We start from the raw sequence: 456125 nt of genomic DNA on the forward strand, positions 1-456125 counted from the left end.
TGGGCGCGGCGCAGGCGCTGCTCGATGGCGCCGGGCATGGTGCGTTCGAGATCGTCGTCGGACATTTTGCGCGTGTCGAGGGTCACGAGGCACCCGGCGCCCCGGAATGCGGTTGGGATGGCGACTGTATCCGCCGTGGCCTTGCCAGCGGCGGGGTGGTTGGCCCGAGCTGGTCGATCGTTTCGCGGGCGATCGTCGACCGCATCGGCGGTTTCGATCCCAGCTTCCACAATTGCAACGACTGGGATTTCTATACCCGCGCAGCCGCCGCCGGTGCGCGTTTCGTCAGGATCAACCATTGTGTCGCGCTGTACCGCACCGTCGCCGGCAGTCGTCTGGTCAACGATACCGCGATCAGTGCGCGCAATGCACTGCGCGTGCTCGCCCACCCGTACCTCACCGGCCTCGACATCTGAGGCGGGTCGACAGCGAAACGCGGCGGGGACGCGGGCGCGCGTCGCCTGTATCCGACTTGCCGGATGCGGCTCCGGTCACCGAGCCAATGGCGCACGACGCGGCGCGCCGCCATCCTCGACCGCGCGCTCATGCGAGCATCATCACGGCGTGCGCAACGCGCGGTCCGCTAGATCGCCTTCGCCCTGATGAACGCGATGAACGCACGCAGCGGTGGCGGCACCAGGCGACGGTCCGAATAGTAGAGGAACGGCCCGGAAAACGGCTGCCACCAGTCCTGCAACACCGGCTCCAACACGCCGCTTTCGAGATGCGGGCGCAGCCAATCCTCGAACACCGAGATGATCCCGACGCCTGCGATGGCGGCGTCGACGGCGAGATCGGTCGCCCCGCCGACCTGCACGATCAACGGTCCGCGCGGTTCGACGCGCACGATTTCCCCGGCACGCTCGAACTCCCAGGGGCTGGTCAGGGCACCGCTCGCAAAACGTCCGAGCACGCACGCGTGATCCAGCAGGCTGCGCGGGTGATCCGGGCGGCCATGTCGATCGAGATAGGACGGCGCCGCGGCCGTCGCCATGCGCTGGACGCGCGGCCCGATAGGCACCGCGATCATGTCCTGCTCGAGTCGTTCGTCGTAGCGGATGCCGGCATCGCACCCCGCGGCGAGCACGTCGACGAAGCTGTCTTCCGCAACGATTTCCAGCCGGATGCCGGGATGTGCGGCCAGGAAACCGGGCAGGATCGCGGGCAGCACGAGCCGCGCGGCACTGATCGGGACGTTCAGTCGGAGCGCCCCCGCCGCGCCGTCCCGGAAGTGGCCGACAGCGTCCAGGGCTGCGTCGACTTCGCCGAGTGCCGGGGTCAGCCGCGCGATGAGCGCCGCACCGGCCTCGGTTGGCGTGACGCTGCGCGTCGTGCGGTGGAGCAGGCGTGCGCCGAGCCGTGTCTCCAGGCGGCGCACGGCTTCGCTCAGCGTGGAGGCGCTGGCACCGCTCGTCCGCGCCGCGTCACGAAAGCCGCGCGCTTTCGCGACCGCGAGGAATGCCGTCAGGTCTCCGAGGTCCGCGTCCATCGTCCGGTTTTCCGTACAGCCCGTGCGAACCATGCAGGATTATCGCGCACTTCGGCAACGACTATCTGGAAGGGGAAGAGGAGAACGACATGAACAGGATCGAACAGGCCGGCAGCTTCCGGATCGGTGACCGCACCGTGAAGCGGCTCGGCTATGGTGCCATGCAACTGGCCGGCCCCGGCGTGTTCGGCCCCCCGCGCGACCGCGATACCGCGCTCGCCGTCCTGCGCGAAGCGATCGCGCACGGGGTCGACCATATCGATACGAGCGATTTCTATGGGCCGCACGTCACCAACCAGATCATCCGCGAAGCGCTGCACCCGTATCACGACGAACTGACCATCGTGACGAAAGTCGGCGCGGTTCGCGGCGACGATGGCTCCTGGAACCCGGCGCAGGACGCAGCGGCGCTGACCGCGGCGGTACACGACAACCTGCGCAACCTCGGACTGGACGTGCTGGACGTCGTCAACATGCGGCTGATGGGAGAAGGCGGCGACCATGGCCCGGCGGAAGGTTCGGTCGAGCCGCAGCTGACCGCGCTCGCCGCGCTGCAGGCACAGGGACTGATCCGCCATATCGGGCTGAGCAACGCAACGCCCACGCAGGTCAAGCAGGCGCGCGGCCTCGTCGACATCGTCTGCGTGCAGAACCAGTATAACCTCGCGCATCGCGGTGACGATGCCTTGATCGATACGCTTGCCGCGGACGGCATTGCCTATGTGCCGTTTTTCCCGCTTGGCGGGTTCAATCCGCTTCAGTCACAGATCTTGTCCGACGTGGCGGCCACACTGGACGCGACGCCGATGCAGGTCGCTCTTGCATGGCTGCTGCGGCGGTCTCCCAATGTCCTGCTGATCCCCGGCACCTCGTCGATCGCGCACCTCCGCGAAAACCTCGCCGCGGCGGCGCTGGCGCTTCCCGACCAGGCGGTGGCGGCGCTGAACGGTATCGGCTGACCAGCGCATGGCTCCGGTCGCGTTCGAGTAGGTCGCAGCGAGGGTGGGTACGGGTTCGCAAGCAGGTTGAGTACCGCGTTCACGTCACGTCGGCGTGCGGCCGATCCTATGCGCGGACGGCGGTGTAGGGCTGAACTTGGGCCGCGCCGAACGTCGCCTTGCTTTGCACGATGTGCTGGCGCGGATCGGCAGGCACGGCGCGGCCATCTCGGTAAGGCCCGTGCCTGCACTGACATGAAGCGCGGACCGAACAGCCGATTTCGGCAATCATGGGCGGCGGACCACATTTCGCGGCGGACGGCCTGCCGTTGAGAGCCCCCGCCGCACTGGGACCTGCGCGACCAATACGAGAGGATGTTCTCGCAGCTGATCGGTAAGGGCCGCCCCGAAGGTCGTGCAAAAGGGGACGAGGCGCTTCGGCCATGCGTTCATGCCGGCTCACCGTGCGGGTGTCTTGGCACCCACGTCGATCGCGCGAAGGGCATAGCGCCCCGGTGGCAGCAGCAGCGCGACGTCCTCGCCCGGACGGATCGCGACGCGGTCCATCGGTACCGACAGATCGGGCTCCCCCAACGGGCGCGCCTCGATCACGCGCCAGCCGTGCAGCGGGTGCAGTGCGCGCGGGATGGCGACAAGCTGGTCGCTTGCGGCCCGGCGCCATTCGGGTCGGCCCTGAACGAACCGTGCCCCCGGGTGATCGACTACCAAATCAAAGCTCCCGGCGGGCTGTCCGGCAGGCAACACCGCCAGCCGCGTCGTGGCACCGCCGCCACGACAGGTCGTTTGCGAGATGGTCAGTGGGTCGATCCCGGTCTTCTGCTTCAGCCGCGCCGCCATCCAGCGGGCGCCTCCCGCCTGTGGCACTTCAGCCGCGTGCGAATACCCGACATGGACAAGCAGGTGCGCGCGCGGGTGGCTTGCGACGAACGCCGCCAGCAGGGTCGCCTGCGCCTCCTCGCGTGTCGCGATCTGTTCGGCCGGGGTCGCGCTTGGGCTGGGCTCGCGTACGTCCTCATATGCCAACAATGTGTAACCAAGTGTCTTGGCCGTGCGCCCGAACCGCCCATAACCCGCCTCCGACAGATAATGCCCGTCGTCATCTGCGAAATAGTTGCGTTCCGGGTGGAGGCGGAACGACGGCAGGTACCGCGCCGGTACGTCCGCAGGCGGGTTCGATAGCGTCTCGAGCGCAAGCACGTCGTAGCCAAGCGGTCGCAGTGCGCGCGCGACCCGAGCGGTGAAGCCCCGATGTTCCGAGCGTTCGTGACTTTCGTTGATGATGACGATGCGCGTCTCGCGTGCGCGGCGCGCGATCTCCGCTAGCACGGGAGTTGCCGACGCGAGCGGCGCGCAATGGGTCGGCGTGTAACTTGGGCTCGACGGCGCGATCAGGTCCTCGCGCCCGAACAGGCTTAGCGTCTGGAGATCGCTGTCGGGACCGACCGGATGGTCAGGATCGATCTGCGCGAGATGCTCGACCTTGTTGGCGAGCATGCCCGGAAGCTGCGCCACGGGCGTGACGGCCATCGGCGCGATCAGGACGACGGTCCCATCGACGGATGGGCGCCCGGCGGCCGACCCGGCGGTGAGGGTCAGGAGGGACAGCGCGATCGAGCGCGCGGCGCGGCGATGAGGCAAACGAGGCATACGACCTACGGTATCGCACCCACCTAGCATATTCCACAGTATTACCCGGCAACAAGCATGTGCCCGAACGCCATCTATCAGCTAAGTTTTCGCAAATGGGGTAACGATTGGCTTATCGGTAGGATTGCTTCGGAAACGAACGCTGAGCCGCGATCGCCGCTTCCGCTACGGTGTGGCTCGTTACGTCGAGGGGTTGAACACATGCAAATTCGTCTGTCCAGTCGCGTCGCAAGACCTGATTGCGTAAGGGAACAGATGACGGTCACCGCTTGACCGATCGACGTGCTGGGCCGACGCAGTCCGAATGACGGATCCAAAGGCAGCCATACTGTCCATACTCGCGCATCGCGCACCGGGGGCGACGATTTGTCCGAGCGAGGTGGCCCGCTCGATCGCACAGGACTGGCGAAGCGCGATGCCTGCGGTCCACGCAGCAACGGATGAGCTGGTCAGCGACGGCTGATAGGACTGAGCTGGAAGGGGCAGCTGCTGGAGACGCGATCGGGACCTTACAGGATCCGCGGACTACCGCAGCGCTCCCCGCGCTGAGCGCTCGAGCATAGCGGCACAGAGCGCCGCCTATCACGGGCCGAACGACGGTAGCGATCACCCGATCCCGCACGCTGGCGAGACTGCGCCCGATGAACAAGTTACGATGCCTGCCGCTTGTCGCCGACGCCGCCTCGGGCGTAGTCAGCGCGGGGTATCGCGATCCTCCGCCCGGCGAGACGCTCAGGACGGTATCCGACGACGTTGCCCCATCGACTACCTCCCTCAGGCAAACATCCCCGGCAACAGGGCCGTAAGGCTCGCTGCCAATTCGGCGTGCCGGAACGGCTTGGTCAATCGCGGCAGGTTCGATGCGACCCCTTCGATCTCTGCGTAGCCGGACACCACGAGGACCGGCAGCGAAGGCAGCAACGCACGGGCTTGAAGCGCGAGCTCTACGCCACTCATCCCGGGCATGAGATGGTCGGTAACGAGGATGTCCGGTTGCGTGCCGCCCCGCATCAGACGGAGGGCATCTTTCGCCGACGCAGCCTCGATCACCTCAAAGCCGAAACCGGATAGCATGTGCGCCGTGCTGATCCGAACCAGTTCCTCGTCATCGACGAGAAGCGCGACGCCGCGGCCCAGGCCTGTCGGTGGCGCTGGGATCGCTCCATCCCCGTCGTCCGGCATCGTTGCACTGATGGGAAGCCACAGGTCGATCGACGTCCCGGCACCGGGCTCGCTGTCGATCGTCAGGCCTCCCCCGAGCTGAGCGGTCAAGCCGTGGACCATCGAAAGTCCGAGGCCCGTGCCCTTGCCGATACCCTTGGTCGAGAAGAACGGTTCGATCGCGCGCCGGCATGTCTCGGCGTCCATCCCCAGGCCGGTGTCGCGAACGCTCATGCGAACGTAATGACCGCGTGCAAGGCCACGCCGATCGCCGTCGCGCACGCTTTCTCGAGCGGCCGCGATGGTGAACGAGCCACCCTCTGGCATGGCGTCGCGCGCATTCACGGCAAGGTTGAGGAGCGCCATTTCGAGCTGGTTCGCGTCGGCCTTCACGGGCGGCAGCTCGGCGATGTCCAACGTCATCTCGATCGCAGGGCCTAGCGTCGAAACCATCAGCCCCGACATGCCCTCGATCAGGCAAGACAGGTCCACCGCCGTCGCCTGGAGCGGCTGCCGGCGCGCGAAGGCGAGCAATCGCTGCACGAGCGTCTTTGCGCGCTCGGCCGACTGGAGCGCGCCATCGATGAGACGCCGCTCACGCTCGCTCCCGATCCCCTTGCGCACCAGCATGTCGAGCGAGCCGATGATCGGCGTCAGCAGGTTGTTGAAGTCGTGCGCCACCCCGCCAGTGAGGCTGCCCATCGCTTCAAGCTTCTGACTCTGCCGAAGGGCATCCTGCGCCTCCTGAAGCTGCGCCTGATCGCGCAGCCGCTGGGTTACGTCGGTGACGAATTGGTAGGTGCCGATCGGCTCGCCGGCCTCATCCCGGATCGTGCGAAACTTGATTTCATAATAGGGACGCGCACGATCGGGATCGCCGAAATCTTCGACAAAGGTGACCTCCTCGCCCGACAGCCCGCGCGCCCATCCGGCACGGACCTGCGCCTGCTCCGCAGGGCGATTCGCCAGCAGATCGAGCATATTGTCGCCCACCTTGGGCCGTACGCCATAAATTCGCTCGAACTCGTCGGCGTTTGCCTTGTTGATGGCGGTGATGGCGTAGTCGAGATCAACGGCCATGATCATCATGTCGGTGATCTCGAACAGCGTGGCGAGCACGTTGCGCTCGGCGAGTTGCTTCGCAACCCGAGTTTCGAGAGTCTCATTCAACAGGCGAAGGCGGTTCTCGGCGAGCATCCGCTCGGTCGTGTCGAGCGCCGTCAGGAAAATGCCCTCGATCTCGTTCGTGCCCCCCCGGATCGGCGCGAAGCTGTAGTACCAGCACCGTTCGGTCAGTCCGTCGTCGCCCTCCATCATCAGGCGTTGGTTCTCGACCACGACGCCCGATCCCGTTTCGTAGACCTGGCGCGCCGCGGCGGTGAGGGACTGCCACATGGTCGGCCAGATTTCGCGCATCGGGCGGCCCAAGGCCCAGGGATGACGATCCCCGACGAAGGGACGATAAGCGTCGTTATAGAATAAGCGGAACTCCGGCCCCCAGTAGATGGCGCTGACCGCCTGTGCGTTGAGGCAGGTCGACAACGCCGAGCGCAGCGCTTGTGACCAGCTTTCCACGTCCCCATGCCCCGAAGCAGGCCAATCGTGTGCCCGCATCAAGGCGCCCATCTCGCCGCCGCCTGCGAGGAAGGAAGCAATCGGCGAAGCGATCATGTCCGTCATCAACGATTCCCGGCCATGTCTTCAAACACGAACCTGCAACGAAGCCGTTCCTAAGCCGTGACGGCGATCCGCCGTGCTTGAAAACTGCCGGCAAGGATCAACCCTACGACGGATCGCGCTCGCCTGTTCTTCACCTCCAGCCGCGCCGTTCGAGCGTATTCCGGGCTTCGTTGTCGTTTTCGGCGCCGTCTACCAGCGGAGCGATCGCCTTGAAGACGACGCCTTCCGGCAGATAGGAGACCTCGGCTGAGCCGGCGATTTCGTGCGCCAGTACACGCTGGATGAGCTGGGTTCCAAAACTCGTTCGTGACGGAGGTGCGACCAGCGGGCCTCCTGTTTCCCGCCATGTCAGATGCAGACTGTGCGGGTTTGGGTCGTCGTCCACTTCCCATATCAAATCGACCACCCCGTCTGCGGTGGACAACGCGCCGTATTTCGTGGCGTTGGTCGCAAGCTCATGCAGCGCCAGCGCAAAGGCGACGACCAAACGCGGCGGGAGATGCAGATCCAGTCCGACGATCCTGAAGCGGCGATCGTCCTCGATACCAAACGGTGCCAGCGTGCGGTCGAGCAGAGAGCGCAACGAGGCGCTTTCGAACCGTTCGCTGATGAGCAATTCGTGCGCAGCAGACATGGCCTGGATACGCGCTTCCAGCGTTTTTCCAGCGTCCTCGACGGAGGTCGCTCGCCGCATCGTCTGCGCGACGATCGCCTGCAAGGACGCCAGGGTGTTTTTGACCCGGTGGCTTAGCTCATTGGCCAGAAGGGTCCGATGTTCGTCGGCCCGGCGACGATTGGAGACGTCCTGCGTCGTTCCGACGAGCGCAAGCGGCGTGCCGTCAGCGCAATAGCTGGCCTGCCCCCTGACCTGGACCCAGCGCAGTTCCCCGGTCGGCGTGTACAGGCGATATTCCACGTCGAGCAACGAACGCTCCCTGATGGCGCGTTCGATCGCATCTGCCTGGATCTGCCGATCGTCCGGGTGAACCGAGTTTCGCAAATCCTCGAAGGTCAGCGGATCGGATGGCGCACGGCCGCATATCTTCTTGCACTCGTCGGATGCCGTAAGACGGTAAGTATCCAAATCGATGCTCCACGAGCCCAGCCGGCCGGCTTCCAACGCGAACCGCAACCGCGCCTCGCTTGCCTGAAGCTCTTCGACCCTTTGTGCCACCTCGGCTTCGAGCGCATCGCGATCGCGCTGGAGGTTGACCAGCCGTTCGCGTTCCAGCGTCACGTCATATTGCGACGCGAAATAGTAAAGCAGATGACCGTCATCTGCGAACACCGGCGAGACGAGCAGCCGGTTCCAAAAGTGGGTGCCGTCCTTCTTGTAGTTCAGCAGGTCGATCTCGATCGGAACCCGGGCGCTGATCGCGTCACTGACGCGCTTGACGTCCTCCATATCGGTTTCCGGGCCTTGCAGGAAACGACAGTTGCGCCCGATGATCTCGCTGCGCGCGTAGCCGGTCAATTTCGTAAAGGCATCATTGACGAACACGATGACGTTATCCGGCAGGCGTGGATCGGTGATGAGCATCGGCATCCGCGTCGCCCGGACTGCGGAAGCGAAGGGGTCGGGACTGTCCTTGCCGCGCGTCAGCTCGCGGACGATCCGCGCTTCTTCCCGAATATCTCGCACGCATCACTCCGATTACAATCCAACGGTCTTATGTCGTTGAACACGGCTACCTTTCCTACGTTTTAGCCGCAGCGGGCGCGGTTGGCCAGTGACGTTGGAACGAGGCAGGACCAGCCCCTCGCCGCCGGTTGATGACTGACGGATAACGGCCGCTCATTCATCGTCGGTGCGGATCGCCAGTAGCCTCGCACTGCGATCGATTACGACCTGTCACGCTGCTGGAGGCAGAGCCGACCCTTGCGATCAGCCAAAGCGGCGCCATATGCTGCACTGCAGCAATGGAGCATTTTCTCGCTGAGATGCTGCTGCAGGAGGCGAGATATGCGCAATCCATTCTTCGACGCGATTGCAATAGGTGCTGGCGGAACGGGGGCAGCGGACCGGCTCGTCGACCTGCCCGTATCCGGTACAAATCCCGGCGCTCTGCGTGCCCGCGCGTACGTGCCAGCGCGCCTGGCGGAACACCCTGCGCTCGTGGTGGTATTGCACGGTTGCACGCAGACGGCAGCAGGCTACGATCACGGCTCGGGTTGGTCACGGCTTGCCGACCGGCATGGCTTCGTGCTCCTCTACCCGGAGCAGGACCGCACCAACAACGCCAACCTGTGCTTCAACTGGTTCGAGCCGGGCGACATCGCACGCGGCGAAGGCGAGGCGCTGTCGATCCACCAGATGATCGAAGCGGTCGTGGTCGCTCACTCTATCGAGCGCGACCGCATCTTCGTCACCGGCTTGTCGGCAGGCGGCGCAATGGCATCGGTCATGCTCGCGACCTATCCAGAAACGTTCGCAGCCGGCGCGATCATCGCCGGCTTACCGTACGGTTGCGCGACGAATGTGCAGCACGCCTTCGGCGCGATGCGCTCTGGCGGGCGGACCCGCCCCGACGCGCTGGCCGAGCTCATCCGGCGCGCCTCCGATCACGACGGGCCCTGGCCCAGCGTTTCGGTTTGGCACGGGAGCGGTGACGCAACGGTCAACCCGGACAATGCCGACGCGATCGTCGCGCAATGGTTGCCGCTTCACGGCATCGCCGGGGCGCCGCACGTGACCGACGTCGTCAATGGGTATCCGCATCGCGCATGGCGCAACGCCGACGGCCGGATCGTGGTGGAAGCGTATAGCATCACCGGCATGGGCCACGGCATCCCGCTCGATACCAACGACGCGGGCTCGGTCGAGGTCGCAGGTCCGTACATGCTCGACACCGCAATTTCGTCGTCGCAACGGATCGCCGAGTTCTGGGGCCTATGCTCGAACACGATCGCACAGTCGGATGCGGTTGGACGCGCGCAGCACATGGATCCAGCCATTTCCGGAACGGATCTCACGCATCGCGTCGCGCAGGCACGGAGGCTCTACCCCGATCCCAAGCCCGCGCCCGTCGTCGAGATGCGCCGTATCATCGACGATGCGTTGCGACGCGCGGGGCTTCTCAAGTAGCGCGTACTTCTGGTCCTGTCCGCACGGCGCCTCGAGGGACGCCCGGGGAATGAACCCGGGGGGACGGCGCGGCTGTTCGCCTAGCTGGCTACCCAAGGCGGGCTACCGGACGGAACCGATCTCGCAAGTCGGACCTGCCAACCGAAGAACATTGTAGGAACCTGCATTCGGCGTTATCTTCCAGAGACATGACGATTTCTGCGAATTCCGCCCGTAGGCGCATCCGGGTCATCGATCTGGAGACGGCTGGCTCCGCCTCGCACAGTGTGTGCGAGATCGGCTGGCAGGACGTCATCCAGGAAACCACTGGCCGCTGGGAGCTCGACGAGGAGCGTGGTGCCCGGTTCGTCAATCCCGGCGGGCCGATCTCGACGCAGACGATGGCGATCCACCATATCGTGGACGAAGACGTTGCAGGAGCGCCATTCTGGAAAGACGTGGCGCCGCAAGTCCTGCGGCCGACCGGCGGAACGGTCGCATTGGCGGCGCATCGGGCGACGTTCGAGCAGCGTTTCTGCTCGCCCCGGCTGTCAGGCGGTGCCCGCTGGATTTGCACCTGGAAGTGCGCACTGCGGACATGGCCCGCCCTCCCCAGTTTCTCCAATCAGGGTCTACGCTACGAACGCATGCCGACTGGCCTGGATCGTGCGGTGGGCCTCCCCGCGCACCGGGCAATGCCGGATGCCTATGTTACCGCGCACCACCTGCGCGATATGCTCAACGCTTCCTCGCTGGAGCAGCTTCTCGCGTGGAGTGAGCAGCCTGGCCTTTTGCCGCGCGTACCCGCCGGCCCCGACCGGAAGCGGCCATGGGGCGAGCTGGGCGACGACGCGCTTGCGGGCTATGCGAGGGATCGTGACATGGACATCCGCTTCAGCGCAGAGACCGAACAGCGTCGTCGCGGCAACCAAGCCGCTGTCCCGGAAAGCACCATGATCCAACCCTCACTCCTCTGAGCGGCACGATCTTGTTCCGTGTCATGATTGTCCACCGGTCGTTGCGGACCGCTCTCTCCGGCCAGCGCTGATCGGTGACGCCATGCGGCCGCCGTTCCCGTCGATTGCTGCTTGGCATTCTCGGCGGCGTTAAATGCCTCGGGCCAGCAAGGGAATGCGTGGCGCTGCTTTGCGTGAAAACCAGACGCAGATCGACGGCATGGTCGCGCTTGGCAGCGAGCGTTCCGGCGCCTTTTGGATGGAAGGGCGCGTGAGTGCCGTAGCGTGGCGTTGCCATCTTTTGCAAAGGGGTCGTGATTCGGGACCGTGCGAGAGGGGGGTTGCGTGGCGCTGATTGTTAGATTTCCGCCTGCAACCGGTCGCCCTGTTTCAATGCGTCATAGACACATTGCGCGCTTTCCAGCGCGGCGCCGTTGGCGAGCGCCCAGGTGTAAAGGGCGGCAAAGGGTTCGCGTAGCGAGCAGCCGAGATCGGTAATCGTGTATTCGACGCCGATCGGCTGCGTCGGCAGGACCTTGCGACTGATCAGGCCGTTGCGCTCCAGACGTTTCAACGCCTCGGACAAGGCCTTGTGGGTGATGCCATCGAGACGGCGCTTAAGGTCGTTAAACCGCGCCGGGCGCGTGCAGAGGACGCTCAGGATCAGCACCGTCCACTTGTTGGCGATATGATCGAGGATGGGCCGCGTCGCGGTGACATCAAGCGGCAGTTCGAGCACGTCTGTAGCCATAGGTATACGCCTCAATATCTACGCACCATCAGGTGCCTTCTTGTGATTAGATATACACTTTATATCTTTCTGTCATCATTCGTGATGGAAGGACGTACGAGCATGCTTTCAGGAAAAATCGCGGTCGTTATCGGTGGCCATGGCGGCATCGGGGGCGCCGTCGCGGACCGGTTCGCGGCGGAAGGCGCCACGGTCTATGCCACCAGTCGCCACGCGCAAGAAGGAGAAGTCGATCGCGGGGCCGGCAAGCTGCGCGCCCGCCGCGTCGATGCCGCCGATCTGGCCGCGCTCGGCGCCTTCTTCGAGACGGTACGGCACGAGGTCGGCCGGGTGGACGTGCTGGTCGTCAACGCCGGCATGGCGGAGTTCGCCACGCTCGACGCGATCAGCGAGGATCATTTCGACCGGATCTTCGATCTGAACGTACGCGCGTTGCTGTTCGCCGCCAGGGGTGCGACGGCGATCATGCCGGACGGTGGATCGATCGTGTTGGTGGGCTCGATCGCCGCCGCGATCGGCACCAAAGGCTATGGCGTCTATGGGGCGACCAAGGCCGCCGTGCGTTCGTTCGCGCGGACCTGGGCCAACGAGCTTGCGTCGCGCAACATCCGAGTCAACGTCGTCGCGCCGGGACCGACGGACACTGCGATGATGGCAGCGGCGTCCGAGGAGGTCCGTGCGACGCTTTCGCAGCTGATCCCGCTCGGCCGTATGGCGCGTGCCGAGGAAGTGGCCTCGGCCGCGCTGTTCCTCGCCAGCGACCAGAGCAGCTTCATCACCGGTGCTGAGCTTCCGGTCGATGGCGGCATGGCGCAGGTCTGATCCCGGCCCGAAGAAAGACCGATCAAGGCTCGGCGGCTATCGCAGCCGCCGAGCCATTGGCGGTCCCGGCGTCGATGCCAGCATCCGGCGCACCGCCGCCAGCTCCGTCGTCGGGCGGGAACCGTTGCGTTCCAATCCTTACCCGCGATGTCGCGAAGAGCTTGCTCGAAGGCTTCGGGTGGCGGCGGAACCCTGTCGGACCGCCGTCAATTACCTCATCGATCACGCCCAAGGCGTCTGATGCTCGGGAATGGCCCATAGATCTATGGAATGCGCGTGGTTTCAGTAACGCCTCGCCAGTCGCGTAGGTATAGCCACGAAACATCGTGCATGACCGCGCCTGGCGATGACACCCATTTGCGGCTCGCAATAGCGACGCGGCAGCGCTCGAAACCACGTGCCCCTTCCCGCAAGCGGATGCGCGCTCCTGCTGTCTTGAGCGCGCTCGACGTCCGCGCGCGATGCACCAGCATTCCATTTCGTCTAGCATTCGAATAGCTCCACGACGCTGGCTGGCGCACCCGTTCCGAAGAAGCGCTCCAGATTCCTGGCGCTCTGCTCGGCAGCGCCTTTGCTCCGGCGAAACAACGCGCGCTCGTACGTCGCGAACGCGCGCTCGGTGTCGTCCGGATGCGCGACGATCGCCCGGGCAAGTTCCGCACCATCCAGCATCGCCAGATTGGCGCCTTCCCCCGCAAACGGGGACATCAGGTGCGCCGCGTCTCCCAGCAGGGTAACGTGCGGCCTGCGCGGCCAAGAATGATCTACCGGCAATGCGTAGATTGGCCGGAGCACCGGCGCGCTCTCGCTTCCGGTAGCGAGGGTCCGCAGAGACGGAGCCCAGTCGTCGAACAGCTGCGCCACCTCGGCAAGGCCCGATGCGGGATCGGCAAGGTCCAGTCCGGCAACCCAACGCTCACTTCGATTGATCGCGACATAGACAAGAATGCTGCCATCGGCGTTACGGTGCGCAAGAATGCCCTGCCCCGGTGCCACCGCCATGAGCGTGCCGCTTCCGATCATCGCCCCCGCAGGCACGGCGCGGGGATCGTCCGCGGACAGATGGGTCTCGATGAAGCAGGTGCCGGTGTAGCCTGGTCTCACGTCCGACAGCAGCGGACGCACCTTCGACCAGGCACCATCTGCGCCCACGAGCAATCCGGCCGTTACATGCGTGCCGTCCGCGAAGGCGATATCGTGCCGGCCCTTTCCCATCGCGTGAACGGTGCTCATCTTGCGGCCCCACCGTATCGTATTTTCGGGGAGCGCGCCGATCAACAGTTGGCGCAGCGCCCCGCGATCGATCTCCGGCCTGTCAGAGGCAGAGGTGCCTGGCCGATCCAGCAACACCGCGCCCGTCTTGTCGACGATGCGCTTTGCGTCCTCACCCGGCCTGACGAGACCGAGGAAAGCGTCGAGAAGCCCCGCATCGGCGAGCGCGCGTTGCCCGCTGTGCCCGTGGATGTCCAACAACCCACCCTGCCCGCGCGCTTTCGGTGATGCTTCCGCATCATAGATGGTCGCCGGGATCCCGTAGCGGTGCAAGATACAGGCTAAGGTCAGGCCGCCAAGACCGGCGCCGATGATGGTGATGGGTTCGCGCATGGCCTGAGCTCCGGCTCCAGCGGCCGGCGGTCATGCCGGCCACGGTGGTGGTGTGGAGCCGCTGGCAGGGCCGATGCCCCGCGTGTGCGCGACGACGCGCCACGAAGGCATGCCGTCGTTTTGCGCGACGCGATGCGCATACCGCACGCACTTGGGCTCCGCAACAAACTGCTGGCGAGCAGCTGGCAAAACCGACCTGCGGGCATGCGCGCCCCGTCACCGCTTCCCGGCTTCAGAACCTCGTTCCCCCTCCGGCCCGAACGCTTTTGGCGTCTCATGTCCTGTCATGGACAGCGTGGTTTGAGGGGAATACGGCCATCCGTCATTGGCCGGCGGATGTCGTCATCCGATAGGACACGACGCCGTTTCTTGTAAGGATGGCGCGGTTTAGCAGGAACCCGCGCCAAGCTCGCCGAGCGATCGCGAAGGTGCTGGACACCGGTTTGGGGAGCGCCCAAATTCCGGCAGTATCTGACAACCATCATGGAACCGTAGATGACCCTTCGTTCGATCGCCGCGCTCGGTTTTGCCGTATTCCTGGGGTCGCCGGTGCTGGCGAAGCCGGTGCCGATTGCACCTGCGGCGGTGCCGTTCGGCATCGGCGCGGTGCGTGTCGTCGCCTTGCGGGACATGATCAACCGCGTTCCGAACGACGGCAGCGTGTTCGGCAAGACGGAAGGCCCGGCCGCTGTCGCGGACATATTGCGCAAAGCAGGGGCGCCGACCGACGCGGTATCGCTCGGCGTCGATGCGCTGCTGGTCCGCATGCCGGGCCGTATGGTCCTCATTGACGCTGGCCTGGGCCCCAAGGTTGGTGGCGTCCTGATGCAGAGCCTAGCGCTCGCCAAGGTATCGCCGACCGATATCACCGATATCCTGATCACGCATTCGCATGGTGATCACGTCGGCGGGCTTTCCGATGCGGACGGCAAATTGGCGTTCCCTAACGCGACGATCCGTATGACCCGCGCCGAATGGGCGTTTCTGCAAAGCAAGCCGGATAATGCGGCGCTCGTTGCGACGATCGCGCCGAAGGTCATGCCGTTTGATCCGGGCGCGGTGGTGATGCCAGGGATCCGAGCGGTAGAGCTGGCAGGGCATACGCCCGGCCATAGCGGCTACGAAATCACGTCAAACGGCCAGAAGCTGCTCGACATGGGCGACACGGCCCATAGCGCTATCGTGTCTCTTGCCCGTCCCGAATGGATCATCGGCTACGACACCGATGGCGTGCAGGGCCGTCAGCGGCGGATGACCGAACTCGCCAAGTTGGCGGCGAGCGGCGAATACGTGTTCAGCCCGCATTTTCCGTTCCCCGGGCTCGGCCGGATCGTCAAGGCCGGCACCGCTTATCGCTGGCAACCGTTGAAGCGCTGATGCCGGCGAGATGCAGCCGTCGCAGCACGCCAATGTCGCGTCAGTATTGCCTGACCCGTACGGGCCATTCCCGCACGGTTGGATCGGCCGGGGCTCACATCCCGAAAGCACGTCGTTCCTCGGCGTCCAGATGCCTATCGATCGGCACGCGCGTGTCACCGAGCGCCATGGCATCGGCGGTAGGTTGACGGATTGGGTCCGTAGCGTCGTTGATGGCATCCAGGATCAGCGGCGGCGGCGCCTCAGGGCGGATGGCCGTCCATGGCTCGGGCGACGACGGCAGAGACTGGCGGAGGCGATGGGCGGTCGGACGCGTCGGTGTACGCGACGGCATTGGCACCCGGGCTCCTCGGTCCCCATATGCCTCGGGCAAGGAGAGTGCGATGGCCGGTGGTTGGACGCGCGATGGCGCGGTGCAGGATCAGATTGACGACTCAGTGGCGGACGCAGTGTTGGCCGCACGCGCGAGCATGCCAAGCGGAACGAGTGAACCATTCTGTGCAATCTGCGGCGACGATATCCCCGAAGGCCGGCGTCGAGCATTGCCTGGCGTGCGGACCTGCGTAACCTGTCAAAGCGGCCGCGACCAGCCTCTGGCCGCGACGTTCAACCGGCGGGGTAGCAAGGACAGTCAGCTGCGGTGACCGTCTCCACCAAGTCTCGCACCTCGACCCACAAGGACCACGCGCAGACGTTCTCGGCGCTCCTCCCGCTGCTCTCGCGCTGACGGCGGTTCAGGGTCGACCGCCATGCGCCATGGTCGCACGCGGTACGAAGACCGAAAGCGCCAGCGTCACGACCGCGATCAGCAGGACACCCCAGAACGTCAGGTGCAGCCCGTCCGCCAGCCCTGCCCGGCTCGCCACCGCGCCTGCCGCCGCGCCGTGGCCGACGAGCAGCTGCTGGATCTGTTGCAGCGACCCGGCGTGCCCGCGCGCGAGGCTGGCGTTGAGCACGGTGCCGAGCACCGCCGCCCCGAGCGTGCTGCCCAGATTGCGGGCGAACAGGTTGGAGGCCGTTGCTGCGCCACGCTCTGCCCAGCCCACGCTACCCTGGATCAGCACGATCGCGGCGGTGCTCAGGAATCCCATCCCGAACCCCATCACCAGCGACCCGAACCCTGCCACCAGCGGCGAGCTCAGCGGCGACAGCAGCACGAACGGTATCGCGCCCGCAGGCAGTAACGCCGCGCCGAAGATCAGGATCGGCCGCAGGCCGAAGCGCCCGAAGTTGCGCGCACCGAGCGTCGCCGCGATCGGCCAGCCAAGCACCATTGCGGTGAGCATGAAACCCGCCTCGAGCGGCGAACGGCCCATCACCGCCTGGACGTACATCGGCAGGAAGGTCGTGAGCCCGATGACCGCCATGCCACTGAACAACGTCACCGCGTTGGTCGCGGCGATCGTCCGGCGTGCCCAGAGCGTAAACGCGATCATCGGGTCGCGCGCGCGGCGCTCCTGCACGACGAACAATGCTCCGGCGACGATGCAGACCAGCGCGGCGATCGCGGCGGTGCGGCCGCCATCCGTCCCGGCTTCGGTGAGCGCCACCATCAGCGCGGCGATCGCGACGGTGAACAAGCCCGCCCCGACACCATCGACGCTGCGCTCGTGCGTCGAGACGGTCTCGCGCAGGAACAGGTAGAAACCGACCGCCGCCGCCAGCCCGATCGGCACGTTGATCCAGAAGATCCAAGCCCAGCTGAGATGCTGGATGATGAGACCACCGGCCAGCGGCCCGATCACCGACGAGACGCCCCACACGCTCGCAAGCCAGCCCTGGACCCTGCCGCGCTCATGCGTCGCATAGAGGTCGCCGATGACCGTGATCGACACCGGCTGGATCGCACCGGCACCCAGGCCCTGGACGAGACGAAAGACGATCAGCGACGGCATCGACCAGGCGAAACCGCACAGCACCGAGCCCAGCAGGAAGATGCCGATGCCGACCAGCAGCACCGACCGCCGGCCATAGAGGTCGGCAAGTTTTCCGAACACCACCGTCGTCGCGGTCTGGGCGAGCAGGAACGACGAGAACACCCAGGCATAATATTGCAGGTCGCCGAGCTGCCCGGCGATTTGCGGCATCGCGGTGGACACGATCGTCGCTTCGATTGCGATCATGAACGACGCCGCCATCACGGCGGCGAGAACGAAGCCGCGGCGCACCGCGGGTGGCGCGAGCTCCTCGTTCATGCCACCGCCTCGCTCGCGCCGCCGACGGGGCGCTGGCGGCGAGCCCCGACCGTCCAGAGACAGGCGACCGCCCAGACCGCGAGACCGCCCAGCGCCAGCGCACACCCGACCCATCCGGTCGCGGTCCAGCCATATCCAGCCGCCACCACCATGCCGGCGAGCCACGGACCGAGCGCGTTGGCGGTGTTGAACGCCGAGTGATTGAGCGCCGCAGCCAACCCCTGCGCGTCCTCCGCCACGTCCATCAGCCGGGTCTGCAGCACGGTGCCGAGCGCACCGCCGAGCCCGATCGCGAACACCGCGAGGATGATCGACCACAAATGGTGCGCCGCCACGGTGTAGACCGCGAGCGACGCGGCGCTCCACACCAGCAACGCGCCCGCGGTCGGCATCAGCGCGCGGTCGGCGAAGCGGGGGATGATGAGATTGCCCGCGGTCATCCCGATCCCGAACACCGCGAGCACCAGCGGCACCACCGTCGATCGCACGCCCGTCACCTCGACCAGCGTGGAGGCGAGATAGGTGTAGACCGCGAACAGCCCGCCAAAGCCGATCGCGCCGATCCCGAGCGTCAGCCACACTTGCGGACGTCGCAGCGCGCCCAGTTCGCGCAAGGGGCTGGCGTCGGCGTCGGGCCGGTCGCGCGGGACGATCGCCAGCACCAGCACCACGGTCGCAAGCGCGCACACGGTCACGACGCTGAACCCCCAGCGCCACCCGGCCGCCTGCCCGAGCCAGTTGGCGAAGGGCACGCCGATGATGGTGGCGGTCGTCAGCCCGAGCATCACGCGCCCCACGGCTTGCGTACGCTGCTCCGGTGGGACGAGCGACGCGGCGACCAGCGATGCGATGCCGAAATAGGCCCCATGCGGCAGTCCGCTGAGGAAGCGGAACACGAGCATCGCATGATAGGATGGCGCCAGCGCGCTCAGCCCGTTGGCGACGGCAAAGAGCGACATCAGCACGATCAGCAACGTTCGGCGGCTCAGGCGGGCGCCGAACACGGTCAGGAGCGGCGCACCGACCACGACGCCGAGCGCATAGACGCTGATGACGTTCCCGGCGGTCGGTTCGTCGATGTGCAATCCGCGCGACATGTACGGCAGCAGGCTCATGGTCGCGAACTCGGTCACGCCGATCGCAAAGCCGCCGAGCGCCAGCGCGAAGTGGATCAGCCCGACCGAGGCAGGGCGGTCGGGCGTAGGGTTAGGCATAGGGCAATTCCGAATTGTGCGGTGCAGCAACGCACGAACGCGTACTTGGCTGCCCATGATGGTCCCAAGACGGATCCGCTCAACCCGCAATCGAGCATTCCCGACGGACCACCGTGCCGCCCAGCCGCCCAGCCGCACCCCGTCAGCTTGCCATTGCGCGGGCCGCCTGCGCGATCACATCGACCACGACCTCCGGGAACGTCACGGGGATTGCGTGCGAGGATTGCAGTTCGATGACCTGCGCCCCGGCGCGGTCGGCCTCGAACGCAAACTCGGCCTGCGGAATGACGGGGTCCAGCAGCGGTCTGATCTGCCAGCTCGGTTTGCGCATCCAGGCGGCCGCTGTCAGTTTCTCGTCGAGCGCGGCCAGGGCAATCGGGCGCTGGGTCGCGATCATGAGGGCGAGTTTGTCCTCAGCTACGTCGGCGGCGAGGAGATAGCCGTACCGGTCGGCCTTGACGACGAGGTCGGTCCCGCTGGTACCGTCGGGCAAGGTGAAGGGAATAAGATCGACCGACGCGGCGAAATCACCCCCGGGAAACCGTTCGAGACAATCGTTCGTCGATTCCCCCGCCGCGGGCATCGGCGAGCCTGCGTAAATGAGTCCCTTGACCTTGGGATCGTCCCCAGCCTGGCTGATGACGGCGCCGCCGTAAGCGTGCGATACGAGGAGGATGGGGCCCTCGATCGTGTCCAGCAGGCTGCGGAGGTAGGCGGCGTCGTGCGCCACGCCCCGCAGCGGATTCGAGAAGACCTTGGTCGCATAACTGTCGCGCTGAAGCCGCTGGATTACGCCATGCGTCCAGAGCGACGAATCTTCGACCGCGCCGTGCACGAGCACGACCGTCGGTTTTGCTGGTTCGATGTCCACGGAAATTCCTTTCGAAGCGTCTTACGCATAAAGGACGGGCGGCTGGCGTCGCCTTCGCGCCAGGCCGCCCGAGATCGGCATCCCATGCCCACGCGTTACTTGTGGGCGATGACTTGCAGGCGGTACATTTTGGATTCCGCGAACAACCCGCCCGCCTTTTCGACGAATTCCTGTCCCGCCGGGCCATTCAGATGGGCTTCGCGCGCGGCCTCGTCGGCGAACGTGTCGAACACTCGGTAGACTCCCGCTTCCCCCTCGATCCCCGCCGCGTGCCATGTCAGGGTCCCGGGCTCGCCTTTCACCAGCGAGGCTTCCTTCGCGAGAAATGCCTCGACGTCTGCTTCCTTGCCGGGTTTGGCCTTCATCTCGATCAGTAAGGCGACCGTGGTCATTGCTCTATTCCTTTGGTTGACAGGAGCACGCGGTCGCGTGCAGCCAGCCGGTTGGCTTTCGTCGTCAACGCCGTTCCGTGGGGTGAAATCAGGCGGCGTGCTGGCGTGCCAGCTGTTCCAGGACCGGGAACATCGCCGAGGGCTCGGGTCGCCGCGTGTAATCGCCATTCACTTCGGCGTAAGCGATCGTTTCGTCCTGCCCGATGACGTAGCGGGCGGGCATCGGCAGGGTCCAGCTGTCCTCGCCGTTGAACTGCGGCAGATCGGCGCCGAGCGTCCGGTGCGCCACCCGAAGATACTCCGGCAGCGTCCACCGCAAATTGAACTGCGCGGCGACGTCGCCGCCATGATCGCCCAAAATCGGGAAGCCGAGCCCATTCTGTCGCTGCGATTTGCGGCTGTTGGGCGCCAATTGCTGGGAGATCGCCACCAGGCTGGCGCCTGGCGCTTCGATCTCGGAACGGACCGCTTCAAGCGCGGTCAGCTCGAAATTGCAGTACGGGCACCAGACGCCGCGATAGAAGCTGACCACCAGCGGCCCGTGGGCAAGCAGCGCGGCGGACGAGACCGGATTGCCGTCCGGGTCCGGCAGGGTGAACGCCGGCGCCATGTCCCCGACCTTCAGTGCGCGATCCGGTGCGCCCGAAGCGATCAGTTCGTCGACCGAGCGATGCAGCGCCTCGACCGCTGCCGAGGGCGCAAGTCGCGTATCGAATTCGACCTTGAAGGCATCGAGCTTGCCTTGCAGCGGCAAGTCGGACTGCAAGATATGAGCGAAGGTTTCCTGGAAGTTCATCTAGCGTCTCCTGGCGGATCAGCACCGTCGCTGCCGTGACGCCCAGATGCGCCATGCCATGGCATTGCAGTAGAACCGCCGAAGCAATAAGACTTATTCGACTGCGGAATAGGTAGTAGGTTGAATGGATCGATTGCATGCGATGGAAGTCTTCGTCCGTGTCGTCGAAACCGGTTCTTTTTCGGCCGCCGCGCGGGATTTGCGGATCGGCCAACCCAACGTATCGAAGTTGATTGCGGCGCTCGAAGAGCGTCTGCAGGTGCGGCTTTTGGTCCGCACAACGCGCCAACTGCATACGACCGAAGCGGGACAGGCCTTTTACGAACGGGCGCGCCGCACCCTCGAGGAAGCCCATGAGGCGGAGACTGCCGCGCGCGGGCTGGGCAAAGGGCTCGACGGGCGGCTGCGCGTCAGCGCCCCCGTCACGTTCGCACGATTGCATATCATCCCGAAAATTGGCGAATTCCTCGCCGCCCATCCCGATCTGCGCGTTGATTTCGTCCTGGACGATCGCTTCGTCGATCTGATGGGCGAGAACATCGACGTCGCGCTTCGCGGGGGCGAGCTGGCGGACTCGAGCCTGACCGCACGAAAGCTTGCGACCTGCCCACGGCTGGTCGTGGCAAGCCCCGCGTACCTGGCGCGAATGGGTACGCCGTCCACGCCGACGGCCCTGCTCGAACACACGGCGCTCGTCTACACCCAGGGTCTGATCGCCGAGGAGTGGCGCTTTCAGCACGCAAGCGGGGATGCGTCGGTGCGGATCCCCACCCGGCTGTCGTTCAGCGCGGCCGATGGCGTTCGGGAGGCAGTCATCGCCGGCCTTGGCCTTGCGATCAGCCCGCGGTGGCTCATGCAACCCGAGCTTGAAAGCGGAAGCGTCGTTGCCGTGCTGGCAGACTGGAAGCTGCCCAACGCGGACTTGTGGGCGCTCTTCCCGACGGGGCGGCTGCCGACGGCCAAGGCACGCGCGTTCGTTAGCTGGTTCGAGGCGACGTTCCCAAAGACCTAGCGCGCCCCTGGACGGCGCTGGCGTACAGCCTGGCAGCGGCCGCATTTTACCCACTACTACTCTGGCAGCCGGCTGCGTATGCGCCGCATTGCGTCAGGCCTGGATGCCGTTTCCGAGCGTATCGACCGTCCGCCCGCGCGGCGGGAGATCCGGCGCCGCCCGTCCTCGGCGGCTACAGACCCTGCGCCCCCGCCGGGGATTCGCGGCGTCGGGCGGCGTCCTGCGCGGGACTGCGGTCTGCCGGATCGAGCCCACCGCCGAGCGACCGATACAGCTCGACCAGATTGCTTCCCTGGTTCAGTCGCGTCGTGACGAGCTGCTGCTGCGCCGCATACGCCGTCCGTTGGGAATCCAGGGTCGTCAGGAACGATTCCACCCCCGCCCGATACCGCGCATCCGAGATCCGCAAGGCCGCGTTCGCGGCATTCACGCGCGCGGTCTGCGCCGCGACCTGCTCGTCGATCGTCCCGCGCTGCGCGAGCGCATCGGCGACTTCGCGAAACGCGGTCTGCACCGTTCGCTCGTAGGTCGACACCGCAATCTGCTGCTGCGCGCGCGCGACCTGCAAATTACCGCGCAACCGACCGCCGTCGAACAGCGGGAGCGAGATCGCGGGCGCAGCGGTATAGGTGAAGCTCCCCCCCGAAAAGAGGCCGCTCAGCGCCGGGCTGATCGTCCCCAGGGTGCCGGTGAGCGAGATGCTGGGGAACAGGGCAGCGCGGGCCGCCCCGATATTGGCATATTGCGCGATCAACTGGTGTTCGGCCTGCAGCACGTCGGGACGGCGCAGGAGGACGTCGGACGCCAGGCTGGCGGGCAAGGTCTTGAGCGCGGCCTCGCCATTCCCCAACCCTTGCGGCAGCATCTGCGGGGTTACCGGGGCGCCGACCAGCAGGTCGAGCGCATTCTTGTCCTGCGCCAAACGGGTTCGCAGCACCGCGATGTCGTTGCGCGCCGCTTGGTACGTCGTCTCCGACTGGCGCGCCTCGAGTTCGGACGCGACACCGATGCGGAACTGCGCGCGGGTCAGTTCCAGCGATTGCTCGAACGACTTAAGCGACTCCTGCGAGATGCGGAGCTGGTCCTGGTCCGACGCATAGGTCAGCCATGCCGTCGCGATTTCGGCGATCAGCGTGATGCGGGTCGACCGCTGCGCCTCTTCGGTCGAGAAATACTGTTCCAGCGCCGCGCGGCTGAGGTTGCGCAAACGACCGAACAGATCGATTTCGTACGCCGAGACGCCGAGGTTCACCGAATAGAATTGATAGTTGGACGACGACGAACCCACCCCGGCGCCAACGCCGGTACCACCGGTGCTTCCCGTGCCCGTGCCCGTGCCTGTTCCGGTGCCAGTGCCGGTCCCCGAGGACCCGGCGAGCGCGCCGCTCGCGCCCTGGACGTTGTTGGTATAGGTCGCCGACCCGGACAACGTCGCCGAGGGAAGCAGGTCAGCCCGCTGGATGCGATATTGCGCGCGCGCCTGCAGTACGTTGCCGGCCGCAATCCGCAAATCGCGATTGTTGGTCAATCCCAGCGCGATCGTATTGCGCAGTCGGTCGTCCGTGAAGAACTCCCGCCAGCCGATCTTCGTGATGTCCGGCGCATCCGTCGGCGCCACCGGATACACGCCACCTGACGGTAGCGCTGCAGGGACTTCCCCCAGCGGGCGGACGTACTTCGGTGCGAGGTTGCAGCCGGCCAGTACCGTCGCGCCCAGCAGGCCAAGGACGATCTTGCTGTTCAACATCACTCAGACTCCCTGCGACGGCGCGGGCTCATGCCCCGGCTCGCCATCATCGTGTCGATCGCCGTTCGGCCGGCGATCGTTCGCCTTTGGCTGGTCGGGCTGTTGGCGGCTGAACAGGCGCATGACCACGACGAAGAACATCGGCACGAAGAAGATGGCCAATACGGTCGCCGACAACATGCCGCCCACCACCGCGCGACCGATGGCATTCTGTCCACCCGCGCCTGCCCCGCTCGAGATCGCAAGCGGAAACACGCCGAAGATGAAGGCCAGACTGGTCATCAGGATCGGCCGGAGACGCAGCTTCGCCGCCTCGATCGCCGCATCGAACGCGCCCAGCCCGTGCCGCATCTTCTCCTCGGCGAACTCGACGATCAAAATCGCGTTCTTTGCCGACACACCGATGGTCGTGATCAGACCGACCTGCAGATAGATGTCGTTGTTGAGGCCGGTCAACGTGGCGGCGAGCAGGGCGCCGACGATCCCGAGCGGAACCACCAGCATGACCGAGATCGGTACCGACCAGCTTTCATACAGCGCGGCAAGGCACAGGAAGACGATCATCAACGACAAGGCGTAGAGCGCCGGTGCCTGCCCGCCGGACAGCTGCTCCTCATAACTCAGCCCGGTCCAGTCCAGCCGCGTCCCCGGCGGCAGCTTGGCCTGCATGTCCTCGACCGCCTTCAGCGCCGCACCGGACGACACGCCAGGCGCCGCCTGTCCCAGGATCTCCATCGACGGCTGCCCATTGTACCGGGTCAACTGGGTTGGCCCCTGGTTCCAGGACACGTCCGAAAAGGCGGAGAACGGAGCCATCGTGCCATTGGCGCCGCGCACATAGAGCTTGCCGATATCGTCGGGAGCCATCCGGTAGGGTGAGTCCGCCTGGATATAGACACGCTTGACCCGACCGCGATCGATGAAGTCGTTCACGTAAGAACCACCCCACGCCGTCGCGATCGTGCTGTTGACCGAGGCCAGATCGAGGCCGAGCGCACCCGCCTTGTCCTGATCCACATTCACCTTGAGCTGCGGCGCATCGTCGAGCGAGTTGGGGCGGACCCCGACCAGCGACTTGTTCTGGGATGCCATTCCGAGCAGCTGGTTGCGCGCAGCCAGCAGCTTGTCGTGACCGATCCCGCCCTCGTCGACCAACTGGAGATCGAACCCGGTCGCGTTACCGAGCTCCTGCACCGCCGGCGGGATGACCGCGAAGATCAGCCCGTCGCCATATTTCGCGAACGCGCCCATCGCACGACCGACCACCGCCTGCGCCTTGTTCTTGGCGCCCGGGCGATCCTTCCATTCCTTCATGGGAATGAAGGCGATGCCGCTGTTCTGGCCCTGGCCCGCGAAGCTGAAGCCGTTGATCGTATAGACACCCCGGATTGCATCGCCGGCATCGCCGAGGAAGTGATCGCGCACCAGATCGAGACCCTTCTGGGTCCGTGCGGACGTGGCGCCGGGCGGCCCCTGAACCAGCGCGATCATCACGCCCTGATCCTCGTCGGGCAGGAAGCCGGTCGGAAGCCGTGCGAACAGCAGGATCATCCCCGCGACGATCAGCGCGTAGACGATGAGCGACCGGCCCCAGCGGCTGGCGGTGGAACGCACGCCGCCTTCATAGCGGGCGCGGCCACGGTCGAACTTGTCGTTGAACCAGCGGAAGAACCGCGCCAACGGGCCATTGCCCTGCCCCTTGTCGGGATCGTGCGGCTGGAGGATCGAGGCGCACAGCGCCGGGGTCAGGATCAGGGCGACCGCAACGGACAGGACCATGGCCGACACGATCGTGATCGAGAACTGGCGATAGATGACACCGGTCGACCCGCCGAAGAACGCCATCGGCAGGAACACCGCCGACAGCACCACGGCGATGCCGATCAGCGCGCCGGTGATTTCCTCCATCGACTTGCGCGCCGCTTCCTTGGGCGAGAGGTGCTCCGTGGTAATCAGCCGCTCGACATTCTCGACCACGACGATCGCATCGTCGACCAGCAGGCCGATCGCGAGCACCATGCCGAACAGCGTCAGCGTGTTGATCGAGTAGCCGAAGGCGGCGAGCACCGCGAACGTCCCGGTCAGCACGACCGGAACGGCGATCGTCGGGATCAGCGTCGCGCGCCAGTTCTGCAGGAACAGGAACATCACGAGGAAGACGAGCACCACCGCCTCGACCAGTGTCTCGACCACCTGCTCGATCGACAACCGGACGAACGGCGAGGTGTCGTACGGGAAAATGACCTTCACGTCCGACGGGAACTGCTTGGCGAGCGCGTTGACCCGCGCCTTGACCGCGACTACGGTATTGAGTGCGTTTGCGCCCGGCGCGAGCTTGATGCCGATGCCCGAAGCGGGCTTGCCGTTCCACTGCGCGGAGAAGGCATAGTTTTCTGCGCCGATCGCGACGCGAGCAACGTCGCCCAGCCGCACGATCGACCCGTCAGGACTGCTCTTCAGGCGGATCTTGGCGAATTGCTCGGGCGTCGTCAGCCGCGATGACACGGAGACCGTGGCATTCAGCATCTGCTCCTTGGGCGCCGGCTGCGCGCCGATCTGCCCGGCGGAGACCTGTGCGTTCTGCGCCGTGACCGCGGCGGTCACGTCGCTCATCGTCAGCGCGTAATTGTTGAGCTTGATCGGATCGACCCAGATCCGCATCGCATATTGCGAGCCGAAAATCTGCGTATCGCCGACACCGGCAACGCGCGACAGCGGATCGGCGATTTTCGACGCGACGATGTCGGCGAGATCGGCGGCGTCATGCTTGCCGTTCTCGGAATAAAGCCCGACGAACAGCAGGAAGTTCTGCGTCGCCTTGGCCACGACGATGCCTTGGCGCTGGACTTCCTGCGGCAGCAGCGGCGTTGCGGCCTGCAGCTTGTTCTGGACCTGGACCTGGGCGATGTCCGGATTGGTGCCCTGCTCGAAGGTGAGCGTGATCGTCACCGTGCCGGCGGACGAGGAGGATGCCGAGAAGTAGCGAAGGTGATCGATCCCCTTCATCTGCTGCTCGATGATCTGGGTCGTCGTGTTCTCGAGCGTCTGGGCGTCAGCGCCCGGATAGTTGGCGGTGATGGAGACGGCGGGCGGCGCGATCGCCGGGAACTGCGCGATCGGCAAGGTCCGCAGCGACAGGATGCCGGCGATGACGACCATCACGCCCAGCACGTAGGCGAAGATCGGACGATCGATGAAATAGCGTGACATGGCTGTTTATTTCGCCTGTGCCTGCGCCTTACCCGGCTGCGGCTGAGCACCGGCGGGTTGGGCGTTGGGGTTCCATGGCTTGCCCTGAACGGGCATGCCGGGGCGCAGCATCATGCCACCCTCGACGATGACCTTGTCGCCAGGCTTGAGGCCGCTCGTCACCAGCCAGTTCGTGCCGATGGCCCGGGTTGCCTGCAATGAGCGCATCTCCACCTTGTTTCTGGCACCGATGACCATGACGGTCGGCAGCCCCTTTTCGTCTCGGCTGACCGCCCGCTGCGGAACGAGGATGCCGTTGGCCTGCGTACCCTCGACGAGCGATGCGCGAACGAACATGCCCGGAAGCAACAGGCCGTTGGAATTGGGGAACAGCGCGCGGATGACCTGCGACCCGGTCGACGGATCGACGGTGACGTCGGCAAAGCGCAGCGTTCCCTGCGGGCCATATTCGCTGCCGTCCTCGAGCTTCAGCTTGACGCGCGCATTGCCGTCGCGCGTCAGCTGGCCGCTGAGGATCTGCTGCCGGAGCTTGAGCAGGTCGGCGCTGGACTCCTGAATGTCGACATAGATCGGATCGAGGCGCTGGATCGTCGCGAGGGCGTTGGTCTGCGATGCCGAGACCAAGGCGCCCGTCGTATAGACCGATCGTCCGATCCGCCCGGTGATCGGCGCCCGGATGGTGGTGCGGGCCAGGTCGATCTGCGCGGTCCGCAGTGCCGCCTGCTGCGCCGCCACATCGGCCTGCGCCTGTGCGGCGGTGGTCTGCGCGTTCTCGAATTCCTGCCGCGCGATCGCGTTGATTTTGACCAGTTCGCCATAGCGGCGCGCCAAAGCGGCGCTCGAGGCGATGCTGGAGCGGGCGCGCGTCAAAGCAGCGCGGGCGCTTGCGACCTGTGCTTCATAAGGTGCCGGGTCGATGCGATAGAGCCCCTGCCCCTTGTGGACGACGTCGCCCTCGACGAACAGGCGCTGGAGCACCAGGCCGTTGACCTGCGGTCGCACTTCCGACGTCTCGAACGCGGACGTCCGTCCGGGCAGCTCCGTCGTCAGCGTGATCGGTTCCTGCCGCACCTCGACATAGCCAACCGGCGCGGGGCCTTGCGGCGCCTGCTGTGGCTGCTTCGCACCGCACGCCGCCAGTGCGAGCAACGCGCTTGATGCCAACACACAGCTCATCAGCCGATTGGAGGACATAAAATTTCCCGCTTGAAAAAAAGTATGAGAGCGATCACTCACGATTGGCGTCGTTAGACGTGCCAGTTGCATGCGTCAATAAGGCATGAGAGAGGACCCCGGATTGTCGACTGTCGAATGCCCGCCCGCCTCGCGCGCAGAATTGCGCCGACACAATATCAAGGCGGTGGCGCGTCGACTGTTCGTGGAACACGGTTTCCATGCGACTGGCATCGCCTTGATCGCGCGTGAGTCCGGGGTGGCCGTTCAGCAACTGTACCGGGATTTTCCCTCCAAGGAGGACATCATCGCTGCAATTGTCGAGGCGGACTGCGAGAAGTTCGCGGACCTGACGACGCTCGACCAGGCGCTGGCGACGAAGAACCGGGACGGGATCATGTCTTGGCTGACGTCTGCGACCTGCCGCCAAGAGGAGGAGAGCGACCGCCTGTTCCTGGAAATCGCGGCCGAAGCATCCCGCAACCAACGGATCAGCACGATATTTTCCGACATCCGCAAAACCATGTCGGAAAACATCAGCCGCGCCTTTGCGGGTCTGGCCGGAAGCGACATCGTGAGCATGCAGCACCGCCTGCTGGCGGAAGCCTTCATGATCGTGTCGATTGGATCGGTTTGCACCCAGGCGCTCCATGGCGGAAACGTCGCGACCGCAAGCCAGAAGCTGATACGCTGCCTGATCAGCAGCGACTAGATCGCGGCTGCCGTTCATCCGGCCCGGGTTTGACCGATCAGCGGATTGGCGCCTTTGACGAAACCACGATCTCGTGCAGCGAGGGGATGCCCGCAAAGGTTCGGGCGCTGTGCGAAGATCACTCGCCGTCCGACCGTCACCCGGGCGAAAGCCGGAGCCGTGTGGTTACCCGGGCGCGCCGGCGCGATCGAGCGCCGCACCGTCGGTTGCGTCGGGGCGACGGTAGCGCGGTACAGCGACTTTCGCCGCGATCTCGCCAGGCGACGGTCCCTCGCCTCGGTTACGACCCGTGCCGAGGCGAGATGCCGGCGAGGCTAGCAGTCGACCCGGTCCATCGGTTTCTCGAACGCGAGCGCGTCGGCCGAGCCCACCGCCTGATCGCCGGCGAACAGTCGGTCGAGCCGGGACCGCACGTCCTGCTTGTGCGCCGCATTGCAGACCGCGCGCGGTGCGCTTCCGATGATCTCGTCGCCGATGGCACTTTTGATCCGCTCGATCGCTTGGGACTCGAGCAGGCCCGCCTGCTTGAGCTCGATACACAATTGTACCAGCCCCACCGCCGTCGCCTGCGCACGCAGCCCTACGTTCGACAGATCGTAATGCATCCTCTTTTGCTTTTCATCGATACCGGGCATTGCCACGCTCCTTTCCGCAACAGACTACGCCTATTGCGCAAGGGAGCAAGCGGCTGCGATCGAGGCCGAATGCACCCCTGGCACCATCCAGCCAAACGGGTTGACGGCGTTGCTCCAACTGCCTCGCAGAAGCCGGGTTGACGCGGCGAGCGAACGCCAAGCTCGTCGGCACCAATGACGCAATCAGCGCGACGCTGTACGGAGAGCCGTTCAGCGCGCACGAGGCGTCAGGAACATTATCGTCACGGGCCATCCTCGCAGCGGCCTGTCAGCTTTGCAGGAGACGACGTTGGATATCGCGCAATTCGCCGGGGACGAAGCCATCAAAGCGTCGGATGCTCTCGTCATCGTCGATCCGCAGATCGATTTCTGTCCCGGCGGCCGGCTGGCAGTTGCGGGCGGGGACGAGATCATGGCCGGGATCGCGCGGCTCACCCCGCATTTCGAGCACGTCGTGGTCACGCAGGACTGGCATCCGGCCGGCCACCAGTCGTTTGCAAGCAGCCATCCCGATCGGCAGCCCTTCGATACCGTGGCGATGCCCTATGGCGACCAGGTCCTGTGGCCTGATCATTGCGTTCAGGAAACAGCCGGCGCTGCATTCCATCCCGGCGTACAGGATGCCATCAGCCGCGCCCACCTCATCATCCGCAAGGGGTACAACCCACAGGTGGATTCCTACTCGGCGTTTTTCGAGAACGACAAGGTGACGAGGACGGGTCTGGCCGGCTATCTGCGCGACAAACAGGTTCGCCGGTGCGTGTTCGTGGGGCTGGCCTATGATTTCTGCGTTGCCTGGTCGGCGCTCGATGCCCGGCGCGAGGGCTTCGAAGCATCGATCCTGACGGACTTGACCCGCGCGATCGCCATGCCGGTCCAGGGGGGAACCACCGTCGACGCGGCGGAAGCGCAGTTCCGTGCCGCAGGCGTTCGGTTCTGAGCGGTCGCGGATAAAGCGTGGTTCGGCCGGACTTTCCAATCAGCGCTCTTCGCTCGCCCCTCCGCGAGCCCGCCGGCTGCCGAAGATGAAGACCATCGCGACGATCGCCGCCGCGAACCCCGCGGCCGCACCCACGCCGAGCGCCCAGCGCGGTCCCCAATGGTCGGCGACCCATCCCACGATCGGGGCGCCGATCGGCGTTCCTCCGAGCGCGACGCCGATGCGCAGCGCCATCACCCGGCCGCGCATGGCCGGTTCGGTCGACAGCTGCATCACCGTGTTGGTGGTGTTCGTAAACGTCAACGACGCCACGCCGATCACCACCAGCGCTGCCGCGAAGAACCAATAGCCCGGCGCGACCGCTGCCAGCGTACAGCCGACCCCGAAAAGGCCGGCGCCCGCCAGCAGCGCGGCAAAGCCAGGCCGCTGACGTCCGGCGCTCAGCAATGCGCCGCTTACGGTCCCGATCGCCATGATCGACGATAACAGCCCGTATCCGCCCGCTTCGGCATGGAACACGCCAACCGCCATCGTGGAGATGAAGATCGGGAAATTCAGGCCGAAGGTTCCGATCAGGAACAACATGACCAGGATCGCCTTGAGATCGCGCCGCGACCAGACATAGCGCAACCCCTGGCTGAAGCTTCCGGCCGTGCGGCGCGCGCGCGGGTGGGGATGCAATTCGCGCACCCGCAACGCCGTGAGGGACAGGAGCACGGCAACGAACGAAACGCCGTTGAGCAGGAACGCCCAGCCCGTCCCGACGGCCGCGATCACCAGACCCGAGATCGCCGGGCCGATCAGGCGGGCGGCGTTGAATGACGTCGCGTTGAGCGCGACGGCGTTGGCGAGGTCGGCATCGCCGACCAGCTGCGCCACGAACACCTGTCGCACGGGTGCATCGAATGCGGCCGCGCTTCCGAAGAGAAAGGCAAAGACATAGACGTGCCAGAGCTCGACCAGACCGCTGACGGTGAGGACGCCGAGCATCAGTGCGAGCACAGCCATCGCCGTCTGCGTCGCGATCAGGAGCTTGCGTTGGTCGAGATGATCCGCTGCAAAGCCGGTCCAGGGCAGCAGCAGAAATTGCGGGCCGAATTGCAGCGCCATGACGATGCCGACCGCAGCGGCGCTGTGCTGTGTCAGCACCGTCAGCACGAGCCAGTCCTGCGCGGTACGCTGCACCCACGTACCGACGTTGGAGACGAACGCCCCGCCGACCCACAGCCGGTAATTGTAGCCGCGCAGCGACCGGAACAGGCCCGTCGCCGGAGCGCTCAAGAAGGCTCCGGCGAGGCACCGCCATGGAAACGCCCGAAGTGCCGCGCCGCGAACAGGCCGATTGCCAGCATGCCGAAGCCGAAGCATGCCGCGTGCGCTGCGTTCCGCCCGTCGAAGACTCCGACCTCCGCCACCAGCAGATAGCAGAGGACGAGATTGGCAAAGCCCCACAACACGTTGACGGTCGACGAGGAGAGCCCCTCGCCAGACGGCGTGGCGAAGGGGCTCTGGAACGCACGCCCCGTCATGCCGCTGACGACGTGCGGGATCGCGTTCGCCAGAAAGGCGCCCCCCAAGAAATAGGCCGGCAAATAGAGCCAGGGCATCACGCTGTCCTTTCCAACAGGGCGAGGATCGCGTCGGTCGAGCCGGTCTCGCCCAGCCGCGGAAAGACGGCGCGCATCGTGTAATCGTGCGCATCGGCGCGCGCGTCGGTCATTGCATCGGTGGCCAGCGTGACGTTGAAGCCCTGCTCATAGGCCTGCCGCGCGGTCGCCTCCACGCCGGTTGCCGTCGCGACACCGGTGATGACCACCTGCGTGACGCCAAGCCAACTCAGTCGCGCGGCGAGATCGGTCGTGGCGAACGCCCCCCAGCTCTGCTTGGTGACGAGGATGTCGTCCGGCTGCTGCCCGAGTTCGGGCACGAGCGCGGCGAAATCGGCGGGCCACGCGGCCATGTCGCGCCGCGGCTGCTCGGTCCGGCCCGGCGCAGCGCCGGTGACGGTGACGAGGACGACCGGCAGACCGCGGGCGCGAAACGCATCCGCCAGCGCTCTGCTGCGCGCGATCACCCCGGCGATGGGATGCGCGAGCGGGCCGCCGACGATCCCCTTCTGGAGGTCGACAATGATGAGCGCGGTCTTCGGATCGAGCGCGGTGAGCGCCATGCGATGGTCCTTTCGAAAGCGGGAAGCAGGTTCGCTCAATCCTCGACGAGTCGCCCCAGCAGCGTGAGCGCCGCGGCCAGCTGGTCTTGCTCTTGCGGTGAAAGCCGCGCGCGGATCGTGCGTGCGAGCCAGTCCTGCCGCGCCGCGCGCCCGGCGCTGATCCACTGCCGGCAGTGATCGGTCAGCGACAGCCGCATCTTGCGCCCGTCCTGCGGGTCCGGCGCGCCGTGCAGCAGGCCGGCGCTCTCGAGCGCGGCGATGACGGTTCCCATCGACTGCGGCCGCATCGCTTCCGCGCGCGCCAGCTCGGACGTGGTGGCGGGACCGTCTCGCTCAAGCCGCAGGAGCACCGCGGTCTGCGACGGGGTCAGGTCGCCGACGTTCGCCTGTTCGCGCAGGCGCCGCTTCAGCTTTCCCGACATGCCCCGAATGTCGCGGGCCAGGTCGGCAATGCGGACTGCCTCGTCATTCACGGTCGAGCTCATCCAGGCTCGATACCACAAGACAGCTAAACTACAAAGTTTATCTTCATGTATTTGGCTACCGTCATGTGGGCCGGAGCAGACTACGGACTTGGCCAGCGCCGCCGCCGACGGCGTTTTGCGGGCCAAACTCATGGATATGATCCTGGCGTCGGGGCCGTTTACCTCCGCGGCGCGCCCCACGCACGCCACCGCCGCCGGTTCTTGGGCGCCTCGGACGCCGCCACGTTACTTGTAGCGCACCTCCAACAGATCGAGCTCCCGCACCAGTTTGGCGGCAAGCTCGCTCCCCAGGCCGCGCTCCCTTGCGATCGACATGATTTCGGCCCGCTCGGCGCGGACCGCGGCAAGCCGGAGTTCGCGCTCGATCCGCTCGTTCGCACGCGCCGCGTGGCTGGCGTCGCTCCCCGCGCTGCGGCTCTCGATCCGCTCGCGATAGCCGTCCATGATGCGCGCGCCGGCAGCGGCATAGACGTCCGCATCGTTCCGCCCTTCGGCCAGGGCATGCTGCACGCGCTCGATCGCCTTGATCGCGGCCTCCGCAGCGGCGACCCGCGCCATGTCTTCCGCCGCCTGCTGCGACGGCTCGGGCGGCATGGTCAGCCCGCGCAGGAGCAGTGGCAGGCCGATGCTCGCCAGGACGAGGGAGCTCAGGATGACCCCGGTTGCCAGGAAAATCGCAAGCTCGCGGCCCGGGAAGGGCGTGCCGTCTCCCATCACCATCGGTAACGTCAGCACGCCCGCTAGCGTGATCGCGCCACGCACCCCGGCAAACGACATTGCCGCGACCAGCCGCCACGGCGGGCTCGATCCGGTCTGGCCTTCCGGCGCACGCCGCAACAGCGTGATGCGGAAAGACACCCAGACCCAGCCGAAACGCAACGCGGCGAGCCCTGCCATGATCGCGGCAACGTACAGGGCCAGCCACCACGGCCCGGAATGCCCCGTCAGGGCGACGGTCTGGTCGAGCCCCGAGAGAATTTCGGGTAATTGTTCACCGAGCAGCACGAAGATCATGCCGTTCGCCGCGAACTGGATCGTGTCCCACACCGAGTTACGCCGCATCCGGGTCACTGCCAGCGCCTGGCGCGAAATCTCGGCGTAACTCATCGTCACGCCTGCCGCGACCGCCGCGAGGATGCCGGATGCATGAACATGCTCGGCGATCAGATAGGCACCGAACGGGATCAGCACGCTGATCAGGATCTGCGAGCCGGTCTCCTCACCGAAGCGCCGCGACACCCAAGCCTTCGTCCGCGTCACAAGCAACGTCAGCGCGACGCCGAGGAGGATCCCTGCCCCCGCCATCCAGAAGAAGTTCATCGCCGCGCCGGTCGCCGAAAAGCTGCCCGTCAGGGCAGCCGCGATCGCGACGCGCAGGCAGACCAAGCCGGATGCGTCGTTGAGCAGCGATTCGCCTTCCAGGATATGCATCATGCGCTTCGGGATCGGGACGCGCGCGGCGATGGCCGACACCGCGATCGGATCCGTAGGCGAGATGACGGCCGCCAGCGCAAAGGCCACGGCGAGTGGCATCGCCGGGATCATCCAGTGAATCAGGAAGCCCATGCCGACCACGGTCAGCAGGACCAGCCCCAGCGCAAGTTCGACGACGGTCGACAGGTCCTTGAACAGAGCGTCCTTGGGAATGCGCCAGCCGTCCAGAAACAGCAGGGGCGGCAGGAACAACAGCATGAACAGCTCGGGATCGAGCACGACGCGCAAATGCGTAACAAGACCGACGACGAAACCCAGCGCGATCTGAACCAGCGGCGTCGGCATCGCCACTGGCAGCATCCGCGACACGGCGCCGCTGACGACCACGGCCAGCAGAAGGATCAACACTATCGATACGGTTTCCAAGCCTGCGCTCCTGCATGATTCATCGCTGCGACGGAGCGTGTAACACGCCTTTCCCCCGCAAGCCGAACCGGCTGGCGAGCGCACGCGACGCGCCTGACCGCCGGCTCACGCTTTAAACCCGGGGACGTACGCCGCCATTCAGGCCTTTCGCTGCATCCACCGTCGGGCTCTCGGTGACGGTCGCCGAGCGGATGTAGCGGGTGGGCGCCTCTTCGGGTCTTGCGCGGATCAATGAACCCTCGTCATCTACCGGCACAATGCCGATAAACGCGGAAGTTCGATCGGTTCAGGCGCAAGAGGCGAAGTCATGGTCTATCTACTCGTCGTCGGCCTCACCATGCTGGTGCTGCCGCTTGCATCGATTGCGGTCGAGTTCGACATGTCCAACGCACCGATGGCGTGGCTGATCGGAAAATGGTTCGTTTTCTGGTCGGTGGGTGCAAGGCTGTTCCTTGCCGGAGTCCGCCAGTATGTGCAGCCGGCCTTTACCAGCCGCGATATCATGGGGATCGAGAGCCCGGAGGTGTATGGGCTCGTCCGCGAACTGGGTGGCGCGAACATCGCATCCGGCGTTCTGGGCCTTGCCTCGATCGCCATGCCGAACTTCGTGCTCCCCACCGCGATCGGCGCAGGCATCTTCCTTGCGGTCGCGGGGGTCGAGCACGTCCGAACGGCCCATCGCGGTCGTCACGAGACCATAGCAATGATCAGCGACTTTTTCGTCGCCGCGGTTCTCATCGGGTTCGCTCTCGGGACGTTCTTCTTCTGATCCAAGCCTGGGTCGCTCAGGACGTCTCGACCCCTGGATGTCGAAGTCCGCGCAGGGGAGCGCCGGTATCGAGCACTCCATCTCCAATCGTTACAGCGACCGGTCCGGCGATACTCTCGCGACCGACGATCTGGTAGTTCAACGGCTGGACGCGTTCGAAGCGGATTTCATGCGCGAGCGCTTCGCGGACTTCGAGCGTTCCGTCCTGCAGGACAATATCATCCTGTGCGATACCAAATGCGGTGTGCTGCTTGCGTTTACCGGGACGATGGTCATCCTCAAAAGCGGCCCACATGGCGCGTGCAAAGACCCATGCGGCGAGATGAGGGCCGCGCCAGGCCGTGCCGATACCACCGACCGAGGCTGAAGTGCCGGTATGGCGTATCCCGCCGTTCCGGGAATGGCCCTGCCCGCAGTCTTGCTGGCAGGTAGCGCGTGGATAGCGCCGGCTGGGTCAATTTTTTCCGCCCAGCAATCCGCCTTGCCGGAGCGCGGCATCGATGCCGGCGACGCGGGCCTGGAAACGGGGATCGGCCAACCCACCGTACCGCTTGACGAACGCCTGGTTGGAAATGCCGTCTTCGCGGGCCGTGAGGTCGCTCGGCAACAGCTCTTCGGCTGACACGCTGCGGAGCCGATCGGCCATGGCCGCCGACGTTTCAGGGCGGATGGCAGCCTGCGCTACCAGATATCCGGACCGGTCTGCAGCAAGGTCGGCAAACGAAAACCCGCTGGGATCGCCGATGGCGAATGCGGATTGCCTGGCAAGGCTGTCCGCCAACTCCTTCCACTCGCCCATTGCTTCCGCCAGGTGCGTGCCAGCGCCCGCTGCCAGCGCCGCGGATAATGCCCAATGCATCGGCCAGTCCGATCGACCCCGGATTGTTGCGATCGGCACCTGCAACCCCGCATGCGCCTTTGCGCGACAGGACGCGGTATCGGCCCGCGCCGCGCCGGCAAGATCCCCCGCGCGTTCGTCGACCAGGATCATCGCCAGGGCAATGAACGTCGCGCGATTATACCCGGGCGTCCCTGCGTCCGGATCGGGTATCGCAAACGCGCGGTGCACGTGATCCGTCAACGCGCTCAGTGGCGCTGCCTGCTGCGCGGTCGCTAGGCGACAGTAGATCTTCGTTACCAGCGTTTCGTCGACGGCGTTGGTGGATAGCCCAGCCACCTGGTCCATCAACCCGCTCTTGCGCGGAAGGTGGACCACCGCCGCCACTGCATCATCACTGATCGCGACCGTTTGAACGAGTTGATCGAGCGGGGGTACATCGACGTGGCGATAGCGCAGCGCCAGACGACCGAGCTCGATCGTCCACCGCGCCAGGGCGCCGTGCATGGACAGCGATCCAACCGTCAGACGGACCGGCGGAAATCCGGTGCTACGCCCTTGCGCGGACACGCCGATGTTGAGCCAGCGTCCGCGGAACAGGCGATGGCTGCCCACAATCTGCAAAATTCCGTGGTCGATGTCCATTCGCAGTCGATCCGGCCGAAAGCCCTGCGTTGCCATCGCACTCATGCCGTCGAGTTGTCTGCGATCGAGGTGAATGCTGCTCCGACCGTCGGGTCGATCCCAAATGGCCTTCATCTGCAGAACGGCGTCACGGCCCGCGCCGACCTGTTCGGCGGTCGGCGGCAGCGCCGCATCGACTGTCGGGCCGGCGCTGGTCACCAGGATGATCAGGACGACGACAGCCAGCGCCATCGCTCCTGCGGCGGCAGCCAGGACCTTCGCGGCCCGGCGCGCTGCTGCGCGCCTGTTCCTCTCTCGTACCAACGACCGAGCGCTTTCTTCAAACGGGCCTCATTGGCCCACCCCGTATGAGGAGACAGGTACACCAAGGCGGAGACAATCCCAGGCGCGGTACCATGGATTGAAAGCGGTCCTTACGGTAAAACAACCGGCGATCGCATGCGCCATCGACGTCCCAATCTCGCGCGGTCATCCCGTGCCCTTCGATCTTCGATACCCGCGCGCATCCGTCGCTTGCCTTCGTAGCGGTCAAGCACCGCGTTTTGCGCATTTTGGATGGAAGCCATGCCGGATACGGATGACCATCCGGCAGAAACGCGACCGAAGGCGAAGGGGCGGCCGCGCTACCGCGCCAGGACGGAACTGGCGTAGCGCGCGAGAAGGTCCGCCGCGTCGTCGTAGAGCGCGATCGCACCCGCATGGAGCAGCCCGGCGTCGTCGAACCCGCCCGAGCGAAGGCCGATGGCTCGCATGCCGCACTTCGCAGCCGCCTCCATATCATAGGGCGTGTCGCCGACGACGATCACCTCGTCGGCCCCCATCGGATCGACCTTGGAGAGCGCCGCCCTGAAAATGTCCCCCGCTGGCTTGGACGTTTCCACGTCGTCGATACTGGTGGTCGCGTCGACCACCTGGCCGAGCTTCATCATCGACACGTAATGCGCGACCTCCTTGGCATCTGCCGACGAAGCGAGCACCACTTTCTGGCCTTGCCCATGAACATGGCGGAGCAGCCGGTCGGCATCGGCGAACGGCCGCACCTCGGCGAGGTACTTCGCCTTGAAAATTTGACCCTGACGGTCGCCGATCGCTGCGATCGTGTCGGACGACGCGTCCCGAAGCAGGTCGGGCACGAGCTGATCCGCACCCTTGCCGATCTGGCCCCGGATTGCGGCCTGTCCGACTGCATGGCCGTGCTCTCGGAACGCCGCCTCCCATGCCGCAACGTGCAGGTCGTTGCTGTCGACGAGCGTCCCGTCGAGATCGAAGAATACCGCGCGCGTCGCAAGCGTCGGCGTGGCCGGACGCTCACGCAGGAACCAGGTCACGGCCGCTGTTGCGCCCAGCAGGGCCGCGCCCTGCGCACCCCGCCCCCGCCGCAATAGCGACAGCCCCAGCGTCGCCGCGACGGACGACGCCCATCCGATTTTCGGAAGCCCCGCGATCCCGCTGGCACGCCCGGCGATGCGACTTTTGACGATCTCGCCGAGGGCGGCAGGCATTTCGGCCGACCGGCGCGCCGCACCCACGACGGGTCCGCCCGCATGCGTGCCCGATGCGTCGTCGTCCGCGACGTGGTCGGCCGCCCAGGCCCCGCGATCGCCCAGCGGGGCGGATTGCCGGGTCGTGTCCCGTGCGGTCTGGTGCTCGATCTCGGAATTCAGTTCCGCGCCGAACAACAAGATGTAGCTGGACAGGTACAGCCAGGTGAGCGTCACGACGACGGTGCCGAGCGACCCATAGGTCGCATTGTAGTTACCGAACTGGGCGACGTAGATGCCAAAGCCGATTGTCAGCACCAGCCACATGAGCGCCGCGAACAGGGATCCCGGCGTCAGCCATACCCACCGCGCCCGCTCGCGCGATGGACCGTAGCGGTACAAGGTGGCCGCCGCCCCGGCACCCGCGAGCGTCAGCAAGAGATAGGCGAGAACCTTTCCCGCGATGATCACGCCATCCGGGGCATTCGGGATCAGTCGCTGAAAGTGGCCGAGCGCGGCGATTGCCACCAGGGCGATCATCGCGACGATCACGGCGACCACCGTCATGCCGATGGCGAGCAGGTTGACCTTGATGAACCCGCGCTTCTCCTGCTCTTCATAGGCGACGTTAAGCGCGGTGATGATCGCGCCCGCCCCATTGCGCGCCCCGAACACCGCCAGTCCGAGGGCCAGCAGCAGCCCCAGCCCCTTCTTGTCGTCGGACGTCTTGACCACGTTCATCAATTGCTCGCCCACCAGCTTGGCGACGTCGCTCGGCATGACGGACGTGAGCTGCGTCATGTTGCGCATCACGGTCGCCGGGTTTGCCGCGAGGCCGTAGACCAGCACGATCGCACCGAGCAGCGGCACGAGCGCAAGGAAACCGTAGAAGGCGACGCCCGCTGCGATCAGCCCGATATTGTCCGTGCCGGTCTCTGCCCAGCTCCGCTTGACGATGGCGAGCCACCCCTTGAGCGGTATCTGCCATGGGCTTCCCGCTTCATGTCCCTGATCGTCCACGCTGATATCCGTTCGTTTTGATGACCCGAAGCGCGGGACTTCGGTTGAACAGATGTGACGAAGGACCGTTCCAGCCGGAAATGGGTCGCGGTCGACGACGCTTGCGATTGGGGCCGTCCCGTATCCGGGCGGCGGGGCGCGACGCATCGCGCCGGCTAGGCCGTTGGCACGGGATCCCCACGGGCGGGGTCGGCAATCACCCGCCGTTCGAGCCAGCGGGACAGCATCAGATGCGGCACCGCGACGGATGCGAGCAACTGGAACGCCTGCGCCACGACGGTCGGGTCGATCCGAGACGGCGCCATGGCGCGCATCCCCCACCAGCCGAGAACCGCCAGGCCCGACAACAGCGCGCCGGTCCCGAGCCAGCGGGCAAGCGTCATGTCGCGCAACTGCGCTCGCGTCTCCGCCAGATGCCGCGGCGAATGCAGGAAGACGAAGAACAGCGCGAAGCCGGCGACCGGCGGCAGGACGACCAGCAGAACGAAGCATAGCGCCATCGCGGCCGCCCAGCCTCTGCTCTTGTTTAGCCATGCAACGGCAATGCCGACAGCGGTGACCAGCAATGCGACCGGCGCTGCCGCAGTAATGATCTGCGCGATCACCTTGGCGCGCGGATCGCTCATCGCGACGAACAGGTCCGACACTATCGCGGGATGACCAAGCGTCGCTGCCCCGATCACCGCTGCGCCCGCTGCAAACCGCAACAGCGGCTCTTCGAGCATCGGCCAATCCTCGCCGAAATGCACCGAGGCAACCGCCAGGAAAAGCACCAGGGCTACCAACGGCAGCGTCATCCACAGCAACACCATCAGCATGGCGACCGTCGCATAACCCACGACCGCGAGCCCGACGCCGGACCGATCCAGCGCCACCGCGCGCCGCAGCAGCGCGATGTCATAGGCCCCGTGCGGCAGCCCGCCGCCGATGAACACGAGGGTCGCTGCGACCACCGCCGCCGGTTCCCCTAGCGGCGCGCGAAGCAGGGTCAGCGCGATGAGCGTCGCCGCGGCGATCCAATAGACCGGATAGACGACATCGCCGCGCCCCTGGGGGGCACGGCGATGCGGTTGCGCTCGGTGATCGGCAAGCACGGCCGTCCGATCAGGCGGCGTGGACCTTGTGTCCATCGCCTTCGGCTTCCGATTTGCGGAGCGCGATCAGGAAGATCAGGATGCCAAGCCCGGCCTTGGCGACGATATCCGCGATCGTATAGCCGATCTGGATCGTGGTGGTCGCGGTGCCGCCCGTCAGCCCGGCATAGGGTGCCATGTACACGATCGGGTAGAAGCCCCACGACGCGAAGGTCAGCAGGCGCGCCTTGCGGACGAGATCCTGTGCGCCCGCCGGCTGCTGCTTGATCGAGGCGCCGAGACCGCTGAAAAGTTCCCATACGATATACAGGAACGGGATCGCCGAGAGCGTACCCCAGATCGCACGGGTCGGGATGTCGTTGGCGATTTCGCCCGGATATCCCAGCACGATCATCAGCGCAGCCGCCGAGCCGAGGCGGACCGCCTTGGACGACGTTTCCGCGCGCGACAGCCGCATCACCAGCACCAGTTCGATCAGCAGCAGCGGCACCGTCAGCAGCCAGTCGACGTAGCGATACGCATCGTTGAACGCGAAGCCGGTCGCGGTGACCACGCCATTCCTGAAGATATAAGCGGCGTTCCAGCTCTCGAAGATGCGGAAATAGTGGTAGGCGGCGATGCCGGTGACCAGCCCCGAAATGGTGAGCGCGGTCCGATACGCCGGCGCGACCTGCGCGCGACTGAGCCAGAGGAAGGCGGTGGCGGCCCCCATCGCCGCGAAGGTAAAGGAAAACGCATTGTAGACGAGCGAGAATTGGAATGGCGTGACGACGTCCATAGTGGCCTCCGACGTATGGATCCGCGGCACGAATGCGCCGGGCAGGATGCTGCGGGGCGTCGCTTCGACCAAGGCGAAACGACCGTATCCCGATGTGTCGTCACAGCGGCACCAGAAGGGCGAGGGTTAGCCTGACCGCACGCCGAATGGCTGGAAGGCGTACGGCAACGCCGCTGTGGCGACCGGGAAACAGTAGAACGGCCCGGCTTTTCCGCCGATACGGACTTTGTGCCGTATCGCGGCTGCGTACCTCTAGAGGCCGGCCTCTACGGCGAGACGGATCAGGTCTGCGGTCGTATGCAGCTGCAGGCGGCTCATCAGGATGGCGCGGTGCATCTTGACGGTCTTTTCCGCAAGGTTGAGCTCCGCTGCGATCTGTTTGTTGAGCAGGCCGTTCGCGACGAGTTTCAGCACCTGCCCCTGCCGCGGCGAGAGCGCCTTGACCATTTCCGCGGCGCGAATGCGACGCATGCTCGATGGCGTGGCGGCTGCCGCGTCGATTTCGAGTTGCGACCCGAGGAAATACAGCAACGCATCGTTCTCGTCATAGATCGGCGCGACGAGAACGGCGTTGCGAAACGGCTCGCCACTGCGTTTGTAGTTCAGGATTTCAACCAGCACCGGGCGATGCTCGCGCACCCCGCGACGGATTTCCTCGGTCAGCCACGGCTCCGTTGCAGGGCCAGACAGGAAACGGCAGTTACGCCCGACGACATCTTCAACGGGATATCCAGTCAGGTCACAGAAGGCATCGTTGCAGGCAACAATCGGATTGTCGGGCAACCGCGGGTCGCTGATTACGGAGGGGATTGGACTGTCGGCGACCAGACGCCAATGGCGTTCCCGCGGGAGCAAGAGGTCGGCCTGTTGTGCCATATCAGCTGCTGGTCCGGTACATATCGTCTAGCATACCGTCAGCGGTGCGTTGTGGCACTCGATTTGTTGGAGAAATGGGCCGCCGTCGCACGCCTCACGCCTTCCGCGGAGCATCCCCTTCGTGCCGATCAGACCAAGTCCCTTCGGATTGACGGCGGACAAGGTCGTGGCCGAGCACGAGATGCGGCGCCGCGAACGCATTGCCAGCGCGCCGGGAGCGAATTTCGGCGCTGAGCAGTTCGACTCCCGCCCGTGCCATCTCGGCAATCGGCTGTCGGATCGTGGTAAGTTCGGGCCAGATGGCGGTCGCAAGGGTGGTGTCGTCAAACCCGCACACGGTCAGGTCGCCGGGAATGTTGAGCAGCTTGCGGTGCGCCACGCTGACGATCGCCGCGGCCATGTCGTCATTGCTGGCAAATATCGCCGAGGGCCGATCTGCAAGGTCGAGCAACACTTCGGCAGCGTCCAGACCCGAGCGATAGGTGAACTGGCCCTGCGCGACGAGCGCGTCTTCCACGCCGACCCCCGCCTCCCGCAGCGCAGCGCGGTAACCATCGAGCCGGCGGCGGCTTTCGCTGTGGTCTGGATTCCCGACGACGAAACCGATCCGGCGATGCCCGAGCGACAAAATATGCCGCATCATCGTCCGCGCTGCCGCAAATTCGTCGATGCTGACCGCGAGCAGATCGGGCGACGGCGTACCACTTCCGATCGCCAGCGCGGGTATGCCCTCGCCGATGATGGCGGCGATCAGCGCCGCAGAATCGCACAGCGGCGACGGCAGCATCAGGCCATCGATCCCGCTTGCGATCATCTGGCGTGCCACGGCGATCGCATGATTGTCGGGCTGGCATTTCTGGACGATCATCTGGACGTTCAACTGGCTCGCCATGTCGAGTCCGCCCACCAGCAGCGCACTGAGATAGTTCGTGCTGGGATTGGTGAACAACAGCCCGATGCGGATCTGCTGCGCGCCGGTCAGGATCCGCGCAGCAAGATTCGGCGAATAGTTGAGCCGTTCGATTGCCGCCAGGACCCGGTCGCGGGTCCCGGGTCGGACGGTCGCTTCCTTGTTTACCACTCGCGAGACGGTCATCGTGGACACGCCGGCCGCCGCGGCGACATCGCGGATGGTCGCGGCTTTCGCCGGGCGATGAGCAGATAGCGGTTTCATTCGTACCCCCGGAAGGTGCCGCTACGGTTTTGTGGCGCGAAGCGCAATAAAGGTCGGGTCCGGTTCGCAGGATATCCCGCGGGAGCAAGGCTAGTCGAAAGTCCGTTCTGTCGAACCATCCGATCGAGCCAGTCCTTGACCTGCGCCCTTCGCTTGGGGATGGTAACGGTATCAATATAAGAGAGGGTGCTGATATGACGGGATTTACGCGACGCGAAACCATGTTTGGCACGATCGCCGGCCTTGCAGCGGCGGCGCCGCTCGCGGCGGCGGGTCGGGAAGAACCTTCCCTGGACACCCTTGCGCGGCGCAAGGGGATACGGTTCGGGTCCGCGATCGCCTGGGGCGCTCCGGGTGCAGACCGCGGATCGTTCGCCAATCCGGCGTATGCACGCCTGGTTTCTGCCGAATGCGGGTCGATCGTTTCCGAAAACGAGCTGAAGTGGCAGGCGTTGCGACCGAGTCCGACGACCTTCGCGTTCGAACGGTTCGATGCGATCCTCAACTGGGCCGAGCGCGAACGCCTTGCGGTGCGCGGGCATAATTTGCTGTGGCACCAGCCCAAATGGTTTCCCGCATGGCTCAACACCTATGATTTCGGCGCCGCCCCCAAGCGCGAGGCCGAACGGGTGCTGACGACGCATATCGACACGGTGCTCGGTCGCTACGGCAAGCGGATCATTAGCTACGACGTCGTCAACGAGGCGGTCCGCCCGGCCGATGGGATGCTGTACGACACCAGTCTTTCGCGCGCGATGGGCGGTGCCGAACCGACGCTCGACCTCGCCTTCCACACCGCGCGCGCCGCCGCGCCGGGGGCGCAGCTGGTCTATAACGACTATATGAGCTGGGAGCCGGGCAATGCCGCGCACCGTGCCGGCGTGCTCAAGCTGCTCGAGGGGTTCCGCCGCCGCGGCACGCCGGTCGACGCGCTCGGCATACAGTCGCATCTCGTCACGCAGGGGCTGGATACGAAGGCAAGCGTGGCCGCGCTCGAACGCGACTGGCGGCACTTCCTCGATGCAGTCACGCAGATGGGGTATCGGCTGCTGCTCACCGAGCTCGACGTGCGCGACAATGCGCTGCCCGCTGACGTCACCGCACGCGACCGGGCGGTCGCGGACTTCACGCGGGGGTATCTCGACGTGACGCTCAGTTACCCGGCCGTGCGCGACGTGCTGAGCTGGGGCCTGTGCGACCGGTACAGCTGGATCGAGGGGTTCGAGCCGCGCAAGGACGGCACAAGGCGGCGCCCGACACTGTACGACACGCAGTTCCGCGCCAAGCCGATGCGCGAGGCGGTGGCCGCGGCATTTGCGGCTGCGCCGTCCCGCTGACGGGACGGCCGCCCGCGTGCCGGGGGGGTTGGCGCCCCCCGGCAGCGAGGATCAGAAGTTGCCGCGCAGGATGAACGAGAAGCGGCGGTCGTTGACGAAATAGGACCGCGGCGCCAGCGTGCTCGGATCACCGCTATACGCCTGCAGCGTCTTGGTGACCGAGTTGGTCAGGTTCACGCCCTGCACCCCGATCTTCACATATTTGTTCAGGTTGAGGAAGGCGGAGGCATCGAGCTGACCCGACGCGTCCTGGAAGATCGACGTGTACGGGTAGATCACGTCGGCGGCGGTCAGCAGATACCGGGAGCGCCAATTGTACGCCGCGCGGATCGAGACCGGGCCCTTCTCGTAGAACAACGTCGCGTTGACGTTGTGCTTCGACAGGCCTTCCAGCGGCAAGCTGCCGGTCTTGGTCTGCGCCGCCACGTTGGTCACCGGCGATCCGCCATTCAGGAACGAGTTGGGCAACCCGTTGCTCTGAATGAACGTGTAGTTGCCGGTAAAGCCGAAGCCGCTGAGCAAGCCGGGAAGGAAGTTGAAGGTCTGCTGATACGCGACTTCCGCCCCCTTAACCTTGCCGTGCCCGGAATAGTTGGCCGGCCCGCGCGTCAGCAGGTCGAACGTCTGGCCGTTGTTGGTCAGCGGCAGGCTGACCAGCGACTGGTAGAAGAAGCCGGTAATGTCCTTGTAGAAGACGTCCGCGGTCAGCGAGCCCACGCGCGAGAAGTACCATTCCGCCGTGACGTCGAACTGCCACGCCGTCGCCGGTTTCAGATACGGGTTGCCGACCTGGCTCTGGAAGTTGCCGTTCCCGTCGATCGAGATCTGCTGGAAATTGCGCACCAGATTGGTGTCCGGGCGCGTCAGAACCTTGGATCCGGCGAAGCGCAGCAGGAGCTGCGGTGTCAGACCGACCTTCAGGTTCACACTCGGGAGCCAGTAGGTGTATTTGTTCGACGCCTGGCCGAGAACGATCGTCGGGTTGACCGATGCGAACTGCTGCAACCGGGCGTATCCGTCCGCGCCGAGCAGGCACACGCCACCGGGTGCCGCGGGCGTGTAGCCAGCCGGCAACGGCGTCGTCGGCGCCGCGGGAACGCACCGGCTCTGGAACGTATCGGCGATCCCAAGCGACGCCCGGCTGGGAATGATGCTGCCACCGAAATTGTCCATCCCGGTATGGACGTAGCGCACCCCGACGTTGCCCGCGATGTCCAGTCCCGGGATCAGGGTCTTGGTTTTGAACGACGCCATGGCATACGCGGAACTGTCGCGCTGATGCACGCGCGTGACTTCATTGGGCAGATACGGCGAGTCGGCGCCGACGCCAGCGCGCAGAGCAGCGGGCGTCCAGCGGGTCGAGGGGTTGGTCTGGCTCGCCGCTCCCGCTGCCTCGACCTGATTGATGAAGCCGACGGTCTTGTTATATCCGTCGATCATGTTGCCGTTGTAATAATAGGCACCCGACGGTCCCGGGGTCGCGCCGCGGAAGAAGTTGTCGAAGGTGTAGAAGCTTGCGTTGCCGCCGTTGACCTGATTGATCGACACCGGGCTACCCGCCCAGACTTCGCTGAGCATGCCCCAGTTATAGGCCGAATATTTCACGGTCTGGTCGCGGTCGGCATAGCGCGCGCCGAAGCGGATCTTGTCGAGGAAGCTGCCGTCGACGTCATAGGTGACGTCGCCCTTGAACTGGAATTCCTTGCCGCGGCTGTCCTCGAAATGATCCATCGCCGCACGCCAGAATTCGACGTTGGGATCCGCAAAATATTGCGCGTCGGTCGCGTTGACCAATGCGGGGTTGGCCGGCCCCGCCCACGTTGCCGCCAGCGTGGCCGGCTTGTGCGAAACGACGGTCGGCACGTTCCCGGTCAGGTTGAGTTCCTGATCGGCGTACGTCTCACCGTAGATGTTTAGCTGGCTGACCTGATGATGCGATTCGGTGTAATCGGCGTCCAGCGCGATATGCAGCCGCTCGGTCGGGTGGAGCAGTGCGTTCAGGCCATAGTCGTTGACCGTATTCTGCTCATAGACCTGCCCGCGCGACAGCGAGATCGGCGCGCCGCCGGTCGGGATGAAGGTCTGCAACGGCGTACCGCTCAGATTGCTGCGATAGCCGGTGCCGGGCGTGGTGATGTACCCGCTCTGGAACAGCCCGTTGGCGTCGTATTTGTAGTTGGTGAACTTGCCCGTCGGGCATTCCGCACGAACGGTGCCTGAGTTGACATCGCCCGGGTTGGTCAGCGGGCCATCGTTGTTCTGCTGGCAGCCGATCGGATAGGTGCTGTATTCGGACAGGTCCGGCGCTGCCTCGAACGTATGTTCGTCGGACAGGTTCGTCGTGTGCGAGCGGATATACTGGCCGGTCAGCAGGAACCGGTGATCGTTCGTTTCATACTGTGCCGCCACCGCGATCCCGTCGCGCTTGCGGTCGAAATCCTGCGTGCGATACTGGCCACCGAGTGGTGCGTAGAACCCCGCGGTCGGATCGGCGAAGCCATCCGCGCCTGCCGTCGATGCCGCACCGCAGGCCGCATGAACCGCCGGCAAGGTCGTCGTGTCGCCGTTCCCGGGGAGCGGATTGCGGCAGATCGTCGTGCCGCCCTGGCTCTGATAGGTCACCAACGTGTTGTCGCGCGCCTGGAAATTGGTGATCTGCAATCCATCGGCGCGGCTGCGGACGCGGGAATAGGACACGTCGCCGAGCAGGCCGAACGTCCCGACACTCGTATTCCACGTGTTGCTGACCAGGATCGACCCGGTCGGGGTCCACTTCTTCTCGAGGTCGCCATAGCTGCCCTCCGTGTCGACGCCGACATGGAAGCCCTTGTTGTCGAACGGCTTGCGCGTGTTGAGGTTGACCGTGCCCGCAAGCCCGCCCTCGATCGAGGCGGCGGTGACGTTCTTGTACACCTCGACCGACCCGAGCAGTTCGGCGGGCACGTCCGAGAAGTTGAGCGACTGGCCGCCGATGCCTGCCGAGAAGGCGTCGCGACCGTTGAATTCGGAGCGGACAAAGTTGAGGCCGCGAATGACGACGCCCGAGCCTTCGACCGAGAAATGGTCGGGATCGTTCGAGGCGGCGAAGCGGCTGATCGACACGCCCGGCACGCGCTGCAGCGCCTCGGTCACGGAGCGATCGGGCAAGGCGCCGATGTCCTGCGCGGTGATCGCGTCGACCACCGTGTCGGAGTTGCGCTTGATGTTCTGGGCGTTGGCAAGGCTCTGGCGGATGCCGGTCACGACGATGTCGTCGGGGTCCTTGGCGGTGTTGCTCGGGGTGGCGGTCTGGCCGTCGACGCTCGACGTTTCGCTGGAGGAGGTCGGGGTTCCGGCGGTGCCGGCGGTCCCCTGCCCGGCGACGGCGCCGGTCGGCGACGTCTGGTTCGCGCCGCCGGCCTGCGCGTGCGCGGTCCCGGCAAGGGCGACGCATAACGCCGTGGCGGAAGCGCCTTGGAAAAGGTGAACAAGACGACGAACAGCCGCCGTCGATGGCGCTAAGCTACGCATAAACAACCCCTCACTAAACACGACGCTGTATTCGCGTCTGATTCTGACGACGCCGTCGGTTTGCCCGATGCGCGCCAAATATGTTTGCGGTAACATTTTGCGGAAATCAAACGCAAAGTTTGGTGGAATGTGACAATCCTGCAACGCTGCGGAAACAATCAGCTAGCGGTTGACGCGGTCGCAGGAATGAGGGAGCACCCGTGCGAGCGCAACCATAAGGCGCGAGTGGAGAGTAGCGATGCCGTTGTCGGCGGAGGCAAAACTACGGGTCGTGGTGGTCGGCGGTGGTACCGCCGGCTGGATGACCGCCGCTGCGCTCGCGCGCCTGTTGCCCGATCACTGTTCGGTCCATCTGGTCGAGTCCGAAGCGATCGGCGTGGTCGGCGTCGGCGAGGCGACGCTCCCGCACATCCGCGCGTTCAACGAACGGCTCGGGATCGACGAAGCCGAGTTCATGGCGCGGACGCGGGCGACCTTCAAACTCGGGATCGAGTTCCGCGACTGGGGGCGGATCGGCGACAGCTACATCCATCCGTTCGGCACCTTCGGGCGCGGGTCAGGTGCTGTCGACTTCCACCATTATTGGACGCGGCTGCTGCACGAGGGGAAACCGCTGCCGTCGCTCGACAGCCTGTCCTATGCCTGTGCGCTCGCGCGTGGTGGTAAGTTCGACCGGCCCGCAACCGACCGGACCCTCGCCGGGACCTATGGCTATGCCTATCAGTTCGATGCGCTGCTGTTCGCGCCGTATCTGCGCCAGATCGCCGAGGAGGCGGGCGCACGTCGGACCGAGGGCACCGTCGCCAGCGTCGAGCGCGATGGTGAGCGCGGGGACATCGCGGCGATCATCCTCGACAGCGGCGAGCGGATCGAAGGCAACCTGTTCGTCGATTGCTCGGGGTTCCGCTCATTGTTGCTCGGGTCGGCGCTGGAGGAACCGTTCGTCGACTGGTCGCACTGGCTGCCGACCGACCGCGCCGTCGCGATGCCGTGCCGGACGCGGACTGCGGTGACGCCCTATACCAGCGCGATCGCGATGCCCTCGGGCTGGCGCTGGCGGATCCCGCTGCAGCACCGCACGGGCAACGGCTATGTCTATGCGAGCGCATTCGTATCCGACGACGACGCCCGCTACGCGCTGGAGACGGCGGTCGAGGGCGAAGCGCTCGCCGCACCGCGCGTGCTGCGGTTCAAGGCCGGGCGGCGGCGGCGCAGCTGGGTCGGCAATTGCGTCGCGATCGGGCTGGCGAGCGGGTTCCTCGAACCGCTCGAATCGACCAGCATCTACCTCGTCCAGCAGGCAATCACCGCGCTGATCGAGCTGTTTCCCGAGCGCCACATCAGTGAGAACGACCGCGACGAGTTCAACCGTGTGATCGACCTCGAGTACGACCGGATCCGCGATTTCCTGATCCTCCATTATCACGCCACCACCCGCAGCGATTCGCCTTTCTGGGACTATGTCCGCACGATGCCGATCCCGGACACGCTGTCCGAAAAGCTCGACCTGTGGCGCACCCGCGCGCGGATCGTGAAATATCGCGAGGGGGTGTTTCTCGACCCCAGCTGGGTCGCGGTCTATCTTGGCCAGGGGATCGTGCCCGAAGGATGGGACCCGCGCGTCGATACGGTCGCGACCGACGCGCTGCTCGCGAGCGTCGAGGCGTTGCGGACCGAGATCGCGGGCGATGTCGCGCGCCGCCCCGATCACCGCAGCTTCATCCAACGCTATTGCGCGATGGCGCAAGCCGCCTGATGCACGGCGAGCGGCTCGAACGGATCGTGGTGGCAGGCGGCGGGATCACCGCCTGGTGCGCCGCCGCCGCGCTCAAACGGCGCGCGCCGTTCCTCGACGTGACGATCCTCGCGTGCGCGCCCTCGCCGGACGCGCTTGCGGACCGGGTCGCCTGTACCCTGCCCTCGCTGCTGGGGTTTCAGGAGGATCTCGGGATCGGCGTCGCCGACGGGATCGTGCGGACGGGTAGCGGCTATCGGCTGGGGACATTGTTCGCGGGGTGGGCAAACGGGCTGCCGGACTATGTCCACGCTTATGGCCGCTACGGCGCGTCGTTCGGGCCGACCGCCTTCCATCTCCACTGGGTGCGATCGGCACAGGACGGGACCGCGGCACCGTTCGACAGCCATTCGCCCGCCGCCGCGCTCGCGCGCGCTGGGCGGTTCGTCCCGCCGACCGCCAATTCGCCGTTCGCCGACCACGAGTTCGGCCTGACGCTCGATGTGCCCCGCCATGCAACGATGCTGCGCGCGTTCGCGCTCCACGTCGGCGTCCGCGAGATCGTGGGCGAGATCGCCGGGGTGACGCTGGATGGCGGCAAGGCCATAGCGGCAGTCGATCTGGCCGATGGTTCCGCGCTGACCGCCGACCTGTTCGTCGATGCGACCGGTCCCGAAGCGCGGTTGCGCGGTGCGATCGACTCAGTCCGCGACGACTGGAGCGCATGGCTGCCGTGCGACCGCCTCCTGCTCGCCGAACCGGGCGGGGAACCCGCGGTGCTCACCACCGTCACCGCGCATCAGGCAGGCTGGCACTGGTCGAGCGGCGGACAGGCGGGCTTTGCCTATGCGTCGCACGCGATCAGCGATGGCAAGGCGGCGCGCGTGCTGCGCAACGCCTCGGGTGCCACGCCCGGCGAACCGATCCGCATCCGCCCCGGCACGCGCCCGCAGCCGTGGCAGGGCAATTGCCTTGCGATCGGCGATGCGGCGACCGAGATCGAACCGCTCGAATGGTGCAACCTCCACCCCGCGCTGAGCGCGATCGACCGGCTGATCACGATGCTCCCCGGTCGTGTCGCGACCCCGGTCGAGGTGGCCGAGTTCAACCGCCAGACCCGCGCCGAGGCCGAACGCGTCCGCGACTTCCTCGCGATGCATTACCGCACGGCACGGCGCGACGATCCGCTGTGGCGCACGCTCGCCGCTACCGCGCCGCCCGCCAGCCTCGCGCATACGCTCGCGCAATTCGCCGAGCGCGGCCGCCTGCCCTACCACGAGGAAGAGACGTTCGCGCGCGACAGCTGGGCCGCCGTGCTGATCGGCCAGGGGTTCCTGCCGCGCCGCGTCGACCCGCTCGTATCCGCCGTCCCCGCCGCCGCCGTGCGCGCGGCGATGGCGCGCCAGACCGCCGCGATCGCCGCCGCCCTCCCGCATGTTCCCACCCACGCCGCCTATCGCGCGGCCCAGACGAGACACCTCACCCGATGAACGAGCATTCGATCCGCCGCGTCGTCATCGTCGGCGGGGGCACCGCCGGCTGGATGGCCGCCGCCGCCTTTGCCCGCTTCCTCAACAACGGCTATACGCAAGTCACTTTAGTCGAATCCGACGAGATCGGCACGGTCGGTGTCGGCGAGGCGACGATCCCGCCGATCATCAACTTCAACCAGATGCTCGGGCTGGACGAGAATGCGTTCCTCGCCGCGACCGCGGGGACGTTCAAGCTCGGGATCGAATTCGTGAACTGGGGCGCGATCGGCGAGCGCTATTTCCACCCGTTCGGCACCTATGGGCACGATTTGCAGGGCATTCATTTCCACCAGCTCTGGCTGCGCGAGAAGGCGCGCCGCCCGATCGCGGACATTTCCGCCTGGTCGATGAGCGCAATGGCGGCGCAGCACGGCACTTTCGGACGCGCGAACGAGGACGCGCGCTCGCCGGTCCGCGAGCTGTTCTATGCGTTCCATTTCGATGCCTCGCTCTACGCGCGCTATTTGCGAGACTATGCCGAAAAGGGGGGGATCGTCCGGGTCGAGGGCAAGATCGCGACGGTCAACCAGCGTCCCGACGACGGCTATGTCGAGGCGGTCACGCTCGAGGACGGGCGGCGAGTCGAGGGGGATTTGTTCATCGATTGCTCGGGCTTTCGCGGTCTGCTGATCGAGGAAACGCTCCACACCGGCTATGAAAGCTATGCGCACTGGCTGCCGTGCGACCGCGCGGTCGCGGTGCCGTGCGCGCTGCCGCGGCCGGGCGAGCCCGATCCATTCACCCGCTCGACCGCGCATCAGGCGGGGTGGCAGTGGCGGATCCCGTTGCAGCACCGGATGGGGAACGGCCTCGTCTATTGCAGCGATTATCTCGATGACGATGCCGCCGAAGCGCAATTGCTCGCCAGCCTCGAAGCCGAGCCGCTCGCCGACCCACGCCGGATCCGCTTTACCGCCGGGCGTCGTCGGGACTGCTGGAACCGCAACGTGGTCGCGCTCGGCCTGTCGAGCGGGTTCATCGAGCCGCTCGAATCGACCAGCATCCATCTCGTCCAGGCGGGGATTCAGCGGCTGCTCGCGCTATTCCCCGACAAGCGCTTCGACCCGACCGAACGCGACGAATTCAACCGCCAGATGCACGACCTGTACGAGGACGTCCGCGACTTCATCATCCTCCATTACAAGGCCACGCGCCGCGACGATTCGCCCTTCTGGGACAAGGTGCGGACGATGGAGATCCCCGACAGCCTGCAACGCAAGATCGACCTGTTCGCGGGCAAGGGACGGCTGTTCCGCGAGGGATACGACCTGTTCACCAGCCCGAGCTGGGTCGCGGTGTGCCTTGGCCAGGGGATCGTCCCCAAGAGCTGGGAGCCCGCTGCCGATGCGCTCGACGAGCAGAAGGTCGCGGTCGCGCTCGAACAGATGCGGCACGGCTATCTCGACACCGCGCAACGCCTGCCGACGCACGGCGATTTCCTGCGCCGGACCGCGCCGTCGCCGCTCGCGGCCCCCGCCCCTGCCCCAGCGCCCACGCCAAAGGATGACGTGCCGTTCTTCTCCTTTACCGCGGAATCGCCGTTCGATGTCGGTGGCGGCGGATCGCCGCTGTGACGCGGGCATGACGCGCCTCGCGACCCCTGCCCCGATTGCGGAAGTGCACGGCATCGACCGCGCACGCTTCGATGCCGAAATCCGCGCCGCTGCCAAGCCGGTGGTGCTGCGCGGGCTGGCTGCGGACTGGCCAGCCGTCCGCGCCGCGCGGGAGTCGGACGAGGCGCTGGTCGGCTATCTCAAAACCTTCAGCCATGCCGAGCCGGTCGGCGCGATCGTCGGTGCGCCCGAGATCGAGGGGCGGTTCTTCTACGAACCCGGTCTCACCGCCCTCAACTTCACGCGCGGCCGCGCCCCGCTCGATCCGTTTCTCGACCGGTTACTGCGCGATCGCGCCGTTGAGCGTCCCTATGCGATGGCGGTCCAGTCGATCCCGGCACCCGACCTGCTCCCCGGTTTCGCCGAAACGCACGGCCTCGATCTGGTCGATCCGGCGGTGGTGCCGCGGCTGTGGCTCGGCAATGCGATCCGCGTCGCGACGCATTACGACCTGATGGAGAATATCGCGGTCGTCGTCGCAGGGCGTCGCCGCTTCACGCTGTTTCCGCCCGATCAGGTCGGCAACCTCTACATGGGCCCGTACGAGCTGACCCCGGCGGGCACGCCGGTCAGCATGGTCGACCCGGACGCGCCCGATCTGGAACGGTATCCGCGCTTCGCCGAGGCGATGGCCCATGCCTGCGAAGCGACGCTCGAGCCGGGCGATGCGCTCTACATCCCGTTTCACTGGTGGCATGCGGTCGCCTCGCTCGCGCCGGTCAACGTGCTGTGCAATTACTGGTGGGACCCGGCACCCCCGGGGATGCCCAACCCGTATGACGCGCTGCTGCTGTCGCTCTTCGCGCTGCGCACGTTGCCGGAGGACCAGCGGCAAGTGTGGCGGACGATGTTCGACCATCTGGTGTTCCAGACCGGGGGTGACCCGGCGGCACATCTGCCCGCGCACGTCAGGGGTGTCTTCGGCGTGGCAGACCTGGACGGACTGGAACGGATGCGGGTGACGTTGCTGCAAAGCCTCGGGCGCACCGGATAGCGCCTCGAAATTGACCGGACTTGGACGCCCCCCCCCAAACCGTTCGTTTCGAGCGAAGTCGAAAAACCTGCGCCGTGCCCGGCTTCTCGATTTCGCTCGAAGCGAACGGGGAGAAAGTGGGCCGATAGGCGAGAAAGATGTTCGCACTGACCGCTGCGGCTCAGGGCCGCTGCAGCATCCGGATCAGGAACTGGCGGATCTTCCCGGTCCGCTCTGCACTCGTCGGCCCAAGGATGCCGCGTGCCGCCCCGGGCAGATGATCCGCCGCCTGCGCCGCATTGGGCGCAAAGACGAGGTGATCGTACCAGCTCCGCCACGCCGCCTTCTCCGCGACCGGCAAGTCGCGCACCGCCTCGATCGCATGGACCAGCGCAAGGAAGGCGGCGCTCGAGCGATGCTCCCACCAGTAATTGACCAGCACGTTGAGCCGGCCGAACGCGCGGACATGGTGCCACCAGATCGGGGGGATGACGATCGCATCCCCCGGTCCGAGCTCGGCCACCTCGGCATGCGTCAGCGCTTCCGCGAAGCGCGGGTAACGGTCGAGGTCGGGAGCGTCGGGATCGACCATGCTCGACGGTGGTCCGGCCATCGTATGATCGAGTGGCCCGACATACAGATTGGCGAGCTGCTCTGGCGGGAACAGCGTGAACCGCCGCCGCCCCGCGACGACGCACGCGATGTTGATCGACGTGTCGTAATGCGTCGCGATCCGGGTGGCATTGCCGATCCACAACCGCGCCGGCGCATCGACCCCGAGCGCGAGCGGGTTCGCCGCCTCCCAGCCCGGCAGATGCTCAGGCGCGGTCGCGGCGTTGGCGTAGAGCGCGTGCGGACGTTCCGTTCCGCTCTCCGAGAAGCGCAACAGCTCGGCAACCAGCGCGCCGATCGGCACCGGCTGGCGGTGGAAGGTGAACCCGGTCAGCGTGTCATCGGCGTAGAAGAAGCGCCCCTCCGCCTCTGGCGGCGCGATCATGACGTCGAGCGGCTTGCCCCCCGGCGTCGCAAAACCCGCGAGATATTCCGCCATCGCGCGGTCGCCCCCGGCCGCGGCGGCGACGGCATCCCAGTGCGCGACTTGGCCGCGCAGCACGACGGGGCGATACGCCGTCACGACCTCCCGTGCGAAGGTCGCCGCGTCGACGGCGGCGCGTTCGGCGACACGGCGTTGGCTCGCGGGCGGGGGAAGATCCGACATTGATGACGACAGTAGCGGAGCAGATGGCGACGCGACAGCATGTCCTCGGCAAAAACGTACGCGCCTTAAAGGCCTTCTTATCAACGACACAGCGGGTTGACACGATCCGCGGGGTACGGTGTGATACCGGTAACACGGCCAGCTCTAGGCGATCGCAACCGCGACCGGACCAGAGTCGTGGGGAGCAGGATGCGGTATGCGCGGGTGGAAAGTCTTGGCCGCCGGAGTTGCGGCGGCGCTCGTCGCAGCAGGATCCGCCCTCGCAGCGCCGCCGTCCGAACGCTCCTCCACCCCCTCCCCCGCGGCAAAGACACGGTCGGCGCGCCCGCAGATCGCTTTGACCTTCGACGACTTGCCCGCGCACGGGCCGTTGCCGGTCGGAAGCGACCGGCTGGTCATCGCCCGGACGATCATCGCCGCGCTCGCCCAGCATCATGCGCCCGCGTTCGGCTTCATGAACGCGACCTTCGGCGCGGGCGACCCGAACGCCCCCAAGGTGCTGGCTGCATGGCGCTCGGCCGGGCTGCCGATCGGCAACCATACCGCAGGGCACGTCAATCTCGACACCGTCGGATCGAGCGCCTTCCTCGCCGATGCGCTCCGCAACGAACCCGCGATCGCCGCGGTCGCGGGTGACAGCGACTGGCACTGGTTCCGCTACCCCTTCCTTGCCGAGGGGCAGGACGCGAGCGTGCGCGACGCCGTTCGCGCCGGGTTGCGCGCGCGCGGCTATCGGATCGCCGCGGTCACGATGAGCTTTGGCGACTATGCCTGGAACGACGCCTTCGCGCGCTGCACCGCACGGAAGGACATGACCGCAATCGCAGCGCTGGAGACGAGCTACCTCGCCGCCGCGCGCGCGCAGGCGCAGCGCTCGCGTGATCTTGCGCGCGCTGCGCTCGGGCGGGACATTCCTTATGTCCTGCTGCTCCATCTCGGCGCGTTCGATGCGCGAATGCTGCCGCGACTGCTCGATCTGTACGAGCGGATGGGGTTCGGCTTCACCACCCTGCCCGAGGCGGAGGCCGATCCCTTTTACGCAGGATCGCGCGATCTGTCGCAGCGCGGCCCGACCGCGACGCTCGAAGCAGCGGCGAATGCCAAGGGGCTGCTCGTTCCCGCCAATGCGCCCCTTCCAACTGCCGGCGTATGTGCGTGACACCGTTTCGAAGCCTTGCCGGTCGGGGAGCGACGCGATGATGACGATTTGCCAGAAGCTGAAGCTCGCGCTGGCGTGTTGCGCCGCACTGCTGCCGGTCGCGGCGAGCGCCGCCCGGGCCGGCGAGGCCTTCGCCACCGCCGCGCACCTGCACCGCGGCGTCAACGTGCTCGGCTACGATCCGCTGTGGAAGGACCCGGCGCGCGCACGGTTCCAGCCGCGCCATTTCGCAATCATCCGCAAGGGCGGGTTCGACTTCATCCGCCTCGTGCTCCAGGCGTTCGACCATATGGACGCCACCAACCGGCTTAACCCAGACTGGCTCGCCACGCTCGATCGCGTGGTCAAGCAGGCAAGCGACGCCGGCCTGTCGGTGATCATCGACGAACATGATTTCAACGCCTGCTCGGACGATCCCGACGCCTGTGCCCCGAAGCTGAAGGCATTCTGGCAACAGATCGGCGAGCGTTATCGCACCTCCCCGAAGTCCGTGCTGTTCGAACTGTTGAACGAGCCGCACGGCAAGCTCGACGCGGATCGCTGGAACGCGTTGCTCGCGCAGATCCTCCCCGTGGTCCGCGCGAGCAACCCGCAGCGTACGCTCGTGATCGGGCCGACCAACTGGAACAGCTTGAGCAAGCTGGACACGCTGAAGTTGCCGTCGAGCGACCACAACATTCTGGTCACCTTCCATTATTACGAGCCGTTCCGCTTCACCCATCAGGGTGCGCCGTGGACCGACAATCGCGATCTCCACGACATCCCGCTGACGACGGCCGACGAAAAGCGCATCGGCGCGGACCTCGCCACGGTCGCCGCCTGGAGCAAGGCCAACAAACGCCCGGTGCTGCTCGGGGAGTTCGGCGCGTTCGACAAGAGCGGTACGCCGATCGCGGACCGCGCACGCTACACCGCCACCGTCCGCCGCAATGCCGAGGCGCACGGCTTCCCCTGGGCCTATTGGCAGTTCGACGGCGATTTCATCGTCTACGACATAACTCACGACACATGGGTCGAGCCGATCCGCCAGGCGCTGGTGGGAAAACCATGAGCGTGCGGCGACTCGTTCCGGTCGCGCTGCTGCTCGCGGCGGCGGGGGTGCCGACCCCGCCCGCCGCGATCCGTATCGATCAGGCAGGCTATGAAACGCGCGGTCCCAAGACCGCGGTCTTGCTGTCCGGCGCGGCGACCCCGCTCGACTGGACCTTGAGCGATTCGCGAGGACGGACGGTCGCGTCCGGGTCCACCGTCCCGTTCGGTCCCGACGCGGCGTCCGGGCAAGCCGTTCACCGGATCGTATTCGGCGATTTCCATACCCCCGGCGCTGGCTATGTCCTGCATGTCGGAACGGCCGCGAGCCACCCCTTTGCAATCGCGAACCGCCCGTTCGCGCCCGTCGCAACTGCGGCGATGGCGTTCTTCTACCAACAGCGCAGCGGCGTGCCGATCCTGCCCGCGCTGGTCGAGCGGCGCGACCTCGCGCGCGCGGCGGGCCATGCGCCCGATCGCGCCACCTGTTTTGCGGGGCGTGACCAGAAGGGCGTTCAATGGCCCGGTTGCGGGTATAGCCTCGATGCGACGGGCGGCTGGTATGACGCGGGCGACCAAGGCAAATATGTCGTCAACGGCGGAGTCTCGACCTGGACCCTGCTCGATCTGCACGAGCGCCTCGGCGCGTTCGGCGATGCGGCGGCCTTCGCCGACGGGCGGCTCGCGCTTCCGGAACGCGCCAATGGACGCGACGACCTGCTCGACGAAGCGCAGGTCGAGGTCAAATTCCTGCTCGCGATGCAAATCCCCGATGGCATGTCGCTGGCGGTCGCGCGGCGGGATGGCAAGGCCGGATTCGAAACGATCGACGCCGGAGGGCTCGTCCATACGAAGATCGCGGACGAACATTGGACGTCCTTGCCGACCGCGCCGGCCGATGATCGCGAGCGGCGGTTCCTTTACCCGCCGTCGACCGCCGCGACCCTCAACATGGTCGGCGTGGCGGCACAGGCGGCGCGGATCTGGCGGACGAGCGACCCGGTATTTGCCGCGCGGTGCCTTGTCGCCGCACGACGTGGCTGGGCGGCCGCCGAGCGCTACCCCGACCTGCGTGCCAGTGCGGATTTCACCGGCAGCGGCGGCTATGGCGACAAGGACGTCCGCGACGAATTCACCTTTGCGGCGTCGCAATTGTACGCGTCGACCGGCGAAGCCCCGTTCCTCGCGCGGTTACGCAGCGACGGCGTGTTTGCGGACCCGGGCGACCGGATCGACTGGGGCTATCTGCGGCTTGCGGGCGCGCTGACCCTGGCGACGGTGCCCAGCGCGCTTCCGACCGACCTGCGCGCATCGCTTCGCGCGGGCATCACACGGCTGGCGGACGGCTTTGTCGCGGATACACGTCGCAGTGGCTATGGCCTTCCCTACGCCGGAACGCGCTATCCGTGGGGGTCGAACGCAATGATCCTCAACCGCGCGATCGTGCTCGGCGTGGCTTGGCAGATTCATCCGATGCCCGCCTATCGCGAAGCGGCGGTCGCCAGCGTGGACTATGTGCTGGGGCGCAACGCGCTCGACCAATCCTATGTCACCGGCTTCGGGGCGCGCAGCATGCATCACCCGCACCATCGCTTCTGGGCGGCGATGGCGAACCCGCGCTATCCCGCGCCACCGTCGGGCGTGCTATCGGGCGGGCCCAATTCGGACGAAGCGCGACGTCCGGGGCCGATGCACGGGTGCGCGCCCCAGGCGTGCTGGATCGATGACTACCGGGTCTTCACTGTGAACGAGGTCGCGATCAACTGGAACGCCCCGCTGGTATGGACGGCCGCCTTTCTCGACGCGAGCCGTGCGCGGTAGGCAGTGCTCGTACCGCGCCCCCCGGGGCGGCGTTGCCGCCTGCTTCTACTTCGAGGCGAAAGGTCGCCCTGTCCATAAGGCGACGGGCGGATCCAGGAGGACGGTTAAACTTTTGCGTGCGGCCAAGACCGTCAAGAACAACTGGTCCTGCTCCAGAAAGGTGCTCGCGGTTTTCCAGCGGACCTTCGTGCATCGTGCTGCCAGAATGAACGGCATGGAAGCTGGTAAGCTCATCCGAGCCATGGATCCTGCGACCGCGAAAGTACGCGCCGCCGGATACGTCTAGGCGCCCTCCGAAGGCGAAACCCACGCTTTCAATTTGCTTCACGCCACTTGTTCTGGCGATCAACCCTGGCGCGTCCCCAAGATGGCAGCGGGCGGGTCAACGCTACCGGCGGTTTGTCCAAAGCGCTGAACTTTCCATGGCTTAACGCCGGTATTAACCATTTGGAGAGGACCAGCTGCGAAAACGGGCGCGTCGAGTAGGGGGTAGCGTGCACAAGTCCTGGTTTTCAACGGGCGCCGTCGTAGCGCTTGGTTTCGCAGCGCCGCTGAGCGCCGAACTCAACGTGCCGATCGCGGCGCGCGTCGTCTCCTTCCTCCAGCCGCCGCCAAGCGGGACGATCGCCGCCGCGATCCTCTTCGATCCCGGCAATGCGGCGTCGGAAGCGGAAGCGAGCGCGATCGAACGCTCGATCGGGTCGGGCCTCGCGGCGGGGCGCAGCGCGATCCACGCGCGTCGGCTGCCGATCGGCGCGATGGGTTCGCTCAACGGCTATAATATCGCGTTCGTCACCACCGGTCTGCGCGCCGAACAAGGCGGCATCGCCGCGGCGGCCGCCAAATCTTCGGTTCTGACGATCTCCTCCGATCCGTCCTGCGTCCAGGCGAGCCGGTGCGTGGTCGGGATCACCTCGACGCCCAAGACCCAGATCACCGTCAACCGCGCCGCCGCGCGCGCCGCCAATATCCGCTTCGGATCAGCGTTCCTGATGCTGGTCAAGGAAATCTGACAATGGTTGCTCCCTTGCGTATCCAAAGCCTGCGCACGATCCTCACGATCGGCGCCGCGCTGAGCCCGGCTGCGGCTTTCGCCCAGGCGGTCGATTATCAGGCGCTGCAGGCGACCGTCGGCGAGCCGGTCACGACCAGCGTCACCGGCACGCCGCAGCGCGCGTCGGAACTGCCCGCCTCCGCTACGATCCTCACGCGCGACGACATCGCGCGCTCGCCGGCACGCGATGTTCCCGGCCTGCTCAAGTCGTTGGCAGGCGTCGACGTCAATCGCTGGACCGCCGGGCAGACCGATGTCGCGGTGCGCGGCGGCGTGCAAACCTACAATGCGCGGCTGCTCGTGCTCGTCGATGGCCGGCAGGCCTATCTCGACCATTACGGCATGACCGACTGGAACCTGCTGAGCGTGCAGCTCGAGGAGATCCAGCAGATCGAGCTGGTCCGCGGTCCGGCGAACGCCTTGTTCGGCTTCAACGCCGCGAGCGGGGTCGTCAACATCATCACCCGGCGGGGCGCATCGGCACCCTCGGCAACCGCGACGGCGGAGGTCGGGACCCATGGCGCCAGCAAGCTCGCGGCGTCGGTGCTGCTTCCGGTCACGCCGACGATCGGGATCAAACTCGCCGCCGGTCGCACGCGCGAGGACGAGCGGGCGATCCCGGCGACATTGCTGCGACCCGACATGGTCTACGATGTCGCGAGCGATCAGGTGTCGGGCGATGTCGACGGGACGTTCGGCGCGCTGCAGGTTGCGCTCGGCGCGGGGCATTCGACCAATCGCCAGGTGGAATATCTGCCAAGCCAGCTGCTGTCGAACCAGAACTATTCGAGCGATACGCTGCACGGGTCCGTTACCCGCGACACGCCCTGGGGCGGGTTGACGGTCAATGGCTACGTGAACTGGCTCGACGCACAATACGGCGTCGGTGCAGGCGCGAACGCCACCGACCCGATCGACTATCGGAACCGCATCGTCGTCGCGCAGGCGTCGACGCTCGTTCGGCTCGATACCGTCGATACGCTGCGGCTCGGCACCGAGTACCGCAACAATCAGCTCGAGTCCGATTATCAGTTCGCGCGGCGGATCGCCTATGATGTCGCGTCGGCCAACGCGATGCTCGACCTGCGGCCGCAGGAGCGCGTCTCGTTCACCGTCGCCGGTCGCCTGGACCGGCTCTGGCTTCACCAATCCGGCATGATCGTGCAGCCCGCCTATGACGACCCCGCGGCGTTCGACCGCGCCTTCACGCGGTTCAGCTTCAATGCCGCCCTGCTGATTCGTACCGGCGGCGACGGCATGCTCCGGATCAACGGTGGCCGGGGCTATCAGCTGCCGTCGCTCGTCAATTTCGGGATCCGCCTCCCGATCGTCACGCCGGCGCCAGTTCCGATCTTCGTCGCCGGCTCGCCGCAGATCGACCCCGTCACGGTGTGGAGCGGCGAAGTCGGCTACACGCACCCGCTGCGCGCGATCAAACTGGAAGCGACCGCGTTCGCCACCTGGACGAAAGGCGCGATCGCGTCGCCTGGCGACGGCTTGCAGACCGAGACCTTCCTGTCGCCGCTCCCGTCGCTGGTGGCCCGCTTCCGCGCCGTCGGCGACTTTACCACCTACGGGGTCGAACTCGCCGCCTCGGGTTCGCTCGCAAAGCTGACGTGGCGCGCCAATTATACCTGGACGCACACGGACGATCGTTTGCCGCCGCCAGTCGCGCCGATCCCGTACGCGCTTGCCCCGCAGTCAACCACGCCGGTGCACAAGGCCAATGTGGTGCTGGGGTACGATATCGGCCCGGTGACGCTCAGCGGCGCCGCGCGCTACACGTCCGCCACCCGGCAGCTCGCTTTTTCACCGACGCCGCAACTGCTGCTGTATCGGGTCGATCACGCGGTCGCGCTCGATGCGCGCGCGGGATACCGCGTGACGCGCGCGATCGAGCTCTTCGCAGCGGGTGAGAATCTGGCGCTCGCGCGCGGGGCCGCGGTATCGCCAATTCCTGCGGACCGCCGCGTCCGTGCGGGGGCACGCCTTGCCCTTTGAGGCGATCCTGACGCGCCTTCGAACGCTGGAGGAACGGCTGAAGCTGCCCAGCCGGTCGATCCGCGCCAAGGTTGCGGTGACCCCGATCATCATGCTGGTGCTGTTCATGGCGATGGCGGTCGCCAGCACGACCGCCCTGCTCCTCGCGGGACGCAGCGTCGAGCATGTGGTCAACCGCGACATGCCCGACATCAACCAGCTCAATGCGATCACGCAGCGGTTCGATGCGGCGAACCTGGACGTCTATCATCTGATGGTGGTCAAGGCGGCGAACCCGACCGCCGCGATCGACGCGCGGGTCGGCGTGATCCAGCGCGAGTTGCGCGACGTCCGGTCACGGCTGGTCCAGTTCCGGCAGGCGCATCCCACCCAGGCGGGCGCGTTGAAACCCGTGCTCGTGGAACTCGACCAGTATCGGGCGACGGTTGATGTGGTGACGTCGATGCTTGCGATCGACTTTGCCAGCACGGCCGCAATGGTCGAGCCGTTCCGCACCAATGCGCAACGGATCAACGAGCAAATCCGACAGGTCACGGCAGCGGGCATCCGGCGGGCGGAACAGGAGGCGGCGGGCGCGGTGCTCGGCACCAGGGTCACGATCGTCCTGCTGTTGCTCGCGCTCGTCATCAGTACCGCAGTCAGCCTGGTAATGGCCTATCTCGTCGGCCGGTCGATCGTCCTGTCGATCACCGGGATCGCGGCGGCGACCGAGGCGGTGATGAACGAACGGACGGTCGATTTGGCGGCGCTCGAACGGCGCGACGAGCTTGGCCTGGTGGTCACCGCGCTCGCCTCTTTCCAGCTCCAGCGCACGCAAACGAGGGCGTTGGCAGCGCGTGCCGAGGCGGAGGAAAAGCGCCAGTCCGCCGCGATCGCCACGCTCGAGGCGCAGGGCCGGCTGGACCGCGAGCGGACGCTGGCGGGCCTTGCCGAAGCGTTCGACCGGCAGGTCACCGGGATCATCCGCAAGGCGCAGGGCGCGATGGTCCAGCTCGAAACCAATGCCGCCAGCCTGCAGGACGCGATCAGCGGCAATCGTACGCTGGCGCATGAACTGGACCAGATTGCCGAGCTGTTCGCGACGGAGATGGTCGAAGCGGGAAAGCAGACACAGTCGCTCGCGCGGGCGTTTGATGACATCGACCGCGAAGTCGCCGGGACGAGCCTCGCCGCCAAGTCGATGACCGAGCATGCGCGCAGCGCGAACGAAACGGTCGCGCTCTCGCAGCAGCAGGCCGCCAGCATCGAGCAGATCGTCGACGTGATCACGGCGATATCCAAACAGACCAACCTGCTCGCCCTCAACGCGTCGATCGAAGCGGCGCGCGCCGGACCGGCGGGCGCCGGCTTCGCGGTCGTAGCGGGCGAAGTCAAAATGCTGGCGTCACGGACCGGCGCGAGTGCTGGTGACGTGCGTTCGAAGATCGAGGCGGTGCAGGGGCAGATCCGATCGGTCGTGACGACGACCGAGCATCTCGGCGTGCTGATCCACAGCCTGGACAATGGCGCTGGCCGCGTCGCCACCATGTCCCGCGGACAAACCCAGGCCATCGAGCAGTTGAACGGGCGGATCACCGCGGTCAAGGACCGTAGCCGGACCCTTACCGAAGCAAGCCACCAGATCTCGTCGTCGGTCGCGTGCAGCCTTGCCGCGATCGAGGAGGTTCAGCAGACCGGAGCATTGCTCAAGCTCACGCTCCAGTCGCTTGCCAACGATGCACAGCGGTTCACGGCCCATTTCGTGGTCGCGCGCGCAGTACCACCGGACGCGGAACCGCGCACAGGATAGCGCTATTGCGCCTTCCCAGTGACACGTGCCCATCGCACCCGCTCACCCTTGATGGCCTATAGCATCATCCTTTTTGCCGGCATTGACGGCATGGCCTTCCACTATAGTCTGAGCGTTCTCGAGAAACTGCTCGGAGAGGGAAGATGCAACTGCCTGCAAGGGTACGTGCTCGCGCTGTGTGTGCTGAGGCGTTTGTTGTCGTTGCCGTCACGGCGCCTTTGATAACTCTGTGCATCGCCTTACATCTGAAGGGTATCTTGGTGAATTAAAGAGGGCGGATCGTCGCGACACCGGCGGTTCCGTTCGGCGTCTCGCCAGCAGTCCGCCGCGGAAGCAGCACGGACCTGGTAAGATCGAGCAAATCGACGCGCGTCGCCAAGCCTTTGCATCAAACGTCCTCTATCGTCCTGTGGTTACGTCACATTTACCCCCTGCGACTACGACCGGCCGATGCACCACAGCCCGATTTTGCCGCATCCGAACTCCACAAGGCGTACGCAAATGCACGCAGACCTGCTTGAGGGTGGCGGGTTCTGGCAATGCCTGCCGGGACCGGAACTGACCGCGGTCGCAGAACTCGCGCAGCGCCTGCTCGGCAGCGACATGAGCGCCTTTTCGGTCCTTGATCGCGATTGGCAGTGGCTGACCGCGAAATGCGGCATCGATGGCGACAGGATGCCGCGAGAACACGGCTTCTGTGGTCGGGTCGTCGATACGAACGCGGTGCTGCTCCTGCCCGACGCGGCGGCAGACCCGGATTATCGCGATCATCCGATGGTCGCGGGCGAGCCGCACGTCGGCGCTTATGCCGGTATGCCGGTGGTGATGCACAATGAGGATGGTCACGACGTCGTCGTCGGCTCCCTCTGCGTCGTCTATCGCCGGGCCCGCGCGTTTGAGCCCGACGCGGTGGAGCAATTGCGCAAGCTCGCGGCAATCGCGGCGGCGCTGGTCAGCAGCCGCCTGACCGCACTGGAGCTCGCCGACCTCGCAGCGCAGCGGCAGGACGATCTCCAGCGCCTCGCACGGATCCATCGCCAGCTCGGCCAGGCCGAGCGGATCGCGGGGATGGGATCATGGCGCCTCGACCTTGCCGACAACAGCATCCACTGGTCCGATCAGGTCTACGCAATCCACGACCTGCCGATGACGCAGGTCCCGCCCCTCGAGTCCGCGATGTCCTTCTATCCGGGGCGTTCCCGCACCACCCTGACCGACGCGCTCGACCTTGCGATCCGGCAGGGGCGGCCGTTCGACGAAGAGGTCGACTTCGTCTCGGCAACCGGCACCGCCAAGCGGGTGCGCAGCATGGGCGAGGTCGAGGTTCAGAACGGCACGCCCGTAGCACTCATCGGCGTGTTCCAGGATGTCACTTGTCGCTACGAGATGGAACAGGCGTTGCGGCGATCGGCCAGCACCGACGAGTTGACCGGACTCATCAACCGTGCCGGCTTCAATCGCCTGTTCGCGGAGGCAATGGCGGCAGCCGCCGATGATGCGGGTCCGCTCGCCCTGATGCTGATCGATCTCGACGGCTTCAAGGCGGTAAACGACCAGTGTGGACACCTTACCGGCGATCAGGTGCTGCAAACGATCGCGTCGGCACTCCATGCGCCGTATCTGGCGGATTGCACCTGCGCGCGACTGGGCGGCGACGAGTTCGCGATCCTCGTGCGCGGTCGAGCCCCGGACGCCGTAACGACCCTCGCGCAGACGCTGCTGGCGGATCTGCGCCATGAGGTTGCCGTGGGCGACGGTGAAACGCTTGCGGTGTCCGGCACGCTGGGCATCAGCTGGTTCGCGCCGGGCCTGTGCGAACGGGACCTGCTGCGACGCGCCGATGTCGCGCTGTATCATGGAAAGCGGACCCAGCGGTGCACGGCGACCTGCTATGCGCCGGCGCTCGACGAGAAGCCGGACCGACCATAGACGCGTAGCGGCACGCCATGCCCCTGCTCAGCGGGCGGCCTTACGCCTCTGCCGCGCCGACCACCGCATCGAGAATGACCCCGTTCTTGAAGCTGCCGATCACGGCGGGGCGACCGATGTGATAGCCCTGGACGACGTCGCAGCCTTCCGCGCGCAGCCGCTCGAGCTGATCGCGCGTTTCGACCCCTTCCGCGACAACCGGCATGCCCAGCCCCCGGCCCAGGCCGATCACGGCCTGGACGATCGCAAGCGACTGCGGATTTTCGTCCATGTCGCGGATGAAGGATTGGTCGATCTTCACCTTGTCGAACGGAAAGGTGCGAAAATAGGTAAGGGATGAATAGCCCGTGCCGAAATCGTCCATCGACACCGACACGCCAAGCGCGCGAAATTCCGTCAGCAGGCGGATCCCCCGGGCGGTGTCCTTGATGAGCATCCCCTCGGTGATCTCGATCTCCAGCCGCCGCGGGGCAAGCGCCGCCTTCGCGAGGATGCGCCCGACCTGGGCGACGAGGTCGTCCTCGTCCATCTGCGCGGGGGAAAGGTTCACCGCGACCTTCAGTTCGGGGCTCCAGCTCGCGGCTTCGGCGGCGGCCGCCTCCAGCACGAAGCGGCCAAGATCAGGCATGATCCCGCTCTCCTCCGCGATCGGGATGAACAGCGATGGTGGAATGCGCCCCAGCCGGGGGTGATCCCAGCGCGCCAACGCCTCGAAGCTGATGACCGTGCCGGTCACGGCATCGGCGAGCGGCTGATATTCGACATGGATTTCGCCGCGATCGAGCGCGGTGCGTAGATCGGACTCGACTTGCCGGCGCTCCCGCGCGGCGTGGTCCATCGCGGGCTCGAAGAAGCACCATTGATTGCGCCCCTCGGCTTTCGCCCGGTAGAGCGCCAGATCGGCGTTGCGCAGCACCAGATCACTGTCGCCGCCGTGGCTCGCCTGGTGGATCGCGACCCCGGCCGAGGCACCGATACCCACCCCGTGACCGCGGATCCCGAACGGGCGGGCCAGCGTGTCCACGGTGCGGCGGGCGATCCGCCCGGCACTGCCGCTGTCCGCCACCAGAACGGCGAATTCATCCCCCCCGAGGCGGGCAACCGGAGACTGCGATGCGGTCACGATGCGCTGCGCCGCCTCGACCAGCACCTCGTCCCCCGCGGCATGGCCGTAGAGATCGTTGACGATCTTGAAGCGGTCGAGATCGAGGCAGATGATCGCCGGGGTGCCGCCCGCCGCGATGCATTCGTCGACGATCTCGCCGAATCGGGTCCGGTTGAGCAGACCGGTCAGCGGGTCATGATGCGCCAGATACGAGAGCCGCTGGTTGGCCTCGCGCTCTTCGGTGACATCTTGCGCGAAGCCGAGCAGGATCATCCGGCCATCGGGCCCGACTGACCTGATCTTCGTCGCCTCGATCTGCCGGACGGTTCCATCGGGTCGGGTCATCGTCCGCTCGAGCAGGATCGGGCCGGACGTCGCCATCGCGGCGTTCGTCGAGCGGCGATAGGCCTCCATGTCGGCCTGCGGAAACACGTCCCCCCAGCTACGCCCGATGATGTCCTGGCGACCGCGACCGCTCAGCTGTTCGAAGGCGCGGTTGACGAACACGTAGCGGTCGGTGGTGAGATCCTTGGCATAGATCGCCGCAGGCATGTTCTCGACGATCGCGTCGGTCAGCATGCGGCTCGCTTCGCGCTCGGCCTCGAGCAGTCGGCGCGCGGTCGCGTCGCGGAGGATCGATACGATCGTGACGTCGTCGCCTTCGCGGTGGACGCCTAGGGTGAGTTCGACGTGCACCTCGGTCCCGTCACGACGCAAGGCGGGAATTTCTACCACGCGCATCGGCTGCGCGCTGTCCGACGCGACCAGGCGGTCGAACCCGGCACTATGCGCGCTGCGCATCGCCGGCGGGATGATGAAGGTGATCGGCCGACCCAGCGCCTCGTCGCGCGGCCAGCCGAGCAGCGCCTCCGCCGCAGCGTTCCAATGCGTGACCCGGCCATGCCGGTCGCAGGTGACGAACGCATCCGTCGTGGTCTGGTCGATCACCGTCGTGGCGCGTTCGCGATGCCGCAGTTCGCTGAGCTCGACGCGTTCGACCACCTGTTCCGCGAGCAGCATCAGCCCACGCAGGTCGCGATCGCCGAAGGTTCGCGGGCGACGATCGACGATGCAGAGCGTCCCGAACACGACCCCGTGCCGGTTCCGCAAGGGAACGCCGGCGTAGAATCGCGCGTGAAGGTCCCCGAGGACCAGCGGATGATCGTGGTAGCGGAGATCGGCGGCCAGGTCCTCGACGATCAGCGGCTGCGCCGTCTCGAGCACGTGCCCGCAGAACGCGATGTCCTTCGGAGCGCTGCAAAGGTCGAGGCCGATCTTTGCCTTGACCCAAACGTCCTCGCCATCGTCGATGTTGACCAGCGCAATCGGGACGTCGAACCGGTCGGCGGCGATCGCCGCGATCAGGTCATATTCGGGCGAAGGCGTTCGCGGGAGCTGGGTGGTACCGATCGTTGTGTTCATACCCTTGGGGCCGCTCGTTCGTGCAAGCACAAAGGGATACAGCGTGTCTCTTACCGAAATGTGCACGCCGCCCCGGAAGCGGCCCGTTGGCGCGCTGATCGTATCTGTGGGGTAGCAGGACGGGCCGACGTCGCCGCTGCGGCAAGTTTATCTCGAAATCCGGACCAGTACGCGGGATATAACGGCCGTACGTGCGTTGAGCGCTTCTGGATTCACCGGAGATTGCGCCATGCCTACGATCAACGCCACGTTCGAGACCCGACGCGAAGCCGAATTGGCCATCGAGCACCTCGTGCAAGAGCATGGGATAGACCGCGACGACGTGGAGGTCGGTACGGAGGGCGACCAGAATAGCGCCGGCACCGAGGCCAGCGGCGCTGACAATGAGACCGAGCTCGAGGCGGGTACGGAAGACGAGGCTGCGTTGAACGGTCGCATCGCGCTTACCGTCACAATCGACAGCGAGGAAGCTGCCGAATCCGTCCAGGAAGTCCTCGAGGAATACGGCGGGGACGACGTTACGATCGAGGGCTGACCGCTTCAATGAGGACAGGCCGCGGTTTATAGTCTGCCGACGCCGCCCCGGGTGTCCCGGTATTGCACCGAGGAAGACCCGGGCGGCATTGGAGACACGCTCCGCGATGCCGCCGGTGAAGGCGGCACGATAACGGTCGGTCGCAGTCCCCTCCCCATCCTGGAGCCGAACGCCGGTGTCCTTGGGTGGAGGCAGGCTGCGGCGGGCAAAGAGGTAGCTCAAACCGTTTGCCCTTGAGTAAAGATTCGTACCCCTAGCCAGCTACGACCGGCACGATATTGTCGTCGGAATTCCGATCCACATATGTGTTGTAGGGATCGATACCCGCAAAGGCCGGCTTGCGGCGGGTTACGATGCGGATCGTCTGGACACCCGATTGCACCGGCCGCCGTTCGATTGCGATGACGTCCTTGGCCGCAAACGCGCCGAGCTCGGGTTTCTGGTCGAACAGTCCGATGGCGATGTGGTCTTGCAACGCAGCGGGCGTTTCCTTGCCCGTACCCGTCGCATAGAACTTGCCCGCATCCACGCTCAGGCTGGTCTTGAAGGTGCCGTCGGCCAACGTCCGCACGGTCGCCGTCTTGGCTTTCAGATCGTAGATCGTAATCCGATCGAGCAGGTCGAGTACCAGCTGCCGTTCCTCCGGCGTTCGGGCCAGCCCAAGGAAGCCGTTCACGAGCTCGAGCGAGCGCGGATACGGCTGGCTCTTGAACCGATATTTGGCGAGCAGCGCGCGGAGCATGGTGTTGACGCGGGCTTCGCCCAGCCGGTCTTGCAGCAGATACATCACCACCGCGCCCTTGCGGTAATGGATGTAGCCCTGGTCCTCGACCCGATCGAGCGGCAGCTCCTCGATCCGCTCCGATCCACGCGCGCGCAGGTAGCTGTCGAGTTCATATTTGAGAAAGCGGCGGATCTTGTCCTCGCCGTACAGGTGTTTCATCACCATCAGCGCGGAATATTGCGCCATCGTTTCGACCAGGATCGTGCCGCCCTGCTGGTCCGCGCTGATGATCTGGTGCGCCCAATATTGGTGACCGAGTTCGTGCGCGGTGACATAGGTGACATAGTCGATCTTGTCCGGGCTGTTATTGTCGGCGAGGAAGCCGATCCGCTCCGAATAGGGGATCGTGCCCGCAAAGGCCTGGGCGAAACTGTCATAGCCAGGAAACTCGATGATCCGCGCATAGTCGAACTGATAGGGTCCGAAATTGGCGCGATAATAGCCGAGGGAAGTCTTCATCGCGGCCAGCATGCGATCCACGTTATAGCCGTGCTTGGCGTCGTAGAAGACCGACAGCCTGACTCCGTCGGCATTCTCGGACTTCTCGGCATAGGCGGCGGACTGTACCGAGAAGAAGGCGAGGATCGGCGCGGGTGACACAAAACGCGCGGTGCGGCGCGCGCCGGCGATCGTATCGGATATCTTGCGGCCCGGCGCAATCGGCGTCTGCCCGGCATCGGTCGATACGGTGATGTCCGAATTCACCCAGTCGGCATCGCCGATATAGTTGCGCCGCTGCGCGGATACGTCTTCCAGCTTCGCCTTGCGCAGCTCGGACGGCAGTCCGTATTTGCGGCGCTTGACGCGATCCGCCAGCAGGCCGTCGCGGTTCATGCCGATCTTCGGAGTGAACTGAGCGTTGTTGAGGAAGGTGCCGTTCGCGATCAGCCGCGTGTCGTCGCCATTGGCGCGGAGCGCGACGGTCTGGCGGCGGGTCTGGAAATCGAGCGTTCCCGTGGCCCCCGGCGCAAGCGGGGTGTCGAAACGATAGATGCGGTATTTGAAATCGGCATCATTCATCACGAGTTTCGTGCCTGGAACGGCAATCGACACGATGGCCGTATTCTCGTCCTGCAAGCGCACGTGAAGGTCGCGCACCGGCGCACCGGTGTCGTTGACGAAACGATAGCGGCCGCGCGCCGTCATCTGCCGCATCTTCGGATGGAGCTGTACATCGAGCGTGATGTCGGTGGTCGAGGGCTGAAGCAGCTTTTCGTAGGGAAGGTATTTCTTCTCATAGGTCGCGAGGCGCTGCTCGCTGTCGTCGCGCGTGCGGTAGATGTTGAGCACGTCCATCTGCCGATAGAGCCACACGCCGGTCATGGTCGAAACGAGCAGCGCGGCCGCCAACACCGCGCCGGCCGGCCCCTTCAACCGGTTCGGCACCTGGCGCAGCCGCGGCCAGAGCCGTGTTTCGGTCCCGCGCCGCCACAGCACGTGCGCGAAGACCGCCAATGCCAGGGCGATGCCCGCCCAATACAGGCGCAGCCACCAACTGAGCGGGCCGCCGATCTGATCGCCGTTCATGTCGGACAGCTGGACGTTGCCGGTGCTGCCATAGTTATAGAGCGGGTGATCGAACCCGATGGTCGACAGCGTCAGCGTGGCGACCAGATAGATCACCATGATTCCCCAGCCGATATATTTGTTGGGGCTGAGCGCCTGGACGAACACGGACAGGACCGCGAGCAGCACCATGTCGACCGTCAACGGCAGCAGATACCAGTCGAGATATTGCAACGGCTCGAGCGCGGTAACCCCGCGCGCGAGCTGGACGAGGACGGCAGCGACCGCGGAGATCAGCACCGTCGCGAACAGCACGCCCGCTACAGCGAGCACTTTGGGCGCGATATACGCCCAATTGGGTAGCGAGGTCGCATCGATGATCTCGTGCATGCGCCGTTCGCGGTCCCGCCATACCACCTCGCCGCCATAATAGATCGCGATGATCAGCGGGAAGACGCCGAACGCCCCCATCAACGTGCCGATCACCGCAAAGGTCAGCGGTCGCGCGGCCGTGCCGTACATTTCGCCGGCGAAGATCAAGCCGCCGAGCGCATTGAACAAACCAATCAGCAGCAGGACGAAAAACGCCGGGCTGCGGAAGACCAGCCCCATCTCGAAGCGACACCGCAGCCACAGCCGCGCCCGTCCCGCTGCCGCCGGGCGGACCGGCGGCAGCGCCTGTACGAGCAGTGGCGCCGTGGCCCCGAGCTTCGCCTCCTTGCGTTGCTGACGGCGCATCGTGCCCGTCGACACGCCGCGCTCGGCGAAGCTGAAGCGGGCGTATGCGAACATCAGCGCCGCGGCCGAGACGACCAGCCAGATCACCCGGTTCCACAGCAGAACGCCCGAAAAGGCGGGCAAGTGCGCGTTCGATTCGCTTGCGGTGAAATAGCGCGTCGTCTTGCTGAGTGCGCCGATCCCGAACGGCTCGATATACGCTCCCAGCTCGCGATATTCGTGCTTGGACCGGATCACCGCGTTGAGGACGACATAGAGGACGAGGAACAGCACGACGCCGAGGTAGGAATACATCATCGAACGCGTCGTCGTCGCGACCGCGAAGAAGATCGCCGCGGTCAGCAGCAGGTTGGGCAGCGCGAGCAGGACATAGACGTACAGATAATCCTGCAGGCGGTTCGGCCCCAACGTCTCGGAGTCGACCCATGGCATCAGCGAACCGATCCAGATCGCCAGCGGCACGACCAGGAAAGTGATGGCCGCCGCGACGAACGCGCCGACGAAGCGCGCCAGCAGATAATCGAACTTGCTGACCCGCGTCGAGCGCACCATCGGGCCGAACCCGCTCTCGTCGTCGCGTACGATCACGTTGGCGACGAACGCCGTCGTCACGAACATATAGAACAACGTTAGGATCAGTGAGACCTGGGCAAGCGCAACGGGCGCGTTCTTGTGGATGTTGCCACCGCTACCGATCTGGATCTGTTCGGTGGTCATCGCCCCGAAGGGCAACAGGAAGAACAGCACCGATACGACCCAGAAGACCGGGTTGCGAAATTGGTAGCCGAGTTCGAAGCGGGCGATTTTGCCGAACATGTCGCCCCCTTACGCCGCGACGGCAGGCTGTGCGGGGTCCGTCGCGATATGGCGCGACCGCGAGAGCGTGGAGAAGTACACGTCCTCCAAACCGCCCTGCACCAACGCGAAACCATCGCCAGGGTCGGTGTCCGACAGGACGTGGATGATCGTCCGCCCCGCGAACAGGCGGGTCGAGATGACCTTCATCGTTGACGCATATCGCGCGAGGTCGTCGCGCGCGATCGTCTTGGCCCAGACGGTGCCGCGCGAGGCCTGGATCAAGTCCTGCGGCGCGCCCTCCAGCTGGATCTTGCCGGCGGCGAGCACCGCCATGCGGGGGCAAAGGTCGGCAACGTCCTCGACGATATGCGTCGACAGGATGATGACGACATTCTCGCCGATTTCGGCGAGCAGGTTCAGGAAGCGATTGCGTTCCTCCGGGTCCAGCCCGGCGGTGGGCTCGTCGACGATGATCAGTTGCGGATTGCCGATCAGTGCCTGCGCGATGCCGAAGCGCTGGCGCATGCCGCCCGAGAAACCCGCGATCGCCTTCTTGCGCACGTTCCATAGGTTCGTCTGGTTGAGCAGCGTCTCGACCGTCTCCTTGCGCTCGCGCGCCGACGCGACGCCCTTAAGCACTGCCATATGATCGAGCATGGCATAGGCCGACACGCGCGGGTACACGCCGAAATCCTGTGGCAGATAGCCGAGCCGCTCCCGCAAGCGATCGGGCGTCGCGAGAATGTCGATGTCGTCGAAGCGTATGCTGCCCGAGGTCGGGGCCTGCAGCGTCGCGACCGTGCGCATCAGGGTCGACTTGCCGGCGCCATTGGGGCCAAGCAGCCCGTACATCCCCTTGGGAATGGCCAGCGATACATCGTCCAGCGCGCGCGTGCCGTTGGCATAGATATGCGTGACGTTCTTCAGCTCGAGCATGTTCCACCCCCATGTCGCTGTACGATAGCGCCGTGTATTACGATCCTAAAGCACTATTTTACCATCCTGGCGAAGTCGATGTCTGGTTTTATCGAACGACGCGGAGCGGTGCGCAAGTCCGTTGACCCATCGTCACCGTGCGCTGGAACGGTGTTTGGCCATCTGGGCGAGTAATCCACACTACGTCGAACGATCGGCATGCTGGCAGCGACAGTGGCGGAAGCGTCCGAATTGTCGGTATTTCGTCAACGATGAAGACAATGCTTCGCCGCTACGCCAGAACAAGCGTGCCGCTCCGGTACGATCGCCGAAACGTGCCGGTCTTCATGCGGCGTTGCTACATCGATAACGGCCGGTCATACCCCGTCAGCTCGAGATACCCGCGACCGCCAGGCGTTCGCACGGCACCCTCCCAATAGACCGGAAGCCCACTTCGACGGGCGTCGAGTTCCTGCGCGGCGAACATTGGCGTGAGCCGACGCGTCGTGACCTTTCCGTCCACGCGAATGCTGAGGTCTTGCGTGACCGGATACGCTGCCCCGGTCGCCCGGCTCCGCCAGAGGGTGACCGGCCGGAACGCCACGTCCGAACGCCCCAGCACCACCGTCCTCCCGCCGGGCTGGCGCAAGGCGCCACCCGCCCAGAGCGTACCGCCGCCCTTCCGGCGTATCCTAAACGCCATCAGCGACGATCCGTCCGCGAGATTGAGGCCGGTCCAGTCCCACCCCTGCGCTGCGGGCGCGAGATAGTTCGAGGACCATTCGCGATCGAGCCATGCCTCGCCGGTCACCGCCGTGCTGCGATCACCGCGGACGACGCGCCCGGATACCTGCAGATGCGGCATCGAATAATAATAGCTCGCTTCCTGGCTTTGCGGCCCCTTGCGGCTGTACCCCCCTTGTCCTTGCGGCAACGGCGGCTGCGTAGGGGTGAACGCAAGCGCGAGCTTAAACCCGTCGGCCACCACGTCGGTCTGCCAGCGTCCGTCCGGAAGACGGCGGAGCCGCCAATCACGGATCGCCACGTCCGCATCGCCCGTTTTGGCCGACGCAAGCCCAAAACCTTGCCGCGCTGCCCGCTCACCGTGCAGCAGACGCCCGTTCGCCGGGTCCGAAAGCGCGGCATGCGCAAACAGCACCTGGCTGGCGACGAAACGGCTCGGGTTGCCGGCATCGACGGGCGGACGAGTACGGAAAAACGTCACCTGAAAGCCTAGATCCTTGCCATCCGCTGTCTTGAGCCAGCCGGTCACATACCACCATTCCGTCCGGAACGCCGGATGCGCGCCATGATCCCCCGGAAACCGCAGGACGATGCCAGGGCGCACTTGCGGATACGGCGTGGCCGCGGGTACCGCGACCGCGATGGCGGCAAGCGCCCCGGTCACCATGGCGGGTCGCCGCATCACCAATCCTCCCGGACCGACTGGATCGCGCTGCGGGCGGTTGCGCGACGTCCAGCCAGAACCGCAGTGCCCGCAGCCGCCCCGGTAAGGGCCCCCGCGACGCTGACCAGCGTGCCGATCGGTACGCGCGTCGTCATCGTCCAGTTGAAGGACTGCGGGTTGATGACGTGGATCAGCACCTGCGCCAGTACCAGCCCAAGACCGATCCCCGCAAGCGCACCCGTCAGGCCGACGATCGCCCCCTCGGTCGCGAGCATCGCGGTCAGCTGGCGGCGGGTCAGGCCGAGGTGGCGCAGCATGCCGAACTCGCGTTCGCGCGCGATCGTCTGCGCGGACATCGTCGCCGCCACGCCCGCGAGCCCGACCACGATCGCCACCGCCTCCAACAGATACGTCACTGCGAAGCTGCGGTCGAACAACGTCAGTGCAAGCCGGCGCAGCGTCGCGGGCCGGGTCATTGCAACCTGCGCCCGCAGCGATGCGGGAAGTCGCGCGGTCATGCCGGCGGCAATCTTGCCAACGTCCTGCCCCGGTTTCACGGTCACGGAAATCTCGTTGCGGCCATCGTCGCCGGTCAGACGCTGATAATCGACCTCGTCGATCAGGACCGCCCCCGCCTGACGACCATAATCGCGCCATACGCCGGCCACGAAGAAGCGCGTGCCCCCGGCGATCGGCAGCGTCAGCGTGGCGCCCGGCTCCCACCCGTACAGGCGCTCTGCCGGTTCGGACACCCAGACCGGCACCACGCCGACGGGCAGCGATGACGCACGCTTGATCAGGACCAGCAACGGATCGCGACCGTTTCGTTCGGGACGGGCGATCAGGCTGACCGGGGGGCGATCGGCGGCGATGGTCAGCGGCAACTCTCGGCTGAACGCGACCGTCGCGATGCCGGGTGTCGCCGACAGGCGAGCCCGCGTGGCCGGGTCGAACGATGCACCCGCCGTGGTCCGCGCGTACAGGTCCGCCCCCAGGACGTCACCGAGCCAGTCATCGACTGCGCCACGGAAGCTCGTCACCATCGTCGCCATGGCGATCATCAGCGCGGTCGAGGCCACGATGCCGCACAACGCGGTCGCCGCCGCACCGGGAGCACCGTGCAAATGCAGCACCGCCAGCCGGCGCGGAACCGGTCCCGGCACCCACGCCCGTCCCCGATCCCGCTGCGCCAACGGGCCGAGCAATGCCCTGGCGAGCCAGGGCACGCCTGCCACGCCCCCCGCCAGCATCAGCGCCATGCCCGCAAAACCGAACAGCGGGAGACCGGCGACCGCCGGCAACAGCGCCGCGCCGATTCCAGCGATCAGCAGCGCTGCGGCGGGCCACCACGCGACCGGTCGACGCGGATCGAGCACGTCGCCGGCATTCTTGAGCGCCGCCGCCGGCGCGGCGCGGGCCGCGACCCGGGCCGGCAGGGCGCTGCCAAGGCACGCTGCCAGCAAGCCGAGGAGAAAAAAGACCAGTGCCGCCCATGGCTGGAACACGACGCCGGTGCTGCTCCCCCCGAAGTACCCCGCGCCGAGATCCCCACCCAACCACTGTAGCGCCGCCCATGCCAGGCCATAGCCTGCCAGCAGTCCCACCGCGGAACCGACCACGCCGATCGCCAGGCCTTCCACGACGATCGCTGCGATCACCCCGCCGCGAGGCATGCCGAGTGTCCTGAGCAAGGCGAATGCACGCTGTCGACGGACCACGGAAAGCGACTGCGCCGAATAGACGAGGAAGCCTCCGGTCAACAGCGCAACGAGTGCCAGCATGTCGAGGTTGACGCGATAAGCCCGGGACAGCGCATCGCCTTGGGCGTTCTGCGCCGCAGCGGTGGACAGAACGGCGTCGGCGGGTAACAGCGCCCGCAGCGCCGGCTCCGCTGCGGTACGATCGGCCAATGCCAGGTCCAGCCGATCAATGCGCCCGAGCCTGCCGAAACGCCACTGCGCACCCGCGATGTCCATAACTCCGACCGATGCGTCCCCTGCGCCGGGCAGCGTGCCCGCAATCCGCAGCGGCACCGTCCTGCCGTTCGCGACGATGCGCACCGTCGCACCGACGCGTGCGCCGATCTGGGCGAGCGTTTGTCGGGACAGGAACAGTGCGGTTTCGTCGAAGGGGGTATCGTTTCCCGCGTCCGGGCCGGCCGGACGCAGACCGATCAGCGACGGCGTCACGACGGCGGCACGGATGACATCGATCCCCAGCAAGGTCAGTCGAACGCGGCCGATCCGCGCATCGAGACTGACGACCGGGCTGACGTCGGCTACCCCCCGAGCAGCTGCGATCTTCGGATAGAGGCGCTCATCGATCCCGAGCGGACTGGTGGCGCGGACCGACAATTCCGCGGCGCCGCTGACCCCGCGCATCGCGCCGTCAAACGACGCCAGGGCAGACCCGTTGACCAGGTGGACGGCGAACCCCAGCGCCACGCCCACGGCGATCGCTACAGCCGTCATCAGGAAGCGAGCGGGATGGAACCGCCACTCACCCGCGACGAGCCAAGCGAGCGCGAGCCGTCCCGAGATCAGCCCGGCGGTCTCAGCCACGCCGCTCGACCAGGCCGTCGGCGCCGAGCGTCAGCACTCGGTCGGCGATAGCCGCACTTGCCGTGGAATGCGTCACCATGATTCCCGCCGCGCCATTGCCACGCACGGCCTCGGCAAACAGGGCCAGCACGCGCGCCGCGGTCTGGGGGTCGAGGTTCCCCGTCGGTTCGTCGGCTAAAATCAGTGCGGGACGGTGCACCAGCGCGCGCGCGATCGCGACGCGTTGCAATTCCCCGCCCGACAGGTCGCGCGCATACCCCCCGCCCCGCCCGGCCAGGCCGACCGCATCGAGCATCACGTCCGCCCGCAAATCCGCCGCTGCGGCATCGGGTGATACGAGCGCCAGGGGCAAAGCGATATTCTGGCGCAACGTCAGATACGGCAGGATATGAAAAGCCTGGAACACGAACCCGATCCGCTCCCGCCGCAGGCGCGTCCGCGCCGTTTCGTCGAGCCCGCCGAGATCGATGCCGTCGATCGTCACACGGCCTTCGTCCGCTTCATCCAGCCCGGCGAGGATGTTGAGCAGGGTCGATTTTCCCACGCCGGATTCGCCGATGATCGCCACGAGCTCCCCCGCCGAAACCGCAAGGTCGAGGTCGCGGAAGAGCCGGCGCGGTCCAGGCACGGATTTACCGAGCGCACGAACGTCGAGCAGCGCCCGCCGTCCGGTACCGGGCGGGGGAGCCGGCGCCGCTCGGAGCCCTTCGCTGTCGTACCCAGTCCCGCGCATGCGCAGTCGTCCATTCAAAGTTCGAGGGTCAGGCCAGTTCTCTTAGCGTACATTTTATCAAGGGTATCGCTTCCCTTGAACTGCGCCGATCGAGTCGCGGCTCTTTCCACGATCGGCAACATGCCGCTCGACGACCCTTACGGGCACAACGATGCGTTCTGGCGACGCCGGCACGATCGAGCGATCTTCCTTGCGGCCTACGCCGCCGCAACAGCGGCGTTCCAGACCTAGACAACCATCCACGGCACCCGCGTAACCCGGGTCACGCCCTCCCCACGGTCCGGGCATGCCGCGGCGCGCCTGACGTCCGCCCGAAGCGGCTTCGCAAAGGGCGGGGAGAAAGTACCCGGGCGAAGCGTTGCAGCCTCACCTCTCGGGGTTCCCCCATTCCCACGGAAGACCAAATCATGTCCGACCTCCCTACCAGCCCCGTCCTGCAACCGGTCACGATCGGGGATCTGCAGCTGCGGAACCGTATCGTCATGGCGCCGCTCACGCGCAGCCGCTCGAACGATGCGGGGATCCCGCCTGCCTTCGCCGCCGACTATTACGCACAGCGCGCGGATGCCGGCCTCATCATCACCGAGGCAACCAACATCTCGTCCCAGGCGCGGGGCTATGCGCTGACGCCCGGCATCTGGTCGGACGAACAGGTCGCGGCGTGGAGGCCGATCGTCGAGGCGGTGCACCGGCGTGGGGGCGTGATCTTCCTCCAGCTCTGGCACACGGGACGCATTTCGCACCCTGATCTGCACGGCGGTGCGCTGCCGGTCGCGCCGTCGGCGATCGCCCCCGGGGGACAGGCCTTCACCAACGACGGGATGAAGGATTTTGTCACGCCGCGAGCGCTGGAGACCGACGAGATCCCCGCGATCGTCGCGGACTATCGCCATGCCGCCGAACAGGCGAAGGCCGCCGGTTTCGATGGCGTCGAGGTCCACGCCGCGAACAACTACCTCCTCGAGCAGTTCATCCGCGACAGCACGAACCAGCGCACGGACGATTATGGCGGCGCGATCGAGAACCGCCTGCGCTTCCCGCTCGACGTGGTCCGTGCCGTCGTCGACGTGTGGAGCGCCAAGCGAGTCGGCATCCGCATCTCGCCAGCAACGACAGAGCCCGGAAAGACGCCGCTCGATAGCGAGGTGGGGCGGACTTTCGACACGTTCGTCGATGCTCTGTCCGAGATTGGTCTGCTGTACATCCACGATATCGAAGGCGTGACCCAGCAGACCCGCGATGTGCCGGACGGGGTCGACTTTCAGGAACTGCGCCGCCGCTTTTCCGGGGCCTATATCGCCAACAACCAGTACACGCTCGACCTGGCGGAGAAGATGCTGGCCGAGGGCAACGCTGACCTGTTCAGCTTCGGACGACCCTTCCTCGCAAATCCCGACCTGGTCGATCGCTTGCGGACGGGCGCCCCGCTTGCCGAAGCGCCGAAGCAATATTGGTACGGCGGTGGCACCGTGGGGTATTCGGATTGGCCGGGGATGAACGGGAAGATCGAACTCCCGTAACCAGCGGCTACGGACCGTCGAAAGGACCAAGGGGGATGGCAGGCAGGTGCCAAGGTACGCTCACCTCATCCCCCCAAGACGCGCGACTTGCGTTGTATGTGGCTTCGCGCGTCGGTTCGAAGCGAGGCCACACGATCCGCTATTGTTCGCATCGGGCGCATGGAAATTCGGCCGCCGGTAACAACTAGGCGCCAGCTTGCGCCCATGCTGGCGCAATGCTTGCGGAACCGCCATGCTGGCCCGACCAACCGGAGCCGCGACATGTCCTTCTCTCTCTACGACGCCGTCATTCCTTCCAACCTCCAGATCCTGGGCGCGCTAGACCGCATCGTGGATAAGGCCGAGGCGTTCTGCGAGGAACACGCAATGACTCAAGGGGCGCTGATCGACACACGACTGGCCGCGGACATGCTTCCATTCGGCTATCAGGTGAAGTCGTGTGCGGTGCACTCGATCGGCGGCATCGACGGCGCGCGCACCGGCAGCTTTTCGCCCGACATGAGCGCTTGGCCGACCGATTTTGCCGGGCTGCACGGCATTGTCCGGCGCGCTATGGATGCGCTGTCCGCGCTCGATCGCGACACGATCGACGCGCTGGCGGACGCCGACACCCAATTCGCGGTCGGTGAGACCAAGCTGCCGTTCACGGGCGCAAACTTTCTCCTCTCCTTCTCGCAGCCCAACTTCTATTTCCATGCGACGATGGCGTATGCGATCCTGCGCGCGCAGGGCGTGAAGCTCGGCAAGCGCGATTTCATCGGCATGCCGCGCATGAGGGTCTCACCCTGAAGACCTCGGGCGGGCAATCCCGTTCGCTGCGCCGATCGTCGAGGATCGTTCGCGTCATTCGGGGGTTCCCGCCGTATCGCCGCCTCGATCGCGCGCATCCCCGGCTGGCGGTCGACCGTTTCGAGGGCGGAAAAGTCTGTTCGCGCTCGGTATCGACCGTGTGCTGGTATAGAGATCCAAGCTGCGCGGCTTGGGGTGCCGGTCCAAATATGGAAATCAGAACACCTATGGCTCGCAAGCATTCGAAGCACGGATCGTATGACCCACCTCAATCCGATGAAGTTCCCGCGGCGGTTCCAGCCTGTTGGCTGTGCGGTCGACCGACCGGCAAGACGATCGTCTGGCACCATCCGGTGCCGAAGAGTCGCGGCGGACGCGATGTCGTTCCGATGCACCCGATCTGCCAGCAGACGGTGACCGCCACCTTCACGAATTCCGAACTCGAACGGTATGGAACGGACGTGGACCAGTTGCTGGCAAATCCGGCCGTACGCAAATTCGTCGATTGGGTTGCAAAAAAGGATCCCGACTTCTCCGCCGCCACGACCAAGAAACAGCGCTGAACACCGCGCGGGGCAGCAAGGAGCAGGGACGCATGACCGGCGTGAAGGACACCGTTCGATAGGGTCCCCGTGCACGCCTTCGCTTCCGCTCTGCGAAGGGCGATCCGGTCAGGCAGCCTGGGTTTTCACGTGGCGCGGTGCATCGATCGCGCTTCCCTGCATGGCGAGGTGCCAAAACGCCGGTTCTGGGACCGATCGAACCGACCGTCGGCCAGATCATGCCACAGGCCGATTGGACATCGACCGTGTAGCGCTTAGCTAAGTCGTTGGAAAATGGTCGGGGAGACAGGATTCGAACCTGCGACATCCTGCTCCCAAAGCAGGCGCGCTACCGGACTGCGCCACTCCCCGATCCCGTTGCGGCGCTGCGGAACATCCGCGGTCGCGCCTTGCATCGGATAGCGGCGCGCTAACGCCGCTGGTCGAGCGGCTTTGCCGTGAGCGAGCCTGGTTGGCAAGCCCATTTACGTACACCGGTGCATTCGCATTCCGCGGCAACCGACTGCCGCAGACGCTTACCCCCGCGCGGCGAAACCATATCACGCCACCACGGCGTTCCGCTTGAGCAACCCAAATGTCATCCGCGCCAACCGGCGACCTGCACCGAGCTCGAAGAACACACCATGTTCGATTTTTTACCGATAGTCACAAAATTTCCACAAGCCTGACTTAGACGGCAGGTCAGGACGCAGGGACAATCGGCGTCGTCATATTCCAGGGGGAAACAATCTGTGAACCGTTCAACGCGATTTTCGCGCGCCGTCGTCGTGCGCGCGCTGCTCATGCTCGGAACGTCCGTGGTCGGCGGGGTCACCTGTGCCCAACCGGCGCTGGCGCAAGACTATACGAACATCGCTGCATCCGGCCGAGTGAACGGCGGGGATGGCGTTCCGATCGCCAATGCGGAGGTCAAGATCACCTCATCGGATCGCGGCATCAGCCGCTCGGTCACGACGAACGACTCCGGGGCATATACGATCCCGCAACTTGCCCCCGGGAACTATGACTTTGCCGTAACGGCACCGGGCTTTGCGCCCTATTCCGAAAAGAACGTCGCTCTTACCCGGGGCACGGGCGGCGCGAACAGCTTCACCCTCACCCCGACGGCCGAAGCGGGCGACATCGTCGTCACCGGGCGCCGCCAGCGCGTTTCCGACTTCCAGGACACGACGACCGGTGCCGTCATCGACCTCGCGTCGCTGCAGAACCGCGTCCCGGTCGGCCGGACACTGCGCGACGTGATGCTGCTGACCCCGGGCGCGGTACAGGGCTCCTCCGGCGCAAACGGCGGTTTTGCCAACCAGGTTTCGGTATCGGGTGCGGCATTCACCGAGAACGCCTTCTATATCAACGGTCTGAACGTCACCGATTTCGTATCGGGCCTGCAGCCGACCGAAGTGCCGTTCGACTTCTACCAGACGGTCGAAGTCAAGACCGGCGGCGCGCCTGCGGAATTCGGCCGGGCGACCGGCGGCTATGTCGTCGCCACCACGAAATCCGGGTCCAACGACTATCACGCCAGCGTCACCGGCACGTGGGAGCCGCAAGGCCTGCGCGGAGCATCGCCGACGACCTACAACACGAACTATCGCGATGCGACCGCAAGCCGCCAGGAAATGGTGTTCCAGGCGAGCGGTCCGATCATCAAGGACCATCTGTTCGTCTACGGGCTCTACAATTTGCGCGACATCCGTTCGATGACGCCCGCGTCCAACCAGCCCAATGCAACCGGCGTCACCAACACCAGCCCGTTCTGGGGTGGCAAGGTCGACGGCTATATCACCGGCGCGCATCATTTCGAGTTCACGTATTTCGACACGACCAACGACACGCATACGCGCAGCTACGCCTATACGATGGCGACCAACACGATCGGGGCGAAGACCGGCGGCACCGACAGCCGCGCCGGCGGCGTCAACTATGTCGGTCGCTATACCGGCACGTTTACTCCATGGCTCACCCTGTCGGCGGCTTACGGGGTCAACAAGCTGCGCTCGGGCAACGTCCCGCTCGACATATCGAACCCGCGGGTGCTCGATTATCGCGATCCGTCCAAGGGCGGGGTCGATATCGGGCTGAACAAGGTCACCGACGCCTATAGCAATACCGACGACGAGCGGCAGTTCTATCGCGTCGATGCCGATCTGCAGTTCCAGTTGCTGGGGTCGCACCATGTTCGCATCGGTTATGACCACGAGCACGACACGCAGACGCAGACCTATGAAACGATCGGCGGCGGGTTCTACAAGATCTACCGGGCGGCGGCGAACGCCACGAATTACGGCGTTCCGATCGGCACCGATTATTATACCACCCGCGTTTATTCGCAGGACGGGATCGGGCAGGTCCGCAACCAGGCGCTCTATTTGCAGGATGAGTGGTCGATGCTCCACGACCGGCTGCGGCTGCAGCTCGGCGTGCGCGACGATCGGTTCAGCAACCAGGGCGTCAACGGCCAGTCCTTCTACACGTCCGGCGATCAATGGGCACCCCGCCTCGGTGCCTCCTACGACGTGTTTGGCGACGGGCGGACCAAGGCGTTCGGCTATTTCGGCAAATATTATCTCCCGCTCGCCGGGGACATCAACCTGAACGTGGCGGGGCAGTTGCTGACCTACACCCGCTACAACCTGTTCAACGGGGTCAGCGGAAACGGCAGCGTTCCCGTGGCCGGCGCACCGATCCTGAACGCGGACTTCACCGCCTGCCCCGACACCAAGGTCGCCAACTGCATCGTCACCGCGACCGGTCAGGCGTCGAGCCCGGCCGGGCAGGTTGCCAACAACCTGTCCGCCCAGTCCGCGAACGAACTGATCTTCGGCGCGACCCGCCAGATCAGCGATCATATCCGCATCGGGGCGACGTTCACGCACCGCGAACTGACCAACGTGATCGACGATATTTCGGTGGATGCGGGCGAACGGGCCTATTGCGTTGGCAAGGGCTTTTCGGCGGCCGCGTGTCTGGCGGCCTATCCCGGCGGGCGGCACTTCGTGATTTCGAATCCGGGCAAGGACATCGTTACCCAGATCAACGCACTGCCGGATGGCACGACGCCGGTAGCCACGCTCCGGGCCGGCGACCTGTCCTATCCCAAGCCAAGCCGTCACTATAACGCCATGACGCTCACCTTCGACCGCAGCTTCGACAAGGTCTGGAGCCTCTCCGCTTCCTACACCTGGGCGATGACCAAGGGGAATTACGAGGGCGGGATCCGGTCCGAAAACGGCCAGCTGTCGGTCAGCCGCGGCGCGGATTTCGATACGCCCGCGTTCGTCAACGGCGCCTATGGCTATCTGCCGAACGACCGTCGCCATACGATTAAGGCTTACGGCAGCTACCGCCCGTTCGACTTCCTGGACATCGGCGGCAACATGGTGCTGCAGTCACCACAGCATAACAGCTGCATCGGGACCGTTCCCAAGGAGATCGACCCGGTCGCCTTCGGATATCACGGCTACAGCTTCTACTGCAACGGCACGCTCGTTCCGCGTGGCACCGCGTTCGACGGGCAATGGCTGACGCAGTTCGATGCCAGCGTGGTGGTCCATCTGCCGGTACCCAAGAAGTTCGACGCATCGCTCCGGCTCGACGTGTTCAACCTGTTCAACACCACGTCGGTGACGGCGTACAACACGTTCGGTCAGCTCGGCACCGATGCCCCCAATCCCGACTATCAGAAGCCGGCTGCCTATCAGTCGCCGCGCTATGCACGGCTGCAGTTCCGGCTCGGCTTCTGATCCGCCCGTAAGGGATGCCGCGCGCGTTGACAGGGCGCGCGCGGCATTCAACACCGCGATTGACCACAGACCGCCCATGGGAGGGTGCAATTCAGAAACGTTCAGCGCGTCAAAAGGAAATCGTCTCGCGCCTGCGCAGCGGTCGGACGCTGTCGGTCCTCAGTCTGGCCGCGGAGCTCGCAGTGTCGGACGAGACGATCCGCCGCGAATTGCGCACGCTCGAAGACCAGGGGGTCGTCATCCGCGAGCATGGCGGTGCGCGCCTCGCCACCCTGGTGTTCGAAGGGCCGCTCAACCAGCGGATGGAGGAGAATGCCGACGCCAAGCTGCGCATTGCCCGCGCGGCGGCGGCGCTGATCCCCGATGGGTCGATCCTTTTCATCGACTCCGGCACGACCAGCATCTTCATCGCAAAGCAACTGGTCGAACGACGCGGCCTGACCGTGATCACCAACTCCTTGCAGGTGGCGAACGACCTCGGGGCGATCAACGGAAACCGGCTGTTCCTGGCCGGTGGCGAAATGGACTATGATTATCGCGCATTCTCCGACCATCAGGCGCAGGCGTATGTCCGCGGGTTCACACCGCATCTCGCGATCCTGTCGGTCGGCGCGATCAGCCTGGATCGCGGGCTGATGGATTTTCATCCGGGCGAAGCGGAGATGAGCCGGATCGCCTATGCGACGTCGAAACGCATATTGCTCGGCGCGGACGCCACCAAATTCGGCCGTTACGCGCTGCTGCAGACGGCGGGGCTGGCGGATGTCGACATCCTGGTCACCGATCAGCCGCTGGACGAGCCGTACGCGCGCGCCTTCGCTCACGCGGAGGTGGTGGTCGCCTGAACCGCGGACGCTCGCCGCCGCAGTGCGGTGGCGAGCAGGGCGAGCATGACGGCGACACCGGCCATGGCCGCCTGCAGCAACCAGAACCGCCCATCGCTGGTGCGCCCGTAGAGACTGCCGCTGATGCCAACCCAAAGGCTCGCGAAGAAACCATGCAGATAGAACAGGCCGATCCAGAACCCCACGAAGCGCGGGGGCGCCACCGCCGCGATCAGCGTGAGGCCACTGGGCCAGACGAGCACGACCGCCGCATCGATCAGGATCAGATAGGCAAGGGCCCAGCCGATCGACAACGGGCCATCGCCCATACTCGCCAGCGCCAGCAGGAGGTAGCCGCTCGCGCAGCACAGGCCGCCCAGCAGGATATGGTCCTCCGGGCCCAGCCCGATGCCGCTCCTTGCAAGCCACGGGAAGAATCCCTGCGCGCCGGCAATCAGCAGCAAGGTGAAGACACCGTCCAGCGAGACGAACCACGCCACCGGCATGGCCCAACCGTGCACATGCAGCTCGATCCGGGCGCGTGCCCAGATCAGGAAGATGTCGCCGAGCTGTTCATAGGCAGACCAGCAGAAATAGATGCTGAGGATGGCCGCCACGAGAATGGCGCTCGACCGCATGCCGGCCCCCTGCGCTGCAGTGGCGGGCCCGGTTTCCCGAACCGGAAGAGCAGCGTCCGCCGGCAGTCGCGTAGCCGTCGCGAGATAGCCCCCCACCCCTAGCAGGACGGCGATCGCCGCCGCACCGATGGCGTAGGGCCAGCCGGCCAAGGCGGCGAGCGTCCCGCAAACGAGCGGCCCGCAGATCACCCCGGCGTTGAGGAAGCCCAGATACAGCGCGTAGCCGCGCTGCCGCTCCACCTCGCCGCAAAGCAACTGGCCGAGCTGCGCCGACAGATTGCCCTTCAGCGTTCCGGTCGAAACCATGAACAGCGCAAGCCCCGGGAGGAAGGTGGGAACTTGCAGCATCAGGCCAAGGCCCGCGATCATCGCGGCGGCGCCGCAACAGATGACGGTATGACGCCGCGCGATGAGATCGCCGATCAGTCCACCGAGCGGAACCGAAAGATACAGGAGCGCGCCCGCATATCCATAGACCTGCGACGCCAGGCCGGTCGTCGAGAGCGGGCCGAACCAGCTTTCGAACACCGCGCGCAATGCCAGAGCCCCGGTCGCAGGCCGACCGGTCCCCGCAAAAATCTCATCGGCGAGGATCAGCACGAGGAGCGACTTGACGCCGGCCATCGCGAACCGCTCCCAGAACTCCATCATCGCCAGACCGAGGAAGCGCCGGTCGAGGATCCGCGTCATCGAACCGCGCGTGTCCCTCTCGTCCAGATGCGCGCCTGCGGTAGCCATGCTCGGCGCGCATAGCCGCGCTCGGCAACATGTTTATGACAATCCCGTCCGGATCGGAACCGCAACCCGGCGATCGGCGGCTTCACACGGGATGCGGGAAAAGCGGAGCCGGTTCACTGACGTCCGAGTCACCCGTCTCGACGTGCCCGGCGAGCCGCTGCCGCGTCCCGCCATCAGATGTGACGAGCACGTCATACCAGCGATGTTCCGGGACGACGGGAAGCGCGATTGTGCCAACGGCATCGGCCGCAAGCGTCACGTGCCGGGCGACGCCGGAATGCGCACAATGCGACATGACGATTTGCGCGCGGTCCGCGCGGTTGTGTACCCGAAGCCGTATCGGGCCGCGGCCGGACGGCTGGAGTGTCGTTTCCAGCCGGGCATGCCCCGCAGTCCCGCGAAACTCCCGGAAGAAGCCGTTGGCACCGCGCACCACCAGCGCCACCCCCTCACCCGGCGCCACCGGCCAAGTCTCCTCGAGCTGTGACTGCGCCGCCACGGTGAAATACCGCCAGCCGGGGAACCGCAGCTCGTCCTGAACACCGAACACCATCCCCTCCGGCCCGCTGTTGACGAAGCGCAGGGTCAGCCCGTGCTCCGACCAGAGTGGCTCGACGTTGAACCGGTAAGGAAGCGCACGCGCGGGGCGGGTGCCCGGTTCCTGCATCGGCACGCCGCGTCCGTTCGCGATCGGCGGCGGCGGTGCGGTGTGGCAGAGCGCCTGTGTCGCGGCGACATAATCCGCTACCGAAGGCAGCGCCTTGAGCCAGCCAACATCCTTGCGGGCCTGCGCTGGCACGTCGAAATCGAAGATCGACGTCAGATCCCCGCAGACGGACCGTCGCCATGGCGAGATATTGGGCTCCGCCACGCCGAATCGCTTTTCCAGAAAACGCAGCACGGACGTATGGTCGAACATCTGCGAGTTGACCCAGCCGCCCCGCGTCCACGGCGAGATCACCAGCATCGGGACCCGCGGCCCCAGCCCGACGGGCTCGCCCTGGTACGTTTCGCTGCGCACGTCGACGTTGCTCTTCCCGTAGCGCGCATCGATCGCGGGGATCGGGGCAGGAACGTGATCGAAAAATCCGTCATTCTCGTCATAGTTCACGATCAGCGCGGTCTTGGCCCAGACCGCGGGATTGGCAGCGAGCGCCGCAACGATACTGCTGACCAGCACCTCGCCATATGGCACGGGGGCATCGGGGTGCTCGCTCATTTCCATCATCGGCACGATCCACGACACTGACGGCAACCGGTCTGCCGCCACGTCGGCCGAGAACGCCGCGATGAGATGCTGCGCGCGCGTCTTCTCGGGGTCGACCGGCGGTTTGCCATCGATCCAGTCGACGAAGGCGCGACCCCGGCGATAGCGCGCGGACGTGCGGTCCAACCGCCGGAATTCGCTGAAATAGGCCAGCGAATTATCGGAATAGTTCGCTTGCTCCTGATAGACCCGCCAGGAGATGCCGGCGTCTTCCAGACGGCCGGCATAGGTGCGCCACGGCAGGCCTGCGAAGTTCGGATCATCCTTGGCCATGTCGGCACCGGGATTATCGTCGCAGCCGCCGTTGGTGACGCAATACACGCCTTGCTGCCCCACGCTCAGCCCGTTGGTGCCGGTAAAATGGTAGAGACGATTGGGGCCGGTCGGCCCCTGCAGCGAACAATGATACCCGTCGCACAGCGTGAAGGCGTCGGCGAGGGCATAATAATAGGGAATGTCGGCGCGCGTCAGGTGCGCCATCGTCAACGCGCCCTTCTGCTCGGCCCAGGCGTCCCAGTTACGCCACCGATTCTGGCTGTCCTTCCAGCTATGGTCGAGCCCCCTAAAACAGCGCGCGTTGGTGCTGTTGTAATCCAGTCGGAACGGCCACGCGATCTGCCCGCCATCACGGTCGGCGCGGCGTTGCGCCCAGACGGGCTTGCCGCTGGGCAGCATTACGGGACGCGGATCGCCGAAACCGCGGACACCGCGCATCGTCCCGAAATAATGGTCGAACGACCGGTTTTCCTGCATCAGGATCACGACATGCTGGACATCCTCGATCGATCCGTGCGGACGAAGCGGGTCACGCGCCCCGCCGGGAAGGCTCGCAACCCCGGCCAGGGTCGAGGCGCCGTTGAGGAAGGTACGTCGATCGATCAGCATGGGCACGGACTTTGCAAAACGTTTGGGCAGGATGGGATCGGTGCGGAAAGTCTGGCCTAGCATCGCGATATGGACGACTTGTGACACAGCGCCGCCGCATGACCGCTTTTCGTTGCTATCGGTCGTTTTTCTCACAAATTAGGGGGAACGTCGATCGACCATGGACGTGCGAGGTCGCTGACCACCGCTCGGGTGCGATGGTTTGATCCAAATCCTTGGTCGACCTAATATCTCTTGGTCCTTTCAGATGGTACGCAACCCGTCATGACCGCCCCCCATCCCGACCCCAACCTTGCGATCACGAGCCTCGCCGACCTGGCCCGCGCTGCCGGAACGTCGGTCTCCACCGCCTCCCGCGCGCTGTCCGGGCATTCCTCGGTCAATGAGCAGACTCGCGCGCGCATCCGCGACCTTGCCGACACACACGGCTTCCAACCCAACCAGCTCGCGCGCAATCTCCGCATGCAGCGCACCCAGGCGATCGGTCTGGTCCTGCCGCTGGGACATGAGACCGGGCAGCATCTGTCGGATCCGTTCTTTCTCTCGTTGCTCGGCCACCTCGCCGACGGGCTGACCGAACGCGGTTACGATCTGATGCTGTCGCGGGTCATCCCGCGCGATGGCGACTGGCTCGACCGACTGGTCGATAGCGGGCGAATCGATGGGTTGATCCTGATCGGTCAGTCGGATCAGGACGCGGTCATCGATCGCGTCGCGGCACGCTATCCGCCGATCGCCGTATGGGGCGCGCAGTTGCCGGGGCAGCGCTACGTTACGGTAGGGTCGGACAACCGGCTGGGCGGTCTTCGCGCGACCGAACACCTGATCGCGATTGGACGCCAGCGTCTGCTGTACCTTGGCAACACCAGCGCGCCCGAATTCGCCGAACGGCTGGCTGGCTTCCGGGAAGCGGTCGATTCCGCCGGTCCGGGCGTCACCGGGGAGATGCTGGATCTGCACCTTACGCCCGACGCCGCCTATGCCGCCATTTCGACCTATCTGTCGAATCACCCCGCCCCCGACGGGATCTTCGCAGCCTCCGACGTCGTCGCCATGAGCGCGTTGCGCGCGTTACGCGAGCATGGACTGGACGTGCCCGGGGACGTGGCCGTCGTCGGATATGACGACGTGACCCTCGCCGCGCATACGACCCCGGCGCTGACCACGGTGCGGCAGGATCTGGTGTCCGGCGCCGCGGCGTTGATCGACATCGTTTTCAAGCGGATCGCGGGTCAGCCGGCGACGTCCCGCCTGCTGGATCCCACCCTGATCATCCGCGGATCGACGGTGGTGTAGCCGTCAGGCGCTGGCCGCAACCGGTCGGCCCGACGGTACCCGCATCGTCGCAACCGCCGCCGCGACCATCAGCACGCCCCCCAGATACAGGACGTTGCGCGGGTCACCATTGATAATGTTGTTATACAACAATGGCATAGTAAGGCTTTCTATCATCATGGGGATGACGATGAACATGTTAAAGATGCCCATGTAAATGCCAGTCCGCTGGGGTGGGATCGAATCCGCCAGCATGACGTAGGGGTTCCCCATCAGGCTCGCCCAGCCGATCCCGATCCCGATCATGGGTACGAACAACCAGCTTTGGGTGGTTATCCCAGGAATGGCCAGCATCGCAGCACCCGCGGCGAGCATCGACAGGGCATGCACGTTGCGCGCGCCCCAGCGTCGGGTCACCGGGACCAGGGCAAACGCGGCGACGAAGGCGACGAAATTGTAAAAACCACCCAATTGCCCGGTCGCCAGCGCCGCGTCCCGGAACCCGGCCGAACTCGCATCGCTCGTCCCGTGCAGCGAGCGCGCCAAGGCAAAGGTGATGAACTGCCAATAACAGAACATCGCATACCATTGAAACAGCATGGCAAATGCGAGCTTGCGCATGGTTGGCGGCATGTCGCGAACCGCATTGCGGATATCGGCCAGCGTAGTGCGCGCGGACAAGGGTTCGCGGCGCATCTCGGCAATCTGTTCCGGCGTCAACGGCAATTCGCGCACCGACAGCACCGACCACAGGATCGTCGACAACGACAGCACCGCGCCGATCAGAAACGCGGCCTTGGTGATATGCGGGATGCCGTTGAGATCCACCGCATCGCGGTCCATTCCCCAGAACACCAGAATGGACGGCGCCAGATATGCCAAAGTCTGTGCCAGTCCCGTGAAGGCGCTTTGCGTCAGGAAACCGATTGGCCGCTGATCGGGGTCCAACCGATCGCCGACATAGGCGCGATATGGTTCCATCGTCACGTTGTTGGCCGCGTCCAGAACCCATAACAGCGACGCTGCGACCCAGAGCGTCGGACTATAGGGCATGGCGAGCAGGCCGAGGCTGCACAGCAAGGCGCCGATGAGAAAATACGGGGTCCGTCTTCCAAACCGACTGACCGTACGGTCGCTCAACGCTCCGATCAGCGGCTGTACCAGCAACCCGGTCATCGGACCCGCAAGCCATAGCAAGGGCATCGCCGCCTCGCTCGCGCCGAGATAGCTGTAGATGGGCCCCATGTTGCTCTGCTGCAGCCCGAAGCTGAATTGCAGGCCGAAGAAACCAATGTTCATCTGGAGAATACGGAGCAGCGAGAGGCGGCGCCCGGACGGCGATCGGCCCGTTGGTTGCGCGACGGACGCGCCGCCAAAATCCCGATCCTGTCGCATCCCGTTCTCCCCGATCGCGTCCGCGTTACCGTCTTTTGCCTTCGGCTATCATCAAAACGGCGACATCGCAATCGATTGCGGAAAAGCTATTGCAATCGATTGTGAGACTGATATTCGGACGGTCGAACCGCACCAAAGCGGACCTTCAGGGAGAGGACATCATGAAGCTCACCACATTCCTGCTCGCCGGCACCGCCTTGGTCTGCCTGCCACAGATCGCGACCGCGCAGATCGCAGCAGATCCGGCCGCGGCGCCCGCGAATGCCGATCAGGCGGCGCCCGAGCCGGCAGCGGCACCTGCCGAAGGCGGCGATATCGTCGTGACCGGCACCGCGCGGGCGGAACGCCGGTTGACCACCAGCATCTCGGTCAGCGCGGTCGATGCACAGGACATCGCCAAGCTCGCCCCGATGGGCAGCGCGGACCTGTTGCGCAGCATCCCGGGGCTGCGCGCCGAATCGTCCGGCGGCGAAAGCAATGCCAACATCGCGGTGCGCGGCCTTCCCGCAGCGAGCGGCGGCGGCAAGTTCGTACAGTTCCAGGAAGATGGCCTGCCCGTGCTCGATTTCGGCGACATCGCCTTCGCGACTGCCGACACGTTCGTCCGCCCCGACTACAGCGTATCGCGGGTCGAGGTCGTGCGCGGCGGATCGGCATCGACCTTTACGAGCAACGCGCCCGGCGCGATCATCAATTTCATCAGCAAGACCGGGGAAGTGGCCGGCGGGTCGATCGGCGTCAGCAAGGGGCTGGATTTCAACCGTACCAGGATCGACGCAGATTATGGTGCGCCGATCGGGGACGACTGGCGGTTCCATGTCGGCGGCTTCTACCGCGTCGGCAACGGCGTGCGGGACGCAGGGTACACGTCCGAACGCGGCGGGCAGATCAAGGGCAACCTCACCCGCAAGTTCGCCAACGGTTTCATTCGACTGAACTTCAAGTTCCTCGATGACCGTTCGCCCATCTATGTCCCCTCGCCGATCCGCGTGACCGGGTCGGCGTCCGATCCGACATATTCGTCCTACCCCGGTTTCGACGTTCGCTCGGGAACGTTGCTGTCGCGCTATTTCCGGTCCGACGTTTCGATCGGTCGCGATGGGCAGCGGATCGTTTCCGACCTGGGCGACGGCTACCGCGTCAAGACGCGCGGTGGTGGCGCGGAGGGCTCGTTCGATCTGGGCGGCGGCTGGCGTGTCGATGACAAGTTCAACGTCGCCAGCAATTCGGGCAGCTTTGCCACGTCCTACCCGGGCCGCGTCGCGACCCTGACGACGTTCATGAGCGAGATCGGCGGAACGGGCGCCTCCCTGCGCTACGCCAACGGCCCGAATGCCGGCCAAGTCATCACCAACCCGGCGACCCTCAACGGCAATGGCCTGGGCGTCAACGCGCTCACCTTCGCCACCACGCTCAACGACTTCACCAACGCGACCAACGTCCTGACGGTCAACAAGGATTTCAACACCGGCTTCGGCAAGGGCAGCGTCACGTTCGGCTACTTCAAGTCGTACCAGGCGATCCGGATGGACTGGCACTGGAACAGCTACCTGCAGGAAGTGAAGGGCAAGGATGCCGCGCTGCTCGACGTGTATAATGCGGCCGGCCAGGCGGTGACGCAGAACGGCCTGATCGCATACGGCGAACCGGTGTTCGGGAATTGCTGTCAGCGTTACTATGACGTCGATTACAACATCGATGCGCCCTACCTTGCCGCCTCGTTCAAGACCGGCGCGCTCAACCTCGATGGCAGCGTTCGGTTCAACAGTTCCAAGGCCAGCGGCAGCTACGCCGCGATCGGTGGGTTGCGGACGATCGACGTCAACGGTGACGGCATCATCCAGACGCCGGAACGCAGCGTCCCGGTGGTCAACACGCAGGCTTCCTCGCCGGTCAATTACCGCAAGAACTACTTCACCTATTCGATCGGCGCCAATTACGAGCTCATGTCCAACCTGGCAGTGTTCGCGCGGGTCAGCCGGGGTGCGCGCTTCAACGCCGATCGAATCCTGTTCGGCGGTGGCGTTCGTGCGGACGGCAGCGTGGCCGACGAGGTCGCGGTCAATTTCGTCAACCAGCAGGAGGCCGGTCTCAAATTCCGGCGCAACGGCTTCTTCACCAACCTGACCGCCTTCCGTGCGACCACCGCCGAAGCCAATGAGATCGTCATCCCGCAGCAAGCGGTCATCAATAACAAGTATCGGTCGTATGGCGTTGAATTTGAAGGCGGCGTCGACCGGGGGTTCTTCCATCTGGTGGCCGGAGCAACCTATACCCACGCCCGCATTACCGAGAGCCAGATCACGCCGGCCTTGAACGGGAATGTGCCCTATCGCCAGGCCGACCTGATCTTCCAGGTGACGCCATCGATCAGCGTGCGAAAGCTGGACATCGGCGCCAACATCATCGGCACCACCTCTTCTTATGCGGCCGACGTCAACACGCTGAAGATGCCCGGCTATGTGATGACAAACGGGTTCGTCTCCTATGCGTTGACGCCGGCGATCCGGCTCGCCGTCAACGCCCAGAACCTGTTCGACGTCGTCGCGATCACCGAGGTCGGCCAGGTCCCCGACAGCGTTCCCGCGAACGGCATCAATACCGCCCGCGCCTTCCCGGGTCGCAACATCACCGCTTCTGCGACGTTCCGTTTCTGATGCGGGCCACGGTATCCAAGGTCGCGGGACTCGTCGGCGTCATGATCGCCCTTGCCCAGCCGGGTGCTTCGTCGGCGACGGAGCAGCCGTATCTCGCCCCCCCCCGGCCGCTACCCGTACCTGAGACGGTCAGCGGGCCGATGCAGGCGTTGATCGGCTCGCCGCAGAATCCGAGCTGGAACCAGCATCCGGCGTCGGCGGCGGCCTGGCGCGCGCTGGTCAAGACTTATGCCAAGGATATCGAAACCGTCCTGCCGGCGCTGATGGCGCGCGAAAAGGTGACGGTTCGCGCCGATCGCATGAACGGCGTGCCGGTATTCTGGATCGAGCCTACGGTGGTTCCGGTCGAGAACAAAGATCGCATCCTGGTCAATTTCCACGGTGGGGCATATGTCTTTGCCCCGGGCAAGGCGGGCTTGCGCGACGCGATCCTGCTGGCCGGACGCGGGTTCCGGGTGATCAGCGTCGATTACCGCATGGCCCCGGATGCCCCCTATCCAGCAGCGATCGACGATGCCGAAGCGGTCTGGAAAGCGATCGTCGCGCACTATCCGGCGAAGCGGATCGGCGTGTTCGGATCGTCGACCGGCGGCGCGATGACGCTGGCGCTGGTGGTGCGAGCAAAGGCGCATCATCTGCCCCTGCCCGGCGCGCTGTGGGCAGGTACGCCGTGGGCACAGCTCGACAAGGTCGGGGACAGTTATTTCACCAACGATCACGTCGATAACGCCCTGGTATCCTACGACGGGTTGTTGGGTGCCGCGGCCGCGCTCTATGCCAATGGCCACGTGATGAGTGATCCGGAACTGTCTCCTGTCAACGCCGACTTCAAGGGCTTTCCGCCGACCTTGCTGACGACCGGCACGCGCGACCTGTTCCTGTCCAACACGATCCGCGTTCACCGCAAGCTGAAGCAGGCCGGGGTTGCGGCCGATCTCAACGTCTACGAGGGGCTGTCGCACGGCGACTATGAGCGCGACCCGGACCTGCCCGAATCGCGCGAAGTGTATGGCGAGGCCGCGGCGTTCTTCGGGCGTGCGCTCGCGCGATGACGGACCGACTGCACATGCTCTTCGACCTGCTGGAGCCGCTGTACCGGGACCATCCCGGCTGGAGTGTCGAACGCGACCGCATCGCGGCCATCCTCGCCCGGGCGGACGCGGAGCGTTCGGCCGACTTGCGCGCGCTCGATGCGGAAAGAGCGGCCCGCCCCGCCTGGTTCGGGGCGCCCGACGTGATCGGCTATAGCTTCTATGTCGACCGCTTCGCCGGAACCGTTGCCGGGCTGCGCGACCGCCTGCCCTGGCTGGACGCGCTGGGGGTCCGGCTGTTGCACCCACTACCGATCACCTTGGGCCAGTCGGGCGATAGCGATGGCGGGTTCGCGGTCGCGGACTATCGCGCGATCGAACCCGCGCTCGGCACGCTCGAGGACGTCCGTGCCCTTGCCGCCGACCTGCACGCGCGGGGCATGGCGTTGGCGATGGATTGTGTGCTCAACCATTCGGCGCGGGACCACGCCTGGGCGCAGGCGGCGTTGCGGGGCGACCCGGAAAAACGGGCGTATTATCGCATCCTCGACGACGTCGCCGAGGTGCGCGCCTGGGAGGACGATCTCGACGAGGTGTTTCCGGATACGGCCCCGGGCAATTTCACGTGGGAGCCGGCATTGGGCGGCTGGGTGTGGACCAGCTTCTACCCTTTTCAGTGGGATCTCGACTGGTCGAACCCGGCGGTCTTTCGCGAGATGCTGGACGTCCTGCTCTTCTGGGCGAATGTCGGGGTCGATGCCTTCCGACTGGATAGCGCACCGTATCTTTGGAAGCGGCGCGGCACGCCCTCCCGGAACCTGCCCGAGACGCACCGTCTGGTCGCCGCCTTGCGCGCCGGCCTGGATGCGGTTGCGCCCGGCGTCGCGCTGCTCGCCGAGGCGATCGAGCAAACCGCCGAAGTCCTGCCTTACATCGAGCCGGCCGACGGGACGCGCGCGGCACAGCTCGCGTACCACAATGGCGTCATGGCGGCGCTTTGGGTGGCGCTGGCCACGGGAGACTCGGCGATCGTCGGTGATCTGGTTCGGGACACGGCCCTTACCCGCGCCGACACTGCCTGGCTCAGTTACCTGCGGTGCCATGACGACGTCATCTGGTCGGCACTGAACGGTCGCGCCGCCGCCGCGGATCTTGACCGCATCTCGGATTTCTATGCGGGCGCAGGCGGATTCCCGGAGGGACGTCGGTTCCAGGCAAGACCCGGCGCTGCGCCGAGCACGGTCGGCATGCTTGCCTCGCTAGTCGGCACGCACGGCGCGGCGGCGATCGGCCGATACCGCTTGCTGCTCGCCACCATGCTTGCGCTGCCGGGCATGCCGATGCTGTACATGGGTGACGAAATCGGGCTGCCTAATTCGGAAGGCGCCGCGGTCTCGGACGATGCCCGCTGGCTGCATCGACCACGGATGGACTGGCACCGCGCCGAGGCGGCCGCGCTGGGTGAAGGCGCAGGCGCGGCGTGGCTCGCCGTGACACGCCGCCTGATCGGCGTTCGCGGGCGCCTGCCCGCGCTGGACGCCAAGGCTTCGACGGTCGTCCACGACGATCCGTCCGGCCTTCTGGTGGTAGAGCGTGGCGCGGGCGAGCATATGGTGCTCCTGGTCGCCAATTTCGGTCGGGACACTTGTCCCTTCCCACGAAGCGGGTCGTGGGTCGACGTCATCGACGACGCTCCGGTTGCCGACGGCGTCGGCGCGGGTTCGGTCGTTTGGGCAATACGCGCCGTGTGACGCGATAATCGTCCCGGCCGTCGTTCGCGCCGGGGGGGCGCGAACGTAAGCGCCTTCAATCGCGCGAAACTTGGCAGTGACAGGGTGGTGGGCCCGGCAGGACTCATTATCGTTGAATCTACACGGTTTTATCTGGCCGTACCGCCAACCGTACCGTCATTCTTGGGACGGCTGGGGACTGTTGATGTGTTCCGCGTACGATCTTTCCAACGCTGCAATGATATCTTGGCCTGTATCAAAATCGTAAACCGAGGCGAAAGCTCTCCAGCCACATTGGCAAGCGCCCTTCCACTGGTCGGCGATAGGCTGTGGTTCCAGTGTCAGTTTGTGTTCGCTTTTGCCTCGTTGGAAGAACTCTCGCGAGGGGTGGGAAATTCTAACCTTTCCCCCGCTCATCGCACCACACCCCCATACAGCGCGTTCAGAAACTGCTTGTCGACGTAATCCATCGTCTGCTTGTCCAGCACCTTCTGCAATGCGTCCAAGGTTGCCGGATGCATCACCATCGTGTCACCCTGCTGAATGACCTTGCTCGACGGAACGACGCGGTGGTGAACGTTCTGCCGGTGACCCTGCTTCATGCGGCGCCGCGCGCGGCTGGGCGATCGCACCTCCGACCAGTCTTCCACTTGGTCAACGAGTAGATCGGACGTGACGAACTTCGTCGGGCTGATGGCTGCGGGCTTGAGCGTGTAATTTACCTTTGTGTACAGATCGTCAATCATCGAATCCAACCCTTCCATTCAAACCGCCAATACCCGCCGGGTTCTTGTATATTGACGCACTGGTATTCGCCGGTGCGAGGAACGACATCTCGTGCTGACTTGGGGCAATCATACTCCGGTAAAATTTTAACGGACGGTGGTTCAAATACCCGCATGATTGTACCGGTATAAAACTGCGTTTGGCCGTCTATAGGCCCTCCGCGTAAAACAACAGCCCGCTCATCGTCGTTGTCGGTCATCACTTAACTCCCAAGCTGGCGTAAAGCCGCGATATCCATGAACTTCGTGCTGGGCTTAGGGGATACTAAGGCTTGGGAAATGCGGCAAAGCGAGAAAACGCGTGCTTCGTTCCTTCATGTGTTCGCGCCAAGCCGCATCCCAACCTGAAAACCAAGCCTCGGCTTTAGCAAGGTCGGGATCGCGCCGCACAGAGCCGCGCTCAAGCACGGTATACGGGCATTCGTTCCGGCTTTCGTGATTTAGGAAAGCGCGACCACCTTCGTAATATTCGGTCGGCTCAGATAGGTATATCGCGCCGTCGGCAGTAACGATCCGGACTTTCAAATGCGTTTGACTGTCCATGAGCCCATTGCGCAAAACGACGGCTTGCTTTTCATCGTCGATCATATCGGCATCTCCAAATAACCATCGTCCGTCATCCGGCTGCCGAGTGGCGCGATGAACTTTGTCAGGTCTGTGGCAACGGCTTTGCGCACCTTGCCAGTGGATCGATCCAGCGCCAACCAGTCGCCGGGCTCCACTGTCACGCCGGGCGTCATCACGTACTTCAGCGGGCTGGTGGCGGACTCGCGAAATGCGAATGTCCGATCTGGAAGCGACGGTTCCAGCAGCGATGTGACCACCTCAACCGCACATTGGTAAACTGCGCTCGTTATGGCATCAGTGCGAATCCCATAATGTGCGGCGTCGCGGCCTAAGCCGAAACGTTCGTCGAGCAGGGCTTTCGCCTGGTCGCGCGGTGTCTTACGTGTCATGGTAGGGGGCACCACTTCGTCTTTAACATTTCTACCAGGTGTTCGCGGTAGTCACCTGCCGGTCGTGGACCTAATGAGATGCGACCCCGCATGGCGTAAGTGTCGCCATCTGTCTTTTTCTCAAACACACAGCACCCTTCCGGTAGACCGTATAAGTAGACCAGCTTCTGCGCTGCGATATAGTGACGCTGGCCGTCGTATTGGCTCCTTATGGTAGCACCCCACAAAAAGAACTTCGGACCATTTGGACGCCGCAGGATCTCCCGCACTTGATCGTCTATCATCACTTAACTCCCAGGCTAGCGTACAGCCGCATCAGCAGGTCACTCGTATCATCGTCGGGAATTCCCCCATCAACGTACTCCCGCAGATCCGCCACCGTCTCCAGCGCCAAATTCAGCACGTCGCGCAGCCGCTCAGCTTCCTCCTGCCGGACGACATGAAACCCTTGGCCGAACTCGCGGTTGGCGATCGGACGGACGCACCACATGTCGTAGTAGCTGGTGTCGCGGAAGCATTCGAAGGTTGGTTCGGGTGTCATGGTTGCACCTGCGGGAAATCATCGCTTCCGTCTGCGCAGTACACGCCGGGCTTCCACTGGTCGCGCGAGTCGTGAGCGCGCGACCAAGCTACGATGTCCGCCGGCGATGGTTCGAGACATTGACCGTGGTAGCGACTCGTACATGTGCCAGAAGAATGAAAGGCTATACCATGGTAGCGGACTGAACATGCGATGCCGCGTTCATCCTGGTGGCCGACTTGAACAGATGTGACACGCATCAACGCAGTCGGCCCATCGTCATACCGAACAAGGTCACCCTCATTCCATTGATCCGTTCGACCGCTTCTATTTTCACCGTACCAAGCCATCACGAAATCTTCCCTTCATCAATATCCTGCCCGTTGAACCGGGCAAATTCATCGGCGTCACACCCCTTCGCGAAAACGACAGTGTCGACGGCCGGATCGATGTCGCGCAGTGCCCGGCGATCCCAGACGCGGTGTATTATGCCGGGTTTTCCCCAGATCCGCACCGCACTGTGATATTCCTCGCCGCGGAACGCGATGAAGTGGACCGTGGGACGTACCGGGAGGGCATCAGTCATCGGACCAAGCAGCAATTCGATACTCGCGCCACTTTTCCAACAAGCATTCGAGTTCTGGCCTTATGTCACGACCATCGACATAGTCTGGAAAACATCCGCGTGGGGACGTTCCATAGGTACAGAGCCCCGCCGTGCAAAGCATCTTACGAAACATTTCATGGGCCAAGGATTCGCCATTGGCGGCACCCCATTTATTGGCAAGAATATTTTCCAGTACGAGGATTGCCATATCATCGAAATCCGACGAGTAGCTACCATACACTTCAGGAAAAACGTTCCAGGGGTCAAACACCGCACCAGACGCCTTGGCCCACTGGTATTCTTCTCCGTCGATACGAACTGGCTTTGTGAGTTCGGCGCGCATAATGGCGATCTGTTCAGCGCTCATCGCATCTTCTCCACTTCAAAACCCATGGCGCGCAGCAGGTTCGCTTTGGCCTGCAGAAAACTGCGCTCAATCGCGTCCCAGTCGTCCGAATGCGCGGCGCCCTTGAATGCATGGTCGGCAGCAGCCCGTTCGAACCGCGTCACGGCCAACAGTTTGCGGCGACGTTCGGCGGGTGTCACGAACCCGCATCCAGTGCCAGTTTCGCACCTTCATAGGCAGCCGACCACCGCTTCGCAGTGTGACTGGTGCAGCCGGTGTGACGCGCGTCTGCGGCCCGATACTGCGGCACAACCTGGTCGGCGATCTCGATGCAACGCAAATGATGCGGGCCGAAGTCGATGGGAAACCAGCGGCGCCCACCGGCGTCAGCGGGTATCGGATCGACAGCCCCGCTTGCGAAGATATACTCAGCCACAGCAATTCTCCTTCACCCGAATGGCTACAGAGAATCACCACGCCTGTCAACTTATAGTTGATTATCCGTAGCGGCGCTTGACCGCGTCACGCATAGCGTCTTCGGCAGCTTGACCGCAAACGGTCTTCGCCGCCTCGGCTGCCTTCACCCGGCCGCCGGTAGACGCCTGAACCTCAAATGCCGCACCGCATGGGGGCGCCGCGGCGACAGTTGTCGGGGGCGCAGCGTTCCAGGTGAACGCGATCGCTAACACGATCAGCACCGCGATCCCGACAACCCACTTCATGGCAACCTCTTCGTGAAATCGTTGAGCAATGCATTCTGAATTGTTTCCTCATCCAGCACAACTTCGATCGACCCGCCGCGCTTGGTCCCCTTGGCAATCATAGCCTCGCTGATCTCAAACACGTCGATGGCGAACCCATCGCGCATCACGCCAAGAACGATGACGTTCTCGTGCTTCGTCGGCACTGCGAAACGGTAATCATCGCTGCCCAGGCTGACGTGGAATGCATAGTTTGCACCCTTGATGATCGCGTACAGATCCACGTTGTCGACGACTGCGCGCTTGTCGCCTTCTGCCGGAAATGCGGGGTTGCCGCCATCGATCTGGATAAAGCCTGCGATCACATTCACGATGCCGTCGGCCATGGCGTTGCGGACCCGCTTTTCGCGCGGCTCAAGGTCAGCATCAATACCCATGAACAGCCAGGTCGGATCGACCTGCAGCAGTTGCGCCAGCAGAAGGTTCTTATCCTGCTTGGGGCGCGACTCGCCGTGCATCCACTTCCGAACCGTCTCGGTCGAGACCGACAGCTTGAAGCGCTTTTTCAGTTCGTCGGCGATCCACTGCAGCCTACCCTTATGGAGCGGCGGGCAGTGTGGACTTTGGTCGCAAGCCTGCTCAAGGCGCTTACCAAAATCGGGCGAACGGAAAACTTTTGCAACGGCCATGTGGAAACACCCCTTAAGGTGACCCATCGCCACCAACGAGGTGAGCCAATACGACTCGCTAGTTATCTAGTCAACGGTTAGTTGAAATGTTTATATGGTTAAGTTTTGGAAAGCAATTGGTTAACAGCATCTCGCGGATCGCGCGCCAAAATGTAGATACCACCTCTTTGTTCCCAAGCAGCTTGGAACTTTTTCTGTGCTTCGCGTTGGCGCCCGCATAAAGCCTTAGTTTCTATTTGAAACGCTTTACCCTTTCGGTGCCCGATAGCATCGCCGCCGCCTTCAATGCCAAAATCGATTGGTCGCGCTGCTGCCAGAATTTTCATTCCAGGCGTAACCCGCACATACTCTCCTACTGGCACGTCGACCGGCCTTCCCTGCCACGCCTGCCCCGTGTTTTGCCGGTATATGAAAGTCCGTGGCAGAGCAGAACACTGCATGAGGACATCATTTAGGATGGCATGCTCGCTGCGGGTGTCCGGCAGCAGGCCGATCAGATCGTCGAATTCATCGGTCATGTGCGCGGTTTCCTAGCCGTCGAGATGCCGCGCATTTTGCACTGGCGGTATGCCCACTTTATCGCATGGTCGTATTGTCGGGCTCGACCGAGCGACTCGAATTCCTCGATCGACGTGCAGGCCCACTCTTCCTTCTTCCGTTTTAGGAACGCGGCCTGGCGAACTGCTTCCTTCTCCAGCTTCGTCAGTTTTCCGGTTTCCTCGCGCACGATGCGCGGCTGCGCTGGTGCAACCGTATGGCAACCGGGGCACTGTGCCTGCGAACTGGGGTAGACGCGGAAGCATTCTGGGCACTGGGTGATCGTAGTCCAGTCTTTCTCGGCAACATCCTTCTTCGGTCGACCTTCCAGTGTCGGATGATACTCGTCGTCCGGTAGCCCGTGGCGCTGCTGCACGGCGTTCCCGGCATGGTCACAGATGATCGCGCGAACCTTCCCCGGCGACAGGCGCAGCGGGCGACCCCACTTCTGTTTTACCTTCGACCTGGATTTCGTCGGCGCGCAGTCACCGATGTACGAGACATTCGGGACATCGTAACCTTCCCCAAATAGGTCCACAGCGGACCCAAGTCGAATGTCGCCTGCGCGGAAAGCGTCATCGAAATAGTCGCGCTCAGCCTGCGACATGCTGCCGTCGACATGCATCGCCGGGATGCCTTCGGCCTTGAACATTTCGACCATGGCACGGCTGTGATCGCGGCTGTTGGCAAACAGAAGCCCCTGCTCACCCGGCGCAAGCGACAGGTAATGCTCGACCACGTTGCCGATCACCTTCGGCTGGTTCATCACGCGATCGACGCCGCCGCGATTGAAGTCGCCGGCTACGTCGCCAACCTCACTGAGATCCGGTATCGCAGGCGCGTAGAATTCGAACGGCGACAGGAAGCCGCGGCGAATGAGTTCGGCGACCGATGGCCCGACCACGATCGCGTCGAAGTGTTCTTTCAGGCCGCGCCCGTCGAGCCGTTCCGGGGTTGCCGTAAGTCCGAGGATAAAGGTATCAGGATACCCGTTCAGCACGCGTGACCATGTTTCCGACACGGCATGGTGCGCTTCATCGACGATTGCCAGGTTTGGCGGAAAGATCAGCGCGAGACGGTTCACCAGCGTCTGTACACCGGTCAGCGTGATGCCGGTGTCAGGGCTGAACGGCCACCCGCTCGCCACGAAGCCGTGCTGCAGGTCGCGTTCTGCGAAAGAGCGCGACGTCTGCTTGATCAGTTCCTTGCGGTGAACGATGAACTCGCTCGTGAGGCCGAGTCGCGCGGCACTATGCATCAGCGCGGACGCGATCACCGTCTTCCCGGCGCCGGTCGGGGCGACCAGAAGAATACGCCGGAAGCCCTGCCGCATTAGGCGCGCGGCCTCCAGCAGCATCGCATGCTGGTAATCGCGCAGCCCGCGGCCCAGCAGGAACGCCGGGTTTATCGGGATATGTGGCGGATCGATCAGGTCGGGTGGTATCAGGAGACCGGCTGCGTTCAGCAGGTAGTCGTCGTCATCCAGTGGTGGACCGCCGTTGTGGCTTAGGATCATACCGCGATCGCGAACCAGGCAAACGCGTTGTCGTTCGACAAACGAATCGGCCTACGGTCTCCTTGGCGCTGGATCTTCAGATGCATGACGAACTTGTGCTTTTTGAATGAGCCCACCATCCGGTGACCGAGCGCGATCATTTCGGAATTCGTTCTGGTCCGAGTCGCTTGCTTCGCAACCTGTCTACCTTCGCCGTCTTCCCAGCGCGGCTGTGCGGCCATCTCGCCGATATAGGTCCAATTGGCAGCGCGGTAGATTGCCCCTGTGTGACGCATGAACTCGTCAGCGTATGTGACCAGCGAAACGAACCTACCATCCTGACGAATCAGACGGATGGCGCGTGCCATCAGGAACGTGGCCGCATTGCTCGGAACGTCTGCACGGATCGCAAGACGGGTGAGCGACAGCACCTTCCGCCAGTCATCTTTGTTCACACTCTGCGCTGCCACCTTTGTAGGAGGCAGCCACATCGCGACGCCGAGCAATTCGCCGCTGCCACATCGATAGAGGCCGTGCGCGTAAACGCAGGTGTTCGAACAGCCACCACTATAATGGTGTTCTGCAACGAACAACCGCGCTGCAGCCCACTGCGCGCCAGGTTTCGGGATTTCGCGAACTTCGAATTCGCTGGCGCGCAGTTGCATAGGTTACGCGACGAAAGTCGGCTGCCCTTCTTTGGGCATCCACTCGATCGCGCAGAAACCGGGAACGATGTAGTGCCCGAGACCGTCGGCCGTGCGGATGCGATGCCCACCGCTTTCCGAAACATGCAGATGAGTCGGATTGTCGATCGTCAGTTCGACATCGTGGAAAATGTATGTGCGCGATGCCTCCATCGAAATGTCGATGAACGTCATATCCGTTGCATTCCAGTCGGTCATGGCAGTTCTCCTTCTGGCGGTTATATCACCAATTGGTTGATTCTCATACCGCGATCGCGAACCAGGCAAACGCCGACCACTTCGCCAGACGAAGCGGCCGAACCTTTTCCGGACGCCTATCGAAGCCGATGTCCATCAGCCGTTCGCGCGCCTCCTGCAGATAGCGATCGTAGTCGATGTCGTCAGGAAACTCAGGCGGCAGGTTCATCAGCGGCCGGGCGCCGTCGGACTTCGACACACGCTTGTGGTTGCCGGTCACCTCGTGCGCGGTCTTGTAGAAAATCTCGTCGTCGTCGGTCGACCAGTAATACCGGACGACCTTGCCCAGATACTCGCCGCGCCACGTCCCGCCGCCTGCCACATTCACCACGGTCACGAAGTCGCGGATATCGCGGTTCGCGCGAATCGTGTCTTCCAGCGGCACGCCGTCGCGGATGAACGCGATCACCGCCAGCGCGACGACTTCTGCCGCGGGGTTCTTCATCATCTGCGAACGGAGATCGTTGTCATGGCGACCGGTCCAACCGGCACCCTTCACCTTCACCTTGCCGTCGGGCATGAACGCGTAATAGCTGTTGACCGACTGGTTGTAGAGCGACGTGTATTCGGTCGCCTCCAACTCGAAACCGGTCTCACGCTCCCACTGGTCGACGATCTCCGACAGCAGGCCGTCCTGCATCCGGTTCTTCACGATCGGCCCCGCGGCGTCGCGCGGGCAGCGGAACACGATGCCGTCGGTGTTGCCGGATACGACCTGGATGCCGGCTGCTTCCGCGCGCTCGATCAGCATCAGCAGCGCCAACTGCCCGCCGAGCGTGATCGCGATCATCAGATGGGGTGCGTACAGAACCGAGAACGGGGAACCCAGCTTCCCGAATGACCCGTTGAGGGCAATCTTGAGCCCCTTGTCGCGCGTCTTGTCGCCTGCGCGCTTCGCCACCACGCGTTCGTCACGGATTTCGCGGTACACGTCGATGAACGCCGGGCCCAACGCGCGCGGGTATAGCCCGGCGTTCAGAATGATGGCTGGATAGTACGAGGCCACGTCGAAATCGACCAATTGGAAGTTTTCGTCGCTGTGGACGGCGCGGTTCTTCTCGGTCGAATGCAGCCCGCCGATGCCCATCGCGTATTCGGTTTCGCCGATCGTCAGGCTGGATTCGTCCTCCAGCCACTGCGGCGCCTGAACCTTGCCGTTCGCCTTCACGATGAAGTCCGACGCGCGAATCTTTTCCAGCAGCGTTTGGAGCTGCGGCGTTTCGAACTTCATCCAGTCCGGCACGTTATATTTGAATGTGGTGCCCGCTGGTGTTTCGACCTTGTAAACTTTAGCGCCGGTCACCTGCTCAACGCGCTTTTTGATCATCGCCTCGCCCATCTGAGCGTCCGACTTCGACATGAAATTCAGGCCGAACTGCTCACCGATGACGCGCCGCATTTCGAGCGCGTCCATCAGCGCGTCGAGGACCAGATGCGTGTTCTGCAGATCGTTGCCCATGTAGGACATCGTCACGTCCATCTCGCCTTCGGACAGTTCGCTGTCGGGCGAGTAAGGTAAATCCTGCATGAGCGGTGCATGCAGCCGCCCTGCCAGGGTCTTCAGCGACGCTCGGGCGTTCGGCTGAACCTCCATCAGGTCAACGATGTTTTCCTGCCACCCGCGGGGGATCGTCAGGTTCTCGTGCTGCCAGTGCTTTGCATTGCCGACGATGATCGAATCGTTCAGCCGCTTGAGCCCGCCCGTGTCGAGTCCTTCGAACGACGCGCCGGCGACCATCGGCATATCGTAATTTAGAAAGTTGTACCCGACGATCGTGTTGTTCGACATCAGGGCTGCGATGCGGTTGCGCTTCGCCTCGTCGAACGGCTTCCGGCCGCTGTTCTCCATGGCGAGCGTCTTCTCGTCCGACATTCGCCGGAAGCCGATGCTCCAGAAATTCCGGTAACATTCCGTATCCGAAATGAGTGTTTTTTCTGGGTCGAATGTCATCCGAGCAAATCCGAAAAGTCGTCCAGCGCCGGGCCACCGTTATGCCCGAGACCGTCGAGATGGTTTTTTATGCGACCGCCTATCCAAGACATCACGGCGACTGCCATTGAGTTGCCGCACTGCTTATATCGGGGCCCGTCGGCTGCCGGTTTGCCTTTGGCGTTCGGCACCAGCGTCCAGTTGTCGGGGAAGCCTTGGAGTCTTTCCGTTTCGACCGGCATCAGGCGGCGGACTGCCATTTCGACGCGAACGATGTGGTGGTTGGGATCGGTTGCCGTGTTCAATGCGCCGGTCACGTCGCCGGTGTCGTAACAGCCTGCGTTCCCAGTGGTTCGGTAGCATGACGTTGGGACAATCGGTTGCCCCCTGCCCGTGCCGTCTTCCGACGCATCAAAGCCTTCAGCTTTCAGCGTGTGCGTGATGTCGCCGGTGACGCAAACAGCTTGAAGCACATGACCCTTGTCGCCGCCTCCGGAAGAAGCGCGAAGACATCCTGCAACCTCACCGCCCAGTTCGGCAGTTCCGCCGCCATCGCGCCCGCGCAGCGATACTGAATATGCGACACTGATCTGACCGCCGCCGTTCGCGTGGCTGCCGTCGTGCCCCATGCTCCGCAACGTTGGGCACAGATCGTTGGTCGCGTCGCCGCCGTAATCCTTGCCGGTGAACGCGATGATTGGCGCTTCATGGTTGCACGTCAGCGTCGGCCGTGCGCCGACGCTGATCTCTGCGCCACCTTGACCGTGCGCCATGCAGACGATGTCGGCGTCTACCCCAGCAGGTCGCCGAACGCCTCCCGCTGATCCTCCCCGCACCAATCGCAGTGCGGCCAATCGTGCTTCATGCTGTTCGTCTCGTGGCACTTCCAGCACTGATAATCCATGTCCGGCACGAATGACTGCGACAACGGGGTCTTGTCCTCGGGTGTCTCCGGTTCGCTCGACGCCGCGGCCACTGCTGACAAGGCGCGGTGCAGTGGGATGGGTAAGACCTTCCCCCGTTTCTCGGCGCGGCGGAGAATCCCGGCGCACGCCTTCGAACTCAAGAAGTACTGCTGCGGGATCGAATCCCTCACGAGAACTTGCGACAACGAACACACGACGGCGTCGTTGGGCCAATCCGAGAAATTGGGCGTCGATGGTCCGCCATGCGATTGCCCTTTCGGGTCCAAACACAGCACCAGCGTTTGTCCATTTCTTCCCTGCTGGGATGAGGACATCATCTTCGCCGGCAATACCAGCAAGGAAGCAGCCGAACGCGTTATCCTTGATGGTGAGGACACCGGGAACGTTTTCCCAGACGACGATGCATGGGGGCCTCCCAGCAGCGAGTCGAACTCGGTCGATTGCATCGGCAAGATCCACATATGAAAGGGTCAACTGGCCGCGCGCATCCGCGAGACCCTGCCGCCGACCGGCGACGGAATATGCCTGGCAGGGTGTCCCGCCGACCAGAATGTCAGGTGCATCAATTTCACCGGACAGCACCTTCGCCGCCAGCAGCGTCATGTCGCCGTGGTTCACGACGTCAGGGTAGCGATACGCCAGCACATTGCTTGCGGCGCGGTCGACTTCAGCGAACCATGCAGCCTTCCACCCGTAGCGCTCCCACGCGACGCTGGCGGCTTCGATTCCCGAACACACGCTACCGAATGTCAGCACACCGCGATCTTCCGGATACCGGCAGTATCGCAGGCGGCGCGACAGTCAGCGCACGCGTAGGTGTGGCCATGCAGATACAGAACCGCCCCGCGCGCCGCGTCACCGGCAGCTTTGATCGCGTTCACTTCAGCATGAGCAGTCTGTTTGCAGACCGACACGCACAGTTCGTAGCCTACGCCGCTAGGCAGGTCGCCACGGGGACATGTCTGCTGAGCATTCAGGCAATAGTTCGTACCGACGAACTGCATCCCGTCATCGGCGACGATGGTGGCTGTTACGACCTGTTTCACGCAAGGGCCAATCATGTCTTATCACCAAACGGTTGATACGCGGGACAGCCGAAGCCATCCCGCGCAAGGTAGAATTAAACGCCGAAGTCGTCTGCCGCAGGCATGTCATCGTCGAGGTCATCGATCTCTGCCAGTACAGCGTCGTTGATCACGACACCGCCGCCCATTGCCTCACCTTCCTGGTGCGACCGGATCAGTTCGATCGACGCAAACACGCCGGACGATCCCTTATCGGTGCCATAGAACGATACCAGCACGTCGGCGTAACTGCCACCATACATCACATCGAGAATGTCATTCTCGGTCACATCACGCTTATGGCGGTCAAGCAGCTTCGGACGCTTCTGGCCGGCGCTTGGACCCGACGCCGTCAGACCGAAGTTGCCTTCATATCCAGCGTAGACTTTGCCTTCCTTGTTCTTGAAGCGCTCCCCGCGGCGGAAACAGATGCGCTTGGGCGCGTCCTCCTGAATCGACTTCCAGCGATCCTTATCCTTCCACATCTTCTCCGATGCAGCTTCGATCGCGCCGATGGCAGTCTTGATATTGATCGGCGCCATTGCCTTAGCCTTGGCATCATCGCCGACCTGTTCGATGATGACGTTGCAGCTATGCTTCTCTTTCGCATCATCGCTGTCGGAAGATTTCTGCTTGTCCTTCAGTGCCTCTGTGAAGCTGAGCCGGACACGCTTCAGCCATACGGTACGGGGATCGCGCTTGGTTTCGTCGGTTGCCATGTTGCCTGTTACCTTTTGCAGTTTAGAGGTCGTCGAGTTCGGCGATCGCCTGGCTGATCGTTACGATTGAGGGGCGAGCGTCGTCCGCTGGGACCACCGTTGGCTTCTTCTCACCGTTGTTGATGAGCGGAAGCAGTGGCTCCTGACGAGTAGGTTCATCCTTCAAAAGTTTCAACACCTGAGTTGGTGTCTTCACTTTTTTGTTGAAACCTTGGTCGCCAAGAACATCGCGAACCTTGGCTTCCGCCAAGGCTTCATCCTCCCATTTCGCGCGCTCCTTATTCCCCAGTACCAGCTTTCGGTCGGGGATAGGTTCGCCGCGTTCTGCATCTTCCAGTTCAAGCCGCTGCATCTCTTCCAGCCACGAGTTTATCAGCGAGGCATGGTTCAGGATGAAGCTACGGCGTTCTGGGTTCAGAATTTTCGGGAGCATCAATTCAGATCCGATCATAATGTCGAAATCAAGTACATCAGGCGTCAGGCCCAGCACGTTGAGCATGTATTCGTCGAACGTGTCGCAGCCATACCGAACGCGGCGGCGCTTGCACCAGACGCAGCCCTTCAAAGATGCCGTCCGCGGCGCGTCAGGGTCAGTTGTCGCTATGGCACGCTGCTCGATCCACTCGGCGAACTGCTCCAGATCGTCCAGCGTGCATTCCCAGGTGCCGCCGCCGCCTGCGTGACGTGGCTGGTCGATCTGCAGAATGAAACGCTTGATCGCTGGGCGCCCGAGCTTAATCCAGAGCCCCAGCGCATAAAGCATGAGTTGCTTGTTTTCGAACGGGCTGACGGGAACACCCCTGCCCCACTTCAGGTCATTCAGGATGATCGTATCACCGTCCCATATGGCACGATCAAGCGTGCCGAACTGACCTGGTAGCGTGATATCGGAAATATCAACACGCTGCTCACCGAAAAACTCACCCGGTAGATCACGGATATAATCAATCCCGCGCTGCAACAGGTCGGCGTCGTCATCTGTCCAGACGAATGTCCAATCTGCCACCTTGGTACGTGCGCCAATGAAGTCGGCTGCATCTAGGCCAAACGCCAAGCAATATTCCGAAATCATATGTGCTGCCGTGCCTTCAGCAGCCGGCTTGCTGTCAAAATCCGGAAGGCCACGGTTTGCATTAATATAGCCAGCGCAGGTCGCCCAGCCTTCTGCAGCAGATGGGCCTAGAGGTGCGTGTTCGCTCATTCTAACCCTTCAAAATCTCAGGATGCCACTGGACGCGCGGGGAGGGGGAACGCCCCCAGTGGCAACCTGAGACCCGGCGGCACGCGGCCGCCGGATACAGGGTCAGACGCCGAAGTCGTCTTCGGCCGGCTCGCTGCCGGGCTGCGTCGGGTCGCCGTTAAAGTCGTATTCAGCGCTGAAGTCGACCGGCAGACCTTCAGCCTTGCGCTCCAAGTAGAATGCCGCGCGCAGGCGAGCATCGGCGTCGAGCTTCGACTCAGGGCCGCACAGCTTCGACGTGCCGAGTTCCGCCATCATCGACTGCATGAACTCGCGCTTCTTCGTTGCGTCGTCAACTGTGCCGTTGAGATACTTCGGTGCGATCGCGCGCAGTTCTTCGTCGCTGACGGTACGTGCCTTTGCGCCGGTATCAGCTTCGGTCGTCGAAGCGGTGCCGGTAGCTGCTGCGGCAGCATCATCTGCTGCGATCTCTTCCTTCGTGCGGCGCGTACGCTTTGGCGCTTCGACCTTGGCGATTGCTGCCCCCTGCCCTGCAATGAGACGTTCCTGATTTTCACCGGTCACCTTCAGCGCGGCGACCAGTGCCAGAATGTTGGTGTTCAGTTCGGCGATTGCCGTGTCGATGCTCATAAAATCGAATGTCCTCGGTTTGTTGGTCCCCGACGCGGTTGGCGGCGAGTCGAAGCCTTATAGGCATAACCGAACGGCACTATCAACCTTATGGTGATAAAAAACCACGCGTTGGTTGATTTTGCGATCATCGGGCTGTAGGGGTGATGCTGACACATCCTCCGGAGCAAATTCTACATGGCACATTGGAAGTCCGCGCCGCTCTACCAGGCGCTCGTCACATTTCTCCCGGCGTACGTTACAAAGACCGAGCGCACTGGAGTCGAACCCGATCTCACCATCGACGTTCATGCGCTGCGGGCAGCGCTCGACCCCGTTCGCAGCCATGAAAACGTCTATCAATGGCTCCGCAAGGGCACGCTGCTGCCGCGCAACGCGAAGGCTCTGTGCAAGGTCGCCAATGCTGAGAACAACGTCGCGGCGCTGAAGAAGAACGGCCGCAAGCCGCCGGTTCTCGACGATTTCACCGAATTCTACGCCTTCGATTGATCGCCCGCCCGCCCACGCCGGGGAGTGGCGACGCATGAAGACCCAAATTACTGCCCTGCGCGAGGCCGGTTTCGCCACGCACTGGTTGCATCCAAAAACCAAGCGTCCGATCGGCAAGGAATGGTCGACGGCACCCGTGCAGACCGTGGCCGACCTGCTCGCGTCATACCGGGATGGCAACAACGCTGGCGTGCGTCTCGGCGAGCCGTCGCTTCTGACAAATGGCCTGTATCTCCATGCGTTCGACATGGATATCCGTGTGGCAGACCTTGCGGATGAAGCCTGGGACGCACTGCGCGCCCTGCTGCCGGCTGTCGATCTTGAGGCGCTGCCGTGTGTCGCATCAGGTTCAGGTGGTGAGTCGCGCCATCTCTACTTCGGAACGTCGCGCGCATTCCGTAGCAAGATTTTGGCTACATCCGACGGCAAACACCGCGGCACCGATGGATCTTGGCACTTCGATTGGGAAATCGAGCTGTTCGGCACCGGCAAACAGGTCGTGCTGCCGCCTTCGATCCATCCGGATACCGGAAAACCCTATGTCTGGCTGCGCGAGTTCGATCTCGAAATGCTCGACTTCGGCGTTTGTCCTGAAATCCCGGCTGCCGTCGTGGAGTCGCTTGGCGCGATCGATCCGGAAAAATTCGCATTCGAAGACCGCCCGCCGCTCGACTTCAAGCCCGGCCAGATGGAGCGCGAGCTAGATCTCATTCCGGTCAGCGACCTGCACTACGACGACTGGATCAGGCTCGGCCAGGCGCTGCATCACCAGTTCGGCGGGTCGCAGGAAGGTTTCGACCTGTGGCTGTTGCATACCAAGCGGTCTGCCAAGTTTACCGGCGATGCACAGATCCGCGAAATGCGCAGGATCAAATGGCGTTCATTCGGCAAATACCGCGGCGCTGCTGTTACCATGGCTTCGATCCGCCAGTGGGCGCGCGACGCGGCAACATCCGAATGGGTGGATGAACTCGATGACCTGGATGATGACGACGTCCCTCGGAATCCCGAGGCACCCGCAGCCGATGCCATGGAAGACGCAATCGCGTCCCTGATGAAGGAAACGCCCGCTGATGAACTCCCGTGGCAGTCGTTGCTGGATATCAACGAGGAAGGTGGCATCAAGCCGACGCTGCACAACGTCGAATTAGTCCTGAAGAATGACACTCGTCTGATCGGCCTCGCCCAGATCAACGAATTTACGCAAGAGACGGTTCAGCGTACGGCGCCGGGTAAGCGCGGCCGTCGTCGGGCCAACCAGGCCAAGCCTACGCGCGAACTGACCGGTCGCGTGTGGCATGTTCCGGCAGATGATGAGCGAAACGGCGTGCTGTGGTCAGACGACCGCGACTTCGCGATCCGCACCATCCTGGAAGCACCAAAAACCCAAGGCGGTTACGGCATCAAGGTCAGCGATCGCGATCTAAAGGCCGGTATCGTGTTGGCCGCAAACGATCATGCTTTTCATCCGGTCCAGGAATACCTGCTCGCGCTCAAATGGGATGGCGTGTCACGCGTCGATGGCTTGTGGGTCGACTATGTCGGTGCGACCGATGACCGCTACCACCGCGATGTCGCCAGATTGATGATGACGGCAGCCGTGACGCGCATCTTCGAACCCGGCCACAAGTTCGATTTCGCCACGATCCTTGAGGGTCTGCAGGGTAAGCGCAAGTCGACGCTGATTGAGGTGCTTGGCTGCAACTGGTCGGCTGAACTCGACGGCGATTTCCACGATTCGAAGTCGCTGGTCGAACTGATGCAGGGCTCATGGATCATGGAGATCCCCGAACTGACCGGGTTCGGCCGTGCCGACGTCCGCGCGATCAAGGCATTCATCAGCCGGCGCAACGATCGCGTGCGACTGGCCTATGCGCGTCGGGCTGGTCAGTTCCCGCGCCAGTGCATCTTCGTGGGTTCGACCAATGACCGGGAGTACCTGAAGGATGACACCGGTGGCCGCCGCTTCTGGCCGGTCCAGTGCAACCTTCCGTTCGGCAGAGAGATCGATACCGAACTGCTTAAGCGGAACATCGACCAGTTGTGGGCCGAGGCGGTGCAGCTTTACCGCGCCATGCGTGTCGAGCGACCGTTCGGTACCCTGCCCCTGTATCTGTCCGACCCTGAATCGCGCCTCACTGCCGCACGGCTCCAGGAATCGCGCAGGATCGAAGGTCCGGATGACGTTCTCGCCGGCCGCATCGCCGAATGGCTCGACCAGCCCGTCATCAACGGTGATGTGCGCGACGATCTGGATGCCAACGGTGACCCTGTGTACCGGATGGAGGTCTGCACGGCCATGATCTGGGTCGACTGCATGGGCAAGGACTTGTCGGGCTTCAAAACGCAGGAGCAGGGCTCCGTCAACCGCGCCATGTCGAAGGTACCTGGGTGGGAATCCGACGGGTCGATGCGCTTCCCGCGGTTCGGCAAACAGCGCGTATTTCGCCGCGGCGGGGAAGCCGGTAAATTCGAACGAATGGGGCTCGGTGACCTACTGAGTTAATCCGTTAGTTCGGTCGGTGTGTCTCGGGCTGCAGGTTTTTCGGAACTTGTGGCCCGTGCCTTTTTAGGGCGAATCGAACCCAAAACAAACCTCCCAGAAACTTGCTGATTCTGCACGGATTCGGCGATTTTCGGCAAAACACCCCGCTCGTTCCGGGTTTCGTTCCACTTCTCGTTCCGGGCAAACCCTAGGTTTTCTGCGGGTTTCAGAGGGGGGTGGAACGAGTGGCACGGTGGAACGAGGTTTTCCCTATAGACTGTCGCGCGGCACCCCCGTTTCGGGCCTACCAGGGGTATGGCTTTAGCCCTAATTCTAAGGTTTAATCGGCACTTCTAGTATGACAAGTTTCTATAGAGAAGTCGTTCCACTGTTCCAGTAGCCAGAAACCCTAGGATTTCTGCGGGCTAAGGCCGGAACGAGAAGTGGAACGAGTGCTGAATATCTCGTTCCACCGTTCCACTCTGACCGTATGTATCCGGTGACAGGTATCAGAGTACCTGTATGGCTCTTAGGGTAGTTTGAAATGGCGCGATTAACGGGCTCAGCGCCACTCGGTACCGTCAGGGGTGTTTAAATGGGACCCGTAGCCACGTCCCAGAGCGTCCCAGATCGTCCCTAGCGCTGCAGAAATGCGACCGCTCAACAGCTCGAAAGGCAACGCTATATCCTGCAGAACATAGTCCTACGCGGTCCCTATCAGTCCCATGACACATGACACGGCGAAGCGCGGTAACAGTCCTAAGCGGTCCCAGAGCGTCCCAGAGATGTAAAGCAGGACTCACACTAGCGGGGCGATCTGGCGCCGGTGACAGTCCCACGCGGTCCCACGCGGAACGCGAGATAGTTTCAACAAAAGGTTGACGGCAACCCAAGTCTAACGCTAAGGTTTATTCAGCAACTAAGGAGTGATTCGAAATGACGTTCAACCCTGAAGCCTTCGCTCCCGAGTCCGATTGGCATGAGTCGGTTTACGACATGGCGCGCGAAGCGGCCGCAATCATCGGGATCGACATCAACGATATCCACTATTCGGGCTTCTGGTCGCAGGGTGACGGCGCGTCGTTCACCGGTTCCTACATCTACAGCAAGGGCGCCGCTAAACGCATCCGCGCAGAGTTTCCCACTGCCACCGCATTGCACGCCATCGCCGATACATTGCAGAAAGTGCAGCGTGCCGCGTTCTATCGCTTGGCTGCAACGGTAACGACAAGCGGCCGTTACTCGCATTCGGGGACCATGTCGGTTGATGTCGAAACGTCGGACGGCGAACCATTGGCAGGCGATTGGGCTAAGAGCGGCTGCTACGTTCCGCACCCTACTGAAGAGATTATCCGCGACCAGCTCCGCGCGTTCGCCGATTGGATCTATGAATCGCTTGAAAAGGAATACGAATACGCGTCGGCGTGGCAACTCGCGTCCGGATACGTCGACATGGCCGATACGGTCGACCAGGAACGCGCCAGCGCACGCGCATTGATCCACGACATCCGCACGGCCATGAAAAGCGGTATCGTGGCGGCGCCGGCAATCTGCAGCGCGCTGCGCTCGAAAGTCCGCGATCACTTGGAAGCGATGAATGAAGCAATTAGCGATCGCCGAGAGATGGCGGATGCGTTCCACTATTGGGAAGATGGCAAGAGCGTAGATATTGAGACGTTTGCGGCCGCGAATATCTGAGATGGCAATCAACAAACGGTTGACGTTGCGCGCAGTATCCCGCTAAGGTTTATTCAGCAACGAAGGAGTGATTCGAAATGGAAAAACTGCCAGTGATCTTCCGCCGCCCCCGCGGTAAGGCAATGTTCGAGAATGACGACGTAACGGCAGTGTTTCCCACGGTCGAATGGGGACCGGGAACGCCCCTCACTGTTTACGCGCACGTTGGTCAACATGGTGGCGCCTGCTATGCATGGTATCGTGACACTATCCCCGCAAAGCGCGAGGAACACGCGGAATTGCTGCGCGAGCTGACCGGCATCTATTCCGACGCGAGCGACCCGGATGCGGTGGAATTGGTAGTTTATAAAAAGATCACGCCGCAGCACCGCGCGGCTGCACGGGAGTCAGCACGATGAGCGCTCTATGGTCCCTTACTCCGGAACGTCGCGCCACGGCTGCACATATCCGCCACTTCATTGCAGACGCAATCGAGCGGAAAGAATGCGCGCAGAACTTGCCCGCCAAATGGTGGAAGGGTGCTTCCAAGATGTCACAGGATATGATGACGGAACGTCTGCAGAAGTCGGTTAAGCAATTGGCGCGGGAGTCGTTGGATTATTCGCGTTATCGCGCTTTCATGCGCGGAGCCTATGCCGGATGGCCGGGCGATAAGCCTGCACATGACTTGTGGCAGGGATTGAGCGACGGGACGCCGGTTAGGTTCTACAGCTCAAAGGCTGGCGAATACTTGGAACGCGTCGGCGGTGCAGCATGAAGCCCCGCGGCCGCCCCCATAACGCCGATCGCACTGCAGCTCTAAAAACGGGCGCGCGTCACTACCAGGGTGCCGCATGCGCCGCCGGGCACAATGGCAAGCGATACGTATCAACCGGCGCGTGCGTCGAATGCATAAGGATTCGCCGATGATTGTAATCGGATTGGCTGGCGTAGTGGCGATCGTAAGCCTGGCGCGTGATATTTTTGCACTGTTTAATCAACAAACGGTTGACTAGACACGCGAGTCGCGACTAAGGTTTATTCACACCAAGCGGCACGGGGCCGCTACTCAGAAGGAACGGTAAAATGGTTCAGATCGTAATCGGTTCGGTTTCGCATGGTACGCTTCGCACGGCTGACTTGCTTTCGGCGTTCGCATCGGAACTAGGTTCCATTGATATTGAATGCGCGGCAGAACATGGCGCCTTGGTAATTGCCGCGACCGAACGCGCCGAATTGATCAACGATGGCGCGGACGAAACCGAAGGCGACTCCGACATGGTCGCAGAGCTGCAGGATGCCTTGGACGCGGCTGCACCCGAAGGCATGTATTTCGGTAACACTGAAGGCGATGGTTCGGACTTCGGTTTCTGGCTGAATGAAGAGGGGCGCCGCGAAGCGCTGGCGCGCGAATTCAGTGCAGCATTCGAGGCTAAGACGCGCGATAACGGCGACACGTTCTATTGCCTCCGCGATGGATCGCCTGAATGGATGTCGGATGCCGTACACATGGCGCACGGCGACATGATGCCTAACGACTGGAGCTATCGGCTTACGCGCGAAGTGGTCGACGCCATCGCATGGCTGCCAGTCGGCGCGGACTTTGATGACGAACGTGGCGAGATTGTCGACGGCATCGTGCCCGTTTATAATAACGATCGCCTGCAGTGGCTCGCATCGTCTTTGGATCGCGCCGCTTACTGCGATGATGCGCAGCGCGACGGTTTAGTCGCTGAAGACGCTACCATGTTCGATCGCATTGCGGCCGGCATCTATAGCGAAGCGGATGCGATCTATAGCGCCGTAAGCGCTGCAATCGTCGATGCGGCTGAGTAATTCATCAACCATTAGTTTAGGAATCACGCTATGACGAACGCACGCGCTGAAGCATTCCGCCACAATCCCATGATCATGGGTTTCCTTTCCACCGCGCTGCAGGATTTGCAGCTCACTGAGTTTGATGAGGCATGCATGGAAGATCGCGAGGAACGCGACTCCGGCACGATTTACGATTGCCCGGATGAGACGTTCGAACGCGCTAAGGCGGAATGCGAAGCGTTTTGGGCGATACTGCGCGAAGATGTCGACACGGCGCTTGATGCCACCAATTCGCTTACGTCTGAACACATCGGTTCCGACCTATACCTGGAACGTGCCGGTCATGGTGCCGGCTTCAGGGATCGCAGTTACAGCGAAACGGAAACTGGCGAACGCCTTTCCGCCATGGTCGACCAGATGGGGCGCGGCTCGGTTGACGTTTATTTCGGCGACGATGGCAAGGCGTATTTCGCATGACAACGCCACAAGCCGCCCCATACAATCCGCGCCGTCGCATCTCGTCCGATTCCGCTTGGCCATTGCGCGGGGCCGACGGTCTAACGTTCGCCGAACGCAAGGAGCGCCAGAAATGACACAGTTTTTCATGCTATTCCTAGGCGCGCTGCTAATCGGACTCATGGGGTCGACCAAGGATGGCCGCGCCGCCGCACGCAAAAGGATGCAACCCTATACGTTTGGGGTCGGCGCGATCACTGCCGCGGCCGTCATCCTGATAATCGCGATGGGGTGACGGGATGAAATTGCGAGATGCCAGCGGGCGCCCCTAAACCGGGCGCCCTTTTCGTATGTGTAAAGGATCGTTTGCACGTCGCGCCGATGTGTAAAGCGGTTTGGCGCGTTCGAACGCTGCGCTTAGGCGCATGGTAGGGGCTGGCGGATTGTCGATCGCATCTAGCAGCTCGGCAATGTCGTCATGTGTAAGCCGTTCCATGACGCGATAATAACCGATTAGCGCCTGCGCGTCGACCTGGAGCGCCGCTGCACCCTGCCCGGCTGCGCGTCGACCTGGAGCCCCGCTGCACCCTGCCCCGCCTGCGCGTCGACCTGGAGCCCCGCTGCACCCTGCCCGGCTGCGCGTCGACCTGGAGCGCCGCTGCACCCTGCCCGCCTGCGCGTCGACCTGGAGCCCCGCTGCACCCTGCCCCGCCTGCGCGTCGACCTGGAGCCCCGCTGCACCCTGCCCGGCTGCGCGTCGACCTGGAGCCCCGCTGCACCCTGCCCCGCCTGCGCGTCGACCTGGAGCCCCGCTGCACCCTGCCCGGCTGCGCGTCGACCTGGAGCCCCGCTGCACCCTGCCGTGCGATCTGGTCGCGCCGTTGATCCGCACCCAGAGAAATACGGCCCAGAGAAATACGGCCCGGAGAAATACAAATCACTAAACAGTTGACGGCGTAGCGCCGACGCGCCTATCAACGAATCACTCAATAGGTGACTCGGAGAAATCGAAATGCCTCCCAACCGCTACTTCATCGACGGCAAAGTGTGGCGTGAAACCGACAGCGCACCCATCTCGGGGAAATTCGGCGCGTATCGCGAAGTCGAGCACAAGGGCCGCCGGCAGTGGTGCAGCGAAGAGACGCTTGCGCATGGCCTGATCGTTCTCGACGAGGTGCTGTGATGGTCGACTGGACACAGCCGATCGAAGCAGTTCGTAAGGCGGACGGTTTCGTGTTTCCGGTGACATTGCGATCTGGACCAGTGCGTGAGCCATATTCCGACCGGGAGACGTGTACCACCGTTGAAGTGCCAGATCCGCAGACGACAAACCACGACTGGTATTCTGACGGGGCAGATCGATGCGTTCAGGATGCGTGGTTCATCCGCAACCGTGTAAACGTAACCGTTCCCCGGTTGAGCGCGGCTGATGTCGCGGAAGCTCGGAACGCGTATTTTGCCAGCACCTGCAAATCAGACGATTCTGCCACATTCTACGCAAAGCGCTGGGGCCTGCTGCGAGAAGAAACGCCCGCGGAGAAATTCAGCCGTGAAACCGGAATCACGGTCACCGCTGACATCGAAGCCGCGCTGGCTTGGGCGGTGTCACAGTGAGCGCGCCAGGCACGACGCCGGGACCGTGGTTTGTAGATTCAGTCAATGGCGACATCGTCAGTGGGCCAGTGAATGTTTCCATTCTTTATGCGACCAAAGCTGAAGACCGCATTCTCATGGCAGCAAGTCAGAAGCTGTATGACGCGTGCGCCGCTGCTGAAGACTTTCTGGCTGCGATGCCTGCCGATGACGGGTCGCTTGAGATCTACAAGCAGCTCCATGCAGCGCTTTGTGCAGCCCGCGGCGACGCATCATGACGCTCGCAGACGACGACACGTTTGGCGAAGACAGCGACATGGCAAGTCTTCGCTTCGGGGCCCTCACTTGGGGTCGGCAGGCAAACAGCCAAGCCTATCAGGATGGCCAAAAACATGCAGACGGCGGCGAGGATCTGCGCGCCCTGTATATGCATAGCGCACCGTCACTGGACGCTTACGACCGCGGCTACCGCGACATGGAGCAGGCAACGTGCAGCGGGTGAATCGCGCCAAGGCCGAACGCGGCCTGCGACAGTTTCGCCCTGTCACCCATCACCGGCGACGTGAGGGCGACGAAATCGCCTGTAGCTGCGGCGCCCGATTTCCAAATGGAGAAGAACACCCATGACACAGTTCACCGAGATGGCGCGCGAAATCCACGCGTCGAATGTAGCCGCTGACTGGTGGCCGGCAACCGGTCGCAACCGTGGCGAAGTGATGATGCTGATCGTTTCGGAAGTCGCCGAAGCCTACCACGGTTTCTCGAACGACCTGGATGACGACAAGCTGCCGCACCTGCCGATGTTCGACGTCGAACTGGCCGATACTGCGATCCGGCTGTTCGATCTCATCGGCGCCGACTGCAACTATGAGACGGCAGAAGAACTGGTTGTGTCCGAACTTTCTGCAGCGCGCAGCCTGCTGCTGGTCATCTGTCAGGTTTCCAGCGCGATGGAGGGGCACCGTAAGGGGAACTTGCAGAGATACGCAGAAGGTCTCTGGACGGCGCTGAAGACGATTTACGCGATTGCTCATTCGTACGGCATCGATATTGATGCCGTCATTGCTGAAAAGCGAGCCTTCAACGCCGTGCGCGTTGACCACCAGCCGGCTGCCCGCGCTGCCGTCGGCGGCAAGAAATACTGAATCTTTTATCAACTGTTTAGTGAAAGACCACGTTATGACCCAGGTATATGGCGCTCGTATGTTGGCCCGGAGTGCAAAGTTCGGCCGAAACCGTGAGGTTGGTTTCACGCGCATGTCTAACAAACTGATCGAAGGTGCGATGGCTGGCGAACTGCTTCGCATCCTCATTGCAAAGCCAGGAATGAATCAGGCTGATGCACAGGCCGAAGCGGTTCGTGTAGTTGCTCGCACCCTACCCCATGGTCGCATGGTTCGGTCGGTCGTGCCGAAGCGTTCGCGCAACGATAGCGCGGCTTACCGGAAGCAGGTCGCATGAGCTCCGAAGGGCAGTTGGCCTACATCGGATGGCAATACTGATGCGACGCGAGATCTTATCGCTCTATGCCGGTGCAGCGATCGGCATGGCAGCATTCGAACTTTCGAGTGTCTTCAACATCAACCTTTTAGTGATGATCCCCACAACGATAGCGGCTGCGCTGTTTGCTGGATGGTTCATCGGGAGTGCTCAAGCATGGAAATGGTAGCCAAAATCGGGATGGCCATCTGGCTGGCAGCACTGGCGCAGTTTGCGTTGTACGCTGCCTGGAACCCACGCAAGCCGTTCATCCTGCCATTCGATCGCGCGATGCAGGTCAAGCTGTACCTGTTCATCGCGGCCGGCGCCGTCGCTGAGGCCGTGACGCTTTGGACCGGAGGGCTGTGGTCATGAAAAGTGATAGCCGACCCCTGATACTACAAGCCGGTCAACGCCTGACCCCCGAACAGTATGAAGCAATCTTACAGCAATACCGCGACGCGTCGAAAGGCATCAACATCTCAGGCGACTACCCTCGCCTGTCGATTGTCAAACCCGCTACTCAATCGCGCGCAGACTCGATGATGGAAGCCGTGACGAATACCGCCATCGGGTACCTGATCACGCTGCTAGCATCAGCGTGGATCTACCCGCTGTTCGGGATCGTGTTGTCGTTCGCCGCGATGAACGGCGTCGTGATGCTATTCACGATCGTCAGCGTCGCCCGGCAGTACGTCCTGCGGCGAATTTTCAACGGTCGCACCGTCTGGTCGGCCATTCGTGAAAGGTTTCTGTGACATGAGTGCAGCAGATCAGGAAGGCTACAAGGTCGAATTGGCCTTGAGCATTGGCATCACGCCACATCCTACCGACGATGACCGCTACGTCGCAAGCGGAGCACAGATCCGTGAACTGGTTGAACGGGCGCGACGCCAAGGTCTCGACACATCCAAGGAAATTTTGACGTTCGACATTACCCGATTTCCGTCGATGGAAGCGAAAGCAATCGAGGTGTCGAATTATATCAGCGGCACTAAGGGTGAGCCACCTCGATGCCCCGATCCTGTCTGCCTTCTGGAGTATTGTGAGCGGATCGCTGCCGCTGGCATGAAGGACGCTAAGTCGGCGTGGTTCGCAGCATGAGCCCCCATCCGGAACACCAATACCTCGACCTGCTGCGCGACTGCCTGGAAAACGGCACCTACCGCGAAGGGCGGAACGGCGGCACGTATGGCTTGTTCGGCCGACAGATCCGGTTCGACCTGTCGAAAGGCTTCCCGCTGCTGACCACGAAGCGCGTCCACTGGAAGGCGATCGTGGTCGAACTGCTGTGGTTTCTCCGCGGCGATACGAACGTGAAATATCTCCACGATCATGGTGTCACGATTTGGAATGAATGGGCAGACGCAAATGGCGACCTTGGGCCAGTTTACGGCGCACAGTGGCGCTCGTGGGCAGGCTGCGATGGTGAAATCGACCAGATCGCCAAGATCATCGACAGCCTGAAGAACGATCCGACCGGTCGACGGCACATCGTTACAGCCTGGAATCCTACCGAGATCGACGACATGGCGCTCCCGCCCTGCCATTGTCTGTTTCAGTTCTTCGTCGCCGACGGCAAGCTGTCCTGCCAGCTTTACCAACGATCGGCCGACGTATTTTTGGGCGTCCCTTTCAATATCGCCAGCTATGCCCTGCTGACGCACCTCATTGCGCGGGAAGTCGGGCTGGAGGTAGGCGAGTTCGTGCATACCTTCGGCGACGTTCACCTCTACGCGAACCACGTCGATCAGGCGCGTGAGCAGTTAAGCCGGCAGCCGCTCGAAATGCCGTGGTTGTCGGAAATTGGTTACCGCGAACTCGGGCAAACGCATTACCCGACGATCTTCGAACTGGTGCCTTCGGACATCACCATCGAAGACTATCACCCGCACCCCGCCATCAAGGCGCCGGTGTCGGCATGACCTACCACCCCAAGTCCGAATTCCTGTGGAGGATCGACCCCGCTGTCGAAGCAGCCCGCAAGCTGCCGGACTGGGGGCCGTTCCACCGGGAATGTGGCAAGCTGAACGTGTTCTTCGATCATATTGAAAAGCAGTCAAAAGCGTTCGCTGCATCGGCATTCACGCTGAAGCGCCACCCCACCGGCTTCGAACACATCCACCTCGCCGACGGTCGCGGTTTGACGGTCATCGCGGCGTTGGAAGATGCCTACCAGAAATCAGGACGCGTGGTTCCGGCCGCGCTGCCGCACCTCGACCGGATGGCCGGCCGAGAGACACCGTTCGCCGATCTGCTCGGCGACCCTTTTGAGGATTTGTTGGGATGACGCGTCTCATCGGACTATGCAGCCCCGTCATGGGATCGGGGAAATCAACGGTATCTGAATACCTGCGAACCTATCGCGCAGAGGACAATTTCGAAGATGTCGCATTCGCCACTGCGCTGAAGGAGATGGCAGCAGGACTCCTCACTGGCATGGGCATGGAGGAAATGGACGTCCACCGCCGTATCTATGGCTCGCGAAAGGAAGAAGTCATCCCGACGCTCGGCATCACGTCGCGACGCCTCCAGCAGATGCTTGGGACAGAGTTCGGTCGCAAGATGATCCGCGAGGATCTATGGATGGAAATCAGCATGGCAAACGCTGCGGATCTGATGGCGCGCGGCCACAGCGTTGTCATCGACGACGTGCGTTTCCGCAACGAATATGACGCGATTCTGGCAGCCGGCGGCACGGTCTACCGCGTCGTGCGACCGTCGGCCAAGCTGACGTCAGAAGCCCACAGCAGTGAGGGGCAGCTTGACGGCATCGCGATGCCAGAGATTTGGAATACCGGCAGCCTGGCGGACCTCTTCGCTGCTGTCGATCGAGCCGTTTTCGCTTGACCCATTAATCACTATCTGGTTGATCAATCACCATGGAAAATGAAACCGAAAGTGTGGTCGCCTTTATCCGGCAGCGGGCCGCGATGAACCGTGCGAAGGCTGCTGAGCCTGGCAATCCACACGGTGACGACTGCCGACTTTGCGCTGTAGAATTCGACGCATTGGCCGGCGACATTGCGGCTGGGCTGCATAAGGCATGACGTTCGACGACGCAGTACGCGAGTACAGTGGCATGCTGCGTCGTCGAGCATTTGTGCTTGAGGATCGACCCTTCGCCCCAGAGGCAGACGACCTATTGCAGGAAACGCTGCTTCAGGTGTGGCTACAATGGGAATGGGTGACGCTGGTCGGGCCTGCCATGATCCGCCACCGCATGTTCCGTATCCTCGGGCAGCAGTGCGTCGCCGGAATGAAGCGGATGGCAGCGTCCAAGCGCGGCGGCAACGTGCAGCATGTCGAGTTCATCGGCGTCGATCTGCCGGTTGCAGCGAATCAGGAGGATGCATTCGACCTGAAGCGTGCGGCAGATGCTGTAGCGCAGATGCGGCCGCAGCGTGGAACAGCAATCGCGATGTGGGCTCTTGGTTACGAGCAGCACGAAATTGGTGACCAGATCGGCGGCATCAGTCCGCAGGCTGTCCAGCAACATATCAATTCCGCAAGGAAAGAACTCGAAAGGAAAAAGTCATGAGTGGTGTTGGGCATAATAGCGGCGAGGTTATTGCTGCTGACCAGTTGCGGCTACTGGTAGAACGCATCGAACGACTCGAGGAAGAGAAGAAAGGCATCACCGATGACATCAAGGATGTTTACGGAGAGGCCAAGTCGACTGGGTTTGATACGAAGACTATGCGCAACATCGTTCGTCTGCGAAAGATGGAAAAGCATCATCGCGACGAAGCGGAAATGCTGCTTGAAACCTATAAAGCCGCGCTCGGTCTCTGATGTCGATCGACGACATGATCCGAGAGGCAGTGGCTGCCGGCAGTCAGGTGCATGTGTGGCGTGAAGCTGACGGCTGTTACGCCAGTGTGCGGCATCGCAATGGTGTCCACCATTCGTCGACGATTCACAGTGACCCAGTGGTAGCACTGCGGTCGGTGTTGACCGAGGATGAACGGAAACGCCGCGACCTGCCGCGTGCTGAAGCCGCAGCACGCGACCCTGCACAGATTGATCTTGAGGATGCGATCGCCGCGGTCGACTTCGGAGATATGCTCGGATGATCACCCTTCACGAAGGCGATAACCGCGACACGTTGCGCCGGCTGATCGCCGATGGTGTGCGCGTCCATAGCGTCGTGTGCGATCCGCCGTACGGCATGACGTCGATTACCAAGCGGTTTGGCAAGGACAATGCTGCCGCAGCGAAGTTTGGTAGCGATGGTGCATTCAAGCGTGCATCTGCTGGCTTCATGGGGTCAAAGTGGGACGGCACAGGGATCGAGCGCGATCCTGAGTTCTGGGCGCTGATCTATGACATCCTGCTGCCAGGTGGATACTGCGTCGCGTTCTCCGCAGCCCGCACCGGCCACTGGCAGGCGTGCGCCATGGAGATGGGCGGGTTCGTCATGCATCCGTTTCTCGGGTGGATCTATGGAAGTGGATTCCCGAAGGCGCATAATGCTGCCATGGCGATCGACCGCGAGTTGGGCGCGGAAGCCGGTTTCATTCCGACAGGTAACGCCGTCAAGCGCATGATCCCCGGCGCCGACCAGAATGCTACCGGCGACTGGACGAAGACAGACGAACGTGAATACCAGCCCGGTAAGCGGGTCGCTGGCTCTCCCGAAGCCGCTCAATGGCAAGGCTGGGCCTACGGTGGTCAAGCGCTGAAGCCCGCGCTTGAACCGATTTTCGTCGGCCAGAAGCCGTTCAGCGAGAAGAACGGCGCCCTGAACCTCCTGAAGCATGGCGTCGGCGCGATTAACATCGACGGGTGTCGGGTGGCGACTGATGAAACGATCACTGCCACCAGAAATACTGCCCTTGGGCGTATGAATGATGACGGCTGGAAGCCGACACCAGGTGTATATGAACAACAGCCCGGCGGCCGTCACCCCGCCAACCTGCTACATGACGGCAGTGACGAAGTAGTCGCGATGTTTCCTGCCAAAGCAGGCGCAGCAGCACCCGTAAAGGGCACGGAGAAATCACGCACCGGCGACGAGAATACTGTCTGCTATGGGGAGTTCAACCGTGTCGCTAGCGTCCACCACGGCGACACCGGCAGCGCAGCAAGGTTCTTCAACAGCTTCCCGCTCGACGCAGATCCAGTCTTCTACCAAGCAAAAGCCACGAAGGCAGACCGCGCAGGATCGAAGCATCCAACGGTGAAGCCTGTCGCCCTCATGCAATGGCTAGTCCGTCTAGTGACGCCCCCAAACGGGACAGTCCTCGACCCGTTCGCCGGCAGCGGGACGACGGCAGAAGCGGCACGGCGCGAAGGTTTTGACTGCATCCTGATGGAGGCAGAAGCGCAGTTTGCTGCGGATATCCGGGCACGGTTCGGAATCGACCAATTCGAAGATCTGCTGGGTGGAAACTTCGCCGACCTACTCGGCTGAAATTACACGGTTGCAATGTTGGAACAGAGCGGGAACAAACGGAACATGATGACGGTCACCATCAATCGCGGACACAGTGCGGCATTTCAACTTGCAATGGCAGGCTGGAATGTCTCGCTGCTCGGCCATTGCGAGGAACGCGAAACAGCACCCGGCCAGTATGATCTGGTACCGGTTCGCGCCCTGTTGCCATTCCGCCGGCAGGCTGGAGCAAGATTCCGCCTAGCCAATACTGCAATACTTGTATCAACAATTGGTTGACATCGTCATTAATTTTGCTGATATCAGCGCTATACCGGGAGAGTAAATGTGTTTGAGCAAATGAGTTTCATTACGGATCGCAACTGGCTGCCTGAGAGGCCTCCGGGTTACATGGATGCCTGTGACTTGGGAAAGCGCTATGCTGACGAACTGATCGCAGCGACTGTCGAAGGTCGCAACCCTCTGCTGTTCGGCGCAGTGATGCGAGCAATCATCGAAAGTGGGATTTATGAAGGCGTCGAGGTAGGGTTCTGCCAGCGCATCGGCGCACGTTGTATCCAAGGAGGTTGAGCAGTTAGGACGACGTGCACCTGAAATGCGTTAGCCGATAAAACATGCGGCCGGTGACATCGCACCAGCGATCCTGATAGTCACCGGCCGCGAAATACCATGCTTCGACGATACGACCATGCGTCGTGATGCCTTCGATCCGCATAGGGTCCGCTGCGATATCGCAGCCTGAATAGACATTCGTTGCAAGCGGCGCCCGATCAATCGGCAGCCAGCCGCGGGTATCCGGATCGACTGCGTCTAACCCATCGCGGATCATGCGCGCCACTTCCCATCCCAGAGGGTCACCAGCGTCCGTTTGCTGGACGGGTATGTGATGATGTGAGTGTGACTCCACCCGCTTGGCCCGCTGTTATAACCCTGGTCGAGTAGCGCCGATAATCCGGCCGTGCAGACGCCATCTAGCCAGCCTGGCGTGTGCGCATGACCAATGTTCATGCGGACGGCGACGCGGGTCAACGCGAGGGCGCTACCGCGAGCCCCATTAGGGCCTTCATCACCATGCGCGGCGAGTTCAATGCCTCCGTGCGATTGGCATATCAGGTACGAGCTGTTGCGAGGGACGAATTCGACGTCGACCAAGCCGTTCGGATCATGGCGGCAGATCGCGTACTGGAAGATGTCGAAATCATTGTTTCCGGCTTCGATCTGCCGGTAGAGTTCTGCGTTCAGTTCGCACCAGTAGCGCGCGTTTGCCGGGTCCATGCGCGGGTCTGCCTCGCGCAGCCAGCGACGTAGTGCGTCGTTGTGATTCGACGCAACGATCACGCTTTTGAAACTGTCATCTGCCACACCGAGCAGGAACTTGGCAGCCGCTCGCGTGCCGTCTTCCACGCGATCGCAGCCACCGGCGATCATAGCGGCACCGAAGTGCGGGTCGCCGCGCCGGTGATGGTTGCGTGCCATATGGTCGAACAGATCATGCCAGGCGACGTGACGCGGACGCAGAATGTGCAGCAGACTGCTGCGGTTCGTCACTTTCTGTTCGACGATGTCGTAGCCGAACGACGCGAGAAATACCTCATGGTCGGCTTTCTCAATGTGAATGTCGCCGGGCGTCAGCGCTTCAATGCGATGACCATGGGTCACCTCCCCGCCACGGACCATCGTGTCGAGATCCTGAAAGCTGCCGTCGGCCGTAGCATGAAGCTGGCGGCAGAATATCCGGTCACATTCGTCCACTTCGACGATGACAGCGCCGATCGTGTGATGGAAATCCGCCTTCAGGCCGGCCTTTTTTTCGATGTAATTCGGCAGGGTGCAGGCACCAGTCGTCATGACTTGCGCCGGCCTGCCGCCGGGTAGCGCGGGAACCGACACCATCTGCGTCTTGGCATGGGGGAACACTGCCCATGCGCCGCGGCTGTACGTCTCGAGTCCGGACAACGGTCGGACGGCGGTCGGCAGGATATTCATTTTCGCAGCGAACAGCAGCGGGCCGCACATGACATTGTCATGCTGGATGTAGGGATGCACGGCCTGCGAAAAGACCGCCGTCCGACTGGCGTGATCCTCGAACAGTCCCTTCTGGTATGTGAAGCCACCGACCATGATCGTGGCGCCCACCGCATCAGCATACGCGCGCAGGTTCTCCATGAAACCTACATGCACCGGCGTATCGTCTTGCGCCGACGTCAGCAGCCATCGGCGCACCTGTGGTGCAGCTTCGCTGATCGAGCGACCGAGCATCCGTTCGCCAGCCTTGATTGCGCGACGAATAATAGCTTCAGTACAGCCGATAGAACGTGCAGCCGCAGAATTATTACCATGCGCAATCCGGGCCGCGATCTTCGCAGCCTGCGATTCGTTGACCAGTGGTAGCAGCGATGTGAGATATTCATTCGTCACCGCGGTGTCTCCGGAACCGGCATTGTGCCGTTTGCCCGACGTTCCCGTGCCAAGGTGTCCTGCAGCAGTTCGATTCGCTGCTGTGCGATCAACTGGCTGTCGCGGTTCACCGTCAGCGCTTGGTTGGCTGTCATCGTCTGGTTGATGAGAAATCCGAACGCGGCCAAGATCAGCGTGAACAGCGCACCGCCGGCCCATTTGAAGATACCTTTCAGCTCACTGACCTGATCGCTGATGTTCTTCATTTCGGCGCCGATGCCACGATATCGTTCAGCGCAGACATCTTCATGCGCCTGTATTTCTTGTTCGTTTTTGCGGGCAAGCGCCAACGCATCGACCGCGGTTCCACGGTCAAAATCATTCTGACTCACCGCGCTCACTTCTCTTTCGGGCAGGATGCGACGACGGGCTCAAGCTCGTTAAGCCGGGCCATTCGCAACGGTCGCGCAGCGGCCATCAGCCGGTAGCGTTCAGCGGCATCCTTGGCTGCCCGAAGTGCTGTATCGCTGTCCTGGTACACCGGTGGGCCGCCGATATTTTTTGGTACGCAAGGGGACGGTGGGCCAGGCACAACCACCTCTTTGATGACGACCTGTGGCTGCGGCGCTACCGTCGGCACGGTCGAACAAGCAGCAAGAGGTATGGCGGCCATGAGCAGCAGGATCTTCATTTCAGGGTCTCCAGCAGCGCGCGGTCGACGTCGCCAACACGCTGTTCAAGGGTGTCGCCTTTGATGTCGTGGTTCATCAGCGAAGCCGAATTTGCCTTCAGTCGAAGGTTGTCATGCTGGATCACGGAGATCTGAGCATTCAGCCGGGCAAGCTCAGCGCCAGACTGCGCTGCCTGCGTCTTCAGCTTCTCGTTCTGCGTATCCAGCGCGACAGAGAGCTGCTTGACGTTGGTGGTGGCTTGCGCGAGCTGCGCGACGTAGCCGGTCGTGCGATCGTTGATACGCCCTTCCAGTTGCGTGACCTGCTTCGTCAGATGTCGGTTTTCAAGCTGCGCCTGCAGCAGGAAGAATGCAGCGGCAGCCAGCACCAGTCCCCCTGCTCCGACTGCGATCTTCCACTTCCATCCGGTCAGGATGTCGAGGATACCGCTCATGCCCAGCCTCCTGCGCTCAGCGCATGTTGGAACTTGCCGGCGTACACCGCGACGGTTGCAGCCTTGTCGGTGCCGTTGATGATGCAGCGCGCATCTGAGAAGTGTTCCAAGCTGCCCAGCGATCCATTTGGAAGGCAGCGTTCGAACGACTTGCCCGTGTAACGGCCGACGATCATCCCGGTGACCATGGCACCGGCTGCAATGTCGACGTCCAGAATGAGATCTGGATTGATCACGAGCGCACCGCCCAAACCCAGCGCACGGTCTACCGCCGTGTAATTCTTGCGACCAGTGCAGTGATCCATACCACCGCCGCGGAAATGCCACCCGTCGTTCGGTTGCGTGTTGCCGAGTTGCTCCAGGCCGAACTTGCCGCCGTACAGGACATTCGCGATCTTTTGCTGATTGGCAGAGTGACTTGGCCCGCGACCGTACAGCGTCGCATCCGCTGCGCTGATCCGACTGCGGCTATATTTGCTCATCAGCCCTTCTACCGAATAATTCATGTTCTCCCGGTTCGGGAAGATCGACTGACCGGTCTCATGATATGCGGTCGCCAGCGCGTATGCTGTCCACGAAAGTGGGCATTGATGAGCGCCAGCAGATTTCAGAATCGCGTTGAGCCCCGCCACCTGCGACGTTTCGAGTTTTCCGGCGAACAAATCGGCACGGACAGCCGCGAAGAACGCCGCAGCGCTGGCGAGTTTCGTCATGCAGGACTCCCGATGTTGACGGTTTCAGCGTTGGTGATCGGCGTGTTTGGAGTGGACGCCTTCAGCGCCTTGTCCTTCTGGGCGATGCCGAAACCGCCCGCCGCAAGCAGCGATGCGAAACCAAGGCCAAATGTGACCGGGTCAAATGCCTGCCCCTTCACGCCAATAGCCACGCCTTCGAACACGACCATCGACAGACAGCCAATGACCCAAAGAACGCGACCAGCTTCGATGCTGTGGTTGTCGGCACCAGACAGGATATCGCGAAGGATGCGGTTCATGGTTTAGTTGACTCCACAACCATTTGGTGATTTATCACCTATCACGAAACCGGGACTCAAAGCAAATTACTGATCGGCGTACTGCGGGCTTTTCAGGTTATGCGACAATACGTAGGTGCCATCTGCTTCGACGGTGATGTAGCTGGCAGCGCCTTCCACGGTGACGCGGGCAACAGTCGCAACGCCGTCTGAAGCGCCAATTGCTTCCATCCGTACCCATTTGCCATCAATCCAGAATGGATGAAGCGGTGTAGCCCGCGGCAAGCCTTCCGCTCGCATCACGTCGGCTTCCACCAGCTCGACAACCATGACGAGATGGGAGCCCCAGACTTTCGTCACCGCGTCCTGCGTCCATAGCCAAGTTCCGCCGGGCACCAGTTCATAGGCGCTGCATGTTCCGCCCGGTCCGTCGTGCATGCTGTTGGCCATAAGATAGCGGCTTTCCGCAACCAGGCACGGTGGTCGCCACGGCTGCGGAAATGACGGACCCGGATCGTACGGTTCTTCGGGCGTTGGATTTCCCGGATTACCGGGCGACCCGCCGCCTGCCACAATGCGAACACGACGAACGATCGTCTGCAGCGACTCGAAGCTGTCGCGCATCGACGAGATCATGATGTCGGCATCGATCTCACTACCCCAGTCAGTGACAGGAACATCGAACGATGTACCGGTGATACCAGCATGGGTCGCCAGCACAGTGCCAGCGGTCGATACGACCTTGATAGTCGTTGTCTGACCAGCTTCCGGGACTACGTTTGCGTCGGTCCAGCCGACGATGGTACCATCCTCCATGGTCCGATTGCGGTTCGCCCAGGTGATCGGCACCACAGACGGTTTTGGATTCAGCCCTGACAGGTCGACCGCGCCGAACGGTACGCCGGCAACTGTTACGTTCGCGGGACGGTTCGGAAGATGCGGGCGAGCAGTCAGCATGGCGCCAACGACCGGCGCGCTGGCGATCGGCAGGCGACCCTTTGATGTGATCGTCAGGAGTTTGAAATTTACAGCCTCGCCTTCTGAGCGGATATCCGGGTCGAAGAAATTGTTGCGGATGTCATAAAACCACACCGGAGTGCCGGCTGGCCAAGCGCGGGGGATCGTATCAAGCGTGCCGCGGCGCATCGTCCATCCGTTCTCGTTAAACGAGTCGAGCAGTGCGATTTCCATGAAGCGTTCGGAAGCATCGCCGATAAATGCGAAACCCGATACCGTAGGGACAGTGCCGCCAACTATAGGACCGAACGTGGTGACAACTGACTGGGCTTCTTCGACCAACGCAGCCTGCAGCGAAGCATACCCGAGTGTCGTGCGCGTACCGAGTTCTTCGGCCACGGTCTGTCCATTCGGCAATACCGACTGGCCGACCATCTCATAGAGGGATGCATCCGGGTTGCTCGATGCAGCGAGTAGCGCAACCAGAACGTCGGGATACTCCAGCATAGCAGCATCGGCAGCGCTCAGGCGCCGCGATGAGAAGTATGCTGGCGAGGTGATCACGCGCACATGATCCATCGGGGTCGGGTTGTTCGCCGGATTGATCCAGCCTGACAGCGGTGGCGCGTTGTATGCCGCATTTTCCAAACTGAAGATATCCTCCAGCAGGGACACGGTAATCTGGGGCACGCCGATTTTGCCGTAGTCGACCGTCGTCACCCGCATGATGAGGTTCACGATGTCGTATTCTGGCCACGTCAGCCGTACGATATCGCCAGGCCGCAGATTCCATTGCGTGCGGTCGAGCTGGGCTTCAACCGATGCCAGCGGTGCGGCCGATTGACGGCTGTCGCGCTGTGCCAGGCGCGATGCGAGGGCAGCATTACGCACGCCATAATAATTACGGGAGTCGGACACGACAGCGCGCTGCACGGTGATGTTACCCAGATCCTGCTGGGTGATCGTTTCCTCCTGCTCATTCGCAGGGTTCGTCCAGGTCACGACAATTTCGTTGACTGTTTCACCCCAGAGTTTCCGCTGGAAACTATCGAGATCTGCATTGTCCGGCGTGATCAGCGGCAGCGTGCTTTCGTCGTAATCGTCGCGAAACAGCTTCAGCGTGATCTTGCCGGTTTGCGGGTCAACGTAGATCGCGCCCTGAATGTGGTCGATGATCTCAGTGATGAAGGATTCGATGCTGGACTGACGCGTCCATGCCAGCGACATACCGAAACCCTCATTGTAGAGCGTACGGCCCACGGCTTCGAAGTTATCGCGGTCGACGATACCATCCGTGGCACCCATACCCCAGGTGGTGTTCGTCAGGCATTCGTAAATGATGTGTGCCGGGTTGGCATCTTGGCCGGACTCCCCGAGACTGATCGTCACATCGCCTTCGAAAGCGGTGATGGCAATGCCGTTTAAAGTGGCACTGTTGCCGGCAAAGAACGTGCCATTCAGATCAATAACTGTGCCACCGGTGCCATCGTTGACGATCGCGCCATTCGTGACATGGGCGCTATAGTAGACGGTCAACACTTCGCCACCGAAGCCGATCACGCGGGTGTTCTGGCTGGCATTGACAGTGACCGAAACACCGTAGCCGCCGACGTTCTTCGTCTGACCGTCGATGACCGTCTGCTTGTCATCGCCAATGGTGATATCGTATCCGCTTGCTACGAACTCGACGCGGTTGCCGATCATCGCATATGCGGCCGTAAGACCTTTCGGGGCTCGACGACCACGGACCCACACGCCGTTCATGTAAGGCGTGTTGCCCCAGTAGAAGCCCTCCCCCGGTGCGATCGTCCCGACCATATAGATGCTGGCAAGCCCGCGGTATGCCGGATGCGTTGCAGACGTCAGCCCCCGGCGTTGCGCAAACCCCTGCGGCAGCACCTGGTCGGGACCACCTGGCAGAAAATAGGCGATACCGCCCACGCCGCCTTCTTTCTTTTGCCCGCCGAACAGTTCGGGCGCAGACACAGGAATAGCGAGTTCGGCATTCACCTCACCGGTCCAAGCGTCCTTCTCGCCGACGATAATGCCGGTGATGGCGTCGAGTTCGGCCGCGATACCGTAATGGATCGACATGCGGTATTCGTCGATTTTTTGCTTTGCCGAGCCTCCCTTACCCACTGGATGCCTCCGTCTTGTCTACCACGATCTGGGCAAGCCCGTCACCGGTCGCGAGGAAGTCACCAACGGCGATTCCGTTCTTCATGAAATCGCGAAAATCCAAATTGTGTGCCGCGAACCAACGCTTGGCTCCGGTCGCGCAATACCCAGCGTCGCGGATGTTCTGTATCGTGATGCGTTCGATCCTCACGACTTCACCTCATACGAGCGGATATTCTTCTCGCTGAAATCTAGCACATTCAGCCCTTTCATGGTCATGGAGCCGAAGATCACCGGCATCTCGCGACCGGCCTCGGATGTCGGATTGTCCATGTCTTTTGCAGCTTCCGGCTTCGGCGCTTTCGGCTTCGGCGTGATCAGGTATGAAATGACCGACAGGGCGATCGAGATCAGGATCGGGATCAGGAATGCTACCATAGTCGTGCTTTATCACGAAAACGTTGACAGCGGTAGACTGGTTTACTATTCAGCTATTTGTTGATTTATTATCCGCCATAATACTGATTGACGCCAAACGCGATCGGCGACTTGAACGGGATGAACATCTGTCCACCGAAGTTCAGGACGTTCGCATGCAGTGGTTGGCAGTCGCCGTCTGGCTGGGCCGCCACACCGGCTTTATGATTGCAGCCCAGCACCATTGATACAGTTTGTCCCTGAGACATGCCGCGAGTCGTCCCTGATAGGAGTGCCGTGTTTCCGCCACCTTCCATCTTAAGAATTGTTCGCACTTCGCGACCGCCGACATCATTGATCCATTCACATAGACCGCCGACGTACTTCTCCGCAGCGATCGTGTTCCACCCTTGAGGAAGTGTGATGCGCGCACCCTGAACCAGCGTAACGGTCGCATTGATCGTCGCGCGGATCTTCGAAGCCCGGCAGTCTGGTCCGTATAATTCATGAGGGCAGCCGAACTGGTAGCGGCGACGCAGCCCATTCCTGCGGAGACTGGTCGACACTGGTTCGCAGGTAAATTCAGCCTTTGAACCTTTGCGCGCACACGCCATGACACGGCCCGACCATATTACCCGGAAGTCGTCATCCGGGTCGTCGACATGGCCTTGGTACATGACTAAGGTTGTGACGGCCGATGGCGGGTAGATCAGATAGAGGTCAGCCAGTTCCGAATCCTGCGGCGTTGTGATCGTCACATTCGCCTTATCCAGGGTGCCAGACGTCGTTATCTTCGTCCGGTCAATCGGGATCGGTTTGAATGTGACGCCTTGCATAACGATCGGCTGCTCAGCATCGCAGTAGCTATATACCTGCGTCCCCTGGTCGCCGTAGCGAAACAGGTACAGATTTACAGGCTCCCCGCTGAACCGGCTAGATTCAAGGTTTGGAAAGGTCACGCATCACCCTCAATCACCGGCGGAACGAACGGTTCGAATTCCGCCACCGCCCATGTTTCGAACTCTGCAAGTGGCATCTGGTGATTTTCCATGCTGCTCAGACGCTTGTGATAGATCAGCGTATCGCCGTTGATTGCGACCACCGTGCGGCGCGTATTGAAGTCGTCGACGTAGACTTTTCCGACTTCTACTTTCATGGCGCTATCTCCTAAATGTTTGGCTGAATGCGGGCAGCGATTGTACCGGCAGGAAGATCGACAGCAGTGGGGGTTGGATTAAAGAAGGATACGGTGATCGTATCCGCTGCTGAAATATAACAGGTCATAATCAAACCAAGCAGGCTTTGGTCGAATGTGGCACTAACCTTCCATCCGACTGCAGCAGGCTTAGCAAATGCGCTAATGTACGCATATGCTACTGACCCCGGTGCAATTGATGTGGGATTAAAAGCCTGACTGTACAGCATCTGATCCACACCATTGATCAGTATTCGACCGGTATACGTAATTCCAGGCGCACTGACCCCGCCATCGAAGCTATTATATTCGCCGTCCAGGTTCACACTGAGAATCGAGATTGGTAGGCTAGGATCTTGAACGGCCTTACTGTTTCGCCAAATCGCTCCGTTTCCGCCGCCACCACTCAAGTACACAGCAGGGTTTTTAGTCGCTTTGAATCGGCACTGGTCAAACAATACGTTTTGATTGCCACCACCTCCGTTTACCAGATAGCCATCAACAACCGCGCCTGTCGGAGACTCTTTGGCATCGTCGGTGAAATAGCAATCGCTGAATTGCGTAGCGAGATCAGGATCAACGCTTGGGTACACGACGATGATCGATCCAACGAATGTGCAGTTGAAGAACTTCATCTTCGGCTTACGAGGCCAGCAGCTAGGTCCGCTGACACCTACAAACCGGCAGTTTCGGAACTGGACATCCTTCGTATCTCCGCTGTCAGCCACCATGCCGCAGCTTGAATTATTGACGAATTCGCAGTTATCGAAAATGAAGTTTCGGATATTCGACTGTTCTGCTTCCAGATCGATTCCAGAGCCCGGTGCCGATCCGATAGGGGTATTTACCGCAGCTTCTCGGAACGAACAGTTCAGGAAAAACCAGCCGCGTCCACCGAGTGCTGAGAAATTGTTCCGCACATTGTTGTGAAACGAGCAATTGATAAACAGTACATTGCCGAATGGAGCCGCGTCGTTGAGGCACGGCGTCGATCCCTGCATACCATCCCGCGGGAAGTGGTGTGCCCGGAGGTTGTCGATCTTAATTTGTCCGGTGTTGCCGCTGAAGTAAATTCCGTCGCCACCGAGCTGCCAGCCGGTATCACCTGCGCCGCCGCCGATATGCATGTTGGCAACGTTGCCGTCCATTTCCAAGCCGCCTTCGACGGTGATGGAACCTGTGCAACTGGTGATCGCAAATATCGCTGTGATGCACGGAGTCGACGCTTTACCGGCAGCATTGAAACCAGCGGGTGTGCCGTCGGCATTGAACGTCCCGAAATATAGTCCATCGTTGAAGCGAATACGAGCGCCGTTTGCCCGGATTACGACAGGCTTGGTACAGCCTACGATCTCAAACAGACGCGCGGGTTTGAACATGTACTGGTTGTCATTTGCAAGCGACTGCCGACCGACGTTGTACGTCTTGCCCGGCGCCAGCTCAATGAACCCTCCACCCAAGCGGGTGATGTAGTCGCCAATTGCGGCTGCAGCATCAGTGTCGTCACCACCCGCGCCGCCGCCCCACCATTCGAGACGAGGGGTCGAAACGTCGAGCCGGACCCAAGCACCGCTTGCGCCGCTCCTGTCTGAAGCCGGCGGAACGTAGATGCCCTGCTGAGGGTCGGCCGTGACGTTGGTCGACAGATTGGCTGTCGACCAGAAGAACATTCCATACCGCGGGAACTCACTCAGGTACGCTTGGCGCCCGGCAACGGTCCCAGTGAACCCGGCAAGGACTGTACGCGACGTCGCCTGAAGCGTGAGTTGCGCCGTCGTCGGAGACCCGCTGGTCAGGCTTTGAATTGCAGCCAGATAAGCTCCAGCATCGCTGGCGGCCACCTGGGCGATCGCCGCCTTGAGAGTGGCGAGATCCTTAGCTGCTGACGCCGACAGACTGGCAGCAGCGGCAATGCCCGCGTTCACCTTCGATACGTCGAGAATGTCGCCAGCCTGAACGTTGAAGTCCCGCTGAAGGCCGGCCAATGATTTAACCGATCCACCTTCAGTCTGCACCACGGTGTCCGCACCACCCTGCACAACATTATGAAGCAGACCGCCATCAACGACGATCTGCTCTACGCTTTTCTGAATTTCATAGGCGGTCGTCATATTCTCAGGACTCCGGAAGAACGCGGTGAATCAGGGTATGAAGAGGCGTCGCGAGTTCGTTGGTGGCGTACGGCTGCCCGTAAAAACGGTTCAGCCACCATTCCCCGGTCAAGAAGACAGCTAAACCGGCAGTTTTTGGATATGAAACATGCAGCCAGCGATGCAGCGGGTTTGCCAACGCATCTCGAATGAAGCGCCACCCGTAGAAGTCGATGAGCCACCAGGCGCCATCATCAAGTCCGTTCCACGGGTTGTCTGATGGCAACACCGGTAGGTCTTCCAGGGTGCGCGTGGAGAACTGGGTGCGCGACACTTCCGACGTTACACATTCGACATCCAGCTGGTCGGCGGCGAAGCGTGCTGCCTGCAACCACGTCAATTGAACATTGGCATCAATCGCTACCGGCCATGGCGCATCAGTCTGAAGCACCGAGTTGGTGCCGTCCGAGGTTATCGATACAATCCTGCGATAGAATTGCGCACCGTCGGCTAATCGCAGCACTACGGCTTGGAGAGTCGTGTCGGTCGCATGGTCACCGGCCACAGTGACCATGGTTGAGCCAGCCGTTGCAGAATGAACGACGTCGAGCGCATCGTCCCAGCTCGGGAGGTAAAATTCTCCGCGCTGCCCCTTCATCCGATGAAAGAATGATACAGCACCAACGCGATCGCGCTGTGTCGGAAATAGAACGCTAAACTGCCGAATGCGCGTGCTGAAATTTATCGGATGATAAACTTGAATGCGACCGCGCAGGAAGTCTACTGCGTCGCTGTTCCGGGCAAATTGCCCTTCGATTGGCGACGCCCAGTTTGGCTCAAATACGAAGACTTCGCGACCGTTGAACACCTCCTGCGGGGAGCCGGAGTCATCCGGGGTATTGCCGCCTGGATCAAGCGCAACGGTAACACTCGCTTCAGCAACGCGATCGCTGACGTTCTTCAGCGAAAAACTATCGCTCAGTCGGCCGTTCACCGCAGGGTAGAACGGTGTGTTCGGATGCAGATCCGCACCTGCTGGTTCGACCAGTGTTGCCGTATTACCGGATATCGATGCAACTGTGTGTAGCGCACCGCCGAGAACGATCGATACGGTCGGAACCATCCAGGTTGGCATTTCGCACACGACGATCACGCTGCTGCCAGCGGTAACTGCTTCAGTTATCCGGCCTATACGTGACCGATCCGCTACGGTGATGCTGCTGCCTTGCTCGCGATACAAAAATCGGTTCAGCGGGCTACTAGTCTCTTGCGTTATGGAAAACTGAAGCTGCTTACGCGGCGTTGACCGCTGGGCGCGGCGCTGCTCCCGGCCGCTGCGCGACGTGAATACGTCAGTTTTGAATTCGTAAATGACATGGTAGCTATCGCGCCAATTGACCGCGAACGGAAATAGCGTCGGCGCTCCAGTGTCGGTCGATGGCATTCGGGTGACTTATCACGAATCGGTTGACAGTGGTAGAGCGGTTGATTATTCAGCTATCAGTTGATTACGCCGTCGGGTTGCGGCTGAATTGGGAGATGGGATGTGAAGACGCTCGTGAGATTTGAAGAGACTATCGACAACGCATTGTTCGATAAGACCGGTTGGTCGGATCACGACAAGCTGACGGTTGGTGTGCACGGTAGGTACACTTTCAACAGCACACCGGTGGAAGGTCTAATCCAGATCATCCAGCAAGAGGATGACGACGCGGAAGCAGATGATTTTCGCGATATGATGGGGCCTACTGTCATCACGACCGCGGCGGGTGCCCGTCTCCTTGCTGCGGTATTGCTCAAGGCCGCAGATGTTGCGGATCTCGCATCATGACCGCGCCCCCCGAGTTTGGCGCTGCGATCGAGGTCAATGGCGAACGTCCTTCGTGGTTGCCGGATGATATTTGGATTCAGCGACAAGAGCATAACGATCCGCATTGGTACGGATTATTCCGCGGCGGATTTGAAGCTTCCAATATGTACTGGAAGCCGATCACCGCGATCCGCCTCGAAGTCCCGCGCTACGATTTCGTCTATCTCGCGCTGGAGCGGGGGATGGTGCCAGAAATGGGAGCGGAGCAATGAGCGAACAGCTTACGCCGCTGCATGTCCGGATACCGGCATCGGACTTCCCGCCGTCAGCCTTGGCGCGGTTTTGGAGCTGGGTCGTCAAGGGCGATGGCTGCTGGGAATGGCAGCACAATGTCGATGACCACAGCTATGGCATCTTCGTGCATCGCAAGGTGTTTTACGGTGCGCACCGTCTGTCCTTCGAATTGGCCAACGGTCCGCTCGGTCAAGACCTGCAAGCCTGCCACTCGTGCGACAATCCGCTTTGCGTGAACCCTGCGCATCTATGGGCTGGTACCGCTGCCGATAACTCTGCCGACAAGGTGAGCAAGGGGCGGCACAAGATGGCCGGTTCGCTGCCCACTGCGGAAGAGATCAAAGCACGGCGCAACCCCGACCATCCGGGCATGAAGTATTTCCGGAAACTGACCGAAGCCGAGGTGCGCGAGATCCTCGCGTCTACGGAAACGAACCGCGCTCTTGGCCTGAAATACGGCGTCAATCAGGGCACGATTTTCAAGATCAAACACAAGATCCGTTGGAAGGAAGTCGCATGACTATCGCCACCTCGACCGCCCTCCCGCTCGCCCACCCCGCCGCGCAGCAGGGGGAGTGCCAAATACCGCCGACAGGATGGTATTGCACCCGCAAGGCAGGACACGAAGGACCGTGCGCCGCAATCCCCGATGGCGGTCTTGAAGACGAGATTGCCGACGCGCTGGATGACAGCTTGGACATGGACTGGACTGGTAAGGTCGGCGCGCGTGCCGTCATGGCCCTGTTGCGTTCGAAGAGGATGGTCAATTGAGCACTCTGGCAGAGCATTTCCCGACCGGGAATTATCACCAGCCTGACGAGACGTTCGCGGGGGAGTGTAGCTGCGGCCACACCTTCTACGGCGCGTCCTATGCTGCTTCGAAGCAGGCTTGGGCAGCGCACGCTCTTGCAGCCCTCGCCCCCGCGGCGATTGCTTCCGGACAAACGCAAGACCCGCTCGACTGGCTGAACAAACAGCACAACGTGTCGCTGTCGTACCACTACCCGTGGCGCTGCGACGATGAAGACCAGGACGAGGAATGGCGCGTCACGCGGGAGAACGGCGGTGTCAACGATCGCGAGTGGACCGTGATCGGGACCGGCAAGACGGCGCGTGAGGCGTTGGTCGCGGCGATTGCTTCCGGACGGGAGGGGGCGGAGTGAGCGATATGATCGACATGTTTCGCGACATGAAAGACATGCGCAAGCTGGAGCGCGAACGGTTCGGCGTGAAGTGTCCGGTGTGCATCGAACGCCTGCCCAAGGCTCAGCCCAAGGTGCTGCTGCACGGCCAAGTCTGCCGCGCGCACAAGCCGCATTACCGAGATCCACGCCCACCAATCACAGCCGACGAGTTCAACGCCGCAATGGCAGGAACCGGCTGGACACAGGAGCAAAAACGATGACCGCCCCCGCCAAAGCCGCGCCGATGCGCGAGGATGTTACGCAGGCTGATCGTGACTTCGCAGCGCAGTGGATCGTGATTGCGCCCGAAAATGCAAAGCTCATCCGCGCAGGCGAGTGGGACCATCACGAAGGCGTTCAGGCTGCGCGAATGCACCGCCTCTCTCACACCGCCCGCCCCGACGCCGATATGAATTGGAGTGAGGCGCGCGATTTTGCAGAGTTTTACGGTCTCCCGACTTCTTTTGTTCCAAATCTTGTCACCGCCCGCCCCGACGCCGGGGATGAGATCAATACTTCGCAGTATGACAAGATGCGCGCGGAGATGGGTACACCTCATTGTCCGATCTGTGGATCAACATATCAACATACCCATACTGTTGATGAGCGCCGAAAGGCCGGTCTCTTATGAGCGGCTTGCCTAAGCGCGCCGGATACGTTGGCGAACCCGCAGGCAACGAGAAAATCTGCCCTTCATGCCAAGGACAAGGGCAAGACCCTTCTTTAACCGGATGCCTCGATTGCGATGCGACAGGCGTTATTTGCCCCGACGCCGGGAATGAGGATGTCGAGCGGGTGGCGCGGGCGCTCAAAGGTATGGTCGAGCTATACGATACCGATGAGGGCTGCAGGTCTATCCCGCAGGTCGTGGAAGCCCGCGCCGCACTCGCCGCCATGCGCGATGGGGCGGACCGGGGGATGGTGGAGCTGGTGGCGCTTCCTGATATCGGACCTGACCCGATGAAAGGCGACCGATCGAACCGCATTGAGCAAGCCACGGCTCGCGTCCGGGAGGCCTACGTCAAGCAACAGGCAGGCGTGCCGGATCAGACGGCGCTCGTCTGGCGCTGGGATATCGGCGCGCTCCTTTCGGAGATCACCCACCTTACCGCACTCGCCGCCATGCGCGAGGGGGTGGACCGGGGGATGGTGGAGCGGGAGTCTGGTTTTCGGGCCGGCTACACTCACGCCCTCGGACTCGCCCGCGCTGGCGTACCGATAAAAGACTTCGAACGCGATGTCGGGGCGTACATGGCAGATTTCGTAGGTCATCGCCCATGACATGGTTCATGCAGCAGAGGCAGGATTTCATTCGTGCCCAACTTCAGACGTATGGTCAGATCCGCCGCGCAGATATTGCCAATCGATTTGAGGTGACGATTCAAATCGCAAGTGCCGATATCGCCCAGTTCATGGCCAATCATCCTGATGCGATCGACTATGATCGCAGCGCGAAATGTTACGTCTATGAATCCACCGCGGCCCTATCCCCGGAGCAGCCCCGATGAGCGAGAGCACGAGCGGGCTGGTGGAGCTTGATCCTGGGTCTCCAGCTTATGAGAAAGCCCGGCAGATCGTTGTGTCTGTACTGCGCCGGATTGGAAAGACCGAACCGAAGAGCAGGTACGGCGAAATGGCAGATGATTTGGAGAATGGCGACCTTATGCAAATCCCTACGTGGATCGCTTTGCAGGAATTGGCCCGCGCCCAGCCCCTCCCATTCCCAACCGAGGGAACCGGATCATGAGCGAGGAACAGTACGGCATCCGTCAAGGTGGCTCGTTTGTCGCCAAAGTGAGCATTGGCCCAAGCGAAGATCGCGCGCTGTCGGAAGCGATGCACTATCTCGCGGTTTACGCGCAGGACGGCCCTGTAGAGCTTTGGAAGCGGTCGAAACACCGCCGATGGAAGCCGACCAACATCAGCGCACGTGGGCGAATGATTATCACGAAGGACCCGACCCCATGACCGCCGCAGCAAGTCACCCCTGCGCAGATTTCCAAGCCTGCTGATTATCCCTGACGTGGTTCAGTATAGCCTTACCGCCGGCTGGGGTAGAAAGTGCAGCCTCCAGCGCAGCGGCCGGGTCAAACACGTTGATGACACGGGTTTCGCCACCGCTGCCGCCGGACGCCCCACCATTGGCACGATGTCGCGGGTCGCTGCGGGTCAAGACTTCTTCCCCCTTCTGCAGAATCGCTGGTACCTCATCAGCCTTCAACCCGGCGATTCCACCAGTGTGGTAGTGCGCGGCCCCAGCAAACCATGCCGGTGACACGCTTCGAGTTTCCGTTCGATCGCGGCCGGCGATACCGCCGGTGTGGTTAGTCCCGACGGGTACGCCGAAACTCTTCAAAATCCCCTTGGCAATGTTGAAGGCGATCTGTTGCAGGATCATCTGGGCAATCTGCCGCAGGAATGATGCGGCAAAATCCAGAAAGGCATCCTTGGCAGCCTTGAAGACATTCTTCCCTTCAGCCACAGACTGGGTGAACCGATCAATCGCACTGGTCAGCGTAGACGCAAACGACTGTGCGATCGACTTGGCCGATACGTTCATCACCCTGCCCCACTCGACAGAGGAATCGCGACTGCTCTGAAGCGACAGCGTTATTGCGTCAATTTGCTCCTGAGTGCGGTGCAGCGGGTCAGTTTTCGGGTCCAGTGCCTCATAAAACTTGATGGCCAGATCGATCGATTCGCGAAGCTGCGCATTTACTGCGTCGAGCTGCGGCGCCAGCGCATTTGCTCCCTGGTCGTTACCATTCGACCGCAGGAAGTCCTGCCGCTGCCGCAAGGCGTCACGTTGGTTGGTCAGGTCGTTGACCGGGCGTGTTACCTCTTCCGTCTGCGCTGACGCACGCGCGCGAATGCTCTGGGCCCGCGCTTCCTCTTCGGCCGCCTGGCGGGTAGCCTCGATCTGCTGCTTCGTGAGTTCAAGCTGTTTTTCGCCAGGCTTCAACGCCGCATTCTGCTCAGTCACGCGCTTTTGCAGATCTTCGGCAGCACGGTCACCCGCCGCCTTGATCTGCTCATCAATCAGCGCCGTATCCTGCAGCTTGGCTTGACGCTCCAGTTCCGCGGTGGTGCGCTTTCGCGCGTCATTGCCTTCATCAATTGCGACATTTAGCTTCTGCTGACGCAACGCAGCGTCGTTGGCCGCCTTTTCGTTATCGGCTTCGATTGCGGCATTCGGCGATGCGGCAAACAGATCCGCTTCCCGGTTGCGGCGCTTCTTGTTGATGCCACCATTGTCATTGCCGAGCGCGCGGATAGCGGCGGTAATTTGTTCGATCGATCCAGTGCGAACGGTGTCAGCGATGCCGGCACCATGTCCATCCTTGGTCCGCCCGAGTGTCCCATAGTTATAGGCAACCGATGTCAGCGCAGCCTGCTGCTGAGGCCCAAACGCATTGAACCGGTCAGCGCCAACCAGAGACTTGATGCCGGTCTGAAACTCGCCGATGCGACGGTCAAGATCGCGAATAGCTCCCTCGACACCCGTTGTCGTGGCAGACGTGACCTTTCGCACGTTTCCACCATCATCGGTCGTAGTGTCGGAACCGAAACCGACGCGGAAGCGACCATCGCTGTCGCGGTACGCCTTCGCGCTGAAGCCTTCGCGCTCCTGAATGAGGCGGCGCGTCTGCATTGCTGGGGTAGAGTTCGCCGTGTCGAAGCTCTGTTGCTCCTTGGTGATCTTCTCCCGTTCCTGACGTTCGGCTTCGGCACGAGCAGCCTGCTTCACCCGTTCGTCACCGACAGCTTTGGTGGCAGCCAATTCACCAGCCAATGATACGCGACGACGCTGTTCTGCCGCGGTGAGGAAACTTTCACCACGCTCGCGCAGCCGCGTTACCGCAGTGCTGCCTTCTTCCTGTAGCCGTCGGTACTGCTGTTCCAGCGACATATTGTGCAGAATATCGTTCGAACGCTTCCGCTCGATCGTGTTCTGATCAGAAGTCACCGTGTCGCCGGTTCCCGGCGTGGGGGTAGCCACCTCCTTCTTGAGCGCGGCAACTTTCTTGCGCAGTTCCTCAATTCCGGCGATACGAGCAGCCGCAACCTGCGGGTCTTTGTCGGCTGCCAACGCCTGTTCCGCCGCGGCAAGCTGCGTCGTGAGGGCGGTAAGTTCCTGCAGTTTTGCCGTCGACTGAGTTGCGCCAGACAAGCGGTTCAGAACCTTCGTTACGCCGTTTGCCAGCGCTTCCAGCAGTTCGACAGTGCCAGTGATGAAACCGTTCTTCGCAAGCACGTCCATGAAGGACTGCCATGCCGTGCCAAGCGATCGAATTGACGTCGACCACGGTCCGCGTGCTTCTTCTGCACCCTGGCGCTGCTTCTGCGCGAAAATGTCATAGGCATAGGTACGGGCTTCCTGTGCCCTACCCTCATCAAACAGCGCACGGATATGCTCGCGCTGGGCCGCCGTAAACGTGTTGGTGGCTTCATCCAGCTTGACGATCGCGTCATAGCCGCCGGTGAATGCGTCCGCGAGAATCTTCGCGGCATCGGGCACCTTCACACCAAGCGTGTCGGCGAGATCCTTGGCAGTGCGGGAAAACTCCCCGATGCGCTCCGGGTTCACGCCGTCTTTGACAAACGTCTTGAGCGCGGTCGATGCGTCTTCGGCTGTGACCCCGAAGCGCTTCATGACCTCGACTTCCTTCTCCAGCGCAGCGGCCGAATACGTCGCTCCGTCTGCCATGGTCGACAGGGTGGCACCGAAATCACGCAGGCGTTCCGCGCGATCGGCAACCTCTTTCACTGCCAAGGCAATCGTGCCGAACACCACCGCTGCGCCGATGAACGCCGGGTTAGTGAATGCTGCGACGATTCCCGATGTAATCTTCGGGAACAACTGGAGAATCTGGCCACCCTGTTGCGCGAAGATTTGGCCGACGCGCTGCCCGCTCGCCAAACCGGTGACGACGTCGTTCACCTGATAGCTCAGGTTCTGCAATTCATACGGCTTCAGGCCAAATAGGCCAATTTTCTGATTTCCACCAGCGCCCGCCGACTGAGTGCGCGCCAGTACGGCCGCTGTATTGGCAAACGACTCGCCCAGTAGCCGCTGTTTGCCGGTGTATTCTTCCGCACTGATTTTGCCTTCGTCGAGCAGCTTCTTGAAGCGCTGCAACTCGACGAAGGCTGCTCGCTGCGCCGTCTCAAGCGGGTTCAGTTCATCGCGCAGACGCTTGATCGCTGCGGCTTCAGCCTGTGCGGCCGCTGCGGACTCGCGTTCGACATTCGTCAGCCCAGCGGACTGAAACACAGATGCCGACGCTTCAGCCGACTTGCCAGAGTCCTGATACTGACTGCCACGGATCGATGAAAGCGCCGTGGCATTGCGCCGTACGGTTTCCTGCTGACGCAGTTCGTCAGTGACACGACGCTCCTGCTCAGCGAGCTGGTTTGCTGCCGCAATCTGTTTCTCAGTCTGCGTGAAACCTGCGGCCTGAAACACGGATGCCGAGTTTTCCGCCGACTTGCCAGAGTCCTGATACTGACTGCCGCGGATCGATGATCCTACGCCGGCAGCGGCGTTGGCGCGCTGCTGTGCTGCCTGACGCGCTGCGATCGCTGCTGCCAGCTTACCTTCCGCATCTGCAGCGGCAATGACCGTGCTACCGAGCGCCTGAAGTGACGAACGGCTGGCATCCAGCTTCGACTGGTCTGCTGCGATGGTGTCGGCAACCCGCGCGATCTTTGACTGGAGCGAACCATAGGTGGCTTCCAGTTCTTTGACCTGCGCTATGCGACCAGACTGGTCGCGCCCTGCCCCGACGATCGCATCCGGCGAATTGAGGCGAGCGATCGCGCGGGCGGCATCTTCCGCCTCGCGTGCCAGGACGCCGATCGCCTGCTGCTTGGCTGCAATGCTGCCGGTGATCTTCGACACGGAGGATTCAGCGCGGTCGGCCGCCCTATTGACTGTGGCAAATGCTTTGTCGAGCGACGCGGCGCCAGCAACAAGATCCGCCAGGCCCTTATTCGTGTTCTGCGCCGAACCTGCGACCGCATTCTGCGCGGTGAGCAATCCGTTGAGGGTGGCAGTTACCTGTTCCAGCGCGCGGGTGGCATCGTCGCGTGCCTTGAGGACCAGGTTCACTTCTGCGTTACGTGCTGCCACCTGATTATTCTCCGCGTAGGCTTTCCAGGTATTCCGACATCAATTTGCTGCCGTCTGAAACTCGGGCTGAAACGTAAGCCATCTGGAACCCAACTGCGTTTGAGCCGATCAGCCCGTTGAGTCTTTCGACCACCAGGGCAGCCTCATCTGCTACGACGCCGAGCGGATAGTCCCATGCATCCGGGTGCCCGTGGTCGAGTAGGAGGTTCACCTTTCGGCGAACCGTCCAGATCCATTGCTTCAGCCCAAGGGTGTCTTGTTCGCCATCTTGCTCAGGGCCCCGATGATCAGGGCCCCGAACTTTTTTGGCGGCATCTCCGACGTGAAGGTCAGTTCGCCAATCTTCATCAGCGCGTCGATCTGCACGGCGAAGGACAACTGCGACACCAGTTCGGTTTCGATTGCCCAAACCGTTGCGGTAAGGTCGCTACCGTCAAACAGCGGCACCAAGGTTTGGTCGCGGGCATCAATCCCCATCGCAGCCGTGATGATTTCAACCATGATCTCTGGCGCTTCGTGCAACAGATCTGCCATCATCGGCATCACGAAGTCGGTATCAATTCCGCCTTCAAACTGGTGCTTGTTGACGATGCTTTCGAACAGGTCGGAAGCCTGACCTGCATGGCGATAGTAGATGCCGACAACATCAGCCGGCGTAAGGCCGCGGACAGCGAACGACTCGCTGTCCGATACGCTTACATTCAGCTTCCGAATTGGATTGCTAAGTTTACGAAGCGACATGGTCCCCGCCTCCCTCTTATACCGTGACGGTGTAAGGCTGACCGTTGGCGTAGATCGCCTCGCGGTTCGGTGCCTTCAGCACTTCGACATTGAACGGCAGCGACTGCCACGCATTGTCGGCCTTCAGCGCGAAATCGCCGTTCGGCGTCAGCTTGACGTAGGGCAGCAGGAAGTCGACCTTGGCACCTTCCGGATTGGTCGACTCATAGAAGATCGCCCCGCTGATCGGCGTCGAACCGGAGATGATCTGGTCGTAGGACTTCGCCTGCTTGTCGTAGGTAACCACCATGTCCGTACCGGCGACGATCGTACCGCCTTCGATCGGCATCACCAGCGCGCGGTCCAGGTCGACCAGGTAGTCGATACCTGCAACCTTCGTTGCGGCGCCGACCTTCACGACCACATTCGTCACGGCCTTTGCGCCACCGGGCTGCGCATCACTCATGCCGAGCAGATACTTCAAACCGGGAATGACGCTTGGGAACGTTTCGTTGATCGCCGTCGCGGCAACCTGCGAAACGACTGCCTTCGATCCGAAGAAAAAGTATGCCAGATTGTCGGTCTGAATATCGTCCATGTCGATTTTGCCCGACCGGTTCGTCTCGACGACGATCGACTTATCCTTCTCGCGAATACCCGCGTCAGAGGAATAATGATCGAGGTTCGTCGATGCGATCGACAGGTTGAACGACGGCGTGTTGCCCGTGTAGCGGAAGCCAGCCGGAACGTACGTGCCCGGCTTGAAAAGAGAGAAGTTCACCCGGCCACGGCCGAGGGTCTGATTACCGTAAGTGGTCATGGTCGGTATCACCTTTCGTTTGCGGTTTCATCAATAGCGTGAAACGGAGAAAAAAGACAGCCCTCTACTCATTGGGCTTTGCGGCGTTGTCGGTGATGCGCAGAATCAAGTTGCACCAGAAGTACGCCTTGGCTGAGACATCATCGGCCGGTCGCACGACACCCGGTCGAATTCGAAGATCGAGGATGTTGTTTGCACCCCCGCTGAACCCGAGAATGGCTTTGTCACCCATGCCTACGGTGCGACGACGCTCCAATACCAAACGTCGCCGCACATCGGCCATCAGGCGATACGCTGGATCTGTCGGGTGCTGCGGATCATCGTCGACGAAGCCCTGGATCAGCAAATTCCAGTCATACTCGGCAGTCGGCGTGTCTTCCGGTGGTTCCTCCACCAATTCCCCTGGCGCCACGCCTTCCACTACGCTGATCATTGGAATCGGGTCATCATCACCGAACCAAAGCCGTCCGCGGTAGACCCGAGGAACGCTCACGCCATCGCCACGGTCAACGTCGCTCATATCGAACGTGTACCCTGCAGCAGGAGTGATAGTCTTTAAAACATCCGTAAGGGCGTATAAGACACGCAGCTTGAATGGTTCAGTCATTAAATATCCAATCCCATTAGACGAATGACTTCTTCACCAATAAAGTCTGCGATATCAGGTGAAATATCTTCTCGAACTGTCTGGAAAACTTGCGAAACCGATGGCCCGTATAGAACGTACAGGTTCCCCTTGATCTGCTTCATTACGCGCTTATTCATAACACGCTCGCCAGGCTTCAATCGAATGGCCAGACCGAGATTGTTTTTCGTTTCGAGATCGGCATTACCTGCCTTCAGCCGGATCAAGAATGCGCGCTTCATCAGCTTCGCCAATCCAGGCTCAACGGCAACCTCTACCCCGGTCCTACCGCCAACCGTCCCCCCTACCGCGAAGCGCGCCAGACTGGTCGGCCGCACTCGTGCGGAAATCGTTGCTTCCAGATCGTCGCGTGTTGCCTTTCCGCGGACAACCAGGCGACCTTGCGAGGGGTTCAAATAACCAGCAGGGAAGCCAACCTGCGCTTCAATGCGCCGCGCTCCTGCCGTCCGCGCCCGATCTGCGCCTTTGTTCAGCGCACGCGCCATATTCAGACGAAGATCGCGCGATAGGGTTTCGTACGGCCGGGCTTCCAGCCCATCGACGGCTATGACGTAGGCTTCGCTCACGGCAACGGCAGCCCGGCAGCCTCTGTAGCTGGCAGCCGCAGTACGCGCGCCGTTTGGAAATTCAGGTCAGCTTCATAGAGGTGGTCGATACGATACGCCTCACCGGGCTCAACCGAAACCACCGCATTGCGGAATAGCTTCGGGATCTCGGCAAGATTGAATCGCAGTCGATCTTCGGATTCACTGGTCTCAGCGGCACCCTGCAGGCCGGGCAGCTTTCCGACCATGTGATTGTCTGTCTTCAACCAGACCCGCACACTACAAGCAAGCGGGGTCGCGTTTGGCGCAGGTATGTAGAGCGCGGGGACCGACATCTCGCGATGCAGATCCTCGCGCCCTTGCCGCATCAAATCACGGATACGGCGGCCGACCATCAATCGGTCTTTTTGGTCGATGTAGACGTCGGCTTTTCGAGCGTCAGCGTTTCACCGTTGGCGAAGCTGTACGCAGCCAGTTCTTCTGCGGTTGCCTCGCGCACCGAGTATGCCGGCACTTCCTTCGGAGCGTCGAAAACAGTATCAGGTTCAGCCGCGACATCCTTATCGTTCAGGCGATAGATGACGCGGTCGAGTGCTACTTTGAGGTTTGCCATCGTTAACTCCTTCAGCCGACCAGGTCAGCGCCGGCGGATGCCTTTGCTGCTTCATCTTCGGCCTTCTTCGCGGCGCGCTTCTCAGCAGCCGTCTGCGGGGTAGCTGCGGCTTCGTCGGCGACACGCTGTGCTTCGGCGGCCGCGGCTTCGTCGGCGACACGCTGTGCTTCGGCAGCTGCGGCTTCGTCGGCGACACGCTGTGCTTCGGCGGCCGCGGCCGCTTCTGCCTGCACCTGTGCAGCATCCTTCTCAGCCACCTTTTGGGCTTCAGCCGCAGCCTTGCTGCTGCCGTGGATCATATCGTGGAATGCAAGTTCCTGATCGGTCGGCGCACGCACGGCGCCGGTCGCCAGAAAACCCTGCACGTCAGCGGCGGCGGGCTCGAAAACTTCACCCAGATGAATCCCGTTTTCATCATGGATCTCGTGGACGGCAAAATACTTGGACATGAGTTTGTCACCTTTTGGTTGATACGCCAGACACGGATTGCCTGGCGTATCGGGTCGATTTAGGCGATGACGGTCGCCACCAGGGTTGCGTCCGGATTGATCGTCACAGCCAGCGGCGCCGACTTGATGTTCATATACTCGGTCGTAACGTCACCTTCGGTATGCAGATAGTTCTTGGGGAACTTCGGCAGTGCCTGGTACTGCGCATCGCGGTCGATGATCTTGCCATAGGCCATGTAGCCCATGATCGACGACGGGTCGGCCGTGAACAGCATCTGGTTCTGAGCCAAATAGCGCGTCACGATGCCGTTGTCGGCCAGATAGACTTCGTCATTGACCCAGAGTTCGATGGTCACGCCGGAAGCGCCGCCGACGAGCATTTCGCCGAACTTGTAGACCTTACCGCCATTCGCGCCGCCGGTAACGACACCGCGTTCGAACGTGATCGTGCCGCCCTTCACCGTAAGGTCCATGTGCGACATGAACTCGGTGTCCTTGCGCAGGATCGACGCGACCGTGGACGACATCGTGATGCGACGAACGAACCCGCCGAACTCCGCATTGTTCATACGGTCGACGTTTGCCTGGATGAAATCGACGATCGAAACGCCGCTGTCGCCGAAACGCGAACCCGTGCCCAGAGTGATCGTATGCGCGGGGTTGCGCTGCAGATCGACCAGGAACGATTCACCCGAGTCGTAGGTCATCGTGTACTTGCCGTAGATGGTCGCCTGCGCGCGCATCCACTCATGACGACGATCGATCGATTCATCCATCGACGACAGCATCTGAGCGCGAATGAGATCGAGCCGCTGCATGTCGGTCAGGTTATTGGCGTCGAACACCGAACCCATGCCAGGCTGGAACGTCAGCGGCATTTCGTCGTCGATCGTTTCCTCGACCTTGATATACCCCGGCTTGAACCGGTAGGCGCGCTGGCTGTCTTCCCAGACACCGCGACCGCGGGCCTTCGGAAGGACGAACGGTGCGAGCTTGCGCTTGCGGATCGGCATCTTTTCGAAGTCGATCCACGCGTCGGTGCTGCGGATTTCGTTCTGGAAGAACTGGCCGAAATACCAATTCTCAGCCTGGATGGCACGCATGACGCCCAGCGAGCGACGCGTGTCCCAGAGGTTCGTATAGGGAGTCGGGATTGCCATTGTCCGGTGTGTCCTTGATTACGAGGTGGGGGCGAGACGGCGCCGGGCGACGATCTGGCAGGGGGTCGGCGCACCGATGAAAGCCTGAGCCTTCTTGGTTTCGGTGTCGTACGATGCGTCCCAGACCAGCACCGACTTTTCGTCGATGTTGAAGCAGCCGCTGTAATAGACGTTGCCCTTGACCGTCGTATTGCCGGCGCCGGAAACTGCGCTGCGCGACATCACGCCGATCGCCTGAACCGAACCGAACACCGCCTTGACCAGCTTCTTGTTCGCATCGAGCCCGACCACCTGGTAGATCGGAAGGTTCTGGTTGTCCGCCAGCAGAACGTGCATCGGATCGGCGAGCGGCGGGGTTACGCCAGCAAGCAGAACGGCCATGGTGTAGTCGTCGAGAACTTCGAATGCCGGATGACCCCAGCCATCGACGTTATCATAGGAAGAGTTGCGCGTGGTCATGATGCCTTGCTCCCTTAGTTCTTGGTCTTGAAGCCGCGGAGACCGGTGTTGCCGATCAGCGCCAACACATCGTCGCCGTTCGCACGCGCCTCATCGACGGTGGTATCGCCGTCCTTGTTGGCTCCGACTTCGGGGTTCGGCGTATTGTCCATCGCAGCGGTGAAGCCGGTATTCGTGGTGTTTGGTGTAGCGGCCGATTCCTTTGGAGCAGCCTTCAGCGATGCGACTGCATCTTCGACCGACATCGAGGTGTTCAGCGCGAAGTGGCTGGCGAGAGCGCCGCGGCCTTCGGCTTCAGCATGACCGGTGATGGCCTTCTGGCGCTCACGGTCGGCCGCCACGGCAGTTGCTGCGGCGTCGGCTGCTGCCGCACGTTCCGCGGCGATGGCAGTCGCAACGGCAGTATCGATAGCGGCCTGATCGACCGCCGTGACCGGAGTGGTCATCGCTTCTTCTCCTTGAGTATCGGACAGGTCGTCCAGGAAGCCCGCGAAAGCGGACGTTGCGTCTTCAAGGCTGCCGATCTTGTCAGCGAGGCCATTGGACACTGCTTGGGTGGCCGTGTAGCAATACGCCTTCAGGTCTTCCCTGATGACGGACTCTCCAAGGCCACGACTCCGCGCCACTGCGGCGACGAAGATTCCGTAAAGTTCGTCAATGCGAACCTGAATGCGAGCCTTCGCCGCAGGTGAAAGATCCTGGTAAGGATTGCCTTCAACCTTCGACGGGTCGCTGGAAATATAGGTGAAGACGAGCCCGGCCTTCTCCATTGCGCCAGCCACGCTCATATGGCTGGTGACGACACCGATCGATCCGACGCCACCAGTGCGGCTGACGTAGATCTGACCGGGGTCGGCTACCAGTGCCATGGCGTAGCCTGCTGAGTACGCTGACTCGTGTGCGAATGCCGCCACTGGCACTCCGACTTGATCGCGCAGTGCAATCATCTTGTCGACGGTGTCGAAGCAACCTGCGACCATGCCACCAGGCGTATCTTCGACCAGAGCAATGCCACGAACAGCGCCGGTGACGTAATCCCCGCAGCCACGCTTGAATGCTTCCCAGATGTACTCGTAACCTGTCGCCCAGTCGCCAAGTGCATATGGGAAGTTGTTGAGCAGCACGCCCTTTACAGGAATCTGAAGGATTCCATTCTGCACGATATAAGGGCGGCACCAGCTACCTTCTTCGGTCCAAAAGTCCGCAGAACCATCGATCGACGCCATCTCGCCGTAACGCGGATGGGCGATCGCTTCGGCCAGGCATGACTCAAACCGTGCAGTCTGCGACGGCTCGACCAGTGCTTCCTGGCCGGCAAACCGCGCCATGAGGGGGTTCGTCTTCATCACTTCGCGACCTTTCCGCCGTCTGGGTTGGGGCTATTCGTCGGCTGCGCGCCGCCGCCCACCGCATTCATCATCGACGGATCTGCCGCGGCGAACTGAAGCCCGATACTATCCGCGAGTTTCTTCTCACGACCGAGCTGACGGAACACCTTGCGCCAATCCTTGCCGCTCTTGCCGATCACTTCCTCACGCGTGATGAGTCCGTTATTCAGCTTCAGAACGTCAGCCTGCGTTTCCTTTAGTTCATCGATCTGGCCGCGAGCCGCACCAATCCAATCGCAGCGAGCCAGACCGTCAAACGCAAGGTTCTGACGACCATTGGTGTAAAGCAGCGATGCCTTGGCAGCCGGAAACGTTTTCAGCATGTCGGCATTGATCATTTCTTCAAGCCACAGGCGGAACACCTCGGTCGCAAAACGATCAGCGACTTCGATCTTGAGAGCCTGCATCGCCTTCCAGGTCTCGACCATGGCGGCGCGTGCCGACGAATAGTTTGTCTTGCTGTAGTCCCCCGAAAGCTGCTCGTACGAAACATCCAGCGTTTTCGCGATGTAGCGCAGCAGTGATGCCTCGAATTCCATGCCCAGCGGTCCGCCGCTGCTGGGGCTGATCATCTCCAGCTTGGTACCGGGCATCAGATGGGGAATCCGAACGCCATCGACGTGCAGATTCTTCGCCGATCCGGCGAACTCATCGATCGTTCCAAAATAGCCAACAGCATAATCACCGATGGCTTTCTGGATCGCTTCGGGCGTCATCTGCCCCCCACCAAGCGACTGGAACACGGTCTCAGATGGCAGGTCAGATGTGATTGCCGCGGCGTATAGCGCTTGAGTTACAGCGTTCTGCAGCGTCACGTCGCGGAAGCGATGCGTGATATGCATTTCCTTCAGCGCTGCCGTCATCGCAGCGATACCGCGCGTCTGATCTGGACGAAGCTGATTGAAGATATGGATGACCTGGGTGCGACCCCACGGCTTTTCGACCGGCACTTCGACCCACTGGGCCATCATGTTGAAGAACGGCGTGTAATAGTCGTTCGGGTGACCCGCGCGAATGAAATAGGAGATCGGGCGACCAGACCCATCGCGCTTGATACCTGCGCGGATATTCTGGTCGCCGATGTTTGGAAACGTCGTTGGCGTCGACAGTCGATCGGTATCGACCATCTGGATCGCGGTGCTGAACGGCCGCCCATCCTTTTTCCACTCGACGGTTGCAAGAACCTCGCCGGTCATTACGTGCAGACCAGTCGCAAGTCGCACGAGATCGGTGAACGTGTTGCGACCGGCAGAATCAAAATAGTTCTTTGGCGAGTCGGCTGCGATATGAAAAAGTTCTTCAACCTCTTCCTGGAAAGCAGCCTCGAAATCCTCATCGACCTTGCCAAAAACGGCGACCGATGAAGGTTTCGAGTTCAGCAAATACTGCGAACCGACGATATTGTTTTTCTGAAGCTGCGCGCCGCCTTGCACGTACGCATCGTTGCGCACCATGTCGCGCACCCGAGCATCGCTGAGTTGCTTGCTTGGAATGACGTCGAGATCCGCAGACCCCATCGTAGGTGCCCACGCAGCAAGGCTCGTGTTGTAGCGGTCTGCCCCGTCAAAAGCACCCATCGCGCGTTCGCCGCCCGCCCCGGCGGGGACCATCTGCGAGGCGGGCGGCTCTGCTGGCAGGGGTGCGCCAAGCAGATCTTCAAACTGATCCAACATCAGAAGTACACGCGCATCGGGCCGCGGCAGATGCTGCCGGCCACGGGTGCGATGTCGTTCTTCAACTGTGCGATATACGACAGCAGCGCGGTCGGATCAGCTTTGCTGTAGCGAATTTCCTCACCGTTTGCATCGCGGATAACCGAAGGTGCCCGGCCGATCATTACGGCGTGATAGGCTTCTTCAGCTTCGACCAGTCGTTCGGTGAGTGTCGCCATATCTCCGAGTATCACTAATCGCTTTATTTAGCAACTTACTGTTGACAATCAAGAGGTTGTTGACTAGTGATCTGCTATCAGCGCATGAACGTTTGTTCATGTTGAACTGACTGCTTGAATATCGGGTCGCAACGGTGGTGACACACCGCGCGACCCTGACCACTATCGCATGGAGGGCGACAATGGCTACGGTTATGTTTAATACTGAGAACACTTTGCGCAAGCATGATACTCTCATACCTATGAGTGGTACTGCTCTGCGATATAATAATTTTGATGCGTTGCGGCTCTTTTTGGCAATACTGGTAGTATGGTCGCACTCATTCGCGCTTAGTCTCGGAAGCGAAAACACTGAGTGGCTGTCGATGCTACTAAACGGTGAATACAATAGCGGTCATATTGCCGTACTCGGATTTTTCGCGATAAGCGGATTTCTTATAACGGCTAGTTGGCTTAACCGGAAAAGCACCTTAAGTTTTCTGAAAAGCCGCATTGCTCGCATACATCCAGGATATTTGGCGGCGATAACGATATGCTCGCTTGTAGTCGTGCCGCTATATTCGGATAGAAACTTCGGCGCCATCAGTTTCCACGAACTGGGCGGTATGCTGTCAAACGTGCTGCTGCAAAATTATATCATAGCGTCTGATGCTTTCCATAGTGGACCTGTAAACGGGTCACTGTGGAGCATCCGATATGAGTTCTGGTGCTACCTTGGCGTAATGGCGATCGGCTTGGTCGGCGCGATGCGTTGGCGGGTGGTTTATCCATTGGTTGCCATCGCCGTAATGAGTGTGCGCATATTTCTTGATATGACCGGCCGGCACCCAGACTCCGGCATCCTAGCGCCGGTCATCGGTTACGCATATTTCTGGTTCGATGTTCTTCCCCCATTCATGCTTGGGGGATTCGCCTATCTTTACCGAGAAACAATTCCGCGTAGCGGATCGCTGTTGCTAATCGCACTTATGACCATAATCATGGTGGCGAACCTGCAGATCGAGCGTGTCTATGTCGACGTGTTGACTCGCACACTGTTCCCGCCAGTGCTTTGCTACGGGATCTTCTACCTGGCCTTTGACAAGCGATTGCCAAAGTTCAACACGAGTAAATATGGCGATCCATCGTATGGGGTCTATCTTTATGCATTCCCGATCCAGCAGATGCTGACCGTGTCGCTGAAGGGGATTATCAGCTTCCCGGAATATGTAGCTGCGTCGATCACGCTGTCACTCGCGGCCGGCTACGTAAGCTGGCATCTGGTTGAGAAACATTTTCACACAGCCAAGAAGCATGGACCATTTGCCGGGCACAGTCTGGTGCCCGGCAATGCTTAGCGACGCTTACCCGTTGGCAATCATATCGGGCGCGACCGACTTGTACGGCTCGTCGACGGTCTCGTAGCCGATCGCGCCCACCATGCCCCAGGCCGAACCCGAGTTGAGATGATAGAGCGACGACGGGATTCCGCCAACATGGTCGAAGTGGACAAACACACCGCCCGTGGTGCGCAACCAGGTGTCCTCGTAGACCTGCATCGCACCAGCGCGAGGATCGCGCAGGGCTTGCGCCAAAAGACGTCCGACAGCCTGTGCATACACGTTCGTGCTGCTCGTGATCCCCGTCGAGGCGACCGTTTGCGAGGTGTCCACTGTGTACGTGCCAAGGCCGCCCGTAGTGCCAGTAAGCTGGTTGACGATCTTCGTGCCCGCGGTGATGCCAGTTCCGACAAGCACATCGTTGGCCCGAATTGGCGCCTGATTGTTCAACGCGGTTACGGTCAGCGTCGTGCCACTGATCGAACCAGTGACGTTGACCTCGTTGTTCGAGAGCATGTCGTTGTGCTGCCACGCATGCTCATAGGTCGCCGGGATGATGGCGTTGCGCGCCATTCCCTTGCTCACGCAAACGTTCGCGAGTTCGTTGCAGTGGACGTTCCACCGCGTGACGCGAGTTTCTTCGCTCTTAGCTTGGGCCGCGACGAAGAAGTCGTTAAGGAACCCTGCATCGTCGACCCCGGCCTTGTCACGCGAGGCCTTGGTGAAGATCGCCTGGTCGTTGTAATCGCCGACCCGCGACGCATAACCGCCGATCGCCAGCACCTTGAGATGCTGCCACAGGTTGCCTTCGTTGAGGAACTCGGCGGCGTTGCCCGGCCCCTGCAACGCACCAACCGGCATGAAGCGAGGGTCATTGGTTCCGAGCACGCTCTCAAACGGTACGATCATGCGGGACATGACCTCGCGCGAATACTGCACGATAAGCGACACACCCGCCGCCAGTGCGCGGTTGTACACGTCGCCCGTTTGCGAGAACATGAAGTTCCAGACTTCGTTGCTGTACTCGACGTAGACCTTCATCCCCATCGGCACGGTGTCCCGAATGACCTGAGCGATGCGCGTGTTCTCCGCGATCGTGTTCAGGTCACAGAGATTGAGCCACAGGTTCTTGCGGTACTTCTTACAAATCCCGATCATGTCTTCGATCGTATAATTCGTGCCGTAGCTGAGCTGCCCGAGCGGGTTCGTGGGTGCGGCTCCGCGCGGAAGCTGGTTGATGCCAAGGTAGGAACGGCGGTTCGTCCCGGTCGGGCTCATGAAGCGGATGGCGCCCTTGAAGCCGTTTGCGGGCGCAGGCGACGTCAAGCCGATGAGGCTGTTGGCTGCTTCGGTGCGGAGGAAGCCGGTGGCATCGACGCCCTGCTTGATCATCGTGAAGAACTGGGTACCGCTTGCCGGGAACGTGTCGGCAACACCGTTGTAAGAATTGAACACCAGAGTGGGTGCACCAGGCGGCACGTCCTTGGTGATCACGATCGTAGCCGTGCCTGCCGCCAAATTGTACGCTGTACGCTGCATACAGCCATTGCCATTCAGCGTCCAATCCAGTCCGGGATTGAAGCGAACGTCGTACGTGCCCGCCTCTGAATCATTGAATGCGTAACCGGCATGATCCCAGCACAGCATGATATGCTTGCCCGCAGGTGCCTTCGTCGGCCACCCGTAGCTATCCAGTCCAACATCAGTCGAATCATAGGCCCCGGCGGAGGCCTGGTCGACCACCTGTGCCCAGGAACATGTGACTGGCTTATAATCGCTTGCCCGGAGGCCGGCACTGCGGATGAAGTTCACCGGGCCAGGATTGCCGAACGCGGCGTTGATACCGAATTCCGAATCAATCTTCCGCCACTGAACGGGCACATTCGCAAATGTCGACGTGACAATTGACTTGTTAGCGGAGTCGCGCACCCAAGCCTGCACGCCCGTACCCTCGGCTGCGGTCGACAGCTCCGCGAACGTGAGCGAATAATTTGCGCCGCTCTTGGTCGCGTTCGTCCAGTCCTGCAGAACTGAACCGTTCGCCGAAAGAAGCAAAGCCTGTGGCTGAGTTACAGTTCCCTGGATCAGTCCACTGATTGTCAAAAGCTGCCTGCCTGGCGTGTTCGCCACGTTTGCAACTGACGGCTTCGCAGTCAGAGAATTCGCTGGAACATCATAAATGCTCAAAGCGCTAGCGATCGGACTAGGCGACTGACCGTTAGCACCTGGTCCAAGACCCACGAAGTTTGCTGCTGCAGTATCGCCTACTGGGTATCCGGCACCACCATTTGCTGCAGCAGATGCGGTCGCTTCGACACCGTTGAAATAGACCCGCGCAACTGCACCGATCACTTCGAGTTTTACGACGGTTCCGCTGGGAACAGACTGTGACGTTGTGAAGGACTGTAGCGAAACGGTAGTATTGCCCACACGCTTTTGCAGCGACCAGCCATTGCTTTGCGTTGACAACTGGATATTGTCAGTATCTCCAGAGAACCGAGCATAGACCACGCGGTAAGAATTGCTGGTATTTGCATTTGCCGGGTAAAGCACGGATATTTCGATCGAATGATTATTACCATTCGTCGCATGAATCCATTTGTAGCCCGTGTCAGCAACCTGCCACAGATCATTGCCCTTCAACTGCAATGCTGTCTGAGTTGGACCGTAATAGCACTGCCATCCCTCAAAGCCGTGTAGCGGTGTGGCATCGGGGCCGTCAAAACCGGTTTTGTAAGAAGTCTGAGATGGCGCAGCAATAATGACGTTGCTGGCTGCAGAAATTGCACTATTCGCCAGCTCCAAACAGTCGATGTAAGTGCCAGTATCCGTCGCTGCTACATAACTGTAGGTTGAACCTGTCGCGCCCGCGATAGGATTCCCGTCTCGACGCCACTGACTAGTTACTTTGGGCGATCCGGTCCACACAGCAGGAGTCTTGGTAAGCGTGCTACCATCGGTCAGACTCCCGGAAATAATCGGGTTGACCAGTGCAAAAACAGGACCGACGATCACCGAAGGATCGACCAGTTGCATCACATTGACGAAGGCGTTCCGCATGCCCCCGAGGCCAGTGGCCACCGTCGGCGCCGACAATCCCTTTGCAGCCGCGATCTTCTGCAAGTTAGATCGCATGTTAGCGCGCCAAGCGACCACGCCGTTCGTGACCACCGGCAGATTCAACCCGAGCGATGCCGAAACAATCGCCATAGCTTGGCGGTAGGACTGCCGGAATCCGCTGAATCCGACCGTGTTGAGCGGAATACCAAGAGTAGGCGTTTGCTTATTTGCCACGGTGATCTCCGGAAACGAGAAAATTCACCGTGCTATATCACGCGTAGGGTGTTGCAACAACCTTGTGGTGATGCGCTTCACGCAAGACGATTGGCAAGGTCAGCCAGCGATCTGCGTTTTACAGGCTCGACCGTCACCGTTTGTCCGCCTGGACCGAATACGAAATCGTTGCTGTCCCACTCAGCAGCCCATCCCGGAGGCTTCGACCAGTCGAGGTAGCGGAGGTTGATATCGCGATGCTCAAGAAACGCCAGCGCATAACAGAGCAAATCCCATGCTTCGTTCTTCCGACCTCCAACCTTGTCCCACTGCCCGTTCGGCAATCGAATTTCGTTCGTAAGCTGCGAGTACAGCCACATCTCAGCCCAGTGCGGAAAATGGATCTGTCCGCCTGGAATGGTGCGCTCCAACAGGTTATTTGCATTGTCCTTGACGATGTTAGAATTGATGAACCACACCGGCACCGCGGCGTAGCGCTCGAATTTATTACCCTTCGACTGGGCGTTTGGATACGCGATCCGGATTGGCGCTGTCTCGGTCTTCGACGGCATACCCTTCAGCAAATGGAAGCGCTGCGTGAGGCCGCGATCGCGCAACTTCAGCCAGAACTCATAGGCGGTCGCGGTGGTGCCATCGGAACCGCCACTATCGCAGGCCGTCAGCTTTATGCCCATTCGCCGGCCGCTGTTATCTGACAGCGGATAGCTGCGTTCGATGACCTGACTGACCAGTTGTTCCCAGTCTTCGACATAGGCGCCGGGATCAAGCCGCTCACGTTCCCCATCCTCATCGGTTCGAAGAGATTTGCGGATCTTGAACATGTCCACATGCCAGATGTCGCGGTTGGCATCGACTCCGAAGATATGCACGACGAAGCAAGAACCGACACCACCTTGCACGTCGACCATGCCGAGCAGAAAACGCACGCCTGGCGGCACTGTCGGTTCGTTCGGCGCACTCCCCCAGTCTTCGGCGCGCTCCTTGAGCGATTCCGGCAACCGTCCGCCCTCAAGGCGCTTGGGAATGTATGCATCACCCTGATCTACCGTGACCGTCGTCATCAGGGGGCCTTCGTCGCCGGTCTTGTCGTACGTCTCCATGGCCGTCAGATGCTGGCGTACGAGCTGCGGCCAGTCTGTGAACCCAGCGGCCGGGCCAAACATCCAAAATGATGCAATGTCACTGCGCCGGGGAGTGCCCTCTACGGTGCCGTCTGGCATCCATATTTCACCCTCCTTAATCCACTTACCGCCAGCATTTAGCGGCTTCTGCCAGTGAGGCTGCATCGGGTAGCCGTCATGTGGGCAGATCATGACAGTTTGTTCGGCCATCTCCATGATGTCGCCGGTGTCGAGCGTTGGCCAATGCAGCAGTTTGAAATGTGGCTCAAATGCCGTCTCGCACTGTGGGCATTTCCACTGCCACCGGCGACGATCGCCGCGATTATAGATCGACAGGATACCGTCGCAAGGTGGCGCTTCATGTGGATGTTTCGGATTAGGAGTCCACTTTGGATCGGTGACAGGGAAGCCGGGGCTGGCTTCGGCACCGATCATGCCATAGCGTTTGAACGTTCCGGCGCGCTTCTTCGTCAAGTCGAAGACGTGGCCTTCCTTGTCGATGATCTGTGGCTTGATGCGATCCATATCGAAAATCCACAGCCGCGGAATCGTCTTACCGGATAGATTGGAGATCGTCGGCCAGGTTACGGTCAACCGCATGCCGGACAAGAATGCCTTGTCAAACACGTTGTCGTTCGTCTTGCCAGGAACAAGCCGCTTTTTCAGTTCTGGGCTATTGCGCAGCGCTTTTGCCAAGTCTGCTAGTGACCAGTCGCGGGCATTGGTTTGCCCCATGTGGACGAACATCATATCAGCAGGATCAGTGATCGCGGTATGCGACAACCAGTTGATCGCCATCGCCGACTTACCCGTTCGTGCTGGTCCAGCGAACGCCATTCCGGTGTAGTCGAGGGACGTCAGAACATCAGACGGCTCCCGCAGGTATGGTGTCTTGTCGTACGAAAACGGTCCTTCGTGCTGACCGGGATTCTTGACGATATGATACCGCTCACCTGCTTCTGATACAGATATGCGAACAGGGGGTTTTACGGCTTCAGCGGTTGCGACCACCATCTCTTCAAGGGTAGCATAGCTCACGCGTCATCGTCCTTGAAACCTGGGCCGTCAAACGGATCGATTTCGACCTGCCGGCTGAACGTCTTTTGCTGCTGCGGGAGCGCAACCAGAGCTTCATGCAGGTCTTTCTGAAACTGGTCGGTGAAGCCGGCCAGTGTGCGACTCTGTTCATCGCTCAAACCGGCGTCGCGCATGCCTTCCGTGATCAGCGGCACTCGGTCTTTGACCATCATGAACACGGTGCCGAACACCTCCAGCACCTTCGCCGTCGGCCAGGCTTCCCCGGTCTCGATCAACGTCTTGTTCTTGATGCGCTCAGCCTCCCAGAACACTTTGTTGATGCTGTTCGGCATATCAGCGGGATTAAGCGTACGGAGATAGGTCGCCAGATCCATCTTCGGCTTGATCAGGTACGGCACGGCTTCATGGAAATAGTACACGGGTCGCCCGCCGCCGACCTGCCCGCACGCCTTGCAATTCACCAACCGTTTGCGAACGGTTGCAGGGTCCATCCGAAATACCCGCCCTAGGAAGTTCATGCTCACAGGCATGAGAAAGTCTTCTTCTGGAATCTTCGTCTGGCCGACCCCGGCACGACGGATCTCGGCCTGATGCGCGGCATCCTCCATCGCCTTTGCAGCACGCAGGGCGCGTTCCTCGTTCGACGGGCGACCAACCTTCTTGCGCGGAGGTTCAGTTCCACCCAACAGGTCGTCAAATTCTGACGATATCATTTAGAACGCCGTCCTTTGGGCTTGCTACCCAGATGCCAGTTTGGGCAATACGAACAGCGATAGAGGGCCATCTGGCCGTCTTTTTTGCTGAACTTGCGAATGCGTTTCACGGCGCGCTCAGCTTCGATGAATGATCCGAAACCCTGCTTCCCGTCGCAGCCATAGATCATCCCAATAGGTCGGCCCATTTGTCCTCCCCCACCTGCTGCGCCTGCCAGCGCTGGACCTCGATCGACGTCCAGAAACGGCGCTTTGGGTTGTCGCGATACGGTCGCGAAGTTGGGAAACTACCGTCCGACATCTGCCGGTATATTTCCGACTTCGACAGGCCAGTGACCTCAACCACGCGTGGGAGGCGCCATAGTTCTGGGACGGCTAGGGACGGTGTAGCACTCATCGGGATGGGGTATCACCTGTTTGTTGATATTGCAACCGTGCGATATCGGTTGACAATCGGCTAACCGAACACTTATCATGACACAGTCGTGGGTCGAACCACTAGGCTGGATCAAGTGGGACGTGGCAATCACTCCAGCGACTCGGCGTGCAAATCGGCCGTAAGAAGCGCAGACTGTTTCCGGAAACAGGCGTTCGGTGGAAGCCCGATACTTGAGTGCTCATAGCTTAGCTGGATAGGTCTTGCGTCTTCTGTACATTACCGTGCAGATTCGAAATCTATCAAACACCCGCCCATCCCCCTATCGTCGCATCCACAAAAAAATCATGTCACCTTACGCTTGATTATGCACCAGTTTAGTGCGATCAACAGTTTGCTGACTTAATAGCAAAATTTGAGGATATATGTTGTGAAGCACACTGAAACCCCATGGTCGAATATTCCACCCCTTGGTCCGCTACTGCGACCGGCCGAAGCAGCAAAGTATCTCGGATACTCAATTGCATCTTATTATCGATTGGCTGTGCAGGGAGATCTGCCCGCACCCGTTCGGATGGGCCCAGGTCATCAAGGGGCAAGTGTGGTTCCAAAGGGCTGGCTAGATGCCGTGATAGCGTCGCGGTTTGCAGGAGGTGAACAGTGGACCAAAACATCGCATAATGAACGTATATCAAGACAAACTGCGGTATATGATCAAGCGGTTGAAAGTAAAAAAATTGGAATAGGACAAGATATGCATCTGGCAGGCTGGCTAGCGGCTTGTGAGTTTTATGGAATAATAGATGTTAACCAAAATGCTATTTCGAAACTTGAAGAGGTTTTGCTAACCGATTCTGGCGCGAATGCTTTTCTGGATAATATGAAATAATCAACGAATACGCTAAGTTACTAACTGCAGTTTGGCCGCGATAGAAGTGTCGCGGCCATTGATCGTTATCCCAACATATCCCCCCAGTCCGGAAACAGGGTGTCATTCCACCACTGCACCAGCCGGCGACGCTCATCCATATACTCGGCCGCATTGTACGCACGGCGCACATCATTCTGCTCAACGTGAGCGAGCTGGCGCTCAACAGCATCTGGCTGCCACAGGCCAGACTCGTTCGCCGCAGTACTGAACGTTCTGCGGATGCCGTGGACGGTCATCTTCGACATATAACCGAGTCGGTAACATATCGAGATCATCGCGTTTTGGCTGATGACGCCAGACTTGGTATCCTTCGAAAACAGCAATGCACCCCGGCGCGGGATTTCCTGCAACAGCGCCAGCGTCTGCCAGGATAGCGGAACGATGTGTTCCAATCCCTCCTTCATGCGTCCAGCCGGGATGCGCCAGACATCGCCTTCGAATTCGTCCCACGCCGCGAAACGGATTTCATTCGTTCGGACGACGGTCTGCAGCGTCAGCTTCAACGCCAAAACAGCCAGCGTGTCTTCCCTGAACGACTCCACGCCACGGACGAACTCTGCCATGTCGGACAGCCGCAGTGCAGCCCGGTGGACGGTGCGCGGTTTCGGCTTCAGCGCCTTCTGGATATCGCGACTCGGATCGCGGGCGCACTTCCCTTCAGCGATGCCGAACTGAAACACCTCTCCGCAGTAATTCTTCACCCGTTTGGCGAGTTCGATGGCCCCGCGGTCTTCAATCTTCCGGATCGCAGCCAGCAGTTCTGGGGGCTCAATGTCGGTGATCGGACGGCTGCCGAGTGTCGGAAAAATGTCACCCTCCAGCCGCGACATGATCCTGGTGGAATATGACGACACCCAACCGCTCGTTTTCGTGGCGAACCAGTCTCGCGCTACCATTTCGAATGTGTCTGCGATCGACACTGCCGGGATCACCTCAACGGCTTTCTTGATGGCGGGATCATGACCATGGTCGACCGTGTCGCGCGCCACGTCGCGCAGTTCGCGAGCACGGGCGAGCGTGACACCTGGCCATGTCCCCAGCGACATCGTCTTGCGGAGCCCGAGGAAGCGATAGTCGAACCGCCACAGTTTGGACCCAGATGTGGCGACGATCGCGTACAGCCCGCCGCTATCGTACATTTTGTACGGCTTCTCGCCAGGCTTCGCGTCCCGCAGTTGAATGTGTGTGAGTCCCACGATTGACGGTATCCTCGGTTGATCTGACGGTACGGCTTAAATCCTGTACCGCCAAAAACAAGGGTCCACCTAGGAAGGCTGAGGACTGCAAATTATCTCACCACCGCCAAAAGCGCAGAATTTAGGGCTTTCTGACTTTCCCAGAGCGTCCCAGGCGGTTCTCAAATTCAGGGGTGGTGGGCCCGGCAGGACTTGAACCCGCAACCTAGCCGTTATGAGCGGCCAGCTCTAACCAGTTGAGCTACAGGCCCCCCCGGGCCATCCGTTAGCGTCGCAGGGGCGCCGCTGGCAAGCCCGCTGCCGCAATCACCTCGTCGAGCGATGTTGCCATCACCCCGCGCCGCTGCAGATCGGCCAGGATCGTATCCCACCAGTGATGAAACCGCCGGAGATCCGCCGCGTCTCGCACGTAAGGCGTATGACCGGGCACAAGGGACGGGGAATGGAAGGAAAAGCTCAGCAGCTGCAGTCCTTCTCCCAGCACCACCGCTATCGCTTCCAGCGCATCCGCGACCGGCATGTCCTCCGGGGTCAGCGCCACCCTGGAAAGCAGACCCAGACGCGAGAACACGCCGCGTCCGCGCGGGACATGGCGTAGCGCCCGATACAGGCTCTCGCCGCCACGACGCAGCAAACCGGTATGCACGGTCGTCAGCGGCAGTTCGACCATCGCGCCATCGGTCCCCGCCCGAAAGGCGCCGTTTCCGATCTTGCCGAAATCGGGGCCGCCGTCTGCCGCATAGGAATAGCGCGACCGCATCGACGTATCGATCCGATACCCCCGCTCGGCCAGCAACCGCAGCGTCTGCGGGCCAATCCCGTAACGCCCGGCCCGATAGGCGCGCGGCCGCACGCCGAACGCGGTTTCGATCGCGGTGGTGAGGCGATCGATCTTGGCTGCCTCCAAGCGCTCGACGAGATTGCCGGCGTAGCTGTTGCGCGCGGTCACCACTTCGTCGAATGGCGGATTGACCCAGGGGTGGAGATGCGTGCCGATCGCACAGCGCCGATCTTCGAGCACGGCGCTGACGCACGCGATCGCAAGCGGATCGGTTGCGATCGGATAATCCACGAGCATCGTCAGCGGTACGCCACGATCGGCGAAGCGGCGATGCGCCACGGGAAGCGCGCGAATGGCGGAAACACCGTAACCGTCCCGCCGCAGCGGGGCGTTCCAGTCGAACTCTTCCTCGGTATCTACAAAAACGATGAACCGCGTTCCAAACCCGTCGGTCCAGCGGATCCTGTCCGGCGCCGCAGGTGGCGACGGACGATACGGGCGCGAATGGCCTTGCTGCGCCACGATCAGTTGAGGGAACCCTGCTCCATCCCGTCGGAAATCGCGAACGGCAGATGCAAAGTCAAGGTTTCGCCGCCGATGACCAGCCCCCCGCCCAGTTCGATCGCCAGGTTGCGCGTCAGCCTGAGCGCGAAACCCGTACCAAGCAGCGGCCCCCCGCCCTCGGCATCCGCAACATCGGGTGCGATAGTCAACAGGGCCTCCCCGACATAATCCGCCAGTGCACGCGGGCGGTCGAACACCATGGCAAGCCGGTCGGGAGATGGCTGCGCGACCGTGATCCCGATCCGCTCGCCCGTTTTCGCGACCGCGACGAGCGTTGCGAGCAACCGACCGATCAAGCGCTCTACCGCGCGTTCGTCGCCGCGGATGCACATCTTTCGATCCGGCCCCGAAACTTCGAGCGTCGTACCGCGCAGCGCCGCCAGCGGTGCCAGGTCGGTCGCGACCCTGTCCAGCAACGGCGCAACGGGGACGATGTCGGCGCGGAGCTGCAATGCGTCGGTTTCGATCCGGGCAGCGGTATCGATATCCTCGATCGCGCCGAGCAACCCGGCCGTCTGCGTCCGGATCGTGGCCGCCTGCGCACGATAGATGTCGGGGACTGGGCCCAGCATCTCGGTCTCGATCATCTCCGCGAAGCCGGCGATCGCGTTCGTCGGCGTCCGAAGTTCGTGCACCAGCTGGCGCAGCGCGTCCGCTGCCGCGCTGCGGGTCGTCGCCTGCGGTTCGATGGTCTGTTCGGTCCGAGGACGACGCGCGCTCCCGCGATAGCCGATAAAATGGCCCGTGTTATAGTCGAAGGCGGGAACCGCGCTGATCCGCCACGCGCCCGCGGCATCGGAGTGCCCTGCAATCACCAGGCGCAGATCGGTGAAGCCCCGCCGCTCCCGGAAGGCGTGGGCCACCGCAGCGTCCACCCCCGATCCGTCGAGCACGGCATCGGCATTCGACCGAACGTCCGGAACAAGAGGGCTTGCGAGCGACAGGCCGATCACCGCGTTGCGCGAGACTCCCTCCACCCATCGGATCAACCCCGCCGAATCGGTTTCGAAGTGGAAACGGCCGATCGCGGAGTCTGGCGCGTCGGCGGCCCCTGGGATATCGGTGGCGGGACCGGAACCGACGGGCGGTGCCTTCGCGCGGTTGCGGTTGTACGCATTGATCCGCTTGACCATCTCTGCAATTTCGAACGGGCCGTCCGCGGCGGACGGTGCATCTTGCACCGTAGACTCGGTGGAGCGCGACGCTGCGTCCCCGGTCGGCGTGACGGAAGGTCCGGCAGCCATGGCCACGGTGAGCGGGCCGAGATCGGTTTCAACCGGTCCTTGGCCGGCGGCATCCGCGTCCCCGGGCGCGGTCCAGGCCCAGACATCCTCCGCGGTCGCTACCGCTTCCACCCCACCCGGCGAAGCGAGGACGAAGTCGACACTGCCAAAGCCTGCCAGCATCGCCATCACATCCGGCGACAGGTCACGACGATGGCGCAGGATCGAACGCGCGGTTGGAGACAGGAGCGGGAGAAGTTCGGCCCAGTCCCCCGCTGCGAGCTGCGCGCTCCGCAGGACCGGCGCGGCGACGGCAATCTCGTCCTCGGCGAACAGCACGACCAGCGCGAGCGGCGGTGCAGCGGCGGCGATCGCGCGGGCGGAGGCCGATCGCACCGGCGGCGCTACCTTGGACCGAATCGTCCGCAAGCGCCCGATGACGTCGTCGGTCGCGGCGACCCGGCCGCGTCCGATAAGATCGACCAGTTGCCGCCAGGCCAGCTGCGCGCCGAACGGAGAGGACATGTCCGCGGACAGGACGGTTTCAAGGCTGTCGTCGAAACGCAAATCGTTACCCTCGGGAATCCGGCACTGTCCGATGCCGTGGATTTCCTACTCGCCGCGATGGATCTGTGAAACCGAAGAATTTACAGCGTAGCAATGTGGGACAATTGCGTTCGACGGCAATTATATTATACAGCGCCCCAATGGCGCGACGCCAAACGCGCTTTTCCCAGGAGCTACACGTAATGTCCTTTGATTCCATCGACCGGCGCATTCTGGAATTGCTCCAGGACGACGGCCGAATGACCAACGTCGATCTGGCCGAGCGCGTGGGGCTGACCGCGCCACCTTGCCTGCGGCGCGTCCGGGCGCTCGAGGAAGCGGGCGCCATTCTCGGCTATCATGCCGAAATCGACCCGGCAACACTTGGCTATCCGATCACCGTCTTCGCGATGGTCAGCCTGCGCAGTCAGGCGGAGCAGGATCTCGCCGCCTTCGAGCAGCATGTCGCGACCATTCCCGAGGTCCGGGAATGCCACATGCTGAACGGCGAGATCGACTTCATCCTGAAGATCGTAGCGAGCGATCTCAAGGGTTTCCAAGAGATTCTCATGACGCAGCTGACGCCCGCCCCGAATGTCGCCAGCGTCAAGACGTCGCTTACGATCCGCACGGCCAAGTCTCTTCCAGGGATCCCGATCCGCAGCCTCTGACCTGCAACGAAAAAGGGCGACCCGAACGGGCCGCCCTTTTTTTCCTTGGACAGAGACCCCTCAGGCCGCCGGCGGTGCCGCAACATAGGTCATCCAGAGGCGAGCGATCGACTTGTTCGGCTCGCTTGCAACCTTGGTGAGCGCTGCCTTTGCGCCTTCGCGGTCACCGGCCAGTGCCAGCGCCATGCCGAGATGCAGGCTGTTGCGGTCCGCATCCGTCGCGCCCTTGGTCTCCGCCAGGCGGTACATTTCAACCGCCTTGGTGTAGTTGCGCGATCCGAAATACGCATCGCCGGCCTGACCCGCGATGTCACCCTTGGCCGCTGCCTGGGCGTTCTTTTCCTTGGTTGCAGGCGGGGTGCTGCCGGCGATGCCGGTCTTGGCGGACGCCATCAGCTCCTTGCCGAGCACGTTCGTGGCCGGGACGACGTTCGATGCGGCGCCCTCGTCGAGAACGACCTTGGCTTCGTTGGGAAGGCCGACCTTGATCGCCGCGTCCGCATATTGCAGATATTCGGTCTGACCGGCCTGGCTCTTGGTCGCCCACATCAGGCGGAACAGGTCGACGCGGTTCTTGCTGTACTTCGCGGCGTTCGGGCCCTGGAAGCCGAACGTGTAGATCGCCGCGCGCCAGTTCTGCTTGGTGCCGTAATGCGACAGCCAGCCCGCCGTCCATGCGTCGCCAGCCTCATTCTTGCCGGCCTTGTACAGACGCGTGAACGCATATTTGTACCATGCCTCGGGCGGGACCCGACCAGCGGCTTCCTCTGCCTTGACGGCCATGTCGAGCGCGGCAACGCCGCCATCGACGTCGCCGGCTTCGACCTTGGAGCGCGCCATGTTCAGCAGCAGGTCGGAGTCGGTGTAGCCGAGATCCTTCGCCTTCTGATACCCGGCGGCGGCCTGTGCATACTGCTTCTGTGTGAAGTACAGCCCGGCCCGCTCGTTGGTGCGGATCGCGACTTCGTTCTTGGGGGTCGCGGGGTTGGCGATCAGTGCGTCGAGCATCGGCGCGAGCGCGGCCGCGCGCTGCGCATCGGTCTGGCCGGTGCTCTGCGCATTGACGAGCGAGAGGCGCAGGCTGCTCGCGATATACTTCTCATAGTCCGTCTTTGCGGCGGCATCCATCGCAGTGATGCTGGCTTCTGCCTTCGCGAGATCCTTCGGCGAGGCGTCGAGCGCTGCCTTGGCGCTGACGAAATTGTCGCGCACTTCCTTGGAGATCGTTGGCGCGGCGGGGGCCTCGTCCTTCTTCTTGGCGAACGCGGGTGCCACCAGGGCTGCACTGTTGATCGAGACGACAAGCGCCCCGGCCAGTGCGATCTTCGAAACCATCTTCATTGCCGAACTCTCCTCATGCCTCGAACGGGCGACCTTGCGGGGGAAATGCCTGAGCCGCTCTAGCGCCACCGGTAACACCGTCAAGCGACGCCGGTTGCCACTCACGGGCTGAACAACGTTTGAACTCCGCAAGGTTCCCGTCCGCCCGCATGGCGACAGGCTTTGACGATCGATCGGTCCCCGGCTACCCGCGCAGGGATGATCGCCCTGCTCTCCCCCGCGAAGACCCTGGATTACGACAGCGCGCTGCCGCCGATCGATCCAACCCGACCGTTGTTCGAGACCGAGGCGACGACATTGGCCAAGGCCGCGGCGCATCTGTCGCAGAAACGCCTGTCCGAGCTGATGAGCATCTCGCCCAAGCTCGCCAAGCTCAACGCGGACCGGTTTGCCCATTTCGCCGAATCGCCGGAGCGGCCGGCTCTGTTCGCCTTTGCCGGCGACGTCTACACCGGCCTGGAAGCCGCCACCCTCGATGCCCCGGCGCTCGACTTCGCGCAGGATCATGTTCGGATGCTGTCCGGGCTTTATGGGTTGCTGCGCCCCTTCGACGCGATGCGGCCGTATCGCCTGGAGATGGGCACGCGCTGGGCACCGCGCAGGGCTTCGCTCTATGACTGGTGGGGAGACCGGATCGCAGCGTCTGTGCGCGATGCGGTGCGCGATGAGGGATCGGGCGTCGTGCTCAATCTGGCGAGCCAGGAATATTTTCACGCCGTCGCCGGCAAGCTCGACGGCGTCCGCGTGATCGACGTGGACTTTCGCGAACCCGGTCCCGACGGCCCGCGCTTCGTCAGTTTCCACGCCAAAAAGGCGCGCGGAATGGTGGCGCGCTGGATGTGTGAGCACCGCATCGGCGACATCGAATCCATGAAAGGATTCGATAGCGACGGGTATCGGTTCGATCCCCACGAAAGCACCGACGATCGTTGGCGCTTCACCCGCAGCTAAGGAGCACGCCATGACCACTGCCGTCATCATCGGAGCCTCTGGCGGAATCGGCGCCGCGCTAGAAGCCGCGTTGCTCGAGGAAGGCGCGTTCGAAAAGGTCCATGGCTTCGCCCGCTCCTACGATGACGACCGCCATATCGACCTTCTCGACGAATCGACCATCGCTGCGGCAGCGGTGCAGGTGGCGAAGGGCCCGGCTCCCACGCTAGTGATCGTCGCGACCGGTCTGCTTCACGACGGCGAACGCGGCCCCGAAAAGGCGCTGCGCGAGCTCGACCCCGACTGGCTCGCCCGCCAGTTCGCGATAAACGCGATCGGCCCTGCGATCGTCGCGAAGCATTTCCTCCCGCTGATGCCCAAGACCGGGCGCTGCGTGTTCGCGGCGCTGTCGGCGCGGGTCGGGAGCATCTCGGACAACAAGCTCGGCGGCTGGTACGGCTACCGCGCCGCCAAGGCCGCGCTCAACCAGCTGATCCGCACGCTCGCGATCGAAGAAAAGCGCCGCAACGATCGCGCCATCGTCGTCGGGCTGCACCCGGGCACAGTCGACACCGCATTGTCGAAGCCGTTCCAGGGCAACGTCCAGCCCGGCCGGTTGTTCGATACGGAGCGTGCGGCGTTACAGTTGCTCGACGTGATCGAGGAATTGAAGGCCCCCGACACCGGCAAGCTGTTCGATTTCGAGGGTAAGGAAGTTCCCTTCTGATCGTTTCGGATGGCGTGCGGGGGTGGCGTTCGCACGCGCGACCGGCTAGGGTTGTCACGACCCCGTAACACAGCCGAAGGCGCCACAAATTGACCGACGAGACCGTACTCGCCGACCCTTCCGATATTGCCCCGATCTCGATCGTCGACGAGATGAAGTCGAGCTACCTCGACTATGCGATGAGCGTGATCGTCGCGCGCGCATTGCCCGACGTTCGTGATGGCCTGAAGCCCGTCCACCGCCGCATTCTCTGGTCCGCGTCGGAAAGCGGGTTCGTCTACAATCGGCCGTATCGCAAGTGCGCACGCATCGTCGGTGACGCGATGGGTAAATACCACCCGCACGGTGACAGCTCGATTTATGACGCCCTTGCGCGCATGACGCAGGACTGGTCGATGCGCGTGCCGTTGATGGACGGTCAGGGCAACTTCGGCTCGATGGATCCCGATCCGCCCGCGGCAATGCGCTACACCGAGGCGCGTCTCGCCAAGGTCGCGAATTCGCTGCTCGAGGATATCGACAAGGACACGGTCGATTTCGTCCCCAACTATGACGGGTCGGAGCGCGAGCCCGCAGTGCTCCCGGCGCGCTTCCCCAACCTGCTCGTCAACGGCGCGGGCGGCATCGCGGTCGGCATGGCGACCAACATCCCGCCGCACAATCTCGGCGAAGTCGTCGACGCGACGCTCGCGCTGATCGACGCCGCCACTGGCGCGCGCGACGAAGTGACCACCGACGAACTGATCGAGATCGTCCCCGGCCCAGATTTCCCGACCGGCGCGATTATTCTCGGCCGCGCGGGCGCGCGCTCTGCCTATGAAACCGGGCGCGGCTCGGTGATCGTTCGCTCGCGCTACGTGGTCGAGGAAGGCCGCGGCGACCGTCGCTCGATCGTCCTGACCGCAATCCCGTTCCAGACCGGCAAGAACGGCCTGGTCGAGAAGATTGCCGACGCCGCCAAGGAAAAGCGGATCGAAGGCGTCAGCGACATTCGCGACGAATCGAACCGCGAAGGCGTTCGCATCGTTATCGATCTTAAGCGCGATGCGACCCCGGACGTCGTGCTCAACCAGTTGTGGCGGCACACCCCCGCGCAATCGAGCTTCCCCGCCAACATGCTCGCGATCCGCGGCGGTCGGCCCGAATTGCTCAACCTGCGCGATATCCTGACGTCGTTCATCACCTTCCGCGAGGAAGTGATCACGCGGCGCTCGAAGTTCGAACTGGCCAAGGCACGCGAGCGCGCGCATCTGTTGCTCGGCCTCGTCATCGCGGTCACCAACCTCGACGAAGTCGTCAAGATCATCCGCGGATCGTCCAGCCCCGCCGCCGCGCGCGAAGCGTTGCTCAACCGTGATTGGCCGGTCGCCGAGATCGCGCCCTACATCAAGCTGGTCGAGGCGGTCGAAGCCGAGGTCACCGGCGACACCTATCGCCTGTCCGAAGCGCAGGTCCGCGCGATCCTCGACCTCCGCCTCCACCGCCTCACCGCGCTGGGCCGCGACGAGATCGGCAACGAGTTGCAGGGCCTCGCCGATTCGATCTCCGAGTTGCTCGAAATCCTCGGCAACCGCGCGAAGCTGTACGCGGTCATGCGCGAGGAACTCGTCGCGGTCCGCGCCGAATTCGCGACGCCGCGCCGCACCGAAATCGCCGCTGCCGCCGACGGCATCGACGACGAGGATCTGATCGAGCGCGAGGACATGGTCGTCACCGTGACGATGCAGGGCTATATCAAGCGCACCACGCTCGACACCTTCCGGGCGCAGGCACGCGGCGGCAAGGGCCGCGCCGGCATGGCGACCAAGGATGAGGACGCGATCACGAACCTGTTCGTGACGAGCACCCACACCCCGGTCCTGTTCTTCTCGACGCTCGGCAAGGTCTACCGGATGAAGGTCTGGAAGCTGCCGGAAGGTGGCGCCGCCACGCGCGGCCGTCCGATGATCAACCTGCTCCCGCTCGCCGAGGGCGAGACGATCTCGACCGTGTTGGCGCTGCCGGAGGACGAGGCCGAATGGGCCAAGCTCCACGTGATGTTCGCGACCGCGGGCGGCAGCGTGCGGCGCAACTCGATGGATGCGTTCACCAACGTGCCCACCGCAGGCAAGATCGCGATGAAGTTCGAAGGCATCGACGCCGACGACCGGCTGATCGGCGTTGCGCTCCTCAGCGAGCATGACGACGTGCTGCTCGCGACGCGCGCCGGCAAGGCGATCCGCTTCGCCGCTGACGAAGTCCGCGAGTTCCAGAGCCGCAACTCGACCGGCGTGCGCGGCATGCTGCTCAAGGGCGACGACAAGGTCATCTCGTTGTCGATCCTCCACCGCGTCGGCGCTTCCCCCGAGGAGCGCGAGGATTACCTCCGCTTCGCGCCGTGGAAGGGCGAACGCGATGGCGAGCCGACGATGGACACCGGCCGCTATCAGGAACTGATGGAGCGCGAGCAGTTCATCCTGACGGTCTGCGCCAACGGGTACGGCAAGCTGTCCTCGGCCTATGACTATCGCCGCACCGGTCGCGGTGGCCAAGGCATCACCAACATCGACAATATCCCGCGCAACGGTCCGGTCGTCGCAAGCTTTGCCGCAACCAAGGGCCACCAGCTGATGCTCGTCACCGATCAGGCGAAGGTGATTCGCACCACGCTCGGCTCGATGCGCGTGATCGGGCGGAACTCGGCGGGCGTGCGGTTGTTCGATGTCGGCAAGAACGAGCATGTCGTCTCGGCGGCACGGATCGAGGAAGCCGAAGGCGATGCCGAGGCGGACGTCCGCGACCTGACCAAGGTCGAGCTCGCGCCCGACGACGGCGCGAACACGAACGACGACAGCGCGGCTGGCCCGGAGGATGGCGAATGAGCGAATTGCCTCTCACTGCGTACAAAGTGCTGACCGCCGAGCAGATGGCGACGCTCGAGACGGAGGGGTCGTTCGCGGGGGCGACGGTCGACTTGGCTGACGGGTACATCCACCTGTCGACCGCTGCGCAACTGACCGAGACCGTCGACAAGCATTTCGCGGGGCAGACCGACCTACATGTCGCGGCGGTCGATCTGGGGTCGTTCGGCGCGGGACTGAAATGGGAGGAATCGCGCGGCGGACAGCTGTTTCCGCACCTCTACGGTGGTCCGCTGCTACTCGAGACGGTGATTGCGTACGGCGCGCTCGAACGCGATGCGGATGGCACGGTAAGGCTGCCCGTCGCGGGCTGATGCCATGTCCCGGCTATCGTCTCGGCCCCGCGGGGGCCTCGCGGACCGATGATTCCGGTGATGTAAGATGTGTTCCATGGCCCGGCGCGACCACCGGCGCATAGATTCCCGCCTGGATGCGGTTACGCTCCCGATCAGGACTGCAGATGGCCCGGCACGTAGCGATAGACCGTTCGAGATGCCTGGTTGAGTTCGATCGGCGCATCGTCGCCATCCGCGCTTAAAGTCGACACTGCATATTTATCGATCGACCGGCGCACATGGACGCCCGCGAATTTCCATGTCTGTGGATAGCCTGACACCGACTGCAAACCATGGGTGGCCGCGGTAAAGTCTTCCCAGTCATCCCAGCTCAATTCGAACTGACGCGGCAGCAACTTTCGGTCTCGGGCAATTTTTAACGCAGCGGACATGCGCGAGTACGGCATCGATTTCCTCGAAGGGATACTGGGTCTGGGAGGATATGGTCTAGCCAGCACCGCAACGCGATATCTGGTCTATTTGCGGTAAGACTACCCCGGACATCGCGCCCGCTCAAGACCCCACCGACGATGCGATACGAAATGACGATGACTGGATCAGCAGTACAAATCCACCACCTTGGCCCCGACCGCCTCCGCTTCCAGCAGCAGGGTGCGATGGCAATGCCGCGGGTCGCGCTCGTAACACAACAAGGCGCTCGGGCGTTCTGCGGCCAGCTCAAGCATCCGCGCGGCTTGTGCCTGCGCCTCGGGCAACTCGAGCTGGCCTGCATAGACTGCCTCGAGAGTCGCGACGTCCCCCTTCTTGGCAGCGTCGCGCCCAGCCTTCGGCGTGCCGAGCGCCTTCAGGTGGACATACGCAATTCCCGCTGCGGCGAGCGATGCCGCCAGTGATGTCTTCGAAAAACCAGGACGCCGCGACAGGGGCAGCGCCCGGACATCGATGACCTGTTCCACGCCTGCAGCGGTCAACGTGGACAGGAACGCGGCCATCGTCGTGGCTTCATAGCCGATCGTGAAAATCTTCATGCGATCACATATAGGGGCGGCGGCGGAAAAGTCCGCCACCGCACCCTCCTCGGGGCAGTCGCGCTTACATGGACGCGAGCATGTCCACGTGATGCTGCACGACCGGAACGATCTTGCCAGCGACCGCCTTCAGCGGTGCAGCCGTTCCCATCGTCGACTCGTCACGGTGCAAGGCCAACGCCTCCTGATGCGCCGCCTTCTGCTGCTGGATGTACAGCGAGTCGCGTGCCGTGCCCGATGCAGTGCGCAGCGCGGCGAGGTCCTGGCTCTGCTTCGCCGTGAGCTTTGGCGCGGCTGGATGCAGCCCCGCCTTCATTGCAGCGGCCTTCACCTCTGCGGTGCTCTTGGTATGATCGGTCACCATCATCCGGGCAAAGCCTTTCAGCTTTGGGTTGGTGGTCGACGTCTCGACGAGCGTGCTCGACTGGCGCTCGAACAGGTCGCCCGCCCCGGCTTTCATGAGATAAGTCGTCGACGTCATCGCGGGGGCCGCGAGTGCCAGCGACGGCGCCGTGCCCAGCGCAAGGGCTGCAACAAGAAAAGCGGTTCGCATCTTCATCTCCCTGTGGATCGGGCGACCACGCGCCCTGCTGCAGGAACGCTTCCGTCTGTTAATCGCCTCGCCGTCGCGGAGTCTTATCTGCTTGATCGATATCAGCGTCGGCGCGTACCTTTTGACGCAATCCGACCGTCGCGCAGTTGACCGGGTCGCGACGATGCCCAAAGGACGGCGCATGACACATGACATGCACATCATCGGCGGCGGCCTCGCCGGATCGGAAGCCGCATGGCAATTGGCCGAGGCCGGGTTCAAGGTCCGTCTTTCCGAAATGCGCGGGGCTCCGGCGGACAAGGGGGGCGAGATGACCCCGGCCCACCAGACCGATGGTCTGGCCGAACTCGTCTGCTCGAACAGCTTCCGTTCGGATGACGCCGACAGTAACGCGGTCGGGCTGATCCATCAGGAAATGCGAACCCTCGGATCTTTGATCCTGCGCGAGGCGGACATTCACAAGGTCCCCGCCGGTTCGGCGCTCGCGGTCGATCGCGATCGTTTTTCCGCAGGCGTCACGGCTGCGCTGGAGGCGCACCCCAACATCACGGTCGTCCGCGAGCGCATCGACACGCTGCCCGACACGCCGGTGATCGTCGCGACCGGTCCGTTGACTGCCGCAAGCCTCGCCTCCAGCATCGGTGGCGCCACCGGGGCGGACGCGCTCGCCTTCTTCGATGCGATCGCGCCGATTGTCCATTTCGACAGCATCGACATGGAGACCGCCTGGTTCCAGTCGCGCTGGAACAAGGGGGAAGGCAAGGACTACATCAACTGCGCGCTCGACAAGGAGCAATATCTCGCTTTCCATACCGGCCTGATCGAAGGCGAAAAGACCGAGTTCAAGGAATGGGAGCAGAACACGCCCTATTTCGAAGGCTGCATGCCGATCGAGGTCGCGGCGTCGCGGGGCGTGGACACGCTGCGCTACGGACCGATGAAGCCGGTCGGGCTCGATGACCCCCGCACCGGGCGCTGGCCCTATGCCGTCGTCCAGTTGCGCCAGGACAATGCCAGCGGAACGCTGTGGAACATCGTCGGCTTCCAGACCAAACTCAAACATTCCGAGCAGATCCGTCTGTTCCGCACGATTCCCGGCCTGGAGAATGCCGAATTCGCACGGCTCGGCGGGTTGCATCGCAACACGTTTATCCGTTCGCCCGAACTGCTCGATCCGACCCTGCGGCTCAAGGCACGTCCCAACGTGCGCTTTGCGGGACAAATCACCGGTTGCGAAGGCTATGTCGAAAGCGCCGCCGTCGGATTGATGGCAGGGCGCTTCGCGGTCGCGGAGCTGGGCGGCCGGGCAATGACCCCGCCCCCGGTAACGACCGCGCTCGGCGCACTGTTGCACCACATCACCGGTGCAGCGGTTGCCGACACGTATCAGCCGATGAACGTCAACTTCGGGCTGTTCCCGCCGATCCCCGGCCGGACCAAGAAGGCCGACCGCAAGAAGATGTACACCGATCGCGCCCGGGACGCGCTTGGCGCATGGCTGGCCGTGGCGTGATCCGCGTGCGCCAGGTCCGCCTTCCGGCCGGATCGGGCGTCAGCTTTCGTCGCCTGTCGAGGCCGTCGCGGGCGGCGGGCAATCCCGGCGAATGCGCGGGGGTTTGCGCTTTGGCGCGGTGGTAGCGAATTCGGCGGCGGTCATGCCGCCGGATTTGTCCTTGTCCGCTTCGGTGAATTTGGCTTCGGTCTTCGCCGCCCACTCCTCGAACGACAAGGTCCCGTCGTGATTGGCGTCCAGCTTGGCGAAGGCCTTGCGCCGAGGGGCGAGATATTCCTCCCGGCCGATCGTGCCGTTGCGATCCTTATCATACCGTTCGAACCGTTTCGCCTCGCGGGACTGCTCGCTCGCCGCCGGTGCCTGATCCGGCAGCCCGTCGGCAACCGTACCCTGCTGCGTGGTCGCCATCGGTGCTGCTGGTAACGCCGCAACGGATCGCGCGTTACGGTTGAAGAGCAGGACACCCGCCGCCACCAGGGCGAGTGTCGCCAGACACCCCACGATATACCGCCACATATCCCATATCCCCCCAAGACCCCGGGTGACGGAATATCCGGTTTGGCCGCCCTGGGGAAGCCTATCGCCCGGTCAGGCGATGCCAGGCAAGCCGTGCGATCCGCGACGGCGACGTGCTGGAAGCGGCATTCCCGGACGGCGTCGCGACGTCCATTCTGGCGCTGAGCGCGAGCGCGCCCAGCGGTCTCGCAGGTCGGCTCCAACGCACGCGCATCGCATCGTCCAGCGCGGCGCGCGCCAGCGCTGCCGGCAACGCTGCGGTCGCCGCGTCGCGCGAATGGCGTGCGAGATCCGCCAGCGCCCAGCCCGCGCCGGCCTGGTCTAGCGGATCGCTTGCCCGTGCCCCCAAGAGCTTCCCCGCAAGATCGAACAGGCGCGTGCCGCGCTGACGGGCATAGGCGTCCAGCGAGGCATGATCCAGTCGATCGGGTTCCAGCAGGACCTCCCAGCCATCCACCATCTCCGCCAGCGCCGCGCCCGCGACGCCGCGCGGCACGACCTCGGCGGCCAGCGCCTGCAGGATCGGCTGGGCCGGCGGCGGTGTAACGTCGAGCGCGGACAGCGCGTCATACCACCAGGTCAGCCGCATCTGCCCCACCATCGGCTCGCGCGTCGTCCGCAGGATCTGGCCGAGCGTATCGTCCAGCCCGAGCAGCGCCACCAGGGCGGGCCTTACGTCCGGCGTTACATAGGAGAGGGCAAGCGTGCGCTCCGGCCGGTCCGGATCGCTCACGCCGCGCCAGCCCGGCACGGATGGTTAGCGCCGCTTAACCATGCTCCCTCACCCGCGATTAGCCGATCTTGCGCCATAGCATGGCGGGAGATCGATGTGACGTTAGTAAGGAACGGAAGAGGCATGACCGGGCAAGCACCCAGAAATGCGGCGGCGCAGCGCGGCTTGCTGGCGTCGCTCGCCCGGGACGTGCGCGGCAATACGCTGGCCATGATGGCGATTTTCCTCATCCCGCTGACGGGGCTGGTCGGATCTGCGGTCGACATGAGCCGCCTCTATGTCGTCAAGGCCCGGTTGCAGCAAGCCTGCGATGCCGGCGCCCTGGCGGGTCGCAAGTTCATGATCGACAGCAACAGCACGACGCTCGACGCCAATGCCAACACCCAGGCGCAGGCGTTTTTCGGCAACAATTTCAAGAAGGATACCACTTCGCCGGTCGCGCCGGGATATATGGGCACGACGGCGGTAACCTTCACGCCGGCAAAGACCGCGGATAATCAGGTTTCGGGGTCAGCCAGCGCCACGGTGCCGATGACCGTCTCCCAGATTCTCGGAACCAAGTCGGTGGTCATCAGCGTAACGTGCGAAGCCCGCTACGACGTGGCCGACACGGATGTGATGTTCGTGCTGGACACGACCGGATCGATGGCATGCCTGCCCAGCGACACCGACTCCGCCTGCACGTCCTACGTCAGCGCCAACGCCACGACGGCCTATACGCGCCCTGCCGACTCCGCTCTGGGCGCAAGCAACGGCACGACCGGGAGCGCCAACGACAGCGTTGCCGGATATCCTGGATCGACGGGCTATGCGGTTCCCGAACGATCCGGATCCCGGATCGCGGCGGTCCGGTCCGCCGTCGTCAGCTTCTACACCACGATTGCGTCCAACGCCGATCCCTCGACGCACGTCCGCTATGGCTTCGTCACCTACACGTCCACGGTCAACGCCGGAGCGGCGATCATGGACGTGAACCCGTCCTTCATGATCGGGGGCGCGGGGACGTCCGGCGCGAAAACCTGGACGTACAATTCGCGCTACATCGATCCGAACAAGACCAGCCAATATCAGGTCTCTCAATCCTCGGTATACGACTCGACGTCCCAGTCGAACTGTTCGGGTTCGGTTCGTACGCCCGCCGCCGTCACCGGGCAGCCCTACACGTTCGACACCTCCAGCCGCGCTACCGTGGTCGGCAAAGCCTGGAACAGTGCACAGTCCGGTTCGAACAAGTGCCTGGTCACGACCACCACGTACGGCCCCTTGTGGACCTATGGTCCGACACCTCTGGACGTCAGTTCCTACCTGACGAACACGTCGATCATCGATCCCTCGAAGCTGGATGGAACCACCAACAGCTGGGCCGGCTGCATCGAGGAACGCGACACGACGTCGGGTGTCAGCTCGTTCAACGTCAACGCCCTGCCCGGCGATCTCGACCCGGATCGGGTCCCGACGTCGGACGCGACCCGCTGGCGACCGATGTGGTCCGAAGTCGTGTACGCAAGGAATTACAATGGCGGAAGCCCGTCCCCGTTCTTCAGCACCAGCAGCGTGATGGACAGTTCCAACAACGGCGGGGACACGGACAAGACCGCATTCTACAACAATGTGAACGGCTTCTCGTATTTCTATTATGGTAGCGGTTCCCTGCTGAAGGGCGGCCTCATCAGCTGCGGCAAGCCGGTCCGCCGGGTGTCGACGATGACCCAGCAGGACGTCACCAATTATGTGAATGCGACGGACTTCCGCCCCGTGGGCGGCACCTATCATGATACGGGCATGATCTGGGGCGTGCGCCTGCTGTCCCCTACCGGCGTCTTCAGCGGCGATACGGCCGCCTGGCCGGGTCGACAGTCCCCCAATCGCGTCATCGTCTTCCTGACCGACGGCGACATGGCACCCTCGACGTCGATCTACGGCATGTATGGCATCGAAGGATTGGACAAGCGCGTCACGAATGGGGACTTCGCCAACCAGAAAAACTATCACAACCAGCGTTTCCTCGCTGAATGTGCGAAGGCGAAGGCGTTGAATATCGACGTCTGGACCGTCAGCATCACGACCGACGCCACGCCCACCGCAGAGATGACGTCCTGCGCAAAGGTCCCTGGCCAGGCGCTGGTGACCGCCAGCGGTTCCGGATTGCAGACCGCCTTCCAGAACATCGCAAAGCAGGTCGCCATGCTTCGGATTTCGAAATGATGCGCCGCCCGATCGCATCGGACGTGCGCGGCGCTGCGCTGGTCGAATTCGCCTTCGTGGCGCCCGTGATGTTGCTGCTGATGATGGGTCTGTGCGACCTGATCTACCAGGTCTATGCCAAATCCGTCCTCAACGGCGCGGTCCAGAAAGCGGGGCGCGACGCGACCATTCAGGGCGGCGCGCAGCAGACGGATACGCTCGATGCGCGCGTCCTTACTGGTATGAGCGGGCTGTTCAGCCTGCCGACGAATTCCTGTGCGACCACTCCGGTCGCGGGAAGCTGGTGCTCCTCGCGCAAGAGCTATGCGACCTTTTCCACCATCGGGGCCGAACCGTTCACCGACAGCAACAACGACGGGATCCGTCAGGTCGGCGAATGCTACTCGGACATCAACGGTAACAAACAATGGGACGCAGATGCCGGGATCGCGGGCCAGGGCGGCGCGAACGACGTGACGCTGTACACGATGAGCGTCACCTACCCGCGCATCTTCCCCATCGCGGGTCTGATCGGCTGGCCGACCACCGTGACGATCACCACCACCACGCTGCTCAAGAATCAGCCTTACGCGACCCAGGCAGCCTCGTCGCCAGCGACGATCTGCACATGACCCGCCATGCCAACACCCTTGCACGGTTGCGCGCAGACCGCGGCGGCGTGGCGATGCTGGAGTTTGCCCTGTCCCTGCCAATTGTCCTGGCTCTCGGGCTGTACGGGATCGAGACGGCGAATCTGGCGCTGCTGAATCTCAAGATCAGCCAGATCACCCTGGCGCTGGCCGACAACGCCTCGCGCGTCGGAACGACCAATACGCTATCGCAGCAGCAGTTGCGCGAAGTCGACATGAACGACGTCTTGCAAGCCGCACGGCTGCAGGGCGCCGGCATCAATCTCATGACCAATGGCAGGATCACCATATCCAGCCTTGAGAACGTGCAGCAAAGTTATGACACTGCGCCGGTTCAGCGCATCCATTGGCAGCGGTGCGCCGGATTGAAGAGCGGCACGGCCTACGATTCAAGCTACGGGGCCACCAGTTCCAACGATGGCAGCGATGGAACGCAGGCAAATGACGGCATATTGGCGCCCAATGGCATGGGCGACGCCAACGCGATGGTCAGCGCCCCCAGCGGATCGGGCGTGATGTTCGTCGAGGTCAATTATCTGTACACGCCGCTGGTCGGCTACGGCATTTTCACGCCGTCGCGCATCCATTACGTCGCGTCGTTCATCGTGCGCGATCGCCGCGTCTTCACACAGATCTACAATCCGTCGCCGACCGCGACGGCGTCGACCTGCAACCGCTACACCGGGTGACGCCCCGAGGGGCGTACCGGGACCTCAACCCCGGTACGTTACCTTCTTGACCGCAGCGACGATCTTCTCGCTCGTCACCAGCATCAGCTTCTCGAGGTTCGCCGCATAGGGCATCGGCACGTCCTCGTTGGTGACGCGCAGCACCGGCGCATCGAGGTCGTCGAAGCCCTGCTCCATGCATACCGCCTGGATTTCCGAAGCGATCGAGCAGGTCGCCCAATTCTCTTCGGCGATGACGAGGCGGTTGGTCTTCTTGAGGCTCGCGAGCACCGTCTCGGTATCGAGCGGACGGAGCGTGCGCAGATCGATCACCTCGGCGTCGATCCCCTCTTCCGCCAGCTTCTCGGCCGCTTCGAGCGAAAGGCCCACGCCGATCGAATAGCTGACGATCGTCACGTCCTTGCCCTCGCGCATGATCCGCGCCTTGCCGATCGGCAGGACGTAATCGTCGAGCTTGGGCACTTCGAACGTGCGGCCGTAGAGCAGCTCGTTCTCGAGGAACACGACCGGATCCTCGGTGCGGATCGCGGCCTTGAGCAGGCCCTTGGCGTCCGCCGCATCATAGGGCGCGATCACGATCAGGCCCGGGACGCTCGCGTACCATGCTGCGAAGTTGTGCGAATGCTGCGCACCGACGCGCGATGCCGCGCCGTTCGGACCGCGGAACACGATCGGGCAGCGCATCTGGCCACCCGACATGTAGTTGGTCTTCGCCGCCGAGTTGATGATGTGGTCGATCGCCTGCAACGCGAAGTTGAAGGTCATGAACTCGACGATCGGGCGAAGCCCGCCCATCGCCGCGCCCGCACCGACACCGGCAAAGCCATATTCGGTGATCGGCGTATCGATCACGCGCTTGTCGCCGAACTCGGCGAGCAAGCCCTGCGTGACCTTGTATGCGCCCTGGTACTGCGCAACTTCCTCGCCGATGACGAAGACGCGCTCGTCGGCGCGCATTTCCTCGGCCATCGCGTCGCGAAGTGCCTCGCGCAGCGTGATCTTGACCATCTCGGTCCCCTCGGGGATCGCGGGGTCGCTGACCTTGGCCTTCTGCTCGGCAGCGGCGTGGAGCTGCTGCGTACCGCTCTCGGCGGCCATCGGCACGTTGCTTTCGGGCGCTGGCGGTGCCTTGTCGGCGGGCTGCGCTTCCTTGGGCTGCGCGTTGGCGGAGTCGCCCGCACGCTCGCCCGACGACGGCTCTTCGCCCTCGGCGTCGAGCGTCGCGATGACGGTACCGACCTTCACATTGTCGGTGCCTTCGGCGACGAGAATCTTGCCGATCGTGCCTTCGTCGACCGCTTCGAATTCCATCGTCGCCTTGTCGGTCTCGATCTCGGCCATGATGTCGCCCGACTTGACGACGTCGCCTTCCTTGACCAGCCATTTGGCGAGCGTGCCTTCCTCCATCGTGGGGGAAAGCGCGGGCATCTTGATCTCAATCGGCATCAGTATTTTTCCACCAGAACGTCGGTATAGAGCTCGGCCGCATCGGGCTCGGGCGTCTGTTCAGCGAAATCGGCAGCTTCGTTGACGATCTTGCGGATCTCCTGCTCGACCCCCTTGAGATCGCCCTCGGGGACGCCTTGTTCCTCGAGCAGCTTCTTGACGAACTCGATCGGGTCGGACTTGTCGCGGACCGCCTGGACTTCCTCGCGGCTGCGATATTTCGCAGGGTCGGACATCGAGTGGCCGCGGTAACGATAGGTCTTCATCTCGAGGATGATCGGCCCCTTGCCCGCACGAACCCAGGCGAGTGCCTCTTCGGCGGCACCTCGGCACGCGAGCACGTCCATGCCATCGACCTGGATGCCCGGGATGCGGAAGCTCTCTCCGCGGCGATAGAGCTGGTCCTCGGCCGATGCGCGGTTGACGCTCGTGCCCATCGCGTACTGGTTGTTTTCGATGACGTAGATGACCGGTAGCTTCCAGAGCTCGGCCATGTTGAAGCTCTCGTAGACCTGGCCCTGGTTGGCCGCACCATCGCCGAAGTAGGCGAGGCAAACGCCGCCGTCGCCCTTATACTTGTGGCTGAAGCCGAGCCCGGTGCCGAGCGAGACCTGCGCGCCGACGATGCCGTGCCCGCCGTAAAACTTATGTTCGACCGAGAACATGTGCATCGAGCCGCCCTTGCCCTTGGAGATGCCAGCGGCACGCCCCGTAAGCTCGGCCATCACGTCCTTCGGCGGGATGCCGCACAGCAGCATGTGGCCGTGGTCGCGATAGCCGGTGATGACGCTGTCGACCGGAGTCAGCGCGGACTGCAGGCCGACCGCGACCGCTTCCTGGCCGATGTAGAGATGGCAGAAGCCGCCGATCAGGCCCAGCCCGTACAACTGGCCCGCCTTTTCCTCGAAGCGGCGGATCAGCAACATCTGCTTGTAGAATTCGATCAGCTCGTCCTTCGAAGCCGCATAAGGCGTCGGTTCATCGGGACGTTCGCGGTTGGGAACCGGCGGTTCAGCTTTACGAAGGGCGGGGGCTTTGGCCACGGACGATCAACCTCGTATCCTGGGGAATGTCGCGAGCCTATAGGCGCGTTGTTGCGCGCATATCAATCTCCCGCGTCAAATCCCTAGCGTCACCGGGACGAACAGAAGTTTCGACGGGCCAAGCAAGACGATGATTGCGGCGTGCGCGCGGCTGGGCCTAAGGCTTGGCGCGATGGCAGACGCACCCCACCCGTTCCGCATTCCCAACTTCCGTGCCTATTGGGCGTCGCGCCTGTCGGGCACGGTCGCGATCACCGCGATGGCGCTGATCGTCGGCTGGCAGGTTTACGGCCTGGCGCGCGCGACCATGGGGATTCGCGAGGCGGCGTTCCTGCTCGGGATGATTGGCGCGGCACAGTTCGTGCCTTTGTTCCTGCTGACCCCGGTGGTCGGGCTGGTCGCCGACTCGGTCGACCGGCGCTGGATCGTGCGGGTGACGACGCTGGTGATGCTGCTCACCGCAGGCACGCTCGGCGTGCTGACCGCGACGCACACGCTCACCCTCCCCGCTTTGTTCACCGCGGCGGTCGTGTTCGGGATCGTCCGCGCCTTCTCCGGCCCCGCTTATTCCGCGCTCGCGCCCAACCTCGTCCCGCGCGAAAGCCTGCCGACCGCGATCGCGGTCAGTTCGATCGCGTGGCAGGTCGGGTCGATCGCGGGGCCGAGCCTCGGCGGGCTGCTGTTCGCGGTCCATCCCGATTTCGCGTACGGCGTCGTCGTCGGCCTGTTGACCGTCGCGCTGGTCGCGATGTTCCTGATCGGCCCGGTTCCCCAGCCGCCATCGCAACCCGACCAGCATCCCTTCACCCGGATCGCGCAGGGCTTCGCCTATGTCCGCCACAACCGACTGGTGCTCGCGACAATCACGCTCGACCTGTTCGCGGTGCTGCTCGCCGGGTCGACCGCTCTGCTCCCGGTGTTCGCGCGCGACATCCTCCATGTCGGCCCGCAGGGGCTTGGCATCCTCGCCGCGAGCATGGGCGCCGGCGCGACCGTCACCGCTCTGTGGTTCTCGGTCCGGCCGATGAAGACCAACGTCGGGGTCAAGATGCTGATCGCGGTGATGGTGTTCGGCGCGGCGATCCTCGTCTTCGGGCTGTCGCACAACTTGTGGCTCAGTGCCGCCGCGCTCGCGATCGCTGGCTGCGGCGACATGGTGTCGGTCTATGTCCGCCAGTCGCTGATCCAGCTTCACACCCCGGACGCAATGCGCGGCCGCGTCAGTGCGGTCTCGCAGCTCACGATTTCCGCCTCGAACGAGCTCGGTGAAGCCGAGAGCGGGCTGCTAGCGTCGCTGCTCGGCCCGGTCGGCGCGGTGATGTTCGGCGGGATCGGCGCGATCGTCGTCACGATCCTGTGGGTCCGCCTGTTCCCCGAGCTCAGGCTTGCCAAGACCTTCGACCAGCCCGACATAGCCCTTTCAAAGACCCCAGCAGGAGTTGCGCAATCATGAAGGCGAACACCATCCTGGATACGATCGGCAACACGCCGCATGTCCGTATCCAGAAGCTCTTCCCCGGCGCCGAAGTCTGGATCAAGTCGGAACGCTCCAACCCCGGCGGGTCGATCAAGGACCGCATCGCGCTCGCGATGATCGAGGCGGCGGAACGTGACGGGCACCTCCAGCCCGGCGGGACGATCATCGAACCGACCAGCGGCAACACCGGCGTCGGCCTGGCGATGGTCGCGGCGGTCAAGGGCTACAAGCTCGTGCTCGTCATGCCCGAAAGTATGTCGCTCGAACGCCGCCGCCTGATGCTCGCCTACGGTGCGACCTTCGATCTCACCCCGCGCGAAAAGGGCATGAAGGGCGCGATCGAACGTGCGCTCGAGCTGGTCGAGCAGACCCCCAATTCGTGGATGCCGCAGCAGTTCGAAAACGCCGCCAACATCGACGTTCACGTCCGCACGACCGCGATGGAGATCCTCAACGATTTCCGCGATTCGCCGATCGACGTGATCATCACCGGGGTCGGCACCGGCGGGCACATCACGGGCGTTGCCGAGGCGCTCAAGAAGGAATGGCCCAACCTCAAGGTCTATGCGGTCGAGCCCGAAGCCTCGCCGGTGATCTCGGGCGGCGCGCCCGGCCCGCATCCGATCCAAGGGATCGGCGCGGGGTTCGTGCCTGCCAACCTCCACACCCAGTCGATCGACGGCGCGATCAAGGTCGATGCCGCGGTCGCCAAGGACATGGCTCGCCGCTCGGCTGCCGAGGAAGGGATGCTCGTCGGGATCAGCTCGGGCGCGACGCTCGCCGCGATCCTGCAGAAGCTTCCCGACCTGCCCGACGATGTCCGCGTGCTCGGGTTCAACTATGATACCGGTGAGCGCTATCTGTCGGTGCCGGACTTCCTGCCCGAGAGCTGAGCCAGATCGAGACGCACGCCGTTCGCAAACGGCGGCGTGCATTTCGCATGTGCGTAAAAATGCGCTAAGGGCGCCGGCCAATCCCGGTCAGGAGCCCTTCGTGCTGCCCTTCTCGCGCCACTTCGTCGTCCGCTGAATCTCGTGGTCGCTCAACCGCCGCTCAGCCGCCGCTTGCGCGCGGTGCTCGTCGCTATCGCCATGCTGGCGATCGTCGTCCCCAGCCTGCTCGTGCATTACGCGCCACCCGTGCCGCACTATCGGCATCACCGTGTCCATGCGGTCCCGCAGCGGGTCGTGCCGCAGGCCGAGCTTCCGCCCGTCGAGCCGGTCGCATTTCAGGACCTCGATCCACAGGACGCTCGCGAGTATAATGCGGACGTGCCGTTCGTCGATGGCCCCATTCCCCCGGCGCGACCGTTCCGGCTCGAGGGAGACCCGGCAGCCCAGGCGCGCGCGACCGACTGTCTAGCGGCAGCCGTGCTGTACGAGGCCGGCGACGATGCCATCGGGCAACGCGCGGTTGCGCAGGTGGTGATCAATCGGGTTCGCCATCCCGCCTTTCCCAAGACCATCTGCGGGGTCGTCTTCCAGGGTGCGGACCGTACGACCGGCTGCCAGTTCACCTTCACGTGCGACGGCGCCCTGGTCCGCCACCGCTGGAGCGACGCGCAATGGGCCCGTGCGCGCACGGTGGCAGCAGCAGCCTTGCGCGGTTCGGTGTATCGGAAGGTCGGCTATGCCACCCATTACCACACCAATTGGGTCGTGCCCTATTGGCAGTCGAGCCTGGACAAGATCGCCGCGGTAGACACGCATCTCTTTTTCCGGTGGACCGGCTGGTGGGGGACGGCCGCTGCGTTCACGCGTCACGTCTCCAGCGACGAGCCGGTCATTGCCGCGCTTGCCGTATATTCGGAAGCCCATCGCAGTGCAGTCGATGGACCCGGGCCGATGCTTCAGCCGGAAGGGGCGTTCTACGATCCCGTTGCCGCGCAAGCAGCGCTTCCCGCCCCCGTCACGGGCGATGCCGGCAGCTTCCTGGTCACGCTGGATGCCGATAGCATGTCACCCGACGGCTTCGCGCTCTACGCCAAGCGCGCCTGTGGCGACCGGTCGTATTGCAAGGTGATGGGGTGGATCGACCCATCCAAGACGCCGACAGCCCTGCCGCTGCAGCCAGCGCAGATCGCGACCATGTCGTTCAGCTACATGCGCGATCAATCTCGGAATTACGACAAGGCGCTTTGGAACTGCCTCGAATTCCGCCGCCCGAGCGCAAATCAATGCATGAAGGCGCAGACGTTCCTCACCAACGCCAAACTTCGGATGGAAATGCTCAAGCTCGACGACGAGCCAAGTCCTTTGCTGGCAGTGCCGACCCATGTCCCGCTGCTCGCGGATGGATTGGCCGGGGTGCGTCACAAGGGGGACGCGGCGACCGACCGCGCCACGCCGCCCGGTCAGCCTGCGCCGGCTGCCCCTCCCCTCAAACAGGGGCCAGCCGCGGACAGAAACTAGCGCCGCCTCAACCTTCGGGAAGCCCGGGCCGGACCGGTCCGAGCGATCGTGGCACTCCCCGGACGTCCGGTCCGGGGAGGATGGCACCAGCCCTACCAGGCGACCGACGCGCCGATACGGATGCTGCGCGGCCGCAACGGCGTGGTCTGCGCGCGCGTCGCCAGGATCAGCGGATTGCCCAGCGCGAAACGATTGGCGCGGACATTGGTCAGGTTCTCGCCTGACAGGGTCAGGTCGAGATTGCGCCACCGCCAACCGACATGCGAATCCACCGCGGCATATTGCCCTTGGCTGAGCTCGAGAAAGTCCCCCGTGCCGAGCACCGACCGTCCGACATAGCGCCCCTGCACGCCGACGTCGAACCGCTGCGCCCCCCGCCGCAACCATTGGTAGGACAAGCCCGCATTACCGGCGAACGGCGGCGTTTCGGGTAGCCGTCGATTGGCGCTTTTCGAGAGCTGCGCCAGCGCGCCGTCGACGAGGTTATACGTGTAGAGAAAGGCGAAGTTGGCGTGCAGCCCGCGCACCGGCACCCAGTCCCCCAGCGCCTCGATCGCCGTAATCCCGGCATTGCCGATGTTGGCGGTGTAGGGCTGCCCACGACGGCTGTAGAGATCGGCCTGGATATCGCGCCACCGCGCGTGGGAGACAGCGCCGGACACTTCGAGTCCGGTTTCCCCCCGCCGCTGCCGGCGGATACCCGCCTCCCCAACGATGATCGAATCGGAGCGATAGTCCGCAACCCGGCCAACCCCGCTCGCCACGGCAAGGCCCCCGGTGCGATAGCCAGACTGGACCTTTGCAAAAACCGCGGTACGCGGCGCGACGAGCCAGGACAGCGCCAGCGTGGGATCGATCCGCCTGGTTGCCCTTCCGCGGATGAAACTGTTGTTGCGGGGACGGACCGAGGGCTCGCCATCGGTCCGCGCCGTGGTCAATCGGGCGCCGGCCGTGAGCGCAAAGCTCGGCGTAACCGGCCACGTCGCCTCGCCAAAGCCCGACAAGCTTTCCGTCCGGTTGGTCACGCCGATGATGGTCGCGGTCTGACCGGGGGGCCCGAGCGCGCGGGATTGGACGTCACTGTCGTTGAGATAGGACACGCCCAGCAACCATCCCACCCTCGTCGTCGCAGGCCGCGACAGCCGGGTCTCCTGGACGAACAACGTGTCGGTCTGCACATTGCGGTACAGGACTGGCCCGACACTGCCGAGCGCGCGGGTGGCGTCAAACGTATCGTCGGTCTTCAAGTCGACATAGCCGGTCGCCGAGACCAGGTTCAGACCGCTGTCCCAACGCTTGCGCACCACGCCGCGCACAAGCTTCACCGTACTGGTGTATGGCTGCGCATATTGCGACCTGCGTTGCAGCGATCCCGCTCCCGCTTCGGCATATTGCGCGTCGGCGGCATCGATCTGTTGCCCCAGCGCACCGAGTTCGAACGTCCAGCCATTGCCGGCGTCGGCTGCGAGCGTCACACGGCCGCCGAGCGTATCGGTGCGATTGATCGACGTCAGCCGGCGCGAGGGATCGTCGATATAGCCCCCCGCCCGCTGTCGATATCCCACGACGCGCAGCCCTGCGGTGTCGCGCGCGATCGGCACGTTGGCCATCCCCGCCAGATCGAATCCCGGTGCGCCGTCGTCGGTCAGCGTGACGCCGCCCGTCATCGCCGCACCGGTACGGGCGAGATCGACCGGGTTTGGCGTCAGGCGGATGATTCCCCCGATCGCACCCGCGCCGTAGAGCGTCCCTTGCGGACCCTCCAGCACTTCGACGCTGCGCATGTCGTACAGGTTCAGACTCGGCTCGGGGCCCGCGAACCCCAAGGGAACTTCGTCGAAATACTGGTTGGCGGTCGATTGCGTCGCGCCGTTGAAGCTGCTGTCCGCAACCCCCCGAATGAAGATCTTGTTGCGCCCCACCCCGAGCTCGGTGTTCTGCAGGACCGGTGTGGCCCGGGTCAGGTCGTCCATATCGATCGGCCGCAGCGCACGCGAGCCCGGCGCGAACCCGCCGAGCATGATCGCGCTGCCGGGAAAGCGCAGCAGCGGCGACTGCTGCTTGCTAGCCGTCACGATGATGTCCGCGCCCTCCGCCGGTGCGGCACGGGAGAGGGTCCGCGCCGGACCCGCTCGCACGACGGGCAACGGCACCGGAGCGCGGACGATTCGGAAGCCGCGCGCGTCGATGGGCACCGCGCGGTAGCCAGTGCCTTTCAGCAGGCGTCGCAACGCCTCGGCGGGTGCCAGCCGGCCCGACAGGCGTCGCGCCGGCACGTGCCGCAGGCCCGGCTCTGTGCTGACGATATCGGTTCCGGTCTGTCGTGCGAGCTGAGTCAGCGCCTGATCCAGCGTTGCCACCGCAATATGGATCTGCGCCGTCTGCCCTATCGCATGGCCAGGCAAGCCGACGCAGGCGGCGATAGCGACAAACGTGCGAATCAACCCCAGCCTACTGAGGCGAGATGACCCACCGCTTGCCATCGTGCTGCCAGTCCGCCCCGATCAATGCGGCAAGATGCGGCACATCCTGCGCCGCCTTCCCCGTCAGGTGGACCATGCCGGTAAAGGGACGCTGCGACAAGACCGGCTCGATCGTAACATCGACCCCGTCGAGCCGACGCAGGGCGTTGGCGAGACGACCGAACGGCTCGCCCGCGAAGGTGATGTCGCCATTGCGCCACCCGCCGACCCGGGCAGGATCGATCCGCGACATGGCGACATGCCCGGTATCATCCCGGGCCGTGACCGCCGCACCCGCGCGGAGCATGAGCTTGTCGCGCCGCGGCTGGAACAGCACCGCGCCTTCCGCCACCTGGACATCGAGACGATACCCATCGCGCTCGGCGTTGAACACCGTGCCCACGTCCTGCACGCTCAGCGTGCCCGACCGCAGCACGAACGGAGCCTGGGAATCGTGGTGGACATGAAACGTCGCTTCCCCCGCAACCAGCGTCGCCAGGCGCGGACTGGATCGGTCCAGCTCGATCCGACTCGCACCGTTCAGATCGATCCGTGTTCCGTCGGCCAGAGCGATGACGCGCTGCTCGCCCGGCCTGGTGCTGACCGCATAAGGCTGCGCCGCCGTGTTGGGGAGCGACGGAAGAACGACCAGCGACAGGCTGGCCGCCAGCGCCAGCGCGCCGGCCCCTACGCCCCACCGCAGCATCGTCCGTGCCCGCTTGCGCTCGACCGGCGGAACGGCTTCGGCCGCTTCGGCGGGAAACAGCTCGGAATGGTCAGCGATGAGGCTCATGTCGAGCGCGACCGCATCGAAGGCTGCCGCATTCGCTGGGTCGGCTTCCAGCCAGGCGACGAACGTACGCCATTCGGCATCGCTCATATCGCGCTGGCGCAAATGCCAGTCGATCGCCTGATCCATCCTGTTCAAGCCCTCAACGGCCACGGTGCGCTTCCCCTTCGCCTGATAGACGATGCGGTTCTCCCATTTCCGCCTCGCTCTCGGCTCTATGCGCCGAAATTTGCTGGGCCGCCCGCCGCAGCAACTTCTCGACGCCACTGACCGTCATCCCGAGATGGGCAGCGATCTCCTTTTGCGGCTGATTCTCGACGCGGTAAAGCCTCAAGGCGACGCGCATCCGTTCGGGCATCGCCGCCAGCCTGGTTTCGATCTGCCGCAAGCGTTCCCGACCGAGCAAGGCCCGCTCGGCATCGGGCTGTTCGTCGGCCGCGGGCTGCACATCATGCCAAGCCGTCTCGCGTGCGCCGGCCCGCGCCGCGGCAAGCCGACGGTCCGCGGCAAGATTGGACGCCATCCGATACAAATAGGCGGCGGGCTGCGCGATCGGTTCGCGCACCTCCTGTTGGTCGAGCTTGACCCAGATGTCCTGCAACGCGTCTTCGGCATCATCGCGATTGCCAAGTCGCGCGGTCAGCAACCGCAGCAACATCGGCTGTTCCGCCAGGAATACCGCCTTGATCCCGGCCTGGGTCATCGGAGAAGAGACTCGAATACCATCGCGTCTTGCTAAAGCCGCGATTGCGTCGTGTCGCAAGGGTGTCGAACGCGAGCGCCGGCGTTCAGGCGGCGAGACGCTCGTTTTCGATCGGCTGCACCATGTCCTGGAACGACCGTTCGCGGATGCGATCGCTGGTCAGGCGCCGCCCGGCCAGCCGGTTGGCGAGGAACGAATAGAAGAACCAATCGCGCGCCGGACGGGGTGTCAGGTGATAGGCCAAGCGTTCGGTCAGGGTCCAGCGGATCGACCCACGGTCGCGTTCGCGTGGCGATGGGGCACACCAAAAACGCTCGCCATAAGCGATCGTGCCGTGCTGCGCGACGCGGTGCATGATCTCGTGATCCTCGAGCACATACCCCCAGCGCCGCGCATCAAATTGACCGACCCGCCGCAACACGGTGGTGCGGAAAACCTGACCCGCGCCCCCGGTATGGCACTGATCAGGCAACACGGCCGCGGCGCGCGTGATCCGGCGCGCCGCCTTTGCGTGGTCGCGCGGCGCCGCGTCGGGCGTCACGAAATATGCGCCCGCCGCCGCGGCGCCCTGATCGAGCAGGCGCGCGGCCTGGCGCAGGTAATCCGACGGATAGGCCGTATCGGCGTCGCAGGTAGCGACGTAGCATGTCCGAACCCGCTCGACGCCTTTAGCCAACGCATTGACCTTGCCCGGGCGCGGTTCGACTAGCAGCGTGAAGTCGAGCCCGAGCCGGCGGCAGCTCGCGGCCGCCACGGCACCGCTGCCGTCGGTCGATCCATTGTCGATCAGGATCAACTCGAACCGCATGTCTTGCGCGGCAAGGCTGGACAGCGTGGTGTCGAGCATGTCGCGTTCGTTGAAGAAGGGAATGAGAACCGTCCAGCTGCACTGGACGACCGTGCTCGACAGCGGCTCCCACGGGCGATCCCAGGAACGAAAGTCATTAGTTTCCAAATACATGCAACGGTTCCGTACGATCAGCGTGCAGCGTACGGAGACAGTACCGCGCGACCACTGTGGCACGATGCGCGCAGGCGATCAGCGCACGCGCGGATCGATCGGCACAGGCAACAGGCGTCGGCACAGCAAGTCTCCTCGCTGCCATGACGACGTGGCAGTCGGGAAACCGGACGCTCGATTTACGATTTCGGAACTTTTCGTCGAGTTACGCGTGCGACTCACCGGACGAAGCGGCGATCCGACCGGAGATAGACGATCGCGCGATAGCGGCCGCGCGGAACGCTGAACACCGGACGATAGTCGGCGGCAAGAGCGCGCTCGATCGCCGCATGGCTGGCCGGGTTCCATTCGGCAAGCGGTTCGCTCGCGGTGACGACGACCGGCGGCCGCTTTGCCATGATCCGCCGCACCTCGGCGGCTTCGTCAATGCCGGTGGCCCCCTTCTCGGGCGCATAGGCCAGGGTCGAGGGAAAGGCGTAGGGCGTCGGCAGGCAGGCCTCCGCCAAGTGATAGACGACGGCATCGCCGATGAAGACGTAGGGGCACCCTCCCCCGCTATTCGCTTTGACCACGCCCGCCAGCGTCCGCACGCCGGCTTCATCGTCGGGCCGGATGGCAGCTTCCACCGAAAACACGGTGAGGCCCGCCGCCACGATTCCCAGCGCAACACGACGATGGCGGCCAAGTACCGGCGCGGCCAGCGTCAGCAGCGGCGGCAGGAGCGGCAATGCGTAGTGATCGAAAAACACCCCCAGAACGACGAACGGGACCAAGGCCGCCACCATCCACCCGACCGCCAGCCGGAGTTCGACACGGCGTGGATCGGCGCGAAGCGCGAGCGCGGCACAGGCGGCGAGGGGCAGGAGCTGCGCGGTGATCCCGGCCAGCCGACGCAGGATCAAATCGGTCGGATAGCTATAGGCAGAGCGATGGAAAATGGAGGTGAAGTTGGCGTACCAAAAGGCATCGAGCGCCGCCGTCCCGCGTGCCGCGTAGACAGCGACCGCCGCAAGCGTCGGCAACAGGCCGAGGAACAGCCACAAGGCCCCCGCCGCGACCATCATCGGGTTGCGCGCACCGGCGCGGCGCAGGAACCAGAGATGCACGATGCCAAACCAGGCACCCTCGACCGCGGGCGTATATTTCGTCTGGATCGCGACCCCCGCGAACAGGCATGCGACCGCTCCGCTCGCAACGATCGCGCCGACCTGCCCCTGCCGGGCGCGCGCCGGAAGCGACAGCATGAGCAACGCCCCCAGAGCCACGAACAGGTTGAAGAACACCCCCGCCTGCCCGGCCCGCCCGCTCAGCATCGGCAACCAGATCAGATAGGCCGCCCCTGCAAGCACGCCGCCGGCCGGCGCGGCCCCGAGGCGCTGCGCGCATCGCGCGATCAACCACGCCGTGCCGATGGCGAACACCATGGCCACGACCTGATAGGCGACGACCCCGTCCCCCGGGAAAATCTGGGTCGCTGCGTAGAGCAGGAACAGCCCGATCGGCTTGCGGTCCCAAAGATCGATATAAGGCCAGGACCCGTGCCACATGCGGGCGCCGACCAGCAGGTAATATTGCTCATCGGTATGGATCGCCGGGTTGCCCAAATCGGGGCCCCGCAATGCCAGCGCGAGAAGCGCGAACAGCAGCGCCGCCCGCCATCCGATGCCGGTTCCGGCGCCGAAGCGACCGGCGAACGGTTGCGTTGGCCGAACCGACGTCATCGCCGCGCCAGGCGAACCAGCATCTCATCCAGGGCCGACAGAAAGCGCGATCGGTCGGTTTTGGAAAAGGGCGCGGGGCCGCCCACGACATCGCCGCCCGCCCGCAAGTCCGCCATGATCGCGCGCACGGCGATCGCATTCCCGATCGAGGCCACGGTAAAGGGCTTGCCGGTTGGTGCCAGGACGGTCGCGCCGGCCTTCAGGCAACGATCCGCGAGCAGGATGTCCCCGGTGACGACGACACTGGCATCATCCGCCCGTTCGGCGATCCAGTCGTCCGCCGCGTCGAACCCGGCCCCCACGACGATCCGACTGAGCAACGGGTGAACCGGGATCCGGATCGGGCTGTTGCTGACGATCGTCACCGCGACCGCGCGGCGCAGCGCGACCTTGTAAACCTCGTCCTTGACCGGACAGGCATCTGCATCGACATAAATGTGCAAAAGCATACTCACCAGCCGGGGCGAAACGTTGCCCGGCACGGCTTGCCTATCGAAAGCCAAGCCGACTTTCCATCCCGGGAAAGCAACACGCGCACCGACACGCGAAAGGACCTGCCATGCCGCTGTACGAAATCGACGGACGCGCGCCGCAATTGGGCGACAACAGCTGGATTGCCCCGAGCGCGGAGCTGATCGGCGATGTCGTGCTGGGCGACGACGTCGGAATCTGGTTCGGAAGCGTGATCCGCGCCGACAACACGCGGATCGCGATCGGCGCGCGGAGCAACGTCCAGGAAGGCGCGATGGCGCATTCCGACCCGGGCGCGCCGCTGACCGTGGGCGAGGATTGCACGATCGGACATCATGCCATCCTGCACGGCTGTACGATCGGCGACCGGGTTCTCGTCGGCATGGGCGCAACGATCCTCAACCACGCGGTCATCGGGGCGGACTCCCTGGTGGGCGCTGGAGCGCTGGTCACCGAGGGCAAGCTATTCCCGCCCGGCAGCCTGATCGTGGGCAGCCCCGCCCGCGCGGTGCGCGAACTGGATGCGGCTGCCAAAGCGATGCTGCTGGTCTCGGCCCAACACTATGTCGCCAATGCGCGCCGCTATGCGACCGGACTGAAACGCATGGACTAGCCGGCCCGCCTCGCCCGTACCCGCGGCCCCGTGGCGGCTACAGCAGTCAGGCCGCGCGCGGGCCGGACGGGCGCGGGCTCGCTTCAGGCGGTCTGGCGCACCAGCCACCGTGCCCAGGCGATTCCGGGGAAACTTCGACTTGCGTCGTTTGTTGCTGCGTTGCAGCAGAACCGCTCATGGACGGAGCTGATCCCTTGCCCTTTCTGCACAGTCCGACCCGTTTTCTGATTCACTACGTGGCCGCGCGGCCTTGGATCTTCCTGTTGCTCGGCATGCTCGTCGCCGGGGCCTCGATCAGTTCGATCGGGGTGCAATATGCAATGAAGCTGCTGATCGATGCCATGACCGGCGGCATCCGCGCGCGCGGCACCGTCTATGCGGCGCTCGTCCTGTTCCTGGCGCTCGTCATGCTCGAAAGCCTCATGCAACGCGCTGCGGCGCTGACCCTGGGCCAGGCGACGGTCAGTTCCGGCGTCGGCATCCGGCTCGATATGGTCAATTATCTGACAGGCCATCAGATGCCCTTCTTCCAGAACCAGCGGGCCGGGTCGCTCGGGCACCGCATCTCGGGCCTCGCGGGCATCTTCGGCGCGATCGCGCACCGTTTGTTGCAGGAGGTGACGCCGCCGCTGATCACGTTCGTCGGCGCCATGCTGATCTTTGTCTCGATCGATGCCGCCATGGCCGCGATCCTCGGGGGCATCTTCGTCCTGGTGACGTTTGCGTTGATCCTGCTCGGCATGCGCGGCCACGTTCATCACACCGCCTTTGCCAAGCATGCCGGGACCGCGGGTGGCGAACTGATCGACCTGATCGGCAATATCTGGGTCGTGAAAGCCTTCGCGGCACGGGATCGCGAACTGGAACGGCTCGAGGGCTTTCTCGACCAGGAGGCCAATGCCCAGCGCCGTGGCTGGTTCTTCGTCGAACAGATGCGCGGTCTCCATGATCTGGCGCTCGCGGTCCTGGTGGGGGGAACGTTGGTCTGGGCGATCGGTCGCTGGTCCACCGGGGCGATCTCGACCGGCGATGTCGTCATCATCAGCACCATGACCTTCCGGATCCTGCACGGCTCGCGCGACCTGGCGATGGCGGTGATCGACACGAACCAGCAGTTCAGTTACTTGCGCGAGACGCTCGACATCATCGGCGTGCCCCAGACTCTCAACGATGCGCCCGACGCGGCGCGATTGCGCGTCGGCGAGGGTACCGTCGACCTGGCCAACGTGACGTTCGGCTACGATGCCCGGCATCCGGTGATCCACGATTTGTCGCTCAGCGTCCCGGCCGGACAGAAGGTCGGCATCGTCGGCCCGTCCGGCGCCGGCAAGTCGTCGCTGCTTCAGCTGGTGCAACGGTTTCACGACCCGCAGATCGGGCACATCGCGATCGACGGCCAGCGCATCGACGAGGTTACGCAGGAGTCCTTGCGCGACGCGATCGCGGTGGTGCCGCAGGAAGTCCTGCTGTTTCACCGGTCGGTCATGGACAACATCCGGATCGCACGCCCGGATGCGAGCGATGCCGACGTCCACAGCGCTGCGGAAGCCGCCGGCTGCGACGACTTCATCCGTCGGCTGGCACATGGATATGACAGCATCGTCGGCGAGCGCGGCGCCAATCTTTCGGGCGGCCAGCGACAGCGGATCGGCATCGCCCGCGCCTTTCTGAAGAACGCGCGGATCGTGCTGCTCGACGAGGCGACGAGCGCGCTCGACTCGGAGAGCGAGCTCGAAGTGCAAAACGGTTTGGACGCGCTGGTGCGCAACCGGACGGTCATCGCCGTCGCGCATCGCCTTTCGACGATCGTCGGGTTCGACCGCGTGATCGTGGTGGAGGACGGTCGCGTCGTCGAGGATGGGCCGCCGCAACAGCTGCTGCGGCAGAAGGGCGGCGCGTTTCGACAACTCTGGGTCATGCAGGTGGAAGGGCTCGACCGCGCGCCCAATCGCGCGCGCGACTTTGCCGCGGCAGGCGAACGCTTCCGCGACGTGTCGATGGCACGCGGGCGCAAGCTGCGCGGCGCCGTGCGCACCGCATGGTCGAACATGGCCGACAGGGACCGGGGATGATGGCGCAAGCTGCGCGAGGCCGGAACGGTTTCGGTGCGTGGACTGCGGCCGTCGGCCGCGATTGCCTCAATGCTCGCGGAACGCCCCCCAGAACGCCCCGACCAGCGGCTCGAACGCGTAACCGAGCGCCGTCCGCTTGCGCAGCGGGACCAACACCTGCACCGGCATGCCCGCCCGCACCGCGAAGTCCGTGCCGCGCCCCGCGCTCAATCGCGCCAGCTGCGTTCGCGGCACCGTGACCTCGGCGGTGAAATAAGTTGCTCCGGTCTTTTCGTCGGTCAGCGCGTCCGCCGACAGCCGGGTCAGTTGCCCCTCCAGGTCCGGCAAGGTCCGGTCGTGCAGTCCGGGAAACTTGACGAACGTCCGCTGTCCGACCGCCAGATCATCCGCATCATCGGGGGTGATCCGGGCCTGGATCCGCAGCGGGGTCCGTTCCGGTACGATGTCCATCAGTTTTTGTCCCGGTGTCACCACCCCCCCGGGCGTGAAGACGCTCAGCGCGATCACCGCGCCCGTAGCCGGCGCACGAATGTCGGTCCGGCGGAGCTGGTCGCGCGCGGCGGCAAGCTTGGGCAAGACATCTCCCAGCCGCGTTTCGACATCGCGCAGATCGGCAGCAGTACGCTCGTGAAAGGTGCGTTCGGCTTCGATCGCGGTAATCTGACTTTCCCGCGCCGCGCCCTGCGTCTGGGCGACGCTTGCCGCATATTGCCCGCGCTGTCCGACCAGTTCGGCGCGCATCCGCTCGAGTTCGCGCAGCCGGGTCTGGGATACGAAACCCTTTTCGGCGAGCGGTGCCAGGGCTTTCAGTTGTTCGTCGATGATCCGCAATTGCTCCTGCGCCCACACCACTTGCGTGTCATAGCCACGCCCCTGGGCGGTGGATTGTGCCGCCCGCTGCCCGAGCGCGCCACGCTGTGCCGCGAGCGTCGCCCGCCGCGCGATCAGTTCGCGTTGCTGTAGCCGGAGCGCCAAGGCGGCATCGTTGCGATCCTCGGGCGGAAGCGTCGCAAATTCCGGGGGCGTGCCGAGTGTCCCCGTCCCGATCTCCTCGGCCTCGAGCCGTGCGCGTTGCGCCAGCAGCCGGATCGCCTGCGCGCTCAGCGCGCGTTCCTGCGCGAGCACCTCGGCGGCGGCGAGACGGACCAGCAACTGGCCGCGCTCCACGCGCTGCCCTTCACGGACATAGATCGCGCCGACCACCCCGCCATCGCGATGCTGGACCGTCTGCCGCTGGCCGGACACTTCCAGGATCCCGGGCGCATAGGCCGCGGCGTCGAGCCGCGCGAATGCCGCCCATCCCAGGAACACCCCGAAGAAGGCGACGGCGATCCCGATCCCGATCCGGATGTCGCCGGACGGGTCGGCAAGCCGCCGTTCGTACCGCTCCGGAAGCTCGGGGCCGGAGAGCACGGTGATCGCGGTCTTCATGCCATGCCTCCGCTGGTTGCCGGTACGTCCGCTACTGGTGGCACCATCCGGCGTACGTTGGGCGGCGCGATCTTAGCGAGGACCTCGTCCCGCGGACCGAACAGATCGGCGCGGCCGTCGCGAAGGACGAGCATGTTGTCGACCACCGGCAACACGCCGAGCTTGTGCGATACCACGATGATCGTCCTGCCCTCCGCTTTCAGCCGCGCGATCGCCATGTTGAGCGCGGCGTCTCCTTCCGAATCGAGATGCGCGTTGGGCTCGTCGAGGACGTACAGCGCGGGGTTGCCGTAGACCGCACGCGCCAGCGCGATGCGCTGCGCCTGCCCCATCGAAACGCCGCGCCCGCCGAGCTGCAGCCGATGGTCGAAGCCGCCGGCAAGGCGCAGGATGAGCGACAGCGCGCCGACTTTTTCGGCCGCGGCGACCGCCTCTGCATCGACGGCGGCCGGGTCGGCTGCGGTTTCGGTGGCGAAGCGGCTGATATTGTCCTTCACCGTCCCCTCGAACAGCGCAGCGTCCTGCGGCAGATAGCCGATATGCCGAGCAAGGACCTCGGGATCCCAATCTCCGAGGTTCGCGTCATCGAACCGGACGCATCCGCGATCCAGCGGGAGCGCCCCCACAATCGCGCGGACCAGCGTCGACTTGCCCGATCCGGAAGGGCCAACGATCGCCAGCACTTCGCCCGGTTCCAGCGAGAACGACACGCCACTCAGGATCGCCGCATCACGCGCAGCGGTGAGGACCGTGACTCCTTCCAGCCGGAGCGTGCCGGTGGGCGTGGGCAGCCGCGTGGGGGGCGCTTGCGACGGATCGCCGGCCAGCAACGCGTCGATGTTGCGATAGCCGTCCCGCGCCTGCATCAAGGCCTTCCAGCTACCGATCAGCAACTCGATCGGCGCCAGCGCACGCGCGATCAGAAACGACGCAGCGAAGATCGCACCGCCCGAGATGAGATTGTCGACCGCCAGCATGGCGCCCAGCCCGAGTGCCAGCGATTGCAGCGCTAGCCGCACGAATTTGGTCGCGGTCAGATAGCCGCCGGCGCGAAACCCCGCCTCGGTCTGGAACGCGAGCATCGACAGCCGCTGCCGCAATTGCCGCGCCACGAAGGCCTGCCGCATTCCCAGTGCCTTGATCCCGTCCGCGCCGGTAAGCGCCGCATCCTGCGCCGCGTAGGTCCGCGCGGCGACGTCGTGCGCGCGCGCCATTCCGTCGCGGGTCGCCATTTCGTTCCGCCAGGCAATGACCGGAAGGATCAGCCCGCCGGCCAGCGCGACGACGCCGATCCATGGATGGACGAGAAAGCACACCAGAATGTAGATCGGCGTCCAGGGTGCATCGAACAGCGCGAGAATCGCCGGGCCGGTCAACGTCCCGCGGATCAGGTCGAGGTCGCGCAATGCCTGCCGCGCGACGGGCGACTCCGGACGCCCGAGCGTAGCGTCCAGCAACGCCGGCGCAACGAGCGCGTCGAGCAGCACGCCCGCCCGAACCAGCAACCGACCCCGAACCCGATCCAGCAGCGCAAGGCAGGCAAGCGCGAACAGCAATACGATCGTCAGGAAGAAGAGCGTCTGCAACCCTTTGGTCGGAACGACCCGATCATAGACCTGCAGCATGTACAGCGTCGGGGCGATGTACAGCAGATTGACCAGCGCGCTGAACGCCGCCGCTGCGATCAGGTGACGCCGGCACTGGCGCAGCGCATCCCGCATCCGCCCGTGGAACGGCGAACCGGAACCGGGTTCAGACACGGCCGGCCATCCCCCGCTGGCAACGGGGCGATCGGGCGCTGGCGTAGGGATGTCGGTCATCGAAAGTCCGGACTTCCCCCGGTGCCTCGCGGCACCGGGGGATGGAGGATTACGCCAGGTGCAGCGTGTCGAACATGCTGATGCTGTGCAGATGCTCGAAGACGAAGCCCTCGGCCGTCGCGGGGTCGCTAGCCAGAGCTTCGGGTGCGCTGGTCGCCACCTTCGCCGCAGCCGCGTCAGCGGTCGCCCAGCCGAACGTCTGGGCCGGATCGGTCGTCACCGGCGCTGCGCTGAAGTCGAAGCTGTCGGCATGCATGCCACTGTCGACCTGCGCCGAGGACACCGTGGCCCGGGCAAGGACCGTGCTGAAATCGAACACCGCAAGCTGTGGATCATGGTCGGTCGGGCGATCGTCGCCAAACTGCGAGTTGATATGGACGGCATCGTATTGCGCGTTGGCGAGCAGCGATTTGCTGACCAGGATATGGTCGATCTGCTGGGCATTGCCTTCGAATAGATAGCTGTACCGCTCCTCTGGCGACAGCAGCGTGTTGAGGTCGGTAAACTGCCCGCCCTTGGCCGGGTCAGTCAGCTGCGTCTGCGCATTTTCCCACGAGAACCCGTTCCAGTCGCCCAGGATCGCGATATTTAGGTTGGGGTTGTCGGCCAGATGCGCGTTGACATAGTCTTTCACCCCGGCTGCTTGCGCGGTGCGGGCGGCATCCCCCGCGTCGGCGGGTGGCTGAGTCGCGCCCCACAAGGGATCGCTGCCGCCGCGCGACGTCAGGTGGACGTCGATCGCGGTGACCGTCTGGCCGTGGAACAGGAAGTCGGCGACCAGCGGCTTGCGCGTATTGTTGTAGGCGGCTCCGTCGATCAGCGCCGCACTGCCCTCGACATAGGTGACCCGGTCGAGATTGTAGAGATAGCCGCTGCGAATGTTGCCATTCGGCTCGCCACCGGTGGAATTGGCAGTCGTCGGTGCGATCTCGACATAGGCGTAATGGCCGCCGTTGATCGCTCCGATCGCGTCGATCAGGCCTTGCGCGGTCTTGACGCCCGACAGATCCTTGCCGGTGCCCGCGCCATCGGCGTCCTGGATCTCCTGCAGCGCGATGATGTCGGGCGCGCGCAGGTTATAGACGACGTTGGCCGCCAGCACGTCGAACTTGCCATCCGATGAATCGAGGTTCTCGACGTTGTACGTCGCCATCGAAAGATGCGTGGCGTCGCCGGTCAGGGTCGTCACTTCCTTGGCAAGCGTGACGTCCTTGGTGACGGTCACGGCCTCGGTCACCAGCACTTCATACTTGGCCGCGGCATAGTTCACGATGCCGGTCACGCTGCTCAGTTGATCCCCGATCGAATAGCCAGCCTTGAAACCGGCAAAGATCCCGCTGTCGCCCTGGATCTGGATCTTCTCCGGGTTGAAGTCGCCATTCGCGATGGTGATCCCGCCACGATCGTTGACCCCGGTCGCGCCGACGCCGTGGGAAGCGACGATGTCGGTCTCGGCATATTGGTCGTTGGTCGTATTCGATACGACCAGCGGCTTGTCGATCGTGACCCGCATCCCTTCGAGCGATTCCCAGAAATCGATTCCGTCGGTGGTGGGGTCATAGCTTTTCAAGTTGTCGTCATCGATCACCGTGCTCGGCGGGGTCAGCCCGCCCTGCCCGATCAGGACGGCGTCCGGCAGCTGGTTGTCCCAGCTTTCCAGCGTGACGACCGGCGCGGTGATTTCGGTAACGGTCAAGCCGCCGGTCCCCGCGCGATATTCGGTCACGACGCCCTGGACCGACACCGCATCGCCGACGAAGAATTCAGGAGCGGTTCCCGTGAAAATGAACACGGCGTCCGATGTCCGGCTATTCCCGTCGCCCAGGTCCTGGATGTAGAACCCGTTGCTATCGACGGCCGTGACGACGCCCTCGGTCAGCACGGTCTGGCCGACGAACCCCGACGTATGCCCCTCGCCCTGGATCTGCCCGATCTTGAGCGGCAGGATATCGTCGTTGAGGATCGTGCCGGTTGCGGTTGCGCGATCGATCGTGGCCCCATTGGTCGGATTGGACAGCGTGATGCTGAACGTCTCATTGGGTTCGGGGGCGCGGTCGCCGAGCACGGGCAAGGAGATCTTCGCGGTTGCCTGCCCGTCGGCGAAGTGCACCGTGCCGGTCAGCGCGACTGCGCCGAAATCGCTGGCGCTCGCGCCGCCGTTCCCGCCGGGCAGCAGGACCGAATAGGTCGCATCGACCGCGCCATTCGCACCGCCGATCCGCGACACTGTAAAGTCGATCATATGGCTGCCGGCATCGCCTTCGATCGTGCTGGCGTCGCCGATGCTGAGAACGCCCGGCACGTTGCCCGTGCCGGCGCTGCTCGTGACCTTGATGTCGTCGATCCCGACCCATTCGTCGTTGCCGATCGCATTGGTCGTCATCACCCGGACCTGCAGCGTCGCTGCATTGTTCGCATCGCTCGGCAAGGTGACCGAAACCGGGATATCGGCGCCAAAGGCGTTTGGACCCGACGTGGCATCGGCGACATAGCCGCCGGGGACGTTGACCCACGCGCCGGTATCGCCGAGCCGATATTGCACCGCAACCTGCTGCACCGCGTTGTCCGGCCCATTTTCGAGATCGCGCAGCGTGAACGACAGCGTCACGCCCTGGCGACCGGTCGCGTCGAGGTACATCGCGAGATAGGGCGCCGCCGCCGTCCCCGATCCCGAAAGCGCGATCGTCGGGTTGGCGATCTGGAATTCGGTTACGCCACCGGTGGTAAAGGTGTTGGGATTTGTCTGGTTGGCGTTGACGTCAATGACGGGGCTGGTCCCGGTCAGCGTGCGCGGATCGATGCCCGTACCAGACGTGAGCCCGTCGCCGCGATACCCCATGATCGACGGCACCCCCGACCAATCGTCATTGGTCGTGATCAGGCCGATGTTCGACCAATCCTGGTACAGATCGCCGCCGCCCAGGTTCCAATAGGTTGTCGTCAACGCCTTACTCCCCTAGCCACCATCCCCGCCCGATCCGGCCAAACCATTCGGCGTTTCGAGCGGCGATCACTCGCTGCGCAGCGGCCGCTACCCGTGCCATGTGACAGCACTGTGAAAATTGCTTCATAAAGGAAATTTTAACCGCTAGCTGTCGCGCCGCGTCGGCTGCGGCCGCCTCGCACCGGCAAATTCCCCTTATTGCCTGGGTTTATGGTGCGTCTCTCGACAAGGTTCAGGGCGCTAAAGCGATCCGGCATCGACACTGCTGCTTGGTCAATGTCGCAGGATTGCAACAATGCGCCGATAATGGCGCCGCAATCGCGTCGTTATGTGTAGTGTTACAGGGGTGTATGTCATGAAGTGTGTGTCTGTTGTTCTGTCGGCCTGCGTCCTTGCGTTCGGCGCCACTGCCGCCTCTGCTACCACGACGGTGAGCATCGTTTCGGGCAATCGTGGCGTCACTGTCCTAGGCGGCGGCCCCGTTGCCCAGACGTTCGTCGCGACCGATTCGCTGCTGACCAATTTCGGCTTCCAGTTCGCTACAACAAGCGCTTCGCAAACCACCGCGAACGTGACCTTTTCCCTCCTTGCGGGGAACGGCCTCGGCGGCACCGCGCTGACCAGCAGCACGGCAAACCTCGCTGGCCTCCAGTTCCGCACGGGGACGATGTTCTACGACGTCTTCAACGGCAGCGTCGCGCTGACGGCGGGACAGACCTATACCGCGCTGCTGACCACGACCTCGGCGAACCTCGCCCTGATGTTCGGTCCTGCGCTGGCGCAAACGAGCAACCTCGATGCCTATGCAGGCGGCAGCCTGATCCAGAAGAATACCAACGATACGTCGTGCAACACGGGCGTGTGCGACGCCAATTTCCGCTTCACGACGACCGCCGCGCCGGTTGCGGCGGTGCCGGAGACGGCGACCTGGATGATGCTGCTGGCCGGTTTCGGCATGGTCGGCGCGGGTCTGCGCTACCGCCGTCGTACCATGGCCGTCCGCTTCGCCTGACCGCACCAGCGAAGACGGATGGCGGTCAATTGCCCGCTATCCGTCGGACTGGCCGGCCCGGTGGGGACAGAGCTCCAAGAGCGAGACATCCCGATAACGCTCGCCACAACCAGTGCGCTGGCTGCGTTGCAGGGTGCGCGGTACGCATCCGTTTACGCCCAGACGATCGAGGGCACGGCTCCGCCGTGGCGCACCGCTGGACATGATCGACATTGCGTTGGGCCAGCCGCCCGCCCCGCTGGCGAAGCGGCTGGCCGGACGCCGACCGGAAGCGCGGCTAGTTACAGGACCCAGTCCGCCTCCAGCCACATCTTGTCCGTATCGGTCGCAAACGCCTCGGCGCGGTAGCGCGCATAGCGCGCCGACAGTGCGGTGTGGCCGCGCTTGATGCTCGCGAGCACGTCCCATTCATCGCCGTAATGCTGATCGAGCCGATCGCTGCGGAAGCGGTGGTAGGTCGTCGACAGCCCGATCGCATCGAGCGGCCCCACCTTCTTCCAGCCCAGCGCGCCGGTGGCGTAAAGATCGCGGATGCCGTTGGCGGGCGTCGTCGTGAACTTGTCGGCCCATCCCTGGAATTTGAACAGGCTCGCCAGCGGCGTCTGCACGCTGGTCAGTGCCCGGCCGTCGTCCGCGCCGAGGACTTCCTGGCCAACCGTAGCCGTCACAGGACCGGCCGTCCCGCTGCCCTCGAGCAACCAATAGCTGGCAGCGTAATGGTTGGGATTACGGTGCCAGTCGCTCTGGCGCGCATAGCTGGCGGCATAGGCGATGCCGATGCCATGGCCGAGCTGCCGCGTATCGACGAGCCTGACACCGTACGTCTGGCTTTCCAGCTGGAAACCCTGCACCGCCGCATCGTCCTGGTCGACCAGATAGGCGAACCCGGTCAGGGTGCCGATCGGGCTGTGCAAGCCGGCCAGCGCAAACACGTTGTTCCCGCCGATCGACTGCGGCCGCGCGCCGGACCCGTTGATTCCGTTGATCGACCGGTCCGACCACGCATAGGTGACATCCGCAAAGATCCGCTTGGGATCGCCCCATTGGAACCGCGCGGCATCGTACGTCTGCTGATTCTGCCGGAAGCTGGACGAACCGACGAACCGCTGGTCCGCGAGTTCCACGACCTGTCGACCGGCCGTGACCGTGACCCCGTGCGCTGCATAGCGCAGCTGCGCGCGGTTGAGTTCGATATTCTGCGGATCGGCGACCAGCGGGAAGCCGGTTCGGCCGTTTGTGCCATTATTGTAGCGCTCGACGATCGCCAGGGTCGCCTCGCTCTCGACCAGTGCCTGGAACGGGCCCGACTCGGCTGCAAGGCCGGCGCGGACCCGGGCCGTCAGGGCCTCGGCATCGCGCGGAATGTCGGCTTGATCGACGTCCTCGAAGCGCAGCCGGGCATCGATCAGCGGCTTCAACTGGATGTCCTGTGCGGAAGCGGCGCTGCTCAACAGCGCCACCGCGGCAAGCGGCCACTTCTTCATCGTCACGTCTTTCTGAAAACGGGTGTAGAAACGGGCGCCGCTGCTGTCGGTCGCCCGTCCGGGAGGATGGTTCAGGCCACCCTTGCGAGCGTCCCGTCGAGCGCGACGAGTTCGCCGCTCTGCCGCCCCTTACGGCCATAAAACAGTTCAAACAACGGGGTAGCCATCACTGTTGTGACGATTGCCATCAGCACCAGCATCGCGAACAACGTCGGACCGATGATGCCTTTCTGCAAACCGATGTTGATGATGATCAGCTCCATCAGGCCGCGCGAGTTCATCAGCGCGCCGATCCCCAGGGCCGTGCGGTTGTCCTCACCCGACAGCCGCGCCGCGAGATAGCAGGCGCCGCCCTTGGCGAGGATCGAAACCACCAGGATACCGAGCGCGATCAGCAGCAACGGGATCGAGTTCACCATGTCCATCCGCGTGTTGAGGCCCGAATAGGTGAAGAACATCGGCAGCAGCAGCACGACCGCTAGGGGTTCGACCTTGCGCTTGATCTCGATCGTCAAAAGGCCACGCGGCATCACGGCGCCAATGATGAATCCGCCGAAGATCGCATGGATGCCGACCAGGTCCATCAGGAACGCCGAGAGGCAGAACGCGGCGAGGATCACGGCAAGGACGGCATAATTCATCTCGCCCTCGCGTTCGACGATTCGGGCGAGCGGTGCGAACAGGCGCGGACCTGCGACCACCACTATCAACGCCCACAACAGCCCCCCGCCGATTGCCAGGATCGCCACGCCGGGCCCGCCGCCGAACGTCGCGAGGACGATCGCCAGGACACACCACGAACACGCGTCGTCGAACGCCCCGGCCGTCAGCGACAGCGTGCCGAGCGCGCTGTCCGCCAATCCACGCTCGTTGATGATGCGGGCGAGCATCGGAAAGGCGGTCAGCGCGATACACGCACCAAGGAACAGCGTGGCATTCGCCTGGCTGACGTGCGGCGCGAACAGGCCGGGCACCGTCAGAAGCGCGGGCGTTATCAAAACCGCCGCGCCGAAGGGCGCTGCAATCCCCGCGAACGATACCATCGATGCGCTTCGCGCCTTGGCCCGAAAATGGTCAAGGCGCAGCGTGGTGCCCACCAGGAACATGTAGAGCCCGACGCCGAGCTGCGCGCCGGCATACAGGACGTTCTTGGTTTCCTTCGGGAAGATCATGGTCTGCAGGTCCGGAAACGCCAGACCGAGCAACGACGGACCAAGCACCACGCCGGCGATCATCTCGCCGACGACCTGGGGTTGGCCCAGCAGCTTCTTGCCGAGCCATCCGACGCAGCGGCACGCCAGCAGGATGATCGCGAGTTGCAGGAAGAAATGGATGCTGAAGTCACCCGCCGTGTAGCTCGCCGGCGTAGCGACGGCCGCGGGTCCGTGCGGCGACAGCACGCCGCTGACCGTCTTGCCCAAACTTTCGATCCAGCCTTGCATACAACCCCCGCCCCGACATGCCGACCGCATGCTCTCGAGCGTCGCATGAAGATCATCGCCTGCGGGACCTGCAAGCCGTTTGTTGACCAGCCCGGCATTATTCCGGAGCGCTCGCCGAAAGCGTTGCACGGTCGCCACATTGTAGTAACGTACCTACATCGGAACACTCGTTTGACGGCGCACCAGTCGATGAAAATCCTTAGTAGCCGCCTGTTCAACCAGGATGTCAGCCAGGCAAAACGGATGGCGCGACTCGAGCCGGTCTTCGTCACCGACCGCGGAAAACCGACGCACGTCCTCATGGGCATCGAGGCGTTTCGTCAGCTGGCGGGCCAGACCGAAACGGTCATCGAGCTGCTCGCGATGGAGGATCCGGTGCTCGTGGAACCGGACTGGCGCGCCCTTGGCGGTCGAAGCGGGAAGCGATCCGACTGATGCATCTGCTCGATACCGCGGTGGTGTGGGAATTGCGGGGCGCAAAGGCGGGCCGTGGCGATCCCGCCCTGACACAATGGGCATTGGCACAGGCCCGGACGACTCTGTTGCTGTCGGCGATGACGCTGGCCGAACTCGGCGCGGGTGCCGCCCAGATCGAGCGCGCTGACAAAGTCGGCGCGGCGGCGATCCGGCGCTGGATCGTGGACCGCGTCCTCCCGGCGTTCGACGGGCGCATCCTGCCCGTCGACGCGCAGGTAGCGCGCCGCGCAACCGAGCTTGGCTATGCCGACATGCGCGACGGCCTGATCGCGGCGACCGCGCTCGAACACGGGCTCACCTTGGCAACGCGGCATGAGGCGGCCTTTCGTGCGGGTCGCGTCAAGACCGTCAATCCCTGGGGCTATACCGCCGACCCCGCAGGCGACGACAGCGACTGGCGACAGGCGACGCGCGCCGGACCGCTGTGGCTCAAGAACCTGTTCGTGCGCGGATAGGCTATCGGTCGGAAGAGGCCGATCGGGCAAATTGCTCGACCAGCGCGCGGTGCGACGGCAGTTCGAGGATGGCGCGTTCGCCATAGGATTTGACCCGCTCGAACAGGCGCTGCGCGGCGGCGACGTCCGGGAAATCGTTTTCACCGCCCGACAGATCGGTACGGAAACCCATCCCGTACAGGATGTACTGATAATTGAAGAAGGCGAACGACTCGACGTCGAGTTGGAAATCGAAACGGCTGGGCGGCCGAAATTGCCATTGCTCCAGCAACTCCTGCAAGGCGGGCGGTATCGACGAGGGGTCGGCATTGTCTCGCCAGAACGGCTCCGGACGTCGACTGAGACAGTAATGCAGCTTCAGGAAATTGACGATTGCGGCGTAGCGCGCGGCCATCAGCGCGTTGAACCGCCGCGCGGGAAGATCGATCGGCCCCTGATGCGGAAACAGTTCCGCGATCATCCCCACCGCCGCCTCGATCATCACGACCCCAGTCGATTCCAGCGGCTCGAGAAACCCGCCCGCAAGGCCCACCGCAACGCAATTGCCGATCCAGGGCTGCTCGCGGTACCCCGCCGAAAAGCTCAAGTTCCGCAGCGCCAGGTCGCCGACGCCTGCGCCGACATGCGCCGCCAGGATAGCGCTCGCGCGGTCGTCATCCATGTACCGGCTGGAATAGACGCAACCGACCCCGCGCGCGCTCGCCAGACCGATGTCCCAAATCCAGCCGGCTTCATGCGCTGTCGCGATCGTGTAGCTTTCGATCGGCGCGTCCGGGCGTTCGTACGGCACCTTGCAGCTGATGGCCCGGTCGGCAAACAGGTACGGCGCGACGGAACGAAAGGGCGAGCCGAGCGCCCGGCCGATCAATTCCGCGCGGAACCCCGTGCAGTCGATGAACAGGTCAGCGGTCAGCGCGCCATGCTCGGTCTCGACATGATCGATCCGTCCCGCGGCGGTCAAAACGACATCCGTCACCCGCCCCGTGCCATGGTCGACGCCAAGCTGGCGGGCGCGATCTGCCAGAACCTGCGACAGGCGCACCGCATCGAAATGATAGGCGTAATTGAGCGGCCCCGCGAAGTCCCCCTCGCCGGGCTGCTTGGGCCCGCGCCGCGCTTCCGCGACGCGGTTCTGGATCGTCACGGCCTCCGCAAAGGCGGGCCGGGCGGCATCATCGCGCAGCAGCCAATACGGGACGAGGCTGGTATCCTCGGTACAGAATGGCGGCTCGAAGGGATGGAAGTAGGACGCATGCCGCCCTGCCCCGGCAGGCTCCAGCCAGTCGGTAAAGCGCACCCCCTGTTTGAACGTTGCGGCAGCCCCGCGCACGAACACGCCCTCGTCGATGCCAAGGAACCGCAGCGTTTCGCGGATCGTGGGAAAGGTGCCTTCCCCGACACCGATGATGCCGATCTCCGGGGATTCGAGCAGGGTGATCCGGATCGACGGGCCCAGCGCCTTGGCCAGATACGCGGCGGTCAACCACCCTGCGGTGCCGCCGCCGATGATCAGAATGGTGTTCCGCCGCCCCATCCCTGACGCATAGCGCGGGGCGTTACCCGGCAACAGCCCCGGGCGTCGGTCGACCGCCGATTATGCGAACGGATACGCCGCCGTGAACGGCTGCAGGAAGGACCGATAGGGCTCCGCAACGCCAAGCCCGTCCCGATTGATCGGCCGGCGGACCTGAAGCGCGCTGGCAGTCGCGACCCGTCGCTGGGTCAGGTGCGGCGCGTAGACGCCCTGTTCCTCGTCCAGTCCGCAATGCTCCAGCAGCCGCGCCGTCCATTCGGCCGGCGCCTCGACCAATGCGCCGTACGGTACGACCAGCAACCGGTCGCCCAGCAGCGACTTCCAGAAGTGCATGAGCTGGTCCTCCAGCGCGAAATGATGCGCGATATCGGCAAGGTCGAAGCTCCAGCCGACGCCGTGGATGAAAAAGGTGCGAAAGCACGACCAGGCATTGTCGAGCGGATCCCGCCGCATCCAGACCAGCGGCGCGTCGGGCAGCACCGTCGCGATCAGTCCGACGAAGCGACTGGCATCGATCGTCTTGTCGACGATGCGACCGCTCGGTCCGAAACGCTCGGACAACAGGTGAAGGTAGAGCGACCCCAGACTGTCCAGCGTGCCGCCGTTCGCCAGATATCGCCCGATCGCGCTGCCCGAATTGCCACCCGCTGCAACCGCGACGTGCTGCAGGATATTGAGCTCCCCGCCGTCCTGCACCGCGCTGTGGCTGGCCAGGATCTGTTCCACCAAGGTCGTCCCGGAACGGGGCAGGCCCGTCACGAAGATCGGGCGGCTGGTGTCGATCGCCACGGGTGTGCCGGACCGATCGAGCCGTCCGTCCGCGAAGCCTTCCATCGCCGCGGCGGCGTTTGCCGCATCGGCCTGGCGACTGTACGGCGATGCCGCCTTGAGCAGTGCAGCACCGCGCGCGAAGGCGGCAAAGGCGCCGGCGTGATCGCCGCGGTCGGCATGCAGTTTGCCCAGCGCGTAGCAATAGCGCGCGAGATCGCCCGCCCCTTGCCGCTCCGCCACGCCGGCCTCGGCCAGAAGCTGATCCCCGATCGGGCTGTCCGCCAGATTGACCGCCGAAGCGAGCGACAGCCAGGCCGGCCCCCAACCCGGCCGATGACGCAGCGCCTCGAGCAAATGGGCCCGGGCCTCGTCGACGCGCCCCAGGGTCATCGCCGTGTTGCCGAGCACATAGGCATGACCGCCCGGATCGGGCACGTCCCGCGGCAGCTGCGCCAACAGATCGTGCGCTTCCTGCAAGCGATGCGCCTGCGTCAGCAAAACGACCTTGGAATAGCGCGCCATCGGCGTGTTGCCGGCGGCCGCGATGAACGCGTCGATCGCCCGCAGCGCGAGCGTCAGTTCCCCGCTCACCTGCATCAGTTGCGAAATTGCTTTCCAGTGGCTGCCAAGGCGCATGTTCTGGTCGAGCATTCGGGTCACGACATGGGTCGTTTCGGCACGATCGCGTCGGTCCAGCGCCGCCTTCAGGTGCTCAAGGATCGCCGGCAGCGCAGTCGGTGTCGTCACAGTCATCGCCCTTATCGATCTTTCTCTTCGGTACATCTGCCGGCGCGCCATGCCATCGCCGCGACCGATCCCTCACATTACAACGGGTTGACAAACTGTCACGGTCGCAACATTCCTTTCGTTAACGGAGCGTTAACCGACCGATTTGAGTCGTGTGGCAGCTCCGTTGGGTAATCAAGGGGGCAACCTATGCGTTTCAAGAATATTCTGGCTTCCGGAGCCGCGGCGTTCCTTATCGCGTCCGTGCCGGCTTCGGCGACGACCATCAACCTGATCGACCTCGGCGGTGTAAAGGGCTCTCAGGCAGAACAGGGGTTCAAGATTGCGGCGTCCTATTGGGGGTCGATGTTTACCAATAACGCGGTGATCAATCTGGGTGTCGGCTTCGCGCCCTTGGCCACCGGCATCATCGGCTCGACCGGCAGCACGCGCGTCGATTACGGCGTTGCGCAGTGGGAATCGCAGGTCAACGCGACCAAGAGCGGTTCGACCATCGACAAGAACATCGTCCTGCCGTCGCTCAACAACGGCGGCGCGAGCTTCATCACCAACGGCACGACGACCACCAACGGCAAAACCAACGACGATGCCAGCAAGCTGGCATACAATCCCGGTGCAACGGCGAGCAGCCAGACGCTGTACATGAACACGTCGGTGGTCAAGGCGATCGGCGGCGACACCGGCCTGGCAGCCGGCACGCGCGACGGCAACGTCACGTTCAGCAGCAACTTCAACTTCGACTTCAACCCGACCGATGGCATCTCGGACAACACCTTCGATTTCATCGGGGTAGCAATCCACGAGATTGGTCACGCGCTGGGCTTCGTCTCGGGTGTCGATTTCCTCGACGTCTATGCACTCGGCAAGGGTCCGTCGGCGGGCACCCTCGGCTACAGCCTGAACGACACGTCGATCTACAGCGCGCTCGACATGTTCCGGTACAGCACCGACCCGACGAACGTCGTCCTCGGCACCAAGCCGGTGCTCGATCTGTCGGTCGGGGGAACGAAGTACTTCTCGGTCGATGGCGGCAAGACCGCGCTGTTCAACAACACCTTCTCCACCGGCCGGTATAATGGCGACGGGCAGCAGGCGTCGCACTGGAAGGACACGCCGGGTTGCGCCGTGGGTAACGGCATCATGGACCCGACCTTCTGCTACAGCCAGACGGGCGCGGTGACGGGTCTCGACCTGGCGGCGTTCGATGCGATGGGGTGGAACCTCAGCGTCGACGCGCTGTCGTACAAGACGACATCGACGGCGCAGATCTACAGCATGTTCGCGGCGTCGGTTCCCGAGCCGGCAACGTGGGGGATGATGCTGGTCGGCTTCGGACTGGTCGGCGGGACGATGCGCCGCCGGGCGCCCAAGGTCCGCTACGCGGTCTGAACGATTACGGTCGACAAGGAAAAGGCGCTGCCGGTCCGACGACCGGCAGCGCCTTTTTTATATGCGAGACGCCGATGCGGTGAGCTTTTTCGCGCTACGTGCCACGCTCCCCGCTCGCGCGGGGCGAACGGAACTACCCGTCCGCCCGCGCGATCAGCTCATTTCGCGAGGGCGCGCAATCGCGCTTCGGCGCGGCTGGCGCGTGCGGCGCAGGCGTTCATCTGAGATGCCGCTTGCGCCGCGACGATCTTGCGGTTTTGCCCGGCAATCGCCGCCTTCACCTGTGCCGGGTCGCGCGAATCCAGTCGTCCCATGAAATAGGATCCCACCGACGCACCGACCTGCCGACCGTGCGCGTCGGTCGATTTCGAGGCGAGGGCATTGCTCAGCAACACGCACCGCACTTCATCGACGACCGTCTGTGCGTGGGCCGACCCCGACAGGCCGACCGCCGCCAGGATCGAATAGGCGATCGCGGCGCGCCGTGGAACGTAGTTTGGCTTCATGGTTATTCCTCCCCTTTTCCGGCAGCTTACCCGTTATTTCGAACCGATCAAGATGACCAGCGCGGTATCGGATCACCCCTTTGCGCATGCCGGGAAGCGCGCCCGAGGAACGACTGCGCCCGTGCACCGTTGAGCATCCGCAACAATCGGGATCGATCTACGATGAAAGCTCTCCTACCCTTCGCCGCGCTCCTGTCGCTCGGTACGTCTGCCGCGTTCGCGCAGAGCACTACGCAATCGGCCAATGCGGAAGCCGCCGCGCGAGCTGCCGCGCCCAGCGCCGCCGATGCGGTCAATGCCCGCAACCAGGCGCAATATGAGAGCGACATGGCGAGTTACGCGCGCTCACTGCGGGCTAACCATCGCGAGGCAGTCCGCGACGAGGTCCATTACGATCATCAGCGGCGCGCTTATGCCGACGCGATGGCGGACTGGCGGAACCAGGTGTATGCGTGCCGTCACGGTCACACCCGGGCGTGCAAGGCACCTACGCCGAACCCGGCCAACTATTACTGAGCCCGTACGGTTCGGACCGATGCACATCAACCAATCACAACTTGCTCCGGACCGTAAGTGCTCGCAATGGATCGGGAATGAGATACGTGTCGTTTCCGTCTAAGTCCGCCGTGCGCCTCGGCGCCTTGTTGTTCGTGGCGCTGGCCGCTCCCTTGCACGCACAGGAGGCGGCCAAGGGCGACCCGGCCCAGGGCACCGGGCCGTTGCCGCCCAACGTCGCGCCGGATCCGACGCCGATCTGTACCGATCGGCCGACGAAGGCGACCACGACCTGCACCGTTCCCGCAGGGGCGGTGCAGATCGAAACGGACCTGATCAACTGGACCCGCGAAACGCAGGACGGGGTGCGCACCGATACCCTGCTGTACACCAACCCGACGGTCAAATACGGCATCGGCAAGCATACCGACATCCAGATCAACATCGCGCCGTATGAGACGGTGCGTTCGCGCATGCCCGACGGGTCGGTGACGACCGATCGCGGGATCGGTGATCTCTACGTCCGCGCCAAGCAGAAGCTGACCGTCGACAAGTCCAAGACGCAAGTCTCGCTGGTGGGGTTCGTAAAGGCACCGACGGCCGGGTCGGTTCTGGGTAACGGCGCGTGGGAAGGCGGGGCCATCGTGCCGGTCAACGTTCCGCTGCCCTTCAAGTTCACGCTCACCACGAGCCCGGAGCTGGACATTGCCGGCGATCAGGCCGTGTCCGGCGGGCACCATGCCGAACTCGCGAATCTCATCAACCTGTCGCACCCCGTCGGCAAGAACGCGACCGTCTATGCCGAGCTTTGGACCAAGGAAAGTTTCGAGCCGCGCAACAACAGCCAGCAATATTCGGCGGACGTCGCTGCGTCCTACCAGTTGACGAAAACGCTGCAGCTGGATGCCGCCGCCTATATCGGGCTTAACCGGGAAACGCCCGGGCTCCAGCTCTATACCGGGATTTCGACCCGGTTCTGATCCGCCGAAACGTCGGCTGGATCCGCCGCCTGGTCGACCGGCGGCATTGAATGGACCTGTCCCTTGCGTGTCACATCTTCGGCGCATCCTCTCGGGCGAGACGCTGAAGCGACTCGCAAGGGGGAGCGACCATGCTGGACACGCGGCGTCACGACTTCAGCTCGTTGTCCATTCGGGATTTGCTCGAAGCGCGAGAGGCCTATCATGTGCACCTCGCGCACCTGAGCCAGGTCTACGCCACCGCGATCGGCAAATATCTGATCCGCAAGGGCGATGAGAACAGCAGCGATCCGCGGCATCGCACCGATCCCGCCGAGCTCGGTCCCAGAACACTCGACAATTGCGACGTCAGGGACTGGTCGTGGCCGTGCGTGTTGGTGTTCGTGCGCCATTGGTTCACACCGAAGGAAATCCAGGCAAATCCCGCACTCGCAACCGAACTGGTGCCGTCGTTCCTGTATCTGCCCGACGGCCGGGTCGTCCCGACCTGCGTGGTCCAGGTCGATCCCGATGTTCGACCGGAGACCAGCCCGGCCACGCCCGACTTCAAGAGCGATCTGGTCGGGGGCGGGTTTCCGATCCGGTCGAGCGCTCAGGGGCGTACGCACGTCGGCTCGATCGGCTGCCTGGTCACCGACGGGGAGAGCGTGTTCGCCTTGACGAACCGGCATGTCGCGGGATCGCCCGGGCAGGTGATTTACGCCGGCTTCAAGAACCAGGCGCGCCGCCTCGGCGTGAGCGATCCCCGACAACTCGGCAAGGTCCCCTTCGAGGAAGCCTATCCCGGCTGGACGGCGCACCGGTCGGTGTCGAACCTCGACGCCGGGCTGATTCGGCTCGATGACGTGGCGGGCTGGACGGCGCAGGTCTATGGGATCGGCGAAATCGGGGACGTGGTGGATCTCAACGTCGACACGTTCCGGCTCGACCTGATCGACTGCCCGCTGGTCGCGTTCGGTGCGGTGAGCGGGATGATGAAGGGACGCATCCTCGGCCTCTTCTATCGGTATAAAAGCGTCGGTGGGACCGACTATGTCACCGATCTGGTGATCGCCCCGCGCGACGGCGAAACCGCGCTCAACAACTATCCCGGCGACTCCGGCACGATCTGGTTCGAGGACGAGGCGTCGGCGTTGACCAACGCGAACGGCGCGCGCAAACTGCGGCCCGTTGCGCTCGAATGGGGCGGGCAGGTCCTGCTGGCCCCCGGGTCGCGTGCCGCGACGCAACTGGCCCTCGGCATCTGCCTGTCGACGATCTGCCGCACGCTCGACGTGGAAGTGATCCCTGACTGGAACGTCGGCCACACCGAATATTGGGGCGAATGGGGCCACGTAAAGATCGGCAGCTACGCCACCAGCCTGATCGAGCCGGAACTTTCGCTGGCGGCATCGATACAGGCCAATGCAGACGTGATCGGGGTCGACGATGCGGTGCTGAAGACGCTGCCCCCGCATCAAAACGGCACCTTCTCCCCGCTTGCCGACGTTGCCGATCTGGTTTGGCGGTTCGGTCGGCCCAGCGACGAGAGCAATCATTTCGCCGACATGGACAAGCCGGGCAAGGACGGCAGGACACTGCTCGAGCTGTGCGCAGATCCCGCCAATGTCGATCCGGGTGTGTGGAATGCCTATTACGACGGGATCGGCGAAGACAAGAAACGCGGCGCACTGCCGTTCCGGGTGTGGCAGATCGCCGAAGCGATGATCGGCTATGCCGAAAACAACCGGGCGCTTGAGTTCGTCTGTGCCGCCGGCATCGTCGCGCATTATGTCGGGGACGCATGCCAGCCGCTGCACATCTCGCAATATCACCATGGCCGCGATCCGACCGACAAGACGCATTCCAAGGTTCACAGCATCTATGAAACGACGATGGTCGCCAAGCACGGTGCAGCGCTGCTGGAAATGATCCCGAACGCCGGAGCCGCGGATGTCCCGCCGATTGAGCCCGGGGGCAAGCCGAGCGGCCACGCTATCGCGGTAGCGGTCGTCGCGCTGATGCAACGAACCGTCGATCGCCTCCCGCCCCTCACGATCGTGGAGGCGTTCGACGATCATATGGGTGCCGGTCAAACCGAGGAATTGTGGAACGAACTCAAAGACAAAACCGCCGCTTGCATGCAAGATGGCGCCAAGACGCTTGCCAGGATCTGGGAAGCCGCCTGGCGTGCGGGCGGGTCACCGGACTTCGGACGCGTAGCCTTTGCCGAAGATGACCTTGCCGCACTCTACTCCCGAAAGAGCTTCCTTCCGTCCTACACGCTCGACCAGCTCACCACGGACGCTGATCACCACATCGTTCCGATCGACGGCGCAATCGCCAACGGACAGGTGGCGTTTCGACCAAGACACGGGACGGCTTGACCCCCGCCTTCGACCAATGGCGGCGCCCCCATGATCACCATCGCCGTCGCTACAGCAGGGCGCGGCGGTAAAAGTCGAGCGTGAGCGTCATGGCCTGCAGAAACAGCGCCGGATCATAACGCGGTCCTTCATCCCGCAGAAACGCATGCTGTGCGTTCAGTTCGTGCCACGCATAGGATATCCCGAGCGCTTCGAGCCGCGCGCGGATCGTTTCCCGCCCGGCGAATGGAACATGCGGATCCTGCCGTCCCCATACGAACAGCATCTCCGCCTGCAGGTCCGCCATCCGCGTCAGACTGTCGTCCGACCGCCCTTCCCCGAGCGTCCCGGAATGAATGTCGGTCGGATAAAAGCACGCCGCCGCCGACACGCGGGGATCGAGCGCCGCACGATACGCCAGATGACCGCCCAGACAGACGCCGAACGTCGCCAGCTTGCCATTGCACGCCGGATGCTGCGCCAGCGCCGTCAGGCCCGCGTGCGCGTCGGCATCATAACCGGCCACCGGCTTTTGTACCTTCAAGGCATTGCCGCGGTCGGTTCCGGCCTGATCATATGCCAGCACGGTGCCGGCCGGCTCATATTCGTGATACACCTCCGGTACGGCCACGACATAGCCGTTGCCCGCGATCATCGCGGCCAGTCGCCGGATCGGGGCGGTGACCTGATAGATCTCCGAAAAGAGCAGGACGCCCGGTAAACGCCCGTCGATTGCGGGCCGAAAGAGATGCATGCGCATCGGTCCGCCGCCGGCCACGTCGACGTCCTGAAATTCGTCACTGCGCAAGATCATCCGCCGGTCCTCCTTCGCCCATTGAGCGCTGCGACCCGGTCCTAGCGCCCATAAACCCGTGCTGCATACCCGCTCCTGCATGCGACGGCGCGATCATGCACGGTACGAAGGGCATCCCATCCGGACGGTACGGATCGATGCCGCTCAATCGTGTCGCAATCCACGCTTGTGTCGGCCGCCGCGTGGTCGCACTAGAGACGGGCGGTTAGCGCCCAGGCAAGGAAAGACACGATGCGTCCGACAGGTACGACCCTTGGTATCGTTGCGATCACGGTCGCGGTAGCAACCGTTGCGAACGCCCAGGGGCCCGCGATTGCCCCCGAGCTTGCAAAGGCCGTCGCCTCGTCTTCGCGCACCCCGGCGAACGTCGCGCGCGACCGGTACCGCCATCCTGCGCAGACGCTCGCGTTTTTCGGGGTGAAACCGACCGACACGGTCGTGGAGCTGATCCCCGGTGGCGGCTGGTACACCGAAATTCTCGCGCCCTATCTCGGTGCCCGCGGGACCTATTATGCGGCCGGCGGATGGACGAAGGGGCTGGACGCGATCAAGCAGCTGCAGGCGGGCAATCCTGCGGCGTATGGCAAGGTCAAGCTCGCCGCTTTCCCGGCAGCGAACGGGGAACCGATCGTGCCGGCGGGCAGCGCGGATGTCGTGCTGACGTTCCGCAACATCCACAACCTTCGCTTCGCCGGCGTCGACCGGACGCAGGCCGCCTTCGCGGAAATGTTCCGCATGCTGAAGCCGGGCGGGACGCTCGGGATCGTCGAGCACCGGCTTCCCGAAGGCCGGCCCGCCACCGCCGAGGAGAAGAGCGGCTACATGAAGGTGTCCAGCGTGGTCCGCTTTGCCAAGCAGGCGGGGTTCCAGGTTGCCGCCATGTCGGAGATCAACGCAAATCCGAAGGATACGGCGGACTATCCGGAGGGGGTCTGGACCCTGCCTCCCACCTATCAATTGAAAGACAAGGATCGCGCGAAATATGCCGCCATCGGCGAGAGCGACCGGATGACGATCCGCTTCCTCAAACCCAAACGGTGATCGCCCGCGGGGCAGCCAGCCGCGCCTTGGCCTAAGCCACGATCCACTGCGCCGCGCGATGCAGGCGCCGAGACAGGGCGCAATACCCGCGAAACCGCGTGGTTGCCGGCGCAACCGGCCATCCGACCGACGGACAGCGCATCGTAGCGGCCCATGGACGATCGTCTTCGCGATCGTCCCGTGCTACCCGGCACCCGCAAGGCGTCTTCGGGTCCGTCAGGGAGTTACGGTGAGCAACGTCGGTACCCCATCGTGCGATTCGTCGCTCGCGGTCGCGTCCCGTGCCGGTTCCACGGCGTATCCGGGCTGGACGATCGCAGCGACGATGCTGGCATCGAGCCTGGCCTTTATCGACGGCTCGGTGACCAATGTCGCGCTGCCCGCCATCGCCGGCGATTTGAGCGGGGGCGCGGCTGGGTTGTCCTGGGTCATCAACGCCTATCTCCTGCCCCTCTCGGCGTTGTTGCTGCTGGGCGGTGCGGCTGGAGACCAGTTCGGCCGCAAGCGCGCACTGATCGTGGGCATCGTGGTGTTCGCGCTGGCCTCGGTCGGTTGTGCGATGGCGCGCGACCTGAGCCTGTTGTTGGCCGCGCGCGTCCTGCAAGGCATTGGCGCAGCCATTCTCATGCCGAACAGCCTCGGCATCCTGGGAAGCTCGTTCGAAGGAGAAGCCCGCGGTCGCGCCGTCGGGACCTGGGCGGCGGCCGGCGCGATATCGAGCGCGATCGGCCCACCGCTGGGCGGATGGCTGATCGGCAGCATTGGCTGGCGTGCGATTTTCTATCTGAACGTCCCGGTCGCGATCGCCGCAGTCGTGATCGCCGCGCGCTTCGTCGAGGAGAGCGAGCGCGGGGACAGCAGGCTCGACTGGATCGGCGCAGCATTGGCGACGGCGGCCCTGGGCGTGCTGACCTGGTCGCTCACCGCATGGTCGGCCCGACACGCGCTTACGGCGGAAATCTGGATCGGACTGGGCGTCGGGGTGGCGCTCCTGCTGACTTTCCTGCTGCTCGAACATCGGCTGGGCGAACGCGCGATGATGCCGCTCGCGCTGTTCGGTTCGCGCGCGTTCGTCGGGCTGACCGTGCTGACGTTCCTGCTCTACGGGGCGCTGGGCGGACTGCTCGTGCTGCTGCCATATGTGCTGATCACGGGCGGTGGCTATACGCCGCTTCAGGCTGGCCTGGCGCTGCTGCCGTTCTCGATCGTGATCGGCGTCACCTCGCGGCTTGCCGGACGCCTGACGGAACGGATCGGTCCGCGCTGGCCGCTGACGATCGGACCGATCGTGACCGGCCTGGGATTTGCCTTGCTGATGCGGGCGGACCCGCGCGCCAGCTACCTGGCGACGATCTTGCCCGGTGTTGCGGTGATCGCCTTCGGCATGGCGGGCGCCGTCGCGCCGCTGACGACCGCCGTGCTCGCCTCGGTCGATGCTCGCCACACGGGCACGGCATCCGGCTTCAACAGCGCCATCGCGCGAACCGGCGGCCTGATCGCAACCGCGCTCGCGGGCGCCGTGATCGCGGAAACCGGCGCCAGCCTGATCCACGGCTTTCAATTCGGCAGCCTGATCGGGGCGATCATGGCGATCGGAGCCGGCGGGATCGCCTTCATGATGATTCCGGCGCGCACCGGACCGAACTGATACGGTCGGCGTTCACGCAGGATATCGGGGAGTAGAGCCTATGGAAACGATCGGTGCCGATCTCCGCCAGATGCAGCGGACGCCTTTGGCGCCATCTCACGTCGCCGCGCTACGAGAAGCTGGCCGCGAGGTGTCCTATCCGAAAGGCGCGGTCTTGGCACGTGCGGGCGATCCGATGGACCGCTTCACCTATGTCGAGGACGGCGAGATCGAGGTGGTCAATCCCTTCACCGGAGAGCGACATCTGTCGTCGACGCTCGGCCCCACGCAGTTCATGGGAGAAATCGCGTTCCTCGACGGCGGCGCATGGTCGCTGCAGATGCGTGCCGCGCAGGAAACGCGCGTCATCGAGGTCCCGCGCGAAACGATGCTGACGCTGATGGCGCGCATTCCCGAAATGTCCGATATCGTCATAACCGTCTTTTCGGCCCGGCGACGCCGGCAGCTCGACGACCGCGACAGCAGCTTGCAGCTGATCGGCGAGGAGCAAAGCCGCGACGTCCGCCGCATCGCCGAATTCGCGAGCCGCAACCGGATTCCCTACACCTCGCTGCCGCTCGGTAGCGCCGCCGCGCAGGCGACCGCATCCAGTTGCTCGATCCCGGCGGCGGAACCGGCGGTGATCTTCGGGCGGGACATCGTCGTTACCGACCCGACACCGGACAAGGTCGCACGCCTGCTCGGCCTCAACCGGGATCTGGTGGAAAACGAAGCCTTCGACGTGATCATCGTTGGCGGCGGCCCCGCCGGTGTTTCCGCCGGGGTCTATGCCGGGGCCGAGGGATTGTGCGCGCTGGTCGTGGAGGACGTTGCGATCGGCGGACAGGCGGGCACATCGAGCCGGATCGAGAATTACATGGGGTTCCCGACCGGCATATCGGGAGCGGATCTGGTGTGGCGCGGCGAAGTCCAGGCGATGAAATTCGGAACGCGCTTCGCCATGCCGCGCCGCGTGGCATCGCTCGAGCAGCTCGAGGACGGAACGTTCTGCGCCGTGTTCGACACGCAGCAGCGGGTGCGCGCGAAAGCCGTCGTCGTCGCGACCGGCGTGCAATATCGTCGCCTGCCGATCGACCGGCTGACCGAATTCGAGGGCGCGGGCGTCTATTATGCCGCGACCGAGATCGAGGCGCGCTATTGCAAGGGGACCGAGGCGATCGTCATCGGCGGCGGCAATTCGGCGGGCCAGGCGGCCATGTTCCTCAGCCGGAGCGCCAGTTGCGTGCGGCTGCTGGTGCGGGGATCATCACTTGCGACATCCATGTCGAGCTATCTGTCCAGCCGCCTCGAGGCCGATCCCGCAATCACCATCGAATATGGCACGGAAGTGTGTGCGTTGGCGGGGACGGAACAGCTCGAGTCCGTGACGCTGCGCGACACTACGACGGGCGCGACCCGGACCGTGCCGACCCGCGCACTGTTCGTGATGGTCGGCGCTGCCCCCAATACCGATTGGCTGGCGGGCCTCGTCCAGCTGGATCCGAAGGGCTTCGTCGTGACGGGCGCTGCGGCCGGCGCCAACTCGCCCTTTGCGACCTCCTGTCCCGGCGTCTTCGCGGTCGGCGATGTCCGTGCCAACTCGGTGAAACGGGTCGCCGCGTCGGTTGGAGAAGGCTCTGTCGCGATCTCCACCGTCTGGTCGTTCATCAACGACGGTCCCGGTGGCTAGCGCGGGATGGATCCTAGGATCAGCGCGCGACGATCAGATGCTCGGTCACCGGCGGCCCGACCGCTGGCCTGATCAATCCGCGGGACCGTCATCTTCCGCCGAAAGCAGGTTTTCGATGATCGTTTCGAGCAGCGCGCCCAGCCGCGCCATGTCCTCGCTCGAGATACCGACCATCGCCGACTGATCCTCGCGATCGCCCAGCAAGCCCAGTCGCTCGAGCACCGGCATCGCCTGCGGTTTCAGATAGAGCCGCTTCACCCGGCGATCGGACTGATCCGGCCTGCGCTCGACCCATTGCGACCCTTCGAGCCGGTCGATCGTCTGCCCCGTCGCGACCGTTCCGATATCGAGCAGTTCAGCAATTTCCCGCTGCGTCGCGCCTTCGCGCAAATGCACCGCCGCGAGTACGCGCCATTGCGCGCGGGTCAGCGGCTTTCCGTCCGACAGCGTCATGCTGCGCGCGCGCTGGTCGAACCGCTTTCGCAGCAGCTTGGTGATCAACGCCATCTGGGTCGCGAAGCTGCGGTTCGCTGGCGGCGTGGTGCCGCGATCATCCATGATTGTCATAACGCGCGTCTTACCCCTGTTACATCCCTGCCCGGCCCCCGCCCCGACACGCGTATCCCGCAAAGGTAGTTTCTGCGCAAGCGAATCATGAGGTTGCGTATTATTCGCTTGCAAGCGATATCCTTCGGTCGCAAGAGCTGGCGGGGACGGTCGACCATGATCCGCTCGACTCGAACGGTCTGCCGACCTGCTGCCTTCCCGCGTTGCCTTCCCCCGTTGCCGTCGATGAGCAAGGAATTATGAGCTTGGAAGATACCCCCGGTCGCGCGACCGATTATCCGAGCGTCGAAAACTCGGCCCCGATCGAACAGCCCGCGCCCCTGGTGCAGGCGGTCGACCCACAGCCGGTTCGTCGCCGCAACCTGCGCACGCCGCTGTTGCTGCTGGCGCCGATCGTCGCGGTCGTCCTGGGGCTGTTCTTCTACCTGAGCGGCGGGCGGTACCAGGCCACCGACAACGGGTATCTGCAGTCGGGCCTCGTCTCGGTCAGCGCCAATGTCAGTGGCCCGGTGATCGCTGTCGGGGTGCGCAACAACCAGCGCGTCCGGGCCGGCGACATCCTCTTCAAGATCGATCCCGCACCCTATCAGGCGGCGGTCGACGAGGCTGCCGCGGAACTGGCGACGGCGCAGGCACAGGTCGCGTCGCTGCGCGCCAATTACCGCGAGGGCGAAGCCTCGCTCCAGTCGGGGCGCGACAAGCTGGCCTATGCCGTGCGCGAGGCCGCGCGCCAGAAGACGTTGCTGGGCGAAGGCATTTCGTCGCAGAACCAGTATGATCAGGCCGTGCTCGCGGCGCAGACCGCGCGCCAGCAGATCCAGACATCGGTCCAGCAAAACGCCGGCGTCGCGGCAACGCTGACCGGCAGCGTCGCCGCGCCGACCGACCGTCAACCCGCCGTCCGCCGCGCACAGGCTGCACTGGAGCGCGCCAAGCTCAACCTTGGCTATACCACCGTGCGCGCCGCACAGGACGGTATCGTCACCAAGGTCGATCAGTTGCAGGTCGGCAGCTACGTCAGCGCCGCTAAACCTGTGTTCACACTTGCCAGCACACGGCTGTGGGTCGAGGGCAACTTCAAGGAAGACCAGCTCAACCACATGCGTATCGGCCAGCGCGCGACGTTCAAGGTCGATGCGTTCCCGGACCTCAACCTTACCGGGCACGTCGCAAGCTTCAGTCCCGGCACGGGCAACAGCTTCGCGCTGCTACCGCCCGAAAACGCCACCGGCAATTGGGTTAAGGTCGTGCAGCGCCTGCCGATCGAATTCAGCATCGACTGTCTGCCTCGCGACCTACCGCTGCATGCGGGCCTGAGCGTCGAGGTGACGGTCGACACCGGCTATCAGCGCCATCTGTTCGGTGGCGCGACGCAGGCGCGATGACCACGTCCTACCCCGACCCCGCGACGCGCAACATCATCACTGCGGCGGTGATGGCGGCGACCGTGATGAACTCGCTCGACAGCACGATCGCGAACGTCGCGCTCCCGCACATCCAGGGAAGCGTTTCGGCATCGAGCGAGGAAATCACCTGGGTCCTAACCTCGTACATCGTCGCCGCTGCGATCATGACGCCGCTGACCGGCTGGCTTGCCGGACGGTTCGGGCGCAAGCGGCTGATGCTGTGGTCGATCGTCGGGTTCACGGTCGTCTCGGGGCTGTGCGGGCTTGCCAACAGCCTCGGCGAACTGGTCGGGTTTCGCCTGCTGCAAGGCGTGTTCGGCGCCGCGCTGGTGCCGATGAGCCAGGCGATCCTGCTCGACATCAATCCCCCCGAACGGCACGGGCCGGCGATGGCGGTCTGGGGAATGGGTGCGATTCTCGGGCCGATCATCGGCCCCGCGCTCGGCGGTTGGCTGACCGACAATCTGTCGTGGCGCTGGGTGTTCTACATCAACCTGCCGATCGGCATCCTCGCGTTCGTCGGCCTGTCCGGATTTCTCACCGAGACCAAGGATTCGGCCAAGCCCAGGCTCGACATCTTCGGCTTCGCGATGCTGGCGCTGGCGCTGGGTTCGTTTCAGTTGATGCTCGATCGCGGCCAGACCAAGGACTGGTTCAACTCACTCGAAATCTGCATCGAAGGTGCGATGGCGCTGTTCTTCGGCTATCTGTTCGTCGTGCAGACATTGACCGCTCGCAAGCCGTTCATCGACATCGGCATGTTCAAGGATCGCAATTTCCTGACCGGGTCGATCTTCGGCTTCTTCCTCGGCACGGTGCTGTTCGGCGTGCTCGCCTTGTTGCCGACGATGCTGGAGACGCTGATGGGCTATCCGGTGGTGCTGACCGGCCTCGTCACCGCGCCGCGCGGGATCGGCACGCTCATTTCGATGATCATCGTCGGCCGCGTGATCAAGCGCGTCGATGCCCGGCTGCTGATCTTCATCGGGTTCGGTCTTGCCGCTTATTCGCTCTATATCATGTCGGGTTTTTCGCTCGGGATGAGCGAACGGCTCGTGATCGTATCGGGCTTCATCCAGGGCCTGGGAACCGGACTGGTGTTCGTGCCGCTGACGACGATCGCCTTTGCCACGCTCGATTCGAAATATCGCAACGAGGGCGCGGCGATGTTCACGCTTACGCGCAACATCGGCTCTGCGGTCGGCATTTCGGTGTTGCAGGCGATGACGATCCGCAATTCGGCCACAGTCCATGCCCGGCTGACCGAAGGCATAAGGCCCGACAATCCCGCGCTGCCCGGAGGCTTCGACTTCGACCTGCCGAGCGCGGTCGCGGCGATGAACGCGCAGATCACCCGCCAGGCATCGATGGTCTCCTATATCGATGCGTTCTGGATGCTCTTCGTCCTTACCCTTGCCGTGATCCCGTTGCTGCTCCTCATGCGCGGACCGCGCAAAGGGGCGGCGGCCGGACCGACTATCCACATGGACTGATCCCGATGCGCTTGCCCCTCATTCTCCTGGCCGCGACCGCGCTGGCCGGCTGCACCGTCGGCCCGGATTTCGTGCGCCCGCAAGCACCGGGCGCGACACACTATCTGCCGGACCGGGAAACGTCGGCCGTCAAGGGCGCGCCGGACATCGCGCTGGGGGCTGGTCCTGTGCGTCGCTGGTGGACCGCCTTCGGTTCACCCGAGCTGGACGCGCTGGTCGAGCGCGCGATGGCGAACAACCGCTCCCTTGCCGCCAGCAATGCGACCCTCGCCGCGGGCCGCGACGAACTGCGCGCGGTCGCCGGGAAACGCCTGCCGCAGATCGATGCGAACGCCCGCGTCGACCAGCAACAGGTCAACCTCGCCGGCTTCGGTTTTTCGGGCAACAACCCGCTCGCGCCCGGGGGCAATCCCGAATTCCATCTGTATTCCGTCGGCGGGGGGATCAGCTACGATCTCGACCTGTTCGGTGGCCTGCGCCGCCAGGTCGAGCAGAGCGCGGCCCAGGTGGAGGCGCAGCAGCGCCAGACGGAGGCGGCGCATCTCGCGATCGCCGGGCAGGTCGTCAATCAAGTGCTGACGGTCGCCGCGATCCGCGCCCAGATCGCCACCGCCAACGCGTTGCTCGCCGATGACCTCCGCAATGTCGATCTGACGCAGAAGCGCCGCGCTGGCGGGGAAGGCACGCTGGTCGAAGTGCTCAACGCGCAAAGCCAATATGCTGCCGACCGCGGGGACATTCCGCAATTGGAACAACAGCTGGCCGAGGCGCGACATCTGCTTGCCACGCTCGTCGGCGTCGCTCCGTCAGAGCTTGGCGCGACCGAGTTCGATCTGGCACGCCTGACGTTGCCGACGGCGATACCGGTCGCCCTGCCCTCCGCGCTGGTCCATCAGCGTCCCGACATCCTGCAGGCGGAAGCGGATCTCCACGCCGCGGCGGCGGGAGTCGGTATCGCGACCGCGCGGCTCTATCCCGACATCACGCTCGGCGCGACCCTGACGCAAGGTGCGCCGGGGTTCGCCGATCTCGTGAAGAATGCGTTTCGCGGCTATGACATCTTCGCCGGGCTGACCGCGCCGATCTTCCATGGCGGCACGCTGAAGGCGCAGCGCGCCGCCGCGATCAATCGTGCGCGGGCGAGCGATGCCACCTATCAGCAGACGGTGCTCGACGCCTTCCAGCAGGTCGCCGACCTGTTGTCGGCGATCCAGAGCGATGCACGCTCGGTCGCCAACCAGAATGAATCGGTCGCGGTGGCCGATCGCTCCCGCAAGCTGTCGCGGCGCAGTTTCCAGGTTGGCAATTCGGGCATTCTTCAGGTGCTCGAGACCGAGCGACTGTACCAACGCTCGAGCAACAACCTGGTGGTTGCGCGTACCCGGCAGTTTCTCAACGTTGCGCGGCTGTACGTCGCGACCGCCGGCGGGTGGACGGCATAGGCAACCGCCGGCAAAGGCGGTCGGCGAAAGCGCAAACGCCCGATGCGGTCAGCGTGCGTCGGGGCACAGCGTTGTTGGCAGGCCGAGCGCCTGGACGATCGCGTCGGCCGCCGCATGCGCCCCATCCTCGCCGACCATCGACCGGGCGACCCGCTCGGCGGTCGAACGATAGGCGGGGTCGTTCAGCAGCGCGCCGATGCGACGGGTGGCACGCGCAACCGTAAAGCGACGCCGCGCCACCCGCAGCCCTGCGCCCATCCGCACGATCCGATAGGCATGGTCGTTCTGATCGCCCATATGCGGGACGATGAGCTGCGGCTTGCCCGCCTTGAGCGCCTGCCCCGTCGTTCCGACGCCGCCATGGTGGACGATCGCCGCCGTGCGCGGAAACAGCAGGGAATGCGGCGCATAAGCGCATGTGAGAATGTCGCCTTCGACGCTGTGCGGCCCCGTCCCGCCGACAAGCAGGATCGCGCGCATGCCGGTGCCGCGCGCAACATCGGCGGCCCTGGCATAGAAGCTCCCCGCGCCGCCGACCGCGAAGGTCCCGAGCGTAAACACCAAGGGCGGCGGCCCCGCTGCGAGAAAGGCCTCCAGCGCGGGATCGAGGGTTTCCGCCTGGCCGCTGTCACTGTCGAACATGGGAAAGCCGACGATCCGTGTGGTCGCAGGCGCATCGGGCGGCATCGCCCCGAGACGGGTCGAATAACAACCCAGCCGCAGCACCGCATCCTCTGGCGGATCGAGCAGATTGGCGGCCCCGGCCGGTTGCAGGCCGTGCGCGAGCCGCACCCGGTCGATCCGCCGCCCATAGACCCGGTCGAGCAAACGGCGCATCGTGGCATAGACCCGCCGGTTCCACGCAGCGCCGATGCGACCGACCGGTGCCGGCAGCATCATCCAGAAATCCGGCGTGCGCGGCGCGTCATAGGGTGACAGCATCGCCATCGGCTGCAGGATGACCGAGACCAGCGCAATGCCACGTTTTTCGGCGACGATCGGCGCGGCGATGACGAAGATCGACGCGACGATCGCGACTGCATCGGTGACGGCCGCATCAAGCGCAGCGGTACAGGCGGCGAGGTCCGGCAGCAGCACCTGCTCCAGCATGACGCGCTGGTTGCTCATGATGCGGCGCACCGCCTCCTCGTGGCTCAACCCCATGCGCTGGCGCGTTTGCGCGAACCCCGGCAGGATCGCCACGGTTTCCAGGCCGGCACCGCGACACTTGGCCACCTGATCCTCCGCCACGGCCAGCACGGGCGTACACCCGCGCTTCTGCAACGCCAAAGCGATCGCGATGAAGGGATGCAGATCGCCCAACGTGCCAACCGTTGTAAGAATGATCCGAGGCATGTGAGCACGGTCTCCGGACGGTCGCGACTCAGAAACAGGCCTGGGTCTTGCGTCCCCATAGCGTGATCGTTGCGCGAGCGATGACCGATTTGCATCGCTCAGCGCGCATGCGGCAACCGGACCGTCCCGCCGCGAGGTGCGGCGATCCGTTGTAAGGTCCGCGTAAGCCTGCCCGCGCATTGCCATCGGACCATTCCCGCGCCGCGCCGCGGCCCCCCTTGCCGAGCAGCCGCCATCACCGTCCTAGCAAAGCCTCCGGTCCTGCAGCATCCTGTGCCAAACCCCGGGACACGGAACGCTGCTGCAATGGCGGAGAAGCAGGAGAGGCATAAGCAATCGGCGCTACCCGGAGTCGGCCGCGCGCTGGTCGATGCCCTTCGGTCTTCCTACGTGCTCCCGCTGCTGCTGGTGGCGCTGTTCGCCCGATTGCCGACGTTCGGCAACCCGATCCTGCATGTCGACGAAGAGTTTTACTTCACGGTGGCGCGCGCGATGCTCGGTGGCGCGCTCCCCTATGTCGGCGTGTGGGATCGCAAGCCGATCGGGCTGTTCCTGCTGTATCTTCCGGCCGCCTGGGCCGGACCGGTGGCCGGGCTGTACGTGTATCAGGCGATGGCCCTCGCGGCGGCAACCGCGACGGCCAGCGTCATCGCCAGGCTGGCGCAGCGTGCAGGCTGGCGGCAGGGCAGTTTCGCGGCGGGCGCCCTCTACCTGCTGTGGCTGAACTTCGCGGACGGCCAGGGTGGGCAGGCACCGGTCTTCTATAATCTGTTCGTCGCGCTGGCCGTTTCGGTGAGCGGCCCGGACGGGAATGGCGGTTTGCGCGTGCGCGACCGATACCGGGCCGGCGGAATTGCGATGGCGCTGATCGGGCTCGCGTTGCAGGTCAAATATTCCTGCGTATTCGAGGGCGTTTTCATCGGCTGCTGGCTGATCGTGCGCGAATGGCGGCGGAGCGGCTCGCTTCGCACGACCGCGCTGTACGGCGTCGCACTCGTCGGCGTTGCACTGCTGCCGACCGCCTCGGTCGCTGCGTATTATTGGCACGTCGGGGCGGAGCAGGCGTTCGTCTTCGCCAATTTCACGTCGATCTTCCGTCGCGGGTCCAGCCCCTTGTGGGAAACGGTCGGAAACTTCCTGACCGTGACGGCGTTGCTCGCGCCGCTGGTCGCGATGGGCATCGCCGGCTTGCGCACCGGCGCGGCGACGCCCGTGGCACGTCAGTGGCGGATGCTGCTCGGCGGGTGGCTGGCGGCGGCGTTGGCGGGCCTCGTCCTGTTCGGGACCTGGTTCGACCATTATGCCCTGCCCGCGATGGTCCCCGCGGCGTGCTGTGCTGCCGGATTCCTCGGCGATACGCGCCGCGGCCGGAAGGTCGTCGTCCCCCTGCTGCTTGGCAGCGCGCTCGTGGCGCAAGGCGTCACGGTACTGAACCGCCGGGTGCGCGGTACGCCGGCCGAGTTCCACGCGTTGACCGCCGCGATCGGCACGGGGCCGGGCTGCCTGTACGTCTATACGCCGCAGCCCATGCTCTATGCCGCGACCGGCCGTTGTACTTTGACGCCCTACCTCTTCCCCGACCACCTTTCGCGCGGGCGCGAGGCGGGTGCGATCGGGGTCGATCAGGCCAGTGCCGTGCGCGGTATCTTCGCGCGGCGGCCGGCCGTCGTCGTGTTCGGTTCCTACCGCGGCGAACGCGCCGACATCCATGCGCTGGTCGCCGGCCTGCTCAGGCGCGGGGGGTATCGTCGGACGGCGCTGGCGCCGATCGGCGCGGCGCGGGTTGCCGTCTACGCCCTGCCCGATGCGGCGGCCGCCCCGTGACAGCATCCGCAACACCCGCCACCGACCCGTCGGCGAGACCGCTCCGCATCCTGACGTTTCTCAAGAGCTTCGACCCGGGCGGGGTCGAGAAGGTCGCGATCCGTCTGGCCGAGGCGTGGCACGACGGAGGCGCCGTCGTGCACGTCCTGATGGGTGAGGACCGCGGTGCGATGCGCGACACCGCCCCATCGCTGTCGTACGCGTTCTGCACGACCGCGGAGAAACCACGACGGTGGCGCCCATCGCTCCGGCTGCTCGCGAGGCTGCCCATGACCGTGCGGCAATTTCGTCCCGACGTGATCTTCGTCGCCGGCAACACCTACGCCGGGATCGCCGTCGCGCTCAAGCTCCTGCTGGGAAGCGCCTGCCCGCCGATCGTCCTCAAGGTCAGCAACGACCTCGAACGCGCCGACATGGCGCCGGTGCTGCGGGCGGCCTACCGCCAGTGGTTGCGGATCCAGGGGCGCTTCGTGGACCAGTTCGTCGGCATGGCCGAAGCCAACCGACCGGAGTTGACCGCGGCGTTCGGGGTGACCGACGATCGCGTGTCGATCGTCCACGACCCTGCGGTCTCGCAAGCGCAGGTTCGCCGGATGGCGCGTCTGCGGTCGGTACCGGCGATGGCATCGGGTCGCCGCTTCCTCGCGGTCGGCCGCCTCGTCCCGCAGAAGAATTTCGCGTTGCTGGTCCATGCTTTTGCGGACGTGGCGTGCGCCAGCGATGAACTCGTGATCCTGGGCGAAGGGCCATCGCGGGACCGCATTCTGCAAACCGCCGCCGAACGCGGTGTGCGCGACCAAGTCCTGATGCCCGGGCATGGCGATCCGAGCGCATGGTTGGCGCAGTCCGACCTGTTCGTGCTCAGCTCCGATTACGAGGGGGTCCCCGCAGTCGTCATCGAGGCGCTGGCCGCCGGGCTGCCGATCGTCGCGACCCGGTGTAGCGTCGCCATGCCGGAATTGCTCGGCGCGGGACGTTTTGGGCGGCTCGTGCCGCGTCGCGACCGCCGGGCGCTGGCCGACGCGATGCGGTCGGGCGCGGGCGGCCCGGCGTCGCGCGCGGCAATGCAGCGGCAGGCCTTGCGCTTCACGATCGAAGCCGGCGCGCCCGCCTATTGCGACGTCTTCCGCCTGCTGGCGGATCGCGCCGTTCGCCAGGCCGATCAGTCGGGCCAGCGCTTGGAGGACCCGTCCCAGGCGATGTCCGTACCATATCGCGCGCAATCCGCGTCGACCGCTGCCGCTGTAAGGCGGGTGTAAGCGATCCGCCCCCAACAGAAGCGCCACGGCCGCAGCCGTGTTTCCCGAAGCGACACTTTCGTCGCTGCTCCCACGGAGGGCCCCGATGGCGTCCCGCTTCCTACGTCTGTTCGTCGGTACGATCCTGGCGATCCTCTTCGTGACCGTGGTGGTCACGTGCTGCACGCTTGCCGCGCCGAACAACGCGGCCCCCACCTTCGGCATGGTCTGCCTGGCATTCGCGATCATCGCGTTCCTGGGTGGCCGGTTCCCAACCTCGATCGCGGTTGCCGCGGGCGCCCTGGAACTGGCCTTCATCCTGCCCGGCGAAGGGTTTGCGGTCAGTGATCCGGACCACGCGATGGGCCTCATCGCCGTCATCGCCACGGGGGTGATGATGGCGTGGTACGTCGGACGCCGCGACACCCTTTCGGCGCTGCAGGCGGCCGAGGTCGCGACCAGCCGGCAAATCGCGGAATGGCGTGGGGTCGCGCATTCGGAACTGTCGCACCGCTTGTCGAACGATCTGTCGATCATGGTGTCGATGGCATCGATCAAGGCGCGCGAGGCGACCAGTCCGGAGGCGCGCGATGCGCTGGCCGACCTGAGCGGCCGGCTGATCGTGCTCGGCCGGGTGTATCAGCGGCTCGACCTTCGCGATCTGGATTCCGAAGATGCCGTGGCAGCCCGGCAATTCCTGTTCGACCTGTGCGACGACCTTCAGCTGTCCACCCTCAGCGAAGGGTCAATCTCGCTGCGCGTCGACATTGACGACGCGCTTCGCCTGCCGATCCGGACGCTGAGCATGCTCGGCCTGATCGCCAACGAGATGCTGACGAACGTTCGCAAACATGCCTTCCCCGACGGCAATGGCGGCGAAGTCCTGCTTTATCTGCACAAGCACGCCTTCAGGACCGATTGCGTCGAAATGATCGTCACCGACAACGGTGCCGGGTTCAGCAGCGGCCCCACCAATGCGCAGCGCCGGGGAAGAAGCCTGCTGTCCATGCTAGCGAGCCAGATCGACGGTTCGATCGCCTATGCGCGCATTTCCGGGACGACGGTCGCGACGCTGCAGTTCGCCCTCCCCGCCTCGGCTCGGGGTCCTGCCCGTGCCGAGCAAGACACGGCATCGCGCGGCGGGATCGCAGCGGAGCCGCAGGGTGCCGAGGCGCACCGCCACGGTGTCGATCCGGCCTGACCGCGGTGCCGGCAGGCTGACGGTCCGGTCGAAAGGATCGTCGCGGGACGTCTTCTCGCGGTCTCGTGTCATACGAACTTCACATTCCGGGCGGAGGCAGGACCCGGCATGGTGAAGGTAAGGCCCGATGGCGCGCGTGTTGGTGGTAGAGGACGATCCCAAATCCGCCGAAGTGATCCGGCTGATCCTGGTCGCGGAGGGATTGTTCGTCGTCGTGGTCGACAATGCGACCGACGCCGTATTGCAGGTCAAGGGAAGCGCTTTCGACGCGGTGGTGCTGGATCGCATGCTGCCCGGGCCGATCGACGGGATCGGCGCGCTTGACCTGATGCGCCAGGCGCGGATCCTGACCCCGGTGCTGATCCTCAGCGCCCTGTCCGCGGTCGAGGAACGCGTCCGCGGCTTGCGCGCAGGTGGCGACGACTATCTCGCCAAGCCGTTCGAGCCGGTCGAGCTCGCGGCGCGCGTACTCGCGCTGATCCGACGCCGGGTCGCGGAAACCGCGTCGGTGAGCCTCGAACATGGCCGCGTGCGGATCGACCTGCTGTCGCGCGAAGCCTGGGTCGACTCGACCCATATCGATCTCCAGCCGCGCGAATTGCAGCTGCTCGAATATCTCGTCCGGCACCACGGACGACCCGTCACGCGCGCGATGATCTTCGAGAGCGTCTGGGGCTATCGCTATGACCAGCGCACCAACGTCATCGACGTGCATGTCACAAGGCTGCGCCGCAAGATCGAGCGCCCCGACATGCCGCCGCTGATCGAAACCGTTCGAGGAACCGGCTATGTCCTTCGCTGCGATTAAGCGCTGGCGGCGCAGCTCGAGCGCCCGCTTCGCGCTGATCTTTCTGCTGCTGTTCGGTGCGGCGGCGATCGGCCTGTTCGCTTTCGTCAACGCGCGCGCGCTGGCCCATTTCAACGCGCAAACCGACGAGTGGCTCGCCCGCGAGACCATTCGCATGACCCCGGCCGCGACCCGCGCCGATGCGATTGCCCGCGTGGACCATCATAACCAGTCCGACATCCACCACCTGCGCCCGTTCGGCCTGTTCGATCCGGCCGGGCGGCGTCTCGCCGGGTCGCCCGCAACCATGCCGCCGGGCAAGGTCGAGGACACGCCCTTCGACCTCCAGGCACACACCGCGCGCGGCGCGGTTACGCTGCGCGCGATGATGCGGCGGCTTTCGAACGGCGATCACTTCCTCGTCGGGCAGGATCTGCAGGAATCGCGCGCCTTTGCCGCCGATCTCGTATTCGCCATCGTGTGGGGCGGGCTGGCGCTGCTGCTGCTGTGCCTGTCCTGCGCGGTATGGCTGGCGTTTTTGCAGGAGCGCCGGGTTCGTCGCCTGACCGAAAGCCTCCACCAGATCATGGCGGGGCAGCTCGACGCACGGCTGGCACTGTCCCCACGGCGGGACGAAATCGATGAGCTGGCCGGCGGAGTCAACCGGATGCTGGCGGAGCTGGAGCGACTGATGCTCGAAGTGAAGGCAGCGGGCGACAATATCGCGCACGACATGCGCACCCCGTTGACGCGCCTGCTCGCCAATCTACGGCAGGTCGATCACGGTCGCGCGGATTGCGCAGCGATGGCCGCGGTGATCAGCGACGCGGTCGAGGATGTGAGCGGGATGATCGCCATGTTCAACGCGTTGCTGCGGATCTCGGAACTGAACGAAGCCGCGCGGCGCCAGGCCTTTCGCGCGATCGACCTGGCCGAGATCGTCGGCGATGCGACCGATTTCCATGAAGTCGCCGCGCACGAGCGTGGCATTACGATCCGCCGCATCGTCCCCGCGCATCTTGCGTTCGAGGGCGATCCCGACCTGTTGTTCGAAGCGGTCGGCAACCTGATCGACAATGCGATCAAATACACCCCGAGCGGCGGTGAAATCGTCGTCGATCTTGCGGCCGGGCCGGTCCTGAGCATCGCCGACACCGGACCGGGCATTCCCGCCGACGAACGCGCGAAGGTCCTGCGCCGCTTCCACCGCGTCGAGTCGAGCCGCAGCCTTCCGGGCAACGGCCTCGGCCTCGCGCTGGTGTCCGCGATCGCGCAGGTGCACCGGCTGGAGCTGCACATCGGCGATGGAAAGCCCGGCTGTGTCGTCTCGCTGGAGGCGGCCTGACCCGCCCACACATTAACTCGAATTTAAGATTCAGACCGCGCCACGCCACGGAACCGCCGCACCCCCGTAACAGCCTTGCCATAGGGCATCGGACGAAGCGGGGAGACAGCCGGGCGCCCTTTTGCGGGGGGCTAAGAAACGCGGCGTCTTCGACGAGCCCCGCTCGCGATATCAGTTTGGGGACAATTTCGATGCGTGCGACCTTCCGCCATACCCTGCTCGCCGGGGCCGCCCTTTCGGTGACCTTGCCGGTTCACGCCCTGGCGATCGCGCCCGGCGCTCCGGTTGCGCTGCCCGCCACACCCGTCGCTGCGCCCGTTGGCGCGCCGCAGGACACGGCGGGCGCCGGTGAGCAGACCACCACCAGCGCGAACAGCGCGGGGCAAGCCAATGACAAGCAGTCGCTGACGTCCTCCGACATCATTGTGACCGGATCGCACACCGCCCAAAGCGCGCCGATCACGGTCTCGCTCACCACGACCCAGCCGCAGTCCGCGGTCAGCCGCGACTATATCGCCAACACCACCGCATCGGCCGACTTCAACGAACTGATCGCGCTGACGCCGAGCGTCTCGATCTCGGGCGCGGGCAACGGCTATGGCCTCGGCGAGACCAAGGCGACGATCCGCGGCTTCCAGGACGGCGAATATAACGTCACCTACGATTCGATCCCGTTCGCGGACACCAACAACCCGACGCACCATTCGACCTCGTTCTTCCCGTCCAACACGATCGAGACGATCGTCGTCGACCGCGGCCCCGGCAATGCGAGCCAGCTCGGCCAGGCAACCTATGGCGGCAACATCAACATGTACTCGCGCGCCGCGACCGAGCAGCAGAGCGCGCAGGTCGAGGGCATTGTCGGCAACTGGAACACCTTCATCGGCCGCGCCGAATATCAGTCGGGCAGCATCGCGAAGCTCGGCGGCGCGCGGATCGTGCTGACGGGGCAGTATCTCCAGTCCGACGGCGCGCTGACCTATTCGCCGGTCGGTTCCAAGAACCTCTACGGCAAGATCGTCGCGCCGATCGGCAGCCACAACACGCTGACGATCATGAGCACGTGGAACCGCAACCATTATTACCAGTCGGACGTGCTCAAGGGCGCGACCTGCGGCAGTGCGGCGGTCGGCGCGAACAAGACGACCGCGCTCGGCACCGATGGCCAGCCGCTGACGCAACTGACGGGCGAGAACTGCGCGGCAACGTCGAACGTCGGGCAATACGGTCGCAATTACGCGCTGGGCAACAATCCGAACCAGCAGGATTACTGGAAATACAACCGCACCGACAAGACCACCGATTTTTCCTACGTCCGGTTGCAGACCGATCTAGGTTCGGGCTTCTCGCTCGACAATCGCGGCTACATGTACGGCTACACCAACAACACCCTGTCGGGAAACACCGGCTCGGTCGTCAGCGGCTTCAGCGGCGCGGGCACGGCGGCCTCGCCCTACAAGACGGTGCCGGGTCAGCCGACGGATATCCTCGGCTATAACAAGCTCAACAAATACCGCGTTTTCGGCTATATCGGGCAGGTCAATTACGACTTCGCGCTCGGCAAGATCCGCGTCGGCGGCTGGTACGAACATGCCGTGACCGACCGTCACCTGGTCGATCTCGATCGCACGACCAACACCTTCAGCTTCAACGAGAAGTTCAACAACGGCAACGGCACGGCCGCGCAAAACGCGCTGCCGCCGATCAGCCAGGCCGATCTCAGCTACGTCCAGCATTCGAACTGGAACCAGTATCAGTTGTTCGGCGAGTTCGAATTCCACCCGGTCGCAGGCCTGTCGATCACGCCCGGCGTGAAGTACGTCCATTTCGAACGCGGCATCGCCGCGCCGGTCAACCAGAAGACGCGCCTGCCGCTCGACACCAGCCAGACCTGGACCAAGACGCTGCCGTTCGCGACGATCAACTACATGCCGATGAGCAACTGGTCGTTCTACGGCCAATATGCCAAGGGCATGTATGTCCCGGACCTGTCGAGCTTCTACTCCGCGTCGGGCACGCTCTCGACCGCGCTGGACGCGCTGAAGCCGCAGATCTCGACCAATTACCAGGTCGGCAGCGTGTGGCACGGCAATCGTGTTTCGGTCGACGTCGACGGCTATATCATCAACATCGACAACAAGATCGGCACCTGCACGACGACCGGCTGCGACCAGACGCTGCTCGTCAATATCGGTCAGGTCCGCTACAAGGGCGTCGAGGGCGCTCTCAGCTACATGCCGGTGCGCGGGCTGACGCTGTTCGGCAACGGCTCGTACAATTATGCCCGCAGCGTCACGACCGGCGCGCAGATTGCCAAGGCGCCGTTCTCGACCGCGGCGGGTGGCTTCATCTACCGGCGGGAAGGGTTCCGCCTGTCGTTCGACCAGAAGTTCACCGGCCCCCAATATGCCAGCGAATACACCGGCAGCCCCGGCTACCGCCTGTATCGGATCCGGCCCTACAGCATCGGCGAGTTCGCGATCAGCCAGGAAATCCAGGGCGGCCTGCGGCTCGGCGTGACGGTCAACAACGTCTTTAACAGCCGCGCCGTGACGGCCATTTCCACGAGCACGACCGGCGCGCCGATCAGCGGCGGGTATCAGAGCGGCTACGGTCAGTTGGATCAGTTCAATTACCTTCCGCCGCGCTCGTTCCTGGCCTCCGCACGCATCAAGTTCTGATTGTAACAGACAGGGATATGCGCATGAAACGAGTGTTCGCGGCGGCTGTCGTCGCCATTGCGCTGATGGGGTCGGCCGTGACGGCCGCCCCGCACAGCTTCCATTATCTCCCGGTGGCGGACTTCGAACCGAGCTCGATCCTGCCCGCCCCGCCGGCGCGCGGATCGATCCAGGAAAAAGCAGAGCTCGGCGCGCTCCACGCGATGATCGCGGGCGCCGCCCCGCAACGGATCGAGCAGGCGCGCTGGGACGACGCGCATGAGACGCCCGCGCTGTTCGACGGCACGCTCGGAATCACGCTGGAGTCCCTGCCGCTGACCTGGGCGCTGCTGCGCGAGGTTCAGGAAGAAGGCGACGCCGCCGCCAGCGCCGCGAAGGCGCATTTCGAGCGCACCCGTCCCTATGGCATCGACCCCACCCTGCCGGTCTGCGTGGCGAGCCCCATCGGCAAGCCCGCGAAACCCGCCAAATCCTACCCCAGCGGACATGCGACGCTGGGGTTTTCCACCGGGTTCGTGTTGGCGCACCTGCTTGCCGGGCGCGCGTCCGCGATCCTCGACCGCGCCGCCGACTATGGCGCCAGCCGCGAATATTGCGGGGTGCATTTCCCGAGCGACGTCGAGGCGAGCCATGTGCTCGGCACGCTCATCGCCGCCAAGTTGATGACGCAGCCCGCCTTCCACGCGAAATTCGACGCAGCGCATGCCGAGCTCGTCGCCGCGCATGTTGCCGGCGCGTGATCCGACACGTCCGTTTCGGCCCGGGGACATCATGAAAGCGCAATCGCAACGCCGGCTTCGCCAGGTGCATTTATGGCTCGGCCTGTTCTTCGCGCCGACCATCCTCTTCTTCGCGCTGAGCGGCAGTGTGCAGGCGCTGGGGTTTCAGGATCGCAACGCCGGCTATCGGCCGCCGGAATGGATCAACCTGATCGCCAGCGTTCACAAGCACGGCTACCTCCGTCGCCCCGACGCACAGCGCACGGCGACACCCGCCAAGCCCGCAGCGGACGCCGCCCCCAAGCAAGCAAAGCGCGCGTTCCCCAACGCGTTCAGCCTGTTCGCCGCGCTGCTCGGGCTGTTGCTCGCCGTCGCCACCGCGCTCGGCATCTGGATCGGCCTGCTCAACCGGCGTGACCGCCGGACCAGCATCCTGCTGTTGGCTGGCGGAACCGTCCTGCCGCTCCTATTGCTCCTGGCCTGACGGTCGCCCGACCGGCGGCCCGGCGGTGTCGCGCGGCAGCGTGAGCCGCACCAGCACCGGCATGGCGAGCAGCACGAGCGGATATTGCAGCAGCAGCCCTGCGATGATTGCGATCGCAAGCGGCTGCTGGATCCCCGCCCCCTGCCCGAGCGCCAGCGCGAGCGGTAGCAGCGTCAGGATCGCGGCGAGCGTGGTCATCGTGATCGGGCGCAGCCGGTTGCGGCTCGCCGCACGGGTCGCCTCGGCCGGCGGCATGGTATGTGCGAGCTCCTCGAATTCGGAGACGTAGAAGATCGCCATTTCGGTGCCGATCCCGATGATCATCGTCATCCCCATCAGCGCGGTAATGTTCAGATCGACGCCCGCCGCCCATAGCGCGGTGAACACCGCCGTGGTCGACAGCAGCGAACAACCGATGATGATCACCGGCAGCCAGAACCGCCGGTACAGCACCAGCAACAGCACCAGTTCGGCGACGAGCGCCGCCGCGAACACGCGGAGGAGCCCGGCGAACGCGATCTGCTGCTGCTGGTACAGACCGCCCAGCTCATAGCGCACTCCGGCGCCCAACACGCCGGGCCGGTCGAGCACGCGCCGCACATCGGCCACCGCGGCGCCGATCCCGCGTCCCTGGATACGCCCGGTGACGGCGACCATCGGCTCGAGATTCTCGCGCGCGATCTGCGGCTGTCCGGTGACGCGCTCGATCGTCGCGACCCGGCCGAGCGGGAAGACATAGCCGTCGGTCGCCCGGATCGGCAGCCGTTCCAGACCGGTCTCGCTGATCGTCAACGCGTCGGGCAACCGCACCCGCACGTCCACTGCCTTGCCTGGTTGCGCCAGGGTCGTCGCGACCGTGCCGGTCAGCGCGGCCGACAGTTGCGTCTCGACCTCGCCCGCCACCACGCCCTCGATGCCGGCGCGGACCGGGTCGACATGCACGTCGAGCGCGTCGCCCGCGAGTTGCACCCCGTCCTTCACTTCGACGACGCCGTCGACCTTGCCGATCAGCGCGGCGACGGTGCGCGCCTGTGCCTGGAGCACGGCGGGGTCGGTCGCGAACAGCTTGACCTCGATCGGCTGCGGCACGGCGGTGAGATCTCCGATCAGATCCTCCATCAGCTGCGCCACCTCGACCTGTACGCCGGGCACGTCGCGTGCGACCTGCGCGGCAACGGCGGCGGCGACGTCCTCGGTCGCGCGCGCGTGATCCGGCTTGAGCCGGACGAAATAGTCGCCGTGGTAGCTTTGCCCGAGATCACCGCCGAGCCCGGTGCCAAGCCGGCGCGAGAAGGTCAGCACCTCGGGATTGGCGCGCAGCATCGCATCGACCTGCCCGATCTGCCGGCCGGTCTCGTCGAGCGACGTGCCCGGCGCCGTGTAATAATCCATGACGAAGCCGCCTTCGTCGACCTTGGGCATGAACCCGCTCGGCACGTTGGCATAGCCGACATAGCCGACCGCCAGCAGTGGCACCAGGACCACCAGCAGCAGCCAAGGCCGTGCGACCAGCCGGTCGAGCGTCCGTTCGTGCAGCCGTGCCACCCGCCCCTCGCCGGGTTTGCCGGGATCGTGCCAGGCCCCGAAGTCGACCAGCCCGCGCACCAGCACCGGGACGACAAAGGCGGTCATCGCCCAGGAAATCGCGAGCGCTGCCGCCATGGTCACCGACAGCGCCTTCGAAAAGGCGCCGGTGATCCCGGTCAGGAACGACAAGGGGACGAAGACGATGCCGGTCGCGAGGCTGGAGCCCGTGAGCGGCGCAAGGAATTCCCGCGCGGCGGGAATCACCGCGGCGTTGCCGAATGGCCGGCCGTCCGCATCGCGCGCACCCGCTCGCCGGGCGATATGTTCGACCATCACGATCACATCGTCGATCAGCAGCCCGACCGCCGCCGCGATCCCTCCCAGCGTCATGATGTTGAAGCTCATGCCCAGCACGCTCAGGACCAGCACCGTCGCCGCGAGCGTCGCCGGGACGACGATCACCGCCACCAGCGTGACGCGCCAGCTGCGCAGGAAGGCGAACAGCACGATCGCCGCGAGCACCAGCCCGATCAGCACCGCATCGCGCACGCTCGCGACCGATTCGGTGACGAGCGCGCTCTGGTCGTACCAGTTGACCAGCCGCACGCCCCGGGGCAGCCGGAGCGTTGCCAGCCTCTGCTGCACGGCATGCGCGATCTGCACGGCATTGCCGTCGGGTTGTTCGTAGATATTGAACAGGACCGCGGGGCGGCCGTCCTCGACGATCCGCTGCCACACCGGCACCGCGCCGTTCTGCACCGTCGCGACATCGCGGACACGGATCACGCCGCCGGGTGTCGCCTTGACCACGATGTCGCCGATCTGCGCCGCGCTGGTCGCGCTACGGTCCGCCACCACCAGCGACAGCCGCCCGCGATCCTGCACCTGGCCGACCGCGCTCAGCACGTTGCCGCCCCTGATTGCGGCGGCGAGATCCGCCATCGCCAGCCCGTAGCCGGCGAGCCGATGCGGATCGGCGAGCACCTCGACCTCGGCGGTGTCCCCGCCCTGCACGCCGACCCGCGCGAGCCCGGGGATGGCGGAGAGCAGCGGCGTCACCTGATAGCGCGCGAAATCCTGCAGCGCGATCGGATCGGCCGAAGTCGATACCAGGGCGTAGGAGATGATCGGGAAGACCGTCGGGTCCATCCGCCGGACACCGTAACTGGTCCCGGTCGGCAGCGTGGGCAGGATCCGCGCGACCGCGGTATCGACCAACAACGTGCTGGCGATCATGTCGCGGCCCCATCCGAAGTCGATCGAGATCTGCGCGGTGCCGCGCGTCGTCTCCGAGCGGACGTTGGCAACCCCGGGAATTGCGCGGATCGCTTCCTCGACCGGACGGGTGACGGTCAGCGCGGTCTGGTCGGCGGGGCGGCTGCCCGAATCGAGATCGACCACGACGCGGGGAAAGGAGACTTGCGGAAACAGCCCGATCGGCAACGACAGCGCCGCGACGACCCCGGCCAGCGCAAGCGCGAGCGCGACGAGCACGAAGGCGCGGGCCTGCGTCCGGAGCAGCCGTTCGAGCATCAACGACCCCGGCGCACGGCGTCACCGTCCTGCACCTGATAGGCCCCCGCGACGATCAGCGGCCGATCCGGCGCAAGACTGCCATCGACGACGTCGCCGCGATCGGAGCTGAGCAGGATGCGCACCGGCACCGCATGCGCCTTGCCACCGAGGATCTGGAAGACCCGGGTCGGCCCGCCCGTCGCGACAACCGCCGCATGCGGGACGACCCAGCCGCCGACCGTGGCGGTCGCGATCCCGACCTGCATCGACTCGCCCGGCAGCAGGCTGCCGCCCGGAAATTGCACGTCGACGTCGACCAGCCGCGTCTGCGGATTGAGCGCGCCGTCGACCCGGATCACACGACCGGCCAGCGTCGGGCCGCCCGACAATCGCGTAACAGTCGCCGCCTGCCCGACCGCCAGCGCCGCGCGCTGCGCCGGGTCGACCCCTGCGGAAACGACGATTCCGCCGCTCCGCGCGATCGTCAGCAGCGCGGCCCCCGCCTGGATACGGTCGCCCTGCGCGACGGGTGCGGCCGTGACCACGCCGGCGAACGGCGCGACCACGGTCCTGACGGGCGCGCCCGCGCCGTCCGCCTGGAGCGCGGCGAGCGCGGTCTGCGCATCCGACACGGCCTTGTCGGCCTGCACTTGCTGGTCCTGCGTCGCGAGTTGGGCGGCGAGCAGCTGCGCGGTGGTCGCACGCTGCTTGCGCGCCGCCGCGAGCGCGCTGACGGCCTGATCATAGGCGCTGCGCGCGGCCGGCGCGGTCACGAACGTCGCGAGCGGCTGGCCCGCGCGCACAACGCTGCCCACCGCGACCAGCAACCGCGTGACTTGCCCCGGCTGCGCCTCGCTCAGCGTCTGCGTGCCCCCGACCGACGGGGCGACCGAACCGTAAGCGGTCACGATCGCCGGCAGGGTCCCGCGCTGCGGCCGAACGGTGTCCACGAGCACGGAGGGCGCGGGCCCCCGAGCCTCGTCGGACGCGTCGGTGCCGCAGGCCGAAAGGGCCACCAGCAACAAAAAGGGCGCAACCCGCGCGCGCCGGGTCAATGTCCCGCCCCCGGCATCGGTGGCAGGTCGACGGTCGGCAGCCCCGCCCCGACCAGCGTCTGGACCGCAATCCGGCGGTCGATCAGCGCGCGTTCCAGCGTCATGATTTCCTGTTCCTTGGCGAAGCGGTTCGACACCAGGTCGACATAGCCGCGCTCATCGATGTTGGACGCGCCGAACGCGCTCTGCGCCCGCGCCGCGGCACGCTCGGCGGCGGGCAGATCGCGCCGGGCGATATCGAGCTGCGCCGCCAGTTGCTCGTATTCGCGCAGCAATGCCCCGACCGTTCCCGTCGCGGCCGCCAGCCGCGCTGCGTAATCGGCGTTGAGCTGCGCGCGCGTCGCCCGGGCGATCGCGATATTGCCCTGGTTGCGGTCGAAGATGGGCAGGCCGATCTGCGCGCTCGGACCGGCGTTGATCACTTTGGAACTGTCGCTTGCGATGCTGCCGCCAAGGATCAGGTCGGGGAATTGCGCAACGATCGCGGCACGCACCTGCTCGTCCGCCGCAGCGTAGCCGAGCCGCAGCGCGATCAGGTCCGGCCGCCGCGTCGGCAGTGTCGCCAGATCGGCGCGAATCGCGGCGGGATCGAACGGCGGCAAATCCACGGACGAAGCGAGTGGAACCGCCACCCCCGGCACCAGTCCGAGCAACGCGTCCAGCTGATGCAACAGGACGAGCCGGGTCTGGTCGAGCGCATCGAGCGCGGTCCGCGCCGCTTGCAGCGCGACCCGGTCGGGCGCGACCGTCATCAGCGTCACGGTTCGCGCAGCGAGCGCGCGTTCGAGTTTGGCGTTGCGGTCGGCCAGCAGCGCGTAGGTCGCAACGTAGCTGGCACGGCTGCGCGCGGTCAGGATCAGGTCGCTCGCGATCTGGCGGGCCTGCCCGGCGACCTGCCATTCCTGCCAGACCAGATCGGCGGCGACCTGTCGCTGGCCATCCAGCGCCGCGCGGCGCCGCGAGCGATAGGTGATGATCGTCTTGATATCCTGCGTCAGCCCGACGTTCCATGCCGGGACGCTCCCCGCCCCGGACAGCAGCGGCAGGAACGCGCCCCCGATCGCAGGATTGGCGAACAGCCCCGCCTGCCGGGTCTGCGCGGTCGCCACGCTGCTGCGCAAGCGTGCCGCCTTGAGCTCGGGATTGTTGGCGAGCGCCAGATCGACCACCTGTTCGACCCGGAGCGCGCCCCCTGCGGGCGCCCGGTCCAGCGCGGCTGGGGTGGCGACGAGTGGCGCGGCCGTGGGCAACGGCAGCGCGGCATAGTGCGCGCAACCGCCCAGGCTCGCGCACACGGTCATCGCAATCAGCCGTCGCTGGCGGGCGGTTGTCATCGGTGCCGCGAACCTTCGCTTGGGATGCCTGTCGTTACGACCCGCGCTCTGCCCGCGCTATAGCGCAAGGCAAAGTTGGTTATCCCCAATTTCGCAGGCTTGCGGTTTTCACCCGATCGGTTCGTCCCGACGACGACGGATGGATCCCGCCTATCGCGGCAAATGAAGGACCAGTTGGCCGTGCTGCTCCAGTCGCGGATAGGCTGCATCGATCGCGTCGGCGACGACCGGATTGTAGCGTTCATCATAAATCCGCTCGCCACGATTGCCGACCGTCACGAAAAAGCCGAACTGCTTGGCACGGATGCGCCTGGCAAACGCGGCTTCGTCATACAGCCCCGCATGGCCGAGCTCAGCCGCGATCGCCGGCTCCCACCGCACGGGCTGGCCGCCACGGATCAGCAGCACCATCGCGTCCGACACGACCGGACGCGGCGACCGGGCGATGCGCGCGGCGATCCTGTCATACGGTGTCGTCGCCATGTCACGCTCGCTGTCGGCAACCAGCGCACGATACGCTTGTGTGGGGATACCCACCACGACCACCGCGATCAGGAACAGCCGTGGCCAGCGCCCCGCAGGGCGCGCAGCCTGGATGACGGGCAGCGCGCCGATCCCGACAAACACCGCAACCGCATACAGCCATTCGATCAGATAATTGTCGCTGGCCCCGGACTTCATCACCATGGGCAGCATGGCGGTCTTGATCGCAAGGAAAACCGCCAGAAGGCATGCCGCGAAGTCACCGGGTCTGGCAGCCAACCGGGTCCGCAGCCTGGCAACGGCGGTCGGCCTCAAGCGCTGCCATGTTGCGCCAACGCCCAGGATCGCGACCGCCACGGTGCTGATCTGCGAAAGGATGACATATTCGAGGATCTGGACACGCGGCAGATCGACCCGGTTCAAATTGTACAGCAGCGTATGGCGGAGGAAGCCGCCGTGGCTCATCAGGCTCAGCCCCGCCAGTGTGCCCAGCCCCAGCGCCGCACACCATCCGAACAGTATCCAGGCGGCACGCGGCCGCACCAGCCAAAGGGTGGCGAAGGCCGCGGCGGGCGCGGCGATCGAGGTCTGCTTGGTATAGACCGCCAGCACGAAGCACAGCGCCGCCAGTGCAATCCGCATGGGCCGCTTCCAAGCGCCCAACGTCAGCGCCAGGCCGCCGAGGGAGAATGCGCCAGCCAGCATATCGACGCGCATCAGACTGGCCCACGACAGGATGGTCGGCGCGCTGGCAAGGCATCCCCCCGCGATCAGCGCCGCGACAAGCCGCGCTGGCCGCGGCCGACAGGACGGCATGGCGGCATAGGCGAGATATCCGACCAGGCCCATCGAGACGAGCGTCGACAGGAGCGACACCATCCGCCCGGTTGCCAGCCCATCCGTGCCGAACAGCGATGCCAGACCGTGTACGACAAGATAATAGACGGGGGGATAATGGTAGACGATCGCCGGGAACACCCCGAGCGGCGCATATCCCTGGCCGCCGACGATGTTGATCATCTGTTGCCAGACGATCCCTTCCCCATAATCGAGGTCGTAGCGATACGGGATCGCGGTGGCCGCGAGATACAAAAGCTTTGCCAGATCCGCGGCCAGCAACACCAGCGCCACCGCGATCCCGCAGCGCAGCGCCCACCAACGCCAGTCGGGACGCGATGCGGTCGGCATCATCGCGGTCGGGCCACGAGCAGCATTTGCTTGCCCATCGGCTTGATCGGCGAGGCCAGATAGGCCGCGATCAACCATGGCCAGACCGGGAAACGCGACTTGACCGTCAACGGCAGGAAGCGCGGCCGTACCTCGGTGACATCCCAACCATGCGCGGTCAGCAGATCCGCCAAACTGATGTGCGAATAGACCGCGACATGGGTGTAATCGTCAAAATATTCGCGAAACGCGTACCGATAGTTCGGCTGCAGGATGGTCAGCGTCCCGCGGCTCGCCAGCGTGCGCGCGATCTCGCGCAGCGCGACGATGAACGTATCCTGCGTCAGATGCTCGAACACATTCGATGCGAACGCGAAATCGACACTGGCGTCGTCGATTGCGCTCAGATCCGTGACCGGGGTGATGAGCGCCTCGACACCGGGGGCCACGTGCTCGGCGAGCCCGGCCCAGGTGTCGACCGCGATCCGCCGTCGGGCCGTGACGCTGTTGACAAAATCGCCATAGCCAGCGCCCAGGTCGAGCACGCAGGCGTCCGCGGCGATGCGATGCCGGAAGACGTAACGCCAGAGGGCGCGCCAAACGGCACCGCGGCGGTGGCTCTCGGTCAGCCGTGACCCGTGATAATCGCCGCTCATGCGTAGCGCTTCCAATCCGAAAGCAGGCCGTAGATCATCCGCGTCCCCACGGAGAAACCGCGCCAATTGTTGATGTTGCCCCCCTTCCTGAGACCGATGCGGGCATGGAAGGTAATCGGACATTCCAGCAGCAGCAAACCCCGCCGAAGCGCCGTATCGAGGAAGTGGGCGTTGAACTCCAGATTTACCGCCGGGTTGAGGTGCGGCAGCAGCCTGATCAGTGCATCGCGACGGCACAATTTATAGGTCGTGCCGACATCGGTGATCGTGCCGCGCCCGAGATGCTTCGCCTCCAGCAACTTGCCGACGAACAGATTGCCATAGTACATGAAGACGGTCAGCTGGGTCAGATACTGTCGCAGCGGCTCGACAATGCGGGATCCGTTCACGATGTCGGCATGCGGCGCATAAGCGAGCAGCTTTTCGACATCATAAGCGCGGAACGTGCTGTCCCCTTCGCATACGACGACGAACTCGGTATCGTCGAACCGCACGGCCTCGCTCATGCAGCGATGGACACACCGGCCATACCCCGGTGCCGGCTCGTTGAAGGTCAGCGCTCCGGCGGCCTCGGCACGGGCGAACGTCGCGTCGTGGCTGTTGTTGCTGACGACGATGACCCGCTCCACCAACGGGTGGGCCAAAAAATCCTCGACCGCTCCGGCGATGCTGTCCTCGTCGTTATAGGCCGTCAACGCGACGGTGACGCGACGTCGTTGTACGGGAGTATACCGCACCGGTATGTCGGGTTTCTTCCGCTGCAGCATGAACAGGAGATCGAACAGCGCGAGGACGATGCCGATCATGATCGGAACGCCGCTATACCATACCAGCCACTCGGCGACGGGATCGAGTAACGCATGCAGACCCAGCAGATAGCGGGGAAAGACCAGCAGCACTCCAGAGAGATACATCGCAAGGCCAGCGACGAAACACAGGACGCCGTACAGCAGGAATGGCTTGTCGAGCGGGTGCGGTGCGATTGGGTTCAGCGGACGGCCCGCCATATCTTCGCCTTCCATTCGCGCAGCAAGGATCGCGGCGCCAGGAAAAGTGTAGAAAAGAATAGTTAATGAAGCGTGCGGTGCAGCTTCACCGGGCCACCGGTCGTGCGGGCCGTTGCTCCGCACGACGGACACCCGTCCGGCCATTCCACCCGTGGAATACCCAGCGACCGTCCACCCTTGCACCGCTGCCATGCAACGCCGCGCGCGCGCAAGCCAACAGTACCGCTGCCATTACCACGGGCCCGACCGGCACACCCAGGTGCAGCGCGAGGTCGCGCGCGACGAGTGGCAGGATGTAGCCCGCGAGGAGCACGGCTTTCTCCCAGGGCAGAAAGCCGCGCCGTAGTCCCTCGGTCCACAGCCAGGCCAGCGGAATGGCGGTAACGATCAGGTCATAGTCGAGCAGGAACGGGCTCATCAGCGTCATGGCGGCGACGCACACGGCCCCCTGCCCCCGCGCGTTCGTTCCCCGCACGCGGGCGATGATGACGAGCAGGCCGACCGCGCCGCCCGCCGCCAGGCCCTGCAAGCCGTAGGCCAGGCCAATTCCGCCACCCAGCACGCGGACGGCAGAAAAGAGGCTCACCATCTTGCCCGGTTCGACCAGCCCCTGCTCGAGGATCGCGCGCCCCGTTGCGCTGCCCGCCAGGAACCCCGTCCAGACCGATGGGCCGAACACGAACCACGACGCTCCGCACGCGGCGATCGCAGTCGCCGCGCCGGCGACCGCTACCCGCCATCGACCGCTCGCCAGCACCAACACCGGGATTGCCAGCGCGATCTGCGGCTTGATGACCAGCAGGCCGAGCAACGCCCCCGCGAGCCAGGGGCGTCGATCAATCAGCCATAGCCCGCTCCCGAGCAAGGCGCAGGTCAGGAAGCCATTCTGGCCATGGCCGGTGTTCATCAACACTGCCGGAAACGCGAAAGCGGTCAGCGCGCCCCCCGACGCGACGCGGGGTGACAGGCCCAGCCATCTCCTCAACGCCAGCCAGTAGGCCGCCCCGGTGACCAGCAGCCAGCCGATCAACGCGACGAAATACGGGACCAGTCCGAGTGGCAGGCACAGCAACAGGAATGGCGGCGGATACAGGAACGAAGGCCCGGGTTCGACCGGCATGGCCGCCCGCTGGATCGCGTACAGTTGCGCAAGGTCATAGGCTGCGCCGCTCCGCCCGGCCAAGGCAAGCTTCGAAGCCGTCCAGAATGCCAGGAAGTCGGTGCCCAGCGGCTTCCCCATGAGATCGATGCCATGTCGCGCGGTGAGGACCGTGCCCAGGGCCGCCACGAGCGACACTACGATCAGGATCCAGCGATATGCGCGCGCCCGCCCGGCTGTCATCCAAACCATGTGTCGCAGCGGATCGATCGTCATCCCGGACAGCGCCCATCTCCCGTTGCCGACCCGCGGCCGGTGCCCGCGATCGCTCTAGCGCAGTGCATGTTTAAGGATGGTTACCCGGCTTCCGGGCAGAACACGGACCACCGCGCGCATAGGCACGCGCAAATCTGCCAAGCTCCCATGGCCTTGGCCAGAACCAACGTCCCTGACCAGGGTGGTCATACAATACTTGCATTTGGTCAGGCCATTTGTTAGCTCAATAGGCGAGCGCACCAGAGAGTCGCCATGAAAATTGGGGGGATGCATGATCGGATTGCATACGTCTGTCGCACGCGGCGCACTCGCGCTGTCGCTCGGCCTAGGTGTTACGCCAGCGCTGGCCGCGCCGGTTCCGGCCAAACCGGCAGATCCGTCCGCCCTGCAGGAAGCCCCGCCCGCGACGTCGGACGCTGCGTCGCCCTCCGCCACCGATGGCGACATCATCGTGACCGCCCAGAAGCGCGCCGAAAACATCCAGCGTGTGCCGCTCGCGGTCTCGGTCGTTGGCGAGGCGCAGTTGAAATCCAGCGGCGTCACGCAGTTTCAGGACCTCGGCAAGGTGGCGCCGTCGCTGACCGTGCGCCCCGCCGAGCACCCCGTGAATGCCAACGTATCGCTGCGCGGCGTCGGCACGTTCGCCTTCGGGATCGGGGTCGAATCCAGCGTCGCCGTGCTGGTCGACGAAGTGCCGCTCGCGTTCCAGGCGCGGGCCTTCACCGATCTGCCGGACGTCGAACGGATCGAAGTCCTGCGTGGCCCGCAGAGCACCTTGTACGGCAAGGCGGCATCGGCCGGCCTGATCAACATCATCACCCGCTCCCCCACCAGCACGCTGCGCGTGCGCGCCAATGCGCTGGTGACGACGGACCGGGAATATGGCGGGAACTTCAGCGTCTCCGGGCCGATCAGTCCGGAACTCGGCTACGTGCTGTCGGCGAGCTATTCCACCTGGGACGGAAATGTCCGCAACCTGTTCAACAACAAGCGGGTGAACGGGCGCGAGGCCTTCAACACGCGCGGCAAGATCCGGTGGGAACCCACGCCGACCGCGACCTTCACGCTGTCAGGCAATTATCTCAACGGCAACTCGACGGTCGGCCGGCCGTTCATCCGGCTGGACCCGAACGCGCTACTCCGCAACAGCGCTGGCCAGACCGCCGCGGTCGCGCTTCCCGGAGTCACGGTCAGCGAGACCAATCAGGCGATCAGCAACAATTACGATGCGCGAACCAACTATCAGGGCGGCGGAGGATCGCTGCGGGGGGACATCGGGCTCGGCGCCATGACGCTGGTCTCGATCACGTCCTATGATCGGTTCGTCCTGCACGACTATCTGGACCATGACGACACCGCGGCACCGGCAGCGGTCGGCAGCAACACCCAGATCGGCACCTTCCGGTCCAAGCTGTTCACGCAGGAAGTGCGGCTGCTTTCGCCCAGCAGCAATCCGTTCCGCTATACGATCGGCGCCTATTACGCGAACGTGCAGTTCGAGCGGCCGTTCGTTCGCGGTCCGGCGTTCTCGCTCGCCAACTGGTTCGCGACATCCAAGTCGCGGCAGGTCGCCGGCTTCGCGCAGATCAACTGGGAAATCCTGCCGCGGCTGACGTTGACCGGCGGCGGACGGGTGCAGAACGAACGCGTGTCGTACACGTTCAAGGACAATCTGGCGGTCGCCCCGAACCCGTCCCTCTTCAGCGGAAGCGCCGAGGATACGGCCGGGACCTATCGCGTCAGTGGCAGCTACAACCTGACCCGCGACCTCACCTTCTTCGCGACCTATTCGACCGGCTACAAGGGCCAGACCTACGATCTGACCACCGGCTTCAACGCCAACCGCGCGGCGGCCGGCCCGATCAAGCCCGAACGCTCCCGTGACAAGGAACTTGGCGCGCGCATGCAGTTCTTCGATCGCAAGCTGACGCTGAACCTCACCTTCTTCGATACCAATTACAAAAACCTGCAGGCGCAATCGATCGAGACGCTGGCGGATGGAACGACCAACTTCCGCCTGACCAACGTCGGCGGGTTGAACACCAAGGGTATCGAGATCGACAGCGCGGCACGGCTCGGGACATTGGCGCTGACCGGCTCGTTCACCTATCTCGACGCCAAATATACGTCGTTCGACGTCGCGCAATGCTATCCCCGCCAGCAGGTTCCGGCGACGTGCCTGCCGCCGACGTCGCCCACCTTCCAGAACCTGACCGGACAACGCGCCGTACAGGCGCCGGAATGGAAGTTCTCGGTCGGGGCCGACTTCTCGCCGTCGCTGACCGAGACGCTGAAGGGTATCGCTCAGCTGAACTGGCAGTATCAGAGCAGCGTATATTACGTCGCCGAGGATCCGCAGACCTTCCAGGGCGCCTATCACATCGTCAACGCGGGCCTCGGCGTCCGCGACGCAGACCGCAAATGGGAAATCGTCGCCTTCGTCAACAATCTGTTCGATCAGCAATATTACCCGTCCCTCGTCAACTCGGCAGCGAACTTCGGTAACAAGCTCGCGACCCAGGCGCTGCTGCCGCGCGACTTCCGCCGCTACGGCGGGCTTCGGCTAGGGGTCAATTTCTGAGCGTCGGGGGAGCCAGACGGCCTCGTCACGCCCTGCTATGGAGCGGAATGGTCCTATGGTTCGTCCGACCCTGGTAATCGCGATCGCGAGCACCGCCGCCTTGCTGTCGCTGGCGCAAGCCACCGCGCAGGATGCCCCGGCACGGCCGCCGGTAGATGCGCCCGAGCTTGCCGCTTTGGGTACTCATCCGGTCGGTGTGGTGGATCTCGACCTCGTTCAGCCGGCCCAGGCGGATCCCTTGCAGGGCGCTGAGAAGCCGGCGATCGTCGACCGGCGGCTGCACCTCAAGATCTGGTACCCCGCGGCAACTGCGGGTGGCGGCACCCTCTATCGCAGCGCGTTGCCCGGGGCCGACGGCGCCGACGTCGCCTTTACCGTCGCGGGCCTCGCAACCCCCCGCACCGTCGGCGCAACCGGGCGGTTCCCGCTGGTGATCCTGGCGCACGGCTACAGCAATACGCCCGAGGCGCTATCCTGGCTGGGGGAAAACCTGGCGAGCAAGGGTTATGTCGTGGTCGTTCCGGCGTTTCGCGACCCCTCGATCACGATCCGGACCGCCGCCGCAGCCGCGGGGCCGATCGCGCGGAGGCCGCTCGACATCGCGTTCGTCGCCGCCGAGGTGCAGCGTCGTGCCCGGGCGGGCGAAGCGCCATTCGCCAATACCGACGGCACGCGTACCGCATTGATCGGCTATTCCATGGGGGGCTACGGCGTCCTCACGGCGGCGGGCGCGCCGCTCGATCCCGCCCTGGCTGGCGCAACGCGCGGCGTCCTGGCGCGCTACGTTGCTGGCGGAGCCGCGGCGGCTGCGCTGAAGGTCGCCGATCTCAAGGCGGTGGTCGCGATTTCCCCCGCCAGCGTCGTCCGCGGAGTGAGGATGTGGGCGCCACCGGGGGTCTCCGCCATCAGGACCCCGACGCTGTTCATCGTCGGCAGCCAGGATCGCACCGTCGGCTATGATCCCGGCGTACGTACCCTGTTCCATCAGGAGACGCACGCGCCGCGTTATCTGCTCACGTTCCGCGAAGCGGGCCACAGCATCGCGCTGACCGGCGCGCCGCCCGAGATGCGCAAATCCTATTGGGACCAGGATTGGTTCGAGGATGCGGTGTGGCGCAAGGACCGCCTCATCGCGATCCAGACGCACTTCATCACCGCGTTTCTCGATCGCTACGTCAAGAACGACCAGAGTAAGGCGGCCTATATCGAAGGGTTGATCCCCAATGCCGACGACGGGACATGGCCCGGCGCACCGGCCGGGCGATACGCCGGTTTCAGCCCGGGCCCACCGGTCGCGTCCCTCTGGAAGGGTTTCCAGCCCAACAAGGCGGCGGGCATGAGCTTCGAATTCAAACCCGCCGAATGACGCCGCGGGGCTGCCTGGCATCGTCGCGCACGCACGGCGCAGCCGCGCCAAGCAATGCCGGGCCGATCCGCCAGCAAGTTTGAGTAACCGACAGAAATTCCATCCGCAACAGGGCGAGCCGACATGAAGATGACAGGAATGATGCGACGCCTGGTGGCGACGGCGATGGTCTGTGCGGCGCCTGCGATCGCCCAGGAAGGCGCCCCGCAACCGCAGCCCTTGCCCCTTGCGACCGCCAAGAACAGCCCGTTGCTGGTTTCCGCCGACCTGCGCGACGGGATGGACCTGTCGGGACCGTGGCATTATTCGATCGATCCGTTTCGATCGGGTCTCGCCGGATTTCATGGCGAGGTTCCCGGCGTGTCGCAGCAACGCTATCTCGACCTGGACGTCAGCAAGGCAATGCGGGACGACAATCGCGCGCTGTTCGAGTTCGATCTCAGCCACTCGCCGGTGACGACCCTCCCCTCGTCCTGGCTGACCGAGGCGCCAGAGTTGCGTCACTATCAGGGGCTGATGTGGTATCAACGCACCTTCCCCGCGCCCGCCGGGCGGACGGGCCGCTATTTCCTTCGCTTTGGCGCGGCGAATTATGCCACCGTCGTCTATCTCAACGGCAAGCCCATCGGCCGGCATGCGGGCGGGTTCACGCCCTTCGCGTTCGAGGTAACCGGCCAGCTGCGCGACGGCAGCAACCAGATCACCATCGGGGTCGATTCCCAGGCCAGCGAAGCGACCGTGCCGCCCCCCGTCACCGACTGGGAAAATTACGGCGGCGTGACGCGCGGCATACGCCTGATCGCCACGCCCGGTACCTATGTCGACGACGCGTGGGTACACCTGACCCGCGACGGCAGGATGGCCGTGCAGGCGCATCTCGACGGACCCCGGGCCGCCAACGCGGCGGTCCATTTCCGTATCGCTGCGCTCGGCCTCGACGTGGCGGGCACTACCGACGCCATGGGCGATTGGCGGGCAACCGTCGCCGCGCCGCGGGCGCTGGTCCGCTGGTCGCCGGAACACCCGAAGCTGTACGACGTGACGATCGCCGCAGGATCCGACACGTGGCGCGACCGTATCGGGTTCCGCACGATCGCCGTGCGCGGGGCGGACATCCTGCTGAACGGTAAACCGATCTTCCTGCGCGGCATTTCCCTGCACGAAGAGGAACTGGGGACCGATCCGACCCGCGCGATGACACCGGCGGCGGCCCGCGCTTTGCTGAGCGAGGTCAAGGACGGGCTGCACGGCAATTATGTCCGGCTCGCGCATTACCCGCATTCCGAGGTGATGACCCGCATGGCGGACGAGATGGGCCTGATCGTGTGGAGCGAGGTGCCGGTCTATTGGCTGGTCGCCTGGTCCAACGCCGATACGCTGGCCACCGCGCGCAACATGGTCGCAGAAAACATCCTGCGCGACCGCAATCGCGCATCGATCGGCATCTGGAGCGTGGCGAACGAGACGCCGGTGACCGACGCCCGCAACGCCTTCCTCCGCACGCTCGTGCAGGATGTCCGCGGCCTCGACGATACCCGCCTGGTCAGCGCGGCGTTGCTGGTCGAGCGGTCGCAAGGCCCGGGGGCGCCGGTGATGACCATGGCGGATCCGCTCGCCGATGCGCTCGATGTGCTGGCGATCAATACCTACAACGGCTGGTATTCGCCCGATCGGCTGGCGGACGTGCCGGGCATCGTCTGGCGGGTCCCGGCCGGCAAGCCCCTAGTGTTTTCCGAATTCGGCGCAGACGCGCGCGCCGGCTTCCATGACATCGGCCCGGCGCCGCAGAAGTTTTCGGAGGAATATCAGGCCGACTATTACCGCGCCACGCTGAAGATGGCGGATGGCGTAAAGACGCTGCGCGGCATGTCGCCCTGGATCCTGAAGGACTTTCGCTCGCCGCGCCGGCAGAACCCCGATTTCCAGCAAGGCTGGAACCGCAAGGGCCTGATCGCCGAGACGGGGCAGCGCAAGCAGGCGTTCGGGGTTCTGGCGGGCTATTACGCCGACAGAAGCGAAGGTTCCGAGGACGCCACGCAGCATCGACGGTAACGATTCCAGTCCGGTCGCGCACCGGCGGACGCGCTTCCCGGCTTTCGCGATACGGACGCTGGACCCTTTTCCACCGGCACGTCGTTTGAGCGCTACCGAACCTTCAGCGAAACAGGACAAACCATGGCCCGCAAGACCCCGAAATCCGCCGCCGCCCCGCAAACGGCGGAAGCGCAGCCGCAGTACAAGGTCGAATATCGCGAGATCCAGCCGTACGAGACGCTCAAGGAGCTGCCGCTCGCCCTGGAAGCAAATGCCCGCGCGCAGAGCGTCGCCACGCTCAACCAGGTGCTGGCCGATACGATGACGCTGCGTGACCTGTACAAGAAGCACCACTGGCAGATGTCGGGCGTGACCTTCTATCAGCTCCACCTGCTGCTCGATAAGCATTACGAGGAGCAGGCAAATCTGGTCGACATGATCGCCGAGCGGATCATGGCGCTGGGCGGCATCAGCATCGCCATGGCGCCCGACGTCGCCGAGATGACGCGCATTCCTCGTCCGCCCAGGGGTCGCGAGGACGTGCCGACCCAGCTTGCGCGCCTGCTGGAAGCGCATGAGATCATCCTGCGCCAGGCCCGCGAAGGTGCCGAAGCGGCGGACGAAGCCGGCGACGACGGCACGAACGACTTGCTCGTCAGCAACATCATCCGCACGCACGAGCCGCAAGTGTGGTTCCTGGCCGAGCATCTGGCCGAGACCGCGATCGTTCGCTCGAACGTCTGAACGAAGCGCGCCGCCCGCGGGCGGCGCAGCCGACCGGGGAGCGCTGACGCCAGCGCTACCCGGTCCGGCGATCACACCGCCATCGTCATCACCGACCCCGAATCGACGCGCAGCCCTGCGCCGTTGATGAAGCTTGCCTGCTCCGAACACAGGAACACGATCGCAGCAGCGACTTCTTCCGCCCGCCCGCGACGCTTGAGCGTCATTCCCGGCCGTTCCTCCGCGAGGAAGCTCTCGATCGCCTCGTCGACACTGGTGCCGTTTTCCTTGGCACGCTTTTCCATCATGGCATCGGTCATCGGCGTCGCGATGAACGCGGGCGAAACGCTGTTCACGAGCACGTTGTCGCATCCGTACGCCTTGGACAGGCCCTTTGCGAGATTGAGGATTCCCGCCTTGGACGCGCAATAGGCGAGTTCGTCGACGTAGGGCTGTACCGCATCCTCGGACGACAGCAGCACGATCCGGCCCCATCCCTTGGCGCGCATCGCCGGGATCGCCTCGCGGCACATGCGGACGGCACCCATCAGGTTGATCTCGATCGTCTCCTGCCAGCCGGCATCGTCGACGTCGAGAAAATCACCCGTCGCGCCGGTCACGCCGGCCGAGTTGACGTAAATGTCCGGCGCGCCGAGCTTTGCGGTCACCTCGGCGAACAGTTTCCGGACATCGTCGAGCTTGGTGACGTCCGCCTCGACCGCGATGACCTCGCCGAGCGATGCCAGGTCGGCGCGGCTTTGCTCCAGATCGCCGCCCGGCTTGTCGGTCAGCGCCACGCGGACGCCTTCGGCCAGCAGCAGTCGTGCCGTTTCCTTGCCCATGCCCGAATCCGCACCGCTGATCAGCGCAATCCGTCCCTTGATACCCAAATCCATGTCGTCGATCCTCGTCAGATGGTCCGACGCAAGAAGCGGTGGCACCCCGCCCGGGTTCCGCATCCCTCAGCGAGTCCGTGCGTTGCCCGACGGAAAGCAGGAGAAAGACGATGGACGACCAGGCCAGGCAGGTGCTCGACCGGCTCGCCGCATTGGCACCGGATGGCGACCCGGCGGCGGACGACGCGGCGTGGCTCGCCGCGTTTCGTTACCAGACCGCGTTGCTGCGGGACTTTGGCGGCGTTTCCGAGCCGCTGCTCTCGGTAGGCCTGCGCAGTCTCGGTGGCGTGGGGGCGCGCATCTTCCGGCCGAGCGACGACGATGACGCAATCCTGTTCCACCTGCATGGCGGCGGAGGCATCGCAGGCACGCTCGATGGACACGACCCCGCGTTGCGCCTGCTGGCCGCCCGCACAGGCTGGACCGTCGTCGCGCCCGACTATCGGCTTGCACCCGAACATCGCTTCCCGGCGCAACTGGAGGACAGTTATTCCGCCCTGATCGCGCTGCACGCCGAACGACCGGCACGTCGCATCGTCCTGTCGGGTGACAGTATCGGCGCGACGCTCGCGACTGCGCTGGCGATGCTGGTGCGCGACCGTGGCGGTCCGGCGCTGGCGGGGCAGCTGCTGCTCTATCCCAACACCGATCTGCGGCGCGGCGCCGACTATCCCTCGCGCCGCAGCGAGGACGGCAATATCATCGGGCTCGAGGATCTCGAGCGGCAAATCGACCTGTACGTGGCGGACGACGCCGCCCGGTCAGATGCCCGAGCGTCGCCGCTCCTCTCGGATCAGCTGGACACCCTTCCCCCCACGCTGATCCTTACCTGCGAGCGGGACCCGTTGCGCGACGAAGGCGAAGCCTATGCCCGTCGCCTGCGCGCAGCGGGGGTGACGGTCGAGCATCACCGGGTTCCCGGGATGATCCATGCGTTCCTGCAAATGGCCGGCATGGTGTCCGCGACCACACAGTGGCTTGCGGTCGCCAAGCGTTGGCTTGGCGACCGCTGAGCCTTACTGGGTCGGGCTGGACGCGTTCACGTCCTTGGGGGGCGTAACAGCGCCGAGCGTCTGGACCTGTGCCTTGGTATCGATCCGGCGTAGCCGCTCGAACGGAGCAAGTTCCTCACGCTGACCACTCTTCAGGGCGCGGACGATACCCTCGATCACGCGCAGGTCGGCCACGCCTTCCTCGGCATCCGGCTCGGGCTCGCGATCGTTGAGGATGCAATCCGAGAAATAGCGCATCTCGCCGCCGAACTGGTCGGTGGTCTTGAACGTCTCCTCCGTCGTCTCGTCGCCGATCCGTCGGGTCTGCGCGATCCCCATGCCAAAGCCGTAAGCCGGGCTCATATGGATGCTACCCTTGGTGCCGGCGATGATCAGGCTGTCGATGTTGTTGGTGTAATAGGACACCGTGAACTGCGCGAGCCGATCCCCTGGCATCCGCAGCGTGACCGCGACGGTATCGTCGAAATCGGCACAGCCCGACTGGGCATGGCGCGTCCCGATGGCGGCTTCGACGGCAACCGGCTCGGCCCCGAACAGGTAGCGGATCGCGTTGATGGGATAGGGTGCCATGTCGAACAGCGGACCGGCCTCGATCCCGCTGGAGGCGCGGTGGTTGGCGGGGTCGACCATCTGCCCGAAGAAGGAGGTGAAGGCGACCAGGTCTCCCAATTCGCCCGCGCGGATGCGATCGATCGCATCCAGCGTCCCCGGCTCGAAATGCAGGCGATACGCCACCATCAGCTTGGCCGACGATGCCGCCGCCGCGGCGCGGATTTTTTCCGACAGCGCGACCGAAATCTCGAGTGGCTTTTCGCTCAGGACATGGATGCCAGCCTCCAGCGCCGGGATCGCAAACTCGGCGTGGCGCCAGTTGGGCGTGCCGAGATAGACCGCATCGATCGTGCCCGAGGCGAGCAGCGTGTCGAACTGTTCGTAGGAATAGGTGTCGGTTACCCCGTATAACTCGCCTAGCTTGCGCGCCTTCTCCGGGTCGCCGGTGACGATCGCCACCAGCTCCGAATTGCCGGTATGCTTGATGCCTGGCATCATCGCCGACTGGGTGATGTCGCCCGCGCCGACGACGGCGTAGCGGACCTTCTTGGTGAGCCCGAGGGCCGATGCGATGCTCATGGTATCTCCGGATCGTGAGGTGCGGATGCGCAACGCGCGGGGTTCGCGTGGTTTCCACGGAGATTTGCCCGCATCTGCGAGTTGAGCGATCCGAAGCGCGGCCGGCATGGGTGCGCAGGAGCCGTATCGTGACCGCACTCAACGCCCTTACCGCCGCCCGCGACGATGGCGGCTTCCTTCCGTTGCACGCTTATGGTGCGCTCGGTGATGGCCGCGCGGTCGTGCTCAGCGGCAGCGACGGGTCGATCGACTGGTGGTGCGTGCCCAACATGGATTCGCCCCCGCTGTTCGACCGTCTGCTCGATGCGGACACCGGCGGGCGGTTCGTCCTCGCCCCCGTTGATCCGTTCACGGTGGAACGGCGGTATCTTCCCGACAGCAATGTGCTCGAGACGATCTTCGCGACCGAAACCGGCCGCGTTCGGATGGTGGAATCGCTTAACAGCGGATCGGCGGGGCGCCTGCCGTGGGCGGAGCTGGCGCGGCGACTGGAAGGGATCGCGGGCAGCATGCGCTTCGCGATCGACCTGCGGTTCGGCCGACGCGCGGATACGGTCAGCCCGTATTTCTCTCGCGCCGGGCAGCATCACGTCTTCCACGTCGGCAGCGTGCTCGGCCTGTTCCTAAAGAGCGACAGCGTGACGATTGACCAGCAGAATGATGGCGGGATCCGTGCCAGCGTCACGCTCGACGCGACGGACCGAGCGACGATCGCGATCGTCGCCGGCGCCGACGAGCCGCTGGTCGTTCCCGACATCGCCGAGATCGATGCACGGATCGACCTGTCCGACGCGGAATGGCGCAGCTGGTGCGACCGCATTTCCTATACCGGCGCGCGGCGCGAGCTGGTGCTGCGCCATGCCCTCGCGCTCAAGCTGCTGCTATATTCGCCCACCGGGGCGATCGTGGCGGCGGCGACGACATCGCTGCCCGAACGCATCGGCGGCGACAAGAACTGGGACTATCGCTACGCCTGGATCCGCGACGCCGGCTATACGATCAAGGCGTTCCTGCGGATCGGCGCGCAGGCCGAGGCGAAGGCCGGCTTCACCTGGCTGCTCAAGCGCCTCGGCGACGGGTTGCCGCGGGTCTGCTACACGCTTGGCGGCGACCCGGTCGACGCACCGCGCTCCATCGCGATCGACGGCTACCAGGGGTCGCAGCCGGTACAGGTCGGCAATGCCGCGGGCGCGCAGCATCAGCACGGCATCTACGGCGACATCTTCGAAACGGCCGAGCGCTTCATCGCGTGCGGCAACATCCTGGACAGCCGCAGCGCCGAAACCCTGTCGCACCTGGCCGACCAGTGCGCCGACCGCTGGCGCGAGCCGGACGCGGGCATCTGGGAACTGCCCGACCTGCGCCACTACACCATGTCGAAGATCAGCTGCTGGCAGGCGCTGGCGCGCGCGGTGGAGCTGGCGGATGGTGGTCACCTGCCGACCACCTGTCGCGACCGCTGGGCCCGCGAGCGCGACCGCATCGAAGCCTGGATCGGCGAACACTGCTGGTCGGAAACCCGTGGCACTTATCTATTCTATCCCGGCAGCGACCGGCTCGATGCGTCGCTGGCGCTCGCGGTGCGGTTCCGCTTCGACGGACGCGACCGGATGAGGCGCACGCTCGACGCGATCGACTCCGAGCTGGCGGCGGGTGCCTTCCATTATCGCTATTCCGGAGCGGACGCGGAGGAAGGCTGCTTCCTCGCCTGCACGTTCTGGATGGTCGAGGCCCGCGCCATGCTCGGCGAGCGAGCGCGCGCCGCCGTCCAGTTCGACGCCGCGCTTGCCGGTCTGGAAAGCGGCGTCGGGATCGCACCCGAGATGGTCGACGCGACGAACGGACAGTGGCTTGGCAACATGCCGCAGGGGCTGACCCATCTCGCGATCCTGCAGACCGCGGCGACGCTGGATCTGGGGGCCGATACCCACGCCTGAGGACCGCGGCGTGGGGCTGCCCGCCGCGGCCCCGACCGACATCAGCGTCGGGCCAGGACGCGCGCGTACAGCCGGTGATAGTCCGCCGCCATGCGATCCGCCGAGAAGCGCGTCTGGACATCGGCGCGGCAGGCGGCCCGGTCGATCTGTCCGATCCGGTCGATCGCGCTGCACGCCTGCTCCGCGGTATTGACGACGAAGCCGGTTTCGCCGTCCCGGACGATGTCCGCCATCGACCCGCGCCGGAAGGCAATGACCGGCGTTCCGCACGCCAGCGCCTCGACCACCGACAGACCAAATGGCTCCTCGAAATCGATCAGATGCAACAGCGCCATCGCGGAGCCGAGCGCCGCCAGCCGCGCCTGCCCGCCGAGTGGCCCGAGGTAACGCACCGTCACCCCGTCGATGTGCGGGCGCACCTGTTCCTCGAAATAGCGCTGATCCTGGACGATCCCCGCGATGTTCAGCGGAATGTTCGCGGCGCGCGCGACCGCGATGGCGACCGCCGTGCCCTTGTCGGGGTGGATGCGCCCGAAGAACAGCAGTTCGCGCACCGGCGCCGTCCCGAACGGGAAGGCGCCGATGTCGATCCCGTGCGGAATCGTCGCGGCATAGCGCAACTGCGGGCTGCGATCGGTCGCGCTGATCGCGACATAGTCCACGTCGTGCTGATATTCGCGCAACATCGGCAGGATCCGCTCCGACGGCATCCCGTGGACGGTGGTGACGATCGGCGTGCGGATCAGCCGGCTGAACGCCAGCGGAACGAAATCGGCCTGGTTGTGGATGATGTCGAACGCGGCGGCCCGTTCCATGACATGGGCGACGTGCCGCATCTCCCATACCTTGGCGTCGACCGCGGGATCGTCATTATATGGCCGCGGTACGACCCCGGCGAGCGTGCCCGACGTCGCGCTGTCGCAGGTGGCGAACAACGTCACGTCGATCCCGCGCGCGACCAGCGCCTCGGTCAGGACGCTCGTCGCCAATTCCCAGGGACCATAATGATGCGGCGGGGTGCGCCACGCGATCGGCGCCAGCATCGCGACCCGGATCGGCCGCTGCGGGTCCGGACGTTCAGCGCCGGACATAGGATTGCACCCGCCAGCGGCCCGTGCGGCCGTCGCCCGCCGTGCGCCAGGCCGCACCGGATGCGGCGAGAAAGCGGCCATGGATCCGCGCCGCATGCTGGACGAAATCGGGATAGTCCACGCGGTGATGCGCAAGGACCAGCCGCCCTCCGGGCCGCAGGCTCGCCACCACGTCGCGCGCGACCCGCGCCATGTCGCGCGGCGACAGGTAATATAGCACTTCGGCAATCACCACGGCATCATACCGCCCGCCCGGGAAACCGCCGGGCAGAACGAGCTGTCGCACCCGCACATGCCGCCGCCCGGGCACTGCCGCACGGATGGCGCGGTTTACGAGGTCGACACCGCTCTGCGTCCCCTCGGTCGCATCGAGCCGCAACGCGCGACGTGCGAGCGCAACGCTGTTCGATCCGTTGCCCGCCGCGAGTTCGAGCACGCGACCGATCGGCCCCGGCCCGAGCCCGTGCAGGATCGCGCCGCGCTTGTGCGCCTCGTCACGATCGGTGAAGGTGCTCCAGGGGTCCGCATGATCGGCAAATTTTCGTTCAAACCCGGCAAGATCGATCGGCTTCAACGGGGTACCTCCCGGTAGCGTTCGAGCGGATGGGCGAACGCCGCCAGTTCCGCTCGCGAAATCGTGAAGCCGCCCGGATCGTCGTCGATCATTCCGAACTGGCTGGCATAGCGCAGGATCGCGCCGCGCTTTGCCGCCGCGACGGGGCCAAGGCGCAGGTAATGCGTCGGCGAACGCGCCCGCGCCTGGCGGTTGGGCCAGACGAGATAGTCGAGCCGTCGCGCCACCGGGCACGCCGCCGCGCCGGTCGCGACCACGCGGTGATCGGGATGATCGTCATCCTGCGCCGGCATCACGAGCAGGTCATAGCGGCGCGCCTGCGCCAGTGCCCGCGCGATCGCCCGGTGCGCATGGTCGGCAGCCGTGGCCAGTCCCCCGTCGGGCAGGCCGAGGAACCGCACGTCGCCCGCCGCAATCCCGATTCCCGCGAGCACCGCCCGCGTTTCGCGCCGACGCCGCGCCACCAGCCGGTCGCGCGGCCAAGTGGCGCTGTTGGGGTGCGATCCGGCGCCGTCGGTGACGACCACGACCCGCACACGCGCGCCGCGCCGCTTGAGCAGCCGCATCAGGCCGAAGGCGCCGATGGCCTCGTCATCGGGATGGGGCGCAACGATCAGCGCGCTGCGAACCTGGTCGATCACGAGCGGTCTCACAGGTCGGGCATCAGCACGGCGCTGGCGGCGGCCTTGCCGACGCGCATCCGTTGCGCATCGGGGGCTGGCTGACGCAGATAGACCATCAGGTCGGTCATCGCCGCCGCAAGCGGATGATCGACGAACATGCCCGACACCCCGACCGCCTGCTGCGCGAGCGTGATCGCGCGCTCGGCGGCGGCGGCCACCGCCAGCCGCGCGGCCGCGACGCGCTCGACATAGCCCGCTTCGGGCCAGGACAGCGCGACGGTCCGTACCGCATCGGCCGCCGCCGACGCCGCGCCATAAAGGTCCGCGAGCCGCCCGAGCTGATGCGGATCCTCGCTCCGCGCGGTCGCCTGGAGATGATCGCGCACATGATCGAACAGCGCCGCGACGCCGCCGGCGTGACACGCGACGAAGCGGAGCGCCCCACCGCTGAAATAGGGTTCGCGCGCATAATCGCCCGGTGCGCCGATCGTGCGGAACGTGTCGGGCCCGGCGTCATCCCAGCGCACCATATGCGTCTGCGATCGCTCCATCCCGATGACATTCCACCAGGCGCGATCGATCGATGGCGCCGAAGCGGCAAGATCGATCAGCAGAAGCCGGTTCCCCTCCGGCGTGTCCGCCCCGGCCAGGGCATAGTCGACGATCCCGGCCCCCGAGGCGAAGCTCTTGCCACCGTGGAGCCGTCCATCCACCACGCGCAACGGATCGTCTGGGATGGCGGCGTTCCACACGCCGAACACGCGTCCCTGCCCCGCCAGCGCCATCACGGCATCCGCGCCGGCGCGATCGTCGTAGCGCTGGAGGATCTGCAGCGCATCGACATGCCCTTCGAACAGCCGGGCAAGCGGCAAGTCGCGACGCGCGATGCGGTACAACTGGCGCAACAGGGCGAGCATCTCGGCAGCGTCGCGCGGATCGCCCGGTACCGGCAACAGCCGATACACCGCGCCCAGCCGTTCCGCCATCTGCGCACCCGTCGGGCGCGGTTCCGCGAGCAGCCGGTCGAGCGGGTCGGGAACCGCGTTCATGCCGCCATACGCGCAGGACGGGACAGCAACGCCGCCAGCGCCAGCTCGGCCGTGTCGAGATCGACCAGGCGCTCGCCCCCCGGGACATCGGGGACAACCCGGATCGCGAAGGCCTCGGCATTGGCAGCCTCGGCGGCGATGGCGCGGATGTCCGCCTCGGGGCGCTGCAGGACGACAGCCAACGAGGGTGCAGCGGTGTCTAGCGTCCCCCAGACGGCGCGCGCGCGCGCATGTCGGGCGTACCGCCAGGCGACATCCTCGGGATGCGCCATGCGCGCCGCCTGTCCCCCGGTGCGGTCGAGATCGCGGAGATGATCGGCCAGCCCCCCGAGCGCACGCCCGGTGCGGCGCGTCGATGTTTCCACCCGGACCCGGTCGTCGCGGCGGACGCGTAGCCCATGCCGATAGGCCAGATCGACCAGCCGCGCATCCTCGCCCGCCGCCACCGCCGCGAACCCGCCCAGCGCAGCATAGGTCCGTACCGTACACCCGAGGCTCGCGGCGCTGGTGTAATGATGCGGCGCACCCTCCCATGGCACCGGGTCGAGCAACCGGCGGAGCCGGGCAAGCCCGTCATAATAGGCCTCGATCCGGTCCTGCACCGGGCTGGCCGCCCCACCGCTGCGGACGATCCGACCCGCGACGATGTCGGACAGATCCAGCGCCGCCAGGTTCGTCGCCACCCAATCCGCCGCCGGGACGGAATCCGCATCGGTCGACAGCAGCACCCCGGCCTCGCCGACCAGTTTCTCCCCGAGCGCCATCGCCGCCGCCCGCGCCCGACCGGCATTGGGCGTTCCGGCATGCGCCGCGGAGCGGGTCACGATCTCGAACGGTACCGTGTCGCGATACCCTGCGATCACCGTCTCGCTGTCGTCGGTACAGGCGTCGAGCAGCAGGCAGAGGACAAACGGCGGCGCATTCGTCTGCCGGGCCAGTGCATCGAGCAACGCGGGCAGCAATGCGGCTTCGTTGCGCGCCGGAATGCACACGGCAATCGCCGCTGACCGCCTTGTCCCCGTCGATCGGTCGAGCGGCGGCACTGGTGCATGATGGTTTTGGATTACGCGGCTCACTTCCCGAGGTGTCATCGTGGCTACCATCTCGCTTTCATGAGCGAAACGCCGATCGACCTTAAAAGGATCAATCGCTCCGTCTGGAAGAGAACGGCGAACCGTACGATCGGCAGATCGGACTGTCCGCGCCCGAAAAACCCCCGGCGCACGGCAAAACCATCCCCAGGCCGGTTTTTTTGGACGCGACGCAGATTCCGCATTGCAGCATTGATTGCGGACATTACTTAGCACGCTAATGATATCGCCACGCCCTTCGCTCGAGGCGTCCTACGCCCGGACCCTTCTCCCGCTTGCCCGCATGTGGCGGCAAGCGGCGGATCGCGCGCTGAGTGGCATGGGACTGTCCGCGTCGATCGGCTGGGCGCTGATCCAGGTCGGTCGTCTTGGCGACGACGTCCGGCAGACCGACCTGGCAAACGAACTCGACGTCACGCAGGCGTCGCTGGTCCGGTCGATCGACCAGATGGTCGCTGCCGACCTGGTCGAGCGGCACCGCGATCCGGTCGATGCGCGGGTCAGCCGGATCCGCCTGACCGACCATGGACGCGCGCTCGCCACCACCATCGAGACGAAACTGGAAACCCTGCGTCATGCGATGCTCGACGGCGTGAACGACGCCGACCTCGCGACGGCGCTGCGCGTCGCCGAGCGAGTCGGCGCGCGCTTTCTGAAGGATCGGGCGCGATGATCCTCGACCGGTTCGGCAGCCGGAACGCGTTGTTCGCGGTAAAATGCTTCGTCGCGGCGATGCTGGCGTATTACATCGCGCTCAAGATCGGACTGACCCGCCCCTATTGGGCCGTCACCACCTCGTACATCGTCGCGCAACCGCTGGCGGGCGCGGTGCTGTCCAAGGCGGTGTTCCGCGTTGCCGGAACCGTGCTCGGGGCGATCGCCGCGGTCGTGCTCGTCCCCAATCTCGTCAATGCGCCCGAACTTCTGTCGCTCGGGTTGGCCTTGTGGCTGGGGCTGTGCCTCTACATCTCGTTGCTCGACCGGACACCGCGCGCCTATCTCTTCCTGCTGGCGGGTTACACCGCGAGCATCATCGGCTTCCCATCGGTCAATGCGCCGGACGCGATCTTCACGACCGCCGCGCTGCGCGTCCAGGAAATCACGATCGGCATCCTGTGCGGCAGCCTGGTGCATGGCCTCGTCTTCCCGCAGACGGTGACGGCGACGTTGCTGGCGCGGATCGACGCGATCCTCGCCGATGCGGAGCGCTGGTCGCGCGATTCGCTTGCCGGTGCGTCCGATGCCGCGCTCGACCGCGATCGGCGTCGCCTTGCGCTCGACATCAACGACCTGCATCAGCTGTCGATCCATCTGCCGTTCGATACCGCGCGGCTGTTGCCGCGCGTCCGCACGCTGCGTGCACTGCAAGCGGAACTATCGATGCTGCTGCCGCTCGCCAGTGCGGTCGACGATCGGATCGTCGAGCTCAAGCGCGGTGCCGACGCCCCCCGCCCCGAGGCGCTCGCGCTGATCGAGGACGTACGCTTGTGGCTGGCGGATCCGCTGCCGGTGGCGGAACGGGGCGCCACCGCGGACCGGCTGATCGCGCGCGCAAGCGCGCTCGAACCGCCCCCCGACGCCACCGTGATCTGGCGCGACGCGCTCCGGCTCAGCCTGCTCGCGCGGCTGGCCGAGCTGATCGACGCGCATCGCAATGCGCGTGACCTGCGCGACCAGATGCGCTCGCCCTCGCGCGCGCCCGTGACCCCCGCGGTCGCCCGCCTGCTCGCGCGTTCCGCCAGGCGACCGCTGCACCGCGACCGGGGGATCGCCCTGCGCGCCGCTGCCGGAACGACCGCCACGATCCTGCTCGGTTGCATCTTCTGGATCGGCACCGGCTGGGCCGATGGGGCGGGCGCGGTGCTGATCGCGGGCGTCTGCTGCGCGCTGTTCGGCAACAGCGACGATCCGGCACCCGCGATCATGGCGTTTTTCTACGGAACGGTCATCGGGCTGGTCCTTGCGGCGGTCTATGCCTTCGCGATCCTGCCGCGCGTGACCGACTTCGTGACGCTCGCCGCGGTGCTCGCGCCCCCGATGCTGACCGGCGGGATGTTCCTCGCGCGCCCCTCGACCCTGCTGATCACGCTCGGGGCCTTGCTGGGCGGGCTCAACACGGTGGGATTGAACGACCGGTTCGGGGGAAGTTTCGATGCGTTCCTCAACGGCGGCATTGCGCAGCTGGTCGGCACGCTGTTCGCGGTGGTGACGGTCGGTCTGTTCCAGACGATCGGCGCGGATACCAGCGCACGCCGGCTGATCCGCGCCGGATGGCGCGAACTGGCGCTGCGCAGCGATGCGCCGGGCCGGCCGGACGCCGCCGGATGGGTCGCGCGTATGCTCGACCGGATCGGCCTGCTCGCGCCGCGCCTCGCGCTGCAGGGCGAAGACCCGGGCAAGCCGTTGCTCGACGCACTGACCGACCTGCGGGTCGGCGTCTCGATCGGCGAGCTGCGCCAGTTGCGCATCGACGGGTCGACCACGGAAGCCGGGCTGATCACTCCGGTGCTGCAAGGAGTCGGGGCGCATTACCGGGCGCTGCGGCCGGATCAGCCCGCGCCGCCCCAGCCCGATCTGCTGGCAGGGATCGATCGCGCGATGCGCGGGTTCCGCACCAGTACGCCCGGGCGTCACCGCTCCGGTATTCTCGCGCTGACGTCGCTCCGGCGCAACCTGTTCCCCGGGGCGCCGGCCTATCAACCAGAGGCGGGAGCGGCGGCATGATCGGCGGAATCTCCATCGGGGGGGTCTACCTCCCCTCGATTCTCCTGCTCGCGATCGCGGCGGTGCTGCTGACCGGCCTCGCGTCGCGGTTGCTCTCCTTCGCCGGAGCCTACCGGGTGGTGACGTACCGCCCGCTCGTCGACCTCGCCCTGTTCGTCCTCATCCTCGGGCTGCTCGCCCTGCTCACCGGACCTTCCGCATGACATCCGCCCGTTTCAAATCATTGCTCGCCCCGCTTGGTCGATCCGCCGCCACCCTGATCATCGTCGCGCTCGCGGTGCTGGTCGCCTTCTGGCTGTGGCGCCGCTACGAAACCGATCCCTGGACGCGCGACGGTCGCATTCGCGCGGATATCGTCCGCGTCACGCCCGATGTCGCGGGCCTGGTGACGCAGGTCGCGGTCCACGACAATCAGGCGGTGAAGCCGGGCGACATCCTGTTCGTGGTCGATCGCCCGCGCTTCCAGCTCACGCTCGCGCAATCCGATGCGTCGATCGCGAGCGCGCGCGCCACCTTGCTCCAGGCGCGGCGCGAGGCGCAACGCGACCTTGCGCTGGGCGATCTGGTCGCCAAGGAAACGCACGAGCAGAACGTCGCGCGGGTCGCCACCGCGTCCGCTTCGCTCGCGCAGGCGCAGAGCGCGCGGTCGACCGCGGCGCTCAACCTGGCGCGGACGACCGTGCGCGCGACGGTGCACGGGATCGTGACGAACCTCGATCTCCACCCCGGCGACTATATCGCGGCGGGCGCGCAGGCGATGGCGCTGGTCGACACCGATTCCCTCCGCGTCGAAGGGTATTTCGAGGAGACCAAGCTCGGCGGGATCCATTTGGGCGATCCGGTCATCGTGCATCTGATGGGCGAACCAAAGGCGCTGCACGGACGCGTCGACAGTATCGCGGCCGGGATCAACGACAGCGAACGCACCAACACCAGCAACCTGCTGCCCAACGTCAACCCGACCTTCAGCTGGGTCCGGCTGGCGCAACGGATCCCGGTACGGGTCAAGCTGGGTCAGGTCCCCGCCGGCGTTTCGCTGATCGTGGGGCGCACCGCGACGGTGACGGTGGAACACAAGGCTGGCCAGCCGGCGGTGGCGGCATGACGCGCTTCCGGACCGCGCCACGCAGGACGCTGCCCGCGCTGGTCGCGCTGGCGCTCGCCGGATGCACCACCGCCGGACCGAATTACGCGCTTCCGGAGGCCGCCGTGGTCAATCGCCCGTCGGCGCAGAACCGCTTCGACAGCGGGCATGAAAAGGTCTTCGCCGAGGTGCCGCTGCCCGATCACTGGTGGCAGCTTTACGGCGACACCCGGCTGGACGCATTCGTCACCGAAGCGCTCGCCGCCAACACCGATCTGCGCGCGGCCGACGCGAACCTGCGCCGCGCGGATGCGGTGGTTGCGGAGGTCGCTGCGGGGCGCACCCTGTCGACGCTGCTCGGCGGCGGCACCTCGCTCGATCGGCCCTATACGACCGGCGGCACGCTGCCCGGGACGCTCGACTACAACCTCGGGATCTCGCTCGCCTATCCGCTCGATCTGTCGGGGCGGATCCGGCGCGGGATCGAGGCAGCACAGGGCGATGCCGAAGCCGTTGCCGCCGCGCGCGACAATGTCCGCGTGACCGTCGCCGCCGAGACCGCGCGCAGCTTCGCCGCCGCCTGCACCGCCAACATGGTGCTTGCCGCCAACAACCGGATCCTCGCGCTGCAACGCCAGACGCTCGACGTAACCCAGCGGCTGCAGCGCGGCGGTCGCGGCACCGCGTTCGACGTCACCCGCGCGCGCTCGGCGGTCGAGCAGAGCGCGGCGCTGATCCCGACGCAGATCGCCACCCGCACCGCGGCGCTCTACCGGCTCGCGACGTTGATGGGGCGCACTCCCGCGGATTACCCGCGCGACGTCGCGACCTGCGCGCGACCGCCCGCGCTGACGCGTCCGCTGCCGATCGGCGACGGTGCGGCGCTGATCCGCCGCCGCCCCGATATCCGCGCCGCCGAACGCACGCTCGCCGCCGCCACCGCGCGGATCGGCGTGGCGACCGCCAACCTGTATCCGCAGGTGAGCCTGAGCGGCTCGGCGGGCTTCACCGGGCCGGTGTCGGCTTTGGGGTCGGGCAATGCCTTCCACCTCGGGCTGGGGCCGCTGATCAGCTGGAGCTTCCCCAATCGCCCGGTCGTCCGTGCGCAGATTGCGCAGGCGGGCGCGTCCGCCGACCAGGCGCTGGCGCAGTTCGATTCGACGACGCTGGAAGCATTGCGCCAGACCGAGACGGCGCTGTCGGCCTACGCGCGCGAGGCCGATCGCAACGCGGCACTGTCGCGCGCGCAGGCGAGTGCGGCGACCGCGGCGGACCAGGCGGGGCGGCTCTACCGCTTCGGGCGGACCGATTTCCTGTCGCTGCTGACCGCACAGGCCGCGCTGACCACCGCGCAAGCCAATCTCGCCGCCTCCGACGCGCTGCTGGTCGATCGCCAGGTCGACGTGTTCAAGGCGCTCGGCGGGGGGTGGCAGGCATGAGGCTGCGCCGTCGCGGGCTCGCCGCGATCAACAGCGAGATCCGCGACGGCATCCTCCCCGCCGCGGGCACGATCGCGCAGGTCGCCAGGGAGCCGGGCACCGTCCCGCACACGCCGCGCAACTACCGCGTCACCGCGCTGATCATCGCCTGCGCCTTGTTCATGGAACAGATGGACGCGACCGTGCTGGCGACGGCCTTGCCGACGATGGCGCGCGACTTCGGCGTGCCGGCGACCAACATGGGGTCGGCGCTCACCTCCTATCTGCTGGCGCTCGCGATCTTCATTCCGGCGAGCGGACGGCTGGCCGACCGGTTCGGCTCTCGCACGGTGTTCCGCGCCGCGATCCTGATCTTCGTCGGCGGATCGATGCTGTGCGGTTTCGCCACCAGCCTGCCGTTCATGATGGGCGCGCGCTTCCTGCAGGGTCTGGGCGGCGCGATGATGATCCCGATCGGGCGGCTCGTCCTGCTGCGCAGCGTCGCCAAGGAGGACATGGTCCAGGCGATGTCGTGGCTGATCATGCCCGCGCTGATCGGCCCGATCCTCGGGCCGCCGGTAGGGGGCGCGATCGTCACCTATCTCGACTGGCGCTGGATCTTCTATCTCAACGTGCCGATCGGGTTGCTCGGCGTGGTGCTGGTGACCCGCTACATCGGCGAGGTGCGGGCGGACCGTCCGGCGCGGTTCGACGTCCCGGGCTTCCTGCTGTCGGGCGTGTCGCTCGGGTGCCTGTTGTTCGGATTCGAGATGACCAGCCGCACGGGCGAATTCTCGGCGGCGCTGACGCTGATCGCGATCGGGCTCGTCTCCGGCGTCCTCTACATCCGCCACGCCAAGCGGCGCGCCGATCCGATCCTCGACCTGTCGCTGATGCGGATCCCGTCGTTTCGCCTGTCGGTAATCGGCGGGTCGCTGACGCGGATCACGCAGGGCGCGCAGCCGTTCCTGCTGCCGATGATGCTACAGCTTGGGTTCGGCATGACCGCCGCGGCGAGCGGGGCGATCACCGTGGCGGGGGCGATCGGGTCGCTCGGAATGAAGGGTCTGGCGCCGCGCCTGCTGCGCCGGTTCGGGTTCCGCAACAGCCTGATCGTCGGCGGCATTTGCGCGAGTGCCGGTTATGCGGTGTGCGGCTTGTTTCGTCCCGACTGGCCGATCCCGGTGATCTTCGGCGTGCTGATGCTGTCGGGTTTCTTCATGTCGTTCCAGTTCTCGGCGTACAATACGATCGCCTATGACGAGATCCCTTCCACGCGGATGAGCAGCGCGACGAGTTTCTACGCGACCTTCCAGCAATTGATGCTGTCGCTCGGCATCTGCGTCGGCGCGGCTTCGCTCCATGTCGGGATGCTGGGGTCCGGTCATGTGAACCCGGCGCTCCGCGACTTCACGCTCGCGTTCTTCGTGGTGACCGCCGTCTCGGCCTCCGCGACGATCTGGAACCGTCGGTTCGCGGCCGACGCGGGGGCCGAGCTGAGCGGCCACCGCGCGGGCTAGCGCCGGTCGGCTCCTCTATCCTCGCAACCGTCGCGCGTGCCAGGCGACGTGATCCGCCATGAAGGTGGAGATGCAATAATAGCTGTGATCATAGCCCGGCTGCATCCGCAGCGTGAGGTCGATCCCGGCATCGCCACAGGCCGTTGCGAGCAATTCGGGGCGGAGCTGTTCCGTAAGGAACGGGTCCGCGTCCCCCTGGTCGACCAGCAGCGCCGGCACCCGCGCGCCGTCCTCGATCAACGCGACCGCATCATGCGCGCGCCACGCCGCCCGGTCCCCGCCCAGATACCCGCCGAGCGCCTTCTGCCCCCACGGCACCTGCGACGGCGCGACGATCGGCGCGAACGCCGACACGCCCGCGAAGCGATCCGGGAAGGTCAGCCCGATCGTCAGCGCGCCGTGGCCGCCCATCGAATGCCCCATGATCCCCTGCCGCGTCATATCCGCCGCGAACGTCTCGCCGATCAGCGCAGGAAGTTCCTCGGTGACATAGCTCCACATCCGATAATGTTCGGCGAACGGCGCCTCGGTCGCATCGACATAAAACCCCGCGCCAAGTCCGAAGTCATACGCCCGGTCCGGGTCATCCGCCACGCCATCCCCGCGCGGACTGGTGTCGGGCGCGACGAGGATCACGCGATGCTCTGCGCAGGCCGCGCGGAATTCGCCCTTCTCGGTCACGTTCGCCTGCGTGCAGGTCAGCCCCGAGAGGAACCACAGCACCGGCAGCGTCTCGCCCTCGGCATGCTCCGGCACGAACACCGAGAAGGTCATCTCGGTGCCGGTCGCGGCCGAGGCGTGGCTGTAGACGCCCTGCACCCCGCCATGCGCCCTGACCTCGGAAACGGTCTTCACCGTCGCCATCAGAACAGCACCACGCTGCGGATGCTCTCGCCCGAATGCATCAGGTCGAAGCCCTTGTTGATCTCGTCGAGCGTCAGGACGTGCGTGATCATCGGGTCGATCTCGATCATCCCGTTCATGTACCAGTCGACGATCTTGGGAACGTCGGTCCGGCCCTTCGCGCCGCCAAACGCGGTGCCGCGCCAGTTGCGCCCGGTGACGAGCTGGAACGGGCGCGTGCTGATTTCCTTGCCCGCTTCCGCCACGCCGATCACGATCGACGTCCCCCAGCCGCGATGGCACGCCTCCAGCGCCTGCCGCATCACGGTCGTGTTGCCGGTGCAATCGAACGTATAATCCGCCCCGCCATCGGTCAGCGCGACCAGATGCGCGACGAGATCGCCGCTGACGTCCTTGGGGTTGACGAAGTCGGTCATCCCGAAGCGCCGGCCCCATTCCTCACGGTCCGGGTTGATGTCGACCCCGACGATCTTCGCCGCGCCCGCGAGCCGCGCGCCCTGAAGCACGTTGAGCCCGATCCCGCCGAGCCCGAACACGATCACCGTATCGCCGACTTCGACCTTGGCGGTGTTGACCACCGCGCCCACACCCGTCGTAACGCCGCAACCGATGTAGCAACTCGTCTTGAACGGTGCGTCCTCACGGATCTTCGCGACCGCGATCTCGGGCAGGACGGTGAAGTTCGAGAAAGTCGAGCAGCCCATGTAATGGTAGATCGGCTGGCCCTTGTACGAAAAGCGCGTCGTGCCGTCGGGCATCAGCCCCTTCCCTTGCGTCGCGCGGATCGCGGTGCACAGGTTGGTCTTGCCGCTGAGGCACGACTTACACTGGCGGCATTCGGGGGTGTAGAGCGGGATGACATGGTCGCCCGGCTTGACCGACGTGACGCCCGGTCCGACTTCGCGGACGATGCCAGCGCCCTCATGCCCCAGCACGCTCGGGAACAGCCCCTCGCTGTCAAGTCCATCGAGCGTGTAGGCATCGGTATGGCAGATGCCCGTCGCCATGATCTCGACCAGCACTTCGCCCGCCTTGGGCCCTTCCAGGTCGAGTTCGACGATCTCGAGCGGCTTCTTCGCTTCGAAGGCTACGGCGGCGCGGGTCTTCATGGCATACTCCGGTATCTTGGCGGGCCGCTTATAGGGAAGCGGGGCGTGGCATAAAGCGCGGAGTTGGGTTGGGGTTGCAACATCCCGTGCTGCGCTGCCAGATCCGTTATTAGATCTTCTTCCCCGGCGAAGGCCGGGGCCCAGCAGCGAGCCATCGGCAATTCGCGTGCTGCGTTCTATTACAGCGACCTCTACTTCTGGGCCCCGGCCTTCGCCGGGGAAGCAGAAAAAGAAACAGAAACAGAAGCAGAAGCAAAAACGGAAGCGTAAGCGGCAAACAGCTCAAACATTTGACAACCCTCCGCCCCCATCCCTATCGGCGCAGGACGGCCGAATCGCCGTAGATCAGGACTCGAAACAGCAAATGCCAAGCGACAGTAGTCGAATGTACGCGCCGTCGGAGGCGCTCGGCCGAGCCTGATCCGATCAGTCTCGCCCCGGGCGTCGTCGACGGCGTCCGAACGAGGTGAGACCATGCGTGAAATGCCCCAGATTGCCCGGGCCAACACCGCTTGGATCGGCCGTCCGTTTTCGCGCTACTGGCGCGCGACGACGCCGAGCTGGGCCGATGCGATTGCGTTCCTGCTGCTGGCAGCCCTTGCGGTGCTCGTCGCCAAGGGCGCGGCGGGGGTTGCGCAGCCGCTGTCCGAGCTCAACATCGATCCCGTCGCGCTCGATCCGTGGAACCTGCCCGGCTATGCGTTGCGCACCACGCTCCGCATGTTCGCAGCGCTCGGCGCGTCGCTCGCCTTCACCTTCGTCGTCGCGACGCTGGCGGCCAAGAGCAAGCGCGCCGAGATGATCATCGTCCCCGCGCTCGACATCCTCCAGTCGGTGCCGATCCTCGGCTTCCTGACCTTCACCGTCACCTTCTTCATGGGGCTGTTCCCGGGGCAGCAATTGGGCGTCGAACTCGCGGCGATCTGCGCGATTTTCACCAGTCAGGCGTGGAACATGGCGTTCAGCTTCTACCAGTCGCTACGCTCGGTCCCGAGCGATCTGGCCGAGGTCTCGCAAGGTTTCGCTTTGTCGCCGTGGCGCAGGTTCCTGCGGCTAGAGCTGCCCTTCGCGACGCCCTCGCTGGTGTGGAACGCGATGATGTCGATGTCGGGCGGCTGGTTCTTCGTCGTCGCGTCCGAGGCGATTAGCGTCGGCAACACGCGGATCATGCTGCCGGGGATCGGATCGTGGCTCGCGCTCGCGATCGACCGGCAGGATTTCCGCGCGGTCGGCTGGGCCGTCGGCGCGATGGCGGTGGTGATCCTGCTGTACGATCAGCTCGTCTTCCGCCCGGTCGTGGCGTGGGCGGATCGCTTCCGCTTCGAACAGACCGCGTCGCAGGACGCCCCGAGCAGCTGGGCCTATGACGTGTTCCGCAAGGCGCGGTTGCTGCCGGTGCTGTTCGCCCCGCTGACCGGGCTCGCGCGCTTACTGAGCGCACTCGACCGCGCGCCGACGCGCGCACGGCGCAGCGTCCGCGCCACCCCGCGCAGTCCGGTCGGGCAAGCGGTGTGGATCGCGGTCGTCACGGTCACGCTCGCCGCCGCGGCGTGGCTCGTGCTCGGCTATGTCGCGCGCCATCTCGCATGGCAGGATGCGTTCACGGCGTTCGGGCTCGGGATGATCACGATGCTCCGCGTGCTCGTGCTGATCGCGCTCGCAAGCCTGGTGTGGGTGCCGATCGGCGTGTGGATCGGCTTGCGTCCGCGCTGGGCCGAGCGGCTCCAGCCGGTCGCGCAATTCCTCGCCGCCTTCCCCGCCAACGTGCTGTTCCCGTTCGCGGTAATCGCGATCGTCCACTGGCACCTGAACGTCGACGTCTGGCTGTCCCCGCTGATGGTGCTCGGCACGCAGTGGTACATCTTGTTCAACGTCATCGCCGGCGCGAGCGCGATCCCCAACGATCTGCGCGAAGCGGCGGGGATGTTCGGCGTGCGGCGCTGGCAATGGTGGCGGCAGCTCGGCATCCCCGGGATTTTCCCTTATTATGTCACCGGCGCGCTGACCGCCTCGGGCGGATCGTGGAACGCGAGCATCGTCGCCGAAGCGGTCTCCTGGGGGAGCGAGCGGCTCGAGGCGCACGGTCTCGGCAGCTATATCGCCAAGGCGACGACAGCGGGCGATTTCCCGCGTGTGACGCTTGGCATCGCGGTGATGTCGGTCTTCGTGATCGGCTTCAACCGCCTGCTGTGGCGCCCGCTCTACGCTTATGCCGACCGCCGCCTGCGCCTCGCCTGAGCCTATCTCCCGCGTACCCAAGGAGCCTACGATCATGGCCACCCTCGCCTCGCTTGCCCCCGCCCGCCCGCTCGTCGCAATCGAGCATCTGACACACCGCTACGGCAAGGGCGGGACGAGCGGCGCATTGCTCGTGCTCGACGATGTCGCGCTGACGCTGGTCGAGAATGAAGTCGTCGGGCTGCTCGGCCGCTCGGGCTCGGGCAAGTCGACGCTGCTGCGCTCGATCGCGGGACTGATCCAGCCCGACGAGGGGAGCATCGCGTTCGTCCCCGACGAAGCGGGCGACGCCCCCAGCGTCAGCATGGTGTTCCAGACCTTCGCCCTCTTCCCGTGGCTGACGGTGCTGCAGAACGTCGAGCTCGGGCTCGAGGCGCAGCGCGTGCCCGCCGAGGAACGCCGCACCCGCGCGCTCGCGGCGATCGATCTGATCGGGCTCGACGGGTTCGAGAACGCCTATCCCAAGGAATTGTCGGGCGGGATGCGCCAGCGCGTCGGCCTCGCGCGCGCGATCGTCGTCAACCCGTCGCTGTTGCTGATGGACGAGCCCTTCTCCGCGCTCGACGTACTGACCGCGGAGACGCTGCGCACCGATCTGCTCGATCTGTGGTCGGAGGGGCGGATGCCGATCAAGGCGATCCTGATCGTCACGCACAACATCGAGGAAGCGGTGCTGATGTGCGACCGCATCCTCGTCTTCTCGTCCAATCCGGGGCGCGTCGCTGCCGAGATCACGGTCGACCTGCCGCAGCCGCGCGACCGGCTTGACCCCGCATTCCGCGCGCTGGTCGACGATATCTACGCCCGCATGACCGCACGGCCCGCCCCCGAACCCGCGCATGACGGCGTGTTCCCCGGCAGCGGGATCCAGATGGTCCTGCCGCGCGTGTCGACCAACGCGCTGGCGGGGCTGATGGAAGAGGTCGACGCCGCCCCGTTCGACGGCCGCGCAGCGCTGCCCGACCTCGCCGACCAGCTCCAGCTCGAGATCGACGAACTGTTCCCGATGGCGGAAACGCTGCAGCTGCTTCGCTTCGCCGACCTGCAGGGGGCGGACATCCAGCTGACCCCCGCCGCGCGCCGCTATGTCGAGGCGGACGTCGACGACCGCAAGGCGATGTTCGCCCGCGCCTTGCTCGCGCACGTGCCGCTCGCACAGCACATCCGCCGCATCCTCGATGAACGCGCGGGGCATGTCGCGCCCGCACGCCGGTTCCGCGACGAGCTCGAGGATCACATGTCGCCCGATTACGCCGACGAGACGCTGCGTACGGTCACGCACTGGGGCCGCTATGCCGAGGTCTTCGCCTATGACGAGGACGACGACCGCTTCTCGCTGGATGACGCGGTGTGATCGACCGCGCGCTTGGGCGGTGCGAGGCGCGCGCGTAACTGGGGGTGCCGGAAGGACGCGGAGGCCCGCTGCGAATCGCGGTGTCACCACCGCGCTGTGCCCCCCGGCCGAGCCCGTCCGCCAAATGAGCCATATACGCGTCTGATCGACGGTGAAACGTGGTGCATCCATGCCCAGCCGTTTCTCTATCGCTTTGCCGAAGTCTGTCGAAACGCCTAAAAGGACGACGCCACCAGCAGTATAACTGCCTGGCACCCTCACGCATCATTAACCGTCCAAGCAATACCACTCTGCCGGAGCGTTCCGGCCGTGTCGGTTGCTTGCGGGTCATCCTCCAGTTCGCCTTCTGCAGCAAGGAATCAGCCTCGGTGTCGAGCAACAAGATCGAAGTACGCCCCCCTGCCGCTTCGTCGGCCGCAGTCCTGCGCAAGAGGATCCTCGTCACCACGATATTGGCCGCGACCGTCATCGGCGGGGCGTTCGCCGCGACCAATGCCGGGTCGGGCGGCGGCAGGACGTTCGCTGCCCCTGCGATCATCTTTCGGTCGGCGCAGCCCACGTCGCCAGTCCCGGCCCCGACGACCGCGCCAATCGCACCCGCAACGACCGCATCGCTCTCGCTCGGGATCAACGTTGCCGGCAGCAGCTACTTCAGCACCGAGCGGACGTTCGCCAACCTCGCCTTTGCCACCGGAGCGTGGCGCAACCCGGCCGCTGCCTGGGCCGACGTTCCCAAGGACAAGCTGACGCCGGGCGGCACCCCGTTGATCAACGCGGCGCTGATACTCAACGTCCCGCAGACCGTCTGGGCGGGCAAGGCCACCCCGATCAAGTGCACATGGACCGGCAGCGGCACCCTGCACGTCGACGGCGACGCACGGTTGCCCGCAGGCAATCATTCCGTGACCTTCACCTGGCCCGGCCGCACCGGAACGGCGCTGCCGACCATCATCCTGTACGTCGACTCCGTGAATGCGTCGGATCCCCTCGCCAACCTCGATTGCCGCGAGCCCAATCTCACGACCAACGGGGCGTTCGACCAGCGGATCGTCGATGACCTGAAACCGTACAGCATCCTCCGGTTCCTGGACTGGTCGACCGCCAACGCCAATCCCGCGAGCGTAACCTGGGCGACGCGCTCGACCCCGGCGCGGCTCGTTCAGGACGGCACGGACGGCTTCGCTCTCGAGCACATGGTCGATCTCGCCAATGCGGCGGGCGCGGACCCGTGGTTCACCATCCCGTGGAACGCCGACGAGACCTACGTCCGCATGATGGCGAAGCTGGTCCACGATCGGCTGGCGAAAGGGCACCGCGCCTATTTCGAGCTGTCGAACGAAACGTGGAACTACGGGTTTCCGGTTGCGACCCAGCTGCTGAACGAAGGGATTGCCGAAGCGCTCTCGGGCGACAAATATACCAACGGTCCGCTGCGCTACGCCGAAAAGTCGATCTGGTTTCACAAGCTGCTCACCAGCGCGTTCCAGGACGACCCGGCCCGGCTGGTGCGGGTCTTGAACATGCAGAACGGCAATGGGTGGTCGATCGACCAGGCAATGGGGTTCCGCGACACGCCGCAATGGGTCGATGCGATCGCGACGGCGCCGTATTTCGGGCACGACCTGCTGCGCACCGTAGATTCCGGCGTCACCGACTTGCCGACGCTGTTCGCCGCCCTCGAGACGATGCGCGTCACCGCGATCGACCATGCCGTCGCAGACAAGGCAAGCGCGGCAAAGTGGAAGAAGCGGTATCTCGCCTATGAAGGCGGCCAGCACATCGTTCCGCTCGCGGCCAACGCCGCCGTCGGCGCGCAGATGGAGCGCAGCCCGCTAATGCACGACATGTACCAACGCTATCTCGCGGATTGGAAGACGAAGATCGGCGACACCCTGACGCTGTATTCGGCAACCGGTTCGATCAGCCAATATGGGTCGTGGGGCATTCGCGAATATGCCGGCCAGCCGCTCGCCGACTCGCCCAAGCGCCGGGCGGTGCTGGAAGCGGCGACCCCGAAATAACACTCGGCGCGCCTGCGCCGCCCGATGTGAGCGCGTGGAAGCTGTCTCCGTTCCGCCGTGGGTCGTCGCCCATGGCGGACCGGGGGCGGCAGCAGGAACGGCTAGGTCGCAGGCGCCGAAGCGGCACCAATCAGCCTGAATGGTGGGTACCCGTCGATGCGCTCAGCGCGATCGCCGATAGCGCGGCGAAGCACTGGATCGGCACGGTAACGCCTGAGATGGACAATCAACCGCCGACGGAAACGAATGGTGGAGCCGAGGGGGATCGAACCCCTGACCTTTCGCATGCCATGCGAACGCTCTCCCAGCTGAGCTACGGCCCCATCGTTTTGCGAAGACCCTGGGCGGGTCTGCGGCGGGAAGGCGTCGCCCCTACCGAGGCCCGACGCGGTTGGCAAGCGCGGAACACCGCCTGGCCAGATTTTTCGTAGAATTTTTCGCGTCAGCCCGCGCGCACTCTGCACGCGGGCCGACGCGAGCGATCAATGCTCGTCGTCTTCGGTTGGCGCTTCCACGCCGAGATCGTCGTCGCCACCCAGGTCGACTTCGTCGTCCGGCGAGGGCTCTTCGTCTTCACCGGTGTCGATATCCTCGTCGTCGCCGGCGAGATCGTCATCCTTCTTGGCGGTTTCGGGCTTGGCCTGCTCGAACGGAAGCGGCTGCTTCGACTTCAGGATGGGCTCGGGCTCCCAATGCGCACCGCAATTGATGCACGTGACGGGATCGTCCTTGCCCAGATCGTAGAAACGGGTGGCGCATTTCGGACACGTACGCTTCGTGCCCCATTCCGGCTGTATCATGGGCCGATTGACCTTCTTCAAAATTGAATTTGAGAGCTTGCAACGCGAACGTCGCAAAGTGGGGCGCGCCTTGCCATAGCGCAAGCGCACTGTCAAAGCGCAGGGCCGATGCAGCACCCCGCCCCCTCCCCGCTCGAAATCCTTCCGTCCGGTCCGTTGTCGGGGCGCGTCCGCGTCCCCGGGGACAAATCGATCAGCCATCGCTCGCTGATGTTCTCCGCGCTCGCGGTCGGCACCAGCCGGGTCGAGGGACTGCTCGAAGGGGAAGACGTGCTCGCCACCGCCGCGGCACTCCGCGCGATGGGCGCGACGATCGTGCGCGGCGACGATGGCGTGTGGACGATCGACGGTGTCGGAGTCGGCGGGTTGCTGCAACCCGCGAGCGCGATCGAGATGGGCAATTCGGGAACGTCGACGCGCCTGCTGATGGGCCTCGTCGCGAGCCACCCGATCACCGTGACCTTCACCGGCGACGCCTCGCTGTCCAGGCGCCCGATGGGCCGGGTCATCACGCCGCTTTCGCAGATGGGCGCGGACTTCACCGCGAGCCCCGGCGGACGATTGCCGCTGATGTTGCGCGGAATCTGCCCGGCGATCCCGATCACTTATACCCTGCCCGTCGCATCGGCGCAGGTGAAGTCGGCGGTGCTGCTCGCGGGGCTCAACACGCCCGGGATCACCCGCGTGATCGAACCCGTCGCGACTCGCGACCATAGCGAGCGGATGCTGCGCGGGTTCGGCGCCGACGTGACGGTCGAGGATTCGCCCGCGGGCAAGATCATCGCGATCCGCGGCGAAGCCGAGCTCAAGCCCCAGCATATTGTCGTGCCGGGCGATCCCTCCTCCGCCGCGTTTCTGGTCGTCGCCGCGACGCTCGTCCCCGGATCCGACATCGTCGTGGAAAATGTCGGCCTCAACCCGACCCGCGCGGGCCTGTTCACCGCGCTCAGGATGATGGGCGCGAGCATCGAGGAATGCGACGCCCGCGACGTCGGCGGCGAGCCGGTCGCCGACCTGCGCGTGCGCTATGCCCCGCTGTCGGGTATCGAGGTCCCGCCCGATCTCGCACCGAGCATGATCGACGAATATCCCGTGCTGTTCGTCGCCGCCGCCTTCGCGAGCGGCACGACGGTCGCCCGCGGCGCGGAGGAACTGCGGGTCAAGGAATCGGACCGGATCGCCGCGATGGCGGCAGCGCTCGGCGCGATCGGTGCGCGGGTCGAAGAGGTCGAGGACGGCATGATCGTCCACGGCAGCGGCGGCGATCCGCTTCCCGGCGGCGCGATGATCGCGACGCTGCTCGACCATCGGATCGCGATGAGCCTGGCGGTTGCCGCGCTCGCCTGCGACAAGCCCGTGACGCTCGACGACCTGTCGCCCGTCGCCACCAGCTACCCCGCGTTCTTTGTACAGATCGCGCAACTTCAGGGTGCCACAGACCAATGACTGCTTCGACCGCCGACCTGATCGGCTTCGTCGGCGCGCTGACGATCCTGAGCGGCTATGCCTATCAGACGCTGCGCAACGCCGCGCCCGACCTGCTCTCGACCCTGCTCAACTTCGCGGGCGCGTCGCTGCTCGCACTGTCGCTGACCGTGAACTACAATCTGCCCGCGCTGGCGCTCGAACTCGCCTGGGCGGCGATTGCGGCGTTCGGGCTGGTGCGGATGATGATGACACGCTCGGGAGCGCGCGCATGATCATCGCCGTCGATGGACCCGCCGCCTCCGGCAAGGGCACGATCGCGCGCGCGCTGGCGCAGCATTTCGCGCTGCCATATCTCGACACCGGCCTGCTGTACCGCGCGGTCGCGGCAAACGTCACAAGGCTCGAGCTCGATCCGGCAATCGAGGCCGACGCGGTCGCCGCCTGCGACTTCGACGATTCCTTGCTGGAGGATCCCCTGCTGCGCAGCGACGAGATCGGGTCGCGCGCGTCCGTCGTCTCGGCGCACCCGTTGGTCCGCGCCGCGCTGTTCCATCGGCAGAAGCGCTTCGCCTATCAGGAGGGCGGCGCGGTGCTCGACGGGCGCGATATCGGGACGGTCATCGCGCCCGACGCGAACGCGAAGCTGTTCGTCCGGGCGACGCCCAATATCCGCGCGAAACGCCGCCACGCCGAATTGCGCGAGCGCGGATCGACGTTGAGCCTCGACCGCGTTCTGGCGGACATTCGCGCGCGCGACCTCCGCGATTCGACGCGCTCGACCGCGCCGCTGGTGCCGGCGCACGATGCGGCTCTGCTCGACACGAGTTTCCTCTCGATCGAAGCCTCGGTGCAACGCGCCATCGCCATCGTCGACGCACGGATCGCCCGCTAAACGCTTCGGAAGCGCGCCTCCCCCAATGCGCACTTCCCCGGCGCAGGCCGGGGCCCAGGAGCGAAGGTCGGCGTCATCGGAGCGCTGCGCCCGCCAGTATCCGCCCTCGACTGGGCCCCGGCCTTCGCCGGGGTGACGGAAGGTTTGCAGCGGCTACGCGCAAGCCCCGAGCAACGCCGTCCCTGCCCGGCCCGGCCACTCCTCGGAACCCGCCGCTCGTACCTACTCCCCGCCTTGCTTTTGACCGGAACTTCGGCTAACGCGCGCTGTCCGATTGGCAGGCATTCCTGGTCAGGGAGGCGCGGAGATTCATCCTCCTGCGCCTTTTTCGCGTTTTGCGATAAACCTTTCCTGTGCCCGTTCGACGGATGTCGCGTCCGGCATTCGGTCGCCGCGGCAATATTGGCCAAGACCGCCGGAGACAACCGGCTGGCCGGAACATGATTTAGGAACGCAACACTTTATGGCCACTCAGCCAAACCCGACCCGCGACGATTTCGCCGCCCTTCTCGAAATGACCCTCGGCGGTGCCGACAGTTTCGAAGGCCGCGTCGTCAAGGGCACCGTCACCGGAATTGAAAACGACCTCGCCGTCATCGACGTCGGCCTGAAGTCGGAAGGCCGCGTGCCGCTTCGCGAATTCGCGATGCCCGGCCAGAAGGCGGACCTCAAGGTCGGTGACGAAGTCGAAGTGTTCGTCGACCGCGTCGAGAACGTCCATGGCGAAGCGATGCTGTCGCGCGACCGCGCACGCCGCGAAGCCGCATGGGACACGCTCGAAACCGAATTCGCCAAGTCGGCTCGCGTCGAGGGCGTCATCTTCGGCCGCGTCAAGGGCGGCTTCACGGTCGACCTCAACGGCGCCGTGGCCTTCCTGCCGGGTTCGCAGGTCGACATCCGCCCGGTGCGCGACGTCACCCCGCTGATGGATATCCCGCAGCCGTTCCAGATCCTCAAGATGGACCGCAAGCGCGGCAACATCGTCGTGTCGCGTCGCGCGATCCTCGAAGAGACCCGCGCCGAGCAGCGTTCGGGCCTCATCCTGTCGCTGGCTGAAGGCCAGATCATCGACGGCGTCGTCAAGAACATCACCGATTACGGTGCGTTCGTTGATTTGGGCGGCATCGACGGCCTGCTCCACGTCACCGATCTGTCGTACAAGCGCGTCGGCCATCCTTCGGAAGTTCTCAACATCGGCGATACCGTCCGTGTTCAGATCATCCGCATCAACAAGGACACGCAGCGTATCTCGCTCGGCATGAAGCAGCTCGAGAGCGATCCGTGGGAGGGCGCAGCCGCGAAGTACCCGGTTGGCGCCAAGCTCACCGGCCGCGTCACGAACATCACCGAATATGGTGCGTTCGTCGAGCTGGAGCCGGGCATCGAGGGCCTGGTCCACGTGTCCGAAATGTCCTGGACCAAGAAGAACGTCCACCCGGGCAAGATCGTCTCGACCTCGCAGGAAGTCGACGTCGTGGTCATCGAGGTCGATCCCGACAAGCGCCGCATCTCGCTGGGTCTCAAGCAGGCGATCAGCAATCCGTGGGAAGCGTTCGCTGAATCGCATCCGATCGGTTCGACCGTCGAAGGCGAAGTCAAGAACGCGACCGAATTCGGTCTGTTCATCGGCCTCGACAACGACGTCGACGGCATGGTCCACATGTCGGACATCGCCTGGGGCGTGTCGGGCGAGGACGCGCTCAACCTGCATCGCAAGGGCGAGGTCGTTCAGGCGATCGTGCTCGACATCGATGCCGAGAAGGAGCGTATCTCGCTGGGCATGAAGCAGCTCGAGCGTGGCGCTCCGGCGGCAGGTGCGGTTGCAGCGGGCGGCAACGCGTCGTCGGGCCTCAACAAGAACGCGATCGTCACCGTCACGGTGCTCGAAGTGCGTGATGCAGGGCTCGAAGTGCAGGTCGGTGACGACGGCGCGACGGGCTTCATCAAGCGGACCGATCTCGGCCGCGATCGTGACGAGCAGCGTCCGGAGCGTTTCCAGGTCGCGCAGAAGTTCGACGCGATGGTGACCGGTTTCGACCGTTCGAAGAAGCCGACCTTCTCGATCAAGGCGATGCAGATCTCCGAAGAGAAGCAGGCCGTTGCACAATATGGTTCGTCGGACTCGGGCGCATCGCTCGGCGACATCTTGGGCGCAGCGCTCAAGGCACAGAACAGCGACGCAAAGAAGTAAGACTAATGGGGGATCGTTCGAAGGAACGATCCCCTATTAACTTTTGACGGCGTGATTTGCCTTTATGCTTGGGTTGAGTTGCGGTAAATCAATACCGGGACGGCCTAAGTCCATTCCAGGTTGGTATGGCCCGTCAGGGGTGGGGAAGTAACGCGATGATCCGATCCGAACTCGTTGAAATGCTGGCAAGCGAAAACCCCGACTTGTCTGCCCGTGATGTCGAAGCCCTGGTTTCGACCTTTTTTGAAGAAATTACGAAGCGTTTAGCCATTGGTGGCCGCGTCGAGCTGCGTGGCTTCGGCGCCTTCTCGACCCGCCCGCGCGACGCGCGTACCGGTCGCAATCCCCGCACTGGCGAATTGGTAGCGGTCGACGCGAAGCGCGTTCCCTATTTCAAGCCGGGCAAGGAAATGCGGCAGCGCCTCAACGTCGCCTGAGCATTTTCTCGACAAGGTCGCGCGTCTCCACGCCATCGCGCGCTTGACGCAGCGCGCGACTTGCGCTTGGCATCGAACGGCGCGGACGTGGCGAAATCGGTAGACGCAGGAGACTTAAAATCTCCCTCTTCGGAATGCGGGTTCGAGTCCCGCCGTCCGCACCAAATTCCCGATCAGGCGCAGGACGATGGTCGATCCCGCCCCATCACCCCCGGTTGCAGCGGGAACCCCGGTCGGGTGCCACGATCGCCGCCCTGCACCCGCCAATCGGCCGGTCCGGCGCGTGCACCAAAAAAATGTCCCTTTTTTTTGCGTTGCCCCCGCAGTTTAGGCATCCGCAGACGATCCGTTTCTGCCTATAGCGAAACCATGGGTGAGATCGAACGGCAGGTTCCGGCAGGATTAATCGAACAATGGGCGGTCCATCTGCGCCGTCAGCGGTCACGCGCCGCCGACACGATATGGCTGCTCGATAACGGCTTCACGATCCACGACGGCCGGGACGGCGTGCCGACCGCGGACGCCACCGCGCGCGTCCGGCGCGAGCAGCAGGAGGTCGTTGCCGAGGTGAGCGCGTTGCTCGATCAATATGACGCGATCAACCTGCGCGGTGCGCGCCTGCAGGACGCCTAGCGTCCACGATGGCCGCGCGGTGGATTGATGGCTGGACAGCGTTCGGCGCGTGAGGAATACCGCCGCCGGGGGCGTTTAACCGAAAGCACGCAAATGATGAAGACCTTCGCAGCCGCAATTCTGGTCACCGTGGCCGCCGCAAGCGCAATGCCGGCCGAAGCCCGGGTTTGCCGCAACAGCCATGGCCGCGTTTTCAAATGCCACAAGGTCGTCGCGCCGCGCATCAATCTCAAGGCGCACCACCCGGTGAAGGTCGAGCGTTGCCGTGGCCACAAGGGCAAGTTCAACAACTGCTGATCAACCTGGGCGGCGCCCCACCGCGCCGCCCATCGATCCCGGGGGCATTGCCCCCAGCGCACCGGCGTTGTTCGATCGTCCGACAGCCACGCCACGACGCTAGCCGATGATGGACATGCGAGGAATCGCGTCCAACCCACGGAAAAGCATAGCAGCATTGCAAAAGTCCGCAGCGACCGTACCTGTGACGCCACGCGCAATCATCCTAAAGCAGTGTCACCCGAAATTACAGGATCCGCGGCATATTTCGCCTAACCCGTTGGAATCCTTATCTGGCATAATTTATGCTGATCACAGGTCGTCCCATGAAGGAGGGGACCTGTATGAGCGTAAAACCGTACCTCGCGTCTCTCGCATTGGCGTCGAGCATGCTGGCTGGTCCAGCGAATGCAGCCGTCACCATGTCGTTCAACTCAACCGGCAGTTCGCCGACCACCGGCTTCACCGTCATCGACACGTTCACCACGCTGGCGGGACTGGCGATCACGGGTTCGGTGCAGATCAAGACACCGCCGGCTGACCCTTCGGGCGCTCCACCGGCTAACTCTTCGCCGAGCGGCACATCGTATCTGTCGGTGCTGGCCGGTGGCGCCGCCACCTATACGTTCGCCAGCCCGGTCACTGGCGTCCAGTTCGACTGGGGTTCGGTCGATACCTACAATACGCTGACCTTGCGGGGGAGCTTCGGGACGATGACGATCGTTCCCGGCACGACCCCCAACCCGGCCTTCCCGTCGACCAACGGAAACCAGGGTTTCACCGGCAGCGGCCTGTTCACCGCGCTCGGCAGCGGCGACACGTTCACCAGCATAACCTTCGGATCGAGCTCGAACTCGTTCGAGGTCGACAACCTCGCCGTGCGCTCCGCGGTCCCCGAGCCGGCCAGCTGGGCGATGATGCTTGCAGGCTTCGGCCTCGTCGGCTTCGGCCTGCGCCACCGCACGGCACGGGCGCGGCGCCTGACCTACGCCTGAGCGAAGGTAACGGAAAAACCAAAGGCCGTCGGCTGAACCAGCCGGCGGCCCTTTTTCGTTCCTACAGGTCGGATCACCCGGCGACGCTCCCCCGGGCCCCTTATTCAGCGAGCGCGGCGTCGATCATATCGTTCCAGTCGCTCCAGAGATTGACCCGTTCGGCCATCAACGCGGTGCGCATCGACGGGCCGTCCGGACCCTCCAGATTCCAGTGCGACGGCGCGGGCCGGACGGTCTCGAGCATCGCTTCGGTCGGGCCGCGCAGGGCATGAAGCACCGTTCGCGCATGGGCCAGATCGGCCGCGCGTAACGGCGCGTTACTCCCACATTCGGGTTCGACCTGTCCGCCGGTCTTGCACAAGATGCGTGCGATACGCTCAACCATACTCACGGGCATACTCACGGGCATACTCACAGGCCGTCTCCAGATCGGCGAACACGTCAAGATACAGCCTCCGGCTAGCCTCGACCACGGCCCAATGGCGCTGCTGCGCTACGCAATTATGACGATTCGCCGATCAATCGTGTCTCGCATTGTGCCGACATGGCGGGATCGGCCGGTCACGGCCGCCCGAAAGCGAGTCCCCGGTAGCGCCCCCCTGGTAGCGGTGGCACAGTGGCGCGATGTCGTTACCGCGTTTCCTGTCCGTCGCACCCCGCGTCTCGTCGCTCGTTCTGGCGCTGGGGCTGGCCGCCTGCTCGGCGAAACCCGATAGCGGGCCGGTTGTCGTCAGCGCGATCGGCGAAGCTCCGGCACTGGCCGACGCCGCGAAGGGCCCCCTCGACCCGGCGGCACGGGTTCTGCTGGACGCGACCGCGCAGGGCCTCGTCCGGTTCGACGCGAGCGGTCAGATCGAGCCCGGGATCGCGGAACGCTGGAGCGTGATCGATAACGGCACCAGCTACATCTTCCGCCTGCGCGAGGGCGAATGGCCGGACGGGCGTACGGTGACAGCGGCGGAAGTGGTAAAGCTGCTCCGCCACCAGCTGGCGTCGACCTCGCGCAACGTGCTCGCCCCGTTTCTCACCGCAATCGACGAAATCGTCGAGATGACCCCAGAGGTGATCGAAATTCGCCTCAAGCGGCCCCGCCCCGATCTGCTCAAGCTGTTTGCCCAGCCCGAACTGGCGGTGTTCCGGATCGCGCCCCCGGGCGGCAGCGGACCGTACCGGATCGTCGCGCAACGCGGAGACGTGGTGCGGCTCCGCCCCGCCTTCGACCCCTCTCGCGCGGCGGACGACGATTCGGCGGAACCGCCCGCCGATGCGACGGTCAAACTGATCGGCGAGCGTGCGGCAAAGGCGATTGCACGGTTCGAGGCACAATTGTCGACAGCAGTATTGGGCGGGAGCTTTGCCGACTGGCCGATCGTGCTCGAAACGCGGATCGCGCCGATCAACCGGCGCTTCGATCCGGCGGCGGGTCTGTTCGGAATGGCGATCACGCGCCGCGAGGGCGTGCTGTCCGACCCCGCCAATCGCGCCGCGATCGCGCGCAGCATCGATCGCGCCGGCTTTACCTCGGCGATATCGCCCGAATGGGCATCGACCACCCAGTTGCTGCCAGACCAACTGGATTCCGCCGCGGCCCCTGCCCTCGCCGCCTGGACCCAGCCGCTCGCACCCGGCGAGCCGACGCCCCGCGCGAGGATCTATGCCTGGCGTGCGGCCAATCCCGGGGACATCCATCTGAAAGTGGCGCTGCCCGCCGGGCCGGGCGCGACGATCCTCTATGGTTATGTCGCCGGCGCATTGCTGTCGCTGGGGATTGTCCCGGAACGCGTTGCCGCGGATGCGCCCGCGGACCTGCGGCTTATCGACGAGGTCGCGCCCTATGACAGCGCGCGCTGGTACGTCGCGCGCGCGTGCCAGCCCTGCAGCGGAGCGGCGCTGCTCGCGATCGAGGCGGCCCGTGACGCCGACTCTCCGCGCCTGCGGTCGCAGCAGATCGCGGCCGCGGACGCGGCCTTGGCCAGCGACGTCGCCTTCATTCCGCTGGCGCGACCGCTGCGGTGGTCGCTGGTGTCGATCCAGCTGAAGGCATGGACCGCAAACCCACGCGCATGGCACCCGTTGAATCATCTGCGTAGCGACACCAATTGAGAGACATGGTGCAGAACACGACACGGATGAGCCCCCCGCCCTTCGGCGAAATGGCATCACGCTTGGCAAGCAAGGATCCCGCTGCCGTGCGGCAGCGGATCGAGGCGATGGAGCATCTGCTCGAGGGGCTGTTCACCATTCCGCTGCTCAACCGCAAGGTCGGGCTCGACGTGCTGCTCGACATTCTCCCGATCGGCGGCGACGTCATCGGCGCGGCGATGGGCAGCTGGATGGTGTGGGAAGCGCGCAATCTCGGCATGTCAAAGATGCAGATGGCGCGGATGTTCGGCAACGTCGGGATCGACTTTGCGCTTGGCATCATTCCGTTCGTCGGGGCGGTGCCCGATCTGTTGTTCCGCTCCAACTCGCGCAACCTGAAAATCATCAAGCGGCATCTCGACAAGCATCACCCGGCGCTGGCGGTCGTGGACCAGGCCTGAGCGCCGGTGTGGTCAGGCGCGGCTCAACTCTTGCCGCGCCAGATCTTGATCGCCGTCGTGTCCGGGACACCGCCGGAATTGGCATGGCAGCGCGTATAGGCAAAGCGCTTGTCGAGACACAGCCAAAGTTCGTCGAGCCAGCCGCGCTTGTTGACGGTGATGCGGATCGTTTCTGCCGGCAAGCCAGGATTTTGCCCGGCAATGGCGTGGGCGAGCTGTCCTGCGTTCAGGGGCGTACGCGAGAGCGTGCGCACGTCGGGGAACCGCAGTTTCCCGTACAGCCCGGTGGACCGCGCGAAATAGGCGTCCGGCGTGATCCCCATGCAGGTGCCGTGCTTGGCCCACTCATGCTGCATCAACTGGGGCGCCGGGGTGGAACAGACCGAGCGCTTGATCACCGCGTCCGACAGGAGCGGCGTGGCGGCGCAATATTGCGGCCAGTCCTTCCCGATCCCGTCCGGCCATAGCCCGTGCAGCGTAAAGCCGAAGCGGTTCCCGCTGCGGCATTCGAAGCGCGCTTGCGGATCGCGGGCATTGCCGTGGCAATATTCGGGCGCCCAGGTCAGCGCGAGCGTATAGCCGCCGATCGGCAGGATCCGACGTGGTTGGCTCGCCGATGGCAGGTCGGGATGGGGCCGCGGCAATTGCGCGGGAATGCTGCACTGATCGCTCTGCGCGAAGGCAGCGCCCGGTGCCCCGAACAGCGCGAGCGCGTATAGCACGGCCTTCATGCGACCGGCTCCCCGAACCAGGCGCGCGCATCCGGCTGGAACAATTTCCACGCCGCGATGCCGTTGAGCACCAGCGCCACGACCGCCAGAACGCCGCCGAGACCGGGCTGGATCGTGCCCATCGCGGCGCCGCTCAATACGCCGACCAGGCTCAGAGCGAAGAATGCGGCGATGATCCATTTGGCGACGACGGAGCGTTTGCGCGCGGTAAAGAACCACAAGGTCGCCGAAATCGCGATCCCGATCGCGGTGCCGAACAACAGCATGTTGCTGCCGAAGGACGGGCCGAACCGCGCGGCGGCCGGGTTCTCCGACAGCCGTTGGATCGATGCATTGAAGGACAAGGCGGTGTTGACCAGCCCGACCGCGACCGCGCCGAGATAGCAGCGTTCGAACCAGATGATCGAAATAGGACGTTCCATGAGTCGCTTCCCCCAAAGCATAGTCCGTGAAGCTTAGCGGCGAACCCGCGCAGCGCAACGGCGCTGGCCGAGTGCCTTACGACGTCGGCGTGAAATCCAGGCCAAGATCCGCCGCCGGTGCCGACTGGGTCAGCCGCCCGACGCTGACATAACGGACCCCGGTCTCTGCGATCGCGCGGATCGTGTCGAGGCGGACCCCGCCCGAAGCCTCGGTCGGGACGCGGCCGTCGACCCGCGCCACGGCCGTGCGCAGCGTCGCGACGTCCATGTTGTCGAGCAGCAGATGCGTCGCGCCGGCCTGCAACGCCGGATCGATCTGGTCGATCGAATCGACCTCCACGATGATCTGCGCGATTCCCGCCGCTACCGCGCGCGACACGGCCGCGTGGATGCCGCCCGCCACCGCCACGTGATTGTCCTTGATCATCGCGGCATCCCACAACCCCATGCGATGGTTGGTCGCACCGCCCATCCGCGTGGCATATTTCTCCAGCCGGCGCAGGCCCGGGATGGTCTTGCGCGTATCGAGCAGGGTCGCCCCCGTCCCCGCGATCGCATCGACATAAGTGCGCGTCAGCGTCGCCACGCCCGACAGATGTTGCACCAGGTTCAGCGCGGAGCGTTCCGCGGTCAGCATCGCGCGTGCCCTGCCCGCCAGGCGCAGGACATCGCTGCCGGCCCCGATGCGGTCTCCGTCCGCCGCGAGGCGCTCGATCCGCACGTCCGGGTCGAGCGCGCGAAAGAAGGCCTCCGCGATCGGCAACCCGGCGACGACGATCGCTTCGCGGCTGTCCATCACCCCGCTGAAACGCGCGTCGGCCGGGATCACCGCCTGCGACGTGATATCTCCGATCGCACCGAGATCCTCCGCCAGGGTTGCGGCAACGAACGCATCGAGATCGAAGGCGTCGAGGGTGAACGGTGCATGCGGATCGGTCATGCCCCGCTCTAGCCGAGCCGACCGTTGGGCGCAGCCGGAAATGTGATCAGGACCGATCACGAATGGCACCGCGTCGCCAAAGCCCAACCCCGGGACCGATCCAACTCGCTCGCCGGGGATTGCAAAGGTGCTGTCGCGCTATAGTAATAGGCCGCAAATTCAGCAAGTTGTTATCGTCAGATGCGAGGCCATCGGGATCGAGTGAAAGATGGCCTGCCTGACGCAGGTGGAAATAGTAGCAAGACACCCGCCGCTCCGGACGCACTGGAGGAGCACACATCGGACCGGATCGGAGGATAGATCGAGGTTGCAATAGAAAGTCAGGAGGGCGGAGCTTATCATTTGTTACATTTCAATTTGACAAATGATCATAACATATTTTTCCACATGTGTTAGAGCAGCGCCATCTCCGGGCAGCTACAAGGGCGCCGGGGACAGAGAGACACGACATGCTCCCGCCCTTTAGCGGGAAGCCGATGCAAGCGACTCCAATTCACGACACCATTATTGCCAGTCTCGCGCGCCGCGGCACGCTCGACCAGGACGATCATGCCGCCATTCGGCGGCTTACCCTGACCCAACGCCAGATCGAACCGTCCACCTATCTCGTCCGCGAAGGCGAAAAGCCGACCCGTTGCGCCTTCGTCCTGTCCGGCTTCACCTATCGCCAGAAACTGACCAGCAATGGCGCACGGCAGATCGTGTCGCTGCAGATCCCGGGGGAGTTCATCGATCTGCAGAACCTCTCGCTCGACGAATCCGACCATAATGTGCAGGCGCTGACACGCGCGCAGATCGCCGACGTCGATATCGCGGCGCTCCGCACGATCGTGACCGAACGCCCCGCGATCGCCGCGGCGATGTGGCTGGAATCGCTGATCGACGCGTCGATCTTCCGCGAATGGATCGTCAACATCGGCCGCCGCGACGCGCATACGCGGGTCGGCCACCTGTTGTGCGAGTTTTCGCTTCGGCTCGAGGCCGCGGGGGTCGCGACGACCCGGGCGTACAACCTGCCGATGACGCAGGAACAGCTGGGCGATACCGTTGGCCTGACCCCGGTGCACGTCAACCGCGTGCTGAAGGCGCTCGCCCAGCGCGGCCTGATCGAACGCGACCGCCGCCAGATCCGCATCGTCGACTGGACCGGGCTACGCGACGCGAGCGACTTCAACCCGCGCTACCTGCACCTGAAGCAGGTCTAACGCGCGCGCCGGATCATGGAGCCGCGACGGTTCCCGTCACCTTCAGCGTCATGACCCGGTGTTCGCGACCGTCCTCGACCTGGATCTCGAAACGGATGTCGGTCCTGCCGGCGCGGAAATCCGACGTCAGGATCCCGCCGGCCGCGTCGGACGCATGGTCCCGCGCCCGGTCGACCGTGGCCATCTCCAAGCCGGTATCGTCCCGCGTGAACGAGTCCTGGCTCTGCAAGTGAAAGAAGTATCGCGGCATTTTCGCAGAGTGCCGAACTCGGCGATCCGCTGCATTATACTGCGTTAGTCACCCGATACCCGCAGCGGGCCGAGGTCGCCCATGCCGACCGTCCCGCTCGCCATGGCCAACATGGCGTCGAGGCTCTTCTTCGCACGAAGCCTCAGATCTTCTTCGATTTCGATCTGTGGGCTGAGGTCGCGCAGCGCGACGTAGAGCTTCTCCATCGTGTTGAGCGCCATGTACGGACAGATGTTGCAATTGCAGTTTCCGTCCGCCCCCGGCGCCCCGATGAAGCGCTTGCCCGGCGCCGCTTTCTCCATCTGGTGGATGATGTGCGGCTCAGTCGCGACGATCAGCGTATCACCGGGCATCGAGTCGGCGAAGGCGAGGATCCCGCTGGTCGATCCGACATAGTCGGCATGGTCGAGGATATAGGGCGGGCATTCGGGATGCGCCGCGATCGGTGCGCCGGGGTGCTGCAGTTGCAGCTTGAGCAATTCGGTCTCGCTGAACGCCTCATGCACGATGCACACGCCCGGCCACAGCAGCATCTCCCGCCCGGTCTTGCGCGCGAGATACCCGCCGAGATTCTTGTCCGGCCCGAAGATGATCTTCTGGTCGAGCGGGATCTGGCTGAGGATCTTCTCCGCCGACGAGGAGGTGACGATGACGTCGCTGAGCGCCTTCACCTCGGTCGAACAGTTGATGTAGGTGAGCGCGATATGATCCGGATGCGCGGCGCGGAAGGCGGCGAACTGGTCGGGCGGGCAGCTGTCTTCCAGGCTACACCCGGCATCCAGGTCGGGCAGCACGACGATCTTGTCGGGGCTGAGGATCTTGGCGGTCTCGGCCATGAAGCGAACGCCGCAGAAGGCGATGACGTCGGCATCGGTCGCCGCGGCCTTCTTCGAAAGGTCGAGACTGTCCCCGACGAAATCGGCAAGATCCTGAATTTCGGGCTTCTGGTAATAATGCGCCAGGATCACGGCGTTGCGTTCCTTGCGCAACCGATCGATCTCCGCGCGCAGGTCGAGCCCCGTCAGCGTCCCGCCAATACCACCGCGTGCGTCCATGACCATCCTCCCGCCTCAACTGCGGTCCACATGGCCCCGCGGGCGGCGGTGATCAACCCATCAGTGTCTTGGTCAGCGAAAGCAGCGGCGGCGAGAAAGCCAGCGGCCGCATCAGCGCAATCGCCGCGGTGATCGCGCCGAAGCCCCAGAGATAGGCCGGGTGGACCCGCCCCCGGGTCAATACGTCAAAGGCCATCGCCACCGCGACATAGACCGCCATCACCAGCCAGATCGACCACAGGATCCAGGTGCCCATCAACGGCAGCGGCAACAGCCGCCCCACCCCCGGCGTCATCACGACGACTGCCCCGCACAACATCAACCGGCGATGCCAGTCGGGCTGCGCGCGCATCGCGACCGCGGTCCAGGTCAGCCCGGCGAACAGCAGGTCGACCGTCCAGTCCATCACGATGAAGACGTTGGGCTCGAAAAAGAACGGGATACGGTGCGTGATCGCGGACAGCGTGGTGACCGAAAACCCGACCGCCACCATCCAGCCGAGATAGGCGCTGGCGATGAATCCAAGCTGCCGATGGAGTGCCATCGTTCCCCGGAACACCAGGAAGTTCTGGGTGAGATACAGCGTCAGCCAGCCCATCGCGGTCACGCCGTGGAGATGCACCCACCATGGCGACGCGAGCGTCGATCGTCCCATCGCGAATTGCAGCGCGAACCCCGACACCGTCGTAACCACGATCGCGATCGCCATGGCGAAGAAGAACGCCCGCTCGCGATCGACCCCGGCCCCTGCCCCTGCCCGTTGCGCCTGCGTAGCCACCCGCGATCCCCCGCCGAATATCGATACGCAGGCGTTATCATATTTCGGGTAGCGAAACCAGAGCGTGACGCGTTCGCGCTGCCGCCAAAGCCGCCCCCGCCCCCGCCCCCTCCGCCCCTACCCGTCATCTGCCGTTTTCCCGCAGAAGCGGGAATCCAGGGCCAAGCAGAACGACGGCACATACCGCTCGCAACTCCTGCACTCCCGCCTTCGCGGGAGAACACCTCCTGTCTCGCAGAGGCCATTCGAAGCCGCGGATCCATCATCTTGCCTGTGCGCAAGACACCCCGGCGACAGCCAGTATGGATCCCCGCTGCAAGAGCACGAACCATGGTTCGCAACCGTCGCGGGCTACCCGCGGTTATCCAGCACCTCGGCGATCGAGCGCGTGGTGTCCCACAATTCGCTGGCGTCGTGCGCCTCGTCCGCAAAACGCACCTTTACCGTCGCGTCGAGCCCGGCGGCGCGCAGCGGCAGCGCGAAGCTGCGTTCGACCGCGCGGCGGGTCGCGTCGCGCGCCAGCTTCATCGGCACCGGCTCATGCGCCTGGCGGATCAGCTCGCGCTGGCCTGCCGCCCGGTTGGCCGCCTGCAGCTTGGCATCCGCATCGCTGATCGCCGAGAGCAGCCCGCCCTCGCCATATTCGCGGATCTGGGTCAGGTCGATCTGTGGCGGCGAGACCTCGATCGGCGGCAGCACGACGCCCAGCGTGCGGCTCTTCGCATCCCAGGTGACGTCGCGCGCGGTCAGCTTCGCCATGTCGACGCGATAGTCGACGGTGCCGGGCATGATCAGCGTCTTCTTGCTGGTCAGGCCATATTGCGATTGCGTCGAGGTCGATACCGCGACGAAGCGCGCTGCAAAGGCGGACAGCCGGTTCTGCTCGCGCAGCCCCTGTAACGATCCGCTCGCGATCGTCACCGGGTCCGGCCCCGCCAGCTTGTGCTCGACCAGCGCGCCGATGCCCCAGAACAGCGCCAGGATGAACAGCGCGATCAGCGCGAGCGCGCCGGCGAATTTCCCCAGGAATTTCATGCCGCCACGCTCCACTTATCGCCATCGGCGCGCACCTGCCCGCGCTGGCGCAGGTCGATCAGATGCGCGAGCACCGAACGCTCGGCCGCCGGGAACAGACGCGGATCGATGCCGACATACATCCGCCCGACCATCGCCGGGATCGTCTCGGGCGCGACGCGCAGCATCCGCAGGATCTGTCCCTCGCGCTGCTTGCGATGTCCGAGCATCCCGCGCACCAGCCGCTGCGGATTTTCGACGGGGTCGCCGTGGCCCGGATAATAGACCCGGTCGTCACGCCCCATCAGTTTTTCGAGGCTCGCCATATAGGCGGCCATGTCGCCATCCGGCGGGGAGACGATGCTGGTCGACCAGCCCATGACATGGTCGCCCGAGAACAGCGCCTTGCTCTCCGGCAGCGCGAAGGCGAGATGGTTGGAGGTGTGCCCCGGCGTTGCGATCGCGGTCAGCGTCCAGCCCTCGCCGACGACACTGTCGCCTTCGCCCAGCACGCGATCGGGTGCGTAATCGGGGTCGAATGCCGCATCCGCGCGCGGCCCGAGGTCGTCGAGCACCAGCGGCGCGCAGCCCACGATCGGCGCGCCGGTGATCGCCGCGAGCGGGCGGCTGGCGGGGCTGTGGTCGCGGTGCGTGTGGGTCACGACGATCGCGGTGACCGGGCGTCCGGCGATCGCCGCGACCAGCGCGTCGATGTGCGCGGCATCGTCGGGACCCGGATCGATCACCGCCAGATCGTGCGTGCCGACCAGATGCACCTGCGTGCCGGTGTAGGTAAAGGGGGACGGATTTGGGGCGAGCAACCGGGCGACGAGGGGCTCGCGCTGTTCGGCCACGCCGGTCTGTTGCTCGCTCATCGCGCCGAGATGGCGGCAGACGCCGCGCGGCGCAAGTCCGCGCGGTGTCCCCGCCCTGCCGTCACTGCCCCGCCGTCACCGCCCCGCCGTCACCGTCAGGGCAAGCGGCTGAGATTGGCCTCGAGTTCGGCGATCGCGGTATCGATTCCGTCGAGCGTGTGGCGGCGCGCATCGGCGGGCATGTCGCGGTTGGCCATCATTCGTGCCCGCGTCGCGCGCAGCCCGACCAGTGCATGGGCATAGGCGTCGTGCTGCATGCGCGCGCCGTTTGCGGCAAGCTGCGCGCCGCGCCCCGCCGCCGCCGCACCGCGCGCGGACGCCGCGGCGATCCGGTCGGTGCACAGCGTGATCCGCCGCCGTCCGTCGTGCTCGTCCTCGATCGTCATCCGGGTGCCCGCTCCGCAGGCAAGCGAGCGCATCTCCGGCACGGCCGGCGTGCGCGGCGGGATCGGCAGCGACGATGCCATGCCGTCCTCGCCGATCATCGTCGCCTGCCCGTTCGATCCGAGCTTCACATAGCGTCCGTGGCGAACGATCCGCTTGCCGTCCCGGTCGGTCGTGACGAGATAGGTTCCGGCACTGTCCGCCAACACCTCGGGGGGGAGCGGTGGCGACGGCGGCGCTGCCGGGGTGGGCGGCGCGGCGTCGAGCGGCTCCGTGGGCGCTGTCGGAGCGATCGGAGCGATCGGCGCTTGCGGAGTCTCGGGCGCCGCACCGGCGGTCGTCTGGCGCGGCATCGCAGGTGTGACGGCCAGGGCGTCGACGGCACGGTTTTGCGCCATCCCTTCGGTTGCGGGCGCGGCCGGAACCGCCGGAGCCGCCGGGACGACCAGCGCGGCAATATCCACGCCGGTCGCATGCTTGACGCCCGAGCGCATCCGTTCCGCCGCCGCACTGCCCGAAGCGGTCAGCGCGAGGCTGCCGAGCGTCAGCGCCGCGATCGCCACACCGCCGCTCGCCAGCCGCAGCCGTGACGTCCGCCGCGTCGTGAGCATCCGCAGACGTCCCTTCAGATCGTCGACCGTGTTGAGATGGCAGGTCGCGGCGACCGAACCGTACAGCGCGGGATGCGCCGCCTTGACGATCGCACAGGCATAGGTGTGCCGCCGCATCGGGTTCATCCCCGCCAGGACGCGCGCATCGTTGGCGATTTCCTGGTCGGCCCGGAATGCGCGGAACGCGCGCCACGCGATCGGGTTGAACCAGTGGAGCGCGAGCACGCCGAGCGCGATCCAGTTCGCGATCAGGTCGCCGCGTTCGTGATGGCCCATCTCGTGCGCCAGCGCGAGATCGCGTTCCTCGGGATCGTAACGTTCGGCGAAATCGCGGGGAAAGGCGACGTAGCGCCGCACGACGCCGAACGCGAGCGGGCCGCTCGCCGCGCCGCTTTCGATGACGCTGACCCCGTCCAGCTCGGCCCGCTGGCCGACGCTCGCCAGCAGGCGCGCGCAGAAGCGACGGTGCGACACTGCATGCCAGGCAAAGAAACCGGCTGCCCCGATCACCCACAGCACGCCGAGCAGCGGCAGGATCCAGGCATGGACGTGGGTGGCTTCCGCCCGGACGACAGGCGCCGCCAGCAGCATCGTCACCGGCTCGGCGGCGCGCAGGACGTCCGCGACCGCCGCCTGATGGAGCGCTGTCTTGGTTGCCACATGCCATCCGCCGGGCAGCGGCGGCAGTGCGAGCCGCAATACCGGCAGCGCCCACAGCGCATAGGCGACATGCGCGCCGAACGCGCGCCGTACCGGGCCGCGCAACAGCAGCACCAGCACCATCAGGACGCTCGACGCGATCAGCGCCTCGACTGCCCAGCTTGCTCCGACCGGCCCGATCATCCCTTCAGTCCTTTCAGCAGTGCCTCGATTTCTGCGATATCCTGTGCGGTCAGTTCGTCACGCTCGGCGAGATGCGCGACCAGCGGCGTCAGCTTGCCGCCGAACAGCCGGTCGATCAGTCGTTTCGATTCGCCTGCGACATAATCTGTACGCGCGACCAGCGGGCGGTACAAATACCGGCGACCGTCTTCCTCATGCGCGATGATGTTCTTGGCCAGCAGGCGACCGAGCAACGTCTTGACCGTATTGGCACTCCAGTCGCGCGTCGCCGGAATCCGCTCGACCACGTCTTGCGCGGTCAGTGGGCTTTCGTCCCACAGCACCTCCATCACGGCATGTTCGGCATCACTGATCTTCTCGGTCATTCGAGTCGCCTCCGTACTGACTACATCCGTAATCGTAATGTTTACGTCTGTAGTCAATCCCATACTTGTCGCTGCCGCCAGACGCGATAAGCTCCGCGTCAAAACCGAGGAGTAGGCGATGTTTGCCACGATTGCGCAGGGGCTGCGCTTCCCCGAGGGGCCGGTCGCGATGCCCGACGGCAGCGTCGTGCTGGTCGAGATCGCCGCCGGCCGGATCAGCCGGGTGCATCCAGACGGCACCGTCCAGACCGTCGCCGAGCCCGGCGGCGGTCCCAACGGTCTCGCGATCGGCCCCGACGGCAAGCTCTATTGCTGCAACAACGGCGGCTTCGACTATATCGAGCATCCCAGCGGCCTGCTGATCCCGCACGGCCAGGCGGCCGATTACTCGGGCGGCCGGATCGAGCGGATCGACCTGGCGACCGGCGCGGTCGAGATCCTGTACCGCGACGGCGATTTCGGTTGCACGCTGCGCGGCCCGAACGACATCGTGTTCGATGCGCACGGCGGCTTCTGGTTCACCGACCACGGCAAGACCCGTCCGCGGGAGCGCGACGTGACCGGCATTTTCTACGCCAGAGCGGATGGCAGCCACCTCGAGGAGGTCATCTTCCCGAGCGAAAACCCCAACGGCATCGGCCTGTCGCCCGATGGCAAGCGGCTCTACGCCGCGGAAACCTACACCTGCCGCCTGATGGCGTTCGACGTGGTCGCGCCCGGCCAGATCGACCCGACGGCCGGCCTCGGCGGTCCGGGACTGCCGCTCTACCGCCCGGCCGGCTACAAATTCTTCGACTCGCTGGGAGTCGAGGCCTGCGGCAACATCTGCGTCGCGACGATCGGCGAGAGCGGCATTTCCGTGATCTCGCCAACGGGCGACCTCATCGATTTCGTGCCGACGCCCGATCCGTTCACCACCAACATCTGCTGGGGCGGCCCGGATCTGCGAACCGCCTACATCACGCTGTCCGGCACGGGGCAGCTCATCCGAATGGACTGGCCACGTCCCGGTCTGGCACTGGCCTATTGAGCCATGCGCGGCTAGGGCGGCCCAATGATCAGACACGGCGAAAAGCATCTCGTTCAGCGCATTGGCTGGCTCCGCGCGGCGGTTCTCGGAGCCAATGACGGCATCCTGTCCACCGCGAGCCTGATCGTCGGCGTCGCGGCGGCGGCACGTGCTCCGTCGGAGGTGGTCCTGACCGGGGTCGCCGGCCTGGTCGCCGGCGCGATGTCGATGGCAGCGGGGGAATATGTCTCGGTCAGTTCGCAAGCCGACACCGAGGCCGCCGAGCGGGTCCGCGAAGCGGCTGAACTGCACGAAGACCCGAAGGCCGAGACGAAGGAGCTCGCGGCGATCTACCGCCAGCGCGGGCTTGATTCGGCGTTGTCGTTGCAGGTCGCCGAGCAGTTGATGGCGCACGATGCGCTCGGCGCGCACATGCGCGACGAACTCGGCATCCACGAAGTGATGGAAGCGCGTCCGGTCCAGGCCGCGCTCGCTTCGGCGGCGAGCTTTGCGACCGGAGCGTTCTTCCCGGTGCTGATGGCCTTCCTGTTCCGCGGCACCGCGCTGATCGAGGCGGTCGTCGCGGCGACGCTGGTGTTGCTGGCGGTGCTGGGCGCGGTCGGCGCGCGCATCGGCGGCGCCCCCTTGTGGCGCGGCGCGCTGCGGGTGCTCTTCTGGGGCGCGCTGGCGATGGCCGTCACGGCGGGCATCGGCCATCTGTTCGGCACACAGGTCTGATCGGCGACGGCGGCTTGACCGGTCGCCTCGCGCCGCCCTAATCGGACCGCAACATCCGAAAGGACCAGCCGATGCGCAAGATCTACCCCAATGCCGCCGCCGCCCTCGACGGCGTGCTCCACGATGGGATGATGATCTGCGCGGGTGGGTTCGGCCTGTGCGGGATCCCCGAACGCCTGATCGACGCGATCCGCGATGCCGGCACCAAGGACCTGACGATCGCGAGCAACAATGCCGGGATCGACGGCGAAGGGCTCGGCAAGCTGCTGCGCACGCGCCAGGTGCGCAAGATGATCTCGAGCTACGTCGGCGAAAACAAGGAATTCGAGCGGCAATATCTGTCGGGCGAGCTGGAGGTCGAATTCTGCCCCCAGGGTACGCTCGCCGAACGCTGCCGAGCCGGCGGTGCGGGGATCCCCGGATTCTATACCAAGACCGGCGTGGGAACGCTCGTTGCCGAGGGCAAGGAAGTGAAGACGTTCGATGGCGAGGAGTATATTCTCGAACGCGGCATCCACGCGGATCTCTCGATCATAAAGGGCTGGAAGGCGGATGAAAGCGGCAACCTGATTTTCCGCAAGACCGCGCGTAATTTCAACCAGCCGATGGCGACCGCCGGAAAGGTCTGCGTCGCGGAGGTCGAAGAGATCGTGCCGGTTGGAGCGCTCGATCCCGACTGCATCCATTTGCCGGGCGTCTATGTACAACGGCTTATTCTTGGGGCGCCCTACGACAAGAAGATCGAGTTCCGCACGGTGCGCGAGGCTGCGTGAGCGGGGGGACGCGGTTGGGCGTAAGCGGCGCCGGACGCCGGCGATGGCGTGAAGTTCTCTGGGCTTCGGCGTGCGCAGGGATGCTGCTGACGCAAGGATGTGCGACGTCCATGCCGCGGCCTTCGATCGATGCCGTTGCGGCTGTCCCGCCCGGGATGCAGTATCTCTACGGATCGGCAGAAGCGGCGGCCCAGTCGGTCCAGACCTGGCGACAATTGGCCAGCTTCGTCGCGGCGCAGATGGCGACGCCGCCAAGGGATTCGGTTGTCCTGGCGCCGGAGGTAACGCTCGCCGATCCTCGGTGGGTCGCCTGCGGCACAAAGCCGAAGGCCGTCGTATTCGACGTGGACGAAACGGTCCTGCTCAATCTCGGCTTCGAGGCAAACGATGCGATTCACCCCGCGGCCTACGACCAGAAGACATGGGACGCGTGGGAACGCACCGGCGGCACTAAAGTCGTCGCGCAACCGGGTGCCGTGGAAGCGCTCGACACGCTGCGACGCCTTGGCGTCACGGTGATCTTCAACACCAACCGATCCGCCCGCTATGCGGCGGCGACCCGCGCGACGATTGAAGGCGCCGGATTGGGACCCGCCGTGCATGGGACAACGCTGTATCTGTCCGGCGACGACGGCTCGGGCAGCAAGAAAGACGGCCGCCGAGCCGCGATCGCCGCGAAATATTGCGTGCTGGCCATGGGTGGTGACCAGCTCGGCGATTTCAGCGACCTGTTCAACGACGGCCTTGCGCCGTCGGCGCGCCGCGCCACGGCATTGACTGGCCCGATCGGCAAGCGGTTCGGCGCCGGATGGTTCGTATGGCCAAACCCGGTTTATGGAACCGCCGTAAAGGGCGGCATGGACGACGTGTTTCCGAGAGACAAACGCTGGGCACCGCCCGCAGGAGATCGATAATGGCATGGACCCGCGATGAAATGGCAGCCCGCGCCGCGCGCGAACTGCAGGACGGTTTCTACGTCAATCTCGGGATCGGCATCCCGACGCTGGTCGCCAACCATATTCCGCCGGGCGTGGAAGTTACGCTGCAATCCGAAAACGGCATGCTGGGCATTGGCCCCTTCCCGCTCGCCGGCCAGGAGGATGCCGACCTGATCAACGCGGGCAAGCAGACGATCAGCGAACTGCCGCAGAGCGCCTATTTCAGCTCCTCCGACAGTTTCGCGATGATCCGCGGCGGCCATATCGACCTGACCGTGCTGGGAGCGATGGAAGTCGCCGAAAATGGCGACATCGCCAACTGGATGATCCCGGGAAAGATGATCAAGGGCATGGGCGGCGCGATGGATCTGGTCGCGGGGGTCAAGAAGATCATCGTCGTCATGGAGCATACCTCCAAGAACGGCGACCCCAAGTTCATCCCGGCGTGCACCCTGCCGCTGACCGGCAAGAACGTCGTCGACATGATCGTCACCGATCTCGCGGTTTTCCAGCGTCCCGATCACAAGGCGCCGTTCAAGCTGCTGGAGATGGCTCCCGGCATTACCGCAGACGAGATCGCCGCGAAGACGACCGCCCGGTATGTGATGTGAAGCGCTGGCTGCTTGGCACGGCCCTGGCGCTTCTTCTGGTGGTCGCGTCGATCGCGGCCTTTGTCTCGCCGCCTGCTATCCTCAGTCTGCTCGACGCCGTCGCAGGGGGTGGCATCGGCGTAGAGCGCGCGGCCAATGCGGTCGCGTTCGGGACGCACGGCCAGACGCTCGACGTCTGGCGTCCCGTTGCATCCGCCAAACGCCCACGGCCCGTGATCATCTTCTGGTACGGCGGCGGTTGGGTAAAGGGCGATCGCGCCGCCTATGCCTTTGCCGCGCGCGCGTTCGCGAAGGCCGGGTTTATCGTGGTCGTGCCGGATTACCGCAAGGTTCCCGCGATCCGCTTTCCCGCGATGCTGCAGGACGGGGCCCAGGCGGTCCGTTGGACCCGCGACCACGTAGCGACCTTCGGCGGCGATCCCCGGCAGGTCGCGCTGTCGGGGCATTCGGCCGGTGCCTATACGGTCGCGATGCTCGCGCTGGACCAGCGCTGGCTCCGCGCCGAGGGTGTCGATCCGCGGATCGTCCGCGCGGCGGTTCCGTTGTGCGGACCGTATAACTTCTATCCCTGGACGTCGGACCGGGCGCGCGAAGCCTTCAAGGGCGTCGTAGATCCGGTGATGACCCAGCCGATCCATTTTGCGCGCAGCGATGCGCCCCCGATGTTGCTGATCACGGGGACTGCCGACACGACGGTCCGTCCGCGCAACGCGATCCATCTGGATGCGGCGCTGCGTGCCCTGGGGGCGCCGGTATCGTTGAAAAACTATCCGGGCCAGACGCATGAGGCGATCGTCATGGCCGTGTCCGTGCCGTTTCGGCGACGCTCGACGGTCCTTGCCGATAGCGTCGGTTTCATCAATCGGGTGCTCGACCGGAACCCGTCAGCGCAATAAAACCGCGCCAAAGATTGCATTCGCGCAGCTTTCGGTTAAAGCGCCGCCATGGTTAGCCGTCCCCTCACCCTGTACGAAAAGATCTGGTCCGATCACGTCGTGGAACGCCGCGACGATGGAACATGCCTGATCTACATCGATCGTCACCTCGTGCATGAGGTTACCAGCCCGCAAGCCTTTGCCGGATTGCGCGCCAATGGCCGCTCGGTCCGGCGTCCCGATCTCACGCTGGCCGTACCGGACCACAACCTGCCCACCACCGCGCGTCGCGACCGCGACGGCGCCCGCCTGCCCATCTCCGATCCGGAAAGCGCGGCGCAGCTCGAAGCGCTCGAACGCAACACGCGGGACTTTGGAATCGACTATATCGATGCGGTCGCCGCCGCGCAGGGGATCGTCCATGTCGTCGGTCCCGAGCAGGGCTTTACCTTGCCCGGGACGACGCTGGTGTGCGGCGACAGCCACACGTCGGCCCATGGCGCGCTCGGCGCGCTCGCGTTCGGTATCGGAACCAGCGAGGTCGAGCATGTGCTCGCGACGCAGACGCTGCTGCTCAGCCAGTCCAAGACCATGGAGATCCGCGTCGATGGAACGCTAGGATTTGGCATTACCCCCAAGGACGTCATTCTCGCGATCATCGGCGAGATCGGCGCGGCGGGCGGGACCGGCCATGTCCTCGAATATACCGGTTCGATCATTCGCGGCATGTCGATCGAAGGGCGCCTGACCGTCGCCAACATGTCGATCGAAGGCGGTGCGCGCGCCGGCCTCGTCGCGCCGGACGAGACCACATTCGCCTATCTCCAGGGCAAGCCGATGGCGCCCAAGGGCGGTGACTGGGACAAGGCGGTTGCCTATTGGCAAACTCTGCCCAGCGACGCGGGTGCGCGCTATGATCGGGTCGTCACGCTGGACGCGACCGATATTGCACCGTTGCTCACCTGGGGCACCAGCCCGGAGGACGTCGTTGCGATCACGGGCCGCGTCCCCGACCCGGACAGCTTTGTCGATCTCGCGAAGCGCGATGCAGCCCGCAAGTCGCTCGAGTATATGGGACTGACGGCCGGCACCGCGATGCAGGATGTCGGCATCGACTATGTCTTCATCGGCAGTTGCACCAACAGCCGGATCGAGGATCTGCGGTCCGCCGCGCATGTCGCGAACGGACGGCGCGTCGCCGATGGGGTCCACGCGTTGGTCGTGCCCGGATCGGGACTGGTCAAACGACAGGCGGAAGCCGAGGGGCTCGACCGCATCTTCCTGTCCGCCGGATTTGAATGGCGCGAGCCGGGATGCTCTATGTGTCTGGCAATGAACCCCGATAAAGTACCGGCCGGTCTCCGGTGCGCTTCCACTTCGAATCGGAATTTCGTAGGACGTCAGGGTCCGGGGGCGCGTACGCACCTGGTCTCGCCAGCGATGGCCGCAGCAGCGGCCGTCACCGGACGATTAAGCGACGTACGCGACCTCGTCTCGAAGTCCGGGGGGGACACCATATGAAGCGCGTTCTGGTATTGCTGGTCATGGGTACATTGTTGAGCGGTATCGCGGCCTATGCCGCGAGCGCGCGTACGAACGCGAATGACGCCATCGCGGCCAAAGCGCGGTAACGGCCGGCCGCGTTGGCCGGGTCTCCATTAGTCGTCGGGAATTGGACCAAGTGATGCAGCCGGTTACGCATGTCTCGGGCGCGGCCTATCCGTGGGGCCAGAAGAACGTCGACACCGACGTCATCATTCCGGCGCATTGGCTCAAGACCGTGACGCGCGACGGCCTCGGCAAGGGCGCGTTCGAGACGGTTCGGGCCAAGCCGGACAACATCTTCGACGATCCCCGCTACGCGGGTGCGCCCATCCTGATCGCTGGCGACAATTTCGGCTGTGGATCCAGCCGCGAGCACGCCGCCTGGGCATTAGCCGACATGGGCATCACCGCCGTCATTGCACCCAGCTTCTCCGACATCTTTTCGGGCAATGCGTTCAAGAACGGGATCGTGACGGTGGAGCTGCCGCAGGAGCAGATCGATCGCCTGATCGCGGTTGCGCAGGATCAGCCGGTGACGGTCGACCTCGAAACGATGACCGTCACCACGCCGTATCAAGACCGCTTCCCGTTCGAACTCGACGCATTCCGTCGGCAATGCCTGATGGAAGGGCTGGACGAGATCGGCCTGACACTGGCAAGAGATACCGCGATTTCGAAATACGAAGCCGGGGTAAACGAACACCGGCCGTGGATGAGCGGAGAACGGGCGGATGCGAGCACTCTTGTCGAAAGCGCCGGGCGGACCTGAAACCCTAACCATCGATACACTGCCCGATCCGGTCGCGGCACCCGGTCAGGTCGTCGTCGCGGTCAAGGCCTGCTCCATCAACTATCCCGATGTCCTGATCATCGAGGACAAATACCAGCTCAAGCCACCCCGCCCCTTCGCCCCGGGCAGCGAAATCGCCGGCGTCGTTGAAAGCGTTGGGGCGGGCGTGACCGAGTGGACGGCGGGAGACCGTGTCATCGCCACGACCGGATCGGGCGGCCTGGTCGAAAAGATCGCCCTTCCCGCGACAAGCCTGTTTGCGCTGCCCGACGGACGCAGCTTCGCCGAGGGGGCGTCGCTATTGCTGACCTATGGCACGACGATCCACGCGCTGCTCGACCGAGGCCATCTGGCAGAGGGACAATCGATGCTCGTGCTCGGCGCGGCGGGCGGGGTCGGGCTTGCCGCGATCGAGCTTGGCAAGGCGTTCGGCGCGTGGGTCGTTGCGGCCGTCTCTTCCGACGAGAAGGCACAAGCCGCGCGGGACGCCGGCGCGGACGAAACGATCGTCTACGCCCGTGCACCGTTCGACAAGGACCAGTCCAAGGCGCTTGCAGAGCAATTCAAGGCTGCCGGCGGCATGGGCGGCTACGACGTCATTTATGATCCAGTCGGCGGCGATTATGCCGAGCCTGCGCTCCGATCGATCGGCTGGGAGGGACGTTACCTGGTAGTGGGCTTTCCGGCGGGCATTCCCAAGCTGCCGCTCAATTTGACGCTTCTGAAAAGCTGCGACGTGTGCGGCGTGTTCTGGGGCGCGTTCGCGGCGCGGGACCCGCAGGCGAACCGGGCGCATATCGATCGCCTGTTCCGACTGTGGAAGGACGGCAAGATCATGCCGCGCGTAACGGAAACCTTCGCCTTCGAAGATGGCGGTAAGGCGATTGCCAAGATGGCCGCACGGGGCGCGATCGGAAAACTGGTGGTGACGGTCGCGGAGGGGTAGCATAGCGGGGGGACGTGCCCGGAGCGCAGAACGCCCGGGCCGCCGGTGCATCACGAACGCCCTGGGTTCCGCCCGACGCGGGAACCCAGCCTTGTTGCTTGTCCTTCCGAGCCGCCCGCTACTACCCTGCGGCCTTGACCGGCGGCGTGTAGAAAAACCGCACATACGCCGCGAACCCCAGGATCGCTGCCGCGATGACCGCGACCCAGATCGGTCCGATCGTCTCCCACAGGAGATAGACGTTCAGCCCCGCGATGAGCGTGCAGATCGTGTAGCCGACTACTCTTACCCAAGCGGGATTGGCAAACTCGCCCATCCGCGCGCGACTGCTTGTCACCATGATCAGCGGAAAGATTGCGAACGGCAGTTGCATGGACAGCACGACTTGGCTCACCACGAGCAGTCCGACGGTGTCTTTCCCGCCTGTCGCGGAAATGACGATTACCGCCGGGATGATGGCTAGGCCCCGCGTTACCAATCGTCGCAGCCACGGCGCGACGCGGATGCGCAGGAATCCCTCCATCACGATCTGCCCGGCCAGTGTTCCGGTGATCGTGCTGGACTGCCCTGACGCGAGGAGCGCCAGCGCAAAGGCCGTTGCGGCCACCCCGCCCAACGCAGGACGAAGCAGTTGGTGCGCTTCCTGCAACTCGCTCACCACCATGCCGTTGCGCCAGAAGACCGCTGCGGCGAGGATCAGAATCGCCGCGTTCACGAAAAAAGCCATGCCAAGCGCCAGCACCGTATCGATGGTGTTGAAGGCCAGCGCCGCCTTGACGTCGCGCTTGCCGGCCCCGAACGCGCGAGTCTGTACGATCGATGAGTGCAGATAAAGGTTGTGCGGCATCACCGTGGCGCCAAGGATGCCCAGCGCGATGAGCAACGCCGCGGTGTTCGGAATGACTGGGGTCACAGCGCCCAGCGCAACCGCGCTCCAGTCCGGTTTCGCCAGCACCATCGTATAGGCAAAACACAAGCCGATCGTCGCAACCAGAACGATCACCACCGCCTCGATCTTGCGGAAGCCTCGGTTGATCAGCAGCAACAACAGCAGCACATCAAGACCCGTGAGAACCACCCCCCAAAGCAGCGGAAGCCCCAGCAAAAGGTTGAGCGCGACGGCAGAGCCGACCACCTCGGCCAGGTCACAGGCAATGATCGCCACCTCGCACAATAGCCACAAGGCAATCGCCACCGGTTTTGCATAATAATCGCGGCACGATTGTGCCAGGTCGCGCCCGGTCACGATTCCGAGCCTGGCGCACAACACCTGCAGAAAAATGGCCATTAGGTTGGACGACAATATGACCCACAGCAGCGCATAGCCGAACTGACTCCCGCCAGCGAGATCGGTGCCCCAGTTGCCGGGATCCATATACCCGACCGAAACGAGAAAGCCCGGGCCGGCGAACCCCAGCCATTGCCGCCAGCGCGACCGCTTGGGGTCGCCCGTCTCCCAGACCTTAACGCTGCGATGCGCCTCCGGCAGGGACCGCCCGGAATCTTCCGGTGTGACGGGGTCGGACAGGCGCTCGAACACTACGCGTCTTGGAGGTGATGAAGCCATACCGTTCCCGCCCTACCCGAACTCCCGCGATTCTCCGACGCGGAATCGTGGTCGAACGGTTGCGACGACGATGCGTTGCACCGGGGCGACGCTGCCACTATCTCGGTCACATCCTTTCCTACCGTTTTCCGGGGACCAACGGCACATGACCAGCTTCGACGATCGCGAGCGCGCCTTCGAGACCAAATATGCGCGCGACGAGGAAATGGCGTTCCGCATCGTCGCGCGGCGTAACCGCCTGCTAGGCCATTGGGCCGCAACCGAGATGCGACTGACCAAGGAGGAGGCGGACGCTTACGCCACCGCCGTCGTCCAGGCCGATTTTGAGGAAGCCGGTGACGAGGACGTCATTCGCAAGCTCGTCAGCGACCTGACCGCTGCCAACGTCGCCATCGACGAAGCGACGATCCGCCGCACGATCGAGGAAAAGACGGTCGAGGCACGTCGCCAGTTGATGGAGGCGCAATAATGCCCATGTCCGGATCTGAAATCGAGGCGTTGATCGTGGCGGGGATCCCCGACGCGCACGTCGAGATGACCGATCTGGCGGGTGACGGCGACCATTGGGCCGCGCGCGTCACCGCCGAGAGTTTTCGCGGGCAACCGCGGTTGAAGCAACAGCGCGCCGTCTATGCCGCGCTGGGCGAGCGGATGGGCGGCGTGCTCCACGCGCTGCAACTGACCACCGCCGTCCCTGTTCAGGAGTGATGACAATGACCGACGAATCTCAGACCCGTATCGCCGAACTGGTTGGCAAGTCCGATGTGGTGCTGTTCATGAAGGGCAGTCCGCTGTTTCCGCAGTGCGGTTTTTCGAGCCGGGCGATTGCCATCCTTAACCATATTGGCGTCGAGTTCGACAGCGTCGACGTGTTGCAGGACCAGGGGATCCGTCAGGGGATCAAGACCTTCTCGGATTGGCCGACGATCCCGCAGCTTTACGTAAAGGGCGAATTCGTCGGCGGGTCCGACATCATGATGGAAATGTACGAGAGCGGTGAACTTGCTACCCTGCTCGAAGAACAGGGTGTCGCAAAGGCGAACTGAGGCCGGGTCGGGCGGGTCGCGCTCTCAGCGCTGACCCGCCCTGCTGAAGCGTAATCGCTCGGCTGCGTTAAGCGTAGCACAGGCCGTGCCAGATGAATGGAATGGCGCAAATGCCGTCGCTCGGTGGTTAACGGCCGGGCCCGCGCCACGATCAGTGTAAAGTTTTCCGACATTCGCGAGGCCGGTGATAATCGTCCCCGCACGCTTTGCGGCTGCGGCAACGCTCGCTACAACCCGGGCATGACGACCCTTCCTCACCGCACCGGCGGCCGAATCCTTGTCGATAACCTGCTTGCGCAGGGCTGCGATCGCATCTTCACCGTGCCCGGCGAGAGCTTCCTTGCGGTGCTCGATGCGCTGCACGATACCCCGCAAATCGACCTCGTCGTATGCCGCCAGGAAGGCGGCGTCGCCTTCATGGCCTGCGCCGATGGCACGCTCACGGGTCGCCCGGGGGTCGCCTTCGTGACCCGTGGGCCCGGCGCGACCAATGCATCGATCGGCGTTCACGTGGCCATGCAGGATTCGCAGCCGATGGTGCTGTTCATCGGCGACGTCGACCGCGGTACGCGGGATCGCGAAGCATTCCAGGAAATCGATTTTCCTGCGATGTTCGCACCGATCGCAAAATGGGCCGCCAAGATCGACGACGCGCGCCGCATCCCCGAATATGTCGCGCGCGCCTGGAACGTCGCCATGTCGGGACGCCCCGGTCCTGTGGTACTCGCCCTGCCAGAGGACATGCTGCTCGACCTGGTCCAAGCCGTCGATCGCCCGCGGGCCGAACCCGTCGTGCAAGCCTGCGATCCGTTCCAATTGCATGCCCTCGCCGGCCTGCTCGACGCCGCGGAACGGCCACTCGCGATCGTTGGCGGGGCGGGATGGAGCGCGCGCGCCGCCGAGTCTTTTGGCGCCTGGGCCGAACGTGCCGCGCTGCCCGTCGCCGCCGCGTTCCGCCGCCAGGATGCACTGTCCAACGATTGCCCCGTCTGGGCGGGCAATCTCGGCTATGGGCCGAACCCCAAGCTGGCACAGCGGGTCCGCGAGGCTGATCTGTTGCTGATCGTCGGCCCGCGCATGGGCGAAGCGACGACCGACGGCTATGCGCTGATCACGCCGGATCATCCGGGACAGCGACTGGTCCATGTTCACCCCGACCCCACTGAACTCGGCCAGACCTATCGCACCGACCTTGCGATTTGCGCGGATATGGCATCCTTTGGTGATGCCCTGCATTCGATTACCTGTACCCCGCGCGACGCCGCAGTGGCGCACGCGGAGTATCTAGCCTGGTCTACGCCCGCCCCGCGCGATCGCATCGCGCTCGACCTCGGGCCTTGCGTTGCCGAGATGCGTTGTGCCCTGCCGGTGGACGCCATCATCTGTAATGGCGCGGGCAATTATTCGGGCTGGTGGCATCGCTATTGGCGCTATGCCGGGCCGGGCACCCAATTGGCGCCGACCGCCGGTGCCATGGGGTATGGCGTGCCTGCTGCGACCGCCGCCGCCCTGCGACATCCAACGCGCACCGTCGTCGCGCTAGCCGGTGACGGATGCTTTTTGATGAACGGACAGGAACTTGCGACCGCCGTCTCGCATGGCGTCGACCTGCTCGTTGTGGTGATCGACAATGGCGGCTACGGAACGATCCGCATGCATCAGGAGCGCGACTATCCCGGACGCGTCAGTGGTACGCGGTTGCAAAACCCAGACTTTGCGGCGCTTGGGCGCGCCTATGGATGCTGGGCGGAGACGATCGAAACGACCGACCAGTTCGGTCCGGCGCTGGCGCGCGCGAAAGCGGAACGTGGCGTTCGCCTGCTGCACCTCAAGACCGATATGCGAGCGATCACCGCCGGCGCCATGCTCGAGATATAGAAAAAGCCGCACCGGTTGCCCGGCGCGGCTTGTTCAATTCCGGTAACGCAAAAGGTCAGATGTCGTCGCCGAGCGCGCCCTTGACCTTGCCGCCGAGCTGCTGAGCCTTGCCCTTGGCTTCCTGCGCCGCGCCGTCAGCCTTGGTTTCAGGATTGTCGCTTTCCTGCTTTACCTTGCCAATGGCCTCGTTGACGTTGCCTTTGATCTTGTCGATGAGTTCGCCCATGGCTTCAATCCTTTCCGTATCGAGTGATGTCGACAGCCGACATCCGCTACTCCCATCTAAACAACGGCCAATTCGCAATGCGGTTCCAACGGGCCGTGGCTGAACGCGGACGCCACGGAGGCTTCGCCGCGAAGGGATGGGTGGACCGCCTTCTCGCGCCACTTTCGGATGGCGCCGCTGTCCTGGACCTCGGCTGCGGCGATGGCCAACCGGTCGCGCGCTACCTGCTCGACCGGGGGTTCACGGTAACGGGGGTAGACGCGGCGGGGTCGGTCATCGCCCTGGCAACTACGCGCTTCCCGCGCGGGCGCTGGATCAAGGGCGATATGCGGACGATCAAACTCGACGAGACGTTCGATGCGGTGCTCGCCTGGAATTCCCTGACGTGGCTCAGTCACGACGACCGCGCCGCGATGGCGATGCGCGCGGCCACCTGGCTCAAGCCGGGAGGACGCATGCTGTTCAATGCCCAGGCCGATCTCGATCCGAGCCGCCGCGACTATCGCGACGGCTCGCCCTACCGCGCCGACCTCGAGGCCGCCAATTACTCCGCGGCGATCGCGCGCAGCGGGCTGACGATGATTGCGCATGTCGTGGCCGACCCAGCGTGCGAAGACGCTGGCGTGTGGCTGGCGGAGAAGCCGTGACCGCTTGGACGCTACTTCCGGAACAGCGCCGCCAGTTCGGCATGCGTCGACCAGCGGAACTGGCCGACCGGTTGGATCCATTCTATCCGGTAACCGCCCTTGTACAATATCTCCGCATCCCGGGCGAAACTACTGGGATTACACGAAACATACGCTATCGCGGGAACGGTTGACGCGGCCAGCTGGGCAATTTGCTCGCGCGCGCCGGAGCGGGGTGGATCGAGCACGACCGCGGCGAAGCGCGAACATTCGGCACTGGTCAACGGTCGGCGGAACAGGTCGCGATGCTCGGTGAACAGGGCGCGCCCGGCGCGGCTCGCGCCGGCCTGCAACGCGAGGATCGCATCGCGCCCGGCCTCTGCGGCATAAACCTTCCCAGCGAGCGAGAGCGCAAACGTCCCCAGCCCGGCGAACAGATCCGCGGTCGCGCCGCGCACTGGTCCGATCGCCTCACGCACCGCCGCGATCAGGCTCGCTTCGCCTTCGCGCGTTGCCTGGAGAAAGGCGGCGGGCGGGAACGGCACCGCGACGTCCCCCAGTGTGATCGTCACGCCTTCGGGCTCCCAGCGGGTCTCTGGACCGAGGCCGTCGTCGATCGACAGCCGGGCGATGGCATGGCTGGCGCAGAACGCCGTCATCGCCTCGGCGACGGCTAGACCGTCGGCGAGTGTCCCCTCGATCAGCAGATCGACGCCCTGATCGACTTCGGTCAAATGAACGCGCGCCCTGCCCTTGAGCGTGCGCACCAGCAGCTTGCGCAACGGCGCGAGCAACGCGAACAGGCCCGGCGTCAGGACGTGGCATTCTCTGAGATCCACGATCTCATGGCTCGCCGATGCGCTGAACCCAAGCTTGACCGTTCCCCCCTTTACCTCCGCATGCAAGGTCGCCCGCCGCCGCGTGCGCGGCGGAGACAGCAGCGGGCGGCGGATGTCCGCCTGCAGATGCTGTGCGGCCAACGCGCCCGCGATCCGGTCGACCAGGAAGTCGGAATAACTCGCATCGTCGAGATGCTGCAGCTGGCACCCGCCGCATTCGGGGAAATGCCGGCAGGGCGGGGTCCGATGGTGCGGGCCGGGAACCACCACATTGTCCGCAGTCAGCTGGTCGCCCGGCGCGGCGAAGGCGGCATGACGGCCGTCGGCGGTCACGCCGTCACCGCGTGCCGCTACTCGTACGATGGTATCGGTCATGCGTTCGCCCTAGCGACGCTGAGCGCGTGTGCAAGATCATCGGCGATAAAGGCACGGTCGAGCCGACGCGCCGCTTCCGAGTGAAGCCATACACCGGCGGCAACCATGTCGAGCAGCGGCACGTCGTACAGCGCGCGTCCAGCGACCAGCGCGCCGATCGCCCCGGTAAGGACGTCGCCAGTCCCCGCGGTCGAAAGCCAAGGGTCGGCCGGCGGCGTCACGATCGCTTGTCCATCCGGGCCGGCGATGATCGTACTCGCGCCCTTGAAGACGACGATTGCCTCGACGTCCTGCGCCGCGCGTTGGGCGCGTTCGATCCGGGGGGCATCGCTCTTGCCAAAAACGGTATCGAATTCGCCTTCATGCGGCGTCAGGATCGTCGGCGCGGTGCGCTCACGAACGATCGCGCGCCGCGCCGCGTCAAGCAGGTGCAGCGCGTCGCCATCGATCAGCAACGCGGCCTTCGCCGCAAGCGCGGTATCCAGGAAACGGGCCGCCCGATCGTCTCGCCCCAGACCGGGACCGATGACGATCACGCCAATCCGCGGGTCGGCCAGCGCGGCCTCGTCGAAGCCCCGCCGGACGATCGCGTGCGGCACGGTGGTCCCGGTATCGCCCAGCAGCAGGACGTAGCCCGCGCCCGCCCGCAGCGCCGCTTCGGCGGAGAGTTCCGCCGCGCCGGGCATCGCCCCCGCGATCACGGCAACCATGCCGCGCGTATATTTGTGCGCCGAAGAACCGGGATCGGTGAGAAACGCCGGACGGCTGGCAACGCGCAGCGATTGGTCGGAGACGGTGCCCAGACCGATGTCGAGCACCCGTACCGCCCCGCAGTGCGCCGCCGCGGGAACCAGCAGATGCGACGGCTTGGCATGACCCAGCGCCAGCGTCACGTCCGCGACGACCGCATCGCCGGGTACCGCGCCATTGTCGGTCGCCACCCCGCTCGGCAAGTCGACCGCGATCGTCAGCCGCGCGCCGCTGCACAGCCTGAGCAGCGCCTCCGCGAGCCCCGCCGCGAGGGGACGCGACAAACCGGTCCCGAACACCGCATCGACCAGGATCGGCGCGGGCGCAGCGGAGGCCAGCGGCTCGACCGCACCCGTCCAGCGCGCCAGGGCAGCGCGCGCGGCATCGCTCCCCGGCGGACCCGATGCGGCGACGCGCACCACCAGCCCCATAGCGCGCAGCGCGGACGCGGCGACATAGCCATCGCCGCCATTGTTGCCGGGCCCGCAGACAACGAGGATGTCGGCATTGCCGGCGAGCCGCCGTACCGCCTCGGCGACAGCACGACCGGCCATCAGCATCAGGCTGTCGACGCTGGTGCCCGCAGCCATCGCCTGCGCTTCCGCGTGCCGCATTGCTGCGGCCGTGAGCAGGACGGTTCCTTCCATCGGTTTCATGGGATGCTCGGTACGCCCCTGACCGCCTCTGGCAAGCGATAGCGATCGCCGCCTACGCCGACCTCGACCTCCCCCGCTCCAAGCACGCGGACCACCGCCTGTTGCGCGCCGTCCGCGGCGATCACGCCGCGACCATCGTGCGTTACCAGCAATCGCCGGAACGCACCGTCGGCATGCCGCAGCGTCAGCACCACGCCGGATTGCGTCTGCATTCGCTCGATCGTGCACGCGCGGACAAGCTGCGACGTGCCGCCATGCGCGCAGAACACCGTTGGTAGCTCGGCATTTTGCTGCGCGCGGACGGTATGGTCGCCCTCCCGCTCGCCACAGCCGGCGAGCAGGAGGGCGGACAGGACCAGACTAGATATCCGCGTAAACATGCCGTTCGGTTGCCGCTCCAGGGTGCGTGACCGCACCCTTATAGGCAGGACCTACCGTCTGCGAATAGCGCCACAGCGCACCCGACTGGTAATCGTTGACGCGGGCGGACCAGTTCGCCTTGCGGTCCGCGAGCGTCTCGGCCGGAACGTCGAGGTCGATCGTCCCGGCCTCGGCGTCGATCCGTATCATGTCACCATTCTCGACCAGCGCGATCGGGCCGCCCTCGGCCGCCTCGGGGCCGACGTGACCGATACAGAACCCGCGCGTTCCGCCGGAGAACCGCCCGTCAGTGATCAGCGCGACCTTCTCGCCAAGACCAAGGCCGTACAGCGCTGCGGTGGTCGAGAGCATTTCGCGCATCCCTGGGCCACCCTTGGGGCCTTCGTAGCGGATGACGATGACCTCGCCTTCGTTGATCGCGCGCGCTTCAACCGCGGCGAAGCAATCCTCCTCGCAATCGAACACGCGCGCCGGACCTTCGAACTGAAGCCGGTGCATCCCCGCGACCTTGACGATCGCACCATCGGGCGCGAGCGATCCGCGCAGCCCGACCACGCCGCCGGTCGCCGACAGCGGCGTCTTGACGTCGTAGATGACCTTCTGGTCGGGGTTCCACGTCACCTGATCGATGTTCTCGCCGAGCGTCTTGCCGGTCACCGTCAGGCAATTGCCGTCGAGGAAACCGCCCGCGAGCATCGTCTTCATCAGCATGTAGACACCACCGGCTTCGTACATGTCCTTGGCGACATACTTTCCGCCAGGCTTGAGATCAGCGATGTAAGGTGTTGATTTGAATGCCTCAGCTACGTCGAACAGATCAAATTCGATCCCAGCCTCGCTCGCCATCGCGGGGAGATGCAGCGCGGCGTTGGTCGACCCCCCGGTCGCCGCGACGACGCGCGCCGCGTTGATGAACGCCTCGCGCGTGCAGATGTCGCGCGGACGGATGTTGCGCGCGATCAGTTCCATGACCTGATCCCCCGCCGCGATCGCGATCTCGTCGCGGCCACGATACGGTGCGGGCATCATGTTGGAATTGGGGAGCGACAGGCCGATCGCCTCGCCGACGCAGGCCATCGTGTTCGCGGTGAACTGGCCACCGCATGCGCCATGGCCGGGACATGCGACCTTCTCGAGCTCGATCAGCTCCTGCAACGGGCACCCGCCCGCGGCATATTTGCCGACCGCCTCGAACACGTCCACGACCGTCACGTCCTTGTCGTGGAAGCGACCCGGCAGGATCGAGCCGCCATAGACGAAGATGCTGGGCACGTTGAGCCGTAGCATCGCCATCATCATTCCCGGCAGTGATTTGTCGCACCCGGCGAACCCGACCAGCGCGTCATAGCAATGCCCACGGACCGACAGCTCGACCGAATCGGCGATCACTTCGCGGCTGACGAGCGAGGACTTCATCCCCTGGTGGCCCATCGCGATTCCGTCGGTCACGGTGATCGTGTTGAATCGCCGCGGCATCCCGCCGCCACTGATGACACCCGCCTGCGCGGCATCGGCCTGCGCATCGAGCGTGGTATTGCACGGCGCGGAGTTATTGCCGGCGCTCGCCAGGGCGACGAACGGCTTGGCGATATCCTCCTCAGCGATCCCCATCGCGTAATAATAGCTGCGATGCGGGCTGCGCTCGGGTCCCACCGAAACGTGACGGCTGGGGAGCCTCGATTTATCGAAAGTGCGTGTCATGCGCGCGCCTATGTCGCGAGAAGCCCCTCCGGCGCAAGTCTATTACGAATATCGCTAAGAATCGGGGCGAGAATGTCGTTCCAACGCCAAACGCCCTCGCCGTCTGCAATCAAGTCGTTGCGAATTTCGATCGCGATGCTGGCGATCCCCCGTGCCTCGCCGTGCCGGTTGAGCGTCGCGTTGAGCACCCGGCCCGAATAAGGCTCATTGTCCCCTACGACCAGCCCCTGCGCCGCCAGCAAGGGCAAGGCCAGGTCCGCCGCGCGTCGATCGCGGTTCGACAGGATGCCGATCTCCCACGGGCGCATTGGCCCATCCGCGGTTTCGAGTTGCGGCGTAAAGCTGTGGATCGACACGAGCAGCGTCGGCCGGATCGCGCGAATCCGTGCCTCGATCGCGCGATGATAGGGGCCGTACAGGCGCGCGATCCGCTCGAACCGATCGACCCCTTCGTTGCCGGGAATGGCATGGCCATCGCTCAGCGTCGGGATCAGCCCCGGATGGTCGGGCTGGCGATGGAGATCGATCACCAGTCGCGAGACCGTGGCCAGGATCGCCGGCGCGCCGAGTGTCACGGCCAGCGCCTCGGTCAACGGTGCGGCGCCGATATCCACGCCGATATGCTTGTCGAGCAACGCCGGCGCGACGCCGAGGTCGATGCCGGACGGCACCGCGTTCGAGGCGTGATCGCAGATCAGCAGGATGCCGCCGGGCTCCCCGTCAAGGATGCGCGCGACGGTCATTGGGGCGTGGGGGCGGCAAGGTTGCCCTTGCCGCCCCGCATCCAGGATGGCGCGCGGCCGAAACGCGGACCATCGATGGGCGTACCACGGGGGGCGGCGGACCCATCGTGCGTCCCAGCAGCAAGCACCGGGCCATTCCCGGATTTCCGACGATTCGGCCACATGGGCCGCGGAACGGGTCCCATTCCGATACGGAAAACCGTCACGCGAGTGCCGTTTCGAGACACCACCACGTAGGATGCGCAGCGCGGATCCGGGCCGTAGCGGCGGCGCGATCGGCTAGGGTCGCGTAGAGTGCAAAACACGTCGCGCCCGATCCCGACATGCGCGCCAGCACCGGAACGCCGTCGCTCAGCACCGCGAGCACAGCATCGATCTCGGGTGCCAGCGCGCGCGCAGGGGCTTCGAGATCGTTGCGCCCGGCAAGCGCGAGTGACAGCACGTCGCCATCGGGCATCCCGCCGCGATCGACCCCGTCCCATGCCTTGAACACCGCCGCCGTGGAAACCGCTACGCCCGGATTGACCAGCAGCGCCGGCATGCCGGTTGGCCCGTCGAGCGGGTCGAGCCGCTCGCCGCGTCCCTGCCCCAACGCGGTCCGCCCGAGCAGGCATGCCGGCACGTCGGACCCTAGGTCTGCCGCAAGGTCGAACAGGCGCGGATCATCGGTCGCGATGTCGTTCGCCCGCGCGAGCGCACGGAGCGCGGCGGCCGCATCTGCCGACCCACCGCCGATCCCCGAAGCGACCGGCAGATGCTTGTCGAGCGTGAAGGCGCCGCCGACGCTGGTCCCGAACCGCTCGGCAAAGCCGCGCGCTGCGCGCAGCACGAGATTGTCGCCCTCGCCCGACAGGCCAGCGGCGAACGGTCCGGTTATCGTCAGTGAAAGCGGACCAGGCGCGAGCGTCACCGTGTCGCCATCCGCCACGAAAGCGAACAGCGTCTCGAGTTCATGGTAGCCGTCCGCGCGGCGCGCGCGGACGTGGAGCGCGAGGTTGATCTTGGCGGGCGCACGTTCGGTGATCATCAAGGCCAGTCTTGCAAATTCCACTCCCCCGGCGAAGGACGGGGCTCAGTCGTGGCCGGTTTATGGTGATACGCACCGGGGATAACAACGGCTTTCAGGATCGGCCCCGCGCGCTGCGGGACCGCTTCAACGGGGGCTGGCCGTCACCCCGGCGCAGGCCCGGGCTGGCATGGTGGTGAAACACCCCTGACGATTCCAGCGCCCCATTGCACCGCCGCGCCCGGCTGACGACCGGGCCCCGGCCTCCGTCCGGATGGCGGCCGGCGCCGAGGAGAGCCCGTCACATGTTCGGATAGTTCGGCCCGCCGCCGCCTTCCGGCACCGTCCAGTTGATGTTCTGGGTCGGGTCCTTGATGTCGCACGTCTTGCAATGGACGCAGTTCTGCGCGTTGATGACGAACTTAGGGTTGCCCTCTTCCGCACCGACGATCTCATAGACACCCGCCGGGCAATAGCGCTGCGCCGGCTCGTCATACATCGGCAGGTCGTACTTCACCGGGATGTCGGGATCGGCGAGCTTGAGGTGAACCGGCTGGTTCTCCTCATGGTTCGTGTTCGAGATGAACACCGACGACAGCCGGTCGAAGGTCAGCACGCCATCGGGCTTGGGGTAGATGATCGGCTTGACCTGATCCTTGCGCCACAGCGTCTTGTGGTTGGCATGATGCTTCATCGTGAAGGGCATCTTCACTCCCCAGCTCTCCAGCCACATCGTCGCGTTGGCGAGGCCCGACCCGATGAGTTCGCCGAACTTCTCGACCAGCGGCACGACGTTGCGGACGACCGACAGCTCCTTCTTGACCCAGCTCTGCTCGAACGCAGCCGGGTATGCGGCCAGTTCGTCATGCGCGCGCTGCGAGGCGATCGCCTCGACCGCAGCTTCGGCGGCCATCATGCCCGACTTCATCGCGGTATGCGTGCCCTTGATGCGCGGGACGTTGAGGAACCCGGCCGAGCAGCCGATCAACGCGCCACCCGGGAACGCCAGCTTGGGGATCGACTGCAAGCCACCGTCGCTGATTGCGCGCGCGCCGTAGGAGACGCGCTTCGCCCCCTTGAGGATCTCGGCGATCGCGGGGTGCGTCTTCCAGCGCTGCATCTCATGGAACGGCGAAAGGTAGGGATTGGTATAGCTCAGCCACGTGACGAAGCCGAGCGCGACCTGGCCGTTCGCCTGATGGTAAAGGAAACCCCCGCCGTTCGAGCCCGGCGTCTCGTTGAGCGGCCAGCCCTGCGTATGGATCACGCGGCCGGGAACATGCTTGTCGGGCGCGATGTCCCACAATTCCTTGATGCCGATGCCGTACACCTGCGGCTGGCTGTCCTTGGCAAGATCGTATTTCGCGATGATCTGCTTCGACAGCGATCCGCGCGCGCCCTCGCTCAGGAAAGTGTACTTCGCGTGAATCTCGAGCCCGGGCGTATAGTCGCCCTTGTGCGAACCGTCGCGCGCGATCCCCATGTCGCCGGTTGCGACGCCCTTCACCGAGCCATCGTCGTTGTAGAGCACCTCGGCCGCGGCGAACCCGGGGAAGATCTCGACCCCGAGCTCCTCCGCCTGCCCCGCCAGCCAGCGGCACAGATTGGCTAGGCTGCCGGTGTAGGTGCCCTTGTTGTGCATGAAGCCCGGGGTGATGAAATGCGGCACCGCGGTCTTGCCACGCTTGGACAGCATCCAGTGCTGGTTGTCGGTCACCGGCACCTCGGCAAGCGGGCAGCCCATCGTGCGCCATTCGGGCAGCAGTTCGTCGAGCGATTTCGGGTCGATCACCGCACCCGACAGGATGTGCGCGCCGACTTCCGAGCCTTTCTCGAGGACGCATACCGACAATTCGATTTCACGTTCGGCCGCGACCTGTTTGAGGCGGATCGCGGCGGATAGGCCGGCAGGGCCCGCTCCGACGATCACAACGTCATAGGGCATCGACTCACGCTGGGTTTCAGTGTCGCTCAAGGTGTCTCTCCACTGCGGATAGGGCGGCGCGGTCTCGTCGCGCGCGCGGAACGTCCGGCCCCATCGCCATAAAAACCGAGTGCCAGTGAATTGACCTTCGCGTCAACATAGGACTCTAAGGAAGCCATGGGGGCAGACCAGAATATCGATTGGCAAATTGCGGTCGCGAGCACGCTCGACTGGTGGCGTGAGGCCGGAGTCGACACGCTTGCGGACGAGCTGCCGCGCGACTGGACCGCCGCCCCCGCCCCGGTCGTGCGCGAAACGAAGCGACGTGTCGTAGCGGAAGCCGCCGTACCGGTGGTGCAGGCGCTGCCCGCCACCATCGACGCCTTCGCGGCGTGGCGGACCGGACCGGACGCCCCTGAAGCAACATGGGCCGGATCGCCGATCGCTACGAGCGGCAATCCGCAATCGGCCATTATGGTGATCACCGACGTCCCCGATCGCGAGGATGCCGAATCGGGTACGCTGCTCAGCGGCGCGGCGGGTCGCCTGTTCGACCGGATGCTCGCGGCAATCGGGCGCGACCGGAACAGCGTATATGTCGTGCCGATGTGCACCATTCGACCGGTCGCCGGGCGGATTGCTCCCGAAATCGAGACGCGTTTGGGCGAGCTGATTCGGCATCATGTCGCAATAGTGGCACCGAAGCGGCTGTTTGTGCTAGGGAACGCGTCGAGCCGTGCGCTCACCGGGGCAGATGTGACGCGATCGCGAGGCAGTTTGCAGTTGGTTAATGTGGAAGTTGGACAATCCGGGGCATCGGTCGCGGTGGAGACGGTGGCGAGTTACCACCCGCGTCTCCTGCTCGAACGGCCTGCCGAAAAAGCGCGCGCCTGGAAGGATTTACAAATGCTGATCGCAGGGTTGGACGCATGAGCGGAAAAAAATTCCTGACGGTTGCGCTGGCGCTCGCCGGCACCGCCGTCTTCGCGCCGGAGGCCGCGCTCGCAGCGGGCGAACCCGCCGGTATCGAAACCAGTGTCGCCCGGCCCGCCATTCCGCCGCAGCTCGATCCGGAGCAGCGCGATGGCTATCGCGCGGTGTTCGCCGCGATCCGCGATCAGCGCTGGCTCGATGCCCAACTGGCGCTGGATTCGATGAAGCCGGGACCGCTCCACGCGATCGCGCGCGCCGAACTGGTGACGGCGAAGGGATCGCCCAAGGCCGATCTCGACCCGCTGCTCAAGCTGCTGGCCGATGCGCCGGAACTGCCCCAGGCGAAGCAGATCGCGACCATGGCCGCATCGCGTGGCGGGATCGGGCTGCCCCCGCTGCCCGAGGCCCGCGCGCTGATCTGGATCGACGGTGCGCCGGCGCGCAAACGGGCACGCAGCATCGTTGCGGGCGACATGACCGCCGCCGAACTTGCCATCAAGATGCAGCCGCTGGTCAAGGACGATCGTGGCGCGGAAGCACAGGCGTTGCTCGAATCGACCTACGGGCTTTCGCAGGACTCGATTACCGAGTGGCAGCGCAAGGTCGCGTGGATGTACTACCTCGCTGGCGACGACAATAACGCCCGAGCGATGGCTGCCAAGGCGTCCACCGGCTATGGCGACTTCGCGGTCGAGGCGATGTGGGTCGGAGCGCTGGCAGCGTGGCGGCAGCATGACTGCGTCGCCGCAGGTACCGCGTTCGAAAACGTCGCGGCCCGCGCGGGTGATACCGATCTGCGTTCGGCCGGGCTGTACTGGGCGGCGCGGGCGGACATGCAATGTGGGCGCCCGGACCGGGTCGAGGCACGGCTGAAGAACGCCGCGCAATATCGCGAGACCTTCTACGGCCTGCTTGCCCGCCAAGCGCTGGCGATCAAGGAAGCCCCACTTCCATCGAGCGCCAAGGCGTTTGCCGGTGACTGGCAGACGCTCGAGCGCCGTCCCAACGTTCGCGTAGCCGCTGCACTGGTCGAGATCGGTGAGACCGGCCTGGCTGACCAGGTTATCAAGCAGCAGGCTCGGATCGGCAATGCGGCGGAATATCCGGCACTCGTCCGGCTGACCTCCGCGCTCGACCTGCCGTCGACGCTGGTGTGGCTGTCGCATAACGGCCCGCTCGGCGCATCGCCGCCGCTCGAAGCGCGCTTCCCCTCGCCGAACTGGGCGCCCGACGGCGGCTGGCGCGTCGACAAGGCGCTGGTCTTCGCGCACGCACTCCAGGAGTCGCGCTTCAGGACCGATGTCGTGAGCAAGGCCGGGGCGTATGGCCTGATGCAGGTGATGCCGAGCGCCGCGACCGACATTGCGCGCAAGCAAGGGAGGGTCTTCGATCGCAGCGCCCTATCGCGCCCGGGCACCAATTTCGAGGTCGGCCAGAGCTATCTAGAGCAGCTGCGTGACCAGAGCTGCACCAATGGCCTGCTGCCGAAGGTGATCGCAGCGTATAACGCCGGGCCCGGCCCGGTGCAGCTGTGGAACTTGCAGGCCCGCGACGACGGTGACCCGCTGCTCTATATCGAATCGATCCCGTACTGGGAAACCCGTGGCTATGTCACGACCGTGCTGCGCAACTACTGGGTCTATGAAACGCAGACCGGCCGCAAGGCATCGGTTAGCCGCTCGGCGCTTGCGCAGGGTCTGTGGCCGCGCTTCCCGGGATTGCCCGGCGCCCCCGCGGTTCGTCTGAGCTCGAGCAATAGTCGTCAGGCGGTCGCCAGTGCCAATTGATTTCGACGCGCCGTTCACCCCGGTGCGCATCGCCGTGCTGACGGTCTCGGATACGCGCGGCCTGGCCGAGGATCGTTCGGGCGACACGCTGACGGCGCGTCTGAGCGAAGCCGGACATATCCTTGCCGATCGTGAAATCGTGAAGGACGACGTCGGGCTGATCATGGCGGTATTGCACCGCTGGATCGACGACGAGACGATCGATTGCGTCATCACCTCCGGCGGCACCGGCGTGACCGGCCGCGACGTGACACCCGAGGCAGTCGAGCGGATCGCCGAGAAGATGATCCCCGGCTTCGGCGAACTGTTCCGCTGGCTCAGCTTCAAGTCGATCGGGACGTCGACCGTTCAGTCGCGAGCGTGCGCCTGCGTCACCCGCGGGACCTATATCTTCGCGCTGCCCGGGTCGACCGGCGCGGTGAAGGACGGTTGGGACGGAATTCTCAAGGACCAGCTCGACAGCCGCCACAAGCCCTGCAATTTCGTCGAACTGATGCCGCGCCTGCGCGAACGGTAATGGCGCCCATGTGGCGCTCAGGCCTTGTGATGGGGGCGCCCGAATGGCGGTATCATGGGCGTGCCGGCCAGGCCACGGTGGATCCCGGGACAGGCCCTGCATGACGATGGTTCGGGTACAGCCGTCCCCCTAGAGCCCCTTCACCAGCGGCAGGATGGTCGAATAGCCATCGGTCCACGGCACGAACCCACTGCGACCGCGCGCCGGCAGCCAGCCGCGGCCGCGGGCCTGCAATAAGCGGATCGTCGCCGGATCGCGCGACAGTGCGATCCATTGCGACATGGTGGCCGCATCGCGCACCGGCTTTGACGGCATGTAGAACAGCGTCACCGCCTGCCATCCGCCCGCCTTCGCCGCCGCGGCCACGACCGGCTCGAGGTCGAGGAAACGGTTGGAGATATGCACCAGCAGCACCCCGCGGGGGGACAGCACGCGTGCATAGCTGGCAAACGCCTCGCGCGTCAGCAGATGCATCGGCACCGAGTCGGACGAGAAGGCGTCCAGCGCGAGCAGGTCGAGCGAAGCCTCCTTCGCGCCCGCCAGGCTCAGCCGCGCATCGCCGAGCACGATCGTCGGATCGGGGAGGCACCGCGACAGGAAGCTGAACTGGCCGGTATCGCGCGCGATCCGTACGATCGCAGGATCGATCTCGTAGAACTGCCAGTGCTGCCCAGGCCGCGCGTAACAGGCCAGCGTGCCCGTCCCGAGCCCAACCACCCCCACGCGGGCGCCCGGACCGTAGAGCGTCGGCAACGCCTGCATCGCCTGCCCGACTCCGGACCCCGGCACGTAATACGCGGTCGGCGTGCGTTCGCGCGCGGGTGAGCCGCGCAGCTGCGTGCCGTGGACGGTCGTGCCGTGCGCCAGCTGCCGCTCGGTCGCCGAGCCGTGGACGGTATAGACCCCGAAATAGCTGCGTGTGCGCGCCAGCGGCTCGAGCGAGATCGCGATCGCCTGATAGCCGCCGAACGCCACCAGCGCCCCGAACAGCGCGATCCCGAACGCAACTGGCGTCCCGATCGTGAGCACGCCCACCGCGACGATCACCAGCAGCACGACTTGCTGGAGCGACGACGGCGAGTCGGTAGTCCCGGCATTGCCGAGCATGATGAAGACCGCCACGATCATGATCGCAGCGACCGCAAGGACCAGTATTCGCCGCCGCGCCGGATCGGTCGCCCACAGCCATCGTAGCGGCGCGAGCAGATAAGCGTGCGGCGTGAGCACGCCCGCGGCAAGGATCAGGATCGGGTATTCATATGTCCAGTCGAATAGCAGCGGTGCGACCAGCGCACTGAACACGCCGCCCAGCGCCCCCCCGAACGCCATCGCGAGATAAAAACCGGTGAGCCGGTCCGGCGCGGGCCGCAGTCGATACAGGCCGGTGTGAAGCGACACCGACACGAGGAACAACAACGCCAGCGCCATGATCGCGCCGAGATACGGCAACCCTGGCATGCCCCCGACCAGTATCCCGCCGAACAGCAGGATCGCGATCGGCGCGATCCGCGTCTGGATATCCGCGGCGGTGCGATCCTGCGCAAACGCGATCGTGAAGCTCAGCAGATACAGCCCGAGCGGGATCACCCACAACAGCGGCATCGCGACGATGTCGGTGGTGATATAGGTCGAGGTCGCCAGCATCAGCCCGGACGGCACGAACGCGAGCAGGATCCAGTGCGCGACGCGGCGACGGCCCGGCGGCGGGGATGTTACCGGGGACGCCGCCTGCAACGGACGATCGCGTGGAAGCGTAGCGGCACAAAGCGCCACCAGCAGCCCGACGAGAATATAGCCGCTGCTCCACAACAATCGCTGACCCACCAGCGCCATGGTCGGTTCGACCAGCAGCGGATAGGCGAGCAGGCCGACGAAACTGCCGAGATTGGACGCGGCGTACAACGCATAGGGGTCCTGCCCGCGTCGCGACAGGCTGAACCAGCGCTGCAGCAGCGGCGACTGCGCCGAAACGGCGAAGAACAACGGTCCGATCGACAGCACCAGCAGCCACGGCACCCAGAGTGCGGGCAGCGCCTTGGGCCCGGGCTGCATCGCGCCGAGCCCGATCGGCAACCATAGCGCGGCAAGCAGCAGGACGCCCAAGTGCACCCGCCCCTGCAACCGGGGTTCGAGCCGGCCGAGCCAATGCGCATAGGCATAACCGCCGAGCAGCAGCGCCTGGTAGACCAGCATCGCCGAGTTCCACACCGCCGGTGCGCCGCCGAGACGCGGCAAGGCCATCCGCGCGACCATCGGCTGGACCAGAAACAACAGGAACGCACTCGACAGGATCGTCAGGACGAACAGCGGACGAACCAGGCCGCCGCGGCTAGGCGATAGGGTCATTCAGCGGCCGATCGATACGATACTGGATGTGGCGCTTGAGCGGACTGTCGTCGGCCACCAGCGGATGATCGAAATCGCCATCGGCGATCCGGTGCATTCCGAGGCGCTCCATCAAGCCCCAGCTTGCCGCATTGTCGGGTACCGTGATCGCCACGACCTGAGCGGCTGGCAGGTTCGCCCATGCCCAGTCGAGCGTCGCCGACGCCGCCTCACGCGCGTACCCCTGTCCCCAATACGCCTGCGAGAAGCGCCATCCGATCTCGAGCAGGCCTTCGATCGGCGTATCGGGTGCGCCGGGCTTGAGCCCGCAGATCCCGAGCATCGCTCCGTCGGAGCGTCGCTCGACGACCCAGAAGGCGAAGCCATGCTCGGCCTGCGACGCGGTCATACGCGCCATCATGGCGTCCAGCGCGGCTTCGCCCACGACCGGAAGCAGGTAGCGCATCACGGCGGGATCGCGGCATTGCGCCCACAGGGAAATCCGGTCGCGGTCCTCGACCGGGCGCAGGATCAGCCGTTCGGTTTCGATCACGCAGGTCGCCTCATGCGCCGAGCAGCCGCGCCGCGTGCGCGGCGTGATAGGTCAGCACGCCCGACGTTCCCGCGCGCTTGAACGCCATCAGGCTTTCCAGCACCATCGCATCGCGGTCCGCCGCCCCGGCTGCGACCGCAGCCTCGATCATCGCGTATTCGCCCGAGACTTGGTAAGCAAAAACAGGGACTTGGAACTCGGATTTGACGCGCAGAATGATGTCGAGATAGGGCATTCCCGGCTTCACCATCACGCTGTCCGCCCCCTCCGCCAGATCGAGCGCGACCTCGCGCAGCGCTTCCTCGGCATTGGCCGAGTCCATCTGATAGGTCTTCTTGTCGCCTTTCAGCAGCCCGCGGCTACCCACCGCATCGCGGAACGGGCCGTAGAACGCGCTCGCATATTTGGCGGCGTAGGACATGATCTGGACGTTGTGGTGTCCGCCATTCTCCAGCGCGTCGCGGATCGCACCGATCCGGCCGTCCATCATGTCCGATGGCGCGATGATGTCCGACCCCGCCTCGGCCTGGGTCAGTGCCTGGCCGACCAGCGCCTCGGACGTGATGTCGTTGACGACATAGCCTGCCGCGTCGACCAGTCCGTCATGGCCATGCGTGGTGTAGGGATCGAGCGCGACGTCGGTCAGCACGCCGACCTCGGGTACCGCATCCTTGAGCGCGTGGATCGCACGGCACATCAGGTTGTCGGGGTTGAGCGCTTCGCGCCCATCGTCGGTGCGCAGATGCGCAGGGGTGTTCGGGAACAATGCGATACACGGAATACCGAGATCCCGCGCTTCGCGCCCGCGCGCGACGATCCCGTCGATCGACCAGCGCGACACGCCCGGAAGCGACGCGATCGGATCCTCCACGCCTTGCCCCTCGGCAATGAACAGCGGCCAGATCAGGTCGGCTGGGGTCAGCACGGTTTCGGCGTAGAGTCGCCGACTCCAGCTGCTGGCGCGGGTACGACGGAGGCGGAGGGCTGGATAGGATGCGGTCATGGGCTGCGTTCTGGAACTTCGCTGGGGGTCGCGCAAGGGTTAGAAGGTGCGCACTCTGACGCCGCAGGTTGTCCCGTTCTCGTCACCCCGGCGAAGGCCGGGGCCGCCATGGTGCAACGCGCTACCGGCGATACCGCACGTCGTCGCCCCGCCGCGCCCGGTCAACCACACGGCCCGGCCTTCGCCGGGGTGACGGGCGGAGTTTGCATTGCTCCCAAGCCCGACACCTCGCCCGCCCGGCACCCCGCTCACCCCGCCGGGTGCAACCGCCCGCCTGGTTCCGCCGGGTTCTGGCTCTGCTCGTTCGCTTCGGCGGAGGGCACCGCAAGCTTCTGCCTGCGCCATCCACCAAAACGGTAATAGCCTGACGCCATCACGAAGTTTGCAACCGACCCGAGCGGAAAACTCCACCACAAGGCATCGGCCCCCCATGCCGGCTGGAACGCCAGCGCAAACCCCAGCCGTACCGGATACATGGCGATGAACAGCATCGTCAGCGGTGCCCACACCGCGCCGTTCGCGCGGACCGTGGAGAACAGCACCATCGTCATGCCGAAGATGATGAAGTTCCAGCTCGCCAACACCTGGATATGTCGCGCGATCGGGAGCGCAGCGCTCTCGCCGCCCAAGAACAACAGCATCACCGGTCGGTCGAAGGCGATGATCGCGATCACCATCGTCGTCGTCAGCAGCGCGCTGAACACCAGCCCGGACATGGTGATGCGGTCCACTCGGTCCCATTGTCCCGCACCGATATTCTGCGCCGCCATGCTGCTCACCGCCGCGCCGACCGCAAGCGCCGGCATCTGGATATAGCCCCACAATTGCATCGAGATGCCGTACGCGGCGGTGGTATCGACGCCGTAGCGGTTGACCAGCCCGGTCATCGTCAGCGCGGCCACCGAAACGACCAGCATCTGCGCACCCATCGGCAAGCCCTTGAGCAGGATCGTCCGCGCCAATGCCGCCGACGGGATCAGATAGGCGACTTCCGCCCCGCGTAAGCGGATCGGCAAGTCCCGGCGGTAAATGAACGCCAGCAGCCCGAGCGAGGCAACATGCACCGCGATCAACGTCGCCACTGCCGACCCCGCGATCCCCATCCGTGGCATGCCGAACAGCCCGCGGATGAACACCGGGTTCAGCCCGCTGTCGAGCAACACGCTCAGCCCCGTGAAATAGAGCGGCGTCACCGAATCGCCGACTCCGCGCAGCGCCATGCCGAGCAGCACCAGCAGCATCGTCGCGGGCAGCCCGAGGAAGATCACGCGCAGATAGGCGAGTGCAAGTGGCTGGACGGTTGGCGGGGTGGCAAGGCTGGCCAGGATTTCGGGCGAGAAGATCCAGCCGAGCACCGCAATCACGACCGCGCCTGCCATCACGAGCCCGATCGACGCCCCGAACGCGCGCCGCGCGGCTACGATATCGCGCCGCCCGATCGACTGTCCGATCAGGATCGTCGCCGCCATGCCGAAGCCGAAGACGGCGGCGAACATCAGGAACATGATCGTATTGGCGTTGGCGGTCGCCGCGACCGCCCCTTCGCCGAGGAAACGCCCGACCCAGATCGTATTGATCGACCCGTTGAGCGATTGCAGGATATTCGAGCCGAGCGTCGGCAGCGCGAACGCGAGCAGCGTCGTCGCGATCGGTCCGGTGGTGAGGTCGCGCTTGCGTGCGCCCCGCGACGCGGTCGGTGGAGGGCTGGTCCTGTCGGCTACGTCGCTCACATGCCCTCCGTTCATCCTCGTGCGGGAGGACATTTGCCGTCGGCCCGGCGCAGGCCGGAGCCGCCACGTTATGTTCCGCAACAGCCGTTGCTCGACCAACATGGCAGCCCCGGCCTTCGCCGGGGTGACGAAGGATTTATCCTAAACGCGCCAATGCCGCGCTCAGACGCTCGGCCTCGGCGGCTTTTTCGGCGTGGTCGGCCCGCGCCTTCTCGACCGCTTCCGGCTTGGCGCGTTCGACAAAGCTCGGGTTGCCGAGCCGCCCGGCCAGCGCATCACGCTCCTTGGCCGCCGCTTCGATTCCCTTGGTCAGGCGCGCACGCTCGGCATCGAGGTCGATCACGCCCGCCAACGGCAAGACGAACGTCGCCTCGTCGACGACGACCTGTACCGCGCCGCCCGCCGGAGCATCGCCCGTCGCCAGGTCGATCCGTGCCAGCCGCGCGATCACGCTCGCCTGCCGGTCGAGTCGCGCCAGCGTTTCCGGCCCAGCATCGCGGACATGCACCGGCATCCGCGTCCCCGGCGCGACGTTGAGCTCGGTCCGCGCCGCGCGGACCTCGCCGATTAGCCGGATCAGCCAGTCGATCTCCTGGCTCGCCGCGGGATCGAGCGACCGCGCATCCGCGATGGGCCAGTGCGCGACGATCAGGTTGGTCTCGCGCGGACCCATCGCGTTCCACAACTCTTCGGTGATGAAGGGCATGAACGGGTGGAGCAGCACGAGAATCTGGTCGATCACCCAACCCGCGACCGCGCGGGTCTCGTCGGCGTCAGCGCCGGTGGCGGGTGCATCCATCTGGCCGAGGACGGGCTTGATCAGCTCGAGATACCAGTCGCAGAAGCGGCTCCACACGAACTGATAGACCGCATTCGCGGCGCCATCGAAACGCAGGTCGGCGAGTGCGAGGTCGACCGCCTGCACCGTAGTGATGGTCTCTGCGATGATCCATTTGTTGACCGCCAGGGCTGCGACCGGCGCGTCGAGCATCTTGCTCGCACCGATGCCGTTGCCCTGCGCGAAACGGCAGGCGTTCCACAGCTTGGTCGCGAAGTTGCGATAGCCCTCGACCCGCTTCTCATCCATCTTGATGTCGCGGCCCTGGCTCTCCATCGCCGCCATGAAGAAGCGCAGCGCATCTGCGCCATACTGGTCGATCAGGCCGAGCGGGTTGACGACGTTGCCCTTGGATTTGGACATCTTCGCGCCGTCTGCTGCGCGGACAAGTCCGTGCAAGTACAGGGTCTTGAACGGCACATCGCCCATGAAGTGCAAACCCTGCATCATCATCCGGGCGTCCCAGAAGAACAGGATGTCGAAGCCCGAAATGAGCACGTCATTGGGGTAGCGGCCGTGGAGCTTGTCCCTTAGCCCCTCCCCTTCAGGGGAGGGGTTGGGGTGGGGCCGTGCAGCTAGCGTCGTGCTCTGCGAGGCATCCCCCACCCCTGGCCCCTCCCCTGAAGGGGAGGGGTAAGAGGGAGAAGAAGAGCCGTCCCAGCCGAGCGTCGCGAACGGCCACAGCGCGGACGAGAACCACGTGTCGAGCACGTCATTGTCCTGCCGCAGCGCAACGCCCGCGCCTGCCTGCGCCTGAGCCTCAGTCTCGCTCATCGCAACGAACACCGACCCGTCCTCGGCGAACCACGCCGGAATCCGATGCCCCCACCACAGCTGCCGCGAGACGCACCACGGCTGGATGTTCTCCATCCAGTTGAAGAACGTCTTCTCCCACGTCTTGGGCACGAGCTTGATCGCGCCCGAGCGCACCGCCTCGATCGCGGGCTTCGCCAGCGTCGCGGCATCGACATACCATTGGTCGGTCAGCCACGGCTCGATCACCACGCCCGAGCGATCGCCGTACGGCGTCTGGATCGTGCGCGGCTCGGCGTCGTGCTCGGCACTGTCCTTGTCGACGTGCGGGATGAGGAACCCTTCCGCCTTCAACCGCGCGACGACCGCCTTGCGCGCTTCCGCGGTGGTCAGGCCGAGGAACGCGTCCGGGATCAACCCGTCGGACACCTGCACGACCTGTGCCTTGGCATCGAGCATGTTGAGCATCGTGCCCGCCGCCATGCCAGCGCGCTTGCCGACTTCGAAATCGTTGAAGTCATGCCCCGGCGTGATCTTGACCGCGCCCGACCCGAGCTCCGGATCGGCATGGTCGTCGGTGATGATCGGGATCAGTCGCCCGGTGATCGGCAACCGCACCTGCTTGCCGACCAGCGCGGTATAGCGCTCGTCCGCAGCATTCACTGCGACTGCCATGTCGGCGAGCATCGTCTCGGGCCGCGTCGTCGCGACCTCGATGAACCCCGAACCGTCCGCCAGCGGATAGCGCAAATGCCAGAAGCTGCCCTTGATCTCGCGCGTCTCGACCTCGAGGTCGCTGATCGCGGTGCCGAGACCCGGATCCCAGTTCACCAGCCGCTTGTCGCGGTACAGCAAGCCATCGCGATGCAGGTCGACGAACACCTTGAGGACGGCCTTGGAAAAGCCCTCGTCCATCGTGAAGCGTTCGTTCGCCCAGTCCATCGAGCAGCCGAGCCGGCGGAGCTGCTGCGTGATCTCGCCGCCGCTCTCTTCCTTCCACGCCCAGACCTTGTCGACGAACTGCTCGCGCGTGAAGTCGGTGCGCTTCTGCGGCGGGTTGAGCGCGCCCATCTGCCGCTCGACCACCATCTGCGTCGCGATCCCTGCGTGATCGGTGCCGACCACCCACAAGGCGTCTTTGCCCTTCAGCCGCGCGTGGCGCGTCAGGATGTCCTGGAGCGTATTGTCGAGCGCGTGCCCGATGTGGAGCGACCCCGTCACGTTGGGCGGCGGGTTGACGATCGTCCACGGCTCGGCGCCCGGACGGTCGGGCCGGAACTGGCCGGTCGCCTCCCAATGCGCATACCAGCGCTGCTCGATTTCGGCGGGGTCGAAGGTTTTGGGAAGTTCGCTCATGATGCCATCGGCTTTAGCCGGGCATGCGCAAAAAGAAAGGGCGGCCCCCGCCGGGACCGCCCTTTTCCCTTTGTGACGGCCGGCTCAGGCCGTGCCGTGCACCTCTGCCTGCGGCATGGCGCCGGGCCGATCGATCAATGCGCGGACCCGCGCCTCCAGGTCACCGCTGCGATAGGGTTTGCGCAACAGTTCGAAGCTCTTGCTACTCTCGTCGATCGCATCGTCGGCGTACCCGGTGGTCAATAGCACCTTGATGCCCGGATAGTCGTTGCGCACCTGCCGAGCGAGCTCGACCCCGTTCATGCCACCGGGCATCACGATGTCGCTGAACAGCAACTTGAAGGCATGGTCGCTCCGCAGAACGTCCAAGGCGGTTCTGGCGTTCGATACCTGAACCACATGGTATCCGTGCATCTCGAGCAGCGCCTTGCCCAGCGATGCCACCTCCGGCTGGTCCTCCACCATCAGGATGCGAACCCCTTGCGCTTCGGTCGAGACACGAACCGTCGATCCGGGCCGCTCGACCGCACCACTGGCGCGCGGGAAATAGAGCGTGAGCTTCGCGCCGCCGTCCGCAAGGTTGGTTGCCGCCACCGTCCCGCCCGACTGCCGCATGAACCCATAGACCATCGCCAGGCCAAGCCCGGTTCCCTTGCCCACCTCCTTGGTCGAGAAGAACGGATCGAACACGCGATCGATGACCGCGCCGTCGATCCCCGGCCCGGTATCGGTGATCGTCAGCTCGACATATTCTCCGGGTTCCAGCTTCCCGGGGAGATCGCCATCGGCAGGCAGCGCGACGTTACGGGTCGCCAAGGTGATCGTGCCATCGTCGCCGCTGGCATCGCGCGCGTTGGACACGATGTTCAGCATTGCCATCTCGGCCTGCACCGGGTCGACCCGGGCATTCCATAATTCGGGCTGGAGCTGATACCGGACGGTCATATCGCCCGCCGTCCGCTTGAGCACAGCGCCGAAGTCCATGATCAACGTATTCATATTGAGCAGGCGGTCACGCAATTCCTGCTTCCGGGCAAAGGCCAGCAGTTGCTGCGTCAACGTCGCCCCTCGCTGCGCCGCCGCGCCGATCGCCTCGACGGCGCGCGACGCCGCCCGATCCCTCGGATCGACCCGCGCGCCGAGCATGTCGATATAGCCGATGATGACTTGTAACAAATTGTTGAAGTCGTGCGCGATCCCTCCGGTCAGCTGGCCGACCGCCTCCATCTTCTGCGCTTCGTGCAGGGCCTCTTCCGCCTCGCGGCGGCGGGACACGTCAAGCTGGCTTGCGAAGAAGTAGATCAGGGCGCCAGCCTCGTCGAACACCGGCGAAATGAACAGCGCGTTCCAGAAGGTCGAACCGTTCTTCCGGTAATTCAGGATCTCGACCGACACTTCCTCCCGCCGCTCGATCGCCCGGCGAACCTGTTCGACCACGCTCCGGTCGGTTTCGGGGCCCTGCAGAAACCGACAGTTCACGCCAATGATTTCGGCATCCGAATAGCCCGTCATCCGCCGGAACGCTTCGTTGCAAAAGATGACGGGATTGTCGGTGCGGTGCGGATCCGTCACCACCATCGGCATCCGTGTCGTCTTTACCGCCGCGAAAAAGATATCGTTGGGGGTATCGTCGGGATTTGTCGCAGCAGCGCTGGGCGGCGCAGGCACAAGGGCGTTTTCATCCCGCAGATCGAACGCGGATTTGTCGGTGGCACTCATTTGTCAACAAACTCGACCGGTTCGTGCCGGTTCCGCTTTCGGCAACCGACCCGTCCAGAATCCCTTACTTACCCGTGATTCGATCGATTTCGCGCGCGACCATCGCTTCGACCATATGCGGTAGATTGGCGTCGAGCCATTCCCGCAGCATCGGCCGGAGCATCTCCCGCACCATCGCTTCCAGCGTATCGCTTCCGGCGACTTCAGGCTTCACGATCAGCCGGGACAAGGTATCGAGCGGACCGCGCGTCGCGGCGGCGGTATGCTTCGAAAGGATCGCGTCGGCGGTTGCCGGCCGCGGGATCGGCCCGGCCATCGCGGGATCTTGGTCCGTTTCCGGTGCGGGGGAAGACGCCGTTCGCTCGGACGACAGCGCCGGTGGGGCGGGTCGCGGCATCATCGGCGGCACCGCAACCGGCGGTGTATCGGCAGGATCCCGCAACTCGAGGATTTCTTCGCGCTCGGGCGCGTCTGGCTCGGACCGCCGGGGCACCGTGCGCTCGGGGCGTTTGGTCCGGCCGGGCGTGGAGTCACTTTCCTCTGCGATGATGCGTTTGATCGACGAAAGGATGTCCTCCATCGACGGTTCCCCGCTCAAATCCCCCATCGAAAATCCTCGCGAAATAAACGCACACGCCGCGTCAACGGTTCTTCGTCTGATCACCTGCGGTAATCGGCGCACTTCTGTCAACAGGCGCCGAGTCGAGCATCGGGTCGAGCGCGCGCGTCACGAGCGCATTCTGCGCTGGCGTGTCGGTGGTGCGCGTCCCGGTCACCGGGGGGTTCGGCTCCGATCCATAGTCCCAGATCTTGCCCCGCACACTGTTGTAATGCTTGACCGGATCGTACAGCGGGCCGCCGTCGAGCCCGAGATCGCGCGCTTCCGCTTGCCCCATCGACGCGAGCAGGGCGAAGCCGGCGACATAGGCGTCGCGCCGTGCGGTCACCAACGTCACCTGCGAGTTCAGCAGTTCCTGTTCCGCATTCAGTATGTCCAGGATGGTGCGGTTCCCCACGCTGTTTTCGGCCCGCACGCCTTCCAGCGACAGTTTGTTGGCGTTGACCGCCACTTCGCTCGACGCGATCACCTCGAGCGAGGATTTCCAGACGGCGTAGGCCGAGCGGGCTTGGGCGATGACGGCGCGCTCCGTTTCGGTCAGCCGCTCGATCGATTGCAGGCGCGCGTCCTGCGCCTGGCGGATCTGTGCCGCCGGCCGGCCACCCTGGTATAAGGGCATGGTCAGGCCCAACCCGACGGTAGCCGCAGTCCCGGTCTGGCCGATCGCCACCCCCGTCCCCGATCCGAGCGATCCCAGATAATTGTAGTAATTGCCACCCACGTTGGCGCTGATGCGCGGCAACCGGTTCGCGCGGGCGACGCCGATATCGTAACCGGTGGCGTCGCGCTCCTTGGCGGCAGCAAGCAGCGTTGGGTTGTTCTTGAGCGCGACCGTTACCGCGCTGTCCGGATCGGCCGGAAGGTTGGGCAGTGCGGGCGGCAGATCGAGCCGGCCGGGCACTGCGCCGACCAGACGGATATAACTCTCGCGACTGGAGATGAGGCTGGCCTGCGCCGATTGCAGCTGGCTGCGCGCCAGCGCGAGCCGCGCTTCCGACTGGGCGACGTCGGTCCGGGTAAGATCGCCCACCTGGAACCGATCGCGACTGGCCTGCAGGTTGACGTCGAGCACGCGGACGTTTTGCGTATTCAGACCGACGATCGCTTCGTCGCGGATCACGTCCATGTACGCACCGACCACGGACGAAAACAGATTGGACTCGGTTCCCCGTAGCCCGAGTTGACCACCCTCGACCCGCGTCTCCGCCGCCCGGACCCCGTTGCGCACCGCGCCGCCGGCATACAAGGGCACGGACAAGCTCGCGGTCGCGGACCCACTCCGGTCGGGCGAGACGAAGCTGTTGGCGGCCTTGACGACGTTCTCGGTGTACGTGCTTTGCAACTGCACCGAGGGCAGGCCCTGCGACCGGGCGATCGGCACGTTTTCGTCGATCGCCCGAAGGTTCGCCCGCTGCGCGGCCAGCGTCGGGTTGCTGGTATAGGCCTTGACCAAAGCGTCGCGCAGCGTCTCCGCCGACAGCGGGGCCGCCATTACCATCAATACTGCAGAGCCGCTCAGAAAGGAAAGAAATCGCATCGTAAGCGGCTCTTCTCTAGTCAGAAAGTGAAGGAACGTGGGCTGGAGAACCCGGGCAGCGGGACGCAATCGATGTCGGCGAAATCGAGCAACGCAAAGCCGCCCGCCGTACGACGCCCGGCGGCGAGCCGCGTGACGCCGCGATCGATCAGGCCACCGACGATCCGCCCCCCGATGACGAGCTGATCCACCAGCACCTGCGGGACGCTGTCCACCGCGCCATCGATCACGAGCACGTCATAGGGCGCGCCGGCGGCATGTCCCGCCTGCAGCGGCGCATCGACCAGCGTGACATTGCCATGGTCCGCCAACGCCGGGCGCGCGATGTCGAGCAGGGCCGGATCGCTTTCGACCGCGACGACCGACGCCACCAGCGCCGCCAGCACAGCGGCGGTATAGCCACCCGCCGCACCGATCAGCAGGGCGCGATCCGTCGGACGCAATTCCGCCTGGGTCAGCAATCGCCCGGTTGCGATCGGGACATTCTGCGCGCGGCCGTGCGACAAGGGGACCGCGGTATCGCGGTACGCCAGATCGGCGACGGCCGGCGGCAGGAAGGCCTCGCGCGGGACGAGATCCATCGCCGCCACCACGCGCGCGTCGCTCACCGCATTGGTCCGCAACTGGCTCGCCACCATCGCATGACGCATCGCCGTCATATCCTGCCCACGCAAATCGATATTCATGATGCCACCCTCGTCGCGTCACTGTTATAGTCACGCAATACACTTACCGTCAATGCACAGCTTCTATCTTGCGTCGTCCAGTTCGCCAAGCGAGCGCTCAACCCATTTTTGCCGTGTCGCCTGCTTTGGGTAAACAGCACGTTAACCGACTTCACCTTTTTTTGTGGCGCAAGAGTTGACAGCGCCGCCGTCCGCTTGCATCTGCGCCGCTCTCCGGCCCGATGGCGGAGTGGTGACGTAGAGGACTGCAAATCCTCGCACCCGGGTTCGATTCCCGGTCGGGCCTCCAGACTTTCGCCTTTCTCGCGCCGGTCCACTCTTGTTCAGATGGGCCGGGCGTGGCCTGAGGCACCGTCGCGGCACTTCCCGCTGACGTGTGAAATCCAAATATCGAGCCAGCCCGCACTTCACCGGGATCGGCGTTATCCCGTCGCCGCCAGCGCCGTCTCCAGCATGGCAATGAACGGAACGTCCGCCGGCGGCATCGCCAGCCCGCGCAACGCCGACGGAGGATGCCACGCGAGCGCGCTCGCTTCGAGCGGTCGGGGCGCGCCGGTCCAAACGCGGCACAGGTAAAGCAGCAACAGGAGATGCTAATCGGCCAGATCGACACTGGCGAAGGTCAGCGGCTCCAGATCCGCCGGATCCACGCCCACGTCCAGTTCTTCGCGCAGCTCGCGGACCAGCGCGCGCTCGGGCGCCTCACCCGGTTCGACCTTGCCACCGGGAAATTCCCAGAGCCCTGCCAGCGCCTTTCCCTCCGGTCGCTGCTGGACGAGTACCCGCCCGTGATCGTCCACGAGGCCGGCGGCGACGACGAACAACAGGGGTTTTGCAATGGCTTGTTTAGGCATTCGGTAACGCTCTCCCTGTATCGCTGGTTCGAATGGACACGGCCCGGAGGCGTTGCCGACATGATCGTCGGATTGATTAAACGACTGCTGGCCGACCGTACCGCCGGCACCGCAATCGAATACGGACTGATCGCCGCGCTGGTCGTGATCGCAATGATCGCGGCACTGATGCAGCTCGCCAACGTGACCACTGGCATGTGGAACCGTGTCGGCGTCGCCGTGACCGCAGTTCCCGTGACCTGAACCAACGGGAACATTCAGTAAAAAACTTCGCCGCTTTAAACCTTTTTCAACCCTGCAACCCGTAAAACTCCTCGTGTTGGTCCGGCGCACCGGTCCGACCGGGTACTGAAGCTTATCAACGGAGACCGGAAATCATGAAGACCGTCCGCAACCTTATCAAGAATTCGAAGGGCGCAACGGCGATCGAATACGGCCTGATCGCCGCACTCATCGCAGTCGCAGCCATCACCGCCATGTCGGGTCTGGGCAGCAAGCTCACGACCACCTTCAACAACGTCAACACCGCCATGAAGGCCACGTAAGACCATTACGTGACGCTTTGAGAATGGCAGAGGCGGCGGAACTTCGGTTCCGCCGCCTTTTCCTTGTTACAGGCGTCCGATCGCCAGAAACTTCTCGCGCCGCATCCGCCGCAATTCCGGCGCACCATGCCCGACCAGCCGGGTCAGCGCGGCATCGATCGCATCGCCCAGCGCGGCGATCGCCCCGGTCGGGTCGCGCTGCGCGCCGCCGAGCGGTTCCGGAACGATGGCATCGATGACGCCGAGCGCCTTGAGATCCTGCGCGGTCACCTTCATCGCCTCGGCCGCGTCCGCCGCCTTGTCGGCGGTGCGCCACAGAATCGATGCGCACCCCTCGGGCGAGATCACCGAATAAACAGCGTGCTCGAACATCAGCACCGCATTACCCGCGGCAAGCGCGATCGCGCCGCCGGAGCCGCCCTCGCCGACCACCGCCGCGACCATCGGCACACCCAGCGCAAGGCACTGTTCCGTCGACCGCGCGATCGCCTCGGCCTGGCCGCGCTCCTCGGCCTGGATTCCCGGGAACGCCCCGGACGTATCGACCAGAGTCACCACCGGCAGCCCGAACCGGTCGGCCAACTGCATCAACCGGATCGCCTTGCGATACCCCTCGGGCTTGCCCATGCCGAAATTGTGGCGAAGGCGACTTGTGGTGTCGTCCCCCTTCTCATGCCCGATCACCAGCACGCGGCGCCCGCGAAACGTCGCAAATCCCCCGAGAATCGCCTGGTCGTCGCCAAAGGCGCGGTCGCCTGCCAGTGGCATCCAGTCGTCAAACAGGCCGGCGACATAATCCTTGAAATGCGGCCGCTCGCCGTGGCGGGCGACTTGCGTCTTTTGCCAGGGCGTCAGTTTCGCATAGGTATCGCGCAGCAGTTTGTCCGACTTCGCCTGCAACCGCGCGATTTCCGCGCTGAGGTCGACGGTCCCATCGGCTGCGGTCTCGCGCAACTCATCGATCTTGCCCTGAAGCTCTGCGATCGGTTTTTCGAAATCTAGGAAGCTTGCCATAAGCCCGCGCGGTTAGGCTTCAGGCGTCTTCGCGTCAACGCGGCGTGTGGTGTCGGCAAGCGGATGACGGGCGTTGACCAGCGCAACCAGATGGCTCGCGTCGACGTGGGTGTAGATTTCGGTCGTCGCGATATCGGCGTGCCCCAGCATCGCCTGCAACGCGCGCAGATCGGCGCCGCCAGCGAGCAGATGCGTCGCGAAAGCGTGGCGCAGGACGTGCGGGCTGACCCGGTCGGGCGGGATACCGGCCTCCGCGGCCAGGCGCTTCAACAGCTGATATAGCCGAATTCGGCTCAAATGCGTCTTGCCGGACGGAAACAGCCAAGCGCTCTCCACCGCCACCTGCTGCCGCCAGAGCACAACCGCAGCGCGCGCACGATCCGACAGCGGGACCAGTCGCTCCTTGCCGCCCTTGCCGCGCAGGATCAGATACGGGCGATCGGACGCGATCGCGCGGCGCGGCAACGAGACCAGCTCGGTCGCGCGCAGGCCCGAGCCATATAATAATTCGACCAGCGCCGCGAGACGGAGATCCTTGGGATCGGGCGGATCGCGCGCGATCCGCTGTGCGATCGCCGCGAACAGCCGATCGACGTCGGCATGGTCGAGCACCTTGGGCAACCCGCGGGACGCGCCGGGGCGCGGCAGGGCGTTTCCCGGATCGTCCGTCCGATGCCCCTCTTCCGCAAGGAACGCGAAAAAACGTCGCAGCGCCGCCGATTTTCGGGCGACACTCGCCTTCGACAGATCAAGCCAGACCGTCGCGACGCGCGCCAGATCATCGGGGGATGCCTGCACCAGCCGCCCCCCGAGCACGCCCGAGGCGAGCAACAGGTCGCTCCGATACGCGGCAACGGTGTTCTTCGCGGCCCCCGCGTCCGCCGTCATCATTTCGAGAAACCGTTCGATCAGCGCGCGATCCTCGCCGGTATCGCCCGGGATCATGGTCAAAGCCGCGACATCGCCTCTACGGCGATCATGCGGGCTTCTCCCACCAGGCCGACGGCGCGCAGCGCGGCGCAAATGTGATACAGCGCCTCGGGGGGAACGCCCCGCCACGACCGCGACTGCATTCCCGTTGCCGCCAGCAGCACGACGGTGCCGGGTTCGTTGTCCAGCGCCGCCTTGCCGATCGCGCGGGTCCAGCTGTTCGCCTGACCGACCGGGACGTTCAGCGTCTTCGCGCCCTGTTCGATATCGGCGGTCGTCAACCTTCCCAGGCCAGCCAGCGCTGCAAAGTACATCCGCTGTTTCAAGCCAGCCGAATCGTTTGCACCGGCGTAGCCGCTGATCTCGCCATAGCCGACCGTCGGAGCCGATGGATCGACCAGCGTCAGCATCGCCCATCCATCGCTGCCGCGCAGCACCTTGTCGCGCCAGCGGAGCGCAGGCGTATCGAACCCAGCGCTCAGCATTGCCGCGATCAGCCGATCGGTATCCGCCTTTGCCAAGGTGGTCGGAATCCGCGTGGCCGCGCCCGCCGTCAGCACCAGGCGTGCATAGCGCGTCTCATAGCCCTTGGGCTCATCCCACAGCTTGGCCAGTGCCTCCGCACGGGCTGCTGCATCGGCACCTTCGTAGGCAGTGCGCAAATCGCGCGCCACGGTCGCCGCGGCGGGGACCTGGTCATCCCCTGCATCGATCGCTGCATATAGATCGACCAGCGCTGCACTCGACAGGATGCCGCGCGCGGCCGCGAAGTCGGCCGAGGCCGCGCGGGCACCCGGAGCAAGACTGGGCGACAACGACCGCCAGCCCTGCACCGCCGGTGCGCTGGCGTCGATCAGCGTGCCCGGGATCTCGACGCCGGTCGCCATCGCCAGGCCGTAGCGCCAGGCCGTGAGTTCCGGGACGTTGTCCCATTCGATCGTCACCGCCTGGCGGCCGCGTCCACCGCCGCCGATGACTTTCTGGGCAAGCAGCAGGTCGACGCCGCCGGCAACGCCCGACTTCCGGGCAGCCGCCAGCATCGGCTGCGCGCGTGCCGGCGTCCCCGACAGGCCGGCGCAAATCGCTTGCGCCATGACCCAGGCACGCTCCCGCCCCAGCCTGGCGCCATCTTCCGCCGCCGGACACAGAGCCGCGGGATCGCCCATGGCGAGCGCCGCCTGCATCGCGACTTCGAACATCTTCGGCGTGTAATCTTCGGTATCGACCGCTTGGGTCATCGCGCGTGCCGCAACCGACTCGCCCATCCGCACCAGCAGCCACGCCCGCTCCGCCGCGAAGTCGGCCCCATTGACGCCCCGTGGTGTATCGACCCGCGCCATCAGCGTCCGCCGCAACGCGATCGACAACCAGCGCGACGCAACCGGCGGGTGCAAGCGCCGCATCAGCGTCTCAAGGAAGCGCCCATCCGCGCGGCCGAAGGCATCGGGTGCCATTGCCCCCTCGGACGGCCCGGCGACCCCGACGGAGGCCAGCGAGCGCCGCGCATAGCTCGGCATGTCCGCGCGGACGAAGGCGGCAAAGTCGGTCGGCGATGGCGGCGTGGCCGATGGTGTCGGCGTCGCATCAGGCGTCGGCTCGTCGCCCGGCAGGACAGGCGGAACCAGCGCGACCGGCGCTGCGGTGCTCGGCGCCGCGGCGGGGGCGTTCGCGACCGGCGCACGGTCGGCCGGGGTCGACCTGTCGGGTGCAGGGCTGCGCGGCGGCGCCACGGCGGCAGGCGTCGGACGCACGCGCGGACGGACCGGCGCCGCCGACGGAGCGGGGTTCGGATCGCCGAACCCGGGGGGCAGGATCGACTCGGGCCGGTTCTGCCCAAGCGCGGGAATCGTCAGCGTCGCCGCAAGCGCAGCCGATGCAAAGATTGCCGGTAGCGCGCGGCTACTTCTGAAGGTTCGCAAGCGGCACTGCCTTTTCGACGTGCTTCATCGGCTTTTCGTGCGCCATCCCCGACAGCGCGAACAGGCCGCCGACCAGGACGGCCACGACGACGAGAAGCACGATGAGCAAGCGGGGCATGGGCAAGACCTGTAACGGACCGGAAAGACAAGAGCGGCGCAAGCGAGCTTTTGCCCGATGCGCAGGTGCGCTGTATAGCCCTCGTTTCGATGTTGCAAAGCCCGCCGCCTTCTCAGGATACCGCCCTGCCCGACCCATCTCGTTGGAATGGCCAGCCGATCGTGCTCGTTGGGCTGATGGGCGCTGGCAAATCGACGGTTGGCCGCAGGCTGGCAGGCCGGCTCGGCCTGCCATTCGTCGATGCCGATACCGAGATCGAAAACGCGGCAGGCATGTCGATTCCCGATATTTTCGAAAGATTCGGCGAGCCGTATTTCCGCGATGGCGAACGCCGCGTAATCGCGCGACTGATGGATGGGGAGCGGCGTGTGATCGCGACCGGCGGCGGCGCCTTCGTCGACGAGCGGACCCGCGAATCGATCCTGGCGCATGGTTTCGCGATTTGGCTCGACGCGAAGCCCGCCGTGCTCGCCGACCGCGTCTCGCGGCGTGACACCCGGCCGTTGCTGCGCGGGCGCGATGCGCTCGCGGTGCTGGAGGAACTGGCGCGGGTGCGTAATCCTTTCTACGCCATGGCGCCGCTGCGCGTGTCCAGTCACCGCGCACCCCACGACGCAACCGTCAACACCATCCTGAAAGCGCTCGGACAGATATGACGACCATCCCGGTATCGCTTGGCGCGAGAAGCTATGACGTCGTGATCGAAGCAGGTCTGCTCGCGCGCGCGGCCGACCGGTTGAAGCCGCTCGCGCGCGGTCGCCGCATGGTGATCGTCACCGATTCGAACGTCCTGTCTCATCTGGCCACGCTGCAGGCCGCGCTGGACGAAGCGGGCATCGCCAGCGAAGCGATCGTGCTGCCGCCCGGGGAGGCGACCAAATGCTGGGCGCAGCTCGAGGCCTTGACCGATCGGCTGCTCGATCTCGGGGTCGAGCGCGGCGATCATGTCATCGCGCTTGGTGGCGGCGTGATCGGCGATCTTGTCGGGTTCGCCTGCGCGATCCTGAAGCGCGGCTGCGGTTTCGTGCAGATCCCGACCACCTTGCTAGCGCAGGTCGATTCCTCGGTCGGTGGCAAGACCGCAATCAACAGTCGGGCGGGCAAGAACCTGATCGGGGCGTTCCATCAACCGGCGCTGGTGCTGATCGATCCGGACGTGCTCGACACGCTTCCGCTACGGCAAGTGCGGGCTGGGTATGCCGAAGTCGTGAAATACGGCCTGATCGATGATCCCGCGTTCTTCGACTGGTGCGAGGCGAACGCTTCAGAGCTGCTAGAGGGAGCCCCTGCCGCCCGCGCCTATGCGATCGCGATTTCGGTGGCCGCAAAAGCGCGAATCGTGGCGGAAGACGAACGCGAGACGACCGGTGCCCGTGCGCTGCTCAATCTCGGCCATACCTTCGGCCATGCGCTGGAAGCAGAAGCGGGCTTCTCGGACCGGCTGCTGCACGGTGAAGCCGTGGCGGCGGGAATGGCGCTCGCGTTCGCCTATTCCGCGGCGCACGGCCTGTCGCCGGCAGCGGACGCCGAGCGCGTTTCGCGGCACCTGCGCGCGATCGGCCTGCCCGATGGCGTTGCCGCAGCCGGCATCTCGGCCAGTGCGGACGTGCTGGTCGATCACATGCTGCACGACAAGAAAATGGACGCCGGAACCCTGCCGTTCCTGCTCGCCCATGGGATCGGCCAGACGTTCCTCGATACGTCGGTCGATCTCGCGGACGTTCGCGCCTTCCTGGCCGCCTGATGCCCCGCGGCGTCGCCAAACGCGATCTGCCGAGCAAGATCTGCCCGGTGTGCGAGCGCCCGTTTGCCTGGCGCAAGAAATGGGAACGCGACTGGGATTCGGTGATCTATTGCTCCGACCGGTGCCGGATGACCAAGAAATCGAAGTGACCGCGGTCGACTGGCGGTTTCGGACAGTCCGAACAGGCTTCCACGGCGAGGAGCGGAGCGCCTACTGACGCCGGGGCACGCCGACGCTTTCGGTTCTGACGAGGTTGCGCGGAGGTAGGTGACTGTAGGCTGGCCCCCTTGCCTTACGCCGCCCCGCGCGCGCTCCAGGCGAGCCATAACCAGCCTGCAATCAGCAGCGCCCCGCCGATCGGGGTAATCGCACCCAGCCAGAGCGGCAGGCCCAACGCCATCAGATACAGCGTGCCGGCGAAGATCGCGCCCCCGGCGACAAACAGCCAGGCGGGACCACGCGCCTCCATGCGCACCGCCACCAGGGCGGCGACCACATGGATCAGCTGGTAATGCGCCCCTGTGGTCAGCCACTTGGCGGCATCACCCGATGCGCCGTGCGCGCCGAGCGCGCCCGCGCCGACCGCGATCGCTCCACATAACGCGGCCAGGACCGCCAGCATGTTCATCCGCCGAGTTCCTCACTGAGCCCTTCGCGCGAGACCTGCGTGATGATCCGGTCGCGCGCCGCCCGGATATCGCCCGCTTCGACTTGGGCCTTGAGCCGTTCCTTGTCCTTGTGCCGGTACAGGTCCTCGGTCCGATCGATCTCGGACGGATCGACCCCTACCTTGAGCAGCGCGAGGCGCGCCATCCTGACCGCGGACTCGAGCACTTCGCGGACGACCCCGTCGACGGGGGCGCCCTTCAGCTTGATGACCGCGCGACGATCATAGGCTCGCACGAAAATCGCGGCGTTGGGAAACGCCTGATGCACGCCCTCGACCAGATCTGCCGAAAGCTGGTCGCCATCGATGCAGAACATGATCAGCTCAGCCTCGCCCGCGCCGGCCTGCCGCAGCAGATCCATCCGCGTACCGTCGCCATAATAGACCTTCGCCCCGAATTCCCCAGCGATGTCGATCATCTCGATATCGTTGTCGATCAGCGTGACCGGAATGCCTTGCGCAATCAGCATCTGCGCCACGGTCTGGCCGAACCGCCCATAGCCGACGATCAGCGCGTTCGCTCCGTCAGACTGTGGGCCGTCGCGGTCGCCGGTCTGAATCGGCTCCTCGCGAATGCGCCGAGTGATCGACATGAGGAACGGCGTCGTCGCCATCGACAAGGTAACGATCGCGCCGAACAGGCTGGCCGCCTCGGGCGCGATCAGGAGCGCCTTCTGCGCCTGGGCGAACAGCACGAAGCCGAACTCGCCGCCCTGGCTGAGCAGCAGGCCGAGCGCGAGCGCGCTGCGCCACGTCATCCGGAAGATCAGGCCGATCGTGAAGATGATCAACGCCTTGGTCGCGATCAGTGCCAGCGCCATGCCGATGACGAAGAACGGCCGCTCCGCAATCGCGTGCAGATCGAGCATCATGCCGACCGCCAGGAAGAACAGTCCGAGCAGGATCGAGCGGAACGGCTCGACATCCGCCTCCAGCTCATGCCGATACGGGCTGTCCGCGAGCATCACGCCGGCCACGAATGCGCCGAGCGCGGTCGACAAGCCGAGCGCTTCCATGATCGCAGCCGCCGCGACCACCGTGAACAGGGCGGCAAAGACGAACATCTCGCGCTCGCCCAGGTTGCCGATGATCCGGAAGAACGGCCGCAGCAGGAAACGGCCGGCGAGCACCAGCCCCGCCACCGCGCCGACGGTATAGAGAAACAGCAGCCAGCCCGGTGGACCGTTGGCATCGGCGGGGTTCCGCGACAAGACCGCGACGATCGTGATGAGCGGCACGATCGACAGGTCCTGGAACAGGAGGATCGAAAACGCGCGCTCGCCGAACGGCGTTCGCATGCGGCCGGCGGACTGCAGCATGGGCAGGACCTGCGCGGTCGACGACAGGGCAAGCGGCAGCCCGAGGACCAGCGCCGCCGCCCCCGAGAAATGCGTTGCCACCCAGACCACGCCGGTCACCGCCAGGCCGCAAGCCACGACCTGCAGCAGGCCCAGACCGAAGATTTCCTTCTTGAGCGCCCATAGCCGGGACGGATTGAGTTCCAGCCCGACGATGAACAGCAGCAGCGTGATCCCGAGTTCGGCGACCCCGATCTTGGATTCCGCATTGCCAACGAGATGCAGCACCTGCGGACCGACCACGGCCCCGGCCACCAGATATCCAAGCGTTGCGCCGAGCCCGAGCCGGCGGAAGATAAGAACGAAAACAAGCGCAAAGCCGCCAAGGACGACACCGTCGAACAGCAGCGATTGGGTCACGAGGGCGTCTTTTCCACGGCGGACCGGCTCGCCTCGGCGGCGGCCTCGAACGCCAGCCGGATCGACGCATGTCGCGCGCTGTGCGGCAGCGCCGGCGTCAGGATCGCGAACCCGGGCCAGTCGGGCAGCGGGCCCTCGCCCGCAAGCCACGCCGCCACCGCATCACGCGCGGCCGCCAACTCATCCGCCGACTTGCCGACGACGGTTGCGCCCATCAGCGATGCCGACGCCTGACCAAGCGCGCACGCCCGAACCAGCATACCCAGCTCTGCGACCCGCCCGGCGTCGTCCACCGTCACATCGACCGTGACGCGGCTGCCGCAGATCGGTGACCGCTTTTCGGCGGTCCCCATCGGATCGGTCAGCCGGGCATGATAAGGGATCGTCGCGGCAAGGCGAAGGATTTCGGTGTTGTAGAGCGGCGCGTTCATGCACCGTATGTAGGTAGCGCAGCCGGCTCAGTCACCCTGTTTGGCATCATTCGTCGGCTGGGCGGGGGTCGTGCGTCCCAGCGTCGGTTCGAACAGGGGAAGGCCCTTGCGACGGCGATCGACGAAATCCGCGATACCCGCGCTCGTGATGTTGAGCAGCGGATAGACGCGCGCGGATTTCAGCCAGACCGGCCGGTGCGCCGGACCACCGCCCATCGTGTCGGTCACCAGCACGACCAGCAGAAACCCGAGGCTCGCCAGTATCAGACCCTTCAGCGCACCGAAACCGAAGCCGAGCGCGCGATCGATCGGTCCGACGACCGAGTCGCGCGTCCGGGCACCGATCGCATTTGCTACCATGCGCCCGCCGAAATACGTCCCGCCCGCCAGGATCGCAAAGGCAAGCACCGCCGCACCCGCGGTCGTTCCAATCATGCCGGTCAGCGCATGCGTCAACGGAACGTGAAACAACTTGATCGCAAAAATGATCGCAACCCAGGCGAACAGCGACAGCACTTCCGTCACGAAGCCGCGCACGATGCCCAGCACCGCCGCGCCGCCGACCACGATAAGGAGTACGATGTCGAGTGCGGTGAGGTTCATCCTCGAGGCCATATCCGGAGCGGGCCGCCAAAGTCGAGCGCGATGCGCGCGGCGACGCAACCGATTACCCGCCCCCTCGCCCAGACCATGCGCACGACGCGCCGCATCCCACGCTATTTCCCCAGCATATGCTCGACGAACCCACCGAGCGTGCGAAAGCCGGTCAGCGTAAGTCCGCTCTTGTCGTCGTTCACCGCGGACGGCAGCAAAGCGCGTTCGAAGCCGAGCTTCCCCGCTTCCTTCAACCGCAGGGGCGAATGCGCGACCGGGCGGATCTCACCCGACAATGCGATTTCACCGAACGCCACCGCGTCGGTGGGCACGGGTCGTTCGCTCAATGCGGAAACCAGGGCGGCGGCAACCGCGAGATCCGCTGCCGGATCCTGGACGCGATACCCGCCCGCGATGTTGAGATAGACTTCGCAGGCGGAAAAACTCAGCCCGCATCGCGCCTCGAGCACCGCCAGCACCATCGCCAGCCGCCCGCTGTCCCACCCGACCACAGCACGCCGCGGGGTCGCGCCGCTCGCGAGGCGGACGACCAGCGCCTGTATCTCGACCAATACCGGACGCGTGCCCTCCAGCGCCGGGAACACGGTCGTCCCGGTCACGCCTTCCTCGCGCTGGGTCAGGAACAGCGCCGACGGATTGCCGATTTCCGTCAGCCCTTCGGCGACCATCGCGAAAACACCGATCTCGTCGGTCCCGCCGAAGCGGTTCTTGATCGCCCGTAGGATGCGATATTGATGGCTCCGCTCGCCCTCGAAGCTCAGCACCGTATCGACCATATGCTCCAGCACGCGCGGACCGGCGATACTGCCGTCCTTCGTGACATGACCGACGAGCACCACCGCGGTGCCGCGCTCCTTGGCAAAGCGGATCAGTTCCTGCGCCGACGCGCGTACCTGGCTTACCGTTCCGGGGGCACCCTCGATCAGGTCGGAGTGCATCGTCTGGATCGAATCGATCACCAGCAGCGCGGGCGGGGTCGCTTGCGACAGGGTCGTCAGGATATCGCGGACCGATGTCGCCGCGGCGAGCATGACCGGGGCCGCCCCGAGACCCAGCCGTCGCGCGCGCAGGCGCACCTGGTCCGCCGCTTCCTCGCCGGAGACATAGGCCACCGGCAACCCCGCCAAGGCCATCTTCGCCGCCGCCTGCAACAACAGCGTGGACTTCCCGATGCCGGGGTCGCCACCGATCAACGTCGCCGAGCCTTCGACGAACCCGCCCCCGAGTGCCCGGTCGAGCTCGGCAATGCCCGACGCCAGACGATCGGGCAGGGTAATCTCCGCATCGAGCCCGACGAGCTGGATCGATCGCCCGCCGCCCATCAGATTATGCTTGGCCTGGAACGGCGTGACATTCGCGCCCGCGTCCTCGACCATCGTATTCCATTCGGAACAGTCGCCGCACTGCCCGGCCCAACGGTGCGACACCGACCCACAGGATTGGCAGACGTAGCGCTTCTGAGGTTTTGCCATGCGGGCAATGTACGCGATCGGGAACGTTAAGGGAACAGGGTTTGCGCAGGGAGCTCGGTCGAGAAAGGGGCAAGCAACCTGAATCTATGTGATAATTGCTTCGAAATTAACGAAAGATTCGTCGTTAAATCGGATTTTGGGAGCGTTCACACCGGAGTTCCCTCATGCAGCGTATCCTCTACATCAGCACTGCCCGCGAAAAGCTCGATGACGCATCCCTGGATGGCATCCTGCGGATTTCGCGGCGCAACAATGCCGCCGTCGGTGTCACCGGCTTGCTGATCGTGGGAGGTCGGCGCTTTCTGCAGGTCCTCGAAGGGCCGGACGATGCGGTCGCCAGCGTCTATGACCGGATTTCGCGCGACGACCGCCATTTCGCCGTAGTACGCTTGTCGCGAAAGACGATCGAGGCTCGGACGTTCGGTGCATGGTCGATGGGGTATCGCGCGGTCAACCTCGGCGGGATCGACGATGGGGGCCGTCCCGGCAACCTGCCAGCCATCGTAGGGCGGCTGGTCGAGCCGATCGACGATGTCATCCTGCGCGCCGAATTCACCGCATTTGCGGCGCTTCACGCCGCCGCCTGATCGCGGCGACGCCAGCTTGCCCCCTGCCTTGTGGCGCCCGCAAAACACGGTATAGATCAGGGCGGGGAAACACGTTGCATACACTGGCTGAGAAAAGCGTCGCGTTGGCAGGAAATCCGCGCATTGCCGCGATCCTGCGCCACGTGTGCGACCTTACCGGGATGGGCTTCGCCGCGGTCGCGCGTGTGACCGACGATCGCTGGATTGCCTGCCACGTCCTCGACCAGATCGAGTTCGGTTTGGACGCCGGCGAGGAACTCGACCTCAAGACCACGATCTGCAACGATATTCGCCTTACCGGCCAAGCCATCGTCTTCGATTGCGCGTCGGCCGATGGCTATTGGCGCAGCCATCCCACCCCGATCCTTTACGGATTCGAGAGCTATCTGGCAGTGCCGATCACGCTGTCGGACGGGGCGTTCTTCGGTACGCTGTGCGCGCTCGACCCGGCGGCGCGCCGCGTCGACATGCCGGAGCTGGTGGCGACGATCCGTACCCTTGCAGATGAGATCGCCGCGATCCTTGATTCACCGGATCCGGATCCGGATCCGGATCCGGATCCGATGGTCCCCGGTCACGCGCGCGCGGGGATCGCCAGTCCGCGTTGAACTGCCGGGCGCGCCAATCCGCGTTCAAGCCAGGCATTCACGTTGGGATAATCGGCGAACCCGACCAGCTCGCCCGCACCGTAAAAATCCACCAGCGCCCGCACCCATCCCAACATCGCGATATCCGCGATCGTGTAGCTGTCGCCCAGGAACCAGTCCTTGCCCGCCAAGGCGGTATCCATCACGCCGAGCAATCGCCTGGCTTCCTCGACATACCGGTCGCGCGGGCGCTTGTCGTCGAAGTCCTTGCCAGCGAATTTCACAAAGAAGCCGAGCTGGCCGAACATCGGACCGACACCGCCCATCTGGAACATCACCCACTGGATCGCCTCCAGCCGTTTCACGGGATCGGTGGGCAGGAACTGTCCCGTCTTCTCGGCGAGATACAACAGGATCGCACCGGATTCGAACAAGCCGAGCGGCTCCCCGCCCGGACCGTCGGGATCGATGATCGCCGGAATCTTGCCATTCGGGTTAAGCGATTCGAACGCGGGAGTTTTCTGGTCGCCGTTCGCAAAGTCGATCAGGTGCGGCTCATACGCCAGCCCGGTCTCTTCCAACATGATCGACACCTTGACGCCATTGGGGGTGGGCAACGAGTAGAGTTGCAGACGATCGGGATGCTGCGCCGGCCAGCGCCGGGTGATCGGAAAGGCAGAAAGATCGGTCATGGCGGAGGCCCCTCTCGGTACGATGATGTCGAGGGAGATAGTCATCGCGCGCGCGCTTCGCTATGGCGCCAGCCGATGGAAGCTTCCGATCTCCGTGTGGCCCTTTTCAGTGGCAACTATAACTATACCCGCGATGGCGCGAACCAGACGCTCAACCTTCTGGTGGGCCATCTGCTGAGCCGCGGGGCGAAGGTGCGCGTCTATGCCCCGACCAGCCGCACGCCGGCCTTCCCGCCCACCGGCGACCTGGTCAGCGCGCCGTCGATCAAGATCCCGCTGCGCGGCGAATACAAGCTGACCCGCGGCATGGGAAACCGCGTCCGGCGCGATCTCGACGCGTTCGCGCCCAACGTCATTCACCTGTCGGCGCCGGACCGGCTCGGGCACAAGGCGCTGGAATATGCAGAAAAGCATAACATCGCCTGCGTCTCGTCCTACCATACCCGGTTCGAGACCTACATGAGCTATTACGGGCTCGGATTCCTGGTCCCGCTGATGATCCGGATCCAGGCGAAATTCTACAGCCGCGTCGACGAAGTCCTCGCGCCGAGCCAGATGATGGGCGAGATCCTGCACCAATGGGGCGTGCCGACCCCGGTGACGCGCTGGTCCCGCGGGGTCGACCACACCCGCTTCAACCCATCCCGCCGCGATCTCGCCTGGCGGCGCAGCCTTGGCATTGCCGATGACGAGATCGCGGTCGGTTTCCTCGGCCGGCTCGTCAAGGAAAAGGGGCTCGACGTGTTCGCGCAGGCGATGCACGCGCTCGACAAGCGCGGCGTCAAGCATCGCACGTTCGTCATCGGCGAGGGCCCGGCACGCGACTGGTTCGCGCAGGAGATTCCCGACGCAGTGTTTGCCGGCTATATCACCGGCGACGACCTCGGTCGTGCCGTCGCGTCGATGGACGTTTTCTTCAACCCGAGCGTCACCGAAACCTTCGGCAACGTGACGCTGGAAGCATTGGCGGCCGGTGTACCCGTGGTCGCGGCACGCGCCTCCGGGGCGGTCGGGCTGATCGAGGACGGCGTTACCGGGCTGATCGTGCCGCCGACCGACATCGAGGGCTATGCCGACGCGCTCCAGCGGTTCTGCGAGGATGACGCGTTCCGTCGGTCGGCCGGGGCGGCAGGGCATGCCGAGGCGGCAAGCTATCAATGGGACCGGATCAACCAGACCGTGCTGGACACCTACCTCCGGGTTCTCGATCGACGAGCGCACGCCGCCTGATCGATCCGTCGAATTGCCCCCCGGATCGCTGCGATCCGGGGGGCAACGTGCCTCAGGCCAGCTCGCCCTCGAGCCACGCCTTAAGCCGGCTCTTCGGTTCGGCGCCGACCTTGGTCGCCGCGGGCTGGCCGTCCTTGAACAGGATCATCGTCGGGATCCCGCGAACGCCGAACTTGCCCGGCGCATCCGGATTCTCATCGATGTTGAGCTTGGCGATCGTCACCTGCTCACCCAGTTCCTCGGAAATCTCCTCGAGGCTCGGCCCGATCATCTTGCACGGGCCGCACCATTCCGCCCAGAAGTCGACGAGCACCGCGCCCTGTGCATTGGTGACATCGGCATCCCAGCTGGCGTCGGTGATCTTCTTGGTCGGCATGGTCTATCTCCTTGTGTTGGCATCAACGTAGGGTCGCGTGTCGCGGACCTCAAGCGCGCGAGCGCTAGCTTTGCTCCGTGGTGGCGAAGCCGGGCTTGTTCGCCGCCAGGGTGGCGGCCGACAACAGGTGCAGCGTCGGGCCGCTGGTGTAGAGCAGCGCCGCCTCGATCGTCCGCCCCGGAAAGATCACGCCGAGTGCGGCGGCATAGGCCGCCATCTGCCGGAGATGGTAGGTCGGGATCGCGTCTTCCGTCGCGGGCACGCTGCGCCCGGTCTTGAAATCGATGATGCGAATCCGGTCGGCGTCGACCAGCAGCCGGTCGACCGTACCCGAAACCACGAACCCGTCTGGCAGCACCGCTGCGATCGGCGCCTCGGCCAGCGCCCGCTCGCCGAACGCCTCGGCCAGCCGGGGGTCGCCAAGCACCGCCAATACCGGCGCCGCGATTGCCGCGCGCGTGGCGGGATCGGCGACGGCACCACTCCGCTCGAGCCAGCGGTCCGCCGCCGCCGCACGATCGGACGGCGCGACCGGTGGCAGGCGTTCGAACAGCGCATGGATCAGCCGTCCCCGCTCGGCGGCGTCGCGCATCGCCGGGGTCGGTGGCGCGTCCGTCACCGCATCATCGCCGAGCGACGACGGTGCGAGCGGGCGCGGTGGGCGCGATTCGACCGGAGCGACGCGCATCGCCCAATCGGGAATTGCGACGGGATCGCGCGTCCCGTCGGCACGCGTGCGCGCCGGAGGAACCGGCTTCTCCGGATGATGCCCGATGAAATCGCGCGGCGCGGTTTCGGCGGGCAGCGCGAGCGCGGTCATCGCGCGATCGGCCGCGGCGTACCAGCTCGATTCGGGCGCCTGGCCCTGTGCGCTGGGCCCGACCGACCCGGCGATGATCAGCCGTTCCTCGGCACGGGTGGCCGCAACGTAGAACAGCCGCCAATGCTCCTCGAGATCGCGCGCCGCCGCATCGTCGACCAGTTCGGCGAGCGGCCCGGTCGCCTCGCCCTTGCGCGGACGGATGATCGGCAGCGCGTTGGCCATGTCGCCCGCCCGCCACTTGAGCGTCGCGCGTGGCGAGCGCGTCGGGTCGACCGCCGCGTCGGCCAGGATCACCAGCGGCGCCTGCAGGCCCTTGGCGCCATGTGCGGTCATCACGCGGACCGCGTCGAGCGGCGCCGACGGATCACGCTTGATCTCGACCTCGCCACGATCGAACCAGTCGAGGAAACGCTGCAACGACGGCGTGCCGAGCGATTCGAAGTCGAGCGCCGCGCTCAGCAACTCCTCGATCGGATCGCGCGCTTCCTGCCCGAGCCGGCGCAACAGCTTGCGCCGGCCGCCGAGCGGTCCGGACAGCAGCTCCTCGAGAAACTGATAGGGTGTCGCGATATCCGCGCGGTCGAGCATGGTGAAGAGCGGCGCCAGGTCTTCGCGCGGTTCGGTGCGCGCCACATGCCGCCACAGGCTGACCGCGCGCTTTGGGGCCGCCTGCATCAACCGATCCTGGCTCCAGCCGATCAAGGGCGAGACGAGCAGCGACGCCAGCGACAGGTCGTCCTCGGGCTGCAACACGAAGCGGATCGCGGCGAGCAGGTCCTGCACCGACAACGGCGCGTTGAGCCGCAACCGGTCGACTCCCGCGACCGGCACGCCCTCGGCGTACAGGCGCGCGACGATCAGCGAGGCGAGTTCGCCGCGCCGCTTGACGAGGATCATGATGTCCTCCGGCTGGAGCGTGCGGCCCTTGCTCTCGAGCATCAGCGTACCGACCCAGCCCTTGATCGTCCGGGCGATCTGGATCGCAAGCGCGCGGGTCGAATCGCTGATCCAGCTTTCCTCGTCTTCCTCGCTGCCACCTGCGACGACGAGCGGCCACAGGCTGACGGTGCCCGGCCCCGGCACTTCGCTCGCATGGCGCTCGCGCTCGACGAACAGGCCGAGCCCGGGTTCGGGCAACAGGTCCATCGCGGTATCGACGAATTCGAGGACCGGACGCGTGGACCGGAAGGATTGCGTCAGCGACAGCCGGTTCCACGGCCGCGCGCGCATCTCGCCGGTGCGCAGCCGTTCCGCGCTGTCGGCCTCCCAGGCGGCTTCCGCGCGACGCCCGAAATCGAGTTCGGCCGCGCCGAAATATCTGGGATCCGTCCCCTGGAAACCGAAGATCGCCTGCTTGAAGTCACCGACCGTGAACAGCGTGCGGACGCGGCCGTCGTGGCTCCCGTCGCCGGCGAAAAACTCCTCGGCGAGCGCGCGAATGATCGCCCATTGCTCCGGGTTGGTATCCTGCGCTTCGTCGATCAGGACATGTTCGGTCGCCTGGTCGAGCTTGTAGCGGACCCATTCGCCCATGCCCGGCTGCTGCAGCAGCGCGATCGTCGCGCGGATCAGATCGTCGAAATCGACTGCGCCGAGCCGGTGCTTGGCACGATCATAGGTCGCGGCATAATCGCGCCCGACCATCAGCGCATCGGCGAGCAGGTCGGCATAAGCGGCACGCTCGCGCAGGCCGAGCAGGGCGGCGCAGGCCTCCCCGACTTCGATCGCGATGCCTGCATAATCGTCGTCCGCGGCGATCAGCTTGGGTGAATATTTGCGTGGCTCGCGCTTCGCGGTGAACGGCACCCCGATCAGGTCGCCAAGCATCGTCGCGCGCATCGCGGGCGTCGCCTCGATCCAGCATTCTGCGATATCGGCATGGTTGCCGCCGGTTGCAGTGCCCCAGGCGCGGTTTGCCGCCGCAAGCCGTGCAACGGCGTCCACGTCGAACTCGCTGTCGCTGCACGCTTCGCAGATCACGGCGTCGATATCACCGGTCGGCAGTCCCAAAGCGCGCCGCAGGAACGGGGCCACGCCGTCCCCCGCGGGCAGTTCCGCCATGGCGCCGGGCGCGCGGGCGCACGCCAGCAGGAAGCGTTCCGCCTCCCCTTCCCCTAGCCGCAGGCTGAGCGCGCCGACGGTGCTGATCGGCTTCTCGCGGCCTTCGGTTTCGGCGGCGACGAGCATCTCGGCGAGCGCATCGCGCGCCAGCACCGCTTCCTCGCGCGCCTCGATCGGGCGAAAGCCGGGGACCAGCCCCGCCTCGACGGGGAAGCCCGACAACAGGCTCTGGCAGAAGCCGTGGATCGTTTGGATCCGGATCCCGCCGCCCGGCGCGTCGAGCACGCGCGCGAACAGCGTGCGCGCACGCTGCTTGAGCGCGGGCGACGGGTCCTCGCCCAGCGCGTGCAGGTCGCTCGCGAGATCCGGATCGGGCATCCGCACCCAGGCCGCGAGCCGGTCGCCGATCCGCCCCGCCATCTCGGCCGCGCCGGCCTTGGTAAAGGTCAGGCACAGGATCGCCGCCGGATCGACCCCGCGCAGCAGCAACCGATAGACGCGCGCGGTGAGCACCTGCGTCTTGCCCGTGCCCGCCGAGGCGGACAGCCACACATGGCCTGCGGGATCGCTCGCGCGCGCCTGCTGGTCCTTGAGGATCGGGAGCGGGCGGTGGCCCTTGGGTTCACTCATCGCGGGGCGCTCCCCACATCGTTGCGCTTCCCCGCTCCCCCTACACGCTTCCCCGGCGAAGGCCGGGGCCCAGTAGCGAGCGGGTTGTTAGGGAACGTAGCATTGCCCAACCTCGACCAGCACGACTGGGCCCCGGCCTTCGCCGGGGAAGCGTGCAGGCGGGAAACGCCCCTCCTTAAAACCGCTCCAACCCAAACCGTTCGTTTCGAGCGCAGTCGAGAAACCTGCGCTGTGCCGGGTTCCTCGACTACGCTCGAAACGAACGGACAGAAGGGTGCCGCAGGGAGCGCCGCATTATTACTCACGCCCATACCATTCGTCCCGCCGCATCAGCTGATCATACTCCGCAAACGGCGCGTAATCCGGATGCAACTTCGCCTCGAACCCGCGCATGCCCGTCAACCACTCACCCGCCGCGTCACTGAAATGCCGCGCCGCCAGCGTCACGAAATCCTCGGGCAGCACCTTGTCCAGCTTGCCCGCCGGATCGACCGGGGAGGACACCTTGCCGAACGCCTCGCCATTCTTGGTCAGCGACCAATATTCGAACCCGCGCGCGATGCCCGCGATATCCTCGAACCCGCCGCGCTCGGCGATCAGCCCGAGCAGGCCGAGCTGGAGGCTGAACCCCTCGCGTACCGCGGCGGCGGATGGTGCCTTGCCGGTCTTATAGTCGATGATCGCCAGGCTTCCGTCGGGGTTGCGGTCGATCCGGTCGAACTTGCCGGTCAGCGTGACACCCGCGATCGCGACCTTGCCCGATTGCTCGACCGCCAGCACGCTCCGACCGGCATCCGCCTGCTTGCCCATCTCGGCGACGATCCAGGTGATCGCTTCCATCAACCGGGGGCGCCAGAGCGCGCGCTGCATCGGGTGCGCGCCATCGAACATCGCCAGCGCGCGACCGTGGAGCGTATCGAGCGCACACTTGTCCTCGCGCGCCCATTGTTCGAGAATCGCGTGGACCGCCGTGCCCCGCCATGCCGCGCTCGGATCGGCGTCGACCGGGTCGAGCGGCACCAGACCGAGGATGCGCTTGGCATAGAAGGCGTAGGGGTCGGCCTTCAGCCGGTCGACATCGGTCACCGCAATCGCCGTCGGGCGCCGATCGGCGGGCGGCACCGGCACCGGGCGCTCCGCCGGGCGATGCTCGCGCGGATCATCGAGCGCGCGGGCCCAGCCCTCTAGCCCAGAAGCCCGTTCGAACCGTTCGCCCGCCAGCGCCTGCAACCGCAGCCAGAAGCGCGACGCGATCGCTGGCTGCGTGCCGCCGCGCCGTGCACGGGTGATGAGCGCGCTCGGCGCCCCGAGCGCCTGCGCGAGATCATGCGCCGCCATGCCGACGCCGCGATCGAGCCCGGGCAGGCCGAGCTCGATCCTGATCCGCGGCGCGAGCCATGGGTCGGGTGCTGGCAGCCCGGGCCATGTCCCTTCATTGAGCCCGCCGAGGATCATCACGTCGGCGGTCTGCAACCGCGCCTCGATCAGCCCGTAGATCGCAATGCGCGGATGCCCGCCCAATTGCGCGCGGACCGCGACTTCCCCCATCAACGTCGTCAACAGCGGCGCTATGCTGGCCGGATCGACCCGTAGCGGACCGTCCGCGGCATGGTCCTCGATGCTGCGCAGCAATTCTGCAGCGGCGCGGCCGTTTGGCCCCGCCCACAAGGCGTCGCCGCACAGCGCCTGCGCGGTCTCCCGCAGCCCGGCGATCAACGGCGCGAGCGGTGCGTCGCGGGCGAACAGCGGCTCGAGCGGCTCCAGCAGCGCGCGCGCCTCGGGCCACCAGGCGATCGCATCCCCCGCCCGACGCGACTGTCGCAAATGGGCATCGATCCCGGCGAGCCCCGCCGCCGGGCGTGGCCCCCGCAGCACGCGGTCGAGCGCGCGCGCGCCATCCAGCCACGCGGTCCGCAGCGGCCCTGATCGCACCAGCGGATGCTTCAGCAACGTCAGCAACGCAAGCGGCGCGAACCGCTGCGTCGCCGCCTCTGCCAGCGCGGTCAGCAACGTGCCCGGCGGCAGGATCGACAACGGGCGGCCGGCGGAGTCGTCCACCGTAATGTCCCACCGCTTGCAATGCGCCGAAACGCGTCGCGCCAGGGCACGATCCGGCGTGACCAGCGCGGCGGTGCGACCCGGCGTCTCGGCCACTTCGCGGAGCGCCAGCGCGATCGCCTGCGCCTCCTCGCCGGGGGTCGCCAGTTCGGCTGCGGTGATCCCGCCCAGCCGGCGCTGTTCCGCCGGCAGGCTGGCCCAGCGCGCGGTCGCCTCCGCCGTCGCCAGCGCATTGGCGACCGCCTTGCCGCGCGCAACGGTCGCGTCGTGATCGCTACCGTCGCGCCACTGGCGCACCTCGGTGCGGTTGACGCTCATCCGGTCGAGCAGGAGCTTGAGATGGAATTGCGGATGCGTTTCGATTGACCGGCGCGTGATCCCCGTGTCGGGATCGGCCCGGTGCGGTCCGAGTGCCTGCCACTCCGCTTCGTCCATCCCGATCGCGAGGTCCGCCATCACCACCATGCCACGCGGACGGTCGGCGACGCAGCGCAGCAGCCGCGCGACCGCGGGTGCGCTGTCGGTAATCCCCGCGGCGCAGATGAACCCGGACGGCGGGGCGACGTCCCACCGGTCCGCCAGTCGGCGCAACACCCGGGCGCGCCGGTCCGCCAGATCGATCCGCCCGATCCGTTCGAGTTCGGCCGGCCAGCGATCCAGCACGATCTCGAACAGCGCCAGCGCACGTTCCCAATGCGCCGACATCGCATCGTTGAGCTCGATCTGGCGCAAACGAGTCGGGGCGATGTCCTCCACAAGCAGCTGATCCAGCGTGCGCGCGAGATCGCCTGCCAGACGCACCGCCTCCGCCGCATCGACTGGCTGTCCGCTCCTTGCGCGTTCCTCGCCGATCAACCGCGCAAGGATCATCCGGCGCTGCAACGGCTCGACCGCCGGGGGGATCGCGTGATCTGAGTCGGCGTGATCGAGCGCTGCGCCGACGCCTTCATCGAGTGCGGGGTCACCGATCGCGACCAGCCGCGGCAGCAACAGGCCGCCCGCGCTGGCGCGCACGAATGCGTCGGTCAGCGCACGCTTGGCGCGATTGTTGGGCAACAACACCAGCCCGCGCGCAAGCGCCAGGTCATCGCCGTGCGCCGTCGGGCCGAACTGTCGGATCAGCCCCGTCGCCAGCGCATCGGCGAAGGCACGATGCGCGGGAATCGTAAAGACCTTGGGCCGGACGGGCTCAGCCATCCGCCAGCATCGCCTCGGTCTTTCCGACCGCGGCCGGGGTGCCGACATCGAACCACAAACCCTGATGCACCAGCCCGTAAGCGCGCCCCGCGGCGATCGCCCGCTCCCAGAACAGCATCGTCGAGAACGGACCTTCCGGCCAGTCCGCGATCACGCGCGGCGAAAGGATCTGCACCCCGGTATAGACGAACGGCGCGAGCTTTCCCGGCTGGCGGCGGCCGGTGATCCGCCCGTCCGCGGCAAGCCGGAAGTCGCCCTGCCCGTCGTGGTGGTTCGCCCGCGCCAGCGGCACCAGCAGGAGCAGCGCGTCCATCGTCGCATCGTCCCACCGTGCCGCAAGCATCCGGATCGCGTCCGACGGTCCATCGACCCACAGGTTGTCGCTGTTGACCACGATGAACGGCGCATCCCCAATCAGGTCGCGCGCCTGGACGATCCCGCCGCCGGTCTCCATCAATTGCTTGCGTTCGTCCGATACGACCACGTCGATCCCCGCCACGCGGTTGCGCAAATGCGCTTCCAGCGTGTCGGCGAGATAGTGGACGTTGACCACCGCCCGTTCGACACCACTCGCCCGGAGCCGGTCGAACACATGGTCGATCAATGCCCGTCCGTTGACCACCACCAATGGCTTGGGACGGGTCGCGGTGAGCGGGCGCATCCGCTTGCCCAGCCCGGCGGCCATCACCATGGCCGTCCTGGGCACCTCCCCGCCCGGATCGGGCCGGATGTGCAACGTACGCTTGCGGTTGGTCACGCGGATAGCTCCATTGGGTTACCGCGCAGGTCGGGCGGGATCGTCGCATCGAACCAGGCCTTGACCGGTGCCAGTGCAGGATGCGCGAGATCGCGGTCGAGATACCGCCAGACCCGCGGACACAGAGCGGCGTAGCGGGTCTTCCCGTCGCGCTGCCACAGGCGCGTGAAGATGCCGACGATCTTCGCGTTCCGCTGCGCGCCGAGGACGTGATAGGCCACGTCGAAATCCTCGCCGGCGCCGGTCGCGGCGCGATATTGCGCAAGCATCCGCGCCTCGACCGCCGGTTCCACATCGCGCCGGGCATCCTGCAGCAGCGACACCAGATCGTACGCCGGATGCCCCGCCAGCGCGTCCTGGAAATCGAGCAGGCCGAGCGCGTCGTCATCGCCCAGCAGCATCAGGTTTTCGGCATGATAATCGCGCAACACGGTGACCATGGTTCCGTGCAACGTCGTGCCGAGCACGGCATCCCACGCCTGGTCATACGCCGCCTGGTCCGGCGTGACCCCAACCGCAGGGCAATACCATTCGGTCAGCAGATTGGCCTCCCGGTGCAGCACTGCCAGATCGTAGCGCGGGACCGGGGCGGGATCCTCGCGCTGCAGCCGCACGAGGATGTCGATCGCCGACGTGTAGAGCGCGATCTCGCGTCCGGGGGCAGCATCGATCGTCTCGCGCATCCGCACGTCACCGAAATCCTCGAGCAGCACCAGCCCGGCATCGAGATCGGCAGCATGGATCGCCGGCGCCGCGAACCCGCGTCCCTTCAGCCAGCGCGCGATGTCGAGGAACGGCCGCGGATCCTCCTGCGGCGGCGGCGCATCCATCAGGATCGCGCTGCGCCCCGTGGCAATCACACGGAAATAGCGCCGGAAAGAGGCGTCGCCCGCAACGGGTTCGATCGTCGCATCGCGCCATCCGTTCGCGGCAAGGAACGCGGCGGCGGCGGGCGGGGGAGTCATATCTGCTGCCATCGCTCCCTCCAGCCCGGCGGAACGTCGGCTGTCAAGCGACGCTGCCCGTCTTCTTCGATCGCAAGCGTCAGGGCGAGCGCATCGGGCCAATAGCCCGCCGCCCGCTCGGGCCATTCGATCACCAGCAGCGAATCACCTTCCGCGTCATCGAGGCCGAGCTCGTCGAGCTCGCCGGCATCCTCGATCCGATATAGATCGACATGCAGAACCGGGAATCGCACCTCGGGCGGCGCATAAGGCTGGACGATGGCAAAGCTCGGTGACGGCGCTTCGCCGACCAGTCCGAGCGCCGCGAGCAGGCCCCGCGCAATGCTCGTCTTGCCCGCGCCAAGCGGCCCCGCCAGCGTCACGACATCACCCGGGCGGGCAAGCGCCGCCAGGCGCGCACCCAGCGCTTCGGTCCGGGCAGCATCTGCGAGAATCATCTGAGTGGTCCTTCGACGACGGGTCGATTGCGGTCATGGCGGCATGCTGGTCGCAAGCAAGGCAGATCCGCCGGTCCCCGCCTCACCCTACCCGGGCGACGCGCTCCCTGAACCTCAGCGCCGCGGCAAGGCCACGGTGATCAGCGTACCCTGCCCCGGCTCGGACACCAGCTCGATCGTCCCGCCGTGCGCTTCCACGAATTGGCGCGCAAGCGGGAGGCCGAGCCCCAGCGCCCGTTCGCCGTTGCGCGTGATGCCCGGCTGGCCGAACCGATCGAACGCCCGCGCGACCATCTGTTGGCTCATGCCGATGCCGTCATCGGAAACGATCAACCGGACCGCCGCCGCCGTGCCATCCGCGCGCAACAGGATTCGGCCGCCCTCGCGCGTTCCCGCCACCGCATGCCGGAGCAGATGTTCGATCATCTGCTGGAGCCGCCGGGCATCGCCGAACACGTTGCCGGTCGAAAGCTGCAGGTCGACCACGAAATCCAGCTTCCGTTTCGCCGCAAGCGGCGCGACCGACGCCGCCGCCGCCTGCGCCGTCACGACGAAATCGACGTCGCGCTTGTCGAGCACGACCGTGCCACCTTCAGCCTGGGTGAGGTCGAGCACTTCGTCGACCAGCATGCCGAGCCGCTCGACCGACTCGAGGATCGCCTCGACATAGCCCTCCGCCGCCTTGCTGAGCTTGCCCGCATAGCCTTCGTTGAGCATTTCGGCGAACCCGCTGATCGAGGTCAGCGGGGTGCGCAACTCGTAGCTCATCGTCGCGACGAACGCGGTCTTGATCTGGTCCGCCGCCTCCAGCGCCTCGTTACGGTCGCGGAGCGCGCGTTCGATGCGGCGGCTGTCCGAAATGTCGAGCATCGTGAAAAGCCCGTTACCGTCGGGCAAGGGCACTGCGGCAAATTCATAGTGTCGCCCGTCGGCAAAGCCCACACGCCCGGCCCGTTGCTGCCGCTCGACCGTCGCCGCACGCACGAGGTCGCCGATAAGCGCGGCGCGCGCGGGATTGGCGAGCTGCCTGGCTGCCGCCTCCGCCAGCGCATCCACCCGCGGATGCGTCGCCAGGAACGATTCCTCGAAGCCCCACAGCGTGCGGAACTTGTTGTTCCACAATTGCAGCCGGCCGTCCGCCGCGAACACCCCGAGCGCCTCGTACAGATTTTCGAAGGTCGCCGTCCGCACCCGCAGCAGCGTATCGCGTGCGCTGGCCAGCTGGACCTGTTCGGTGCGATCCTCGAAAATCAGCAGCAGGCCGCCGTCGGGGAGCGGCTGTGCCACGACGCGCAGGTGGACGCCGCCCGGCAGATGCCATTCTTCCTCGATCGCGCCGCCGGCGGCCAGAAACCAGTCGCGCCGCTCGCTTTTCCAGCCCGGAAAGTCGCGGACCTCGGGAAGGCGCGACGCCTCGCGCATCCGTTCGAGCACGCGGTCGAACTCCGGGCGGTCCGCGAGCCATTCGGGCTTCATCGCGAAAATTCGGCGGAACGGCTGGTTGCAGAAAACGAGTGCCCGGTCCGGACCGAATTGCACCACCGCCGCCGAAACGCGATCGAGCATCGCGCGCTGCGCATCGTCGAACCGCTTGAGCTGCGCGCGCGCCTGTTCGAGATCCTCGATATCGATCGCAAATCCGGCTACGCCGCCGGTCGACAGCGGGGCATCGTAGACCCGCAGCATGCGCCGTTCGCCACGGATCGTGGCGGGAAGGGCCTGCGTCTGGATGGCCTTCGCGTCGCGCGCCGTCACCGCGCTGGCAAGCGGCCCCCCGACGCCCGATCCCTCGACCAGCTCGAGCCCGCGCTGCACGACGTCCTCGGGAGAACTGCCCTCGACCGCATCGACATAGTGCGAATTGACCATCGCCAGCCGCAGGTCGGCGCCGCGATACCACATCGGCATCGGTGCGGCCTGAATGATGCCGCTCAGTTCTTCATAATGCACGTTGGCATCGTCGACCGCCTTGCGCAGCCGCACGATCTCCGCCTCGCTGTCCGTGGCATCGAAGACCCAGAGCATCACGCCCCCGGGCACACGGACATCGCGCGCGGCGCGACTGCCGCGGATCATCAGCGCGCGCGACGAGCCGAGCGCACGGATCGCGCGCGAGAAGGCGCGGCCCGACTTTTGCGCCGCCGCCACGTCCTGTCCCAGCAGCGCGAAATCCTCGGGCGCGATCCCGGCCCCATGGACCGAAAGGTCGTTCAGATACCGCGGGGGGCTTGTCAGCCCGAACCAGTCGGCCAGCCGTTCGGGACATTCGACGCGCCCGTCCGCGCGGACGATCATCGCCAGCGCAGGGGCCGAAGCCAGCGTGGCGGAGAGGCGCGCGTTTTCGGCAAAAGTCGCGGCAGCCTCCCGGCGCGCGCGCAAGCCGCCGTAGAGGATCACCGACGCGCCGGTAAGGAGCACCGCCAATCCAATTCCGCTCAGCAGTAGCGAACTCTGCACCAACCCGATCATTCCGCCCCTTCGCGACGGCGCATTGCCGGTTCCTCCGCCGCCGCCCGCGCTACCACCGGTCCAACGCCGTGCCCAGAGGATGCGGTCGATGTACCGCATAGATCAAGAAAAAAGGCCCGGCGAAACGCCGGGCCTTTTCTAGCACGATTCCTCACCCCTTGGCCGGGTCTCAGTACCGATAATGATCCGGCTTGAACGGGCCCTCGACCGGCACGCCGATATAGTCGGCCTGCTTCTTGGTCAGCTGGGTCATCTTCACGCCGAGCTTCTCGAGATGCAGCGCTGCGACCTTCTCGTCGAGGTGCTTGGGCAGGACGTAGACGTCGTTCTTATACTGCTCGGGGTTGGTGAACAGTTCGATCTGCGCGAGCGTCTGGTTGGTGAAGCTTGCCGACATCACGAACGACGGGTGGCCGGTCGCGTTGCCGAGGTTCACCAGACGGCCCTTGGACAGGATGATGATCTGCTTGCCGTCGTCGAATTCGACGAGATCGACCTGCGGCTTCACTTCGGTCCACTTGTAGTTCGACAGCGCCGAGATCTGGATCTCGGAGTCGAAGTGGCCGATGTTGCAGACGATCGCCATGTTCTTCATCGCGCGCATGTGGTCGGCGGTGATGACGTCGGCGTTGCCGGTCGCGGTCACGAAGATGTCGGCGCGAGTCACGGCCTCTTCCATCGTCACGACCTCGAAGCCCTCCATCGCCGCCTGCAGTGCGCAGATCGGATCGACTTCGGTGACGAGCACGCGGGCGCCGCCGTTGCGGAGCGACTGGGCCGAACCCTTGCCGACGTCACCGAAGCCGGCAACGGTCGCGACCTTGCCCGCGAGCATCACGTCGGTGCCGCGACGGATCGCGTCGACCAGCGATTCCTTGCAGCCGTAGAGGTTGTCGAACTTCGACTTGGTGACGCTGTCGTTGACGTTGATCGCGGGGAACGGCAGCTCACCCTTCTTGGCGATCGCGTACAGGCGGTGAACGCCGGTCGTGGTCTCTTCCGACACGCCCTTGATGTTCTTGACGGTCTCGGTGAGGTAGCCGGGCTTCTTCGCGATGAACGCCTTCACGGCGCGCTGCATCTCGACTTCTTCCTCATTCTCGGGCTCGCCGAACGAATGGCCGGCTTCGAGCTTGGCGCCCCAGAGCGCGAACATCGTCGCGTCGCCGCCATCGTCGAGGATCATGTTGCAGGTCTGGCCAGCACCATCGTCCCAGTCGAAGATCTTGCCGACGTAATCCCAGTAATCCGCAAGGCTCTCGCCCTTGATCGCGAACACCGGCACGCCCGACGCGGCGATCGCGGCAGCGGCATGATCCTGCGTCGAATAGATATTGCACGTCGCCCAACGCACGTCGGCACCGAGCGCGGTCAGCGTCTCGATCAGAACGGCGGTCTGGATCGTCATGTGGAGCGAACCGGTGATCCGCGCGCCCTTGAGCGGCTTGGTCGTGCCGAATTCCTCGCGCAGCGCCATCAGGCCGGGCATCTCGGTCTCGGCGATGTTGATCTCCGCGCGGCCGTAATCGGCGAGGGTAATGTCTGCGACGACATAGTCGGTCGGCTTGTCGAGAACGGTGGCCACGGGGCATCTCCGGTTGAGTTGATGCCCGCGCCTTTAATCGCGATTGCGGCTCGGATCAAATATAAAGATGTCTTTATATGTGGGGTATTGGATCACCAGTAGCGCGTGCCGATGTGGCGGCTCCGGCCGTTGCCGGGGTGACGCGCGCTGTTCCGCCCCCCATGGCCGGGCCCGCCACCTTATCGACAAGACTTCAAGATCACGCGTTCCCCGCCCCGCTGACCAGCAACCGCGGATCGATCCCGGCCCCACCGAACGCGCGTTCCCAGCGATGGTCGGCCTCCGCATCATACAGGATCGAAAGATCGCCCGGCGTGCTGAACCAGCCATGCCGCGTCATTTCCGAATCGACCTGCCCCGGCCCCCATCCGGCGTATCCCAACGCGACGATCCAGCGCGACGGTCCGGTGCCCGCGGCGATCGCCCGCAACACGTCGGTCGTTCCCGACAGCGCCCACAGGTTCGCGACCCGGACCGTATCCTGCCCGCCCCAATCCTGGCTGTGGACCACAAAGCCGCGCCGCGGCTCGACCGGTCCGCCGATATGCACGGCGGCGTTCGGCGCCACCCCGGCATCGATTTCGAGCTGGTCCAGCACGGCGTGCAGCCCGACTCCCGGCAAGGTCGCGCCGATCCCGATCCCGAGGGCACCCTCCTCGTCATGCGCGCACATCGCAATGACCGCGCGGTCGAAGCGCGGATCGCCAATCCCGGGCATCGCCAGCAGGAACTGGCCGGTCAAATATGTCGTCGACTCCATCATCCGGTATCATAGGCCGGCTCCGGTACGGTCGCCACGCTTGAAATTTCCACTCGTTCGGACGACGTACCGCCCTGCCGTTCCCCAATCCCGGGTCGGAGCGGCGGCATCAGGAGATTCCCATGACGATCACCGTCGGCGACCGCGTCCCCACCACCATGCTTACCAAGGTCACGCCCGATGGCCCCGACCAGGTCAGCTCGGACGATTTCTTCAAGGGCCGCAAGGTCGCGCTCGTCGCGGTTCCCGGCGCGTTCACGCCGACCTGCTCGGCGCGCCACCTTCCCGGCTTCGTCGACAAGGCGGCAGAGCTGAAGGCCAAGGGCGTGGACGAGATCGCCTTCACCGCGGTCAACGACGCGTTCGTCATGGGCGCCTGGGGCAAGGCGAGCGACGCCGGCGCCATCACGATGCTCGCCGACGGCAACGCCGATTTCGCCAAGGCGGTCGGTCTGACCTTCGACGGATCGAAGTTCGGCATGGGCGAACGCAGCCAGCGCTATTCGATGCTGGTCAACGACGGTGTCGTCGAGCAGCTCAACGTCGAGGCCCCCGGTGAATTCAAGGTTTCGTCGGCCGAACATCTGCTGAGCGAAATCTAACGCACGATGAACCGAGTGCGGCGGCGGAACACCGCGCGCCGCACTTCGTTTCCTTCGCGTAATGCATTCCATGCGAAGGGAGCTCCTCATGACTGATACGATCAAGCAAGCCACCGACACCGCGCAGGATCTTGGCAACAAGGCCGCTGACGAGGTGAAGAAGGTGGTCGATCCGTCGATCCTGACGCAGGCGCAGGAAGCGGTCACCGACGCGTTCAACGCGACGGTCGAGGCGGTCAAGGAACACCCCGTCGCGGCCGCCGCGATCGCCACCGGTGCCGCCGCTGCGGTTGCGGGCACGGTCTACGGCGTGAAGAAACTGCGCGACAGCGAATAACCCGTCCCGTCTCGTCGCCCCGCCGAAAGCCGGGGCGGCGGGTTCACCGCTGGCTGCGAAACACCCGTGCCCCCCCCCGCCGGGAGACCACGGTCGAGGTCTGTTCGTGCTCCTGCGAAAGCAGGAGCCTAGGATCAAAGCAGAAGCACGTCGTTCTTCTGCTTGGGCCCAGCCCTCTGCCTTCGGAAGAAACTGGCGGCAGCGTCCCGATCGGCCAACTGCCCACTTCCGCCGTGAGGACGCTCCGTCCCTCCATCGGTCTTGCCAGTGTAACGATCCGCCCTTAACCGCTGATCATGACGCAAGCATCCGACATCGTCGCCGAACTCGATCGCCTGTATCGCGCTTCGGTCGAGCGGCTCCAGGCCGCGCTCACCGCTTATATCACCACCGGCGCGCCACCCGCCCCCGAAAGCAGGACGGATGGCAGCTTTGCCTATCCCGAGATCCGCCTCCAGTATCGCGGCGGCGAGGATCGCCCGGTCCCCGCGCGGTCGTTCGGTCGCCTCGTCAGCGAGGGCGCCTATGCGATCAGCGTCACCAAGCCCGCGATCTTCGCCGACTATCTCACCGAACAGCTCACGCTGCTGATCGAGGATTACGACGTCACGGTCGAGGCGGTCCCTGGGCGGCAGGAAATCCCCTTTCCTTATGTGATCGATCCAGGCCACGCGCTCAGCCTAGACGCAGTTTCTGCGGTCGACCTGTCGCGGCACTTCCCCGCGACCGAGCTCGCGCATATCGGTGACGAGATCGCGGACGGGCGCTACGCGGTGCTCAACGGTGGGCCCCGCCCGCTCGCGCTGTTCGATGGCTTGCGCACCGATTTCTCGCTCGCACGGTTGCGGCACTATACCGGCACCCCGCCTGAGCACGTCCAGCGCTACGTGCTGTTCACCAATTACCATCGCTATGTCGACGAATTCGTCCGCTGGGCGTGCGCGCAGCTCGAACCGCAGGCGGACGGTACGCCGAGCCGCTATACCGGCGTCTCGGGCGCGGGCGGCGTGCTGATGCGCGCGGGCGACGATGTCGAGGCGATGCTCGCGGATACCAGCGCGTGGCGGCGGCACCAGATGCCCGCCTATCATCTGATGGCGGCGGACGGCACCGGGATCACCTTGGTCAACATCGGCGTGGGTCCCTCCAACGCCAAGACGATCTGCGACCATCTCGCGGTGCTTCGCCCCGAGGCGTGGCTGATGATCGGCCATTGCGGCGGCCTGCGCCCGAGCCAGCGCATCGGCGACTATGTCCTCGCGCACGCCTATCTGCGCGACGATCATATCCTCGACGACGTGCTTCCGCCCGAAATCCCCGTCCCCGCGATCGCCGAGGTCCAGCTCGCGCTCGCCCGCGCGGCGGAGACGGTCTCGGGCCAGACCGGCGACGAACTCAAGCGCCGCCTGCGCACCGGCACGATCGTGACGACCGACGACCGCAATTGGGAACTGCAATATTCGCGCTCGGCCTTGCGCTTCTCGCTGTCCCGCGCGGTCGGGATCGACATGGAATCCGCGACGATCGCGGCGCAGGGCTATCGCTTCCGCGTGCCCTATGGCACCTTGCTGTGCGTGTCGGACAAGCCGCTCCACGGTGAATTGAAGCTGCCGGGTCAGGCCAACCGCTTCTACGAACGCGCGATCAGCGAGCATATGCGGATTGGGATCGAGGCGTGCGAGGAATTGCGCCGCGAAGGCAACAAGCTCCACTCGCGCAAGCTGCGCGCGTTCAACGAGCCGCCGTTCCGCTAGGCGACGGACACCGCGCCCCGCTGACGCGTTCGGACGACGTAACGATTCAAGGAACATACGATGGCCCAGCCACCGAAGAAGCCGACCGACGACGAAACCGACGCGACGACGCCGGTCAAGCCTCCCAAGCCCCCCAAGCCGGCAAAGCCCGCGGGCGCAAAGGGCAGCGGGCCCAAGCCGCCCGCCCCGCGCAAGCCGGCCAAGCCGCGCACCGCCGCGAGCCGTCCGGTGACCGGCGGAAAGGGCGCGCTCAAGCCAAAGCCGGTGGCGAACGATACGGACACCAAGGTTCCGGCCCCCGCCGCCAAGCCGCGCTGGACCACCGCCAAGATCGTCGGCGGCGTCGCGGCAGTCGGCGCGGCAGCGGCAGCCTTGTTCGCGCTCCGCGGCAGCACGCCCGCGGCGCCGAAACCCAAGCCGAAGCCGGTAAAGGGCGCGCATCAGGCCGACGGCAGCGATTCGAGCAAGTCGTTCGAAGCGGGCATCGCCGACGAAGGCACGATCCCGAACTGAGTTCGCGGCCCCTATTAAGCCCTTCCCCGGCGGAGGCCGGGGCCCAGTAGCGAGACCGGAGATGGCGGGCGCTTGCGCTCGAATACCTCGGACATCTCGACTGGGCCCCGGCCTCCGCCGGGGAAGCGCGCGTTAACAGCCGAGCGGCCCTACCCGCTCACCAGCCCGATGGCTTCCCCTTGTTCTGCTCGTCGAGCCAGGCCTTGAGCGGCGCGAAATAGGCCACCATCGCCTGCCCCGACATCTCACGGCTCCCGGTGAACGTCTCAAGCGCATCCGGCCACGGCTTCGACTGCCCCATCGCCAGCATCGCGTTCAGCTTATCGCCCACCGCCTTGTTGTCGTAGAACGAGCAACGATGCAGCGGCCCCTTCCAGCCCGACTGCTTGCACGCCGCCTGATAGAATTGGAACTGGAGCAACCGCGCGAGGAAGTAGCGCGTGTACGGCACGCTCGCGGGCACGTGATATTTCGCCCCCGGATCGAACCGCGTCTCGTCACGCGCGACCGGCGGGACGACGCCCTGATATTTGAGCCGCAGGTCGTCCCAGCCCTTTTCATACTGGGTCGCGGGGATCGCGCCCGAGAACACGCCCCAGCGATATTTGTCGATCAGCAACCCGAACGGCAGGAACGCGACCTTGTCCATCGCCTGGCGGAGCAGCAGCCCGATATCCTTGTCCGCGCTCGGCACCCTCGACTGATCGAGCAGCCCGATCCGCACCAGATAATCGGGCGTGATCGACAAAGCGACGAAATCGCCGATCGCTTCATGGAAGCCGTCATTCGCGCCGTTCTTATAGAGGAATGGCTGCATATTGTAGGCGCGCTGGTAGTAATTATGCCCCATTTCGTGATGGATCGTGATAAAATCGTCGCCATTCACCTTGGTGCACATCTTGATCCGCAGGTCGTTCATGCTGTCGACGTCCCACGCCGACGCATGGCAGATTACTTCGCGGTCGGCAGGCTTGACGATCTGCGAGCGCGCCCAGAACGTATCCGGCAGCGGCTTGAACCCGAGCGAGGAATAGAAACCCTCGCCTGCTTTGAACATCTTGACCGGGTCATAGCCCTTGGCCTTGAGCAGCTCGCCCGTGTCATAGCCGACATCGCCGGCGCCCGCAGGCGCGACGACGTCATAGATGTTACCCCATTCCTGCGCCCACATGTTGCCGAGCAGGTCAGCGCGGATCGGGCCTGTCTTGGCCTGCACCGCATCGCCGTACTTCTCGTTGAGCTTCCAGCGGACATAGGTGTGGAGCGCTACGTAGAGTGGCTCGACCTGCTTCCACAATTTGTCGGTCAGCGCGGCGAACTGGTCGGGCGCCATGTCATAGCCCGAGCGCCACAAGGCGCCGACATCGGCATAGCCGAGCTCCTTGGCGCCCTGGTTGGCGATGACGACCTGGCGCGCATAGTCCTTGCGCATCTGCGCGCCGACGTTGTCATGCCAGCTGACCCACATTTCCTTGGACTTGGCGGGATCGCGGACCGATCCCATCGCCGCCTCGATATCGCTGCCGTTGATCGGCTTGCCGTCGAGCGTGCCCTTGCCCTTGCCATATTCGGACGACATGCGCGTCACGATCGTCGCCAGCTCGGTCGCGGCGCCCGGCGTGGTCGGCGCGGGCAGCGTCAGCCCGTTGCGAAGCAGGTCAATCTTGCGCTTGGTATCGTAGGACAGCCCCGGAATCCTGGCGTATTTCGCGGCTTCGAGCGCATATCTGACCGACATTTCGGTGCCTTCTGCGCCGAACTTGGCGGCAATCGCGTCGGTATCGTCGGTAATGAACGTCTCGTTGATCCAGGCGACCTGCTGCGCAGGGGTCGAGAAAGCCTCGAGCGCCTTCTCCGCGCGCGCTACAAAGGCATCGGCGGCGACCGGGGTGACGGTTTCACCGGTCGCCACAGTGGGAGCGCCCTCGCCCGCAAACGCAGGCGTAGCACCCAAGGCCAGAACGATAGACAGTGCCGCGAGACTGGTGCGCACGATGTGACTCCCCCGATAGTTCGCTCAGCAGATTGTGCCGCACGGGCACATTAATCAAGCAACCAGAAAATCGGCGATCGTGCGGCCAAGCTCGGGCTTCAGCACCGCGCTCATGTGATTGCCCGGAATGCTCGCATAGCGCCCGTCGGGCAGCGCCGCGGCGAGTGCCTCGCCAGAGCCATTGTCGTGATCATCCACCCCGTTGACGACGAGCACCGGCGGCCGGATCGTCGCCAGCGCCTCAGGCGGCGTATCGACGAACGTGTCGAGCACCCGCAGCAACGCGAGTGGATCGCCCTTGGTGGTCTTGAGGAACGCCTCGGTCAGCCACTCGCTCGTGCCCTGCTTGAAGCTGCCGAGGTTGGTCAGGACGTTATGGAAATAGGCGCCGCGACCTTGCGTATGGACGATCCCGTCGAGCCCCATCCCCGACACCGCCACCCGCCGCGGCGTCGCACCGTTGACGAGCATCCGCATCACCGTCCGCCCGCCGAGCGAATAGCCCGCGAGATCATAGTCTTCGAGCCCGAGATGCGCGACCAGCGCCTTGCCGTCCTGCATCAGCACGTCGGGCGGATAGGATGCCGCGTCATGCGGTTTCGCGCTCGATCCGTGCCCGCGCAGGTCGGGCATGATCACCCGGAAACCCGCAGCGGCGATCTTTTCGGCATGGCCGTATTTGATCCAGTTGGTCGTCGCGTCGGAGAAATAGCCGTGGATCAGGACGACCGGGCGACCCTCCCCCAGCTCGCGCCACGCGAGCTGCGCGCCGTCGATGCTTTCGAAAAACTGCGGTTCAATCGGGGAGTTTGCCAAGTGCCTTGATCCATCGATCTGCGGTCGACGGATTGTCCGCGACCCGCGTTGTCGGGAGATCCTTAGTGTCCAGCCATGCCGCGTGCCAAGTCTCGGGGGAGAAATGATGTCTCGGGACGAACCGCCCGGGCTCGTCGAAACTGCCGACCGTCAGGTCCATGGTCTCGCCCGGTTCGAGGAACTCGAACGTCAGCGGCGTGCCGCACGCGCTGCAGAAACCGCGCTGGGCGATGGGGGAGCTCCGGTAGCGATCGGGTTCGCGCTCCCAGGTGACGTTGGCGATCTTGACGTTCTTGAACGCGATCGACACCCCGCCGGTCGCACGCTGGCACATCCGGCAATGGCAGAGATACGCGTCGTCGTTCTCGATCGCGACGCTGTAGCGAATGCGCCCGCATTGGCAGCCGCCGGTCATGGCCTCGGTCATGGCTTTGCTCCAAGCAGCAACACGGATCCCTTCAGCGCGTGATCCGCAACCTTACCGACGAACACCGCATCCGCCGTCAGCAATCAATCCCCCAACGCCTCGGCCGCTGCGAGATAGAGACAATCGTAGAACCCGTGCCGTAGCGTGATCGAAAGATCGAACGCGCGGGCCATGAACGGGGTGTCGTCGAACAGGGTCAGCAGGGTCGTCAAGCGCGCGAAGCGCTCGTCCGCTCCCTTCGCCGAGAGTTCCCCACGCCGAATGCACTTCGTCATCGCGTGACCCGTTTCGGAAAGGATCAACGTCGGTGCTAATAGAGATGCGCCAGAACCGATCCAGCGAATCGCCTGATCGCTGTCCGATTCTTCGACGAGCCATTTGAACGCGACACTCGCGTCGACGATCACTCGTCCCGTCCCTCGCGGATCAAGTCGACGCCAGGCGTCTGCGGCACGCCCGGAACTCGCGCGCGCCGACTCCAGTCTTGCATCTCGCGAACGATCTCGAGCTTTTCCGCGACGGTCAGCTGTGCCGCCTGATCGATTGCCGCCCGCGCGACGGCCTCGACCGAGGTTTTGCGCTCCCGCGCCAAAGTTTCCAGCCGCCTGATCGTGGCATCATCAATCTGGCGAATGAGGAGCTGTGCCATGCGCCGATGATAGCACGAAGCTATCATCGGCTCAAAGACCCTCAGTCCCCCTTGTTCAGATACCGCCGCCCGAGCAGCTCCGCGATCTGTACCGCGTTCAACGCCGCGCCCTTGCGGAGGTTATCCGACACGCACCACAGCGACAGCCCGTTCTCCACGGTCGAATCCTCGCGCACGCGGCTGATGAAGGTCGCATATTCGCCGACGCACTCGACCGGCGTGACGTATCCACCGTCCTCGCGCTTGTCGACGAGCATCACGCCGGGCGCCTCGCGAAGGATCTTCTGCGCCTGCGCCGCCGAGATCTCGTTCTCGAACTCGATGTTGATCGCTTCCGAATGGCCGACGAACACCGGCACGCGGACGCAGGTCGCGGTGACCTTGATCTTGGGATCGAGGATCTTCTTGGTTTCGACCACCATCTTCCATTCTTCCTTGGTCGACCCGTCGTCGAGGAAGCTGTCGATATGCGGAATCACGTTGAACGCGATCTGCTTGGTGAACTTCTTGGCCTCAGCGGAATCACCGACAAAGATGTTGCGCGACTGCTCGAACAGCTCGTCCATCCCCGCCTTGCCCGCGCCCGACACCGACTGATAGGTCGCGACGACGACGCGCTTGATCTTGGCGAAATCATGCAGCGGCTTGAGCGCGACGACCATCTGCGCGGTCGAGCAATTGGGGTTCGCGATGATGTTGCGCTTGGTATAGCCCGAGATCGCATCGGGGTTCACTTCGGGCACGATCAGCGGCACGTCCGGGTCCATCCGGTACAGCGACGAATTGTCGATCACCGTGCAGCCAGCGGCAGCAAAGCGCGGCGCGTGGATCTTGGTCCCTTCCGAGCCGATCGCGAACAACGCCATGTCCCAGCCGGTCGGATCGAAATGCTCGATATTCTGGACCTTGAGCTTCCTGCCCGTCTCGCCGAAATCGACTTCGTCGCCCTGGCTGCGCGACGATGCGACGACCGCGATGTCGTCGAGCGGGAATTCGCGCTCCGCAAGAATGTTGAGCATCTCGCGCCCGACGTTGCCCGTCGCGCCCACGACCACGATCCTGTAACCCATGTAATCCTCCAGTTCGGAACGCGCCCGTAGCGTTGTTACGCCGGCACGTCCAATCGCTTTGCTAATCGTGCGTACGCGCCTGCCAGGTCGCATGCGTAATGCCGTGGACCTTTGCCAGATGGTCGGTCAGCGCGTCGAGTTCGCTCACCGCTATATTGGTACTGACGAGCTTCGCCACAATCTCGACCCGGTCCTCGCCGCGGTTGATCACGTCGAGCTCGGCGACCGGCAGCTGCGCGGCTTCCAGATGCTCGGCTAGCAGGTCCCCCATTGGTCCTGCCTCGGCGGCGTCGGTACTGATCGTCACGGTGTAGGTCGCCTCGACGTTGCGGCCTTCCAGCGGGATGCGGTTGATCGCGTCGACCAGCGGGCGCAGCATCGTGTTGGCGAGGATGACGAAGCCGGTGAGCAGCACCGCCTCGGCGATCATGTCGCTTCCCGCGATCGCGCCGACCGCCGCCGAGCACCAGAGCGTTGCGGCGGTGTTGAGGCCGCGGACGTTCATCCCCTCTTTCATGATCACGCCCGCGCCGAGGAAACCGATCCCCGACACGACATAAGCGATGATCCGGATCGACTCGACGTCGCCGCCGAGCCGCTGCCCGAGATCGACGAACGCGGACGAACCAAGCGCGACCAATGCGTTGGTGCGCAGGCCTGCGGTGCGCTGACGATACTGCCGCTCCGCGCCGATCAGCGTGCCGAGCACGAACGCGACGAGATAGCTGACGACCGTGTCGAGGAACGGCCAGAGGTGGAAAGTGGTGAGGAACCGCATGATGATGGCCGCCCTAGCCGAGTTGTCTCGCTACGGCTTCCCCGGCGAAGGCCGAGGCCCAGGAGCGAAGGTGGAGGTAACGGAGCGCAGCCGCTCGCATTCTCTCGTGCCTCTCCTAGGCCCCGGCCTTCGCCGGGGAAGCGGGTTGGGTCACTTCGTCGGCTTGTCCTTCACGTTCCGATCGAGGAACGTCAGGATCGTCCCCCACAGATGCTCGCTGATCCCCGGCCCGCCGACACGGTGGGTATAGCCCGGGTAGAACATCATCTCGAACGGCGTCGCGGTCGCCTGCATCCGTGCGGCGAACGCGGTCGAGTTGGTGAAGACGACATTGTCGTCCGCCATCCCGTGGATCAGCAGCAGCGGGTCCTTGATCGCAGGCGCCTTCCCCAGCGCGTCCGACGCGACATACGCCTGTTTGTCCGCGACCGGCGAGCCCATGTAGCGCTCGGTATAATGGGTGTCATATTGCTCCCATTGCGTCACCGGCGCGCCCGATACGCCCGCCGCATAGACCCCCGGGTTCGCCTCGAGCATCTTGAGCGTCATGTAACCGCCGTACGACCAGCCATAGATCGCCACCTTGGATGGATCGACGAACGGCTGGCTCTTGATGAACTTCGCCCCCGCCAGCTGATCGGCGACCTCGACCGTCCCCATCGCGCGGTAGATGTGATCCTCGAACGCCTTGCCGCGATTGTACGAGCCGCGATTGTCGATCTGGAAATAGATATAGCCGTGCTGCACGAGATACTGCGGCAACGCCCCGCCCCACCCGCGCGTGACCTGCTGACCGGTGCCGGGGCCGCCGTAATGCTGGAAAAAGACGGGGTATTTCTTCCCCGGCTCGAGCGGCGGGGTGATCATCTCATAATAGAGATCGGTCCCGTCCTCGGCCTTGATCGTGCCGAACTTGGTCTGCTGGTGGCTCGCGAGATATGGGTAATAGGGATGCCCCGGGACCACCGCATTCTCGTTGATCCACGACAGCCGCTTGCCGGTCGCATCCGCCAGATAGACTTGCGTCGGCTGCGTCGGGCTCGAGCGCGAGACGATCATCCGCGTCGCGGCTTCGTCCATCGTGCCGTTGTTCCACCAGCCGGCTTCGGTCAGCCGTGTGATCTGGTTCGGATGCGCGATGTCGACCGAATAGAGATGCTGCTCGAGCACGCCATCCTTGTTGCCGGTGAAGAACAGCCGCCCCTTGGCTTCGTCCACGCCGAGCAGGGATTGTACGACCCAGTCGCCCTTGGTCAGCGCGGTCCACTTGCCGCTCGCGAAGCGGTAGAGGTGGCCGAAGCCGGTCCGCTCCGAGCGCCAGATCAAGCTCCCGTCCTTCATCGGTCGATAGGCGTCGGACAGGTTGAGCCAGCTGCGCGTGCCCGATTTCTCGGTGAACAGGACGGTCGCCTTGCCCGTCGCCGGATCGACGCGAAGCATGTCGAGCGTCTTCTGGTCGCGGCTCTCGCGCTGGACGAGCAACGCGCTGCCATCGGGCGTCCAGTCGACGCGGGCAAGATAGATGTCGGGATTGGTGCCAAGGTCGACCTTCACCTTCCCCGACCCGTCCGCCTTCATCACATACAAGGCGACCGCGACGTTGGGCGTTCCCGCGGCGGGATACCGCTGGTCATAGACCTTGGTCCCGTTCGCGCCGATCGCCGCACGCGTGACCACGCCGACCGGGGCCTCGTCGAACCGCTCGACCGCGATGTGGCTGTCCTGCGGGGACCACCAGTATCCGGTGCGGCGGTCCATTTCCTCCTGAGCGACGAACTCCGCCTCGCCCCAGTGCACCGTCCCGCCGCCATCGCTGCTGACGGGACGCGCATCGCCGCCGCCGAGCGGCTGGACGAAGAGGTTCTGCCCCCGCACGAAGCTGACGAAGCCGCCCTTGGGGCTGATGACCGGATTGAGCGCGCCGTCGCCCGGCGCATTGGTCAGCCGCCGCGTGGCGCCGTCGAGGCCCGCCAGATACAGGTCGCCGTCGATCGGCACGAGGATCGTCTTGCCATCGGGGGCCCAGTCATAGGTCACGATGCCCTTCGACCCGGCGATACGTGCGCGTTCGCGCTGCATCTTCTCGGCCTCGGACAGTTCCGCGCCCGAGCCGACCTTCTTCGAATCGACCAGCATCCGCTCCTGCCCGGTGCGCGTGTCGCGCGCCCACAGGTCGAACCGCTCCTTCTCGTCGGCACGCGGGCGCAGCGACGTCAGCAACGTCCCATCGGGCGAGAGCTTGACGCCGCGCGGCTGGACGCCCGACAGATCGGGGCTGCCGAACACAGCCTTCAGCGTCAATTGGGTAGGGGCAGGATCAGCAGCCATCGCAGGTACCGCCACACAGGCGAGCATCACGCCCGCAAAAGCCCAAGTCGCCCGCATCCCGCATCTCCGCTCTCTCGATTGCCCGGCCCGACGATCGCGGGCGTTGCGGGCTTATCGCGACGCCGGCGGCTTGCGTAAAGGCCCTTGGCGTCAGGCGATTGCGCCGGCCCCTGTCCGGACATGGCGCCATTGCAACGCGCGCCGCTCGATCAGCGAACGCCACGCCCATTCGACCGGGGCGATCCGGAACCAGCGCATCCACAGGTTCGCGCCGATCAGCAGCACGCCGTTGACCAGGATCGCAGTCAGCATGAGGCCCGCCCAACTCATTCTGCCGTACCAGGCGAGCATGAACGGAGGGTACAGCACCCACAGACAGATCAGCGTCTGCGCGACATAGATCGACAAGGCCGTCCGCCCCGCTGCGGTGAATGGCCGCAACAGCGTCGCCCCCAGCGCGGTGGTGACGAGCAGATTGACCAACCCGACATGCCCCAGCGTCATCGCCAGCCGTGCGACTTCGCTAGTCGCCATGCTGATCTGCGGCGCGGCGGTAAAACGCGTGCCCTCATACGCTTCGAGCAGGCGCAACGGGACCCCGATCGCATAGGCCGCACCCGTCATCACCCCGTAGAATCGCACCGATCGCAAACCCTGCAGGACGCCGAGCCGAAACAGCCCCGCGCCGATCAGCATCGTCGCAGCAGCCTCCCATACGAACAGAAGTTCGAACCCCTGTTCCTCCATATACCTGAAAGTACCCCATTGCTGCGCCGCCCAGGTCGCGAACGTCCCCGTACGCGCCTTGTCCTCGGCGACGATCCGGGCTCTGCTATCGCGCTTCAGCGTCGCGCGTTGCTTCCGCTGCTCCGCTTGGTTGGCCAGCATCGCCTGGTCTTCGCGCGTCAGCGGCGCGTGCGCATCCCGGTGTTGCTCGACACGCTCCCGCGCGGACGCGTTGGTCCGGTCGACGCTGTAACTCATGCCGCCGCCGATCAGGAAGAACATGGCCATGCTCGATCCCAGAAACAGCAGCGCGCGCGGGCGCAACTCGCGAAACAGGAACGCAACGAGAGCGGCGAGCCCATAGGTGTGCAGGATATCGCCGGGCCACAGCAGCACGAAGACGTGCACCAGGCCGAACAGGAACAGGATGACGTTGCGCGTGAAGTATCGCCGCAGCACCACCGATTCGTCGGCCTGCCGCGCAAGCCGCTCGGTCAGGATCACCATTCCCGCGCCGAACAGCATCTCCAGCATCCCGCGCGCCGTCCCCATCGCGAGCACTTCGCGGATCCACCAGACGATCTGATCCGGCATCGACCAGCCGAGATGCCGAATATCGTCGAACGACGCAGTCATCGACTGGCCCATGTCGTTGATGTTCATGAACAGGATCCCGAGGATCGCGATCCCACGCAGCATGTCCAGCACCGCGATCCGGGGCGCACCGTCCGGTTCGACGGAGATCGCGAGGGGGTCGACGGGACGGGGAAGCTGCGACATCGATGATCCCTCGGGTGGTTCGCCGCTCTTACCCGGAGGGCGTCGTGGTTGCACGATCAAGCGTGGGCATGCCGTCGCCCAACCTCGATGGCCATGCGATGCACACGAAAAAGGGCGCGGAGACGATCGTCCCCGCGCCCTGATTCTTCCACAAAACGCGCCGAGCTTATTCGGCTGCGGCAGTGCCCTTTGCAGGACGCGTGTCGCGACGCTCTGCGATACGCGCCGACTTGCCGGTGCGGCCCCGCAGATAGTACAGCTTCGCACGACGCACCGCGCCCTTGCGGACGACGACGATGCTGTCGATGTTCGGCGAATACAGCGGGAAGACGCGCTCCACGCCCTCACCGAACGAAATCTTCCGTACGGTGAAGTTGCTGCCCATGCCCTTGTTCGACCGCGCGATGCACACGCCTTCGTAGTTCTGGACGCGGGTGCGCTCGCCTTCGACAACCTTCACGCCGACCTTGAGCGTATCGCCAGGGCGGAATTCGGGGATCTGCTTGGTTTCGAGAAACTTGGCAATGTTCTCGGCTTCGATCGTCTGGATGAGATTCATCTCATGCGTCCTTCGTCTGTCGTCGCGCGCCAGAGGGCGGTTGGACCCGAGCACCCTCATGGCGCTCCCACAGATCCGGCCGCCGTAGCCGTGTATCGGTCTCGGCCATGTGCTTGCGCCATGCCGAAATCCTCGCATGATCCCCCGATCGCAACACTTCGGGGATCGTGCGCCCTTCCCATTCAAATGGTCGGGTGTACTGCGGATATTCGAGAAGGCCGCTTTCGAAGCTCTCGTCATCACCGCTAGAAGCCGCGCCCATTACGCCGGGAAGCAGCCGAATGCAAGCGTCGAGCAGCACCAGCGCGCCCATCTCGCCGCCCGACAGGATATAGTCGCCGATCGAGACTTCCTCGATGCCCCGCGCGTCGAAGATGCGTTCGTCGAACCCCTCGAACCGACCGCACAGGACGGTGACGCCGGGCCCCTGCGCGAGGTCACGGACGCGCGCCTGGGTGAGCGGGCGGCCGCGCGGGGTCATCGCGAGGATCGGCGCGCCGGTCGCGACGCTGTCGATCGCCGCGGCGAGGACGTCGGCCTTGAGCACCATCCCCGCGCCGCCACCTGCCGGGGTCTCGTCGACGGTGCGATGCTTATCGCTCGCGAAGTCGCGGATGTTGCGCGCGTCGAGCGACCATTTCCTCTCCCTCAATGCGCGCCCCGCGAGCGAAATGCCGAGCGGGCCGGGGAACATCTCGGGGTAGAGGGTGAGAACGGTGGCGGCGAAAGTCATAGCGTCCAATTCTCTACGCGCAGGTCGGGGATGTCGGCGAAATGCCGCTGGTTGTTCGTGACCAATGTCAGCCCGAGCGCCATCGCATGCGCGCCGATCAATCGGTCGAAGCTGGTACGACGCATCCCCATCAGCCGCGCCAAAGCGCCATAGGCATTGGCGGCTGCACGATCAAAGTCGTGCAGCCGCAATGTTCCCACAAACCGATCTAGTCGCTCGTCATCCATCGGATCGGCGTCCTGCCCCTGCGCACCGACGCGCAACTCGGCCAGCGTGATCGACGATATTGCCAGACCCTTGCGATAATTCTCCCGCACGCGCTCCTTCAATGTAGCGCTTCGGGCGAGTGTGAAATCGAGGCAGGCGTTCGTATCGAGCAGATACATGTCACGCGGCTCCGCTGTGCGACGGGGGCTTGCTCCAGTCCCGCTCATCTTGCTCGGTATCGCCGCGGCCCTCCGCCATGAAGCCCGGCGACATGCTGCCGTAAAGGCTCATCAGCACGTCCAGACTGTCACTTTCTCGCCAAAAGCTGAATTTGCCGTTGGCATGCGGCACGACAACCATGTCTTCACCCTCCGCAAAGCCCAGTGCCTTTGGCAACCTCAACGCGAGCGAGTTGCCGGATTTGAATACCTTGGCCCGATATTCTTGTGCCATGCGCAATCTCCGTATGTACGTTACGTATATACTGGCAGTGGGACGGTCAAGGAACGTTACGCTTGCGTACGCGTATCGCTGCCATGGACGACTGTATCATCATCGGCGCCGGCCCCGCCGGCCTTACCGCCGCGATCTATCTGACGCGGTTTCATTTGAAGATCCGGCTGTTCGACTGTGGCAGCAGCCGCGCCGCGCTGATCCCGCGGACGCACAACCATGCGGGCTATCCCGGTGGTGTGAAGGGGACCGAGCTGTTGCGGCTGATGCTCGACCAGGCCGAGGAATTCGGTGCGGTGCGCGAGGCCGCCGAGGTCACGGAGATCCGCCCGACCGGCGACGACTTCGAGGTTCGCGTCGGCGACCGCGTGTTCCCGACACGCTCGGTGCTGCTCGCGACCGGCGTCGTCAACATCCGCCCGGAGATGGACCGCGCCGTCCATGACGAAGCACTGGCACGCGGGCTGATCCGCTATTGCCCGATCTGCGACGGCTATGAAGTCACCGACAAGCGCGTCGGGGTGATCGGCACCGGCGACCACGGAATGAAGGAAGCGCTGTTCCTGCGCGGCTATACCCGCGACGTCACGCTGATCGCGCCGGGCGCGCGGCACGAACTCGACGATGCGTGCCAGGCCAAGCTGCAAGAGGCGGGGATCGTCCATGTCGACGGTCCATGCTCGCCAATGCGGATCGAGGGGGAGGAGATGGTCGTGACGACGCCCGGCGGCGATCTGGCGTTCGACAGCGTCTATCCCGCGCTTGGCTCCACCATCCGTTCCAAGCTCGCGGTGGCGGCGGGGGCACGTGCGACCGGCGAAGGGTGCCTCGAGGTCGACGATCACCAGCGCACCTCGATCCCTGGGCTGTTCGCGGCGGGGGATGTCGTGAAGGGGCTCGACCAGATCAGCCACGCGATGGGCGAAGCGGGCGTTGCCGCGACGACGATCCGTAATTTGCTGGATGAGCGGCGGCCGCTCTGGCGGTGATGTTTGATCGTCACCCCCGCACCCCAAAAGCAACCGTCATGCTGAACTTGTTTCAGCATCCAGCGTGCACCAGGCATAGTCAGGACTCGTGGAGGGCTGGATCCTGAAACAAGTTCAGGATGACGGCTGGGGTGAGGAATTGGCCGCCAAACCAGCAATCAAGGCCTAGGTAGACCCCGAACCGCCCGCTCAGACGATAAACGCCCCGTCCACCACCACGCGCTCCGCGTTCCACTCGGGAACCGCCTCGGCGTTCATCGGGATCATGAAGCGCTTCTTGTCGGGCCGCTCGATCTCGAGCACGTCGCCCGCGCCGAAATCGTCGATCGCGACGACATGGCCGAGTGCCTCACCCTCCAGCGACACCGCCGGCAGGCCGAGCAGGTCGGCGTGATAATATTCGCCCTCTTCCAAGGGCGGTAACGCAGAGCGCGGCACGGTCAGCTCGGTCCCGCGCATCGCCTCGGCGGCGTTGCGGTCGGTGACTTCGGCGATCCGGGCGATCGCGCCGTTGCTGCCGGAGCGCACCGACTTGAGGGTCAGTGCGCCGCCGTTGAACGTCTTGTACTGCCCAAGATCCTCGGTGAAGACCTTGAGACGCACCTCCCCCGTGACGCCATGCGCGCCGATCACGACCGCGAGCGTGACGGGGGAGTCGCCGGACATCAGCCTTCTGCCGGTGCCGAAGCGCTCTCGCCTTCGTTGACGGCATCGTCGGTCGCTTCGGCGGCAGGCGCAGGCGCTGCGGCTGCTTCAGCGGCGGCTGCCGCTGCTGCTGCCTTTGCCTCTTCGGCGTCGGCGAGCTTCTTCTCACGCTCTTCCGCGCGCTCGACGGCCTTCTCGCCGGGCTTGCCCTTGTTCGGGTTGGTGCGCGCGGCGCGCTCACGGATGCCAGCCACGTCGAGGAAGCGTGCGACACGATCGGTCGGCTGCGCGCCGACGCTCAGCCAATGCTTCGCGCGGTCCGCGTCGAGCACGATGCGCTTCTCGTCGTCCTTGGCGAGGAGCGGGTTGTACGTGCCCAGCTTCTCGATGAACTTGCCGTCGCGCGGGCTGCGCGCATCGGCAACGACGATGCGGTAATACGGACGCTTCTTGGAGCCGCCACGCGACAGACGAATGCTGATTGCCATTGTAGATTACTTCCTTCTTTTTCGGTCTTTGGTTTTGCCAGCGGCTTGCGGCCGCATGGCGATCACTTCTTCTTGAGCAAATTCTCGAAGCCCGGGGGGAGCTTCGTCTGGCCGCCGCCGAGGCCGGGAAGACCCCCGCCACCGCCGCTGAACATCTTGGACGGGTCGATTCCGCCGAGACCGCCAAGGCCGCCCGCGCCATCCGGGCCGCCACCGCCGCCCAGACCGCCCATGCCGCCACCACCACCAAACAGCTTGGCCATGCCCTTGAGGCCGCCCATCTTTTTGATCTTCTTCATGGCGGTCGCCATTTCCTGATGCATCTTCAGGAGCTTGTTGACCTCCTGCACGGTCGTGCCGGAGCCCTTGGCGACGCGGATCTTGCGCTTGGCGTTGAGCAGTTCGGGCTTGCGTCGTTCCTTGGGGGTCATCGACGTGATCATCGCGTCGAAGCGGACGAGGATCTTCTCGTCCATCGCGCCCGAGGCCATCGCCTGCTTGGCCTTGGCCATGCCGGGGATCATCCCCGCAAGCGCGCCGAGGCCACCCATGCGGCGCATCTGCGAGAGCTGCGCACGCAGATCGTCGAGGTCGAACTCGCCCTTGGCGAGCTTGGCCGCCATCTTCTCGGCGTCCTCGACCTGGATCGCTTCCGCCGCGCGCTCGACGAGGCCGACGACGTCGCCCATGCCGAGGATCCGGCCCGCGACGCGCTTGGGATCGAACGCCTCGAGCGCGTCGAGCTTTTCGCCCATGCCGGCGAACTTGATCGGCTTGCCGGTGACCGCGCGCATCGACAGCGCCGCACCACCGCGCGCATCGCCGTCCATCCGGGTCAGCACGATACCGGTCAGCGGCACCTGATCCGAGAAGTTCTGCGCGACGTTGACCGCGTCCTGCCCGGTCAGCGAGTCGACGACGAGCAGGATCTCGGTCGGCTTGGTGACTTCAGCGACCGCACGCATCTCGTCCATCAACGCCTGGTCGACGTGGAGACGACCCGCGGTATCGAGCATCAGGACATCGAAGCCCTGCAGCTTCGCCGCCTGCACCGCGCGCCGCGCGATATCGACCGGCTGCTGCCCCGCGACGATCGGCAGGGTCGAAACCTCCGCCTGCGTGCCGAGCACCGCGAGCTGCTCCTGCGCGTTCGGGCGGTTGACGTCGAGCGACGCCATCAGCACCTTCTTGCCCTGCCGCTTGGCGAGGCGCAGCGCGATCTTGGCGGTCGTCGTCGTCTTGCCCGACCCTTGCAGGCCGACCATCATGATGATCGCGGGCGGCGCGACGTCGAGTTCGAGCTCGGACGCTTCCGCACCCAGCATCTCGACCAGCGCGTCGTTGACGATCTTGACGACCTGCTGCCCCGGCGTGACCGAGCGCAGCACGTTCTGGCCGACCGCCTGTTCGGTCGCGCGATCGACGAAATCGCGCGCCACCGGCAGCGCGACGTCGGCCTCGAGCAACGCGACTCGGACTTCGCGCATCGCCGCACGCACGTCGGCCTCGGTCAGCGCACCGCGCCCCCGCAACCGATCGAACACACCGCCAAGACGGTCGCTCAGGCTCTCGAACATCCGAAAAAACCCTTCTAAACTGTCGCTTTCGCCGCGTAACGCAAAGAACGCCGGCGGACGAAACCTCGTCGGCCGGCGTAGTCCCGCAGGACTGCCTTCACGCTTCATGGTGGAGCGATCGGCTTGTCCCTTACCGCAAGGCGTTCGTCGCTGCAACCCGGCGGGTTTAACGTCTCGTACATGGATGGCGTGAGATGGGCGTCCCGACGGGAGGCTGGCCTAAATGACGATACGCGACACAGATACCCGCAAGACCGAGGCACAGGACAGCCGCCCCGAACCCGCTCCCCGCAGCGACCTGGTCGGCAATGCGATCACCGTCGCTGCGATCCTGCTGTTCGTCGGGCTCGGCAGCGCGGCCCTGTCGAGCACGGTCCAGCAGCTCGTCGGAAGTCCCGTCCATACCGATCAGGCGCTGGTCATCGCATTGCTGCTCAACATCGCGTTGATACTGATCGGGTGGCGCCGGCACAGCCATCTGGCAAACGAAGTGTCCGTCCGGACCGCGGCCGAAGAACGCGCGCAGCATCTCGCCGCGCGGGATCCGTTGACCGGCTTCCTCAACCGCCGCAGCCTTGCCGAAGCGGGTGCCGCGATGGCCAGCCAGACCACGAGCCGGCGCAAGGCAATGGCATTGCTGCTGCTCGATCTCGACCATTTCAAGATCGTCAACGATCTGCACGGCCATGCGACCGGCGATGCACTGCTGATGGCGGTCGCACGCGAAATTGCCGATGCCATGCCGCCGCAGGCGCTGACCGCGCGGTTGGGCGGGGACGAGTTCGCCTGCGCCTTCACCTTCGATCCGCTCGATCCGATGGCGGTGGAACAGGTGGCAGAAACGCTCGTCGCAAGGCTTGCCAAGCCGTTTCAGGCCGACGGCATCCATCTGCACATATCGGCATCGGTCGGCATCGCGCGATCGGACAACGCGACCGCGGGCTTCGACACGCTGATGCGATCGGCCGATACCGCCATGTACGCCGCCAAGAATGCGGGGCGGAACCGGTTCGCCTGGTTCGACAAGACGATGGAGCGCGAACGAAAGGCGCGCAGCGATCTCGAGGCCGAACTGCGCCTCGCAATTCCGCGCGGGGAAATCGTGCCGTATTTCGAACAGCAGATCGATCTGCTCACCGGGCGCCTGTGCGGCTTCGAAGTGCTCGCCCGCTGGGAACACCCCGTGCGCGGGCTGCTCGGACCGGATGCTTTCGTGCCCATTGCCGAACAGACCGGGCTGATCAGCGACCTGTCGCTCGCGATCATGCGGCAGGCGTTCCAGGCGGCGCGCGACTGGGACGCGGGGCTGACGCTGGCCGTCAACATCTCCCCGTTGCAACTGCGTGACGCGTGGATGGCGCAGAAGATCATCAAGGTCCTGACCGAAACCGGCTTCCCCGCCAACCGGCTCGAAATCGAGATTACCGAAGCGACCCTGCTCGACAATCTGACGCTGACGCAATCGATCGTCGGGAGCCTCAAGAACCAGGGGGTGCGGCTGGCGCTCGACGATTTCGGCACCGGCTTCTCCGCTTTGTCGCACCTGCGGGCCCTGCCCTTCGACCAGATCAAGATCGACCGCAGCCTCGTCCTGTCGATCGAGCAAAGCGCCGAGAGCACTGCCCTCGTCACCGCGATCTCGCGGTTGTGCGACAGCCTCAATCTGCAGATCATCGCGGAGGGGATCGCCGATGCCCGGATCGAGGAACGCCTGCGCGCGGTCGGTTGCGCCAAGGGTCAGGGGTTCCTGTACGGACAGCCGCTGAGCGTTGCCAACACACGCCGCCTGCTGGCGGAACGTCGCCTGCTGCAGATGCCCGTGCCCGGGATCATGGCCGTCTCCGATGCGGAGCGGCGTCGCAGCGCCTGATTTCGCGCGACCAGCAGATACATGGACTTCGTACCCCACCACCCCTAGATCGCGGCCATGCCTTCCCCGCAGATCATCAGCCTCGGCTGCCGTCTCAATATCGCCGAGAGCGAAGCGATTCGCGCGCTCGCGGGCGACGGGGATACGGTCGTGGTCAACAGCTGCGCCGTCACCAATGGCGCGGTTGCCGAAACCCGCAAGGCGATCCGCCGCGCCCGCGCCGATCGCCCCGATGCGCAGATCGTCGTCACCGGATGCGCCGCGCAGATCGATCCTGCGAGTTTCGCCGCGATGCCCGAGGTGGACCGTGTGCTCGGAAACGTCGAGAAACGGTCGCCAGCCGCCTGGACCGCGAACGACGCCGTCATGGTCGGCGACATCCTTTCCGCACGCGAGACCGCGCCGCAATTGTCCGCGGTGTTCGCAACCCACGCGCGTGCCTTCGTCGAGGTGCAGAATGGGTGCGACCATCGCTGTACCTTCTGCGTCATCCCCTATGGCCGCGGCAACAGCCGATCGATCCCGGCGGGCGCGGTGATTGATCAGGTCGCAGGCCTCGTCGACGGCGGGCACCGCGAGGTCGTGCTGACCGGCGTCGATCTGACGAGCTACGGCCCCGACCTTCCCGGTGCGCCGAGCCTAGGTCTGCTGGTCGAACGGATCCTGCGGCATGTCCCTGCGCTCGAACGGTTGCGGCTGTCATCGCTCGACGGGGTCGAGATCGACGACCGGCTTTTCGCGTTGCTGACACAGGAAGCGCGGGTGATGCCGCATGTCCATCTGTCGCTCCAGGCGGGGAACGACCTGATCCTCAAGCGGATGAAGCGCCGCCATGCGCGCGCCGACAGCGTCGCTTTGGTCGAACGGCTGAAGACTGCACGCCCTGAGATCGCGATCGGCGCGGACCTGATTGCGGGCTTCCCGACCGAGGACGATGCGATGTTCGCGGACACGCGCGCGCTGATCGACGATTGCGACATCGTCCACGCGCATATCTTCCCTTATTCCGAACGCGACGGCACCCCCGCCGCACGGATGCCCGCGGTGCCCGTGCCCGAGCGGAAGCGGCGTGCTGCGCTGCTGCGTGAGGCGGCGGCGGTGCGCAAGGCGGCCTGGCTGGACGGGCTGATCGGCTCGACGCAGGCGGTGCTGGTCGAACGCCCGGGCGATCGCGGGCATATCGGCAGCTTCGCCGAGGCGCGGTTCGAGACGCTTGCGGTCGGATCTGTTCAGCGCGTCCGGATCACCGGGAGCGACGGAAACACGCTTTTTGCTTCCCCCATTCCCGCTTCCCCGGCGAAGGCCGGGGCCCAGTCGCGAGACGCCGGTAACGAAGCGCCATCCTCTCCAACCTCTGACATCGCTCCTGGGCCCCGGCCTTCGCCGGGGAAGCAACAGCAGCAGCAGCAACAGCAAAAACAGCAGCAAGCATTTTCACAAGAGACCCTCGCATGACCCCAAGCTGGCACGACAAACTCCTCGGCGGGTTCAAGCGCACCTCCGACCGGCTGATCGGCAATCTCGCCGGGCTCGGCACCGGCCCGCTCGACACCGCGACGCTCGACGAGATCGAGGAAGCGCTGATCGCCTCCGACCTCGGCCCCGAGACCGCCGCGCGAATCCGCCGCCGCCTGTCGACCGGTGTGTTCGAGCGCGACATGGAGGAGCTCGGCATCCGCCTCGTCGTCGCCGAGGAAATCGAGAAGTCGCTCGACACCGTCGCGGTCCCGCTCGAGATCACCGGCTTCCCGCGCCCGCACGTCATCCTGGTTATCGGCGTCAACGGCTCGGGCAAGACCACCACGATCGCCAAGCTCGCGCATTTGCTCAAGGAACAGGATTACGGCGTGATGCTCGCGGCGGGCGACACGTTCCGCGCGGCGGCGATCGGGCAGCTGGCGACCTGGGCGGAGCGCGCGGGCGTGCCGATCATCAGCGGCAAGGAAGGCGGCGACGCGGCGGGGATCGTCTACGAAGCGGTCAAGCAGGCGACCGCCACCGGCATCGACGTGCTGATCGTCGACACCGCGGGCCGGCTCCAGAACAAGCGCGAACTCATGGACGAACTGTCCAAGATCCGTCGCGTGCTCGGCCGCCTCAACGTCGAGTCGCCGCATGACGTATTGCTCGTGCTCGATGCGACCACCGGGCAAAATGCGCTCAACCAGATCGAGGTTTTCAGGGAATCGGCGGGGGTCACGGGCCTCGTCATGACCAAGCTCGACGGCACCGCGCGCGGCGGCGTGCTGGTCGCGGCAGCGGAGAAATACGGCCTGCCGATCCATGCGATCGGCGTCGGCGAAGGCATAGGGGATCTGCGCCCGTTCGACGCGAACGAGGTTGCGCGGATCATCGCCGGCGTGGAAGGGGTCCGCAAATGACCTCCACCCAAGCCCTTCCGCCCAAACCGCCGCTCTCCGCGGGCCAGCGCCTCGCGGTCGACATCGGCCCGATCGCGATCTTCTTCCTCGTCAATTTCCTTGCGCCGGGGTTCGATACCGCAAAGCTCATCGCGGGGACCGCGGCGTTCATGATCGCGAGCGTCGCGGCGATGATCTACTCGCTGGTCAAATCCGGTCGCATCTCCCCGATGCTGTGGATGACCGGCACACTGGTGCTCGTGTTCGGCGGGTTGACGCTGTATTTCCACGACAAGAATTTCATTCAGATCAAGCCGACGATCATCTACGTCATGCTGTCGGCAATCCTGGTGTTCGGGCTGGTCACGGGCCGGCCACTGCTGAGCCTGTTTCTCGATTCGGCCTATCCCGGGTTGAACGAAACCGGATGGCGCAAGCTGACGATCAACTGGGCGGCGTTCTTTGCGTTCCTCGCCGTGCTGAACGAGGTGGTGCGGCACGAGTTCAGCTACAGCTTCTGGCTCGGGTTCAAGCTGTGGGGGGTAATTCCGCTGACACTGATCTTTGCCTTCGCCAACGTGCCGATGCTGATGAAGCATGGCTTCCAGATGGGCGAAGAACCGCCGGTCCCCCCGGTCGAGTGATTCGCGATACCGGTTTTCTTCTAAATACTTCCCCGGCGAAGGCCGGGGCCCAGTAGCGAAGGTGAACGAAACGAAGGGCAGTCGCCCGCTATCTCCGTCCTCACTACTGGGCCCCGGCCTTCGCCGGGGAAGTGAATCAGCTAAAATAATCAGAAGGAAATCGCGGGGGAGAGCATTACCTGCTCGATCCCCCGGCAATCGTGTCGCCGTTGCCGGTCTTTCCGGCGGCGTTCCTCGTCCCGCGTTTCTCTTTTATGTCCGGCGCTACGACAGCACGCGAACCATAGCAGGCGTTTCGACAAAAAAAAGGGCCGGTCTTTCGACCGGCCTTGAAAGTTTTAGGAGAGGATGCCTGAAAGGCACACTCTTTGTGCAGTGCAGCGCGATTCAGATCAACTGCAATGTGAGCGTTAACGCGTGCGTTTTATGCAACTGCGTTTTCACCCCTGCACGATCAGGCGCTTGCGCCGTCGAAACGCTTGCCCGCCTCGTCCCAGTTCACGACGTCCCACCAGGCCTTCAGATAACCCGGACGGTCGTTCATGTACGTCAGGTAATAGGCGTGCTCCCACACGTCGTTGCCGAGGATCGGGGTGCCCTTGTCCTTGGCATCGTCCATCAGCGGGTTGTCCTGGTTGGGCGTCGAGACGACCTTGAGCGCGCCCGACGAATCCTTGATCACCCACGCCCAGCCCGAACCGAACTGGCCCGCACCCTTTGTGTTGAAATCTTCCTTGAGCTTGTCGAGGCCACCGTAAGCGTCGATCGCCTCGGCGAGCGCGCCTGACGGCTTGGTCGTGCCGGCCGGTGCCATGATCTTCCAGAAGAAGTCGTGGTTCCAGAACCCGCCGCCATTGTTGCGGACGAGCGGCGGCAGCGTCGAGATCATCCCGAGGATATCCTCGATCGACTTGCCCTCGAGCTTGGGATCGGCCGCGACGCCTTCGTTGAGCTTGTTGGTATAGGCAGCGTGATGCTTGTCGTGGTGGAACGTCATCGTCTCCTTCGAGATCGTCGGCTCCAGCGCGTCATAGGCATACGGCAGCGGGGGAAGTTCGAAAGCCATGGCTCTTCTCCTTTGGTAATGACGGGGTCGCTCACCCTAACGTCGCTTGGCCGAAATGGGTCCGGCCCGCTCGTTACGCAACCGATTCGGAAGAAGCGCCCGAAATCAGTCCGTGGCGCTTCAGTGCGTGGCGCAATTGATCGTAGCTGAGCCCCAGCGCTTCCGCGGTCGCGCGCTGGTTGAAGCGGTTCTCCCCCAAGGCGGTCTGGAGCATCTCGCATTCGAACCGCGCCAGCCGCGCCTTGTAATCCATCGGCTTGCCGTCATCACAAGGGACCATCGGTGAAGGCGGCGCTGCGGTAGCCGGTGCGGTGGACGCGGTCGGCACCGGATCGTTCGGTAGCGTCGCCATCGGCGTCGCCGGCCGATACGGCGACTGGAACGGATCGAACTGGATCGCATCGATCGGGGCATCGAGATCCCACCGGTACACCGCGCGCTCGACCACGTTGCGCAGTTCGCGGACGTTGCCCGGCCATGCATAGGCGATCAGTTGCGCCTCTGCCGCCTTGGTGAAGCCGAGCCAGTCGTCGCGGTGCAGTTCCGCCGCCATGCGCCGACCGAAATGCTCGGCAAGCACCATCACGTCGTCCCGGCGCGCGCGCAGCGGCGGGAGCGTTACCACTTCGAAACTCAACCGATCGAGCAGATCCGCGCGAAACTGATGACACGCGACCTTGTCGGGCAGATGCTCGTTGGTCGCCGCCACGATCCGCACGTCGACCCGCATCGGCCGCGACGACCCGATCCGCGTGACCTCGCCATATTCGACCGCGCGCAGCAGCCGGTCCTGCGCTGCCATCGACAGCGTGCCGAGTTCGTCGAGGAACAGCGTCCCGCGATGTGCCTCCTCGAACCGCCCTGCCCGCGCCTTGGTCGCGCCGGTGAACGCGCCCGCTTCATGCCCGAACAGTTCGGCCTCGATCAGCGTCTCGGGCAGGGCCGCGCAATTCATGATGACCAGCGGCTGGTCCCATCGCGGCGACAAGCGGTGGAGGCGCTCGGCGACCAGTTCCTTGCCCGTCCCGCGCTCGCCGATCACCAGTACCGGACGGTCGAGCGCGGCTGCGCGGCTCGCGAGTTCGAGCGCGTCGAGAAATGCCCCCGATTGTCCGATGACCTGGCTGACTCGCTCCATTCCCAAGGCTTGGCGTAAAGTCCCAAGCCTTGGCAAGCGCCTTCTCGTTCATCTGGCAGAAAGCCTCGCAATTCCGCCATTCCGGCAGTTGGCACACTCCCTGCAACGCTTCTGGCATCGCCCCACGGGGCACCGGACACGAACAGGGAGAAGCACAATGGACAGCCAGTATAAGAACCGCACCTCGATCCCACAGCTGCTCGTCGCCCTCGTCGCCACCGTCCTCGTCGGATCGGTCGCGCTGGCTGGCACGGTCGGCCCGGCGATGGCCACCGTTTCCACGGTCAGCGCCCCGTATCAGGCCTGACCGCGAAAAATCCGAAATTTCCCAAGGAGTATCATAATGGGCATCTTCAGCCGAACCCGCGACATCATCGCCGCCAATTTCACCGATCTGCTCGACAAGGCCGAAGACCCTTCGAAGATGATCCGCATGATCATCCTGGAGATGGAGGAAACGCTGGTCGAAGTCCGCGCCTCCGCCGCCCGCACGATCGCGGACCAGAAGGAAATGCGCCGACACATCAACAAGCTGGGCAGCCTCCAGGAAAGCTGGACCGAAAAGGCCGAGCTCGCTCTGTCGAAGGGCCGCGAGGATCTCGCCAAGGCGGCACTGGTCGAAAAGCAGAAGGCCGCCGACATGGCCGCGCAACTCGACGGCGAAATCACAGTGCTCGATGAATCGCTCCGCGCCTCGGAGGAGGACATCGCCAAGCTGACCGGCAAGCTCCGCGAGGCGCGCACCCGCCAGAATTCGATCGCGACTCGCTTCGAAAGCGCGCAGAATCGCTTCAAGCTGCGCGAGATGTACAATGGTCCGCGGATGCAGGACGCGTTCAGCCGCTTCGAGGTCATGGAACGCCGCGTCGATATGGCCGAGGGCCGCGCCGACGTCGCCGGAATGGGCGCCCCGCCCAAGACGCTCGAGGAAGAGATTGCCGAGCTCAAGTCGAGCGAGAAGGTGGAAGCCGAACTCGCCGCGATGAAGGCTCGCTTCGGAAGGGACGGCTGATGGAAGACATCCTTGTCCCGATCGTCGTTATCCCAGCCATCTTCATTGGCATGCCCTGGATCATCCTACACTATATTACCAAATGGAAGCAGGCGCCAAAGATCACCAATGAGGACGAGAAGCTGCTCGACGAGCTTTACTCGCTCGCTCGCCGGCTGGAAGACCGACTGGGGACGGTCGAACGGATCATCGCCGCCGATCATCCCGAATGGCGCGTGAGCATGCCGCTCGCGGAGCCGGCCGCCCCATCCTTTCCCAACCCGTCTCACCCAACCCCGTCCTACGACATCACCCGGAGGAACTGAAATGTCCGCCAGCCGCACCAAATATTACCTCGACAAGCAGAACGGCAAATGGCTCGGCGTCTGCGCCGGGATCGCCGACTACACCGGGATCGACGTTACCTGGGTCCGGGTCGGCACCGCGCTGTTGACCCTCGCCACCAGCGGTTGGGTGCTGGTCGCCTATATCGTCATCGCCTGCGTCGCCGAGAAGAAGCCGCTCGGCCTGTACGACAGCGCCGATGACGAGCGCTTCTGGCAGGGTGTCCGCACCAATCCGACGCGCTCGACCGCCGAGGTCCGCTCCAAGTTCCGCGACATCGACCGCCGGCTTGCCGACATCGAGGTCATGTACACCAGCCGCAACAGCCGCCTCGCCGACGAGATCGACAGCCTGCGCTGAACCGCACGGACGCGACCGTACCGCGATTGGCATCACTTGGGGCAAACAGGGAAAATATCATGAGCCATTCATTGGGATTGTTGATCCCGCTCGCCGCGATCACCGTCGGTCCGCTGGGGTGGACCATCAGCAACTACATGCGCGCCAAGCATGGCTATCCGCTCGAGGGCAAGGACGGTCGTCTGGTCGGACGCGAAGGCGACCTCAGCACCATCCGCCAGGTCGACCTGCTGAAGGCCGAGAACGACAAGCTGCACGGCCAGGTCAGTCGTCTGGAGGAGCGCCTCGCGGTCCTCGAACGGATCGCGACCGACCCGGCCGAGCGGGTCTCGCGCGAAATCGACGCACTGCGCTGAACCGGAAAGGACCGAGCATGACCCCCGACGTCGTCTTTCTCATTCCGATCCTGGGCATTTGCGTCGGCATGGTCGCCGTCGTCGGTGGCGTCATCGTCCGCCCCTGGCTTGCCTATAAGGAGCGGCGGCTCGTGATCGAGGCGACGATGGTCGCCGAGAAGGCCGCGCAATATGCCGCCCACACCGAACGGCTCGAACAGCGGGTCCAGGTCCTGGAACGCATCATCACCGACCGCGGCGTGGACCTCTCGCTCGAGATCGAGCGGTTGCGCGACACCAACCTGAACTGACCCATCAACCCTTTCTTCCCCAGAGGTTATCATGATCATCTTTCTCGGAGTGCTCGCCGTCGTAACGGCGGGATGTTGCTGGGCGACCGAAAGCATCGATCGCCCCCGCCGCCGCGCAGCCCGCGCGGCACGTCAGGCCACCCAGGGCTGACCGCCCGACTATCACAAGGGAGAGTGTTATGAACGGTGGAGAAATGATGGTCGTGCTGATCGTGCTGGTCGCGGTCGTCGGCAAGATCGTCCAGGCCCGCTACAGGGCGGCCGACCGGATCGAGGGCCAGCCGACGCAAGACAGCGCCGACACACAGCGCCAGCGCGAGGAAATCCGCGCGCTCAAGGAGCGGATCGCAGTGCTCGAACGGCTCGCGACCGACAAAGAAGACAGCAGCGCCCGCCTCGATCGCGAGATCGAGAAGCTGCGCGACCGTCCATGACCATCCTGGCAGGAGCAGGGATCATGACTGACCCGAATGTCACCATCACGCTCGCCGCCACCGCGCTTATGGGGCTTGCGATGCTCACCTACGCGCTGCTGACCGGCTGGCGTGGCTGGCTCTCGTTCAAGCTGGAACAGCTGCATGCGGTGGGCGAGGCGAATGGCGGCCCCGCGTTGCCCAATGCCAGCGCCCGGATCGAGATCGCCGACCTCAAGGAGCGGATCCGCAAGCTGGAGGCGATCGCCGCCGGGGTGGATCTGTAAGCGCGGGCAGACCGGCTCGCCCGTTCCCGGGCGCAGGCTCCCGCACCCCTCCCATAAGGGGCCGGCAGCGGCCGTGCAGCGCGAAACTCTCGCAAACCAAGGGTGACGAACGCCGCCCACCCCGCCTATAGCGCCTGCATGCAAAGCCTCGCCGACATCGAAACCGAATACAGCTTCCTGGAGGCGGACGACCGCTACCGCCTCCTGATCGACCTCGGCCGCGAGCTCGAGCCGATGCCCGACCCCCTCAAGACCGATGCGACGCTGGTGCGCGGGTGTTCGGCATCGGTGTGGGTCTATCCGATGGCGCGCGACGACGGCACGCTGCACTTTCTCGCGGATTCGAACGCGGCGATCACCAAGGGGATCATCGCGCTGGTGCTTCTGGCGGTGCAGGATCAACCGGCCTCGGCGATCCTAGCGACCGACATTCCGCAGCAGCTGGCACCGTTCGATCTCAGCAAGCAGCTGAGTTCCAACCGCACCCAGGGCATCCCCAACATGATCGCGCTGATCCGGGAAACAGCGGCACGCTACGCGACCGGCTGAACGACCGCCCATTGCCGCGCGGGATCGAGGCCCGGCGTTCAATGCGCGTCGGCATAGGCCGCGCTCAACCCATATTGCGCCTCGACGGCGGGGTCGAGCCAGCGCTCGATATGCGCAACGTCCTCCGGGCACAGATCGGCATAACGTTGCGGGGCATATCGAAAATGCCCCTGCCCCTTGTAGCTCGAAACGGGCGCGAAGTGCGCGGCCGGCGCGATGCCGGTGGCGGCGGCGATCGATTGGACCAACTGCTCGGGTGCCCGCACGAACGCATCATAGCTGACCAGCGCGACGTTGTGCGCGCGCGCCGGTAGCGCCGCCCAGTGCCGCAACTTCGCGGTGCGTTTGGCGATGCAATTGGCAAAGCGCGCGCCCGTCTCGGGGTCGCGCTCGTGCAACATCTCGGTTCCCAGCAGCGGATGGCCGGGCTCGATATGGTCGACATGCTCGTCCCAGCAACTGTACCATTCGCTCCGGACGAACGCGTCGAACGGCTTGGCCTTCAGCGTGGGGTGGGCATGCCACGGCTGGCGATGCAGGCTGCGCGCCCAGTCGAACGCATCACGCGCGACCACGAGGGTCAGCGTGTCCTTGGGAAACAGCGTCTGCGGCGGGACGAACCAATGCTTGTGCCCGAATTCGTCGGTCACCCGCGCGCCGGGCAGGTTGGTTGCCAGGGTCTGCGCTACGACGTTGGTTCCGCTGCAGCGCTGCCCGAAGATCTGGATTCGCGTGATCGGCGCGTCGCCACGGAGCACGACGCCAAGCCCGCCGTCGAACCGATGCCAGTTGTGAGAAATGGTGGTCATGTCGTGTGCCGTGCTGGAGAAGGCGCGCCCGCTCGAACCCGCCGCTTCAGCCGCATTCGAAGGTCGCGGTGCGCGCGCTACACAAGGATTCGCACGACGCCAATCGGTTTGAGCGCGACAGCGGTCGAATGGATGGTTTCAGGGCGCATGGTCGCCAACGGTGGACAAATCACCCCACGGCCTCTATCCGGCCGCCCATCGCGCGCGCCTCTTTCGGGTTTCCGGCAGCCGCTTTCCCGTCAGAGCCCGTTACACAAGGAGATCGCGCATGGCGTGGCTCATCCTCGGCATCGCCGTGGTTACTGAAATCATGTGGGCACTCAGCCTGAAATGGGCCGCAACGCAGGGTGGCGTGCTGGCCGCCGCCGTCCCCATCACGCTCAGTTTCGTCAATATGGGGTTGCTCGCACTTGCGATGCGCGGCCTGCCTGCCGGCACTGCCTATGCCGTCTGGACCGGGCTCGGTGCGGTCGGAGTCACCATCTTCGGTGTCATCCTGTTCGGCGAAAAGCTGAACGTGCCGCAGATGGGGTTCATCGCGCTAATCATCGTCGGCGTCGTGGGGACCAAGTTGTTCGCGACCAGCTGAACGCCATCCCGTCGCCCCGGCTTGTGCCGCGGTGGCGGGAACGGGTCAGCCGTCTTGCCCGTCCGGCGCGGGCCGTGGCCCCAGCCCGAGGTCGCGTACGACCTGGGCGATTGGCGCGCCATCGGTCACCAGCGCCCAGTCGCCCGGTGCATGCCCAGTCACCACCGTCACCGCGCCGCGCGGACAGATCCCGAGGCATTTCACCTCGATGATCCCCAGCGCCCCCTTGCGGCCCTTGCGAACCCCCAGGGCCTCGCGCAACGCCTTGGCCAGTGGCGTCTTCCCTTTCGACCCGAACCCGCCGTCGAGCTTCTTCGAACATTTCTTGCAGACCAGCACCGTATCGGCCCAGTCCGAGCGAACGGTCTTCAAGCGTCCGGCTTCCACGTCCGCTGGTCTTCCGCCGCCTTGAGCACGTCGTACGCAGCCTGGATGGCGAGAAAGCGCGCCGCGGCCTCCTTGTCTCCCGGACGGACATCGGGATGATTCGATTTGGCGAGCCGGCGCCACGCGATGCGAACCGTCTCGAAATCAGCATCGACCTCGAGCTCGAGCACCTCGAGCGCGCGGATCTCGTCGCGCGAACGGCTGCCGTCGCCGGGCCCTGCCCATTGATGATGGCGCGACTCGGTATAGCCCTCGGCGGTTTGCGTCTCGGCGCGTTCGCGCTCCGCGGCTTCCTCGGCGCTCAGGCCCTCGAAGTAATTCCACCCACGGTTATATTCGCCGGCATGCTCCTGGCAGAAGTACCAGCGCTCGGGGCTGTTGGGGGATTTGGGCGCGGGACAATCGCCCTTCTGGGTGCAACCGTGGCGGTCGCAGAGACGGATCGTGGCGGCTTCCGTGCTGGCTTCGCCGTAAGCGCGCCAGCGGGGAAAGCCCCAGTCGACCGATCGGGAGGAGGAACGCGCCATAGCGTGCCATCTAAGCATCGAAGCGCGTTAGCGCCATGACGCTTTTGTGAAACCGCTGTGAATTAAAGCGATCAGTGTCAGAAACGCGCCAGAGGGTCTGTAAGCCGGGTTCTGTCCACCCCACCGTTATGACGGGGTTAGGCGACCATTCCTCTAGGACGACGCTTGCGCGCCGCCTCAAGCAATCAACCCGGGCGACTGGCTGAAACGAAGCCCCGGGACCGAAGTCCCTTGCCGCCCCTATTCGATCTTGCTCCCGGTGGGGTTTGCCATGCCGCCCCTGTTACCAGGCGCGCGGTGCGCTCTTGCCGCACCCTTTCACCCTTGCCTGTTCCCCTTGCCGATTCGCATCGAAAGGGGACATCGGCGGTCTGCTCTCTGTGGCACTGTCCCTGGGGTCACCCCCGCCGGGCGTTACCCGGCACCGTCGTTTCGCGGAGCCCGGACTTTCCTCGCGTATCCGAAGATACCCGCGGCCGCCCGACCCTCTGGCTGCGACGCCCCTAGCGCGAATTACCGCAACGGCAAAGCCTATCCGTCGTCCCCGGTCGGTTTGGGCAGCAGCAGCGCGAGCAGGATGCTACGGCACTCCCCGTCGATCACGCCGTCGATGAGTTCGGGTCGGAAGCGGCGCTGGAACGCGACCACCGCGGCGAGCTTGTCGGTCACGTCGTAACCGAAGCGCTCGAGCGCCACGAGGAACCCGGCATCGGTCCACATCGGGTCCATCAACCCCTTGGTCGGGCGCGGCAGTGCAAGCCGGACCTTGGCGAGCCGGCTCCACGGGAACAGTTCACCCGGGTCCTGCTTGCGAGTCGGCGCAATGTCCGAATGGCCGACGACGTTGCCGCGCGTAATGCGGTGGCGCTCGGTAATGTCGGCGACGAGCCGCACGACCGCGTCGATCTGCTCTTCCATGAAGGGGCGGTAGCCGAATTCATGTCCGGGATTGACGATCTCGATCCCGATGCTGGCGCTGTTGACGTCCTCGATGCCCCGCCAGCGCGACTTGCCCGCATGCCAGGCACGCTGGTCCTCGGCGACCATCCGCAGGATCTGCCCGTCCTCGGCGACGAGATAATGGGCCGAGACCTTGGCTTCGGGATCGCGCAGCCGATCGATCGCGGCCTGCGCCGTCTGCATGCCGGTATAGTGCAGCACGATGATCGACACGGGTAACGATCGCGCGTCGAAATTCGGCGAAGGTGTATCGATGATGTTCATGGGCCTGTCCCCTCCGCGAGCCGGTTGCCAGCTTAAGCACGGTCCGGGCTGCGGCGAAACCCCGTCAGACGCCCGCTGGCACCGCTTCATAGAGTCCGCGATACCGGGGACTTGGCCGGAACGCCTCGGTCTGGCCGATGACCGTCTCGCCCGCACCCAGGACGAGCAGGCCGCCCGGCCGGATCACGGTCGCAAACCGGTCGAGCACGCGGCGGCGCAAGTCCGGTGGCAGGTAGAGCAGCACATTGCGACACAGGATCACGTCGAACCGCCCGACGGGCAACGGGTCCGCCACCAGGTTGATCCGCCGGAACGCGATCCGTCGAACGAGCTCGGGCTTGGCGACCCAGTCCTCGGCCTGCTGGTCGAACCAGCGCATCATGCGGCGGATCGGCAGCCCGCGCTGGATCTCGAAATGGGTGTAGCGCCCTGCCCGTGCACGGGTCAGCGCCGCCTCGGACACGTCGGTCGCGACGATATCGGGGGGCATGGTTTCCCCCAGCGCCTCCTGTTCCGCGAACAGCATCGCCAGCGACAGCGGCTCCTGCCCGACCGAACAGCCCGCCGACCAGATCCGCACGCGGCGCTGGCCTTGCTCGGCGCGCAATGTCGCCACCGCCTCCGCCACCAGCTCGATCACCGCGGCATCACGGAAGAACGAGCTTTCCTGGTTGAGCAGCGCATCGACCGCCTGATCGGCGATCTCGGGCGAGCGCCGAACCGCCTCGACCAGATCGTCGAGGGTTGCCAGCTTGAGATCGCGCAGCAGCGGCTTCAACGCGGTCTCGATCCGCCATTCGCGGTTCGCCGCCAGCTGCTGGCCGGTGCGCGATTCGAGCAGGGTATTGAGCGCGACCATCACGCCCTTGCTGTGGGATTCGAGGAGAGGCATTCGACTGTTGGTACTTTCTGGAACGCTGGACATCAGGCCGGACGACGACGCTTGGCGATCAGCTTTCCGATCTCGACCGGGGTCAACACGGCCGCCGCATGGCCCGACTTGGCGATCGCCCCGGGCATCCCCCAGACGACCGAACTCGCCCGATCCTGGACGACGATGCTGCCCCCACGCGCGACGATGGTGCATGCGCCCTCGGACCCGTCGCGCCCCATGCCGCTGAGCACGATCCCGAGCGCCCGGTTCCCGTACACTTCGGCGACGCTGTCGAACATCGGGTCGACCGAAGGCATGCAGCCGTTCTTCACGCTTTCGGTACTCAGGCGGATCGCCCCGCCGTCCGGCGTCCGTGCGACCCGCATGTGCGCATCCCCGGGGGCGACGATGATGCGGCCCGGACGGATCCGCAGGTGGTCGCTCGCGACGTCGCACGGCCGCCCGGCAATGGTCGCGAGTTGCGCGGCGAAATAGGGCATGAACGACGCGGGCAGATGCTGGGTGACCAGGATCGGCACCGGGAAGGACGCCGGCACTTCGCGCAGCACTTGGCTCAGCGCATGGATACCGCCGGTGGACGCCCCGATCGCGACGACGTCGAACCCCTTGCCCACGCTCGTCGGCGTGGCGTCTGGCGTCGCCGTCGCGGGATGGTCGGCCAGTTGGTCTTCGGCGGCGAGCAGGCGGTCGAGCTTTTCGACCAATGCCCCCGAGAAGCGCCCGGCGAAATCGCCGATGTCCGGTTTGACCAGGGTGTCCGCCGCCCCCTGCGCCAGCGCCTCGATCGTCGCCGCCGCACCGTCGCTGGCGATGGAGGAGACGACCAGCACCTTGGCCCCGTGTCCGGCCGCGATCAGGTCGGGAAGCGCAACCAGCCCGCTGACCCCCGGCATCTCGATGTCGAGCACGATGACGTCCACCCGCCGCTCGCGCAGAAAGGCAAGCGCGGCCGCCGCGTGCGGCACGGCCCCGGCCACCCCGAACCGCCCGCCCTGTTCGATCGCGCGCGCGATCATGGCGCGCGCGACGACGGAATCATCGACGATCAGGACGCTTGGAGAGGGATCGCCTTCGGACATGCTGAAACTCGCAATGACGCAAGGAAAGGAGGCATCGCGAGGGACGACGCCGGAAAATCGTGCAGGAGCATGCAGGGGCGATTGCGGGTGCGCTGAACTCGGCACCCTTCGCCCGCCCGTCAGGCCATGCCCACGATCTGTAATTTGCTTTCCAGCGTCTCGCGATCGAACGGCTTCATCACATATTCGTCCGCGCCCGCCTCGATCGCGGCGCGGATGTGCGCCATGCCGTTTTCGGTCGTGCAGAACACCACCTTGGGCCGGGTCGGGATCGAACTGTCGCGGAGTGCGCGAAGAAAATCCATGCCGCTCATGACCGGCATGTTCCAGTCGAGCAGGATGACGTCGGGTGCGGACGCGAGGCAGGCGGTAAGCGCCTCGCGCCCGTCTCCAGCTTCGCTCACCTGGAAATCGAGCGTCTCCAGGATATGGCGCGCGACCTTGCGGATCACTTTCGAATCGTCGACGACGAGGCAGGTCTTCATGCGGTCACCCTGTTGTGCAATGCGCTTGACCGGGTTTTGCCCGAAATGCGTAAGCGTCACGTTAATATTGGTTTTTCGAAAGATCGCTCACGCCGCGACGAGGCTGACCGCAGGGATCAGCGCGTCCAGCGCGATCGCCAGGATCGGCTCGTTGTCGCGCTCGACGATCCCGCGGGCAACGCCGGGCCATCCCTTGTCGAGGACGATCCCGGGAGACATGGGCGCCAGGTCGAAGGCTGCGACGTCCTCCAGCGCGTCGACGAGCACGGCATAATGGTGCCCTTCGACGATGGTGATGACGGCGCGCATCGCGCTGCCGTCCCCCGGCGGAAGCCCCAACGCCGCGCGCGTCTCGATCACCGTGACCACGCGGCTGCGCAGGGCGGCAAGCCCGCGCACGTGGCGTTCGGCGCGCGGGACGGGAATGATCGCCCCGATATCTACGACCGACTCGACTTGCGACGATTCGATCGCGACCGTGCGCCCGGCAATCTGCGCGATCAGGAACAACGGCATCAGCGGCCTCCGGCAGATTTGGCAAGCGCGGCCAGCAAGCCGGGCCGGTCGTAGCGGAAGATGCTGCCGTCGACACCGTCGCTCTCGGCATCCCGCCGCAACCGCACCACGGGCGCACCCCCGCTCGTGGCCGGACACTCCCGATCCATCGTCACCACCACCCCAGCCTGCTCGCCGGGCAGCAACGACGTCGTCGCACGGTACCCCGCTGCCTCGAGCACGGGCTTGAGGAATGTCGTCAGCCACGCCGCGTCGGTGCCCTGCAACAGGCACAAGGGTGCGTCGGCGGCGGCCCCGGGATCGGCATGGGTCGAGAACAGCCAGAAGAGATCGATCACTTCGATCTGGTCGCCATCGATCGCGACGACGCCGGCGATCGGACCGCTGACCGGAGCGGCGACCACCGTTTCCGGCAGCTCGACGATATCCAGGGCTTCGGCGATCGCATAGCCGAGCTCGACCGTGCCGTCGCGCAGGCGAAGCACCGACACGTTTGCCCGCCCCTCCCACGGCCCCAGCGCCACGAGCGGAATGATCGCGCCCTCGACCGACAACCGCAGCCGGCCGGCTGCATGCCGGATCGCGCTGGACGGCACCGGCTCGACCCGGTCGATGACCGACAGCGGCACGATCCGGCGGACGCCATCGAGGTCGTCGAACAGCAACGCCTGCACGCCCGGCGTCGCGACCACCGCATCCTCTTCGGTCAGGATCTCGCGTGCAAAGACGAGACCGGCGAGCTGCGCGATACCGGCGCAGTCGAGCATCAGCATCGGCAGGCCGCTGTCAGGCAGCGTCTGCCCGGCGTAGACGTTGGTCGCCATCACCGCCGGCGCGGCCGGTTTGACCACCAGTTCCTCATGATCGAGCACCGTATCGACCGCGAGGGCATAGGACCCGCCCGAAACGCCGACAATCACCAGCATCACTGGCTCGGATGCACCGAACCCGAGCAGGTCGCCCAGATCGACCAGCGGCATCCGCCGGTCGCGCACCGTCGCCATCGCGGTATCGCCGAGACGGTCGATGCGGATCGATTCGGCACCGACCCGCACGATCTCCTCGATCGTCTGCCGCGAAATGGCGAACCGCTGGTCGCGCACGCCAACGCCGATCGTCGACATGATCGACAGCGTCAGTGGAACGTGGATCGAAATGCGCAGGCCCCGGCCCGGCGAATTCGAAAGTTCGATCCGGCCACCGATCTGTTCGACGTTGGCGCGGACGACATCCATGCCGACGCCGCGCCCGGAAATCGCCGTGACTTCGTCCTTGGTCGACAGCCCGGGCGCGAACACCAGTTCCAGTCGCGCCTGCTCGCTCATCGCGCGGACTTCGGCGTCGCTGTACAGTCCCGAAGCAACGACCTTGGTTGCGAGCCGCGCGGTATCGATCCCGCGGCCATCGTCCGCGATCTCGATCACGATCTGGTTGCCGGACTGGCGCGCGGCGACGTTGAGCCATCCGGTCTCGCGCTTGCCCTGTGCCCGCCGATCGTCCGGACCTTCGATCCCATGGTCGATCGAATTACGGATCAGGTGGACGAGCGGATCGCGCATCATCTCGATCATTTCGCGGTCGAGTTCGACGTCGCTCCCCTCCATGTGCAGCGTCACCGACTTGCCGAGTTCGGCCGCGGTGTCGCGGACCATGCGCGGCAGGGCGGAGAACAGCGCCTCGATCTTCTGCATGCGCGTGCGCGTCACGGTATCGCGCATCTCGGCGACGGTCAGCGACAGCCGTTCCAGCGCGGCCTCGATCGTCGGATCGACCTCCTCATGCCGGAGCCGCCGCGCGAGTTCGTTCCGCGCGAGCACCATGTCCGACATGCCGCTCATCATGCGGTCGAGCAGATCGACGTTCAGTCGCACGCTGCGCGTCGGCGCGCGCATCACCGGGGCGGCGCTGCTGGCAATCGCTTCGGATCCGGTGTCGAGCGCCGCGATCAACAGGTCTTCGCCCGTGTCGTCGAGCGCATGGCCGGCATCGATCGCCTCGACGATCTCGCCGACGCGGTCGACGATCGCCAGCACGGCGTTGACCAGCCGGGTGTCGGGCGTGCGCTCGCCCGCGCGCACCGCTGCGAGCACATCCTCGGCGGCATGGCTCAGTCGGGCGAGCCGCGGCAGGTCCAGGAAGCCGCAGCTTCCCTTCACCGTATGCACGAACCGGAAGATGGCATCGAGCCGCTCGCGGTCATCGGGCGCGGATTCCCACGCGACGATCTCCCCCGAGAGCGCTTCCAGCGTCTCGCGCGTTTCGGCAATGAATTCCTGTAGCAGATCGTCCATGGGCCCCCGCCTTTGCGGCAGCCGACTGCATGGGACCCCAATGGTTAAAGGGTCATTTAAGCCGCTTTAAATGCAGCCCCGAACAACAATACGGCATCGTCCGGCGCGGAAACCTGGACGACCCCGCCGCCCTCGGCGACCAACGCATGGACGAGATAGGCCGCCGCCGCGCGCGGCGTGACGACCGCGTCGCCGCTGGTGCCGGTCAACGCCGCCCGCATCTCGGAATCGAGCACGATCCGCAAACCCTCCGCGCGTACCACGATCTCGACCTGACCATTATGGTTCTCGGCGCCGACATCGAGCTGTCCGCCGCGCACGAGCGCATCGCCGGCGATCAGCGCAAGGTTTAGCAACACCTTGATCGCCGGCTTGGGAAGGGTCGAATCCTCGACCAGCCAGCCGAGCTTTACCTTGTGACCCTCTCCGAACAGCCCCTCAATCGCTGCGCGCGCTTCGCGCGAGTCGACCGATTCGCCAAAGCCGCCCGCCGCACCGAATGCGAGACGAAAGAACTTCAGCTTGTTCGCCGAAGCCTTGGCACTGTCCGCGAGCAGTTCGAGACAGCGTGCCCGCATATCGGGATCATGTTCGTCCGCGAGCAATTCCAGGCCGTTGTTCAGCGCGCCCACGGGGCTCAGCAGATCATGGCACAGGCGCGAACACAGCAGGCTAGCAAAATCGGTCGGGCTAATGGTCAACGCTTGGGCTCCAGCTTTGCGCTTCTTTGGCGCAGCACGCTACGCGCTGCAAGCCGCACGTCGGGCCGCTTAACCAAATGTCGGGTGCGAGTCGCCCCCTTCATGCGCCGCCGCACAGATGTTGCGAATTGAACAGCCGCCAGCGCGCCCCGGTCCGCAGGTTGGTGACCGCATAGGACCGCCCCCGATCATCCCCCGGCGGGCAATGGCGCGGCAGCGCGACGAGGCAGACCCGCGCGCGGTCGCCGAGGCGCGAACGCGCGATCGGGCGTTCGCGGTCGTAGGAAACCTGATGGACACCATTGGCGAAGGTGATGCTCGTGCCACTGTCGTCCGGACGCGTGCCGTCGCCGAGCCGTGGACCGATCTGTTCGATCGTGGTCGTTTCGCACTGGCCGACCCGCGCGACGTTGCGCCGACGCCAGCGGTCGACGCTTTCGCGCTGTTGCCACAAGGCGGTCGAGCGATCGTCATAGGCCTTGGAGACGCAGGCGGTGTCGCGGCAGGCATCGCGCCGGACCAGCCACGCGCGCTGATCGCGCAGGATCGCCGCACGGGTGGCCGTTGGCGCGTGGCGCACCAGTCCGGCGTAAGCCGCCGCCATATGAGTGTCCTGCTGGACGAGTTTCGGGTCGTTGCAGATCGCCCGCTCGACGCGCGTCGCGGCCCGCGGGCAGGTCAGCCCGTTGGCGGTCACCCGCTCGGTCTGCCCGCCGATGGCGACCGATGCGATACTGCCCGTCAGGCCGACCGCCAGCCCGGCCCACAGAAGGCCGAGAAGCCCCGCGCGGATCGTGCGGTTCATGCCAGTGTCTCCCTGATCGTGACCGGGACGAATCCGGTAGCCCCCGCCTGCTCGGTCGCGCGCCATGCCGCGATCCGTCCGCCCGCGACGATCACCCAGATCTTGCCGTCCGCGGCCGCGCGGGCGGCGTCGGTTACCGACGGGGTCGTGCTGCCGTTCGGATGCGAGTGCCAATATCCGATCAGGCGCGCGCCCCCGGCCCGTTCGGCCCGCAGCGCCGCAAACAGCGCGACCGGATCGATCTCGAACGCGCGGGCCGGGTCTGCCGCGACATTGGCGCAGGCCGTGACCCGTACGACGGTGGTTTCGTCGCCGAACAATAGCCCGCAAACCTCCACAGCCGGGGTCGCCTGCGCGGCGGTTAGCAATCTCGCTTGCAGAGTGCTTGAAATTTCCACCGCCATTCCCAGATTCTAAAGGATGAACCGGGGGGTTTCCACCATTGAGACGCGAATCGCCGATGAAGCCGGACTCCGGCTCGACCGTGCGCTGGCGGATGCGCTCCCGACGATCTCGCGCGAACGGCTGAAAGCCTTGATCTCGACGGGACAGGTCACCGACGAGACCGGCACGCTCCGACGCGACCCCGCGAGCAAGGCGGTTCCGGGCGGCCTGTACCGCATCGTCGTTCCCGACCCGACGCCGGCGCATAACGAGGCACAGGATATCGCGCTGTCCGTGGTGTTCGAGGACGAACACCTGATCGTGATCGACAAGCAGGCCGGGCTGGTGGTCCATCCCGCTGCCGGAAACCTGGACGGGACGCTCGTCAACGCGCTGCTTCACCATTGCGGCGGCAGCCTGTCGGGAATCGGCGGGGTGGCACGCCCCGGGATCGTCCACCGGATCGACAAGGATACATCCGGCCTGATGGTCGCCGCCAAGACCGATCGCGCGCATGTCGGCCTCGCCAAGCAGTTCGCGGCGCACTCGATTGATCGGCGGTACAAGGCGATCGTTTCGGGGCGCCCCGCCCCGCCTGCCGGGTCGGTGGACGCGCCACTCGCGCGGAGCCCGCAGAATCGCAAGAAGATCGCGATCGTCCAGGGCGGCAAGCGCGCGGTGACGCATTACAGCACGCTCGAACGGTTACGCGAGGCGGCGCTGGTCGAGTGCCGGCTCGAAACCGGGCGGACGCATCAGGTCCGCGTGCACATGGCTTCGCTCGGGCATCCCTTGCTCGGCGACCCGGTTTACGGTAGAACAAAGCAGGCTCACAAACGCGATCTGGAAACCTTGGGTTTCCGCCGACAGGCGTTGCACGCCGCCCGTTTGGGGTTCATTCATCCGATCAAATGTAACGTTCTGGCGTTTGACAGCGAAATGCCTGCCGACATGCAGGAACTGTTCGATACATTGCTAGTATAGGCTACGGCCGCCGCGCCCGGCGCGATCCCGGCCTTACGAAAAGGGAGATACGACCATGGCAGCCCGCAGCAACGTCCCCGCGACGATCCCCGCCCTCGGCGGCGAAGCGAGCCTCAACCGCTATCTGTCCGAGATCAAGAAATTCCCGATCCTCGCGCCCGAGCAGGAATACATGCTCGCCAAACGCTTCGAGGAACATGGCGACACCGATGCCGCCGCGCAGCTCGTCACCTCGCACCTTCGCCTCGTGGCGAAGATCGCAATGGGCTATCGCGGCTATGGCCTTCCGGTCAGCGAGCTGATCTCCGAAGGCAATATCGGCCTGATGCAGGGCGTGAAGAAGTTCGAGGCCGATCGGGGCTTCCGGCTCGCGACCTATGCGATGTGGTGGATCCGCGCCTCGATCCAGGAATTCATCCTGCGCTCGTGGAGCCTCGTCAAGATGGGCACCACCGCCGCGCAGAAGAAGCTGTTCTTCAACCTGCGCCGGATGAAGTCCAAGCTCGACGCGTTCGAGGATGGTGATCTGTCGCCGGAGCATCTCGCGAAGATCGCCAAGGACCTCGGTGTCACCGAGGCCGAGGTGACCAGCATGAACCGGCGCATGGCGATGGGCGGCGATACGTCGCTCAACGTACCGATGCGCGAGGACGGCGAAGGCCAGTGGCAGGACTGGCTGCAGGATGACTCCCCCCTGCAGGATACGGTGGTCGCCGAGGCGCAGGAGGCCGACGTTCGGCACGACATGCTGACTGCGGCCATGGACGACCTCAACGAGCGCGAGAAGTTCATTCTTACCGAGCGCCGCCTGACCGACGAGCCCAAGACGCTCGAGGAACTGAGCCAGGTCTATGGCGTCTCCCGTGAGCGCGTCCGCCAGATCGAGGTGCGCGCCTTCGAAAAACTGCAAAAGGCGATGATGCGGATCGCAGGCGACAAGCGGATGCTGGTCGCCGCCTGATCGGCGGATCGGATCGGCGCGCTGGACAGTGCCGATCCGATCCTCCTAGAGCGGCGTCATGGCACGCCGAAAGACCAACTCATCGTCCAATACGCGTGGCGGCAACCGCCGTGCCCCGTCCCGCCGGTCGGGTCGCTCCAATGGGGGTGCCCGCCGCCTGCTGGGATGGATCGTGAAGGGCGTGCTCGCCCTCGTCGTGCTGTCGCTGGTGATGGTCGGAGTGTACCGCTTCGTGCCGCCCCCGATCACCTTGACCATGATCGGGGACGCGATCGCCGGGCATGGCATCGACAAATCCTGGATGCCGCTCTCGCGGATCGACCCGAACATGGCGCGCGCCGCGATCGCCGGCGAGGATTCGCGGTTCTGCAAGCACAACGGCTTCGACATGCGCGCGATCGAGACCGCTTATGCGCGCAATGCCCGCGGCGGACGCATTCGCGGCGGGTCGACGATCAGCCAGCAGACGGCGAAGAACGTCTTCCTGATCCAGGGCGGCGGTTACGTGCGCAAGGCGCTCGAAGCCTATTTCACAGTGTTGATCGAGACGATCTGGGGCAAGCGCCGGATCATGGAAGTGTATCTCAACGTCGCCGAAACCGGGATCGGCACGTACGGTGTCAACGCCGGCGCGCAACGCTATTTCGGCCATGACGCATCACATCTGACGCCGAGCGAGGCAGGTCGAATGGCGGCGGTCTTCCCCCAGCCCAAGAAGCGCGCGGCGATCGCGCCGAGCGGGTTCACCCGCCGTCACGGGAACGCCATCACCCGGCGGGTGGGCGTCGTCCGCAACGACGGGCTGGATTCCTGCTTGCGGGGGTAAGGCACCGAGACCGCTAGTTTCTAAAGTCCCTGGCCGGGGAAGAAACGACCATACTCAGTTCCCGTCGGTCGCCTTCTGAGCGCTATCGCCGACTTTCTTCGCACTATCGCCGACGTCCTTGGCCGCGCCGGAAATCGCATCGGTCCGGATGTTGTCATTCTGGCTGCGGTTGAACAGATAGAATGCCCCGACGGCGACCGCGATCAGCAGGACGATCCCGATCAAAATCCCCGCCCCGCTCCCGCGGCGTTCGATGACGGTCGTGTGGGGGGTCTCTGTCACATTGTCGCTCATGCCAATCCTCCTGTTTTGCACCTGGAGAAAGAACACAAGCAACGTCAGTTAGTTCCGGAGCCGAACCGACCTCAGAACGGCAGCTTGAAGCCGGGCGGCAGCGGAATGCCGCTGGTCATCTTGGCCATTTCCGCGCCCGATGCCGCATCCGCCTTCGCCTTGGCGTCGTTGAACGCCGCGACGACGAGGTCCTCGACCATCTGCTTCTCGCTCGGCTGGAGCAGCGATTCGTCGATGGTGATCCCGATGATCCGGCCCTTGGCCGAGGCCTGAACCTTGACCAGCCCGCCGCCAGCAGCACCCTCGACCTCGATCTTGTCGAGCCCGTCCTGCGCCTTGGCCAGCTCGTTCTGGACGTTCTGCGCCATCGCCATGATGTCTTCGATACTGTTCATGCACTCATGCTCCGTTGCGCCGCCAACAGGCGGTCGATTTCGGTTTCGGGTAAGCTCGCGTCGGGGAACGCCTCAAGCGCCGCGGCGATCACCGGGGTCGCGAGAATTTCCGCCTTGAACGCCTCGCGCCTTGCGGCTTCCGCCTCGCGGATCGTCGGCGCGCCGACGGTCGGCGCGGTGGTGATCCGCCACATCCGCCCGGTAATCTGCTTGAGCGACGCGCCAAGCTCGCCGATCAGGTCGCTCGGCAAGGGCCGCGACGAACTCAGCACCAGCTCGACATCGACGATGCTGATCATGCTGGCGTGATGCACGAGCCGCGACGCGAGCGCGAGCTGGCCCGCCGATTCGAGCAACGTGACGATCGCCTCGATCGACTGCGGCATGGCGGCGGCGACGGGCTCGCCCGGCGCAGGCGCGGGCGCGATGGGCGCTGCGACGACCGGCGGCGCACCGTTCTGGATCATCCGCGCCAGCTCGCCCGGATCGGGCAGCGTCGATGCGTGGACCAGCCGCAACAGCGCCATCTCGCACGCCTCGATCGGCAGCGCGGCACGCCCGACCTCCTCATGCCCCTTGAGCAGCAACTGCCACAAGCGGTGCAGCGCGGCGAACGACAACGACGCGCCCCATTCCTCCAATGCCGTCCGTTCCTCGGTCGCCTGCCCCGCCTCGGCGGCGGCCCCCAGCTTGACCAGCGTCGTCGCGTGAACCGTCTCGAGCAACCCGCGCAGCACGCCCAGCGGATCGACTCCGAGGTCATATTGCCGCCGCAACGCCGCCAACGCGCCGAGCGCATCGCCCGCGAGCAGCAACGCCATCATGTCACGGATCGCGCCGCGATCGGACAGGCCGAGCATGTCCCGCACCGCGGCGGCATTGACCTGCCCGCCTTCCATGTCGGCATGCGCGATCGCCTGGTCGAGGATCGACAGGCCGTCGCGCGCCGAACCTTCCGCCGCGCGCGCGATCAGCCCGAGCGCCTCGGGTTCCGCCGAAACACCCTCGGCCTCGACCACCCGCGCGAAATGGTCCGCGAGCTTCTCCGCCGGGATGCGGCGCAGGTCGAACCGCTGGCAGCGCGACAGCACCGTCACCGGCACCTTGTTGACCTCGGTCGTCGCGAGCACGAACTTCACGCCCTCGGCCGGCTCCTCCAGCGTCTTCAGCAGCGCGTTGAACGCGTTCTTCGACAGCATGTGGACTTCGTCGATGATGTAGATCTTGTAGCGCGCGACGAACGCGGTCATTCGCGACGCGTCGATCACCGCGCGCATGTCGTCGACGCCGGTGTGGCTCGCCGCGTCCATCTCGATCACGTCGATGTGCCGCCCCTCGGCGATCCCGACGCACGGTTCGCACACGCCGCACGGGTCGATCGTCGGGCCGCCCGTTCCGTCCGGGCCGATGCAGTTGAGCGCCTTCGCCAGCAACCGCGCGGTCGACGTCTTGCCGACACCGCGAACGCCCGTCAGCAGGAACGCATGCGCAAGCCGCTGGCGGCGGATCGCATTGCCAAGCGTCGTCACCATCGCATCCTGCCCGATCAACTCGGCAAAGGTCTGCGGGCGATATTTGCGTGCGAGGACGCGATACGCGTCCTTGGCAACGGGCTGCGGCGGTGCGGCCAGGTCGAAGCCGGGAGGATCGATGGAGTCGGACATTGCCGTCTATCTAGAGCGGCAGCGCGCGCGATGTAAGGGTAAGGTTTGCGGCGGAGCAAGCACTCTACGCCATGGCAGCGGTGGGAGCCGGAACGACCCGCAGCGAAATCGTTGTGGCTGCTGCCTTCCGGCCCTGACCAAGTTGGCGACGACTACGTCCGCCCGACTCCCGCGCTGCCTATGGCGGGGTCGGGCGGAAGGATCAAGAGGCCTTAGCGGCGGACCGTCCGGCAGATGCGCACGCGGCGATGATCGCGACGCTCCATCCGGCAGACCTGGCGCGACCGGTAGGCGGGGCGATGACGGTCGACGTGCACGGTCCGGGTGACGACACGGTCGCGGCGATCATGCCGATCCTGGGCGCTGGCACCGGTCGGCGCGAGGGCGCTGGCAGCGATCAGGCCGGCAGACAGCAAAGCGATGAATTTCATGGGTATCTCCTTCGTGCGTACTCAAGTGGCACGGGAGCGTAATGATCAGCGGCGTTGCATGTTCCGTGATTCGGCCGGAATGGCCACAGTTATTTGATCCATGTTGTCTTCCAAGCGGATCTGGCACGCCAATCGACTTGTACGTGTCGCCCCCGTCGCCAAATCAAGCATGTCCTCTTCTTCCGCACTTGCCGGCGGCAGATCGTCGAAATTGGCGGCCGAAACGATGACATGGCAGGTCGAGCAGGCCATCTGACCTTCACATGTTCCTTCCAGCGGCTGTCCGTCCGCCTGGGCAACCTGCAGCAGACTATCACCAGCCTGCGCCATCACCTCGCGTACTGCGCCATCGCGCCCGACGAAACGCACCCGGATCATGCCGCGATCCTCTGTCCATCCGCTGCGGCGACGATCCGACCGATCGCGTCCACCAGCTCGGGTACGCGCGTATAGCGCCCGAACCCGATCCGGATACTGGTTCGCGCCGCCCCGTCGCTCAGCCCGATCGCGCGCAGGACATGGCTCGATCTTCCCGACCCGCTCGCGCAGGCGGAGCCCGCCGAAAAGGCGACATCGCGCAGGTCCGACATCAACCGCGCGACGTCCAGTCCATCGCGCCGGATGTTGAGGTTGCCGTGATAGCGCCGGTCGAGCGCGCCGTTGACGTGCCACCCCGACAGCCGCTCGGTCGCGCTGCGCCACAGGGCCTCGACCGTCGCCGCGTCGGTGTCGCGCATCTCGAACATCAGTCGCGCCGCCGCTCCGAACCCCGCGCACAGCGCGGGCGACAGCGTCCCCGACCGGCCAAGCGCCTCCTGCCCGCCGCCATATAGCAGCGGCGCCAGCCGGACGCCGTCGCGGACCCACAGCGCACCGATCCCCTTGGGGCCGTAAATCTTGTGCGCCGAAACGGCGACGAGATCGCACGGCGGGGGAATGGACACGCGGCCATAGCCCTGCACCGCATCGCACAGGAAGAGCGCGCCCGCGGCGTGCGCCAGCTCGGCGAGCGCGGCAATCGGCTGGATCACGCCGATCTCGTTATTGACCAGCATGGCGGCGACGAGTCCGGTGCCCGGCACGATCGCCGCACGGGCGGCCTCGAGATCCACCAGCCCGTCCGCGCCGACCGGCAGCACGGTCACGGGCCGCCCCTGCGCCGCCATCGCAGCGACCGTGTCGAGCACCGCGGCATGTTCGGTAGCGAGCGTGACGATCGGCCCTGACGTCCCCTGGATCGCCCAGTTGATCGCCTCGGTCGCGCCACTGGTAAAGGCGACCTGCCCGCCCCCGCCGAATGCTGCCGCAACCGCGGCGCGCGCCACCTCGACCGCGGCCTTGGCCTTGCGGCCCGGGGCGTGGGGCGAATGGGGGTTGGCATGCTGGTCGCGCAGCCACGGTAACATCGCTTCCAATGCTTCGGGAGCAAGCGGCGTCGTGGCCTGATAATCGAGGTAAGTCATGCCGCCCCCGCAAGATCGATCCCACCGACCGAACGCACGATCCTGCGCCATTCCGCGATGAAGCGATCGACATCGGCTGCCCGCGTTCCACGCCCGAAGCTGACCCGGATCACCTCGCGCGCGGCGTCCACGGTCCAGCCCATCGCCGCGAGAACGTGGCTCGGCTTCATGCTCCCCGACGAACAGGCGCTTCCCGCCGACACCGCGATCCCCGCCATGTCGAAGCGGATGAGCTGCGTGGCGGCGGCAAGCCCGGGCATGCGGTAGGAACCGATCGCGGGATGCCGCTCTGCCCCTCGAGCAACGATCTCGCCGCCCGACCGGAGGACCGCATCCTCGAGCCGCGCGCGCAACGGAACCAGCGCCGCCACAGGCTCGGGCTCCGCCAGCGCGGCGGCATAGCCGATCGCGCCCGGGACGTTCTCGGTCCCGCCCCGATAGCCGCGCTCTTGACCCCCCGTCGGGGCGAGCGTGGCGAAATCCCGCACCAGCAGCGCGCCGACCCCCGGCGGACCGCCGCGCTTGTGCGCGGAGAGCGCGACGAAATCGGCATGCTCGGCGACATGGGGGTCCGCACCGGCGGGCATTTGCGCGGCGTCGACCAGCAGCAATCCGCCCGCTGCATGGACTTGCTCCGCGATGGCCGCGACCGGCTGGCGCACTCCGGTCTCGCTATTGGCCCATTGCACCGCGACCAGCGCGGCGTTGCCGTCGCCGTCGCCGTCGAGCAACACGGCGAGCGCAGCCGGATCGACGCGCCCAAGCGAGTCGACCGGAATGGTCTGCGCATCGGGGGCGGCGCGAATCACCGCATCATGTTCGACCGCCGTCACCAGCCGGCGCAGCGGCGTCGCGCGTCCCAGCGCGATCGCCAGCGCCTCGCTCGCCCCGCTGGTCAGCAACGTCTCGCCAGGCCAGCCATAAGCGGCCGCGACGCCGCGCCGTGCCGCCTCGAGCGCCGCGCGCGCCGCCCGGCCCTCGGCATGCGGCGACGACGGGTTCGCCCAGAGCGACATCGCGCGCGCCACCGCGTCCGCCGCGTTCGGCAGGATCGGTGTGGTCGCGGCATGGTCGAGGTACAGGCGTTCGGGCGTCATCGGCATGGCAATCGGCGGTTCGCGGCAATCATTGCGCAGACGTGCGCCATCATTGTATAGCGCACAACTCCTTGCGTGACCCTTCGGGGCGTGCTCCCCAGATTTTCCTTGTCAGCAGGTCCGATGCCAGAAGTCATTTTCCCCGGCCCCGACGGTCGTCTCGAAGGCCGTTTCGCTCCCGCATCGCGCCCCCGGGCGCCGGTCGCGATGATCCTCCATCCGCATCCGCAGGCGGGCGGCACGATGAACAACCATATCGTGATGGAGCTCTACAAGACCTTCCAGCGCCGCGGGTTCGCGACGTTGCGCTTCAACTTCCGCGGTGTCGGCAAGAGCCAGGGGACGTTCGACAACGGCGTCGGCGAACTGTCCGACGCGGCGAGCGCGCTCGACTGGGTGCAGAGCTTCCATCCCGAGGCGCAGACCACCTGGATCGCGGGCGTCAGCTTCGGCGCGTGGATCGGGATGCAGCTGCTGATGCGCCGCCCGGAGATCCGCGGCTTCATCTCGGTCGCACCGCCCGCGAACATGTACGACTTCACGTTCCTAGCGCCATGCCCGGCAAGCGGCATCATCATCCAGGGCGAGGCCGACGAGGTCGCGACCCCGGCCGCGACCCAGAAGCTGGTCGACAAGCTGCGGACGCAGAAGCACATCACGATCCATCACGACACGATCCCCAAGGCCAACCATTTCTTCGAGCATGAAATGCCGCAGCTGATGGGGTCGGTGGACAAGTATCTCGACATGCGTCTGGACCCGAACTCGCTGATCCGTTGATCAGGAAGGGCCGGGGCAGGTTCCTGGTAAGTGCAGGAGGGGATCACGCACTCCCCCCCCCCCGGCGCAGGCCGGACCCAAGCGCGAGTCCAACGCAAGGGGGCGTTGGCGCTTCGTTTCCCCGGCCATCGCGATTGGGCCCCGGCCTTTGCCGGGGAGGCGCCCGTCGGGGGTATCCGCGCCCCTTCGAATCCGTCACCCCGGGCCCATCCTTGGACGAACCCGGGATGTCGGCGCGGTCAGTCCTTGCTCCCAAAATCATGCGTAGGCGTAGGGACCGCCTTTTTCGAGCGCGACCTGATACGCCGGGCGCGCATGGATCTTGTCGAGCCACGCGATCGTCGCCGGGCGCGACTCGTCGAGCCCGGCCCGGCTGCGCGCGGCCTCAAGCGGGAAGCTCATCATGATGTCGGCGCCACTGATCTGATCGCCGGCGAACCAGGGACGGCTGGCAAGCTCGCTTTCGACATAGTCGAGATGAACGTCGATCATCGGCTGGATCCGCTTGGCAGCGGTCTTGCCGATCACCGGAATGCGGTTGAGCACGAGCAGCAGCAACAGCGGCGGCATCATCGATCCTTCCGCATAATGCAGATACTGGCGATAGCGCAGTGTGTCGTCGCGGTGCGCGGGCGGACCCATCCGGCCGTCGGCGCGCTCGACGATATAATCGACGATCGCGCCGGTCTCGATGATCACGCGCCCCGCATCGGTGTCCTGGAGGACCGGCGACTTGCCGAGCGGGTGGATCTTCTTGAGCTCCGGCGGCGCAAGCATCGTCGTCTTGTCGCGCTCGTAGCGGACGATCTCATAGGGCAGCGACAGTTCCTCGAGCAGCCACAGGATCCGCTGTGACCGGGAATTTTCGAGGTGATGGACGATCAGCGTCATGAGCTTCTCCGGAGAAGGGCGGTCGGGTGCTTGCGCAAACGCGGAGCGTCGCAGGAAAGTCTCACCATCCTAGCTCGCCCGACCAGCGCCGGCCATCCATAACCATGAAAGGCCCGCCATCGCGGGCGGGCCTTCCCAGGGTGTTCGACGGCATGACCAGCCGCCCCGTAGAAGAGGACGTACGGCGTGCACGCCGCGTCCCCTGCCCCGCCCGCCAACCGACGGCCGGAGCGAACATCACATCTCGTCGTCGCCGTCGACATCGTCGGGCTCGGGGCCCGCCATCATTTCCTCGGCGACCTTGTCGGTCCGCGTGCGGATCGCCTTCTCCAGACGATCGCTCATCTCGACATTGTTCTTGAGGAAGGTCTTGGCGTTCTCGCGACCCTGCCCGATGCGGACGCTGTCGTAGGAGAACCAGGCGCCCGACTTCTCGACCAGCCCGGCCTTCACGCCGAGATCGAGGATCTCGCCGATCTTCGACACGCCCTGCCCGTACATGATGTCGAACTCGACCTGCTTGAACGGCGGCGCGACCTTGTTCTTGACGACCTTGACCCGCGTCGTGTTGCCGATGATCTCCTCGCGGTCCTTGATCTGCCCGGTACGACGGATGTCGAGACGGACCGACGCGTAGAATTTCAGCGCGTTGCCGCCGGTGGTCGTCTCAGGGTTGCCGTACATCACGCCGATCTTCATGCGTAGCTGGTTGATGAAGATCACCATGCAGCGCGACCGGCTGATCGACCCCGTCAGCTTCCGCAGCGACTGCGACATCAGACGCGCCTGCAGGCCGACGTGGCTGTCGCCCATCTCGCCCTCGATTTCGGCGCGCGGCACGAGTGCCGCAACCGAATCGACCACCAGCACGTCGATTGCGTTCGAGCGCACCAGCGTATCGACGATCTCGAGCGCCTGCTCGCCGGTGTCGGGCTGCGACACGATCAGCTCGTCGATGTTGACGCCGAGCTTCTTGGCATAGACCGGGTCGAGCGCATGCTCAGCATCGACGAACGCCGCCGTGCCGCCGCCCTTCTGCGCCTCGGCGATCACGTGGAGCGCGAGCGTCGTCTTGCCCGAGCTTTCCGGCCCGTAAATCTCGATCACGCGCCCGCGCGGCAGACCGCCGACACCCAGCGCGATGTCGAGACCGAGCGAGCCGGTCGAGATCACTTCGACCTGCATCGTCTGCTTCGAGCCGAGCTTCATCGCCGAGCCCTTGCCGAACGCGCGATCGATCTGTGCCAGCGCTGCCTCGAGCGCCTTGGCGCGCTCTGCGCTCGCCTTATCCGTGGATGCCGCCATTTTGCTGTCGATCACTTTCAACGAAACCGCCATTGGAGCCTCCCGCTAGACCGAACGCCCAGCGCGTTCAATGCATGGTGGCTATGTACTTCGTTTGTTCGTGCGGAACAAGAGGCGAACGGAATAATTCGGGAGGGCCGCTACGTCGTCAATCCGGCGGCCCCCGACCGTCACCCCTGCCTACGCCGGGGTGACGGCAACTCAACGCGTCATGGCAGGCCGTTACCCCCCGCCGCGCCATAGACGTGGCCCGTGGTGTAGCTCGACCCGTTCTCGGCGAGCAGCACGTAGATCCCCGCCAGCTCGCCCGGTTGTCCCGGACGCGCGGCGGGCGTGTCGCCGCCGAAATTCTCGAGCTTCTCCATGGTCGCGCCGCCCGACACCTGCAGCGGAGTCCAGATCGGCCCCGGCGCCACGCCGTTGACGCGAATGCCCTTGGGCGCGAGCTGCTTGCTCAGGCTGCGGACATAGTTGGTGGTCGCGGCCTTGGTCATCGCATAGTCGTACAGATCCTTGGTCGGATCGGTCGCCTGCTCCGAGGTCGTGCCGATGATCACCGAACCCGGCTGAAGATGCGGCAACGCCGCCTTGATGATCCAGAACGGCGCGTAGATGTTGGTCTTCATCGTCCAGTCGAACTGTTCGGTCGAAATGTCGAGGATCGACGCATGCGACTGCTGCCGCCCGGCGTTGCTGACGATGATGTCGAGCCCGCCCAGCTCGCGGATCGCCGTATCGACCAGCTTCTTGCAGAAGGCCTCGCTGCGCAGGTCGCCAGGAATCGCGACGCCCTTGCGGCCCGCCGCGCGGATCAGATCGATCACTTCGCGCGCATCCGCCTCCTCGTCCGGCAGATAGTTGATCGCGACGTCGGCGCCCTCGCGCGCATAGGCGATCGCCGCCGCCCGGCCCATGCCGGAGTCGCCGCCCGTGATCAGAGCCTTGCGTCCGGCCAGTCGGCCGGAGCCACGATAGCTCGTCTCGCCATGGTCGGGCCGTGGGTTCATCTTGCCGGCAAGGCCGGGCCACGGCTGGCTCTGGCGCTGGAACGGCGGCTTCGGCCCGGCGCTGCGCGGGTCCTTGAGACCGGCCGGGGGCGTTCCCTGCGCGGGCGTCTGCGGCTTGCCGAGCGCTGGGGCGGCAGCCGCGGCGGCGGCAATGCCGACCGCGGCACCGCCCACGATTGCGCGGCGCGAAATTCCGTCTTCCTGATTGGCCATGGTTCGTCTCCGTTCAGCGAGGTGATCGCTGGGGAAACTCGCGTTGACCAAAGCGGTTCAGCATCCGCCGCGCTTTGTTACCGTAATCTCGATCAGTATGCACCGCCCGGCAGGCCACGCGAGGATCAGCCGAGCGCGTCGAGCGCCTTGGCCACGCCGTCCATCGTGAACGGCTTCGGCAGGGTCGGCCGGTCCGCCCAGCTTTCCCCGACGCTGTCATGGGACCCGCCGGTCGCGAAAACGAACGGAATGTTGCGCGCGGCAAGCGCTTCGGCGATCGGGAAACTCTTCTCACCGCCGCGCAGGTTGACATCGAGGATCGCGGCGTCGATGCCGCCTGCGTCGACCAGGGCCAGCGCCGAGCCGACGTTATCCGCGCTTCCCGCCAGGGACTTGCCGAGGACATCGAGAAAGTCCTCGATCATCATCGCGATCAGGGGCTCGTCCTCGACGACGAGAATGGATTGTGGAGCACTCATCTCGCCGCCTCTACTCCAGCACGACGACCCGCGCTATCTCATTTTGTTCCTAACACCACGCGCGTCGCTTCTGCAAGTTCCTGCACCGAAAACGGTTTTGCCAGAAACGACACATTGTCGAGATTGATCGACTTGCGCAGCGTCTCCTCGGCATAGCCCGACATGAACAGGATCGGCAGATCCGGATAGCGCGCGCGGGCATGGCGGACCATCGTCGGGCCATCCATCAGCGGCATCATCACGTCCGAAATCAACAGGTCGGGCCGCGGATTCGCCTCCAGCAGTTCGAGCGCGGCCTCCCCGTTTTCGGCGGTCAGCACGGTATAGCCCTGTCGGCTGAGCGCGCGCTCGGCGATCGCCCGGACCATGTCCTCGTCCTCGACCAGCAGGATCGTCCCCGTGCCCCACAGGTCGACCGGCTTTTCGCGCGGCGCGGGGCGCGGCGGGGTCGGTTCGTTGAGCGCGCCCTCGGTATAGACCGGCAGATACATGGTGAAGACCGCCCCCTGCGCGCTGCGCCCGGACGAGTCTCCACTCGGATCCTTCCGATTTTCCGCGAAGATGTAGCCGCCCGACTGCTTCACGATCCCGTAGACCGTCGACAGGCCGAGACCGGTACCCTTGCCCACCTCCTTGGTGGTGAAGAACGGCTCAAAGATCTTGGGCAGGATTTCGGCCGGGATGCCGCCGCCCGTGTCGCCGATCTCGAGCACCGAATAATCGGCCGGGGGCAGGATGTCGGAGGCCAGCTTGCGCACGTCGGCGGCGGTGACGGCATAGGTCTGGATCGACAACGTTCCCGCGCCGCGCGGATCATGCGTGATCATCGCATCGCGGGCGTTGACCGCCAGGTTGACCACGACCTGTTCGAGCTGCCCCGGATCGGCCCGCACGGGGCTCAGGTTGCGGCCGTGCTTGACCGTCAGCGTCACCGTTTCGCCGAGCAGCCGCTTGAGCAGGTTGGACACTTCGGAAATGACGTCGGGAAGCTGCAAGACCTGCGGACGCAAGGTCTGTTGCCGCGAGAAGGCGAGCAGCTGGCGCGTCAGGCTCGCCGCGCGGTTGGAATTGGCGCGGATCTGCTGGATGTCGTCATAATCGCTGTCGCCGGGCGAATGGCGCATCAGCATCAAATCGCAATGGCCGATGATCGCGGTCAGGATGTTGTTGAAATCGTGCGCGACACCGCCGGCGAGCTGTCCCACCGCCTGCATCTTGGTGGCCTGCGCGACCTCGCGCTTGAGCCGGGTCTCCTCGCTATTGTCCTTGAGACTGAGCAGCACCGCCGCCTCGCCCAGCCCGCGCGCGCCCGCGATCGACAAAGCGACCGGCTCGTCGGGATGGTCCTTGAGCCGCACCGCGAGATCGGTCGAATGCGTAGCGCCGCCGGCGAAGCGCCGGATCGCGTCCGCGACCACGCCCTTGTCCTCGCGCACCAGCAGGTCGCCGGGATAGAGCGGCGGGCTCGTCGGATCGACCGCGGCGGCGCGGGCGAACGCGTCGTTCATCTGCAGAAAACGCCCGTCTGCACCGATCAGCGCGACACCGAACGGCATCAGCGCGACGAGGCTCTTGATATGCGCGCTCGCGCTTTCGCCGATCGCAGGCTGGCCGCCGTCCTCCTCGTCGATCAGCGCGACGAGCATCGGTGCGTCCTCGCCGTCGAGGAACGGGATCTGGAGCACGCGCAAGGGGTTGCGGGTCATCCCCTCGCGCTCGAACCGCGCCATCCCTTGCGCGTCGGTGATCAGGAACCGCGCGAAATCGCGGCCTAGGATCGGGCTGTCGCCCTCCCCCATGGCGCGCGCGCGCAACACCCGGTTGGCGGCGCGGATCCGGCCGTCGGGATTGATCAACGCGGCCATGATTCCGGCGCCGCCAAGACGGTCACCGGTCGGCCCCGCGATCAGCGCCTCCATCGTCCGCGCAAGGTCGAGCCCTTCGCTCCCGCGGAACCGCCACACGAGCAGGTTGCCGTCCTCGCCCGCGCGCGCTACGTCGGCGGTAAGCGACGTACCCTGCGCGATCAGTCGCCCCGCGGTCGCCGCGCCGTCGCGCCACGCGGCACGCCCGGCGGCACTCAGCCGTTCGACCCCGCTTGCGTCGAACGGCAATCCCGGTGGGGTCGGGAAGCCCGCGAACACCGCCTCGTAGCGATCGTTCGCGCACACCAGCCGCCCCGCCCGGTCCGTCACCGCGATCGCATCGGCGCTGCTTTCGGCCAGCGCGCGCGCGACGCTCCAATCGGGTTCGAGCGTGACGTTGGCCGTCGCCGGGAACAGCCGCCGGAACGCCACGAGCGCGCCGCCGAGCACGACCGCCGTCGCGAGAAACGTCGCGGCGAGCGGGACGCTGCCGAGCGCGCCTAGTACGATCAGCGCCGCAACGATCCCGCAGCCACCCGCGATCAGCAGGGCGGACCGGGCCGGCCGGTCGGAGGTCTGGGTCGGTACGCTTGCCATAAGACCTCGTGTCGAAGCCTCGGGACGAAGCGTCAAGAGTGTAGCGCGGTGGCTCGACCGATGACCGGCCGGGGCTGTCGCCCCGCCCTTCCGCAAACGCATCGCAAGGGCGGGGATACCACGGCTCTTACCAGATGCGCACGCGCTGTTGCGGGGTCAGGTACAATTTCTGTCCCACCTTCGGATCGAACGCCGCATACCAGGGATCGAGGTTGCGCACGACCCAGGCACGCTGTTCGGACGGACTGTGCGGATCGGTGACGAGTCGCTGCTTCAGGTTCGCCTCGCGGTAGTTGCGCCGCCACACCTGCGCCCAACCGAGATAGAAGCGCTGGTCGCCGGTGAACCCGCCGAGCGTCGGGGCCGTGCGATTGCCCAGCGCATGATGATAGGCGTCATAGGCGACCGTCAGCCCCGCGAGATCCGCGACATTCTCGCCGAGCGTCAGCGCGCCCTTCACGTGGACGCCGGGCAGCGGTTCGTAGGCGTCATACTCCTTGACCAGCGCATCGGTGCGGCCCTTGAACGCAGCGACGTCGGCCGGCGTCCACCAGTCGGTCAGCTCGCCCCTGGCGTTGTACTTGGCGCCCTGGTCGTCGAAATGGTGACTGAGCTCGTGACCGATCACGGCGCCGATCCCGCCGTAATTGACCGCGTCGTCGGCGTTGGGATCGAAGAATGGCGGCTGCAGGATGGCAGCCGGGAAGACGATCTCGACCATGCCGAAATTGGCATAGGCGTTTACTTCCATCGGGGTCATGCCCCACTCCCACCGCTGCAGCGGCTTGCCCAGGTGCGATACGTTATACGCTTGCTGCCACTGGTTGGCGCGCCATGCGTTGCCATAGGCGTCGCCGGCGGTGATCTGCAGCCCGGAATAATCCTTCCACTGCGAGGGGTAGCCGATCTTCGGGGTGAAGGCGGCAAGCTTCGCATGCGCCTTGACCTTGGTTTCGGCGGCCATCCAGTCGAGCTTGTCGATCCGCCGGTCCATCGCCGCGATCACGTTCTTGACGAGCTTGTCCGCCGCTGCCTTGGTTTCGGGCGGGAAGTATTTGGCCACGTAGAGTTTGCTGACCTCGTCATCGAGCGCGCCGATCGTGAAGTGGACCGAGCGCTTCCACCGCGCCTCCTGCTCGGGCGTGCCCGACAGGACCGTGCCGTTGAAGGCGAACTGCTCGTCGTCCAGCGCCTTGGGCAGGACGTCGGCATAGCTGTCGAGCGACCGCACGATCAGCTGATCCTGCAACACCCCGATCGGCGCCGCGGCGACCAGGCTGGCGATCCCCGCCACGGCGGTCGGCTGCGCAACGATGACGGTCGGGACGTTCGCGCCGATCCCCCGAAAATAGGTCGGGAACGCAAAGCCCGGCGCGGTCTTGGTCAGATCGGCGACGGTCATCTTGTTATAGGTCTTGGTCGCATCGCGGCTGTCGATGCGGGTCCAGCTGACCTTGGCGATCTCGGTCTCGAACGCGACCAGCGCGGCGGCGCGCGCTGCCGCATTCGGCTCGCCCGCGAGCGTCAGCATCTTGGCGATATGCGCCTGATACGCCGCCTTCTTGTCTGCGAAGCTCGCCTCGAGATAATAATCGCGGTCGGGCATGCCGAGCCCGGACTGCGAGACCGACAGCGCATAGATCTCGGGGTGCTTGTCGTCCTGCCCGACATAGGCGCCGAACGGACCGCCGATCCCCGCTTTAGTCGCCTCCGCGAGCAACGCCGGATAGGCGGCGCGGGATTTCATCGCCTTGATCTTGCCGAGCCACGGCTGGATCGGCGCAAGGCCCTTCGCGTCGATCGCGGGACGATCGAGGAAGGTCGCATAGGCCACGCCGATCTTCGAACGGGGGTCGCGCGCAACGCCCTCAAGGATCGTCCGCGTGCGCGATTCGGACAGGTCCGCGATCAGGTTGAACGCCCCGTAATTCGACTTGTCCGACGGGATCTGCGTCGTTCGCGCCCAGGTTCCGTTCGCGAACGCGTAGAAATTGTCGCCCGGCGCGACCGACCGGTCCATTCCCGCTGCGTCGAAGCCGAAGCTGCCGAACTGCGGCTTGCCCGCGGCGGCGGCGGCGGGTGCCGCCGCCGGGTCGGTGGGTGCTGTCTGCGCGACACCGCCCGTTGCAAGGGCGACCGCCACCGCCCCGGCCGAAGCCAGGGCGAGACCGTAGATAACCTTCATCTCCACTCTCCGAACAGTCTCGTTTCCGTGTATTACCAGACCCGTACGCGGTCAGCCGGCGCAAGGTACATCGTGTCGCCGGGCTTCGCGCCGAACGCCTTGTACCACGCATCGACGTTGCGCACTTCGGCGGTGCGGAACGGACCCGGCGAGTGCGGATCGCTCAGCAATTGCGAGCGCAGCGCCGGCTCGCGGAACTTGATCCGCCAGACCTGCGCATAGCCGAGGTAGAAGCGCTGGTCGCCGGTCAGACCGCCGATCACGGGTGCGGGCTTGCCGTTGAGCGAGCGATGATAGGCATCGTACGCCACCGCAAGCCCGGCAAGATCGGCCATGTTCTCGCCGAGCGTCAGGCCACCCTGGATGTGCTGGCCCGGGATCGGCTCGTATGCGTCATATTGCTTGACCAGCTTGTCGGTCAGCGCGGTGAAGCGCTTGACGTCCTCGGGCGTCCACCATTCGGTGAGCTTGCCGGTCGCGTCGAACTTGCGCCCCTGGTCGTCGAAATGGTGGCTGAGCTCATGCCCGATCACCACGCCGATCCCGCCGTAATTCACCGCCGGATCCGCCTTCGCATCGAAGAACGGCGGCTGGAGGATCGCCGCGGGGAAGACGATCTCGTTCATCACCGGATTGGCGTAGGCGTTGATCGTCATCGGGGTCATGCCCCATTCGGTGCGGTCGATCGGTCCGCCCAGCTTGCTGAGGTCGCGCTGATATTCGAACGCGTTGGCGGCGGCGACGTTCGCGACCAGATCGCCCCGGTTGACCTGGAACGCGCTATAGTCGCGCCACTTGCTCGGATAGCCGATCTTGGGGGTGAAGGACGCGAGCTTCTGGTGCGCCTTGACCTTGGTTTCGGGCGCCATCCATTCGAGCTTGTCGAGCCGCTGCCCCATCGCCGCGATGATGTTCCGGACAAGCTGGTCCGCCGCGCTCTTCGATTCCGGGGGGAAATATTGCGCGACATACTGCTGGCCGACATCCTCGCCAAGCGCATTGCTGACGGTCGCGACGCCGCGCTTCCAGCGGGGCTGTTGCTGCGGAGCGCCCGACAGGACCGTGCCGTAGAAGGCGAAGTTGGTCCGGTCGAAGGTCTTCGACAGATACGGCGCATAGGACCGCAGCAGCTTAAGCGTCAGATAATCCTTGAGCAGCGGCAGCGGGGTCTGCTGGAACAGCTGCGCCCCGGCGGCAATGGCGCTCGGCTGGCCGACGATATAGGCGGGCTGCTGCGCGACGCCGAGCGCGGTCTGATACTCGGTCCACGGGAAGCCGGGTGCCTTGGCGGCGAAGTCCGCCGCCGTCCATTTGTTATACCCCTTGTCGGCGTCGCGCGATTCGATCCGGGTCCAGTGCCCGGTCGCGATCCGCGTCTCGAAGGCGACGACCGCGGCGGCGCGCGCCTCGGCATCGGGCTCGCCGACCAGCGTCAGCATCTTCGCGAGATAGGCCTGATAGGCGGCCTTGGTCTCGACCAGCTTGGCGTCGGTCTTGAGGTAATAATCGCGGTCCGGAAGACCGAGGCCGGCCTGCGCCATCTCGACGACATATTGCGTCGGCATCTTGGCATCGATCCCGACGCCGACGCCGAACATCCCGCCGACGCCGCGCCGCTGCAGCTTCGCCATCTCGACCGCCAGCGCGGTCTTGTCGTTGACCGCCTTGATCTCGGCGATCCACGGCTGGATCGGCTTGGCGCCCTTCGCTTCGATCCCGGCCTCGTCCATGTAACTCGCGTACATGTCGCCGCTCTTGTTGCCGGGCGTCTTCATCGCGGTCTCGAGGATGCCGCGGGTCCGCTCGGTCGACAGATCCTGAAGCACGTTGAACATGCCGAACGCCGCGCGATCCTCCGGGATCGCGGTATTGCGCGCCCAGGTGCCGCCCGCATATTCGGCGAAATTGTCACCCGGCTTCACGGTCTTGTCCATGCCGGCGAGATCCAGGCCGAAATCACCATAGGTCGGCTTGCCCGCGACGGCGGCCGTGGTTGCGGGGGCGGGCGTGGGCGCTGCGCTCTGCGCATAAGCGGCGCCGGCCAGCGCGGCCGAGGTTAGCAACGATACCGCAAAGATCGAACGACGCATGGCAGACCCTTAATAAAGCATGACGAAAGCCTGCGTGTTGTATCTAACCGATACGCCTAGTCAAACGGGTTCCTGCATTTGCCGTTGCAAAGTTCTGCGGCGCCATTTCCGGCCGATTCGGACCCGCCAGACCAGCCCTGCGCCGACATAGCCGACCGCCGCGAGAACCGCCGAGATGACCATCAGGCCGACGATCGTCGCCGGGCCGACTTGCGCAACCAGGGTGTGGAACCACCCCGCATGTGCCGCGACATTGCTCGCGATCGGCTGCCCCGGGACCGCGCGGTCCCAGTGCAACACCCAGCAACCGACGTGATAGGCGCTGAAATACAGCGGCACGCTGGTCAGCGGGTTGTGCAGCAAGGTGGTCGCGACCGCGACCGGGACATTGGCCCGCACCGGCAATGCCGACAGCGCTGCGACGGGTGCGTGAACGAACGGAAACAGAATGCCGCTCACCACGCCAAGTGCCACGCCGCGCGGAACCGACCGCCGGGTGAACCGCCACAGCACGGGATGCAGGATGCGATGGGCGACCGGCCGCAAAAACCGGTTGCGCTCGATCCCCTCCCGAGTCGGGATATGATGCCGTGCGTACGTCCACGCCCGCGCCCAGATCCCGTGAGAGGCGGCGGCGTCAGCCACGGTCGCGCATCAGCCGACCCTGCTCGCGCTTCCAGTCGCGTTCCTTGATCGAATCGCGCTTGTCGTGCGCCTTCTTGCCCTTCGCGAGCGCGAGCTCGATCTTGGCGCGCCCGGTCGAATTGAAATAGATCATCAGCGGGATCAGCGTCATCCCGTCGCGATTCACCGCGCCGTGCATCTTGTTGATCTCGCGGGCGTGGAGCAGCAGTTTTCGCGGGCGCTTGGGCTCGTGGTTGAAGCGGTTGCCGTGGCTGAACTCGGGGATGTTCGAATTGACCAGCCACACCGCGCCGTCCTTCGCCTCGGCATAGCTCTCGACGATCGACCCCTGCCCGGTGCGGAGCGATTTGACCTCGGTCCCGGTCAAGGCAATCCCTGCCTCGAACACGCTTTCGATGGAGTAATCGTACCGTGCGCGCCGGTTCTCGGCGACGATCTTGGTCTTCTCGAATGTAACAGGTTTGGGACGCGCCATAGGCTGGGCGATGTAGGGCCTCGTTCCCGGGAGCGAAAGCCCCATGGCCGTTGCCAACGGATCAATTCGCGACTGGGATCGAACTGCCCGGCCCATCGTTGCTGACATAATTGTTAACGACCGCGGTCCTAGGCTCTCGCAACGGCGCCCGATCTCGGATAGGATGTGTCATGGTCCAGTTCGCTACCCATAATTTCCCGATCGACATCGATGCGGCGGACATCGACTTCATGGGGCATGTCAACAACGCATCCTATCTGAAGTGGGTACAGGCGGCGGTCATCAGCCATTGGCAGCGCTTTGCGCCAGCCGAGGCGCTGGCTTCGCACGCGTGGGTCGCGCTCAAGCACGAGATTACCTATCGCAAGCCGACCTTCCTCGACGACGAGGTGATCGCGACGGTTCTGCTCGAAAAGGTCCAGGGCGCGCGCGCCTTCTACGAGACGATCATCAAGCGTGGCGAAGAGGTCCTCGCCGAGGTCAAATCGAGCTGGTGCTGCCTCGATATCGAGACGAAGCGCCCTGCGCGGCTTGGCCAGAGCGTAATCGACCGGTTCTTCGCGAAGGACTAAGGGTCCCGCCGCGTCAGGACGTACCCCCCGGGGAAGGCCGGGGCCCAATCGCGGAACCGTCGATGGAGAATGTTGCGCACCATGACGCAGGGTCTCACTACTGGGCCCCGGCCTTCGCCGGGGTAGCGGCAGTTCGCAGACCTTGCGGAGCTTAGCCCAAACCCGCCGCCGCCAGCCCCGCATCGACCGCGCGCTGGCTCGCCTCGCCCGGCCATGTCATCGGCAACCGCAGCGCCTTGGGAAACGACGTCCGCACTCGGTTGAGCGCATATTTCACCGGCCCCGGCGACGCATCGGTGAACAACGAAACGTGCAGCGCGAACAGCCGGTCGTGGAGCGCGAGCGCCGTCGCATAATCTCCCGACGCGCATGCCGCCTGAAAGTCCGCGCACAACCGCGGCGCGACGTTGGCGGTCACCGAGATGCACCCGACGCCGCCCGTCGCGTTGAACGCCAGCGCCATGTCGTCATTCCCCGACAACTGAACGAACCCCTCCGGGCACACCGCGCGCTGCGCGGACACGCGCTGGATCACCCCCGTCGCATCCTTGATGCCGATCACGCTCGGGAACGCCAGCGCGATCCGCCCGACGGTCTCCACCGCGATATCGGTCACGGTCCGCCCGGGGACGTTGTACAACACGATCGGCAGATCGCTGCTGTTCGCCACCGCCTCGAAATGCCGGAAGATCCCCTCCTGATTGGGCCGGTTGTAATAGGGCGGGACCATCAGCGCGGCATCCGCGCCCGCCGCCTTGGCGGCCGCGATGTTGTGGATCGCGACGCGCGTGTCGTTCGACCCTGCCCCGGCCAGCACGGGCACCCGTCCGCGCGCCTGATCGACACAGATGGCGACGATGTGGAAATGCTCGTCCGCGGTCAGCGTGGCGGCCTCGCCCGTCGTACCGCACGGCACCAGCCCGGCGGACCCTTCCGCGATCTGCCATTCGACCAGATCGCGATAGGCGGACTCGTCAAAGGCGCCGTCAGCGGCGAACGGCGTGACGAGCGCCGGGATCGATCCCGAAAACATGCTGTTATGCTCCTGCGCGCCGGTCTTTCCGTCGCATTTCCTGTTTTTCGACGGGACAAATACGGACAGGAGGCATACTCTGTCCACATGATTGCAACGCTGTTCAAATCGGGTTTCCTGTTGGCCAGTGTGTCGAGCCTGGCGATGCCCGCCGACGCGGTCCAGGAACAGCTCGGCTGGGGTCGCGCGACCCAGATCCTCACCGGGACCAATGCCTCCAGCGTCGCGATCGCGGCCACCATCTCCGAATGGAAGATGCTGCAGACGACGGGCTATGGCTTCGATCGCTATGCCGCCTTCCTGATCGCGCATCCCGGCTGGCCGAACGAGATGGCGCTGCGCCGCTCGGCCGAGCGCGCGCTCGAGATGCCTGGCTGGTCGCCTGCCACTGCGGTTGCCTATTTCCGGCGCTTCCCGCCGCTCACCGGGACCAGCCGCTTGCGCTACGCCGAGGCGCTTGCGGCGACTGGCGCGCGCGCCGAGGCCAACGCCGCCGCGCGCGCCGCGTGGATATCGGGCGCCATCTCGCCGGTCGACGAAGCGAAGGTGCAGGCCTTCTACCCCGGCGCGCTGAGCCAGGCGGACCAAGACACGCGGATGGACATGCTGTTGTGGCAGGGCTCGACGCTCGCCGCGCAGCGTCAGGTCGTGTTGACCAGTTCGGCGCGGCGGGCGGTGTTCGAGGCACGGCTCGCGTTCCGCACCAACGCCCCCGACGCCGCTGACCGCGCCGTCTTGACGCAGGCGATGGGCGCGACCGATCCGGGCTGGCTCGCCGACCGCGCGAGCTGGTACCGCCTCAACGGCGCGTCGAACAGCGCACGCGGGACGCTCGCACAGCGCGCCCCGCTCGCGGTCGTCCCGGGCAGCGCCGAGCAGTGGTTCGAGGTCCTGCTGACCAACGCGCGCGCCGCCGCCAACGACGGGCAGACCGCGGTCGCCTATGACATCGCGCGCCGGGTCGACGACGCCTATCCCGCGGGCACCGATGTCAGCGCGCGGCCCTATGGCGAGCGCGACGATTACACGAGCCTCGTCTGGCTTGCCGGCCAGGCCGCGATGAAGCAGATGAACCGCCCCGCCGACGCGACCGGGCTGTTCCTGCGCTACGCCAATGCCTCCAAGACCCCGACGACCCAGTCGAAGGGCTATTACTGGGCGGGCCGCGCGGCCGAGGCGGCGGGGAACCGCGCCGAGGCGAACGGCTATTACGCCCGCGCTGCGGGGTTCCGCGACATGTTCTACGGCCAGCTTGCGATCGAGCGGCTCGGCCAGACGCTGACCGCGCCCGCCGCCCCCGTGCAGCGTCCGGTCGACACCGCGACCCGCAGCGCCTTCTACGCGCGCGAGACGGTCCGCGCGGCGCAATATCTGGGCACGACCGGCGCGTGGCTCGACCAGACCGCGTTCGTCCGCCAGATCGCGCTCGACGCCAAGACCGACAGCGACCACGTCCTCGCCGCCGAAGTCTCGCGAACGCTCGGTCGCCCCGATCTCGGGGTGATGGTCGGGCGTAGCGCGCTTCAGAACGGCCTCAGCGACTACACCACGGTCGGCTTCCCCAACGTCCGGGTTCCGGTCGCGAGCCAGGACGACTGGACGATGATCCACGCCATCGCCCGGCAGGAAAGCCAGTTCGACCGCGCGGCGATCAGCCACGCCGGCGCGCGCGGGCTGATGCAGCTGATGCCGGGCACCGCGCGCGAGACCGCGACCAAGCTCGGGCTTGCGTATGACGCCTCGGCGTTGATGACCGACACCGATTACAACATCATGGTCGGGTCGAGCTATTTCCGGAAGATCTTCGGCACCTTCGGCAGCTATCCGCTCGCGGTCGCGGCGTATAATGCGGGCCCGGGCAACGTGAACAAATGGCTCCGCGCGAACGGCGACCCCCGCATGGCGGGCGGCCCGGACATGATCGACTGGATCGAGGCGATCCCGATCTACGAGACCAAGAATTACGTCCAGCGCGTGCTCGAGAATGCGGTGGTGTACGACCTGATGAACCCGAGCCGGTCGCGGTCGTCCGGGCCGAACCGGATCAGCTGGTACCTGGGCAAGCGCACCCAGGGCTGACGCTGCGATGGATCGCCCGAACTACATCACGCCCGCGGGCTACGCCGTGCTGAGCGCGGAATATCAGCAGCTGCTCGGCGAGGAGCGCCCCAAGCTGGTCGACGTTATTTCCTGGGCGGCGGGCAATGGCGATCGTTCGGAAAACGGCGACTATATCTACGGCCGCAAGCGGCTCCGCGAGATCGACCGGCGGCTCGGCTTCCTCGCGCGGCGGATGAAGGCCGCCAAGGTCGTCGACCCCGCCGCGCAGCCCGACCACGGGAAGGTCTGGTTCGGCGCGACCGTCACCATCGCGGACGAGGACGACGAACACCGCGTGCTGACGCTGGTCGGTGACGACGAGACCGATGCCGCCGCGGGCAAGATCGGCTGGAACGCCCCGATCGCGCGCGCGCTGCGCGGCGCGGCGGTCGGCGACGTCCGCCGCGTGACCCTGCCTGCGGGTGAGCGGGAGTATGAGGTGATGGCGATCGAATACCCTCCGGTGAATAGGTTGTTTTCCGATAGCTGACCTGCATCGTCACCCCCGGCGAAGGCCGGGGCTGTCGGGTTGTCGTGCCGCCGGGCGCCCGTTGCGCGACGGCCCCGGCCTTCGCCGGGGTGACGGGAGACTGGCCGGAGCAACCTGTACCGACACGGCGGCGCTGGCGTGCGACGAATAGCCGCGCGCGCCAGATGTGCGCCAGCCATGGTCGCGCTACACACCACCCGACGGCGCGCAGTTTCGCGCCGATCCAGCAGTGAGTGATGACGATGCAGCGCGTGTTCGTAAGTGGGAAGGTCCAGCGGACCGGCTATCGGGATTGGGTCGTCCGGCGCGCGCAGGAGCTTGGCGTCATCGGCTGGGTCCGCAACCGCACCGACGGTCGTGTCGAACTGCTCGCAGCTGGGGATGAAGCTGCGGTCGCGCGGCTGATCGAGCTGTGCCGCCAGGGTCCGGACACCGCCCGCGTCGACCACGTCGAGGCGCAGCCCGACAACGAGCGCGCGCCCAAGGGGTTCACCAAGCGGTTCACCGTCTGATTGCTCGGCTCCGCGCACATGCTATGATGATGGCATGACCGCGCAGGATGCCCTCGCCCGCCCCTTCACCCCGAAGCTGACGGTCGACGATTACCTGTTGCTCGACCGGTCGGGTGCGTTCGATGCCTATGCAAAGACGGAGCTGATCGATGGCGCGGTGGTGGCGGTGAATGCGCAGTTCAGCGAGCATTTTACGGTCAAGACCAAGCTGCTGCTTGCATCGGCGGAGGCGTGCAAGGGTCTGGGCACCGGGCTGCAGGCATGGTCCGAGGGGTCGATCACCATGCCGCCGCACTCCGTTCCGGAGCCTGACGTTTTCGTGACGACGGTCGAACCGGTCCGCGGGCCGGTCGCCCTCGAGAGGTCGCGCTGATCGTCGAGGTTGCGTCCACCTCGCTGAGCGACGATCTGGGCGTAATGCTGCGGATCTATGCGCAGGCGGGGGTGCCCGAATATTGGGTGGCCGACGTGAAGGCGCGGGTCATTCACCAGATGTGGGCGCCCTCCGGTCTGACCTACGCGGAGCGGCGGGTGATCACGTTCGGGGATCGGGTCCAGTCCGAGACCATGAACGGCCTCGGCGTGGATACCGCCGCGCTCTGAGGCCGAAGGTCGCCGAACGACCAATTATCGCTGGTCAAAGTTTTCCGGAAGTTTCTTCCCCGGCGAAGGCCGGGGCCCAGTCGGAATGTCCGAGGTAACGAAGCGCCGGCGCTCGAAAACTGGCGTTTCGCAACTGGGCCCCGGCCTTCGCCGGGGAAGCACAGCAGATCAGTCAGCGCATCGCCAAATCAGCGCGTAAGCTTTTTATACGCCAACCGCGTCGGACGATCCGCCGCATCGCCCAGGCGACGCCGCTTGTCTTCCTCATACGATTCGAAGTTCCCCTCGAACCATTCGACATGGCTGTCGCCCTCGAACGCGAGGATGTGCGTGGCCAGACGATCGAGGAAGAAGCGGTCATGGCTGATCACCACCGCGCAACCCGCGAACGACTCCAGCGCCTCTTCAAGCGCACGCAGCGTCTCGACGTCGAGATCGTTGGTCGGCTCGTCGAGCAGGAGGACGTTGCCACCCTCCTTGAGCATCTTGGCGAGATGGACGCGGTTGCGCTCACCGCCCGACAGCTGGCCGACCTTCTTCTGCTGGTCCTGGCCCTTGAAGTTGAACGCGCCGACATAGGCCCGCGTGCCAAGCTCCTGCTTGCCGAAGCGGAAGATCTCGAGCTTGTCCGAGATTTCCTCCCAGACGTTGTTGTTCGGGTCGAGATCGTCGCGCGACTGGTCGACATAACCGAGCTTCACCGTCTGCCCGACTTCGATCGAGCCGACGTCCGGCGTTTCCTGCCCGGTGATCAGCTTGAACAAGGTCGACTTGCCCGCGCCGTTCGGCCCGATCACGCCGACGATCCCGCCCGGCGGCAAGACGAAGTCGAGGTTCTCGAACAGCAATTTGTCGCCATACGACTTGGTCAGGCCCTTGGCCTCGATCACCTTGCCGCCGAGCCGCTCGGGCAGCTGGATCAGGATCTGCGCCTTGCCGATCGAGCGATTCTCCTGCTTCTCCATCAGCTCGTCGAACGCGCGGATACGTGCCTTGGACTTGGTCTGGCGCGCCTTGGGGGTCTGCCGCATCCACGCCAGCTCGTCCGAGATCGCCTTGGCCTTGCCCTGCTCCTCACGCTCTTCCTGCTCGAGCCGCTTGACCTTCTTTTCCAGATAGCCGGAATAATTGGATTCGTAGGTGTAATAACGCCCGCGATCGAGCTCGAGCACCCAGTTGACGACGTTGTCGAGGAAGTAGCGATCGTGCGTCACGAGGATGACGTTGCCGGTATATTCCTTGAGGTAATTCTCGAGCCACGCGACGCTCTCGGCGTCGAGATGGTTGGTCGGCTCGTCGAGCAGCAGGATACCCGGCTTCTCGAGCAGCAGCTTACACAGCGCGACGCGACGCTTCTCACCACCCGACAGGTTGGTGACCGCGCTGTCGCCCGGCGGGCAGCGAAGGGCCTCCATCGCCTGCTCGAGCTGGCTGTCGAGCGCCCAGCCGTCGGCGGCGTCGATCTTGGTCTGGAGATCGCCCATCTCGTCCATCAGCGCATCGAAATCGGTATCGTCCTTAGGATCGCCCATTTCGGCCGAGATCGCGTTGAAGCGCTCGACCATCAACGCGACGGGACCTGCGCCCATCTTGACGTTTTCCATGACCGTCTTGGTCGGGTCGAGCTGCGGCTCCTGCGGCAGATAGCCGACCTTGATCCCGTCCGCGGCCCACGCCTCACCGGTGAAGTCCGGGTCGATCCCGCCCATGATCTTCATCAGCGTGGACTTGCCCGAGCCGTTCGGCCCGATGATCGCGATCTTCGCGTCGGGCAGGAACTGCAGGTGGATGTTGTTGAGCACCGGCTTGGGCGCGCCGGGGAAGGTCTTGGTCAGGCCCTTCATCACATAGCTGTACTGCACGGCCATAGCCGATGATGCTCCGTTCACATGAGGCTGGAAAATATGTCCTGCATGTAGCGGGCATGCGGTGGATTGGCAACGTGGCCGCCGGTGGATACGGTGGCCGCTCGACGCGGGGGGCGTCACGAACCGGACCTGAGATCCGCGCGCGTCTTGTCTCCTGCACGCACCTTCGCCGCCGACTCCGTCGGCCCGGCAAACGTCAGCCCTTCAAGGAGTGTCCCTGCATGACCATCCGTTCGCTGTTTCTCGCGTCGACGTTGCTGGCCACCCTTTCCGCTCCCGCAATGGCGCAGCGCGCCATGCCCACGGCCGTCGCCCCCGATGCTGCGGTAGCCGCGATCCGCGACACGGCGCTGCAGGACGACGTCGCCTATGACATCGTCTCCGGCCTAACGACCGAGATCGGCCCGCGCCCCGATGGCTCGCCCGCGGAGGAACGCGCGCGGCAGTGGGCGGTGATCAAGCTCAAGGCGCTCGGCTTCCAGAACGTGCGGATCGAACGCTATGAGCTCAAGAACGTCTGGGTTCGCGGCACCGAGACCGCCGAAGTCATCACCCCCTTCCCGCAGCCGCTGCGGCTGACCGCGCTCGGCAATTCGGGCGCGACCCCGGCCAAGGGGCTGACGCTGCCGGTCGTCTATTTCCCGAGCTTCAACGATCTGATGCTTGCGCCTGCGGGCAGCCTGAAGGGCAAGATCGCGTTCGTCTCCAACGCGATGCAGCCAACGCAGGACGGGTCGAGCTACGGCAGCCAAGGCAGCGCACGCTTTCTCGGGCCGAATGTCGCCGCGACCAAGGGCGCCGCCGCAATCGTGATCCGCTCGATCGGCACCGATCACGGCCGCGGGCCGCATGCGGGGACCACCAACTTCGCGCCCGGCGTCACGCCGATCCCCGCCGCCGCGCTGTCGGTCGCGGATGCGGAGAATCTCGAACGCATGTTCAAGACCGGCAAACCCGTCTCGCTCCATCTCGTTCTGACGCCGACCGTCGTCCCCAACCGCACCTCGGGCAACGTCGTCGCCGAAGTCCCCGGCTCGGATCCGTCGGCGGGGATCGTCCTGATCGGCGGGCATCTCGACAGCTGGGATCTCGGCACCGGCGCGATCGACGATGGCGCGGGCGTTGCGATCACGGCGGCGGCGGCCAAGCACATCATGGCCGCAGGCACCCCGCGCCGCACGATTCGCGTCGTCTGGTTCGGCGACGAGGAAACCGGCGGTTTCGGTGGTGCCGCCTATGCCAAGGCGCATGCGACCGAGCAGCACACGATCGCCGCCGAATCCGATTTCGGCGCGGACCGGGTGTGGCGTTTCGAAACCAATCTGCCCGAGTCCGCCAAGCCGGTCGCGGATCGCCTCGCGGTTGCGCTCGCGCCGATCGGCGTGGTGCGCGGCGCTGACAAGGCGCACGGCGGGACCGACGTCGAGGCGACGCTGGCGCTCGGCGGCGGCGGGATCGACCTCAATCAGTCGGGCTTGCGCTACTTTGATTACCATCACACGCCCGAGGACACGCTCGACCTGATCGATCCCGCGCAGTTGCGCCAGAACGTCGCGGCGTGGGCGACGATGCTGGCGGTGGTGGCAAACGCACCCGAGGCGATAGGGCCGATCGGTGCCAAAAACTGACATCGGCTCGTCGCAAATATGGCTGAAAGGTGGCAGGATGGTATCGAAAACACCGATTGTTGATTGACGCACCGCAGCGACTCGTTATGCCACCGGTCTTCGCGGAGGCACCTGCCGCCACGAAATGCCTTATTTGCTTGGGAGCAATTGCATGAAGAAGACCGCCCTTGTTCTCGTCGCCGCCGGCCTGGTTTCGCTCGCCGCGTGCAACAAGAACCCAGAAGCTGCTGCGATCGAGAACAATGCCGACATGGTCGCTGACGCGGTCGACAACAACGCTTCGATGATCGACGACATGGCGTCGAACACCTCGAACGCAACGGCTTCGGCAGTGTTGGACAACAAGGCCGACTCGATGCACGACCAGGCTGACAACATCCGCGCCGACGGCGATGCCAAGGCTGACAACGTCCAGTAAGGACGTTGGCGCCGGGTTGACGCTCGGACGCTTGAAGAAGGGCGCTACCGCATCGCGGTGGCGCCCTTTTTTGTCTGGCGCGATCCGCAGGCGCGCGGCACGACCAGGGGCCGGCCCCGGCGTCCTACCCCGTCGGCATCTGCGCGATCATCGCATCCAGCGCCGCCAGCCGCAGCGCGATCCCTTCCCGATACGGCGTGCCCCGGGGCGACAACGCGAGCGCGCGCAGCCAGTACGCCCTCCCCTTGCGGAAATCACCCGCCTGGACATAGGCAAGCCCGGCGAAGAACGGCGGTGCCGGGTGCTCCGGCGCGAGCCGCATCGCCTGCTCGAACGCGAGCCGCGCCGCCGGCGATACCGCGCCCCCGTCATGCTGCGAAATGGCGGTGCCGAGCCCGGTCCAGAGCGTGAGGCTGCGTGGATAGCGGTTCGCGCCCATCAGCACGACGCGCGCGCCGCTCTCGCGGCTGCCGCTGCGCATCAGCGCGTCCGACGCGATGAGATACGCCCCGTCCCCGGTAAAGCGGCCGAGCATCTGGTCGCGCATCTCGGTCATGTCGGGGAAGACCGCGACCGCATCGCGATCCGCCTGCACCGGATGCCCCGCCAGCCCGGCATGTTCCTGCGCGGCATAGCCCGCCGCACCGATCATCAGCGCGGCGCCGACCATCGTCCACAGGGATCGCGCAACCCCGGCGACCCACAACCCCAGCGCGATCGCCGCCCCCAGCCCGACGAGCATCACCCAGCCACTCACGGTCGCAATTCCATCCCGTTGGTCATAGGCATGACCATGCGCGCGAACCGCGCAGCGGGCAACCGCAAGCAATTCTCGCGCGTTCTCCCCTCCCGTCTCCAGCCAGGATCCTGTCATGAAGAAACTCATCGCGTTCGACCTCGACGGCACGCTTGCCGAGAGCAAGCAGCGGATCGGCGAGCCGATGGCCGCGTTGCTCGGGCAGTTGCTGGAGGTTACGCGCGTCGCGGTCATCTCGGGCGGCGACTGGCCGCAGTTCGAGACGCAGGTCGTGGCGGCGCTACCCCAGGGCACGAAGCGCGACCGCCTGTTCATCATGCCGACCACCGGCACCAAGCTGTACCGCTTCGAGGGCGAGGCATGGACCCCGATCTACGCCGAGATCTTCGCCCCGGAGGAACGCGACCATATCCTGAACGCGCTGGACACCGCAACGCAGGAGGCGGGCTTCGGCGACGAGAAGATCTGGGGCGCGCGCGTCGAGGATCGCGGCAGCCAGATCACCTTCTCCGGCCTCGGACAGGAAGCGCCGCTCGATGCCAAGAAGGCGTGGGACCCGGATTTCGCCAAGCGCAAGGCGATGCAGGCGATCCTGCGCAAGGCTTTGCCCGACCTGTCGGTCAATATCGGCGGATCGACCTCGCTCGACATCACGCACAAGGACATCGACAAGGCCTATGCGATGCGCAAACTGGCCCAGGCTTCGCGCATCGCGACCGAGGACATGCTGTTCCTGGGGGATGCGATCTATCCCGGCGGCAACGACGACGCCGTACGCGCAGCGGGAATGGACACGATCGCGGTCCGCGATGTCGAGGATACGATGACCGCGGTGCGCGCGATCATCGCGTGTTTGAAGTGAACCCCAACTTTTGAACGCCTTCCCCGGCGAAGGCCGGGGCCCAGGAGCGAAGGTCGCTGCAACGAAGCGCAACGCCAGGAAAGATTACCGTCTCGCTACTGGGCCCCGGCCTTCGCCGGGGAAGCAGGAAAAGGAAAGTGCGTTACCCGCGCCCGATCAGCTTCCGCGCCATCGCATCCGCGACATCCGACGCCGGTGCGCCCGACCGATCACTTTCGTCCCAGATCGCGACCAGCCGCTCCGGGATCCGCGTGATGCGCTTCTCGACTTCGGCCTGATCGCCCTGCCCGAGATATTCGAGCCCGACGTTGATGATCCCGCCGGCATTGATCACGTAATCCGGGGCGTAGAGAATGCCACGCTCCTGCAGGGTCGCGCCCTCGGCGTGCGTTGCCAGCTGGTTGTTCGCGCCACCCGCGATGATCTTGGTCTGCAGCGCGTCGATCGACTGCGGCGTCAGGATCGCGCCCAAGGCGTTCGGGCTGACGATGTCCGCCTTGGTCGACAGGATCGCGTCCGCCGCGACCGTCTCGCCACCGAGCTCCTCCGCCAGCGCCTTCGCGCGGTCGGCGTTGACGTCGGCGAGCGTCAGCTTCGCGCCATCCTTGGCAAGCAACCGGGCGAGACCGCCGCCGACGCTGCCGACACCCTGGATCGCGACGTGCACGCCGCGCATGTCGTCCGCGCCGAGCCCGCGCTTGGCGGCCGCCTTGACGCCGAGATACACGCCCATCGCGGTATATGGCCCCGGATCACCCCCCGCGCTGCCGGCGGCAACCGGCAGACCGGAGACGTGCTTGGTCATGGTCGCGATCGTCTTCATGCTCGCTTCGGACATGCCGACGTCTTCCGCCGTCACGTAGCGCCCGCCGAGCGACTCGACCGCGCGCCCGAACGCCTCGAGCTGAGCCTGGGTGATGATGTCGCCAGGGTTGGCCGCGAGGACCACGCCCTTGCCCCCGCCCATCGGCAAGTCGGCCATCGCGTTCTTGAAGCTCATCCCGCGCGACAGCCGCAGCGCATCGGTGATGGCGCGGTCATGGTCGGCGTAATGCCAGAACCGGACTCCGCCCGCTGCCGGTCCGAGCGCGGTCGAGTGGACCGCGATTACCGCGCGCAAACCGCTCGCCGGATCGGTGAAGAGATGGACGCCTTCGTGGTCGTCGAAATCGGGGAAGCCCCAGCCGGTGGTCAAAGCGAATTCCTGGCTGCTAGAAAGAATGGGGCGACCGACGGGACTTGAACCCGCAACATCCGGCATCACAAGCCGACGCTCTAACCAATTGAACTACGATCGCCGCAGAGTGGGCGCTCCTAGCGGGAGCGGGACCCCACCGTCAAGAATGCTCTTGTCATAATTTACCGTCCACCGTCAGCATATGCCCTTTCGTGGTGGGTCGGAAGCCGGCGAGCTCGAGTTTCTGCGCTGCGGTCGGATCGCTCGGGTGGACCAGCAGCACGGCGACGAACCGCCCATTCTGCCACAGGCGCAGGTCGACATGCTCGGTCCCCGCCTGGCTCGCCAGCGGGAGCAGCAGTGCGCCCGCGTCGCAGCGCGCATTGCCCGAAAGCCCCTGCCCCAGCGCGACGCCGCCGAGATCGCCGCTCAGGACGGCCTTCACCCGGCCCTCCGCCTTGTCGCAATTGCCGTCGCGGAAGCGCACGCTGACCGCATCGAGATCGAGCCCCGTCACCGGCACTGGCGCGAAGATGTCGCCGGCCGGCAGGCTCGCGGTCATGTCGTCGATGCCGGTTGCGTGGCGCGATACGGTCACAGCGCCACGAATCGTGCGGGTCGCCACGGGTGCGTCGGCAGCGGGCTGGCCGGTAATGCCGATTCGCGCGCGACCGAGCGCCAGCGGCCAGGGCGACAGCGATGCGCCGAGATCCCCGAGCGCGATCGACCCGACCTGCGCCTCGCGGACGCTGCCGAACCAGACGCTGCCGGTCGCTTCCCGCGCGGCGATTCGCGTCGAGTCGAGATCGAACCACCCGAGCACCAGTCGCAACGGCAACAGCACGATCAGCGCAACCACGAACACGGCGCCGAACAGCGCGGCCGGGCCGGTCCTGAGCCGAAACCGCGTCATTGCCCGCGCGCCCGGAGCGTCATCTGGACCGCCACGGTGCGATCGCCATTGTCGGTGGTGGCGAGCTGTTCGACCAGCACGCCCGCCGCCTCGAGATCCGCCACCCACGCGGTCAGCGCCCCCGGCCGCGCGGACGCGATCGCGATCGCGACCCGGTCCCCGCCCTGCGGCGTCACGGCGGCGAGCGCGAAGCCCGCGTCGTTCGCGCGGGTGCGGATCAGCGTTTCGAGCGGTCCATCGAGCGGGGCGATTCGCTCGGCCTGCGCCGCCTTGACCGCATCGACCCGCACCTGTGTATCGCCCAGCGCGATCACGTCGGTGGCGTGCCGTCCACGCTCCGATTCGAGGGCATCGTTGAGCGGGACGATCAGCAGATATGCGATGGCGAGCACCGCGATCACCCCGCCCGCGAGCACGAGCCGTTGCTCGCGTTGCGTGCGCGCGCGGTACCAGAGGAGCAGGCGTTCGGTCATTTCGGCTTCACCAGCAATTCCCCGGACAGGCGGCCGCCGGTGGACACGAGTTGGCCCTGGGTCGACGCCTCGAACCCGGCCGCATCGATCCGGCGGCGCAGGTCGAGGATCTGGCCCTCGTTCTGCAACCCGACGGTCACGCGTAGTGCGCCGAGCGAATCGAACGCCAGCGTGCGCAGCTCGGTCCCCGGCGTCGCCTGCACCGCCGCGAACACCGCCGCGGTGGTCCGCGTGAACCCCTGCCCGCCGCCGCGCAGCCGCTCGAGCCGCGCATCGAGCTGGCGGTCGGCATCGCTCACCGCTTCGCCGCGCGCGAGCCCGATACGCGCGAGCAGGTCGTTGCGCCGCTCCAGCTCGTCCGCCGCGGTCGAATATTTGATCAATAGCACGAGCGTGATCAGCACGGTCACGCCGAGGATCGCCGCGCTCAGCCACCCGAGTCGCCGGACGAGCGCCCAGTCGATCCCAATCCGGGTCCGCCGCGCGAACATGCCCTGCCGAAGGTCCAGAGCGGGTGCCGCCACCGCCGCGCAAATCGCCGCCTCGACCACGTCGCGCGGCAGTACCTCGGGGGCGATGCCGCCAGTCACCAGTTCGGTCAGCCGCGCCTCGTCGGCAAAGCCGCTGGTCGCGCCGCGCACGACGCCTGCCCCGCCGAGATCAGCGCGGACATAGCCCGTCTCGGGCCGCGGGAGCAGCATCGGCGCGGGCAGCATCGCGTCGGGATCGACCCCGTTCGCCGCAAGCGTGTCGAGCCAGCCCTGCATCTGCCCGGCGGCCACCACGCCGATCGGGCGTTCGAGCGCATTCCCCTCGCGCCCGACCGCGACATGCAGGGCACCGACCGGCGCGGCGCTCGCATCGGCCGCGAGCAGGCGCGCCGCGGTCACCGATTGCGCGACCGAGCGGTCGGGGAGGTCGGCCCAGTGCAACGTCACCGCATCGGCGGGTACCACTGCGACATGCGCGCGCTCGTCGTCCGCGGCGAGATCGGGAAAGCCCTCGCCGCGCTCCGCCACCCCATCGCCCGCGATCCGGAGCCAGCGCCAGGGCCGGTCATGCGCGGGCAGGAAGAGGACGAGCGTATCGGTCATGGTCGCTCGCCCCATTGCCGCGAGACGAGCCGCGCGGGAAGGGCCGACGCGTCGATCAGCCCCGATTGTTCGAGAACGGCCCCGCCCAGCGTCACATCGACCTTGAGCGTGAACCATTTGGTGGTGATGTCGGTCTGTCCGATCGCATCGCCCGGACCACCCGCTACCGCCGCCTGCGACCAGAAGCCCTGCGCGGTCGGGAACCCCTGTGGCGGGCGGCGCAGCAGGATCTGCCGTGCGCCCTCGACCGAAAGCGTATTGGGGAGCAGCATCGCCAGCAGCGGCGCCTGTTCGGGGAGGAGTGTGTTGACGTTGATCTTCGACACCTCGGCCCGGGGCAGCGTGCACAGCCAGGGGCGAAGCTTCTCGTAATCGGTCCGCGTCACGCCCGCGACCGCGCGCAGTTCGCTCGGGTCGCTCATCAGTGTGTTGGCGGTGCGATAGCCCTGCCGCCCGCCGCCGTAAGCCGTGTCCTCCGCGCCGCCGTCGAGCGGGGCGTTGTCGCTGTCGATCCAGTCGCTCGCGGCTGCCGCGATCGCATCGGGGGAACGGGCGCCCGGGTCGACCAGCCGGATCAGCCGCGCGAAGATCAGGCGTGCGGTCGTATAGGCGGCGTAATTTCCTGCTCCGGGCGCCGTCTGGACGACGAGGCTGTTGAGGTTGAAGCAATTGCCGCCGTCGGTCACGCGCGCGGTGGCGCTGCCGTTCGGGATCGGCAGCGCGAACGGCGTATCGCTCCAATTGCCTTGCAGCGTCACGCGGTTCTGGCTTTTCTGCAGCAGGTCGGTGACCTTGACCACTGCGAGCGTCTCCGCCGCGAGCGAATAGGCGCGCGCCTGGTCGAGCGCGACCGCATTCCCGCCGACCCGGGTCGCGAGCCGCAGTTTTTCGAGCGCGGTCCCCGCCAGCACCGCGATCACCGCGACGAGCAGCAGCACGGTCAGCAGCGCCGCGCCGCGTTCCCCCTTGCCGCCGGGTTCAGCTGGTCCGCGCATCGGCTCGCTTCCCATAGCCCGTGCCGACGAGGAACAGCTCGCGCGTCTCGATCCCGCCGGTGCGCAGGATGCGGAGCTCGACCGCATCGGGCAACGGCGTCTGCGGCGCGCCGGTCCAGCGATCGCTCCACGCGCCTTTGATGCGATAGCGCAGCGCGACCTGCTTGACGCGGGGGACGATCGGCGTGGCGGGCAGCGGCTGCGCGCCGTCGAGCATCGGATAGGCGACGCGCGCGAGCGCGCCGTCGATCACCGCATATTCGACCTTCTGCACGTCCGCGCGCGGCATGCCGTCGAGGTTGCTCCATCCGCCGCGCACGAAACGCAGCATCGGCACCGCGGTCGGGCCCGATCCGCCGACGAACGCCGGGGTGCCGTTGCCGTTTTCATCGCGCACCGGGCGATCGAGCGCCTGCGCGAAATCCGCGGTCATGATCGATTCGAGCTGGTTCATCGCGGAAACGTCGTCGAGCTTCGCCGCGGTCGCCCCCTGCGCGCGGACCGAGAAGGACAGCAACGCCACGCCCGCCGCCGAGAGCAGCCCGAAGATGAGGAGCGAGATCATCACCTCGATGAGGGTGAAGCCGGATTCCGCACTGGTACGCGCTCCCCGATCCCCTTCTCTCTCCCCGGCGAAGGCAAGACCTCGGCGAAAGTCGCGTTGTTGCCCCTTCCCGTCACCCCGGCGCAGGCCGGGGCCGCCATGTAAGGGGGCAAAACCGGTGATACCGCACCCAGCCGTCTCGCCGCGCCCGGATAACCACACGGCCCCGGCCTTCGCCGGGGTGACGGTAGCGGGATCGGGCGACTTTCGCAGATGTCTCGCGAAGGCCGGGGCCCAGTGGGAAAGGTCGAGGTAACTGCGTGCATCCCCCGCCATGCCCGCCCCGCTCCTGGGCGCCGGCCTTCGTCGGGGAAGCGCAGTGGGAGGAAGCGCAACGGCGGCGTGCACACGAAAAACCCTCACGACCGCGTCGCTCCGTCGCGCACCACCGTCAGATGCCCCGCCTTGCGCCCGCTCGGGTCCACCACCGTCACGTCGATCCGCAGGATCCGCGAGTCGCCGGTCGGCTGCACCACCCGGGTCCACGCCCATGCCCGCCCCCCATTCTGCTCGATCCCGCTCGCCGCGCCGATCGTCGGCGCGCGGCCATCGGTCATCGCGGTATAGGCGACGTTGCGCGCGACGATCTGCGCCGTCAGCGTGGTATCCAGCGTCGTCGCCCCCCGGATCGTCGCCCCTTCGAGCCGGATCAGCGCCAGCGCGGCCAGGCTGAACACCGCGAGCGCGACCATCATCTCGATCAGCGTGAAGCCGCGATCCCCGAGGCGGCGGCGGTCACGCACCGATCTTGACCCGCCCGTCATTGCCGATCCGCACCGTCAGGTTCTCCGTCGACCGGTGGAGCACCACGTCCATCGGCCGATCCGCGCTCCCGGTCGAATCGAACAGGATCCGGTCGCGTCCGCCGCTGGCGGGAACCGCCTCGGTCCCCTTGCTCCAGCGCGTCACGCGCAGCGGCTTCTCGCTCATCGCGACCCATGCACCGTCACGCCGCGCGTCGAAGCCATAGCCGCCCGCCGACACCCACACGCTCACCGGCCGCGCGGTGACAACCGCCAGATCATGCGCCGCCCGCGCGCGCGCCGCGAATTGCGCCCCCTCGTCGCGCAGCCGGCCGCGCGGATCGGGGAGCGCGAGCACCACCACGGCGCTCGCCAGCCCGATGATCGTGATCACGATCATCAGCTCGATCAGGGTGAACCCCTGCGCGCCGCCGAAGCGGTTACTGCCAGCTACCGAGATCGGCATTGACGCCTTCGCCGCCTTCCTTCTTGTCCGCGCCGAGCGTCCAGACGTCCGCCTCGCCATGCTGGCCGGGGGCGGCGTAGAGATACGGCTTGCCCCACGGATCGAGCGGGAGCTTCTTGATGTAGCCGCCCCGCTGATACTTGCTCGCGTCCGCATCGGCGGGTGCGCTGACCAGCGCCTGCAACCCGTCCGTGGTCGAGGGATAAGCGTCGTTCTGGAGCTTGTAGAGGTCGAGCGCGCCCTCGATCTGCGCGATGTCGGCCTTTGCCTTGGTGATCTTGCCCTTGTCGCCCAGCGGCAGGACATTGTACGTCACGATCGCGGCGAGCAGCCCGAGGATGACGATCACGACCATCAGCTCGATCAGCGTAAACCCTTGTTCCGACGCGCGAACGCGGCGATTGAGGGCGGGGGTGGCAGGCATATCCGTCATAACAAACCTCATTGTCCGGCAAGCGTGTTGAGCTGCAGGATCGGCAACAGGATGGATAGCACGATCGTCGCGACCACGCCCCCCATCAGGACGATGATGATCGGTTCGAGCAGCGACAAGGCGGTCGTCGTGAACCGGTCGAATTCGCGTTCGAGATAATCCGCCGCGCGCTCGAGCATGTCGTCGAGCTGCCCAGCAGTCTCACCGCTCGCCGCGAGATAGGTCAGCAGCGGCGGAAACACCCCCGTCCGCCGCATCGCCGCCGACAGGCTCCCGCCGCCGCGGATCGCCTCGACGATCTCGTCCGATGCCGCCTTCAGCCGCAGATTGCGGATCGTGCCCCCGGTCAGCGCGAGCCCCTCTAAAAGCGGCAACCGGCTCGCCACCATCGTCGCGAGCGTCCGCGCCATCCGCGCGGCGTGCAGATCGCGAAACAGCCGCCCGATCAGCGGCACGCGCAGGATCCACGTATCGAAGCGCAGCTTGACCGCCGGGTTCTTGAGCGCGCGCCAGAACCCGATCCCGCCGAGCACGATCGCGAGCATCAACGCCCACCAGTAACTGACCATGAAGTTCGAGACGCCCATCACGATCCGCGTCAGCAGCGGGAGTTGCTGCCCGACCGTATCGAATTGCTCGACCACCTGCGGCACGACGAACACCATCAGCGCGGTGACCACCGCCATCGCGACGACCGCAAGCACCGATGGATAGGCGAGCGTAGTGATGATCTGCCCGTTGATCTCGGCTTGGCGTTCGAGCAGCACCGAAAGTCGTTCGAGGATGACGGGCAACGACCCCGACGTTTCGCCCGCCGACACCATCGCGCGGTACAGCGCGGGGAAGCTTTTGCCCTCGCGCGCCATCGCCTCGTGGAGGCGGCGGCCCTCGGTGACGCCCGCATGGACCGAATCGACGATCGCGCGGACATGCTCCTGCTCGGTCTGGCGCGAGATCGTGCGGAGCGACTGTTCGAGCGGCGATACCCGGTTGAGCGTCGCGAGCTGGCGCGTGAACAGGGTGAGCTGCTTGGTGCTCATCTTGCGGCTGCCGAGCCGGAAGTCGGAGAACAGCGGCTTGCCGCGGGCGGCGGCGGCGGCGGCTCGGCCCGAGCCGGGTTCGACCTTGACCACGTAAAGCTTGCGCCGGTCGAGCAATACGCGCGCATCCTCGATCGACGGCGCAGCAACCTGCCCGCGCGCCTCGCGCCCCTTGGTGTCGATCGCGAGATAATCGAAGTCAGGCACCCCGCCCTCCCACCGTCACCCCGGCGCAGGCCGGGGCCGCCACGTTCGGAGCACCCGCATCGCAAAGTACCATGACGGCCCCGGCCTTCGCCGGGGTGACGGGCTGTATAGCCCCCACCCCGGCGCTATTCACCCGCCACCTCCGGCAAGGGCATCGGCGCTTCCGCATCCGCCATATCCCGCCGCGAAATCCGCACCGCTTCCTCGGGCGTGGTCATCCCGTCGCGCACCAGCGCGCGCGCCGCACTCCCCAGATTCGGCGCGTGCAAAAAGGCATGGCGCGCGATGATCGATTCATCCCCGCCGTCGTTGATCAGCCGGCGCACGGTATCGTCGATCCGGATCGCCTCATAGACGCCGATCCGGCCCTTATACCCCGTCCCCTGGCACTGCTCGCACCCGACCGCCTCATAGACGATCGCCCCCGCATCGAACCCGAGCAGCGCCGACACCGACCCCGTCGCCTGCACCGGCCGCCGGCAATGCTCGCACAAGCGCCGCACCAGTCGCTGCGCGATCACAGCGCGGAGCGTGGAGGCGAGCAGGAACGGCTCGACCTTCATGTCGCGCATCCGCGTGATCGCGCCGACCGCGTCGTTGGTGTGGACCGTCGACAGCACGAGATGCCCGGTCAGCGACGCTTGCACCGCGATCTCGGCGGTCTCGCGGTCGCGGATTTCGCCGACCATCACGACATCGGGATCCTGCCGCAGGATCGCGCGCAGCCCCGCCGCGAAGGTCAGCCCGACCTTGGCGTTGACCTGTGTCTGCCCGACGCCGTCCATCGCATATTCGACCGGATCCTCGACCGTCAGGATGTTGCGACTGCCGTCGTTGAGCAGCCGCATCGAGGCATAGAGTGTCGTCGTCTTGCCCGAGCCGGTCGGCCCGGTGACGAGGATGATCCCGTTCGGCTCGGTGATCGCTTCCTTGAGCAACTGGTTGATCGCGGGCGTCATCCCGAGCACGTCGAGCGTGATCCCGGCATTCTCCTTGTCGAGGATACGCAGCACGACCCGCTCACCCGCGCGGCTCGGCAGCGTTGAGACACGCACATCGAGCAGCTTGCCGCCCAGCGTCAGACCGATGCGCCCATCCTGCGGCACGCGCCGCTCGGCAATGTCGAGTCGGGCCATCACCTTGATGCGGCTGACGACGACGGGGGCGACATGCGGCGGCATTCTGAGCGTCTCGCGCAGCACGCCGTCGATCCGCATCCGCACGACAAGGCCGGTCTCATAGGGTTCGACGTGAATGTCCGACACGCCGTTGCGTGCGGCATCCGCGATGATGCCGTTGATCAACCGGATCGCGGGCGCATCGTCGGCGGTGTCGAGTAGGTCGTCCGCAGTCGGCAGGTCGCTCGCGAGCACGTCGAGTTCGTCGCCGAGGCCGAGCGTTCCGGCTGCCATCGCGGCGGCCTGGCCGTCCATCGCATAGGCTTCGGAGAGCAGGCGGTCGAATTCGGTCGGGGTGACGAAGCCGACGTCGAACGGGCGCGCGAGGTGGCGGCGGAGTTCGAGCAGCACCTTGGGGTCCGCGCCTTCGCGCATCGCGACCGCGAAGTGGCTGTCGGTGCCGGGGGCGAGGACGACGCCGAACCGGCGTGCGAAGGCGTAGGGGATGGTTACGTCGGGCATAATAAGCCCCTCCCCTTCAGGGGGGGGGTTGGGGTGGGGAAGTCCAGCAATGCTGACGCTCGGTGAGACACCCCCCACCCCCAACCCCTCCCCTGAAGGGGAGGGGCTTAGAGGAACTGTGCCACCCATCACTTGTCCCGCCTGCGAATGATCGTCGTCGTATTCCGCTGCACCGGCACCGCGATCCGCGGGTCGTCGATGTTGCCCAGCACCGGCGCGCTCGGGATCGGCGGGGCCGCCCCCAGATAGTCGCGCACCAGCTGGTCGATCGACGGCTCCGCCTGCGAATCCTGCAACCCCTGCTGGAGCCGGAGGTACCCATAGCGTTGCTCGGTCAGCCTACGGCTGTCCTCCGCCGTGCGCAGGATCGTCGGGCGGATGAAGATCATCAAATTGGTCTTGGTCCGCGATTTCGCCTTCGAGCGGAACAGGTTGCCCAGCCCCGGGATGTCGCCCAGCAGCGGGATCTTCTCGATCGTGCGGCGCTCGTTGTCGTCGAGCAACCCGCTGATCACCGCGATGTCGCCGTCGTCGACGGTGCGGACCGTCTCGACCTCGCGCTTGTTGAGGATGAGATCGCTGTTGCTGCTCGACACCGGCCCCGCGATCGAGCTGACCTCGAGCCGCAGGTTGAGCTTGACCGTCCCGCTCGAATTGACCTGCGGGCGGACCGTCAGCTCGATCCCGACATTCTCGCGCTGCGTCGTCTGGAACGCATTGTCGAAATTGGTCGACAGCGCCTTGCCCGTGGTGATCGGAATTTCCTGCCCGACCAGGCTGTGCGCCTCCTGATTGTCAAGCATCACGAGATGCGGGACCTGCAACAGGTTCGACGTCGTGTCGCTCTTCACCGCATTGATGATCGACGCGAAGATCGTGTCGCCGATCTTGCCGGTGAAGCCGCCGAACCCGCCGCTCGCGCCCAGGATCGAGGACAGCGCGGATTGCGCGAGCGTGTCGCTGGTCGTGCTGTTGGTGCTGGTGGTGACGGTCGATCCGTTGATCGTCGTGGTGGTGGTGTTGAGCTGCCGCGCCGCGACCGCGCCCGCGATCGTCAGGAGGCTCGGCGCGGTATTCTGGAAGCTCGACGCCGCGAAGACGCCGCCCTTCAGGTTGGCGATCGCGAACTGCGCGCCGAGCTGGCTCGCGACCTGGTCGGACACTTCGGCGACGATCGCCTCGACCAGCACCTGCTCGCGCCGCGTGTCGAGCTGCCGCACGACTTCGGACAGCTGGCGTTGCACCTCGGCCGGGGCAGCGATGACGATCGCGTTCGCACCGACGAAGCGCGTGACGACCGCGGCGGTGCGCCCGCCCTGCGCGGTGATCGCGGCCTGGCTGGGAGTATTGCCCGACCCGCCCGTATCCTGCTGGACCGCGGGGGTATTTGCCTGCCGCTGGACCGAATTGTTGCCGTTGCTGCCGGTCTGCGTGTTGTTGCCGAAGTTCGACTGCGACAGCTGCTGGTTGGTGATCGGCGACGGCGTCTGCCCGACGAGCTGCTGCAACACCGGCAGCAACTGCTCGGCATCGGCGTTCTCGAGGAACAGCACCTTGATTTCGGTACCGTTCTTGGCGCGCCGGTCGAGATCTTCCGCGACCCCCGCGAGCCGCGCGACCGTGGTCGCGTCGCCGCTGATCGCGACCGAGTTGGAGCTTTGCACCGCGACGACACTGGTGCCGTTGGCGCTGGGCGCGCTCGCCCCGGGCGCGCCGCTGCCGGCGCCGCCCCCGCTGCTGCCGCCCCCGCCCTGCCCCGCCAGCGATTGCAGCGCGGCCGCGATCTCCCGCGCGCCCGCGTTCTTGAGCGCGACGATCCGCGTCGTCGCGGTGTTGGTATCGATCCGCCGCAACACTTCGCGTACGCGCCGCACGTTGTCGGCGAAATCGACGATCACCAGGCTGTTGCCACCCCGGTTCGCCGTCACCGTGCCCTGCGGCGAGACAAGCCCGCGCACCGTATCGACCGCCGACTGCGCGTCGACCGAGCGCAGCCGCACGATCTCGGTGACGAAGCTGTTGCTCGCCGCCCCGCGCGAGCCGACCCGGCTCGGCTGCGACGCCGCGCTGTCGAGCGGCTGGATCCGGAAGCTGCCGTTGGTGGTCGGCACCGCGACCAGTCCGTTGGCGCGCAGCGTGGACAGGAAAATCTCGAAATATTGCGACTTGCTGACCGGGTGATCCGTAACGACGGTCACCTTCCCCTGGACGCGGGCATCGATGATGAAGGTGCGCCCGGTCACGCGGGCGGCATCCGCGATGAACGCGCGAATGTCGGCATCGCGCACGTTCATCGTCTGTTGCGCGCTCGCCGCACCAGCGCTTGCGAGCGCCAGCGCCGAGGCCAGGACGGGTCGGAGAATCAGTCTGTTCATTGACCCGCAATCGTAAGGCTAAGGGGAACGACCTGTCCGCCGCGCTCGACCGACAGGGAAATGGTGCCGCCACGGGCAAGCTGCGGGCCGAGCCGATCGATATCGCCCTGCCCGCTGACCGGACGGCCGCCGACTTGCGTCACGATGTCGCCGTCGCGCAACCCCGCCGCACGGAACGCCGCGCCCGAGCCTTGCGACCGGACCGTCAGCCCACTGACCTTGCCCCCGTCGATCCGCGGGATGAAGCCGATGTCGCTACGCAACTGTGCGGCAGTGATGCCCTGCGGGCCCGGCTGCGGGGACGGGGGTGGTGGCGGAGATGCGCCACGCTGTGGCACCGTGCCGCCCCCCATCAGCGGCGCGCCCGGCGGGGCAATCGTGGGGGCCGGGGCCTGCTCGGCCTGGGTCAGGAACAGATCCTCCGATCGTCCGCCCCGCTCGATCGTGACATGGTCGAAGGCCACCGACTTGAGCGTCACGCCCGGGGAGATTTCCTGGCCCACGCCGATGCTCTGCTGCACGCCGTCGGGCCCGGCGATGATCGCCGATCCACCGCCCTGCGCCTCGTCGATTCGCGTGCCGTACAGCGTGAGCTGCAAGGTCGTCACCGCCGATGGTGCTGCCGCGTCCCCACCACTGGTGCGGAAGAACGGATCGAACCCGCGCAGGATCGCCTGGGCCGATCCGGGGATGGTTCCCTGCTCCGGGCGCCAGACGCCGACCGGGCCGACCGGCGTGATCACCGCATAGACCAGACGCGCCGACTGGACCGCGAGCACGGCGATCAAGGCGAGCTCCAGCCCGGTATAGACTGTCGTAACGGGAAGGCGTCGCAGCATCGCCCGCGCCCGCGCATCCAAAACCAACCGCATGCGGACATCTTCCCCGATCAAGGCCCTGCTAGGCGGCGAGTGTTACAGACCGGCGTCATCGCTGTGAACCTCATATGGCATGGACGCAGGCTGGAAAACACCCGACGAATTTGGCAGGAACGCCGCATGACAGATGCGCGCAACTACGGATCGGGGATGCCCGCGGACGCAATGGTTGCGCATTTGGTAACCCAGGCCGGCATCCAGCGGGTGCCCAGCCCGAAGCTGACGCTGTTCATCCGGCGCGGCTTCCTTGATGCGGCGACCTGCGCTGCACTGTGCGGCGCGGTGGATGCGACGCGGCGGCCGTCGACCCTGTCCGATACCAATGGCGACGCAAGTTTCCGGACGAGCGAGACGGGCGACCTCGATCCGCTCGACCCGCTGACGATCGATCTCAACGCCCGGATCGTCACGCTGACCGGGCTCGACCCCGTCTACGGAGAGCCGATTCAGGGGCAGCGCTATGCCGTCGGCCAGGAATTCAAGGCGCATACCGACTATTTCGAACCCGATGGCGTGGACTATCCGCGATACTGCGGGATCGCCGGCAACCGCACCTGGACCGTGATGATCTATCTCAACGAACCCGAAGCAGGCGGCGCGACGCGGTTCAAGGCGATCGACAAGATCGTCCAGCCCGAAACCGGCAAGCTGCTCGCATGGAACAACCGTCGCGCGGACGGGACGCTGAACCCCGCGACGCTGCACCATGGGATGAAGGTCCGCGCGGGGACCAAATATGTCATCACCAAATGGTTTCGCGAGCGCCCCTGGCGCTGACCCGGCACCGCTCCGGTCCGGCCCGGACTCTTGCGCTCGACGACGCCACGATACGAAGGAACCCGCAACACCCGATGGGTATCGCGGGTTCCTGGAAGTGGTGGGCGCGGCAGGGATTGAACCTGCGACCCCACCCGTGTGAAGGGTGTGCTCTACCACTGAGCTACGCGCCCGCTGCCGGCATCGCGCAGCGCGATCGGCAAAACGGAAGGGGGCGGCTCGACGCCGCCCCGTTGCTGCGTCTTTAATCCCGGCGGCGCGCGCTTTGCAAGCGTTGCTGCGGGAAAAAGACGGGAACTTAGTTGACTGAGTCCTTCAGGCCCTTGCCGGCCTTGAACTTCGGCTGCGATGAAGCCTTGATCGTCATCGGTTCGCCGGTCCGCGGGTTGCGACCGGTGGATGCCTTGCGCTTGCTGACCGAGAACGTCCCGAACCCGACCAGCCGTACTTCGTCCCCCGCCTTGAGCGCTGCCGACACGGCATCGAACACGGCTTCGACGGCCTTGCTTGCATCCCCTTTGGTCAGCCCCGACGTGTCGGCCACCGTTGCGATCAATTCTTGTTTGTTCATCGCCACCAAACCCCCGTTACAAAAAGAAAATTGATTCCCAGCCACAAAGCCGGTGGCGCAGTAAGGCGGGTATGGGGGGGGCTGTCAAAACAAAAAGCAAGAAACGCGGATGGCCGGCATGGCAAACCGGCCATTCATGACAGCGAAGGCATCAATGATGCACTTCGCCGCCAACCGCTGCAACCCCGGCCGGAGGCTGCGCCGCGAGATCATCCGCTTCGCTCCATTCGATTGCCTCGAGCGGACCGGTCAACGCCAAACGCAAGACTTCATCGACGTGGGACACCGGAATGATCTTCAAACCATTCAGGATATTGGCAGGTATCTCTGCCAAGTCCTTTTCATTCTCTTGCGGGATCAGCACCGTGGTGATGCCGCCGCGCAGCGCCGCCAGCAGCTTCTCCTTCAGGCCCCCGATCGGCAGCACCCGGCCACGCAGGGTCACTTCGCCGGTCATCGCGATG

At 65.1% G+C, this 456125-nt stretch carries 439 protein-coding genes, 7 tRNA genes, 2 other RNA genes and 2 pseudogenes (1 of these 450 running past the window's edge); 196 read left to right on the forward strand and 254 right to left on the reverse strand.

Annotated elements, in window-relative coordinates; genetic code table 11:
• Positions 1-416: pseudogene (locus L8K25_RS00005) on the forward strand (glycosyltransferase family 2 protein); the annotation flags it as partial.
• Between the two features lie 167 nt (positions 417-583).
• On the opposite strand, the gene L8K25_RS00010 reads toward L8K25_RS00005, so the two are convergent.
• Positions 584-1489, reverse strand: coding sequence for a LysR family transcriptional regulator (locus L8K25_RS00010; RefSeq protein WP_242136875.1), 906 nt, complete (start codon positions 1487-1489; stop codon positions 584-586).
• A gap of 89 nt (positions 1490-1578) precedes the next feature.
• Between L8K25_RS00010 and L8K25_RS00015 the strand changes: the two genes are divergently transcribed.
• A complete protein-coding gene (locus L8K25_RS00015) occupies positions 1579-2448 on the forward strand; it encodes an aldo/keto reductase family oxidoreductase (RefSeq protein WP_242136876.1) in 870 nt (289 codons plus the stop codon).
• A gap of 438 nt (positions 2449-2886) precedes the next feature.
• Here L8K25_RS00015 and L8K25_RS00020 read toward each other — a convergent pair whose 3' ends face one another.
• Positions 2887-4095, reverse strand: a complete 1209-nt coding sequence (locus L8K25_RS00020) for a hypothetical protein (RefSeq protein ID WP_242136877.1) — start codon at positions 4093-4095, stop codon at positions 2887-2889.
• A 304-nt stretch (positions 4096-4399) separates the two neighbouring features.
• Here L8K25_RS00020 and L8K25_RS22785 point away from each other — a divergent pair, with 304 nt between their 5' ends.
• Positions 4400-4558 (forward strand): DUF3253 domain-containing protein, encoded by a 159-nt coding sequence (locus L8K25_RS22785; RefSeq protein WP_347341133.1) that lies wholly within the window; start codon positions 4400-4402, stop codon positions 4556-4558.
• Positions 4559-4869: 311 nt separating this feature from the next.
• On the opposite strand, the gene L8K25_RS00030 is transcribed toward L8K25_RS22785, so the two are convergent.
• Both L8K25_RS00030 and L8K25_RS00035 read right to left on the reverse strand, forming a co-directional pair.
• Entirely contained in the window at positions 4870-6936 is a 2067-nt protein-coding gene (locus L8K25_RS00030) for a PAS domain-containing protein (protein WP_242136878.1), read from the reverse strand.
• A 130-nt stretch (positions 6937-7066) separates the two neighbouring features.
• On the reverse strand, positions 7067-8578 hold the full coding sequence (locus tag L8K25_RS00035) for a PAS domain-containing protein (RefSeq protein ID WP_242136879.1): 1512 nt from the start codon (positions 8576-8578) through the stop codon (positions 7067-7069).
• 321 nt (positions 8579-8899) lie between these two features.
• On the opposite strand from L8K25_RS00035, the gene L8K25_RS00040 reads away from it, so the two are divergent.
• The gene (locus L8K25_RS00040; protein ID WP_242136880.1) at positions 8900-10021 is read left to right on the forward strand and encodes a PHB depolymerase family esterase; all 1122 of its coding nucleotides are present in this window, start codon (positions 8900-8902) and stop codon (positions 10019-10021) included.
• Between the two features lie 188 nt (positions 10022-10209).
• Entirely contained in the window at positions 10210-10977 is a 768-nt protein-coding gene (locus L8K25_RS00045) for a 3'-5' exonuclease (RefSeq protein WP_242136881.1), read from the forward strand.
• 337 nt (positions 10978-11314) lie between these two features.
• On the opposite strand, the gene L8K25_RS00050 is transcribed toward L8K25_RS00045, so the two are convergent.
• Positions 11315-11707, reverse strand: coding sequence for a helix-turn-helix domain-containing protein (locus L8K25_RS00050; RefSeq protein WP_242136882.1), 393 nt, complete (start codon positions 11705-11707; stop codon positions 11315-11317).
• A gap of 102 nt (positions 11708-11809) precedes the next feature.
• Here L8K25_RS00050 and L8K25_RS00055 point away from each other — a divergent pair, with 102 nt between their 5' ends.
• Entirely contained in the window at positions 11810-12529 is a 720-nt protein-coding gene (locus L8K25_RS00055; RefSeq protein WP_242136883.1) for an SDR family oxidoreductase, read from the forward strand.
• A gap of 483 nt (positions 12530-13012) precedes the next feature.
• Here the strand turns inward: L8K25_RS00055 and L8K25_RS00060 are convergent, their stop codons facing one another.
• The gene (locus tag L8K25_RS00060; protein WP_242136884.1) at positions 13013-14134 is read right to left on the reverse strand and encodes an NAD(P)/FAD-dependent oxidoreductase; all 1122 of its coding nucleotides are present in this window, start codon (positions 14132-14134) and stop codon (positions 13013-13015) included.
• Between the two features lie 495 nt (positions 14135-14629).
• Between L8K25_RS00060 and L8K25_RS00065 the strand changes: the two genes are divergently transcribed.
• Positions 14630-15511, forward strand: a complete 882-nt coding sequence (locus tag L8K25_RS00065; protein ID WP_242136885.1) for an MBL fold metallo-hydrolase — start codon at positions 14630-14632, stop codon at positions 15509-15511.
• Between the two features lie 383 nt (positions 15512-15894).
• A complete protein-coding gene (locus tag L8K25_RS00070; protein WP_242136886.1) occupies positions 15895-16155 on the forward strand; it encodes a DksA/TraR family C4-type zinc finger protein in 261 nt (86 codons plus the stop codon).
• A gap of 90 nt (positions 16156-16245) precedes the next feature.
• Here L8K25_RS00070 and L8K25_RS00075 read toward each other — a convergent pair whose 3' ends face one another.
• The 5 genes from L8K25_RS00075 to L8K25_RS00095 all read right to left on the reverse strand — a co-directional run bounded on the left by L8K25_RS00075 (position 16246) and on the right by L8K25_RS00095 (position 20979).
• Positions 16246-17706, reverse strand: a complete 1461-nt coding sequence (locus L8K25_RS00075; protein WP_242136887.1) for an MDR family MFS transporter — start codon at positions 17704-17706, stop codon at positions 16246-16248.
• Positions 17703-18920 (reverse strand): MFS transporter, encoded by a 1218-nt coding sequence (locus L8K25_RS00080; protein WP_242136888.1) that lies wholly within the window; start codon positions 18918-18920, stop codon positions 17703-17705. The genes L8K25_RS00075 and L8K25_RS00080 overlap by 4 nt, the downstream gene beginning before the upstream one ends.
• Before the next feature lie 142 nt (positions 18921-19062).
• The gene (locus L8K25_RS00085) at positions 19063-19791 is read right to left on the reverse strand and encodes an alpha/beta hydrolase (protein WP_242136889.1); all 729 of its coding nucleotides are present in this window, start codon (positions 19789-19791) and stop codon (positions 19063-19065) included.
• A gap of 95 nt (positions 19792-19886) precedes the next feature.
• Positions 19887-20183, reverse strand: a complete 297-nt coding sequence (locus tag L8K25_RS00090) for an antibiotic biosynthesis monooxygenase (RefSeq protein WP_242136890.1) — start codon at positions 20181-20183, stop codon at positions 19887-19889.
• A gap of 88 nt (positions 20184-20271) precedes the next feature.
• Positions 20272-20979, reverse strand: a complete 708-nt coding sequence (locus L8K25_RS00095; RefSeq protein ID WP_242136891.1) for a peroxiredoxin-like family protein — start codon at positions 20977-20979, stop codon at positions 20272-20274.
• 124 nt (positions 20980-21103) lie between these two features.
• Here L8K25_RS00095 and L8K25_RS00100 point away from each other — a divergent pair, with 124 nt between their 5' ends.
• The gene (locus L8K25_RS00100) at positions 21104-21991 is read left to right on the forward strand and encodes a LysR family transcriptional regulator (RefSeq protein WP_242136892.1); all 888 of its coding nucleotides are present in this window, start codon (positions 21104-21106) and stop codon (positions 21989-21991) included.
• A gap of 172 nt (positions 21992-22163) precedes the next feature.
• Here L8K25_RS00100 and L8K25_RS00105 read toward each other — a convergent pair whose 3' ends face one another.
• The 3 genes from L8K25_RS00105 to L8K25_RS00115 are packed head-to-tail and all read right to left on the reverse strand — an operon-like array spanning position 22164 to position 28142.
• On the reverse strand, positions 22164-23738 hold the full coding sequence (locus L8K25_RS00105) for an efflux transporter outer membrane subunit (RefSeq protein WP_242136893.1): 1575 nt from the start codon (positions 23736-23738) through the stop codon (positions 22164-22166).
• Between the two features lie 3 nt (positions 23739-23741).
• Positions 23742-26948, reverse strand: a complete 3207-nt coding sequence (locus tag L8K25_RS00110) for an efflux RND transporter permease subunit (protein WP_242136894.1) — start codon at positions 26946-26948, stop codon at positions 23742-23744.
• Positions 26949-26954: 6 nt separating this feature from the next.
• Entirely contained in the window at positions 26955-28142 is a 1188-nt protein-coding gene (locus L8K25_RS00115) for an efflux RND transporter periplasmic adaptor subunit (protein ID WP_242136895.1), read from the reverse strand.
• A gap of 166 nt (positions 28143-28308) precedes the next feature.
• Between L8K25_RS00115 and L8K25_RS00120 the strand changes: the two genes are divergently transcribed.
• Positions 28309-28833, forward strand: coding sequence for a TetR/AcrR family transcriptional regulator (locus L8K25_RS00120; RefSeq protein ID WP_242136896.1), 525 nt, complete (start codon positions 28309-28311; stop codon positions 28831-28833).
• A gap of 314 nt (positions 28834-29147) precedes the next feature.
• Here the strand turns inward: L8K25_RS00120 and L8K25_RS00125 are convergent, their stop codons facing one another.
• Complete coding sequence (locus L8K25_RS00125; RefSeq protein ID WP_242136897.1) at positions 29148-29468, reverse strand: hypothetical protein; 321 nt, start codon at positions 29466-29468, stop codon at positions 29148-29150.
• 289 nt (positions 29469-29757) lie between these two features.
• Between L8K25_RS00125 and pncA the strand changes: the two genes are divergently transcribed.
• On the forward strand, positions 29758-30408 hold the full coding sequence (gene pncA, locus L8K25_RS00130) for a bifunctional nicotinamidase/pyrazinamidase (protein ID WP_242136898.1): 651 nt from the start codon (positions 29758-29760) through the stop codon (positions 30406-30408).
• A 39-nt stretch (positions 30409-30447) separates the two neighbouring features.
• Here the strand turns inward: pncA and L8K25_RS00135 are convergent, their stop codons facing one another.
• From L8K25_RS00135 to L8K25_RS00155, 5 genes are all read right to left on the reverse strand, one after another.
• Positions 30448-31689 carry an MFS transporter gene (locus L8K25_RS00135; protein WP_242136899.1) on the reverse strand — a complete coding sequence of 414 codons (1242 nt, stop codon included), beginning with the start codon at positions 31687-31689 and terminating at the stop codon, positions 30448-30450.
• Positions 31686-32015: a hypothetical protein gene (locus L8K25_RS00140; protein ID WP_242136900.1), complete on the reverse strand. Its 330-nt coding sequence runs from the start codon at positions 32013-32015 to the stop codon at positions 31686-31688. Before L8K25_RS00140 ends, L8K25_RS00135 begins: the two co-directional genes overlap by 4 nt.
• A complete protein-coding gene (locus tag L8K25_RS00145; protein WP_242136901.1) occupies positions 32015-32578 on the reverse strand; it encodes an isochorismatase family protein in 564 nt (187 codons plus the stop codon). Before L8K25_RS00145 ends, L8K25_RS00140 begins: the two co-directional genes overlap by 1 nt.
• A 35-nt stretch (positions 32579-32613) precedes the next feature.
• Positions 32614-33063 carry a MarR family transcriptional regulator gene (locus L8K25_RS00150; RefSeq protein ID WP_242136902.1) on the reverse strand — a complete coding sequence of 150 codons (450 nt, stop codon included), beginning with the start codon at positions 33061-33063 and terminating at the stop codon, positions 32614-32616.
• A gap of 225 nt (positions 33064-33288) precedes the next feature.
• Positions 33289-34923 carry a Na+/H+ antiporter gene (locus L8K25_RS00155; protein ID WP_242136903.1) on the reverse strand — a complete coding sequence of 545 codons (1635 nt, stop codon included), beginning with the start codon at positions 34921-34923 and terminating at the stop codon, positions 33289-33291.
• A 307-nt stretch (positions 34924-35230) separates the two neighbouring features.
• Between L8K25_RS00155 and L8K25_RS00160 the strand changes: the two genes are divergently transcribed.
• Both L8K25_RS00160 and L8K25_RS00165 read left to right on the forward strand, forming a co-directional pair.
• The gene (locus L8K25_RS00160) at positions 35231-35692 is read left to right on the forward strand and encodes a DUF6790 family protein (RefSeq protein WP_242136904.1); all 462 of its coding nucleotides are present in this window, start codon (positions 35231-35233) and stop codon (positions 35690-35692) included.
• A 37-nt stretch (positions 35693-35729) separates the two neighbouring features.
• Positions 35730-36059 (forward strand): hypothetical protein, encoded by a 330-nt coding sequence (locus L8K25_RS00165; RefSeq protein WP_242136905.1) that lies wholly within the window; start codon positions 35730-35732, stop codon positions 36057-36059.
• A gap of 87 nt (positions 36060-36146) precedes the next feature.
• Here L8K25_RS00165 and L8K25_RS00170 read toward each other — a convergent pair whose 3' ends face one another.
• The 6 genes from L8K25_RS00170 to L8K25_RS00195 form a co-directional block, all read right to left on the reverse strand.
• Positions 36147-37406 carry a hypothetical protein gene (locus L8K25_RS00170; RefSeq protein WP_242136906.1) on the reverse strand — a complete coding sequence of 420 codons (1260 nt, stop codon included), beginning with the start codon at positions 37404-37406 and terminating at the stop codon, positions 36147-36149.
• 392 nt (positions 37407-37798) lie between these two features.
• A complete protein-coding gene (locus L8K25_RS00175; RefSeq protein WP_242136907.1) occupies positions 37799-39676 on the reverse strand; it encodes a YhjD/YihY/BrkB family envelope integrity protein in 1878 nt (625 codons plus the stop codon).
• 155 nt (positions 39677-39831) lie between these two features.
• The gene (locus L8K25_RS00180; protein ID WP_242136908.1) at positions 39832-40806 is read right to left on the reverse strand and encodes a Brp/Blh family beta-carotene 15,15'-dioxygenase; all 975 of its coding nucleotides are present in this window, start codon (positions 40804-40806) and stop codon (positions 39832-39834) included.
• Positions 40781-41548 (reverse strand): bacteriorhodopsin-like, encoded by a 768-nt coding sequence (locus L8K25_RS00185; RefSeq protein WP_242136909.1) that lies wholly within the window; start codon positions 41546-41548, stop codon positions 40781-40783. The genes L8K25_RS00180 and L8K25_RS00185 overlap by 26 nt, the downstream gene beginning before the upstream one ends.
• A gap of 252 nt (positions 41549-41800) precedes the next feature.
• The gene (locus tag L8K25_RS00190) at positions 41801-42424 is read right to left on the reverse strand and encodes a LuxR C-terminal-related transcriptional regulator (protein WP_242136910.1); all 624 of its coding nucleotides are present in this window, start codon (positions 42422-42424) and stop codon (positions 41801-41803) included.
• Positions 42425-42518: 94 nt separating this feature from the next.
• Entirely contained in the window at positions 42519-43598 is a 1080-nt protein-coding gene (locus L8K25_RS00195) for a LacI family DNA-binding transcriptional regulator (RefSeq protein WP_242136911.1), read from the reverse strand.
• Between the two features lie 194 nt (positions 43599-43792).
• Between L8K25_RS00195 and L8K25_RS00200 the strand changes: the two genes are divergently transcribed.
• Positions 43793-44935, forward strand: coding sequence for an endo-1,4-beta-xylanase (locus L8K25_RS00200; RefSeq protein WP_242136912.1), 1143 nt, complete (start codon positions 43793-43795; stop codon positions 44933-44935).
• A 51-nt stretch (positions 44936-44986) separates the two neighbouring features.
• On the opposite strand, the gene L8K25_RS00205 is transcribed toward L8K25_RS00200, so the two are convergent.
• On the reverse strand, positions 44987-48445 hold the full coding sequence (locus tag L8K25_RS00205; protein WP_242136913.1) for a TonB-dependent receptor: 3459 nt from the start codon (positions 48443-48445) through the stop codon (positions 44987-44989).
• A gap of 238 nt (positions 48446-48683) precedes the next feature.
• On the opposite strand from L8K25_RS00205, the gene L8K25_RS00210 reads away from it, so the two are divergent.
• Genes L8K25_RS00210 through L8K25_RS00225 form a run of 4 tightly spaced genes read left to right on the forward strand, consistent with a single transcriptional unit; the run spans position 48684 to position 54319 of the window.
• Positions 48684-50201 (forward strand): tryptophan halogenase family protein, encoded by a 1518-nt coding sequence (locus L8K25_RS00210; protein ID WP_242136914.1) that lies wholly within the window; start codon positions 48684-48686, stop codon positions 50199-50201.
• Entirely contained in the window at positions 50177-51670 is a 1494-nt protein-coding gene (locus L8K25_RS00215) for a tryptophan 7-halogenase (RefSeq protein WP_242136915.1), read from the forward strand. Before L8K25_RS00210 ends, L8K25_RS00215 begins: the two co-directional genes overlap by 25 nt.
• On the forward strand, positions 51667-53286 hold the full coding sequence (locus L8K25_RS00220; protein ID WP_242136916.1) for a tryptophan halogenase family protein: 1620 nt from the start codon (positions 51667-51669) through the stop codon (positions 53284-53286). Before L8K25_RS00215 ends, L8K25_RS00220 begins: the two co-directional genes overlap by 4 nt.
• A gap of 7 nt (positions 53287-53293) precedes the next feature.
• Entirely contained in the window at positions 53294-54319 is a 1026-nt protein-coding gene (locus L8K25_RS00225; RefSeq protein ID WP_242136917.1) for a cupin-like domain-containing protein, read from the forward strand.
• Positions 54320-54479: 160 nt separating this feature from the next.
• Here the strand turns inward: L8K25_RS00225 and L8K25_RS00230 are convergent, their stop codons facing one another.
• The gene (locus L8K25_RS00230) at positions 54480-55517 is read right to left on the reverse strand and encodes a cupin-like domain-containing protein (RefSeq protein ID WP_242136918.1); all 1038 of its coding nucleotides are present in this window, start codon (positions 55515-55517) and stop codon (positions 54480-54482) included.
• A 196-nt stretch (positions 55518-55713) separates the two neighbouring features.
• On the opposite strand from L8K25_RS00230, the gene L8K25_RS00235 reads away from it, so the two are divergent.
• The 7 genes from L8K25_RS00235 to L8K25_RS00265 all read left to right on the forward strand — a co-directional run bounded on the left by L8K25_RS00235 (position 55714) and on the right by L8K25_RS00265 (position 66299).
• On the forward strand, positions 55714-56676 hold the full coding sequence (locus L8K25_RS00235) for a polysaccharide deacetylase family protein (RefSeq protein ID WP_242136919.1): 963 nt from the start codon (positions 55714-55716) through the stop codon (positions 56674-56676).
• Positions 56677-56713: 37 nt separating this feature from the next.
• Positions 56714-57727 carry a glycoside hydrolase family 5 protein gene (locus tag L8K25_RS00240; RefSeq protein ID WP_242136920.1) on the forward strand — a complete coding sequence of 338 codons (1014 nt, stop codon included), beginning with the start codon at positions 56714-56716 and terminating at the stop codon, positions 57725-57727.
• Positions 57724-59526: a glycoside hydrolase family 9 protein gene (locus L8K25_RS00245; protein ID WP_242136921.1), complete on the forward strand. Its 1803-nt coding sequence runs from the start codon at positions 57724-57726 to the stop codon at positions 59524-59526. The genes L8K25_RS00240 and L8K25_RS00245 overlap by 4 nt, the downstream gene beginning before the upstream one ends.
• Before the next feature lie 494 nt (positions 59527-60020).
• Complete coding sequence (locus tag L8K25_RS00250; RefSeq protein WP_242136922.1) at positions 60021-60539, forward strand: YfiR/HmsC family protein; 519 nt, start codon at positions 60021-60023, stop codon at positions 60537-60539.
• Between the two features lie 2 nt (positions 60540-60541).
• Positions 60542-62581, forward strand: a complete 2040-nt coding sequence (locus L8K25_RS00255) for a TonB-dependent receptor (RefSeq protein WP_242136923.1) — start codon at positions 60542-60544, stop codon at positions 62579-62581.
• Positions 62571-64370, forward strand: a complete 1800-nt coding sequence (locus L8K25_RS00260; RefSeq protein WP_242136924.1) for a methyl-accepting chemotaxis protein — start codon at positions 62571-62573, stop codon at positions 64368-64370. The genes L8K25_RS00255 and L8K25_RS00260 overlap by 11 nt, the downstream gene beginning before the upstream one ends.
• Before the next feature lie 501 nt (positions 64371-64871).
• Complete coding sequence (locus L8K25_RS00265; protein WP_242136925.1) at positions 64872-66299, forward strand: sensor domain-containing diguanylate cyclase; 1428 nt, start codon at positions 64872-64874, stop codon at positions 66297-66299.
• Between the two features lie 40 nt (positions 66300-66339).
• Here L8K25_RS00265 and L8K25_RS00270 read toward each other — a convergent pair whose 3' ends face one another.
• Entirely contained in the window at positions 66340-68826 is a 2487-nt protein-coding gene (locus tag L8K25_RS00270; protein WP_242136926.1) for an EAL domain-containing protein, read from the reverse strand.
• A gap of 229 nt (positions 68827-69055) precedes the next feature.
• Here L8K25_RS00270 and L8K25_RS00275 point away from each other — a divergent pair, with 229 nt between their 5' ends.
• Complete coding sequence (locus L8K25_RS00275; protein ID WP_242136927.1) at positions 69056-69361, forward strand: hypothetical protein; 306 nt, start codon at positions 69056-69058, stop codon at positions 69359-69361.
• A gap of 253 nt (positions 69362-69614) precedes the next feature.
• On the opposite strand, the gene L8K25_RS00280 is transcribed toward L8K25_RS00275, so the two are convergent.
• The 5 genes from L8K25_RS00280 to L8K25_RS00300 form a co-directional block, all read right to left on the reverse strand.
• Positions 69615-73205: a M1 family aminopeptidase gene (locus L8K25_RS00280; protein ID WP_242136928.1), complete on the reverse strand. Its 3591-nt coding sequence runs from the start codon at positions 73203-73205 to the stop codon at positions 69615-69617.
• Positions 73206-73214: 9 nt separating this feature from the next.
• Entirely contained in the window at positions 73215-74123 is a 909-nt protein-coding gene (locus L8K25_RS00285; RefSeq protein ID WP_242136929.1) for an ABC transporter ATP-binding protein, read from the reverse strand.
• 337 nt (positions 74124-74460) lie between these two features.
• Positions 74461-75528: a carotenoid 1,2-hydratase gene (locus tag L8K25_RS00290; RefSeq protein ID WP_242136930.1), complete on the reverse strand. Its 1068-nt coding sequence runs from the start codon at positions 75526-75528 to the stop codon at positions 74461-74463.
• Entirely contained in the window at positions 75528-78071 is a 2544-nt protein-coding gene (locus L8K25_RS00295; protein ID WP_242136931.1) for an FtsX-like permease family protein, read from the reverse strand. Before L8K25_RS00295 ends, L8K25_RS00290 begins: the two co-directional genes overlap by 1 nt.
• The gene (locus tag L8K25_RS00300; RefSeq protein WP_242136932.1) at positions 78064-78804 is read right to left on the reverse strand and encodes an ABC transporter ATP-binding protein; all 741 of its coding nucleotides are present in this window, start codon (positions 78802-78804) and stop codon (positions 78064-78066) included. The genes L8K25_RS00295 and L8K25_RS00300 overlap by 8 nt, the downstream gene beginning before the upstream one ends.
• Positions 78805-78879: 75 nt before the next feature.
• On the opposite strand from L8K25_RS00300, the gene L8K25_RS00305 reads away from it, so the two are divergent.
• The 4 genes from L8K25_RS00305 to L8K25_RS00320 all read left to right on the forward strand — a co-directional run bounded on the left by L8K25_RS00305 (position 78880) and on the right by L8K25_RS00320 (position 81676).
• Positions 78880-79035 (forward strand): hypothetical protein, encoded by a 156-nt coding sequence (locus L8K25_RS00305; protein ID WP_242136933.1) that lies wholly within the window; start codon positions 78880-78882, stop codon positions 79033-79035.
• A 176-nt stretch (positions 79036-79211) separates the two neighbouring features.
• A complete protein-coding gene (locus L8K25_RS00310; protein WP_242136934.1) occupies positions 79212-80324 on the forward strand; it encodes an alkene reductase in 1113 nt (370 codons plus the stop codon).
• A 96-nt stretch (positions 80325-80420) separates the two neighbouring features.
• The gene (locus L8K25_RS00315) at positions 80421-81113 is read left to right on the forward strand and encodes a DUF1993 domain-containing protein (RefSeq protein WP_242136935.1); all 693 of its coding nucleotides are present in this window, start codon (positions 80421-80423) and stop codon (positions 81111-81113) included.
• Between the two features lie 227 nt (positions 81114-81340).
• Positions 81341-81676, forward strand: coding sequence for a hypothetical protein (locus L8K25_RS00320; RefSeq protein WP_242136936.1), 336 nt, complete (start codon positions 81341-81343; stop codon positions 81674-81676).
• A 274-nt stretch (positions 81677-81950) separates the two neighbouring features.
• Here L8K25_RS00320 and L8K25_RS00325 read toward each other — a convergent pair.
• A tRNA-Pro gene (locus tag L8K25_RS00325) sits at positions 81951-82027 on the reverse strand.
• 380 nt (positions 82028-82407) lie between these two features.
• On the opposite strand from L8K25_RS00325, the gene L8K25_RS00330 reads away from it, so the two are divergent.
• The gene (locus L8K25_RS00330; protein ID WP_242136937.1) at positions 82408-85416 is read left to right on the forward strand and encodes a carboxypeptidase regulatory-like domain-containing protein; all 3009 of its coding nucleotides are present in this window, start codon (positions 82408-82410) and stop codon (positions 85414-85416) included.
• Positions 85417-85475: 59 nt separating this feature from the next.
• Positions 85476-86261, forward strand: a complete 786-nt coding sequence (locus tag L8K25_RS00335) for a DeoR/GlpR family DNA-binding transcription regulator (RefSeq protein ID WP_242136938.1) — start codon at positions 85476-85478, stop codon at positions 86259-86261.
• Here L8K25_RS00335 and L8K25_RS00340 read toward each other — a convergent pair.
• Together L8K25_RS00340 and L8K25_RS00345 are read right to left on the reverse strand one after the other, a co-directional pair.
• Positions 86237-87616: an MFS transporter gene (locus L8K25_RS00340; protein ID WP_242136939.1), complete on the reverse strand. Its 1380-nt coding sequence runs from the start codon at positions 87614-87616 to the stop codon at positions 86237-86239. The two genes, L8K25_RS00335 and L8K25_RS00340, sit on opposite strands and share 25 nt — an antisense overlap.
• 82 nt (positions 87617-87698) lie before the next feature.
• Complete coding sequence (locus tag L8K25_RS00345; protein WP_242136940.1) at positions 87699-89768, reverse strand: phospholipase C, phosphocholine-specific; 2070 nt, start codon at positions 89766-89768, stop codon at positions 87699-87701.
• A gap of 264 nt (positions 89769-90032) precedes the next feature.
• On the opposite strand from L8K25_RS00345, the gene L8K25_RS00350 reads away from it, so the two are divergent.
• Positions 90033-91064, forward strand: coding sequence for a substrate-binding domain-containing protein (locus L8K25_RS00350; RefSeq protein WP_242136941.1), 1032 nt, complete (start codon positions 90033-90035; stop codon positions 91062-91064).
• 3 nt (positions 91065-91067) lie between these two features.
• Here L8K25_RS00350 and L8K25_RS00355 read toward each other — a convergent pair whose 3' ends face one another.
• Positions 91068-92342, reverse strand: a complete 1275-nt coding sequence (locus L8K25_RS00355; RefSeq protein ID WP_242137863.1) for an MFS transporter — start codon at positions 92340-92342, stop codon at positions 91068-91070.
• A 257-nt stretch (positions 92343-92599) separates the two neighbouring features.
• Between L8K25_RS00355 and L8K25_RS00360 the strand changes: the two genes are divergently transcribed.
• From L8K25_RS00360 to L8K25_RS00370, 3 genes are read left to right on the forward strand one after another with little or no spacing between them, the layout of a single operon-like run.
• A complete protein-coding gene (locus tag L8K25_RS00360; RefSeq protein ID WP_242136942.1) occupies positions 92600-95095 on the forward strand; it encodes a TonB-dependent receptor in 2496 nt (831 codons plus the stop codon).
• The gene (locus L8K25_RS00365; RefSeq protein ID WP_242136943.1) at positions 95095-96147 is read left to right on the forward strand and encodes an alpha/beta hydrolase; all 1053 of its coding nucleotides are present in this window, start codon (positions 95095-95097) and stop codon (positions 96145-96147) included. Before L8K25_RS00360 ends, L8K25_RS00365 begins: the two co-directional genes overlap by 1 nt.
• A gap of 14 nt (positions 96148-96161) precedes the next feature.
• On the forward strand, positions 96162-97877 hold the full coding sequence (locus tag L8K25_RS00370) for an alpha-amylase family glycosyl hydrolase (RefSeq protein ID WP_242136944.1): 1716 nt from the start codon (positions 96162-96164) through the stop codon (positions 97875-97877).
• A 392-nt stretch (positions 97878-98269) separates the two neighbouring features.
• Here the strand turns inward: L8K25_RS00370 and L8K25_RS00375 are convergent, their stop codons facing one another.
• The 21 genes from L8K25_RS00375 to L8K25_RS00475 form a co-directional block, all read right to left on the reverse strand.
• Positions 98270-98602 carry a hypothetical protein gene (locus L8K25_RS00375; RefSeq protein WP_242136945.1) on the reverse strand — a complete coding sequence of 111 codons (333 nt, stop codon included), beginning with the start codon at positions 98600-98602 and terminating at the stop codon, positions 98270-98272.
• Complete coding sequence (locus L8K25_RS00380) at positions 98599-98841, reverse strand: hypothetical protein (RefSeq protein WP_242136946.1); 243 nt, start codon at positions 98839-98841, stop codon at positions 98599-98601. Before L8K25_RS00380 ends, L8K25_RS00375 begins: the two co-directional genes overlap by 4 nt.
• Before the next feature lie 55 nt (positions 98842-98896).
• The gene (locus L8K25_RS00385; protein WP_242136947.1) at positions 98897-99229 is read right to left on the reverse strand and encodes a hypothetical protein; all 333 of its coding nucleotides are present in this window, start codon (positions 99227-99229) and stop codon (positions 98897-98899) included.
• On the reverse strand, positions 99226-99597 hold the full coding sequence (locus L8K25_RS00390) for a hypothetical protein (protein WP_242136948.1): 372 nt from the start codon (positions 99595-99597) through the stop codon (positions 99226-99228). The genes L8K25_RS00385 and L8K25_RS00390 overlap by 4 nt, the downstream gene beginning before the upstream one ends.
• Before the next feature lie 283 nt (positions 99598-99880).
• A complete protein-coding gene (locus tag L8K25_RS00395) occupies positions 99881-100138 on the reverse strand; it encodes a hypothetical protein (protein ID WP_242136949.1) in 258 nt (85 codons plus the stop codon).
• Positions 100139-100466: 328 nt separating this feature from the next.
• Complete coding sequence (locus L8K25_RS00400) at positions 100467-100703, reverse strand: hypothetical protein (protein ID WP_242136950.1); 237 nt, start codon at positions 100701-100703, stop codon at positions 100467-100469.
• Positions 100696-101091 (reverse strand): hypothetical protein, encoded by a 396-nt coding sequence (locus L8K25_RS00405; protein ID WP_242136951.1) that lies wholly within the window; start codon positions 101089-101091, stop codon positions 100696-100698. The genes L8K25_RS00400 and L8K25_RS00405 overlap by 8 nt, the downstream gene beginning before the upstream one ends.
• Positions 101088-101270 (reverse strand): hypothetical protein, encoded by a 183-nt coding sequence (locus tag L8K25_RS00410; protein WP_242136952.1) that lies wholly within the window; start codon positions 101268-101270, stop codon positions 101088-101090. The genes L8K25_RS00405 and L8K25_RS00410 overlap by 4 nt, the downstream gene beginning before the upstream one ends.
• Positions 101267-101506, reverse strand: coding sequence for a hypothetical protein (locus L8K25_RS00415; protein WP_242136953.1), 240 nt, complete (start codon positions 101504-101506; stop codon positions 101267-101269). Before L8K25_RS00415 ends, L8K25_RS00410 begins: the two co-directional genes overlap by 4 nt.
• Positions 101507-101567: 61 nt before the next feature.
• Positions 101568-101792 carry a hypothetical protein gene (locus L8K25_RS00420; protein WP_242136954.1) on the reverse strand — a complete coding sequence of 75 codons (225 nt, stop codon included), beginning with the start codon at positions 101790-101792 and terminating at the stop codon, positions 101568-101570.
• Positions 101789-102460 carry a hypothetical protein gene (locus tag L8K25_RS00425; RefSeq protein WP_242136955.1) on the reverse strand — a complete coding sequence of 224 codons (672 nt, stop codon included), beginning with the start codon at positions 102458-102460 and terminating at the stop codon, positions 101789-101791. Before L8K25_RS00425 ends, L8K25_RS00420 begins: the two co-directional genes overlap by 4 nt.
• A 98-nt stretch (positions 102461-102558) precedes the next feature.
• Entirely contained in the window at positions 102559-102978 is a 420-nt protein-coding gene (locus L8K25_RS00430; protein ID WP_242136956.1) for a hypothetical protein, read from the reverse strand.
• Positions 102975-104513 (reverse strand): DEAD/DEAH box helicase, encoded by a 1539-nt coding sequence (locus L8K25_RS00435; protein WP_242136957.1) that lies wholly within the window; start codon positions 104511-104513, stop codon positions 102975-102977. Before L8K25_RS00435 ends, L8K25_RS00430 begins: the two co-directional genes overlap by 4 nt.
• On the reverse strand, positions 104510-105157 hold the full coding sequence (locus L8K25_RS00440; protein WP_242136958.1) for a hypothetical protein: 648 nt from the start codon (positions 105155-105157) through the stop codon (positions 104510-104512). The genes L8K25_RS00435 and L8K25_RS00440 overlap by 4 nt, the downstream gene beginning before the upstream one ends.
• Positions 105158-105160: 3 nt before the next feature.
• Positions 105161-105394: a hypothetical protein gene (locus L8K25_RS00445; RefSeq protein WP_242136959.1), complete on the reverse strand. Its 234-nt coding sequence runs from the start codon at positions 105392-105394 to the stop codon at positions 105161-105163.
• Positions 105395-105437: 43 nt separating this feature from the next.
• A complete protein-coding gene (locus tag L8K25_RS00450) occupies positions 105438-107384 on the reverse strand; it encodes a hypothetical protein (RefSeq protein ID WP_242136960.1) in 1947 nt (648 codons plus the stop codon).
• Positions 107381-109045 (reverse strand): DNA cytosine methyltransferase, encoded by a 1665-nt coding sequence (locus tag L8K25_RS00455; RefSeq protein WP_242136961.1) that lies wholly within the window; start codon positions 109043-109045, stop codon positions 107381-107383. Before L8K25_RS00455 ends, L8K25_RS00450 begins: the two co-directional genes overlap by 4 nt.
• Positions 109039-109335, reverse strand: coding sequence for a hypothetical protein (locus L8K25_RS00460; protein ID WP_242136962.1), 297 nt, complete (start codon positions 109333-109335; stop codon positions 109039-109041). Before L8K25_RS00460 ends, L8K25_RS00455 begins: the two co-directional genes overlap by 7 nt.
• 74 nt (positions 109336-109409) lie before the next feature.
• Positions 109410-110072 carry an ssDNA-binding protein gene (locus L8K25_RS00465; RefSeq protein ID WP_242136963.1) on the reverse strand — a complete coding sequence of 221 codons (663 nt, stop codon included), beginning with the start codon at positions 110070-110072 and terminating at the stop codon, positions 109410-109412.
• 22 nt (positions 110073-110094) lie between these two features.
• Positions 110095-111273: a DUF2800 domain-containing protein gene (locus L8K25_RS00470; RefSeq protein WP_242136964.1), complete on the reverse strand. Its 1179-nt coding sequence runs from the start codon at positions 111271-111273 to the stop codon at positions 110095-110097.
• Positions 111274-111375: 102 nt separating this feature from the next.
• A complete protein-coding gene (locus L8K25_RS00475) occupies positions 111376-111903 on the reverse strand; it encodes a hypothetical protein (protein WP_242136965.1) in 528 nt (175 codons plus the stop codon).
• A 177-nt stretch (positions 111904-112080) separates the two neighbouring features.
• On the opposite strand from L8K25_RS00475, the gene L8K25_RS00480 reads away from it, so the two are divergent.
• The 27 genes from L8K25_RS00480 (at position 112081) to L8K25_RS00610 (ending at position 127868) form a co-directional block, all read left to right on the forward strand.
• Entirely contained in the window at positions 112081-112392 is a 312-nt protein-coding gene (locus L8K25_RS00480; RefSeq protein WP_242136966.1) for a hypothetical protein, read from the forward strand.
• 34 nt (positions 112393-112426) lie between these two features.
• Positions 112427-114898, forward strand: a complete 2472-nt coding sequence (locus L8K25_RS00485; RefSeq protein ID WP_242136967.1) for a VapE domain-containing protein — start codon at positions 112427-112429, stop codon at positions 114896-114898.
• A gap of 915 nt (positions 114899-115813) precedes the next feature.
• Positions 115814-116575: a hypothetical protein gene (locus tag L8K25_RS00490; RefSeq protein WP_242136968.1), complete on the forward strand. Its 762-nt coding sequence runs from the start codon at positions 115814-115816 to the stop codon at positions 116573-116575.
• A 77-nt stretch (positions 116576-116652) separates the two neighbouring features.
• Positions 116653-116973: a hypothetical protein gene (locus tag L8K25_RS00495; RefSeq protein ID WP_242136969.1), complete on the forward strand. Its 321-nt coding sequence runs from the start codon at positions 116653-116655 to the stop codon at positions 116971-116973.
• Positions 116970-117332 (forward strand): hypothetical protein, encoded by a 363-nt coding sequence (locus L8K25_RS00500; RefSeq protein ID WP_242136970.1) that lies wholly within the window; start codon positions 116970-116972, stop codon positions 117330-117332. The genes L8K25_RS00495 and L8K25_RS00500 overlap by 4 nt, the downstream gene beginning before the upstream one ends.
• 308 nt (positions 117333-117640) lie before the next feature.
• Positions 117641-118390, forward strand: coding sequence for a hypothetical protein (locus tag L8K25_RS00505; RefSeq protein WP_242136971.1), 750 nt, complete (start codon positions 117641-117643; stop codon positions 118388-118390).
• A gap of 30 nt (positions 118391-118420) precedes the next feature.
• Complete coding sequence (locus tag L8K25_RS00510) at positions 118421-118849, forward strand: hypothetical protein (RefSeq protein WP_242136972.1); 429 nt, start codon at positions 118421-118423, stop codon at positions 118847-118849.
• 112 nt (positions 118850-118961) lie between these two features.
• Complete coding sequence (locus L8K25_RS00515) at positions 118962-119123, forward strand: hypothetical protein (RefSeq protein ID WP_242136973.1); 162 nt, start codon at positions 118962-118964, stop codon at positions 119121-119123.
• Positions 119124-119840: 717 nt separating this feature from the next.
• Complete coding sequence (locus L8K25_RS00520; protein ID WP_242136974.1) at positions 119841-120011, forward strand: hypothetical protein; 171 nt, start codon at positions 119841-119843, stop codon at positions 120009-120011.
• Positions 120011-120442 carry a hypothetical protein gene (locus L8K25_RS00525; RefSeq protein WP_242136975.1) on the forward strand — a complete coding sequence of 144 codons (432 nt, stop codon included), beginning with the start codon at positions 120011-120013 and terminating at the stop codon, positions 120440-120442. The genes L8K25_RS00520 and L8K25_RS00525 overlap by 1 nt, the downstream gene beginning before the upstream one ends.
• Positions 120439-120699, forward strand: a complete 261-nt coding sequence (locus tag L8K25_RS00530; protein WP_242136976.1) for a hypothetical protein — start codon at positions 120439-120441, stop codon at positions 120697-120699. Before L8K25_RS00525 ends, L8K25_RS00530 begins: the two co-directional genes overlap by 4 nt.
• Positions 120696-120923, forward strand: a complete 228-nt coding sequence (locus tag L8K25_RS00535; protein ID WP_242136977.1) for a hypothetical protein — start codon at positions 120696-120698, stop codon at positions 120921-120923. The genes L8K25_RS00530 and L8K25_RS00535 overlap by 4 nt, the downstream gene beginning before the upstream one ends.
• Positions 120924-121044: 121 nt before the next feature.
• Positions 121045-121566 (forward strand): hypothetical protein, encoded by a 522-nt coding sequence (locus L8K25_RS00540; protein ID WP_242136978.1) that lies wholly within the window; start codon positions 121045-121047, stop codon positions 121564-121566.
• A gap of 34 nt (positions 121567-121600) precedes the next feature.
• Positions 121601-121882 carry a hypothetical protein gene (locus L8K25_RS00545; protein ID WP_242136979.1) on the forward strand — a complete coding sequence of 94 codons (282 nt, stop codon included), beginning with the start codon at positions 121601-121603 and terminating at the stop codon, positions 121880-121882.
• A 40-nt stretch (positions 121883-121922) separates the two neighbouring features.
• Positions 121923-122090 (forward strand): hypothetical protein, encoded by a 168-nt coding sequence (locus L8K25_RS00550; protein ID WP_242136980.1) that lies wholly within the window; start codon positions 121923-121925, stop codon positions 122088-122090.
• The gene (locus tag L8K25_RS00555; protein WP_242136981.1) at positions 122078-122275 is read left to right on the forward strand and encodes a hypothetical protein; all 198 of its coding nucleotides are present in this window, start codon (positions 122078-122080) and stop codon (positions 122273-122275) included. The genes L8K25_RS00550 and L8K25_RS00555 overlap by 13 nt, the downstream gene beginning before the upstream one ends.
• Positions 122272-122658 (forward strand): hypothetical protein, encoded by a 387-nt coding sequence (locus L8K25_RS00560; RefSeq protein ID WP_242136982.1) that lies wholly within the window; start codon positions 122272-122274, stop codon positions 122656-122658. The genes L8K25_RS00555 and L8K25_RS00560 overlap by 4 nt, the downstream gene beginning before the upstream one ends.
• A gap of 1 nt (position 122659) precedes the next feature.
• Positions 122660-123004 (forward strand): hypothetical protein, encoded by a 345-nt coding sequence (locus tag L8K25_RS00565; protein ID WP_242136983.1) that lies wholly within the window; start codon positions 122660-122662, stop codon positions 123002-123004.
• On the forward strand, positions 123001-123825 hold the full coding sequence (locus L8K25_RS00570; protein ID WP_242136984.1) for a thymidylate synthase: 825 nt from the start codon (positions 123001-123003) through the stop codon (positions 123823-123825). Before L8K25_RS00565 ends, L8K25_RS00570 begins: the two co-directional genes overlap by 4 nt.
• Complete coding sequence (locus L8K25_RS00575) at positions 123822-124190, forward strand: hypothetical protein (RefSeq protein ID WP_242136985.1); 369 nt, start codon at positions 123822-123824, stop codon at positions 124188-124190. Before L8K25_RS00570 ends, L8K25_RS00575 begins: the two co-directional genes overlap by 4 nt.
• Positions 124187-124750, forward strand: coding sequence for a hypothetical protein (locus L8K25_RS00580; RefSeq protein WP_242136986.1), 564 nt, complete (start codon positions 124187-124189; stop codon positions 124748-124750). The genes L8K25_RS00575 and L8K25_RS00580 overlap by 4 nt, the downstream gene beginning before the upstream one ends.
• A gap of 196 nt (positions 124751-124946) precedes the next feature.
• Positions 124947-125441, forward strand: coding sequence for an ECF-type sigma factor (locus L8K25_RS00585; RefSeq protein ID WP_242136987.1), 495 nt, complete (start codon positions 124947-124949; stop codon positions 125439-125441).
• Entirely contained in the window at positions 125438-125695 is a 258-nt protein-coding gene (locus L8K25_RS00590; protein WP_242136988.1) for a DUF2312 domain-containing protein, read from the forward strand. The genes L8K25_RS00585 and L8K25_RS00590 overlap by 4 nt, the downstream gene beginning before the upstream one ends.
• The gene (locus L8K25_RS00595) at positions 125695-125976 is read left to right on the forward strand and encodes a hypothetical protein (RefSeq protein ID WP_242136989.1); all 282 of its coding nucleotides are present in this window, start codon (positions 125695-125697) and stop codon (positions 125974-125976) included. The genes L8K25_RS00590 and L8K25_RS00595 overlap by 1 nt, the downstream gene beginning before the upstream one ends.
• The gene (locus tag L8K25_RS00600; protein WP_242136990.1) at positions 125973-127316 is read left to right on the forward strand and encodes a site-specific DNA-methyltransferase; all 1344 of its coding nucleotides are present in this window, start codon (positions 125973-125975) and stop codon (positions 127314-127316) included. The genes L8K25_RS00595 and L8K25_RS00600 overlap by 4 nt, the downstream gene beginning before the upstream one ends.
• A gap of 45 nt (positions 127317-127361) precedes the next feature.
• A complete protein-coding gene (locus L8K25_RS00605; RefSeq protein WP_242136991.1) occupies positions 127362-127577 on the forward strand; it encodes a hypothetical protein in 216 nt (71 codons plus the stop codon).
• Between the two features lie 48 nt (positions 127578-127625).
• The gene (locus tag L8K25_RS00610) at positions 127626-127868 is read left to right on the forward strand and encodes a hypothetical protein (protein WP_242136992.1); all 243 of its coding nucleotides are present in this window, start codon (positions 127626-127628) and stop codon (positions 127866-127868) included.
• Positions 127869-127872: 4 nt separating this feature from the next.
• Here the strand turns inward: L8K25_RS00610 and L8K25_RS00615 are convergent, their stop codons facing one another.
• From L8K25_RS00615 to L8K25_RS00680, 14 genes are all read right to left on the reverse strand, one after another.
• A complete protein-coding gene (locus L8K25_RS00615; protein WP_242136993.1) occupies positions 127873-128136 on the reverse strand; it encodes a hypothetical protein in 264 nt (87 codons plus the stop codon).
• Entirely contained in the window at positions 128124-129716 is a 1593-nt protein-coding gene (locus L8K25_RS00620; RefSeq protein ID WP_242136994.1) for a hypothetical protein, read from the reverse strand. Before L8K25_RS00620 ends, L8K25_RS00615 begins: the two co-directional genes overlap by 13 nt.
• Positions 129713-130087, reverse strand: a complete 375-nt coding sequence (locus tag L8K25_RS00625; protein WP_242136995.1) for a hypothetical protein — start codon at positions 130085-130087, stop codon at positions 129713-129715. Before L8K25_RS00625 ends, L8K25_RS00620 begins: the two co-directional genes overlap by 4 nt.
• A gap of 5 nt (positions 130088-130092) precedes the next feature.
• Positions 130093-130386, reverse strand: a complete 294-nt coding sequence (locus L8K25_RS00630; RefSeq protein WP_242136996.1) for a hypothetical protein — start codon at positions 130384-130386, stop codon at positions 130093-130095.
• The gene (locus L8K25_RS00635) at positions 130383-130820 is read right to left on the reverse strand and encodes a hypothetical protein (protein ID WP_242136997.1); all 438 of its coding nucleotides are present in this window, start codon (positions 130818-130820) and stop codon (positions 130383-130385) included. The genes L8K25_RS00630 and L8K25_RS00635 overlap by 4 nt, the downstream gene beginning before the upstream one ends.
• A complete protein-coding gene (locus L8K25_RS00640) occupies positions 130817-131533 on the reverse strand; it encodes a hypothetical protein (RefSeq protein ID WP_242136998.1) in 717 nt (238 codons plus the stop codon). Before L8K25_RS00640 ends, L8K25_RS00635 begins: the two co-directional genes overlap by 4 nt.
• Positions 131530-131814, reverse strand: coding sequence for a hypothetical protein (locus L8K25_RS00645; RefSeq protein ID WP_242136999.1), 285 nt, complete (start codon positions 131812-131814; stop codon positions 131530-131532). The genes L8K25_RS00640 and L8K25_RS00645 overlap by 4 nt, the downstream gene beginning before the upstream one ends.
• Positions 131815-131880: 66 nt before the next feature.
• Complete coding sequence (locus L8K25_RS00650; RefSeq protein WP_242137000.1) at positions 131881-134844, reverse strand: phage tail protein; 2964 nt, start codon at positions 134842-134844, stop codon at positions 131881-131883.
• Positions 134845-134881: 37 nt separating this feature from the next.
• Positions 134882-135079: a hypothetical protein gene (locus tag L8K25_RS00655; protein ID WP_242137001.1), complete on the reverse strand. Its 198-nt coding sequence runs from the start codon at positions 135077-135079 to the stop codon at positions 134882-134884.
• Positions 135076-135306, reverse strand: coding sequence for a hypothetical protein (locus tag L8K25_RS00660; protein ID WP_242137002.1), 231 nt, complete (start codon positions 135304-135306; stop codon positions 135076-135078). The genes L8K25_RS00655 and L8K25_RS00660 overlap by 4 nt, the downstream gene beginning before the upstream one ends.
• 68 nt (positions 135307-135374) lie before the next feature.
• The gene (locus L8K25_RS00665; protein ID WP_242137003.1) at positions 135375-136244 is read right to left on the reverse strand and encodes a DUF2163 domain-containing protein; all 870 of its coding nucleotides are present in this window, start codon (positions 136242-136244) and stop codon (positions 135375-135377) included.
• Positions 136241-136441, reverse strand: a complete 201-nt coding sequence (locus L8K25_RS00670; RefSeq protein ID WP_242137004.1) for a hypothetical protein — start codon at positions 136439-136441, stop codon at positions 136241-136243. The genes L8K25_RS00665 and L8K25_RS00670 overlap by 4 nt, the downstream gene beginning before the upstream one ends.
• 11 nt (positions 136442-136452) lie before the next feature.
• Positions 136453-138591 carry a right-handed parallel beta-helix repeat-containing protein gene (locus tag L8K25_RS00675; RefSeq protein ID WP_242137005.1) on the reverse strand — a complete coding sequence of 713 codons (2139 nt, stop codon included), beginning with the start codon at positions 138589-138591 and terminating at the stop codon, positions 136453-136455.
• Between the two features lie 4 nt (positions 138592-138595).
• Positions 138596-140014, reverse strand: coding sequence for a hypothetical protein (locus tag L8K25_RS00680; protein WP_242137006.1), 1419 nt, complete (start codon positions 140012-140014; stop codon positions 138596-138598).
• A 102-nt stretch (positions 140015-140116) separates the two neighbouring features.
• Here L8K25_RS00680 and L8K25_RS00685 point away from each other — a divergent pair, with 102 nt between their 5' ends.
• From L8K25_RS00685 to L8K25_RS00730, 10 genes are all read left to right on the forward strand, one after another.
• Positions 140117-140401: a hypothetical protein gene (locus L8K25_RS00685; protein ID WP_242137007.1), complete on the forward strand. Its 285-nt coding sequence runs from the start codon at positions 140117-140119 to the stop codon at positions 140399-140401.
• Positions 140398-140652 (forward strand): hypothetical protein, encoded by a 255-nt coding sequence (locus L8K25_RS00690; RefSeq protein WP_242137008.1) that lies wholly within the window; start codon positions 140398-140400, stop codon positions 140650-140652. The genes L8K25_RS00685 and L8K25_RS00690 overlap by 4 nt, the downstream gene beginning before the upstream one ends.
• Positions 140649-141194, forward strand: coding sequence for an HNH endonuclease signature motif containing protein (locus L8K25_RS00695; protein WP_242137009.1), 546 nt, complete (start codon positions 140649-140651; stop codon positions 141192-141194). Before L8K25_RS00690 ends, L8K25_RS00695 begins: the two co-directional genes overlap by 4 nt.
• Positions 141191-141445 (forward strand): hypothetical protein, encoded by a 255-nt coding sequence (locus L8K25_RS00700; RefSeq protein WP_242137010.1) that lies wholly within the window; start codon positions 141191-141193, stop codon positions 141443-141445. The genes L8K25_RS00695 and L8K25_RS00700 overlap by 4 nt, the downstream gene beginning before the upstream one ends.
• On the forward strand, positions 141442-141837 hold the full coding sequence (locus tag L8K25_RS00705; protein ID WP_242137011.1) for a hypothetical protein: 396 nt from the start codon (positions 141442-141444) through the stop codon (positions 141835-141837). Before L8K25_RS00700 ends, L8K25_RS00705 begins: the two co-directional genes overlap by 4 nt.
• The gene (locus L8K25_RS00710; protein WP_242137012.1) at positions 141834-142079 is read left to right on the forward strand and encodes a hypothetical protein; all 246 of its coding nucleotides are present in this window, start codon (positions 141834-141836) and stop codon (positions 142077-142079) included. The genes L8K25_RS00705 and L8K25_RS00710 overlap by 4 nt, the downstream gene beginning before the upstream one ends.
• On the forward strand, positions 142076-142489 hold the full coding sequence (locus tag L8K25_RS00715) for a hypothetical protein (RefSeq protein ID WP_242137013.1): 414 nt from the start codon (positions 142076-142078) through the stop codon (positions 142487-142489). The genes L8K25_RS00710 and L8K25_RS00715 overlap by 4 nt, the downstream gene beginning before the upstream one ends.
• The gene (locus L8K25_RS00720; protein WP_242137014.1) at positions 142486-143139 is read left to right on the forward strand and encodes a hypothetical protein; all 654 of its coding nucleotides are present in this window, start codon (positions 142486-142488) and stop codon (positions 143137-143139) included. The genes L8K25_RS00715 and L8K25_RS00720 overlap by 4 nt, the downstream gene beginning before the upstream one ends.
• Positions 143136-143366 carry a hypothetical protein gene (locus L8K25_RS00725; protein ID WP_242137015.1) on the forward strand — a complete coding sequence of 77 codons (231 nt, stop codon included), beginning with the start codon at positions 143136-143138 and terminating at the stop codon, positions 143364-143366. The genes L8K25_RS00720 and L8K25_RS00725 overlap by 4 nt, the downstream gene beginning before the upstream one ends.
• A gap of 235 nt (positions 143367-143601) precedes the next feature.
• Positions 143602-143826, forward strand: coding sequence for a hypothetical protein (locus L8K25_RS00730; RefSeq protein ID WP_242137016.1), 225 nt, complete (start codon positions 143602-143604; stop codon positions 143824-143826).
• A 13-nt stretch (positions 143827-143839) separates the two neighbouring features.
• On the opposite strand, the gene L8K25_RS00735 is transcribed toward L8K25_RS00730, so the two are convergent.
• The 13 genes from L8K25_RS00735 to L8K25_RS00795 all read right to left on the reverse strand — a co-directional run bounded on the left by L8K25_RS00735 (position 143840) and on the right by L8K25_RS00795 (position 156682).
• Positions 143840-147970 (reverse strand): phage tail length tape measure family protein, encoded by a 4131-nt coding sequence (locus L8K25_RS00735; RefSeq protein WP_242137017.1) that lies wholly within the window; start codon positions 147968-147970, stop codon positions 143840-143842.
• 261 nt (positions 147971-148231) lie between these two features.
• The gene (locus L8K25_RS00740) at positions 148232-148732 is read right to left on the reverse strand and encodes a hypothetical protein (RefSeq protein WP_242137018.1); all 501 of its coding nucleotides are present in this window, start codon (positions 148730-148732) and stop codon (positions 148232-148234) included.
• A 16-nt stretch (positions 148733-148748) separates the two neighbouring features.
• Complete coding sequence (locus L8K25_RS00745; RefSeq protein WP_242137019.1) at positions 148749-149531, reverse strand: hypothetical protein; 783 nt, start codon at positions 149529-149531, stop codon at positions 148749-148751.
• A 64-nt stretch (positions 149532-149595) separates the two neighbouring features.
• On the reverse strand, positions 149596-150138 hold the full coding sequence (locus tag L8K25_RS00750; protein WP_242137020.1) for a hypothetical protein: 543 nt from the start codon (positions 150136-150138) through the stop codon (positions 149596-149598).
• The gene (locus tag L8K25_RS00755) at positions 150138-150743 is read right to left on the reverse strand and encodes a hypothetical protein (protein ID WP_242137021.1); all 606 of its coding nucleotides are present in this window, start codon (positions 150741-150743) and stop codon (positions 150138-150140) included. Before L8K25_RS00755 ends, L8K25_RS00750 begins: the two co-directional genes overlap by 1 nt.
• On the reverse strand, positions 150740-151117 hold the full coding sequence (locus tag L8K25_RS00760) for a hypothetical protein (protein ID WP_242137022.1): 378 nt from the start codon (positions 151115-151117) through the stop codon (positions 150740-150742). Before L8K25_RS00760 ends, L8K25_RS00755 begins: the two co-directional genes overlap by 4 nt.
• The gene (locus tag L8K25_RS00765) at positions 151117-151335 is read right to left on the reverse strand and encodes a hypothetical protein (RefSeq protein WP_242137023.1); all 219 of its coding nucleotides are present in this window, start codon (positions 151333-151335) and stop codon (positions 151117-151119) included. The genes L8K25_RS00760 and L8K25_RS00765 overlap by 1 nt, the downstream gene beginning before the upstream one ends.
• Before the next feature lie 11 nt (positions 151336-151346).
• Positions 151347-151784 carry a hypothetical protein gene (locus L8K25_RS00770; RefSeq protein WP_242137024.1) on the reverse strand — a complete coding sequence of 146 codons (438 nt, stop codon included), beginning with the start codon at positions 151782-151784 and terminating at the stop codon, positions 151347-151349.
• Positions 151785-151843: 59 nt separating this feature from the next.
• Positions 151844-152944 (reverse strand): major capsid protein, encoded by a 1101-nt coding sequence (locus L8K25_RS00775; protein ID WP_242137025.1) that lies wholly within the window; start codon positions 152942-152944, stop codon positions 151844-151846.
• Positions 152945-152962: 18 nt separating this feature from the next.
• Positions 152963-153403: a hypothetical protein gene (locus L8K25_RS00780; RefSeq protein ID WP_242137026.1), complete on the reverse strand. Its 441-nt coding sequence runs from the start codon at positions 153401-153403 to the stop codon at positions 152963-152965.
• Between the two features lie 14 nt (positions 153404-153417).
• On the reverse strand, positions 153418-154749 hold the full coding sequence (locus L8K25_RS00785; protein ID WP_242137027.1) for a S49 family peptidase: 1332 nt from the start codon (positions 154747-154749) through the stop codon (positions 153418-153420).
• Entirely contained in the window at positions 154749-156464 is a 1716-nt protein-coding gene (locus L8K25_RS00790; protein ID WP_242137028.1) for a phage portal protein, read from the reverse strand. The genes L8K25_RS00785 and L8K25_RS00790 overlap by 1 nt, the downstream gene beginning before the upstream one ends.
• Positions 156464-156682 (reverse strand): gpW family protein, encoded by a 219-nt coding sequence (locus L8K25_RS00795; RefSeq protein ID WP_242137029.1) that lies wholly within the window; start codon positions 156680-156682, stop codon positions 156464-156466. The genes L8K25_RS00790 and L8K25_RS00795 overlap by 1 nt, the downstream gene beginning before the upstream one ends.
• 182 nt (positions 156683-156864) lie before the next feature.
• Between L8K25_RS00795 and L8K25_RS00800 the strand changes: the two genes are divergently transcribed.
• Entirely contained in the window at positions 156865-158019 is a 1155-nt protein-coding gene (locus tag L8K25_RS00800; protein ID WP_242137030.1) for an acyltransferase, read from the forward strand.
• A gap of 6 nt (positions 158020-158025) precedes the next feature.
• On the opposite strand, the gene L8K25_RS00805 is transcribed toward L8K25_RS00800, so the two are convergent.
• The 4 genes from L8K25_RS00805 to L8K25_RS00820 form a co-directional block, all read right to left on the reverse strand.
• Positions 158026-161295: a hypothetical protein gene (locus L8K25_RS00805; RefSeq protein WP_242137031.1), complete on the reverse strand. Its 3270-nt coding sequence runs from the start codon at positions 161293-161295 to the stop codon at positions 158026-158028.
• Between the two features lie 77 nt (positions 161296-161372).
• Positions 161373-163454 carry a terminase gpA endonuclease subunit gene (locus L8K25_RS00810; RefSeq protein WP_242137032.1) on the reverse strand — a complete coding sequence of 694 codons (2082 nt, stop codon included), beginning with the start codon at positions 163452-163454 and terminating at the stop codon, positions 161373-161375.
• Positions 163451-164167 (reverse strand): DUF1441 family protein, encoded by a 717-nt coding sequence (locus tag L8K25_RS00815; protein WP_242137033.1) that lies wholly within the window; start codon positions 164165-164167, stop codon positions 163451-163453. The genes L8K25_RS00810 and L8K25_RS00815 overlap by 4 nt, the downstream gene beginning before the upstream one ends.
• Before the next feature lie 166 nt (positions 164168-164333).
• Positions 164334-164513, reverse strand: coding sequence for an AlpA family phage regulatory protein (locus L8K25_RS00820; RefSeq protein WP_242137034.1), 180 nt, complete (start codon positions 164511-164513; stop codon positions 164334-164336).
• A 460-nt stretch (positions 164514-164973) separates the two neighbouring features.
• Here L8K25_RS00820 and L8K25_RS00825 point away from each other — a divergent pair, with 460 nt between their 5' ends.
• Positions 164974-165432 carry a hypothetical protein gene (locus L8K25_RS00825; RefSeq protein WP_242137035.1) on the forward strand — a complete coding sequence of 153 codons (459 nt, stop codon included), beginning with the start codon at positions 164974-164976 and terminating at the stop codon, positions 165430-165432.
• A 65-nt stretch (positions 165433-165497) separates the two neighbouring features.
• Here L8K25_RS00825 and L8K25_RS22790 read toward each other — a convergent pair whose 3' ends face one another.
• The 4 genes from L8K25_RS22790 to L8K25_RS00845 all read right to left on the reverse strand — a co-directional run bounded on the left by L8K25_RS22790 (position 165498) and on the right by L8K25_RS00845 (position 169805).
• Positions 165498-166670, reverse strand: a complete 1173-nt coding sequence (locus L8K25_RS22790) for an integrase arm-type DNA-binding domain-containing protein (protein ID WP_242137036.1) — start codon at positions 166668-166670, stop codon at positions 165498-165500.
• Between the two features lie 174 nt (positions 166671-166844).
• Positions 166845-166921: transfer RNA gene (locus L8K25_RS00835), tRNA-Ile, on the reverse strand.
• Positions 166922-166935: 14 nt separating this feature from the next.
• On the reverse strand, positions 166936-167973 hold the full coding sequence (locus L8K25_RS00840) for a polysaccharide deacetylase family protein (RefSeq protein ID WP_242137037.1): 1038 nt from the start codon (positions 167971-167973) through the stop codon (positions 166936-166938).
• 2 nt (positions 167974-167975) lie between these two features.
• A complete protein-coding gene (locus L8K25_RS00845) occupies positions 167976-169805 on the reverse strand; it encodes a HAMP domain-containing sensor histidine kinase (RefSeq protein WP_242137038.1) in 1830 nt (609 codons plus the stop codon).
• A gap of 182 nt (positions 169806-169987) precedes the next feature.
• Here L8K25_RS00845 and L8K25_RS00850 point away from each other — a divergent pair, with 182 nt between their 5' ends.
• On the forward strand, positions 169988-170455 hold the full coding sequence (locus L8K25_RS00850) for an Lrp/AsnC family transcriptional regulator (RefSeq protein ID WP_242137039.1): 468 nt from the start codon (positions 169988-169990) through the stop codon (positions 170453-170455).
• A 60-nt stretch (positions 170456-170515) separates the two neighbouring features.
• Here L8K25_RS00850 and L8K25_RS00855 read toward each other — a convergent pair whose 3' ends face one another.
• Positions 170516-171796, reverse strand: a complete 1281-nt coding sequence (locus L8K25_RS00855) for a hypothetical protein (protein ID WP_242137040.1) — start codon at positions 171794-171796, stop codon at positions 170516-170518.
• A gap of 198 nt (positions 171797-171994) precedes the next feature.
• Between L8K25_RS00855 and yaaA the strand changes: the two genes are divergently transcribed.
• From yaaA to L8K25_RS00875, 4 genes are all read left to right on the forward strand, one after another.
• Positions 171995-172747, forward strand: coding sequence for a peroxide stress protein YaaA (gene yaaA, locus L8K25_RS00860; RefSeq protein WP_242137864.1), 753 nt, complete (start codon positions 171995-171997; stop codon positions 172745-172747).
• A gap of 10 nt (positions 172748-172757) precedes the next feature.
• The gene (locus L8K25_RS00865) at positions 172758-173453 is read left to right on the forward strand and encodes an SDR family NAD(P)-dependent oxidoreductase (protein WP_242137041.1); all 696 of its coding nucleotides are present in this window, start codon (positions 172758-172760) and stop codon (positions 173451-173453) included.
• 89 nt (positions 173454-173542) lie between these two features.
• Positions 173543-176314, forward strand: a complete 2772-nt coding sequence (gene gyrA / locus L8K25_RS00870; RefSeq protein ID WP_242137042.1) for a DNA gyrase subunit A — start codon at positions 173543-173545, stop codon at positions 176312-176314.
• The gene (locus tag L8K25_RS00875; RefSeq protein WP_242137043.1) at positions 176311-176667 is read left to right on the forward strand and encodes a DUF952 domain-containing protein; all 357 of its coding nucleotides are present in this window, start codon (positions 176311-176313) and stop codon (positions 176665-176667) included. The genes gyrA and L8K25_RS00875 overlap by 4 nt, the downstream gene beginning before the upstream one ends.
• 134 nt (positions 176668-176801) lie before the next feature.
• On the opposite strand, the gene L8K25_RS00880 is transcribed toward L8K25_RS00875, so the two are convergent.
• The 3 genes from L8K25_RS00880 to L8K25_RS00890 form a co-directional block, all read right to left on the reverse strand.
• Positions 176802-177095, reverse strand: a complete 294-nt coding sequence (locus tag L8K25_RS00880; protein WP_242137044.1) for a hypothetical protein — start codon at positions 177093-177095, stop codon at positions 176802-176804.
• 150 nt (positions 177096-177245) lie between these two features.
• A complete protein-coding gene (locus L8K25_RS00885) occupies positions 177246-177677 on the reverse strand; it encodes a DUF488 domain-containing protein (protein ID WP_242137045.1) in 432 nt (143 codons plus the stop codon).
• Between the two features lie 64 nt (positions 177678-177741).
• On the reverse strand, positions 177742-178230 hold the full coding sequence (locus tag L8K25_RS00890; protein ID WP_242137046.1) for a DUF4142 domain-containing protein: 489 nt from the start codon (positions 178228-178230) through the stop codon (positions 177742-177744).
• Between the two features lie 181 nt (positions 178231-178411).
• On the opposite strand from L8K25_RS00890, the gene trmFO reads away from it, so the two are divergent.
• The gene (gene trmFO / locus L8K25_RS00895) at positions 178412-179743 is read left to right on the forward strand and encodes a methylenetetrahydrofolate--tRNA-(uracil(54)-C(5))-methyltransferase (FADH(2)-oxidizing) TrmFO (protein ID WP_242137047.1); all 1332 of its coding nucleotides are present in this window, start codon (positions 178412-178414) and stop codon (positions 179741-179743) included.
• Positions 179744-179782: 39 nt separating this feature from the next.
• On the opposite strand, the gene L8K25_RS00900 is transcribed toward trmFO, so the two are convergent.
• Both L8K25_RS00900 and L8K25_RS00905 read right to left on the reverse strand, forming a co-directional pair.
• Positions 179783-180259, reverse strand: a complete 477-nt coding sequence (locus L8K25_RS00900; RefSeq protein WP_242137048.1) for an EF-hand domain-containing protein — start codon at positions 180257-180259, stop codon at positions 179783-179785.
• A 61-nt stretch (positions 180260-180320) separates the two neighbouring features.
• Complete coding sequence (locus L8K25_RS00905) at positions 180321-180992, reverse strand: squalene/phytoene synthase family protein (RefSeq protein ID WP_242137049.1); 672 nt, start codon at positions 180990-180992, stop codon at positions 180321-180323.
• Positions 180993-181115: 123 nt separating this feature from the next.
• On the opposite strand from L8K25_RS00905, the gene L8K25_RS00910 reads away from it, so the two are divergent.
• From L8K25_RS00910 to L8K25_RS00920, 3 genes are read left to right on the forward strand one after another with little or no spacing between them, the layout of a single operon-like run.
• Entirely contained in the window at positions 181116-183197 is a 2082-nt protein-coding gene (locus L8K25_RS00910) for a TadE/TadG family type IV pilus assembly protein (protein WP_242137050.1), read from the forward strand.
• Complete coding sequence (locus tag L8K25_RS00915; protein ID WP_242137051.1) at positions 183194-183808, forward strand: TadE/TadG family type IV pilus assembly protein; 615 nt, start codon at positions 183194-183196, stop codon at positions 183806-183808. The genes L8K25_RS00910 and L8K25_RS00915 overlap by 4 nt, the downstream gene beginning before the upstream one ends.
• Positions 183805-184515, forward strand: a complete 711-nt coding sequence (locus L8K25_RS00920) for a hypothetical protein (protein WP_242137052.1) — start codon at positions 183805-183807, stop codon at positions 184513-184515. Before L8K25_RS00915 ends, L8K25_RS00920 begins: the two co-directional genes overlap by 4 nt.
• 24 nt (positions 184516-184539) lie before the next feature.
• Here the strand turns inward: L8K25_RS00920 and L8K25_RS00925 are convergent, their stop codons facing one another.
• Together L8K25_RS00925 and pdhA are read right to left on the reverse strand one after the other, a co-directional pair.
• Positions 184540-185961 carry a pyruvate dehydrogenase complex E1 component subunit beta gene (locus tag L8K25_RS00925; RefSeq protein ID WP_242137053.1) on the reverse strand — a complete coding sequence of 474 codons (1422 nt, stop codon included), beginning with the start codon at positions 185959-185961 and terminating at the stop codon, positions 184540-184542.
• Positions 185961-187004, reverse strand: coding sequence for a pyruvate dehydrogenase (acetyl-transferring) E1 component subunit alpha (gene pdhA, locus L8K25_RS00930; RefSeq protein ID WP_242137054.1), 1044 nt, complete (start codon positions 187002-187004; stop codon positions 185961-185963). The genes L8K25_RS00925 and pdhA overlap by 1 nt, the downstream gene beginning before the upstream one ends.
• 172 nt (positions 187005-187176) lie before the next feature.
• On the opposite strand from pdhA, the gene L8K25_RS00935 reads away from it, so the two are divergent.
• The 3 genes from L8K25_RS00935 (at position 187177) to L8K25_RS00945 (ending at position 190892) form a co-directional block, all read left to right on the forward strand.
• A complete protein-coding gene (locus L8K25_RS00935) occupies positions 187177-188457 on the forward strand; it encodes an MFS transporter (protein ID WP_242137055.1) in 1281 nt (426 codons plus the stop codon).
• Entirely contained in the window at positions 188454-189374 is a 921-nt protein-coding gene (gene cysK / locus L8K25_RS00940) for a cysteine synthase A (RefSeq protein WP_242137056.1), read from the forward strand. The genes L8K25_RS00935 and cysK overlap by 4 nt, the downstream gene beginning before the upstream one ends.
• A 141-nt stretch (positions 189375-189515) precedes the next feature.
• Positions 189516-190892 (forward strand): cell wall hydrolase, encoded by a 1377-nt coding sequence (locus L8K25_RS00945; protein ID WP_242137057.1) that lies wholly within the window; start codon positions 189516-189518, stop codon positions 190890-190892.
• Positions 190893-190984: 92 nt separating this feature from the next.
• Here the strand turns inward: L8K25_RS00945 and L8K25_RS00950 are convergent, their stop codons facing one another.
• The 6 genes from L8K25_RS00950 to L8K25_RS00975 all read right to left on the reverse strand — a co-directional run bounded on the left by L8K25_RS00950 (position 190985) and on the right by L8K25_RS00975 (position 197978).
• Positions 190985-193375, reverse strand: coding sequence for a TonB-dependent receptor (locus L8K25_RS00950; protein WP_242137058.1), 2391 nt, complete (start codon positions 193373-193375; stop codon positions 190985-190987).
• Positions 193344-194273, reverse strand: a complete 930-nt coding sequence (locus tag L8K25_RS00955) for a FecR domain-containing protein (protein WP_242137059.1) — start codon at positions 194271-194273, stop codon at positions 193344-193346. The genes L8K25_RS00950 and L8K25_RS00955 overlap by 32 nt, the downstream gene beginning before the upstream one ends.
• 13 nt (positions 194274-194286) lie before the next feature.
• Positions 194287-194847 carry an RNA polymerase sigma factor gene (locus L8K25_RS00960; protein WP_242137060.1) on the reverse strand — a complete coding sequence of 187 codons (561 nt, stop codon included), beginning with the start codon at positions 194845-194847 and terminating at the stop codon, positions 194287-194289.
• 85 nt (positions 194848-194932) lie between these two features.
• Positions 194933-195808, reverse strand: a complete 876-nt coding sequence (locus tag L8K25_RS00965; RefSeq protein WP_242137061.1) for a glycosyltransferase family A protein — start codon at positions 195806-195808, stop codon at positions 194933-194935.
• Between the two features lie 218 nt (positions 195809-196026).
• Positions 196027-197529 carry a hypothetical protein gene (locus L8K25_RS00970; RefSeq protein WP_242137062.1) on the reverse strand — a complete coding sequence of 501 codons (1503 nt, stop codon included), beginning with the start codon at positions 197527-197529 and terminating at the stop codon, positions 196027-196029.
• Positions 197526-197978: a YaiI/YqxD family protein gene (locus L8K25_RS00975; RefSeq protein ID WP_242137063.1), complete on the reverse strand. Its 453-nt coding sequence runs from the start codon at positions 197976-197978 to the stop codon at positions 197526-197528. The genes L8K25_RS00970 and L8K25_RS00975 overlap by 4 nt, the downstream gene beginning before the upstream one ends.
• Before the next feature lie 110 nt (positions 197979-198088).
• Here L8K25_RS00975 and L8K25_RS00980 point away from each other — a divergent pair, with 110 nt between their 5' ends.
• A complete protein-coding gene (locus L8K25_RS00980) occupies positions 198089-198613 on the forward strand; it encodes a gamma carbonic anhydrase family protein (protein ID WP_242137064.1) in 525 nt (174 codons plus the stop codon).
• Between the two features lie 236 nt (positions 198614-198849).
• Complete coding sequence (locus tag L8K25_RS00985) at positions 198850-200685, forward strand: ABC transporter ATP-binding protein (RefSeq protein ID WP_242137065.1); 1836 nt, start codon at positions 198850-198852, stop codon at positions 200683-200685.
• A gap of 66 nt (positions 200686-200751) precedes the next feature.
• Here the strand turns inward: L8K25_RS00985 and L8K25_RS00990 are convergent, their stop codons facing one another.
• The 3 genes from L8K25_RS00990 to L8K25_RS01000 all read right to left on the reverse strand — a co-directional run bounded on the left by L8K25_RS00990 (position 200752) and on the right by L8K25_RS01000 (position 206880).
• Entirely contained in the window at positions 200752-202116 is a 1365-nt protein-coding gene (locus tag L8K25_RS00990; protein WP_242137066.1) for an HlyD family type I secretion periplasmic adaptor subunit, read from the reverse strand.
• Positions 202113-203837 (reverse strand): type I secretion system permease/ATPase, encoded by a 1725-nt coding sequence (locus tag L8K25_RS00995; protein WP_242137865.1) that lies wholly within the window; start codon positions 203835-203837, stop codon positions 202113-202115. Before L8K25_RS00995 ends, L8K25_RS00990 begins: the two co-directional genes overlap by 4 nt.
• A 148-nt stretch (positions 203838-203985) precedes the next feature.
• A complete protein-coding gene (locus L8K25_RS01000; protein ID WP_242137067.1) occupies positions 203986-206880 on the reverse strand; it encodes an endonuclease/exonuclease/phosphatase family protein in 2895 nt (964 codons plus the stop codon).
• Between the two features lie 355 nt (positions 206881-207235).
• Here L8K25_RS01000 and L8K25_RS01005 point away from each other — a divergent pair, with 355 nt between their 5' ends.
• A complete protein-coding gene (locus tag L8K25_RS01005) occupies positions 207236-207892 on the forward strand; it encodes a PEPxxWA-CTERM sorting domain-containing protein (RefSeq protein WP_242137068.1) in 657 nt (218 codons plus the stop codon).
• 281 nt (positions 207893-208173) lie between these two features.
• On the opposite strand, the gene L8K25_RS01010 is transcribed toward L8K25_RS01005, so the two are convergent.
• Together L8K25_RS01010 and L8K25_RS01015 are read right to left on the reverse strand one after the other, a co-directional pair.
• Complete coding sequence (locus tag L8K25_RS01010; RefSeq protein ID WP_242137069.1) at positions 208174-209376, reverse strand: hypothetical protein; 1203 nt, start codon at positions 209374-209376, stop codon at positions 208174-208176.
• A 71-nt stretch (positions 209377-209447) separates the two neighbouring features.
• Positions 209448-210818, reverse strand: coding sequence for a cation:proton antiporter (locus tag L8K25_RS01015; RefSeq protein ID WP_242137070.1), 1371 nt, complete (start codon positions 210816-210818; stop codon positions 209448-209450).
• A gap of 45 nt (positions 210819-210863) precedes the next feature.
• Here L8K25_RS01015 and L8K25_RS01020 point away from each other — a divergent pair, with 45 nt between their 5' ends.
• Both L8K25_RS01020 and L8K25_RS01025 read left to right on the forward strand, forming a co-directional pair.
• Positions 210864-211253 (forward strand): type II toxin-antitoxin system Phd/YefM family antitoxin, encoded by a 390-nt coding sequence (locus L8K25_RS01020; protein WP_242137071.1) that lies wholly within the window; start codon positions 210864-210866, stop codon positions 211251-211253.
• The gene (locus L8K25_RS01025) at positions 211253-211750 is read left to right on the forward strand and encodes a PIN domain-containing protein (RefSeq protein ID WP_242137072.1); all 498 of its coding nucleotides are present in this window, start codon (positions 211253-211255) and stop codon (positions 211748-211750) included. The genes L8K25_RS01020 and L8K25_RS01025 overlap by 1 nt, the downstream gene beginning before the upstream one ends.
• Before the next feature lies 1 nt (position 211751).
• On the opposite strand, the gene L8K25_RS01030 is transcribed toward L8K25_RS01025, so the two are convergent.
• Positions 211752-213284 (reverse strand): tryptophan halogenase family protein, encoded by a 1533-nt coding sequence (locus L8K25_RS01030; protein ID WP_242137073.1) that lies wholly within the window; start codon positions 213282-213284, stop codon positions 211752-211754.
• Between the two features lie 60 nt (positions 213285-213344).
• On the reverse strand, positions 213345-214808 hold the full coding sequence (locus L8K25_RS01035) for a sulfotransferase (protein ID WP_242137074.1): 1464 nt from the start codon (positions 214806-214808) through the stop codon (positions 213345-213347).
• 183 nt (positions 214809-214991) lie between these two features.
• Here L8K25_RS01035 and L8K25_RS01040 point away from each other — a divergent pair, with 183 nt between their 5' ends.
• On the forward strand, positions 214992-216191 hold the full coding sequence (locus L8K25_RS01040) for an NF038122 family metalloprotease (RefSeq protein WP_242137075.1): 1200 nt from the start codon (positions 214992-214994) through the stop codon (positions 216189-216191).
• 158 nt (positions 216192-216349) lie between these two features.
• On the opposite strand, the gene L8K25_RS01045 is transcribed toward L8K25_RS01040, so the two are convergent.
• A complete protein-coding gene (locus L8K25_RS01045) occupies positions 216350-216697 on the reverse strand; it encodes a hypothetical protein (RefSeq protein WP_242137076.1) in 348 nt (115 codons plus the stop codon).
• A gap of 162 nt (positions 216698-216859) precedes the next feature.
• Between L8K25_RS01045 and L8K25_RS01050 the strand changes: the two genes are divergently transcribed.
• The 3 genes from L8K25_RS01050 to L8K25_RS01060 all read left to right on the forward strand — a co-directional run bounded on the left by L8K25_RS01050 (position 216860) and on the right by L8K25_RS01060 (position 220538).
• Positions 216860-217213 carry a hypothetical protein gene (locus L8K25_RS01050; protein ID WP_242137077.1) on the forward strand — a complete coding sequence of 118 codons (354 nt, stop codon included), beginning with the start codon at positions 216860-216862 and terminating at the stop codon, positions 217211-217213.
• Between the two features lie 77 nt (positions 217214-217290).
• Positions 217291-218172, forward strand: a complete 882-nt coding sequence (locus L8K25_RS01055) for a transporter (protein ID WP_242137078.1) — start codon at positions 217291-217293, stop codon at positions 218170-218172.
• Positions 218173-218303: 131 nt separating this feature from the next.
• Positions 218304-220538 (forward strand): hypothetical protein, encoded by a 2235-nt coding sequence (locus L8K25_RS01060; RefSeq protein ID WP_242137079.1) that lies wholly within the window; start codon positions 218304-218306, stop codon positions 220536-220538.
• A gap of 49 nt (positions 220539-220587) precedes the next feature.
• On the opposite strand, the gene L8K25_RS01065 is transcribed toward L8K25_RS01060, so the two are convergent.
• Positions 220588-221331: a dienelactone hydrolase family protein gene (locus L8K25_RS01065; protein ID WP_242137080.1), complete on the reverse strand. Its 744-nt coding sequence runs from the start codon at positions 221329-221331 to the stop codon at positions 220588-220590.
• Between the two features lie 231 nt (positions 221332-221562).
• On the opposite strand from L8K25_RS01065, the gene L8K25_RS01070 reads away from it, so the two are divergent.
• From L8K25_RS01070 to L8K25_RS01080, 3 genes are all read left to right on the forward strand, one after another.
• A complete protein-coding gene (locus tag L8K25_RS01070; RefSeq protein WP_242137081.1) occupies positions 221563-222372 on the forward strand; it encodes a methyltransferase domain-containing protein in 810 nt (269 codons plus the stop codon).
• A 229-nt stretch (positions 222373-222601) separates the two neighbouring features.
• Positions 222602-224020, forward strand: a complete 1419-nt coding sequence (locus tag L8K25_RS01075) for an MFS transporter (RefSeq protein WP_242137082.1) — start codon at positions 222602-222604, stop codon at positions 224018-224020.
• Between the two features lie 40 nt (positions 224021-224060).
• Positions 224061-225689: a cyclic nucleotide-binding domain-containing thioredoxin-disulfide reductase gene (locus tag L8K25_RS01080; RefSeq protein ID WP_242137083.1), complete on the forward strand. Its 1629-nt coding sequence runs from the start codon at positions 224061-224063 to the stop codon at positions 225687-225689.
• 72 nt (positions 225690-225761) lie between these two features.
• On the opposite strand, the gene L8K25_RS01085 is transcribed toward L8K25_RS01080, so the two are convergent.
• Positions 225762-226256, reverse strand: coding sequence for a MarR family transcriptional regulator (locus tag L8K25_RS01085; RefSeq protein ID WP_242137084.1), 495 nt, complete (start codon positions 226254-226256; stop codon positions 225762-225764).
• 239 nt (positions 226257-226495) lie between these two features.
• Here L8K25_RS01085 and L8K25_RS01090 point away from each other — a divergent pair, with 239 nt between their 5' ends.
• Genes L8K25_RS01090 through L8K25_RS01100 form a run of 3 tightly spaced genes read left to right on the forward strand, consistent with a single transcriptional unit; the run spans position 226496 to position 230597 of the window.
• Positions 226496-227641, forward strand: a complete 1146-nt coding sequence (locus L8K25_RS01090) for an HlyD family secretion protein (RefSeq protein ID WP_242137085.1) — start codon at positions 226496-226498, stop codon at positions 227639-227641.
• On the forward strand, positions 227638-229155 hold the full coding sequence (locus L8K25_RS01095) for a DHA2 family efflux MFS transporter permease subunit (protein WP_242137086.1): 1518 nt from the start codon (positions 227638-227640) through the stop codon (positions 229153-229155). The genes L8K25_RS01090 and L8K25_RS01095 overlap by 4 nt, the downstream gene beginning before the upstream one ends.
• Before the next feature lie 5 nt (positions 229156-229160).
• Positions 229161-230597, forward strand: a complete 1437-nt coding sequence (locus tag L8K25_RS01100; RefSeq protein ID WP_242137087.1) for an efflux transporter outer membrane subunit — start codon at positions 229161-229163, stop codon at positions 230595-230597.
• Between the two features lie 48 nt (positions 230598-230645).
• Here the strand turns inward: L8K25_RS01100 and L8K25_RS01105 are convergent, their stop codons facing one another.
• Positions 230646-231953, reverse strand: a complete 1308-nt coding sequence (locus L8K25_RS01105) for a glycosyltransferase (protein ID WP_242137088.1) — start codon at positions 231951-231953, stop codon at positions 230646-230648.
• 306 nt (positions 231954-232259) lie between these two features.
• Between L8K25_RS01105 and L8K25_RS01110 the strand changes: the two genes are divergently transcribed.
• From L8K25_RS01110 to L8K25_RS01145, 8 genes are all read left to right on the forward strand, one after another.
• The gene (locus L8K25_RS01110) at positions 232260-233777 is read left to right on the forward strand and encodes a hypothetical protein (RefSeq protein WP_242137089.1); all 1518 of its coding nucleotides are present in this window, start codon (positions 232260-232262) and stop codon (positions 233775-233777) included.
• A complete protein-coding gene (locus L8K25_RS01115; RefSeq protein ID WP_242137090.1) occupies positions 233774-235036 on the forward strand; it encodes a glycosyltransferase in 1263 nt (420 codons plus the stop codon). Before L8K25_RS01110 ends, L8K25_RS01115 begins: the two co-directional genes overlap by 4 nt.
• Positions 235037-235121: 85 nt before the next feature.
• Entirely contained in the window at positions 235122-236216 is a 1095-nt protein-coding gene (locus tag L8K25_RS01120; RefSeq protein ID WP_242137091.1) for a sensor histidine kinase, read from the forward strand.
• Between the two features lie 127 nt (positions 236217-236343).
• A complete protein-coding gene (locus tag L8K25_RS01125; RefSeq protein ID WP_242137092.1) occupies positions 236344-237024 on the forward strand; it encodes a response regulator transcription factor in 681 nt (226 codons plus the stop codon).
• On the forward strand, positions 237005-238348 hold the full coding sequence (locus tag L8K25_RS01130) for a HAMP domain-containing sensor histidine kinase (RefSeq protein WP_242137093.1): 1344 nt from the start codon (positions 237005-237007) through the stop codon (positions 238346-238348). The genes L8K25_RS01125 and L8K25_RS01130 overlap by 20 nt, the downstream gene beginning before the upstream one ends.
• Positions 238349-238539: 191 nt before the next feature.
• On the forward strand, positions 238540-241029 hold the full coding sequence (locus tag L8K25_RS01135; protein WP_242137094.1) for a TonB-dependent receptor: 2490 nt from the start codon (positions 238540-238542) through the stop codon (positions 241027-241029).
• Between the two features lie 23 nt (positions 241030-241052).
• Positions 241053-241769 carry a phosphatase PAP2 family protein gene (locus L8K25_RS01140; RefSeq protein ID WP_242137095.1) on the forward strand — a complete coding sequence of 239 codons (717 nt, stop codon included), beginning with the start codon at positions 241053-241055 and terminating at the stop codon, positions 241767-241769.
• Between the two features lie 31 nt (positions 241770-241800).
• A complete protein-coding gene (locus tag L8K25_RS01145) occupies positions 241801-242232 on the forward strand; it encodes a hypothetical protein (RefSeq protein WP_242137096.1) in 432 nt (143 codons plus the stop codon).
• Here the strand turns inward: L8K25_RS01145 and L8K25_RS01150 are convergent.
• The 7 genes from L8K25_RS01150 to L8K25_RS01180 all read right to left on the reverse strand — a co-directional run bounded on the left by L8K25_RS01150 (position 242215) and on the right by L8K25_RS01180 (position 252351).
• Positions 242215-245292 carry an efflux RND transporter permease subunit gene (locus L8K25_RS01150; protein ID WP_242137097.1) on the reverse strand — a complete coding sequence of 1026 codons (3078 nt, stop codon included), beginning with the start codon at positions 245290-245292 and terminating at the stop codon, positions 242215-242217. The genes L8K25_RS01145 and L8K25_RS01150 overlap by 18 nt on opposite strands.
• The gene (locus tag L8K25_RS01155) at positions 245292-246230 is read right to left on the reverse strand and encodes an efflux RND transporter periplasmic adaptor subunit (RefSeq protein WP_242137098.1); all 939 of its coding nucleotides are present in this window, start codon (positions 246228-246230) and stop codon (positions 245292-245294) included. Before L8K25_RS01155 ends, L8K25_RS01150 begins: the two co-directional genes overlap by 1 nt.
• 95 nt (positions 246231-246325) lie before the next feature.
• Positions 246326-247663, reverse strand: a complete 1338-nt coding sequence (locus L8K25_RS01160; RefSeq protein ID WP_242137099.1) for a TolC family protein — start codon at positions 247661-247663, stop codon at positions 246326-246328.
• Positions 247664-247813: 150 nt separating this feature from the next.
• Positions 247814-249337 carry a hypothetical protein gene (locus L8K25_RS01165; RefSeq protein ID WP_242137100.1) on the reverse strand — a complete coding sequence of 508 codons (1524 nt, stop codon included), beginning with the start codon at positions 249335-249337 and terminating at the stop codon, positions 247814-247816.
• A complete protein-coding gene (locus L8K25_RS01170) occupies positions 249334-249969 on the reverse strand; it encodes a methyltransferase domain-containing protein (protein ID WP_242137101.1) in 636 nt (211 codons plus the stop codon). The genes L8K25_RS01165 and L8K25_RS01170 overlap by 4 nt, the downstream gene beginning before the upstream one ends.
• Positions 249966-250976, reverse strand: coding sequence for a glycosyltransferase (locus L8K25_RS01175; protein WP_242137102.1), 1011 nt, complete (start codon positions 250974-250976; stop codon positions 249966-249968). The genes L8K25_RS01170 and L8K25_RS01175 overlap by 4 nt, the downstream gene beginning before the upstream one ends.
• An 85-nt stretch (positions 250977-251061) precedes the next feature.
• Positions 251062-252351, reverse strand: a complete 1290-nt coding sequence (locus L8K25_RS01180) for a glycosyltransferase family 87 protein (protein WP_242137103.1) — start codon at positions 252349-252351, stop codon at positions 251062-251064.
• Between the two features lie 271 nt (positions 252352-252622).
• On the opposite strand from L8K25_RS01180, the gene L8K25_RS01185 reads away from it, so the two are divergent.
• The 4 genes from L8K25_RS01185 to L8K25_RS01200 all read left to right on the forward strand — a co-directional run bounded on the left by L8K25_RS01185 (position 252623) and on the right by L8K25_RS01200 (position 259076).
• Positions 252623-254932 (forward strand): TonB-dependent receptor, encoded by a 2310-nt coding sequence (locus L8K25_RS01185; RefSeq protein ID WP_242137104.1) that lies wholly within the window; start codon positions 252623-252625, stop codon positions 254930-254932.
• A gap of 55 nt (positions 254933-254987) precedes the next feature.
• Positions 254988-256298, forward strand: a complete 1311-nt coding sequence (locus tag L8K25_RS01190; RefSeq protein ID WP_242137105.1) for a dienelactone hydrolase — start codon at positions 254988-254990, stop codon at positions 256296-256298.
• 123 nt (positions 256299-256421) lie between these two features.
• Entirely contained in the window at positions 256422-258350 is a 1929-nt protein-coding gene (locus L8K25_RS01195) for a glycoside hydrolase family 2 TIM barrel-domain containing protein (protein WP_242137106.1), read from the forward strand.
• Positions 258351-258473: 123 nt separating this feature from the next.
• On the forward strand, positions 258474-259076 hold the full coding sequence (locus L8K25_RS01200) for a DNA starvation/stationary phase protection protein (RefSeq protein WP_242137107.1): 603 nt from the start codon (positions 258474-258476) through the stop codon (positions 259074-259076).
• Positions 259077-259147: 71 nt separating this feature from the next.
• Here the strand turns inward: L8K25_RS01200 and L8K25_RS01205 are convergent, their stop codons facing one another.
• Positions 259148-259951, reverse strand: coding sequence for an SDR family oxidoreductase (locus L8K25_RS01205; protein ID WP_242137108.1), 804 nt, complete (start codon positions 259949-259951; stop codon positions 259148-259150).
• A gap of 110 nt (positions 259952-260061) precedes the next feature.
• On the opposite strand from L8K25_RS01205, the gene L8K25_RS01210 reads away from it, so the two are divergent.
• On the forward strand, positions 260062-260964 hold the full coding sequence (locus L8K25_RS01210; protein WP_242137109.1) for an alpha/beta hydrolase: 903 nt from the start codon (positions 260062-260064) through the stop codon (positions 260962-260964).
• 3 nt (positions 260965-260967) lie between these two features.
• Here the strand turns inward: L8K25_RS01210 and L8K25_RS01215 are convergent, their stop codons facing one another.
• A complete protein-coding gene (locus tag L8K25_RS01215; RefSeq protein WP_242137110.1) occupies positions 260968-262095 on the reverse strand; it encodes a Gfo/Idh/MocA family oxidoreductase in 1128 nt (375 codons plus the stop codon).
• Positions 262096-262223: 128 nt separating this feature from the next.
• On the opposite strand from L8K25_RS01215, the gene L8K25_RS01220 reads away from it, so the two are divergent.
• Positions 262224-264032: a glycoside hydrolase family 15 protein gene (locus L8K25_RS01220; protein ID WP_242137111.1), complete on the forward strand. Its 1809-nt coding sequence runs from the start codon at positions 262224-262226 to the stop codon at positions 264030-264032.
• Positions 264033-264073: 41 nt separating this feature from the next.
• Here the strand turns inward: L8K25_RS01220 and L8K25_RS01225 are convergent, their stop codons facing one another.
• From L8K25_RS01225 to L8K25_RS01245, 5 genes are read right to left on the reverse strand one after another with little or no spacing between them, the layout of a single operon-like run.
• Entirely contained in the window at positions 264074-265123 is a 1050-nt protein-coding gene (locus L8K25_RS01225; protein WP_242137112.1) for a glycosyltransferase family 4 protein, read from the reverse strand.
• Entirely contained in the window at positions 265110-265697 is a 588-nt protein-coding gene (locus L8K25_RS01230; protein WP_242137113.1) for a class I SAM-dependent methyltransferase, read from the reverse strand. Before L8K25_RS01230 ends, L8K25_RS01225 begins: the two co-directional genes overlap by 14 nt.
• On the reverse strand, positions 265694-266338 hold the full coding sequence (locus L8K25_RS01235) for a PIG-L family deacetylase (RefSeq protein ID WP_242137114.1): 645 nt from the start codon (positions 266336-266338) through the stop codon (positions 265694-265696). Before L8K25_RS01235 ends, L8K25_RS01230 begins: the two co-directional genes overlap by 4 nt.
• 8 nt (positions 266339-266346) lie before the next feature.
• A complete protein-coding gene (locus tag L8K25_RS01240; protein WP_242137115.1) occupies positions 266347-267369 on the reverse strand; it encodes an acyl-CoA dehydrogenase in 1023 nt (340 codons plus the stop codon).
• Positions 267366-268361, reverse strand: coding sequence for a glycosyltransferase (locus L8K25_RS01245; RefSeq protein WP_242137116.1), 996 nt, complete (start codon positions 268359-268361; stop codon positions 267366-267368). Before L8K25_RS01245 ends, L8K25_RS01240 begins: the two co-directional genes overlap by 4 nt.
• Positions 268362-268680: 319 nt before the next feature.
• On the opposite strand from L8K25_RS01245, the gene L8K25_RS01250 reads away from it, so the two are divergent.
• Genes L8K25_RS01250 through L8K25_RS01275 form a run of 6 tightly spaced genes read left to right on the forward strand, consistent with a single transcriptional unit; the run spans position 268681 to position 275206 of the window.
• Positions 268681-269133 (forward strand): MarR family transcriptional regulator, encoded by a 453-nt coding sequence (locus L8K25_RS01250; RefSeq protein WP_242137117.1) that lies wholly within the window; start codon positions 268681-268683, stop codon positions 269131-269133.
• Complete coding sequence (locus L8K25_RS01255; protein ID WP_242137118.1) at positions 269130-271184, forward strand: FUSC family protein; 2055 nt, start codon at positions 269130-269132, stop codon at positions 271182-271184. Before L8K25_RS01250 ends, L8K25_RS01255 begins: the two co-directional genes overlap by 4 nt.
• A complete protein-coding gene (locus tag L8K25_RS01260) occupies positions 271181-271387 on the forward strand; it encodes a DUF1656 domain-containing protein (protein ID WP_242137119.1) in 207 nt (68 codons plus the stop codon). The genes L8K25_RS01255 and L8K25_RS01260 overlap by 4 nt, the downstream gene beginning before the upstream one ends.
• Positions 271384-272289 (forward strand): efflux RND transporter periplasmic adaptor subunit, encoded by a 906-nt coding sequence (locus L8K25_RS01265; RefSeq protein ID WP_242137120.1) that lies wholly within the window; start codon positions 271384-271386, stop codon positions 272287-272289. Before L8K25_RS01260 ends, L8K25_RS01265 begins: the two co-directional genes overlap by 4 nt.
• Positions 272286-273707: an efflux transporter outer membrane subunit gene (locus L8K25_RS01270; protein ID WP_242137121.1), complete on the forward strand. Its 1422-nt coding sequence runs from the start codon at positions 272286-272288 to the stop codon at positions 273705-273707. The genes L8K25_RS01265 and L8K25_RS01270 overlap by 4 nt, the downstream gene beginning before the upstream one ends.
• Positions 273704-275206, forward strand: a complete 1503-nt coding sequence (locus tag L8K25_RS01275) for an MFS transporter (protein WP_242137122.1) — start codon at positions 273704-273706, stop codon at positions 275204-275206. The genes L8K25_RS01270 and L8K25_RS01275 overlap by 4 nt, the downstream gene beginning before the upstream one ends.
• Before the next feature lie 15 nt (positions 275207-275221).
• On the opposite strand, the gene fghA is transcribed toward L8K25_RS01275, so the two are convergent.
• Positions 275222-276070, reverse strand: a complete 849-nt coding sequence (fghA, locus tag L8K25_RS01280) for an S-formylglutathione hydrolase (RefSeq protein WP_242137123.1) — start codon at positions 276068-276070, stop codon at positions 275222-275224.
• Positions 276070-277179 carry an S-(hydroxymethyl)glutathione dehydrogenase/class III alcohol dehydrogenase gene (locus L8K25_RS01285; RefSeq protein ID WP_242137124.1) on the reverse strand — a complete coding sequence of 370 codons (1110 nt, stop codon included), beginning with the start codon at positions 277177-277179 and terminating at the stop codon, positions 276070-276072. Before L8K25_RS01285 ends, fghA begins: the two co-directional genes overlap by 1 nt.
• Positions 277180-277662: 483 nt before the next feature.
• Here L8K25_RS01285 and L8K25_RS01290 point away from each other — a divergent pair, with 483 nt between their 5' ends.
• From L8K25_RS01290 to L8K25_RS01300, 3 genes are all read left to right on the forward strand, one after another.
• Positions 277663-279417 carry an ABC transporter permease subunit gene (locus tag L8K25_RS01290; protein ID WP_242137866.1) on the forward strand — a complete coding sequence of 585 codons (1755 nt, stop codon included), beginning with the start codon at positions 277663-277665 and terminating at the stop codon, positions 279415-279417.
• Between the two features lie 34 nt (positions 279418-279451).
• Positions 279452-280771, forward strand: a complete 1320-nt coding sequence (locus tag L8K25_RS01295; RefSeq protein ID WP_242137125.1) for a nitrate/sulfonate/bicarbonate ABC transporter ATP-binding protein — start codon at positions 279452-279454, stop codon at positions 280769-280771.
• Between the two features lie 368 nt (positions 280772-281139).
• The gene (locus L8K25_RS01300) at positions 281140-282792 is read left to right on the forward strand and encodes a hypothetical protein (RefSeq protein ID WP_242137126.1); all 1653 of its coding nucleotides are present in this window, start codon (positions 281140-281142) and stop codon (positions 282790-282792) included.
• Positions 282793-283039: 247 nt separating this feature from the next.
• On the opposite strand, the gene L8K25_RS01305 is transcribed toward L8K25_RS01300, so the two are convergent.
• A tRNA-Ala gene (locus L8K25_RS01305) sits at positions 283040-283115 on the reverse strand.
• A gap of 159 nt (positions 283116-283274) precedes the next feature.
• Positions 283275-283592, reverse strand: a complete 318-nt coding sequence (locus L8K25_RS01310) for an FYDLN acid domain-containing protein (protein WP_242137867.1) — start codon at positions 283590-283592, stop codon at positions 283275-283277.
• Positions 283593-283700: 108 nt separating this feature from the next.
• Here L8K25_RS01310 and aroA point away from each other — a divergent pair, with 108 nt between their 5' ends.
• From aroA to L8K25_RS01355, 9 genes are all read left to right on the forward strand, one after another.
• On the forward strand, positions 283701-285038 hold the full coding sequence (gene aroA, locus L8K25_RS01315; RefSeq protein ID WP_242137127.1) for a 3-phosphoshikimate 1-carboxyvinyltransferase: 1338 nt from the start codon (positions 283701-283703) through the stop codon (positions 285036-285038).
• Complete coding sequence (locus tag L8K25_RS01320; protein ID WP_242137128.1) at positions 285035-285292, forward strand: hypothetical protein; 258 nt, start codon at positions 285035-285037, stop codon at positions 285290-285292. Before aroA ends, L8K25_RS01320 begins: the two co-directional genes overlap by 4 nt.
• The gene (gene cmk, locus L8K25_RS01325) at positions 285289-285912 is read left to right on the forward strand and encodes a (d)CMP kinase (protein WP_242137129.1); all 624 of its coding nucleotides are present in this window, start codon (positions 285289-285291) and stop codon (positions 285910-285912) included. The genes L8K25_RS01320 and cmk overlap by 4 nt, the downstream gene beginning before the upstream one ends.
• Before the next feature lie 463 nt (positions 285913-286375).
• Positions 286376-288103, forward strand: coding sequence for a 30S ribosomal protein S1 (rpsA, locus tag L8K25_RS01330; RefSeq protein WP_242137130.1), 1728 nt, complete (start codon positions 286376-286378; stop codon positions 288101-288103).
• Positions 288104-288258: 155 nt separating this feature from the next.
• Positions 288259-288540 (forward strand): integration host factor subunit beta, encoded by a 282-nt coding sequence (ihfB, locus tag L8K25_RS01335; protein WP_242137131.1) that lies wholly within the window; start codon positions 288259-288261, stop codon positions 288538-288540.
• Positions 288541-288621: 81 nt separating this feature from the next.
• A tRNA-Leu gene (locus tag L8K25_RS01340) sits at positions 288622-288704 on the forward strand.
• Positions 288705-288909: 205 nt separating this feature from the next.
• Positions 288910-289173: a hypothetical protein gene (locus tag L8K25_RS01345; RefSeq protein WP_242137132.1), complete on the forward strand. Its 264-nt coding sequence runs from the start codon at positions 288910-288912 to the stop codon at positions 289171-289173.
• Between the two features lie 93 nt (positions 289174-289266).
• Positions 289267-289470, forward strand: coding sequence for a hypothetical protein (locus L8K25_RS01350; protein WP_242137133.1), 204 nt, complete (start codon positions 289267-289269; stop codon positions 289468-289470).
• 323 nt (positions 289471-289793) lie between these two features.
• Positions 289794-290444, forward strand: a complete 651-nt coding sequence (locus L8K25_RS01355; protein ID WP_242137134.1) for a PEPxxWA-CTERM sorting domain-containing protein — start codon at positions 289794-289796, stop codon at positions 290442-290444.
• 100 nt (positions 290445-290544) lie between these two features.
• On the opposite strand, the gene L8K25_RS01360 is transcribed toward L8K25_RS01355, so the two are convergent.
• The gene (locus L8K25_RS01360) at positions 290545-290829 is read right to left on the reverse strand and encodes a hypothetical protein (RefSeq protein WP_242137135.1); all 285 of its coding nucleotides are present in this window, start codon (positions 290827-290829) and stop codon (positions 290545-290547) included.
• A 239-nt stretch (positions 290830-291068) separates the two neighbouring features.
• Here L8K25_RS01360 and L8K25_RS01365 point away from each other — a divergent pair, with 239 nt between their 5' ends.
• Both L8K25_RS01365 and L8K25_RS01370 read left to right on the forward strand, forming a co-directional pair.
• Complete coding sequence (locus tag L8K25_RS01365) at positions 291069-292547, forward strand: ABC transporter substrate-binding protein (protein WP_242137136.1); 1479 nt, start codon at positions 291069-291071, stop codon at positions 292545-292547.
• A gap of 26 nt (positions 292548-292573) precedes the next feature.
• Entirely contained in the window at positions 292574-292987 is a 414-nt protein-coding gene (locus L8K25_RS01370; protein ID WP_242137137.1) for a DUF4112 domain-containing protein, read from the forward strand.
• A gap of 23 nt (positions 292988-293010) precedes the next feature.
• Here L8K25_RS01370 and L8K25_RS01375 read toward each other — a convergent pair whose 3' ends face one another.
• The 3 genes from L8K25_RS01375 to nadC all read right to left on the reverse strand — a co-directional run bounded on the left by L8K25_RS01375 (position 293011) and on the right by nadC (position 295080).
• Positions 293011-293718, reverse strand: coding sequence for a ribonuclease T (locus L8K25_RS01375; RefSeq protein ID WP_242137138.1), 708 nt, complete (start codon positions 293716-293718; stop codon positions 293011-293013).
• The gene (locus tag L8K25_RS01380) at positions 293715-294140 is read right to left on the reverse strand and encodes a hypothetical protein (protein WP_242137139.1); all 426 of its coding nucleotides are present in this window, start codon (positions 294138-294140) and stop codon (positions 293715-293717) included. The genes L8K25_RS01375 and L8K25_RS01380 overlap by 4 nt, the downstream gene beginning before the upstream one ends.
• 76 nt (positions 294141-294216) lie before the next feature.
• Positions 294217-295080 (reverse strand): carboxylating nicotinate-nucleotide diphosphorylase, encoded by an 864-nt coding sequence (gene nadC, locus L8K25_RS01385; RefSeq protein ID WP_242137140.1) that lies wholly within the window; start codon positions 295078-295080, stop codon positions 294217-294219.
• A 449-nt stretch (positions 295081-295529) separates the two neighbouring features.
• Here nadC and L8K25_RS01390 point away from each other — a divergent pair, with 449 nt between their 5' ends.
• Complete coding sequence (locus tag L8K25_RS01390) at positions 295530-296285, forward strand: Crp/Fnr family transcriptional regulator (protein WP_242137141.1); 756 nt, start codon at positions 295530-295532, stop codon at positions 296283-296285.
• A gap of 13 nt (positions 296286-296298) precedes the next feature.
• Here L8K25_RS01390 and L8K25_RS01395 read toward each other — a convergent pair whose 3' ends face one another.
• The 7 genes from L8K25_RS01395 to L8K25_RS01425 form a co-directional block, all read right to left on the reverse strand.
• Positions 296299-296475, reverse strand: a complete 177-nt coding sequence (locus tag L8K25_RS01395) for a hypothetical protein (protein WP_242137142.1) — start codon at positions 296473-296475, stop codon at positions 296299-296301.
• A gap of 104 nt (positions 296476-296579) precedes the next feature.
• The gene (gene nadA, locus L8K25_RS01400; protein ID WP_242137143.1) at positions 296580-297590 is read right to left on the reverse strand and encodes a quinolinate synthase NadA; all 1011 of its coding nucleotides are present in this window, start codon (positions 297588-297590) and stop codon (positions 296580-296582) included.
• 52 nt (positions 297591-297642) lie between these two features.
• Positions 297643-298368: a hypothetical protein gene (locus L8K25_RS01405; protein ID WP_242137144.1), complete on the reverse strand. Its 726-nt coding sequence runs from the start codon at positions 298366-298368 to the stop codon at positions 297643-297645.
• A 351-nt stretch (positions 298369-298719) separates the two neighbouring features.
• Positions 298720-299403, reverse strand: a complete 684-nt coding sequence (locus L8K25_RS01410) for a DUF4230 domain-containing protein (protein ID WP_242137145.1) — start codon at positions 299401-299403, stop codon at positions 298720-298722.
• Positions 299400-300257 (reverse strand): MBL fold metallo-hydrolase, encoded by an 858-nt coding sequence (locus L8K25_RS01415; protein ID WP_242137146.1) that lies wholly within the window; start codon positions 300255-300257, stop codon positions 299400-299402. Before L8K25_RS01415 ends, L8K25_RS01410 begins: the two co-directional genes overlap by 4 nt.
• 95 nt (positions 300258-300352) lie before the next feature.
• Complete coding sequence (locus L8K25_RS01420; RefSeq protein WP_242137147.1) at positions 300353-302095, reverse strand: M56 family metallopeptidase; 1743 nt, start codon at positions 302093-302095, stop codon at positions 300353-300355.
• The gene (locus L8K25_RS01425; protein WP_242137148.1) at positions 302092-302460 is read right to left on the reverse strand and encodes a BlaI/MecI/CopY family transcriptional regulator; all 369 of its coding nucleotides are present in this window, start codon (positions 302458-302460) and stop codon (positions 302092-302094) included. The genes L8K25_RS01420 and L8K25_RS01425 overlap by 4 nt, the downstream gene beginning before the upstream one ends.
• 118 nt (positions 302461-302578) lie before the next feature.
• On the opposite strand from L8K25_RS01425, the gene L8K25_RS01430 reads away from it, so the two are divergent.
• The 9 genes from L8K25_RS01430 to L8K25_RS01470 all read left to right on the forward strand — a co-directional run bounded on the left by L8K25_RS01430 (position 302579) and on the right by L8K25_RS01470 (position 310685).
• Positions 302579-303490 (forward strand): SMP-30/gluconolactonase/LRE family protein, encoded by a 912-nt coding sequence (locus L8K25_RS01430; protein WP_242137149.1) that lies wholly within the window; start codon positions 302579-302581, stop codon positions 303488-303490.
• A 24-nt stretch (positions 303491-303514) separates the two neighbouring features.
• Positions 303515-304207 carry a VIT family protein gene (locus L8K25_RS01435; protein ID WP_242137150.1) on the forward strand — a complete coding sequence of 231 codons (693 nt, stop codon included), beginning with the start codon at positions 303515-303517 and terminating at the stop codon, positions 304205-304207.
• 71 nt (positions 304208-304278) lie between these two features.
• Positions 304279-304980, forward strand: a complete 702-nt coding sequence (locus tag L8K25_RS01440; protein WP_242137151.1) for a CoA transferase subunit A — start codon at positions 304279-304281, stop codon at positions 304978-304980.
• A gap of 110 nt (positions 304981-305090) precedes the next feature.
• On the forward strand, positions 305091-305894 hold the full coding sequence (locus tag L8K25_RS01445) for an HAD family acid phosphatase (protein WP_242137152.1): 804 nt from the start codon (positions 305091-305093) through the stop codon (positions 305892-305894).
• On the forward strand, positions 305894-306529 hold the full coding sequence (locus tag L8K25_RS01450) for a CoA transferase subunit B (RefSeq protein ID WP_242137153.1): 636 nt from the start codon (positions 305894-305896) through the stop codon (positions 306527-306529). The genes L8K25_RS01445 and L8K25_RS01450 overlap by 1 nt, the downstream gene beginning before the upstream one ends.
• Positions 306526-307425, forward strand: a complete 900-nt coding sequence (locus L8K25_RS01455) for an alpha/beta hydrolase (protein ID WP_242137154.1) — start codon at positions 306526-306528, stop codon at positions 307423-307425. Before L8K25_RS01450 ends, L8K25_RS01455 begins: the two co-directional genes overlap by 4 nt.
• 48 nt (positions 307426-307473) lie before the next feature.
• Entirely contained in the window at positions 307474-308925 is a 1452-nt protein-coding gene (gene leuC, locus L8K25_RS01460) for a 3-isopropylmalate dehydratase large subunit (protein WP_242137155.1), read from the forward strand.
• A 163-nt stretch (positions 308926-309088) separates the two neighbouring features.
• Positions 309089-309718: a 3-isopropylmalate dehydratase small subunit gene (gene leuD / locus L8K25_RS01465; RefSeq protein WP_242137156.1), complete on the forward strand. Its 630-nt coding sequence runs from the start codon at positions 309089-309091 to the stop codon at positions 309716-309718.
• Complete coding sequence (locus tag L8K25_RS01470) at positions 309681-310685, forward strand: NADPH:quinone oxidoreductase family protein (protein WP_242137157.1); 1005 nt, start codon at positions 309681-309683, stop codon at positions 310683-310685. Before leuD ends, L8K25_RS01470 begins: the two co-directional genes overlap by 38 nt.
• A 121-nt stretch (positions 310686-310806) precedes the next feature.
• Here L8K25_RS01470 and L8K25_RS01475 read toward each other — a convergent pair whose 3' ends face one another.
• Positions 310807-312252, reverse strand: coding sequence for an Nramp family divalent metal transporter (locus L8K25_RS01475; protein WP_242137158.1), 1446 nt, complete (start codon positions 312250-312252; stop codon positions 310807-310809).
• Positions 312253-312397: 145 nt separating this feature from the next.
• Here L8K25_RS01475 and L8K25_RS01480 point away from each other — a divergent pair, with 145 nt between their 5' ends.
• From L8K25_RS01480 to L8K25_RS01495, 4 genes are all read left to right on the forward strand, one after another.
• Entirely contained in the window at positions 312398-312721 is a 324-nt protein-coding gene (locus L8K25_RS01480; protein WP_242137159.1) for a DUF1476 domain-containing protein, read from the forward strand.
• On the forward strand, positions 312721-312960 hold the full coding sequence (locus L8K25_RS01485) for a BolA/IbaG family iron-sulfur metabolism protein (protein ID WP_242137160.1): 240 nt from the start codon (positions 312721-312723) through the stop codon (positions 312958-312960). Before L8K25_RS01480 ends, L8K25_RS01485 begins: the two co-directional genes overlap by 1 nt.
• Positions 312961-312965: 5 nt before the next feature.
• The gene (grxD, locus tag L8K25_RS01490) at positions 312966-313298 is read left to right on the forward strand and encodes a Grx4 family monothiol glutaredoxin (RefSeq protein ID WP_242137161.1); all 333 of its coding nucleotides are present in this window, start codon (positions 312966-312968) and stop codon (positions 313296-313298) included.
• A 240-nt stretch (positions 313299-313538) separates the two neighbouring features.
• The gene (locus L8K25_RS01495) at positions 313539-315176 is read left to right on the forward strand and encodes a thiamine pyrophosphate-binding protein (protein ID WP_242137162.1); all 1638 of its coding nucleotides are present in this window, start codon (positions 313539-313541) and stop codon (positions 315174-315176) included.
• Positions 315177-315231: 55 nt separating this feature from the next.
• On the opposite strand, the gene L8K25_RS01500 is transcribed toward L8K25_RS01495, so the two are convergent.
• Complete coding sequence (locus tag L8K25_RS01500; protein WP_242137163.1) at positions 315232-315402, reverse strand: CsbD family protein; 171 nt, start codon at positions 315400-315402, stop codon at positions 315232-315234.
• Between the two features lie 140 nt (positions 315403-315542).
• Between L8K25_RS01500 and L8K25_RS01505 the strand changes: the two genes are divergently transcribed.
• Positions 315543-316049, forward strand: coding sequence for a class I SAM-dependent methyltransferase (locus L8K25_RS01505; protein ID WP_242137164.1), 507 nt, complete (start codon positions 315543-315545; stop codon positions 316047-316049).
• Between the two features lie 11 nt (positions 316050-316060).
• Here the strand turns inward: L8K25_RS01505 and L8K25_RS01510 are convergent, their stop codons facing one another.
• The 7 genes from L8K25_RS01510 to L8K25_RS01540 form a co-directional block, all read right to left on the reverse strand.
• Positions 316061-317242 carry a class I SAM-dependent RNA methyltransferase gene (locus tag L8K25_RS01510; protein WP_242137165.1) on the reverse strand — a complete coding sequence of 394 codons (1182 nt, stop codon included), beginning with the start codon at positions 317240-317242 and terminating at the stop codon, positions 316061-316063.
• Positions 317239-318648, reverse strand: coding sequence for an NAD(P)H-hydrate dehydratase (locus L8K25_RS01515; RefSeq protein WP_242137166.1), 1410 nt, complete (start codon positions 318646-318648; stop codon positions 317239-317241). Before L8K25_RS01515 ends, L8K25_RS01510 begins: the two co-directional genes overlap by 4 nt.
• Positions 318645-319028: a hypothetical protein gene (locus L8K25_RS01520; RefSeq protein ID WP_242137167.1), complete on the reverse strand. Its 384-nt coding sequence runs from the start codon at positions 319026-319028 to the stop codon at positions 318645-318647. Before L8K25_RS01520 ends, L8K25_RS01515 begins: the two co-directional genes overlap by 4 nt.
• Positions 319009-320730 (reverse strand): dihydroxy-acid dehydratase, encoded by a 1722-nt coding sequence (gene ilvD / locus L8K25_RS01525; protein WP_242137168.1) that lies wholly within the window; start codon positions 320728-320730, stop codon positions 319009-319011. Before ilvD ends, L8K25_RS01520 begins: the two co-directional genes overlap by 20 nt.
• 8 nt (positions 320731-320738) lie before the next feature.
• Positions 320739-321473 (reverse strand): N-formylglutamate amidohydrolase, encoded by a 735-nt coding sequence (locus L8K25_RS01530; RefSeq protein ID WP_242137169.1) that lies wholly within the window; start codon positions 321471-321473, stop codon positions 320739-320741.
• 202 nt (positions 321474-321675) lie between these two features.
• Entirely contained in the window at positions 321676-322500 is an 825-nt protein-coding gene (locus L8K25_RS01535; RefSeq protein WP_242137170.1) for a 4-(cytidine 5'-diphospho)-2-C-methyl-D-erythritol kinase, read from the reverse strand.
• A 280-nt stretch (positions 322501-322780) separates the two neighbouring features.
• Positions 322781-324424 carry an electron transfer flavoprotein-ubiquinone oxidoreductase gene (locus L8K25_RS01540; RefSeq protein WP_242137868.1) on the reverse strand — a complete coding sequence of 548 codons (1644 nt, stop codon included), beginning with the start codon at positions 324422-324424 and terminating at the stop codon, positions 322781-322783.
• 156 nt (positions 324425-324580) lie between these two features.
• Here L8K25_RS01540 and L8K25_RS01545 point away from each other — a divergent pair, with 156 nt between their 5' ends.
• Genes L8K25_RS01545 through moaB form a run of 3 tightly spaced genes read left to right on the forward strand, consistent with a single transcriptional unit; the run spans position 324581 to position 327640 of the window.
• Complete coding sequence (locus L8K25_RS01545; RefSeq protein WP_242137171.1) at positions 324581-325336, forward strand: uracil-DNA glycosylase; 756 nt, start codon at positions 324581-324583, stop codon at positions 325334-325336.
• Complete coding sequence (locus L8K25_RS01550) at positions 325333-327123, forward strand: lytic transglycosylase domain-containing protein (protein WP_242137172.1); 1791 nt, start codon at positions 325333-325335, stop codon at positions 327121-327123. Before L8K25_RS01545 ends, L8K25_RS01550 begins: the two co-directional genes overlap by 4 nt.
• Positions 327113-327640, forward strand: a complete 528-nt coding sequence (gene moaB / locus L8K25_RS01555) for a molybdenum cofactor biosynthesis protein B (protein ID WP_242137173.1) — start codon at positions 327113-327115, stop codon at positions 327638-327640. Before L8K25_RS01550 ends, moaB begins: the two co-directional genes overlap by 11 nt.
• A gap of 129 nt (positions 327641-327769) precedes the next feature.
• Here the strand turns inward: moaB and L8K25_RS01560 are convergent, their stop codons facing one another.
• The 9 genes from L8K25_RS01560 to L8K25_RS01600 form a co-directional block, all read right to left on the reverse strand.
• A complete protein-coding gene (locus L8K25_RS01560; protein ID WP_242137174.1) occupies positions 327770-329986 on the reverse strand; it encodes a fused MFS/spermidine synthase in 2217 nt (738 codons plus the stop codon).
• Positions 329970-330518, reverse strand: a complete 549-nt coding sequence (locus tag L8K25_RS01565) for a GNAT family N-acetyltransferase (protein WP_242137175.1) — start codon at positions 330516-330518, stop codon at positions 329970-329972. Before L8K25_RS01565 ends, L8K25_RS01560 begins: the two co-directional genes overlap by 17 nt.
• 10 nt (positions 330519-330528) lie before the next feature.
• The gene (gene hemB / locus L8K25_RS01570; RefSeq protein ID WP_242137176.1) at positions 330529-331521 is read right to left on the reverse strand and encodes a porphobilinogen synthase; all 993 of its coding nucleotides are present in this window, start codon (positions 331519-331521) and stop codon (positions 330529-330531) included.
• Positions 331522-331769: 248 nt separating this feature from the next.
• Positions 331770-333251: an MATE family efflux transporter gene (locus tag L8K25_RS01575; protein ID WP_242137177.1), complete on the reverse strand. Its 1482-nt coding sequence runs from the start codon at positions 333249-333251 to the stop codon at positions 331770-331772.
• Between the two features lie 136 nt (positions 333252-333387).
• The gene (locus tag L8K25_RS01580; RefSeq protein ID WP_242137178.1) at positions 333388-336198 is read right to left on the reverse strand and encodes a valine--tRNA ligase; all 2811 of its coding nucleotides are present in this window, start codon (positions 336196-336198) and stop codon (positions 333388-333390) included.
• An 84-nt stretch (positions 336199-336282) separates the two neighbouring features.
• Complete coding sequence (locus tag L8K25_RS01585) at positions 336283-337917, reverse strand: histidine kinase famiy protein (RefSeq protein ID WP_242137179.1); 1635 nt, start codon at positions 337915-337917, stop codon at positions 336283-336285.
• 64 nt (positions 337918-337981) lie between these two features.
• The gene (locus L8K25_RS01590) at positions 337982-338497 is read right to left on the reverse strand and encodes a DUF2497 domain-containing protein (RefSeq protein ID WP_242137180.1); all 516 of its coding nucleotides are present in this window, start codon (positions 338495-338497) and stop codon (positions 337982-337984) included.
• A gap of 61 nt (positions 338498-338558) precedes the next feature.
• Complete coding sequence (locus L8K25_RS01595) at positions 338559-340073, reverse strand: TolC family outer membrane protein (RefSeq protein ID WP_242137181.1); 1515 nt, start codon at positions 340071-340073, stop codon at positions 338559-338561.
• Positions 340074-340093: 20 nt separating this feature from the next.
• Entirely contained in the window at positions 340094-340759 is a 666-nt protein-coding gene (locus L8K25_RS01600; RefSeq protein ID WP_242137182.1) for a protein-L-isoaspartate O-methyltransferase, read from the reverse strand.
• Positions 340760-340974: 215 nt separating this feature from the next.
• On the opposite strand from L8K25_RS01600, the gene L8K25_RS01605 reads away from it, so the two are divergent.
• A tRNA-Cys gene (locus L8K25_RS01605) sits at positions 340975-341048 on the forward strand.
• 133 nt (positions 341049-341181) lie between these two features.
• On the opposite strand, the pseudogene L8K25_RS22650 reads toward L8K25_RS01605, so the two are convergent.
• Positions 341182-341613 (reverse strand): annotated as a pseudogene (locus L8K25_RS22650) ((deoxy)nucleoside triphosphate pyrophosphohydrolase).
• 60 nt (positions 341614-341673) lie between these two features.
• On the opposite strand from L8K25_RS22650, the gene L8K25_RS01620 reads away from it, so the two are divergent.
• Positions 341674-341856 (forward strand): Flp family type IVb pilin, encoded by a 183-nt coding sequence (locus tag L8K25_RS01620; protein WP_242137184.1) that lies wholly within the window; start codon positions 341674-341676, stop codon positions 341854-341856.
• A 134-nt stretch (positions 341857-341990) separates the two neighbouring features.
• Complete coding sequence (locus L8K25_RS01625; protein WP_242137185.1) at positions 341991-342158, forward strand: Flp family type IVb pilin; 168 nt, start codon at positions 341991-341993, stop codon at positions 342156-342158.
• A 66-nt stretch (positions 342159-342224) separates the two neighbouring features.
• Here L8K25_RS01625 and L8K25_RS01630 read toward each other — a convergent pair whose 3' ends face one another.
• The 4 genes from L8K25_RS01630 to L8K25_RS01645 are packed head-to-tail and all read right to left on the reverse strand — an operon-like array spanning position 342225 to position 346139.
• Positions 342225-343172, reverse strand: coding sequence for an acetyl-CoA carboxylase carboxyltransferase subunit alpha (locus tag L8K25_RS01630; RefSeq protein WP_242137186.1), 948 nt, complete (start codon positions 343170-343172; stop codon positions 342225-342227).
• Positions 343173-343184: 12 nt separating this feature from the next.
• Complete coding sequence (locus L8K25_RS01635; RefSeq protein ID WP_242137869.1) at positions 343185-344117, reverse strand: tyrosine-type recombinase/integrase; 933 nt, start codon at positions 344115-344117, stop codon at positions 343185-343187.
• 2 nt (positions 344118-344119) lie between these two features.
• Positions 344120-346021 (reverse strand): hypothetical protein, encoded by a 1902-nt coding sequence (locus L8K25_RS01640; RefSeq protein ID WP_242137187.1) that lies wholly within the window; start codon positions 346019-346021, stop codon positions 344120-344122.
• Entirely contained in the window at positions 346002-346139 is a 138-nt protein-coding gene (locus L8K25_RS01645) for a hypothetical protein (RefSeq protein WP_242137188.1), read from the reverse strand. The genes L8K25_RS01640 and L8K25_RS01645 overlap by 20 nt, the downstream gene beginning before the upstream one ends.
• An 89-nt stretch (positions 346140-346228) precedes the next feature.
• Between L8K25_RS01645 and L8K25_RS01650 the strand changes: the two genes are divergently transcribed.
• From L8K25_RS01650 to L8K25_RS01660, 3 genes are read left to right on the forward strand one after another with little or no spacing between them, the layout of a single operon-like run.
• Positions 346229-346795 (forward strand): shikimate kinase, encoded by a 567-nt coding sequence (locus L8K25_RS01650; protein WP_277923467.1) that lies wholly within the window; start codon positions 346229-346231, stop codon positions 346793-346795.
• On the forward strand, positions 346792-347883 hold the full coding sequence (aroB, locus tag L8K25_RS01655; RefSeq protein ID WP_242137189.1) for a 3-dehydroquinate synthase: 1092 nt from the start codon (positions 346792-346794) through the stop codon (positions 347881-347883). The genes L8K25_RS01650 and aroB overlap by 4 nt, the downstream gene beginning before the upstream one ends.
• A complete protein-coding gene (locus L8K25_RS01660) occupies positions 347883-348032 on the forward strand; it encodes a DUF2256 domain-containing protein (RefSeq protein ID WP_242137190.1) in 150 nt (49 codons plus the stop codon). The genes aroB and L8K25_RS01660 overlap by 1 nt, the downstream gene beginning before the upstream one ends.
• 143 nt (positions 348033-348175) lie before the next feature.
• Here the strand turns inward: L8K25_RS01660 and L8K25_RS01665 are convergent, their stop codons facing one another.
• From L8K25_RS01665 to radA, 5 genes are all read right to left on the reverse strand, one after another.
• On the reverse strand, positions 348176-348511 hold the full coding sequence (locus L8K25_RS01665; protein ID WP_242137191.1) for a DUF423 domain-containing protein: 336 nt from the start codon (positions 348509-348511) through the stop codon (positions 348176-348178).
• Positions 348508-350268 carry a cation:proton antiporter gene (locus tag L8K25_RS01670; protein ID WP_242137192.1) on the reverse strand — a complete coding sequence of 587 codons (1761 nt, stop codon included), beginning with the start codon at positions 350266-350268 and terminating at the stop codon, positions 348508-348510. The genes L8K25_RS01665 and L8K25_RS01670 overlap by 4 nt, the downstream gene beginning before the upstream one ends.
• Complete coding sequence (locus L8K25_RS01675; RefSeq protein WP_242137193.1) at positions 350265-350699, reverse strand: iron-sulfur cluster assembly scaffold protein; 435 nt, start codon at positions 350697-350699, stop codon at positions 350265-350267. Before L8K25_RS01675 ends, L8K25_RS01670 begins: the two co-directional genes overlap by 4 nt.
• Before the next feature lie 27 nt (positions 350700-350726).
• Positions 350727-351302, reverse strand: a complete 576-nt coding sequence (locus L8K25_RS01680) for a CvpA family protein (protein ID WP_242137194.1) — start codon at positions 351300-351302, stop codon at positions 350727-350729.
• Between the two features lie 113 nt (positions 351303-351415).
• Positions 351416-352786: a DNA repair protein RadA gene (gene radA / locus L8K25_RS01685; protein ID WP_242137195.1), complete on the reverse strand. Its 1371-nt coding sequence runs from the start codon at positions 352784-352786 to the stop codon at positions 351416-351418.
• A gap of 164 nt (positions 352787-352950) precedes the next feature.
• Here radA and L8K25_RS01690 point away from each other — a divergent pair, with 164 nt between their 5' ends.
• Positions 352951-353373 (forward strand): BLUF domain-containing protein, encoded by a 423-nt coding sequence (locus tag L8K25_RS01690; protein ID WP_242137196.1) that lies wholly within the window; start codon positions 352951-352953, stop codon positions 353371-353373.
• Between the two features lie 74 nt (positions 353374-353447).
• Positions 353448-353981, forward strand: coding sequence for a GAF domain-containing protein (locus L8K25_RS01695; RefSeq protein ID WP_242137197.1), 534 nt, complete (start codon positions 353448-353450; stop codon positions 353979-353981).
• Here the strand turns inward: L8K25_RS01695 and L8K25_RS01700 are convergent.
• Positions 353948-354652, reverse strand: a complete 705-nt coding sequence (locus tag L8K25_RS01700; RefSeq protein ID WP_242137198.1) for a glutathione binding-like protein — start codon at positions 354650-354652, stop codon at positions 353948-353950. The genes L8K25_RS01695 and L8K25_RS01700 overlap by 34 nt on opposite strands.
• A 75-nt stretch (positions 354653-354727) precedes the next feature.
• On the opposite strand from L8K25_RS01700, the gene L8K25_RS01705 reads away from it, so the two are divergent.
• Positions 354728-355882: a glycosyltransferase family 1 protein gene (locus L8K25_RS01705; RefSeq protein WP_242137199.1), complete on the forward strand. Its 1155-nt coding sequence runs from the start codon at positions 354728-354730 to the stop codon at positions 355880-355882.
• A 52-nt stretch (positions 355883-355934) separates the two neighbouring features.
• On the opposite strand, the gene trxA is transcribed toward L8K25_RS01705, so the two are convergent.
• From trxA to L8K25_RS01750, 9 genes are all read right to left on the reverse strand, one after another.
• Entirely contained in the window at positions 355935-356258 is a 324-nt protein-coding gene (gene trxA / locus L8K25_RS01710; RefSeq protein WP_242137200.1) for a thioredoxin TrxA, read from the reverse strand.
• Between the two features lie 64 nt (positions 356259-356322).
• Positions 356323-359772: a double-strand break repair helicase AddA gene (gene addA / locus L8K25_RS01715; RefSeq protein ID WP_242137201.1), complete on the reverse strand. Its 3450-nt coding sequence runs from the start codon at positions 359770-359772 to the stop codon at positions 356323-356325.
• A 297-nt stretch (positions 359773-360069) separates the two neighbouring features.
• Positions 360070-363027 (reverse strand): double-strand break repair protein AddB, encoded by a 2958-nt coding sequence (gene addB / locus L8K25_RS01720; protein ID WP_242137202.1) that lies wholly within the window; start codon positions 363025-363027, stop codon positions 360070-360072.
• A complete protein-coding gene (locus L8K25_RS01725; protein ID WP_242137203.1) occupies positions 363020-363784 on the reverse strand; it encodes a nucleotidyltransferase family protein in 765 nt (254 codons plus the stop codon). Before L8K25_RS01725 ends, addB begins: the two co-directional genes overlap by 8 nt.
• Entirely contained in the window at positions 363781-364749 is a 969-nt protein-coding gene (locus tag L8K25_RS01730; protein WP_242137871.1) for a phosphotransferase, read from the reverse strand. Before L8K25_RS01730 ends, L8K25_RS01725 begins: the two co-directional genes overlap by 4 nt.
• On the reverse strand, positions 364746-365186 hold the full coding sequence (gene tsaE, locus L8K25_RS01735; RefSeq protein ID WP_242137204.1) for a tRNA (adenosine(37)-N6)-threonylcarbamoyltransferase complex ATPase subunit type 1 TsaE: 441 nt from the start codon (positions 365184-365186) through the stop codon (positions 364746-364748). Before tsaE ends, L8K25_RS01730 begins: the two co-directional genes overlap by 4 nt.
• A 114-nt stretch (positions 365187-365300) precedes the next feature.
• Positions 365301-367655 (reverse strand): PAS domain-containing sensor histidine kinase, encoded by a 2355-nt coding sequence (locus tag L8K25_RS01740; protein ID WP_242137205.1) that lies wholly within the window; start codon positions 367653-367655, stop codon positions 365301-365303.
• A 169-nt stretch (positions 367656-367824) separates the two neighbouring features.
• The gene (gene ahcY, locus L8K25_RS01745) at positions 367825-369240 is read right to left on the reverse strand and encodes an adenosylhomocysteinase (protein WP_242137206.1); all 1416 of its coding nucleotides are present in this window, start codon (positions 369238-369240) and stop codon (positions 367825-367827) included.
• Positions 369241-369439: 199 nt separating this feature from the next.
• Positions 369440-370000 carry a YqgE/AlgH family protein gene (locus L8K25_RS01750; protein ID WP_242137872.1) on the reverse strand — a complete coding sequence of 187 codons (561 nt, stop codon included), beginning with the start codon at positions 369998-370000 and terminating at the stop codon, positions 369440-369442.
• Positions 370001-370122: 122 nt separating this feature from the next.
• Between L8K25_RS01750 and L8K25_RS01755 the strand changes: the two genes are divergently transcribed.
• From L8K25_RS01755 to L8K25_RS01770, 4 genes are all read left to right on the forward strand, one after another.
• On the forward strand, positions 370123-370602 hold the full coding sequence (locus tag L8K25_RS01755) for a peroxiredoxin (protein ID WP_242137207.1): 480 nt from the start codon (positions 370123-370125) through the stop codon (positions 370600-370602).
• Positions 370603-370690: 88 nt separating this feature from the next.
• Positions 370691-370939 carry a hypothetical protein gene (locus tag L8K25_RS01760; RefSeq protein ID WP_242137208.1) on the forward strand — a complete coding sequence of 83 codons (249 nt, stop codon included), beginning with the start codon at positions 370691-370693 and terminating at the stop codon, positions 370937-370939.
• 296 nt (positions 370940-371235) lie between these two features.
• On the forward strand, positions 371236-372693 hold the full coding sequence (locus L8K25_RS01765) for an AMP nucleosidase (protein WP_242137209.1): 1458 nt from the start codon (positions 371236-371238) through the stop codon (positions 372691-372693).
• Between the two features lie 60 nt (positions 372694-372753).
• Positions 372754-373206: a hypothetical protein gene (locus L8K25_RS01770; protein ID WP_242137210.1), complete on the forward strand. Its 453-nt coding sequence runs from the start codon at positions 372754-372756 to the stop codon at positions 373204-373206.
• Between the two features lie 157 nt (positions 373207-373363).
• Here the strand turns inward: L8K25_RS01770 and L8K25_RS01775 are convergent, their stop codons facing one another.
• The 13 genes from L8K25_RS01775 to L8K25_RS01835 all read right to left on the reverse strand — a co-directional run bounded on the left by L8K25_RS01775 (position 373364) and on the right by L8K25_RS01835 (position 384725).
• The gene (locus tag L8K25_RS01775) at positions 373364-375199 is read right to left on the reverse strand and encodes a M2 family metallopeptidase (protein WP_242137211.1); all 1836 of its coding nucleotides are present in this window, start codon (positions 375197-375199) and stop codon (positions 373364-373366) included.
• A 54-nt stretch (positions 375200-375253) separates the two neighbouring features.
• Entirely contained in the window at positions 375254-376015 is a 762-nt protein-coding gene (locus tag L8K25_RS01780; RefSeq protein ID WP_242137212.1) for an alpha/beta fold hydrolase, read from the reverse strand.
• Positions 375996-376442, reverse strand: a complete 447-nt coding sequence (locus tag L8K25_RS01785) for a GFA family protein (RefSeq protein WP_242137213.1) — start codon at positions 376440-376442, stop codon at positions 375996-375998. Before L8K25_RS01785 ends, L8K25_RS01780 begins: the two co-directional genes overlap by 20 nt.
• Before the next feature lie 83 nt (positions 376443-376525).
• On the reverse strand, positions 376526-376849 hold the full coding sequence (locus L8K25_RS01790) for a type II toxin-antitoxin system VapC family toxin (RefSeq protein WP_242137214.1): 324 nt from the start codon (positions 376847-376849) through the stop codon (positions 376526-376528).
• Complete coding sequence (locus tag L8K25_RS01795) at positions 376846-377091, reverse strand: hypothetical protein (RefSeq protein WP_242137215.1); 246 nt, start codon at positions 377089-377091, stop codon at positions 376846-376848. The genes L8K25_RS01790 and L8K25_RS01795 overlap by 4 nt, the downstream gene beginning before the upstream one ends.
• Positions 377092-377132: 41 nt before the next feature.
• Entirely contained in the window at positions 377133-378161 is a 1029-nt protein-coding gene (locus L8K25_RS01800; RefSeq protein WP_242137216.1) for an aspartate-semialdehyde dehydrogenase, read from the reverse strand.
• A gap of 61 nt (positions 378162-378222) precedes the next feature.
• Positions 378223-378939 (reverse strand): MgtC/SapB family protein, encoded by a 717-nt coding sequence (locus L8K25_RS01805; protein ID WP_242137217.1) that lies wholly within the window; start codon positions 378937-378939, stop codon positions 378223-378225.
• A gap of 150 nt (positions 378940-379089) precedes the next feature.
• A complete protein-coding gene (locus L8K25_RS01810; RefSeq protein ID WP_242137218.1) occupies positions 379090-381324 on the reverse strand; it encodes a S9 family peptidase in 2235 nt (744 codons plus the stop codon).
• Between the two features lie 93 nt (positions 381325-381417).
• A complete protein-coding gene (locus tag L8K25_RS01815; protein ID WP_242137219.1) occupies positions 381418-382773 on the reverse strand; it encodes a DUF418 domain-containing protein in 1356 nt (451 codons plus the stop codon).
• Between the two features lie 166 nt (positions 382774-382939).
• Positions 382940-383332, reverse strand: a complete 393-nt coding sequence (gene rplS, locus L8K25_RS01820; RefSeq protein ID WP_010164172.1) for a 50S ribosomal protein L19 — start codon at positions 383330-383332, stop codon at positions 382940-382942.
• Position 383333: 1 nt separating this feature from the next.
• Positions 383334-384065 carry a tRNA (guanosine(37)-N1)-methyltransferase TrmD gene (trmD, locus tag L8K25_RS01825; protein WP_242137220.1) on the reverse strand — a complete coding sequence of 244 codons (732 nt, stop codon included), beginning with the start codon at positions 384063-384065 and terminating at the stop codon, positions 383334-383336.
• Positions 384062-384451 (reverse strand): type II toxin-antitoxin system VapC family toxin, encoded by a 390-nt coding sequence (locus tag L8K25_RS01830; RefSeq protein ID WP_242137221.1) that lies wholly within the window; start codon positions 384449-384451, stop codon positions 384062-384064. Before L8K25_RS01830 ends, trmD begins: the two co-directional genes overlap by 4 nt.
• Position 384452: 1 nt before the next feature.
• The gene (locus L8K25_RS01835; RefSeq protein ID WP_242137222.1) at positions 384453-384725 is read right to left on the reverse strand and encodes an AbrB family transcriptional regulator; all 273 of its coding nucleotides are present in this window, start codon (positions 384723-384725) and stop codon (positions 384453-384455) included.
• An 83-nt stretch (positions 384726-384808) separates the two neighbouring features.
• Between L8K25_RS01835 and L8K25_RS01840 the strand changes: the two genes are divergently transcribed.
• Complete coding sequence (locus L8K25_RS01840; protein WP_242137873.1) at positions 384809-385714, forward strand: NAD(P)/FAD-dependent oxidoreductase; 906 nt, start codon at positions 384809-384811, stop codon at positions 385712-385714.
• Positions 385715-385903: 189 nt separating this feature from the next.
• Here L8K25_RS01840 and rimM read toward each other — a convergent pair whose 3' ends face one another.
• The 3 genes from rimM to ffh all read right to left on the reverse strand — a co-directional run bounded on the left by rimM (position 385904) and on the right by ffh (position 388424).
• Positions 385904-386380 (reverse strand): ribosome maturation factor RimM, encoded by a 477-nt coding sequence (rimM, locus tag L8K25_RS01845; protein ID WP_242137223.1) that lies wholly within the window; start codon positions 386378-386380, stop codon positions 385904-385906.
• The gene (rpsP, locus tag L8K25_RS01850) at positions 386380-386847 is read right to left on the reverse strand and encodes a 30S ribosomal protein S16 (RefSeq protein ID WP_242137224.1); all 468 of its coding nucleotides are present in this window, start codon (positions 386845-386847) and stop codon (positions 386380-386382) included. Before rpsP ends, rimM begins: the two co-directional genes overlap by 1 nt.
• Before the next feature lie 62 nt (positions 386848-386909).
• On the reverse strand, positions 386910-388424 hold the full coding sequence (gene ffh / locus L8K25_RS01855; protein WP_242137225.1) for a signal recognition particle protein: 1515 nt from the start codon (positions 388422-388424) through the stop codon (positions 386910-386912).
• A 223-nt stretch (positions 388425-388647) separates the two neighbouring features.
• Between ffh and L8K25_RS01860 the strand changes: the two genes are divergently transcribed.
• The 4 genes from L8K25_RS01860 to L8K25_RS01875 are packed head-to-tail and all read left to right on the forward strand — an operon-like array spanning position 388648 to position 393298.
• Positions 388648-390294, forward strand: coding sequence for a bifunctional diguanylate cyclase/phosphodiesterase (locus tag L8K25_RS01860; RefSeq protein ID WP_242137226.1), 1647 nt, complete (start codon positions 388648-388650; stop codon positions 390292-390294).
• Positions 390295-390351: 57 nt separating this feature from the next.
• On the forward strand, positions 390352-391749 hold the full coding sequence (mtaB, locus tag L8K25_RS01865; RefSeq protein WP_242137227.1) for a tRNA (N(6)-L-threonylcarbamoyladenosine(37)-C(2))-methylthiotransferase MtaB: 1398 nt from the start codon (positions 390352-390354) through the stop codon (positions 391747-391749).
• Positions 391746-392675 (forward strand): signal recognition particle-docking protein FtsY, encoded by a 930-nt coding sequence (gene ftsY, locus L8K25_RS01870; RefSeq protein WP_242137228.1) that lies wholly within the window; start codon positions 391746-391748, stop codon positions 392673-392675. The genes mtaB and ftsY overlap by 4 nt, the downstream gene beginning before the upstream one ends.
• Complete coding sequence (locus L8K25_RS01875) at positions 392672-393298, forward strand: inner membrane-spanning protein YciB (protein ID WP_242137229.1); 627 nt, start codon at positions 392672-392674, stop codon at positions 393296-393298. The genes ftsY and L8K25_RS01875 overlap by 4 nt, the downstream gene beginning before the upstream one ends.
• 454 nt (positions 393299-393752) lie before the next feature.
• On the opposite strand, the gene L8K25_RS01880 is transcribed toward L8K25_RS01875, so the two are convergent.
• Together L8K25_RS01880 and pspF are read right to left on the reverse strand one after the other, a co-directional pair.
• Positions 393753-394364 (reverse strand): superoxide dismutase, encoded by a 612-nt coding sequence (locus L8K25_RS01880; protein WP_242137230.1) that lies wholly within the window; start codon positions 394362-394364, stop codon positions 393753-393755.
• A gap of 73 nt (positions 394365-394437) precedes the next feature.
• Positions 394438-395502: a phage shock protein operon transcriptional activator gene (gene pspF, locus L8K25_RS01885; protein WP_242137231.1), complete on the reverse strand. Its 1065-nt coding sequence runs from the start codon at positions 395500-395502 to the stop codon at positions 394438-394440.
• A gap of 157 nt (positions 395503-395659) precedes the next feature.
• Here pspF and L8K25_RS01890 point away from each other — a divergent pair, with 157 nt between their 5' ends.
• The 9 genes from L8K25_RS01890 to L8K25_RS01930 all read left to right on the forward strand — a co-directional run bounded on the left by L8K25_RS01890 (position 395660) and on the right by L8K25_RS01930 (position 399093).
• Positions 395660-395809, forward strand: a complete 150-nt coding sequence (locus L8K25_RS01890) for a DUF677 domain-containing protein (protein ID WP_242137232.1) — start codon at positions 395660-395662, stop codon at positions 395807-395809.
• A 36-nt stretch (positions 395810-395845) separates the two neighbouring features.
• Complete coding sequence (gene pspA / locus L8K25_RS01895; RefSeq protein ID WP_242137233.1) at positions 395846-396514, forward strand: phage shock protein PspA; 669 nt, start codon at positions 395846-395848, stop codon at positions 396512-396514.
• Positions 396514-396819, forward strand: a complete 306-nt coding sequence (gene pspB / locus L8K25_RS01900) for an envelope stress response membrane protein PspB (RefSeq protein WP_242137234.1) — start codon at positions 396514-396516, stop codon at positions 396817-396819. Before pspA ends, pspB begins: the two co-directional genes overlap by 1 nt.
• A gap of 1 nt (position 396820) precedes the next feature.
• Entirely contained in the window at positions 396821-397198 is a 378-nt protein-coding gene (gene pspC, locus L8K25_RS01905; RefSeq protein WP_242137235.1) for an envelope stress response membrane protein PspC, read from the forward strand.
• A gap of 59 nt (positions 397199-397257) precedes the next feature.
• Positions 397258-397554 (forward strand): hypothetical protein, encoded by a 297-nt coding sequence (locus tag L8K25_RS01910; protein ID WP_242137236.1) that lies wholly within the window; start codon positions 397258-397260, stop codon positions 397552-397554.
• A 17-nt stretch (positions 397555-397571) separates the two neighbouring features.
• Positions 397572-397844, forward strand: a complete 273-nt coding sequence (locus L8K25_RS01915; RefSeq protein WP_242137237.1) for a hypothetical protein — start codon at positions 397572-397574, stop codon at positions 397842-397844.
• 179 nt (positions 397845-398023) lie between these two features.
• Positions 398024-398278, forward strand: coding sequence for a hypothetical protein (locus L8K25_RS01920; protein ID WP_242137238.1), 255 nt, complete (start codon positions 398024-398026; stop codon positions 398276-398278).
• Between the two features lie 23 nt (positions 398279-398301).
• Entirely contained in the window at positions 398302-398544 is a 243-nt protein-coding gene (locus L8K25_RS01925) for a hypothetical protein (protein WP_242137239.1), read from the forward strand.
• A gap of 138 nt (positions 398545-398682) precedes the next feature.
• On the forward strand, positions 398683-399093 hold the full coding sequence (locus L8K25_RS01930) for a SufE family protein (protein WP_242137240.1): 411 nt from the start codon (positions 398683-398685) through the stop codon (positions 399091-399093).
• Positions 399094-399131: 38 nt separating this feature from the next.
• Here the strand turns inward: L8K25_RS01930 and L8K25_RS01935 are convergent, their stop codons facing one another.
• Positions 399132-399902 (reverse strand): hypothetical protein, encoded by a 771-nt coding sequence (locus tag L8K25_RS01935; RefSeq protein WP_242137241.1) that lies wholly within the window; start codon positions 399900-399902, stop codon positions 399132-399134.
• A 268-nt stretch (positions 399903-400170) separates the two neighbouring features.
• On the opposite strand from L8K25_RS01935, the gene L8K25_RS01940 reads away from it, so the two are divergent.
• Entirely contained in the window at positions 400171-400491 is a 321-nt protein-coding gene (locus tag L8K25_RS01940) for a multidrug efflux SMR transporter (protein ID WP_242137242.1), read from the forward strand.
• Between the two features lie 45 nt (positions 400492-400536).
• Here the strand turns inward: L8K25_RS01940 and L8K25_RS01945 are convergent, their stop codons facing one another.
• The 12 genes from L8K25_RS01945 to L8K25_RS02000 all read right to left on the reverse strand — a co-directional run bounded on the left by L8K25_RS01945 (position 400537) and on the right by L8K25_RS02000 (position 409805).
• Positions 400537-400863 (reverse strand): hypothetical protein, encoded by a 327-nt coding sequence (locus tag L8K25_RS01945; RefSeq protein WP_242137243.1) that lies wholly within the window; start codon positions 400861-400863, stop codon positions 400537-400539.
• Complete coding sequence (locus L8K25_RS01950; RefSeq protein WP_242137244.1) at positions 400860-401405, reverse strand: J domain-containing protein; 546 nt, start codon at positions 401403-401405, stop codon at positions 400860-400862. Before L8K25_RS01950 ends, L8K25_RS01945 begins: the two co-directional genes overlap by 4 nt.
• A gap of 84 nt (positions 401406-401489) precedes the next feature.
• An RNA gene (gene rnpB, locus L8K25_RS01955) (RNase P RNA component class A) lies at positions 401490-401897 on the reverse strand.
• A 39-nt stretch (positions 401898-401936) separates the two neighbouring features.
• A complete protein-coding gene (locus L8K25_RS01960; RefSeq protein WP_242137245.1) occupies positions 401937-402629 on the reverse strand; it encodes an N-acetylmuramoyl-L-alanine amidase in 693 nt (230 codons plus the stop codon).
• A gap of 64 nt (positions 402630-402693) precedes the next feature.
• Complete coding sequence (locus L8K25_RS01965; RefSeq protein ID WP_242137874.1) at positions 402694-403488, reverse strand: protein-glutamate O-methyltransferase CheR; 795 nt, start codon at positions 403486-403488, stop codon at positions 402694-402696.
• 65 nt (positions 403489-403553) lie between these two features.
• Positions 403554-404603 (reverse strand): chemotaxis-specific protein-glutamate methyltransferase CheB, encoded by a 1050-nt coding sequence (cheB, locus tag L8K25_RS01970; RefSeq protein ID WP_242137246.1) that lies wholly within the window; start codon positions 404601-404603, stop codon positions 403554-403556.
• A gap of 119 nt (positions 404604-404722) precedes the next feature.
• Positions 404723-405088: a response regulator gene (locus L8K25_RS01975; protein WP_010164213.1), complete on the reverse strand. Its 366-nt coding sequence runs from the start codon at positions 405086-405088 to the stop codon at positions 404723-404725.
• A gap of 87 nt (positions 405089-405175) precedes the next feature.
• Positions 405176-405604: a chemotaxis protein CheW gene (locus L8K25_RS01980; protein WP_242137247.1), complete on the reverse strand. Its 429-nt coding sequence runs from the start codon at positions 405602-405604 to the stop codon at positions 405176-405178.
• Positions 405604-407895, reverse strand: coding sequence for a chemotaxis protein CheA (locus L8K25_RS01985; protein ID WP_242137248.1), 2292 nt, complete (start codon positions 407893-407895; stop codon positions 405604-405606). Before L8K25_RS01985 ends, L8K25_RS01980 begins: the two co-directional genes overlap by 1 nt.
• A 56-nt stretch (positions 407896-407951) precedes the next feature.
• Positions 407952-408596 carry a histidine phosphotransferase family protein gene (locus L8K25_RS01990; RefSeq protein WP_242137249.1) on the reverse strand — a complete coding sequence of 215 codons (645 nt, stop codon included), beginning with the start codon at positions 408594-408596 and terminating at the stop codon, positions 407952-407954.
• A 100-nt stretch (positions 408597-408696) separates the two neighbouring features.
• Entirely contained in the window at positions 408697-409401 is a 705-nt protein-coding gene (locus tag L8K25_RS01995; protein WP_242137250.1) for a lysozyme inhibitor LprI family protein, read from the reverse strand.
• Positions 409398-409805: a M67 family metallopeptidase gene (locus L8K25_RS02000; RefSeq protein WP_347341134.1), complete on the reverse strand. Its 408-nt coding sequence runs from the start codon at positions 409803-409805 to the stop codon at positions 409398-409400. Before L8K25_RS02000 ends, L8K25_RS01995 begins: the two co-directional genes overlap by 4 nt.
• Before the next feature lie 16 nt (positions 409806-409821).
• Between L8K25_RS02000 and L8K25_RS02005 the strand changes: the two genes are divergently transcribed.
• From L8K25_RS02005 to mtgA, 3 genes are read left to right on the forward strand one after another with little or no spacing between them, the layout of a single operon-like run.
• On the forward strand, positions 409822-410769 hold the full coding sequence (locus L8K25_RS02005) for an RluA family pseudouridine synthase (RefSeq protein WP_242137252.1): 948 nt from the start codon (positions 409822-409824) through the stop codon (positions 410767-410769).
• 55 nt (positions 410770-410824) lie between these two features.
• A complete protein-coding gene (gene rpoH, locus L8K25_RS02010) occupies positions 410825-411730 on the forward strand; it encodes an RNA polymerase sigma factor RpoH (protein WP_131529175.1) in 906 nt (301 codons plus the stop codon).
• A 58-nt stretch (positions 411731-411788) separates the two neighbouring features.
• Positions 411789-412556 carry a monofunctional biosynthetic peptidoglycan transglycosylase gene (mtgA, locus tag L8K25_RS02015; protein WP_242137253.1) on the forward strand — a complete coding sequence of 256 codons (768 nt, stop codon included), beginning with the start codon at positions 411789-411791 and terminating at the stop codon, positions 412554-412556.
• Positions 412557-412610: 54 nt separating this feature from the next.
• Here the strand turns inward: mtgA and L8K25_RS02020 are convergent, their stop codons facing one another.
• The 8 genes from L8K25_RS02020 to L8K25_RS02055 all read right to left on the reverse strand — a co-directional run bounded on the left by L8K25_RS02020 (position 412611) and on the right by L8K25_RS02055 (position 417900).
• On the reverse strand, positions 412611-412850 hold the full coding sequence (locus tag L8K25_RS02020; RefSeq protein ID WP_242137254.1) for a hypothetical protein: 240 nt from the start codon (positions 412848-412850) through the stop codon (positions 412611-412613).
• A gap of 71 nt (positions 412851-412921) precedes the next feature.
• Complete coding sequence (locus tag L8K25_RS02025) at positions 412922-413245, reverse strand: YbaB/EbfC family nucleoid-associated protein (RefSeq protein ID WP_010164225.1); 324 nt, start codon at positions 413243-413245, stop codon at positions 412922-412924.
• Positions 413242-414909, reverse strand: a complete 1668-nt coding sequence (locus tag L8K25_RS02030) for a DNA polymerase III subunit gamma/tau (protein WP_242137255.1) — start codon at positions 414907-414909, stop codon at positions 413242-413244. The genes L8K25_RS02025 and L8K25_RS02030 overlap by 4 nt, the downstream gene beginning before the upstream one ends.
• A 76-nt stretch (positions 414910-414985) precedes the next feature.
• An RNA gene (ffs, locus tag L8K25_RS02035) (signal recognition particle sRNA small type) lies at positions 414986-415083 on the reverse strand.
• 38 nt (positions 415084-415121) lie between these two features.
• A complete protein-coding gene (locus L8K25_RS02040; RefSeq protein ID WP_242137256.1) occupies positions 415122-415340 on the reverse strand; it encodes a hypothetical protein in 219 nt (72 codons plus the stop codon).
• Between the two features lie 45 nt (positions 415341-415385).
• Positions 415386-415718 (reverse strand): 2Fe-2S iron-sulfur cluster-binding protein, encoded by a 333-nt coding sequence (locus tag L8K25_RS02045; protein ID WP_242137257.1) that lies wholly within the window; start codon positions 415716-415718, stop codon positions 415386-415388.
• On the reverse strand, positions 415715-416803 hold the full coding sequence (locus tag L8K25_RS02050) for a cysteine desulfurase family protein (protein WP_242137258.1): 1089 nt from the start codon (positions 416801-416803) through the stop codon (positions 415715-415717). The genes L8K25_RS02045 and L8K25_RS02050 overlap by 4 nt, the downstream gene beginning before the upstream one ends.
• A complete protein-coding gene (locus L8K25_RS02055) occupies positions 416800-417900 on the reverse strand; it encodes an aminotransferase class V-fold PLP-dependent enzyme (RefSeq protein ID WP_242137259.1) in 1101 nt (366 codons plus the stop codon). The genes L8K25_RS02050 and L8K25_RS02055 overlap by 4 nt, the downstream gene beginning before the upstream one ends.
• Positions 417901-418023: 123 nt before the next feature.
• Between L8K25_RS02055 and L8K25_RS02060 the strand changes: the two genes are divergently transcribed.
• Positions 418024-418680: an alpha/beta hydrolase gene (locus L8K25_RS02060; protein WP_242137260.1), complete on the forward strand. Its 657-nt coding sequence runs from the start codon at positions 418024-418026 to the stop codon at positions 418678-418680.
• Positions 418681-418938: 258 nt separating this feature from the next.
• On the opposite strand, the gene L8K25_RS02065 is transcribed toward L8K25_RS02060, so the two are convergent.
• From L8K25_RS02065 to smpB, 9 genes are all read right to left on the reverse strand, one after another.
• Complete coding sequence (locus L8K25_RS02065) at positions 418939-419571, reverse strand: glutathione S-transferase (RefSeq protein ID WP_242137261.1); 633 nt, start codon at positions 419569-419571, stop codon at positions 418939-418941.
• A 237-nt stretch (positions 419572-419808) separates the two neighbouring features.
• A complete protein-coding gene (recA, locus tag L8K25_RS02070) occupies positions 419809-420909 on the reverse strand; it encodes a recombinase RecA (RefSeq protein WP_277923428.1) in 1101 nt (366 codons plus the stop codon).
• Between the two features lie 176 nt (positions 420910-421085).
• Positions 421086-422096, reverse strand: coding sequence for an SDR family oxidoreductase (locus L8K25_RS02075; RefSeq protein WP_277923007.1), 1011 nt, complete (start codon positions 422094-422096; stop codon positions 421086-421088).
• Between the two features lie 125 nt (positions 422097-422221).
• On the reverse strand, positions 422222-422575 hold the full coding sequence (locus L8K25_RS02080; RefSeq protein ID WP_242137262.1) for a response regulator: 354 nt from the start codon (positions 422573-422575) through the stop codon (positions 422222-422224).
• 38 nt (positions 422576-422613) lie between these two features.
• Positions 422614-425037: a response regulator gene (locus L8K25_RS02085; RefSeq protein WP_242137263.1), complete on the reverse strand. Its 2424-nt coding sequence runs from the start codon at positions 425035-425037 to the stop codon at positions 422614-422616.
• A 127-nt stretch (positions 425038-425164) separates the two neighbouring features.
• On the reverse strand, positions 425165-427222 hold the full coding sequence (locus L8K25_RS02090) for a M13 family metallopeptidase (RefSeq protein WP_242137264.1): 2058 nt from the start codon (positions 427220-427222) through the stop codon (positions 425165-425167).
• 32 nt (positions 427223-427254) lie between these two features.
• On the reverse strand, positions 427255-429312 hold the full coding sequence (locus L8K25_RS02095) for a M13-type metalloendopeptidase (protein ID WP_242137265.1): 2058 nt from the start codon (positions 429310-429312) through the stop codon (positions 427255-427257).
• A gap of 60 nt (positions 429313-429372) precedes the next feature.
• A complete protein-coding gene (locus L8K25_RS02100) occupies positions 429373-429957 on the reverse strand; it encodes a DUF2062 domain-containing protein (RefSeq protein WP_242137266.1) in 585 nt (194 codons plus the stop codon).
• Entirely contained in the window at positions 429950-430432 is a 483-nt protein-coding gene (gene smpB / locus L8K25_RS02105; RefSeq protein WP_010164253.1) for an SsrA-binding protein SmpB, read from the reverse strand. Before smpB ends, L8K25_RS02100 begins: the two co-directional genes overlap by 8 nt.
• 170 nt (positions 430433-430602) lie before the next feature.
• Between smpB and L8K25_RS02110 the strand changes: the two genes are divergently transcribed.
• Positions 430603-431004 carry a thioesterase family protein gene (locus L8K25_RS02110; RefSeq protein ID WP_242137267.1) on the forward strand — a complete coding sequence of 134 codons (402 nt, stop codon included), beginning with the start codon at positions 430603-430605 and terminating at the stop codon, positions 431002-431004.
• 151 nt (positions 431005-431155) lie between these two features.
• Here the strand turns inward: L8K25_RS02110 and dapA are convergent, their stop codons facing one another.
• A complete protein-coding gene (gene dapA, locus L8K25_RS02115; RefSeq protein ID WP_242137268.1) occupies positions 431156-432037 on the reverse strand; it encodes a 4-hydroxy-tetrahydrodipicolinate synthase in 882 nt (293 codons plus the stop codon).
• Positions 432038-432124: 87 nt separating this feature from the next.
• Here dapA and L8K25_RS02120 point away from each other — a divergent pair, with 87 nt between their 5' ends.
• The 5 genes from L8K25_RS02120 (at position 432125) to L8K25_RS22660 (ending at position 435742) form a co-directional block, all read left to right on the forward strand.
• Positions 432125-434116, forward strand: coding sequence for a lytic transglycosylase domain-containing protein (locus L8K25_RS02120; RefSeq protein WP_242137269.1), 1992 nt, complete (start codon positions 432125-432127; stop codon positions 434114-434116).
• A gap of 7 nt (positions 434117-434123) precedes the next feature.
• Complete coding sequence (gene greB, locus L8K25_RS02125) at positions 434124-434627, forward strand: transcription elongation factor GreB (RefSeq protein ID WP_242137270.1); 504 nt, start codon at positions 434124-434126, stop codon at positions 434625-434627.
• A 236-nt stretch (positions 434628-434863) separates the two neighbouring features.
• The gene (locus tag L8K25_RS02130; protein ID WP_242137271.1) at positions 434864-435139 is read left to right on the forward strand and encodes an acylphosphatase; all 276 of its coding nucleotides are present in this window, start codon (positions 434864-434866) and stop codon (positions 435137-435139) included.
• 34 nt (positions 435140-435173) lie between these two features.
• Positions 435174-435512 (forward strand): Uma2 family endonuclease, encoded by a 339-nt coding sequence (locus L8K25_RS22655; RefSeq protein WP_277923429.1) that lies wholly within the window; start codon positions 435174-435176, stop codon positions 435510-435512.
• Positions 435513-435535: 23 nt separating this feature from the next.
• A complete protein-coding gene (locus L8K25_RS22660; RefSeq protein WP_277923471.1) occupies positions 435536-435742 on the forward strand; it encodes a Uma2 family endonuclease in 207 nt (68 codons plus the stop codon).
• A gap of 188 nt (positions 435743-435930) precedes the next feature.
• Here the strand turns inward: L8K25_RS22660 and ettA are convergent, their stop codons facing one another.
• Entirely contained in the window at positions 435931-437610 is a 1680-nt protein-coding gene (gene ettA / locus L8K25_RS02140; RefSeq protein ID WP_242137272.1) for an energy-dependent translational throttle protein EttA, read from the reverse strand.
• A gap of 221 nt (positions 437611-437831) precedes the next feature.
• On the opposite strand from ettA, the gene L8K25_RS02145 reads away from it, so the two are divergent.
• Together L8K25_RS02145 and L8K25_RS02150 are read left to right on the forward strand one after the other, a co-directional pair.
• Positions 437832-439238 carry a M20/M25/M40 family metallo-hydrolase gene (locus tag L8K25_RS02145; RefSeq protein ID WP_242137273.1) on the forward strand — a complete coding sequence of 469 codons (1407 nt, stop codon included), beginning with the start codon at positions 437832-437834 and terminating at the stop codon, positions 439236-439238.
• A gap of 151 nt (positions 439239-439389) precedes the next feature.
• Positions 439390-439656: a hypothetical protein gene (locus tag L8K25_RS02150; protein WP_242137274.1), complete on the forward strand. Its 267-nt coding sequence runs from the start codon at positions 439390-439392 to the stop codon at positions 439654-439656.
• Between the two features lie 124 nt (positions 439657-439780).
• Here L8K25_RS02150 and L8K25_RS02155 read toward each other — a convergent pair whose 3' ends face one another.
• On the reverse strand, positions 439781-440530 hold the full coding sequence (locus tag L8K25_RS02155) for a hypothetical protein (RefSeq protein ID WP_242137275.1): 750 nt from the start codon (positions 440528-440530) through the stop codon (positions 439781-439783).
• Here L8K25_RS02155 and L8K25_RS02160 point away from each other — a divergent pair.
• Positions 440529-441275 (forward strand): HAD-IIB family hydrolase, encoded by a 747-nt coding sequence (locus tag L8K25_RS02160; RefSeq protein ID WP_242137276.1) that lies wholly within the window; start codon positions 440529-440531, stop codon positions 441273-441275. The genes L8K25_RS02155 and L8K25_RS02160 overlap by 2 nt on opposite strands.
• Before the next feature lie 142 nt (positions 441276-441417).
• On the opposite strand, the gene L8K25_RS02165 is transcribed toward L8K25_RS02160, so the two are convergent.
• The 14 genes from L8K25_RS02165 to L8K25_RS02230 form a co-directional block, all read right to left on the reverse strand.
• Positions 441418-442470 carry a Glu/Leu/Phe/Val dehydrogenase dimerization domain-containing protein gene (locus L8K25_RS02165; RefSeq protein ID WP_242137277.1) on the reverse strand — a complete coding sequence of 351 codons (1053 nt, stop codon included), beginning with the start codon at positions 442468-442470 and terminating at the stop codon, positions 441418-441420.
• Positions 442471-442496: 26 nt separating this feature from the next.
• A tRNA-His gene (locus L8K25_RS02170) sits at positions 442497-442573 on the reverse strand.
• A gap of 54 nt (positions 442574-442627) precedes the next feature.
• Complete coding sequence (gene gspN, locus L8K25_RS02175) at positions 442628-443365, reverse strand: type II secretion system protein N (RefSeq protein ID WP_242137278.1); 738 nt, start codon at positions 443363-443365, stop codon at positions 442628-442630.
• A complete protein-coding gene (gene gspM / locus L8K25_RS02180; protein ID WP_242137279.1) occupies positions 443362-443838 on the reverse strand; it encodes a type II secretion system protein GspM in 477 nt (158 codons plus the stop codon). The genes gspN and gspM overlap by 4 nt, the downstream gene beginning before the upstream one ends.
• Complete coding sequence (gspL, locus tag L8K25_RS02185; protein WP_242137280.1) at positions 443835-444932, reverse strand: type II secretion system protein GspL; 1098 nt, start codon at positions 444930-444932, stop codon at positions 443835-443837. The genes gspM and gspL overlap by 4 nt, the downstream gene beginning before the upstream one ends.
• Positions 444929-445927 carry a type II secretion system minor pseudopilin GspK gene (gene gspK / locus L8K25_RS02190; RefSeq protein ID WP_242137281.1) on the reverse strand — a complete coding sequence of 333 codons (999 nt, stop codon included), beginning with the start codon at positions 445925-445927 and terminating at the stop codon, positions 444929-444931. The genes gspL and gspK overlap by 4 nt, the downstream gene beginning before the upstream one ends.
• Positions 445911-446807: a type II secretion system minor pseudopilin GspJ gene (gene gspJ / locus L8K25_RS22665; RefSeq protein WP_277923430.1), complete on the reverse strand. Its 897-nt coding sequence runs from the start codon at positions 446805-446807 to the stop codon at positions 445911-445913. Before gspJ ends, gspK begins: the two co-directional genes overlap by 17 nt.
• Before the next feature lie 83 nt (positions 446808-446890).
• Positions 446891-447274, reverse strand: coding sequence for a type II secretion system minor pseudopilin GspI (gspI, locus tag L8K25_RS02200; RefSeq protein WP_347341135.1), 384 nt, complete (start codon positions 447272-447274; stop codon positions 446891-446893).
• Complete coding sequence (locus L8K25_RS02205) at positions 447267-447740, reverse strand: GspH/FimT family pseudopilin (RefSeq protein ID WP_242137283.1); 474 nt, start codon at positions 447738-447740, stop codon at positions 447267-447269. The genes gspI and L8K25_RS02205 overlap by 8 nt, the downstream gene beginning before the upstream one ends.
• Positions 447715-448173, reverse strand: a complete 459-nt coding sequence (gene gspG, locus L8K25_RS02210) for a type II secretion system major pseudopilin GspG (RefSeq protein ID WP_277923431.1) — start codon at positions 448171-448173, stop codon at positions 447715-447717. The genes L8K25_RS02205 and gspG overlap by 26 nt, the downstream gene beginning before the upstream one ends.
• Positions 448174-448181: 8 nt before the next feature.
• Positions 448182-449420 carry a type II secretion system inner membrane protein GspF gene (gspF, locus tag L8K25_RS02215; protein ID WP_242137284.1) on the reverse strand — a complete coding sequence of 413 codons (1239 nt, stop codon included), beginning with the start codon at positions 449418-449420 and terminating at the stop codon, positions 448182-448184.
• Positions 449421-449545: 125 nt separating this feature from the next.
• Positions 449546-451060, reverse strand: coding sequence for an ATPase, T2SS/T4P/T4SS family (locus L8K25_RS02220; protein ID WP_242137285.1), 1515 nt, complete (start codon positions 451058-451060; stop codon positions 449546-449548).
• Positions 451061-451188: 128 nt separating this feature from the next.
• Positions 451189-453435 carry a type II secretion system secretin GspD gene (gene gspD, locus L8K25_RS02225; protein ID WP_242137286.1) on the reverse strand — a complete coding sequence of 749 codons (2247 nt, stop codon included), beginning with the start codon at positions 453433-453435 and terminating at the stop codon, positions 451189-451191.
• On the reverse strand, positions 453432-454307 hold the full coding sequence (locus tag L8K25_RS02230) for a type II secretion system protein N (protein WP_242137287.1): 876 nt from the start codon (positions 454305-454307) through the stop codon (positions 453432-453434). The genes gspD and L8K25_RS02230 overlap by 4 nt, the downstream gene beginning before the upstream one ends.
• 126 nt (positions 454308-454433) lie before the next feature.
• Between L8K25_RS02230 and L8K25_RS02235 the strand changes: the two genes are divergently transcribed.
• A complete protein-coding gene (locus tag L8K25_RS02235; protein ID WP_242137288.1) occupies positions 454434-455090 on the forward strand; it encodes a 2OG-Fe(II) oxygenase in 657 nt (218 codons plus the stop codon).
• A 98-nt stretch (positions 455091-455188) separates the two neighbouring features.
• On the opposite strand, the gene L8K25_RS02240 is transcribed toward L8K25_RS02235, so the two are convergent.
• The 3 genes from L8K25_RS02240 to lon all read right to left on the reverse strand — a co-directional run.
• Positions 455189-455263 (reverse strand) — tRNA-Val (locus L8K25_RS02240).
• 125 nt (positions 455264-455388) lie between these two features.
• Positions 455389-455661 (reverse strand): HU family DNA-binding protein, encoded by a 273-nt coding sequence (locus L8K25_RS02245; RefSeq protein ID WP_010164287.1) that lies wholly within the window; start codon positions 455659-455661, stop codon positions 455389-455391.
• 151 nt (positions 455662-455812) lie between these two features.
• Positions 455813-456125 carry the final stretch of an endopeptidase La gene (gene lon, locus L8K25_RS02250; RefSeq protein ID WP_242137289.1) on the reverse strand. 2117 nt of this gene lie beyond the right edge of the window, so 313 of the gene's 2430 nt are visible here — the last part of the coding sequence; its start codon lies beyond the right edge, outside the window — the gene reads right to left on this strand; its stop codon occupies positions 455813-455815.

The sequence above is a fragment of the Sphingomonas sp. TREG-RG-20F-R18-01 genome (assembly GCF_022662475.1).
GTDB lineage: Bacteria > Pseudomonadota > Alphaproteobacteria > Sphingomonadales > Sphingomonadaceae > Sphingomonas.

Excerpts from the sequence above, each read along its gene's own strand:
- L8K25_RS00265 (WP_242136925.1), top strand. The coding sequence starts at position 64,872 with ATGCACGCAGACCTGCTTGAGGGTGGCGGGTTCTGGCAATGCCTGCCG.
- L8K25_RS00310 (WP_242136934.1), top strand. The coding sequence starts at position 79,212 with ATGTCCGACCTCCCTACCAGCCCCGTCCTGCAACCGGTCACGATCGGG.
- L8K25_RS01170 (WP_242137101.1), bottom strand. The coding sequence starts at position 249,969 with ATGAGCGGCGATTATCACGGGTCACGGCTGACCGAGAGCCACCGCCGC.
- L8K25_RS00605 (WP_242136991.1), top strand. The coding sequence starts at position 127,362 with ATGATGACGGTCACCATCAATCGCGGACACAGTGCGGCATTTCAACTT.
- L8K25_RS01135 (WP_242137094.1), top strand. The coding sequence starts at position 238,540 with ATGCGTGCGACCTTCCGCCATACCCTGCTCGCCGGGGCCGCCCTTTCG.
- L8K25_RS01810 (WP_242137218.1), bottom strand. The coding sequence starts at position 381,324 with ATGCGGGCGACTTGGGCTTTTGCGGGCGTGATGCTCGCCTGTGTGGCG.
- L8K25_RS01095 (WP_242137086.1), top strand. The coding sequence starts at position 227,638 with ATGACCACGTCCTACCCCGACCCCGCGACGCGCAACATCATCACTGCG.
- L8K25_RS01585 (WP_242137179.1), bottom strand. The coding sequence starts at position 337,917 with ATGAGTGCCACCGACAAATCCGCGTTCGATCTGCGGGATGAAAACGCC.
- L8K25_RS00430 (WP_242136956.1), bottom strand. The coding sequence starts at position 102,978 with ATGACCGATGAATTCGACGATCTGATCGGCCTGCTGCCGGACACCCGC.
- L8K25_RS01965 (WP_242137874.1), bottom strand. The coding sequence starts at position 403,488 with ATGGTCGCGCTCAATACCCTGCTCGAATCGCGCACCGGCCAGCAGCTG.
- L8K25_RS00505 (WP_242136971.1), top strand. The coding sequence starts at position 117,641 with ATGGTTCAGATCGTAATCGGTTCGGTTTCGCATGGTACGCTTCGCACG.
- L8K25_RS01795 (WP_242137215.1), bottom strand. The coding sequence starts at position 377,091 with ATGGCACAGCTCCTCATTCGCCAGATTGATGATGCCACGATCAGGCGG.
- L8K25_RS01285 (WP_242137124.1), bottom strand. The coding sequence starts at position 277,179 with ATGAAGACCCGCGCCGCCGTAGCCTTCGAAGCGAAGAAGCCGCTCGAG.
- L8K25_RS01410 (WP_242137145.1), bottom strand. The coding sequence starts at position 299,403 with ATGAAATTCCTGGGGAAATTCGCCGGCGCGCTCGCGCTGATCGCGCTG.
- L8K25_RS00750 (WP_242137020.1), bottom strand. The coding sequence starts at position 150,138 with ATGACTGAACCATTCAAGCTGCGTGTCTTATACGCCCTTACGGATGTT.
- L8K25_RS01060 (WP_242137079.1), top strand. The coding sequence starts at position 218,304 with ATGCTGGACACGCGGCGTCACGACTTCAGCTCGTTGTCCATTCGGGAT.
- trxA (WP_242137200.1), bottom strand. The coding sequence starts at position 356,258 with ATGCCGACCAAGAAGATCACCGACGCCAGCTGGGATGCCGATGTCACC.
- L8K25_RS00440 (WP_242136958.1), bottom strand. The coding sequence starts at position 105,157 with ATGCAACTGCGCGCCAGCGAATTCGAAGTTCGCGAAATCCCGAAACCT.
- L8K25_RS00185 (WP_242136909.1), bottom strand. The coding sequence starts at position 41,548 with ATGGACGTCGTCACGCCATTCCAATTCTCGCTCGTCTACAATGCGTTT.
- L8K25_RS01415 (WP_242137146.1), bottom strand. The coding sequence starts at position 300,257 with ATGAGCGAGCAACAGACCGGCGTGGCCGAACAGCGCGAGCCCCTCGTC.
- L8K25_RS01440 (WP_242137151.1), top strand. The coding sequence starts at position 304,279 with ATGCGCAAGATCTACCCCAATGCCGCCGCCGCCCTCGACGGCGTGCTC.
- L8K25_RS02000 (WP_347341134.1), bottom strand. The coding sequence starts at position 409,805 with ATGGCGGTGGAAATTTCAAGCACTCTGCAAGCGAGATTGCTAACCGCC.
- L8K25_RS00935 (WP_242137055.1), top strand. The coding sequence starts at position 187,177 with ATGGCAGACGCACCCCACCCGTTCCGCATTCCCAACTTCCGTGCCTAT.
- L8K25_RS01595 (WP_242137181.1), bottom strand. The coding sequence starts at position 340,073 with ATGCGATTTCTTTCCTTTCTGAGCGGCTCTGCAGTATTGATGGTAATG.
- L8K25_RS00360 (WP_242136942.1), top strand. The coding sequence starts at position 92,600 with ATGAAGCTCACCACATTCCTGCTCGCCGGCACCGCCTTGGTCTGCCTG.
- L8K25_RS00200 (WP_242136912.1), top strand. The coding sequence starts at position 43,793 with ATGACGGGATTTACGCGACGCGAAACCATGTTTGGCACGATCGCCGGC.
- L8K25_RS00575 (WP_242136985.1), top strand. The coding sequence starts at position 123,822 with ATGACCTACCACCCCAAGTCCGAATTCCTGTGGAGGATCGACCCCGCT.
- L8K25_RS01910 (WP_242137236.1), top strand. The coding sequence starts at position 397,258 with ATGAGCCATTCATTGGGATTGTTGATCCCGCTCGCCGCGATCACCGTC.
- trmFO (WP_242137047.1), top strand. The coding sequence starts at position 178,412 with ATGACACATGACATGCACATCATCGGCGGCGGCCTCGCCGGATCGGAA.
- L8K25_RS00495 (WP_242136969.1), top strand. The coding sequence starts at position 116,653 with ATGGAAAAACTGCCAGTGATCTTCCGCCGCCCCCGCGGTAAGGCAATG.
- L8K25_RS01275 (WP_242137122.1), top strand. The coding sequence starts at position 273,704 with ATGAGGCTGCGCCGTCGCGGGCTCGCCGCGATCAACAGCGAGATCCGC.
- L8K25_RS00510 (WP_242136972.1), top strand. The coding sequence starts at position 118,421 with ATGACGAACGCACGCGCTGAAGCATTCCGCCACAATCCCATGATCATG.
- L8K25_RS00560 (WP_242136982.1), top strand. The coding sequence starts at position 122,272 with ATGAAAAGTGATAGCCGACCCCTGATACTACAAGCCGGTCAACGCCTG.
- L8K25_RS00065 (WP_242136885.1), top strand. The coding sequence starts at position 14,630 with ATGACCCTTCGTTCGATCGCCGCGCTCGGTTTTGCCGTATTCCTGGGG.
- L8K25_RS00745 (WP_242137019.1), bottom strand. The coding sequence starts at position 149,531 with ATGACCACTTACGGTAATCAGACCCTCGGCCGTGGCCGGGTGAACTTC.
- L8K25_RS00205 (WP_242136913.1), bottom strand. The coding sequence starts at position 48,445 with ATGCGTAGCTTAGCGCCATCGACGGCGGCTGTTCGTCGTCTTGTTCAC.
- addB (WP_242137202.1), bottom strand. The coding sequence starts at position 363,027 with ATGGCTGAGCCCGTCCGGCCCAAGGTCTTTACGATTCCCGCGCATCGT.
- gspJ (WP_277923430.1), bottom strand. The coding sequence starts at position 446,807 with ATGGCGGGGGATGCACGCAGTTACCTCGACCTTTCCCACTGGGCCCCG.
- pspF (WP_242137231.1), bottom strand. The coding sequence starts at position 395,502 with ATGGAGCGAGTCAGCCAGGTCATCGGACAATCGGGGGCATTTCTCGAC.
- L8K25_RS01345 (WP_242137132.1), top strand. The coding sequence starts at position 288,910 with ATGGGTGAGATCGAACGGCAGGTTCCGGCAGGATTAATCGAACAATGG.
- L8K25_RS01500 (WP_242137163.1), bottom strand. The coding sequence starts at position 315,402 with ATGGGCGAACTCATCGACAAGATCAAAGGCAACGTCAACGAGGCCATT.
- L8K25_RS01660 (WP_242137190.1), top strand. The coding sequence starts at position 347,883 with ATGCCCCGCGGCGTCGCCAAACGCGATCTGCCGAGCAAGATCTGCCCG.
- L8K25_RS01600 (WP_242137182.1), bottom strand. The coding sequence starts at position 340,759 with ATGAATATCGATTTGCGTGGGCAGGATATGACGGCGATGCGTCATGCG.
- L8K25_RS00795 (WP_242137029.1), bottom strand. The coding sequence starts at position 156,682 with ATGGCGACACTCACCGAACGACTGGTCGAAGCTGAAGAAGCCTATCAC.
- nadA (WP_242137143.1), bottom strand. The coding sequence starts at position 297,590 with ATGGACGCACGCGGTGGTATTGGCGGGACGCTGACGGGGCTCGACCTG.
- L8K25_RS00675 (WP_242137005.1), bottom strand. The coding sequence starts at position 138,591 with ATGACGACCGCCTATGAAATTCAGAAAAGCGTAGAGCAGATCGTCGTT.
- ettA (WP_242137272.1), bottom strand. The coding sequence starts at position 437,610 with ATGGCCGTGCAGTACAGCTATGTGATGAAGGGCCTGACCAAGACCTTC.
- L8K25_RS00980 (WP_242137064.1), top strand. The coding sequence starts at position 198,089 with ATGCCGCTGTACGAAATCGACGGACGCGCGCCGCAATTGGGCGACAAC.
- ilvD (WP_242137168.1), bottom strand. The coding sequence starts at position 320,730 with ATGACACGCACTTTCGATAAATCGAGGCTCCCCAGCCGTCACGTTTCG.
- L8K25_RS01860 (WP_242137226.1), top strand. The coding sequence starts at position 388,648 with ATGACGATACGCGACACAGATACCCGCAAGACCGAGGCACAGGACAGC.
- L8K25_RS00815 (WP_242137033.1), bottom strand. The coding sequence starts at position 164,167 with ATGATATCGTCAGAATTTGACGACCTGTTGGGTGGAACTGAACCTCCG.
- L8K25_RS00165 (WP_242136905.1), top strand. The coding sequence starts at position 35,730 with ATGTCGAAGTCCGCGCAGGGGAGCGCCGGTATCGAGCACTCCATCTCC.
- L8K25_RS01080 (WP_242137083.1), top strand. The coding sequence starts at position 224,061 with ATGGAAACGATCGGTGCCGATCTCCGCCAGATGCAGCGGACGCCTTTG.
- L8K25_RS00275 (WP_242136927.1), top strand. The coding sequence starts at position 69,056 with ATGCCTACGATCAACGCCACGTTCGAGACCCGACGCGAAGCCGAATTG.
- L8K25_RS01425 (WP_242137148.1), bottom strand. The coding sequence starts at position 302,460 with ATGACCGAGAAGATCAGTGATGCCGAACATGCCGTGATGGAGGTGCTG.
- L8K25_RS00890 (WP_242137046.1), bottom strand. The coding sequence starts at position 178,230 with ATGCGAACCGCTTTTCTTGTTGCAGCCCTTGCGCTGGGCACGGCGCCG.
- L8K25_RS00535 (WP_242136977.1), top strand. The coding sequence starts at position 120,696 with ATGACGCTCGCAGACGACGACACGTTTGGCGAAGACAGCGACATGGCA.
- L8K25_RS02090 (WP_242137264.1), bottom strand. The coding sequence starts at position 427,222 with ATGAAGGTTATCTACGGTCTCGCCCTGGCTTCGGCCGGGGCGGTGGCG.
- L8K25_RS00050 (WP_242136882.1), bottom strand. The coding sequence starts at position 11,707 with ATGGCTACAGACGTGCTCGAACTGCCGCTTGATGTCACCGCGACGCGG.
- L8K25_RS01785 (WP_242137213.1), bottom strand. The coding sequence starts at position 376,442 with ATGACCGAGGCCATGACCGGCGGCTGCCAATGCGGGCGCATTCGCTAC.
- aroB (WP_242137189.1), top strand. The coding sequence starts at position 346,792 with ATGACGACCATCCCGGTATCGCTTGGCGCGAGAAGCTATGACGTCGTG.
- L8K25_RS01430 (WP_242137149.1), top strand. The coding sequence starts at position 302,579 with ATGTTTGCCACGATTGCGCAGGGGCTGCGCTTCCCCGAGGGGCCGGTC.
- L8K25_RS00110 (WP_242136894.1), bottom strand. The coding sequence starts at position 26,948 with ATGTCACGCTATTTCATCGATCGTCCGATCTTCGCCTACGTGCTGGGC.
- L8K25_RS01750 (WP_242137872.1), bottom strand. The coding sequence starts at position 370,000 with ATGGAGTCGACGACATATTTGACCGGCCAGTTCCTGCTGGCGATGCCC.
- L8K25_RS00400 (WP_242136950.1), bottom strand. The coding sequence starts at position 100,703 with ATGACTGATGCCCTCCCGGTACGTCCCACGGTCCACTTCATCGCGTTC.
- L8K25_RS00790 (WP_242137028.1), bottom strand. The coding sequence starts at position 156,464 with ATGTTGGATCAGTTTGAAGATCTGCTTGGCGCACCCCTGCCAGCAGAG.
- L8K25_RS00540 (WP_242136978.1), top strand. The coding sequence starts at position 121,045 with ATGACACAGTTCACCGAGATGGCGCGCGAAATCCACGCGTCGAATGTA.
- L8K25_RS01450 (WP_242137153.1), top strand. The coding sequence starts at position 305,894 with ATGGCATGGACCCGCGATGAAATGGCAGCCCGCGCCGCGCGCGAACTG.
- L8K25_RS00115 (WP_242136895.1), bottom strand. The coding sequence starts at position 28,142 with ATGTCCTCCAATCGGCTGATGAGCTGTGTGTTGGCATCAAGCGCGTTG.
- L8K25_RS00490 (WP_242136968.1), top strand. The coding sequence starts at position 115,814 with ATGACGTTCAACCCTGAAGCCTTCGCTCCCGAGTCCGATTGGCATGAG.
- L8K25_RS00365 (WP_242136943.1), top strand. The coding sequence starts at position 95,095 with ATGCGGGCCACGGTATCCAAGGTCGCGGGACTCGTCGGCGTCATGATC.
- L8K25_RS02080 (WP_242137262.1), bottom strand. The coding sequence starts at position 422,575 with ATGAGTGCTCCACAATCCATTCTCGTCGTCGAGGACGAGCCCCTGATC.
- L8K25_RS00300 (WP_242136932.1), bottom strand. The coding sequence starts at position 78,804 with ATGCGCGGGACTGGGTACGACAGCGAAGGGCTCCGAGCGGCGCCGGCT.
- L8K25_RS02130 (WP_242137271.1), top strand. The coding sequence starts at position 434,864 with ATGACGATGCAGCGCGTGTTCGTAAGTGGGAAGGTCCAGCGGACCGGC.
- L8K25_RS00020 (WP_242136877.1), bottom strand. The coding sequence starts at position 4,095 with ATGCCTCGTTTGCCTCATCGCCGCGCCGCGCGCTCGATCGCGCTGTCC.
- L8K25_RS00720 (WP_242137014.1), top strand. The coding sequence starts at position 142,486 with ATGAGCGGCTTGCCTAAGCGCGCCGGATACGTTGGCGAACCCGCAGGC.
- L8K25_RS01125 (WP_242137092.1), top strand. The coding sequence starts at position 236,344 with ATGGCGCGCGTGTTGGTGGTAGAGGACGATCCCAAATCCGCCGAAGTG.
- L8K25_RS00280 (WP_242136928.1), bottom strand. The coding sequence starts at position 73,205 with ATGTTCGGCAAAATCGCCCGCTTCGAACTCGGCTACCAATTTCGCAAC.
- smpB (WP_010164253.1), bottom strand. The coding sequence starts at position 430,432 with ATGGCGCGTCCCAAACCTGTTACATTCGAGAAGACCAAGATCGTCGCC.
- L8K25_RS02220 (WP_242137285.1), bottom strand. The coding sequence starts at position 451,060 with ATGCCCGACGTAACCATCCCCTACGCCTTCGCACGCCGGTTCGGCGTC.
- L8K25_RS01930 (WP_242137240.1), top strand. The coding sequence starts at position 398,683 with ATGCAAAGCCTCGCCGACATCGAAACCGAATACAGCTTCCTGGAGGCG.
- rplS (WP_010164172.1), bottom strand. The coding sequence starts at position 383,332 with ATGAATCTCATCCAGACGATCGAAGCCGAGAACATTGCCAAGTTTCTC.
- gspD (WP_242137286.1), bottom strand. The coding sequence starts at position 453,435 with ATGAACAGACTGATTCTCCGACCCGTCCTGGCCTCGGCGCTGGCGCTC.
- L8K25_RS00760 (WP_242137022.1), bottom strand. The coding sequence starts at position 151,117 with ATGGTCGGCCGCCGTATCCGTGATTTGATGCGGCAAGGGCGCGAGGAT.
- L8K25_RS01875 (WP_242137229.1), top strand. The coding sequence starts at position 392,672 with ATGACCTCCACCCAAGCCCTTCCGCCCAAACCGCCGCTCTCCGCGGGC.
- L8K25_RS01365 (WP_242137136.1), top strand. The coding sequence starts at position 291,069 with ATGTCGTTACCGCGTTTCCTGTCCGTCGCACCCCGCGTCTCGTCGCTC.
- L8K25_RS00230 (WP_242136918.1), bottom strand. The coding sequence starts at position 55,517 with ATGTCGGATCTTCCCCCGCCCGCGAGCCAACGCCGTGTCGCCGAACGC.
- L8K25_RS00220 (WP_242136916.1), top strand. The coding sequence starts at position 51,667 with ATGAACGAGCATTCGATCCGCCGCGTCGTCATCGTCGGCGGGGGCACC.
- L8K25_RS01145 (WP_242137096.1), top strand. The coding sequence starts at position 241,801 with ATGAAAGCGCAATCGCAACGCCGGCTTCGCCAGGTGCATTTATGGCTC.
- L8K25_RS00475 (WP_242136965.1), bottom strand. The coding sequence starts at position 111,903 with ATGAGCATCGACACGGCAATCGCCGAACTGAACACCAACATTCTGGCA.
- L8K25_RS01070 (WP_242137081.1), top strand. The coding sequence starts at position 221,563 with ATGCGTCCGACAGGTACGACCCTTGGTATCGTTGCGATCACGGTCGCG.
- L8K25_RS01200 (WP_242137107.1), top strand. The coding sequence starts at position 258,474 with ATGGCCCGCAAGACCCCGAAATCCGCCGCCGCCCCGCAAACGGCGGAA.
- addA (WP_242137201.1), bottom strand. The coding sequence starts at position 359,772 with ATGAGTGAACCCAAGGGCCACCGCCCGCTCCCGATCCTCAAGGACCAG.
- L8K25_RS01110 (WP_242137089.1), top strand. The coding sequence starts at position 232,260 with ATGGCGGAGAAGCAGGAGAGGCATAAGCAATCGGCGCTACCCGGAGTC.
- L8K25_RS01420 (WP_242137147.1), bottom strand. The coding sequence starts at position 302,095 with ATGATCGGGCCGGTCGGAGCAAGCTGGGCAGTCGAGGCGCTGATCGCG.
- L8K25_RS01880 (WP_242137230.1), bottom strand. The coding sequence starts at position 394,364 with ATGGCTTTCGAACTTCCCCCGCTGCCGTATGCCTATGACGCGCTGGAG.
- L8K25_RS01755 (WP_242137207.1), top strand. The coding sequence starts at position 370,123 with ATGACGATCACCGTCGGCGACCGCGTCCCCACCACCATGCTTACCAAG.
- L8K25_RS01435 (WP_242137150.1), top strand. The coding sequence starts at position 303,515 with ATGATCAGACACGGCGAAAAGCATCTCGTTCAGCGCATTGGCTGGCTC.
- L8K25_RS01205 (WP_242137108.1), bottom strand. The coding sequence starts at position 259,951 with ATGGATTTGGGTATCAAGGGACGGATTGCGCTGATCAGCGGTGCGGAT.
- L8K25_RS02160 (WP_242137276.1), top strand. The coding sequence starts at position 440,529 with ATGAAGAAACTCATCGCGTTCGACCTCGACGGCACGCTTGCCGAGAGC.
- L8K25_RS01530 (WP_242137169.1), bottom strand. The coding sequence starts at position 321,473 with ATGACCGTCGCGCGCATCCTTGACGGGGAGCCCGGCGGCATCCTGCTG.
- L8K25_RS02095 (WP_242137265.1), bottom strand. The coding sequence starts at position 429,312 with ATGCGTCGTTCGATCTTTGCGGTATCGTTGCTAACCTCGGCCGCGCTG.
- grxD (WP_242137161.1), top strand. The coding sequence starts at position 312,966 with ATGACCGACGAATCTCAGACCCGTATCGCCGAACTGGTTGGCAAGTCC.
- L8K25_RS02245 (WP_010164287.1), bottom strand. The coding sequence starts at position 455,661 with ATGAACAAACAAGAATTGATCGCAACGGTGGCCGACACGTCGGGGCTG.
- L8K25_RS02120 (WP_242137269.1), top strand. The coding sequence starts at position 432,125 with ATGATTGCAACGCTGTTCAAATCGGGTTTCCTGTTGGCCAGTGTGTCG.
- L8K25_RS02155 (WP_242137275.1), bottom strand. The coding sequence starts at position 440,530 with ATGACAGGATCCTGGCTGGAGACGGGAGGGGAGAACGCGCGAGAATTG.
- L8K25_RS00765 (WP_242137023.1), bottom strand. The coding sequence starts at position 151,335 with ATGGCAAACCTCAAAGTAGCACTCGACCGCGTCATCTATCGCCTGAAC.
- L8K25_RS01020 (WP_242137071.1), top strand. The coding sequence starts at position 210,864 with ATGAAGATCATCGCCTGCGGGACCTGCAAGCCGTTTGTTGACCAGCCC.
- L8K25_RS01260 (WP_242137119.1), top strand. The coding sequence starts at position 271,181 with ATGATCGGCGGAATCTCCATCGGGGGGGTCTACCTCCCCTCGATTCTC.
- L8K25_RS00270 (WP_242136926.1), bottom strand. The coding sequence starts at position 68,826 with ATGAACACAACGATCGGTACCACCCAGCTCCCGCGAACGCCTTCGCCC.
- L8K25_RS00225 (WP_242136917.1), top strand. The coding sequence starts at position 53,294 with ATGACGCGCCTCGCGACCCCTGCCCCGATTGCGGAAGTGCACGGCATC.
- gspG (WP_277923431.1), bottom strand. The coding sequence starts at position 448,173 with ATGACGGATATGCCTGCCACCCCCGCCCTCAATCGCCGCGTTCGCGCG.
- L8K25_RS01210 (WP_242137109.1), top strand. The coding sequence starts at position 260,062 with ATGGACGACCAGGCCAGGCAGGTGCTCGACCGGCTCGCCGCATTGGCA.
- L8K25_RS01980 (WP_242137247.1), bottom strand. The coding sequence starts at position 405,604 with ATGCCGTTGTTCCTGATCGCGCAGATTGCCGGGCGCACGGTCGCGATC.
- L8K25_RS00695 (WP_242137009.1), top strand. The coding sequence starts at position 140,649 with ATGAGCGAACAGCTTACGCCGCTGCATGTCCGGATACCGGCATCGGAC.
- L8K25_RS02050 (WP_242137258.1), bottom strand. The coding sequence starts at position 416,803 with ATGACTTACCTCGATTATCAGGCCACGACGCCGCTTGCTCCCGAAGCA.
- L8K25_RS01475 (WP_242137158.1), bottom strand. The coding sequence starts at position 312,252 with ATGGCTTCATCACCTCCAAGACGCGTAGTGTTCGAGCGCCTGTCCGAC.
- L8K25_RS00450 (WP_242136960.1), bottom strand. The coding sequence starts at position 107,384 with ATGACATTCGACCCAGAAAAAACACTCATTTCGGATACGGAATGTTAC.
- yaaA (WP_242137864.1), top strand. The coding sequence starts at position 171,995 with ATGATCGCCCTGCTCTCCCCCGCGAAGACCCTGGATTACGACAGCGCG.
- L8K25_RS01360 (WP_242137135.1), bottom strand. The coding sequence starts at position 290,829 with ATGGTTGAGCGTATCGCACGCATCTTGTGCAAGACCGGCGGACAGGTC.
- L8K25_RS00970 (WP_242137062.1), bottom strand. The coding sequence starts at position 197,529 with ATGACGTCGGTTCGGCCAACGCAACCGTTCGCCGGTCGCTTCGGCGCC.
- L8K25_RS01175 (WP_242137102.1), bottom strand. The coding sequence starts at position 250,976 with ATGGCGGGCCGTCCGCTGAACCCAATCGCACCGCACCCGCTCGACAAG.
- L8K25_RS01925 (WP_242137239.1), top strand. The coding sequence starts at position 398,302 with ATGACTGACCCGAATGTCACCATCACGCTCGCCGCCACCGCGCTTATG.
- L8K25_RS00100 (WP_242136892.1), top strand. The coding sequence starts at position 21,104 with ATGGATCGATTGCATGCGATGGAAGTCTTCGTCCGTGTCGTCGAAACC.
- gspK (WP_242137281.1), bottom strand. The coding sequence starts at position 445,927 with ATGCGCGGACCAGCTGAACCCGGCGGCAAGGGGGAACGCGGCGCGGCG.
- L8K25_RS01890 (WP_242137232.1), top strand. The coding sequence starts at position 395,660 with ATGGACAGCCAGTATAAGAACCGCACCTCGATCCCACAGCTGCTCGTC.
- L8K25_RS00770 (WP_242137024.1), bottom strand. The coding sequence starts at position 151,784 with ATGTCCAAGTATTTTGCCGTCCACGAGATCCATGATGAAAACGGGATT.
- L8K25_RS00195 (WP_242136911.1), bottom strand. The coding sequence starts at position 43,598 with ATGAAACCGCTATCTGCTCATCGCCCGGCGAAAGCCGCGACCATCCGC.
- rpoH (WP_131529175.1), top strand. The coding sequence starts at position 410,825 with ATGGCAGCCCGCAGCAACGTCCCCGCGACGATCCCCGCCCTCGGCGGC.
- L8K25_RS01150 (WP_242137097.1), bottom strand. The coding sequence starts at position 245,292 with ATGCTCGAACGGCTGCTCCGGACGCAGGCCCGCGCCTTCGTGCTCGTC.
- L8K25_RS00040 (WP_242136880.1), top strand. The coding sequence starts at position 8,900 with ATGCGCAATCCATTCTTCGACGCGATTGCAATAGGTGCTGGCGGAACG.
- gspL (WP_242137280.1), bottom strand. The coding sequence starts at position 444,932 with ATGACCGATACGCTCGTCCTCTTCCTGCCCGCGCATGACCGGCCCTGG.
- L8K25_RS02110 (WP_242137267.1), top strand. The coding sequence starts at position 430,603 with ATGGTCCAGTTCGCTACCCATAATTTCCCGATCGACATCGATGCGGCG.
- L8K25_RS00425 (WP_242136955.1), bottom strand. The coding sequence starts at position 102,460 with ATGGCCGTTGCAAAAGTTTTCCGTTCGCCCGATTTTGGTAAGCGCCTT.
- L8K25_RS00465 (WP_242136963.1), bottom strand. The coding sequence starts at position 110,072 with ATGGCAACCGACGAAACCAAGCGCGATCCCCGTACCGTATGGCTGAAG.
- L8K25_RS01470 (WP_242137157.1), top strand. The coding sequence starts at position 309,681 with ATGCGAGCACTCTTGTCGAAAGCGCCGGGCGGACCTGAAACCCTAACC.
- L8K25_RS01800 (WP_242137216.1), bottom strand. The coding sequence starts at position 378,161 with ATGGGTTACAGGATCGTGGTCGTGGGCGCGACGGGCAACGTCGGGCGC.
- radA (WP_242137195.1), bottom strand. The coding sequence starts at position 352,786 with ATGGCAAAACCTCAGAAGCGCTACGTCTGCCAATCCTGTGGGTCGGTG.
- L8K25_RS00690 (WP_242137008.1), top strand. The coding sequence starts at position 140,398 with ATGACCGCGCCCCCCGAGTTTGGCGCTGCGATCGAGGTCAATGGCGAA.
- L8K25_RS00880 (WP_242137044.1), bottom strand. The coding sequence starts at position 177,095 with ATGCCGTACTCGCGCATGTCCGCTGCGTTAAAAATTGCCCGAGACCGA.
- L8K25_RS00045 (WP_242136881.1), top strand. The coding sequence starts at position 10,210 with ATGACGATTTCTGCGAATTCCGCCCGTAGGCGCATCCGGGTCATCGAT.
- L8K25_RS00990 (WP_242137066.1), bottom strand. The coding sequence starts at position 202,116 with ATGAAGACCGCGATCACCGTGCTCTCCGGCCCCGAGCTTCCGGAGCGG.
- L8K25_RS00345 (WP_242136940.1), bottom strand. The coding sequence starts at position 89,768 with ATGCTGATCGATCGACGTACCTTCCTCAACGGCGCCTCGACCCTGGCC.
- L8K25_RS01265 (WP_242137120.1), top strand. The coding sequence starts at position 271,384 with ATGACATCCGCCCGTTTCAAATCATTGCTCGCCCCGCTTGGTCGATCC.
- L8K25_RS01535 (WP_242137170.1), bottom strand. The coding sequence starts at position 322,500 with ATGATCACCGAACGTGCGCCCGCCAAGATCAACCTCGCGCTCCACGTC.
- hemB (WP_242137176.1), bottom strand. The coding sequence starts at position 331,521 with ATGACCGCATCCTATCCAGCCCTCCGCCTCCGTCGTACCCGCGCCAGC.
- L8K25_RS00055 (WP_242136883.1), top strand. The coding sequence starts at position 11,810 with ATGCTTTCAGGAAAAATCGCGGTCGTTATCGGTGGCCATGGCGGCATC.
- L8K25_RS00445 (WP_242136959.1), bottom strand. The coding sequence starts at position 105,394 with ATGACCGACTGGAATGCAACGGATATGACGTTCATCGACATTTCGATG.
- L8K25_RS00435 (WP_242136957.1), bottom strand. The coding sequence starts at position 104,513 with ATGATCCTAAGCCACAACGGCGGTCCACCACTGGATGACGACGACTAC.
- L8K25_RS22655 (WP_277923429.1), top strand. The coding sequence starts at position 435,174 with ATGACCGCGCAGGATGCCCTCGCCCGCCCCTTCACCCCGAAGCTGACG.
- ffh (WP_242137225.1), bottom strand. The coding sequence starts at position 388,424 with ATGTTCGAGAGCCTGAGCGACCGTCTTGGCGGTGTGTTCGATCGGTTG.
- L8K25_RS00370 (WP_242136944.1), top strand. The coding sequence starts at position 96,162 with ATGCTCTTCGACCTGCTGGAGCCGCTGTACCGGGACCATCCCGGCTGG.
- cmk (WP_242137129.1), top strand. The coding sequence starts at position 285,289 with ATGATCATCGCCGTCGATGGACCCGCCGCCTCCGGCAAGGGCACGATC.
- L8K25_RS00070 (WP_242136886.1), top strand. The coding sequence starts at position 15,895 with ATGGCCGGTGGTTGGACGCGCGATGGCGCGGTGCAGGATCAGATTGAC.
- L8K25_RS00650 (WP_242137000.1), bottom strand. The coding sequence starts at position 134,844 with ATGTCGATCCATTACGGTATCGCGGCCGAACTCGACGCCATCACCGGC.
- dapA (WP_242137268.1), bottom strand. The coding sequence starts at position 432,037 with ATGTTTTCGGGATCGATCCCGGCGCTCGTCACGCCGTTCGCCGCTGAC.
- L8K25_RS00595 (WP_242136989.1), top strand. The coding sequence starts at position 125,695 with ATGTCGATCGACGACATGATCCGAGAGGCAGTGGCTGCCGGCAGTCAG.
- L8K25_RS02005 (WP_242137252.1), top strand. The coding sequence starts at position 409,822 with ATGAACCGGGGGGTTTCCACCATTGAGACGCGAATCGCCGATGAAGCC.
- L8K25_RS00420 (WP_242136954.1), bottom strand. The coding sequence starts at position 101,792 with ATGAAGTGGGTTGTCGGGATCGCGGTGCTGATCGTGTTAGCGATCGCG.
- L8K25_RS01045 (WP_242137076.1), bottom strand. The coding sequence starts at position 216,697 with ATGAAGCCAAACTACGTTCCACGGCGCGCCGCGATCGCCTATTCGATC.
- L8K25_RS00580 (WP_242136986.1), top strand. The coding sequence starts at position 124,187 with ATGACGCGTCTCATCGGACTATGCAGCCCCGTCATGGGATCGGGGAAA.
- L8K25_RS00010 (WP_242136875.1), bottom strand. The coding sequence starts at position 1,489 with ATGGACGCGGACCTCGGAGACCTGACGGCATTCCTCGCGGTCGCGAAA.
- L8K25_RS00885 (WP_242137045.1), bottom strand. The coding sequence starts at position 177,677 with ATGAAGATTTTCACGATCGGCTATGAAGCCACGACGATGGCCGCGTTC.
- L8K25_RS00630 (WP_242136996.1), bottom strand. The coding sequence starts at position 130,386 with ATGAAGATCCTGCTGCTCATGGCCGCCATACCTCTTGCTGCTTGTTCG.
- leuD (WP_242137156.1), top strand. The coding sequence starts at position 309,089 with ATGCAGCCGGTTACGCATGTCTCGGGCGCGGCCTATCCGTGGGGCCAG.
- L8K25_RS00080 (WP_242136888.1), bottom strand. The coding sequence starts at position 18,920 with ATGCCTAACCCTACGCCCGACCGCCCTGCCTCGGTCGGGCTGATCCAC.
- L8K25_RS00395 (WP_242136949.1), bottom strand. The coding sequence starts at position 100,138 with ATGACACCCGAACCAACCTTCGAATGCTTCCGCGACACCAGCTACTAC.
- L8K25_RS01240 (WP_242137115.1), bottom strand. The coding sequence starts at position 267,369 with ATGAACGCGGTTCCCGACCCGCTCGACCGGCTGCTCGCGGAACCGCGC.
- L8K25_RS01015 (WP_242137070.1), bottom strand. The coding sequence starts at position 210,818 with ATGCAAGGCTGGATCGAAAGTTTGGGCAAGACGGTCAGCGGCGTGCTG.
- L8K25_RS01680 (WP_242137194.1), bottom strand. The coding sequence starts at position 351,302 with ATGAACCTCACCGCACTCGACATCGTACTCCTTATCGTGGTCGGCGGC.
- L8K25_RS00030 (WP_242136878.1), bottom strand. The coding sequence starts at position 6,936 with ATGACGGACATGATCGCTTCGCCGATTGCTTCCTTCCTCGCAGGCGGC.
- L8K25_RS01485 (WP_242137160.1), top strand. The coding sequence starts at position 312,721 with ATGCCCATGTCCGGATCTGAAATCGAGGCGTTGATCGTGGCGGGGATC.
- L8K25_RS01010 (WP_242137069.1), bottom strand. The coding sequence starts at position 209,376 with ATGAAGAAGTGGCCGCTTGCCGCGGTGGCGCTGTTGAGCAGCGCCGCT.
- L8K25_RS02230 (WP_242137287.1), bottom strand. The coding sequence starts at position 454,307 with ATGCGGTTGGTTTTGGATGCGCGGGCGCGGGCGATGCTGCGACGCCTT.
- L8K25_RS01445 (WP_242137152.1), top strand. The coding sequence starts at position 305,091 with ATGCCGCGGCCTTCGATCGATGCCGTTGCGGCTGTCCCGCCCGGGATG.
- L8K25_RS00950 (WP_242137058.1), bottom strand. The coding sequence starts at position 193,375 with ATGGCAAGCGGTGGGTCATCTCGCCTCAGTAGGCTGGGGTTGATTCGC.
- L8K25_RS00090 (WP_242136890.1), bottom strand. The coding sequence starts at position 20,183 with ATGACCACGGTCGCCTTACTGATCGAGATGAAGGCCAAACCCGGCAAG.
- L8K25_RS01050 (WP_242137077.1), top strand. The coding sequence starts at position 216,860 with ATGAAAGCTCTCCTACCCTTCGCCGCGCTCCTGTCGCTCGGTACGTCT.
- L8K25_RS01835 (WP_242137222.1), bottom strand. The coding sequence starts at position 384,725 with ATGGCACAAGAATATCGGGCCAAGGTATTCAAATCCGGCAACTCGCTC.
- L8K25_RS00740 (WP_242137018.1), bottom strand. The coding sequence starts at position 148,732 with ATGTCGCTTCGTAAACTTAGCAATCCAATTCGGAAGCTGAATGTAAGC.
- L8K25_RS01540 (WP_242137868.1), bottom strand. The coding sequence starts at position 324,424 with ATGCCCTATGACGTTGTGATCGTCGGAGCGGGCCCTGCCGGCCTATCC.
- L8K25_RS00600 (WP_242136990.1), top strand. The coding sequence starts at position 125,973 with ATGATCACCCTTCACGAAGGCGATAACCGCGACACGTTGCGCCGGCTG.
- L8K25_RS00235 (WP_242136919.1), top strand. The coding sequence starts at position 55,714 with ATGCGCGGGTGGAAAGTCTTGGCCGCCGGAGTTGCGGCGGCGCTCGTC.
- L8K25_RS01480 (WP_242137159.1), top strand. The coding sequence starts at position 312,398 with ATGACCAGCTTCGACGATCGCGAGCGCGCCTTCGAGACCAAATATGCG.
- L8K25_RS00095 (WP_242136891.1), bottom strand. The coding sequence starts at position 20,979 with ATGAACTTCCAGGAAACCTTCGCTCATATCTTGCAGTCCGACTTGCCG.
- L8K25_RS02075 (WP_277923007.1), bottom strand. The coding sequence starts at position 422,096 with ATGGCCAATCAGGAAGACGGAATTTCGCGCCGCGCAATCGTGGGCGGT.
- L8K25_RS00955 (WP_242137059.1), bottom strand. The coding sequence starts at position 194,273 with ATGGATCAGGCGATCGACTGGCATTTGCGCCAGCGCGATATGAGCGAT.
- L8K25_RS01085 (WP_242137084.1), bottom strand. The coding sequence starts at position 226,256 with ATGACAATCATGGATGATCGCGGCACCACGCCGCCAGCGAACCGCAGC.
- L8K25_RS01350 (WP_242137133.1), top strand. The coding sequence starts at position 289,267 with ATGATGAAGACCTTCGCAGCCGCAATTCTGGTCACCGTGGCCGCCGCA.
- L8K25_RS01035 (WP_242137074.1), bottom strand. The coding sequence starts at position 214,808 with ATGACTGTGACGACACCGACTGCGCTGCCGGCGATCCTTGAGCACCTG.
- L8K25_RS01495 (WP_242137162.1), top strand. The coding sequence starts at position 313,539 with ATGACGACCCTTCCTCACCGCACCGGCGGCCGAATCCTTGTCGATAAC.
- fghA (WP_242137123.1), bottom strand. The coding sequence starts at position 276,070 with ATGGCGACGGTGAAGACCGTTTCCGAGGTCAGGGCGCATGGCGGGGTG.
- L8K25_RS01950 (WP_242137244.1), bottom strand. The coding sequence starts at position 401,405 with ATGGCGCGTTCCTCCTCCCGATCGGTCGACTGGGGCTTTCCCCGCTGG.
- L8K25_RS01140 (WP_242137095.1), top strand. The coding sequence starts at position 241,053 with ATGAAACGAGTGTTCGCGGCGGCTGTCGTCGCCATTGCGCTGATGGGG.
- L8K25_RS00715 (WP_242137013.1), top strand. The coding sequence starts at position 142,076 with ATGACCGCCCCCGCCAAAGCCGCGCCGATGCGCGAGGATGTTACGCAG.
- greB (WP_242137270.1), top strand. The coding sequence starts at position 434,124 with ATGGATCGCCCGAACTACATCACGCCCGCGGGCTACGCCGTGCTGAGC.
- L8K25_RS01815 (WP_242137219.1), bottom strand. The coding sequence starts at position 382,773 with ATGTCGCAGCTTCCCCGTCCCGTCGACCCCCTCGCGATCTCCGTCGAA.
- L8K25_RS00315 (WP_242136935.1), top strand. The coding sequence starts at position 80,421 with ATGTGGCTTCGCGCGTCGGTTCGAAGCGAGGCCACACGATCCGCTATT.
- L8K25_RS01675 (WP_242137193.1), bottom strand. The coding sequence starts at position 350,699 with ATGAACGCGCCGCTCTACAACACCGAAATCCTTCGCCTTGCCGCGACG.
- L8K25_RS01100 (WP_242137087.1), top strand. The coding sequence starts at position 229,161 with ATGCGCTTGCCCCTCATTCTCCTGGCCGCGACCGCGCTGGCCGGCTGC.
- L8K25_RS00520 (WP_242136974.1), top strand. The coding sequence starts at position 119,841 with ATGCCTCCCAACCGCTACTTCATCGACGGCAAAGTGTGGCGTGAAACC.
- L8K25_RS01920 (WP_242137238.1), top strand. The coding sequence starts at position 398,024 with ATGAACGGTGGAGAAATGATGGTCGTGCTGATCGTGCTGGTCGCGGTC.
- aroA (WP_242137127.1), top strand. The coding sequence starts at position 283,701 with ATGCAGCACCCCGCCCCCTCCCCGCTCGAAATCCTTCCGTCCGGTCCG.
- L8K25_RS00375 (WP_242136945.1), bottom strand. The coding sequence starts at position 98,602 with ATGATTGACGATCTGTACACAAAGGTAAATTACACGCTCAAGCCCGCA.
- L8K25_RS02055 (WP_242137259.1), bottom strand. The coding sequence starts at position 417,900 with ATGACGCCCGAACGCCTGTACCTCGACCATGCCGCGACCACACCGATC.
- L8K25_RS01690 (WP_242137196.1), top strand. The coding sequence starts at position 352,951 with ATGCAGCGTATCCTCTACATCAGCACTGCCCGCGAAAAGCTCGATGAC.
- L8K25_RS02065 (WP_242137261.1), bottom strand. The coding sequence starts at position 419,571 with ATGACGCTGATCGTCCATCACCTCGAAAATTCCCGGTCACAGCGGATC.
- L8K25_RS01255 (WP_242137118.1), top strand. The coding sequence starts at position 269,130 with ATGATCCTCGACCGGTTCGGCAGCCGGAACGCGTTGTTCGCGGTAAAA.
- ftsY (WP_242137228.1), top strand. The coding sequence starts at position 391,746 with ATGACCCCAAGCTGGCACGACAAACTCCTCGGCGGGTTCAAGCGCACC.
- L8K25_RS01120 (WP_242137091.1), top strand. The coding sequence starts at position 235,122 with ATGGCGTCCCGCTTCCTACGTCTGTTCGTCGGTACGATCCTGGCGATC.
- L8K25_RS00780 (WP_242137026.1), bottom strand. The coding sequence starts at position 153,403 with ATGACCACGCGCAACTCTTCCTATGATAACGTCGATGGCTGGGGTCAT.
- L8K25_RS01165 (WP_242137100.1), bottom strand. The coding sequence starts at position 249,337 with ATGATGCCGACCGCATCGCGTCCCGACTGGCGTTGGTGGGCGCTGCGC.
- L8K25_RS02235 (WP_242137288.1), top strand. The coding sequence starts at position 454,434 with ATGACAGATGCGCGCAACTACGGATCGGGGATGCCCGCGGACGCAATG.
- L8K25_RS00390 (WP_242136948.1), bottom strand. The coding sequence starts at position 99,597 with ATGACACGTAAGACACCGCGCGACCAGGCGAAAGCCCTGCTCGACGAA.
- L8K25_RS02020 (WP_242137254.1), bottom strand. The coding sequence starts at position 412,850 with ATGAGCGACAATGTGACAGAGACCCCCCACACGACCGTCATCGAACGC.
- nadC (WP_242137140.1), bottom strand. The coding sequence starts at position 295,080 with ATGACCGATCCGCATGCACCGTTCACCCTCGACGCCTTCGATCTCGAT.
- L8K25_RS00240 (WP_242136920.1), top strand. The coding sequence starts at position 56,714 with ATGATGACGATTTGCCAGAAGCTGAAGCTCGCGCTGGCGTGTTGCGCC.
- L8K25_RS01630 (WP_242137186.1), bottom strand. The coding sequence starts at position 343,172 with ATGGCAAGCTTCCTAGATTTCGAAAAACCGATCGCAGAGCTTCAGGGC.
- ihfB (WP_242137131.1), top strand. The coding sequence starts at position 288,259 with ATGATCCGATCCGAACTCGTTGAAATGCTGGCAAGCGAAAACCCCGAC.
- L8K25_RS00855 (WP_242137040.1), bottom strand. The coding sequence starts at position 171,796 with ATGAAGATGGTTTCGAAGATCGCACTGGCCGGGGCGCTTGTCGTCTCG.
- L8K25_RS00480 (WP_242136966.1), top strand. The coding sequence starts at position 112,081 with ATGGCACATTGGAAGTCCGCGCCGCTCTACCAGGCGCTCGTCACATTT.
- L8K25_RS01370 (WP_242137137.1), top strand. The coding sequence starts at position 292,574 with ATGAGCCCCCCGCCCTTCGGCGAAATGGCATCACGCTTGGCAAGCAAG.
- L8K25_RS00150 (WP_242136902.1), bottom strand. The coding sequence starts at position 33,063 with ATGAGCTCGACCGTGAATGACGAGGCAGTCCGCATTGCCGACCTGGCC.
- L8K25_RS01320 (WP_242137128.1), top strand. The coding sequence starts at position 285,035 with ATGACTGCTTCGACCGCCGACCTGATCGGCTTCGTCGGCGCGCTGACG.
- L8K25_RS01975 (WP_010164213.1), bottom strand. The coding sequence starts at position 405,088 with ATGAAGACCTGCCTCGTCGTCGACGATTCGAAAGTGATCCGCAAGGTC.
- L8K25_RS01160 (WP_242137099.1), bottom strand. The coding sequence starts at position 247,663 with ATGACAACCGCCCGCCAGCGACGGCTGATTGCGATGACCGTGTGCGCG.
- L8K25_RS01625 (WP_242137185.1), top strand. The coding sequence starts at position 341,991 with ATGAAGACCGTCCGCAACCTTATCAAGAATTCGAAGGGCGCAACGGCG.
- pspA (WP_242137233.1), top strand. The coding sequence starts at position 395,846 with ATGGGCATCTTCAGCCGAACCCGCGACATCATCGCCGCCAATTTCACC.
- L8K25_RS00585 (WP_242136987.1), top strand. The coding sequence starts at position 124,947 with ATGACGTTCGACGACGCAGTACGCGAGTACAGTGGCATGCTGCGTCGT.
- L8K25_RS00875 (WP_242137043.1), top strand. The coding sequence starts at position 176,311 with ATGAGCGAATTGCCTCTCACTGCGTACAAAGTGCTGACCGCCGAGCAG.
- mtgA (WP_242137253.1), top strand. The coding sequence starts at position 411,789 with ATGGCACGCCGAAAGACCAACTCATCGTCCAATACGCGTGGCGGCAAC.
- L8K25_RS01935 (WP_242137241.1), bottom strand. The coding sequence starts at position 399,902 with ATGACCACCATTTCTCACAACTGGCATCGGTTCGACGGCGGGCTTGGC.
- L8K25_RS00925 (WP_242137053.1), bottom strand. The coding sequence starts at position 185,961 with ATGCCGATTGAGATCAAGATGCCCGCGCTTTCCCCCACGATGGAGGAA.
- L8K25_RS00700 (WP_242137010.1), top strand. The coding sequence starts at position 141,191 with ATGACTATCGCCACCTCGACCGCCCTCCCGCTCGCCCACCCCGCCGCG.
- L8K25_RS01520 (WP_242137167.1), bottom strand. The coding sequence starts at position 319,028 with ATGTTTACGCGGATATCTAGTCTGGTCCTGTCCGCCCTCCTGCTCGCC.
- L8K25_RS00730 (WP_242137016.1), top strand. The coding sequence starts at position 143,602 with ATGAGCGAGGAACAGTACGGCATCCGTCAAGGTGGCTCGTTTGTCGCC.
- L8K25_RS01915 (WP_242137237.1), top strand. The coding sequence starts at position 397,572 with ATGACCCCCGACGTCGTCTTTCTCATTCCGATCCTGGGCATTTGCGTC.
- rpsP (WP_242137224.1), bottom strand. The coding sequence starts at position 386,847 with ATGGCAATCAGCATTCGTCTGTCGCGTGGCGGCTCCAAGAAGCGTCCG.
- L8K25_RS02150 (WP_242137274.1), top strand. The coding sequence starts at position 439,390 with ATGAAGAAGACCGCCCTTGTTCTCGTCGCCGCCGGCCTGGTTTCGCTC.
- L8K25_RS01545 (WP_242137171.1), top strand. The coding sequence starts at position 324,581 with ATGGGGGCAGACCAGAATATCGATTGGCAAATTGCGGTCGCGAGCACG.
- L8K25_RS01065 (WP_242137080.1), bottom strand. The coding sequence starts at position 221,331 with ATGATCTTGCGCAGTGACGAATTTCAGGACGTCGACGTGGCCGGCGGC.
- L8K25_RS01130 (WP_242137093.1), top strand. The coding sequence starts at position 237,005 with ATGTCCTTCGCTGCGATTAAGCGCTGGCGGCGCAGCTCGAGCGCCCGC.
- gspM (WP_242137279.1), bottom strand. The coding sequence starts at position 443,838 with ATGACCGAACGCCTGCTCCTCTGGTACCGCGCGCGCACGCAACGCGAG.
- L8K25_RS01620 (WP_242137184.1), top strand. The coding sequence starts at position 341,674 with ATGATCGTCGGATTGATTAAACGACTGCTGGCCGACCGTACCGCCGGC.
- L8K25_RS00525 (WP_242136975.1), top strand. The coding sequence starts at position 120,011 with ATGGTCGACTGGACACAGCCGATCGAAGCAGTTCGTAAGGCGGACGGT.
- L8K25_RS01730 (WP_242137871.1), bottom strand. The coding sequence starts at position 364,749 with ATGACTCCCCCGCCCGCCGCCGCCGCGTTCCTTGCCGCGAACGGATGG.
- pspB (WP_242137234.1), top strand. The coding sequence starts at position 396,514 with ATGGAAGACATCCTTGTCCCGATCGTCGTTATCCCAGCCATCTTCATT.
- L8K25_RS02040 (WP_242137256.1), bottom strand. The coding sequence starts at position 415,340 with ATGAAATTCATCGCTTTGCTGTCTGCCGGCCTGATCGCTGCCAGCGCC.
- recA (WP_277923428.1), bottom strand. The coding sequence starts at position 420,909 with ATGGCGGTTTCGTTGAAAGTGATCGACAGCAAAATGGCGGCATCCACG.
- L8K25_RS01765 (WP_242137209.1), top strand. The coding sequence starts at position 371,236 with ATGACGCAAGCATCCGACATCGTCGCCGAACTCGATCGCCTGTATCGC.
- pspC (WP_242137235.1), top strand. The coding sequence starts at position 396,821 with ATGTCCGCCAGCCGCACCAAATATTACCTCGACAAGCAGAACGGCAAA.
- L8K25_RS01390 (WP_242137141.1), top strand. The coding sequence starts at position 295,530 with ATGCTCCCGCCCTTTAGCGGGAAGCCGATGCAAGCGACTCCAATTCAC.
- trmD (WP_242137220.1), bottom strand. The coding sequence starts at position 384,065 with ATGACTTTCGCCGCCACCGTTCTCACCCTCTACCCCGAGATGTTCCCC.
- L8K25_RS00350 (WP_242136941.1), top strand. The coding sequence starts at position 90,033 with ATGACCGCCCCCCATCCCGACCCCAACCTTGCGATCACGAGCCTCGCC.
- L8K25_RS01770 (WP_242137210.1), top strand. The coding sequence starts at position 372,754 with ATGGCCCAGCCACCGAAGAAGCCGACCGACGACGAAACCGACGCGACG.
- L8K25_RS00555 (WP_242136981.1), top strand. The coding sequence starts at position 122,078 with ATGGAAATGGTAGCCAAAATCGGGATGGCCATCTGGCTGGCAGCACTG.
- L8K25_RS00725 (WP_242137015.1), top strand. The coding sequence starts at position 143,136 with ATGACATGGTTCATGCAGCAGAGGCAGGATTTCATTCGTGCCCAACTT.
- L8K25_RS00515 (WP_242136973.1), top strand. The coding sequence starts at position 118,962 with ATGACACAGTTTTTCATGCTATTCCTAGGCGCGCTGCTAATCGGACTC.
- L8K25_RS00995 (WP_242137865.1), bottom strand. The coding sequence starts at position 203,837 with ATGCGGGATGCGCTGCGCCAGTGCCGGCGTCACCTGATCGCAGCGGCG.
- L8K25_RS00640 (WP_242136998.1), bottom strand. The coding sequence starts at position 131,533 with ATGACGAAACTCGCCAGCGCTGCGGCGTTCTTCGCGGCTGTCCGTGCC.
- L8K25_RS01375 (WP_242137138.1), bottom strand. The coding sequence starts at position 293,718 with ATGAAGGCCGTGCTATACGCGCTCGCGCTGTTCGGGGCACCGGGCGCT.
- L8K25_RS01700 (WP_242137198.1), bottom strand. The coding sequence starts at position 354,652 with ATGACCGATCTTTCTGCCTTTCCGATCACCCGGCGCTGGCCGGCGCAG.
- L8K25_RS00910 (WP_242137050.1), top strand. The coding sequence starts at position 181,116 with ATGACCGGGCAAGCACCCAGAAATGCGGCGGCGCAGCGCGGCTTGCTG.
- L8K25_RS01510 (WP_242137165.1), bottom strand. The coding sequence starts at position 317,242 with ATGACCGATACCATCGTACGAGTAGCGGCACGCGGTGACGGCGTGACC.
- L8K25_RS01590 (WP_242137180.1), bottom strand. The coding sequence starts at position 338,497 with ATGGAGGACATCCTTTCGTCGATCAAACGCATCATCGCAGAGGAAAGT.
- L8K25_RS00900 (WP_242137048.1), bottom strand. The coding sequence starts at position 180,259 with ATGTGGCGGTATATCGTGGGGTGTCTGGCGACACTCGCCCTGGTGGCG.
- L8K25_RS00320 (WP_242136936.1), top strand. The coding sequence starts at position 81,341 with ATGGCTCGCAAGCATTCGAAGCACGGATCGTATGACCCACCTCAATCC.
- L8K25_RS01635 (WP_242137869.1), bottom strand. The coding sequence starts at position 344,117 with ATGATCCCGGGCGATACCGGCGAGGATCGCGCGCTGATCGAACGGTTT.
- L8K25_RS00405 (WP_242136951.1), bottom strand. The coding sequence starts at position 101,091 with ATGAGCGCTGAACAGATCGCCATTATGCGCGCCGAACTCACAAAGCCA.
- L8K25_RS00470 (WP_242136964.1), bottom strand. The coding sequence starts at position 111,273 with ATGAGCGAACACGCACCTCTAGGCCCATCTGCTGCAGAAGGCTGGGCG.
- rpsA (WP_242137130.1), top strand. The coding sequence starts at position 286,376 with ATGGCCACTCAGCCAAACCCGACCCGCGACGATTTCGCCGCCCTTCTC.
- L8K25_RS00915 (WP_242137051.1), top strand. The coding sequence starts at position 183,194 with ATGATGCGCCGCCCGATCGCATCGGACGTGCGCGGCGCTGCGCTGGTC.
- L8K25_RS01310 (WP_242137867.1), bottom strand. The coding sequence starts at position 283,592 with ATGATACAGCCGGAATGGGGCACGAAGCGTACGTGTCCGAAATGCGCC.
- L8K25_RS01290 (WP_242137866.1), top strand. The coding sequence starts at position 277,663 with ATGCCCCAGATTGCCCGGGCCAACACCGCTTGGATCGGCCGTCCGTTT.
- L8K25_RS01760 (WP_242137208.1), top strand. The coding sequence starts at position 370,691 with ATGACTGATACGATCAAGCAAGCCACCGACACCGCGCAGGATCTTGGC.
- L8K25_RS00385 (WP_242136947.1), bottom strand. The coding sequence starts at position 99,229 with ATGATCGACGATGAAAAGCAAGCCGTCGTTTTGCGCAATGGGCTCATG.
- tsaE (WP_242137204.1), bottom strand. The coding sequence starts at position 365,186 with ATGATTCTCGCAGATGCTGCCCGGACCGAAGCGCTGGGTGCGCGCCTG.
- L8K25_RS00635 (WP_242136997.1), bottom strand. The coding sequence starts at position 130,820 with ATGAGCGGTATCCTCGACATCCTGACCGGATGGAAGTGGAAGATCGCA.
- L8K25_RS00800 (WP_242137030.1), top strand. The coding sequence starts at position 156,865 with ATGGCTACGGTTATGTTTAATACTGAGAACACTTTGCGCAAGCATGAT.
- L8K25_RS01650 (WP_277923467.1), top strand. The coding sequence starts at position 346,229 with ATGTTGCAAAGCCCGCCGCCTTCTCAGGATACCGCCCTGCCCGACCCA.
- L8K25_RS00015 (WP_242136876.1), top strand. The coding sequence starts at position 1,579 with ATGAACAGGATCGAACAGGCCGGCAGCTTCCGGATCGGTGACCGCACC.
- L8K25_RS00340 (WP_242136939.1), bottom strand. The coding sequence starts at position 87,616 with ATGGCTACCGCAGGCGCGCATCTGGACGAGAGGGACACGCGCGGTTCG.
- L8K25_RS01295 (WP_242137125.1), top strand. The coding sequence starts at position 279,452 with ATGGCCACCCTCGCCTCGCTTGCCCCCGCCCGCCCGCTCGTCGCAATC.
- L8K25_RS00190 (WP_242136910.1), bottom strand. The coding sequence starts at position 42,424 with ATGGCACAACAGGCCGACCTCTTGCTCCCGCGGGAACGCCATTGGCGT.
- L8K25_RS00785 (WP_242137027.1), bottom strand. The coding sequence starts at position 154,749 with ATGAAGACGAACCCCCTCATGGCGCGGTTTGCCGGCCAGGAAGCACTG.
- L8K25_RS02045 (WP_242137257.1), bottom strand. The coding sequence starts at position 415,718 with ATGATCCGGGTGCGTTTCGTCGGGCGCGATGGCGCAGTACGCGAGGTG.
- L8K25_RS00570 (WP_242136984.1), top strand. The coding sequence starts at position 123,001 with ATGAGCCCCCATCCGGAACACCAATACCTCGACCTGCTGCGCGACTGC.
- rimM (WP_242137223.1), bottom strand. The coding sequence starts at position 386,380 with ATGTCCGGCGACTCCCCCGTCACGCTCGCGGTCGTGATCGGCGCGCAT.
- L8K25_RS00965 (WP_242137061.1), bottom strand. The coding sequence starts at position 195,808 with ATGTATTTGGAAACTAATGACTTTCGTTCCTGGGATCGCCCGTGGGAG.
- L8K25_RS00850 (WP_242137039.1), top strand. The coding sequence starts at position 169,988 with ATGTCCTTTGATTCCATCGACCGGCGCATTCTGGAATTGCTCCAGGAC.
- L8K25_RS01030 (WP_242137073.1), bottom strand. The coding sequence starts at position 213,284 with ATGGGGCGGCGGAACACCATTCTGATCATCGGCGGCGGCACCGCAGGG.
- gspN (WP_242137278.1), bottom strand. The coding sequence starts at position 443,365 with ATGACGCGGTTTCGGCTCAGGACCGGCCCGGCCGCGCTGTTCGGCGCC.
- L8K25_RS01940 (WP_242137242.1), top strand. The coding sequence starts at position 400,171 with ATGGCGTGGCTCATCCTCGGCATCGCCGTGGTTACTGAAATCATGTGG.
- L8K25_RS01580 (WP_242137178.1), bottom strand. The coding sequence starts at position 336,198 with ATGAGCGAACTTCCCAAAACCTTCGACCCCGCCGAAATCGAGCAGCGC.
- L8K25_RS01225 (WP_242137112.1), bottom strand. The coding sequence starts at position 265,123 with ATGTCCGGCGCTGAACGTCCGGACCCGCAGCGGCCGATCCGGGTCGCG.
- L8K25_RS01985 (WP_242137248.1), bottom strand. The coding sequence starts at position 407,895 with ATGGACGATCTGCTACAGGAATTCATTGCCGAAACGCGCGAGACGCTG.
- L8K25_RS00485 (WP_242136967.1), top strand. The coding sequence starts at position 112,427 with ATGAAGACCCAAATTACTGCCCTGCGCGAGGCCGGTTTCGCCACGCAC.
- L8K25_RS01250 (WP_242137117.1), top strand. The coding sequence starts at position 268,681 with ATGATATCGCCACGCCCTTCGCTCGAGGCGTCCTACGCCCGGACCCTT.
- L8K25_RS00105 (WP_242136893.1), bottom strand. The coding sequence starts at position 23,738 with ATGTTGAACAGCAAGATCGTCCTTGGCCTGCTGGGCGCGACGGTACTG.
- L8K25_RS01560 (WP_242137174.1), bottom strand. The coding sequence starts at position 329,986 with ATGACCCTATCGCCTAGCCGCGGCGGCCTGGTTCGTCCGCTGTTCGTC.
- L8K25_RS01740 (WP_242137205.1), bottom strand. The coding sequence starts at position 367,655 with ATGATCGGGTTGGTGCAGAGTTCGCTACTGCTGAGCGGAATTGGATTG.
- L8K25_RS00565 (WP_242136983.1), top strand. The coding sequence starts at position 122,660 with ATGAGTGCAGCAGATCAGGAAGGCTACAAGGTCGAATTGGCCTTGAGC.
- L8K25_RS00960 (WP_242137060.1), bottom strand. The coding sequence starts at position 194,847 with ATGACCCAGGCCGGGATCAAGGCGGTATTCCTGGCGGAACAGCCGATG.
- L8K25_RS01355 (WP_242137134.1), top strand. The coding sequence starts at position 289,794 with ATGAGCGTAAAACCGTACCTCGCGTCTCTCGCATTGGCGTCGAGCATG.
- L8K25_RS00075 (WP_242136887.1), bottom strand. The coding sequence starts at position 17,706 with ATGAACGAGGAGCTCGCGCCACCCGCGGTGCGCCGCGGCTTCGTTCTC.
- L8K25_RS00145 (WP_242136901.1), bottom strand. The coding sequence starts at position 32,578 with ATGGCGCTCACCGCGCTCGATCCGAAGACCGCGCTCATCATTGTCGAC.
- L8K25_RS00255 (WP_242136923.1), top strand. The coding sequence starts at position 60,542 with ATGGTTGCTCCCTTGCGTATCCAAAGCCTGCGCACGATCCTCACGATC.
- L8K25_RS00060 (WP_242136884.1), bottom strand. The coding sequence starts at position 14,134 with ATGCGCGAACCCATCACCATCATCGGCGCCGGTCTTGGCGGCCTGACC.
- L8K25_RS01055 (WP_242137078.1), top strand. The coding sequence starts at position 217,291 with ATGAGATACGTGTCGTTTCCGTCTAAGTCCGCCGTGCGCCTCGGCGCC.
- L8K25_RS02025 (WP_010164225.1), bottom strand. The coding sequence starts at position 413,245 with ATGAACAGTATCGAAGACATCATGGCGATGGCGCAGAACGTCCAGAAC.
- L8K25_RS00285 (WP_242136929.1), bottom strand. The coding sequence starts at position 74,123 with ATGCTCGAGCTGAAGAACGTCACGCATATCTATGCCAACGGCACGCGC.
- leuC (WP_242137155.1), top strand. The coding sequence starts at position 307,474 with ATGGTTAGCCGTCCCCTCACCCTGTACGAAAAGATCTGGTCCGATCAC.
- L8K25_RS00670 (WP_242137004.1), bottom strand. The coding sequence starts at position 136,441 with ATGAAAGTAGAAGTCGGAAAAGTCTACGTCGACGACTTCAATACGCGC.
- L8K25_RS00660 (WP_242137002.1), bottom strand. The coding sequence starts at position 135,306 with ATGGTAGCATTCCTGATCCCGATCCTGATCTCGATCGCCCTGTCGGTC.
- L8K25_RS01185 (WP_242137104.1), top strand. The coding sequence starts at position 252,623 with ATGATCGGATTGCATACGTCTGTCGCACGCGGCGCACTCGCGCTGTCG.
- L8K25_RS01025 (WP_242137072.1), top strand. The coding sequence starts at position 211,253 with ATGCATCTGCTCGATACCGCGGTGGTGTGGGAATTGCGGGGCGCAAAG.
- L8K25_RS00975 (WP_242137063.1), bottom strand. The coding sequence starts at position 197,978 with ATGCTTTTGCACATTTATGTCGATGCAGATGCCTGTCCGGTCAAGGAC.
- L8K25_RS00590 (WP_242136988.1), top strand. The coding sequence starts at position 125,438 with ATGAGTGGTGTTGGGCATAATAGCGGCGAGGTTATTGCTGCTGACCAG.
- L8K25_RS01195 (WP_242137106.1), top strand. The coding sequence starts at position 256,422 with ATGAAGATGACAGGAATGATGCGACGCCTGGTGGCGACGGCGATGGTC.
- L8K25_RS00545 (WP_242136979.1), top strand. The coding sequence starts at position 121,601 with ATGACCCAGGTATATGGCGCTCGTATGTTGGCCCGGAGTGCAAAGTTC.
- L8K25_RS00920 (WP_242137052.1), top strand. The coding sequence starts at position 183,805 with ATGACCCGCCATGCCAACACCCTTGCACGGTTGCGCGCAGACCGCGGC.
- L8K25_RS01645 (WP_242137188.1), bottom strand. The coding sequence starts at position 346,139 with ATGCCCCGCTTGCTCATCGTGCTTCTCGTCGTCGTGGCCGTCCTGGTC.
- L8K25_RS02145 (WP_242137273.1), top strand. The coding sequence starts at position 437,832 with ATGACCATCCGTTCGCTGTTTCTCGCGTCGACGTTGCTGGCCACCCTT.
- L8K25_RS01105 (WP_242137088.1), bottom strand. The coding sequence starts at position 231,953 with ATGCCTCGGATCATTCTTACAACGGTTGGCACGTTGGGCGATCTGCAT.
- mtaB (WP_242137227.1), top strand. The coding sequence starts at position 390,352 with ATGCCTTCCCCGCAGATCATCAGCCTCGGCTGCCGTCTCAATATCGCC.
- L8K25_RS00160 (WP_242136904.1), top strand. The coding sequence starts at position 35,231 with ATGGTCTATCTACTCGTCGTCGGCCTCACCATGCTGGTGCTGCCGCTT.
- L8K25_RS01040 (WP_242137075.1), top strand. The coding sequence starts at position 214,992 with ATGCGTTTCAAGAATATTCTGGCTTCCGGAGCCGCGGCGTTCCTTATC.
- L8K25_RS00500 (WP_242136970.1), top strand. The coding sequence starts at position 116,970 with ATGAGCGCTCTATGGTCCCTTACTCCGGAACGTCGCGCCACGGCTGCA.
- L8K25_RS00245 (WP_242136921.1), top strand. The coding sequence starts at position 57,724 with ATGAGCGTGCGGCGACTCGTTCCGGTCGCGCTGCTGCTCGCGGCGGCG.
- L8K25_RS22785 (WP_347341133.1), top strand. The coding sequence starts at position 4,400 with ATGACGGATCCAAAGGCAGCCATACTGTCCATACTCGCGCATCGCGCA.
- L8K25_RS01550 (WP_242137172.1), top strand. The coding sequence starts at position 325,333 with ATGAGCGGAAAAAAATTCCTGACGGTTGCGCTGGCGCTCGCCGGCACC.
- L8K25_RS02205 (WP_242137283.1), bottom strand. The coding sequence starts at position 447,740 with ATGCCGATCTCGGTAGCTGGCAGTAACCGCTTCGGCGGCGCGCAGGGG.
- cysK (WP_242137056.1), top strand. The coding sequence starts at position 188,454 with ATGAAGGCGAACACCATCCTGGATACGATCGGCAACACGCCGCATGTC.
- L8K25_RS00645 (WP_242136999.1), bottom strand. The coding sequence starts at position 131,814 with ATGAACCGCATCCTTCGCGATATCCTGTCTGGTGCCGACAACCACAGC.
- L8K25_RS00180 (WP_242136908.1), bottom strand. The coding sequence starts at position 40,806 with ATGGACACAAGGTCCACGCCGCCTGATCGGACGGCCGTGCTTGCCGAT.
- L8K25_RS01380 (WP_242137139.1), bottom strand. The coding sequence starts at position 294,140 with ATGGAACGTCCTATTTCGATCATCTGGTTCGAACGCTGCTATCTCGGC.
- L8K25_RS00380 (WP_242136946.1), bottom strand. The coding sequence starts at position 98,841 with ATGACCGACAACGACGATGAGCGGGCTGTTGTTTTACGCGGAGGGCCT.
- L8K25_RS00170 (WP_242136906.1), bottom strand. The coding sequence starts at position 37,406 with ATGGCGCTGGCTGTCGTCGTCCTGATCATCCTGGTGACCAGCGCCGGC.
- L8K25_RS01830 (WP_242137221.1), bottom strand. The coding sequence starts at position 384,451 with ATGTATCTGCTCGATACGAACGCCTGCCTCGATTTCACACTCGCCCGA.
- L8K25_RS01960 (WP_242137245.1), bottom strand. The coding sequence starts at position 402,629 with ATGAACATCATCGATACACCTTCGCCGAATTTCGACGCGCGATCGTTA.
- L8K25_RS01270 (WP_242137121.1), top strand. The coding sequence starts at position 272,286 with ATGACGCGCTTCCGGACCGCGCCACGCAGGACGCTGCCCGCGCTGGTC.
- L8K25_RS01005 (WP_242137068.1), top strand. The coding sequence starts at position 207,236 with ATGAAGTGTGTGTCTGTTGTTCTGTCGGCCTGCGTCCTTGCGTTCGGC.
- L8K25_RS00355 (WP_242137863.1), bottom strand. The coding sequence starts at position 92,342 with ATGAACATTGGTTTCTTCGGCCTGCAATTCAGCTTCGGGCTGCAGCAG.
- L8K25_RS01805 (WP_242137217.1), bottom strand. The coding sequence starts at position 378,939 with ATGCGGTTCCTCACCACTTTCCACCTCTGGCCGTTCCTCGACACGGTC.
- L8K25_RS01190 (WP_242137105.1), top strand. The coding sequence starts at position 254,988 with ATGGTTCGTCCGACCCTGGTAATCGCGATCGCGAGCACCGCCGCCTTG.
- L8K25_RS00680 (WP_242137006.1), bottom strand. The coding sequence starts at position 140,014 with ATGCCATCGACCGACACTGGAGCGCCGACGCTATTTCCGTTCGCGGTC.
- L8K25_RS02030 (WP_242137255.1), bottom strand. The coding sequence starts at position 414,909 with ATGTCCGACTCCATCGATCCTCCCGGCTTCGACCTGGCCGCACCGCCG.
- L8K25_RS01995 (WP_242137250.1), bottom strand. The coding sequence starts at position 409,401 with ATGAACCGCACGATCCGCGCGGGGCTTCTCGGCCTTCTGTGGGCCGGG.
- L8K25_RS00865 (WP_242137041.1), top strand. The coding sequence starts at position 172,758 with ATGACCACTGCCGTCATCATCGGAGCCTCTGGCGGAATCGGCGCCGCG.
- L8K25_RS01515 (WP_242137166.1), bottom strand. The coding sequence starts at position 318,648 with ATGAAACCGATGGAAGGAACCGTCCTGCTCACGGCCGCAGCAATGCGG.
- L8K25_RS00550 (WP_242136980.1), top strand. The coding sequence starts at position 121,923 with ATGCGACGCGAGATCTTATCGCTCTATGCCGGTGCAGCGATCGGCATG.
- L8K25_RS00125 (WP_242136897.1), bottom strand. The coding sequence starts at position 29,468 with ATGCCCGGTATCGATGAAAAGCAAAAGAGGATGCATTACGATCTGTCG.
- L8K25_RS02085 (WP_242137263.1), bottom strand. The coding sequence starts at position 425,037 with ATGGCAAGCGTACCGACCCAGACCTCCGACCGGCCGGCCCGGTCCGCC.
- L8K25_RS01215 (WP_242137110.1), bottom strand. The coding sequence starts at position 262,095 with ATGAGCATCGCATCGGCCCTCGGGCTCACCAAGAAGGTCCGCTACGCC.
- L8K25_RS01665 (WP_242137191.1), bottom strand. The coding sequence starts at position 348,511 with ATGAACATGCTGGCGGTCCTGGCCGCGTTATGTGGAGCGATCGCGGTC.
- L8K25_RS00775 (WP_242137025.1), bottom strand. The coding sequence starts at position 152,944 with ATGGCAATCCCGACTCCCTATACGAACCTCTGGGACACGCGTCGCTCG.
- L8K25_RS02060 (WP_242137260.1), top strand. The coding sequence starts at position 418,024 with ATGCCAGAAGTCATTTTCCCCGGCCCCGACGGTCGTCTCGAAGGCCGT.
- L8K25_RS01180 (WP_242137103.1), bottom strand. The coding sequence starts at position 252,351 with ATGACGATCGATCCGCTGCGACACATGGTTTGGATGACAGCCGGGCGG.
- L8K25_RS01840 (WP_242137873.1), top strand. The coding sequence starts at position 384,809 with ATGGACGACTGTATCATCATCGGCGCCGGCCCCGCCGGCCTTACCGCC.
- cheB (WP_242137246.1), bottom strand. The coding sequence starts at position 404,603 with ATGTCCGAAGGCGATCCCTCTCCAAGCGTCCTGATCGTCGATGATTCC.
- L8K25_RS01705 (WP_242137199.1), top strand. The coding sequence starts at position 354,728 with ATGGAAGCTTCCGATCTCCGTGTGGCCCTTTTCAGTGGCAACTATAAC.
- L8K25_RS01090 (WP_242137085.1), top strand. The coding sequence starts at position 226,496 with ATGAGCTTGGAAGATACCCCCGGTCGCGCGACCGATTATCCGAGCGTC.
- L8K25_RS00290 (WP_242136930.1), bottom strand. The coding sequence starts at position 75,528 with ATGCGGCGACCCGCCATGGTGACCGGGGCGCTTGCCGCCATCGCGGTC.
- L8K25_RS00210 (WP_242136914.1), top strand. The coding sequence starts at position 48,684 with ATGCCGTTGTCGGCGGAGGCAAAACTACGGGTCGTGGTGGTCGGCGGT.
- L8K25_RS00140 (WP_242136900.1), bottom strand. The coding sequence starts at position 32,015 with ATGCCCTGGCTCTATTTGCCGGCCTATTTCTTGGGGGGCGCCTTTCTG.